This is a genomic window from Streptomyces asiaticus (assembly GCF_018138715.1).
GTDB lineage: Bacteria > Actinomycetota > Actinomycetes > Streptomycetales > Streptomycetaceae > Streptomyces > Streptomyces asiaticus.
The window spans coordinates 343,468-800,859 of sequence record NZ_JAGSHX010000001.1 but is presented as its reverse complement, the minus strand read 5'-3'; the positions used below and the strand labels follow the sequence as shown (position 1 = coordinate 800,859).

Below are 457,392 nucleotides of genomic sequence, written 5' to 3'. Positions count from 1 at the left end.
CCGCCCCACGCGCACGGGGAGAGCGGCGACTTCTCCGGTCCGAGTTCGCTGGAGGGCGAGGAGCGGCGATCCTCAAACAGGAACACCAGCGCGAGTGGTTCGACGATCTGGTCCAGGCGCAGTTCTGGCTCCACGCCGCAACACGCCACTGCGAGGCCGCTCAGCTGGACAAGCTCACCGCAGCGGCTGAACTCCTCGACACCTACGTCGCTCGACTCAATTCCGGCGAAAGCTTCGACGGAAAGGGATTCTCCATCCTGCAGGTCCTGCAGACCTGTATCAACGCCGTGACAGACTGCGCCCGCCAGGACGCCGGCAACATCGGTACGCCCAGCCGAAACATCGCCTCTCAACAAGCGGACGGCCCATCGACCGGACCTCGGCCCGAAGCGTCGGGCAACCCACATCATCCTGCCCGGGGAAACACCGGGGTTCCCAGTCCGCCGCCGCCCCCGGCTGCCCCGCCCACGCAGATCGCGATGGGAGGCTACTCCCAGATCGCCATGGGCGGCCCAGAACACCCCTCGGTCAGCAACATCTTCATGGGGTCCCCGGAGCCTCCTCAGACAGAAACGGACCCCTGATCCCGCCTCGTGACGCCGCGCTCGGTGCTGGATCACCGCTCTACTCGACACATCGCCCCTGCCGTAGCCTGCTGCGATGGAGTGGACGACGCTGATAGCGACACTGCTGGGCGCCATTATCGCGATGGCCTCCACGCTTCTCATCGAGGTCCGCAAGGACCGCCGGGAAGCGCAGGGCGAGTGGAGGCGCAGCAAGCGCGAGTTGTACGCGGGGTACCTGGCGACGCTGGCCCAGGTACGCAGCGAGCTACAGCTCCTCATCCTTGATCGCGACATGCCTGACGATGAGCGCCCTGTAGCGGCGCGGCGTGCGTTCGCTCGCTGCTACGACCTGCGCTATCAGGTCGAGATTCTCGCCCCGCGAAGTGTCGTGGACCCCGCGCTCACATACTTCCGCGCCGTGCGTCGGCTCCGGGACGCGGCGGGCGCCGGCCTGGGCCGGCAGGAGGTGGAACGGGAGGACCCTTTCAACGTCATCGGCACGCTGGAAGCGGTCAGGGAAGCAATGCGCAAGGACATGGGGACAGATGCTCTTGCGGCCTCCGCAGGCCGGGATGGCTGACGGCGGCGTGGCGGTACCGTCAGGGGGTGCGGAGGCAGGGGGTGCGGAAGCCGCGAAACGTTACCCGCTTCCGGCTCGCGAAGCCGAGCCGTTCGTAGAGCGCGATCGCGCCGGTGTTCGTCTCGGCCACGTGCAGGAAGGGGCGTTCGTTCCGAGCCAGGATGCGTGCCACGAGGGTACTGACCAGGTGGGCGGCGTGGCCTCGCCCGCGTGCCTCGGGGGCCGTGCAGACGGCGCTGATCTCGGTCCATCCCGGGGGCCGGAGCCGTTCGCCCGCCATGGCCACCAGTGCGCCGCCGTCGCGGATGCCGAGGTAGGTGCCGAGTTCGAGGGTGCGCGGCCAGAACGGCCCCGGTTGGGTCTGTGCGACCAGGTCGAGCATCTGAGGCACATCGGCAGCGTCCAGTTCGACCACGTCGGTGCCGTTCGCCGCGTCGGGCTGATCGGGGCGGCTGCTGCCGGACCAGATCATCTGCCGGCCTTCGAGGACGAAAACCTGCTCCCAGTCCGGAGGAGGGGACGCCTGGCAGCTGAACATGTCGGCGAACGCGTCAGGACCGAGGAGCCGTGCGAGACCGGCCCAGTCCGCCGCGCCCGCGTCGGCGGGTACCGCGGAGAAGGTCGCGACTCCCGGCAGGTAGGTGGCAGCCCGGCCCAGCCGGCGCCCCAGATCCGCGTGGCGGCCGCGCAGCGACTCGCCCACCGGGTCGTCGAGTACCGCGGTGTCACCGCTGGCACCGCCGTCACCGCTCATCATCGTGATGTGCCTTCCCCACTGTGTGCGGTCGGCCGAGCGACGCGATACCGCAACCGCCCGGGCGCGTTCCCCGTTTGGATTCCTGCCGACGCGTCCGGTAGCGGCGCCGGGGTGATGGAACCCCAACCGCCCATGGAACCCTAACCGCCCCCGGCCGTCGCTTCGCGAGGGGGTCGGCGCCCTCCCGGCCTCCCTCCGGCCCGGATCGCCCGGCCATCGAAGGACTGGTCGTCATCCGCCACTCAGCCGCTCAGAAATCCCGTGGCCGGTCTCGGCCGGCAGGTGTCAGACTGACAGCGTCAAAGGGGCGTAGCTCAGCCCGGCCAGAGCAGCGGACTCCAAACCCGCGCGCCGCAGGTTCGAATCCTGCCGCCCCTGCCGTGCAATGCGCTGGTGCGCGGGCGAGCCGCCCGCAACCACCACGCCGCTCCCCCGCCCGGACTGGGCTGATCGGACGGAAAAGCCGCGGTGTCGGTCGCACATCGGTGGCTGTTGGTCCGTTGTCGGTGGTCGGTCGGCGGGGCCTGGAACCTTTCGCATGGATCCTGCCGGGCGCCCATCCGGCAGGCGTGCGACAACAAGGAACCATCATGACCACTGACGTCACGATCATCGGCGCCGGACTCGGCGGCCTCACGCTCGCCCGCGTCCTGCACGTCCACGGCATCCCGGCCACCGTCTACGAAGCGGAGGCCTCTGCGACGGCGCGCACGCAGGGCGGCATGCTCGACATCCACGAGGACAGCGGACAGCCGGCTCTCGAGGCGGCCGGCCTGACGGATGAGTTCCGCGGCCTCGTTCTGGAGGGCCGCCAGGCGATACGGGTCCTCGACCGGGAAGGGGCCGTCCTGTTCGACAAGGTCGACGACGGTACGGGGGGCAGCCCCGAGGTGTGGCGCGGCGAGCTGCGGCAGATGCTCCTCGACTCGCTCCCGGCCAACACCGTCCGGTGGGGGCACAAGGTCAGCGGGACCGTGCCCTCGGGGAGGGCCGCCATGAGGTGACCTTCGCCGACGGCACCACCGTCACCACCGGCCTGCTGGTCGGCGCGGACGGCGCGTGGTCACGGGTCCGGCCGCTGTGTCCGACGCCACCCCCGAGTACATCGGCATGTCGGCCGTCGAGACCTACCTGTTCGACGCCGACACCCGCCACCCGACCGGCGCGAAAGCGGTCGGCGGCGGGTCGCTGTTCGCGCTCGCGCCGGGCAAGGGATTCCTGGCTCGCCGGGAGAAGGGCGGCACCCTGCACGCCTATGTGATGCTCGCCCGGCCGCGGGACTGGTTCGCGGACATCGACTTCACCGATTCCACCGCGGCCACCGCGCGGATCGCGCAGGAGTTCGCCGACTGGGCACCGGAGCTCACCGCGCTGATCGCCGACGGTGACACCGCCCCGGTGCCGCGCCCCCTCTTCGCCCTGCCCGTCGAGCACCGTTGGGCGCGGGTGCCGGGTGTGACCCTGCTCGGGGACGCCGCCCACCTCTCGCTCCCGAACGGCGAGGGCGCCAACCTGGCCATGTACGACGCCGCCGAACTCGGCAAAGCCCTCGCCGCACACCCCGACGACGTCGAGACCGCGCTCACCGAATACGAGCAGGCCATGTTCCCCCGCAGCGCTGCGGCCGCCACCGAAGGCACCTACGTCCACGAGTTGTTCTACGGAGACGACGCACCCCACGGCTTGATCAACATGTTCACCGGAGGCGAGCAGACCCCGTGAGCCGTCGACTCCCACGGTCACCTCGAAACGACTCCCGCACTAAGACCGTGTCCTATGTGGTGAGGCGGACGAGGCGTTTGTAGCAGAAGATGGCTGCGGCGAGACCGAGGAAGGCCAGGTAGTTGCGGGGATTGCGCTCATAGCGGGGACTGAGCCTGCGGTAGCCGGACAGCCGTGACATCGTCCGCTCGATCACCCACCTGCGACGGCCCAGCCGCTGGTGTGGGTCGTGAAGATCGAGTGCGACCACCACCTCAAGGAGGTCCGGATCGACTCCGACACCGGCTGCGTGCTGAGCACGAACCCGGTGGCGGATGATGACCACGGCGACCACGGCAAGCACGAGGACAAGAACTCCCACGGCCGTTCGCCGGCGGTGAACGAAACCCGTCGGACAACTTCGGGCAATAACGAACATTAAGACCTGGACAGCCCATTTGGCTGCTATAACTTCCTCCCTGGGTGGGCGCTACGGGGGAGGACAGCCCCATGGCCGGTACGCACGGCATCCATGTCCACGGTGATGTCGAGGGCAGCCAGGTCGTCGTCGGCGACCATAACGTCGTCATCAACGCCGCGCTGGGCTCGTCCGTCAGCGTACGGAGCGAGGGCCCGCCGCCCACGCGGCGGCGCACCCGTCCCGCGGGCCGCGCACTGCCCGACCGCGCGCCCCAGCTACTGGGGCGTGATCGTGAGCTGGCCGCACTGGAGCGGTGGCTGGGGCAGGGCTACCCAGTGCAGGTCTACGGCCCACCCGGGACCGGGAAGTCCGTACTACTGCGCCGTTACGCCGCGGACGCCGCGACGAGCGGCCGAGACGTGGTGTATCTCCCGGCGGCGGGTGTGCCGGCCGAGGACCTCGTCCAGGAGCTCTTCCACGCCTGCTACGAGGCGGAAGACTACAAGCCGGAGCCGGCCAGGGTGCGCCGCCTGATGGGCTCGGTGCGGGCGCTGCTCGTCATTGACGACTTCCAGGGCTCGACCGCCGAGCTGGCCGAGCTGATGGACGCCGCGCCCGGATGCGATGTGCTGCTGGCCACCGCCGAGCGCCACACCTGGGACGAGGGGCGGGCGCTTCGCCTTGAGGGCCTCCAGGAGGAGCCCGCGCTCGCGCTGTTCGGGGAAGAGTTACGGCGGCCACTGCGCGACGAGGAGTACGAGGCGGCCAGACGGCTCGTCACGGCGGTCCGGGGCCATCCGCTGACGCTGGTGCAGGCGGCGGCGGACACGACCTTCGAGGTGGACGAGGACGCGCGGGTGACGGGGCTCGCGAACGGGCTCAGCGACGCCGCGTCCGTACTCCTGCGTCTGCTGGACGCGCTGTCCCCGCTGCCGCTGTCCGCGAAGCTGCTGCCGATCCTGGCGGGCGGCGTGGACAAGGCCGCGATCACGGAGCTGACCTCGCTGGCCCTCATCGGCTCCTCCGGCACGGGTTACCGCACCACCGGTCGCGTCGCCCACCTGGTCGCCGAGCGCACCGGCCCGGCCCGGGACGCGGCGAAGCTGGCGCCCGCCCTGACAGCCTGGGCGGCCGCGACAACGGCCACCCGTCATGACATCGCCGCCGAGGCCCCCGTCGTCTGCCACGTCCTCGCGGCTGCGGCACGCGCCCGCGACCATGCGGCCGTCTGCGCCCTGGCCCGTACGACGGCCCCCGCCCTGGCCCGCTCCCTGCGCTGGGGCGCCTGGCACCAGGTCCTCGACCTGGGCGCGGCCGCGGCCCGCGCACTGGGCTCGGCCGCGGACGAGGCGTACTTCCGCCAGGAGGAGGAGGTGCGCAAGCGGGCGCTGGGCGTGGTGGCTCTGGCGACGGCCGGCGGGGCGCTGGCCGCCGGGGGAGTGATCGGCCATATAGCGGGCCACGGCGGCGCGGCGGCCGGGAAGACGGGGTTCGCCGCTGCCGCCTCCAATCCGGCGGCGATCACTGCGGCGGTAGCCGCCTTGGTGGTCGGCGGGGTCTTCGCCGGGCTCGCCACCGCGGGCGGCGGTCAGCCGCGGGCGAGGCCGACCCCCAGCGGGCAGGTCACCTCCCTGGCCGCGACCGGCACCCGGCCCCCGGACCCGATCTCCACCGCGCCCCGGACCCCCACCCGGCCCCCGTCGCCGAGCCGTACGTCCCCCCGCCCCCCGACCAAGGCCACGGCACCCCCGTCGCCCACCCGGATCACCTCATCGCCGCCCACGGACCCCGGCCAGGGTCCCGTCAGATGTCAGCTCGATTCAGAGGGCACTCTCACCTTGGGCGCGCCCGCAGGCGGCGAAGCCACAGACGACTACGCATGGGAGGACTTCATGCAGTGCGACGACGAGCGGACCCTGACCGTCGACAAGGCGGATCCCGGCCACGTCGCATTCGGTGTGACTCCCACCTCCTGCCCCAAGACGGCCCATCCCGGGCAGGCGATCCGGGTCTCAGCCCCCTGCCGGTACACCGTCCTCTTCCATCCCCCTCAGTCGGCTGAGCCGGGTACCCAGTACCAAGCACACGTCATCATGCGCGACGACTGGGGCAGGCTGTCCATGACGCTGAGCGTGTACGGCACAGTGTCCGCCGCTTCCACGGCGGGCCCATCGAGCACAGCGCCAACTCCTTAGAGGATCTAGCAGAAAGCCCTGACCCGCCTGTAGGTGATGACGCAGCAGGTCAGCTTGAGGAAGGCTTCGTGGATGTCGTCGCGGATCTCCCAGCGGATCCGCAGGCGGCGGAAGCCGTGGATCCAGGCGTTCGTGCGTTCTACCATCCAGCGGACATGCCTGTTCGCGCCGGTGAGCGTGACGGCCAGCGGGGTCCCGCGTGCGTCGATGATCCCGTGGTGCTTCGAGCCCGGTCTGGCGCGGTCGACCGGGCTCGGCCCGGTTTTGGGCCGCCCCGACGTGCCTGCTGGTGCGAGCCGTCGATCACCGCCCGGGACCAGTCCAGCTTCCCGGCCCGGTGCAGCTCGGTCAGCGGCACCTGGTGCAGCCGATCCCACACCCCGGCCTCGTGCCAGTCCCGCAACCGACGCCAGCAAGTCATCCCGGAGCCGAAGCCCAGTTCCTGGGGCAACCACTCCCACTGGATGCCGGTGTGCTGCACGAACAAGATGCCCTGCAGACACTTGCGGTCATCCAGCGGCAGCCGACCCGGATTACGCCGCCGCCGAGTCCGTACGGGCAGCAGTGGCTCGATCCTCACCCACAGGTCACCCGTCACCAGCCACGGCGGGCCCTGTCCCTTCCCCACGAGCTGCCCAACGAGCCAACGAGCAATGGGACATGGCCGCAAACGACCATCTGTTGATCTTCGCCTAATGGTGGTTTCGGTGGTCGTAGTCGGTCAGTGCGCGAATGAACCTGGCTCCACCATCAGGACCCTTGAAGTCAATCATCTAAGCTGGCGCGGTGACTGATGAGCAGGAGCGGATGCAGCCGTCGGGAGTGTGGGCCACGGCGGTGGGGGTGGCCAGGGTGCGGGCGCTGGAGACCGAGCGGGAGAACGCGCTGTTCCGCGACCCACTGGCACAGGCCTTCGCCACCGCCGGCGGCCTGTGGCCCTCCTCGCCGCCGCTGCCCGATGACGAGGCCGCGCGCCGTCGTCGGCTGGCCGTGTCGTTCTCCATCGTCATCAGGACGAAGTTCCTCGACGACCTGTTGCAGCAGGCCTCCGAGTCCGGGGTCCGGCAGGTCGTGCTGCTCGGCGCCGGCATGGACAGCCGGGCCTTCCGGATCGACTGGCCCGAGGGCACCCGACTGTTCGAGGTCGACACCGCCGCGCCACTGGACTTCAAGGCTTCGGTGCTGCGCCAGGAGCGGGCCGTCGCACGCTGCGAGCGGATCCCCGTCGCGGTGGATCTGAGTGAGGACTGGCCAGCCGCGCTGGCCGCCGCAGGGCACGACCCGGCCGTGCCGACCGCGTGGATCGCCGAAGGACTGCTGATCTATCTGTCCGAGGACGCGGTGGAGCTGCTGCTGGCCCGGATCAGCGCGCAGTCGGCGGCAGGCAGTTGGATGGGGCTGACGTTGGGCTCGCGCGGCGTGATCGAGCGCTTCGGCGCGGACGCCGTGCCGGGATCGGCGGCGTCCATGTGGGTCTCGGAGATGCCCGACGATCCGGTGGGCTGGCTGGCCGGGCACGGCTGGGAGGCCGCCAGCCACACCCTGCGCGAGCGCGCTGCCGCCTACGGCCGCCCGATCAGCACCCCTCCGCAGCGCGAGGAACGGCCCGGCGGACTGATCTCGGCGATCCGCCCGTAGAGCGCCTCCCGGTTCCCTAGATGATCGATTCCAACTGGGTCCTGATGAGTGCAGCCAGGTTCATGCGCGGCCAGCCAGCCATGCGCGCACTGACCGCCTACAACCACTGAAGTTCGCCCGAAAATCGCCTGGCTGGATGGTGGTGTGGTCGACAGTCCTTCGCCGTGAACGAAGTGCTGCCGCGGTTGAACGAGCTGCTGTTCTCCTCGGTCGAGGGCGTGTTGGTGGAATAGGTCGAGGTGATCGACACGGTCGTCCGGGTCGAGGCCCGTACGCCCGCAGGGCGGGCGGCCTGTCCGGGATGCAAGTGCTGGTCGAGGCGAATACACGGCTCCTACCTGCGATTTCCTCGCGATTTGCCGACGGCGGGCAAGTTCGTCGTGGTGTCGTTGCGGGTGCGGAGGTTCGTCTGCGAGGAGGAATCCTGCGAGCGCATGACCTTCGCCGAGCAAGTACCCGGTCTCACGCGCAGGTTCGGGCGACGGACCGAGCGGCTGCGGTCGATGCTGGTATCGGTCGGTCTCGCGCTCGCGGGCCGGGCCGGCGCCCGGATGACGGACGCCTTCAAGGTTCCGGTCAGCCGGAACACCCTGTTGAGGCTGACCGCCTCGCTTCCGGACCCCGTCACCGCAGTACCCCGCGTGGTCGGCGTGGACGAGTACGCCCAGCGCAAGGGCCGTGTCTACGGAACCGTGCTCGTCGACGTCGAGACACGTCCACCCGGTCGACCTCCTTCCCGATCGGGAGGCGGACACGCTCGCGGCCTGGCTCGCCGAGCGGCCCGGCATCGAGATCGTCTGCCGTGACCGCGCGCCCTTCTTCGCCGAAGGTGCCACCCGCGGCGCCCCGCAGGCCCTCCAGTCGCCGACCGATGGCAGTGCGCCATGAGGCGCCTTGTCGTATTCCCAATTCAGTCGGGAAGAATTTGGAGGGAGGTTCTTGGGTCTGATGGCTTACCTAATCCGGAAACGGTGATGGGACCGCAGCATGCCAGAAAATCGACGGCCGGGCTCAGGTATTGGAGACGGGGCGTCGAGGGACCCGCGTGACACGGTGAAAGCTGGATTGCCTGAACCCCAGTCTCCAGAAGACTGAAGGTCGAGTCCGTCGGAAAGATACCTGACACCGACGCCGCACCCTGCGACGGCTTGATGCCATGGTCGACGCAACCTCCGGAGTGCGGAGCGATGCCCAGCGAGGGCATTCAAGGAGATGAATGGGGCACCTACATCACGCTACGACGTACGACAAGGACGAACATGGGATCGCCTACGGGAAGAGATCTTCCTAAGGCGACGGAGGCCCCGTAGTAGTCGCCGGAGTCACGACCGGCCAGGGAGGACGGGAAAGCCGTCCACATCGGGCGAAGGGGGCCAGGTGATCGGACACCACAGAGTCGGGAGGTATGCGTAATGCAGAGCGCCGAAACGGTGCTGGGTGTCCTCCGTGAACGCGGCAGGCGTGGCCTGCCGTGCAATGAACTGTATCGACAGCTCTTGAATCCGCAGTTGTATCTGCTGGCCTACGGACGTCTGTACTCCAACAAGGGAGCGATGACGCCCGGGGTCAACGGGGAGACCGTGGACGGCATGTCGCTGGGCAAGATCGAGCACGTCATCGACGCGCTGCGCCACGAACGCTACCGGTGGAGCCCAGCTCGCAGGGTCTACATCCCGAAAGGACGGGCCAGCATGAAGTTGCGCCCGCTCGGCCTGCCGTCCTGGAGCGACAAGCTCGTTGGCGAGGTGATCCGCCTGCTGCTTGAGGCGTATTACGAGCCGACGTTCTCCAATTCGTCCCATGGTTTCCGTCCCCGCCGGGGTTGCCACACCGCGTTACGCGATGTGGTCAATACCTGGACAGGCACAGCCTGGTTCATCGAGGGGGACATCGCCCAGTGCTTCGACCGGCTTGACCATTCGGTCATGCTCCGAATCCTGGGTGAGAAGATCCACGGTAATCGGTTCCTGCGGCTGGTGCGTAACATGCTCACGGCCGGATACATGGAGGACTGGGTCTGGAATGCCACGCACAGCGGCAGTCCACAGGGTGGCGTTGTGTCACCGATCCTGTCCAACATCTATCTGCATAAGATGGATGAGTACATCGAGAAGGTTCTTATCCCGGAATGCGCCCGGGGGCGAGTCAGGAAGTCGAACCGTGCCTTTCACCGGGTGTGGGCGGCAATGGCAAGTGCCCGCAAGCGCGGAGATCTCACCAAGGTGCGGGAACTGCGCAAGCAACTCCACAGCATGCCCAGCAATGGATACTCAGGATCCTGGCTACCGGCGGCTGAGGTATGTGCGCTATGCCGATGACACCCTCGTCGGGTTCGCCGGACCAAAGGCAGAAGCCGAAGAAATCAAGGAGCACCTCGCGCAGTTCCTGCGGGACGATCTCAAGCTGGAACTGTCGCCGGAGAAAACACTTATCACGCACGCCCGAACCAGGGCGGCGAGGTTCCTCGGCTACGACATCACCGTGCTTCACAACGACCGCAAGATCTCCGGCAGGCGACGCACTGTCAATGGGACCATCGGTCTGCGTGTCCCTCGTTCGGTGGTATCTGCCAAGCAAGCCCAGTACAAGGAGCGCGGAAAACCCGCGCGCCGACCCGAACTGCTGAACCAGGACGACCACGTCATCATCAGCACCTACGGATCGGAGTACCGCGGCATCGTCCAGTACTACCTGATGGCCGGCGACGTCTTCCGACTCGCCCGGCTGCAATGGGTCATGGAGACCTCGATGCTGATGACACTCGTCAACAAGCACCGCTCGTCGGTGTCGAAGATGGCCCGCAAGTACGCGACCACCATCGACACGCCGCACGGGCCACGCAAGTGCTTCGAGGCGCGCGTAGAACGCATCGACAGGAAACCACTGGTCGGAAGGTTCGGCGGGATCCCGCTGCGACAGAACAAGAAGACGGTCATCACTGACCGTCGGCTGGCCCCGGTCACCATCAAACGCAAGGAACTGGTCACCCGGCTCCTGGCGGGACGATGCGAGGCATGCGGACGCGTCGACGAGGTGGAGGTTCACCACGTCGCCAAACTCGCCGATCTCGGACGATCCGGGAACCGGCCGCCGTGGGCAGATCTCATGGCCGCTCGACACCGCAAAACCCTCGTGGTCTGCGGGAGTTGTCACGCGGACATCCACGGCACAAGACCTGCTCCAGCACTCACGGAGTAGTCACCGGAGAGCGACGTGCGGCGAAAGTCGCACGCGTCGTTCGGGCTGGGGGCCGTGGGAAAAGGGCCTGCTCAGCAGGCACCTCGCCGACGGCCCACCAGTACTCTCTGGCAACAACCTGGGCGAAGCCGCCGAGAAGTGCGTCTACCGGCACCGTGGCTGCTTGCGTCCCACGCCGGCCCAGCCTGAGGAACCGCAGGAAGAGGCGGAGCCAGCTGCGTCGCCCTGGCCGACAGGGCACCGGTTCGCCGAACGCACCCGCGCCAAGCACGCCACCATCCACGCTCTCCTCGCCGCCGGGCACAGCAAGCGGTCCGTCGCCCGGCAGCTCGGGATGACCCTCAACACGATCTTGCGTTTCTCCCGTGCCGCTACCGCGGAGGAGATGTTCACCGGGCAGTTGCCCCGAGCTGACGGCACTTGCCGAGCACGTGCGCTCCTTCGGGCACATGGTCGCTCACCTCCCGGGTGACCAGTTGCCGACCTCGATCGAAGCGGCTACCTCCACCATCGAACTACCCAGCCTCCGGAGCTTCGCCCAACGCCTCGAACAGACCTCGACGCCGTCACCGCGGGCCTCACACTGCCCTGGAACTCCGGCGTCGTGGAGGGTCATGTCAACCGGATCAAAATACTGAGGCGCCAGATGTTCGGCCGCGCCAGCTTCACCCTGTTGAGGAAGAGAGTCCTGATCTCGTGACGCCGATGCCTCGTTGCCCGGCCGCATGAGAGCCGTGAAGTAGTCGTCGTCAAGCGTGGCAAAACCCCAGTCCAGGCACGCTCGCGCGGCCTCGGTCGCATACCCGGGACCCCACTGATCCGCCCGCAGGGTCCAGCCCAGTTCCACTTCATCGAACTGTTCCCAGTACCGCAGACCACTTCGACCGACGAACTCACCGCTCGCCTTGAGCTCGATGGCACATAGACCATGGCCTCGCTCAGCCCACTGCCGCTCGATCCCAGTGAGTCGTTCCAGTGCTTGTTCACGCGAGAAAGCTCCGCCAAAGCGGTTGACCTGCGGGTCGGCTGGACCAGAACCCGCACTGAGACACATGGCCAATCGATATCGGATGGCCCCAGACGGATGTGTGCTGGCAGGCTGCCCCCATGGATCACGCGGAAGTACTGCTCATCGGAGGGCGGGCCGGGGTCGGCAAGACGACGGTGGGGTGGGAGGTATCGGCCGTACTACGGGCCGCGGCCGTCTCGCACACGGTCATCGACGGCGACTTCATGGGGCAGGTCCATCCGGCCCCTGAGGGAGATCCTCACTGCTCGGAAATCACCGAAAGCAACCTGACGGCCGTGTGGGCGAACTTCGCCCGACGCGGCTACCGCCGACTGATCTACACCAACACCGTAAGTGTGCTGCCTGAGTCCACGGGAATGTTCGAGCGCGCTATGGGAACGGGGACACGGATCATACGGGTTCTGCTCACCGCCTCCGACGCCACCGTCCGAGAGCGGCTGGTGCGCCGGGAACTCGGCTCCGAGCTCGAGCAGGAACTGGAAAGCAGTGCTCGCAAGGCACGGCTGCTGGACCAGAAAGCCACCGCGGAGACCGTACGGGTGGTGACGGATGGGCGTGCCGTCGTGGATATCGCGCGCGAGGTGGTGACTGCGACCGGCTGGGCCGAGCAGCACTCCTCAAGCGTTCCCTAGCCGACGCGACGGTCACTCTTCGCCCTCGTTCTGCGTTCCTGCCTGAGCATCCTCATTCCAGGGCATCGAGTTCACCGGTGGCGAGAGGTGGCTCCTGCGAGCGGACGAGCCCTGACTCGTAGGCACTGATGACCAGTTGCGCACGGTCGCGCGCTGCCAGCTTGCTCAGCAGCCGCCCGATGTGTGTCTTGACGGTGCCGTGGCTGAGGTGGAGGTACTCGGCGATGTCGGTGTTGGAGAAGCCGCGGGCCACCAGCAGCAGTACCTCTCGCTCGCGGTCCGTGAGGTTCTCCAGCGAGGAGCCGGGCGCCGGACAGGCGTGGGGAAGACGGGCGAACGCGGCGATCAGGCGCCGGGTCACCGAGGGTGCCAGGAGGGACTCTCCGGCGGCGACGGTGCGGATACCGGCCAGCAGGACCTCGGGCGAGGTGTCCTTCAGCAGGAACCCCGCTGCCCCGGCCCGCAGCGCGCCGTACACGTACTCGTCGAGGTCGAAAGTGGTCAGGATGAGGATGCGTGTCTGCGCTGTCCCGGGCGACCGGGCTATGTGCCGCGTCGCCTCGATCCCGTCCATGCCGGGCATCCGGATGTCCATGAGCACCACGTCCGGGCGCAGCCGCCGAGTGCTCTCGACGGCTTCGGCGCCGGTGCCGGCCTCGCCCACCGTGGTCAGCCCGGGCGCGGTGTCAATGAGCACCCGAAAGCTGCCACGGAGCAGGGACTGGTCATCGGCGACCAGGACCCGGATCGGTGCGGTCATGCGGTCGGCTCCCTTCGGTCCGGTGCGACGCCGTGCGCGTGTTCGGCCGGGAGGCGGGCCGAGATGGCGAACCCGCCGCCGGGCCGGGGCCCGGCGTCAAGTGTGCCTCCGTACATCATCACCCGTTCCCGCATCCCCACCAGCCCGTGACCGCCCCTGAGGTCCCCTCGACCGGACACGGTCGCCCTCCCCGCTCCGTCGTCCACCACCTCGATGTGCACCTGGCCGCGCGAATCGGCGGTGACGGTGACCTCGCAGTGCGTTCCGTCGCCGGCGTGCTTGACGACGTTGGTCAGCGCCTCCTGGACGATGCGGTAGGCGGTGAGTGCCGTCCCCGCGGGGAGGTCGGCCGCCAGCCGGGTACGGAGCCTGGTGCGGATGCCCGCCTGCTCGGCGCGCCGGACCAGGGAGGGTAGGTCGTCCAGTCCGGGAGGAGGTGCCATCTGCGCAGAACCGGCACCTGGCGGGTGCGGTACGGCGTCGGCACCTGGCGGGTGCGGTGTGGCGGTGTCGCCGCGCAGTACGCCCAGGGCGCGCCGCATCTCGGTCAGCGCCTCCCGGCCGGTCCGCTCGATCGCGCCGATGGCGTCCTGCGTCTCCTCGGGACGTTCCTTGGCCACGTGGTTGGCGACGGACGCCTTGACGACGATCACGCTGAGGCTGTGCGAGACGATGTCGTGCAACTCCCGGGCGATGCGCAGGCGTTCCTCGGCCAGCGCTTCCTCGGCCAGGCGCCGCTCGCGCCGCGCCACCCGGGCCCGCCGCTCACGTACGGCACGGCCCGCGCCCCATGCGCCACCGGCCACCAGCCACACCAGCGCCGCGGTTCCGACCGCTTCCGGCCATGGGCCGGATGGGGTCAGCGCCGCCTCCCCGGTGATGACCACGGCCGCCGAGACGGCCAGAGTCAGTGCCAGCGCCGCCACGGCCCGGCGGGGCGGTACCAGGAGCGCCACCGCGTAGAGGGTCAGGGCAGTGGAGACGTAGGGGTCGCGGGTGGTGTCGAGGAGCGTCGCCGCTGCCGTGGCGCCCAGTGCCACCGTCAGGGCGGGCAGGGGCCACAGGCGCCGAACGGCCAGCGGTGCTCCCACCCCCGCCGCCACCAGCCAGCCCGCCCACACCGGGCAGGAGAACCGGGGCGATCCGTCGGACCCGCCCTGCCCGGCCAGTGCCACATACGCGGCTGTCACCACGCCCGCCACACAGGCGTCGACTGCCAGCAGATGCGGCCCGGTCCGCGGGCTCCACCGCACAATGCGCACCGCACGACAATACCGAGCGCTCATCCCGCCTGCCCGAAGCAGAACATCGCGGTGGCCACCGCGCCCAGCAGCACAAGCCTCCCGACGACGGTGGCCGCACGCGGAGTTGGCCCCGCGCGCCACGCGGCCACGCCCAGCGGTACGAGTGCCACGCACAGCCCCGTGGCAGCCGCGACCGACCACGCGGTCGTCCCTTTCAGCACCCCCAGTGGCATCATCGACACCAGGCCCAGGGCCGCCGCACGCAGGGGTCCGAGCACCCGTGCGCGGTGGGCGCCGACGGCCAGCAGGATCCAGCCGCCCATGATGGCCGCGTTCAGCACGCTGAAGACGTGGAAGGCGCCATAGGTCTCGCTCACGGTGCGGGCCGCCGACGCCGCGCCATCGGCGGTCACCAGTTGGAAGTCCGCGTGGTCCACACCCGCGTGAAACGCCCGGGCGAACAGGCCCAGGACCGTGAGAACACCACCCCATACGGCCAGCTCCCGGAAACGTTCACCGATCCGGGCGGCCAGGAGCGCCACTCCCGGCCAGAGCAGCACCCACCCCGCAGCGACAAGGCTGTACGAGGCGGTCATGAGATGCGGATGCCGCTCGTACGCGCTCAGCTGCGCGGGAAAGAAGAAGCCGAAGCGCATACGGAGCAGCACACCGGTGAGCACCAGCAAGGGCCCGACCACGAGGGATGCGCCACCTACCCAGGGTCCCGGAAAAAGAGCCCGCGGCGCGGCGGCTGACGGAGAAGTGACGGTCATGGGGGCAACGATGTCGCCGACGCGTACGCCACGTCGTCGGAGCACGGACCACACTTCCAGATCGGACCGTGGTCGTACCTCCCCCGCCGTGCCTCGGCCCCTGGTCCGACCTCACTGTCCCAGGCGGAAACTGACACGGCGATAGGCTGCGGCGGTTCCTCTGCCAACGAGCCCTTGGGAGTAATCGATGAAGGCATTCCGGTACGTGGCACAGGGCGCCCCGCTGGAGCGTGCCGAACTGCCGGACCCGGTGGCCGACCCGGGCTGGGTCGTGGTGGACGTCGAGGCCGCCGGGCTGTGCCACTCCGATGTCCATATGATCGACGGCCTGATCGAGCCCATGTGCCGCCCGCCCTTCACCTTCGGCCACGAGGTCGCAGGTACCGTCTCCGCCCTCGGCGAAGGGGTGGAGGGCTATGCGACAGGCGACCGCGTGGCCGTCGCGATCATCGCGCATCCGCAGGTCCAGGCGTCCTACGCACCGGGCATCGGCGTCGACGGCGGTTACGCCGAACGCCTGGTGGCCCATGCCTCCACCCTGGTCCCCCTGCCCGACAACGTCTCCACCGTCCATGCGGCCGTCGCCACGGACTCCGTCGTCACCGCCTACCACGCGGTCCGCACCGAGGCCCGGGCCAAACCGGGCGAGGTGATCGCTGTCATCGGCCTGGGCGGCCTCGGCCTCAACGGAGTCCGTACGGGAGTGATCGCGGGGGCCACGGTCTACGGCGTGGACATCAACCCCGACACCTTCGAGGCCGCCCACGCGGCGGGCGCCCGCGAATGCTTCACCGACACCGCGGCGCTGGCCGACCTGCGGCCCGATGCCATCATCGACTTCGCGGGCGTGGGCTCGACCACGTCCGACGCGATCGATGCCGTACGCCGCCACGGCCGCGTGATCATGGTCGGCCTCGGCACCAGGACCACGACCTTCTCCAACGGCAGCCTCATTCGCAAAAGCGTGCAGCTCCGCGGCTCCTACGGCGCCAGCAAGGAGGAATACCGCCAGGTCCTGGGCTTCATCGCGGACGGCCGGATCGAACCGGTCGTGGAGGAGATCCCCTTCGCCGACCTCAACCAGGGCCTGGACCGACTCCGCCACGGCAAGGTCCGGGGCCGCCTGGTCACCCGCCCCAGGGGCTGACCCCGGCCTCCTCGCCGTTCACACTCTCCGTCAGCCCAGCAGCGACCGAGGCCGCGAGCCCAGGTTCGTGTCGGGGTCGGGCGGGGCCTCGAAGGGATTGACGTCTTCCGGGGGCGCGAATTCCTCCTTACGCTCCCGCAGCGTCGCCTCACGCTCCGCCCACTCATCGGTGAACCGGTTGCGGCGGACCCGTTCACCGATGGCCGTCGGCCACGGCAACCCCGACACGATGTCGTAGGCCCGCTGTACGTCGTGCACCTCGACCGCCTCGGGGCTGGCGAGGAACACCGTGCCCAGCCAGGCGCCGTCCGCACCGGCGGTGAGAACCGCCGCGAGTGTCCGCCCGTCGGCAATGCCCCTGGCCCGGGCAAGCCACGGCCGGGGGTCCGCTGTGGCGGGTCAAGATCGAACGCTGTGTCCGTTTCATGATCGCCCAGCTCCCGGAGGACGATGTCGCCCCGCACCTGTGGACCACGCTGGCGGGCAGGCCCCGTAGGCACCGGGAGGATCCGCGGGGCGCCACACACTGAGGCGGACGCCGCGGACGATCGGCCTGTCAACGGGGGTGGGGTATGGGGACCCGTCTCAGATCGCGGCGCGAATGGCCCGTTCGAAGCCCTCGACATGGCTGTGGGCGAGCTGTGCCGCCTTGTCGGCGTCACCGGCGGCGACCGCCTCGATCAACGGCCCGTGCTCTCCGACGTGACCGGCCATGTCGGACAGGCGGTCGATGAACAGGCACCAGATGCGGGTCGCCAGATTGTCGTGGCGGACGAGCGTGTCCTCCAGGTACGGGTTGTGCGTGGCGGCGTAGATCGCGCGGTGGACCTGGAGGTCCAGGCGCATCAGCTCGGCGGCGTCGCGCTGGGGTGAGTCCGCGCCCGCCAGCTCCCGCAGGGCGGCCGTCAGGGTCGCACGGTCCGCGGCCGTGGCGCGCCGCGCGGCCAGGGCGGCGGCCAGGGGCTCCAACTCCTGGCGCACCTCGGAGATATGGGCCAGGTCGGTGATGTTGACGTCGGTGGCGAAGGTGCCGCGCCGGGGGTAGGTCGTGATCAGCCGCTCGTACTGGAGCCGCTTGAGCGCCTCGCGCACCGGCGTGCGTCCGACGCCGAGGGACTGCGCCAGCTGGTCCTCGTTGATCGGCGCGCCCGGGCGGATCTCGAGCATGACGAGCCGGTCGCGGATGGCGCGATAGGCGCGCTCGGCGAGGGAGAGCTCCTCGCCCGCGGGTTCGGTCGCCACCTGCTGCATGAAATGCCCCCTTGACCTGTGTCGCGAGCTCTCATACCTTACCGCAGAGGCTGATATATCAGTTGCCCATTAGTTGGCTCTCAGGATGGTGCACAGATGGCAATCAACCCGTCGACCAGCACATTCGCCTCCCCTCTCACCCTCCCGCTCAGCGAGCTCGACCCGGACATCGCCGCCGCGGTGGGGGCCGAGCTGCACCGCCAGCAGTCCACGCTCGAGATGATCGCCTCGGAGAACTTCGCTCCGTCGGCGGTCATGGAGGCCCAGGGCTCGGTCCTGACCAACAAGTACGCCGAGGGCTACCCCGGCCGCCGCTACTACGGCGGCTGTGAGCACGTCGACGTGGTCGAGCAGATCGCCATCGACCGGGTGAAGGAGCTCTTCGGCGCCGAGGCGGCGAACGTCCAGCCGCACTCGGGCGCCCAGGCCAACGCGGCCGCGATGTTCGCCCTGCTCTCCCCCGGCGACACCATCCTGGGGCTGAACCTGGCGCACGGCGGCCATCTGACCCACGGCATGAAGATCAACTTCTCCGGCAAGCTCTACAACGTCGTGCCGTACCACGTGCGCGAGTCCGATCTGCGCATCGACATGGACGAGGTCGGGCGGCTGGCCAAGGAGCACCGCCCCAAGATGATCGTCGCGGGCTGGTCGGCCTACCCCCGCCGGCTGGACTTCGCCGCGTTCCGCCGGATCGCGGACGAGGTCGGCGCGTACCTGATGGTGGACATGGCCCACTTCGCCGGGCTGGTGGCCGCGGGCCTCCACCCCAACCCGGTGCCGTACGCCGATGTCGTGACGACCACCACGCACAAGACCCTCGGCGGCCCGCGCGGCGGGGTGATCCTCAGCCGTGCCGACCTGGCCAAGAAGATCAACTCGGCGGTCTTCCCCGGTCAGCAGGGCGGCCCGCTGGAGCATGTCATCGCGGCGAAGGCGGTGGCCTTCAAGGTGGCGGCGGGCGAGGAGTTCAGGGAGCGCCAGCGGCGCACCCTGGACGGAGCCCGCATCCTCGCCGGGCGGCTGCTGGCCGACGATGTGGCCGAGGCCGGGATCACGGTGCTCACCGGCGGCACCGAGGTCCATCTGGTCCTCGTCGACCTGCGCGACTCCGCGCTCGACGGACAGCAGGCCGAGGACCGGCTGCACCGCGTCGGCATCACGGTCAACCGCAACGCGGTGCCGTTCGACCCCCGTCCGCCGATGGTCTCCTCGGGGCTGCGGATCGGCACTCCGGCCCTGGCCACCCGCGGCTTCGGCGAGACGGAGTTCCGGGAGGTGGCCGACATCATCGCCCAGGCCCTCAAGGACGAGCGGCTCGACGACGAGCGCGCGGGCCTGCTCCGCGACCGGGTCGAGAAGCTCGCCTCCGCCTTCCCCCTCTACCCCCGCCCGAACGGAGGCGCGGCATGACCGCCCAGCCGCTGCCGGAGCACCCGGACTTCCTCTGGCGCAACCCCGAGCCGCGCTCCTCGTACGACGTCGTCATCGTCGGCGCGGGCGGCCACGGCCTGGCCACCGCCTACTACCTGGCCCAGAACCACGGCATCACCAACGTCGCGGTCCTGGAGAAGGGCTGGCTGGCCGGCGGCAACATGGCACGCAACACCACGATCATCCGCTCCAACTATCTGTGGGACGAGAGCGCGGCGATCTATGAGCACGCGCTCAAGCTGTGGGAGGGGCTGCCGGCGGAGCTGGACTACGACTTCCTGTTCAGCCAGCGCGGCGTCCTCAACCTCGCACACACCCTCCAGGACGTCCGCGAGGGCGTGCGCCGGGTGGGCGCCAACCGCCTCAACGGCGTGGACGCCCAGTGGCTGACGCCGGACGAGGTCGCCGAGGTCTGCCCCATCCTCAACGTCTCGTCCCGCACCCGGTATCCGGTCCTCGGCGCCACCTTCCAGCCGCGGGCCGGTATCGCCAAGCACGACCATGTCGCGTGGGCGCTGGCGCGCCGGGCCGACGCCATGGGTGTGGACCTGATCCAGGGGTGCGAGGTCACCGGCTTCCTCAAGGACGGCGACCGGGTGGTGGGCGTCGAGACCAGCCGTGGCCGCATCCGCGCCGGCCGGGTCGGCCTCGCGGCCGCCGGGCACAGCAGTGTGCTGGCCGAGCTGGCCGGTTTCCGGCTGCCGGTGCAGTCCCATCCGCTCCAGGCGCTGGTCTCCGAACTGCACGAGCCGGTGCACCCGACCGTGGTCATGTCGAACCATGTGCACGTCTACGTCTCCCAGGCGCACAAGGGCGAGCTGGTGCTGGGCGCGGGCGTCGACTCGTACAACGGCTACGGGCAGCGCGGCTCCTTCCATGTCATCGAGCAGCAGATGGCAGCCGCCGTCGAGCTGTTCCCCGTCTTCGCCCGCGCGCATGTGCTGCGGACCTGGGGCGGCATCGTCGACGTCACCCCGGACGCCTCCCCTGTCATCGGCACCACCCCCGTCGAGAACCTCTACGTCAACTGCGGCTGGGGCACCGGCGGGTTCAAGGCCACCCCGGCCGCCGGCTGGACCTTCGCGCACACCATCGCCACGGGCGAACCGCATCCGCTGAACGCCCCCTTCGCCCTCGAACGCTTCGCGACGGGCGCGTTGATCGACGAACACGGCGCCGCGGCAGTGGCCCACTGAGAACCCGGCTGAGCGCCCACTGAGCGCTTGCCGAGAGCGCGCTGAGCGTCCACCGAGAGCCCGCTGAGAGAAGGACACCGTGCTCCTGATCACCTGCCCATGGTGCGGTCCTCGCGACGAGGCCGAGTACCACTACGGGGGACAGGCCCATGTCCCCTACCCCGAGCGCCCCGCCGACCTCGACGACGAGCAGTGGGCCGCGTACGTCTTCTACCGGGACAACCCCAAGGGCCCCTTCGCCGAGCGGTGGATGCACAGCACCGGCTGCCGCCGCTGGTTCAACGTCCTGCGCGACACCGTCAGCTACGAGGCGCTGGCCTCCTACCGGCTCGACGCGCCCCGCCCCGAACTGCCCCAGGCCGGAGGAAACCGATGACCGACCAGCCCCATCAGCGCTGCCGGCTCCGGCAAGGGGGCCGTATCGAGCGTGGCACCGTGCTGCGGTTCACCGTCGACGGGCGGGAGCTGACCGGGCACCCCGGGGACACCGTGGCCTCGGCGATGCTGGCGAACGGGGTCGTCGAGGTCGCCCCGTCGATCTACCGCGGCCGCCCGCGCGGCATCGTCGCCGCGGGTGTCGAGGAGCCCAACGCCCTGGTGCAGCTCGGCGGCTCGTGCTCGGAGGGCATGCTTCCGGCGACGACCGTGGAGCTGTACGACGGGCTGTCCGCCACGACGCTGTCCGGGATGGGACGGCTCGACCCGGCCCCCGACCCCGCCGTCTACGACAAGAAGTACGTCCACACCGACGTCCTGGTCATCGGCGCCGGACCGGCCGGGCTCGCGGCCGCCGCCGCTGCCGCGGGCTCCGGCGCCCGCGTGATCCTCCTCGACGACCAGCCCGAGCCCGGCGGTTCGCTGCTCTCCGGGCGCGCCGAGCGGGTCGGCGCGCAGACCGCCCTCGAGTGGGTCGCCGAGGTCCGCGCGGCCCTCGACGCCGCCCCGGAGGCCGTCGTCCTGCACCGCACCTCGGCGTTCGGCTCCTACGACGACAACTATGTGCTGGCCGTGCAGCGGCGCACCGATCACCTCGGACCCGACGCGCCCGATCCCGCCGAGGGCGTCTCGCGCCAGCGGCTGTGGCACATCCGCGCCCGCCAGGTGGTGCTGGCGACCGGCGCCCATGAGCGTCCGCTGGTCTTCGCCGGGAACGACCGGCCCGGGGTGATGCTCGCCGGGGCCGTGCGCTCCTACCTCAACCGGTACGCCGTGGCTCCCGGCTCGCGGGCCGTGGTGAGCACGACCAACGACAGCGCCTATGACACGGTCGCCGATCTCCACGCCGCCGGGATCGACATCGCCGCCGTCGTGGACGCGCGTCCCGAGCTGTCCCGCCGGGCCGCCGAGGTCGCCACGGCGACCGGTGTGCGGGTGCTGACGGGCGGTGCGGTGGTCGGCACCGCGGGCGGCGGGCGGCTCACCGGTGTCACCGTCCAGGCCCTCGGCGAGGAGGGCCGACTCACCGGCGAGCCGGAGTCGTTCGACTGCGACCTGCTCGCCGTCTCGGGCGGCTGGAGCCCGGTGGTGCACCTGCACAGCCAGCGCCAGGGCAGGCTGCGCTGGGACGAGGACCTGGTCGCGTTCGTGCCCGACGGCACCGTACGGGACCAGCGGGTCGTCGGCGCGGCCCGGGGGACGTACGACCTCGACGGCTGTCTGGCCGAGGGGGCACAGGCCGGTGCCCGGGCGGCGACGGACGCCGGGTTCCCGGTTCCCCTGCCGTCGCCCGGGGACGCACGGCCCGGAGCCGGCCCGATCCGCGCGCTGTGGCTGGTGCCCGCCCCCGAGGGCGAGCCCGGCAGCTGGGACACCCACTTCGTCGACCTCCAGCGCGATGCCACCGTCGCCGACATCCGGCGGTCCACCGGGACCGGCATGCGCGGTGTCGAGCACGTCAAGCGCTACACCTCGCTCGGCACGGCCAACGACCAGGGCAAGACCTCCGGCGTCAACGCGATCGGTGTCATCGCCGAGATCCTCGGCGCGGGCGCGTCACCCGGAGAGATCGGCACCACGGCCTACCGGGCGCCGTACACGCCGGTGGCCTTCGCCGCCCTGGCCGGGCGGGAGCGCGGTGAGCTGTTCGACCCGGAGCGCATGACCTCCATCCACCACTGGCATGTCGCCCAGGGGGCGGTGTTCGAGGACGTCGGCCAGTGGAAGCGCCCCTGGTACTACCCCCGGCCGGGTGAGGACATGGACTCGGCCGTGGCCCGCGAGTGCCGCGCCGCCCGCGAGGGGGCGACGTTCATGGACGCCTCCACTCTCGGCAAGATCGAGATCTGGGGCCGGGACGCCGGAGAGTTCCTGGGCCGCGTCTACACCAACGGCTTCAAGAAGCTCAGGCCCGGTATGGCCCGCTACGGCGTGATGTGCAAGCCGGACGGCATGATCTTCGACGACGGCGTCACGCTGCGCCTCGAGGAGAACCGCTACTTCATGACCACCACGACCGGCGGCGCCGCCGGAGTCCTGGACTGGCTGGAGGAGTGGCTCCAGACCGAGTGGCCCGAACTCGACGTCCACTGCACCTCGGTGACCGAGCAGTGGACGACGATCGCCGTGGTCGGCCCGCAGTCGCGCGAGGTGGTCGCCCATCTCGCCCCCGACGTCGACGTGTCGAACGAGGCGTTCCCCTTCATGGCCCTCCGCGAGACCACCCTGGCCTCCGGTATCCCGGCCCGCATCTGCCGGATCTCCTTCTCCGGCGAACTGGCCTACGAGATCAACGTCTCGGCGTGGTACGGCCTGGCGGTCTGGGAGGAGGTGTACGCGGTGGGCCGACCGTACGACATCACCCCGTACGGCACCGAGACCATGCACGTCCTGCGGGCCGAGAAGGGCTACATCATCGTCGGCCAGGACACCGACGGCACCGTCACCCCTGGGGACGCGGGCATGTCCTGGGTGGTCTCCAAGCAGAAGGAGTTCATCGGCAAGCGCTCGTACTCCCGCCCCGACACCTCCCGCCCCGACCGCAAGCACCTGGTCGGCCTCCTGCCGAGCGATGGCGGCACCCGGCTGCCCGAGGGCACCCAGCTCATCGCGGCGGACGTGCCCGTCACCCCCGAGGCCGGGCCGGTGCCGATGCTCGGCCATGTCACCTCCAGCTACCACAGCCAGGCGCTGGGCCGGCCGTTCGCCCTCGCCCTGGTCGCCGCCGGGCGGGACCGCGTCGGGGACACGCTCCTCGCCCCCGTCGGCGACGACCTCGTCCCCGTCCAGGTCACCGAACCCGTGCTCTACGACCCCGAAGGGACCAAGCGAGATGGCTGAGCCGACCGACGCGAGCCCGGTGGGGCTGCGCACCAGCCCCCTGGCACATCTGGCGGACCGGATGCGCGCGGCCGCCGTCACCGGCGCCCGCGGCGTCACGCTCGCCGAGCGGCCGTTCCTCACCATGGTGAACCTGCGCCTCGAGCCCGCTTCGGAGGCGGCCGGCCGGGTGGAGAAGACCCTGGGGGCGCCGCTGCCGCGAGAGTGCGGCCACACCACCGCGTCCGGCCCCCACACGGCCGTCTGGCTCGGCCCCGACGAGTGGCTCGTGGTGTCCGAAGGGCCCATCGACACCGCCGAGTTGCGGCAGGCACTCGCGGGAGACCCGGGCTCGGTCGTGGACGTCTCGGCGAACCGCACCACGCTCGAGCTGAGCGGCCCGGCCGCCCGCCAGGTGCTGGAGAAGGGCTGCCGGCTGGACCTCCACCCCCGTGCCTTCGGCCCCGGCCGGGCGGTGTCGACCACGGTGGGCCCCGTCCCGGTGCTGCTCTGGCAGCTCGACGACGCGCCCACGTACCGGCTCCTCCCGCGGTCCTCGTTCGCCGACTATCTGGCGCGCTGGCTCATCGACGCGATGCGCGAGTACCGCGGACCGGAGGTGCCCTGACAAGGGCGGCGCGGCCGTGTCCACCGGACGTCCAGTCCTCGTCCAAACGTACGACGCAACCTGAGGAGGAACACGCACCGAACCCGGCCAAAGGGGAGGAACTCCGATGAAGATCAAGCTGGCGTATGTGGAGCCCAGTGTCACCGTGCTGGGCACGGTCGAGGAACTGACCGGATGGCTCACCATCGGGCAGACCTTCGACAACGTCATCACCACGCACCGGCGCCTCAGCTAACGGCGGCCGGTACCACCCGCTCCGCTCCCGCCCCCTTCGGGCGGGAGCGGATGCCGCTCGGCCCCGCCTGATATGGGCGGGCCATCAGGTACTGGCTGGACCATGTGGCGAAAAGGGGTGCTCTGTTGCTGGTCGGGGACTTTCTCGGAATCTCCGGTCGGGTGGATTTCGACACCGCCGACGCGGAAATCGGGCTCGCCCGCCTGCCGTTCGCAGGCCGGGGAACACCGCCGGCGCCTCACCGGGCGGTGCGGCGACCGGCCCCGGACACTTCCCTCCGGCCGGTGGAGACCGGCCCCGGGGAGCATCTGCTGCTGTCGGGTCCGGTGACCCGTCCGGCGACGGACGGATGGCAGCGGCGGATCGCGGATCTGATCCGCGAGGGCCGCCACGCGGAACTCGCGCGGCTGCCCGGTGAGCTGTGCGGGGCCCTGGTGACCCCACGCAAGGTGACGCTGTTCCGGAACCTCGTCAGCACCGAGGGACTGCTGTACCGCAGGGACGGCCCGGTGGTGAGCTGGTCCACCGACCCGGCCGATCTGCTCGACCGGGAACGCGAGGAGTTCAGCCGACAGGCCATCTGGCGGTGCTGTCGCGGCGACGAGGTCTTCATCTACCACGGACTGACCCCCGTGCGCCCCGGCGAGCTCGTCGTCGCCGACCAAAGGACCCTGTCCACCGTCCGATTCGACGCCCTCGCGCCGCTGGACCTGCCGCGCCGCACTCCCCTGGCCCAGTACGCCGAGCTCGCCTACGAGATGCTGCTGCGGGAGGCCCGGGCGTACGTGGGCGCCGGGCGGGTCGGAGTCATGGTCAGCGGCGGACTCGACTCGGCGGCCGTGCTGTGCGCCCTGGTCGAGGCCGGGGCCGATGTGGTGGCCTACCACCATGTGGTGGACGACCCGCTGGCCGACGAGTCCGCCTATGCGCGAACGATCTGCGACCACCTGTCCGTTCCGCTGGAGATGGTCAAGGCGGGCTACGACGGCGACTTCCCACCGCGCGGGCGCTCCTTCCCCCACCCCTTCCTGAATGTGGGGTTTCCCTGGCTGGAGCAGCTGGCGGAGCGGGTGCACGGCGACGGCATCAGGCTGCTGGTGTGGGGCAGGGACGGCGACCTGCGGTTCGGCCCGCTCCGCTACGGTCTGCACGACGCCCTGGCCGGAGACATCCCGTTCCGCGAGAGGGCGGCGCTCTGCGCGGGTCTGATCAGCTCCCGCTGGGAAGCCCCGCGGATCGTCCGCACCGCCTCCCGGAGCCGCTCGCTGTTCGACGACATCCGGTCCGGCGGCGGCCTCGCCCGGGCCACGGATTTCCTCGAACCCGTGCCGGGCGTCCCGGACGACCCGTTCGCGGACGTACCGGCCGAGGACGACTACTCGGTCAAGGACGCCTGCGCGCATCTGACGTCGTGGCGGCCGCGCGAAATCATGATGTGCAACCCTCTGGGCTCCCGGGACCTGCGCAGGCTGGCCGCGCGGATGCCCGACGCGTACCGGATGATCCCCTACCAGGGGCAGGTGATCACCAAGCCGGTGCTCCGGCTGCTGCTGTCCACCCGGCTGCCCGCGTCCGTATGGCGCCGGTACGGACGCCTGTGGATGTCCTCCGCGCACAAGCACCGCGCCCTGGCGGACACGGACGCCTTCCATGAGCTGATGGGCGGGCCCGACTCCCGGCTCGTCCGCATGGGTGTGGTGAACCCGGAACGGCTGGCCGAGGTGCTGACCGACCCGCACCGCAGGCGCCGCAACGCCGAGACGCTGGTCCACGCCGCCATGACCGAGATCTTCCTGCGTCACTACGAGGGAAGGACCCCGTGACCGTGAACCCCGCTCCCCCTCTGCTGCGCCTGGCCGACCACGCCGTCTTCGATCCGACCGACGAGGCGGGGGTGATCCTCGACACCCGTATGGACGTCTATCTGGCCCTGAACGCGACCGCGACGCTGATGCTCGGCGCCGCCCTGCGGTTCGGCACGGTCGAGGAGGTGGTCGCCCATCTCGGGGAACTGGTGGAGGCACCCAGCGGCACCCTCGAAGCCGGCGTCACCACCCTCACGCACCAGCTCGCCCAGCACGGCCTGCTCGCCCCGGCCGAGGAGGGGCGACCGTGAGAGCCCTCACCAAGCCGCTGACGGACTGGGAGTTCTTCCTGGCGGATCCGGCCCCGGGCGCGGCGCCGCCGGGCGTGCCACCGCTCTTGCGACTGCGCGCGCTCCGGGCCACCGCCGTCACGGCGTGGACCTACCGCCGTCGCGGCTGGAGCAGGGCCCGCCCGCTCCTCGAAGGAGCCCGGCCGGCCCCGGGCGCCTGGCGTCCGCGCGAACTCCACCCGGATGCGGGCGTCCTCCTGGCCCGGCGACAGGTGTTCTGGTCCCAGGCGGTGCTGCGGGTCCTGCTGCCCCGGGCGGACTGCCTGCCCCGCTCCCTGGCCCTGGCCCGCTATCTGACGGCTCTGGGGCTGCCCGCCGAGGTCTGTGTGGCCAGGGCGCTGACCAGCACGTTCGAGAAGGACACCTTCCATGCCTGGACCGAGGTGCACGGCGTCGTACTCAACGACAACCAGGACGTCACCGTCGGCTATCGCGTACTCCAGCGCATCGGCTCCGCCCAGCTGACGGACACTCCGGCGGCGCCCGGGCGGCGACGGGGGCTCGCCCCGTGAGCGGCGCACCAGGCGCATCCGGCCGCCGGCCGTCCCGGCTGTGGCCGTACCTCGCCCCCCACCGCGGCGCGCTGCTGGCGGTCATGGGGCTGTCCCTGGTGTCGTCGGCGGCGGCCCTCGCCCAGCCGCTGCTGGTCCAGCGGACGCTGGGCGCTGCGAGCGGGGGCTCCGGCCTCGGCACCGCCCTCGCCCTCCTGGTCGGTGTGGTGGTGGCGGCCGCGGCCCTGGAAGGAGTCCAGCGCTATCTGCTCCAGCGCACCGCGGAGGGCGTGGTCCTCATGGCCCGCCGCACCCTGGTGGAGACTCTGCTGCGGCTGCCGGTCGGGGAGTTCGACCGGCGGCGCACCGGGGACCTGATCTCCCGGGTGGGCGCCGACACCACTCTGCTGCGGTCCGTGGTGACCGGCGGTCTGGTGGACCTGGGCTCGGGCGTGGTGGTCGCGCTCGGTGCCGTGGTCCTGATGGCGAGCATCGATCCGCCGCTGCTGGTGGTGACCCTGCTGTCGGTGGGGGCCGGCGTCGTCGCCGTGGCCACGGTCTCGCGCCGGATCCGGCACCTGAGCGGCCGGGCCCAGCAGGCCGTGGGCGCCATGACGGCCTCCGTCGAGCGAGCGCTGACCGCGGTGCGCACCATCCGTGCCGCCCGCGCGGAGGAGCGTGAGGCCGCGCAGATCGGGCGGAGCGCTGCGGCCGCCTACGAGGCCGGGCTCCGCGTGGCCCGCCTGGAGTCGCTGGCCGTCCCCCTGGCCAATGTCGCGATGCAGGCGGCCCTGCTGTCCGTGCTGGGCTACGGCAGCGCCCGCGTGGCGTCGGGCGCGGTGGACGTGGTGGACCTCGTCGCGTTCGTCCTCTATCTCCTGCTGTTCGTTCAGCCCATGGCCCAGGCACTTCAGGCGTACACCACCTTCCAGGCCGGGCTCGGGGCGCTCGCCCGGATCGAGGAGGTACGGGCCCTGCCCACCGAACCCCAGGCCGGCCCCGCGGCCGTCCGCCGTCCTGTCCCCGTCGGCCCGGCACACCGGCCGGCCCTCGCCTTCGAGAACGTGGACTTCGACTATCCCGACGGCACACCCGTGCTGCGCGGCGTCAGTCTGGACATCCCGCGGGGCTTCCGGGTCGCGCTCGTCGGGCCGTCCGGCGCGGGCAAGAGCACCCTGCTCGCCCTCGCCGAGCGGTTCTACGAGCCCACGGCGGGCGCCGTCCGCCTCCACGGGGTCGACGCCCGTGAACTGCCGCTCGCCGTCCTGCGCGGCCAGCTCGGCTATGTCGAGCAGGACGCGCCCGCGCTGGCGGGCAGCCTGCGGGACAACCTGCTGCTGGGCGCTCCCGGCGCCGACGACGCCGCCCTGCTGCGCGTGCTCGACGCCGTGAACCTGTGCGGTCTCGTCCACCGCACTCCCCAGGGGCTGGACGCCCAGGTCGGGGACGGCGGGGTGCTGCTCTCCGGTGGTGAACGCCAGCGGCTGGCCATCGCCCGCGTGCTGCTGGCCGCGCCACCGCTGCTCCTGCTGGACGAACCCACCGCCAGCCTGGACGCCCGCAACGAGGCCGCTCTGGCCGAGGCGATCGACTCCGTCTCCGTCAACCGCACGGTGCTGGTCGTGGCCCACCGGCTGTCCACGATCGTCCGCTCCGACCTCATCGTCGTACTCGAAGAGGGCCGGGTCGTCGCCCGCGGTACCCATGCCGAACTCGTCGACGCCTCGCCGCTGTACCGGGAACTGGCCGGACGTCAGCTTCTCGTCTGAGCCGAAGGCGCGGTCGGGTGGCGGGACGGGGCCGGCGCGGGGCTAACGCAAGGTGGGGGACGCGTCGGCGGCGCCGCTGTCGCCGCGCGCCAGCGCGGCGCCGAGCTGGGCGCGCGCCTGCTCGTCGCGCTCACCGGTGCTCGCCGCGACCGCCTCGGCCCTGACGTGGTAGACGACGGCTTCGCCAGGACGCCCGGCCCCGCGCAGCGCCTCACCCAGGCCGTTGAGCGCGGACGCCTCGCCGTAGCGCTCGCCGTTCGTACGGAACAGGCGCAGGGCCTGGCGGTGGTGGTCGGCGGCCACGAGAGGCAGCCCCTGCCGCAGATACACATCCCCCAGACCGGTCATCGCATATCCCTGCCCCCCGTGGTGGCCGAACCGGCGGAAGAGCTCGAGGGCCTGACCGTGGTGGTCGGCTGCCGCCTCGTAACGGCCCTGGCGGAGACGCACGGTGCCGAGGTTGGTCAGCGTACGGGCCCGGCCGATCTGGTCGCCCGTCACGCCGTGCAGCTCCAGTGCCCGGCGCTGATAGGCGTCGGCCAGGTCGTACTCGCCCTGGCGCTGGCACACATTGCCGAGGTTGGTCAGGGTGCGGGCCTGGCCGACCCGGTCGGCCAGTTCCTCGTACAGCGACAGGGCCTGCTGGTGACAGTGCGCGGCGGACGGATGGTCGCCCGACCGCCAGTGCACATTGCCCAGATTGGACAGCGTACGGGCCTGGCCCGCACGGTCGCCCGACGCGCGATGGAGGACCAGGGCCTGCCGCAGGTGGACGGCGGCCGATCGGTATGCGCCGAGCCGCCAGTGGACGACGCCGAGGTTGGTCAGTGCGTGGGCCCGGCCGGCGCGGTCACCGATGTGCTCGGCCGCGCGCAGCGCGTGGGTGTGGAACGACAGCGCCTCCATGTGGTGGCCGCCGTCCAGGTGGCGGAAGAGCACGGCGGCCAGGCGCACGGCGTAGTCGGCCCGGTGCCCCTCCGCGGCCCTGGCGCAGACCGAGCTCATGACGGGGATCTCGGCGGACAGCCAGGCCCGCGCCACCGCCTGGTCCCGCATGGGCGGGGCCGATGCCGCCGTGGGCGCGGTGCCGGGGCGGTGGTGCCGCTCGGCGGGGTAGAGCGTGTCCATCGCCGCGGTGGCACCGGCCAGGTAGTGGTCGAGCAGGCGGATGCCGGCCGCTTGGCGGTCCTCCTGATCGTCGTACGTGAGCGACAGGCGGTCCGCGTAGGCGCGCAGGAGGTCGTGCATGGCGTACCGCCCGGGCCCGGAGGACCGCACCAGATGGGCCCGGGTCAGCAGGGCGAGCCGACTGCCGGCCCGGTCCACGTCCTCGCCGGTGAGGGCGGCGGTGGCGTGGACGCCGAAGTCCGGCCCCGGATGCAGGGCGAGCAGCCGGAACGTCCGGGCGGCCGCGGGAGGCAGATGACGGTAGGACCAGAAGAACACCGATCGCACGGTGGCCCGGGAGTCCCCGCCCGCGTCCAGCAGTTCGAGCCGCCGTTGCTGGTCGCTCAGCTCCGCCACCAGCTCGGACAAGGTCACTCCCGGGCGGGTGGCGGCCAGTTCGGCCGCCACCCGCAGCGCCAGCGGCAGCCGTGCGCACTGCTCGGCCAGCACGGCGGACGAGGTGTGGTCCGTCCGGGCCCGGTCGCCGATGAGCAGGCGCAGCAGCGCGGTCGCCTCGGCGGGGACCAGCGGGCCGAGCTCGATCCGCTGGGCGCCGTGCAGCGCCACCAGACCGGCCAGGCTGTCCCTGCTGGTCACCAGCACCGCGCAGGAGGGCGTGCCCGGCAGCAGCGGGCGCACCTGTTCGACCGAGAGGGCGTTGTCCAGCACGACGAGCATCCGGCGATCGGCCATCTCGGTGCGGTAGCGGCTCGCCCGCTCGTCCGGGTCGAGGGGTATGTGCCGACCGTTCAGCCCCAGGGCGCGCAGAAAGCGGGTGAGGGCGTCACCGGAGGACAGCGGCCGGTCCGGGTCGTAGCCGCGCAGATTGACGTACAGCTGCCCGTCGGGAAACCGGTCGCGTGCCTGATGTGCCCAGTGGACGGCCAGCGCGGTCTTCCCGACGCCGGCGGTTCCGGAGATCACCGAGATCGTCATGGTCGCGGGTCCGGGCGCGATGGTCGCGAGTCCGGGCGCCCGGAGGTCGGGCCGCTCGTCCCCGGTCCAGGGCCGGTCGAGCGCGGACAGCTCGGCCGATCGGCCGGTGAAGCCGTAGACATCCGCAGGGAGTTGGGCGGGTGGGGCGGGCCGGTCCGGGCTCGTCGGCTGATCGTCCCCGGGCCGGGGTCCGGGGGCGGATCCCGACGCGGGCCCGGGTTCGTGCCCGGGGACGGGCCTGGGGACGGGCCCGGGGACGGGCCCGGGGACGGGCCCGGGGGCGTCCGGAATGACGTCGGCCCCACGGGAAGGGGTTCCCGTGGGGCCTGCTGCACAGGCTCCCGGTCTCCCGGCCGTCTCCCCCAGCAACGCGGTGTAGGCGGCGGTCAATTCGGCGCCGGGCTCCACGCCCAGTTCGTCGGCGAGTCTGCGGCGGCTGTCCAGATAGATCGTGAAGGCCGTGTCCCGCTGTCCGACGGCACCGTGGGCCCGCATCAGACGGGCCTGTGCCCGCTCGTCCAGCGGGTGCGCGGCCGCGGTCTCCGCCAGCACGGGCAGGGCCTCCTCGGCGTCCCCCGCGGCGATCATCGCGTCACCGTACTTCGCCACCGCGGCCCGCCGCTCCTCGGCCAGCGCGACCACCGCGGGATGAGCGGCCAGGAGGGGCAGATCCGCCATCGGCGGGGACTGCCACAGCCGGAGCGCCTCAGCCAGCAGCGCTGCCGCGCCGCGATCGTCGCCGTCGCGCCGCGCGGCCTCGGCCCGCGTCGCCAGCTGCCGAAAGCGGGACAGGTCGACGTCGTCCTGGGGAACGCGGAGCGCGTAGCCGTCCCCGACCCTGGGCAGCAGCGCGCTGGGGGTCCGGGCCGGACGGGCGGGCTCCAGCAGGCGGCGTAATCGTTTGACGTAGGTCTGGATGAGATTGACGGCGCTGCGCGGTGGCCGGTCCCTCCACAGGGCGTCGGCCAGTTCCGCCCGGGACAGCGACCGTCCCCCTGCCAGGACCAGCAGGCCGAGGAGGGCTCGCTGATGAGGTGTGCCGAGGTCGATTCCGGTCTCGCCGTGCCAGGCCCGTAACGGCCCAAGTACCTGAACGCGCATGGTCTCCCCCCGACCCGAGCCCCGCCCCCAGCCCGCCCTCGGACCCGCCCTCGGACGCGAGAGGCCTTCACCGGCGTATGCCAGGTGGACATGCTTCCCGCAAGCGCCGGTGGTGTCCAGAAATCCCTCTCCCTTCCCCGCCGTATTCGGCCATGAGCGCTTCCGGTCGGGCGGCGCGCGCCCCACTCGTCGGCCAATGGCCTTGGTCCATATCCCGGGGTCGACCGGCCCCTCCCCAGGACAGAGCCCCATCTGATAGCGCGCGCCCATCGCTCCACCACCAGGAAACCCCATATTCACCTTCGTCCTGAAGGCGCCTCTGATTCGGCCATACCTGGCCGATATCCAGCTTGCCGCTCGTCCTGACGTGGCCTGGATAATTCTGCCGTTGTCGCCGTGACCTGCCACCAGCGGCGCCGCGGTCCGGGGAGGGTCCATTTTCGCCTTCCCGTCTGCTCCGTCTGATCCACCTCGGTTTCCCTCTGTTCCTCTCCGCTCCTCCCTGCTCCGCCCTGTTCCAACGCACCAGCCAGGAATTCAGTGATGGTCATGCGCGCTCGTGGAACGGTTCGGCACCTTTTCGGCATCAAGCGAAGACACCCTGGGAGACACACGTGAGAAAGCTGAAGCTGGGCAAAAGATCGACCCGAATGGGATCCGCGCTGGCGGTCGGCTTATTGATGGTGAGCGGCCTGACGGCCACGTCGGCCAGCGCCGCGTCGTCCTCGGCCAACGCCTCGCCCGAGCTGGGCGTTCGTTTCTACCCCGACGGCGACGGCCAGTGTGACGGGCCGACGAATCCGCCGGAGCGGTGGGTCACCGCGCCCGACTGGTCCACCGCCATCCGACTGGACACCGACAATCGCGCGGGCGGCTGCCAGCTGGCCTTCGGCATCTACGACCCGTCGAACTCCCTCGCGGGCCTGACCGCCACCTACACCTGGGAGCCGGAGCCCGGCAGCGACGACAGCCAGTGCCAGAACGGGGGCCCGCACCCGATCCCGATCAAGCCGTTCAAGACCTTCGGCGACAACATCCGGGTGGACACCGACGGCCGAGCGGGCTGGTGCAACCTCACCTTCGCCCTCTCCGGTCGTTCGGACGTCGGCCTCGATGTGCAGTTCTACGGAGACGGCGGCGCCGACGCCGGGGGGCAGTGCAAGAACTACCGCCCCAAGGACACCTACGACACGGCCTATGAGGGCCACTCCGTGACCATAGGCGACGACACCGACGGCCGCGCCGGCGGCTGCTACCTGTCGCTCCGCCTGAACCGCCTGTTCTAGGCTCCCAGGCCGCTGAGCCTCTCGACCTCTCAGCTTCCTGGCCTCTCGGCTTCTTGGCCTCTCCGAGGGATCACCCCGCCGGTGAAACCGGCCGCCGCCCGCTGGCCCCGCCGTCCATCGACGGGCCAGTGGGCCGCCCGAGAGCGGCCCGTATCAGCGATCCCGGGCCATCTGCCCATCATTGATCGGTGTCGCTCGGTCCCAGCCGGACACAGCACTCCCCGGGCTCGGGAGCCAGCACGGCCCGGACCCCGTTGACCTCGAGGCCGTTGACGTAACCGGCGAGGAAGGCGTGGTTCATGCCGCACACCAAGTCGGGGGCCTTCGCGGTGAGCGGGTGGAACGGGCAGTTGCGCAGCCGAAGCTCGGTGGGGACTTGCCGGACGGGCTCATAGCCGTACTCATCCAGCAGGCGCTCGCAGACGGTCAGCCCGCGTTCGGGGCCCAGGCGGCCCGGGCGGGTCTCGTCCCGCGCGGCCTCGCCCATCCGCCGGCCGCGCCGCTCGGCGGCCCGCACCGCCGCCTGCGCGGCGTTTTCCTCGGTCCCCTCGGTGAGGACGGCGTCCAGGAGCAGGTCCGCCAGGAGTTCATGGCGCCGCTCGGGGATGCTGACCGAGATCTGAGCGTCGGTGGGTTCGTACACCTTCGGCCGTCTGCCGACCTTCCGGATCCCGCCGGGCGTTTCATAACGGGCGCGCAGCAGCCCGGCGTCGACGAGCTTGTCGAGGTGGAAGGCGGCCAGCTTGCGGGAGATGCCGACGCTGGCGGCGGCCTCGTCACGGGTGACCGCGCGCGTCGTCAAGAGTTGGTGAGCGCCAGTACCGGCACCCCGGACATGCCTCCAACTCTGAAGTGGGGCGATCGATACTTCCGCGGCGGTGCGGTCAGGCCACGGGCTTTCGTTCAACTAGTGAATTCAGCACGGCCCTTGACCGACAAGGGCGGGGTCCAAGACAGTCGTTCCGTGTGAGCGCTCTCTCGACCCCATGGGCGCTCACTCTGCCCACTGTGCCCGAGTTCCCGTAGCCCGATCTCCCATCACCCCCACGCCAGGAGCGGGCTACGGGGGCTCGCACATCGCGGCACCGCTGTTCCTTCGAACGAAAGCAGCCCCCCACATGTTCAGGATCACTTCCTCAGATACGACGGCGGAGGCCAAACCCCGCCGCCGACGACGCGTTCTGGCCTTCGTGGCCGCCCTGTCGCTTCCGGTGACCGGACTGCTGGCTCTCACGGTGTCCTCCAACACCGCCGCCGCGGGCGAGCCCGCGGCCAAGGCCGAGTGGACCACCGTCTTCCAGGACGACTTCGACGGCGCGGCGGGCACCGGTCTGAACAAGAACGACTGGCTGTACGACATCGGCACCGGCTACCCGGGCGGCGCCGCGAACTGGGGCACCGGCGAGATCGAGTCGGTCACGGACTCGACCGACAACGTCTACCACGACGGTGACGGGCATATGGTGATCAAGCCGATCCGTGACGGTTCGGGTAAGTGGACCTCCGGCCGTGTGGAGACCCAGCGCACCGACTTCGAGGCGCCCGCCGGTGGGCAGTTGGAGATCAGCGCCTCCCTCAAGCAGCCCAACCCGGAGAAGGCCCTCGGAATTTGGCCCGCCTTCTGGGCCATGGGCGCCGACGCGCGCCCGGTCGGGGCCACCAACTGGCCGAGCATCGGTGAGCTGGACATCATGGAGGCCGTCAACGGGCTGAGCAAGCACTCGAGCACCTTCCACTGCGGTGAGTGGGCGGGCGAGTGTCACGACCCGGACGGGATCACCAGCGATCTGCTGCCGTGCGACGGCTGTCAGACCGACTACCACACGTACTCCGTGATCGTGGATCGCACCGACACCTCCGCCGAACAGCTGCGCTTCTACCGCGACGGCAAGGAGACCTTCACGGTGAAGCAGAACCAGGTGTCAGCCGAGACCTGGAAGAAGGCGGTCGACCACGGGTTCTTCGCCATCTTCAACGTCGCGGTCGGCGGCTCTTATCCGAACAAGGTCTGCGGCTGCACCTCACCGGCGGCGGACACCACCTCCGGTGAGGGAATGAGCGTGGACTGGTTCTCCGTCAAGGTGAGCAAGTAACGCCGCACACGTTCATCCGAGTAGCGGAGCGCCCGGTCCCACCAGCGCGGTGGGGCCGGGCGCGTCCGGTCCAAGCCCTGGCCTTTCGTGGCCGCCCAGGGCAGCGTGGCAGCGAGGCGCGGCCGTACGCCTAACGGGACTGGTCGAAGAGCCAGTCGATGACGACGTCGTTCTCGTATGTCTGGGCCCACGCGAAGTGCGGGCTCACCGGCGTCGTTCCGGGCGTGTAGCTCGTGAACAGCACATGGCTGCCGGCCCGGCGGGCCCGGTTCAGCAGGGCCCTGGAGCGGGCTTCGAACTCCGCTTTCGGCAGGTCGTTGGCCCACTCCCCGCGGGTGACCTGCGCACCGGCGCTCTCCAGTGTGTTCATCAGCGTCCAGGTGCCGGGCTTTCCGAACCGTCCTTCGCGGTAGGGGACCACCGGGTCGTCAATGGAGTGGTCGGTCCACATCGGGATGTGCGTGATCCCGTCCATGGTGGACGGGTCGCCCCAGCCGGCGGTGGCCAGGGCCGCGGCGAAGGTGTGGGGACGCCGCGGGAGCAGGTTGAAGATGCCTCGCGCACCCGATGACAGACCGACGAGATAGAGCCGATCCGCGTCGACGGGGCGCTGCGTTGTGAAGGCGTCGATGAGTTCGACCAGCGCCGTCCGGACCTTGGGGTCGGTCCAGTCCGTACCGTCGGGTCCGTCCATGGGGCGCGGCAGTGGGATCTGGGGGGCGAGCACGAACGCCGGGTGCCGACGCTGGCGTTCCGGCTTGGCGAAGGTGACGGCGACGCGATTGGCGGTGAGCTGGGTCACGTTGTTGTCGGCGACCTCGCCACCGCCGTGCAGGGTGACGACGAGCGGATACCGCGCGGCCGCCCCCGGACTCCGCACGCACCCTTCCGGCTGGTACAGCCGGAAGGCCAGTTCGAATCCGGTGGAGTCGGTGAACGATCCCGCTGTGAAGTCGTCGACCACCGGGGTGATGACGTCGTCGTTCCGGATCGCCAACGGACCGGCCGCGAGCACCAGGTCACCACCGGGGGTCCGCACATCGGCCACCTGCCTGACGGTGTAGGCGCGATGGAGCGGAAGAGGGTCGGTGCCGGAGGCCCGTGCGTTGGCGTCGTCCGGGTCGAGCTCGATGACGAGGTATCTGCCCGGCCGTCCGGCGTCGGGGAGGTCGTCCGCCCTGGCCGCGGTGTTCGGGTAGACCCGGGTGACCGTTCGGGCCGCGCTCTGCCCGCCGAGGTCGGCGGTGACCTGGAAGGCGGAGGGCGGGATGACGCCGCCGCGCATGTCGATGGGGGCCGCGTAGCGGATGGCGACGGCGGTCACCCGCCAGTTGTTCCTGGGCGTCACCTGTGTGATGAGGGCGGTCCGCAGCGCGGGATTGGCTCCGGCCGCCACCGGCCGTCCCGGCGCCGGGGCATCGGCCGCCGCGGTGGCCGTGTTGATCACCAACGAGCCGGTGACGGTGCCCGCCGCCATGGCGAAGGCCGTACGCCTGGTCATCTTTCTCAAGGGTCCTCCGTGAGATGTCGGGCGGCCCGGGAGGGCCGGACGTGGAGCCGATCGCCTGGTGCGGGGGAACCGAGAAGGAGCGGTACGGCGGGGTGAGCGCCGATGCGTGGCCGGGCCGCGTCGTTCAGAGAGCGAGGCGGGGTGGCGGGCATCGCCGTACCACCCGTGAGTCTCCAAGCTGTGTTCGAGCGGTGTCCAGCACCGAAACCGGGATCTGTCGATGCGTCATCCGCATCAATCCGGCCGCGTGCTCATGCGCCCGCGCTCCCGGAGGCTCCACGGCGTGGACAACGGGCTTATGCGCAAACGACAGCTTCATATCCAAGGACGAGGGGTGGCCCTGCCGCTGCCCGCATCTGAAGCTTTGTTGTAGGCATGTCAGCGCATGCCTCCTTTGTGCGGCACACGGCCCTATCCGCCGAAAGGATTCCCCGATGCGTTCAGCGCCGCCTCCACCTCCGCCCAGCGGCGCGCCCGCCGGGAAGGAACCGGCCCCCCGCTCGGTGGCCGGCCGGGTTCTCAGCGTGCTGGACGCGTTCGCGGGGGAACGCCGTCGGCTGACTCTTACGGACATCAGCCGGCGAACCGGGATGCCGCTGGCCACTACGCACCGGCTTGTCGGCGAGCTGTTGTCCTGGGGCGCACTCGAACGGCACCGGAACGGCCGCTACGAGATCGGTCTGCACTTGTGGGCGGTCGCGGCAATGGCCCCACGTTGGCTGGAGCTGAGAGACGTGGCGATGCCCTTCCTCCTCGGCCTGTACCGGAAGACCGGGCGGCAGCAGGTTCGGCTGGCGGTGCTGGACGGCATGGAGACAGTGCTCGTGGAGCGGATCGGCGCCCCGGACACCGGCGGAGCAGGCGAACCGGTCGGCGGCCGGCGCCCGGCGCACACCACCGGTGACGGCCTGGTGCTCCTCGCGTACGCGGGGTCCACCGTCCGAGAGCGCTATCTGGTCCACCACGCCCTGGCGACCGGCCTGCGTCACGTGCTCGCCGAGGTGGAGGGGGCGGGCTTCGCGGTGAACGGCCGGTGGCCCGGCCCCGGGGGCACGGTGTCGGCCGCGGCCCCCGTGCGGGACGCGACGGGCGGGGTCGTCGCCGCCGTGTCCGTCGTCCCGGGGACCTCTGGTGCCGGGGAGTGCGCGCTCGCGCCCGTGGTCATGGCCACCGGCCGGACCATCTCCCGCGCGTTGTCCCGTCGGCAGAACGGCGCGTGAGCCGACGCCTCCAAGGGGTGCCGCACGCGGAGTGGGCATGGACGGGCTCGTGAGAAGGGCTCCCGCGGCGGACCGCAGGAGCCCTCCCCAGGGGCCCTACGAGGATCCGCTCAGAACGGACAGGTGTCCTGCCAGCGCGTGACCAGGGAGGGGTTGTTCTTGTCCGCTTCCCGCGCGGCACCGCACAGGAACGGGCTGAAGCGGGTGTCGCCGTACAGCCAGCGGCTGAAGAACGACACGATCCACTTGCCCTGCTTGGCCTTGTTGCCGTAGCCGGTCATCGGGCAGAGATGGTCGCCGGGAACCTCGACGAAGAGCTTCTCGGCCCGGGTCATGGAGTTGTACCAGGGCAGAGCGTAGGTGTTGGCGTGGGCGACGGGGTCGCTCTGACAGGTCATGAAGAAGGTCGGGTCGGTGACTCCGGAGAAGTTCTGGCTGGGGTTGTACGGGGCCAGGGGCACGCCCGCCTTGAAGCGGGAGTCGTCCCGGAGCGCCACCATCACACCGCCGCCGCCCATCGAGTGACCGGCCGCGCCGAGCGTGCCATTGACCTTCCCGTAGATCGGGTTGCCGACGGCGGAGCCGAGCGAGAGCAGCTGGGTGCCGGCGGCGCTGATCTGACGACCGCGCGACGCGGGATCGTCGCCCAGCGTAAGGGTGCCGACGTTGATGACGACGAAGCCCCAGGAAGCGAGGCGGGGCGCGAGCCACTGTAGGTTCTGCTGGGTGCCTTGATAGCCCGGCATCAGCACGACGCCCGGGTACGAGCCGCCGGCCGTCGGGTACGTGATCGTGCCGGACCCGTACCCGTTCGGATTGGGAACGGTGTAAGCGGCGGTGGCCAGCGGCCCGTTCGTGGCCTCGAGCGAAGCGGTCGTCGGATCCGGGACCGCCGCGGGGACGGAAGCGTTCTCGGTGGGCGAGCCGACCGCGGGCATGCTCCGGGACGGCCGCTCGGCGGCCGCGGAGGGTGTGACGGAGACGGTCAACAGCGCCGAGGTGAGGGTGGTCGCCAGCACGATCAGCACGGCCACGAGGCGGGATCGGGACCGTAACGGGGAAGTCGATCTGGAGCGACGGCGGGTTGGACGCATCGATGTACCTCCAGGATGCGGCGCGGGTGCGCGCTGCGGAAGCGCAGCGCGACCGCACCGTAAAGTGCGCCAGAGACACCCGGAAGCCGGTTTTCTGCCCAGCGGAAGGAAAAACCGCGGGCGGGGTTCTTCGGCGGCCCACGGCAGGTCGCCCTGGAGGTGACCGGGGCGAGACCCGCGGACCGGCGCGTATCACCTCCCGCGGGCCGATGCGGATGTGTGGTCCGAAGGCCTACGGCAGGGCCGCTCGGTGGCCTCGCCCACGACGGCGACCAGCGGACGGGACGCGGTCAGGCTCACTCAGCCCTCGCCGGGCCGCACGACGACGGCGTTGGTCTCGACACGTCCGCTGTGTTCGAAACGGAGGGTGAAGGGCACCAGGTCTCCGGCCCGCCAGCGGGCCGTGGCCGGGACGGTCACATCGCTGGTGAACGGTGACATGTCGAGCGAGCCGCCCGCCGGAACCGGCAGGGACTCCGCGGCCTGCGGGTAGGCCGATCCCCGCCCGGTCATCCGGTGGCGGCTGAGCGAGACCTCCCCGGTGACCGCGGAGGACGTCACCTCGACCAACCGGTCCCGCACACCGCCGGTGTTGGTGATCCGGAAGAACGCGGCGGTCCGCGGCACTCCCGGGGCGGGGAGGAAGAGCCGTGCGCCGGTGACGTCGATACGCGGAGGACTGCCCGCGTTGCCCGCGGCGGTCCACACGGCGAGGCCACCCAGCGCCAGGACACAGGCGCAGGCCGGAGCGACCGCGGCCCGCAGGGAGTCCGTGAGGCGACGGTGGCTGGGCGTCCAGGAGGGGTTCGTCATCGGGCTGGTCTCCACCTCGGTGTCGGGCCGCGGTCGCGGGCAGGCGGTCCACAAGCGGCGAACAGGGGCATCACAGTGGCGTCCGGGCGGCGGGCCGGGAAGGGCGTCCGCCGGTCGGTCCGCCGGTCGGTGACGGCTGCCGGCGTCTGCCCGTCGGTGACGGCTGCCAGACACGCAGCCGCAGGCTGTTGCCGACCACGAGCAGCGAGCTGACCGACATCGCGGCCGCGGCCAACATGGGGTTGAGCAGTCCGACCATGGCCAGCGGCACCGTCACGACGTTGTAGCCGAACGCCCAGAGCAGGTTGGCCCGGATCGTGCCCAGCGCACTGCGGGCGAGGCCGACCGCGTCCGCCAGGGTCTCGATGTCACCGCGTACCAGGGTCACGTCGGCCGCCCCGATCGCCACGTCCGTGCCCGTGCCCATGGCGATGCCGAGGTCGGCGCCGGCCAGGGCGGCCGCGTCGTTGACACCGTCGCCGACGACGGCGACCCGGCAGCCCTGCTCCCGCAGCTCGCGGACGAGAGCGGCCTTGTCCTCCGGGGTACAGCGGGCGTGCACCTCCTCGATGCGGAGGTCGGCTGCGACGGCGTGGGCGGGTGCCTCCCGGTCGCCGGTGGCGAGCACCGGTCGCACCCCCAGGCGGCGGAGCCGGTCCACGGCCCGGTAACTTCCCGGTCGCAGGACGTCCCCGAGCTCGATCAGTGCCTCGGGCTCGCCGTCGACGCGGACCACGACCGGGGTGCGGGCGGCGGTCCCGCCGGCCGGCAGCGCCTGGGCCAGGGTGGGCGGCACCACGTCGTCCGGGGCCAGGACCTCGACCAGCCGTCCCGCCACCCGCCCGCGGACGCCCCTCCCCGGCAGCGCGAGGAAGTCGGCCACGGCCGGAAGCGGCTCCCCGGGAACGGTTCGCCGGGCATACGCGGTGATGGCACGCCCCAGCGGATGTTCCGATCCCTGTTCGACCGCGCCCGCCAGCCGGACCACTCGCTCCTCGCCGAGTCCGCCCGGCACGGCCGTGACCCGGGCGACGCTCATATGCCCGGAGGTGAGAGTGCCGGTCTTGTCGAGCACCACGGCATCGAGGTGCCGCAGTCCCTCCAGCGCCCGTGCCCCGCTGACCAGGACGCCGAGTTGGGCGCCCCGGCCGGTCGCCGCCATCAGCGCGGTGGGGGTCGCCAGGCCCAGCGCACAGGGGCACGCCACGACCAGGACGGCCACGGACGCGGTGATCGCCGCCTGCGGCTCGGCGCCGGCCCCGAGCCAGAATCCGAGCACCGTGACGGCCAGGGCGAGCACGACGGGGACGAAGACCCCCGCGACCTTGTCGGCGAGCCGCTGCGCCCGTGCCTTGCCCGCCTGGGCCTCGGTCACCAGCCGGGTGATACGGGACAGTTGCGTGTCGGCTCCCACCGCGGTGGCCCGTACGAGAATCAGCCCTCCGGCGTTGACGGCACCGCCGATCACCGGCGCGCCGGGGCCGACCTCCACCGGCTCGCTCTCCCCGGTCACCAGGGAGAGATCGAGGGCCGAGCCGCCCTCCACGACCGTGCCGTCGGTGGCGAGGCGCTCCCCGGGCCGGACGACGAAGACCTGACCGACCCGCAGTTGTCCGATCGGGATCAGGCGCTCGCCGTCGCCGTCGCGTACCGAGACCTCCTTGGCGGCCAGCCGGGCCAGTGAGCGCAGTGCCGCGCCGGTTCCCCGCCGGGCCCGTGCCTCCAGGTAGCGGCCCGCCAGGACGAACAGCGGTACGCCGACGGCGGCCTCCAGATAGATGTGGGCGACGCCGTCCGAGGCGGTGGGCACCAGGCTGAACGGCATCCGCATGCCGGGGGCGCCGGCGCCGCCGAGGAACAGCGCGTAGGAGGACCAGGCGAAGGAAGCCGCGACTCCCAGCGACACCAGGGTGTCCATGGTCGCCGCCGAGTGTCGCAGTCCGCGCGCCGCCCGCAGGTGGAAGGGCCAGGCTCCCCAGACGACGACGGGCGCGGCGAGTACGAAGCACAGCCACTGCCAGTTGCGGAACTGCGTACCGGGAACCATCGACAGGACCAGCACCGGCACCGCGAGCAGGGCCGTGACCACCAGCCGGTCGCGCTCCTGCCGGGCGTCCTCCGCTTCGTCCCCTCCATCCCCGTCCTCGCGCCGTCGCTTCCTGGGCGGCTCGGGGAGCACGGCGGAATAGCCGGCCTGCTCGACGGCCGCGACCAGCTGGTCCGGGCCGACGCCGGGCGGGTGGTTCACCCGGGCCCGGCCGGTGGCGAGGTTCACCGTCGCCGTGACCCCGTCCAGCCTGGCCAGCTTCTTCTCGACGCGCCGCACACAGGCCGCACAGGTCATTCCGCCGACGGAGAGGTCGGTCACGACCGTCCGGGAAGTCGATTCGGCGGCCATCAGCGCCCGCTTCCGTGGTCCGTGCCCATGCCGTCCATCTCCATGCCGCCGCCGTCGTGACCGCCGCCTGAGCCGTCCTGTGTCGTGCCGGTGCGGTGCATGCCGGGGGCGACGGGCCCGACGCTCGTGCCGACGGCGTAGGAAGCGGCGAACACCACCACGAGCAGCAGGAGGAAGCCGCACAGCGCCGGCGGGGGCAATGCTCCGGACAGCGACGCGGCCGCCCGGCGGCGGGCGGGTCGGTGATTCTGCTCCATGTGAGGAAACTCCGATCGCTTCGTACGGCCTCAGCCAGTCCAGCCGCACCGGTAGAGGAGTCGGAACGGCCGACACCCGAGTTCCGATGCCTCGTGGTGACGCGTGCCACAGCGGGGCACGGGCTCAGCCCTGTTCGTAATGGCTCGGTCTGCCGTGCCGGTGGACGAGACGGCCGAGCTGCCGCGCGCGGGTGCGGGGCAGGAGGGTCCAGGTGCCGTCGGCGCGGCGCAGGGCGGCGGAGTGCCAGGGGGTGGTCCAGACGTCGGGAGCGTCGAGGAGGCGGATGCCGAACTTCGGGGCGCCGATGGGCTGGGGGTGAATGGACAACCGGACGGCGCGAGGGTGGTGCTCGGCGATCAGATCTCCCCAGGCGCGACTGCGCTGAATGACGCCGTACGCGCGTTGGCGGCACTCGCGCTGGAGGGCGGAGCGGGTGCCGGTGAAGTCGGCGGTGTCGTCGACGAGGAATCGGGTGATGCCCCGGTACAGGGCCAGGGTGTGGCCCTCGGAGCGGACCTCCGCCCGCAGCGCCTCCAGGGTGGGGGCGTAACCCTGGTGCACCCGGGCGCGCTTGGCGCCGTGGGGCAGGTCACCCAGCACATCGCGCAGGTCGAAGACGGAGAGGCGGTGCAGGCCCGCCTCCTGTATGAGGTGTCCGAGTGCGTCCGCGTAGGCGTCGATGTGGTCGTCCGGGACGCGGATCAGGTCGCCGAAGACATGGCCGTCGGAGCAGATGATCACGCGGGCGCCCGGCGGGTGGATCCGCTCGATCTCCTCGCACAGGGTGTTCAGGAAGTCGAGGGAGAGGCGTTCGCCCTGGTCGGGGAGGTGGCCGAGCACCTTGGCGGGGTTGGGGGACTTGCAGGGGAAGCCGGGCAGGGTGAAGACCACGGGTTCTCCGGCGCGTACGAAGCCGGCGATCTGGCGCAGTTGGTGCGGGAAGGCCACCGCTCCCCCGGGCGAAGGCCCGGTCGTGCGGTGGTGCGGCAGGAGCAGGTTGAGGATGGCGGCGCTGATGCCGCTCGTGGAGCGGTGGGTCATATGCGCCGGTCGTAGCCGACGGGCAGGTGGTTGGTGCCCCGTCCGAGGACCGCCGGGATCCACGCGATGTCCGCGTCGTCGATGGCCAGGCGCAGTCCGGGCAGGCGGCCCAGGAGGGTGTCCAGGGCGATCTGGAGCTCGGCGCGGGCGAGGGCGGCTCCGGGACAGAAGTGGATGCCGTGGCCGAAGGCCAGATGGGGGTTGGGCGAGCGGTCGAGGGCGAGTGCGTCGGGGTCGGGGAAGCGGCGCGGGTCGCGGTTGGCGGCGCACAGCGAGATGATCACCGAGTCGCCGGCCGGGATCCTCGTACCGTGCAGGTCGCCGTCCTGGTCGAGGAAGCGCCATGTGGTCAGCTCGAAGGCGCTGTCGTGGCGGAGGAGTTCGTCGACCGCGCGGGGCGTCAGGTCCGGGTCGTCGCGCAGCCGGGCGAGCTCGGCGGGGTGGCGGAAGAGGGCGATCAGGGAGGTGGTGATCTGATTGGTGACCGGCTCCTGGCCGGCCACCAGGAGCTGGAAGATCATCGAGTCCAGCTCCTCCTGCGACAGCTCTCGGCGGTCGCGGGCCTCGACGAGGCTGCTGAGCAGGTCGTCCTCCCGGTGTTCGCGCTTGTGGGCGACGACGTCCGCGATGTAGCCCTGTAGTCCGTGCAGACGGGCCTCGTACAGCGGGCGTCCGGGGTCGGTGGGGCCCACCGGCTGGACGACCTTGCCCCAGTCGCGGTCGAAGCGGGCGGTCAACTCGGATGGCAGGCCGATGACTTCGGCGAGGACCCGGAACGGAAAGGGGGCGGCGAAGCCGGTGACGAGGTCCGTGGGACCGGTGTCCGGGAGGGCGTCGACGAGGGCGCCGGCCAGTTCCTGGAACCGGGGCCTCAGCCGCTCGATACGGCGCGGGGTGAAGGCGTCGGTGACGAAGCGCCGCATGCGGGTGTGGTGGGGCGGGTCCTGGTGCAGGAGGTGCACCTGGAGCTGGGAGTGGAGCGGCTCGGGCATGATCGAGGCACGGGCGCGCCAGTGGTCGTTGCCGCGGTCGTGGTTCTTGCCCAGGCGGTCGTCGTTCAGCGCGGCGTGGGCGGCCTGGTAACCGGTGACGAGCCAGGCGTGGACACCGCTGGGGAACAGGACGCGATGGACGGGGCCGCTCGCACGCATCCGCTCGTACAGCGGATAGGGATTGGCCTTGTACGGGCAGCCCATGAGCGGGACCGGGTCGGGCAGGGGTTCGTCGTGTGGGCCGTGCGCGTCCATGGCGGGCAGGGGCTCCTGGAGGGTCATGCGGGGGCGCTCCTCAGAGGGCGAGGTCGGGCTGGTGGTGGTCGAGCCAGAGGGCGAGGTCGACGACGCGTTCGAGGCGGAGCCGGTGGCCCCATCGGAGTTGATCGGGCGCGGTGTCGAGGCAGGGCTTGATGCGGGTCTCGTCGGCGAGGGAGCGGACCCGGTCGTCGGCGAGCGCGTCGCGGGCCATGTCCTGGAGGCCGCGGTTGTAGTCGGGGTGGTGGGTGGCCGGGTAGTGGTTCTTGGGCCGGTGCAGCACCGACTCGGGGGCCAGGCCGGTGCCGGCCGCGCGCAGCAGGCTCTTCTCCCGGCCGTCGAAGCTCTTCAGCGCCCATGGGGAGGTGAAGGCGTACTCGACGAGCCGGTGGTCGCAGTAGGGGACGCGCACTTCCAGGCCCTGTGCCATGCTCAGCCGGTCCTTGCGGTGCAGGAGCTGGCGCAGCCAGCGGGTGAGCGACAGGTACTGCATCTCGCGTTGCCGGTGCTCGGTCTCCGACTCGTCTTCGGTGTGCGGTACGGCGGCCAGGGCGCCGCGGTAGGTGTCGTCGCGGAACTCGCCGATGCGCAGGTCGAGTTCGGGGTTGAGCGGCATGGCGGCCTCGTCGCCGGTCACCAGCAGCCAGGGGAAGGTGGGCGCGGCGAGCGCCTTGGGGTCGTGGAACCAGGGGTAGCCGCCGAAGACCTCGTCGGCGGCCTCACCGGACACGGCGACGGTGGAGTGTTCCCGGATCTCCCCGAGGAGGAGGTAGAGGGAGGTGTCCATGTCGCCGACGCCGATCGGCGAGTCGCGGGCCACGACCACGGCCTTGCGGTGCTCGGGGTCGAGCAGGGCACGCGGGTCCAGTACGACCGTGCTGTGATCGGTGCCGATGAACGCGCCCGCTTCCGTGGCGTACGGGGTGTCGTGGCCGGTGCGCAGGACGTCGCCGGTGAAGCTCTCGGCCTGGTCGCTGTAGTCGACGGCGTAGGAGCGGATGCGGGCGTCGGGGCCCTCGCGCAGGCGCAGTTCGTCGGCGAGCAGGGCGGTCAGGACGGTGGAGTCGAGGCCGCCGGACATCAGGGAGCAGAGGGGGACGTCGGCCTCCAGCTGGGCGCGGGCGGCGGTGCTCACCAGGTCGTGCACGCGGGCGACGGTCGCGTCCCGGTCGTCCGGGTGGGCGCCGGCCTCCAGCCGCCAGTAGCGGCGTTCGCGGATGCCGTGCCGGTCCAGGAGGAGCAGGCCGCCGGGCTCGACCTCCCGCACGCCCGACCACACCGTCGGACCGGTGTTGAACAGCAGGCTGTACGCCTCGCGCAGCCCGTCCGCGTCCACCCGCGGCCGTATCTCGGGGTGGGCGAAGAGCGCCTTGGGTTCGGAGGCGAAGGCCAGTCCGCCGTCGACGGCCGCCCAGAACAGGGGCTTGACGCCCAGCCGGTCGCGGACCAGGAGCAGCCGCCGCCTCCGCTCGTCCCACACCGCGAACGCGAACATGCCGTCCAGGTGGTCGGCCACCGCCTCGCCCCACTCGGCGTAGGCGCGCAACACCACCTCGGTGTCACTGTGGGTGCGGAACTCGTGGCCCAGGTTCCTCAGTCGGGCGCGGAGCTCATGGTGGTTGTAGATCTCACCGCTGTAGGTGAGGACGCTCGTCGGGGCTTCCGGCCGGTCGGTCATCGGCTGTACGCCGCCTTCGATGTCGATGACGGCCAGGCGGCGGTGGCCGATCGCGGCGTGCTCGCCGAGCCAGACTCCGCCCGCGTCGGGCCCGCGCGGGGTGAGCGTGGCGGTCATGGCTTCGATGACCGGGGCCTGGGTGCGGGCGTCCTGGTGGAAGGACACCCAGCCGGTGATTCCGCACATGGGTACGACTCCTCGGTGAGGGCTGGGGATCGATGGCTCAGCGGGGTGCGGCGGGTGCCGCGTCGGTGGCGCTCCCGGGGAGGTTCGCCGGGCCCCGGGCGGGCAGGGCGAGCAGTGGCACGGCGAGGCAGGCGGCGGTGGCGGCCAGCGCCAGGCCGGTCCGTGCGCCGCCGTCCGGGCCCGTCAGCCTCCAGGCCGCCGTGGCCAGAGCCGGGCCGAGGGTGAAGCCGAGGCTGCGGGCGAGCTGAACCGTGGAGCCGACCGTGGCGGCGCGACCCGGTGGAGCGGCGCCCATGACCAGGGCCTGGGTGGGTCCTCCGGTCAGCCCCATGCCGATTCCGGCCAGGACCAGCCGCCAGGCCACCTCGGGCGGGGACCAGCCGTCGCCCGGCAGGACGAGCAGCAGCAGTCCGGTGGCGGTGAGGGCGGCACCGGTGACCGCGACGGGCCTGGCACCGTAGCGGTCGGCGAGCCGTCCGCCGAGGGGGCCCGCCAGCCCCATGCCGAGGGGGAAGGCGAGCACGGTCAGGCCCGTGGTGGTCGCGCTGACGTCCTCGTCGCGCTGGAGGCGCAGGGCGACCACGTAGTGCATGGCGGCGAAGCCCACCGCCAGCGCCAGCACCGCGCCGTGCACCCGCAGCAGCCCCGCGGCCCGCAGCAGCCCGGTCACCGGACGGCCGCCCGGGCCCCGCAGCCACCACCACAGCGGCGGTACGGCGACGAGGACGAGGGCGAGCCAGGCGGGCGCGTCGGAGCCCAGGGTCAGGGACAGCAGCAGGATCGTTACTCCAGTGGCCACCAGGGCCGTATCGACAAGGGAGCGCCGGTCAGGGCCGCGCAGGCGCCCGCCCCGGGGCATCGCCCGCCACACCACCGCCAGCGCCACCAGGCAGAGCGGGATCTTGACCAGGAAGATCCAGCGCCAGCACAGATGGTCCAGGAGCAGCCCTCCGACCGCCGGTCCGACGACGGCGCCCAGGGGGCCGAGGGTCGCCGGCACGCTCATCGCGCGCCCGCGCAGCTCCGGCCGCACGGAGCGGACCGCAAGCACCGGCATCAGCACGAACAGCACGGCGCCGCACGCGCCCTGTCCGATCCGGGCGGCGATCAGCCAGAACGCCCAGGGGGACGCGGCGGCGAGCGCGCCGCACAGTCCGAAGCCGGCGGTCGCGGCCAGCAGCGCGGGGCGGACACTCATGTCGTCGAGCCAGTGGCTGACGGGCAACAGCAGGGCGACGACGGGGAGTTGATAGCCCAGGACCGCCCACTGCGCCGTCGCGGCCGACACCCCCAGGCCCTCGGAGATGTCCGCGAGCGCCACGTTCACGATGTTCATGTCGAGCATCGCCACGAACGACAGGACGCCCGCCACGGACACCAGGAGCCAGCGGTCGTGGACTTCGGGTACGTCCCCGCGCCGCTTCGGCACGTCCCCGGGCCGTTCCGGCACGTCCCCGCGCCGCTCCGCACCGGAAGCGTCGTCCGTCATGCGCCCTCCCGGTGGTCGAAGGCGATCAGCGGGTCCCCGGTCAGCGGGTGCTCGACCACGGCCGCGCGCACGCCGAACACCTCGGCCAGCAGGGCCGGTCGCAGCACGTCGCGGGGTGCGCCGGAGGCGACCACGCGGCCCTCGTGCAGGACGTGGAGCCGGTCGCACACCGAAGCGGCGGCATTGAGGTCGTGCAGCGAGACCAGGGTCGTACGACGGTGGCCGCGCAGCAGGGCGAGCAGTTCGACCTGGTGGCGGATGTCGAGGTGGTTCGTCGGTTCGTCCAGGACCAGGACGTCCGTCGCCTGGGCGAACGCGCGGGCCAGCAGCACGCGTTGACGTTCGCCGCCGGACAGCTCGGTGAAGCGGCGGGCGGAGTGGTCCGCCATGCCGACATCGGCGAGGGCACGGGCGACCATGTCCCGGTCGGCGGCGTCCTCCCCGGCGAACGCCCGCTGGTAGGGGGTGCGCCCCATGGCGACGACCTCACGCACCGTCAGCTCGAAGTCCTCACCGCGCTCCTGCGGAAGGGCGGCGATGTGCCGGGCCGAGCGGGCGGGGCTCAGCTCGCGGATGTCGGTGCCCTGGAGCAGAACGCGCCCGGCGACGGGCTTCAGGTGCCGGTACACGGTCCGCAGCAGCGTGGACTTGCCGCTGCCGTTGGGCCCGACCAGGCCGGTGATCTCGCCCGCGGCCGCGATGAGGTGGGCGCCGGCCACCACCGTGCGTCCGGCGTACGCGACATTCAGGTCCTCGATGTCGATCCGCAACCGACGCTCCCCCGGTCCGTCCTCGGCTCCCACTTCCTCGGGCAGGACCGCGTCTCCCGCCCTCCGTCCGGTCCTCAACTCCCGCTCCCCAACCGCCGGTCCAGCAGATACAGCAGCGCCGGAGCGCCGATCAGCGAGGTGACGACCCCGACCGGCAGTTCCTGCGCCTCCATGGCCGTGCGGCACACCAGGTCGACCACCACCAGCAGCAGCGCGCCGAAGAGCGCCGACACGGGCAGCAGGCGACGGTGGTCACCGCCGACGACCAGACGGCAGACGTGGGGGACCATGAGCGCGACGAAGGCGATGGCCCCGGAGACCGCGACGAGGACGCCGGTGAGCAGGCTGGTGACCGCGAACAGCTCACGGCGCAGCCGTACGACGTCGATGCCGAGCCCGGCGGCCGTCTCATCACCCATCAGCAGCGCGTTGAGCCCCCGGGCCCGGGCCTGGAGCAGCAGCAGGACCGCCGGAACGGCCACCGCCGGGGCGGCCAGCAGGGGCCAGCTCGCGCCGCCCAGGCTGCCCATGAGCCAGAACAGCACACTGTGCGTCTGCTGCTCGTCCCCGGCCTGGAGGACGAGGTAGCTGGTGAAGCCGGACAGGAACTGCCCGATGGCCACCCCGGCGAGCACCAGTCTGAGCGGCGCGAATCCCCCGCCGCGCCGGGCCACCGCCCAGACGAGGGCGAAGGTGGCCACGGCTCCCGCGAACGCGGCGGCGGACAGGCCGAGACCCAGAGCGCCCCCGGTGCCGAGGCCCAGGACGATGGCGGCGACGGCGCCGAGTGAGGCGCCGTTGGAGACGCCCAGGAAGTACGGGTCGGCCAGCGGGTTGCGGACGAGAGCCTGCATCGCCGTACCGACCAGTCCGAGCCCGGCACCCACCAGCGCGGCCAACAGGGCGCGAGGAAGGCGCAGTTGCCAGACGATCAGGTCATTCGTGCCGGGCCTGGGGTCATGGCCGGTCAGCCTGCGCCAGACCACGCTCCACACCTCGCCCGGCGGGATCGACGTGGAGCCCCAGGCGACCGCCGCTGTGAGGGCCGCGAGCAGCGCGACCGCGAGGAGCAGCGCCAGCGGCCCGGCGGGCACGGAACGCCGCGTGCGCGCGGGGGCGCCGGTGGCGCCGTCGTCGGTGTCCTTTCCGCTCACCGTGACGTCGAGCACGGTCAGCCGACCTTGCCCGGGTAGAGGGTCTTGGCGATCTGCTGGACGGTGTCGGCGTTCTCGACGCCGGCGATGGTGGTCTGCTCGGAGCCGATGCGCAGGAAGTGGCCTTCCTTGACGGCCTTCAGGCCCTTGGTGGCGGAGTTCGACTCGAGCCACTTCCGCGCCTCGTCGAACGCCTTCTCGTTCGCCGCCTCGCTGCCCCGGTTACGGACGCCCAGCTGGATCCAGTCCGGGTTCCTGGAAATGACATCCTCCCAGCCGACCTGCTTGTAGTCGCCGTCGCAGTCGGCGAAGACATTGCGGGCACCGGCCAGAGTGATCACGGCGTTGGCGACCTGCCTCCCGCATACGGCGGTGGGCTGCTTGGTCCCGGCGTCGTAGTCGAAGAAGAAGTACGTCGGCCGCTCGTCCTCCGCCGTCCCGCCGACCGCCTTCTGGACGGCGCCCACCTTCTCCTTCATGCCGTCGACGAGTTCCTTCGCCTTCGTGCTCGTGCCGGTGACCGCGCCGAGGGAGGTGATGTCGGCCTCCACCGCGGACAACTCGGTCAGTGCGCGCTTGTTCCGCGCTGCACAGGCGGTGGACTTGAGGTAGATGTGCTTGATCCCGGCCGCCTTGTACTCCTCCTCCGTCGGAGCGTCGCCCATGCCGCCGCCCATGTTCATCGAGGCGAAGGTGTCGATGTACACATCCGCACCGGAGCCGAGGAGCTTCTCCTTCGGGATCACGGATTGGGCGAGCACCTTCACCTTCCGCGCCCGCGCGTCGAGTTCACCGGGCAGCGTGCCCTTGCCGGGCGGGAAGCCGGTGCCGAGCACCTTGTCACCGGCGCCCAGGCGGAGCAGCAGTTCCAGACTGGAGGCGTTACTGGTGACGATCCTCTCGGGTGCCTTCGAGAACGTGGTCTCGGCGCCCGCGCAGTCGGTGACGGTGACCGGGTAGCCGCCGGTGGCGGGCTTCCCGGCGCCCGCCGTGTCGCCGTCCCCACTGCCGCCTCCGTCGCCACAGCCCGCCACGAGGAGGCCGCCCAGCACGACAGCCGTCGCACCCCACCACACACGAGAACGCATCGAAACTCCTGGATCCACTTGCCACAGGGGGAGGGAACGTCACCCCGGTCCAGTAGTCGTGGCGAATAGGGCATCGGTTCCCGCCCGTTGGGAGGCATGCGCATGCCTCCCCGAGGCGGAACAGCCAGTTGAGAGCTTGATCAATACGTTCCGGCTGCGCGAGAGCGCCGGAGGTGAGCGGCCGGTACGGCGGGTGGGCGGTACGGCGGGTGGCCGACCGAATCGGGCGGTCGGCCACGCGGACGGCGTGTTCAGCCCTCCGAGGGAGTGCCCCAGCCCGGTACCGGGTCACCGACATCGTGCACGGCGAAGAAATCCGCGACTTCGGCGGCTTCTTCCGCGTCCGGCTGATCGTTGGTGCACTCGGGGCCGGCCCAGGCTCCGGACATCACCTTGGAGCAGACACTGCCCGGTCCGAGGTCGCTGAGCGACAGAATGTGCCCCAGTTCATGCACGGCGATACGGGACGGCTTGTACTTCTGGGCATCCCCGGTTTCGAGGTAGACCCAGCCCCTGCCCAAACCATTGACAAATGCGTGGGAACCGGTTCCGTTCGCGGTCGTGTATTCCTTGACCCGTAAAGCCGCCGGGGTGTCCTGCTCGACGAACCTGATTCCCGGAACGGCCTTGTTCCATATGCCCATCGCATCCCGGACCGAATCCGCATAGGATCCGGCCAGCAGGAGGTCGATCGGAATGACTTCCGGCTCGGACTCCACCGCATTCGCCGGAGCACCGGCACCCACCACGACGGCACCGGCGCATACCACGGCCGCCATCAGATTCATCGCTCGTCTCTGCACTGCTACGATCTCCATCACGCCTATGGGCTTCCGTTGACGTCGCGCACGGAAAACAGGAAGCAACCCGCTGGATTTTCACGGCCGTTCCCGTGCGCGCACCAGCAGGAATCTACTGGAGAGGTTCCGCGGCAGCTACCACGAAAAAATATCCGCAATCCGAAAAATACTTATAAGAGATGGTGAGCCGGACCCGTTTCCGGGTCCGGCACCCGAACCTCCCGCGACCCCCGTACGGCTCCGTAGCCTGGCGGCACGCCCTGCCCGGCAGCCGGCCGGTGGTCAGCTGCCGGTGGACCGGACGGTGCTCATGATCTTCTTGATCTGGGCGTCCGTCAGCGCCTTCGGAACGCCCTGGTCCGCGTAGATCACCCAGCCGTGCATCGTCCCGTCGGGGAGTTTCTGCGCGATGCTGTGCACGACGGCCTTCGGCGGAACGCAGGCGCTGGGGCGGTTGGTGACGGTGACCTGGGCGGTCGCGGTGTAGCCGTCAATACCCCCCTGCTTCCACGGCTTGGCCTCGCTGACCTTGATCTTGGGCTTGTGGTCCGCGCCGCCGTACGCGGCGAAGCCCCAGTTGCCCGCCCAGTTGCGGGCGTTCTCCTGGAGCGAGCCGTCCTTGCCGCCGCCCGTGGTGCCGACGGTGGCGAGCTGCCCCTTGCCCGCCTCGCCGACGGCCTTGGGGTTGGGGCTCGACGCGCAGCCACCCTCACGGTAGTTGCCGGCCGCGGTCATGACGACGATCGGCTGGCCGTTCTCGTCCGTGTAGGAGAGGGCCGTCTCCTCGTCGAGAGTCTTCCACTTCTCGGACTTGGCGGGCACGTCGTAACGGAAGTGGTGCTTCTGCGAGGTCTGCGTCTGCCACCCCGTGAACACCGGCTGATCGCCCGAGGGGCTCGCCGGGGCGGAGGACTGGGACGACCCCGCGGAAGGCGCCTTCGACTCCGCGGCGCCGGTGTCCTTGTCCGTGGCACTGCCGGTGTCCTCGTTGCAGCCGCTCAACGCGACGGCCATGCCGATACCGACGGCCGCGATCAGGGTCTTCTTCATCCGCCGGGACGGTATCGAGGTGGACCGTGGGTGCTGAACAGGGTTCTTGAAGATCTTTGACTGAGACATGATCGGCACTCTAGGCGAGCCGCGTCACCACACATCCCCAGGTGGGCGCCCCACCGCAAGACGGATACGCACTCGTGACACATCACATCGAGCTGATACGCGCGGCCGGGGCCTCATAGGGAACGCCGACCTTGGCGGCCAGGCCGGAGATCATCAGTTCCAGGCCGTACTGGAACTCCGCGTCGTGATCGCTGTCGGCCAGATAGGGCGCGGTCGCGGTCAGAATCGGATCGCCGGAGGCCGCGATGGCTTCGGTCCGCTGCTGGACCTGATCGCTGTCCATGGCGCCCAGATAGATGGCGTAACCCAGTTCGCGCATGATCGAGCCGACCATGAAGGCGGTGTAGCCGCGCAGGACGTGGACCATCTCCTCGGGGGCGAGGCGGAGTTCGTCGAGGCAGGCCAGCGTGGAGCGCATGGCCTCCAGGGCGGCGGGCGACTGCGTGGGCCGGGTCAGCACCAGGGGGAAAGCCTTCGGGTGCTGCTTGGCGGCCGCGCGGAAGGCGGCGGCGTGCGCCCGGATCCGCCTCTGCCATGACCCGCCCTTCTCCTCGGGAAAGGCGATGCCGGCCAGCAGCGCTTCGGCGACGCCGTCGAGAAGAGCCTCCTTGTTCGGTACGTGGTTGTAGAGCGACATGTTCTCGATGTCGAGCTCCGTGGCCAGCTTGCGCAGGGAGAAGGCGTCGGGGCCATCGCGGTCGATCATCGTCACCGCTGCCGCGATCACCTTTTCGCGGGTCAGGCCGACCCGCCTGCCCCGGCCGGTTCCTCGCGCCGTCATGCGTCACCTTCCCTTGACATCACTTACGCCGCAAGTCTAGCGTTCCGGCCCACAAGACTTGCAGTGCAAGTGTCGCCGTGGGCGATCGCACCGGGTTCACGAGCTGACCAGGGAAGAAGGACTCGATCGATGAAACTCGCCTGGCAGGACACCGACGTCCTCGACATGCCCACGCTCGGCACCCCGATCACCACCCTCGGCGGCCTCGCGGACATACCCGGCGGCTACGGCGCACAACTCGTGTGGGCCCGCACCCGGGCGGAGGCGCTGCGCACCGAGTTCGCGGCCACCGGTACCCCGGACACCGTCACCACCTGCGACCTGGTGACCCTCCCCTATCCGACGAGGTTCGGCCTCTTCCGCGCCTCCCGGGCCATCGCCCCGTTCCTCGCCATCACCAACCGCATGCTCGTCATCCGCTGGACCGAGAGCGACGGGCGGCGGCGGGTGCTCCTGTTCGAGCCGAGCGATGTCCAACTCGGCCGCAACACCCCGTACTTCGCCGCGCTGGCCCGTCGCACACCCGGCCCGGTCCGATCCCTGATGGTCACCGAACACGGCACCGTCCTCGGGCATCTGGCCCGGCTCGGCATCGCGCCCGAGGACGTCGACTATCTCCTCTTCGACCATCTGCACACCCAGGATCTGCGCCGGTGGATCGGCACCAGCACACCCCAGCCGGACCTCGGCGACGCTCCGGTCGAGCCCGTGTTCCCCCGCGCCAAAGTGATCGTGCAGCGGCATGAGCTGCTGGCCATGTCCGAGCTCCACCCGCTCCAGCGGCCCTGGTACCAGCCCGAGACCTATCGGGATGTGCGGCCCGAGGCCTTTGCCGCCGTCGACGGCTCGCTGCTCCTCGGCCCCGGTGTCGCGGTCATCTCCACCCCCGGCCACGTACTGGGCAACCAGACGCTCCTGCTGAACACCTCCAGCGGCATCTGGGCGTCGAGTGAGAACGCCATCGCCGCCGAGTGTCTGACCCCCGAGCACTCCCGCATGCCCGGCATCGCCCGCTGGGCCCGCGCCTGGCAGCAGGAGGTCGTCCTCAACGCCAACACCATCGAGACGACCGCCGAGCAGTACAACTCGCTCGTCATCGAGAAGACGCTCGTCGACCGCGCCCAGGCCGACCCCCGCTTCCTTCAGTTCTTCCCCTCCAGCGAGCTGACCGCCGCCTGGACCAACCCCGGCACCGGCCCCACCTTCACCCACAAGGCAGTGACTCACCGTTGACTTCCTCCCTCTCGTAAACGAAACGAGGGGGATTCCTGCGGCTCGCGCCGTAGGGCTTCCTGCTTCGTCACCGACTGCCCCGTCCGGGAGGACTCCCGTTGAGGTCTTACACCGGCTCCACAGGCCGACACCGCCAGTCCGGCGGCCAGAGGGTTCCTCGCCGCGTTCACGTCCCGGTCATGGGTCGTGCCGCAGTCGCACGTCCAGGTGCGGACGCCGAGCGGCATCTTCCCTTGCAGGGTGCCGCACACGGAGCACAGCTTGGAGGAGGGGAACCAGCGGTCGACCGCGATCACTTCGCGGCCGTACCAGGCGGCCTTGTACTCCGGCATGCTCCGGAACTGCGACCATGCCGCGTCGGAGATCGCCCGGGACAACTTGCCGTTGCTGAGCATGTTCCGGACGGCGAGGTCCTCGATCACGAGCGTTTGGTTCTCACGCACGAGTCGAGTGGTCAGCTTGTGCAGATGGTCACGGCGACGGTCGGCGATGCGGGCGTAGACCCTGGCGACGTCCAGCGGCTGATCCATCTTCGCCAGTGTCAGCTTCCCCTCCCGGAACCGGAACGCGCTGGAGGTGTACTCGGCGGACTTGCGAGATCTCTTGCGCGACGTGAACAGCGGGTACTTCGACCGCTGGGCGAAGAACGCGGTGAACGCCGCCCGGAGGTGCCGCAGGGCCTGCTGGAGCGGGACCGACGACACATCGTTGAGGAAGGCCAGTTCCCCGGTCTTCCTCCACGCCGTCAGCATCGCCGACGTCGCGTTGTAGCTGACCCGCTCCTGACGCAACGTCCACGCCTCAGTACGGGCCGCGAGCGCCATGTTGTAGACCTTCCGCACGCAACCGAACGTGCGCGACAGCTCCACCGCCTGCGCGCCGGTCGGATAGAAGCGGTACCGATACGCCCGCTTCACGTGAGTGGCCATGGTTCACAAACCAGCGCATCAGCTCGTGATCGTATGACGGGTTGTCAGTGGCTGGCACCGCATCGCCCCGACGGCGATCCGGCTCTCCCTGCCCTGCTCCGCAGGAGTCCGATCCCTCCCCCGCCTGAAGGCGGGGCCTTCCTCGGAGGTTCCCGATGACCACCGTGATCAGCGACGAAATCCTCGCGTCCCGCCAGAAGCTGGTCCTGGACCACTTCCACGACGAGGTCCGCCAGGAGTGGGACGACGTCCTGGCCACCTTCCCGCATCCGCGCTACGAGCTGATCCCCACCATGACGGTCCACGACGGCGACACGGCCGTGCGCGGCTACTACCACGACAGCCGCCGCGCCTTCCCCGACCAGGACCACGAAATCATCGCCCTGCGCCACAGCGGCGACGCCGTGATCGTCGAATTCTGGCTGCTGGGCACGCACCTCGGCCCGCTGGGCGCGATCCCGCCCACCGGCAGCCGCTTCCGTGTCCGCATGACCGCGTACTTCATCTTCGACGACGACGGGAACGGCGGCGAGGACCTCGTCTGCGAGCGGATCTACTTCGACAGCCTCACGCTGCTGAAACAGCTGCTCGGCGGCCTGAATCTGCGCAACCCGCGCAACTGGCCCCTGGCCTTCCGCTGCCTGCGCGGACTCCTCAGGGAAGCCGGCGGCACCCCGCACCCCGCCCTCGTCAACACGCCGCAGGCGGACCTGTCGTGAAGGTCCACCACCTCAACTGCGGCACCATGCGCCTGCGCGGCGGACCGAAGCTGGTCTGCCATGTCCTCCTCCTCGAGACGGACGCACAGGGGCTCGTGCTCGTCGACTCCGGCTTCGGCCTCATGGACATCGCCACTCAAGGCCGCCGCGTGGGCCCGGCCCGCCACTACCTCAAACCGGCCCTGGACCCCGAAGAAACCGCCGCCCGCCAGGTCGAACGGCTCGGCTTCCAGCGCGACGACGTCCGCCACATCGTCCTCACCCACTTCGACGCCGACCACATCGGCGGCCTCGCCGACTTTCCGCACGCCACCGTCCACGTCACCGCGGCCGAGGCACAGGGCGCGATCCACGCCCCCTCCTGGCGCGAACGCCTCCGCTTCCGCCCGGCCCAGTGGGCGCACGGCCCCAGCGTCGTCGAACACAGCCCGGACGGCGAGGCATGGCGCGGGTTCGCCGCCGCCAAGGAGCTCGACTCCGTCGCGCCCGGCATCGTCCTGGTCGCCCTCCCCGGCCACACCCGCGGCCACGCCTGCGTCGCGGTCGACACCGGCACCGGCACCGGCACCGGCACCGGCTGGATCCTGCACGCCGGGGACGCCTTCTACCACCCCGGCACCCTCGACGGCCGGGCCCCCGTGCCCGCGGCCCTCCGCACCATGGAGGCGGCCGTCGCGTACGACCTGAAACAGGTCCGCGCCAACCACGCCCGCCTCGGCGAGCTGTACCGGCGCGCGGAACCCGACCTGACGATCATCTGCGCCCATGACCCGGCCCTGTACGAAAGGATGCGGGCCGGTTGAGGGAAGGGCCCGGGTGCCGCCGCACCCGGGTGCGGCGGCTACTACCTGGGTTACCAGGGCACCAGCTGGTCCTGGTGGTTGAGGAATTGCAGACCCGGTTCGCCGCTGTGCCGTTCGATCGTGTCCACCACGCCCGGGATGGACTGGTCGATGGTCAGCGGTGCGTCCGGGCCGCCGAGCTCGGTGCGGACGTGGCCGGGGCACATGAGCAACAGCGTGTGCGCGGCTTCGGCGTACCGGGCGGCGTAGCTGCGCATCAGCTGGTTCAGGGCGGACTTGCTGGCGCGGTAGACGTCCTGGCCGCCCTTGGTATTCATGCCGAGGCTGCCCTGGCGTGAGGACATGACGCCGATGGTCCCGGTCGGGGCGACCAGCGAGCGGAGGGACTCGACCACGCGCATCGGGCTGAGCGCGTTCGTGACCATGACCTCGGTGAACATCTCCGTCGGAACGTCGCCGATCGGAATGTTGCCCCTGGTGATGGCGGCGTTGACGAACAGCAGGTCGAGCGTGCGCTGCGCCAGGCGCTCGCGCAGCGCGGCGATCTCCTCCGGCTTCGTCATGTCCATCGACTCGACCGTGACCCGGCCCCCGGACGTCTCGGCCAGGTCGTGGAGGCCGGTGCGCCGCTCGCCCCGGACGGTGCCGATGACGTTCCAGCCGCGGTGCGCGTACTCGGTGGCGAGGCCGAGTCCGAGGGTGCGGGACGCGCCGACGATGAGCGCGGTCCTGGGGGCGTTCACGCCTGGACCGCCGGCTTGAGGACCTCTTCGCACCACTGGCGGAAGGTCGTCGGACTCGCGGTCTCGGGCGTGCGCCGCACGCCCAGGTCGATGCCGTCGTCCTTGGCGCGCATCATGTCGACGTAGCCCTGCACGATGGCGTCGCCGACGCCGCGCCCGGTGAATGCGGCGCGGAGGTCCTCCAGCGACTGCCGCTGGTAGCGGATCGGACGGCCGAGCACCTCGGACATGATGCGCACCATGTCGTTCGCCGAAAGGTCCTCGGGGCCCAGCACCGGGGCCTCGCCCGCCCCTGTCCACGAGCGGTCGAGCAGCAGTCCGGCGGCGGCCGCGGCGATGTCCCCGGTGGTGGCCATCGGTGCCGTGCGGTCGGCGGCGGCGGTGTCGGTGAACACGCCGTCGTCGCGGATCGAGGCCACCTGCCGCAGCAGGTTGTCCATGAAGCTGGGGCAGGCGAGCGCCCGGTAGGCCACGCCCGTGCCCGCGATGAGGTCGTCCATGGCCAGCGACGCCGTCACATGCCCGGCGCGGCCGGCGGCGGGAGTGCCGCGGCCGAGCGCCGAGACGCCGACGACGTGTCCGACCCCGTGGGCCGTGAACGCCTTCGCGGCGGCGCGGGTGAACCCGGAGTAGGCGTCGTCCAGACTCGGCGCCTGCGGGTGCGGCGGGGCCAGCCAGAAGACGGCGTCCGCGCCGGCGAAGGCCCGGTCGACGACCTCGGCGTCGCCGTGCGAGCCGGTGACGACGTCGACGCGGTCGCGGACGGCGTCGGGGAGCTTCCCCGGGTCGCGCACGATGACACGCAGCTCTTCGCCGCGCTCGGGGGCCTCATTGAGCAGAATTCCCAAGACCCGGCCGCCGATCTGGCCGGTGGGAGCGGTAATCACGATCATGTGATGAGTCTCGGGGCGGGCGACCCGTAGCGTCCAATACCTTCTCCGGCGATTGATACCTTAAGGGCATGGATCTCGATCTGCGCAAGCTCCGCTATTTCGCCGCGGTGGCCGAGCACCGCCACTTCGGCCGGGCCGCAGAGCAGCTCTTCATCGCCCAGCCGGTCCTCAGCCGCCAAATCAAGGCGTTCGAGCAGGAGTTGGAGTGCGCCCTGCTCGTACGGACCACCCGCAGCGTGGAGCTGACCCCCGCCGGGAAGCAGCTCCACGAGGAGGCACAGCGGATCCTCGGGGCGGTCGACGCGGCGGTGCGGCGCGTACACGACGCCGAGCGGGGCGCCCAGCGCCTCGTTGTCGCCTTCTCCCCCGGACTGCATGTGTCGGCCGCGATCCGGGCCTTCACCTCGCGCCACCCGGACGTCGAGACCGACGTCGTCCCGGCCCACTGGTGGCAAGCGGACGCGCCGCTCCGGGACGGCCGGGCCCAGGTCGCATACCTGCGACAGCCCTTCGACGACTCGGGGTTGCGCACCATCCCCATCGGCCACGAGCCCAGGGTCGCCTGCATGCCCGCGACGCATCCGCTGGCGCGCCGCGAGAAGCTCATCTGCGCCGACCTCGACGGCGAGAAGATGATCACGGCGACGACGCGGCCGATGTCCTCCATCGAGGAGAAGTTCGAGCTCATCGCCGCCGGGCACGGTATCGCGCTCATCTCCATCAGCGCCGCGCGCTCCTACTCCCGCCCCGGCCTCGTCCACCTCCCCGTCACGGATGCCCCAGGGGCGGAGACCTGTCTGACCGTCGCCGCGGACCGGCGCGAGAACCAACTGCTGCGCGACTTCCTGGAGATCGCCACCGCGACGCTGCGGCGCGCCTGAGCGGCCGGCGGTACGAACCGGACGGAGATCCCCGCCCGCGCTGTTCATCTGGCGCCGCGAAGCGGTCCACGTGCCGTTGTTCCCGGTGAGGACATGCCGGTCGATCAGCCGTGGCTGACCGTGGTCGCCGGTGGTGCCCATGACGGCGCGGATCTGTCGTTGGGTGAACTGATCTCCCGCCGCACCGACGGCGAACCGCACGGCCGCCCGGTCGTGCATCCCCCGCGTGCTGCGCAGCCAGGCCACGAAGGACGCGTCCGTTGACCGGTTCTGGCCGGCTGCGCTGTCGAGCATGCTCACCCACGCGGCGGCGGGCCTGGGCGTTCCTGACGACGTCGGAATGCCGCCGACCGACTACGCCGTTCAGCTAGCCGTCCAGTCGCTGACGGCGCAGCAGGAACCACGCCGCCACCGCGGTCGCCAGGAGTACGCCCGCACCGACGCCGGCCGCGATCCGCAGGCCGTCGACGAACGCGTCCTTCGCCGTGGCCAGCAAGGCCGTGCCCGTCTCGGACGGCAGCGCGGCGGCCGCCTCGACGGCGCCGCCGATCGAGTCGTCCGCCCTCTCGGCCGCCGGGCCCGGCACCCCCACCGGCGGGGTGAAGCCGCGGTAGGCACCGGTCACGATGGAGCCGAGCACGGCGATGCCGAGCGCCGCGCCCAGTTCGTACGCGGTCTCCGATACCGCGGACGCGGCTCCTGCCTGGTTCTTCGGCACGGTGGAGAGGATCACGTCGGCGGTGACGGTGAACGCCAGGCCCGCGCCGACACCGACCACCAGCAGCACCGCTCCGAGGAGGGGGTAACCGGTATCGGTGCGCAGCCAGAGGAGAGCGGCGAGAGCGAGCCCGATCGCCGCCAGGCCGCCTGAGACCACCGCCCGCACGGAGAAGCGGCGGGCGGCGCGTCCCGCCAGCAGCCCTGCCAGCACGGCCCCGGCCGCCGTGGGGAGTTCGGCGAGTCCGGCCTCCAGCGGGTCCCGGCCCTGCACCAGTTGCAGGTACTGGGACAGGAAGAAGACCAGCCCGGAGAGGCCGAGGACGGTGAACAGGTCGGCGAGGACCGCGCCCGAGAACCCCCGGTGCCGGAAGAGTCGCATGTCCAGCAGGGGGGCGGGGAGCGTCAGCTGCCGCCGTACGAACCACCCCAGGGCCAGCACCCCGACCATGCCCGTGGCCGCGATGTCCCCGCGCACTCCGTACACCGCCGCCTCCTTGACCGCGTAGACGACGCCGATCATGCCGACGAGGGAGAGCAGCACGCTGGGCAGGTCCCACGGGCCGGGCGCCGGGTCACGCGACTCGGGGAGCAGCTTCGTCCCGACGATCACGAGGAGCACCATGACGGGGAGGTTGATCAGGAAGACCGAGCCCCACCAGAAGTGTTCGAGCAGAAAGCCGCCGAGGACCGGGCCGACGGCCGTGCCCGCCGAGGCTGTCGCCCCCCAGATGCCGACGGCCAGGCTGCGCTCCCGGGGGTCCTGGAAGAGGTTGCGGATGAGGGCGAGGGTGGAGGGCATGAGGGTCGCGCCGGCGACGCCGAGCAGCGCCCGCGCGCCGATCATCATCTCCGCGCTCTGCGCGTACGCCGTCAGCGCGGACACGGCTCCGAAGGCCACCGAGCCGCCGAGCAGCAGCTTCTTGCGGCCGATGCGGTCGCCGAGGCCGCCCATGGAGACCAGCAGGCCCGCGATGACGAAGGAATATATGTCACCGATCCACAGCAGCTGGGTGCCGGAGGGCCCGAGATCCTCACTCAGGAACGGAGTCGCCAGCCCCAGGACGGTCGCGTCGACGGCGACCAGGAGGACGGCGAGGACGAGCACGGCGAGCGCCAGCCAACGGCCGGGCCGCGCCTCCGCCTCCGCGCTCTCCTCCCTGACCTCGACAGGGCTCCCGCTCATGCGTCCCCGCTCCCCCGCCGCGCGCCGCCGAGCAGCAGCTCCAGCACCATGTACTCCACGTCCTTGGTGGCGAGCCGCCCGTCGTAGACGCCCCACGCGGCCGACGCCATCAGCCCGCACAGGGCCTCCGCCAGCCACACCGGTGTCAGGTCGATACGGAAGTTCCCCTGCTCCTGACCGCGCCGGAAGAGCGCGGTCAGGCGGGCGTCGAGCCGCGCCCAGCCCGCGTTGACCTCCTCGCCCTCGAAGAGCTGGTTCTCGCCATAGAGAAAGGCGAGGAAGCCGGAGACCGGCTGAAGGGCCGCCACGAGCCGGCGCAGCGCCTCGACCGCGTCGCCCTCCTCGATGCGGGCCGTGTCCAGCGCCGCCTCGGAACGCTCGATGCACAGCTCCTCCAGCGCCCTGATGAGCGCGTCGCGCCCGGCGAAGTGTCGGTGGAGCGTGGCGCGGCTGATCCCCGCCGCCTTGGCGATGTCGTCCATCGAGGCGGTGGCCCTGCGGGTGAGCAGGGCGGCGGCTTCGCGCAACACGTCGTCGCGGTCAAGACTCATGCGACAACCATAGCTCGCATGAGACAATCATGTCTCATGCGAGACGTACCGGCCTCACCCGTGGCCGTCTCGCTGGTGTTTGTCGGCATGCTGGCCTCCCGAGCGCTCAGGCTCTCCTCCGCAGTCTCAGGCAGCCGCCGCTCCTCGTGCCCGGACCTCGCCGGTGGCCCGCGCACCGGCTTCAAGCTGCTGCCGCTCAAGCAACTGCGCCCGCTATGGCAGGAGCACCGAGGCGAGACCGTAATCCTGGCGGTCACCGCCGTGGCGATCGTGGCGGTGAGTATGTTCGAGGGCGTACTGATCGGCCTGGTCCTCGCCATCGCCAAAACCGCGTGGGAGACCTCGCACATCCACATGGAGACGACTGACACCCGACACGAGCCGATCCTGACGCCGATGGCGTCGATCCGGTTCGGCTCATTCCCGCCCGATGAGGCGCCGCCCCCGCGAAATACGCTGCGTACCCGCGGGGGCCCGCGTCTGCCCGCGAGAGCGAGACGGGAACCAGGTGGACCTCGGAGGCGGTGACGCAATGCGAGCTCCCTGCTGTGTGCCCGCCGCCCGCTCGCTCCCCAGCAAGTGCTCGCCGCGCTGGGCGGCGCCCAGCTCGCCCTTCACCTCGGCTATACGCTGCCCGGCGTGTGCGCGGCAGCGGGCTCCCGTGCGGGGGTGGGCTGGCTGGAATACACCGCCGCGTCCGGTCATCCCTCCTGGGAGATGCCGGTCGGACACGCGGCAACGGTTGTGACCGCCGCCCGGCTGCTCGGGGTGATGGACGCGGTGCTGAGGCCCTTGCGGACGCTTGCCACCGCCGGGCGGCAGCGGCTCGCCCTCCGGCTGCCCGGACCGATGGCCGCTGTTCGGCGTCTGCCGCTGATTCCGGCGGGTGATCCCGGGCGCACCGCCGTCGCTTTCCGGACGCCACCGCGCCGTGGTGAGCGTGCCCCGCCGTCCCGCCGTGTGAGCCCACGTGTTCCGTTTCCGATCCGGCCGGTGCCGGGCGGCGGTATCTGCCTGGTGTGAACCGGGCGTGGCGGCCGCCGTGTGCCGGCCGCCAGATCCCGGCCGCGTCGGCGCTATCAGCGGATCCGGCGAGGACAGCGCGGACGGCGCAGGCCGCGTGTCCGAAGGACACACCGGCGATGCTGGTCCGGGACCGGTTGGACGTGCTGTTCGAGGCTCTCGGGCTGGAGCTGGACGATGCCGGCCGCCACAGCAGGTGAGCTCCCCGGTCGCGCAGCCGGTGTCACCGCGCGGAACAGCTCACGCATCACCGTCCAGCCCGGATCGGGTCAGTGCCGGGGGCTGAGTTCGGTCGCGGATTCTGGCCGCACGCCGACCGCTGGGGACTTGGCCAACTGTTCGCCTTCGATGTCGACGATGGGCAGGACACGGTCGATCCAGGCAGGCAGGGACCACGCCCGGCGGCCGAGGAGAGCCAGGGCCGCCGGCACGATGGTCATGCGGACGATGAAGGCGTCGAGGGCGACAGCGACCGCGAGACCGAGTCCGAGGGCCGCGATGACGGAGTCGGTGGAGCTCATGAAGCCCGCGAACACGCAGATCATGATGAGGGCCGCGGCTGTGATGACCTTGGCGCTGTGCTCGAAGCCCGTGACGACGGCCTGACGCGGATCGGCGCCGTGGACGTATGCCTCACGGATGCGGGTGACCAGGAAGACCTGGTAGTCCATGGCCAGGCCGAAGACGATGCCGACGGTGAGGATGGGCATCAGGCTCATGATCGGCCCGGGCTGTTCGACGCCGAACAGGTCCTTCAGCCACCCCCACTGGAAGACGGCAACCACGGCGCCGAGCGAGGCCAGGACGGACAGCAGGAAGCCCAGTGCCGCCTTCAACGGCACGAGCAGGGAGCGGAAGACGAGGATCAGGACCAGGAAGGCCAGTCCGACGACGACCAGGAGGTAGGGCATCAGGGCGGCGCTGAACTTGTCGGAGACGTCGATGTTCAGCGCGGCGGTGCCGGTGACCATGCTCCGGGCGCCGATGGAGCGCTCCGTCGTCGCCGCCAGGGAACGGACGTTGGCGACGAGGTCCTTGGTCGCGTCGTCGGACGGCGCGCTGTCGGGGATGACGGTGATGATGGCCGTGTCACCGGAGGTGTTGAACACGGCGGGGGTCGCCACGGCCACGTCGTCCAGTTCGCGGATCTTCGAGCCCATGGTGGCGGCGGCTTTTTTGGCGGTGGCCGCGGCTTGGTCGGTGACGACCACGGTCAGGGGGCCGTTGAAGCCCTTTCCGAAGGACTGCGCGAGCATGTCGTATGCCTTGCGCTGAGTGGTGGACGGCGGCTTGGAGCCGTCGTCGGGCAGTCCGAGTTCCAGCCCGGTGACCGGGAGCGCGAGCACGATCAGTGCTGCCACGCACGAGAGGAGAACCCGCACCGGTCGGCGCGTCACGGCCGTGACCCACCGTCGGCCGAACGGTGCCTTGCTCTCACGGTTGTCGCGGCTGTCCGCGTGGTCGCGGGAGCGCCCGCGGACGCGTTCGGGGGCGAAGCCGAGCATGGCCGGGATCAGCGTGATGGCGACGAGGACGGCGACGGCGACGGCTCCGGCGGCGGTGATGCCCATGGCGGTCAGCACCGGGAGGTTGACCACGGCCAGACCGACGAGGGCGATCATGACGGTGAGGCCGGCGAAGACGACGGCCGACCCCGCGGTGCCGTTCGCCCGGCCCGCTGCCTCGCAGGCGTCGTGGCCTGCGGCACGTTCGGAGCGGTAGCGGGAGACGATGAACAGCGCGTAGTCGATCCCGACCGCGATGCCCAGCATCGAGGCGAGTGCCGACGTGCTGCTGTTCAGATCGAAGACCGGGCTCAGCACTGTGATCGCGGAGAGGCTGATGCCCACTCCGACCACGGCCGTCAGCAGCGGAAGACCCGCGGCGATCAATGAGCCGAGGGTGATGAGGAGGATGACCGCCGCCAAGGCGAAGCCGATGGCTTCGGCCGAGCTGCTTTCCTCTTCCGTGGCGACCGCGTTGCCGGAGGCTTCGACCGTCAGGCCGGTCTTCCTGCCCTCGCCCAGAGCGTCGTCGAGTCGCTCGTGGTCACGATCGGTGAGCTCCCCGGGAGTGATCCGGTACGTGACCGTGGTGTAGGCGGTCGCACCGTCCTTACTGATGGTTCCGCTCTTGAAGGGGTCACTGACGGTACTGACCCGGGAAGAGGAGGCCGCCAGGTTCTTCAGGACCGCGGCCACCGAGGCAAGGTTGCCCTTGCTCGTGATCTTTTCCCCGTGCGGGGCCCGCAGCACCACGCGGGCGGTGGCGCCGCTCGCGTTGACCTCGGGGAATTTGTCGCCCAGCAGGTCGTTCGCGCGTTGTGACTCGGTGCCGGGCAGGGTGATGGCGGACGACGAACCGCTGGTGGTCTGCGCGGCGGCGCCGCCCACCGCGGCAACGACGATGCCCCAGAAGAGAAGCACCAGCCAGCGCCGCTTGAAAGCGGTCCGACCGATCCAGTGCAAGAAGGTGGCCATGAGGGTGCGGAGAACTTTCTACTTATGCGAGGTTGGGACGGGAAGTTGGGACAGGGAAGTGCTGCACACGCCGCTTCCTTGGACGGCGCGCTGGTCACAGGCCGACCCTTGATGGATGTCGCCGACCGCCCGCGATCACCATCGTCGGCCCGGCGCCCGGGGCGGCACGTCAGCCCTACGTACCGGGTGGGCGCGCGGCTGTCGGTCGTTCGGCCGACAGCCGCGCGCCCACCCGTCCTCCTACGCTGAGCATCGTGGATCGACATCTTCCGCGTACTCCGCACGTCAGACGGCTGATCACCGTCAGCGGCCTGTTCGCGTTCGCTCTTACCTGGCTGGCGGACATCGCCGTGGTCACGAGCGCTTCCATGACGTCCGGAACCGCCTGGCTGCCCGTCGTGACTACCGGCCCCCTGATCGCCCTGGCTGTTGCCGAGACCCCCTGGTCGCCGTCGCTGGGCAAGTGCGTCGCCGCCGCAGTGTCACCGTCCTTGGCGCTGACCGCTTGGAGCCTGATCGCACAGAGCACCATGGCGTGGTGGGGAGCACTGGAGACATTGGGCCTGCTGTGCATGGCCCTGCGCACCTCAGCCCAACCCGGCCGGCCGGCCGCCGCGGTGGCGGAAACCGTCCTGATCAGCGTGACCGTACTTCTGCTTCCCCTGCGGACCGGGTCGTGGCAGGCGTTCACCGGCGGCGGCTATGTGCTGACCGTCGCCCTCGCCATCTTCATCACGCTCGGCTATACCATCCGAGCCCTGGAAGCGCGGAGAGAGCGCACAGCCCGCGAGGTCCGCTACGGGGAGCGCCTCGCCCTGGCCCGCGATCTGCACGATCTCATCGCCCATCACATGACCGGCATCATCGTGCAGGCCAACGCCGCCTTGTCCATCCAGGCCGCCGCACCAGACAAGATCGAGCCTATCCTGCGCAACATCGCCCAGACCGGTGCCGAGACCCTGGAATCCACGCGCCGTCTGGTCCGCGTCCTGCGCGAGGAGAGCAACACGCCATTGCGGCCCGGCGACTTGCTCACCGATCTCGGTCAACTCGTGTCCGCCCACTGCGCCGCCGCGTCGCCCGGCTCCGGGCCCACCGAAGCCGAGACGGCACGCCTCGAAGCCACAGCGGCGGCGCGGGCGGTCCGACTGCGCCCCGAAGTGGAGACCTCCGCCCACCGCGTGGTCCAGGAAGCCCTGACCAACGTACGCCGCCACGCATCGGACGCGCACACCGTCGTCCGGCTGGATGCCGACACCGAGCGGCTGCGCGTGACCGTCACCAACACTCCACCGCACCGCAGGGCGCTCACGCCGGCCGGGGGCCGGGGCGGCTTCGGCCTACTCGGGCTCCGAGAACGCATCGAGGCCCTCGACGGCACCCTGCGCGCCGGGCCGCTGCCCGACGGCGGCTGGGAAGTCTCCGCCGCCCTCCCGCTCGCACCGTCATGACCCCGGGCCGAGCCCTGCCGGAGCCGGGCTCTGACGAAGCGACCTGGGCCATCTCGACGCAGCCCAGCCCCGTGATGATAGGAACGGTCAGTGCACGAACCCCAGATTGACGTCGTCATCGCCGACGACCAGGAACTGGTGCGGATGGGATTCAGCCTGATCCTTGGTGTGCAGCCAGGAATCACGGTGGTCGGTGAGGCGGCAGACGGTGTGGAGTGCATCGAACTCGCGCGTCGTCTGCGTCCCCGGGTCGTGCTGGTCGACATTCGTATGCCGCGGCTGGACGGGCTGGAGGTTGTGCGACAGCTGGCCGGTCCCGGCGTGGCCGATCCGATGAACGTCGTCGTGATCACCACATTCGACCAGGACGACTATGTGCGAACCGCACTGCGCAACGGCGCATGCGGTTTCCTGCTGAAGGACGCCTCTCCCGCCCTTCTGGTGGAGGCGGTCCAGGCGGCGGCGCGGGGAGACGCCCTCGTCTCCCCCGCGGTCACCGTGCGGCTCCTGCGGAAGCTGGAAGCGACGGAACGCGGGACGGCACAGGCGGCCGCGGCGTCCGATGACGCCGGCCTCAGCGAACGGGAGCGGGACATCGTCCGGCTGGTGGCCGTAGGCCGCACGAACCAGGAGATCGGCGATGAGTTGTTCCTGTCGCTGTCGACGGTGAAAACGTACCTGGCACGCATCCAGGCCAAGCTCAACGCCCGCAACCGGGTCGAGATAGCGGCCTGGGCCTGGGAGCATGGAGCAGTCCGCAGGAGCCGATGAGACAGCCAGCGGCCATTTCCGCTGGTCAGGGCCTGTCCTACGTTTCAGGGGCGGGCTCGGGCCGGTCATTCGTAGGATCGGTGGGCCCGGGGCTCCGGGTATGGCTCAGTGCCTGTCGCCGTCGGATGGCTCCAGAAACTTGGCCGCCCGGAGCCCGCGACGACTCGACCGCTCATGGGGATACGCGACTCCATCGCTTCGTAGGACAGTGCCGACGAGGTCGTCTGCAGGGTGAACGTGACGACGAGCTGGCGGAGGTGACCGTGCCCGAGACCTGGGCCGGGTTGGACATCGGCAAGGAACACCACCACTGCGTGGGGCGTCTCGTCACAGCTTCTCTGAGCTGCGGCGGTGTCCCACAAGCTGGCGTCGGTGGCGATCGACCGGCCTGGTTCACGGCTCGGAATCGCGGTTGCCGACCAGATCACTCCGTTAGGGGCAGGCACTCGGCGAGCAGGTCGACGACATCGCGCCAGGCTCGCTGCGCGTGCCGTGGGTGGTAGCCGACGCCGGAGAGCACGGGCTGGTCGACCGGCGGGTGGTGGAAGGCGTGCAAGGCGCCACCGTAGACCACGAGGCGCCAGTCGACGCCCGCGGCCTGCATCTCGGCGGCGAACGCGTCCCGTTGCGCGGGAGGCATGATCGGGTCTTCCGACCCGACCCCGGCCCACACTGGACAGCGGATGCGCGCCGTCTCGCCCGGCCGGCCCGTGGTGAGTGCGTTAACCGTCCCGATCGTGCGCAGGTTGACGCCGTCGCGCCCGAGTTCCAGCCCGATGGCGCCCCCGGTGCCGTAGCCGACGGCGGCGATCCGGTCGGGGTCGGTCCGCGGTTCGGCGCGCAACACGTCAAGCGCCGCGTGGCCGATGCCCCGCATCCGGTCGTGGTCGGCGAGTAGCGGCATGCAACGGGCCAGCATCTCCTCGGGGTCGCTCAAATAGCGCCCGCCGTGGAGGTCGAAGGCCAGCGCCACGTATCCCAGCTCGGCGAGCGCATCGGCCCGGCGGCGCTCGACGTCGCTGAGCCCCGGGCCCTCCGGTCCGAGCAGCACCGCGGGCCCGCGGTCGACGCCGGCCGGGAGCGCGAGGTGCCCAATCATCGTCAAGCCGTCGGCCGGGTACTCCACCGTGCGCGTTGTAACCGTCGTCATGGGACTGGACTGTAGTGATCGTCGAGCACGGTCGGACCGGTGTTCTGCCGCTGGCAGAACAGCGCGGCGAGCTCCCGCGAGTCTCGTACTGACATCCGGTCGGCTCTTCACGCATGCGTCCCGGGGCGCAGCGGTCAACAGACAGAGGTGCACAGCGCAGGGTCGGAACATCACCTCTTCACCAGTAGACCACCCCGGACACCTCGCCCACCCGTCACCGGGTCGGCGAGGACCGGACAGGCCGACCGGCCACCACGCACCATCCGCGTCCCGCCCCCGACGCCTCACCCGCAAAAACGCGCGAACCAGCCAATGGACGAGCAAAACTCGTGACCGATCAGCCCCACGCCTGCGGCAGGAACAGGTAGCCGAGCTCGGTCTCCCCTGCCTCCAGGCGGTTACCCGGACGCTCGGGGTCTTGCGGGTCGAGCTGGATTGTGCCGACCGTCGCTCCACCGAGCTCAACCACGAAGAAACCAGGGCGTCGTCCGGGCACCCAGGGCCCTGTGCGTTCGAGCTCGGCACGCGGTCGAGGACCACCGAGGTAGGTTCCCACCTCTGGCGAGGCGTTCAGCTCGATGACCGCTGCACCAGCCCATGACCACCGACACCACCGACGAAACGATCCGCACCGCTGACGTCGTCCTGCTTGCTGCTGGGCGCGTCCTGCTGATCAAGCGGGGTTGGGCCCCGTATGAGGGCTGCTGGGCCCTGCCCGGCGGTCTCGCGGACGCCGGGGAGACCAGTCTGACCGCTGCGGCGCGCGAACTGGAGGAGGAGACCGGCATCACCGTCTCCACCGCCGGTCTCCGGAAGGTGGCCTCCTACGACGCCCCTGGCCGCGACCCCCGCGGCCGGTACGTCAGCGTCGCCTACACGGCCACCCTGCCCTCACCCATCCCGCCGATGGCAGGAGACGACGCCACCGCCGCCCGCTGGTGGCCCATGGACGCGCTCCCCCACCTCGCGTTCGACCACGCCGAAATCCTCGCCGACGCCGCGACCCGCTGACGTGAAGCCCGCCGCCTGCGCGCCGCCCTGCTGCGCGTCGCCATCGCTGTCCCGCTTGCCGCGGCTACGGCCGCCGCCGCGCTCAAGGCCAGCCACCTCAAGCTCTACGCCGACAGGCACCGCGTCGAGAGCACCGCCCGGCCCCGGCCCAACTGCCCGCACTGCCACGGCGAAGGCGGCTGGTGGACCGGCGCAAGCTGAGCGTCCGGCTCCTGCCCGTCCTGGCTTGGGACACGTTTCAGAGAGCTGCAGGTCAGAGGCTTTGGCACGGACCGGCCCCAAAGTTCAGAGAAGCCTGCATCCGTTGTCCTGTCCTCCAGATGGATCCTCGTCAGCGGCCCCGCCTCCTGGAGATCATCCAAAATCTCCGGGAGCGCACACCGAGGCCCGCGGAAACGGCTGGCTCGGCGAGGTCGAAGGACTCCAGGTCGGCTTCGACGCCGCGATGGCCAAGCTCAACAGCTTCAAGCGGGCCCCGACCGATGGCCGGCCCCAGTTGGTCGACCTCGGCACGCCGGTCTTCACCGACGACACACCACCGCCTCACCGAGGCGGGCGCGTCGTCAGGGCTGACAGGGGCGGGGTGGAGGGCGGCGAAGACGGGCCATTGGGGTGAGCCGAAAAGGGGCCATGAGGGCAAGGGGGGTGCGCAGCGCTGGTCTGCGGCACCAGCGAAGCGCCGCGCTGAGCTCCCCGCCCACAGCGACGACACCTCCGCTCACGGGGTGCTGGGGCCCTCGGCGCACAGTGCGTGGTCGATCAGGGCGCTGGCCGCGTTCTCCTGCTCCAGTATGTGCTTCGGGGTGTCGCCGCGTGCCTCGGACATGGAGACAACGGCGCTTCGCCTGCCGTTGTCGGTGACGCCGTTGAGGGTGATGTAGCCGCCGTCCCCGCCCTCGTGGCTCCAGTAGGTTCCTCCGCAGCTCAGGGGGCGTTCGACCAGGCCGAGCCCGTATCGGCCCTCGGGCCACAGCTGTTGGACCTCCGCGCTCACGGGGACGGTCTGCTTCATCTTGGCCAGTTCCCGTGCCGGTAGTAGGCGGCCGTCGAGCAGCGCGCGGAAGAAGCGGTTCTCATCCCGAGTGGTCGTGACCCACGCAAGGTTCTCGTAGTCCACCGGTATCTGGTCGGTGACATCCACCTGGGAACCGGGGCCGAAGAGCTGGTAAGCCTGGGCGTGGGGTCGGGGCAGGGTGGTCGAGGTGCCCATCCACCGGGTCTGGTCGAGGCCCAGCGGGCGCAGGATGCGGTTTTCGATCTCTTGGTGGGCGGGGTGACCGGTGGCCTTCTGGATGATCATGTCGAGCAGGACGTAGCCGGTGTTGGAGTACGCCCAGCCCTTGCCGGGCAGGAAGTCCGGCTCGTGGGCCATGGCGAGGTCGACCAGCTGCTTGGGTTCGTAGATGTTGTGGCGCTGCTGGTAGTACTCCTCCGGTGTGGTGTACCCGGGCAGGGCGTCGTAGATACCGCTGGTGTGCTGGAGCAATTGGCGGATGGTGATCTGGCTGCCATTGTTCCCGTTACCCCGCACCACCCCGGGCAGCCAGCGATCGACCGTGTCGTACAGGGACAGCCTGCCCTCGGCCTCCAGTTGGAGGACCACCGTGGCGACCAGCGTCTTGGACGTGCTGGCCATGCGGAAGTAGCCGCCGGAAGAGACCGGGCGGCCGGTGTTCAGGTCGGCGGTACCGCTGGTGGCGACCGACTGCCGACCGTCAGGCGCGATCACGCGGGCCTGCACACCGCTGATACCGAGGGCGTGGATCGCCTCGGTGTCCCGGCGTAACTGCTCCACGGGGGAGGGACCGGCGGGCTGGGCGACGGCGGGGATCACCTCGGCGGTGAGCAGCGTAGCGACACCGAGTGCCATGGCCAGGTGCTTTCGCAGAGTCGAAGTCATGGCTGGACGCTAGTTTCGCCCCCAACGCGGCGCGATCCGGCGCACCCCAAGATCGGAACGGGGGATAACCCCCCAGCGCGGGCCGTCGCCAGTCTGGCGTCGGCCTGCCGAGCGCGTGTGACGGTTTTCGGCTCCAACACCATCGAGCGGTCCCGCCGTCAGACGGGGCCGCTCTCTTGTCGAAGGAGCCTCTACCTTGATCGTTTCCTTGACCCGGAAAAGGGCGAGGCCCCTGCACGACCGTTCCAACCGACCCCACAGGACTCCGGCAGCGGTGGAGGACTGGGACTGCCGCCTACGACAAGACTGCGAATTGGCCCAGTGCGCATCAAACCGATCCTGGCCTGCCCGGCTCGACCGTTCACCGGGTCCTGGCCCGGCACGGCCTGAACCTGTACCGCTCGAAAAGTCATCGTTGCATGTCATGCCGCATATCTGTACTCGTTGATGAGGCGGCCGAGGATCCGGGTAAATGCTGACGGTCAGCGTCGTGGGGTGTATGACGCAGGGTGGGAACACGATGGGCGAGGAGCCGACGTGGGCAGAGCTGCTGCTTGTCTTCGCCGTTGCGGGGGTCATTCCGATCGTCATCGGAGGGGCGGTGATCTTTTCCCTTGTCGGACTGGCGATGTGGGTGACAGCACCGCTGCGGCGGCGCAGGCGGAACACTTCTGACGGCGTCTAAGTCCGGGCGGAACGCCCCGGGCCGGAAGCGGCCCTCGGGTCAGAGTCCAGGTACCCGGGCGTCCGGCCCACGCACCCTCACCGCCAGGCTGACCGAGCGCGGCTGGCAAGTGCGGGAGATCGGCGCGATCCGCTCTCCGGCCGCCTCGTCGTCACGGACTTTACCAGCGGCCAGAAGTGCGAGGTCGACATCCTCAAAGAAACCTTCTGAGGCCAGCCCACAGCTACCGCCTACGGCCCCGTCCTCACTCTCGACAATGTCATCGGCACCAAGCTCCGGGCTCTGGCCGACCGCGGAGCCGTGCGTTATTTCATCGACGTCCACGCCGCCCGCCACCACACCACAGCCGGGCCCTGCGTACGCTTGGTGGAGGTGACATCGTTGGTGTCCACTCGCCCGTAGCATCGCCGACCCCGACCGGCAGGTCCGCACGCTGACCGGGGCGCGTCTGTACGTCTTCGCCGTCATCGATCACACCCCAGCCGCATCCGGATCCTCTGCGTCTGCGCACACCCCACCGCGGACTGGATCGTGCAGCTCGGACGAAACTCCTCATGGGCCTCGAAGGCGCAGACCGCACGGCGTAGTTCCCCATCCGCGACCGCGACGCCAAATTCACGGCCGCCTTCGACGCCCTGATGACCGATGCCGGTGTGAAGGTTTCGCGGATGAACGCGCTCATGGAGCGCTGCATACAGACCTGCCGCGCGGAACTGCTGGATCGGACCTTGATCTGGAACCAGATCCACCTCCTCCACGCCCTGTGCGAGTACGAGGACTTCTCCAACGGACACCGTCCGCACAGGCCCTGGCACAAGCCGCCCCATGCCTCCCACTACCCGCACCCATCACCCAACGGACGACACCCTGATGAGATGGGGGTGGGGGGGTAGCAACAACGCGAGCTTCCAAAGCAAGCCCCCACCTCCCCGAACGAACTCCGTTCAGCTCGGCTTGGCCTGTGCCTCCTTGGCAGACGCCTCCAGCCTGTTCCAGTACTCCTTGTACCAGGCCTCGTCGCCACCATCCATGTTGCTGTTGGTCTCCCGCATGCCGACCTTGCCGTCGATCAGTTCGCGGACGATGTCGGCGTGGCCGGCGTGACGATTCGTCTCGGCCGTCATATGCAGCATGACCCGCTGAAGCGTTACGTCGCCGTTGTCGCCCCACCACGCGACGTGGCCCATCGCGTCGAGCGGCAGCGCCTCGATCGTCGCGTCCGAGTGCGCCCAGGCGCGGTGATAGAGGCTGAGAATATCCTCGCGCGACTCGTCGGCGGGTACCCACATGTCCGAGTTGGGCTCGGCGTCCTCCTCGTGCCAGGGGAGGGATTCGTTGTGCGGGCGGCCGAAGGTTGGGCCGAAGTACCCGAGTTCGACACTGGCGAGGTGCTTGACGAGGCCGAGAAGGTTGGTGCCAGTCGGTGTCAGGGGGCGGCGGACGTCGTACTCGGACAGTCCGTCCAGCTTCCAGACGACGGCTTCGCGGGCTGCCTTGAGGTAGCGGTGCAGATCGTCTTTAGGGTCATTGGGCTTCATGGGTCTGAGTCTCGCACCGCCCGCCGACAGCGGTCGCATGGGTTTCCCCGTCGCTCAGAAAGCATCAGCCAACGGCTGGGCCGTCTATGCCGTGGACCGGCCGTTCCGGGAGCCCTGATGCAGCAGGCATTCGGACAGTTCCAATACACGACTCCACCATTAGCGCCCGTCGCTTACCTTCAGCTGGAGTCGATCCTCGCCGTTGCGGAGTCCACCGACGAGGGTCGGGACGTCGGGCCGGCTTCAAGCAGGAGCACGACTTCGCTGAGCTGCCGGTCCCGGCCGCCATGCAGGGCTCGTTGGCGGTGGCCTTCGCCGCGCAGGCCCGCGGCTGGACAAGCCATGGGTCTTCGATCGCCTGTTGGCGCCAGGTCCGGGTGTTCGCCAAGTTCGTGTCAGGGCTGGAGTGCCCGCCGGACGACCTGGATGGGCTGACGGCGGCGATGCTCAAGCGCTGGAGGGCTGCGCAGATCGACACCAACGACGGCAAGAAGACGCTTGTCACGGTGCGAGCATTTCTGCTGCGAGACCCACGGCTGGCCACAGGGGCGGTCGTTGAAGAGCTCGCCAAGCGCATCCCCATGCCCAGCCCGAGCAAGAAGTCCTTCACGCAGACCGAGCTGAAGCGGGTGCTGCCGGCAGCACAGCAACAGTTCCGCGCTGCACGACTTCGGATCCAGGAGAACACGCGGCTGCCGGAGGCATGGCGGGCCGACCTTCTCCCCGGGGGAAGCCGGGAAGGGAAGCTCGGGGAGGTCCTGGACCATCTCGCTCGCACTCGCGACGTTCCTCGCACACGTCATCCGGGCGGACAGACGGGCGTGACGCACCACCGGATTCTGGGTGCGTGCAACGCGACCAGCACCTGTGGCGCCGACCTGGCACCCGTTCCACGCGACTCCGGCCGCGTCAACGGCAACATGCATCGGCCTAGCCGTGCTGGTGGTCGACGCGCTGAGGATGGCCCACGGCCGCAGCGGCCTGGAAGCAGGCTGCATCCTGCACAGCGACCGCGGAAGCGAATACACCTCAGCTGAATTCCGAGCAGGGGATACGGTCGTTGGGCTCCGGCAGAGCTGGTTGCGCATCGCCGACATCACGCGAAACCCGACCGGTCCCTGGATCACCCAGCAGGCACGGAATTACCCCATGAGCCTGGACGATACGCGGAGTCGATGAGGTTCCTCATCCGGGACCGCGGCTCGTACCTCTCCGAAAGCTTCGACACCGTCTTCCAAGCCATCGGCGTAGGGGGCATCCCCACACTGCCCCAGGTGCCCCGGATGAACGCCATCGCGGAACGCTGGATCCGAACCTGTCGCCGCGAGGCCACCGGCCGCATCGTGATCACCGGACAGAAGCACCTCCGACACCCACAAGGAACACGGACGCTTTCCACCTGGGGCCAGCGTTCGCCGAGCGGGTTGATCTCGGCCGATCCGCAATACCGCTCGATCCTGGAGGGATTCGCCGAGTCGGTCTCGTCGGCCGATTTCCAGGCGGGCGAGCTCGTCTTGTCGGGTGATGAGTGCAGGTAGCGGGCGGCATGGAGCAACCTGTTACAGGCCCCGGTGCGGGCGGAGTTCGTTGTAGAAGACCTCGTACTCACGAAGTGTGTGGAGTAGGTGACTCTGGTACTTCGGCCGTTTTGTAAGTGACGGTTTCGCGCTCTTGCGCCGTTAGTGGCTGTTGGTGATCTTGTTGGTTCATTAGGACGGTCTTCAATTCCCGAAAGGGGAACATAGCCATGCCCACGTGCCCCACAAACCTGGAAGCCGACAAAACCACCGATGCTGACAGTCGTCTGATGGTCGCCCTGTATGCCTTAGCGGCAGCCCGGGAAAGCGTCTCCCGCAACGAACTCTTGCAACTTGCGGACGCCTCGCCCGATGAGGCCGGACAGGCGATCGACAGGCTGCTGCAGCTCAAGGTGCTCACCGGCAAGCCCGGAGACCCCGTTCGCCTCGTACCCGTGGCGCCGGCCACCGCCTTCACCCAACTTCTTTTGCCGGCGATCCGGGAACTGCGCGAACGGCAGACGACGATCAACGAAGTGAGCGCGCAACTGGTGGATCTCCTTCCCGTCTACGAGAAAAGCGTCATGAAAGACGTAAGGGAACACTCATTGCACCGTCTGGACAATGTGGATGCCGTCCGCCTGACCGTGTCCGAACTCTCGGCCCGCGCTACCAGGGAGATCCTCGTCTCTCAACCTGGCGGTCCTCGCCCCGAACCCGTCCTCAAGGAGGCAACGGACCGTGCCGTAGGCGTGCTTGAGCGTGGTGTACGCACGCGTACGCTCTATCAGTACACAGCGCAGTTTCATCAGCCCACTGTCGACCACGTCTCGCTGCTTGTCGAGCACGGCGCCGAAGTCCGCGTTGTTACACAAGTGTTCATGCAGCTCATCGTCTTCGACCGCGAAGTCGCCCTCGTCGAGCTGGTTGGAAACCCCAAAGGCGCCTTGCTCATACGTGACCTGAGCGTCATCCACTTCCTGATCGGCGCCTTCGAGCGGGCTTGGGACAAAGCCCTGCCATTCCCGCTCACCTATGAGCGGGAACAGATGCTGTTCAGCTCGGAGGAGATGAAGACGGCGATTGTGGAACTACTCGTCGAGGGCTACGACGACAAGGTTGTCGCCAAGCGTCTCGGTATCTCCCTACGCACCTTCCAGCGCCACCTGGCCGCAGTTCTGCTCCGTATCGGGGCCCACAACCGGCTCCACGCCGGCTACCTGCTACGCGATCTCGGCATCCTCCACGAGAAGCGCGCCCAACAGTAAATTCGGACGTCGAGGGGTTGCGCGCCCACATGCGGCGGCACCGCGAGATCCTGAGGTCGGAGTTCGAGACCGTGGCGCCTGGCCACCGAGGCGCCGGCCAGGGCCACTCCCCCTATGGCAGCGATCCGAACAACACCGTGATCCGCATCGGCCTCACTTACCGCTGAACCAGCGATCACATTCGACAACGAGCGCAACAAGGCCGGGCCACGCCCGGCCTTGTTGTATTGACGTTGACGGCAGTGGACCGATTGGTACTAAATTATGCCTTTTGCCCTGTGGCGGGCTTACGTCAGTCGCACGCACGATCACTTGCGACCGCGACAGGTGTCTCATTGTTCAAGCAGGATCGTGGTGCGCCGGACGGTATGCCTGGTGACCAACTTCGCTCATAAGTGGGACCTGAGGGAGGTCGTGCATAAAACCGCAATACCAATCGCCGGCATGGCATGTGCGGCAGTAGCTGTGACCTGCGTTGCCGCCACTGCTCCCGACTCGGTGAACCCTCAAGCAGCGCACGCTTCCGGAACTGCGGAGGATGATCCCGGCCGGGGGTGGAGGGTTCGGATTGGTGCTCGCCCACACCGCTCGGTTTCGAACAGGGAAAGGGACTCGAATTGAGTGTCGGCAAGTTCACGCCCTACAATGGAAAAACAATTCAACGCGCCCCGCAATGGGGGCGGGTGCCTGAGGAACTCCGCGAGGCCGTCACTGTGGTCTCCCAGGTTCTCCCGTTCCGCACCAATCAGTACGTGCTCGACGAACTCATCAACTGGGACAACATCCCGGACGACCCCATCTTCCGGCTGAACTTCCCCCACCGGGCCATGCTGGACGACACCGACTACGCCACCCTACGGGATGTCATCGCCGCTGGCGACAAGAGACAGATCGCGCTTCACGCGGGGAAGCTCCGCGAGCGGATGAACCCCCACCCGGCCGGCCAGCAAACCCACAACGTACCTGAGTTGGACGGCAAGGAAATGTCAGGGATGCAGCACAAATACTCCCAGACAATACTGTTATTCCCTAAGCACGGGCAGACCTGCCACGCCTACTGCACGTTCTGCTTCCGCTGGCCGCAGTTCGTCGGCGACGGCGAACTCGCCTTCGCCGCCGAGGATGCCCAGGGCCTGACCGCCTACCTCGCTCGCCACCGGGAGGTCACCGACGTCCTGATCACCGGCGGCGACCCGCTGATCATGCGGACAAACACTCTCGCCCGCTATATCGAACCACTCCTGGCACCGGAGTTCGAACACATCCAGAACATCCGGATCGGCACCAAATCGGTCGCCTACTGGCCCCAAAGGTTCGTCACCGACCGGGATGCCGACGAGCTCATCCGGCTGTTCGAGCGGGTCGTCACCGCTGGTAAGCACCTGGCGATCATGGGCCACTACAACCACCCCGCCGAGCTGCGCCCTGACATCGCACAGACCGCCCTGAAGCGGATCATCGCCACAGGTGCGAACACGCGCCTCCAGTCGCCGATACTGAGGCACATCAACGACAACGCCGAGGCGTGGCGGGAGTTGTGGACGACGGGGGTGCGGCTGGGCGCCATCCCGTACTACATGTTCGTCGAACGCGATACCGGCGCCCGCTCCTACTTCGAGATTCCCCTGGTGAGGGCGTACGAGATCTTCCGCGACGCATACCAGCGGGTCTCCGGCCTCGCCCGCACCGTGCGCGGCCCGTCGATGAGCGCGTTTCCGGGCAAGGTTCTCATCGACGGCACCCCCACCATCCGCGGCGAGAAGGTGTTCGCCCTGCAGTTCCTTCAGGGGCGTCATGCGGACTGGGCGCGTCGGCCGTTCTACGCCAGATACGATCCGGACGCGACCTGGTTCGACCAGCTCACCCCGGCGTTCGGGGCGGAGAAGTTCTTCTTCGAGGACGAACTGCCGCTCCCGGCGCCCGAGGCTCGCGAACTGACGGTGGTGGGCGCATGAACCGGCCGCCAACCCACGAACTTCTCGCGCTCAGGTTCGGGACTCAGACGGGGCGACTCGCGCGGGAGAACTTCCTGTTCGCCGACGACCCCTGCGCCACCGACACTCCGGTCGGCTTCGACTTCTACATCTGGGTCATCCGAGGTCAGGATCAGGTGATCGTCGTCGATACCGGGTTTACCGCGCACACGGGTGCGCGGCGTGGCCGCGAGCAACTTCACCACCCCGTCGAGGCCCTGGCCGGTCTCGGCATGGATCCCACCGACGTGTCGCATCTGCTGATCACGCACATGCACTGGGACCATGCCGGTCACCTCGCCGCCTTCCCCACGGCTCGCGTTCATCTCCAAGAGCCGGAACTCGCGTTCTGCACCAGCCGCGCCATGCGCCAATCCGCACCCCGCCGCCCCTTCGAGGCGGAGGATGTGAACGCGGCGATTCGGCTGCTGTTCGACGAGCGCCTCACCCTGCACCAGGGCCCGGCTACGATTGTGCCCGGCGTCGAGGTGCACCCGGCCCCTGGACATACCCCCGGCCTTCAAGTAGTACGCGTTCACACAAAGCGCGGCTGGGTCGTGTTGGCGAGCGATTCGTCGCACCTGTGGGCAAACATCCGTCGCCGGGCCCCGTTCCCGATCCTCGACCACCTCGCCTCCATGGTCGAGGCGTACGAGACCGTCGAAGATCTGGCGGACGGCGTCGACCACATCATCCCCGGTCATGATCCTCAGGTCGCCACCCGCTTCCCCCAGGTAGAGGACGACCCCCGCTGGGTGCGGTTGCACGAGGAACCCATAGCCCCGTACACCGACCCGGCGGCGCTGGAACTGCGCGAGCGGGTGATCTCGTGAGGGCTGTTCAGGTCACGATCATCGGGCTGGGGCCGCGCGGCCTCGGCATCCTCCAGCACATCGCCCAGCGAGCCCACCAGCTCCCCGAGGGCGTTGAGCTGGACGTCCACCTTGTCGACCCCGGCGACACCGGGCAAGGGGCACACTCCAACCGGCAGCCCGACCATCTGCTCACCAACACGCTCGCCAGCCAGCTCACCATGTTCCCCGGCGGTGGCGGCCCGTCGTTCACCGATTGGGCCCAGCAGGTTGGCTACCGCCGCTTCGCAGGTGGCTACTACCGCACGGGCGAGGCAGGCGGGGAGCCGATCGGGCCACACGACTACCTGCCGCGCAACTTGCTCGGCGAGTATCTCTCCTTCGCGTCCGACCGCACCCTCAGTTCGCTGCCCACGGGCGTGCGAGTGGTGCACCACCGGGCTCGCGCCATCGACATGGAGGAGCTCTCCCCGTCCGGCAGGTACGTGGTGCGGACCGAGAACGGCTACGAGATTCCCTCCGATTTCCTGTTCCTCGCCACCGGGCACTCCCGGCGCACTCCCACCGACGAGGACATCCGGTTCGAGAATTTCGTCAGCGAACACCAGGGCCGCAATGACCGCCTCGCCTACCTGGCGGACTGCTACCCGGTCGACAAGCTCGGGCGCATCGCTCCCGGGGCCACGGTGGCCGTGCAGGGTTTCGGGCTGACCGCCCACGACGTCATCGCTCACCTCACCATCGGCAGGGGCGGACGTTTCGAGGGCGACGGCCACGACATGCGCTACATACCGTGCGGGCGCGAGCCGAGCATCCTGTTGTTCTCCCGTCAGTGCCTGCCCGCCGCCGCACGCGGCATCAACCAGAAGGGCCTCGCCGGCGCCTACCAGCCGCACTTCTTCACCCTCGAGGCCATCCGCAGATTGCGTGAGCACGCGAGGCGGAAGCGCGGCAGCGCGCAGATCGACTTCGAGGCGGAAGCCGTGCCGCTCCTACGTCGGGAAATGGGCTACGTTTACCGCTCCACGCTGGAGCAACGTCATATCCGGCCCGACCGGTACGAATTCGCAGCGGCCGATCAGGCCGCCGTCGACGCCATCGTCGACCCGCTGGTCGGCAAGAGCTTCAGGGATCTGGACGCCTTCCGCGCCTTCTTCACGGCGTTCGTCACCGAGGACCTGAAGCACGCCGAGGAAGGCAACCGGACGAGCCCTGTCAAAGCTGCCACCGACGCCATCCGGGACATCCGCGCCAGCCTGCGCGAGGTCGTCGAATTCTCCGGCCTGACACCGGAGTCGCATCGGGTGTTCAACACCCGATGGGTGCCGCTCATGAACAAGATCTCGTTCGGGCCACCCCGCCGCCGTAACTACGAACTTCTCGCCCTGATGAACGCTGGTGTGGTCGATCTGGCCGGAGGACCGGGCTGCCGTATCATCCCTGACCCTGAGACGGCCCGGTTCACCGTTGAAACCCATTTCACCAACGGCCCTACCGTCCGATACGCCGACGCCTTAGTGGCGGCGCGCCTGGACTTGTTCCACCCCGAGACGGACAGTTCCCCGCTGACCGCCCGCCTGCTGGCACGCGGTTTGATCCGTCCCTATAGCAACGGCTCCTATGAGCCGGGCGGTGTGGACATTACGCCCAGCGGCCGCGTCATCGCCAAGGCCGGGACGCCGCTCACAGGTGTATGGGCTGTCGGATACCCCGTCGAAGGGCCGCGGTACTACACGTACTACCTGCCCAGGGACGGCCAGAAGTCGCGATTCACGGACGAGGCGAACGCCGCCGTGTGCGACATGTGGCAGCAACTCGCGATCCTCGAGGAGGATGATTCCCGTGCCGATCGGCAGCGGCGGTCAGTTTCCATACCCTGACTTCAAAAAGCGCTACGACACCCTGCTGCCCGAGCCGGTGGTGTGGCGGTGGGCGGACACTTCCGGCCGGCTCAGCGACACAGAGCACCCCGAACGCGGCACGCTCGCCCTGTCTCTGCCGAACGGCAGCGCCGAAATCATCCGTGATGTCGCCGTCGCCTACCAGGTCATCCCCGCTGGGAAGAACACCACCCCGCACGCGCATACCTGGTATCACCTGTTCGTCGTGCAAGCCGGCACCGGCACTGTCACCTTCCACGACACCAGCGAGACAACCGATCTGAGCCTCGGGGACCTTCTGCTCGTCCCGGCCTGGTCGCTGCACCACTTCAACAACCCCACGAGCCAGAGCCTCGTCCTGCTGAACCTGATGAACATCCCGCTGTTGGCCGAGCTGGGGAACCTGGCCTCCAGGCAATCGGAGCCCGGCGCGTGACCGCGCAAGAGGTCGGCGAGGCGGCGCCCGCCGAGCGAGCTGCCCACTCAGCGGGCTCGTACAAGTGGGTCGTGCTCGCCGTCGCCGTTACCGCGCTGACTTCCGGCTCGATCGTCTACTCCGGCGTCAGTGTCCTGCTGCCGTTCTGGAAGAACACCTACCACCTGTCAGCGGCCACCGCCGCTCTCGCAGCCACGGCGATTCAGGCCGGGCCGATCGCCTCGATGCTGATCATCGGGCGGGCCATCGACCGCTACGGAGAGCGCTGGGTCGTCTCTCTTACGATGATCGCCATGGGCGTCACGGCGTTCATCGCCGCGGCCGCGGGGCGCAATTACCCTGTGCTGCTGCTGTTCATCCTGGTGATGGGCGCCTTCTACGGATCTATTCTGCCTGGCGGGCAGCGAGCCATCACCCGATGGTTCGAACCCGGCCTACGAGGCATGGCCACCGGTATACGCCAAGCGGGTCTGCCGATCGGTGCCTCCATCGCCGGGGCGATCCTGCCCGCCGTCGCCCTGCACCACGGCTGGACCGCGGCCATGATCGTCCAGGGAGCGGCCGGCATCCTCGGGGGCGTGGTCTTCGCCACCTTCTACCGCCAGACGGGTGACGCCACGACGAGTGCGCAAAAGACGCCGGTGCACCTGCGCCGTTTGATCCTCGGCCTCGTGCGCGACAGGGCTGTCCGCTCGCTTCTCATCGCCGGACTCGCCTTGGCCGCGTTCCAGTACGTGTTCTCCGTGCAGATCTTGATCTTCCTCAACGATCACCTACGCATCCCGATTGTCACGGCCGGCTTCATGTACTCGGTGGCCCAGGCTGCCGGGATCGCCGGCCGGATCGGTCTCGCCTGGATCAGTGACCGTTTCTGGCCCGGCATGCGGATGCGCTCACTGAAGTGGCTTCTCGCCTTCTCCACGATCCCGATCACCGCGCTCAGCGCGTTGACCCCCGGCTCGCCTCGCGTGCTCGCTTACACGCTCTGCACGCTGCTGGGCCTGCTCAGCGTCGGCTGGTACCCGCTCTACCTCGTACAGATCACCGACATCGCCCCCCAGCATGCGGTCGCCTCCACAATCAGCTTCGCGATCACCCTGAATCAGATCATCGCCGCCACCATGCCACCGTTGTTCGGCGCGCTCGTCGGCGCCACCGGCTACACGGTCGGCTGGCTCTTCCTGGTGGTCATTCTGATCCTGACGGCTACCCAACTGCACCGCACTCAGGCCGCCCCGAACCCCACCGCATCGCAGACCTCCTGAAGGGACCCATACGCTCATGCTCAAGCGCATTGACCATATCGGTGTCGTGGTCCACGACCTGCCTCGCGCGAAGAAATTCCTTGAAAGCCTCGGTCTCACCCTCGAGTTCGAACGCGAGCTGCCCGACCGCAAGGTAAAAGCCGCGTTCTACCGGGTGGGTGACGGGGCTCGTATCGAGCTCATCGAACCCACCACCAGCGAGGCCCGTCGACGCCGTCTCGGCGACCGCGTCGGCGACAAGGCTCGCATCGAGCACATCGCAGTCGAGGTCGACGACAGCATCACCGAGATCATGCAGACGCTTCGTGGCCTCGGCGTCGAATTCGTCGCTCCTCAGCCCGTGGCGATCGACGGCAACCTCAATGCCTTTTCCCGGCCCGACACCTCGGAGGGGATTCAGTTTCAGCTCGTCGAGCGCGACGCCGCAACGGCCTGACTCACCTGCCGCAAGACGGTTTCCGTGTGTGTCGTTCGGAAACCCATCGCGGCTGCTCGGAGCGGATCCACGTCAACACCGTTGATTTCGCTCCATTGGCCTGCCCGTTGACCTCGACCTTTCGTGACGGCCCGTCGGATTGTCCGGCGGGCCGTTTCGGCTGCCCGGCCTGCCCGCGGGCAGGTTGGAGGCCCGGCTATCGCGCCGGGTCCCGCGCGGCCCCCTCCGAACCCGCCGTACGAGCTTGGGGCACTTACAAAAAAGTAGGTACTTGCCCGTGGGAAGGAACGGCATGTTCCCTCGGTTCTGGCGTAGGCAACCGGCCTAGCCGTCAAGCCCCGTCCCGGGTTCGGGCGCACGAGCCTCGGCGTCGGGGAGTCAGACCAAACCAACCGAATGCACGAAAGACACATCGATCATGCCCGACACGTCCAGCACCACCGACATCGCCGCCGCCTCCGAGAGCCGGCCCTCCGCGGAACGTCGTCCTACTTCGAGGAGCATTCACGTGCCTGCCAGCAGCGCTGCCGCCGACCGCGCGGCTCAGACCCTGTCCCGCCCGTTCACCCTGCGCGGGCTCACCGTCCCGAACCGGATCGTCATGGCGCCGATGACGCGCGACTTCTCGCCGGGCGGCGTCCCCGGTGCCGACGTGGCGCGGTACTACGCGCGCCGGGCGGCCGGCGGGGTCGGGCTGATCGTCACCGAGGGAACGTACATCCGTCACGACGCGGCGGGGGACAGCATCCGGGCGCCGCTGTTCCACGGCGAGGACGCCCTGGCGGGCTGGAAGAACGTGGTGGCGGAGGTGCACCGCGCGGGCGGCCGGATCATGGCGCAGATCTGCCACGTCGGGGTGCAGCGCCCCGAGGGCGCGGGCCCGGTCCCCGACGCCCCGACGGTCAGCCCGTCGGGTATCGGGCTGGACGGCGCCCCGGCCGGTAAGGCCATGACCCAGGCCGACCTGGACGCGGTGATCGCCGCCTTCGCCGAGGCCGCCGCCGCGGCCGAGCGCACCGGCTTCGACGGCGTCGAAGTGCACGGCGCCCATGGCCTTCTGATCGACCAGTTCCTGTGGGAGCGCACCAACCGCCGCACCGACGGCTACGGCGGTGACCCGGTCGCCCGTACCCGGTTCGCCGCCGAGATCGTGGCCGCCTGCCGGAAGGCCGTCTCCGCCGACTTCCCGATCGTCTTCCGCACCTCGCAGTGGAAGCTGAACAACTACGACGCGCGGCTGGCCACCACCCCGCAGGAGCTGGAGGCGGTCCTCACCCCGCTCGCGGAGGCCGGGGTGGACGCCTTCCACTCCTCCACCCGCCGGTACTGGGTGCCGGAGTTCGAGGACTCGGACCTGAATCTCGCGGGCTGGACCAAGAAGCTCACCGGCAAGCCCACCATCAGCGTCGGCTCCGTCGGCCTGGACAAGGCGTTCAAGCCGGGGTTCGAGAGCGGGAGCCGGACCGGGGTGGCGGGCATCGAAAACCTGCTGGACCGGCTGGAGCGGGACGAGTTCGACCTGATCGCGATCGGCCGGGCCCTGATCGCCGACCCGGAGTGGGCTCGCAAGGTCCTCACCGGGGACACGGAGGCGCTGATCCCGTTCGCCGCCGACCAGGTCGCCACCCTGCACTGACGTCGGGTCCCGGCGTCCGCCCTCACCGATTCAGCTCAGGCACGATGGCCCACTTTCCGCCGCACTGAGACGGTTGCCCCGATTGGCGCCGCGTTGGCGCCGCCTCGGATGAGGCAGGTCGGATGAGGCAGGGAGAGCGGGACATGTCGAAGCGGCTGCACGTGGGCAATCCGAGCTACCAGACCACGAAGGAAGACCTGGAGAAGGCTGGATTGCCAGGAGATGAACGGACGGTGCGTCACCGTCACCGAGGCACGGGCCGTTTCGCGCGGCGGGCGGTGAGCGAGCGCTACGGCGGCGGCCGCGCGAGCGTGCGGTTGTCTAGTTCCTCGGCGTGGGGATGGTTTGTGGCCATCACCAAGTACGGAGTCGAATGCGATGAGTGGATCGGCAACAAGTCCCCTCCCGCCAGCAAGTACCTACTCTGGGGTAAGTGCCTCCAGGCGGTGGCGGACGGAAGGGTATGTCCAGATGACTGAGCGTGGGTTCTACTGCGGATTGGACGCCGCACTGTCCGTCGTCGGGGGCAGGTGGAAGTTTCTGGTGCTGTGGCAGCTCGCCGTGCACGGTCCCCAGCGGTTCGGCCAGCTGCGCCGCCTTGTCGACGGCATTACCGAGAAAGTGCTGATCGGTGCGCTCAAAGACCTTGAGGCAGACTGCATTGTCGTCCGCAAGGACTTCCAGGAGCTTCCCCCTCACGTCGAATACTCCCTGACACCGTTCGGCTCGAGTCTGGCTGAAGCGCTGCGCCCGCTGTGCGAATGGGGATACGCCCACATGGATCGGACCGGGGCGTTGGCGAGCCAACCCGTCAGATCCTGATGGATGACGATGCTTAGTCAGCGGCTGGTCACCGGGACGAGCTTCCGAAGGCATGAGCCCCTGGGTTGGCAGCCGACCGTCCTGGTCGTGTCGATCCGCCGCTACCGGTGCGCCGGCTGCGGACATGTGTGGCGCCAAGACACCAGCCGGGCCGCGGAACCGCGGGCGAAGCTGTCGCGCCGCGGGTTGCGGTGGGCCCTGGAGGCGATCGTGTGCCAGCATCGTGCGCGCCCCATGGCGATGAAGTCGAAGTGCCGCGCCTTACCGGCCCCCTCGAGGGCTCGTTCGGTGTCCCAGCCGAGGTTGTAGCAGCCGGTCAGCAGCGGCCACACGACGTTGACCTGCGCTGCTTCCGGGTGAACCGGGCACCTGCCGAATGGATGTGGCCACCGAAGTGCAGACGCCCGCCGGGCCGCATCGCCGCAGAGGCATCGGCGACGCTCCACGAGCCGAGTGAGGTCACGAGGGCCGTCGACGGAGGCGTGAGGCGGATCACGTCTGGCGGAGGCCAGATGGTCGCGGCTCGTGCGCATGGGTGCCGAGGGCGGGGCGACCTGTCGTTTCACGAGACCCGAAGCATCAGCCTGATCCATTGCGTGAAATGTGTGTACAGCTGTTAACGCGGTGTTTCGGCGGGAAGTTTGCGCCGTGCCGCCGGGCAATGGTTACGATCACGGCATGGTTACGGCTTGGTTGCGCTCCGGCATGCTGCGGCCCCGCTCCGCGGGGCCATTGCGTCTGCTGTGGCTGGCCGTGCTGGTGCTCGGCGTCCTGGTCACGCACGGCGCGAGCGCGGAGAGCGCCCAGGGGCACGCAATGGTCGGTGCAACCGCGCCCGCACACGCGTCCGCCGTGATGCAGGAAGGTCACACGAGCGGGGCCGGAGGAGGCGGCGCTGTCGCGAGCGCGTCGCCTGACGCTGCGGCAGCCGACGGCCAGCACGAGGGCGACGGTTCGCCCCACCCGGCTGAAGGCTGCGTCTCCGGCCAGCCCCAGCAGGACCTGTATCTGGCCGCTCCAAGTCTGTCCACACGGGGCCGGGTGCCAATGACACACCCGTTTGCATGGGGGAAGCCCGACCCCTTCCGGTCGAAGTCGGCCGTTCCTTCGTTGACGGGTTCGAGAGTCTCCGTGGTGCAGCAGGTCTAGATTCCGGCGTCCCCGACTGGCCGCCGCTCTCCTGAGAGATGACAGCCCGCCCTGCGGGACGGGTCGGCCACGTGGGGTCAGTTCCCGGCTCCCTGGACGTCCGTGGCCACACTTCCTCGTGTGGGTCGGACCGCTCCTCGGCGCCTGCCTGCTCGGATGCCTGCTGATCCCGATCCGCCGCTCACCCCACGCCGTGGGAGCGGCGGCCGCTCCCCGGAGGAACCGTGCCGTTACGCCCCCTTTGTCACGCTCACATCAGCCTCCCGGCTACCAGGGCTCGGCTGCTGCGGCTGCTGGTCTTCGTCCTCGGAGTCTTGCTGCTGTGGGCGCTCGGCTGTTCTGCCTCGCACGCTGACGACAGCCACACGCAGGGCCGGCCCTCGGCCTCAGCCGATCTCCCCCCGCTCGCGTCGGCAGACACCGAGCGTGCGATCCCCCACGGACCGCATCCACACTCCGGTGCGCATTGCGCGCCGTACGTGGTCAGCCAAGCCCCTCCGCAGGCCCGGCAGTTGTTCACGGACACCGCGGCCCCGGCCGTCTTCGCCGGAGCGGCGGCGGGAGTGACTGCCGCCGTGACCGGTCGGCAGTGGGTCGCTCGACACGGAGAAAGCAGACCCCGGATACGGCGTTCAGGACGCGCAACTCTCGCCGTCGTCTGCCGGTGGCGGATCTAGACGGGCCTTCGCGGCCATCGACACGGGCCGCGCGTGCTGCCACCAGGTCATCGAGGCGGATGCCTCTTCCTGGACCGGACGGCGCGCCCGACGAAACCCCGTCACACCACCGATGAGAGCGGAAGATGAACCCGCAGACCACAACCGAGATCACACTTCCCGCCCGCTCGGCCCTGTCCGGGCTCGTGGGCGACACCCCGGTTCTCCGGATCTCCGATCCCCTCACCCCCGCTGACCGGGGGTTCTGGGCGAAGCTGGAGGGTTTCAACCCCGGCGGGATCAAGGACCGGCCCGGCCTGTACATGGTCGAGCGGGCCCGCGCCCGTGGTGATCTGCGCCCCGGCGCCAGGATCATCGAATCCACCAGTGGCACCCTCGGCCTGGGACTGGCTCTGGCCGGCATGGTCTACCGCCACCCCGTCACCCTGGTCACCGACCCAGGGTTGGAGCGGTCCATGACCCAGCTGCTGACCACCTACGGAGCCCAGGTCGACGTCGTCCCCGAGCCCCACCCCACCGGCGGCTGGCAACAGGCACGGCGCGAGCGAGTGGCTCAGCTCATGGCGCAGCACCCCGGCTCGTGGTGCCCCGACCAGTACAACAATCCCGACAACACCACCGCCTACACCCCACTCGCGCTGGAGCTGGCCTCCGAACTGGGCCACATCGACGTGCTGGTGTGCAGCGTGGGTACCGGCGGCCACTCCGCCGGCGTCTCCCGGGTGTTGCAGACCCTGTACCCGGAGCTGAAGCTCGTCGGCGTCGACACCATCGGGTCGACCATCTTCGGGCAGCCGGCCCGCACCCGGCTGATGCGCGGCCTGGGTTCAAGCATCTACCCCCGCAACGTCGCCTACGACAATTTCAGCGAGGTGCACTGGGTGACACCGGCCGATGCGGTGTGGACCTGCCGCCGGCTCGCCGCCTCCCACTACGCCACCGGCGGCTGGAGCGTCGGCGCGGTCGCCCTGGTGGCGGGCTGGCTGGCCCGTACCCTGCCCGCGGACACGAAGATCGCGGCCATCTTCCCCGACGGCCCGCAACGCTATCTCGGCACGGTCTACGACGACGACTACTGCGCCGCCCACGGTCTGCTCGACTCCCCGCCGCCCGTCGAACCGGAAACCATCGGCCGTCTGGACGAGAAGGAAGTCAGCCGCTGGACCCGGTGCACCACCGTGGTCGACCCGCTCACCCTGTCCGACCCGGCGCAGGAGCACGACGCCGCAGAGCTGGCTGAGTTCGGCGCCCGGGAGGAGGGAGACCGGTGATGGACCGGCAGTCACGTTCCGGGGGAACCTGGGCGCAGATGCGCTCCTACCCGCGCAGCGTCCAGTTGCTGATGGTGAACCAGTTCTCCATCAACCTCGGCTTCTACATGCTGATGCCGTACTTGGCCGCGCACCTGTCCGGCACGGTCGGGCTGGCCGGCTGGGCCGTCGGACTCGTGCTCGGCATACGCAACTTCAGCCAGCAGGGGATGTTCCTGGTCGGCGGAACCCTGGCCGACCGGCTCGGCTACAAGCCGCTGATCATCGCCGGGCTGATGCTCCGCATCGTCGGCTTCGCGACCCTCGGACTGGTGGACGCGCTGCCCGCGCTGCTCGCCGCATCCGCGGCGACCGGACTGGCGGGCGCCCTGTTCAACCCGGCGGTGAGGGCCTATCTGGCGGCGGACGCCGGGGAGCGCAGGGTCGAAGCGTTCGGGCTGTTCAACATCTTCTACCAGGCCGGCATCCTGCTCGGCCCACTCGTCGGCATGGTGCTCACCGGTGTCGACTTCCGCGTCGCCTGCCTGGTGTCGGCCGGGATCTTCGCGCTGCTGAGCATCGTGCAGCTCCGCAGTCTGCCCGCCCGCCGGGCAAATGACGCGCCGGCCACCAAGGGAAGCGGCCAACAGGACGGCGTGCTGTCCCAGTGGCGCACCATCCTGGCCAACCGGCCGTTCCTGCTGTTCTCGATCGCCATGATCGGCTTCTACGTCATGCAGTTCCAGGTCTATCTCGCCCTGCCACTGGAAGTGCGGCGTCTGGGTGGCGATGGAACGTCCGGGACAGCGGCGGTGGCGATGCTCTTCGCTGTCTCGGGCTTGAGCACGATCCTCTTCCAGACCAAGATGACCGCGTGGTGCAAGGCCCGCATGGAGCCGGGCCGGGCCCTTGCCTGGGGCCTGCTCACCATGGGCGTGGCGTTCGTGCCCCTGCTGGTACCGACGGCCGTGCCCGTGCCGGAGGGCGGAGTGAGGCTGTGGCTGCTCGCGGCCGTGCCGCCCGCGCTCTCCGCTCTGCTCCTGGCGGTGGGGACGATGATCGCCTACCCGTTCGAGATGGACACCATCGTCCGGCTCTCCGGTGACCGCCTGGTCGCCACCCACTACGGGCTCTACAACACCATCTGCGGCGTCGGCATCACGCTCGGGAACCTGCTGACCGGGGCCTCTCTGGACGCCGCCCGCGCGGCCGGCGTCTCCGCGCTCCCGTGGATCGCGTTCTGCGCACTCGGCCTGGCCTGTGCCGCAGCCCTGTACGGACTGCACCGCACCGGCCGCCTCGCGCCGCCGGTACGCGAGACACAGCCCGAGTCGGTGTCTGCCTGACCCATGGTCCTGCGGCAGGGGGGACGAGCTTTCCTTCGTCCTCCCTGTCGGCCATGCGCCGGAACTGCCACCGTATGCGGCCGCCGGGGCGGCCGTTCCTCAACGAACCAGTAGGGATTGAAATCCACCGTGAGCTCGAAACCTGTCGTACTCCTGGCTGAAAAGCTGTCGCCCGCCACTATCGGCGCCCTGGGCCCGGACTTCGAGATCCGGCTCTGCGATGGCGCCGATCGAGCCGAACTCCTCCCCGCGATCGCGGGTGTCGACGCGATCCTGGTGCGAAGCGCGACCAAGGTCGACGCGGAGGCCATCGCCGCCGCCAAGAAGCTGAAGGTCGTCGCCCGCGCCGGGGTCGGCCTCGACAACGTCGACGTCTCCGCCGCCACCAAGGCCGGCGTCATGGTCGTCAACGCTCCCACGTCCAATATCGTCACCGCCGCCGAGCTCGCCTGCGGCCTGCTCCTCGCCACCGCGCGGAACATTCCGCAGGCCAATACGGCACTGAAGAACGGCGAGTGGAAGCGCAGCAAGTACACCGGCGTCGAGCTGAGCCAGAAGACCCTCGGTGTGGTCGGCCTCGGCCGCATCGGCGTGCTGGTCGCCCAGCGGATGTCCGCCTTCGACATGAAGGTCGTCGCCTACGACCCGTACGTTCAGCCCGCGCGCGCCGCGCAGCTGGGCGTCAAGCTCCTCACGCTCGACGAGCTGCTGGAGGTCTCCGACTTCATCACGGTCCATCTTCCGAAGACGCCCGAGACCGTCGGCCTGATCGGCGACGAGGCACTGCACAAGGTCAAGCCCGAGGTCCGGATCGTCAATGCGGCGCGCGGCGGGATCGTCGACGAGCAGGCACTGGCCAGCGCGCTCAAGGAAGGCCGCGTCGCCGCCGCGGGACTGGACGTCTTCGCCCAGGAGCCGTGTACCGACTCCCCGCTCTTCGAGTTCGGCAACGTCGTGGCCACCCCACATCTGGGCGCCTCGACCGATGAGGCCCAGGAGAAGGCGGGCATCGCCGTCGCCGAGTCGGTGCGGCTGGCGCTCGCGGGAGAGCTGGTCCCGGACGCGGTCAACGTCGAGGGCGGCGTCATCGCCGAGGACGTCCGCCCCTGCGTGCCGCTCGCCGCGAACCTCGGCCGGATCTTCACCGCCCTGGCCGGCGAGGTCGCGGTCCGGCTCGATGTCGAGGTCCACGGCGACATCACCCGGCACAACGTCAAGGTGCTGGAACTCTCCGCACTCAAGGGCGTCTTCGAGAACGTCGTCGACCAGGCGGTTTCCTACGTCAACGCACCACTGCTCGCACAGGAACGCAGGGTCGATGTGCGCCACACCACCAGCTCGACATCCCCCGACCACCACCATGTGGTGACCGTCCGCGGCACCCTGAACAGCGGTGAGCAGGTCGCGATCTCCGGCACGCTGGCCGGCCCCAGGAACATCCAGAAGATCGTGTCCGTGGGTCAGCACACCATCGACCTCGCGGTCAGCGACCACATGATCTTCCTGCGGTACAAGGACCGGCCCGGCATCGTCGGCACCGTCGGCCACGTACTCGGCGAGTCGGGCCTGAACATCGCCGGCATGCAGGTCTCCCGGTCCGTGCCGGGCGGTGAGACGCTCGCCGTCCTGAACGTCGACAGCAACGTCCCCGCCGACGTACTCAACGAAATCGCCCAGGAGACCGACGCCACCTTCGCCCGCTCGGTCACCCTCGGCTGACCCCATATCAAGATCGCAGGACCCGGGCCGCTCACCGCTTCGGCGGTGAGCGGCCCGAGGCCGCACGCTCTGCGCCGAGCTCGGTCTCATACCCAGGACTGACTTTCCGAACGGTTACCGGACGAGCGACATCACCCGCCACGTCCGCGCTGGCGTCCTCCACGGGGAGTTCTCGGCGCGGCCGGGGAGGACCTTCACCGGCGCGGTGGCGTCTGCGGCGGCCTTCTCCGCCAAGGCGCGCAGCCTGGGCTCCGATTCCACCGCGGTGACCTGCTCGACCGCCGTCGGATACGCCGGAATTCGCGCTCGTCCCCGCACCGATCTCCACCACTTCGCCTCGCGCGTCGGCGAGAAGTTCCGCGCGGTGTTCGAGGGAGCCATGCGCTTCGGCGAAGGCGTTGATCCGCGGGTAGATGCGCGCGCACAGCGGATGGGACACCGTCCTGGCCATGCCGGCTCCTCTGCGTCGACGGCTTCTGTGGCGTCGCGGTGCGGGATCGTCGGCGACCATGTGGGGGATCCCGCGTACTTGGCTTTCGGCCTTGTGGAGCCGGGCGAGGTGGTCGGATTTGTGGTCGCGGTGTCGGCGACGGCGAGGACACCTGCGGCCCGGCCGTCGACCGCGGCCAAGACCGGGGTTTTGCCTTCGCCCGAGATGCCGGCCGCGGCCGGGGCGAGGGAGTCGGTGTCCATGTCGGTATCGCCGAGCAGCCGGGCTGTGCCGACCAGGACCGTGTGGCCGTTCACTGTGGCCTACCAAACCGAGGCTTGGACCCAGGTCGGGGTTTCCACGTTCCGCACCCGTAAGACGCGGCCGGGGTGGGCGCTCCCTCTAAGTGCCCGCCTTGCCGAGCGCCATGACCTGGTCCTCGCCTGGACTTCCGCCCTGGCGCGCGCCTTCCCCCGCATCCCGCTCCTCCGGGGCGGGCGGCGCGAGGTGGCCCGACCGGTGGAGCTGTGCGCGGACGATGCGGCGGCGGCCCGTACCGACCGGCTCACTGTGGCCGAGGGGCTGCTGACGGTCGCCTCCGGTCGAACGCCGCACGCCGGTGCCCGCGGCGGCGCTCGCCGCCGGGGGCGGCACCGCCGCCCAGCGAGTGCGGCGCCTGATCGCCCCGCACCGGCCATTGGGTCGGGCTCGGATCGCGGCAGGGTCCCTCGCCGCCGCCGTGGCGCTCGCCCTCCCGGTACTTGTTTTTGGCCACGACGCGGCTGGCCACCGCGGTCCGGGTAGACGTGTCGAGCTCGGGCACCGCAGCCGCGTGACGTCGGTCACCGGCTGATACCGCTGGGCTCCTGGCCACTTCCGCTGCCATGCTCACGCTCCGTGAGGCCCTGGCTCGGTCACCTCTCGATGGGGACGCCGACCATCGAGCCGTAGTCGGTCCACGATCCGTCGTAGTTCTTGACGTTCACGTGGTCGAGCAGTTCGTGGAAGACGAACCAGGTGTGGGCACTGCGCTCACCGATCCGGCAGTACGCGATGGTGCCCCGGTCGAAGTCGACCCCCGCATCGCGTTAGAGGTCGCGCAACATCTCGTCCTTGCGGTCCTCAGTCTTGCTGTGACCGGATGAAATATCACTCAGAGTATTCATCCACGTTTTACACCCGACCCGGGGCCGGCTGCGACGGGGCACCCTCCGCCAGTGCCGCGTCCATTGCTGTTATGTGGGGTCGAGGCCGTGACCGCGAAGCCAGGCCAAAGGGTCTATCGCGTCGCCACCGCCGGGATGCACTTCAAGGTGCAAGTGTGGCCCCGACGAGTTGCCTGAGCTTCCCGCGTAGGCGATGGCCTCTCCCGCCTTGACGTGGCCGGCGCGGACTTTGGCACTGGCGAGATGGCAATACCAGGTCTCGGTGCCATCGGGAGCGGTGACGATGACCATGTTTCCGTAGAACGGATTCCATTTGGCTTCGACCGTGCCGTCGGTGACGGCCATCACCGGGGTGTTCATGGGCACGGGGAAGTCGAGTCCGGTATGCCGGCTCGACCACATGGAGCCGGCCGCTCCGAACAGTTCGCCGACTCCTCGCTGTGCAACGGGAAGAGCGAACTTCGGGCGGAGCGCCTCCTTGCGTGCGGCTTCCGCCTTTCTGTGTGCGGCTTCGGCCGCCTTGCGCCTCTGCTCCTGCAGCTGACGTTGCTTGAGATCGATGCGTTGCTGCGTACGGCTGGCGCGATCGGCGAAGTCATCTGCGCCGCGTGTCACACCGGCGAGCTGCGCGTCGAGCTTGCCGTTGGCAGCCGATGGCTCGATGACCTGTGTCGCGTCCGGCGCGGCCTGTGTGGCCTGTTTGGCCTGTGTGGCCTTCTCATCCTGGTCGTCGACGCTGACGGAGACGGCCGCCGCTCCTGTGATGGCCATAACGACAGCGGACGGGACGGCGACGGTCAGGAGCGCGGATCGCCGGGCGGACGCACGACGGTTACGGACGTGGGCACGGCTCGGTCCGGGTGAGGCGATCCCCGCATCCTCGGTGGCGTCCTGGACGTGCGATACCAGGCAGGGCGGCTCATCGGCCGGAGAGGAAACGAGGTTCGGTGAGGCAGGAGACCCGCAGGAAGTGCCGGAATCCGCAGAGGCACCCGTACTCCACGTCCGTGTCTGTGACTCGGAGTCTTCGAAGCATGCTGTGGAGTCGACCCCATTGCGCCCTTGGCCGGTGGAGTCCCCCCACTGGGTTATGTACCCGCTCGGGTCTGCCGGGCCGAGGTCGGCCGCGGACGAGCTCATCTCCGCATGGCCGGGGGTGTCCCACATCGTAGTGGGGTCATAGCCGTAGGTGTTGCACGACAGCCGATGGTCGGGCTCGTCGTAAAGGGCGGCCGTGGTGTCGTACACGCTGGGCATCGCGCCGAACAGCGGGTCCTCGTCGTCGTAACCGCTAGATCTCACACCGCCGTGCTGGGCACCATCGTGGTAGTAGGCATGGTAGATCCCGTACGCGGCGTCGGGGGACTGAGTCCCGCCCGGGACCCAGTCCCCCGACGGCTGTCGCTCGTTAACCACTGGCTTCTCTTCTGTCTCGGCGGCAGGAGCACCGACGGCCACGGCTGAGTTCGAGCGGTACGCGGCATCGGTCATCGTCAACGGATCTCAGTACTCCAGCGAAGCCATCCCCTCGTGAGCAGGCGCCTGAGGTGGGAGCGCAGACCTCAGAGCGAGGTCGTGGATCCGCCATACGGCTAATCTACTTAACAATATAGTGGATGGTTGACCGGGGGTGGTTGGGCGGCGCGACCCACACCGATGCTGCTCCTGCTTGGCCTGGCCGCGATTCCCGGCTCGGTCGGCGGGACGTCGACCCTCTACCCGATCAGGGCGATGGATCGGGTTTCGTCTCGGCAGAGGTGCGGTGTGACGGATATCGCTCGTCGAAACGCCGCACCTTCCAGAGCGTCACGGCACCGATCCACGTCACCAGGAATGTGACCACGATGACGATGCCGATGGTGTTGAGGTCGATGCGGGTGAGCCACGACCAGGGCCGGTGGTCTGCCGCGCCCAGCTGCTCCGCCATCAGTGAGACCAGCTCCACGGTGCCGACGACGAAGGCGACGAAGATCGAAAGACCCGTCATCGTGAGGTTGTAGTAGATCTTGCGGAGCGGGTTGGAGAACGACCACTCGTACGCTTTCGCCATGAACACCCCGTCGGTGGTGTCCATCAAACTCATGCCGGCGGCGAAGATCAGTGGCAGGGCGATGATGGCGAGTGGTGGCAGCGTGCCGTCCGCAGCCGAGCCCGCCGCCAGGCCCAGCGCGCCGACCTGGGTGGCGGTGTCGAATCCGAGGCCGAAGAGCAGACCCACGAAGTAGAGCTGCCAGCTGTGCTCGATGAACCGGTTGTAACGGCCCTTGAAGACCCGGTTCATCAAGCCGCGGTCGGCGAGCAACTGCTCCAGTTCTTCCGGTTCGTGGCGGCCTGCCTTCGCCTCGCGCCAGGTGCGGACGATGCCGCGCAGCACCGACAGGTTCAATGCGGCGATCGAGTAGAGGAAGACGCCGGAGACCAGAGTCCCGATGACGCCGCCGATCTCCGCGAAGCCGGCCTGGAAGCGGTTCGCGGCCTGAGCGGCGAAGGCGATGCCGACGGAGAGGCCGAACACGACGGACGAGTGGCCGAGGGAGAAGGCCAGGCCCAGCCCGAGCGGGCGTTTGCCCTTCTGCAGCAGGTAGCGGGTGGTGTCGTCGATGGCCGAGATGTGGTCGGCGTCGAAGGCATGGCGCATGCCGAGCGTGTAGGCCAACCCTGCGGCCCCCGCGTACAGCAACCGCCCCCGGCTGTCGGCGAGGCCGTGGTAGCGCGCGTTGTAGTAGGCGAACAGTCCGAACCCCGCGATGTGCAGCGCCGCCACCACCCCGTACATAGCTGCGAGCCGATGTATCTCGCCTCGGTCGAAGCGGCGGACTCGTGCAGTCATGGACGGCTTCCCTCGGGAATGATCTCGTGATGTGACTTCCTGCGATGGCAGCTTATGTGCAACCACCATGCAGTAGGCGGGCGCGGGCCGTCTGTTCGGGCAGGGAGAAATCCATGGGCAGTGCCCCCGTCGACAGCAAGCCCGCGCCCCGCCTCCACGGCAGGATTGTCGGCGCGGCCGACATGGCGTTTCGCTGAGGGGTCAGTGGCCGCCGCTCGATCCGACGGCGAGGCGCTTGGTAAACGTCTTGCCGCCGTCCTTCGACTCGTAGACGCCGCTCTGCGTCGCGGCCAGGACGTGCTGGGCGTCGACGGCGGTGAGCGCCTGAGGCTGTCCGCCGGGGACGGTGGCGAGCTTCTTCCATGTGGTGCCGCCGTCGGTGCTGCGGCTCAGCCTGCCGGAGGTGTCGATGCCGTAGAGGGCGTTCTTGGCCTTCCAGGAGAGGAAGGCCATCACTGGCTGCTTGCCCTCGGCGAAGGTCTTGCCGCCGTCCGTACTGCGGGCGACTCCTTCCGCGGTGGTGGCGAGCACGAGATCGGCGTCATCCGGGTTGACCGCGATGTCGAGCGCCTGGAACGTGGCTCCGTCCCTCCAGGTGGTGCCGTCCTTGCTGGTGCGGAGCAGGCCGCCTGTGGAGTCGTAGCCGTAGACGGTGCCGTGTGCGTAGTCCAGGGCGTGGAAGTCGGACTTCCCTGAGAGGGAGAGCGACCTCCAGCTCCTGCCCGCGTCGGTGCTCTTGATCAGTCCCTTGTCGCCGGGACCGTCCGCTCCGGAGGCAGGGTGGCCGCTGGCGTAAAAGGTCTTGCCCTGGGCCACCGTGAAGCCCATGAAGTCGTCCTTGCTGTCGCCCACCAGTTTGGGATTGCCCTTGGGGCCGGGGGTGTAGATGCCTTCGTGGGTCGCGACGTACAGGCGCTGGTCGGACGGGTCCAGCCCGAGTCCGTGGATGTGGCTGACAGTCGTGACGGCATCGGACGAGTCCGTGTCGCCGTCTCCGCTGGAGCAGGCGGCCAGTGTGAGGCCGAGGGCGACGGCGGTGGCTGCCTGGACGGCGCGGTGCGTCTTCATGGGTCCTCGTCGAATCGTGGAGGCGGGCCGGGACATGACCGGGCGCGGCCCGAGTAAGGAGTGTGGGGGCGGTGACCGCCCCGGGCTCACCGGAGTGACCGGCTGAGCCCGGAACGGTCAGCGTGTGATCGGATCAGAGCTTGTCGAGCATGCCCTGGAGTTGCTTGACCTCGGCGGTCTGGGTCTTCACCACATCGTCGGCGAGCTTCTTCGCCGTGGCGTTCTTACCGTTCTTCTGCTCGTCCTTGGCCATGTCGATCGCCCCGTTGTGGTGGCCGATCATCATCTGCGCGAACATCTTGTCGAAGTCCGCGCCCTTGGCGGCCTTCAGCTCCTTCATGTCCTTGTCGGACATCATCCCGGGCATGCCCGAGTTGTCAGAGCTGCCGGAACCGTGATCCATACCGGGCATGCTGCTGTCGGAGCCGTGGTCCATGCCGGGCATGCTGCTGCCCGACTCCGGCTTGCCCCATGCCTTGAGCCAGGACTTCATCTTCTTGATCTCGGGATCCTGAGCCTTCTCGATGTCCCCGGCGAGGGTCTTGATCTTGGCGTCCTGCGCCTGCTCGTCGGCGAGCTTGGACATCTCGACGGCCTGCTCGTGGTGGGGGATCATCATCTGCGCGAATTTCACGTCCGCGTCGTTGAACGTGCCCGGTGCGGGGTTCTCCCCGGTGGTCGCGCTCGCCGAGGCGGAGTTCTTGCTCTTGCTCCCGTGGTCCATGCCGCTCATGTCGTCGTCGTTGCCACAGGCGGCGAGGACCAGGCCTGCGGCGGCGACGGTGCTGACGAGAGCGATGCGGCGGACGCGCGGACGCAGCGTGCTGCGCTTGATGGCGGTCATGTCGAAAACCTCGTGTTGTCTGTTCTGCGGAAAGCCTGTCGAACGGGGTACGCGGGCAGCGCGAGCCGCCCGCGGTGGCGTTCGGCCTAGATCCGCAGGACTGACAGTTGAGCGAGGTCAGGTGGTCTGGGCGGAGGGGGATTGGGGCGCAGGACCGCCACGGCGGCATCGCGAAGCCGTGCCAGCCAGTCCGTCCCGCGGCTCAGAACCGCCCGGAGAAGACTGGCGAGAATCCATGTGCCGAGCACGGCCACGCACAGCGAGGCCATGTCCATCCCCATGGCCGGGGAGTGGGAGGACGTCTTGCCGTCCTGATGCGAGTCCGACGTGTGCGAAGAGACGACAACGCCCTGCGGCGAGGCCATGCCGCCGCCTGGGTGGGCGGTGGTGGCCGATGCGTGAGCCGCTCCCATGCTCGTGTCGGCGGCGCTGTCGGGATGGCCCATCGAGTGCATCACGAAAATGCCCATCGCGAGCACGACGACGAGCAGGAGGTGCCCGAGGGCGCCTCCCGTTCGTGCGCATCGGCTCACATGCACGTCGTGGCTCCATCCGTGGTCGCTTCGCCGTCCGACACTACCGAAGCGGACCGGATCATGCCGTGTGGTTCGGGCGTAGGGGTGACCTACTAAGCTGTTTGGTAGTAATGGTAACGGCAGAAAGGCGGGCGCATGCGTACGTGGACGCCACATCAGTGGGTGACGGCGGCGGCCGTGGCCCTTGTCGCCGGAACCGCGATCGGTGTGCCGACCGGAGTCGTACCCACGCCCTTCTACACCCGGATGACCCCGGTGCTGTGGTGGAACTATCCGGTCTGGGTGGCGTCATCGCTGCTCATGGGACTGCTGGTGGCGACGTACATGCATGGGCCTCAGGCCGCGCGGGCCGAGGGACCGCGAGGGCGCCGGGCGCTGCTCGCGGGCGTGCTGTCCGCGTTCGCCGTCGGCTGCCCGATCTGCAACAAGCTGGTGGTGCTGGCCCTCGGAGTGAGCGGAGCCCTCTCGTACTGGGCCCCCGCACAGCCAGTCCTGGCCATGGCCTCGCTGGCACTGCTCGCACACGCCCTGGTACGGCGTCTGCGTACGGCCGCCGCTTGCCCCGCACCGGCCGCGCCTTCTCGTCAAGGCCCCGCAGGGCTCCAGGACTCTGCCCACTACGATGAGCGGTCACTGGTGCCGGAGGCTTCGCATTCCGGGGGCGAGGGGAGCGAACGTGCGTCAGCTGGGTGAACTCGAGGCGGAGATCATGCACCGCCTGTGGGCCTGGGGGCGGCCGGCGACCGCACGTGACGTACTGGTGGACCTCAGCAAGAAGCGGCCTATCGCCTACAGCACGGTGAAGACCGTGGCCGACATTCTGCACGGCAAGGGCATGCTGAAGCGGCACAAGGAGGGGCGGGCCTGGGTGTACGAGCCCACGTGCACCCGGCAGCAGTACACGGCGTCGCAGATGCAGGAGGCGCTGGGCGGCAACCCGGATCCGGTCGGAACTCTGGTCAGTTTCATCGAACAGATCACGCCGGAAGAGGCAGACGCCCTACGCTCGGCGCTCCGAGCGGCCAAAAAACGGAGCGACGCGTGATCACAGCTGTGGCACTGGCCGGATACGCGGCCCTGGTGGGCGCCGCGATGCCGCCTCTGCTGTCACGGGCACGGTGGCCCCACCGTGCTCCAGCCATAGCGGTCCTGGCGTGGCAGGGACTCATGGTGACGTTCGTCGTCGCCGCCGCTCTCGCGGTGTACCACCTGGTCCTGACCGAGCGCCATGTACATGAGGGCCTCCTCGGCCTGCTCAGCGTCTGCGGCTTGGCCGGCGACGCCCCGGTAAGCGAATCCGCGCCCACCCTCGCGGACGCCCTGGCGCTCAGCGGCCCCGCCGTGATCGTGCTGCTGCCTCTGGGCTGGTTCGCGCTCTGCACCTGGCGGGCCCGCCGGGCGCGGCAGCGTCACCTCGACATGCTCGTCCTGGTCGGCGAGCCGGCCCCCGGATACGACGCCACGGTCGTGGACCATGGCGCACCCGCCGTGTACTGCCTTCCCGGGCGTCGGCGTCGTGTCGTCATCACCCGGGGGGCCCTCGACGTCCTGTCCGATCCGCAGATGCGTGCCGTACTGGAACATGAGCGCGCTCACATCGACGGCAGGCACCACCTTCTCCACCTGCTCGTGGACGCGTTCTCCCGTGCCTTCCCCGGCCTGCCGCTCGCCCGGCACGCCAAGGAGCAGATCGCGCTGCTGGTAGAGATGATCGCGGATGACAGAGCCCTGCGCAGCCACTCCAGGGACGCACTGGCGACCGCCATGTGTGAGGTGGCCGCGGGACAGGCGCCGCGGGGAGCCCTGGGCGTCGGCGGGCCGGGTGCCCTCATCCGGCTGCGCCGCGTCCTCACACCGCAACCCCGGCCGCACCGTGTGACGTGGCTGGGTGTCGTGGCGGCCAGTGCGGCGGCTCCGCTGCTGCCCCTGCTCGTGGCCTGCGGCCCCTGACCACACCGGCCCCCGCCCCGACTCCTGGCCCACACACCTCCCGGGAGCCCCGGCCCGCCTTCCTGCCTGCGCCAGGGGCGCCGCTCGAGCAGAGGCTCCCGGTGAGCGAGGTGCTGCCGACAGCATACTGCTATGCCGCTTAGCGAGTAGCGGCAGGGGGGGCGAGAACGTAGCGGGGGGTACCGGAGTGCCGGAGATGCAGTACGGAGCCCGGGGCACCGTACCGATCGCTGCTGCCAGGCACGAAGGAAAGGCATTCCTGGCGTGGCCGAGGGAGCCTTGCCTCGAGGTGATCGATCCAAACTGTTGCTAAGTAACTTAGCGGATAAGCGTATGCTGACTGGATGCAACTCGCCTACCTGCCCAGTCCGGCGCAAGGAGTCGTACACCTGGGGCCACTGCCTCTGAGGGCGTACGCCTTCTGCATCATCCTGGGCATCTTCGTGGCCGTTTGGCTCACCCGACGACGTTGGGCCGCCCGCGGGCACGACCGCCATGAAGTCGACGACATCGCGATCTGGGCCGTTCCGTTCGGCATCGTCGGCGGCCGTCTGTACCACGTGATCACCAGTCCCGACGCCTACTTCGGCGAAGGCGGCAATCCATGGAAGGCCCTGCGGATCTGGGAGGGCGGACTGGGCATCTGGGGCGCAGTCGCGCTCGGTGCGCTCGGTGCCTGGATCGGCTGCCGACGCCGAGGCGTCTCCCTGCTCGACTTCGCGGACGCCGTGGCACCCGGCCTCGCCCTGGCCCAGTCCGTCGGCCGCTGGGGCAACTGGTTCAACCAAGAGCTGTACGGGCGACCAACGACGCTTCCGTGGGGGCTGAGGATCGACCCCGCGCATCGCCCAGGAGCCAGCCCCGATATCGCGACGTACCACCCGACATTTCTTTACGAGTTCCTGTGGAACATCGGCGTCGCCTTCCTGCTGATCTGGGCCGGTCGGCGGTTCGCCCTGAAGCGGGGCCAGACCTTCGCCCTCTATGCCGCCTCGTACACGGTCGGCCGCTTCTGGATCGAGTATCTGCGCATCGACGAGGCCCACACCTTCGCGGGGCTTCGCCTCAACGACTGGACCTCGATCACCGTCTTCTCCGCGGCTGTGGTCCTCCTCATCCGTTCGGCGAGGCGCGGTGAGCGCGAGGCCCCGACGGACTCGGACACCGCACCCGCACCCGCATATCCGGAAGAGAGAACCGTGGTATGACCAAGGAAGCACAAAAGATCAGGGTGAGCCGACTGCACACCCGCTCCCGGGCCTCTCGGATCGTCGGGTGGTCCCTTCTCGGGCTCAGCCTGATCACGTTGGTGGTCAACTGGATCGAGGAGTTCACCGATGCCGTGACGATCCTCCCGGGCGGCCATTCACCCTTTTATCTGGCGGGAAGCATGTGCGTCATCGTTGTCGGGGCATGGCGGGCCGGTATCTTCGACGCCAAATAGGTCGCGACTGCATCGCATGGGTGGCTCGGGGAACACAGCCCGGTGCCCAGTGCCACAGACACTCCCCAGTGCCCGTTCGTCGCACTCGCGCTGCGCTGCTGCATGTTCGCGGGTCTCGACGGCGGATCCTGAAGAGCACTGCCGCCTCGACGGCGAGGTGCCCGGTCCACCGACCGGGCACCCCTTATGAGCGGCGCTGTGTACGCGGCACTTCTTTGTCCTGTCAGCAATTCATGTGAAGGACCGCAACCGCAGGCTGTTGGTCACCACGAAGACCGAGGAGGACGCCATCGCGGCGCCCGCGATCATCGGGTTGAGCATGCCGGCGGCGGCCAGGGGCAGGGCGGCGACGTTGTAGCCGAAGGCCCAGAAGAGATTGCCCTTGATGGTGCCCAGGGTCTTCCGGGAGAGCCGGATCGCGTCCGCGGCCACCCGGAGGTCACCACGTACGAGGGTGAGGTCGCCCGCTTCGATCGCCGCGTCCGTGCCCGTTCCCATGGCCAGGCCCAGGTCCGCGGTGGCGAGGGCGGCAGCGTCGTTGACACCGTCGCCCACCATCGCGACCGTACGGCCTTCGCCCTGGAGGCGCGGCAGTTCCCCCCAGGGAACAGGTCCACGGGTGGCTGAAGGCCGGGGTGATGGATCGCGGTCGATTCGCGCCAACTGAGGAGGGAACTCCTCAAGGCGGCGTGATCAGCCCTCTGCTGCTGAACATTGCCTTGCATGGAGTGGAACAGGCTGCCGGTACTCGACCGAGAAAGGACGCGAGTCCTGGTCGATGCCGGACTCTCCGGTCCCGATCCGTTACGCCGACGACTTCGTCGTGCTCTGCCACGGTGAAGACCAAGCGCACCTGGTCAGGACGCGGCTGGACGAATGGCTCAGGCCCCGGGGACTTCACTTCAATGAGGCGAAGACCCGAGTCGTGCACCTCCATGAGGGGTTCGGATCCTGGGCTTCACAGTGCGCCGCTTCGGGGAGAAGCTGCTCATCAAACCCAGCAAGGCAGCCGTCCTGAGGTTCCGGGAGCGGTTACGGACGGAGACTTTCTCCCCAAGCTGGCCTGGACGGGCATCGTCCGACACCGGATGGTCAAAGGGACGGCATCTCCGGATGATCCGTCCCTGATGGACTACTGGCACACCCGCCGCCGAACGAAGGCGCCGCCGCCGATGGACAAGATCAACGAACCTCTGCCTCGTGCACTCCGAATGCCATCGTCAACACCACGCGAACGACGGCAAACGGAACACACCCTGCTGACCTGCGAAGCCCATGGGGCTTGCTTGAGCCGAGCTGCGGGGAAAGCCCGCACGGCCGGTGTGCGCCGTGAGGCGCTTCGTTGTATCCCCGACCCAATCGGGAGGAACTTGGAGGAATGTTTCTGGGTCACCTGACTTAAGTACTGCAACGGTGCTTGTCGTGACTGGTGGGCAGGTCAGGGGCTGTGTCCGCGTCGTTTGTAGTGGCTGGTGCGGGCCTGGTGTTGTCGTCGTCGGCGCCAGGTCGACCAGTGCAGGATGTGCTCGACGGGTGTGGGTCGGCGGTCGGTGAGTCGGGTGATCAGCCGTCGTATCTCGGCGAGGCTGAGGTGGATGAGCTGGGAGGATCCGTTTCTGCTTTCCCGGCATCCAGCTCACGGGCTCGCAGGACGCTCAGGCAGGCATGGGCGGCCATGGCGAGGGTCATGTGGCGGTGCCACCCGGGATAGCGACGCACCTGGTAGTCGTCCAGGCCGCACTCCTGCTTCGCGCTCTGGAAGCATTCCTCGATGGCCCACCGGCTGCCCGCAATGCGGATCAGATCATCGAGCGTGGTCTCGGTGGGGCAGTAGGCGATGTAGTAGGAGATCTCTTGCGGGCGGGCAACGCTGCGGCGGGCGACCACCCAGTGGCGGCGGTCGGGCCGGTGCCAGGGCCGCACCTCGACACGGGCCCAGTCGTAGATCCGCAGGCCGTGGGCCCCGGTGCCGCAGGAACGGCGCTTCCATTTCTGCCGGGCAAGACCGGGAAACAGGTCGTGGACGGGATGGTCGATCGCCCAGCGGGTGACCACGGTGTCGTGCCGGGTGGTGGCCATGACGTGGAAGACGTCCGCCCGCTCCAGCTCCGACCGCCAGCCTTTGCTGAACCCGTAAGCGGCATCCGCGGTCACCCACCGAAACGGGATCTTGTCCGCGAGCGCGCGGCGGACCATCGCCTTGGCCATGGCCACCTTGGTCTCGAAGGCGACCTCGTCCTCGATGCCGGCCCGGCGGCACCTTTCGCGGTCGTCGGTCCAGGAGGCGGGCAGATACAGACGCCGGTCGATCAGCGTCCGCCCACGGTCGGTGGCATAGGCGAGGAAGACGCCGACCTGGCAATTTTCCGTGCGCCCGGCGGTGCCGGAGTACTGCCGCTGCACCCCGGCCGACCGCGTCCCCTTCTTCAAGAAGCCCGTGTCGTCCACGACCAGGACGGCATCGGGGTCGCCGAGGTTGTCGACCACGTACTGACGCACGTCGTCGAGCACCTCGTCGGCGTCCCACTCGATCCGGTTCAGCATCCGGTGGATACGGTCCGGGCCCGTATGGCCGGCTTCCTCCGCCAGCGTCCAGCCGTTCTTCCGCTGCAGCGGAGCGATCAGCCCCCGCATATAAGCAAGTGCCGACTCCCGGGGCTCCGATCTGCTGAAACGGTGCACGAACCGCTCATGCACAGCGTCCAGTTCAGCCGCCCACAACCTGACATCAGCAAGGTCCCCACCCACACCCACACCAACGACCGACCTGGCCATCAGTCACGGCAAGCACCGTTGCAGTATTAGAGCTTGTCTTACGTGGTGAGTTTCGCGAGCTTTTTGTAGCAGGTCAGGGCGGCTGCGAGGCCGAGGAAGGCCAGGAAGTGTGTGCCCTTTCGTTCGTATCGGACGGTCAGGCGCCGGTAGCCGAAGAGCCACGAGATCGACCGTTCGATCTTCCAGCGGTGTCGGCCGAGGCGTTCGCTGGACTCGATTCCGGGACGGGCTATACGTGGGACGATGCCACGGTTGCGCAGCCACGTCAGGCGCTCGGTGGAGTGGTACGCCTTGTCCGCGCGGGGCCTGCCGGGCCGGCGTCGTCGCGGTCCGCGTCGGGACCGGATCGCGGGAATGCCCAGGATCAGCGGCAGAAGTGCCTGGCTGTCGTGAACGTTCGCGCCGGAGACGCCGAGGGCGAGGGGTAAGCCCTGGGCGTCGGACAGGACGTGCAGTTTGCTGCCCTTCTTGCCCCGGTCGACCGGATTGCGCCCGGTCAGCGATCCCCCTTTTTCGCACGGACCGAGGCCGCATCCACGATGGCCGAGGTCCAGTCCAGCTCACCTCGCGCCCCGAGCTCGTCCAGGACGGCCTGGTGCAGCCGCCGCCACAGACCGGCCTCGGTCCACGCGGAGAACCGGCGGTGCGCGGTGGCCGACGAGACGCCGAACGTCTCCGGCAAATGCCGCCAGGCACAGCCACTGGTCAGCACGTACACCACGGCCGTGAACACGGCCCGCTCGTCCACCGGAGCCGTTCCGCCACCCTGCGGACGGGACGCGAAGGATGGAAGCAACGGCACAACGAGCGACCAGAGTTCGTCAGGAACCAGCCGCTGCGACAGACCAACACCCATAGCGCAACATCATGCCGCATCAACCTGACACCACGTGAGACAAGCTCTTACCTGGACGCGAAAGCGCGAGGGGACAAGAGCATGTCAGGAAAGCGGCGGCCGTCTGGAGACGTTCAGGGCGGGGTGCCGCAAGGCCCGCACGATAAGGCCAAGGCTGGATTGCTTGAAGTTCAATCTCCGGTGGTGAAAGTGCGCACCCGTCGGAATAACGTCTGAAACCGACGTCGCGTCATGCCCGGCCATGAACCGTGAAGCCGAGGCAACCTCCATGGCGCGAAACGCCGCCCAACGAGGGTGGTCAAGGAGATGAGTGAACGGCCTACGTCGTGCTCGATACGTACAGCGAAGACGTACCACGGGATCGCCTACGGGGCGCGAGCCCTATGGCGACGGAGGTGCCGTAGTAGTCGCAGGAGTAACGACCTGCCAAGGAGGCCGGGAAAACCGGGACCACAGGGCGAAGGGCACCAGGTGATCGAGATGTTCGGCGAAGGGAAGCATGCGCAATGCAGAGTGCTGAAACGGTGCTGAGCGTCCTCCGCAAGCGCGGTGAGAGAGGTTTGCCGGTCGAAAGGCTCTACCGGCAGTTATTCAACACGGAGTTGTTTCTGCTGGCCTACGGGCGCATCTATGCCAACAAGGGAGCGATGACTCCCGGGGCCACCAGGGAAACCGTGGATGGCATGTCCCTGGAGAAGATCCAGAGGATCATCGAATCGCTCCGCTGCGAGCGCTATCGATGGTCCCCGGCGAGACGCGTATACATCGAGAAGAAGGGATCAGCCAAGAAGCGTCCGCTAGGACTGCCGACTTGGTCGGACAAGCTCGTGGCCGAGGTAGTGCGCATGCTTCTAGAGGCGTACTACGACGTCCAGTTCTCCGACCGCTCCCACGGCTTCCGTCCCGGCCGGGGCTGTCACACCGCACTGAGTGAGGTGGAACGGTATTGGACGGGAACCCATTGGTTCGTCGAGGGCGATATCTCCGACTGCTTCGGCAGCCTTGACCATAGTGTCATGCTGTCGATCCTGTCGGAGAAAGTCCACGATGGCCGTTTCCTCCGGCTGATCGGGCACATGCTCAAGGCTGGATATCTGGAGGATTGGCGCTGGAATGCGACACTCAGCGGTGCTCCGCAAGGTGGAGTGGCCAGCCCGATCCTGTCGAACATCTACCTTGATCGGCTCGATCAGTTCGTTGAACAGTCGCTGCTGCCCGAATACAACCACGGCCAGCGTCGACAACCGAACCGGGAATACCGGCGGTTGGAGCACTGGATCCAAGGGGCGAGACGGCGCGGTTGCCGAAAATCGGTGCGGGAGCTCGAACCCCGGCGCCGAGCGTTGCCGAGCCAAGACCCCAATGATCCAGACTATCGACGGCTTCGGTATGTGCGCTATGCCGACGACTGGCTGCTGGGATTCGCCGGGCCCAGGCACGAAGCAGAGGAGATCAAGTCAAAGATTCGGGCGTTCCTGCGAGAGGAACTCGAGCTGGAACTTTCTGAGGCCAAGACGTTGATCACGCACGCCACCAGCCAGGCGGCGCACTTCCTCGGCTACGACATCAAATCCCAATACTCCAACGACAAGATCACCCGTAATCGACGGGCAGTCAATGGATCCATTGGGCTGTTTGTGCCCAGGCAGGCGATCAGGCAGCGATGCGCGCTCTACATGAGCAAGGGAAAACCGGCGCTGAGAGGTTCGGTCATGCGTGACGATGACTTCACCATCGTTGCGAAGTACCAGTCCGAGTTTCAAGGTGTCGTCCAGTACTACCTTCTGGCCCAGGACGTCTTTCGCCTGGGCAAGCTCCGATGGGTCATGGAGACTTCGATGCTCAAGACCTTGGCCGGGAAACATCGCAGCACGGTCACGAAGACGGCTCGAAAGTACAAGAGCATGATCGAGACGCCGGAAGGACCGCGCACCTGTTTCCAGGTCACTGTCGAACGCGATCGAGGGAGGAAACCACTGGTCGCCCGATTCGGGGGGATCCCGCTCAAACGACAGCGCACAGCGACCCTCACCGACCTCAAGCCCGTCATGGCCAGCAGCAAGCGCAACGAGCTGATTCATCGACTCCTCGCCGAATGCTGTGAGCTCTGCGAGTCACGGACACACCTGGAAGTGCACCATGTCCGCAAACTCGCCGACCTCAACCGCCCAGGACGGCGCGAGAAACCGGCATGGGTCCGCCTCATGGCGATGCGACGGCGGAAAACCTTGGTGATCTGCCGCCGCTGTCATGAAGACATCCATTCCGGGCGGCCCACTGCGCTCAAACGGACGTGATCACTGGAGAGCGGAATGCGGGGAAACTCGCCCGTTCCGTTCGGGAAGGGGCCGTCGGAAAAGGACCCGAGCCACGGGCACCTCGTCGGCGGCCTACTTCACTCTGAGGGGGCCGGGGCCCAGCAATGGGCTCCGGCTACCCGACCAGAACAGCTAGGGCTCGACGAGCGGGCTCAGCGTCCGGTGCGCGATCCTGAGCCCCTGCTTCACCTTCTCAGGGGTGCCGCCCCACACCGGGTCCTCGTGTTCGACGGAGACCGTGCCGGTATAGCCCAGATCGTGGAAGCGGTCGATGACGTGGCGCCAGTCGACCTCCCCCAGACCGGGTACGCGGTAGCGCCACCAGCCCGTCGCCCAGGGGTCGCCACCCTTGTCGACGATGCCGAAAAAGCCGTAGCGGTTGCGCTTTCCCGGGAACAGCTCCACATCCTTGGCCTGGGTGTGGACGATCCGGTCGAGGTACGGCTCGATGGTCTCAAGGGGGTCGATGCCGATCCATGTCAGGTGCGAGGGATCCCAGTTGAGGTAGAAGCCCAGGCCGAACATCCACTCCCACAGCTCGGGCGAGTAGGCGAGGTTCCCGGGGTATCCGTCGGGGTGCCAGCCCTCCATCACACAGTTCTCGATGACGATCTTCACGCCACGCTCGCCCGCGTACTCCACCAGCTCGGGCAGCACCTTCTCGCCCTCGCGCAGGTTCTCCAGCACGCTCAGGCGCGGGTCGCGGCCGACGAACGTACCGACCGAGTCCACGCCGAGGCGAGCCGCTGTGTCGATGGCGTGCTTGAGGTGGGTGCGGATCGACTCGCGGGTCGCCGGGTCCGGGTGCAGGTTGTTCTCGTAGTACGCGAGTGAGCTGATCGTCAGTCCGGTGCGGTCGAGGAGTTCACGGGTGTGCTGCTCGTCGGCGTCCGTGAAGCCGGCGACCGGCAGGTGCGAGGCCTCGAAGTCGCGGCCACCCGTACTCGGCCACACCGCCACCTCAAGGGCCTGGTAGCCCTCTGCCACGGCCCAGTCGGCGATCTCGTCCAGGGGCAGGCCGGGCAGGCAGGCCGTCAGGAATCCCAGCTTCATCGCAGGTGTTCTCCGTGTTCGCCGGTCGGGTCATCGGTGGGTGCGTCGGTGGGTGTTGCATCGTCGACGGGTGTCCATGTGCGCCGCGCCGCCGAGGCCATGACCGCGTCGACCAGGCGGGCCGAGCGCAGCCCGTCCCGTACTGTCGGCAGACCCTCAAGGTGACTGCCGCGGACGGCCGCGTAGGTGTCTTTGACGAAGTTCTCGAAACACTCCGGGTAACCCTGCGGGTGCCCCGCCGGTACGACCGAGAGGCGGGCGGCGTCGGGCGAGTTGACGGACGGGTCGCGCACCAGCGTCTCGGTCCGGTCCGGACGGCCCAGCCACAGGGACTCGGGGAGCTCCTGGTCGAAGACGGCACTGGCGTGCGCCCCGTCGAGCTCGAACCACAGCCGGTTCTTCCGGCCCGCCGACACCTGGGAGACCGTCACCGACACCAGGACCCCCTCGGTCGTACGGCCGACGACCGCGAGGGCGTCCTCCGTCGTGACCGTGACGCGGGCCGCGTCGCAGGGGGCCCCGTTGCCGAACGTCGGGCCGCCCACGCGGGGCCGGTCGGCCACCGTCGTGGTCGTCTCGGCGAGCAGTTCGGCGACCCGGACCCCGGCCACCCATTCGACCAGGTCGAACCAGTGCGACCCGATGTCGGCGAACGCCCGCGAGGCGCCGCCGGCCGCCGGATCCACCCGCCAGCTGGTGCTCTCGGGGGACAGCAGCCAGTCCTGGAGGTATGACCCGTGCAGGAGCTGCCAGGCGCCGAATCCGCCGGCCGCGACACGGGCCCGCAACTCGCGGACCATGGGGTGGTAGCGGTAGACGAACGGCACGGTGACGATCCGGCCCGCCGACTCGGCCGTATCCACGAGGAGTCGGGCATCGGCCGCGGTCGTCGCGACGGGTTTCTCACACACGACGTGCTTGCCGGCCCGCAGGGCGGCGACCGCCTGACCGACGTGCAGGTGGTTCGGGGTGCAGACGTGGACGACGTCGATCGTGTCGTCGCTCAGGACGGCATCGAGGTCCGGGTAGCCGACATCGACCTGCCAGCGCTCGGCCGCCGCGAGGCTGCGCTGGGCCGTGGAGGACAGGACGCCGACGACCTCGGCCCCGCTCGCGCGTGCGCTGCGCAGATGGACGTCGCCGATCATGCCCGCGCCGAGGACGGCGACCCGCAGGCGCGCGGTGCGCCGTGCCCGGCCGGCCGCGATCACCGTCACGGGTACGGGTGCGGACCGGGCAGGGGCACCGTCGGTGGAGGATGCGTGCGGGGAGTGCCCAGTGGGAACCGTCATACCTGGCCCTGCTTTCGATGCGCGCGGCCTGCGCCGACCGCCGGCCGTGTCCGGGCCCCCTCCACAACGGCCCTTCCCGCCCGCAGAGCGGCAACGGGATCAGCCGCCTGGTCCAACTCGACGAGGACGGTGTCGGCGCCAGGCGTACGGGACATCGCCTCGGCCCACGCCCTCCAGTCCACGATGCCGGTGCCCAGTTCGGCCATGTAGGGCTGTTGCTGGGCGAAGACCGTCTCGTCGATGGTGAGTTCGACGTCGATCGGCTTGACGGCGTCCTTCCAGTGCGCGAGCGCGATGCGCTGGGAGTGACGGCGCGCGACGGCGACGGGGTCGCCTCCGCCGAGCGCGATGTGGCAGGCGTCGGGGCACAGCCACACGTAGCGCGGATCGGTCAGGGCCATGAACAGGTCGATGTCCCTCTCGTACCAGAGGGTGCTGTTGGACTCCGTGTGGAAGGCGAGCTTCACGCCGTACTGGGAAACGGCCTCGCCGACCACGTGGGCGATGTCGGCCATCCGGGTCATGTACGCGGCGTCCACGAAGAAGGGCGGAGGCGTCCCGAACGTCGTCCGCATCGGCAGTCCGGCGACGAGCAGTTCCGCCCCCACCTCGGCGAGGAAGGCGGCGCGTCGCTCGGCGTCGGCGACGATCGCGGGCAGGTTGCCGCCCTGCCGCCAGTCGGGGGCGTCGCTGCCGGCGACGAACGCGCTCACCACGGATAGGCCGCGGGCCGCCAGCTCGCTGCGGAAGGAGGCCGCGCTGCCGAAGGCGCGCAGAGCCGAGTCGATGTCGCCTGGTGCGAAGGTCAGCTCCAGGCCGGTGACGCCGGCCTCCGCCAGCGCGTCCATCACTCGTTCCCAGAAGGGGCCGGGATGGTCGCGGGCCCAGTCGCGCAGGGCGTCGGCGGAGTCCAGTCCCCAGAAGTCCGGGTGGTAGAAGGTGATGACGTCGGTCGCGAAACGCGGTGCCGGCGGTGTCAGCGGATCCAGCGGTGTCATGCGGCGCCTCCACGGGCGTTGTAGACGGTGACGCCTTCGGCGTCGACGGCGTCCCGGTAGCCGCGGAACACGGCGAGCGCCTCGTCCCGCAGCACATCCCGTACGACCTTGATGCCGCGTGCCTCGAACTGCTCTGCCCAGTCCGCGCCGAGCGGGCCCTCGTCGAAGGTCGTGATCTCCTCCAGGTCCGGCCCCTCACCCGCGACCACGAGACCACGCACCCCGGACCACATCGTCGCGCCGTAACACTGCACGCACGGACGCCAGTTGACGACCAGCTCGTGCGCCGGCACGCCCTCGCCGCCGAGGTCCCAGCCGCCGGTCGCCGTCTGGGCGAGGCCCAGCGCGACGACCTCGGCGTGCGCGCTGGAGACACCGGAGGCGAGTACGACGTTCACGCCGACCGAGATGATCCGGCCGGTGTCCTGCTCGGCGACGAGTGCCGCGAACGGACCGCCGTTGCCCTCACGCCAGTTGCGGTCGGCGAGGCGGTGCACGAGGCGCATCCGGCCCTCGCGGTCGGGGATGACGGCCGGCACGTCGGCGAGTTCGTCGTCGATCCACGCGGGCAGCGCCACGCGGTATTCCTTCTGGATGTCGATCACGGTTCTGGTTCCCTCTCAGTGGGCGGCGGGCGCGGTGATGCGTTCGGCGACGGCACGCGCGGCCCGTACGGCGGTCACCGCACCGGCCAGCGTGACGTTGGCGGCCATCGCGGTGGGGATCACGCCGTTGCCCGCGAGATACAGGTTGTCGAAGCCCCACACCCGGCCGTCGGGGTCGCACACACTGGTGCCGTCGTCGGCACCGCCCGCCCGGACGGTGCCGGTCTGGTGCAGCGACGAGCCGGGCGGGAGCAGGGCCAGTTCGGTCTCGGGATCGAACGTCCCGAACTCCTCGGCGAGCGACCGGACTTGGTCCCGCCCCCGGCTGATCAGCTCGCGGTCGGCGTCGGAGTAGCCGAACTCGACGGTGAACCGTGGCATCCCGGCGAGGTCGGTGTCCGACTCCGAGAAGACGAGCCGGTTCTCGGGGCGGGACTCGACGGGGGCGTACAGCGACAGGCCCACCGAGTGCGCCAGGGGGCGGCCGGCCTCGTCCACGTACGTGCGGTTCATGATCTGGCCGTGGAACGGCTGCGCCGCTCCGTTCTGCGGCAGCCAGAGCGAGTCCGTGGCGAACTCGCCGGGGAGCGGCAGGGGCAGGGCGTCGAGGCCGATGCCGAACCGGTCGAGGTCGAGCAGCACCCGGGCGCTGATGAACGCGTGCTCGTTGAGGTGACGCCCCAGTGCCGCGGGCCGTATGCCGGACGCGAACAGCAGTTGCGGGGTGCGCAGGGTGTCGGCGCACACCACCACGGTGTCCGCGAGGAGTTCGGACTCGGCGCCGTCGGCCACGCGACGCAGCCGGGCGCCGGCGACCCGGCCGCCCTCGGTGACGAGGGCCGTGGCGAGGGTGCCGGTCAGGAGCGTGAAGGCCGGGTCCCCGCCCGCCGCGATCGCGGGGAAGATCGTGCCCGGAGCCGTGCGCGGCATGGGTCCCGCCGGTGCCGTGGTGACCGCCATCGGCATCGGCTGCGGCCGCCGGTCCTCCGGTACGACGCCGTCGTAGCGTCGGCGCAGCACGTCAAGTACCCGCTCCCCGACCGGTGTTGGGCCGATGGCGGCGGGCGTGACCGCGAGCAGGCGGCACGCGGTGTCCAGATCCGTCGCCCAGCGGTCCGGGTCGCCGAAGTCGAACACCTCGTCCCCGGCGGGCCAGGGCGTCGCGGCGGTCCAGTGCACTCCCATGCCGCCCGCGTTCCACGCGAGCGCGGCAGCCGGCATCGCCTCGGCGCCCTCGCCGAAGGTGAGCGCGTGGAACATGCCGGGTGCCAGGGCGGTGATGCTGTCCGCGACGTCGCGTACCACTTCGGCGCCCGTGTACAGGCCCTGGATGCCGGTGGCGACCCGTTCGTTGTAGCGCTGCCACAAGGCCGGGTCGTCGAGGTCGTGCAGGTGCAGGCCGGGGGCCGCTCCGATCGGCCGACCGCCGTCGACCATGGTGATGTCCAGCGTCGGATCGGTGTCCCGCAGCAGCCGGGCCACGACGGATCCCATGATGCCGCTGCCCACGATGAGAACGCCGGTCCTGCTGGTGCCGGTCATGGTCGGGCTCCTGTCCTGCGAAACGTGGTGTGAGGGGAAAGTACTGGTGGGATGCGCGATCACGCGCTCGGGACGGGCGGGCCGAACAACTCGGTGTCCATGTGGTCGAGCACGAACTTGACGGCGCCGATGAGCGGGCCGTCGGAGCCCAGTACGGTGGCGCGCAGTTCGACGGCGGGGGTACGGGCGCCGCGCATCGCCTCGCGCACCGGAGGCAGCAGCACATCGGCCGCGTCCTCCAGCCCGCCGCCGAGCACGATGAGTGACGGCGCGACCGTCCACGACAGGGTGGTGAGGATCGACGCGATGTTCTCCACGAACTCGTCGACCTCCGCGAGCGCCGCCGTATCGCCGGCCCGAGCCGCGGCGAAGCGGTCGAGCGCGACACGCCGCCGTGCCGGATCCGGTGAGGTCAGCCACGCCACGGGACGGTCCTCGACCGAGCCCGCCGGCAGCGACACCGCCTCGGCGATCTCGCCCGCGGCGCCTTCGAAACCACGGTGTACGTCCCCGCGTATGAGGATGCCGAGACCGGTCCGGTTCCCGAGCATCGCCCATACGACGTTGTCGTGGTCACCGGCCGCACCTCGCCAACGCTCGGCGAGCGCACCGAGATTGGTGTCATTGTCCGCGAACCACGGCACGCCGATGCGCCGCCCGAGTTCCTTGGGCAGGTGCACGCCTTCCCAACGCGTAGTGTGCACCAGACGTCGTACGACGCCGTCGTCGTCGATGGCGCCGCCGCTCGCGATCGCGCCGGCCCGCAGCCGGTCGGCCGACCCGCCCGCGTTGTCGAGCGCCTCCAGCACCAGCGCCGCCGCGTCGTCGAGCGTGGCCTTCGGATCCTGGTAGGCGCGCAGCGGCCGGTGCGCCCGGCCGACGATGCGGCCGCGCACGTCGGCGACGACCGCGGACACGTCCAGGGTGGTGATGCGCACAGCCGCCAACAGCGCGTGATCGGCCCGCAGTTCGTACCGGCGAGCGGGGCGCCCGGCGCAGCCGCTCACCGGAACTCGCTCGAGTTCGCTCACCCAGCCCGCGTCGACGAGTGAGTCCAGGATGAGTTCGATGGTGCGGCGGGACAAGCCGACCCGCTCGGACAACTCGGCCAGCGTCATCGACCCGGCCGACACCGCCAGCGCGCGAAGGATCACCGAGGTGTTGACCCGCCGGACGGCGCTCTGGTTCATCCCGGGCATCAGCACGCCTCCGCCGAGACGGACCCCGTCGCCACCACCGGGTCGAACACACCTGTGGTGTCGGCCGCAGACGTAGCCCCGGGCCTGCCGTACTCGCGAGTGGGGTCGCCGAGCCTCCCGGTCGCCGGCTCCCAGGCCGGCGACCGGCCGTGGACGAACGCGGCCAGGTCGGCGTGCATGGACGTGGCGAGCTCCGCGGGCGGCCGCGTTCCGAGGGCCTCGGCGGTACCGGGCGCGTCGAGTACATCGAAGAAGAACGGGATGTCGGCGCAGTGCACGGCTCCACCGAGTACGGGTGAGGGCCATTCGAAGGAGTACAGCCAGGTGCCGGCGCCGGCGTCGCGACGCGAGGCCGCCGCGCGCGGACAGGCGGCGCGGAGCAGGATGTCCGTCACACGGGTGCCCGCCGCGCGAGCGGCGGCGTTGTGGCTGCCCCGGGCGCCGCCGTCGAACTCGTCGCCCGTCGCGCCGAGCAGCAGCGGTACGCCGTGCCCCTGCACGGCCAGTCCCTCGGCGACGGGCACCGGAAGGACGTCGTCGCCGACGACCGGACCGAGCACGGGCGGGCCGTCATCGCCACGTTCGCTCCGCAGCAGACGGACGCCCTGCGACACGCTTTCCACCGTGAGGCCGCCGAAGCCGTCGCGCGTCGGCGGCACGCCGAGCCGGTCACCGAGCCGCCCGGCGAAGGAGCGCGCGGCGTCCGCGCCCACCTCGAAGAAGCCGCCGGACACACTGACCGCTCGGTGGAAGCGACCACTGCCGAGGGGCGAGGAGAGCAGCGCGAGCACCGCCCCGCCTCCCGCCGACTGGCCGGCGACGGTGACCCGGCCCGGATCACCGCCGAAAGCCGCGATGTTCTCCCGCACCCAGTCGAGCGCGAGCAGCAGGTCGCGCAGCCCGAGATTCGGGGGTACGCCGTCCAGCGGGGCGAACCCGTCGACGCCGAGCCGGTAGCCGGGCGTCACGGTGACGACTCCGTCGCGGGCGAAGGCGCGGCCGTCGTACCACGGACTGGCCGGACTGCCCGCGAGGAAGCCGCCGCCGTGGATCCACACCAGCACCGGGCATGACACACCGTTCGCGGGGGCGACCACACCCAGGTTCAGTACGTCGTCGCCCGGCACCGACGGCTCCGGAATGGTGGTCGTGGCGAACAGCGGCACGCACTGCGAGGTGGCACCGTGCCGGGACGCGTCGTACGGCTGCGTGAACCGGCCGCGTGGCATCGGCGCCGCGAACCGCCGCGCACCCACGGGTGCTTCGGCGAACGGGATGCCGAGGAAACGCCGTACTCCGCCGGTACGGCGGCCGATGATCGTACCCGCGGGAGCCGCCACCACGTCCACCACATCCACCGCGGTCACCGCATTCCCGTTCCGGAGACGCCCTGCACGAAGTAGCGCTGCAGGAACAGGAAGAGGACGAGGACCGGCAGCATCACGACGATCGCGCCGGCGAGCATCAGGCCGTAGTCGGTGACGTGCGCGGCGGCCTGGCTGGTGGCGGCGAGGCCCACCGGCAGCGTGTAGCTGGAGGTGCTCTGGGCGACGATGAGCGGCCAGATGAAGTTGTTCCACGAGTAGAGGAACGACATGATCGTGATCGTCGCGACGGCGGGGCCCGCCAGCGGCAGGAAGATCCGGAAGAAGATCCGGAACTCGCCCGCCCCGTCGATCCGGGCCGCCTCCAGCAGTTCGTCGGGGACCGACAGGGCGTACTGCCGCATGATGAACACGGACAGCGGCAGGGCCATGGAGGGCAGCGCGATACCCGTGAGGGTGTCCGCGAACCCCAGGTCGACGGTGATCACGAACTGAGTCACGAACACCGTGGTGAACGGCACCATCATCGCCGCCATGACCGCGCCGAACGCGATCCGCTTGCCCGCGAAGTCCAGCTTGGCGAGCGCGTAACCCGCGGCCGACGCCGCCACGATGTTGCCTGCGACGACGATGACCGCGACCACGATGCTGTTGACCAGGAACCGGCCGAAGCCCTCGGTCTGGAACAGCCGTACGAAGTTGTCGAGGGTGACGTGCTGCGGAAGCCAGGCGCCGGGGTCGGAGCGGATCTCGTCAAGGCTGCGCAGCGACCCGCTGGTCACCCAGACGAACGGCAGCATCGTGAGCAGCGCGCACAGCACGAGCGCGCCGTACAGCAGGGGACGGGCGACGGACCGGCGGCGCATGTGCGTCCGTTCGCCTGTCATCTCGGCATTCCGCGGAGCGGCGATGGTGGTCATGTGCGAGGCCTCAGCATTCGGAACTGGACGATGCTCACCAACGTCACGAGCAGGAGCATCACGAAGGACGCCGCCGAGGACACGCCGAACTCGCCGACGCCGAACTGGTGGTAGGTGTACAGCGCCACCGACTCGGTGGAACCCAGCGGGCCACCGTCGGTGAGCAGATACGGCTCGTCGAACACCTGGAGGTAGAAGACGGTCAGCAGCACCGACACCATCAGCGTGGTCGGCATCAGCAACGGCAGGGTGATGTGCCTGAGCTGCCGCCACCGGCCGGCCCCGTCGAGGGAGGCGGCCTCGTACACGTCGTGCGGCACCGCCTGCAGACCGGCGAGGAACAGCACCATCGCGATGCCGAAGTTGCGCCAGACACCGAGGGCGATGACCACGGGCATGGCCAGGTGGGTGTCGTCCAGCCAGTTCGGCCCGGCGAAACCGACGGCACCGAGCACCTTGTTGACGGTGCCGTTGGCGTTGAAGGCGTACTGCCAGATCATGGCGACGGCCACGACGTTCGTGACGACCGGTGCGAAGAAGACGGTACGGAAGGTGCCGCGCAGCCGCCGGATGCCGGAGTTGAGCACGAGGGCGAGCGCGAACCCGATCCCCATCGTCAACGGCACACCGACGGCCACGAACAGGACGGTGTTGAGCATGTCCCGCAGGAAGCTCGGGTCCTCCAGCAGCCGGAGGTAGTTCTGGATTCCGGTGAAGTTGACGGCGAGCGGATGCCGCAGGTCCGTGCCGCGCAGATCGGTGAGGCTGAACCCGAGCGCGGCGACGGTGGGTATCGCCGTGTAGAGGAGGAACACCAGGGCGAACGGTGCGAGGAACAGCCAGGCGACAGCCGTCCGCCGGGCGCCCCGGGGCCGACGCGCACCGCGCGGTGTCGTCGGCCCGATGGTGGCGGTCATCCGGGAATCACCCCTTGCCCGTGCCGAGACTTTCGGCGTACGCCTGGACGTTGGCAGCGGCCTTCGCGGCGGTCCCCTTGCCCTTGGCCACGGCTTCCATCTCCTTGCCCAGCCGGGTGGCGACCTGCTGCCAGGTGCCCACCTGCGGGAACGCCCGGGTGTTCTTCAGCTGCGAGAGGAAGGCGTCCAGCAGCGGCTGGCCCGCGATGGCCGGGTTGGCCCAGGCGGAGGCGACGGCCGGCAGCGAGCTGTACGCCTTGTACTGCGCGACCTGGGTGCTCGGCTTGGAGATGTACCGGATGAGCTTCCAGGCCGCGTCCGCGTTGCCGCTGTCGGCGAGCACGCCCCAGCTGCCTCCGGCGGAGAAGGAGACACTGCCCGACGATCCGGCCGGCAGGGGTGCGGTGGCGACGTTGGAGGCCGTCCAGCCGGTCTTCTTCGCGACCGCGTCGAACTGGCCGATGACCCACGGGCCCGTGATCATGCAGGCGGTCTTGCCCGAGACGAAGTACGGCTGCGCGTCGAGGAACGTGGGCCCGCTGGTGTCGGCGATGCCCGAGGTGAAGAACGACGCGTTGTACTTGATCGCGTCGACCATCGCCGGCGTGTCGAGCGTCCACTTTCCGCCGGAGGAGAGCGGCGAGCCGCCCGCCTGCCAGGCGTACATCACGACGTCCTGGCCGTTGAAGACGTCCCAGCCGATGTCCGCCCCGAGCCCGTGCCCGGCGCCGGCGCGCTGCAACGCCTTGAAGAACGGCACCACGTCGTCCCATGTCGTCGGCGCCTTGACACCTGCCTTCTTGGCGAGGTCGGAGCGGTAGACGAGCGCGTAGGTGTAGGCGTACCAGGGCACCGTGTAGGCGACGTTCTTCATCACACCGGCGTCCCACAGGCTCGTGAAGAAGGCGGACGGGTCGACGAGGCCCTTCGGGACGGGCCGCAGGATGGACGGATCGAGGAACTGCGCCTGCGACTCGGGGAAGAACTGGGCGACATCGGGCCCCTTGCCCGCCGCGATAGCCGACTGGAGCTTGGTGTAGTACTCGGCGTTCGGGATCAGCGTGAACTTCACCGTGAGCTTGGGATTGGCGGCCTTGAAGGGCTTGACGACCTTGTCGAGCACGTTGGCATCGCCCTGGGCGGCCCAGACGTTGACGGTTCCCTTGGCCGGGGAGTTGTCGACGGGCTTGGCGGTGGCGGCGGTCGCAGCGTTGTCACTGCCGCGACCGCAGCCTGCCAGGGCGAAGCTGCCGAGGAGAGCTGTGCCGGCGGTCAGCCGTAGGACACCGCGTCTGGAGGGGTGGGACACGCTGGGCTCCTGTCTCATGGGCGCTGAGCACAGTGGGGGATTTCGGGGAAAGTAGCGAATTCGGTCCCAGGGGACGTGATCGGCGTGATGGTGCCTTTACGGCGTATTCAGTCCGGGGGACATGATCGGCGTGATAGTGCCTTTACGGCGTGGCAGCGACCGTAGAGGTGGCGGGTTGCCGTGGCATCGCGGATCGGTCACGGTGAAATTTCGGAACTTGTAGCAAAATCCCAAAGAGCCTCACCCGTACTGGCCACAGCCCTGCACTTGTCGGCAAGCCGCCCGGTCCGGTCCGGTTGCGGCACCCTGCCCGACCCGCGGCATACGACGTCCCTCACGCAAACGGCCCCGGACGAGGAATCCGAGGCCGAGCAGGAGCCCTCCCCGGGGGAGAAACCCCAGGTCAGAGCGGTGACGCGTTGTGCCCCCGGAGGGGTCCGCCTAATTACACAAGTGTTGGGCCTTCTTCTTCTGCGCCATCTACGCAATCAGAACCAGGTTGGGGACGAGTTGCCTGGTTCGCCAGATGACCGGTCCTTGTCGAGCGCACTACGTACCGCGACGAGGACTTGCTGCGCATCCTGCGGAACCAGGTCCGCTTCCTCCTCACCACGGGCGCCCCGTACGACCACCCGTTGGACGCAATGCTCGCCACCGTCGCCCCGGCACGGACGGCAGGACGGCCCGCGAAAGCGCCCAGCACCATGTCGCCCACGGCCTGGCCCACTACCAGGCGGTGGCGGACCAGCTGGCCACCTGAAGCCGCGGCGGCGCGGAGGCGCGGAGGTACCGACGGGCGCATGGTGTATGACCGGCGCACGCAATCCGACCCGGCGCGACGGCGCCCGACGACGGTCCACAGGGGTGGGGCGGGGGAGCATCGTGCGCTCGGCTGTCCGGTTGATGTCGTCCGGTCGGCGATTGTCATCCGTTTGACGCTGTGCATCACTGTGAGCAGGAGAACCGGCGGGGTGCCCTGGGCTTGCGTTCTTCGCCCGGGGCCGGACTTCTCGGCAGATTTGCCCTCGGAGAGGACCCCATCATGTTGCTCTTGGCCGATCCCCAGACCCTGTCGGCGACCGACGCCGTCGCACGGCGAAGCACCCTGCTGCTGACGCCGTCCGTTGCCACCATCCCGGTCGGCGGCTCGCCGTTGGGCGTGACGCTGACCCCGGACGGGGGACGGGCGTACGTCGCGAACCAGTCCTCGGACGACATCAGCGTCATCGACACCGCCACGAACACCGTCACCCTGACCATCGCCGCGCCCGGTGGACCGCGCCTGCTGTCCTTCTCGCCGGACGGCACCCTCGCGTACGTAACCCTGTTCGACACCGGCAGCGTCGGTGTGATCGACACCGCCACCAACGTCCTCACGACAACGATCCCGGTCGGTGCCGGAACTGTCCAGGCCGTGTTCACACCGGACGGCACCCGCGCCTACGTCACGTGCCAGACCGCCGGTGTCGTCGGCGTCATCGACACCGCCACGAACTCGGTCACCACCACCGTCACCGGTCTCAGCCTTCCGACCGGGGCAGCGGTCTCCCCGGACGGCACCCGGGTCTACGTGCCCAACGCCGGCGACGGCACCGTGGCCGTGATCGACACCGGCACCAACACCGTCAGCGCGAGCATCCTCACCGGTGACGTGCCCATCCTCGTCGCCCTCACACCGGACGGCACCCGCGCCTACGTCAGCGTCGCCGGGGAGAACGCAGTCAAGGTGATCGACACCGTGACCAACACGGTGACCGCCGCCATCCCCGTGGGCAACGGCCCTCGTATGGTGGCCATGAGCCCGGACGGGACCGCCGTCTACGTGGCCAATCTCAGCTCCGATACCGTCACGGTGATCGACACCGCCACCAACACCGCCATCGACAGCATCCCGGTGGGAAACAGCCCGATCGGCGTCGCGGTCTCCCCGGACTCGTCCCGCCTGTACGTCACCGACAGCGCCGACAACACCGTCAGCGTGATCGCACTGACCCTGATGCCCGGTCAGGGCACAACCGCGGGCGGGACCACCGTGACCATCCGCGGTCACAACCTGGCATCCGCCACCGCGGTGCACTTCGGCGGCGCCGCGGCCACGATCCTCTCCAACACCGCGACCTCGATCACCGTCAGAACCCCGCCCGGATCGGGCGCGGTCCCGGTGACGGTCACCACCCCCGGTGGTACCGCCGGTTTCGGCACCTTCGTCTACCGCCCCGCCCCGCTGCTGTCCGGCATCAGCACCACCAGCACCCCCTATGGAGGGGCAGGACCCGCGATGGGTCCGGTCAACGGCGGAGGCACCGCGGTCATCACCGGAGTCAACCTCTCGGGCGCCATGGCCGTGCGCTTCGGCTCCCGTCAGGCCGTCATCCAGTCCGTCACCGACACCGCGATCACCGTCACGGTCCCCAGCGCCTCCGCCCCCGGCCCCGTACCGGTCACCGTCGTCACACCCGGCGGAACCGCAGGCGGTCTCACCTTCACCTACGTAGCCGGACCCACCGTGTCCGGTGCGGTCCCCACCACCGGACGCACCGCCGGAGGCACCGAAGTCACCCTCACGGGCACCGGCCTGGCCACCACGGACCAGGTCACCTTCGACGGCGTCGTCGCTCCCTTCACCGTCGTCTCCGACACCACGGTCACCGCCATCGCCCCGCCCCACCCCGCCGCCGACAACATCACCATCACGGTCACCACCCTCGGCGGCACCACCTCCTGGAGCGGCTTCAGCTACCAGGACCCCACCATCTGACGTGTCCGAAGGCCGCTCTCCACGGCCGATCCCGTCCGCGCCGGCCCCGAAGCGACTCCATGCCGTCGGCTCGGGCGGGCCGTCATCGCTGCCTCCTGACGGGGACGTCGCGGGCCAGGGAGGTCTGCTCGAACGGGTCGCGCTGCTTCGGGAAGCTCGCGGCGCATTCGCCCGGGCAGGCGTAGACGACGCCACCACCGGCACTCGCGCCGTACCCGATCGCGACGACGACCGGCCTGCCCGTCGGCCGCTGACAGCGAGCGCAGATCTGGATCGTCACCGGCCCACCGCCTGGCGAACGTGCAGTAGATGCGCTCCCTGAGTCCGCACTTTGCTCACCACCCCCCATGACGAGACGAGGAAGGCGCGATGACGACGATCTCTGTGACCGGGCACATGGACCTCACTGATGAGTCGGTGCCGCTGGTGCGAGCCGAGTTGGACAAGGTCCTCGCTGCCTACGAGCCCTCCGGGCTGGTCGGTGTGTCGTGCATCGCGAAGGGCAGTGACAGCCTGTTCGCCGAGGCGGTCCTGACGGTCGGCGGGCGCCTGGTCGGGGTGATCCCTTCGCAGGACTACCGGCAGGCGAAGGTGAAGCCCGGCCACGCCGAAACCTTCGACCGGCTCGTGGACGCTGTGGACGAGGTGCTGGTGATGCCGCACGAAACAGCGAACCGGCAGGCGTACGAAGCGGCGCATGCCGTGCTGATGGAACGGGCAGCTGACCGTCTCGTCGCGGTGTGGAACGGGCAGCCGCCCACGGGCCAAGGCGGCGGAACGGCGGAACGTGGTGCAGCAGGCACGTGAGGCGAGCATCCCCGTGGATATCGTCTGGCCGGACGGGGCATCCCGCCACGCATGACGAAAACCCCTCGCCCGGCCGAAGGCCAGACGAGGGGGCATACGTATCAGTGGCGGCGCCGATCCGGGGCCAGAGCGGCTGGTCAATGCACGATGATGATCCTGCATGACCAGCTTGGGCGAGTACCGGGCCGTGCCCGCTGTAGCTACGAATTCGCAAGCGGGCGTTGACCGTGCCGGCACGGTGGCACAGTACTCCTCATGCAGATATCGAGATACAGATACGTTGCCGCGGGCCTCTTCCTGGGCGCCGCCCTGACCCTGACCGCTTGCGGTCAGCAGGGCACCGGCCCGACGGTGGCCGGCTCCGCCCCGAGCCTCGGCGCCACCCTCTCCCCCTCGCCCACCCACTCCCCCGTCGGCCCCGCACGGGGCAATGTGGAGCCCGACTCCCACGACGGAGCCCCGCACTACCGCGAGAACAACGGCTTCAAGATCCCCAAGGACATGTCCCCCGCCAGCGAGGAGATCGCCCGCAAAGAAGCCGCTCGCATCGAGCCCGTCCTTAAGCGGCTTTGGACAGCCAAGGTGTGGGATGCCAAGAGTGTGCGCGCGGCGCTGCTCAAGCTCGGCTACCGAAACGAGGGCCAGGACAGCGAGCAGGGGCGCGGAACGCTCTTCGTGCGAGCCCACGCCCCCGACAGCAACCCAGGTGCCAGCGTCGCCCTCAACGTCCGTCACGACGCCTGTGTGACCGCGTTCGTGCAGACGACCAACTACCAGGTCACGGTCAACGGCCGGTTCCTGGAGACCGGGTGCTTCGAGCCACGCGGCGGCCACTGAGCGCCGAGGTTCCCCGGGATTCCCCGATCGCCGAGTGCCATCAGTGGCTGCGCTGCACGCTCAGGCATCGTGGCGAGACCACCCAGATGGCCCAGGCCAGAGACTCCAACAGGTCAGCCCCTGTCGCCGGACCTCCGGCCCTACGGCTCGTGGCTGCTTTCATGACTACGTACGTAGCCACACGCCCCGTTTGAACCGGTGCGGACCGGCGTCCGGCCAAGCCCCGATTCGACGAAAAGGACCCTCTGAACAGCATATTCGCTGACCAGGGGCCCTCAGCGGCGGACGAGTCGGCCTGTACGCCGGGTTCCGTCTCTCCTGTTACCTCATGGGGGTGCGCCTAGCACACGTGCATGGAGAGTCGTCCCTCCGCCCCGACCCATCCATCGCGTGAGGGGCTACCCACGGCGGTACACCCAATCGCGGGTGGGCACCAGGTAGAGCGAACTGACCTGCTCGTGGGCGATGAGGTCGAGCATTTCCTCGGCGTCGAACCTCGTCTGGGGAACCCAGGTGCCCGCGGCGACAACGGTGGCGATGAGTGTGCGCAGTCCCATGGTGTGGAACAGCGGGATCACGCCGAGCGTCGTGTCGAAAAGCGACTGTCCGCTCTGTAGCAGGTGGGCGACCGAGGCGTGGTACTCGGCGCCATGTGTGCGCGGCATACCCTTGGGCCGGCCCGTGGTCCCCGAGGTGTACAGCATGACGCTGATGTCCCGCTCGGACACCCGGACGTCGAGCGGTCCGTCCGGCTGGTCGCGCGCCAGGCGCTCGATGGTCGCCTCGGCCGGGTCTCCCGAGCGGATCCACGGAACCGCCTCGACGGAGGCGAGCGCCTCCTGCGCGAGAGCCGAGGTGGATTCGTCGGCGATCACCAGCGCCGGCTCCGCGTCGGATACGCAGTAGGCGAGTTCCGAGGGGCCGAAGCGGAAGGACAGGGGTACGGAGACCGCTCCCAGCTTCTGCGCCGCGACGCCCGTCCCGCCCGCGCTTCCGGGCATGCCCGCACACCAGAAACCGCCACGCCCGGCGGGCGTGGCGGCGGGGTACTGTGCGCCGGTGTTACGGGGCCGTCGGCCGCCTCTTCATGGACGAGAACTCACCGCGCTCGACGCGCTCCTGGACACCGCGCCAGAACTCGCGAGCGGCGTATTCCATGCCCAGGCCGAGTTCGAGGGTGACCATACGGCTGGAGACCTCTTCGATCCCGCCGTAACGTCGCTGCATCTCCTCGTACTCCGCGATGCGCCGCTCGTGCTGCTCGATCTGGTCCCGGGCGAGGCGCGCCACGTCGTCCGGTTCCGCCAACTCGTTGAAGAAGAGCTTGATCTCCGCGATGTCGCGCAGTTCGAAGTGCTCCTTGACCGGCTCTGCCAGCCAGGCCCGCAGCGCGGCGTCGCCCGCCTCGGTGATCGTGTAGATCTTGCGCCGCCGCCCGGTGTCCTCCTCGTGCACGTCCAGAAGCCCGGCCCCCTGAAGCCTTTTGGGCTCCGCGTACAGCTGAGCGTGCGGAAAGTTCCAGAAGTAGCCCACCGACCGGCCGATCGCGCGCTTGAGGTCGTAGAGGGTGGACGGGCCACGCATGGCGATCATCCCGAGAACCACGTACGACGTCGTCGAGAGCCGGAATGCTGACATGGTCCGAAGCGTACCGTGGCACCCAGGACCCTTGTGCTTCGGCGTGGGGAAGCGGCAGTTCACCGCCAAAGCCCCGCCATGTTCGCCCGGCACCGCCGCCTTCGAAAGGCAGGCGGGTACCGGCATGGCGGGGCGACAGGGGGCGGGCGGTGCGCGGTGTGGGGGCGGCACGAGCGCGTCCCGCCGCCGGTTCAGCTGCCGGGCGTGAGCTCGAGGGTGTCGAGCACTCCGTACACCCCGAGGAAGGCGATCGCCACACTGCTCAGGACGAGGGCGGCGGTCAGCCAGGGGTTGGCGCGGAAGCGGGGCGGGACACCGGTGTAGCGCAGGCGCCAGACCGCGACCACGACCGCGAGCAGGAAGATGCCACCGCCGATGCCGCCGATCTGCACCATCAGGACCGGCGACTGCACCCACAGGAAGATGCACATCCACACCGGAGGCAGACAGCAGGTGAGGATGCGGATGGTGCGCGCGCGGATGCGCATGTCGTGCCAGTCGACCACGCCGAGCAGCCCGAGGGTGTTGGTCCACAGGCGGGGAACGCTGGCCGACGAGGCGACGGTGACCGAGAAGAGGACGGCGATCGCACCGGCCAGGAACAGGTACTCCGCCCAGGGGCCGAGCGTGTCGGTGTAGATGTGCGACAGCGTGGTGATCATCTCGTTGCCCTCGGGCACCAGGCCCTGCGGATGGAGCACCGAGGCACCGATCACGTAGAAGGACAGGGTGCAGATGGTGCACACGACCCAGGAGACGGCCACGTCGAGCCGCATGACCTTGAGCCAGCCCTCGGCCCGCCGGGCGCGCTGCTCGCTGCCGTCGTCGGGGCCGGTCCAGCGGGCGTAGCCCTTCTCCAGACACCAGTAGGTGTACGTCGTCATCTCGTCGGCGCCGACGCCGGTGATGCCGAACATGGCGAGCGCGATGCCGACCGTGCCCGCGGGAATCTGGAAGCTCAGCCCGTCGGCGAACTGCTCGGGGCCGTATCCGAAGGCGGTGAACGGCAGGGCGAGGGCCAGGCCGAAGGTGATGATGGTCTTGAGGGTGATGCCGACGACCTCGACCCGCTCGACCACGGGGTACTTGCCCGTCTGGAGGATGAGGATGGCGGCGCCGGTCACGATGATCGCCCAGATCGTCAGCGACGATGTGCTCAGCGACCCGCCGTGGATCGGCAGCAGGATCGAGCAGGCGGCCGCGGTGCCGCCGATGATGCCGCCGCGCTGGAACATCTTGGCGAAGTCCATGCCGATCCAGAGCCAGTTGATCCAGCTCAGCCGGCCGATCCGGGGGCCGACGTCGCGGAACCCGTCGAGCGCGGGGCGGCCGTTGAGGATCGTCCAGCGGGCCAGCTCCATCTGCACCCACACCTTGACCGCGGTCGAGACGATCACCAGCCACAGCAGGGCGAACCCGGCCTTCGCACCGAGCGAGGTGGTGGTGATCAGCTCACCGGAGCCGACGACGGCGGCGGACAGCACGAGCCCGGGGCCGAGATGGCGCAGTCGGCCGCGGAAGGTCTCGGGGGCCGAGCGGGCGTCTTCGGCGCGCAGCGCGTACGGGTCGGCCTGCGCGGGTGGCGGCGCCGCCGTGGCGCCGTCGGTCGTGGTGGACATAGCGGGTCCTTAGAGGATCTTCCGGCGCCGTCGCCGGTATCCGGAATGGGGACAGGGGCGGTGTGGGGGCGTGTCGTGGTGCCGTGTGCCGTGGTGTCTCAACGCACCGGGTGGCGCGGCTCCCCACCCGCCAGTACGCGGACGACGTCCTCGGCCACCATCGCGCCCATGGCCTGGTTGGCCTCCGGGGTGCAGGCGGCCATGTGGGAGGTGAGCACGGTGCGCGGGGCCTCGCGCAGCGGGTGGTCGGCGGGCAGCGGCTCGGTGCCGAACGCGTCGAGGGCCGCGGCCCCGATGTGCCCGGAGCCGAGCAGGTCGGCGAGCGCGCGTTCGTCGACGAGGCCGCCGCGCGCGGCGTTGACCAGGATCGCGCCCGGCTTCATCGCCGCCAGGCGGGCGCGGTCGAGCAGCGGGGTGCCGGACGGGTCGGGCGGAGTGTGCAGGCTGACGGCGTCGGCGCGCTCCAGCAGGGCGTCGAGCGCGGCCGGTTCGGCGCCGTGCGCGCGGACGTCGGCCTCGGGGACGTACGGGTCGTGGGCGAGCAGCTCCATCCCGAAGGCGCGCGCGTAGCCGGCCAGCAGGCGGCCGATGCGGCCGAAGCCGACGATGCCCAGCGTCTTGCCGTGCAGCTCGGGGCCGAACAGCTTCGGCCAGCCGCCCGCCGCCACCGCGGTGTGCGAGGCGGTCAGCGAGCGGGCCGCGGACAGCAGCAGGCCGAAGGTGTACTCCGCCACCGCACGCGAGTTGCTGCCCGGCGCGCACACCACCGGGATCGCGCGCGCGTGCGCGGCGGCCACGTCGATGGTGTCGACGCCGACACCGTGCTTGGCGATCACCTTGAGGCGGGGCGCGGCGTCCATCACCTCGGCGGTGATCGGGTCCATGCCGACGATCAGCGCATCCGCTTCGGCCGCGTGCGACAGGAGTTCGGCGGTGGGCAGCGCGGTGTCCTCGCGGGGGCGCAGGGGACCCGCTCCGGCCTCCTCCAGGATCTGCCAGGGCCGCGCCGAATGCCGGGCGAAGGTGGGTGTCGTGATGAGTGTGGTCGGCATCAGCGGGCCTCGCCGCGCGCCGCCCGGAGGTGGGACGTCGCGATCTGCTGGAGGTGCACGACGTCGGACGCCACCGTCGCGAACGTGAAGCCCTCGGCGAGGCGACGGGCGGCGCTCTCGCCGTCGGCGTTGTGAATGCCGGCCGCGATGCCCACCGCCTCGGCCGCCATGCGGACGCGGACGAGGGCCTGCTCGAACTCCTCCTGTACGGCGGGGTCGGTGGACGTCGCGCCGCCGATGGCCAGGCGCAGATCGGACGGGCCGATGTAGACGCCGTCCAGGCCGGGGGTCCGGCAGATCTCCTCGACGTTGGCCAGTCCGTCGGCGGTCTCGATCATCGCGAGGACGGCGGTCTGGTCGTGCGCGTCGGCCGGGTTCGGGCCGATGCGGAGCTGGGCGCGCATCGGGCCGTACGAGCGGCGGCCCAGCGGCGGGTAGCGGACGGCGGCCACGGCGTCGGCGGCGTCCTGAGCGTTGTCGATCATCGGGACGATCACGGCGCTCGCCCCCGCGTCGAGCGCCTTGCCGATGTAGGTGAGGTCATTGGCCTCGACGCGCACCACGCCGACGGCGGTGCTGCCCTTGGTGTCGGTGGCGAGGAGGTTGTGCAGCATGCCCTGGTAGCCGAAGAGGCCGTGCTGGGCGTCGAAGGCCAGATAGTCGTAGCCGACGCGGGCGAGGCGCTCGGCGGCGATCGGCGAGTCGAGCAGGGACCAGTAGCCGATGAGCTGCTCGCGATTGCGCAGTGCGGCGATGAACTGGGCGGAGGTGCGGCCGGTGGCCATGGGTGTCTCCCTTGCGACGTTGCGAGGTGGGCGGCGGGGTCAGCGGTTGTAGGCGGGCATCGGGCCGCGCAGCCGGGCGCCGACCTCGTCGCAGGCGGTCAGGACGTCCGCGGGCAGCGGGCCCGCGGACGCGGCGGCGATGTTGGCCTTCAGGTGTTCGGCCTTGGAGCCGCCGAGCAGCAGCGCGTCGGTGGAGGGCCGGGACAGCAGCCAGCGCAGGGCCAGGTCGGTCAGCGGCAGCCCCGCCTCGGAGGCGATGCGGGCGAGGTCGGTGACGGCCTGGAACACCTCCTCGTTCCAGTACCGCTCGCGGTACATCGCGGCCACCTTGGAGTCGCCGAAGCGCCCGCCCTCCGGAACCTGATCGAAGCGGTGGCGGCCGGTGAGCAGGCCGCCGCCGAGCGGGTTGTAGACCACCGTGCGCAGTCCGGTACTGGCGGCGAATTCCACGTACTCCTCCTCGATGCGGCGCGCGAGGAGGTTGTGGAGCTGCTGGGCGACGACCGGACGAGGTGCGCCGACCTCGTCGGCCACCCGGTTCAGCTCGGCGATCTGCCAGGCGGCGAAGTTGGAGACGCCGAGGGCGAGGACCTTGCCCGCCCGTACGAACTCGGCGACGGTCGCCAGGGTCGCGGAGAGCGGTGTCCGGCGGTCCGGCTGGTGCAGATAGAACAGGTCGACGTGGTCGGTGCCCAGACGCTTGAGGCTCCCGTCGAGCGCGGCGCGCAGCCCCTCGGGGGAGAGCGGCGCGTGCTCGCCCTGGTCGGGGTGCGGGATACCGGCCTTGGTGGCGAGGACCACCCGGTCGCGGCGGCCGGGCAGCAGCTCGGCGAGGATGCGCTCGCTCTCGCCGCCCGCGTAGCCGTTGGCGGTGTCCACGCCGGTGATGCCCGCGTCGAGCGCGGCGTCCACCATCGCGGCGGCCGTCGCGCGGTCGGCGGTGTCGCCGAAGGTCATCGTCCCGAGGACGAGAGGGGACAACGGGACGGGCACATGCGGGAGTGCGAGGCCGACGGTCACGGGCGGGTTCCTTCCGAGGCGGGTGGTGCGTGGTGCGGGTGGTGCCGATGGTGCGTGGTGCGGGGGTGGTGCGTGGTGCGGAGGTGGTGCGTGGTGCCGATGGTGCGTGGTGCGAGTGAGGCGGGTGGCGCGGTCGTGCTCATAGGCGATCACATGCGTGATGTGCGCATCGCGCGCATGGCACCATGCGGCTCCGTGGCCCCGACCGGTCGCCGCGGCGGTTTCGGGCGACACACCGCGCGGCGGCCGAGTGTGGTGCGATGCGATCCGCTGGGTCAGCCGGTCCGCGTCGCGCCCACGACGGCGACACGGTCCATGGGTGATGGCCGTCGGCGCCATGGGAACGCTCGCACGGTTGCGTAAATCACGCAAGATGTATCGCGCAGTTCACGCAGCCTATGCCATGATCCTCACTGGGCCCGACCGTGTTGTCCATCGACGGTGCCGGGTACTCGCCGCCGCGCACCGCTGTCGCGCCGCGGCCCCGTCCGGCTGCCTCCACGGCCGCCACCCGAACCCGTCGCCGTCCGCCTCTCCCACCGTCCGCCCCCGCCTCCCGCCTCCCGCCTCCCGCCTAGGAGTTGCTCTCATGCCCACCCCCCTCCCCCTCATCGCCGTCACCATGGGCGACGGTGCCGGTATCGGCCCCGAGGTCGTCGTCGCGGCCCTGCTCGACGACGCCGTCCTGCCCCGCTGCCGCCCCGTCGTCATCGGTGACGCCCGGCGGCTGCGCGAGGCAGCCCGCGTCCTCGGCCTGGACTGCGAGATCGCCACCGTCGACCACCCGCGCGACGCGGAGTTCACACCCGGCCGCGTCAACGTGCTCGACCTCGGCCTGCTCCCCGCCGATCTGCCCTGGGGCAAGCTGTCGACGGTCGCGGGGGGCGCCGCGTACGCCTACATCGAGCGCGCCGCCGAGCTCGCAGTGGCCGGCGAGGTGCACGCCATCTGCACCGCACCGCTCAACAAGGAGGCCCTGCACGCCGCGGGCCATCTCTACCCCGGCCACACCGAACTCCTCGCCCATCTGACCGGGACCGAGGAGGTCTCGATGATGCTCTCCACCGAGAAGGTGAAGGTCATCCACGTCACCACGCACATCGGCCTGATCGACGCCGTCCACCGCATCGAGCCCGGCCTCGTCGAGCGCACCGTGCGCCGCGGCCACGAGGCGATGGTCCGCGCCGGCACCCCGAACCCCGTGATCGGCGTCTGCGGCATCAACCCGCACGCGGGCGAGAACGGCCTGTTCGGCTACGGCGAGGAGGCCGAGAAGATCGCCCCGGCCCTGGAGAAGCTGCGCGCCGACGGCGTCGACGCCCGGGGTCCGCTCCCCGCCGACACCGCCTTCTTCCTCGCCTCACGCGGCGACTACGACCTGATCGTGGCGATGTACCACGACCAGGGCCACGGCCCGGTCAAGGTCCTGGGCATCGAGGCGGGTGTCAACCTCACCGTGGGCCTGCCCGTCATCCGCACCTCCGTCGACCACGGCACCGCCTTCGACATCGCCGGAACGGGCACGGCGGAGGCGGGCAGCATGGTCGAGGCGCTGCGCCAGGCGGCCGAGATGGCCACGGTGCCGGTCACCCCGGCAGCCTGAACCGCCGCCTCCGGCAGGGGGACGGGTCAGACGTGGTTGTCTCCCCCGGTTGTCAGGCTTGCACGGTGGGCCGGACGACGACCTCGCTGATGTCGATGCCGGCGGGCTGCTCGATCGCGTAACCGATCGCGGACGCGATGGCGGAGGGCGGGATGGCGATCTCGTCGCGCTGCCGGGCTGCCGCCGCCGCTGCCTCGGGACTCGCCCCCTTGCCCACGCCCTCGGTATTGGTGAATCCGGGTGAGACGAGGGTGACGCGCAGATCGGGTCCCGACTCCTGCCGCAGCCCCTCGGTCAGCACCTTCACCGCCGTCTTGGTGGCGGCGTAGACGGCCTGCGGGGATTTCACGACATAGGCCGCGGTGGAGGCGATGTTGACGAACTGGCCGGAGCGCTGCCGCCGGAAGACGGGAAGTGCCGCCCCGATACCGTTCAGCAGGCCGGTGATGTGCGTCGCGACCATCGCGTCCCAGTCGTCCTGGCGCAGTTCGTCGAACGGCGACACCGCCATCGTGCCGGCGTTGGAGACCAGGACATCGAGCCGGCCGAACCGGTCGACCGCCACATCCGTCAGCCGCTCGAGGTCCTCGCGGCGCGTCACGTCGATGACGGCCCCGACGGCCGAGCCACCCCGCGCCGTGATCTGGTCCACTACCGCGTGCAGCCGATCCTCCCGCCGGGCCCCGAGCACGAGCCGGGCACCCTTCTCGGCCAGGTAGGCCGCCGTCGCCGCCCCGATGCCGCTGCTGGCACCCGTGATCGCCACGACCTTGCCTTCGATGCCTGACATGGCCAACGTCCTCCAGGGAGATGTGCGCAGGTCAGACCATGACCTACAGTGGAACTGGGGGCGCCCCCAGTTACCCGAGCCTAAATGGGGACGCCTCCGGTTAGCAAGGCGAAGAAGACCGGAGAGGACATGGCAACCGCTGATGACCGGCAGTGCACCACGCCCGTTGCGAGCTGACGCACGGCGCAACAGAGACAAGATCCTCACGGCCGCGGTGCGCATGTTCGCCGAGGAGGGGCTGGACGCGCACCTGGAGCGCATCGCCAAGGAGGCGGGCGTGGGCAGCGCGACGCTGTACCGGAACTTCGCCACCCGCGAGGCCCTGATCGAGGCGGTCTACCGCAACGAGGTGGCCCAGCTGTGCGACGCCGTCCCCGATCTGCTCGCCGAGCAGCCGCCCTACGAGGCCCTGCGCGCCTGGACACGTCTCTTCCTGGACTACGTCACCGCGAAATTCGGCATGGCCGACGCCCTGCGCGCCATCGCCGCCACGGGAAACAACCCCTACGGCCACAGCCGGGACATGATCCAGGCCGCCATCACCACCCTGCTGGACGCCTGCACAGCCGCCGGGGCGATTCGCACCGACATCAGCCCCACCGACATGGGCGCCGCCCTCGAAGGCATCGCCCTCACTTCGGCCGAACCGGAACACCGGGAACGGGCCGAGCGCCTGCTCGACCTCACCCTGGACGGCCTGAAGGCCCGTTCGTGACGGTGGCCCTGTCGAGGGGCTTGCGGTGCGGGTGAAGCTCGATGGTGAGTGAGGCGGCGGTGAAGACGGAGGAGTAGGTGCCGACCGCCAGGCCGATGAGCAGGGCGAGGGCGAAGTCGGCGAGGGTGTCGTCGGCGAGGACGGCGAGGGCGGTGAGGATGAATGCCGCACCCATGCCGGTGTTGACGGTACGGGGCAGGGTCTGGAGGATCGCCTGGTTCGTCAGGCGGGGAAGCGGTGTGGCGCGGTCGCGGCCGAGCAGTTCGCGGACGCGGTCGAAGAGGACGACGGAGTCGTTGACCGAGTAGCCGATGACGGTCAGCAGGGCGGCCAGGAAGACCCCGTCGATGGGCTTGCCGAGCCAGGCGAAGGCACCGATGAGGATCACCACGTCGTGGGCGAGCGCGGCGACGGCCGCCGTCCCGAAGAACCAGCGGAAGCGGACTGCGAGATACAGCAGTTGGGCGCCGAGTGCGAGGGAGAGCGCGATGAGGGCGTTGCGGCGGAGCTCGTCGCCCATGCTGGGGCCGATCAGCTCGTCGCGGATCTTCCTCGTCTCGCCGCCGAGTGCGCCGATGGTTTCGGTGACGGTGGCCTCGTCGGTGTTGGTCAGGTTCTCGGCGCGCACGGTGAGCCCGGTGTCGCCGGAGGACTGCACGACCGCGCGGGGGAACCCGGCGTCGGTGAGGGCGGTACGGGCCCGGTCGGGGTCGACGGGGGCGCTGGTGGCGTACTCGATCAGCCGGCCGCCGGTGAACTCGATGCCGAAGTCCAGGCCGCGGACGAGGATGCCCGACGCGGCCACGACGGCGAGCGCGGCGGAGGCGGCCAGCCAGCGGCGCGGACGGCGCATCAGGAACGGGTCGCGGCGCAGCAGCCGGTCGCGGACCCAGCCGGTGCTCGCGATGCCGGTGATACGGGGCCGACGGCGGACCGCGGGGCGGCCCGCCGCGTACTCGGCGAGCACCCGGCTGATCACCAGGGCGCTGACCATCGAGGCGAGGACGCCGATGGCGAGGGTGATGCCGAAGCCGCGTACCGGGCCGGAGGCGAAGGCGAACATGAGGCCCGCGGCGATCAGCGTCGTGATGTTGGAGTCGGCGATCGCGCTGAGGGCACCGCGGAACCCGGCCGTCAGCGCCGAGCGGGGGCTTGGGCGGCTGCGGGCCGCGTACTCCTCGCGGGCCCGTTCGAAGACCAGGACGTTGGCGTCCACGGCCATACCGATCGCCAGGACGAACCCGGCGAGGCCCGGCAGGGTCAATGTGGCGCCGAGCGCGGCCAGGGCGGCGTAGGAGATGAGGCCGTAGCAGGCCAGGGCCACGGTCGCGAGCAGGCCCAGGAGCCGGTAGGCGGCGATGATGAACAGCGCGGTCAGCGCGGTGCCGATGACGGCGGCCCAGGCCGCGGCCTCGATCGCCGCGTCGCCGAGCGTCGCGCCGACGGTGCGCTGTTCGACGGTCTCGACCGGTACGGGCAGGGCGCCGCCGGAGATCAGCAGGGCCAGTTCGCGGGCTTCGGTGTCGTCGAAGGAGCCGGTGATCTGGGTGGTGCCGCCCGGGATGCCGGTCCCGCACGGTACGGAGGGGTCGACCTGCGGCGAGGAGATGATCTTGTTGTCGAGGACGATGGCGATCCGCCGCTGCGGGTCGCCGGCCGGGTGACAGGCGGCCCGCGCGGTGACCTGCCGCCATCGGTCCTGACCGGTCTTGGAGAAGTCGACCGTGACATGCCAGCCGGCACCGCCCTGCTGGTCGAAGCGGGCGTCGGCGCCTTCGACGTCCCGTCCGGTCAGCTCGGCGGCCCGCAGCCGCAGGGGCTGTCCGGAATCGTCCGGCAGCACGCGCTCCTCGGCCGGATCGGCCGGCGGGGAGGTGGCGCCGTCACCGGTCCCGGCGGGGCCGAGGACCGCGTGGACGGTGAGCTGCGCGGTGCGGCCCAGCACATCGGCGGCCTTCTTCGGGTCAGACACGCCGGGCAGCTCGACGAGGATGCGGTGGTCGCCGGAGCGGACGAGGGTCGGTTCGGCGACGCCGAGCGCGTCGATGCGGCCGCGCAGCACCTCCACGGTGCGGTCGGTGGCCGCGGCGTCGGCTTCGGTGGTGGGGGTGGAGCGGGTTTCCAGCATGAGCTGGGTGCCGCCGCGCAGATCGAGTCCGAGGCGGACCGGCGTGGTGAGGGCGATGGCCAGCGATCCGGCGATCACGGCGAGGGCGAGCAGCGCCCGCACGCGCAGGGACTTGTTCCGTTTATTCCGCTTGTTCCACTTGTTGCGGCGTTTCGATACGTCGTTGCGGCGTTTCAACACGAGCCTCCGGCAGGCACGTCGCGGCAGCGGCGCACGCGGCCGCGACGGAGGAAAGGGTGATGGGTGGCGTCAGGTACCTGCGGGCGCCGGAGGGGCCCGGCCGCGGTCGTGGGCCGATCGGCCGGGCGAGACGGGGGCGTGTGCGGAAGGCGCTGAAGTACGGGTACCGACAGCCGGGTCGGCATCCGTATCGCGGGGGTCGGTGGCGTGGGGATCCGGTGGGCACGGGCGCTCACCGAGGTGGTCGTGGCGGACCCTGGCCTGGGCCGCGCAGCCGGCGGCGCACGGGTCATCCGCGCGGGGACCGGGGTCCGGGCGCTCGGCGCCCGTGGCCGCCGGGGCCGGATTGGCCACTGAGGCCGGATGGGGCACCGAGGCCGGATGGGGCACCGGACCGGATGCGGCGCGCGGGGTATCTGCGGGAACCAGCGCCAGCAGGACGGCGAGGAGCGCGATGAGCGTTCCCGCGAGCCGATGACCGGCGGTCGGGGTGGTGCGGGGCGCTGGACGCATGGTCGGGGGCGGGGCGGGCGTCAGGGTTCGATGAGACCGGCGCGGATGGCGTAGCGGGTCAGCTCCAGCCGGTCGTGCAGACCGAGTTTGTGCAGGAGGTTGGCCCGGTGGCGGTGCACGGTCTTGACGCTGATGAACAGGATCTCGGCGATCTCCTTGGAGGAGTGCCCTTCGGCGACGAGTTTGAGGACCTCCTCCTCACGAGGGGTGAGGAACTGGTCGGGGTCTTCCTCGCCGTGGCGGACGCGGTCCAGGTAGTTGCGGATGAGGGCGGTGACCGCGCCGGGGTAGAGGAACGGCTCGTTGCGCATCGCGGCCCGGCAGGCGGCGACCAGATCGCGGTCGGCGACCGACTTCAGCACATAGCCACAGGCCCCGGCCTTGAGCGCCTGGAACAGGTACTGCTCGTTGTCGTGCATCGTCAGCATCAGGATGCGCAGGCCCGGTTTGAGCGCCACCAGCTCGCGGGTGGCCTGGAGGCCGGTCAGGCGTGGCATGGCGAGGTCGAGCACCGCCAGGTCGATCTCCTGGCTCCGGGCCGCCTCGATGGCCTCGGCGCCGTCCCCGGCCTCGGCGACGACCTCCAGGTCGGGTTCCCGGTCGAGGATCAGGCGTACGCCGCGGCGTACCAGAGCGTGGTCGTCGGCGAGCAGGATGCGGATCGGCGTCGCGTTCGCGGGAGAGTTCGTGGGAGACGCCGTCGAGGCCGTGGTGGGTCCGGGCGGGGTCGGATCGGGCATGGTCAGAGCTGCTTCCTGGGGGCGGGGGTGATGAGGCGGATCCGGGTGCCGGTGCCGGGCGTCGAGGTGATGTCCAGGGTGGCTCCGGCGAGCAGGGCCCGTTCGCGCATGCCGCGGATCCCGGCGCCCTCGCAGGCGGCCTCGATGCCGCGGCCGTCGTCGGCGATCTCCAGCGCCACCGCCTCGCCGACGCGGCGCAGGCTCACCTCGACCTGCCGCGCGTCCGCGTGGCGCGCCGCGTTGGTCAGGCTCTCCTGAGCCACCCGGTACAACACGAGCTCGCTCTCCTGGTCGAGGGCGGGCAGGTCGGCGTCGAGGCGGCGTACGACACGCAGCCCGGTGTGGGTGGCGAAGTCCTGGGTGAGCGAGGTCAGTGCGCTGACCAGGCCCAGGTCGTCCAGGACGCCGGGCCGCAGGCGGCGCACCAGGCGGCGGACCTCGTCCAGACTCTCCCGGGTGATCTCCTGGGCCTGCTGGAGGTCCTCGCGCAGCGGCTCCGGGACGTCGTCCGCGGTGCGCCCCAGCACCAGCAGGATCGCGGTCATGCTCTGTCCGACCTCGTCGTGCAGCTCCTGGGCGATACGGCGGCGTTCCGCCTCCTGGGCCAGCAGCACCCGGGCGCTGGACGTGGCACGTTCGTGCTCCAGCCGGTCGAGCATGGCGTTGAAGGTACGGATCAGCTCGGACACCTCGCTGCCGCCGCCGGCGCCGGGCACGGGCAGCCGCTGGCCCGGGCGCAGCAGGTCGACGGTGGTCATCAGCCTGGTCAGCCGGTCCAGCGGGGCCAGGCCCCAGCGCAGCAGGGTGCCGTTGGCGACCAGCATGACGGCGAGACCGCCGATCAGGATGATCGCCTCGGTCAGCACCACCGGCACGGAGACGGTCACCGGCGCCCACAGCAGCAGCGCCGTGGCGGTGCCCAGCACCAGGGCGTTGAGCCCGAAGATCCGCCAGAACAGCGACACCGGGGAAACTCCTCCTCCTGCGCTCCGAGTGTGATCAGCTCTACTGTCGCTCATCGCTCCCCCGGACTGAGCCGCCGCGACTGATCACGACCGAGCCCGACCCAGCCTGCCTCCCCCACCGCGCGGGGTCGATGGGGTCCGTTCCCCATATCCGGGGTCATCGGGTACCCATGCGCCGTGCCCCGCCATCGCCCCGTGGTCACCGCTGCCCCGGGCAAATGGGGTCCGCGCCCGATGGGCTTCCGACGCCGAGTCGAGCAGAGTCGAAGAAGATCGAGCCGTCCGGTACGGCCAGTGCTCGCGGTCGTGGAGACCGCGGCCGGCGGCACCGGGCGGCCGCTGCCGCGCTCAGCGCGCTTTTCGCGAAAGGACCACACCCGTGCCGCTCGACACCGCCCAGACCGGCCCCCGCCCCGGGCGGCTGACCTCTCATGAGGCCCGCCAGCGCCTGGAACACGCCCGCAACAGCCGCCTGGCTCAGCTGCGCGCCCTCGACGAGAGCGCCCAGAGCACGGACGCCCATCTGGTGTCCGCGCAGACGGAGGCGATCCAGCGGGTCCTCACCGAGATCGACGAGGCGTTCGCCCGTATCGACGACGGCGCCTACGGCACCTGCCAGGGCTGCGCCAAGCCCGTCCCCGCCGAACGCCTGGAGATCCTCCCCTACACCCGCTACTGCGTCGCCTGCCAGGGCCGCGCCACCGCCTGATCCGCCCCATCCGACCCGTCTTCGTCTCCGCCCTGCGCAAAGGGGTGAAGTGGTGAACCACCAGACCATCGACAACCCGGCCGCGCACCTGTCGCCCGAGGACCTTGCCGCGCTGCGGGAGAACCTTCACGAACAGCGCCTCTTCCGCCAGGAACAGCTGCGGCAGATCGCCGCGGCGCCCCGCGCCGAGGACCTGCTCCGGCGCCGCTCCGCGGCACAGGCCGAAGTGCACGTCAAAGTCGCCGCCTCCGCGCGCATGGTCCTCGCCGACGTGGAGGCGGCGCTGCGACGCATCGCCGAGGGCCGCTACGGCAGCTGCCACCTGTGCCGCCGCCCCGTCGAACGCGAACGCCTGATGATCGTTCCGCAGGCCCGCTACTGCGCGCGGTGCCAGCAGGTGCGGGAGGCCGGACGATGACCGTCCTCCGCCGCTTCCGGTCCGACTCCCCCGCCGGGCACCGGCACCGGCCCTGGCCGTCGTGCCGGCACTGCTGCGGCCTCGCCCTCGACCTGGGCAGCGCCCGCACCCGCGCCTGGCTCGCCGGCCGCGGCATGATCCTCGACGTACCCACCATCACCTTCCCCGGTGCCGGGGCGGTGTACCCGATCCAGCGCGGTGCCATCGTCGACGTCCCCGGAACGGCCCGGATGCTCGACCGGCTGCTCAGCCATCGCCTGCCCCGCCTCACCCGCCCGCTGGTGGTGGTCACCGCGCCCGTGCTGGACGGCCCCGCCTACCGGGAACGGGCCCGCACCGCCGTGGAGGTGCTGCGCCCGCGCGCGGTCCTGACGGTCCCCACCGCACGCGCCATCGCCCTGGCCGTGGGCGCCGACCTCTCCCTGCCGCTGCTCGTGGTGGACGTCGGCGCCCACCTCACCGAAGTGGTCCTCCTCCTCGACGGCCTGGTCTTCGACGCCCGCCGCACCGCCCTGGGCACCGCCGACCTCGCCGGTGCCGGCGCCACGGCGGAGATCAGCGAAGCGATCACGACCATGATCACCTCAATGCTCCGGCAGGACCGCACGTCCCTCACCGCCGAGGCCCTGACCCGGGGAGCCCTCCTGGCCGGCGGCGGCGCCCTGCGCCCCGACCTCACTCGCCGGCTCATCGGCGGCACCCACGCGCCGCTGCGGGCGGTTCCGGCACCACACACCGCGGCGATCCGCGGCGCCGCCAAGATCCTTCAGGCCGCGCGCGGACATCCGTCGACCAGTGGCACGTCCCCGCCCTGACCTGGACCGCTCTCCCATCGACCCCGCCGACCCACCGGCCGGGGTCTCCGGTACGCCATCCCCCGATCCTGGAAGGAGAACCACCGTGTCCGGCGAGATACCCCCCGCGCAGCCGCCTCCCGATCCCCCGCACCACGAGCTCGTACATCCCCTGTCGCTGTGGCGCCAGCGGCACAATCCGCTGTACCGGTGCACCGACCGCCTCCAGACCCGGATCGCACTGGCGTTGTTGCTGCTGGTGCCGGTCCTGGGGCTCGCCGCCACGCTCGCCGTCGGTGACGCCGCCCACCGCCACTACCGCGCGGCCGCCGAGCACCAGCGACAGAGCCTGCGCCTCACCACCGCCGTCCTCACCCACGACGCCCCGGATCACCCGGAGCCCGGATCGGCGGAGGCGAGGGAGAACCGCTACCCGGCCACGGTCCGCTTCACCGACCCGAGCGGACGGACCCGCACCGCGGAGACCGGCGTCCTGCCCGGGCTGAAGGCGGGCAGCTCCGTCCACGTCTGGGTCGACGCGGACGGAGCGATCGCCGAGCCGCCCATGACCGCCGCACAGATCCGCAGCCGCACCATGGGCTGGGGTCTTGTCGCCTTCCTGACCGTGCTCCTGGCCGGTGCCGCCGCCTACCGCTGCGCCACCGTGGTCCTGCGCCGGCGCAATCTCGCCGAGTGGGACACCGAGTGGGCCGAGACCGCGCCACGCTGGACGACATCCCCCTGAGCCGCGGCCGACAGCGGCCGCGCCCCCGGCTCAGGAAGCGATGAGCCAGGAGCGCGGCCTCGACGCCGGTGACACATCAGCCGCGGAGGGGACCCTCACAGGTGTAGTCCGATGTGCCCGCCCGCTGGTTGGACCAGATGTCCACCTCGCCGAACGAGCAGTTCATGTCGGTCAGGTTGTTGTCGCCGCCCGCCGCGCGGTCGAGGAGGAAGTAGTCGACCGTCCCGGACATGTCCTTGAAGACCGTGTCCGCGTTGCCGGCATCGGTGAGGTTCGCGGTGATCCGGCCGGTGCAGACGAACCGGGGCCGCTCCGCCGCGCCGGTGGCACGGCAGTTCGGGTCGGACGCGGTCATCGCGGTGAAGGAGGAGCGGATCTGGTCGGCCGAGGTGTCACGGAGCTCGCCCAGAGGCGTGTAGGTGGTGTGGGGCACGTACAAGTCGGCTACGTGGGCGATCTGTTGGTCGAGGAAGCGGTCGTACGCGCTCTGCAGGCCCGCGTCCCTGCCGAGCCGGTCGCGCCAGGCGTCGAAGGCCGCCGGATCGTCGGAGCGCAGATCGCGGTACATCTCCCGCAAGAGGGAGGGGTGTTCGATCCACAGGAACTCGAAGAAGGTGCCCGCGTAGTCGTAGAAGCGGAAGCCGTCGCCGTCGTACGTCGCGTGCAGGAGCTGGTTCACGGTCATCCGCGGTCCGCCGCCGGCCGTGTCGTCGATGATCCCCTGCACCAGGGACTTGCGGACCCGGATGCCGTCGTCGCGGGTGGCGCCGTCGAAGAACTCGGCAGTGCCCTCGTCCATCGCGGTGGTCCGGTCACCCTCGTACCAGGGACCTTCGCCGAAGCTGCCGGGCACCGCCCAGCGACCGTTGAGGTAGTGGGTGTACTCGTGGCGGAACAGCTCCTCCAGGGTCAGTGAGGAGTCCTGCGGGACGCGACGCTGGTAGGTGTAGAAGGTCGCCCCCTTCTCGATGTAGACGCCGCCGTTGTTGGTGTCCATGCCGGTGAGGAGCGGGTGGAAGTTCTCGTAGTCGGCGCGGGAGCCGTACAGGACGATGTGCAGCGTGGTGTTGGTGTCGTCCGCGAGGGGCGTGTCCGTGCCGAGGACACGGTGGAACTGCGCCTTGACCTGCTTGCTCGCGTAGTAGAGCTGGTCGACGGTGTTCCGGTCGAGGGCGGTGCGGACCTGAATGCCGTCGGTGCCTTCGGTGCCGTAGACGTACGTGTACGGGAAGAGACGCCTCTCGATGTCGCCCTTGCACACGTGGTACGGGGCGCAGGCTTCGAAGACCCCCAGCCAGGTGGCGACCTTGGCCCAGGGCGCGCTGCTGTCCCCGAAGTTGCGGGCGGTGGTGTCCAGGAGGGTGCCGAGGCCGGAGACGATCTCGTCGCGCAGCCCTTGGATCTGGCCGAAGCGGCCGTACTCGCTGAGTGCGTCGCGTATCACCCAGGCGTTGGGCCCGTCCTTGAGGTGGGTGTGGCCGGCGAAGGAGCTGAAGGCCGCCCGGTACGAGGGGTCGGCCGTCACCGCGGCGTGGAAGGCGGCGTCCTTGTTGCCGGGATTCACGCCGAGGTAGTTCACGGTGAGCGCCGCGAGGGCGGCACCGGCCCAGGAGGTGTCCTGGGCGGTTTGGGGGTGCTGGGCGTCCATGGTGGCCAGAACCCGCTTGATCAGGGGCAGTTGGTACTGACGCAGACCGGGGGCGGAGGCCGCGTCGAGCGCTTCACGCAGGGTCTCGGCGTTGGGGCGGGTGACGTCGAAGGTACGGGCGGCCGAGCCGAAGGCGTCCACAGCCCCGCGCATGGCGTTGACGGTCGGCGCGTCGGTGATGTCGATCTCGTCGTGCGAGAAGTCCTGGTACGCCACCGCGTGCAGGTAGGTGAACATCTCCAGCAGATGGCTGCCGTCCCTGCCGTCGTGGGAGGCGGCGAGTTGGGTGATGCGGCGGGAGACGGCCTGGACATGCTGGTCCGACATGACGGGGACGAGTCGCTGGTCCCAGGTCCAGAGGATCGAGCGCAGACAGCCGTCGGCGGTGACGGCGGGGTCGGCCAGGAAGTCGGCGAACCGCTCCGGCGGCAGGCCCGTGACGCCGTCGAGCGTGCAGGGCACGGATGCCGTGCCGAGTGTGGCGTGCGGTGTGACGGCGCCGCCCCGGCTCTTCGGCTCGGGCGTTCGGGCTCCGGGGACACCGCCACCGGTGAGGCCGCCGGGGGCCGGGGCCTTCCGTGCCCGGCCCGGGGCCTTGGCCAGACGGTCGACCCTGTCGAAGGGGTCGGACGAGGCGGCCGTCCGTAACGCCGAAGGCCGCGCGGGAGCGGGGGCGGCCGCGTGACCGGACGGGGCCGCCGTCACGCAGAGCGTCACCGCCACTAAGGCCGTGAGCAGACTTCCGCGCGTGGATCCGCGCGGGTTTCTCGACTGGAACACCGTTGGCTCCTGTGGGGGCAGGTGGCAAGGACTACGGGGCAGCGGTGCCTCAGGGCCTGAATTGCCCTGTGCGGGGCTGCACATGAGAGCGCGTGGTGCCATGTGATGCGTAACGTAATAATGTGAAATTGCACAGGGCGCAAGGCCCTCGACGCGACGGACCGCGGAGAGCTTGGGCCTGTCAACGTACGGATCAAGGAGGACCGATGCACGATCCCCTGACCGGCGCACCTCGGACGGCCGGCCATGACCTGCCCGTCTCACCGGAGTTCGAGGCCTTCATGGCGGGTGGCTGGGCGCCGACCCCGCTGCCCGCGGACATCCGGTCGGCCGCCGCCGACTTCACCCCCGCTCGCCGCGCCCGGCTGTCCGCCCGCTTCCCGGGCGAGCGGCTGGTCATCCCCGCGGGCGAGCTGAAGGTCCGCTCGAACGACTGCGACCACCGCTTCCGGCCGTACAGCGCGTACGCCTGGCTCACCGGTCTGACCGGCGAGGAGCAGGCCGGGCATGTCCTGGTCCTGGAGCCGGACGGGCCCCACCGGCATGAGGCGGTCCTGTATGTGCGGCCCCGTTCGCCGCGCACCGATGGCGGTTTCTACCGGGACCGGCGCTACGGCGAGTTCTGGGTCGGCCGGCGCCCCGACCTCGACGAGACCGCGCGCATGACCGGCATCCGCTGTGCCGTCATCGGCGACCGGGCGGAGCCGCCGCCGGGCCGGGACGCCACGGTCGACGCCGAACTGTCCGCCGCCTTGAGCGAGTTGAGACTGATCAAGGATGCCTGGGAAGTGGGGCAGCTACAGCTCGCCGTGGACCACACGGTCGCCGGCTTCGAAGACGTGGTACGCGCCCTGCCGCGCGCCCTCGCCCATCCACGCGGCGAGCGCTGGATCGAGGGCGTCTTCGGCCTGCGCGCCCGCGCGGAGGGCAACGGCACCGGTTACGAGACCATCGTGGCGTCCGGTGCCCACGCCTGCGTTCTGCACTGGATACGGAACGACGGGCCGCTGGACGCACGGCGGTTGCTGCTGCTGGACGCGGGCGTGGAGACGGACAGCCTCCACACCGCCGACATCACGCGCACCCTCCCGCTCTCCGGGCGGTACTCCCCCGTGCAGCGGCAGGTGTACGACCTCGTGCTCGCCGCCCAGGACGCGGGTATCGCCGCGCTCAGGCCGGGCGCGAGCTTCCGTGACTTCCACCGGGCCGCGATGCGCGTGATCGCGGAAGGGCTCACGGAATGGGGTGTGCTCAAAAGCCCCGAGGGCGACTTCCACCGTCGCTACACCCTGTGCAGCAGCGGACATATGCTCGGGCTCGACGTCCACGACTGCGCGCAGGCACGCGCGGAGACCTATCTGGACGGGGTGCTGGCGGAGGGCCAGGTGCTGACGGTCGAGCCCGGCCTCTACCTCCAGCCCGACGACGAGACGCTCCCGGACGAACTGCGGGGCATCGGGGTACGCATCGAGGACGACCTGGTCATCACCGCCGGAGGAGCACGGCTGATGTCGGGCGCCCTGCCGCGCACCCCGGACGCGATCGAGGCGTGGATGGGGGAACTGATCGAGAGCCGCTGAATCGGTGGCGGTGGCCGCATCCGCGCTCGGGCACCCACGAGAACGACGCCCGTGAGAACAACATGACATTGTACTCTGGTGATCCTCTCGGCCGTGCAGGCACGGGGCACGAAGGGAACACCAACCGTCATGGGCCACCTCAAGCAGCGCAATCTCATCACCACCAGGGAGCGGCTGCGCGACCAGGTGGCCCACGCCCTGCGCGCCGCGCTGATCTCCGGCGAACTGCGCCCCGGCGAGGTCTACTCGGCGCCCGGCCTGGCCGAGGACTTCGGCATCTCCGCGACGCCGGTGCGCGAGGCGATGCTCGACCTGGCCCGCGAGGGCCTCGTCGAACCCGTACGCAACAAGGGCTTCCGCGTCACCGAGGTCAATGAACGCGACCTCGACCAGTACACCGAGATCCGCGCCCTGATCGAAGTCCCCATGATCGGCCGGATCACCCGCGGTGCCGCCCGCGAGGACCTGGAGGCGCTGCGCCCGGTGGCGGAAGACATCGTGCGCGCCGCGCGCGAGCACGACCTCATCGGCTATCTGGAGGCCGATCGTCAGTTCCATCTCTCCCTGCTCGCGCTCGCCGGAAACGACCGGCTCGTCGAAACCGTCGGCGACCTGCGCAAACGCTCACGCCTGTACGGACTGACCACACTGGACGAGCGCGACCAGCTGATCCCGTCCGCCGAAGAGCACATCGAGCTCCTCGACCTGATGGTCGCGGGTGATGTGACGGGCGCCGAGACATGCATGGCCCGCCACCTCGGCCATGTGCGCTCGCTGTGGGCCAAGGGCGCGCAGGGGCAGGAGCCCGCCGAGCGCATACCCAGGAGAAGGCTGGGCACCTGACCGGCTGCCCCGAGGGGCAGCCGGTCCACGGCCGCTCAGCTCTCGGGCGCGTCCCCGAAGTCGGCGATCTCCAACCGGACTCCGCCCTGCCGCGCGGACTCGTGCGCCACGATGCCCGGCAGGGTGTAGCGGGCCGCGACCCAGGCGTTCACGGAGGGCAGTGTGCGGGTGTTGACCGCGGTCACGAAGTCGTCCACCAGGAAGTGGTGGCTGCCCTCGTGCCCGTTGTGCAGGTGATCGAACTCCCGGGGCAGCCGCGACCGGTCGTGCACGGGCGCGGAACCGGAAGTGAAGGCGGCACGCAGGGCGGGCGCGATGTGCTCGAGTGACGGGTCGTCGGGAGCCAGCGTCGGCTTGGGCTCGAGCAGCTCCGTGATGTCCTTGACCCCCTTCTTGTCCTGCCAGAAGCTCACCGTGGCGAGCTGTTCCATGCTCGCGTCCGTCCCGAAGAACCGGAAGCGCGATTCGCGGATGTGCGAGGGATAGCCGACCCGCCGGAACTCGTTCGTACGGAACGAGCCGCCACCGGCCACCTCGAACAGCGCGGTGGCGTTGGAGATGTCGTTCCCGAACTGGCTGATCTCCTGGTCGAAGACACCGTCCCCGCGATCGTCCTTCACTCCGATCGCCGACACACTCACCGCGTGCGTCTGCCAGGCGCCGAGGACCCCGCCGACGGAGTGCGTCGGGTAGAGCAGCGGCGGATAGCTGGCGGTCGCCTTCCAGTTCTCTCCGCCGCTGTACTGATAGGCCTCGTAGAAGCCGAGGTCCATGTCGTGTACGTAGTCGCCCTCGGCATAGAAGAGGCGGCCGAAGGCGCCGTCGGCGATCTGGTCGCGGGCGTGCACGGTCGCCGGGTTGTACTGGCTCGTCTCACCCATCATGTACGTCAGACCGGTGGCGCGTACGGCCTCGATGATCGCCGCTATCTCCTCGCGGCTGATCGCCATCGGCACCGCCGAGTACACGTGTTTTCCGGCGTTCAGGCCCTGGAGCACGAGCGGGCCGTGTGTCCAGCGCTGGGTGAAGACGGCCACCGCGTCGACCGCCTTCGACTCCAGCATCGCCTCGTACGAGGGGAAGGTACCCGACAGTCCTTCCGCGGCGGCCAGTTGCTCGGCCCGCTCGGGCAGCAGATCGGTGACGTGGACGTCGCCGACGCCCGGGTGGGCGAGGAACAGCTTGGCGAACTGGCCGGAGAACTGCCCGGCGCCGACGATGCCGAGGGAGAACGTCATGCGGCAATGCCTTTCGTGAAGTCGTGGAGAGCTCACTGGTCGAAAATGAAGTTGATCTGGCTGTTGGTCGTGTCGAGGCCGCTCGCGGGCGCGCCGCCCCCGTAGAGGTCCTGCATCGCGGGGCGCATGAGCGCGTACACGTCTGCGGCGTAGTTGGTGATCGGGAACGAGAAGGTCGTGAAGTCCTTCTTGTCCGCCACCGGCTGGGTGAAGGCGGTGGTGTCGATTCCCTTTTTCTCGTAGGCGGCGACGGCGGCCCTGGTGCCGGCCGGGGTGGCGGGGAAGACGACCCCGTATGCGCCGACGGTGGTCTGGCACGCGTCGGAGGCCAGGTACTCCACCCACTTCCTGGCGCCCTCCTTGTTGCGGGCGCCCTTGGAGATCGAGTCCGCCAGGCCGTTCATCATCGTGGCCCGCTTGCCGGTCGGGCCGACCGGGGTGCGGGCGGTGCCGACGTCGAGGCCCTTGGCCCCGTAGTAGGTGGAGAGCATCCAGGCGCCGTCGAAGGCGGTCGCGGCCTTGCCCGCGGCCACCTGCGCGTTGGGCGGGTTCGCTTGATCACCGTAGACCTCGAGCGGTGCGAGATACCCCTTCTTCGCCAGGCCGAAGTACCACTTGACGACGGACTGGAAGGTGGGGCTGTCGTAGTTGTACTTCGTGCCCCACCGCTTCTTGTCGGTGTAGGACCAGCCCGCGGAGCCGGTGAAGGGGCTCCACTGGGTCTGGCCGTTGTCGTCGCCCGCGCCTCCGGTGGCCAGCCCGTAGACCTTGACGTGGTGCTTGTCGAAGCCCGGTTCGTCGCCCCGCTTGCCGTTCCTGTCGATGGTGAGGTGCGCGATGGCCTTCTCGAACGTGCCGCCGTCCTCGGGGTTCCAGGACAGGGCGTTGATTTTCCCGGTGGAGATCCCGGCCCCCTCGGCCATCTTCTTGTTGTAGAAGAGGGCGACCGTGTCCCAGTCCTTCGGGGCACCGTAGCGGTGGCCGTCCTCGCCGACCCAGTTGTCGGCGAGCCCCGGCTGGTAGTCGGACTTCTCGATGCCCAGGTCGTCAAGCGGCTCCAGCACCTTCAGGTCGCTGAACTGCCCGAACTTCTGGATGTGGTCGGTGAACACGTCCGGCTGGGTGCCCGCGATGAAGCTCGCGGTGAGCTTGGTCCAGTAGGCGTCGAAGCCTATCTGGGTGATCTTGACCTTCAGGCCCGGGTTCTCCCTCTCGAAGCCCTTCGCGCAGGCCCGGTAGGCGGGCAGCTGATTGGTGTCCCACATCCAGTACGTCACCGTGTGCGCGGACGACCCGGCGGATCCGCCCTTCGCGCATCCGGTCACCAGGGACAGCGCCAGCGCCCCGGTCAGCGCCATGACCGTACGAAATCGCATCACTGTCCCCTTACTTGACCCCGGTGAAGCCGATGGAGCTGACGATGCGGCGCGCGAAGAGACCGAAGAGCACGAGCATCGGGATCGCGGCGATGAGGGTCGCCGCCATGAGCCCGGACCAGTCGGTGCCGGTCTGCGGGGTCTGTGCCCGGAAGGTGGCCAGCGCCACGGTCAGGACGCGCGAACTGTCGCTGTACGACACCATCAACGGCCAGAAGTAGTCGTTCCAGGACGTGATGTAGGTCAGGACGGCCAGGGTGACGATGGGGGTGGCCGCCATCGGCAGGAGCACCCGGAAGAAGATCCGAACCTTTCCGGCGCCGTCGAGCAGCGCCGCCTCCTCGACCTCCCGTGGCACGTTCATGAAGAACTGCCGCAGGAAGAACACCGCGAACGGGGTCATGAACATCGTCGGCAGGGCGATCCCGAGCAGCGTGTCCACCAGGCCGAGTTGCTTGATGAGCACGAAGTTCGGCAGCAGGGTGAAGATGGTGGGCACCATCAGACCGGCCAGGAAGAGCCCGAACACCTTGTCCCGGCCGCGCCACTTCAGGCGCGCGAACGCGTACGCGGCCATCGCGGAGAAGAAGACCTGGCACACGGTGATCAGGGTCGAGAGCAGCACCGAGTTGAGCAGATAGCGCCAGAAGACCAGCCCGTCGCCCGCGCCGCCCCGTGCGATCGCCTCCTCGGCGGACTGGAGGCCGAGGGCCCGTTCGAAGCCACCGAGGGTGAAGTCCACCGGCAGGGGGTTGGCGGGATCGCCGGCCAGCGCGGCATTGGAGGAGAGCGCGGTACGCAGGATCCAGTAGAAGGGCAGCAGCGTGATGAGGACGATCAGGCCCATCACGGTCCAGGCCATGGCCCGTCCGGGAGTGGGCCCGCGCCGGACGCGCCGGACGCGCCGGACGCTCGGTGTCGCTGTGGTCATGGCAACCATGCCGGTTCTTCCCCTCCGTCAGCCGAGATCGGTCTGGCCGGCCCGGGTGAGCCGGTACTGGACGATGGTGATCACGCTGAGCACGACCAGCAGGGCGACGGACATCGCGGACGCATAGCCGAACTGGAAGCGGCCGAAGGCCGCGCCGTAGATGTAGTACTGGAGCACGTTGGTCGCGTTCGCGGGACCGCCCGCGGTGGTCACCGCGACGGTGTCGAAGACCTGGAACGAACCGATCACGGTCATGATGAGCACGACCGCGAGCACCGGCCGCAGCAGTGGCATCGTGATCCGCCAGAACATCCGCCACTCGCTGGCGCCGTCGACCCTGGCCGCCTCGTACATGTCGTTCGGTATCGCCTGAAGGCCCGCAAAGAGGAGGAGGGCGGTGTAGCCGACGTGCCGCCAGACGTTGATCAGGGCGATGGTGGGGATCGCCCAGGTGTCGTCGGCCAGGAAGGGAACGCGGTCGAAGCCGAGACCCTGGAGGATCTCGTTGCCGATGCCCATCTGGGTGTCGAGGATCCACAGCCAGACGATGCCGGCGACGACGTTCGACATCAGATACGGGGTGAGCACGATGCCCCGCAGTACGGCCGACTGCGTCAGCCGCTGGAGCAGAACCGCGATGGCGAGGGCCGCGACCGTCTGCACACCGATGTTGATGACCACGTACTCGACCGTGACCGCCAGCGAGTGCCAGAACACGGGGTCGCGGATCATCCTGTCGTAGTTGTCGAGGCCGACCCACTCGGCCGGAGTCAGCAGATTGAAGCGGGTGAAGCTCAGATAGACGCCTCGCAGCGTCGGCCAGAGCAGGAAGACCAGGAAGCCGAACAGGGCGGGGGCGATGAAGACGGCCGCGAGGGCTCCGTCGTCACCGGCTCCCCGGCCTTTGCGGATCTTGAGTTTCGAGGTGGCTTCCTCGGCGCGGCGCAGGGGCAGGCGCGAGGGAGGACTGCTGGAGGCGACGGTCATCAGGAGGCTCTTTCGTCTGCGGCTCATCCTCAGGTGCCACTTACTTTTGATGCGGAAGAATCCTGCCGTCAAGAGTTGTGCAAGCGTCTTCTGATGCGAGCCATGGCGCCGTAGAGTGACAGCGTTACTTCTGGAACGAAAGAAAACATGGAGGAGTCCGCCGCTCATGACCACACCTGACGCCAGTTGGCTGCCGCTGAGTCCCGGGGAACGTGCGGTGGCGATCGAGGTGCTCGTGCACGGTCCGCTGTCGCGCGCCGAACTCGCCCGCCGGCTGGACCTCTCGGCGGGCAGCCTCACCCGGCTGACCAAGCCGCTGATCGAATCGGGTCTGCTGGTCGAGAGGGGCACCGAGGGTGCGGCATCGGCGGAGGTGCGACAGGGACGGCCCTCGCAGCCGCTGGACATGGTCGCCGAGTCCCGGCTCTTCATCGGCTTCAAGATCACCGAGGACATGGTGTACGGGGTGGTCACCACGCTCCGCAGCGACATCCTCGCCCGCGCCGAGCGGCCGCTGACCACACACGAGCCCGCGTCGGTCATCGATCTGCTGCGCGAGATGACGCGGGAGTTCACCCGGGCCCATCCTCGGACGGCCGGGATCGGCATCGGGGTGGGGGCCGGTGTCCGGGACCGCTCGGTCGTCATCCGGTCACCCTTCCTCGACTGGGACGAGGTGCCGCTGGCCGAACTGGTCCAGGAGCGGACGGGGCTGCCGACCGTCGTCGAGAACGATGTGGCGGCGCTGGTCGAGGCCGAGTGCTGGTTCGGCGCGGGCCGCGGCCTCGACCGGTTCGCGGTGCTCACCATCGGGGCCGGACTGGGTTATGGACTGGTCAGCGGCGGCAGGCGGGTGGTCTCTTCCGAGGACGGGCTGAGCGGCCGGGGACGGCACTGGATGGTCGATCCCCACGGCCCGCTCACCCCGTACGGAGAACGCGGCAGCGCCGTCTCCCTGCTGACCATCCCCAGCATCCGCTACCAGCTCCAGGCCGCCACCGGCCGGGAGATGACGTACGAGGAGATCCTCGGCCTCGCCGCCGATGGCGAGCCCATGGCCGCCCGGGTCGTGGACGAGGCGGCCCGGGCCCTCGGCACCATCGTTTCCCAGATCGCCAATCTCGCGATGCCCCAGAAGATCCTGCTGGCCGGCGAGGGAGTGGGCCTGGTCGACGTGGCCGGGGCGGCGGTGGAGAAGGCCATCCTCGCCAACCGCCATCCCCGGGCCGAGAAGGTCAACCTCGAAACCAAGGTTTCCGACTTCCACGACTGGGCCCGCGGCGCCGCCGTCCTGGCCATCCAGGTGCTGGTCCTGGGCTCGGCGCAGGCATGACGCCGCGTTGCCGGAGAGGCTCGCGGCGATGACGGCGACCGCGCAACGGCCGCGGCCACCGGGCCGCGACCGTTGTCATCGCCGGGTCAGTCGTGCGGTGTGGTTTCGGCCGGCTGCCCAGGAGTGGGCATGGCCGTCGGTTTCTTGTGCGGCTTCTTGTGCGGTTTCTTGTGCTGCTTCTTGTGCTGCTTCTTGTGCGGGCTGAACAGGAAGCAGCACAGGGCGGCGGCCACCAGGACCACGGCGCATGCCACGAGGGCGGTCTGCATGGCGTTGACGAAGCCGGTGGCGAACGTGTCGGCGGTGACGCGTTCGCACAGGCCGGTCGTGGCGGCGCTCAGACCGTCGGGCGGCGTGGGCGGACGGTAGTCATGTGCGGCGGCGGTGCTGTTGTCGATGAACTGGGCGCGCAGATCCTCCGGCAACCGACCGGCCCGTTTCTCGGCCTCGCCGCGGTGATGCTGATCGGCCCGGCGATGCCGCCCCAGTCGTAGCGTTCTCCCTCGATCAGACCGAACACGACCCCGTTCAGTCCGGCGGTGGCCAGCGCGGCACCGACCAGGTCGAGTCGGTGCCAGCGTTCCGAGCGCATGGGCGGGGCGAACGTCAGCGCGAGCACGGCGGTGGCGATCCCGATCGGAACGTTGATGAAGAAGATCCAGCGCCAGCTGAGGTGGGCGAGCAGGAAGCCGCCGAGGACCGGGCCGACGATCGGGGCGAAGACCCACAGCACCTGGTCGTAGGAGGCGTCCATGCTGTGGATCAGCGTGGGGATGGCGACGTTGACGATGGATCCGTCGAGCAACGACAGGAAGAAGCCGATGCACATGACGGCGAGAACCCGCCACGGGTGTTGCGTGGCGGGTTGCTCGGGGGATGTGACTTCCGGCACTCCGGAGACCTCCCCGAGGGGAGCCGTCTGCGGGGTGGTGACACGGACCGGACCGCTGATGCCGGATCGGCGATATGGCCGGAACGCGGCCCCGGGCAGATCCCCAGGGGCTCGGAAAGAACCAGGAGAGCGGACGCACGTCGCCACCATCACAGAACACCCTTGTCCAGGATGTGATGAGTGACTTCCACCTTCCCCGTGTCATCGGGACCCGGGTGAAGCTGGTTGGCGAGGCGGAGAGCCCAACGGTGAGAAGCCGGTTCGGAGCTTGAAACGCCGTATTCGGCCCGCGCGGACAGGAGATGGCCCGGAGCCCGGCGTGGCGGATCGGGGTCAGGCGGGAGTGGCGGATCCGGGTCAGGCGGGGGTGGCGGGAACCCGGAAGTAATGGCCCTTGTCGAGGTCTTCGAGGAGGCCGGGGTGGGCCGGCCGCCAATCCAGCAGTTCGCGGGTCAGGGCGTTCGACGCCGCGATGTCCTGGCCGAGGAAGCCGCCGAGCCAGGCGAAGTGCTCGGCCGCGGCCTCGGGGGCCACGGAGGTCACCGGTACCTCGAGATGACGGCCGATCACCTCGGCGATGTCCCGGATCGGCACACCCTCTTCCGCGACGCCGTGCAGCACCGAGCCCGCCGGGGCCTTCTCGACCGCCAGGCGGAACAGCTGCGCGGCGTCGAGGCGGTGGACGGCCGGCCAGCGGTTGGCGCCGTCGCCGATGTGGCCGGAGACACCCTTGGCCCGGGCGATGGCGACCAGGGCCGCCATAAAGCCGTTGTCCCCGTCACCGTGGCAGGTCGGGGACAGTCGCACCACGGACGAGCGCACACCGCGCGAGGCGAGTGCGAGCACCGCCTGGGCGGTGGCCGACCGGACCGAGACCGACGAACCGTCGATCGTGGGCGTGTCCCGCTCGGTCGCCACCCGCCCGGGCGCGAGACCGACCAGACCGGAGGCGAGGACGAAGGGGCGATCGGTGCCGGAGAGCGCGTCGCCGAGGGTGTCGACGGCGCGGCGGTCGGCCTCGGCGGCGCCCTGGAAGTCGCCGGTGAAGGCGATGTCGTGCTTGAAAGCGAGATGGATCACGCCGTCCGCCGCGGCAGCGGTGCTCCCCAGGACGTCGAGGTCGTCAATGGTGCCGCGGACCACGTCCACCCCGGCGGCGGTGAGGGCGGCGGCGGAGGTGTCGGAGCGGGCGAGCCCGACAACCTGGTGCCCCGAGCCGATGAGCTCGGGAACGACGGCGGAGCCGATCCAACCGGACGCACCGGTCACGAAGACGCGCATAAGAGATGCCCCAAATCATTGATGTCAGTGACTGCCATCAGACTCTAGCACCTGATGTCAGCGACTGTCATCGCGGTAGGATCCGAGCATGGGTAGATGGGAGCCGAACGCGCGCGGACGCCTGGCGAAGGCGGCGTTGGAGCTCTATGGCGAGCTCGGCTACGAACAGACCACGGTGGCGGAGATCGCCAAACGGGCCGGCCTCACCGAGCGGACCTTCTTCCGGCACTACGCCGACAAGCGCGAGGTGTTGTTCGACGGATCGGGCGCGTTGCAGGAGCTGTTCGCGACCGCGGTCGCCGAGGCGCCGAAGTCCGTGGCGCCGATCGACGCGATGATGGCGGGGCTCGAGGCGATCTCCACGGCGTTCGAGGGGCAGCGCGAGCGCGCCCGGCAGCGCCAGGCCGTCATCGTGGCGAACGCGGAACTCCAGGAGCGCGAGCTGATCAAGCTCGCCTCGATGGCAACCGCGCTCGCCGACGCCCTGCGCCGACGCGGTGTCGAGGAGCCGGCCGCGAGCCTGACCGCCGAGGTGGGGGTCGCCGTCTTCAAGGTCGGTTTCACGCTCTGGCTCACGGCACCGGAGGAACGTGAGATGTCGCAGTTGATGCGGGAATCGCTGGACGGACTCAAGGCCGTGACCGCGCGCGGCTAGGCAGTTTCGGCCACACGCCGCGTCACGGTCCGCGTGTAGTGCTTCCACCAGTTGTCTCGACAAAACGGATGCGGCGGTTCGGTGCCCTGCGCGCCTGCACCGAGCAGCTCGTCGCCGAGCGTCGGGCCCGCCCCCGCGACGACCTGATGTCGGCGATGATCCAGGCCCGGGACGAGGAGGACCGGCTCACCGACACCGAGCTGATCGACATGGTCGTCGGCCTGCTGCTGGCCGGGTTCGAAGCGATCACCACTCAGATTCCGAACTGCGTCTACGTCTGACGCGGGGCGACCGTGCGCTCTGGAACCGGCTGCGCGCGAATCCGGCCGAGCTGCCGGGACTGCGGGCGCTGCTCACCAGGGGCCCGGAGCTGACCGTCCGCGACATCACGTGGAAGGAACGGCCGCACATCCGGGGGCCGGAGGCGATGCGCGTGACCTGGCAGGGTGGCCCGGAATGACCGCCACCGGCACCGGGGGTCCACCGACGGCCGGCCGAGCGGCACCACGCACGGCAGGCGCTGCCGAGCCATCGTTCGGTCCTGCCGAACGATGGCTCGGCAAACCCCAGTTGATGAACCCCTCGGGTTGGCCCGAGTATGGCAGTGTGACCAAGGCCGGTCTCGCCCGCCGCGGCGGACCTGGATCGCGCGGCTGGGGCCGCAAGGCGAGATCGACCTCGACCGGGCGGCGAGCCCGCGCGCGATCCTCGACGACGCCGTCGCGCGCATCGGTGCGGACCCCGTGCGCTGGGCGATCGAGCTGAATTCCCGTGGTCTTGCGGCGGATCGTCGGCGAGGTGCCGGTCCTCGGCGACAGTCCGGCCGCGGTCGAGATGCTCCGCCGGGGCAATGAAGCGACCACCCTGCGGGCGCTGTTCACTCTGGCGGAAGGCCCGGCAGCCGCCCCGCCCACCGATGAGGCGATCCTGGAGGGCATCCGCGAGTTCGTTCACCGGGCCTTACCGCTCGAGCGGGTGTTGCACGGCGTCCGGGTCGGGCACGCGGCAACCACCGAGGCGTTCCTGCGGGCCTGTGCCGAGTTGGTCGGCCCGGAGGGATGCGGTCGACGAGGTCACGGCGGTCTCCCGCGAGCTGTTCTCCTACGTCGATGAGCTTTCCGACACCATGATCCGCACCTATCTCGTGGAGCACGAGGTGTGGAGCACCAGCGCGGCCGCGGCACGGGCCGATCTCGTGGGTTCCCTGCTGAGCGATGCCGCGGCGATGGACGTCGACGAGGCGTCGCGTGCCCTCGGCTACAACCTGCGGCGGACCCACGAGGCGGTGGTGGTGTGGTCGGACTCGCCGAAGGGCGGCCCCGCGCTCCAGGCGGCGAAGATCGAGGTGCTACGGGCCCGTGGCGCCACCACGACGCCGGTCACTGTTCGTCCGCGGCGACGCCGCCCAGCTGACCGAGCTGGTCACCAGGGTCGACGGGTCGACGACGGTCGGCTCCGGCTCCACATCGCCGCCCGCCGCCCGGTGGCCGAGTCGAGTGCGGTGCATGAGGACGCCGCCGCCGGGCGGCTGCCCGGGAAGACCGTCCTGACCGCTCCCTGACCCCCCGGCCGGAACGCACTCATTTGTGCCCGGCAACTCATGGATGACCGGCATTCGCCGCGACGCTCGGCTCGCGCCGTCCAGCGGTGCCGGGGCACATCAGAAAGGCCCATGGCCGCATAGCGGATAGCGATGGGACTGCACACGGGGTCTTGACGCCACGAGGCGGTGTGTACGGGTGATTACGGGAATTTGACCGCCCGCAACGGCACATGACGCACCGCTACGTGTGCGTGTCGTGTTGATGTCAAGCCTTGCCGCCCGCACCCGGCCCGGCGAATCCTCGACGAGCCGGAAGCGTGACCGTGCGCTTCCCGCGAACCGCGCAAGGCCCACAACCAGCAGAGCGCGCACGCACCACGGCGCGCCACCGACCGAGGAGGAACCCCTCGCGATGGCAGTGATGCGTACCACCAAGCGGCGGATCGCCGCGGGAATCGCCGCCGCGGCGGCCGTCGGAGCGGCCACGGTGCTCCCCGCCCACGCCGCCCCGGCCGAAGGCACGGTCCTGAACGCCGGGGCCGCGGAAGCGGTCCCGGGCAGCTACATCGTCACCCTGAAGAAGACGGCCGACTTCAAGGCGTCCTCCGCCCGGGGCAAGGACCTCATATCCGGATACGGCGGCGAGGTGAAGCGGACCTTCACCACCGCGCTGAACGGCTACGCGGCGAAGCTCGCGCCCGCCGAGGCCAGGAGACTCGCCGCCGATCCGGCGGTCGCCTCCGTCGAGCAGGACCAGAAGGTCCACGCCGACGCGACCCAGACCGACGCACCCTGGGGTCTGGACCGGGTCGACCAGTCCAACCTGCCGCTGAGCGGCACGTACACCTACCCCGACAGTGCCGGCAGCGGGGTGACCGTCTACGTCCTCGACACCGGTGTGCGGATCACCCACGCGCAGATCAGCGGCCGGGCGTCGTACGGCTACGACTTCGTGGACAACGACACCACGGCACAGGACGGCTACGGCCACGGCACGCACGTCGCCACGACCGTCGCCGGCACCACCTACGGCGTGGCCAAGAAGGCGAAGATCGTGGCGGTCCGGGTGCTCGGCAATGACGGGTCCGGCACCACGGCCGGTGTCATCGCGGGCGTGGACTGGATCACCGCCAACCACTCCGGCCCGTCCGTCGCCAATGTGTCGCTGGGCGGCGGCGCCAGTACCTCCCTCGACAACGCGGTGACCAAGTCGATCGCGTCCGGGGTGACCTACTCCATCGCGGCCGGCAATTCCAACGCCAACGCCGCGAACTACTCCCCCGCCCGGGTGCCGACCGCCGTCACCGTCGGCGCCACCACCAACACCGACGCGCGGGCGAGCTACTCCAACTACGGCTCGACCGTGGACCTCTTCGCCCCGGGCTCGAACATCACGGCCGGCTGGAACACCTCCGACACCGCCACCTACACGGGCTCCGGGACTTCCTTCGCCGCCCCGCATGTCTCGGGCGCCGCGGCGATCTACCTCTCGGGCCACACCACCGCGTCCCCGTCCGAGGTGGGCAGCGCGCTGGTGAACGGGGCCACGTCAGGGGCGCTCTCCGGCATCGGTTCGGGCTCGCCCAACAAGCTGCTCAAGATCCTGCAGTGACACCCTGATCGGCGCACCCGCCGCCCGCCGGGTCCCACCCGGCGGGCGGCACTCCGCTGTCCGGCGGTGCGATGTTTCCCACGCGGATCGGCCGTGTCGCCACGCCGGTGCCGCCGCGGGAGGTGATGAAACGGACCAGACTGTCAACTGACCGATCACCACGGCCCGCACCGGGCCTCACTCAGGCGGAGCCATGACTCTTCACGAATCCCTGCTCGACGCTGTCGGCGGCACCCCGCTGGTCAGACTCACCAGGATCGCCTCCGGGGTGCCCGCCCCCGTCTACGCCAAGGTGGAGTTCTTCAACCCCGCCGGCAGCGTCAAGGACCGGGCGGCGCTGGGCATGGTCCTGGCGGCGGAGAAGTCCGGGGCACTGGCGCCCGGCGGCGTCATCGTCGAGGGGACCTCCGGCAACACCGGGATGGCGCTGGCCATGATCGCCGCTCAGCGGGGCTACGGGTCGATCGTCGTCGTTCCGGACCGTACGAGCCCCGAGAAGATCAAGACACTCAAGGCGTACGGCGCCGAGGTGGTCGTCACCACGGGGGCGCTCCCGCGTGAGCATCCGGAGCACGTGCGCAACGTCGCCGCGCGCCTGGCGGCGCGGACACCTGGCGCCTGGTACGCCAACCAGTACGACAACCCGGCCAATCCGGAGGCCCACCGGACCACGACCGGCCCGGAGATCTGGGCCGAGACCGGCGGCCGGGTCACCCACTTCGTCGTCGGCGTCGGCACGGGCGGGACGGTCACCGGGACCGGCGGCTTCCTCAAGGAGGCCAGCGGCGGCGTGGTCCGGGTGATCGGCGCCGATCCGCTGACGTCCACGTACTCGGGCGGCGACGGAAGTCCGTACTACGTGGAGAGCATCGGCCACTACCTCCACCCGCAGACCGCGGAGGACGAGTACCCGGAGTCGTACGACCCGTCGGTGGTGGACCGGTTCGAGCGGATCGGAGACCGTGAGTCGATCACGACGGTGCGCAGACTGGCCCGCGAGGAGGGCATCCTCGCGGGCGGCTCGGCGGGCACGGCGGTGGCCGCGGCCCTGCGGGTGGCCGCCACCCTCACCCCGGACGACCTGGTGGTGGTCCTGCTCCCGGACTCGGGCCGGGGATATCTGTCGAAGTACTTCGACGACGACTGGCTGCGACGCTTCGGCTTCCTGGAGGACCTCTCGGACACGCCGACGGTCGCCGACGTCCTGGGCGACCGCCCGGACCCCCTCACCGCCCTTCCGTCCACGGCCACGGTGGCCGACGCGCTCACCGCCGCCGGAGCGCTCGTACCGGTGCGTCTCCCCCGCTCCGGCGGCAACGCGACGACCGATGTGTCCGAGGTCATCGGCGCCGTCCGGCCCGATGCGCTCCGCGCCCAGGTGGCCGGGGATCCCTCAGTGTCCGCCACCCCGCTCCGCGACCATCTCCTCCCCTCGCCCCCGGCCGTGGGCATCGGCGAACCCGTCGACGAGGCCGCCGCCCGGCTCGCCCCGGACACCGGCACCGCCTGGGTCCTCGTCGACGGCCGGGTGTCCGGCACCGTCACCCACGACGCCCTGCGCCAGGCCACCGGCCACGTCCCCCCTGCCCGCGACGCGGAATCGGGATGCACATGATTGCAATGGCGCGGCAACACAACGCTGTTGACGAACCATGCCCGATACACCGACCATCGGTCGGAAGGAACGCTCGAGCAGTCGGCGGAGCCATCCGCGGAGGGACGAGGGGAGCCGCGATGCAGCGCCGTCAGCCGGTGTACGCAGACGACGCGGCCCTGGCTCCGTTCCGCGGCTCGCGATGGTCCGTGCGCCTCCACGTGGATCTGCGGCGCGTCTCCAGCGCCATCTGTCACGCCTGACGCCTCGGACCGCTCGCACACCGATCGCGGTCGGCGCCGCGCTTCCGCGCGCTCATCCCCGCACACGTCGTGAACTCCTCCCCGGCTTCCCCCTGGCCGCACCATCCCACGGCCGTACCCACGGCCATGACACACGGGAGACCACAGCATGCCCGTCCCCGCTGAGAACACGCTCACCGTCCGGCCCGTCGCGGGCCACATCGGCGCCGACATATCCGGTGTCGACCTCTCCCGGCCGCTGTCGGCCGAGGAGGCCCGGCAGATCCGGGCCGCCCTGCTGCGCTGGAAGGTCGTCTTCTTCCGCGGTCAGAACGTCGATCACGCCGCACAGATCGCCTTCGCCCGCCACTTCGGTGAGCTGACCTACGCCCACCCGCACGACGACACCCCGCCCGAGGGCTTCCCGGAGATCTTCACCATCGATCCGAAACGCTATGAGCAGCGGTACAAGGACGGTTTCGCACGGCAGCGGACCCGGCGCAAGTACAGCTACTTCGGCGGCTGGCACACCGATGTCACCCCCGCCGTCAACCCGCCGGCCGCATCGATCCTGCGCGCGGAGACCGTCCCCGAGTACGGCGGTGACACCACCTGGACCAACACCGTCGCGGCGTACGAAGGGCTGTCGGCCCCGGTGCGCGCCTTCATCGACGGGCTGCGCGCCGAACACCGCTACGGCGCCGACGAGCCGCCCGTGGGCGACAGCGGATACGCCCGCCGGGTCAACGACAATCTGCTGGTCGCCCACCATCCCGTGGTGCGTGTCCACCCGGAGACCGGTGAACGGGCGCTGTTCGTGTCCCCCGGTTTCGTCAGTCACATCCTGGACGTGACCCCTCGCGAGAGCCGCGCACTGCTGCAGTTGCTCTACGAGCAGTTGACCCGGCCCGAGTACACGGTGCGTTTCCGCTGGGAACCGGGCAGCGTGGCGTTCTGGGACAACCGCGCCACCGCCCACCTCGCCCCGAACGACCTGGACCACCTCGACGTGGCGCGACGGCTGCACCGCGTCACGCTGATCGGCGACGTCCCGGTGGGGCCGGACGGACGCGAGTCCGAACTGATCTCGGGCAAGCCATTCGCGGCGGACCACCGGGTCGCGGTCAGTACCTGAGCCGCACGGCAGCGTCCGCGGCCAGCACCTCACACCGGATCAGCACGTCGACGCCGTAGGCGTCTTCGCGGAGCCCTTCGACCACCCGACCGCGGTGAAGGACCCCGCCAATCCACTGGTCTATCCGTACAACGTCCAGCGGACCGGCAAGGCCAGCACCTGGCACATCGGCGGGCTGTGGCGGCAGCCGGTCTTCGCGATCGAGTCGCTGACCTACGAAGTCGTGCCCCAGCTGGGCGGCCACACCCTGTGGGCAGATGGTCGAGCAGCAGTGCGTCCGGAGATCAGGCGCTTCGGACGCGGCGCACGAGCAGGTACATCTCGCAACCGAGGCAGTAGTCGAAGGCCGCGTTGAGGAAGGCCGCCGCGAGGGCAAGAGCGGTCGCGGCCAGGCCCAGCCAGTGCGCGCCGGTGAGATGGCCGACGGTGCCGAGCAGGCCGAAGACGGCGCCGACACCCTGGGCGAAGCGGGGCGGCCGGGCGTCCTCCAGCTCACCGGGCGCAGGGAGCCTGGGCCGAACCGCGACTCGGTACAGCCAGCCATACGGGGAGTACCGCAGGCCGCCGAACGCACCGAGCGCGAAGACCACGGTCTGCGCGGCGAGGAGGGCGCCGCTGCCGGTGATCAGCACCGCGGACAGGACGAGTGTGGTGAGCGCGGCGGCGAACCGGGGGCCGCGCGGATCGATCTGCATGAGGAGGACTCCGGAAGGGCGGGAACGGCGATGACCGGTGCGGGTGTCAGCGACAACGGGATGCCGTGGCCCGGCACAGGTCGACCACGCGGCGGCTGGTCAGCCGCGGCGAACGGGTGAAGTCCATGGCGGTCATGGTAGGCGAAGGACAGCCGGGGGGCGATGGCCGGTTGTCATCGAAGGGACCGGGTGGGTGCAGACTGGTGGCATGACCGGCTTGGTGGTGTGTGCGGCGGTGCTCATTCTGGCGAGCGTCGTCGGAGTGGCGCGTGCGGTGTCCGGCGGGAGGTTCCGGGCGCGGCCCCGGGATGGCGCGGTGCGCCTGTCGGCGGTGGAGCTCGGGACCGAGCTGGGCGACCGGGCGACCCTGGTTCAGTTCTCCACCGCCTTCTGCGGCCCCTGCCGGGTGACGCGGCGTCTGCTGGCGGAGATCTCCGGGACGGTGCCGGGAGCGACGCATATCGAGATCGACGCGGAGGACCGGCTCGAGCTGGCCAAGCGGCTGGGGATCCTGCGGACACCCACCGTGCTGGTGCTCGACCGGGCCGGCCGGGTCGTCGGCAGGGCGTCCGGGCAGCCCCGGCGCGCGGAGGTGATGGCGGCGATCGACAAGGCGACCGGCGCCACCGCCGCCTCGCCGTAATCGAGCCAAGGGGCGCGGCCGGCGCGCGTCAGTCGAACGTGGTGAGCTGGCGCGCGCCGAGCGCGTGAAGTTCTCGAAGTCCACGGCGGTGTCGGCCGGCATGATGGTGAACCCGTCAGCCGTGCCCCCGCGGAACCAGTCCTCGAAGTCGTCGGCGACCTGTGTCGCGGAGCCGACCAGGAGCCGATGGCCCGCTCCCCCGGCCGAGCGCCGTTTCATGACTGCCGGATTTCCTTCCAGGGACATGGTGGTGACGCGCGTTGCCGGACAAGGGCGACGCAGAGGCCCACGGGGACATGAGACGGCGACGAGGCCGATCACTACGAGCACGTCCGCGACGGGCCGCGCACCAACCATCGCGGGGCCACGGCCGTCCTCATCGCACCGGGTGGCGCCGGGCCAAGGCCGTAAAAGGCTCGTTGACATTCTGAACGCTCACGCAGAGACTCGATCACATGTATGAGGTCCTGCTCCTGACCAGCGAGCGTTGTGTTGACCTCGTTCGCGTGTCCAGCGCGCAGTGTTGATCCTCCGTCCGCTCCGCCACGCCGCCGCAGCCCTCCGAACGTGAACCAACGCTCCGTTCACGTTCCGCCGCGTTCCCCCTGACCCGCGGGCCCTTCACAGACGGCGGCGCCGGACTCGACCGGGCCACCGCCCTCTGCCCCTCACCCTCCATGACCGGCCCGGCTCGTGTCGTGCCCACAAGCCAAGCAGCGATCGGAACCATCATGAGCCTGGAATTTCTCTCGTACATACCCAACGCCGTCGAACCGGGCCATCGTGGTGACGACACGACGTCCGGCTGGGGGTCCATCGAGTACTCGACCGACCTTGCCCGGCTGGCGGAGGACCACGGTTGGAGCGGGGCGCTGCTCGGCACCGGATGGGGGCGCCCGGACACCTTCACCGTCGCCACCGCGCTGGCCGCTCGGACCACGACGTTCGAACCCCTGATCGCGATCCGTCCCGGCTACTGGCACCCGGCGAACTTCGCCAGTGCGGCGGCCACGCTCGACCAGCTCAGCCCGGCGTGGCGGTGGGTGATGGTGGTGATGAGCAGCTCGTCCGCGCCGGTGGCTTCCTGGAGTTGTTCGAGCTGGTCGGCGACGCGCGCGGGTGAGCCGACGAACTGGGTGTCCACCCGGTCGGCGACCAGCTCCCGGTCCGCGTCGGACCAGTGGTGGGCACGGGCCTGTTCGGGGGTGGGGAAGGGAATGGCGCCCTCGGCGGTACGGATGCTGCGGACCCACAGTCCGTAGCCGGTGGCGCGTTCGCGGGCGGTCGCGTCGTCCTCGGCGACCACGACATCGGCGGAGACACTGACGTACGGCTTGTCGAGCACATCGGACGGCTGGAACGCGGCGCGGTACGCCTCGGTGGCCTCCAGGACGGTGGCCGGGCTGACGTGGTAGTTGGCGGCGAAGCGCAATCCGCCCCGGCCCGCGACCTGGGCGCTCTGCCCGCCGCTGCTGCCGAGGATCCACACCTGCACATCGGCGCCTTCGCCGGGGATCGCGTGTGCTTCGACGCCGTCGGCGGAGCGGTAGTCGCCGCGCAGAAGGGCGAGGATGTCGTCGATCTGTTCGCCGTAGTCCTGCGCTTCCGCGCCCGGCTGCTGGAGGAGCCGCCGCTGGAGCGCGATACGTGGCGACCCGAGCAGTCTCTGGAAGGAGAACTTGGGTGGGATGCGCAGGCCGTTCGGCGTGTGTCCGTCGATGACGGGTGTCGTGGTGGGCGGTGCGTCGTCGGTGCGCTCGGTGGGGCGTCCGCCGGAGCGGCCGAGCCCGAGGTCAAGCCGTCCGGGGTGCAGGGCGTCGACCAGGCCGAACTCCTCGACCGTGGACAGGGCGGTGCGGTGGCCGAGCTGTACGGCCCCGGAGCCGAGGCGGATCGTGGAGGTGGCGGAGGCGGTCAGGGCCAGGACGACGGCGGGCGAGGTCCCGGCCACGCCCGGGTTGAGATGGTGTTCGGCGAACCAGTAGCGCGCATAGCCGAACCGCTCCGTCCGCCGGGCGAGATCGATGCTGTTGCGCAGTGCCTCGGTGGCGGTGGAGCCGGAGGAGATGGGCACGAGGTCGAGGACTGCGAGGGGGATGCCGGACACGGTCGGAGTTCTCCTCAGCGGTCGGCGGACAGGGAGGCGGGTTCGGGCGTGCCGAGCACCGGGGCCCAGTCGAATGGCGGATCCGGGATGTCACGTCGCAGTACGGGCGCGATGTCGGACTGGAAGAGTTCAAGCGAGGCGCGGTGCTGGGCGTCGGTGAGCCCGCCCGCGTCCGCGTGCAGGTGCAGCACGGTGTGTCCGAACCGCTCGTGGTAGCGGTGCACCTTCTCGATCACCTGCTGGGGGCTGCCGATCAGAGCCGAGCTGCGCTCGACGAAGTCCTCCAGGGTCGAGAACACCGGTTCCATGCCGAGCTGCTTCTGGAAGGCGAGACGGCCTTCGAACACCGGGCGGTAGGCGGCGATGGCCTCCTGTGAGGTGCGGGCCGCGTAGTAGCCCGCCGTCCCGGCGCCGACCACGGCGCGCGCGGGGTCGTGGCCGTATGCCTCCCAGCGCTCCCGGTAGTGGCGGATCAGCTCGGCGTACGGCTCGACGGGGTGGGTGACGTTGGCCGAGAACAACGGGTCGCCGTAGCGGGCGGCGAGGTCGACCGACTCCCGGCTGGTGGCGCTGCCGTGCCAGACCCGGACGGGCCGCTGGAGAGGTCTCGGCCACACCTCGGCGTCGGTCAGCGCGGGTCGGAAGCGCGGTGCAGCGGTCACCTTGTCCTGCCGCCAGATGCGGCGGAACAGCTCGTAGCCTTCGGCATTGCGGTCCCACTGGTCCTCGGGGGTGACCTGGAACAGCTCGCGCTGGGCGGTCCCGTTGCCCTTGCCGATGATCAGCTCGAGGCGACCGGCCGAGAGGTGGTCCAGGGTGGCGTAGTCCTCGTAGGCGCGCACCGGATCGAGCAGGCTGAGGGTGGTCACCGCGGTGAACAGCCGGATCCGCGAGGTGAGTGCGGCGAGGTGGCTGAGCACGACCGGTGGCGAGGAGGAGATGAACGGCCGCTCGTGGCGTTCGCCGACGCCGAAGCCGTCGAAGCCGAGCTCCTCCGCCAGCAGCGCGTTGTCGATCACCTCGCGGAAACGCTCACCGGTCGGCTTCTGGATCCCGGTCACCGGGTCCGGGGCGTGCACGATGAGGGTGATGGCCAGGAACTTCATGACGCGGCCCGGTCCTGGTGCACCTCGGTGCCGGGGTGGGCCAGGCCGAGGTGGTCGCGCAGGGTCGTGCCCTCGTACTCGGTGCGGAACACACCGCGCTCCTGGAGCAGCGGGACGACGGTGTCCGCGAAGACGTCCAGCCCGCCGGGGGTGATGTGCGGTACGAGGATGAAGCCGTCACTGGCGTCGGCCTGGACGAAGGAGTTGATGGTCTCGGCGACCGTGGCCGGGGAGCCGATGAACGACTGGCGGCTGCCCGTCTCGATGACCAGGTCGCGGATGGACCACTTGTTCGCCGCCGCCAGCTCCCGCCACTCCCGGGCGACGGCCAGCGGATCGCGGTACATCCGCACCTGGGCGCGGCCGCGGGCGATGGTGTGCTCGCCGGGGTCGGGGTCGATGTCGGGGAGCGGGCCGTCCGGATCGTACGCGGACAGGTCGCGGTTCCAGACGAACTCCAGGTGCTTGATCGCGGTGGCGCCGCTGACCTGTTGGCGGCGTACCTCGTGGGCCAGCTCCCGCGCCTCGGCGTCGGTGTCGCCGAGGACGAAGGTGGCGGCGGGCAGGATCAGCAGCTGGTCGTGGGTGCGGCCGTGCCGGGCGAGGCGGCCCTTGACGTCCGTGTAGAACGCCTGCCCCTCCTTGAAGGTGCTGTACCGGCTGAAGATGGCGTCGGCGCCGGCCGCGGCGAACTCCCGGCCTTCCTCGGAGTCACCGGCCTGGAAGATCACGGGGCGGCCCTGTGGGCTGCGCGGGACGTTGAACTGCCCGGCGATGTCGAAGTGCTGTCCCTGATGGGCGAAGGCTCCGGCCCGCGCGTCGCCGAGGAAGGTGCCGGATGCCTGGTCGGCAACGATCTCGTCGCCCCGCCAGGAGTCGAACAGCTCGGTGGCGGTGGCCAGGAACTCCTTGGCCCGGGAATACCGTTCGTCCTGCGGAAGGAAGCCGCCGCGGCGGAAGTTCTCCCCGGTGAAGGCGTCCCACGAGGTGACGACGTTCCACGCGGCGCGCCCGCCCGACAGGTGGTCGAGGCTGGCGAACTGGCGGGCCACCTCGTAGGGCTCGTTGAAGGTGGAGTTGATGGTGCCGGTGAGGCCGAGACGGTCGGTGACGGCGGCGAGCGCGGACAGGACGGTGAAGGTGTCCGGCCGCCCCACCACGTCCAAGTCGTAGATCTTGCCGCCCTGTTCGCGCAGCCGCAGCCCCTCGGCGAGGAACAGGAAGTCGAACTTGGCGCGCTCGGCGGTGCGCGCGAAGTGGGCGAACGAGCTGAACTCGATATGGCTGCCCGCCTCCGGATCGCTCCACACCGTGGTGTTGTTGACACCGGGGAAGTGTGCCGCCAAGTGGATCTGCTTGAGCGGTGTGCTCATGGTCGGTGGTCCCTCCGGCTCAGACGGTGGCGTAGCGGTTGGCGGGGCGGGCGAGGCCCAGCAGCCCGCGCAGGGTGTCGGCCTCGTAGGACCGGCGGAAGGCGTCACGGCGCTGGAGTTCGGGCACCAGGCCGCGGGTGATCGCCTCGAGGTCGTGGCCGATCACACCGGGGCGCAGCCGGAAGCCCGACAATCCGGTCCGCTGCCAGCTCAGAAGCAGATCCGCGAGCTGTGCGGGGGTACCGGTGAACACCTTGGCGTCGCTGGTGTACGGGTAGCCCGCGAGGGTGTCCAGGCGCTCCAGCCGGGCGGCCGCGGCGCCCGGTTCCTCGTCGAGGAACACCACCAGGTCGCCGAAGAGGTGCACGGACTCCTCGGCGCGGCCCGCCGCGGCCTGGGCGGCGCGGATCTCGGCGACGGTGGCACGGGCCTGGTCCGTGTCGTGCGGCGTGATGTAGCCGATGTCGGTGGAGGTTGCCACCAGCCGGTAGGGCACGCTCTGATGGGCCAGGGCGCTGACGACCGGCTGTCCCTGGGGTGGCCTGGGGGTGATCGAGGGGCCCTTGACGCTGAAGTGCCTGCCCTCGAAGTCGATGTAGTGCAGCTTGTCGCGGTCGATGAAGCGCCCGGTGGCGACGTCCCGGATCTCGGCGTCGTCCTCCCAGCTGTCCCAGAGGCGGCGTACCACCTCGATGTAGTCGGTGGCCTCCTCGAAGAGCTCGGCGGTCAGCTCCCGGACCACCGGGGTGTCCAGATCCTCGGGGCCGAAGCGGGGAATGGTGCGGCGGCCGAAGTGTTCCGCCTCGTGGCTCCGCCTGGACACCCGGAGCCGCAGCCCGGCGCGGCCGGTGCTGACGTAGTCCAGGGTGGCGATCGCCTTGGAGATGTGGAACGGCTCGGTGTGGGTGGCGACGACGGTCGGCACCAGCCCGATGTGCCGGGTCAGCGGTGCGACCCGGGAGGCGATGAGCACCGCGTCCAGCCGCCCGCGCACCTGGTCGGTGCGGCCGTCGGGCTCGGTGCGGTGCGTGGACTGGAGCGAGAGCCCGTCCTCGAAGGTCACGAAGTCGAGCAGACCGCGTTCGGCCTCGGTGACGACATCGGTCCAGTACGCGGCGTCGAACAGCTCCTTGGGCCGGGCGTGCGGCTCGCGCCACGCGGCCGGATGCCAGCCCGCCCCGTCGAGAGCGACGGCGAGGTGCAAGGGGGTGGTTGAGGACTCGGACACGAAGGGTGCCTCCCTGGTCGGCCATGGGTGATCACCGCGCCTCATCGGGAGGGCGCGGTGTCCTTGCGGTGATCAGGTCAGCGGCGACAGAGCGCGCCGGCCACGCGCAGCAGGTCGATGTGGTGCCGGGAGTACAGGCGAACACCCTCACGGAGGGCCGGAGCCGGCGCGGGCGGGCAGGTCATCGGCCGCGACACCATCGCCTCCCGTTCCCGTGTCCGACGGGCCTTCGGGCCCTGGCTGATATCTCGGAACGCTACGTGAGGCCGGTGACCTCACGCAATCGTCAACTCGGACGAAGCCGCGGCATATTCCCCGGCGCCCATGGGTAACCCGACAAAAGTGTGGGCGACCTCGCTGACGCGCGGCACCCCTATGACGGGATCGGTGGAGATGTTCCGGACTGACGACACGTGGGCATGGGCCCGTCGGCATCCGCGCCCGACGCACCCGCTCCGTACTCGCTCCCTGACCAGGCGGCTCCACATCGACCTGCTGCGGATCTCCAGCTCCTACCGCCCAGCAGGCCCTCAGCCGCTCTGATCGCGACCGTTCGGAGGGCGCGGCCATCGCTTCAGGGGCCCGGGACGCATTCGGCCACCGGCCCCTCCACCGTCCAGCCTCCGGGCCTCGAGCCGCCTGGGGCATCGCCACGCGCCTGGAGCGTCATGCCCGAGACGAACGCACTCCGTTCACGTCACGAAACGTCCCTCGTCCCATCCGCATCGCCCCACCGCATCCGCAGCCGCATCGGGACCGACCTCGCCGGTGGCTTCTATCCGGCACCGCACCGGTATGAGGTGTATCTGTCACCGCGCTGCCCGCGTTCGCTGCGCGTCGCGATCACCCGCGCCCTGCTGCGGCTCAGCGACTCCGTCGCCACCACGCTCGTCGAGTGCCCGGCCGCCACGGACGACGCGACCGCGTCCCTGCGCAGGGCCTACGAGGCCACCTGGCACCACTACGACGGGCCGCTGGCCGTGCCGGCGCTGTGCGACCGGTGGACGGCGCGCTCCAGGCGGCGTACTTCATCATCGCGGTGCGCGCCGCCGGGCTGGCCGCCGGGCCGATGAGCCGTCGCCCAGCCGGCTGAAGGGGGCCGGGTGCGCCGGTGTCCGTTCGCCCGCCGCGCAGGGCGGATACCGTCAGCGCGACCGCCACCACACCCGCACAGGTGAGGCTCGCGTGCCAGTAGGCCGACCGGTGGTGGGCGGTCCCCCTCGCCGCGGTGTGCAGATAGACACCCGAGATGGCCGAGACGCCCACGGCGGCCGCGATGCGCTGCGACATCTGCAGGATCCCTCCGGCCACCCCGGCGGCCTCCCGCGGGGCGTGGCGCAGCACCAGCGCCTGGTTCGGTGAGACGGTCAGCCCGGAAGCGGCGCCCGCGCAGAACTGGGTCAGCGCGAGGATCACCGGCAGGGTGGGGGCCGGGGCGCGCAGCGCGGCGAGGCCGCTCACCAGGAAGGAGCACCCGCCCAGGGCGAGTCCGAGCGTCACCGTGTGCCGGCCGATGCGCCGCACCATGCGCCAGGCCAGTGCGGACGAGATGCCCATCGCCATCGCCGAGGGCAGGGTGACCACGGCGGCGGCCGCGGCGGGCAGCCCGAGCCCGTCCTGGAGGAACATCGTGAGCACCAGTGATCCGGCGATCGAGGCGCCGAACTGCGCCATCGCCACGGCCGTGCCCAGCGCGAACGGCGGGGACTTCACGAGCGCGGGATGGAGCAGCGGGCGGCCTCCCGAGCGGCTGAATCGGCGCTGCCAGAGCGGTATGAGTCCGGCCACGACGCAACCGGCGGCCACCCAGGCCGCCACTGCCGCCCCGTTCGACGGGATCTGGATGAACGGCACCATCACCACCAGCGCCAGGGTCCCGACCAGTGCGATGCCGACCGGATCCAGTTCGGTGTGGTCGGCGTTCGGCCGGGGCGCGGGCAGATGGCGTACGGCGAGCACCAGCGTGGCAAGACCGAAGGGGACGGTCAGCAGGAGGGTGAGCCGCCAGCCGAGATCCGGCCCGGCGGCCGCGATCAGCGCCCCGCCCAGGGGTGGGCCGAGCGCGGCCGCCACTCCGCTGGTCACCGCGTACAGCCCCAGGGCACGGGCCCGGTCCTGGCCGCTGAACACGTCCTGGATGGTGCCGATGACCTGGGAGTTGACCAGGCCGGCCCCCGCGCCCTGGAGCAGTCGTGCCGCGATGACCGTCCACGGGTGGGTGGAGACGGCGGCCACCACACCGACCGCGGTGAACGTCGCGAGACCGGCGAGGAAGAGCTTCTTGCGCCCGTGCACATCGCCGAGGCGGCCACCGGGAACGAGCATGAGGCCGAAGGACAGGGAGTACCCGGCCACGATCCACTGCAGTTCGGTGGCGCTCGCTCCCAGAGAGGTGCGCAGCACCGGTATCGCGATGTTGAGCACGGAGTTGTCGAGCAGGGTGGTCGTTCCGGCGGCCATACAGACGGCGATCACCCGGCGGCGGCCGGTGTCGAAGCGGGTGGCGGCCGTCATGCCCGGCTCCGGCCGAGGTCGTGGGAGAAGACGGCGGTCTTCACCGGTCGGTGCCGGTTCTCGCGCTCCTCGCGGGCGTACTGACGGACGAAGCCGAGTCGCTGGTAGACGCGCTGGGAGACGGCGTTGTCCCACCCCGTGTCCAGGACCAGGGCGCGCATGCCCCAGGACCGGGCGCGCCCGAGGCCCTCGGTGAGCAGCGCACCGCCGGCTCCGCGACCACGGTGTTCGGGCAGCACGGCCAGCAGGCGCAGTTCCGCCTCGTCGGGCAGGGCGAGGCGGGCGTAGACGGTGCCGGGGCGCAGCAGACTGGCGGTGCCGATCAGTGTGCCGCTCGGTTCGTCCACGGCCACCAGCAGATCTCCGGCGGCGGCGCGGCCGGGCGTGTCGCGCAGCAGGGCCAGCCGTTCGGGGCGGGGTGCGCTGTTGCGGCTGCGGAAGCCGTCCACGGTGAGGGCCGCGACCCGTTCGTGCTCGTGGGCGCGGGCGGTGCGGACGCGGATGTCGCTCATCGGACCGAGGCCGGGGCGTGCCCGAGGCCGAGGTGATCGCGCAGGGTGGTGCCGTGGTACTCCGAGCGGAACACCCCGCGTTCCTGGAGTTCGGGAATCACGGTGTCGACGAACTCGTCCAGCCCGGTGGGGGTGAGGTGCCCGGAGATGATGAACCCGTCGCAGGCGTCGCTCTGCACATGGGTGTTGATCTCCTCGGCGACCTGAGCCGGTGTGCCGACGAAGGCGTGGCGGCCGGTCAGCTCGATGACCAGGCCGCGGATGCTCAGCCGCTTCGCCTCGGCGACCTGACGCCAGTGGCGTGCCAGCGCGAGGGGGTCGTGGTGGTGGCGTGCCCGGCCGCGGGTGACGCCGACACCATCGGCGAGTGGTTCGACGTCGGGCAGTGGTCCGTCGGGGTCGTAGCCGGACAGGTCGCGCCCCCATACCTGTTCGAGCTGTGCGATCGCTCCCTGCGGGGAGACCTGCTGGAGGCGGATGTGGCGGGCGCGCTCACGCGCCTCCTCCGCGGTGTCACCCAGTACGAAGGTGGCCTGGGGCAGTATCTTCAGATCTCCGGGAGCACGGCCGTACGCGGCGAGCCGGCCCTTGACGTCGGCGTAGAAGGTCTGGCCCGCCGCCAGTTCGGCGTGGATGGTGTAGATCGCGTCGGCGGTCGCGGCGGCGAACTCCCGGCCGTCGCCGGAGTTTCCGGCCTGGATCAGCACCGGGTGGCCCTGGGGGCCGCGCGGCACCGTCGGACGCGCGGTGATGTCGAACTGCGGGCCCCGGTGGCGTACTTGTGCGATGGCCCCGTCCTTGACGAAGACCCCGTCGGCACGGCCGGCGACCACCGCGTCCGGGGCCCAGGCATCCCACAGTTCCCGGGCGGCCTCGATGAACTCCGCGGCGCGGGTGTACCGGTCGGCGTGGTCCAGGAAGCCGCCGCGGCGGAAGTTCGCGCCGGTGAAGGCGTCCGAGGAGGTGACCACGTTCCATGCGGCGCGCCCGCCGGAGAGGTGGTCCAGCGTCGCGAACTGCCGGGCGAGTTCGAAGGGTTCGTTGAAGGTGACGTTGACGGTCCCGGCCAGGCCGATGTGGTCGGTGACGGCCGCCAGCGCGCTCAGCACCGGCAGGGTGTCGGGTCTGCCGACCACGTCCAGGTCGAAGATCTCCCCGCGGTGCTCGCGCAGCCGGAGCCCCTCGGCGAGGAAGAAGAAGTCGAACTTTCCACGCTCCGCGGTCCGCGCGAGATGGCGGAAGGAGGAGAAGTCGATCTGGCTGCCCGAGCGTGGATCGCTCCAGACGGTGTGGTTGTTCACCCCGGGGAAGGCCGCCCCCAGGTGCACCTGCTTGGCGGGTCGGCTCATGCCGGGCTCCCGGTGATGACGAGACGGATGTCGGGGCGGATTCGGGGGCGGATACGGTTCACGACGCCCGCAGCTCCTGCCCCGGGAGCGAGGCCAGCAGCTCGCGTGTGTACGGATGGCTCGGCGCCTCGAAGACCTCGTCGACATCGCCCCGCTCCACGACCCGGCCGTCCTTGAACACCAGTACGCGGTCGGTGAGATGGTGCACCACACCCAGGTCGTGCGAGATGAACAGCAGGGAGGTGCCCAGTTCGGCCCGCAGGTCCGCGATCAGGTCGAGCACCTGGGCCTGGATGAGGACGTCCAGGGCGGACACCGGCTCATCGCACACGATGATCTCCGGCTCGCCCATCAGCGCCCGCGCGATCGCCACCCGCTGGCGCTGGCCGCCGGACAGCGACCGGGGCCGGCGGCCGAGGTGATCGGCGTTCAGACCCACCCGTTCCAGGGCGGTGACGGCCAGGTCGCGCCGCCGGTCGCGGGAATCCTCCCCGTGGATGTTCTCCGCCAGCACCTGGCCGACCGTCCAGCGCGGGTCGAAGGAGCTCAGCGGATCCTGCGGTACGTACGGGACCAGCCGGCGCGAGGACCTGCGCTCCCGCTCGGTCAGCGCACTCCACGGACGGCCGTGCAGCCGCACCTCGCCGGAGTCCGGCCGGGTGAGGGCGAGCACGATGTCGGCGCAGGTGGTCTTGCCCGAGCCGGACTCCCCGACGATGCCCAGCGCCTCCCCCCGGTGCAGCCGGAAGGACACGTCGTCCAGCGCGGTGAACCGCTGCCGGCCGCCCTTACCGCCCCGGCCGCGCACCGCGTAGGTCTTGGTCAGGCTCCTCGCCTCCAGGACCACGTCGTCGCCGGGCCCGGACGGAAGGCGGCGCACGGTGGCGGGCGCTGTGGCGGCCGCCGGGGTGGCCGGGCGGTCGCCGGTCAGCCGGGCACCGCGCGAGGCGGCCGTGGGGATCGCCGCCAGCAGTCGCCGGGTGTAGCGAGCGCTGGGGTGCCGCAGCACCTCGCGCGCCGGCCCGTCCTCCACCACCCGGCCGCGCTCCATGACCAGGACGCGGTCGGCGATGTCCGCGACGACGGCCAGGTCATGGCTGATCAGCAGCAGTCCGCTGCCGTCGGCCACCCGCTCCGCGAGCACCTGGACGATCTGCCGCCGCACGGTCACGTCCAGTGCCGTGGTCGGCTCGTCGGCGATGATCAGCCGCGGTTCGGCGGCGATCGCGGAGGCGATCAGCGCGCGCTGCCGCAACCCCCCGGACAGTTCGTGGGGATACGCGCCGATCCGCCGCTCGGGGTCCGGCATGCCCACCGCGCGCAGGGTGTCAAGCACCCGGTCCCGCACCCGGCCGCGCGGCTCCAGCCGATGGTGGCGGATGGCCTCGCCCGCCTCCTGGCCCACGGTGCGCAGTGGATCGAGCGACACCAGCGCGTCCTGTAGGACCAGCCCCGCGAACCGGCCGCGCACGGCCCGCCAGTCCCGCTGGGAGAAGCCGAGCGCGTCCCGGCCGTCCACCCGCAGGGCGGTGGCCGCGGGGATCGCCTCCCGGCCGTTCAGCCCGACGAGGGACCGGGCGGTGACGCTCTTGCCGGAGCCGGACTCCCCGACGATCGCCACGCACTCGCCGGGGTGGACGGCGAAGGAGACGTCCTCCACGGCCCGTACGGTCCCCGTACGGCCGCGGAAGGCGACGCTGAGCAAGTCCACCTCGACGAGCGGCCGATGCGCCGCCGCGTCATGTGCGGTCATGGGGTCCTGCCTTCCAGGAGGAGTTGCAGCCTGCGGCCGACGACGGTGAAGGCGATCACCGTCAGGGTCATCGCCAGGCCCGGGAAGAGCCCGGCCCACCAGGCGGTACGGAGGATGTCGCGGCCCTCGGCGAGCATCACGCCCCACTCGGGGACCGGGGGCTGCGGTCCGAGGCCGAGGAAGCTCAGCCCGGAGACGGCCACGATCGAGGTGCCGATGTCGATGGTGGCGATGACGGGGACGGCGACCAGGACGTTGGGGGCGATGTGGCGCGCCAGGATCCAGCCGCGGCCGCGGCCCTGGACGACGGCGTGGGTGACGTATCCGGCGTCCTTCACCGACCGGGTCCGTGCACGGATCACCCGGGCGAACTTCGGTACGCCCGAAATGCCGATCGCCACCGCGATGTTGAAGACGCCGGGCCCGGTGAAGACCACCACGAGCATCGCCAGCAGCACACCCGGAAACGCGGAGACCACATCGAGCACCCGCGCCACGGCCTCGTCGGCCGCCCGGCCGGACAGCCCGGCGAGAACACCGGTCAGCAGGCCGAGGACCAGGCTGATGAGCATGGCGGCCACCCCGAGCAGCAGGGAGTAGCGCGCCCCGTGCACCACCCGGGTGAACACGTCCCGGCCCAGCAGGTCGGTGCCGAACCAGTGCCGTGCACTGGGCGCCTGTAGGGATTCGGCCATCGAGGAGCGCAGCGGGTCGACGTCGCCGAAGAGACCGGGGAAGACGGCGGCGAGCAGGGTCAGGGCGATGAGCGCGGCGCACAGGGCGGTGCCGGTGTGGCGCAGCGGGCCAAGACGTGTGGTCATCGGGTCCTCAGCCTCGGGTCGATGAGCAGGTTGACGACATCGACGAACGTGGAGATCACCACGTACGCGAAGGCGGCGAGCAGGACGACGGCGAGCACGACCGGAACGTCCTTGTTGGTCACGGCGGTCAGCGTGACGGCGCCGAGCCCCGGCCGGCCGAAGACGGTCTCGGTGATGACGGCGCCGCCGAGCAGGGAGCCGATCGTCCAGCCGCCCAGGTTGATCACCGGCGCCAGGGCGTGCTTGAGGGCGTGGCGCAGCCGCACCAGTGTCTCGCCGACACCTCGCGCGCGAATTGTGGTGATGAACGGCTGCTCCAGCGTGGCCTCCAGGGACTCGCGGAGCACCTGCGACAGCAGCCCGGCCATCGGCAGCCCGAGGGTGACGGCGGGCAGCACCAGCGAGGCCACACCGCTGTCGGCGGTCAGCGGGAACCAGCCCAGGCCGAAGGAGAACACCATCAGCAGCAGAATCCCGAGCCAGTACACCGGCATGGAGGTGGCGACGAGTTCGGCCACGGAGGCGAGCGCGCGCAGCGGACGGGCCCGGCCCGCCGTGCCGACGGCCACGGCCAGTGCGAGGCCGATGGCCACTCCGGCGGCCGCCAGGGTGAGCTGGACCGTCGGCCACAGCTGGCCGCCGACGACGGAGGCGACCGGCTGCCGCATCGCGTACGAGGTGCCGAGGTCGCCGTGGAGCAGCCGCCACAGATAGTCGAGGTACTGCACGACCGGCGGCCGGTCCAGGCCCCATTCCGCGGCGACCGCCTCCTGGGCGCCCGGATAGGTCTGGTCGCCCACCAGGATGTCCTCGATCTTCCCCGGCATGGTGTGCAGCACCACGTACGCGGCGGTGGCGGCGGCCCACATCACACCGATGCCGGTGGCGACGCGCGCGGCGGCCCGGCACAGGGCCACGACGGCGCTCGCTCGGGTCCCCGTGTCGGCGGTGGGCTCCACCGCGGCGGTGGCGGCGCTCATCGGCCGACCCGTATCGCGTAGTTGTTGGCGGGCGAGTCGAGCTGGGTCTCGAAGCCGAGGCCGTGGACCTCGTCGGTGGCGGCGATCTGGTAGTGCGGGGCGAACAGCGGCACGATGTACGCCCGGTCCACGGCGCGCCGCTGGATCCTCGCCAGCAGCGGGCGCCGCTTGTCCAGGTCGGTGGTGGCCAGGGCCCGGTTGATCATGGCGTCGAGCTTTCTGTCGTAGCCGCGGACGTTGCCGTAGAGGAACTCGGTGCTGCCGAGGACCTGTCGCAGCTCCATGCCCGCGTCCAGCGGGTTGAGCGTGTTCGGGTAGATGGTCCAGTTGCCGTGGGCCTTCTGGTCGGTGAACTCCCCGGCCGTGTTGATCTTCAGGTCGAGGTCGAGTCCGATGTTCTGCCGCAGCTCGGCCTGGAGCGCCTCGATCAGCACATCGCGGTTGTCGCGCACATACGGCTGGGGGTAGCCGACCTCCAGGGTGAGCCGCTTGCCGTGCTTGGTGCGGTAGCCCTCGCTGTCGCGTCCGGTCCATCCGGCCTCGTCCAGCAGCCGGTTGGCCTTCTCGGGGTCGTTGCCCCAGTTCCCCTTCAGCGAGGCGTCGTAGTCGGAGTTGTCGGGCCCGATGTCGGACCAGGCGCGGGGCACGGTGCCCCGGTAGACGGCCTTCACGACCGCGTCCAGGTCGGCGCCGTCGCGCAGCGCCCGCCGCACCCGGATGTCGGCGCCCGGGCCCCGGGTGTAATTGACGTTGAGGGTGAAGGAGGTCTGCCGGGAGGGGCCGGTGAGGTACTGGAAGCCCTTGACGCCCTTGAACAGCGGTACGTCCAGGGGCTGTACGCCCTCGATCGCGTCGACCTGACCGGAGGAGAGCGCCCCCGCGCGGGTGGAGTACTCGGGCAGGAAGCGGTAGGTGACGGTGTTCAGGTACGCCGGACCTCGGTGCTTGGAGTAGCCGGGCGGCCAGTGGTAGCGGGGGTTCTTGGCGAGGCGCACGGACTGGCCACGGGTGTAGCCGTCGACGGTGAACGGGCCGGTGCCGACGAGCGACCGGCTCGCCTCGCACAGTGTGTCGCCCTTCTTCAGCGAGGCGGGCGAGAGGAAGCCCAGCTTGACGCTGGAGAACGACTCCAGGAGCGAGGAGTCGGGCTTCTTCAGCTCGATCCGCAGCGTGCGCGGGTCGGGGGTGGTGCTGCGCTTGTAGTCGACGAGCAGGCTGGCGGCGTCCGTGGCGTTCGCCGGGTCGGCGACGTAGTCGAGGTTGGCCTTCGCGGCCTTCGCGTCGAAGCGGGTGCCATCGCTGAACGTCACATCGTCGCGGAGCCGGAAGGTGTAGACGGTGCCGCCCTTGGAGATCTTCCAGCGCGTGGTCAGCCAGGGCGCGAAGGTGCCGTCCGGCTTCTTCGAGATGAGTGAGTCGACGTAGTTGCGGATGATGATGAACGCGTTCTGCTGGGTGGAGCGGTGCGGGTCGAAGCACTGCGGCTCGGTGGTGACACCCCAGGTCAGGGAGGTGCCGGAGGACAAGGTGCGGGATCCGGCACCGGACGGGGCGCATCCGGCAAGCAGAAGCGCGGCGATCAGGACGGCGGCGAGCGGCCGGAGGTCACGCATGGCTCCCCCGCTCCGCACCGCCGGTGGCGGGCAGCCGTTTGGCGAAGCAGACGCTGTACGGGTCGCGGGAGTAGGGCGGATAGGGCGGGATGCGGTACCAGCCCTCGCGTACGTAGAGGGCGGCGGCCTCCGGCTGCCGGACGCCCGTCTGCGACATCAGTTCCGCCACACCCCGTTCGACCGCGGCCGCCTCGACGGCGGCCAGCGCCGCCACGGCCAGCCCGCGGCCGCGGCGGTCGGCACGGACGAAGACGCGCTTGATCTCCCACCGGTCACCGGGCAGCGCGCGCAGCGAGGCGGTGGCGACGGGTTCGCCGGAGCCGGTGAAGGCGACCCAGGTGACGGCCACTTCGTCGGCGGTGGGCGGCGGCGGCAGATGCGGGCGCGGCCCGAAGGCGGCATAGCGGGGTTTGATCTCCGCGTCCATCAGCGCCCGCAGCTCGGCGGCCGCCGGGTCGTCCCAGCCGAGTGCCGCCCAGCGGACGGGCCCGCCCGGGACGGGCGCGGCGGCGGGGGTGACGGCAGGGGTTGGCGTATGGGTCATCGGGCCGTCTCCGGGTGCAGTGCCTCGGCGAGCCGGCCGACCGCCGTGGCGATGTCGTGCTCGGCCACGGCGCCGATGCCGAGGCGGATGTGGACCGGGGAGCCGCTGCCGCCGGGCGGGGAGAAGTGGCTGCCGACCCCGAAGTCGGTGCCGAGCGTGTGGGCGCGGGCCCGCGCCGCGTGCAGATCCGGAGCGTCGTCCAGCACCTTCGCCCACACGAACAGCCCGCCCTCCGGCGGTACGGCCTCGACACGGCCCGGGAGCGCCGCGCCGAGCGCCTCGTGGAGGGCGCGTGCCCTGCGCCCGTACAGCGCCCGCGCGTCGGCGGTGATGCGGTCGAAGCGACCGGGCGTGGTCAGGAGCGCGGTGGCGATGGCCTGGGTGAGGGTCGAGGGGTGCTGGTCCTGGTTGGCGCGCAGCCGCGCCACCGCCGGGAGCAGCCAGGGCGGGCCGACGATCCAGCCCAGGCGCAGACCGGGCCCGAGGGTCTTGGAGAAGCTGTTGACGCGGACCACCCGGTCGCTGCCGGTGCTGAGCTGGGGTACGTGGCCGCCGGAGTACCGCAGTTCGCGGTACGGGCTGTCGGCGACGACCGTGAAGCCGTAGCGCTCGGCGAGTTCGACGAGCCGGACGCGGGCGGGGGCGGGAAGCGTGGCACCGGTGGGGTTGTGGAAGTCGGGCACGGTGTAGAGGACCTTGGGGCGGGCGCCGCCTTCGAGCGCCGCCGCGAGGGCGTCGACGTCCAGGCCGTCCGGCCCGGTGGGGACCGGCAGATACGTGACATGGGACCGGCCGAGGACGCGCAGCGCGAGCGGGTAGACCGGGTCCTCGACGGCGACCAGGTCGCCGGGGTCGAGCAGCGCGTCGAAGACCAGCGAGAGCGAGTGGAGTGCCCCGTTGGTGACGAGCACCCGCTCCGCGGCGACCCCTTCGTGGCGGCCGATCCACTCGCGCAGCTCCGGTGTCCCCTCCACGCCGGAGTACTGGAACGCGGTGGCCGCGGACGGACCGCCGAACACCCCGGCCGCGGCCTCGGCCAGCTCCTTGACGGGAAGCGCCCCGTCGGCGGGGGTGCCGCTGGTGAGCGGGAGGAAGCCGGGGACTCCGGTCGGGGGCGGATCGCCGAAGCCGCCCAGGGCGGTGGTATCGGCACCGCGGCGGGAGAGGGCCATGAGGTGTGTCTCCAAAAGACAGGTGAGTGTTTCGGTGGGGGCCGGAGCGCCGGTCGGCGGGGGGCGGGCTTTCAGAGGGCCTTGCCGGGGTTGAGGATGCCGAGTGGGTCGAAGACGGCCTTGATGCCGCGCTGGAGTGCGAGTCCGGCCGCGGCGGCGTGTCCGTCGGTCCGCACCGGCAGCAGGACGGTGGCGGTCGCCGCCGGGAGCGGACGGAGCCGCACGGTGGCGCCGACGATCACTCCCAGGGTGCCCTCGGAACCGATGAACAGGGCGGTCAGGTCCAGGCCGGTGACCCCTTTGACGCTGCGGTGGCCGGTGTGCAGGGCGGTTCCGTCGGCGAGCACCACATCGAGCGCCAGCACGGAGTCACGGGTGACGCCGTACTTGGCGGAGCGCAGTCCGCCCGCGTTGGTGGCGATGTTCCCGCCGATGGTGGAGATGGCGTGGCTGGCCGGGTCGGGCGCGTAGTACAGGCCGTGACCGGCCGAAGCGCCGTGTTGAGATCGGCGTTGATCGCCCGGGCCCCGGCCGCTCCGGAGCGGTCGTCGAGGTACGGAAGGACGTCCGCGCCGTCGAGCGGTGGTGCGGAGGTCTCGGCGAGGGCTTGGCGCAGCTCCCGCGGGAACGTGTCGGTCACGGTGGTTTCCTCATGGGGCGCGTGGGCTCTTCGGCGCCGACGCGGGCAAGTTGACGGACCGGCATGCACCACGGCGCACGGGGGTCACGGCCCCGTACGGGCAGACGGATCACACACGAGAAACAGATGGGAGAAGGCGCCTCGGCGGGCAGCCGTCAATGCCTCAACAACACTGCGCGCTCACCACTCGACCGAGGTCGACGTGGTGGCGATGCACCAGAAACGCGGAGGCCATGGGCGCCACCCAACACCGGCGCTCGTGTACTGGTCAAGCAGCGACCACCATGCGGAACGGTGGACGGCCGCCGGGCACACCGCGCATCTCACCATGCGGTCCGCTGTTGACCTGGGCCAACGGGAATGTGAGCATCCCATCCCATGTCGCGGACCCTCTTCTGCACGCGCCGGCGCACGGTCGATCACATGGTGATCACCAGTGCCGCCTGTTTCTCTCACTGACCTCATTCCCGCTCCGGGCCGGCCCGTCGTCTTCTCTCTTTCTTCTGGCGCGCCCGCCCGCTCCCTCCCCAGAGCGTCGAGGAGTACACACGGTGATCCGTGTAGAGAAACTGCACAAGACCTTCGGCACCGGTACCCGTGCGCGGCCGGTGCTCCATGACGTCGACCTGAACATCGCGCAGGGCACCGTCGGCGCCGTCGTCGGCCCCAGTGGCGCGGGGAAGAGCACTCTGGCCCGCTGCGTCAATTTGCTCGAACGCCCCACGTCCGGGCGGGTATGGGTGGCTGGAACCGATGTGACGGACCTCCCGGAGCGTGACCTCCGCCATGCCCGGCGGGCCATCGGAACGGTCTTCCAGTCGGCCAATCTGCTGCGCCGGCGTACGGCGGCGCAGAACGTCGCGATGCCACTGCGCTATCTCGGCGTGACCGCGCGGGAGGAGAAGCGTCGCGTCGCCGAACTGCTGGAGCGGGTCGGCCTCACGGACCGGGCCGACGACTACCCGGCCCAGCTCTCCGGTGGCCAGCGCCAACGCGTGGGTATCGCACGCGCGTTGGCCCTGCGGCCCAAGGTGCTGCTGTCCGACGAGGCCACCTCCGGTCTCGACCCGGCCGCCACCCGGTCCGTCCTCGCCCTGCTGCGCGAGCTGCGCACCGACCTGGATCTGGCCATCCTCCTGATCACCCACGAGATGGAAGTGGTCCGCGAGGTGGCGGACACCGCCGCCCTGCTGCGCGAGGGGCGCGTCATCGAGTCGGGGCCCGTCCACCAGCTGGTGGCCGACCCGCACTCCGCGCTGGGCAACGCGCTCCTTCCCGACCGGCCGGTCTCCTTGGACCGGCAGGGGCTCGGCACATGGCGGCTCACCTACCAGGGGCGCTCGGTGCCCACGGACTGGCTGACGCGGCTCGGTGCGGACCACGGGCTCGATGTCCATCTGCTGTCCGCGACGGTGGAGGAGATCGCCGGGCGGGCCGCGGGCCGTGCGACCGTCGCGGTCGGCCACGACCGGGCGGACGAGCTGACCGCTGCCCTGGACGGCTGGGGCATCCACGCCGAACCGCTGCCCCCAGGCCACAGTGGACCGGCCGAAGAACCGGCGGCCTCCGAACCAGCCCCCGAGGCGGCCGCGGAGACGGTCGAGGGGGCGGTCGTATGAGCACCGAGCTCGACCGGCTCTGGCCACTGCTCTTCCCCGCGATCGGGCAGACCCTCCAGATGGTCGCCGCCGTCATGCTCATCGTCGTCGCCGTGGGCACCCCGGTGGGCGTGGTGCTCCACAACGCCTCGCCCGGCGCGCTGTTTCCGCACCGGGCGCTGCGGGCCACGCTGAGCTGGGTGGTCAACCTGGGCCGTTCGCTGCCGTTTCTGATCCTGATGGCCGCGATCATTCCGTTCACCCGGTACGTAGCGGGCACGACCATCGGGGTGTCCGCCGCGATCGTGCCGATGTCGCTCGCGGGCATCCCCTACTTCGCGCGGCTGGTGGAAACGGCCCTGCGGGAAGTGCCCCGCGAGGCCACCGAAGCGGGGCGCGCCGCCGCCGGCTCACGCCTTCAGGTGATCGTGTCCGTGCAGCTGGCGGAGGCGCTGCCCGCGCTCGCGGGAAGCCTGACCATCGCGATCATCGGCATGCTGGAATTCTCCGCCATCGCCGGGACCATCGGCGCGGGTGGCATCGGCTATCTGACCATCAGCTACGGCTACGAGCGCTTCGACACGACGGTCATGACCGCCACGATCGTCACGCTCGTCGTCATGGTGCAGGTGATCCAGTTCACCGGCGACCGCATCGTGCGCCGCCTCGCCCACTGAGGTCGCCGAGGTTGCCGAGGCCACCGAGCCCGCCGCGCCCAGAACCCCTCCATCCCACCGGGGAAACACCCATGCCTTTCGTCCATGACCACGGCTTCGAGCTGAAGTCCAGACTGCCCCGCCGCATCGCCATCACGGCCGCGCTCAGCGCCGTCGCCCTCGCCGTCGGCTCGCTGGTCGCCGCGCGAGTGGGCGGCGAGGACCACCCGCCCCTGGGGAAGACCCTGAAGGTCGGCTACAACCAGGGGAGCATTCCGCAGAGCGCCATCGTGAAGTACATCGCCGACAAGGTCGACCAGGACCGCGGCATCAGGGTCGAGCCCTACCCCGTCAACGACGCCAACCAGGTCAACGGCTCGACCGCGGACGGCAAGCTCGCCGCGAACATCACCCAGCACGCCGAGTGGCTCAAGGTCATCGTGGCCAACGAGGGCTACGAGGCGAAGGCCGTCCAGCCCGTCTTCACCCAGGCGTTCGCCCTCTACTCGCAGAAGTACGGCAGTGTGCGGGAACTGCCGTACGGCGCGCGGATCACCCTGCCCAACGACCCGGCGAACCAGACCCAGGCGCTGCTGACCCTCCAGAAGGTCGGGCTCATCAAGCTCAAGAAGGATGTGGACCCGCTCACCGCACAGCTGGGCGACATCGCCGAGAACCCACACGACTTCCACTGGCACGAGGTGTCCCTGGACGCCATCGCCCGCTCCCTCCCGGACGTCGACGCCGCCATCAACTACGCCTACAAGTTCCGGGTCGCCAAGATCCCGATCAAGCAGCGCATCCTGCTGCCCCCGGCCGACGAACGCTTCGCCATCCAGCTCGTCGTCGGCGACGCCTACGCCGACGACCCCGCCATCACCCGGCTCAAGGCCGCGTTCGCCGACCCGCGGGTGGCCCGGTTCATCAAGAACAGCCTCGATGTGGAGACCCAGCCCGCCAAGATCCCCGCCGACCAGCGTCAGCGAGCCGCCCCATGACCCTCTCGCCCGGCAGGCGACACCTGCACCTCAACGTCAACATCTTCCAGTCCGGGATCTTCGCGGGTGCGTGGCGCGCCCCCGACGGCGACCCGCGCGCCGCCTTCTCCCTCGACCACTACATCGCCACCGCCCGGATCGCCGAGGCCGCGAAGCTCGACGCGGTCTTCCTCGCCGACACCTCCGTCCTCACCCCCGATATCGCCCACCGCCCCGAATACGCGCTGGAACCCACCGTGATCCTGGCCGGGATCGCTGCCCACACCAGCCGTATCGGCCTGATCGCCACCGCCTCCACCAGCTACAACGAGCCCTACAACATCGCCCGCCGGTTCGCGGCGCTGGACCACCTCAGCCGGGGCCGCGCCGGGTTCAACGCGGTGACCACGGCCGGTCCCGCCGCCGCCCGCAACTTCGGTCTCGACCAGGCGCCCGCCCACCGTGACCGCTACCGGCGCGCCGCCGAGTTCGTCGGCGTCGTGGGCGCGTTGTGGGACAGCTGGGACGACGACGCGCTCATCGGGGACTCCGCGCGCGGTGTGTTCGCCGATCCGGCCCGTATCCACGCCATCGACCACCAGGGCGAGTTCTTCCGCGTCCAAGGGCCGCTGAACACCCCGCGATCGCCGCAGGGGCGCCCCGTCCTCGTCCAGGCGGGCGGCTCGCCCGACGGCATCGAACTCGCCGCCGCGCACGCCGAGGCCGTCTTCAGCGCCGCCCAGACCCTGGACGAGGGCAAGGCGTACTACCGGGCCATCAAGTCCCGCGCCGCCGCGCTCGGCCGCGACCCCGACGGGATCGTGGTGCTGCCCGGGCTGTCGACGGTGGTCGCCGCCACCCGCGACGAGGCGCTGGAGCGGCTGAACGGCCTCCAGGACCTCATTCCGCTCCGCTACGGTCTTGACCGGCTGGCCGCCCTCCTCGGCATCGACGCCGACGCCCTCGCCCCGGACGCGGAGCTGCCGTGGGACCTCATCGGCCCCGCCGAGGACGTCCAGGGGCTACAGACCTTCTTCACCGTCACCACCGACCTCGCCCGCCGCGAGCGGCTCACCGCCCGGCAGCTGATCCGGCGGCTCGGCGGCGGACTCGGCCACCGCGTCGTCGCCGGCCGGCCGGCCGACATCGCCGACACCATCGAGGAGTGGTTCACCGCGGGCGCGGCCGACGGCTTCAACCTGATGCCCGACGTGCTCCCCAGCGGCCTCGCGGCCTTCGCCGAGCACGTGGTGCCGGAGCTGCGCCACCGGGGGCTGTTCCGGGACGACTACGCGGGCGCCACGCTGCGCGACCACTTCGGCCTGGCCCGGCCCCCGGTCGCCCGGTACGCACCCGACGCGGCGGAGGTGCTGGTCCGATGACACGCCGACTCAGTCTGCTGGTGAACATCACCGGCGCCGGAAACCACCCCGGGGCCTGGGCCCTGCCCGGTCGGGCCCCGGACGCCTATGTCGATCCGGACCACCATCTGCGGGTGGCCCGTACCGCCGAGCGCGGCGCCCTCGACGGGGTGTTCCTCGCCGATATCCCCGCCCTCCACGGCGACATCGGCCGGGGCCCCGGGCAGGCCCTGGAACCCTCGATGCTGCTGACCTACCTCGCCGCCGCCACCGAGCGCATCGGGGTCGTCTTCACCGGGTCCACCACCTTCAACGAGCCCTACAACCTCGCCCGCCGGGTGCTCTCGATCGACCACGCCTCGCGGGGGCGCGCCGGATGGAACGCGGTCGCCACCTTCTTCCCCGGGGCGGCGCGGAACTTCGGTCTCGGCACCGTGCTCGACCCCGACACCCGCTACCGCAGGGCGGAGGAGTTCATCGGCCTGGTGCACCGGCTGTGGGATTCCTGGGAGGACGGCGCGCTCATCGCGGACACCGACGGCGCGCGCTTCGCCGACCCCGGCCGGATTCACGCAGCCGACCACACCGGCGAGTTCTTCGACGTCGCGGGGCCGCTCAATGTGCCGCGCTCCCCGCAGGGCCGCCCCGTGACGGTGCAGGCCGGGGCCTCGCCACCGGGCGTGGCCCTCGCGGGACGCTTCGCCGAGGCCGTCTACACCCCGCTGCTCGACCGCGAGGCGGCGCGCGACTACCGCGCCCGGCTCGCCGGACAGGCGCGGCGGTACGGACGTGAGGTGTCCGGCATCCGGCTGCTGCCCGGTCTCACCCCGGTGATCGGCAGCACCGAGGCGGAGGCCCGCGCGCGCTTCGCCGCGCTGGAGGCGGGCGTACACCAGGACGCGCAGCAGCTCGCCCGGGTGGCCCGTACGCTCGGCCTCGACCCCGCCACCACCGACCCCGAAGCCCCTTTGACCGAGGCCCAGTTGTCGGGACCGCCACCGGACCGGCTGCCCACCGGGTTCTTCCGCACCCATGCCGAGATCGCCCGCCGTGAGGGGCTGTCCCTGGCCGGGCTCGCCGCGCGCACCATCGGCGGCCACCGGTCGGTCGTCGGCACCCCCGAACGGATCGCGGACGACATCACCGGCTGGTGGTCGGCCGGTCTGGTGGACGGTTTCACCCTGCTGCCCGACGCGCTGCCCGACGGCCTGGACACCTTCGTCGACCACGTCGTGCCGATCCTGCGGGAACGCGGCGTGTTCCGCCACGGCTACACGGGCACCACCCTCCGCGACCACCTGGGGCTCCCCGTACCGCCGTCGTCATACGAGCCTTCCGGAGAGAAAGGGGCCACGGCCCGATGAACACCACCACGGCCCGGCGGACCGTCACGGTACGGGAGGTACTGGCCCGCGTACCGGAGTTGGCCGCCTCCCTCTCCGTCGACACGGCGCGCCGCGAGGCCGAGCGGGAACTGCCGTACGGGTCGATGGACGCGGTGCGGGCGAGTGCCGTCGGATCGCTGCGGGTCCCAGTGGCGTACGGCGGCCCGGGGGCGAGCCTCGTGGACCTCTTCCGGACCGTCATCGACCTCGCGGAGGCGGACTCCAATGTGGCACAGGCGCTCCGGCCGCACTTCGGTTTCCTCGAGAAGCTCATCAGCGACGGTGGGCAGGAGGACCGCGAACGGTGGTTCGCCGCGGCCTCGGCGGGCGAGCTCTTCGGCAACGCCACCGGGGAGACCGCCGCCGAGCACCCCGGCGACATCCACACCGCGCTGGTACCCGACGGCGACCGCTACCGGCTGAGCGGCACGAAGTACTACAGCACCGGCAGCCTGTTCGCCGACTGGGTGGTCATCACCGCGAAGAACCACCTCGACCAGCGGGTTTGCGTGGTGCTCCCGCACGGCCGCCCCGGGCTCCGGCTGATCGACGACTGGGACGGCATGGGTCAGCGCATGACGGCGAGCGGCACCACGGAGCTGGACGACGTGGCGGTGTACCCGCACGAGGTCGCCGTGGACGAGACCGTGGGGGTGCGCCGGACCCATCTCGGCGCGTTCCACCAGCTCTACCTCGCCGCCGTGGAGACCGGCATCGCCAAGAACGCGGTGCGCGACGCGATCGGCTACGCCCGCGACCGGGCCCGCGCGGTACGGCACAGCGGCGTCGACCACGCGGTCCAGGACCCGTTCGTGCAGCACACCGTGGGCGAGATGGCGGCGCTCGGGTACGGGGCCGAGGCCACCGTGGTGCGCGCGGCCGCCGCCATCGACCGTGCCCTAGCCGGCCCCCGCGGCGAGGACGGCGTCGCGGGCGGCGAACCGGCGCTCGCCGAGGCGGCCACCGAGGTGGCGCAGGCGCAGGTGGTGGCCGCACAGGCGGCCCTGCGGACGGCGGAGCGGCTGTACGACGTGGGCGGGGCCTCGGCCACCCGGCGCGAGTTCAACCTCGACCGCCACTGGCGCAACGCCCGCACCCTGGTCAGCCACAATCCGATCGCCCACAAGGCACGTGTGGTGGGTGACTACCTCCTCAACGGCGAACCGCCGCCGCTGACAGGGTTCTTCTGACGGTGTCCAGGACGATGTCCAAAACGATGCGCAAAGAGAAGGAAGACACCGAAGACATGACCACGTACCGCACCCTCGGCCGTACCGGCGTGAAGGTCAGCCCCCTGACGCTCGGCGCGATGAACTTCGGCGCCTGGGCCAACCGTGACCACGACGACGCCGTCAAGATCATTCACCAGGCCCTCGACGCGGGCATCAACGTCATCGACACGGCCGATGTGTACTCCCAGGGCGAGAACGAGGAGATCGTCGGCAAGGCCCTCGCGGACAGCCGCCGGGACGACGTGTTCCTCGCGACCAAGTTCCACGGCCAGATCGGTGACAACCCCAACCACCAGGGCAACTCACGCCGCTGGATCCACCGGGCCGTCGAGGACAGCCTGCGCCGCCTGGGCACCGACCACATCGACCTCTACCAGGTCCACCGGCCCGACCCCGCCACCGACTTCGAGGAGACGCTCGGCGCACTCGACGACCTCGTACGGCAGGGCAAGATCCGCTACTTCGGCACCACGACCTTCGAACCGCACCAGATCGTCGAGGGCCAGTGGATCGCCGAGCGCCTGCGCCGTCAGCGCCCCGTCACCGAGCAGCCCCCGTACTCCATCCTGGCCCGGGCGGCGGAGCGGGCGGTGCTGCCCGTCGCCGAGCGGTACGGTCTTGGTGTTCTGCCGTGGAGCCCGCTGGCCGGTGGCTGGCTGTCCGGTCGCTACCGCAAGGGGGACACCACGCACGTCGTGTCCAGCCGTCTGGAGCGCCAGCCGCACCGGCACGATCCGGAGCTGGCGGCCAACCAGCGCAAGCGCGAGGCGGCGGAGCAACTCGCCGAGCTGGCCGACGAGGCGGGGCTGTCGCTGATCCACCTGTCGCTGGCGTTCGTGCTGGAGCACCCGGCCGTGTCGACGGTGATCATCGGCCCGCGCACCCAGGAGCACCTGGTGAGCCAGCTCGGCGCGGTCGACGTCCGTCTCTCGCGGGACGTGCTCGACCGGATCGACGAGATCGTGCCGCCCGGCACCACGATCAGCCCGGCCGACGAGGGCTACCAGCCCCCGTCGCTCACCGACCCGGCCACCCGCCGCCGCCCGGCCTCGCGCGACTGAGCCCCGGACTAGCGCAGGAGGTGGCCGGAGGCGCGCAGCACGTACGCGGCCACCTTCTCGCCGAGGGTGACTCCGGCCTCGTCCGCCGAGCGGGTGTGGATGCCCGAGAGGACCCGCGCGTCGACGTTCTCGGCCGTCAGCCGGTGCCAGTCCGTGTACGTCCGGGTGACCCCCGGCGCGGTGGGGCTGGTCAGCTCGAACGGCGCGGTGCGCGGCCCGGTGAGCGCGGACAGTATCCCCTCCGCCGCGCCCGCGTAGGTGGTGTGGCCGCTCGGATAGTCCGGGTGCGCCGGGGTGTTGTGCAGCGGCGTCCAGTCGGGGTCGGGGTCGATGGCGCCGGTGCGGATGGCGGTGACCGGACGCCAGCGCAGATACGCGTACTTGGAGTCGGAGGTCGCGATCTGCGTGTCCACCGACGCGATGTGGAACATCGCCACCAGCTTCGCCCGCTCCGCCACCGACCCGGCGGAGCGGGACAGCGCGACCCGCAGCGGCCCGGTGTAGAGGGTCAGCGAGGAGCCGTACCAGAAATTCGCCGTCTGCGTCTGGTGGGCGGTGCGCCGGGTGCTGTCCGCCGCGCCGTAGGCACGCACTTCGGCCAGGTCCGCCCGGTACCGTCGGGAGTCCAGCGCGGGCGGCGGCCCGAGCCGGAACTGGTCGGGGGCCGACAGCACGAACGGCCGCGCGACGCGGTTGCCGTACTGCGTGGCGGGGGCGTACGCGGACGGCGTCGGCTGCCAGACGCCGGGGGCGGCCGGGGGCACGGTGAACGGGGTGTCGACCGACGCCGGGTCCAGGCCGTCGCCCTCCCGGGACGCGAGGACGGACCGGGCCTCGCGTTCGCCCGCCGCCACGCCCCGGTCCTCGGCCGGGCCGTCCGGGATCCCGTCGAGGGTGCGGTGGAACGCGGCGTCCAGCTGCTCGGTGCGCGTCGGCGCGAGGGCGACCAGGGAGCTGTGCACGGCCGAGGCCAGCGCCGCGTCCTGGTAGTCGCCCCGGTCGACGCCCGTGGGCACCTGGCGGGTGGCCCGTGCCGCGGCCAGCCAGCTCACCGCCCATGTGCGGCTGTTGGTCACCTGGGTCGGCGCCCCGGCGGCCGCGATCGTCTGTGCCGTGGTGTCGTACCAGTCGAGCGCCACCGATGGACGGGGCTCGGCGGGCGCGGCGACGGCTGTCGGGCCCATGGCCGAGGCGGCCAGCAGCGACGCGGCGCCGAGTGCGAACAAGAACGGTCGGGTGGCTGTCGGGCTCACCGGCAACTCCTGAAAGGTATCGGGATGTCGACAAGGTCAGTCGCGGGGCGCTTAGCGGCTCTCGGGAAGGTCGTCCGCCCGCCCGGTGGCCGCGTCCACGCCCAGCCGGGCGAGCAGTCGCTCGCGCAGCGCGGCGTACTCGGCACCGGCGGGCCGGCGCGGCGCCGGAACCTCCACGGCGAGGTCGGCGGCGATCCGGCCCCCGTCCAGGACCACGATCCGGTCGGCGAGCGCGATGGCCTCGTCGACATCATGCGTGACCAGCAGCACGGCGGGACGGTGCCGCTCGTACAGGCGGGCCAGAAGAGCGTGCATACGGGTCCTGGTGAGCGCGTCGAGCGCGCCGAACGGCTCGTCCGCGAGCAGCAGTTCGGGCTCGCGCACCAGGGAGCGGGCGAGTGAGACCCGCTGCTGTTCACCGCCCGACAGCTCCACCGGCCAGGCGTCCTCCCGCCCGGCCAGTCCCACCTCGGCGAGCGCGGTGCGCGCCCGCTCCTCGGCGTCCCCGCCCGTGAGTCCCAGCGCCACATTGGCCAGCACCCGTTTCCAGGGCAGCAGCCTGGCGTCCTGGAAGACGACCGACACATGGGCGGGCGCGCTCAGTACGCCTTCGCCACCGGCGTCGTGGTCGACTCCGGCGAGCGCCCGCAGGACGGTGCTCTTGCCGGAGCCACTGCGGCCGAGCATGGCCACGAACTCCCCGGCGCGCAGGCTCAGATCGAGCCCGTCCAGCACCTTGCGCTCGCCGAAGGCCCGTACGAGCCCCTCGATGCGGACGGCCGTTGCGGCCTCCGGGGCGGTGGCCGTCAGCCCGCCAGTGTGCGTCGCCATGACAGGACCTTCCTCTCCACGAGCCGTACCAGTCCGTCGGAGAGCAGCCCGAGGAGTCCGTAGACGACGAGACCGACGATGATGATGTCGGTCTGCCCGTACGTCCGCGCGAGCCCCATCATGTAGCCGATCCCGCTGGTGGCGTTGACCTGTTCGACGACGGCCAGCGCCAGCCATGAGGCGGTCACGGCGAAACGCATCCCGAGGAGGAAGCCGGGCAGTGCGCCCGGCAGCACGATGTGCAGCAGGAAGCGCGGGCGGCTCAGCCCCAGCGTCTCGGCGAGCTCGACGTACCGGCTGTCGATGGTGCGCAGTCCGTTGTGGGTGTGGATGTAGACCGGCACGAAGGCGCCGAGGGCGATCGTGATGACCTTCATGGACTCCCCGATGCCGAACCACAGGATCAGCAGCGGGATGAGCGCGAGCGAGGGAATGCCCCGCTTGATCTGCACCGGGCCGTCGATCACCCCCTCGCCGAGTCTGCTGAGCCCCGCGATGAGCGCCAGCACGAGCCCGGCGGCCGTCCCGTACACCAGACCGGACAGGGCTCGCTCGGTGGAGGTCCGCACATTGGACTGGAGCCTGCCGTCCGCGATGAGGTCACCCGCCGTGGTCACCACCGTCCAGGGGGCGGACAGATCGCGCGCGTCGATGAGGCCGGTGGCCGAGCCGGCCGACCAGACCGCGAGCAGCAGGAGGGGGCCGAGGGCCCGGCCGTACGGGATGGGCCGACCGGGACCGAGGCGCCGGCGCGCGACGCGGCGCCCGGCGTTCCCCGCGGCCGGGGCCGCCTTCGTGGTCCTGGCGAGCGACAGCCGCTCGCGCCCGAGGTCCGTGCTCATCGCGGCCGCCCCGCTGCCGCGACCGCATCGGCGGCGACCGACTCGTACCGGCGGTCGAAGAGGATTCCCGCGTCGAACTTCTTCTGGCCCGTCTCCTTCGCCAGCAGGTCGACGGTCTTCTGCTGCCGCGCGATGGCCGCTGTCCAGTCGGCCGGGATGTCCGGATGGCCGTTCTGCTTCACCAGGTACTCACCGTCCGCGTGGGTGAGGCCCTGGTCCTTGACGTAGTAGCCGTCGATCCACTGCTTCGGGTGCCGGTCGACCCAGACCTCCGACCGCGCCCAGAACCTGATGAACTCCCTGATCGCGGCGGCCTTCTGCGGATCGCTCACGGCGTCGGTCACCGCCCACAGATGTGCGGGATCGTCACGCAGCCCGTGCTGGACGGTCTTCCCGCCGTCCTTGCCGTACTTCGCGGGATAGCGCTTGATGTTGACGCCTCCGAGGGGCGCGACGTCCACTTGGCGGCTGCCGAGCGCGGTCGGGTACACATCCCCCGTGCTGGGCAGCTCGACCAGTTGCACATCGCCCTTCGAGAGTCCCGCCTTGGCCAGGATCCGCAGCACGAGCGCCCCCTGGGCCTGCCCCGGGCTGTAGGCGATCTTCTTGCCGCGCAGGTCCGCCAGGGTGTCGACGTCCGCCCCGGGAGCGATGCCGAGTTCGTAGACGGGGTGCTTCAACGGGTCCTTGCGGAATTCCGTCGCCACGAGCTTCGTATCGAGACCGGTCCAGTGGGCGTGTATCGACGGGATCTCCGCCGCCGAGCACAGATCGAGGGAATGCGCGCGGAAGGCCTCGGAGCACTGCGGACCGCCACTGATATTGGCCCACTTGACCTTGAAGGGCAGCTTGTCGAGCTGCCCCGAGAGCTTCAGCGCCACCTGAGTATCCGGCGCACCGACCGTAATCGACGTCTTCGCCTTCACCTTCTCCGGAATCTTGACGTGGGCGAGGTTCTTGCTGTCGGCGGTAGTCGACGAGGTGGTGTTGTCCGCGCAGCCGACGAGCAACGAGGCGCAGGTCAGAGCGGTCAGGATGGGCGGCGCAAGCCTGGGCATACACATTCCCCGGGTGCAAGGCGTACGGCATCGGAGCGTACGGAAGTGAACTGATGTCGCGGGGGTGGAATTCGTCGCGAGTGAGGGGCGTTCGCTACTGGATTTCAGCTACACAGTGCGACGGTGAGGCGCATCAGATCGACAGGGCGCCGCTGCGTGAACCGCGGAGAGGTCGGCATGCCGCTGAAGCTACCCACGACGTCAAGAAAGGGTCAAGCACGGGTTCGTATTTCCGGGAAGCGGCAATGACGACTTCGTACGGCTGCCATGTTCGCGTTACACAGCCCTCGGGGACATTTCGCGGAAGCCCAGCAGGGCGCGTACCGCATCGATGGTGGCTCCGGTCAGGGAGGGGTCGCAGCCGCTGCGGGCCCGGGCGCTGAGGCGGACCGGGGGAACGGCCGGGAGGCCGTGGAGTGGCGCGAGGCCATCGGGGTACGGACCGCCGGGGACGGCGAGCAGGGCGGCGCCGAGCCCGGCGCGGGCCGCGTCCAGCACCCCCGCGAGGTATCCGGCCTCGGCGACCACGGTGGCTGCCGTGTGATGGGAGGCGAGTGCGGTCAGGGCGCGGCGGCGGATCACGCAGGGATCGCTGATGGCCACCAGGGGCAGGGGCGCGGGTGCGGCGGGTGGTTCCCAGCCGGGAGCGGCGTACCAGCGCAGGGGGAGTTCACCCACCGGGGTACCCGGGGCGGACGCCGCCTCGGTGACGTAGACGGCGAGGTCGAGCTCACCACGCGCGACGGCATCCGTCAGCCGCGCCGAGCGGTCGATGCGCACCCGAACCTCGGCGCCGGGCCGGGTGTCGCGTACGGCCGCGGTCAGAACGGGCAGGAGCTGGTCGGCGCCGTGCTCGGTGGCGCCGATGACGACGGGCGCCGCGTCGGCCGGGTCCTCCCCCATGAGCCGGCGGAGGGCCGCGTCGTGTGCGCCGACGATCTGCTGGGCCTCTTCGAGCAGTCGGGTGCCATGGGGGGTGAACCGGGTCTTCCTGCCGTCACGTTCGACGACGGGGCGTCCGAGGGACTTCTCCAGCCGCCGGATGTGCTGACTGACGGTGGACTGACTGAGCGCGAGTGCGCCGGCGGCGCGGTGGAAGCCCCCGTAGTCGGCGACGGCGATGAGGCTCCGCAACGCCACGATGTCCAATACCGTTCGCATGTGCGCAGGCTAGCAACCGATCGATCGGAAATCACGATCGGTTTTGATGGCAAAACATCGTTGGACGGCCGACTCCGGCCTCGTGCATCCTGAGGTCATGCCGCGTACAGCGTTCGTGGCGGCCCACGGGCCGCGCACCCACCGCAACGGATCCGGGCCGTCGGCCGCCGGACCGGCGGTGTGCCGTGCCACGGGCGCCCGGCTGACCCGGCGGCGCGTGGTCGACTTCGGCCGCACCGGCGCCATGCGCTGTCGCTGACCTACGGCTTTCCCGGCGCGGGCGCCGTCGTCGCCCGCTCGCCGCCGCCCGTTCGCCCCTCCGCGCTTCCGCGTCGGCAGGCGCTTCCCGCCTGCGCCCCGTCCTTTCCCCGCCGCACCTCGCACCCGCACGGCCGCTTCATCCCGCTGTGCGTGCGGGCGGGCGCCGCTGTCGATGAATCGAGTTCTCATGTCCTCTGCTCAGCATGTCCACTCCTGGGACGAACCGGCGGGGATCGCCCCGCGCGGCACGCTCGTGCTTCTCCCCGGACGGGGTGAACACGGCGGTGTGTACGAGCGGTTCGGCCGCCGGATCTCCGCCGACGGCTATCGCGTCCGCGCCCTGGGAGACGCCTCCGCCGACCCGGAGGCCGTCGCCGAGGCGGCCACCAAGCTGTTGCGCGACGAAGCGCTCCCGGGCCCCCGCGTACTGGTGGGGTCCGACACCGGGGCCTCCCACGCGGCGCGGCTCGCCACCCTCGACGCCTCCGGACTGGACGCGCTGATCCTCGCCGGGCTGCCGGCCGGGCCGCGCCCCGCGGAAACGGCCGCTGGGGACTGGGAGGCGGAGTTGGAGCTGCGCACCGCCTGCCCCACACACCGGGGCAGGCTGACCGACGACACGGCGTTCCGGCGAGGCGCCCTGGCGGGCCCCTCCGCGCCGGAGTCGCTCACGCCGGACACGCTGGAGGGGATCTCCGTTCCCGTGCTCGGGCTGCACGGTGCCGAGGACACCGTCAGCCCGCTCGGTGAGGTCCGCCGCGTGTTCCGCGGACTGTCCCGCGCGGAGCTGGTGAGCCTGGCCGGTACCCGGCACGACGTCCTCAACGACGTGACCCACCGCACCGCCGCCGCCACGGTGGTCCTCTTCCTGGAGCGGCTGCGGCTGGACCCCGGTCTCGCGCCCGTCGCCGTCACCGAGGACCTCGGATGACCGCCCCCGTCCTCACCACTCCGGCCGAGCTGTACTCCCGGCTGTTCCATGGTGGTCCGGCGCCCGTCGTCCTGGACGTACGGTGGCGGCTCGGCGATCCGCACGGCCATGAGCACTACCGCGCCGGGCACATCCCGGGCGCGCGCTACGTCGACCTCGACACCGAACTGGCCGCTCCGCCCACTCCGGCCGACGGCCGCCATCCGCTGCCGGACCCCGCTGCCTTGCAGCGGTCCGCGCGCCGCTGGGGACTCACCGCCGACCGGCCGGTGGTGGTGTACGACGACAACGGCAACACCGCCGCCGCTCGCGCCTGGTGGCTGCTGCGCTGGGCCGGGGTCGAACGGGTCTCGCTGCTGGACGGGGCGCTGGCCGCGTGGCGTGCGGCCGGACTGCCGGTCGAAACGGGCGAGCCCGCCCCACCGGCCGAGGGGAATGTCGTCCTCGCCCCGGGGCAGCTGCCGGTGCTGGACGCCGACGCGGCGGCCGAGGTGGCGCGTACCGGTGTCCTGCTGGACGCGCGGGCGGCCGAGCGATACCGGGGCGAGACCGAACCGGTCGATCCGCGTGCCGGGCACATTCCCGGCGCCCGGTCCGCCCCGACGGGCGGCCATCTGACGCCGGACGGCACGTTCCACGGGGTGGAGGAACTCGCGCGGCGCTTCGCCGCGCTGGGCGCCGACGGCACGACGGAGGTCGGCGTCTACTGCGGCTCCGGGGTCACGGCCGCCCACACGGTCGCGGCCCTGGCCCGCGTCGGCATCACGGCCGCGCTCTACCCCGGCTCCTGGTCCGCCTGGTCCGCCGACACCGCCCGCCCCTCGGCGGTGGGAGCGCAGCCGGGCTGATCCGCCCCCATCCACCCTCCCGAGCACGTCCCGACCGAGAGGCCGCACCATGCCCTCCTCGCACTCCCCCGTGTCCGGGGCCTCACCGCCCCCGGCCGCCTCCACACCACCCTCCCCCGGTGCGCCGAAGGACCCCGCGCCGCCCGCCGGGTCCACCGTGGTGCGGAAACCCCGCCCCACCGCCCCGCGCACCCGGCCCCGCCTCCGGGTCCCGCGCGGGGTGCGACGGGCCTCCGGACCGGCCGGTCTGCTGCTGCTCTGGTTCCTGGCCGCCGCCACGGGCGTGCTCCCGGAGACCGTGCTGGCGTCCCCCGTCGACGTCGTGCGGCGCGGTGCGGACCTCATCGGCACCGGTGAGCTGCCGCGTGCCATCGCCGCCTCCGGCCGGCGCGCGGCGATCGGCTTCCTCATCGGCGCGGCCGTGGCGCTCACGCTGTCGCTCACCGCCGGTCTGTTCCGGCTGGGCGAGGACGTCATCGACGCGTCCATGGGCATGTTCCGGGCGATTCCCTGGGTGGGTCTGATCCCGCTGTTCATCGTCTGGTTCGGCATCGACGAGACACCGAAGATCGCGCTGGTGGCGCTCGGTGTCACCTACCCGCTGTACTTCAACATCTACGGCGGCATCCGGTCCGCCGACGCGCAGCTGATCGAGGCCGGGCGGATGGTGGGCCTGGGCCGTATCGGCCTGATCCGGTACGTGATCCTGCCGTCCGCGCTGCCCGGTGCGCTGGTGGGGCTGCGGTACGCGCTGTCCACCGCGTGGCTGGCCCTGGTCTTCGCCGAGCAGGTCAACGCGGACGCCGGTATCGGCTATCTGATGAGCAACGCCCAGCAGTACTTCCAGACGGACGTCATCGTCCTGTGCCTGGCCGTGTACGCGGTGCTGGGGCTGCTGTGCGACTTCGCGGTGCGGCTGCTGTCCCGGCGGCTGCTGGACTGGCGGGCGTCGTTCGACGGGGAGGGAGCATGACATCGGTGAACGCCACGAGCGGTGTGGAGGTACGCGGGCTGAGCCGCGCCTTCGGCGACAAGACGGTGCTCGACGGGCTCGACATCACCATCCGGGAGGGCGAGTTCGTGGCCCTGCTCGGCCAGAGCGGCTGCGGAAAGTCGACGCTGCTGAGGATCCTCGCCGGGCTGGACAGCGAGACCGAGGGCGAGGTGGACGTCCCCGAGCGGCGCTCGGTGGCCTTCCAGTCGCCACGGCTGATGCCGTGGCTGCGGGTGTGGCACAACGTCGTGCTCGGTCTGCCGGGCGGGGACCGGGCACTGGCCGGGCGCTATCTGGCCGAGGTCGGCATCGAGGAGTACGCGGGTGCCTGGCCCCGGACGCTCTCCGGCGGCCAGGCCCAACGCGTCTCCCTGGCCCGTGCGCTGGTGCGCGAGCCCGAACTGCTGCTGCTGGACGAGCCGTTCGGCGCGCTCGACGCGCTCACCCGCGGCAGGGCGCAGCGGCTGGTGGCCGATCTGTGGCAGCGGCACGGCTGCTCGATCCTCCTGGTCACGCACGACGTCGAGGAAGCGCTGCTGCTGGCCGACCGGGTGCTGGTGATGGACGGCGGGCGGATCGCCTACGAGGCGGAGGTGGGCCTCGCACGCCCGCGTGACCTCGGCTCGCCCGACTTCGTGGCGCTGCGCGGCGAACTCCTGCGACGGCTGGGCGTCGACGACGCCTCGGCCCCTTCGCACCATCGTGAAGAGGTAACCACATGAACCGCTCGAACACCCGGAACCGCAGGGCCACTGCCGTGGCGCGCGCGCTCGGCGCCGCGCTGTCGCTGACCGCCCTCCTCGCCACCAGCGCGTGCGCGGGGGACAGCCAGGCCGCGTCCGAGACCGATCCGTCGAAGGTGACGCTGACCCTCGGTGACCAGGCCAAGAACCTCAAGACGCTGTTCGACGCCTCGGGTGCCCTCGAGGGAACGCCGTACAAGGTGAAGTGGGCCGAGTTCGAGGGCGCCGCACCGCTGTTCCAGGCCGTGCAGGCCGGGGCCGCCGACACCTCGTACGCCGCCGATCTGCCCACGCTCCAGGCGCTGTCCGGCGGAGTGCGGGTCAAGGCCGTCGGGGCGCTGCACAACGACGGCACCCACACCGGGATCGTGGTCCGGAAGAACTCACCGGTGAAGAGCGTCAAGGACCTCAAGGGGAAGCAGGTCGTGGTCTCCTCGGCCAAGGGGTCCATCGCCGAGTATCTGCTGGCGCACGCGTTGAAGCAGGCGGGACTGAGCTACTCGGACGTCCATGTGCGGTATCTGCTGCCCACCGACGCCCAGGCCGCCTTCACCTCCGGCAAGGTCGAGGTCTGGGCCACGTTCGGCGTCTACAAGACCGTGGCGGAGCAGCACGGCGGCCGTCTCCTGATCAACGGGGCGAACGGGCGGGTGAGCGGCTACGGCTTCATCGGAGCCTCCGAGAAAGCCCTTCAGGTCCCGGCGAAGAAGAAGGCCATCACCGACTATCTGCGCCGCCTCGACAAGGCGCTGGCCTGGTCCCGCCGGCACCCCGCGGAATACGCCAAGGCCATCCAGCACAACAACGGGGCCTCGGCCACGGTGGCCAAGGCCCTGGTCGACCAGTCCAACAGCGAACTGCTGCCGGTGCGTGAGCCGGTGATCCGGTCCGTCCAGAAGGTCGGCGACACCATGCATGACATCGGTGTCCTCACCCCCAACCCGACCCTCGCCGACCACGTCGACACCAGCCTCGTCAAGGAGTGACCGCAGCCATGCCCGTGGAGTTCATCAGCGCCGTCCACCCCAATCCCGCCACCGAGGGCGACCCCACCGCGGGTTCCGGAATCGATGTGGACTACGCCCGCCGCTACGCCCGAGCCCTGGACGACGGCGGCTTCGACTACACCCTCGTCACCTACCACTCGGCCGCCCCGGACGCGCTCCAGCTGGCCCAGTTCGTCGCGCATCACACCGAGCGCATCAAGCCGGTCCTCGCCCATCGCCCCGGGGTGGTCTTCCCCACCCACGCGGCCCGCGCACTGGCCACGCTGGACCGGATCAGCGCCGGACGGCTGGTGGTGCACATCATCTCCGGCGGCAACGACGAGGAGCAGCGCCGCGAGGGCGACTATCTGACCAAGAGCGAGCGGTACGCCCGCTCGGACGAGTACATCCGGATCCTGCGCGGAGTGTGGGAGGCCGACGGTCCGCTCTCCCACGAGGGCCCGTACTACCGCTTCGAGGGCTTCCGCTCCGATGTCACCCCGCACCACGGCACCATCCCCATCTCGGTGGGCGGTTCCTCGGAGGACGCCTACCGGGTGGGCGGGCAGCAGGGTGACATCTTCGGGCTGTGGGGCGAACCTCTGAAGGAGACCGCCGAACAGATCGCCTCGGTGAACGCGTACGCGGACGCCGCGGGCCGTCCCCGGCCTCGCATCTGGGTGTCCTTCCGGCCGATCATCGCCCCCACCGACGAGCTGGCCTGGGAGAAGGCCCACCGCACGCTGGGCGCGGTCAAGACCAACCACGCCGAGCGGGCCAAGCGCCGCCACTACCCGGCGGTCGGCCGGGGCACCCCGGCCAACGTCGGATCGCAGCGGCTGCTGGCCGTCGCCGAGCGCGGCGAGGTGCACGACCGCTGCCTGTGGACCGCGCCCGCAGCGGCCACGAACGCCGCCGGTGCCTCCACGGCGCTGGTCGGCTCCCCGGAGACGGTCGCCAAGGCGCTGCTCGACTACGTGGACATCGGCTGCGAGCTGCTGTCCATCCGCGGCTACGACCCGCTCAACGACGCCATCGACTACGGGCGTCACGTACTGCCGCTGGTCCGTCAGGAACTGGCGCACCGCGCCGCCACCTCGGCCGCCTGACGCCCGGCCGCCGTCTCCTCCTCGTTCCCCTCGTGAAAGGCATTCCCCGCATGTCCAGGCCACCGGCCCGCTCCCGTTTCCGGCGCACCCGCGCCCGTACCGCTCTCGCCGCCGTCGTGGCGCTGGCCGCCGGTGCGCTGAGCGCCTGTGGGGGCTCCGCGGGAGCGGACGGAGGCGGGAAAGGCTCCTCGGTCACCCTGGGGGTCGGTGCGACCGGCTGGAAGAAGGAGGAGGCACTGCTGAAGTTCGCACACCTGGACGACACTCCGTATCAGGTGCAGTGGAGCCTGTTCCAGGGCGGCGACAGGCAGCTGGAGGCGGTGCGCGCCGGTGCGCTGGACGTGGCGAGCTCCAGCGAGATCCCGCCGGTCTTCGCGGCGGCCGACGGAAAGCCGAACTTCAAGGTCGTCGCCGTGGAGCGCGGCAACACCCTCAACCAGGAGGTCGTGGCCCCCAAGGGGTCCGCCGTCAGCTCGATGGCGCAGCTGCGGGGCAAGAAGGTCGGCTACGTCAAGAACACCACCGCCCACTACTTCCTCTACGAGCTGCTGAAGCGGGCCGGGCTCGGCTGGGACGACATCGAAGCCGCCCCGCTGGACCCCGACAAGGGGATCGCTGCGCTCAACGGCGGTTCCATCGACGCGTTCGCCGGATACGGCAACGCGGTCATCACCGCCCATCAGCGGGGTGCCCGCACCATCGGTTCCGGCAAGGACATCCTCTCCGGCAACTTCCTATGGACCGCCTCCGACGACACCCTCGGCAGCGCGGCCGAGCGCAGAGCGCTGGCGGATCTGCTGGCCCGTATCGACAAGGCGTACGACTATGTGCGCGACGGGCGCCAGAAGGAGTACGCGAAGGTCGTGGCCGCCGCCACCCACCAGCCGGTGGATCAGGCGCTGGAGGAGTTCACCGCGGGAGAGGCCCAGCGCAGGACCGGGATACGGCCGGTGAGCGCTGGGGCCACCGCCTCCGAGCAGAGGGTGGCCGACGCCTTCGGCGACCTCGGCGCGGTGAAGCGGGAGCTGACAGTGAGCGGTTTCTGGAGCGACCGGCTGAGCGCGCGGCTTCGGAAGGCGCTCGCCTCATGACCACTGACCTATCGCTGCCCGTCCCGGATCTCTCCTCGTTGTCCTCCGTGACGCGACGGCTCGCCACCACCGCGGCCGCGTACGACCGCGACGGCACGTTTCCGGCCGAGGGGATCCGCGCCGCGCACGAGGCCGGGCTGCTCACCGCCACCGTCGGCGAGCGGTACGGGGGTCCCGCCCTCGGGGTGGCGGCCACCGCGCGCATCCTGCACGCGCTCGGCGAAGGCGATCCGTCGGTGGCGCTGATCGCCGCCATGAGCCTCTCCGTCCACCGCCGCCAGGCCGTGCGGCCGCACTGGCCGGAAGAGCTCTACGGGCAGGTGCTGGCCGAGGCCGCTTCGCGGCCGGTGCTGCTCAACCACATCCGTGTCGAGCCCGAGCTCGGCTCGCCCGCTCGGGGAGGGCTGCCCTCCACGGTGGCCCGGCGCACTTCGGACGGCTGGTCGCTCAGCGGCCACAAGCGCTTCGCGACCGGGGTGGAAGGGCTGGACTGGCTGCTGGTGTGGGCCACCACGGACGAGCCCACGCCGCGGGTCGGCACCTTCCTGGTGCCCGGCACCGCACCCGGAATCGAGATCACCCACCGCTGGGACCATCTGGGGCTGCGCGCCAGCGGAAGCCATGACATCGCGCTGCACGACGTCGAGATTCCCAAGGGCAACGTCATCGACCTGGCCGAGCACGGCGCCGCGGCGGAGCAGGACAACCGCGCGGGCGCGGCCCTCCACCTGCCGCTCGCCGCCCTCTACCTGGGCGTGGCGCGGGCCGCCCAGGGTTACGTCCACCGCTTCGCCCATGAACGGGTCCCCGCCAACCTCGGCCATCCGGTGGCCCGTACCGAGCGCTTCCGGCGGGTGGCCGGTGAGATCGCGCTGCGGCTGGACTCCGCCGAACACCTGGTGTTCACGGGTGCGGAGCGGGTCGATGCGGCCGACGGCTCGTACTCCCCCGAACACGCGCTGGGCGCCCGTGTCCTGGCGGACCGGCACGCCACCGAGGCGGTCGCCCTGGGGCTGCGGCTGCTGGGGAATCCGGGGCTGTCCCGCGACAACCCCCTGGAGCGCCACTTCCGGGACGTCCAGTGCGCCCCGGTACACGCCCCGCAGGAAGACACGGCGCTGCTCGCCATCGGCACGGCCGCGCTCGGCACACGAAGTGAGAGGCCGACATGACCGTCCCGCTGTCCGATCCGGACACGGCCGACCGCACCGGCTCCACACCCGCGCACGCCACCGATACGGATGCCGCCGCCGCGCTGCTGGCGGCGCTGCGCCGCGAGTTGCCCGACGGGACACTGGGCACCGGCCCCGAGGCCACCGGCCCATACGCCACCGACCGCTCCGGAAGCCGCCCGGCGGGCCTCCCGCTCGCGGTGGTGCACGCCACCCGCACCGAGCACCTCCGGACCGCGCTGCGGCACGCGCACGCCCTGCGGGTGCCGGTCGTGCCGCGCGGGGCCGGGACGGGTCTTTCCGGCGGCGCGAGCGCGGGCGCGGGCAGTGTCGTCCTCGACCTCTCCGGGATGAACCGGATCCTGGAGCTGAGCCCCGAGGAGCAGATCGCCGTCGTCGAGCCGGGGGTGATCACCGCCGACCTGGACCGCGCGGCGGGCGAGTTCGGGCTGCGCTACGCTCCCGACCCGGCGAGCGCGGCGATCTCGACCGTCGGCGGGAACATCGCGACCAACGCCGGCGGTCTGCGCTGCGCCAAGTACGGGGTGACCAGGGACGCCGTCCTGGGCCTTGACGCGCTGCTGGCGGACGGGACGCCGATACGGACCGGCAGGCGCACCGTCAAGGGCGTCACCGGCTATGACCTGACGGGACTGCTCACCGGCTCCGAGGGCACCCTGGGCGTCATCACCGCCGCGACCGTGCGGCTGCGCCCGGTACCGGAGGAGACCGTCACGGTCGCCGCGTACTTCGCCACCTTCGCCGAAGGAGCCGAGGCCGTCTCCGCGCTCACCGCCGCCCGGATCGAGCCCGCCATGGCCGAACTGCTCGACGGCCCCGTGCTGGGCGCGGTGGACGACGCCCGGGGCACGGATCTGCGGTCGCGCGGCGGCGCCCTGCTGCTCTTGCAGTGCGACGGGCGCGGCGCGGCCGCCGAGGCCGACGCGGCCGTACGGCGCTTGCGCGGACGGGCCGACTCGGTCGAGGTCACCAAGGATCCGGCCGAGGCGGAACGGCTGCTCGCGGCGCGTCGGCTCGCCCTGCCCTCGCTGGAGCGGCTGGGCCGTCCGCTGATCGAGGACATCGCCGTCCCCAGGAACCAACTGGCAGCCGCCGTACGGGAGATCGACGCCGCGGCGGACCGGCACGGGGTACGGATCTTCACCTTCGCCCATGCCGCCGACGGCAACCTCCACCCCATTCTCGTCCTCGACCCGGCCCTCTCCGCCGTCCCGGACGCCGCCTGGCGGGCGGCGGGCGACATCTTCACGGCCGCGCTCCGGCTCGGTGGCACGCTCACCGGCGAACACGGTGTGGGCACCCTCAAGCGGCGCTGGCTCGGCGACGAACTCGGCCCGGACCAGCACGCGCTCCAGCGTCGCCTCAAGGCGGCCTTCGATCCGCACGGCATCCTCAACCCGGGCAAGGCGCTATGAGATCAACCGTGGTTCGTTTCCGCTCCTTCCGCACCGACGATTTCGAGGTGAACCCCGCCATGCCCACCATCCTCTCCATCTCCGGCAGCCCCTCCCCCACCTCCCGCACCGCCCGGCTCCTGCGCGGCCTGGACTCCCGGCTCACCGCCCAGGGCCACCAGGTGATCCCACTGGACGTCCGCACACTCCCGGCCGAGGCCCTGCTGCACGCGGACTTCGGGCATCCGGAGATCGTGCGCGCCACGGAGCTCGTCGCCCGAGCCGATGGTGTGGTCTTCGGCACCCCGGTCTACAAGGCCGCGTATTCGGGACTGCTGAAGTCGTTGCTCGATCTCCTGCCCCAGTTCGCGTTGGAGGGCAAGACCGTGCTGCCGCTGGCCACCGGTGGCAGCACCGCGCATGTGCTGGCCATCGACTACGGGCTGCGCCCCGTGCTCGCTTCCATGGGCCCCGCGCACATCACACCGGGCTGGTTCGTGCTGGACAAGCACATCGAGGTGGGGAAGGACGGGGGCGTGGTGGTGGACCCCACCACGCGGGAAGCGCTCGAACGGCTCGTCGACCAGTTCTCGGCGGCGCTGAGCGGCCCGTACTCCGCGGGCGTGGCCGCCGCGTGACGGCGAGCCGGGGTTGCTCCACCGTCGCGCGGCCGGGCCCCGTGGTGGGGTCCACCACGGGGCCCGGCCGCGCCGGTCAGTCGGTGGCCAGCCGGGTCCGCCAGCTCGGAATCGAGGGCTTCCAGTCGAGCGCCTGCCGGATGCGGTCGTTGGACGCGCCGCGCATGGCGGTCAGCTGATGCGCGGTGAGCCAGCCCAGCAGCCGCTCGGCCAGTGGCGCCGGCACCGTACGGGGCGGGGGCGCTCCGAGCAGTCGGGCGAATTCGGGCAGCCAGACCGCGGCCTCCGCCGGGTCGTCATCGGCCACGTTGAACACGCCGTCGGTATCCGCCTCGACGGCACGGACCGCGGCCCGTGCGGCGTCCTCGACATGGAGGAACGAGGTGACGCCGGTGGCGGGGTCGGGCAGCGGCAGCCTGCCGCGCGCCACCGCGCCGTGGATCGCGCCGCCGCGGTGGTAGAGGGTGCCCGGACCGTACAGGGTTCCGTAGCGCAGGACGGTGCCGGAGAGGTGCGCGGCGCCCAGCACCCGGCGCTCCAGTTCGCTGACCGCGCGGGCGGTGCGGGCCCAGCCCGGATCCGGTGCGTCGACATGGAGCGGTGCGTCCTCGGTGAGCACCGGCCCGCCGCCGGGGGCCGTGGCGAACGCGATGCTCTGCGCCACCATCCGTCGCGCCCCGGCCGCCTCGGCCGCGGCGATCAGATGCGCGGTGCCTTCGGTGCGCAGCCGGGCGGTGCGCTCCAGGCCCTCCGCGGTGGGCCCGCGCAGCGCGGTCAGCTGATGCACCACCACCTCGGGCCGGGCCGAGAGCACCGCCGCGCGCACCGCCTCGGCGTCCAGCGCGTCGGCCACCACGACACCGTCCGGGCTCAGCCCGGCCGCCCCGGACGGCTCCCGTACCAGCGCGGTCACATGGTGGCCGCGGGCGCTGAGCAGCGGGACCAGGGCGCGGCCGATCACCCCGGTGGCCCCGGCGACAAGCACTCGCGCCGTCATGCCGCGCCTCCCCGGGCCCGCATCAGCAGGCGGCAGGCGGGATCGCCGTCCCGCAGACACGCGGTGGCGCAGTTGCGGGTGAGTTCGACCCCGAGCCCCTCCGACCAGCCGGCGTGGATGTCGGTGCACGGGCATTCGTAGCCGTCGAGCGAACCGGCCATCCGGACCATGGTCACGGCGAAGTTCTGCCGCATGGTGAGCTCGATATCGCCGTCCGGGAGCACCGCGGTCCCGCCGTCGCGCAGTTCGTTCGGGAACATCCACTCGGAGCAGGCGTCGTACCGGCGGCGGAGTTCCTCGAGGTCGGCGGCCGGTTTTCCGCCGAACTGGCGACGGATCCGCTTGCCCACCTGGACGGCCACATACCGCAGCGCCTCGGCGTTGATCTCGTTCGCCACCTCGTGCCCGAACCGCTTCGCCACGCCCTGGTACCAGCGCGCGTCGTGCAGCCACCACTGCCGGTACACGTCCATGGTCCTCGGACGGGGGCCCGTGCCGTGGCTCGTGTGGTCGAGTGCCGTCATCGCGCCTTCCCGTTCAGCTGACCGTCGGCCACCCGGGCCCGGAACCGCTCGCGCATCTCCCGCTTGAGCACCTTGCCGGTGGCTCCCTTCACCACTTCGCTCGCGTCCATCCGGAGCGCTCCGGTCAGCTGCGGGAAGCCTTCGGCGGCCAGCACCCGGTTGACGTCGGCCGTCCATCGGGCGTCGTCCCCGTCCGCGTCCCCGGTGTCCGCCGTCTCCGACGTGTCCGCGCGCACCTGAAGCAGGGCGTAGGCGTCGGCGGTCCCGTCGCCGTCCCAGTCCGCGCGTACGCCCTCGGGCGCGACCGCCACCACCGTGCAGTCCTCGAGCTCGGGCAGCTCGCGCAGCAGCAACTCCTCGGTGCGGGTGCTGAACACGATGCCCGCGGGGGTGCGGATCGCGTCCGGCGCGCGGTCCAGGTGGTAGAAGTTGCCTTCCTCGTCCCGATAGGCCAGATCGCCGGTGAGCCAGTAGCCACCGAGCCGCAGCCGGTGGAAGGTCAGCGAGTCGTTCCAGTATCCGGGGGTGAGCGTGGGTGAGCGCACACCGAGGCGGCCGATCTCGCCGGGCGGCAGCGGTGTGCCGTCCTCGGAGAGCACCGCGGCCTCGGCGAAGCTCATCGGTTTGCCGACGCAGCGGGAGAACGACGACTTGCCGGGCCGGTGTCCGTTGTGGAAGAGCGAGTAGCCGGTCTCGGAGGAGCCGAGTCCGTCGGTGAAGACGGACCCGGAGACGCGGCGGCGCTTCAGGTCCCGGCCGACCGTCTCATGGCTGCCCTGCTCGATCAGCGCCTTGATATGGGTCTCGTGCGCCGCGTCCCCGGTGTTGTACCAGGCCTCCACGCTGGACAGATCGCGCACGGAGAGATCCTGGGCCGCCATCTCCCCGTAGGTTCCGGCGAACGCGAACACCGTGGTGGGGCGGAACGACTCCATGGCGTCCAGGACGTCGACCCCTCGCTGGCTGGACAGCATGCGGACGGGCGAGCGCAGCAGGAAGCCGAACAGCATGACCGAGATGGCGGCGTTGTGCGAGCCGGGCAGCGCGACCAGCAGCCGGCCCATCGCGGAGCCGACGGACAGCTTCAGCCGGTGCAACTGCGCGTACAGCAGGGTTTCGTGGGTGTGCGGTACGGCCTTGGGCATACCGGTGGTGCCCGAGGAGTGGGAGATGATGATCGGGTCGGTGGCGTGGTGGGCATACGGGTAGGCGGCGGGGAGGGGTGCGCGGTTCTCCGCGCGGATGTCGGCCGCCGTGACGCAGAAGCCGAGGCCCAGTTCTTCCCGGTCGCGGGCCAGGACCGTGTGGTGGGCCTGGTCGGTGATGGCGCCGACCGCGCCCTGGCGCCGTACGTACTCGCGGGCGATCTCCGGGCGGAGGTTGCCGTTGACGAACGAGGGGATCGCGCCCAGGGAGGTGAGGGCGAGGAAGTTGATGGCGAACTCGGTGCTGGACCAGGTCTGGATCGCCACCGGGTCGCGGGGCCCGACACCCTGGGCGTGGTACCAGCTCGCGTAGATCTCCACGGCCTCGTGCAGCTCTCCCAGGGTCAGCACCTCGGGGTGGCCGCCGTCCGGCGCCTGCCAGGTGGCGTCGGTCCACAGAACCTGCTCGTCGAGCGATCTGCCGTACGCCTTCAGCCGGTGGATCACGTTCCCGGCCCCCAGGGCGGCGTCCTCGCTGATCCGCGCGCGTTCCTGTTTGGTGATCATGGTGTGGTTCCTTGGATTCGGGCGGCCAGCTCGACCAGGCCGCGAAGGGTGCCGTACTCCCCCGAGGGGGCGGGCGGGATGTCGGACGGCGGGCGCGGGAGCGGATCGTCCCGGTCCAGCACGATGGCCACGGCCAGGTCCGCGGCGGGCGGGCCGGTACGAAGCTCGCGGTACGCCGCCGTGGTGCGCTCGGTGCCGGTCAGCTCGACCCCGATGAGCACGACGCGGTCCAGCTCCTCGTCCTCCAGCAGCAGTTCCGCGGCGGCCAGCAGCTCACCGGCCGGGTCCGCCACGGTGGACAGGCAGACCAGCGGCCCGGTGATGGCGAACTCCCGGCCGAGCTGCCCCAGGACCGCGTTGGCGGTGGACTGCATGAACAGCAGCGGATTGTGCACCTGCCCGGCCACCAGCAGACGGCTGCCGAGGTCGAGGGTGGCGGCGTCCCCCATCGTGCTGGCCAGGACCATGGCGGTCCGATCGCCGTCGCCCGGCCGGGCGGTCAGGCAGCGCTCGACGGCCTCGTACACCATCGGGTTGAAGGCGGACTCCACGAAACCGGAGACCGGCGGCGCGGAGGGACCGGACATCGCGGCGATCATGCTCGCTCCAGTACCAGCGCGGTGTTGGCGCCGCCGAACGCGGCGTTGACGGTGAGCGCGCACCGGAGCTCGGCCTTGTGCGGGCGGTTGGGCACGTAGTCGAGGTCGCAGTGCGGATCGGGTTCGGTGAACCCGGCGGTGGGCGGCAGCACCCCGTCCCGCAGCGCGAGCAGGGTGATCACGAGTTCCACGACTCCGGACGCCTCCAGCAGATGTCCCGTGGTGCTCTTCGTCGAGCTCACCGGCGTCCGGGCGGCCGCCGCACCGAAGAGCGTGTGCAGCCCGCGTGTCTCGGCGGGGTCGTTGTACCGGGTGGCGGTGCCATGCGCGTTCACGTAGTCGATCCGTGGGCCGCCCGCACGTCGCAGGGCCCGGCCGGCGGCCATGACCAGCCCGGCACCCTCCGGATGGGGCCGGGCGACGTGGTGGGCGTCACCGGCGGCGCCCCAGCCGGTCAGCGCGCCGAGCGCGCGCGCTCCCCGGCGCCGGGCGCTCTCGGCGGATTCGAGCACGACGGCGGCGGCTCCGTCCCCGAGCAGCAGACCGCTGCGGTCGGCGCAGAACGGGCGCACCATCCCGTCCCGGGAAAGGGCGAATCCCGAGTCGAACTTGGCCAGGTTCTCCTCCTCCACCAGATATGCCCCGGCACAGACCGCGGTGTCGGCCCGGCCCGAGGCGATGAGCCGGCAGGCGTGCGTGATCGCGGTGGCCGAGGCGACGCACGCGCTGGTGAACGCCAGTCGGGGGCCGCGCAGGCCGAGGGTGTCCGCGAGGGCCTCGGCCTGCCACGCGGGCACGGTCTCCACGGCGCCGCCGGAGTCCACCGAGCCGGGAGAGCCGGAAGACCCGGGAGAGCCGGGAGAGCCGGAAGACCCGGGAGCGTCAGGAGCGCCGGGCGCGTCCGCGGCGCGCCAGAAGCGGGTCAGGCCGGTGAAGTCGCCCGCGGTCCCCACCAGGACGGCGGCCCCGGCCCCCGCCGGCAACCCGGCCATGGCGACCGCCGCCCCGGCGACTTCGGCCAGCACCTCCCGCAGCGGGGCGGCCGGGCCGCCGGTGGCGGCGAGGCCCGTTCGGTACGGGCCGGTGTCGAAGCGGGTGATCGGCGCGAACGCGGGTCGCCCGTCGAACACGCCCTCCCGCACGGCGTCCGCCCCGGTGCCGAAGGCCGTGCGCACCCCGAATCCGGTCAGCAGTACCTCACGGCTCATGGACGTCCACCAGGTAGTCGGTGATCCGGCGTATCGAGGTGAATTCGGCGAGGAACGCGTCGGCCGGCTCGATCTCCAGGCCGTAGCGCAGCTCCAGTTGGTGCAGGAACCACACCAGTCCCAGCGAGTCCAGGGCGAGTTCGGCGTCGTCGTCCAGGCCGGGCGGCAGATCGGCGAAGATCTTGGGGTCGGACAGCAGTTCCCGGACGGCGTCGGTGGTGATCCTCGGCCGGGCTTCGGATTCCGCGGTCATGCCGTGGCGCCCCGCTTCACGACATCGTTGATCAGGTCGCCCAGGTTCATCGCGCCGGCCTGTTCGATGTCGCTGTCGGGGAACTTCACGTCGAACCGGCGCTCCAGGCGGAGGAGCAGTTCGATCAGGCCCAGTGAGTCGATGTCGATCCCACCGGTGCCCATGGGGCTGTCATCGCTGATCTCGTCCGCGGCGAGCGGATGGTTCATCTCCTCGCTGATCGTGCTGAGCACGAACTCGCGGATCTCCTTCTGCAAGGCCGTCTGCGTCTCCATGGTGCGCAACCTTTCTGTGCCACAGGGGTCGATGGGGGTGGTCGCCAAGGGGCGGTCAGCCGGGTCAGCGGTCAGGAGCGCGGGCGAGCAGCGCATCGCGGCGCCTGACCAGCTTGCCGTTGGAGGTGCGGGGCAGATCCGCCAGGACGTGGACGACGCGGGGCACCTTGTAGTCGGCCAGCCGGTCCCGGCACCAGCGCAGCAACTCCCCCGCCGAGGGGCCGTCCGCAGCGACCGAGACATAGGCTTCGGTGGCTCCGGCGTGCACGACCACGGCCCCGCTGACCCCGGGGTGCCGGCACAGTACGGCCTCCACCTCGGTCAGATCGACCTTGAGGCCGCCGATGACCACCAGGGAGTCGCCACGGCCCAGCAGCCGCACGGCGCCGGAGGGATCCAGTTCGGCCCGGTCGTGGGTGCGCAGCCAGCCGTCGGCGAACCGGTCGCCGCCGGAGTCGTGCAGATACGGTGAGCCGTCCGGCAGCCAGACGTCCAGCTCGCCCTCGCGGATCCTCAAGCGCACACCGGGCGCCGCCCGGCCGACCGAGGGCCGCGAGGCGCCGCTGACCTCCATCGCGATGACGCCCGTCTCGGTGGTCCCGTACGACTCGCCGACCCCGGTGCCGAACCGCTCGGCGAACCGCGCGGCGGTCTGCGGCGGCATGATCTCCCCACCGGAGACCGCCGCGCGCAGCGAGGGCAGGGCGGGCAGGCTCCGGGCGGTGCTGAGCAGTTCGTAGTGGAACGGGGTACCGAAGATCACGTGGACGTCGTGGCCCCCGGCGGCGGCGAGGATGTCCTTGGCCGACACCCGTCGCGCGAAGACCGCCGAGACGCCGGCGGCGAGGGAGTGCAGCACCCCGGCGATCAGGCCGAAACTGTGCGCGGTCGAGCTCAGCAGCAGCATCCGCTCGCCCAGGACCGGCATCCCCTCGATCCGGGTGAACCGCTCGATCTCGGCCGACAGGGAGGCGGCGGTCCGTCCGATCACCTTGGGCAGCCCGGTGGAACCCGAGCTGAACTGCACCAGTTTGTGCTCGGTCGTCGCCGGGCGGCCGTCCGGGTACCGGGAGGTGACCACCTCGTACCTGGGCTCGAAGGTGAGCGGTGAGCGGCCCGCCGTGCCCGCGTCGACCAGGAACTGCGGATGGCACAGCGAGCGCAGGGCGTCCACTTCGGACGGTTTGAGCCGGTGGTCGACCAGCATCACCTGGGCGCCCAGCCGCCACAGCGCGAGCAGGACCTCTATCTGGGTGCAGCTCGGCGGGATCTGGAGCATCACCGTATGCCCCTCGCCGATGCCGTGCCCGGCGAAGACCGCCGCCTCCATGTCCACGGCGGCCCGGACCTCGCCACGGCTCACCGGGTGGTCGCCGTGGACGAGATAGGGCAGATCGTCGGGATGGGCGTCGAACAGCGTGTCGATGAGCTCCCGCATCGGTGCGCTCATCAGTGTTCCTTGCAGAACTCGCCGATGGGGAAGCCCACATGGCGCTGGTCCGTGGCCAGGTAGCCGAGCAGTTCGTCGCCCTGCCGCAGCTCGGTGACGTTGTGGACCTTGCCGCCGGGCCCGAGCACCCGCACATGCCAGTCGTCCTGGACGGTGAGGCTCACCACGGTGTCGTCGGCCGACCGCGCGGTGATGGTCAGCAGCGGACGTGACTCCAGCTTGGCCCGGCCGACCGTGACCGGCCGGGTCCGGCCCTCGGAGTTGACGGCCAGGGTCGTGCTGCCCGAGCCCAGCTCGCTCAGGTAGTTGGTCCGGTTCTCCGGGCCGAGCACATAGGAGTGCAGGGCTCCGGCGTTGACCCGGAACGGACGGGTCGGCATGTACGGCAGCGGATGGGTCTCGCTACAGCACAGGATGAAACCGGTCGAGTACGAGCCGACCAGGATGCCCTCGTCCTCGGCGAAGTGGGTGCAGGTGTCCACGCACACCCGGTCGCCGAGCCCGTGGTGCTCGATGCGGTCGACGGTCAGCGTGGTCAGCTCCAGCGGAGAGGTCCCGGCCTCCAGCAGCCGGGCCAGCGCGAACACCTCGCCGGCGTCGGAGGGCGCCAGCAGGACTCCGTCCGAACCGCGTTCGAGCACGTCCAGCACGGTGGCGGCCTCTTCCAGATCCGCGCAGACGGTGATCAGCTTTCCGGCGGAGCGGTCCGCCGCGGCGAGCACGATCTCCAAGGGGATCTTGGTCGGGTCGGCGAAGCGGACCACGGTGTGGGGCAGCGCGACCGCGGCGGCGCACGCCAGCCGCAGCGACGGTTCGTCGTGCACATCGACCCACGCCGCGTCGGCGTCGAGGCCGTACAGCTGCTTCTCCTCGGTCACCGCCGCGGTGGTGACGGCGGTGACGGTGGGGGGCAGCGCCTTGAGGACGGATTCGTCATCGCAGAGCACACCCTGCATCCGGGTGTGGATGGCGGCGTCCACGACGGACTCGAGCCGGGCCTGCGGAACGGTGCGGAGGTCGATCCATGCGAACTTCATGCGGCTCCTGTCGCGATCGGCGAGGGCTGGGGGGGCGTTCCGGCTTCGGCGGCGTGCACCACGGCGGCGAGTCGTGCCACCAGTGAGGAGGGTGAGGGCGAGGAGAAGATCCGGCGGCCCACCGCGAGGCCCCGGCAGCCCGCGAGCATCAACGAGGTCCCATGGCTGACCAGGTCCGAGCCGTCGGGCGGGCCGCCCGCGGCGAGGATCGGCAGCGGACAGCTGTTCACCACCTCGGCCATCCGCTCCATCGGCAGGGCGATCGAGGTCTTCACGAGGTCGGCGCCGAGATCCGCGGCGATGTTGACGGCATGGGCGAGCAGCGCCGGGTCGTGCGGATCGGCGATCCGCGGCCCCCTCGGGTAGATCATCGCGAGCAGCGGCATGTTCCACAGGTCGCACGAGGCCGCGACGGTCCCGAGATCCTTGAGCTGCTGGTGCTCGGTGTCCGATCCGAGATTCACATGCACGCTCACCGCGTCCGCGCCCAGCCGTACGGCCTCTTCGACGTCGCCGACGAGCACCTTGGCGCCGGTGTCGGCCGCGTGCACGGTGCCGGCGCTCAAGTGAACCACCAGGGCGCAGTGACGCAGGATGTCCGGTGCGATCGCCCGCGCCCGGCCCTTGTGGACGACGACCGCGTCCGCGCCGCCGTCCACCAGTGCCCTCAGCAGCCCGTTCCAGCGGGCCTGGGACACCACCGGCCCATCGGACACACTGTGGTCGAGCGGGACGAAAAGATATCTTCCGTCCCCCGCGACCGAGAGCCTCCGCATCCGGAATGATTTACCAATATCGGTCATGTGCCAGGCACACCTCTCCCAAGGGGCGAACCACGCAGAGGATTGCGGAGACAGAATGGCACGGCTATGCAATAGCGGGCAGATATCGAATCTCCATAACTCTGCGGTTATGCGACTCTGAGGAATTTCTGAGATTGCTCTGACAGGCTGTCCGACGGCTATTCCGCCGGAGCCGAAACCGCGTTTTCCAGGAGGCTGGTTTGTCCGCCTTGACCGACCCGGTACGCATCTCGATCGCCTGTCACGGCGGACGTGGTCACACCGCCCGGCTGAGTGAGGCCGTAGAAGCCGGGGCGAGCCGGGTTCCGCACACCGAGGTGACATCCATCCAGGTCGACCGGATCACCGATCAGGAATGGCATCGGCTCGACGACGCCGACGCGATCGTCTTCGGTGCGCCGACCTATATGGGCACGGCCTCATCGGCCTTCCACACCTTCGCGGAGGCGAGCGCCAGACGCTGGCTCACCCGCCGCTGGCAGGACAAACTGGCCGCGGGATTCACCAACTCCGGTTCGATGGCCGGGGACAAGGCCGGCACCCTGGGCTATTTCGCCACCTTCGCCGCACAGCACGGCATGCTCTGGGTCAGCCTCGGGCTGGCCCCCGGCTGGAACTCCTCCGCCGGCAGCGAGTTCGACCCGAACCGGCTCGGTTTCTACCAGGGCGCCGCCGCGCAGTCCCCCGTGGACGACAGAACCGGGACGGTGCACAAGTCCGACCTCGCCACCGCGGAACATCTCGGGCACCGGGTCGCGGAACTCACCCGGACCGTCGTCGCGGGCAGACGAGCGCTGGAGTCGTGAGCCACCGGCCCGCCGCGCCGACCGCGGCCGGGGACGAGGGCCATACCGTGGCGACCCCCGCCCGGCAGTGGTGGACCGTGGCCGTCGCGGTCCTGGCCCAGACGCTGGTCCTGCTGGACAACACGGTCCTCAACGTGGCGATGGAAACCCTCGCCGATCCGGTCCACGGGCTCGGGGCGAGCGCGGCGGACCTGGCGTGGGCCAACGCCTCGTACTCGCTGGTCTTCGCCGCGGGCAGCTTCGCCGGTGGCGCGCTCGCCGACCGCTACGGGCCGCGTCGCACGCTGGTCGCCGGGCTGACGCTCCTGGCCTGCGCCTCCGCGCTGGCCGCGTTCTCGGACGGGGCCACGGAGCTGATCGTCACCCGCGGTTTCATGGGCGCGGGCGGGGCGCTGATCACACCGGCGACGCTGGCGATCGTCACCCGCGGTACCGCGCCGGCCGACCGGACCCGGGCGATCGCGGTCTGGGCCTCCGCGGGCGGCGCCGCCGTCGCGCTCGGACCGGTGGTCGGCGGTGCGCTGCTGACCCGGTTCTGGTGGGGCTCGGTGTTCCTGGTCAACCTTCCGGTGGTGGCGGTGTGCCTGATCGGCGCGGGTCTGCTCGTACCCGAGCTGCGCTACGCCGAGCGCAGGGTGCTCGACCCACGGGGCCTGGCGCTCTCCGTACTGGGGCTGGGCCTTGTGGTGTACGGCGTCATCCAGGGCGGCCGTCCTTCCGGATGGACGAGCCCGGCCGCGCTGCTGCCCATGGCGCTCGGCCTCGTCCTGCTGGCGGCGTTCGTGGTGTCGCAGAGCCGCCGGGCCGTGCCGGGTTTCGATGTGCGCCTGTTCACCGAGGCGCGCTTCGCGGGCGGCAGCGTGACCCTGCTGCTGCTCTTCTTCGGCCTGGCGGGGCAGCTCTTCTACTGCGCCTTCTATCTCCAGGGGGTGCACGGGCTGTCGACGCTGGCCGCCGGGGCCGTGATGTCGGCCGCCGCGGGCGGCATCGTCCTCGGCAACCAGGTCTCCCCCGCGCTGTCCCGGCTGCTGACCGTCCGCTGGTGCGCGGTCGCCGGGATACTCCTGTCGAGCGCCACCTTCGGCGACTACCTGCTCTTCGACGCGGACACCCCGGTGGCCTGGATCGCCGGGACCCTGTTCGCGCAGGGCGTCGGTATCGGGCTGGTGGTCGCGCCGATGACGACGGAGATGATGGCCGCCCTGCCACCGCGGTACACCGGGGCCGGCGCGGCGATCAACGCCGCGGCCCGGCCGGTGGGCAGCACGCTCGGGGTCGCGGTGCTCGGCTCGGTCCTCGCCACCGCCTATCGCGGGGCCGTCCGGCCCGAGCTCAGCGATCTGCCTCCCGGGCCACGGGAGAAGGCCCTGGACTCCGCGGAGGCCGCCCGGGCGGTGGCGCGGTCGCTGAACCGGCCCGAGCTGCTCGCCGCCGCGGACCGGGCCTATCTGCACGCCATGTACGTCACCGCCGCCTGGACGGCGCTGCTGTCCCTGGCCGGTGCCGTCCTCGTCATCGGATATTTCCGGCCGCGACCTTCAACGACGGGAGCAGGAAGTGGATATGGGGCTGCGCCATCTTCGAATCGTGCTCACCGTGGCTGAATCGGGCAGTATCAGCCATGCGGCCGCCACCTTGAAGATCGCCCAATCCGGCCTGTCCACACAGCTCAGACGCATTGAGCAGGAATTCGGCGGGCCGCTGTTCCGCCGCCGCCCGAACGGCGTGGTGCCGACCGAGCTCGGCGTCCATGTGCTGGGGAGGGCCAGACAGTTGCTCGACGAGTTCGGCGATCTGCTCTCCACGGCGCGGGCACTGGCCCAGCCGGCCGAACCACCGCGGGCCGTCGGACTGGGCGGAGTGGACAACCCCTGGGTGCCGCTGATCGCCGAGCTCGTCCGGGAGCGGCTGCCACATCACGAACAGCTGACCTATCTGGAGCCCTCGTCCCAGGCCGTGCTGGAGCTGCTGCGCACCGAGAAGATCGCGCTCGCGGTCATCAGCGAGTTCCCGGACGTCGTGCCGCCCGCGGTCCGCGAGTTCGCCGTCCGCGACCTCGACACCGAACCGGTGCTGATCGGCCTGTCCCCCGGCCACCGGCTGGCCCACCGGCAGCTGATCACCCTCGAGGAGCTGGCCGAGGACACCTGGGTCGCGCCGGGCGACCGCTCCGACGGGCTCGGCCTGAGCCTGAGGATCGCCTGCGAGCGTGCGGGGTTCACCCCTCGGTTCCGGTACTTCGGCGCCGACCAGACGACCGCGGCGGCCATCGTGAGCGCCGGGAGCGCGATCGGGGCCTTCTTCGCACCGGGCGACCACTGCCCGGGGGTCTCGTTGAAACGGCTGGCGAACGGCCGGCTGTGGCGCCGGACGCGGCTGGTGTGGGACGCCGAGTCGCCGCTGGCCGGGCTCGCCGAGGACCTCGACGGCGGCGCGCTCGACTGGCGCCGGCCGTACGCCTCGTGAGCCCGGCCGCGGACCCGGCCGGTTCAGCCCCCGGGGACGTCGGGCCGTCTGCCTCCGACGGAGAGACACGACGCGATCGTCCGCTCCCGGGGAACCGCCTCCCCGGTCCGCGCCGCCGGCAGCTCCACGGTGAACAGCGCACCGTGCCCCGGTCGCCCGTCCGCGGTGATCCGCCCCCCGTGGCTTTCGACCACCTCGCGGGCGAGCGCCAGTCCGAGTCCGAACCGTCTGCCGCGGCCGGCGGAACCCCTGGCGAACCGCTCGAAGAGGCCCGCGGCCTCCTCCGGTGCGAAGCCCACGCCGGTGTCGCGTACGGACAGCGACACGAGGCCGGGAAGCGGGGCGTCCACGGACACCGTCACCTCCCCGCCGGGCGGGGTGTGCCCCATCGCGTTGTCGACCAGCGCGGCGATCACCCGGCGCAGGGCCGGCGCGGTGCCCACCACCACATGCCGCCCCGGCCCGGGCCGCAGACGCACGGTCAGCCCCATCTCCTGGGCCCGGGCGTCCTCGGCGGACACCGCCTCCTCGGCGAGCGCGGTCAGGTCGACCGGATCGCGGGAGCCCGGCGACTGGGGCAGCCGCGCGGACAGCAGCAGGTCGTCGATGACGTCGCCGAGCTGGCGGGTGCCGGTCACCAGGCGCTGGAGGTCGGTGGCCAGCTGCTGGGGGGTCTCGGAGCCGGAGCGCCGGGCCAGCAGCTGGGCGCGGGTGTGCAACTGGGTCAGCGGGGTGCGCAGCTCGTGGCTGGCGTCCGCGACGAACCGCCGCTGCCGGTCCAGCGCCTCGGAGAGCGGCTCCATCGACCGCCGCGCCAGCATGCCGCTGGCGACCGCGACGAGCAGCAGACCGACCGCCTCGGCCGCCGCGAAGGCGAGCAGCAGATGGTTGCGGTCCGCGCGCTGGAACCGCTCCCCGTACGCGGCCTGGACGAGCTCCGGGCCACGCCGGGCGGTGCGCACCGTGTACTGTTCACCGCCTCGCTCCACCCGTTCCAGCACCACGCGAGCGCCCGCGCGGACCGCGGCCAGACTGGATCTCACGGGCAGTCCGGCGGGGGTGCCGGGGGTACTGCTGACCACTCCGTCCCGCTCCACGGTCATCCACACACAGACCGGCGGGCTCTCGACGGTGTTGTGGTCGATGCCCCACTGGGTCTCGCGCTCCGCGTCGGCGCGCTGGGCGAACAGCACGACGGTGTAGACGATGCCCCCGACGATCAGCATGATCACCGACATCACCAGCGAGATCCGCCAGGTGATCGTCCACTGGGCGGCGGCGAGCCTGCGCTGCTCGGGGCTCCGCGCCGTGCGGCGCGGAAAACGGATCGGCATCGCGTTCACAGCGCCCCCAGCTGGTAGCCGCGTCCGCGCACGGTGCGGACGACATCGCGGCCGAGTTTCCGCCGCAGGTAGTAGACATAGGTGTCGACGATGGACTCGGCCGAGGTGTCGGGGAAGACACGCTCGCGGAGGTGCGCACGCTCGTGCACCATTCTGGGGCCTTCGGCGAGCGCGTGGAGCAGTCCGAATTCCCGCAGGGAGAGTTCGACGCCCGTGCCGTCGGCCAGGCGCACCTCGCGGCGCCGGAGGTCGAGCTCTCCGTCGCCGAGCGGAAGGACTTCCGCGTCGACGAGGTCACGGCGGTGCAGCGCCCGTACCCTCGCCAGCAGTTCGTCCACTTCGAAGGGCTTGACCAGATAGTCGTCCGCGCCGGAGTCGAGGCCGGTGACACGCTCGTCGAGTGCGCCCAGCGCGGTCAGCACCAGCACCCGGGTGGTGACACCGACCCTTCGTAATCGTTTCACCAGGTCCAGGCCCTCGATGCCCGGAAGTATCCGGTCGATGACCATCACCTGATGTCGTCGTCCCAGAGCGAGATGAAGCCCCCGATGGCCATCGAATGCCACATCGACGTCGTACCCCTCTGAATTGAATAATTCGGCCAGCATGTCTGCGGTTTCCCGGTCGTCCTCGACCAATAACAGCCGTGTCTGATCCGCAGTCGACCGGTCTATATCGGCTGGGTAGATCATCCGCTCATCTTGGCCCAATCCGCGTCGGTACGACGCCAGGGGTGCGCAACAGGGCCGTGACTGGCCATCCGGTGTGGGTCCGCCAAGTGTTCAGAGAACCTCTGCCGTCCCCATGGCGCGGACCGTGTCAGCTCCTCACGACGCCGCGCAGCAGCAGGTCGATGAGGCGGGTGGCCAGGTCGCGCCGGTTCTCGCCGGCGGCCATGAGGCTGATCCCGCCGAGGGCCATCAGCACGTCCTGGGCGTCGGCTTCCGGCCGCGCCGCCGACCGGCCCTCCCCGGACGACAGCAGGTGGTCGATCGCCTCGGCGAGCAGGGCCCGGGTCTGGAGCCGCTCGCCGTCGTCGGTCAGCACCACCCTCAGCGCGTCGGCCATCCCGCTCTTGGCGGCCATGAAGTCGATGAAGCGCTCCATCCAGGTCCGCAGCGCGTCCACCGGTGGCAGTGTGGCGGCGAGGTGCGGCGCCGCCTCGCACAGGCGCCGCACTTCCTGCCGGTAGACCGCCTCGACCAGGAGTTCCTTGGACGGGAACCGGCGGTAGAGCGTGCCGACGCCGACACCGGCCTCGCGGGCGATGTCCTTGACCGAGGCCCCCGCACCCTCACGGGCGAAGACGGCCGCCGCCGTCTCCAGCAGCCGGTCCTCGTTGCGTTGCGCGTCGGCGCGCAGCGGCCTGCGGTGCCGCGCCGCGTTCCCCTCGATGCCGGTCAATCCGGGTCTCCTCTCGCCACCACTTGCAACCGGAACCAGTTCCGCTTACCGTCGGGAAGCGAACCGGAACCCGTTCCGGATATGAGCGTACGACGGCCCGCGCCCGCCGCGCCACCGGCCGCGCGCTCGGTCCCCACGCCCCCATCTCCCTGGAGTTCGCCATGACCGACCACCTCATCACCACCCCCTTCGGGGCCCGGACGACCGCCGCCGAGGTCCTGGACGGCGTCGACCTCACCGGCAAGCGCGCCCTCGTCACCGGCGCGGCCTCCGGCATCGGACGCGAAACCGCACGCGTTCTGGCGGCCGCCGGTGCCGAGGTCACCATCGGCGTCCGCGATCTGGCGGCGGGTGGGCGGGCCGCCGAGGAGATCTCCCCGGCGAGCGGCCCGGGAACGGTGCGCGCCACCATGCTCGACCTCGCCGACCAGAGCTCGGTGCGCGCCTTCGTCGATGCTTGGCGCGGGCCCCTGCACATCCTGGTCCTCAACGCCGGTGTGATGGCCTCGCCACTTCAGCGGACGAAGGAGGGCTGGGAGACGCAGTTCGCCACCAATCACCTCGGCCACTTCGCCCTCGCCACCGGTCTGCACGGCGCCCTGGCGGCAGCCCGTGGCGCACGTGTGGTCGCGGTCAGCTCGGTCGGCCACGTCAACGGCGAGGTGCTCTTCGACGACATCAACTTCGAGCGCCACCCCTACGACCCGTGGGCGGCCTACAGCCAGTCCAAGACCGCCAACGTCCTGTTCGCCGTCGAGGCGAGCCGCCGCTGGGCGTCGGACCTGATCGCCGTCAACGCCCTCAACCCCGGCCGCATCACAAGCACTCGGCTCGGCCGCCACATCGGGGACATCTCCCACAGCCCCGCCTCGTTCGACCCCACCAGCACCGACGTGTCCTGGAAGAACATCGAGCAGGGTGCCGCGACCTCGGTGCTGCTCGCCGCCTCCCCGCTGACCGAGGGCGTGACCGGCCGGTACTTCGAGGACTGCGACGAGGCCGGACCCCATCGGCCCGGCGTACGGCGCGGAGTGGCCGCCCACGCACTGGACGCTCAGCACGCGGCCCGCCTGTGGCAGATCTCGCTCGACATGCTCGCGGCCGCCGTGACCACCGCCTGACCACGCCATCCCCCATGAGGTCCGACGGGACGAGAACTACCGCTGGTACGGATCCCCGTCGGGAAGCCATGCGTCCGGCGCGTGGATGCCGAAGTCGCCGACGCCTTCCGTCAGGGCGTCCACGGCGCTCAGTACGGCCGGGCGGATTTCTTCCCGGCGCCAGACGAGGGACCAGGTCCAATAGACCTTCGGCTCGACCACGGGACGGGCGACCAGATCGGGCGGCAGTGGAGTGGTCTGCCCCTTGGGCGAGTTGAGGATGGGCCGCCCGCGCCGGCGTACCTGGTCGAAGAACACGGGACCGGTGACACCGCCGTCCGTGATACGCACCGCGGTGGCGCCGGTGGCGGCGGCCAGCCGCTCCGCGTAGTCGTTCCAGGACACCCATGTGGTGGCGTCGTCGTCCAGCAGCACGACGGTGTCCCGGGCGCGGACCTCGCCGGTGTCCGGCCCGGCGGAGACGGCGTAGAGCCGGTCCGCGCCGATCAGCCGGGCGCTGAGTCCGCGCTTCTCCAGATCCTCCGTACGGATCCAGCACACCGCGAGGTCGAGGCCGCCGTCCGCGACGCGGGCGGCCTGGGCGTGGGAGGGCGCCACCCATGCGTCGATGTGCAGGCGCGCCACGGACGAGGCGCGGTCGGTCAGGTCCGGGGGCAGCCAATTCACATATCCGAGCCGGACCGGTTCCGAGCCCGCGATCCTCGCGGCGCGGTTACGGAGATCGTCGGCACGGTCGAGCAGGTCCCGGGTGTGCGGGAGCAGGGCCGCTCCGGCCGGGGTGAGGGCGACCGAACGTCGGTCGCGGTCGAAGAGCCGGACACCGAGGTCCCGTTCCAGCGCCTTGATCTGCTGGGACAGGGAGGGACCGGCGATAAGGAGCCGCTCCGCGGCGCGGCCGAAGTTCAGCTCCTCGGCCACAGCGACGAAATACCGCAACTGACGCAGCTCCACGATCGCCATGCTACCCGCGGTGGGAGGCGGCACCCATGAGCCGATGAGTGGCAGGGCTCATGCGCCGACCGATGCCTGCGGTGTGCGGGCTCCCAGCAACGCCAGGCAGTTCGGCCACACCGCGCTGAGCCGGGAAGCGTTGTTGTAGAGCTTGGCGAACAGGACCTGGCCCTCGAGTTGCGCGACCACGGACCGAGCGGCTTCGCGGGTGTCGGCGACGGTGACCTCGTCACGCTCGACGGCTTCGGCGATGACCGAGTCGACCATCTCGACCTGGGTCTCGAAGATCTCTTGCAGCCGCTTGCGGACGGCTTCGGTCTGATTGCTCATCTCCAGGGTGAGGTTCCCGAACATGCAGCCCGAAACGGTCCCGCAGCTCCGCTGGCCGGCGCGCTGGGCGGCCTCCGTCTCCTCGAACAGCTGCCGTAGCCGTTGCAGCGGCCGCGCGTCGCTGTTCAGGATGCGGGTCCAGTCGTGCCGCTGGGCGGTCCAGTGCTCGTCGATCACGGCCAGCGCGAGGGCCTCCTTGGACTCGAAGAAGTAGTAGAAACTGCCCTTGGGCACTCCGGCCGCCTTACAGATCTCGGCCACCCCCAGAGCCGAGTAGCCGCGCAGCTCGATGAGCGACCGCGCAGCGCTGAGGATCTTTTCCCTGGCATCACTCGTCCGTCCCATGTTGCCAGTATACGACCGATCGACTACCTTTTTACTAGACCGGTCATCTACTGACCCATCCGACAACGAACGCCCCCGCACTCTCCGCTGGAGGAGCAGACGCCATGAGTACTGACGCAGCGAACGACCCGATGCACGAGGTGCTGAGGCGCTGGCAGACCGCTTTCGACAGCCACCGGGCGGACCTCATGGCCGACCTGTTCACACCCGACGCCCTGTTCCAGGGATTCGGTCCCGAGACGATCTCCGGCCGGGACGCGGTGCGCGGTTACTACGAGGCCGTTCCGGACTACCGCAGGGCCCATCTCGGGGACGTCCACGGCTACCGGATCGGCGAGCAGGTGGCCGGTGGCTTCGCCGACGTCACCTTCCGGGATCCGACGGGCTGGGAGGCCCCGGTGCACCTGTCGCTGGTCCTCCAGTACGAGGACGGCAGTTGGCGGATCCGCCAGTACCACGCCTCCCGGATCGTCGCTGATCACTGAGCCCGCGACGATCCACGCGATGCCAGGCCGGGCGCGCCGCACGGCCTCGCCCCCCCCCCGCAGGGGCCCAAGAGAGGAAACGCCATGAAAGAGTTCCTGGTCGAGCTCACCACCACCGTCCCCGAGGACACCGACCCGGCCGAGGTCGACCGGCGCCGTGCGGCCGAGGCGGTACGGGCCCGGGAACTGACCGCCGCCGGCCACCTGGCCAGGCTGTGGCGTCCGGTGGGTGAACTGCGCAGCATCGGTCTGTGGCGGGCCGCCGACGAGGCCGAGTTGCATGAGAAGGTGCTCGGTACGCTGCCCCTGTGGCCCTGGATGACCGCGGTGGTCACCGCCGTTCAGCCGCACCCCAATGACCCGGGTGGGGCCGGCGTCACCGGCTGACTCAGTGTCCGGCGTTCTGGCCGCCGTCCACGTGCACGATCTCGCCGGTGACGAACGGGGCGTTCTCGAGGTAGACGATCGCGTTGACCACATCGTCGATCTCCCCCATCCGGCCGAGCGGGTGCATCGCGGCGAGGGCCTCTTGCGTCTCGGGCGGATGCATGGGAGTGCGGATTGTGCCCAGCGCGACGGTGTTGACCCGGATGCCACGGGCCGCGTACTCGATCGCCAGCGCCCTGGTGACCGCGTTCAGTCCGCCTTTGGTCAGCGAGGCGAGCGCTGAGGGCGTCTGTGAGTTGGCGTGGTCGACCAGGCTCGTGGAAAGGTTCACCACGTGGCCGCCACCGTCCCGGGAGAGCATCGCGGCGACGGCGCTGCGGGAAGTTTCGAAGAAGCCACGCAGATTGACCCCGGTCACGAGGTCATAGTCCTCGTCGGTGAAGTCGGTGAACGGCTTGGAGACGAAGACCCCGGCGTTGTTGACGAGTGTGTCGATCCGCCCGAACCGGGCCAGGGTCGCGTCGACGATACGGGCGCCCACGCCCGGCTCGGACACGTCACCACTGACGGTCAGGACGCTGGGATCGCTCGACTCGTCCAGGGAGCGGGCGGTCGCGGTAACCGCGTAGCCGAGCTCGCGGTAAGCGGGGACCAGGGCGGCGCCGATTCCCCGGGAAGCCCCGGTGACGATGGCGACCTTCTGCACGGTGTTCATTCGACCACCGCTCTCTCCGGTTCAGGCGGTAGGTGCGATCCGGGCCGCGGCGCCGGGCAGGTTGCGCCGTGGAAGTGCGCCCGCTCCGCCGAGGGGCCGCTCGATGGAATCAGGTCCCAGGCGCGGTTGCTCCCGCTGTCTCCATCATGCGCCCGACGACGGCGCACCCGCACGCCGGGGCGCCGGCACCGGATTTCCCCGGTGCCGGCGCCCCGGCGTGTCACGTCAGGTGGCGGGGCTCAGTCGAAGAGCGGGCCGACGGCGCGGCTGCGCTTGATCTCGTAGAAGCCGGGTGTGGAGGCGACGGCGAGGGTCCCGTCCCACAGGCGGGCCGCCTCCTCACCCTTGGGCGCCGGTGTGACGACGGGACCGAAGAAGGCGACCTTGCCCGACGGCGTGTGCGAACCCGGCACGGCGATGATGGGACTCCCCACTTCCGAACCGACCAAGGTGATGCCCTCGCGATGCGACAAGCGCAGTGCTTCGTCGTAGCCGTCGGCGTCACCGGCGTCGGCGAGGTCGGCGGGCAACCCGGCATCGCCGAGCGCCGCTTCGATGGTGGCGCGTGTCCTGGGTTCCTGGTCGAGGTGGTATCGGGTGCCGAGAGCGGTGTAAAGGGGCTCCAGCGCGTCGGCACCGAAGGCGATCTGCGCCGCGATCAGGGTGCGGACCGGCGCCCAGGCCCGGTCCATGAGGTCGCGGATGTGTTCCGGCAACTCGTCCAGGCGTGTCTCGTTGAGGACCGCCAGACTCATGACGTGCCAGGTGATGTCGACGGGCCGGGTCTTGCGGACCTCCAGCATCCAGCGGGAGGTCAGCCACGTCCACGGGCAGACGGGGTCGAACCAGAAGTCGACCGGCAGGGGCGACGGTACAGGGGGCATGTGGTGTCCAGTGGTTCAGTGGTCGGTCGGGAAGTCGGTGGAAGCCGTCAGATGGGCCCAGGCGTCGATGTCGTCCTGGAGCCGTTGCCGGCCCTGCTCGATCAAGCGCAGCGCATCGCTGCCGAGCACCAGGTGCACGGGCGGGTCTTCGGCGTCCAGCACGGTCAGGAGGGCCTTGGCGGCGCGGGCCGGGTCGCCGGTCTGGTTGCCGTCCTTGGCCTTGCGGGCGGCGCGGATGGGCTCGAAGACGGCGTCGTAGTCGGGGATGGTGCGCGGGACGCGGACCATCGAGCGCCCGGCCCAGTCGGTGCGAAAGGAACCGAGCGCCAGGGAGGTGACGTGGATGCCGAACTGGGCGACCTCCTGGGCGAGCGAGGCAGAGATGCCCTCGATGGCGAACTTGCTGGCGCCGTAGAAGGCGATTCCGGGCAGCGCGGTGAGACCGGCCATGGACGACAGGGTGACGATGTGTCCACCGCGGCGGCGTCTCAAATAAGGCAGGACGGCCCGGATGGCCGCCACGGTCCCGTAGACGTTGACGTCGAACTGGCGGCGCAGATCATCCATCGAGGACTCCTCGACCGTCCCCTCCACGCCGTACCCCGCATTGCTGATCAGCACGTCGATCGGGCCGATCCCGCGCTCGATCCGGTCGACCACGGTCTGCACCGCGTGCTCGTCCGTGACGTCCAGCTCCATCCCGGTCGCTCGGCCCGGCGCCAGCGCCTCGAATTCTCGGATCTGGTCCGGCTTGCGGACGGTGCCGACGACCCGGTGCCCCGCGGCCAGCGCCTCCTGGGCGAAGGCGCGTCCGAGACCGCCACCGACACCGGTGATGAGGAAAATCTTGCTCATGGAGCCTTCCGTGTGAGGGCAAGGGCGTGCCCGGGCGCCCCGTACCGGCGCCCGGGCGAGCGGTCCGGGGTCAGTGGCCGGCGCTCTGGCCACCGTCGACGTGGAGGATCTCGCCGGTGACGAACGGGGCGTTCTCCAGGTAGACGACGGCGTCGACGATGTCGACGATCTCGCCCATCCGGCCGACCGGGTGAAGGGCGGCGAGGGCGTCGTGGTACTCCGCCGGGTGCATCGGCGTCCTGATGATGCCGAGGGATACAGCGTTGCTGCGTATGCCGCGGGTGGCGTATTCGATGGCCAGGGCCTTGGTGGCCGACTGGAGTCCGCCCTTGGTGAGGGAGGCCAGTACGGAGGTGACCGCGGAGTGGGCGTGGTCGACCAGGCTGGTGGTGATCTGGACAATGTGTCCGCCGCCCTGGCGGAGCATCTGCTCGGTGGCGAGCTGGGTGATGCGGAAGAAACCGCTGAGGTTGACGCCGGTGACCGCGTCGTAGTCCGCCTGCGTGTACTCGGTGAAGGGCTTGGCGACGAAGACGCCGGCGTTGTTGACCAGGGTGTCGATGCGGCCGAAGCGCTCGATGGCGGCACCGGCCACGCGCTCGGCGGTGGCCGGGTCGGCGATGTCGCCCTGGACGGTGAGGATCTCGGGATCGGAAGAGGGGGTGATCCCGCGTGAGGTGGCGACGACGGCATAGCCGAGCTTGCGGTACGCCTCGACCAGGCCCGCGCCGATGCCCTGGGACGCGCCGGTGATGACGGCGACCTTCTGACCGGAAATGCTCATGGTGACTGTCTCCAGTGGGGTGGGGTGTTGTCCGGACCGGCGCTGATCACCGGCCTTTCATGAACATAGACGACCGGTCGACAAACATCCAGGAACGGCGGGAGCGCCCCACCTCCCCCGCACGGCTGTGACCTGTGGTGGGAGGCAGCGCCTACCGGATGGGAGGCAGCCGGTCACACGGATGTCCTGGTCAGACCGGCTCATCCGAGGCATCAAGGCCGAGGAGAGGAGGGGTCCGCACCTCCGCGCGCGTGCTGCCCGTAAGAGGCTGGGCCTACCACGAGGGAGGACGGCGATCGTGGCATTCGCCCTGGTGGCGGGCGCAGTCTGAGGCCATGGGAGCGCAACGCCACCCAGGCTTCCGTACCGCGAAACCGTCAAGGACCACATAGTGACCGCAGCAGCTCCGCGTCCCCACGCCACCGGCTCCCGGGGCGTCCGCCACTCGCCCTGGACTCATGTCGCGCAGGCCGCCGCCGCGCTGGGGGCGGGCATGGGTGTCGGCCGTTTCGTCTACACGCCGATTCTTCCCCTGATGCACGCTCAGGCCGGGCTGTCCGCCGCGACGGGTGCCAATCTCGCCACCGCCAACTACGTCGGCTATCTGCTCGGCGCGCTCGCCGGGACCTTCCTGCCACGTCTGATGCGCTCCCCCGCCGTGCTGCGGAGTTGTCTGGTGGTGCTGGCGGTGTCGCTGGCCGGGATGCCACTGACCCGCGCCACCGCTGCATGGCTGCTGCTCCGGCTGTGCGCGGGCGTGGTCAGTGCGGTGATCTTCGTCATCGCCGTCAGCTCCCTGCTCAGCCATCTGCGTGACCATCCCGCCCATCTGCCCGGGTGGGCCTTCGGCGGAGTCGGGGCCGGTATCGCCCTGTCCGGGTCGCTCGTCCTGGCGCTGCGCACGATCGCCGACTGGCAGGCGGCGTGGTGGGCCGCCGCCGGGCTGAGCGCGCTGCTCGCCCTCCCCGCGTGGTTCCTGCGCCCCGAACCCGCGCCCGCGTCGGTGTCCGCCACCCCCGCGCCCGGAGCGGAGCGGCAGGCGGGCGGCCCGCGCACCCATCGCTGGTTCACCGCGCTCCTCGCCTCGTACACGCTGGAGGGCGTCGGCTACATCATCGCCGGTACCTTCCTGGTGGCCGCGATCGAGCAGAGTTCTCCCGGCTGGATCGGCAGCGGCGCCTGGGTGCTGGTGGGCCTCGCGGCCATTCCGTCCTCCGCGCTGTGGGCGGGGCTGGGCCGGCGCTGGTCCCGCCCCAGCCTCCTGCTGGCCGCGCTGGGCGTCCAGGCCGTCGGCATCGCCCTGCCCGCGCTGATCGGTGGCGTCGCCGCGGCGCTGATCTCCGCGGTGCTCTTCGGCGCCACGTTCATCGGCGTCAGCACTCTCGCGCTGGCGACCGGCGCGCATCTGCGCTTCCCCCGCGCGGTCGCGCTGCTGACGGCCGGATACTCGGTGGGCCAGATCCTCGGGCCACTGGTCGCCACCCCGCTGCTGCGCCACGGGTACCACCAGGCCCTGATCCTCGCGGCCCTCGTCGTGCTGGCGTCCGCCGTCGCGGCGGCCCTCCTCCGGATCGGGTTCCCCCACCACATGCCCGCGCCCGGCCGCCCGGTCGTCCGCGGGGAGCCCGCGGCCGACCGGCGGTCCACGGGCCTCGGCACCGCCGAGGCCCGGGCGGACTGACCTCCGCCTCAGTCGACGAGGTCCAGCGCGGCGGTGACGATGCTGTCGGTGTCGATGCCGTGGTAGCGGTAGACGTCCTCGATCGAACCGCTCTGGCCGAACCGCGACACACCGAGGGTGGTGACGGGCGTGTTCTGGATCGTGCTCAGGAAGGCCAGTGTGTGCGGATGGCCGTCCAACACGGTGACCAGCGGTGTGGCCCGGTCGGCGGGGAAGACCTGGTCGAGGATCCAGCTCGGGTCCCGCGACAGGCCGCGGCGGGCCTGAAGCGCGCGGAAGAGCAGGTCCGGGCTGGTCACACAGACCACGTCGGCGCCGTGGCCGAGGGCGGCCAGCCGGTCGGCGGCGGCCAGGGCCTCGGGGATCAGGGCGCCCATCGCGGCGAGGGTCACCACGGGCTTCTCGTGACGGCGCAGCCGGTACGCTCCCTCGGTCACCTGCCGGCGGCGGCGCTCGCGGGCGGCCGGGTCGCCGGGCACGTCGGCCGCGGACTGGTCGACGGGCCGGGTGGACAGCCGCAGATAGGCCGAACTCCCGTCCGGCCGACCGAGGTTGCCGAGTGCGGTCAGCAGACACCATTCGGTGTCGATCGCGAACGCGGGCTCGTAGGTGACGCAGCCGGGCTGTTCGATGCCCAGCGAGGGCGTGGTGATCGACTGGTGGGCGCCGCCCTCCGGGGCGAGCGTGACGCCGGACGGCGTGCCGACCAGGATCGACTGGCCGCCCGCGTAGATGCCGAACGACCACGGCTCCAGGGCCCGGTTGACGAAGGGGTCGTAGACGACGCCGATCGGCAGCAGCGGCTGGCCCCAGCGGCTCCAGGTGGCGCCCAGCTCGCCGAGCAGGCCGACCAGGTTGGTCTCCGCGATGCCCAGCTCCACATGCTGACCCGTGGGCCGCTCCCGCCAGTGCAGGATCGTCTCGGCGTCATCGGCGAACCAGTTGGGGCGCTCGGCCGGGGACCACACACCGACCTTGTTGAGCCAGCCGCCGAGGTTGGTGGTGGAGCTGACGTCCGGGCTGACGGTGACGATCCGGGCGGCCGCCTCCGGCGCCCGCCGGGTGAGGTCCAACAGGACACGTCCGAGGGCCTGCTGGGTGTTGCCGGAGCCGGTCGGTGCCGGGCGGGCGAGGTCGGCGGGGACCTCGGGGGGCCGCCGCGCCGCGTGTCGGGGGCGGCGCAGCCGCCTGGCGGCCGCCGCGACCCGGGCCGCTTCCGGCGATCCGGCGGCGAAGGCGGCCCACGGCCGGTCGGGGTCCGTTCCCAGCCGGTCGGCCAGGGTCCTCATCTGGTCGGCGGTCAGCAGCGAGGAGTGGTTCTGCGGGTGGCCCTCGGTGGGCAGTCCGTAGCCCTTCACCGTGTACGCGAAGATGACGGTCGGCCGGGTGTCGTCGACGCTGTCGAACGCGTCCATCAGCGCGCCGATGTCGTGCCCGCCCAGGTTGCGCAGCGCCGCCAGCAGCGAGGCGTCGTCCAGGGGGGCGATGAGGTCGGCGATCGGTCCGGCGGTGGAGCCGGTGCCGGGCAGACGCTCGCGCAGTTCGTCGGCGGAGCAGCGCAGCAGGCGCTGGTACTCGGGGTTGTCCATGGCGTCGATGCGGGCGTGCAGGGCCTCGCCGCCCGGCCGCGCGAACAACTCCCGCAGCGCGTGCCCGTACTTGAGGGTGATGACCTGCCAGCCGGCCGCGGCGAACATGCCCTGGAGCCGGTCCGCGGCGATGCCGGGGACGACCCGGTCCAGGGACTGCCGGTTGAGGTCGACGACCCACACCGCCTCGCCCAGGCTGGGCACCATCGGGTCCTGGATCGCCTCCCAGATCGCGCCCTCGTCCAGCTCCGCGTCGCCCAGCAGGGAGTACTGCCGTCCCCTTCCGGCCCCGCTGAAGTGGCCCTCCACATAACGCCGTGCGAGGGCGCCCCACAGGGGGGCGGTGGCACCGATGCCGACCGAGCCGGTGGAGTAGTCGACCGGGTCGGGGTCCTTGGCCCGGCTGGGGTAGCTCTGGAGGCCGCCGAAGGCGCGCAGGGTGGTCAGGTAGGACTCGTCCAGCTCGCCCAGCAGGTAGTTGATGGCGTGCAGCACGGGTGAGGCATGGGGTTTGACCGACACCCGGTCCTCGGCGGTCAGCGCGTGGAACCACAGCGCCGTCATGATCGAGGACATCGAGGCGCTGGACGCCTGGTGACCGCCGACCTTCAGCCCCGAGGGGTTCGGCCGCACCCGGTTGGCGTGGTCGATGATCGCGGTGGACAGCCACAGCACCCGCTGCCCGACCGCCTCCAGCACGGCGAGCTCCTCCGCCCGGGCACCGCCCGAGCCGTTGCCGCCGATCGCTCTCAGCTCCGGGTCCAGGACCATCACCGACCGCCTCCGCTGTCCGCACCACGCCGTGGAAAAACTGAATTTGTGCTCCGCCAGTAGACAGATAGCTCTTCAGCTGCACAAGATGCTGCTCTTTCGTTGAGCATTCTGCTCATGCTCCGGGTCGAATGAGGGACGTCGATTGAGCACTATGAACAGTGAGCGAGGCGTGGACGCCACCGACGCGCGGATCCTGCTCGCCCTCGCCGCCCAGCCACGGGCCACCGTCGTCGCCCTGGCCGAGCAGCTGGGGCTGTCCCGCAACACCGTCCAGGCGCGGGTGGCCAGAATGGAGCAGGGCGGCGCGCTGGGCTCCTTCGAGCGGCGGATCACCCCGAAGGCACTGGGTCACCCGCTCACCGCGTTCGTCACCGCGCGGGTCGATCAGCGCCGGCTGGCCGAGGTGTCCGAGGCGCTGGCGGGCATCGCCGAAGTCGTGGAGGTCTTCGGCCTCAGCGGCGAGACGGATCTGCTGGTACGGGTGGTCGCCGCGGACGCGGAGGACCTGTACCGGATCGCGGGGCGGATCCTCGCCGTTCCGGGCATCGAACGCACGGCGACGGCCCTGGCCATGCGCGAGCTGGTGCCGCACCGCCTCACCCCGCTGCTGCGCCGTGCCGCGGCGGAGTGAGGGGTCACCCAGGCGAGTCCGCGGGGCGGGGTTCGAGGACGAAGGTGTGCCGTAGCACGGTGTACGGCTCGTCGGTCAGCTCGCGGCAGGGCCCGGCACCGGCCTCGTAGGTGTCATAGGACGTGATCAGCGACTCCTTGACCCCGAACACCGGATCCGTGTCGAGGTACGAGTCGTCCGACGGGAACAGCATGGTGGTCACGCGCTGGAAGCCCTCAGCCTCGATCAGCAGGTGCACATGGGCGGGCCGCATCAGCGACCTGCCGGTGGCGCCCAGGAGTTCGCCGACCGGGCCGTCGCCGGGGATCGGGTAGCTGGACGGGCGGATGGAACGGAAACCGAAGTGTCCCGTCTCGTCGGTGCGGAACAGCGCGCGCATGGCCGGGTCGGCCTGGCCGGACACCTCCACGTCGTAGTGGCCGTCCCCGTCACTGTGCCAGACGTCCACCGCCGCGTCGGCCACCGGCGCTCCCGCACGGTTCACGACCCGTCCCTCGAAGAACAGCGGCGTGCCGGGCAGACCCCCGGAGATGTCGGCGGCGTCGGCGTGGTGCGGCCTGTCCTCCCTGAAGAAGGGGCCCAGGACGCTGTTCTGGGTGGTTTCCGTGGGTCGTCGGTTGCTCAGGGAGTCGACCAGCATGGTGATGCCCAGCACATCGGACAGCAGGATGAACTCCTGGCGCGTCGATGTGCACATCTGGCCGGTGCGCGTCAGGAAGTCCACTCCCCGGGCCCACTCCTCCTCCGTCAGCCCGACATCGCGGACGAAGGCGTGGAGGTGCCGCACCAGCGATTCCAGGATCTCCGCGACGCGGGCGTCCTCGGTGTCCCGCATGGTGGAGATCACGGCATCGGTGATGGTGTCGCTGGTCAGATCACGCATGGCGCGCTCCCGTGGTGGTTGGGTGTCGATGACGTTCACGGTGTCTCGCCGACCCGGGCGCGGGTCAAGGGGTGTGCGGCGCCGCCACGTTCATGCCGGGGACCGTACACGGCGGCACCGCCGTGGCCGGAACCATGGCGGTGTGCCTGTGCGTGAGCCTGTGCCTGTGCCTGTGCCTGTGCGGGAGACGATCGGCTCCACCGAGCCATCCGCCGCGCGCGGATGGCCGCGTCAGCCGCGGCCGCCGCCGCAGGTCGATCCGTGGGCCGCGGATGGCGCAGATGAGCCCGCTTCGCCAACTCCTCCTCGTCGACCAGCGTGAGCATCGGCTGGCCCGGCGCGCACAGCATGAACACCACGAACTTGCTCGGGGCGTCCGACAGGGCGTTGCCGTTCTGGTAGTGGATCACGTCACCGCCGGGCTCGAAGAGCGTCTCACCGGCCTTGATCACGCGCTCCGGCACACGGAAGAAAAGGCACCGCCCGCATCTGTGACACGCCGTGCGCCATCAGGGAAAACGCGGTTGGCTCAGCCGAACGCCTCGGTGAGTGCCTTCCCGCACTGGTGTGGATCGCCATCCGCCATCCGCCAGGCGTGGCTGCCGTGGCGCCGGCTCGCGCCCCGCCCGCTGCACCACGCCCGTAGCCACCCCTCCTGGTGGTCGCCTTCGGTCTGTTCCTCCTCTCCTCGAAGATCGATCCCGAGGTGTGAACGCGGCCGGACCGGGCCGGGCCTACGCGCCGGGACCGCTGCCGGTGAGCTGTTCGCGGATCGCGCTCGGCGACGGCGAGTGTCCGGCCGTTGTGCGCCACGGGGTCGTGCACGCATTCCGGAAGGTCGTGGCCGCCGCCGCGGTGGCGGGGGAACCGCCGTTCCGCGGTGTCCTGTTCGGGCCCGCCACCACCGCTAGACTCGCCCGGTGATCAGTGTTCGACGTGTCCCGGAGATGTGGCACCGGTTCGATGTCACGGTCCGGGATCTCCCGCTCGGGCTGCTGATCCTCGCCGGGTCGCTCATCCCGGAGTTCCACAACCACGGGACGCAGCTGGGCGGCCTGCCGGCCCGCCCCTTCGACGCGCTGGCCATCGTGGCGGTCGCCCTCCAGTGCCTGCCGCTCGCCGTGCGCCGGCGGTGGCCGGTGGTCTGTCTCGCCCTGGTGTCGCTCGGCCTCGCCGTCGACCAGCTCCGCGGCTACCACTCGTTCGCGGGCACCGCGATGCCCGTCGCGCTGCTGAGCGTGGGGTCCCATCTGGAGCGGCACCGGCGCGCCACCGCGCTCGTGTTCTCCGTGGCGTATGTGCCGCTGGCGGTCGCGCTGTACCGGCTCGGGTCGGGCGCCGAGGCGCCGAGCGAGTTCGTGATGTACTACCTGGCGCTGGCCCTCCCCTGGGGCATGGGGTCGTGGCTGCGCTCCACCCGGGTCGCGGAAGCCGAGCGCCGCCGCCGCGTCGCCGAGGACACCCGCGCCGCGGAACGCGCCCGCATCGCCCGTGAGCTCCACGACGTGGTGTCCCACCATGTGACGGCGATGGTCGTACAGGCCGAGGCGGCACGCTATCTGACCGCCGCGCCCGAGCGACTCGACCAGGCCCTGACCGCGGTCACCGAGACCGGCAGACGTGCCACCACCGATCTGCGGCACCTGCTCGACCTGATCAACCCCGACCACGGCACCGAGGCCACGACACCGGCTGTCGGCAGACTCCTCACGCTCGTGGAGCAGACCCGCAGGTCCGGGCAGCCGGTGGAGTTCACCGAGGAGGGCACACCGGCGGAGTCGACCGGCAGCGCCGACCTGGTGGCCTACCGGGTCGTACAGGAGGCCCTGACGAACGCCCTCAAGTACGCCCACGGCAGCCGCACTTCGGTCCAGGTCCACCACGGGGAGAGGGACGTCACCGTGGAAGTCAGCACGGACGGCTCCGGCTCGCGGGCCCCCGCCTCGCCCGGTGGGAGCGGGCGGGGGCTGGCCGGTCTGCGCGAACGGGTCGACGTGCTCGGCGGCGACTTCCATGCGGGCGCCCGGACGAACGGCGGCTTCGTCGTCCGGGCGCGGATACCCGCGGGGAGCCCGTCATGACCGAGCCGATCCGGGTCCTGGTCTGCGACGACCAGGTGCTGGTCCGCACCGGACTGGTGACGATCATCGACGCCCAGCCCGACCTCGAGGTGGTGGGTGAGTGCGAAGACGGGCAGACCGCGGTCGACCTCGCCGGCCGGCTGCACCCGGACGTCGTGGTGATGGACGTCCGCATGCCGGTGCTCGACGGCATCGAGGCCACCCGCCTGCTGGCCGGTGCGGGGGTGCGGCGCCCCGTCAAGGTGCTCGTGGTGACCACGTTCAACCTGGACATCTACGTCTACGAGGCGCTGCGCGCGGGAGCGAGCGGGTTCCTGCTCAAGGACGCACCGCCGTCCCAACTGCTGCACGGAATCCGGACCGTGTCCACGGGCGCGGCCCTGCTGGACCCCGAGGTGACACGCCAGCTCGTGGGCAGGTACGCTGCCCGGATCCGGCCTCCCGACGGCGCCCCGGACGACATCCCGCTGACCCCTCGCGAACTGGAGGTGCTCCGCCTCATCGCGAACGGCCTGTCCAACAGCGAGATCGCCGCGACGCTGGTGATCAGCCAGGAGACCGTCAAGACCTTCGTGTCACGCATCCTCACCAAACTCGGGCTTCGCGACCGTGTGCAGGCGGTCGTCTACGCCTACCGCCAGGGCCTGGTGACCTGACGCGCCACACGGCTGACCACCGCCACTCACACCTTGATCAGGTTCTCGCTCATCTCCCAGAGCCGCCGGGCGGACCGCGGGTCGATGGCGTGTGGCACGACATCGGCGGGAGGGTCCTGGTCGATACCGAAGGCGATGGGGGCCGGTTCCTCGTCCAGCGGTGAGATGTCGTTGTCCTTGAGGTAGACACCGCCGATCCCGTCGAGCAGTGGACTGGCCGCCGCGAACACGATGGTGCTCGCCCCCTGTTGCGGGTTCTTGATCCCGCGGTCGGGGTCGACGACCGGCCGGCCGGAATCGTCGAGCAGTCCCATGGCCCGCTGCTGCTCCTCGCCGACCGAGTCGTTCAGGCTGGTGCCGACGACGATGCCCGGGTGCACGGCGTAGCCGCGGATCCGGTCCTGGGACCAGCGGCGGTCCAGCTCGACGGCGAACAGCACATTGGCCGTCTTGGACTGGCCGTAGGCGAGGTAGCCGTCGTAGCCCGTGATGAAGTGCGGATCGTCCCAGCGGATGTCGGAGAGCCGGTGGCCACCGGATGACACGTTGACGACCCGGGCGCCGTGAGCGGCGCGCAGCGCGGGCAGCAGGCCCAGGGTCAGCTGGAAGTGACCCAGATGGTTGGTGGCGAACTGCGGCTCGTAGCCGCGCGCGTCGCGCACCAGGCCGTCGGGGAGCGGCAGACCGGCGTTGTTGACCAGGATGTGGAGCGGGCGGCCGGAGTCGAGGTACCGGGCCGCGAAGGCGTCGATCGAGGCCGGGTCGAGCAGGTCGAGCCGACCGACCTCGACGCCCTCGATCCCGGCCAGCGCGGCCGCGGCGCGGTCCGGGCGGCGCGAGCCGACGGTGACGGCCGCGCCGGCCGCGCTGAGTGCCCGGGTGGTCTCCAGGCCGAGTCCGGCGTGGCCGGCGGTGACGACGGCGTGGGTGCCGGACAGGTCGATGCCCGCGAGCACCTCGGCGGCCGTCGAGGCCGCGGTGAAGCCGGACCCGAGGGGGTGTTGTATGTGATGCATGGATCCACTCTCGGGTGTGTCCCTCGTACGTTGAATACTTGCCCGTTCGGGGTTTTTGCTCGATCGTACGGATATGGCCGACGACCAGCTGTCCGAAGTGTTCGATCACATCGAGATCCGGGGACTGATGTCGAGCGGCTTCGCGGCCCGGGACCACTGGGTGGCGCGCGGCAGCCTCGGCCATCCCCTGAAGTTCATCGCCGTGGCGCGCGGCCGTGCCTGGCTGACCACCGACAGCACCGGGAGCCCCATCGCCCTCGACACGGGCGACGTCGCCATCCTGAACAATCAGGCGTGGCTGGAGCTCCGGGGAGGCGCCGGTGACGGGCCGCCCCGCGACATCGATGTGACCGTGGCGAGCTACACCTCCCTCCGCGAGGACGACGCGGACCACACCGGGGCCGATGTGGTCCTCGGCGGCCACGTCGCCCTCAACCCGGTGGGCCGGACCCTGCTGCTCCAGGCCCTTCCGCCGGTGGGGCATGTCCGGGCGTCCCCCGCCGCGACCCACCTGCGAGACAGACTGGACCAGCTCCTCGACGAGCTGACCGGCGACCGCATCGGCTCCGCGTTCGCCATCCGGCAGCACGGCCAGCTTCTGCTGCTCGACATGTTGCGCGCCTACGTCGACCAGGCCGAGCTCCCCTCGGGGTGGCTGCGGGCACTGACCGACGACCGTCTGCATGCGGCGCTCAGCCTCATGCACGCCGAACCGGCGAAGCCCTGGCGGCTGGAGACGCTGGCGAGCGCCTCGGCGATGTCACGGACGTCCTTCGCCACCCACTTCCGGACCGTGGCGGGCATGCCGCCGCTCACCTATCTCAACCGCTGGCGGATGCTGCTGGCGCAGCGCGCCCTGCGCGACGGCGACGACTCCATTGGTTCGCTGGCATCCGCCCTGGGGTACACATCCGTGAGCGCCTTCAGCTCCGCGTTCAAACGGGAGGTGGGAGAGTCACCGCTGCGCTACCGGCACCGGCTGCGTGACGAGAAGCTCGCCCGTTGAGTCCCAGTCGCGTCGAGGCCGAGCGGAGTGCTCCAGGCGGGTGCCCCTCCTCATCCGTCGGCTACGGCCACGCGCAGAGGCGCCCGGAATGACAGCAGTCCGAGCATCGGTGTGCCCTCCGCGCCTGCCACGAGGCGCGCCTTCGGCAGGCCACGAGCCGCTGCCCGCAGGGCCACCGCGGCTTCCGTTCGCGCCAACGACGCGCCTGGGCAGCGGTGGCGACCGGTGCCGAAGGCCAGGTGGTGGCGGATGTTGGCCCGGTGTGGACACATCCGTTCCGGGTCGGTGAAGACCTCCGGGTCCGAGCCGCTGCCCATGAGCATCAACAGCAGCTGTGCTCCCGCGGGCAGTTCCACTCCACCCAGTTCCACAGGTCGCGCTACCACCCTGCGCCAGGTGGTCACCGGTGGCTCGCGCCGCAGCACCTCCTCCACCCAGGCGCCGGCCGCTTCCTCCTCCTGTGCCACGCGCGGCCACAGTCCGGGCTCGACAAGCGCACGGCGCAGCACGGTGGCGATGAGCTGTCCGGTGGTCGACTGGCCGGCGATGAAGACGAAGAAGCAGGCGGCGACCGCGGTCTGGGGGTCCAGCGGTGCTCCGTCGGGCAGCCGGTGCCGGGCGAGTGCTCCGATGAAGGAGTCGGCGGTGGCCTTGCCGGTGCGCACGGTCGTGGTCAGCCATCGGTGGAACTCACCGGCCCGTTGCGCCAGTTCCAGCTGCCGGTCCGGTGTGGGCCTGCCCCAGAACAGCTCCAGCGAGGCGTCGCTCCAGCGGATCAGCGTGGCCGGGTCGACGTCGTGGATGTCCAGCAACTCCATCAGTACCCGGCAGGGAAGGACTTGCGCGAAGGAGGTGAACAGGTCGTCTTCGCCGTCGGCGTCGATCCGCGCCCGCGCCGCCTCGAGCAGTTCCCCGGCCAGGCGCTCGATCACCGGTACGGCTTCCGCGACGCGCCGTGCGTTGAAGAACCGGGTGACCACCCGGCGCAGCCCGGGATGGCTGTCGGTGCCGTTGTTGGCGAGCGCCGGCGGGAGCTGGAAGCCGGCCCGGGCGAGCACCCGCAGCACGGCCACGGGCAGCGGGGTGACCGCGTGCTGGGCGTTGTCCGGTCGGAAGGTGGCGGGGTCGAGCAGCACCCGGCGGATGTCCTGGTGGCGGCTGACCAGCCACAGACCGGTGCCCGCGTCGTGGTGCACGGGCGCCTGGGACCGCAGCAGGTCCAACCAGGGGTGGGGGTCGCGGACGAAGCCGTCGCCGAACAGGTCCAGACCGCCCAGCGGACCGCCCGCGCCGGGCGGGAGGGGCCCCGCCGCTCCGCTGCCGGGTCCGCCGTCGCGGACCTCCGTACCAGGTGCGGAGGTGTCCAGAGCCGGTATGCGCACGGACGGACGCTAACACGTGGCCGCCCCGGCACCGCCGCCCTTGTGCGCGGCATCACTCGGACGCACGGCGGCCACCCCGGTCGTCCGCACCGGCCCCTCCCCCACCCGCCGACCGGCCACCGGGCGCGTGCCAGAGTACCGGTCATGGCCCAGCACCCCGTCCAGCCGACCACACCCGCCCCGGCCTCGGGCGATCGGTCCATCTCCGCGCCGGATGCCACCGCGCCTTCCGCGAGCCGGGACGATCCGCACCGCGCCCGCCCAGGACATGCCGCCCCGGCCCCGGCGACGGTCTTCGACTGGATCGACCGGCGCACCACGACTCAACTGGGGGTCCCGTATGCCAGATGTGGTCTTCATCGTGGTGACGGTCGCCACGTTCGCCCTCATCGTCCTGGTGACCAAGGGGGTGGAGCGGCTGTGAGCACGGATGAGCGGGGTGAACATCAACGGCTGGGAGGTCCGCAAGGGCGCCGCGGCGGCGGTGGCCACCTGGGTGACCGAGCACGGCGGGCAGTCCGACGCGGAGGTCCGGTCGGTCGTGGACCGGATCTCCGAATCGGGCGGCACCCCGCTCGTGGTCGCCGAGCGCACGTACTCATCGGCTCGGGTGCTGGGCGTCATCCACCTCAAGGACGTCGTCAAGCACGGAATGCGCGAGCGGTTCGACGAGCTGCGGCGCATGGGCATCAAGACCGTGATGATCACCGGCGACAACCCGCTCACCGCGCGGGCGATCGCCGAGGAGGCAGGGGTGGACGACTTCCTGGCGGAGGCCACGCCCGAGGACAAGATGGCGCTCATCCGCCGGGAACAGGCGGACGGCAAGGTGGTGGCGATGACCGGTGACGGGACGAACGACGCCCCGGCGCTCGCCCAGGCCGACGTCGGCGTGGCGATGAACACCGGTACCTCGGCCGCCAAGGAGGCCGGGAACATGGTCGATCTGGACTCCAACCCCACCAAGCTCATCGAGATCGTGGAGATCGGCAAACAGCTGCTGATCACCCGCGGCGCGCTGACCACGTTCTCCATCGCCAACGACGTGGCGAAGTACTTCGCGATCATCCCCGCGATGTTCACCGCCGCCTACCCGGGCCTGGACAAGCGCAACGTCATGCAGTTGCACAGCCCGACCTCGGCCATCGCCTCCGCGATCGTGTTCAACGCGCTGATCATCGTCGCGCTGATCCCGCTCGCTCTGCGCGGGGTGCGCTACCGGCCCTCCTCGGCCGCGGCGCTGCTGAGCCGCAACATCCGGGTCTAACGGCCTCGGCGGGCTCGTCCTTCCGTTCATCGGCATCAAACTGATCGATCTGGTCGTCCAGTTCATCCCGGGACTGCGCTGACCCACGACACAGAAGAAGGCCATCATCATGCCCAGCCGGCTTTCCCCCGTGGTCCGGAACCATCTGTCGGCCCTGCGGATGCTGCTCGTGTTCACCGTCCTCGCCGGGATCATCTATCCGCTCGCCGTCACCGGCGTGGCCCAGGCGGCGTTCTCGGACCAGGCGAACGGCTCGCGGGTCGAGCGGCACGGCGAGACCGTCGGCTCCAGCCTGCTCGGGCAGAACTTCAACCTGCCCGAGAGGAACCCCGAGGACCCGGACGAGGTGCCCAGGCCCCACCCGAAGTGGTTCCAGCCCCGCCCCTCCGCCGGCGGATACGACCCGCTGGTCTCCGGCGCGTCCAACCTCGGCCCGAATGACAAGAGCCTGGTCAAGACGGTCAAGGAGCGGCGGGCCGCGATCGCGGAGTTCGACGGCGTCGATCCGAAGGACGTACCGGCGGACGCCGTCACCGCTTCCGGCTCCGGGCTCGACCCGCACATCTCGAAGCGGTACGCCTACGAGCAGGTCAACCGCGTCGCCAAGGCTCGCGGCCTGACGGCGGCGAGCGTGCGCGAGCTGGTCGCCGACCATGTCCAGGGCCGCGTCATCGTCTTTCTGGGCGCGGAACGCGTGAATGTCGTCGAACTCAACGCCGCACTGGACGAAGGCCGCCGCACCCACCGGGGCACACGAGCGGCGGACCCACTACCCGCGCATCTGTCTCGCCGCCCTGCGCCGCAAACTGGCGGCCCCGATGGGATCACAGCATTCGGTTCAGTTCATTCCCGGCGTCCTCGTACCCGGCGTCGGAGATCCGTTGCAGCTCGCGCAGGTCGCCGGTCGCGGCCGCCCGCCGCGTGAGCAGGAACCCGGCTCGCATGGATCCCTCGTCCAACAGTTCACTCAGCTCCTCGAGGTCGCCGACCCCGTCGGCGAGGTCGGCCAGCCGGTCCAAGGCGGCCTCGTTGCCGGCATCGGCCAGCTCACGCAGGGTCTCCCGATCGATGTTCGTGTTCGCCATGGCGTCATGGTGCGACCCTGCCCTTGGGGAAAGGTCAAGTGGGACGATGGCTCCGTGATCACCATCGGGCAGCTGGCCGGGTACGTCGGGGTGTCGACCAAGACCGTTCGCGTCTATCACGACAAGGGGCTGCTTCCCGAGCCCGACCGTGATGCGTCCGGCTACAGGCGGTACGGCGCGACCGACGTCATCGATCTGATCAAAATCCGGACACTCGCCGAGGCCGGTGTGCCCCTGGCGCGGATCAGGGACCTACGATCGGCGACTGACGCGCAACTCCTGCAGGCGCTGCGGGAGATCGACGACGAGCTCACCGCCCGCATTCGTGACCTGCGGGCGACGCAAGGGCGCTTGCGTCGACTGGCCGCCGGGCGTCTGACACCCCTGCCCGCAGAGGTCAGTACCTATCTGGAGCGTCTGGCCTGCTGGGGATTCACCCCCCGTTGGGTGGATCTACAGCGCGACCTGTGGATCCTCGTCTTCGCCGCTCACCCGGACCAAGCGACCACACTGTTCCAGGAGCAGGCCGAGATCCTGACCGCGCCCGCGCTGCGGCTGCTGTTCCTCGACTACGACCAAGCTCACGACCTCGACGCCGACGACCCTCGCGTCGACGACCTCGCCCGCCGGATCATCGACGCGACCCGGGAACGGTACGGCCCCGGCGAACGGCCCGAGCGGGATGCGGCCTCCGAGGTCCCCGCACTCATCCAGAGCACGGTCAACGCCGCGTCCCCGGCATGGCGGCGAATCGACATGCTCATCCGCGCACAACTGAACGCGTGACGCCAGCGCTACGGACGTGTAATCCCACCTTCAGGCCGACACGATCCCGCCAACGGCCGTCCCGTGAGGCTCGATTCGTCCGGCAGGAACCCGGAAGTGTAGCCTGAGCACACCAGATCAACTTTACCTGTCCCAGCGGGGCAAGCCCGTTGCCGTCATCGTGAAGGTGACACTGATGTTGGACTACGGCCTTGACATGTCCAATGTAGAGCACGACCTCGCTCTGCCCGACTTGGTGGCTGAAGGCGACGAGCTGGACGCCCTGGTATCAGCGCAGACCGACTGGTCCACGCCTACGCCGGCGGCGGGGTGGACGATCGCCCACCAGATCGCTCATCTTGCCTCAGCTGATGCGAACGTCCTCATCGCCATACGGACCCCGGACGCGTTCGACGCCGTGCTGAAGCAGGCAGAGACCACAGGCAGCCAATACGCTGATCTCGACGCCGCCGCGGGAGCAGCCAAACCGCGATCAGCGCTGCTGGAACAGTGGCGTGTCGGCCGAACCGAGGTAGCAGCGGCGCTACGTGACATTCCACTCGACCATGGGTTTCCGTGGTATGGCTCGCAGCTGACCGCGGCGCTCATGGTGCCGCTCCGACTCATGGAAACGTGGGCTCATGGGCAGGACATTTTCGATGCACTGGGTGTCCCCCGCCGTCCCACGGGTCGGCTCCGGCATGTGGCCTCGTTGGGAGTAATAGGGCGAGAGTTGTCGTTCCATGCTGCCCAGTTGTCCGTTCCGGCAGAGCCGTTCCGCGTCGAGCTGACCCGTCCCGACGGCCAAACCTGGGTATGGGGCCCGGAAGATGCCATGCAGCGGGTTCAGGGAAGTGCCCTCGACTTCTGCCTTCGAGTCACCCAACGCAGGTCCCGAGCCAAAACTGACCTCACGGCGATCGGCGAGGATGCGCAGAAGTGGCTTGATATTGCTCGCGTTTTCCTCTGAAGAGGCAAGGAGCGATCTGCCGATCGGGCTACTCAGCAAAGGGGGCTGGCGGACAAGCCTGGTCAGATAACGCCACCAGGATCAGAACCCGCGCCGAGCGGCGGGGCGGGCAGACGGGCCCAGCGCTCGGCGCCGCGGCCTTCGCCTTCCCGCGCGACGACGGCGCGGCGACGGCGCCACGGCGGGCCAGGTGCACCGTACAGGTGTCGGAAAACCTTCGAAGCGGTCGCCTCGATGTCGGTTCTCCGAGCTCTGCGGGCTGTGGCTGGCTCCTGGACGGGACTGGCTGGAAAGTGATCGCCGTGTCGGCGACCCGCCGCACTGAATGGGGAGTATCTGTGAACGTCGGAACAACTGCGAACGGGGCACGGCAGAGGCCGAAAGCCACGCTCGTCATGGCCTGCGTCGGGGTGTTCGTCGCCTATCTGCCGGTCACCAGTGTCTCGGTGAGTCTTCCCGCCATCCAACGGGCCCTGCACGCGTCGACATCTCAGCTGTCGTGGATCACCGATGCGTTCGTCCTGCCCATGGCGGCCCTCATCCTGAGCGCCGGTGTCTTTGGAGACGTACACGGCCGCAAGAAGGTCTTCCAGGCGGGCTTGTCGTTCGCCGTCATCGGAGCCGCCGTCGCCCTGAGCGCGCAGTCGGTCCAGGTGCTGTGGGCCGGGCAGGCCCTGGCCGGGCTGGGCGCGGCCGCGCTGCTGCCCACCACGCTGGCGCTGATCAGCCACGCGGTGCCCGATCCGCACCAGCGCGCGAAGTTCGTCGGGCTGTGGGCGGCGGCCCTCATGACGGCACTGGCCGTCGGCCCCCTGATGGCGGGAGTCATCCTCGACCACGCCGCCTGGCGCTGGATCTACCTGCCGACCATACCCGTGGCCGTCCTCACCATGGTGATCGCGGCGCCGCTGGTGGCCGACTCCCGGGCGCCCGGCTCCCGCCGGCTGGACTGGCCCGGCCAGATCACCGCCGCGCTGGCGGTCACTTCGCTCGTCTACGGCGTGATCGAGGGCGGCGCCGACTCCTTCTCCGAGCCCCGGGTGATCGTCGCGCTTTCGCTCGCGGCCGTCAGCGCCCTCGCCTTCATCCTGGCCGAACGGCGCAGTGCCAGCCCGATGCTGGACCTGGCGCTCTTCCGCAGCCCGGCGTTCAGCGCCACGACGCTGATCGCGATGATCAGCTTCCTGGGGCTGATCGGTTTCTTCTTCGCCCTCAGCCTCTACTTCGGCATGGTGCAGCGGCTCGACACCCTCGACGCGGGCTACCGGATGCTGGCGGTATCGGCGGTGTGCCTGCTCGTCGGGGTGGTGGTCGGGCCGTTGATGCGCCGGGTCTCGGCGCGCGTCCTGATCACCACCGGACTGTTGCTCACCGCGGGGGCCCTGGTGTCCCTGACCGCCCTCGACGCGCACACGCCGTTCGGTGCGCTGGCCTGGCGACTGGCTCTTCTGGGCCTCAGTCTGGGCCTGGTCGTCACACCCATGACCGCCACCGCCGTCGCCTCCGTGCCGCACCGCCTGGCCGGTATGGCGGCAGCGGGCAACAACGCCTTCCGGCAGGTCGGCGGCGCCCTCGGCCCGGCCGTTCTGGGCGTGCTGCTGACCACCAGGACCGCCGACACCCTCCCCGGCCATCTTCAGGCCGCCGGCGTCGACGGCGCGACCGCGCAGCGAATCACCGCGGCCGTGGAAGCCGGCGGGCTGGGGACAGTGGCCCGGATGGACCTGGGAGCGGACACCGGCCGCGCCCTGGGCGCCTTGTCCGCGGCCTTCCTCGACGGCCTTCACCTGTGCCTGATCGTGGCCGCGGCCCTCGCGCTGCTCGCCGCCATCGTCGGGGCGGTGCTGCTGCGCACCCCGCGGGCCTCGGTCCCGGCGGCACCCGAGGAGGCGAAACCGTCGCCCGCGGTGGAGCCGGAGCCGGTAGCGGTGGAGCCGGTAGCGGTGGAGCCGGTAGCGGTGGAGCCGGTAGCGGTGGAGCCGGTAGCGGTGGAGCCGGAGCCGGTATTGGTCGGCGCAGCCGCTCCGCATGGTCCGGCGCGGGCCTCACTCCGGCAGCCGGGCGGCCGCGGCTCCGTGAGCGACAAGGCCGCCGCCTCGACCGAGACCGGTCCCGGACCACTTCTGAACGGCCGGGTCCGTGACGCCGCCGGCGATGGGATGGCGGGCGCCACGCTCACGCTGATCTCGACGGCCGGGCGTCAGGTCGGCCGGGCGGTGGCCCACAGCGCCGGCCGCTACGAGCTGACCGCCCCGGCGGCGGGGTCGTACGTACTGATCACCGCGGCGGATGGCCACCAGCCCCAGGCGACCACGGTGGTGCTGCACGAGGAGCCGCTGCCCCATGACGTGGTTCTGACCGGGGCCGGCGGGCTCGTCGGCAACGTGGTCTCGGCCGATGACGGGGTGCCTGTGGAGGATGCCGTGGTCATGGTCACGGACGTTCGCGGCGATGTCCTGGCCAGCGGCATGACCGACGCCTCCGGCGGGTTCGGCTTCGGTGAGCTGCCCGCCGGCGACCACACCCTCACGGTGAACGCCCCCGGGTTCCGGCCCGTCGCCCTCCCGGTTCAGCTGGCCGGCTCCGGAGTCACCACGCTGGAGGTGCCCCTGCGGTCGGGCGCGCGGCTGCGGGGCGTCGTACGAGCGGGTGCCGGCCGCCGAGCCCTCACCGACGCGCGGGTGACGCTGGTGGACGCGGCCGGAAACGTGGTGGGCACCACGACCACCGGCTCCGACGGCGCCTACTCCTTCACCGACCTGGACGCGGGCAGCTACTCGCTGATCACCGCCGGATACCCGCCCGTGTCCACCACGGTCACCCTGAACGGCCAAGGCATGGACAACGTGCACCTGGAGCTGGCTCACCCGGACAACTGAGAAGACCCGACGGTCACCGGTCGCGGAGGAGCACCCTCTGGACGGATCATTTCACTGACATCCACCCCGAACAGCAGGAGAAACCAGTGCAGCCCCAAGCGCCCGATCCACTCGATCTGAAGCTGCTGCAAGCACTCCAGCTCGACGGTCGGGCGCCGTTCAACCGGATCGCGCATGCCCTGGGGGTCTCCGACCAGACCGTCGCCCGCCGCTTCCGTCGGCTGGGCGCCACTGTGCAGCTGCGCGTGCTCGGCATCACCGACGAAAGCCGGCTCGGCCGCGGCACCTGGCTCCTCCGCCTGCGCTGCACGCCGGACGCCGCCGAACAGCTGGCGGGCGCCCTCGCCCGGCGCCCCGACACCTCCTACGTCAGCGTGATCTCGGGCGGCACGGAAGTGATGTGCGCGATGAAGCCACGCACCCGGCAGGCCCGGGACGAACTCCTCCTCGACCGCCTCCAACGCACCCCCCGCGTCACCTCGGTCAGCGCCCACTGTCTGCTGCACCACTTCTGCGGAGGCCCCGTCGGCTGGCTCAGCAAGATCAACGCCCTCAGCCCGGGCGAACAGGCGGCCCTCAGCCCGCCACCCACCGAACCGGCCACCGCCCCCGTCGTCCTGGAGGACGCCGACGAAGCGCTGCTCGCCATCCTCAGCCGCGACGGCCGGGCCCCGCTCACCGAACTCCAGGCGAGCACCGGCCTGCCGGAATCCGCGGTCAAACGGCGCCTGGACCGCCTGCGCTCCACCGGAGTCCTCTACCTGGACGTACAGTTCGACCACGAGCACCTCGGCAACGACGTCGTCGCCATGCTCTGGCTCACCGTCGCCCCGGCCGCCCTCGCCGACGTCGGCCACGCCCTCGCAACCCATCCCGAAGTGCGCTTCGCAGCAGCCACCACCGGCCAGGCCAACATCGTCGCCGCCACGCTCCATGCCGACGCCGGCGGCCTGTACACCTACCTGAGCAACAAGATCGGAGCGCTCGACGGAGTCCACTCCATCGAGACCGCCCTCACCTTGCGCGAGGTCAAGCAACTCACCTACGAACCTGGCCGCTGACTCCGCCTTCCAGGACGGAGGCCCGGCCCACGACGGCCGCGCACCCGGCGACCGCGGTGGTCGTGACCGATCCGCGGGCTCCGATCGGCCAGACTCCCGTACGTGTTCTGCTACGTGGCGATGGCGGAGCCACGGTCCATGTGGACGGTGGCTCCGCGAGCGCCTCTCTGCCTGCACGTGCGCGTGCTCTGTCTGTGTGAGCGTGATGAGTCGACGGCCCGTGCCGGGGCGACTCGAATCGCAGCCGCGGCACGGGTCCGTTTCGGGTGCGGAGTGGACTACAGGTCAGAAGCGATGCTCAGGAAGGCAGAGCCCACTGTTGGTTGGCCTTGCCATGGCAGGTCCACAAGTGGAGCGGTGTCTCGTCGCCCCAGGTACTGCCTTCGGCGTCCAAGCACTTCCCGGAATGCGGATTGCGCACGGTGCCGTCGCCCTCCGCCTTCCACTCCTGTGCGACCGTGCCGTTGCAGGAGTAGAGCTGGATCTTCGTGCCGTCGGCGGAGCCCGCGCCCTTCACATCAAGGCACTTGCCGAGCGCGCGCATCGTCCCGTCGCCCGGGAGCGTCCACTGCTGGGCGTCGGTCCTGTTGCACCCATACAGCTGGATCTGGGTCTCGTCAGCGGAACTGGCGCCCTTCACATCCAAGCACTTACCGAGCACGCCCTTCACCTCGCCGGTGCGTGAACTCGACGTCTTCGCACGGACGTTGCGGAACGACACCTGGTCTCCGTCGCTGTGGTTCTGGAGACCGACGTACCCGTCCTGGAGGCTGCGAGTCGGGTCGGTGTTCGTGAAGTCGTTGATCTTCACACCGTTGAGGAAGACCTCAAGCCGCTCACCGGTGACCTTGATCTCGTACGTGTTCCACTCGCCGGGCGGGTTGAGCGCGGCGTCCCGGGCCTTGATGTCGGGGGCTTTGGCGCCGTAGACGGCCCCCGTGGTGTGGTCCGGGCTGTCGGTGGCGTCGATCTGGATCTCGTATCCGTTCTCCACCGCTGAGTTGGGGTCGTCGGAGGCCGGGAAGCCCACGTAGACACCGGAGTTGTCGTCACCGCGCATGCGCCAGTCGAGCTTGATGGAGTAATCGCCTTTCAATTCCTGCGCGTCGTACCAGAGCAGGCCCATGCCGCCCTTGGTGGTGAGGGTGCCGTCCGACAGCTCGAACGAACCCGGCCCTGCCTGCTTCCAGCCTGTGGTGCCGCTGCCGTCGAACAACGCCTTGTAGCCGTTCTCAGGGCGGCAGTCCGCCTTGCTCATGCCCGCTACCCAACGGATGCCGCCGAGCAGCTGCTTCTGGAAGGCCGGGTCGGTGTACGCCTCGTCGGTGTGCCCGAGTCCGGTGTAGAAGGAGCGGCCGCCCTCGTAGTTCTGGCACCAGGTGATCGGGTGATCACCTTTCATGTTCCCGCCCGAGTAGCTGGACTCGTCCAGCGAGGCGAGGACATGCACCGTGGAGCGGGGGTTGGTGCGGTAGTTGTACCACTCGTCGAACCGCTCCCCCGTGCTGCCCAGGTGCGCGGTGGCGGGGTGTGCCCGGTCCTCCACCTTGACCTTGGCGTTCTGCTGGGCGGGGTGCGAGTCGAACCAGGCCCCCACGAGCTTGCCGTAGAACGGCCAGTCGTACTCGGTGTCGGCGGCGGCGTGGATGCCCACATAGCCGCCCCCGCCCTGGATGTACTCCTCGAACGCGCTCTGCTGGGCGGAGTCGAGGACATCCCCGGTGGTCGACAGGAACACGACCGCCTTGTACTTGGCCAGGTTGTCGGCGGTGAAGGCCCCGGCGTCCTCCGTGGCGTCCACGGTGAAGCTGTTCGCCGCGCCCAGGCCCCGCAGGGCGGTGATCCCGTCATCGATGGAGGAGTGTCTGAAGGCCGCGGTCTTGGAGAAGACGAGAACGTTGTACGCGGGGTCGGCTGCCGCCTTGACCGACCCGGCCGGCTTGTCCTGCTTCACGGATTCCGGGGAGGCCACGGCTGGGGATGCCGCGAGGCACAGCAGCACGCCCGAGAGCCAGCATGCCGTCTTGGTGAGATGCATGCGCATGATCTGGTGTCTCCCTTCTGCTAGGGCAGGGTCCACTGCTGGTTGGCCTCGCCGTGGCAGGTCCACAGGTGCAGGCGGGTGCCGTCGCCCCAGGTGCTGCCCTCGGCGTCCAGGCACTTGCCGGAGTGCGGGTTGCGCAGGGTCTTGTCGCCTTCGGCCTTCCACTCCTGGGCGACGGTGTTGTTGCACGTGTAGAGCTGGATCTTCGTGTCGTCCGCGGTGCCCGCCCCCTGCACGTCCAAGCACTTCCCGAGCGCGCGGATCGTGCCGTCACCGGGCAGTGTCCACTTCTGGGCGTCGGTCTTGTTGCAACCGTAGAGCTGGATCTGGGTTTCGTCGGCGGAGTTGGCTCCGGCCACGTCCATGCACTTGCCGTTCACGCCCTTCACCTCGCCGGTGCGCCGGCCACCGGAGTCGCCCATCGTGAACGTGAAGTCGTCGAGGTCGAAGAGGGCTCCGCTGCCGCCCTTGAAGACCAGATAAAGCTTGGTGGTCCTGTCGGGCACGTCCTTCAGGGACGACTCGACATCGGTGAACGTCTCCCAGCCTCCGGTCGGCTTGACCTCGACCGAACCGTGCAGCGGGCCGGTCGGGGAGTCGGTGTGCACCTCGAGCGTGCCGCCCGCTCCGCCGGAGGAGACACGGGCCTTGACCTTGCCGGCTCCGGTGAGCCGGTACGGGTCGAAGGCGATCCAGTCACCGTTGTGGGTGTCCCCCACCGTCTTGCCGCCGTGAGCCGCGTCCTTGTTGATGATCTTCACATTGCCGCTTTGGGTGGCGAAGTGCTCGGCCTGGCGGGTGTGCGGCTGGAGAATGGCCTGGCTCTTGCCGGTCAGGGGCTGCTGGCCGTTCGCCCCCTTGTCGGTGTACTCGGCTCCCACCACTCCGAAGATGTTGGCGTTGTGGTCGTGCTCACCGTCGACGGGCGGGTGGAGAGTGCCTTCGCAGCCCTGGGCCCTGGTCAGCTCATGGGCGTGGCTGTCGTGGCCGAGGCTGAAGCGGACGGTGACCTTGGAGCAGTCGATGTCCTTGTCCTCGGGGTCGGTCACCTTGACCTTGAAGGGGACCGGGTCGCCGAACTCGTACAGCGAGCCGTCGCCGGGGGTGGTGATCTCCACCTTCGGCTTGGTGTTGCCCACGACGACGCGCACGTTGGCGCTGCCGGTGTGTCCCTGGGGGTCCTTGGCGGTGAAGGTCGCCTGGTAGGTGCCGTTCTTCTCGTACGTGTGGGTGGGGGTGAGGCCCTCCCCCTTGGCCCCGTCCCCGAAGTCCCAGGCGTACGTCAGCTCCTTGCTGTCGCCGTCGGTGGCCTTGCCGGTGAAGGAGACCTTCAGCGGGGCCACCCCGTCGGTGTGGTCGGCGCTCGCCTCGGCGATCGGAGTGAGGCCGTCCTTGGCGTACTCGATGCGGTACAGCGCGGAGTTGGCGTCACCGCCGAAGCTACCGGTGCCGTAGTCCAGGACGTACAGTGCTCCCTCCGGACCGAAGGCCATGTCCATGACCTGCGTTCCGGCCCACGGGAAATCGTTGATCTTCTGGACGGTGCCGTCGTCGCTCTGTTCGATCCGCTTGATCCAGCGGCGCCCGTACTCACCCGCGAAGAAGTTACCGTCGTACTCCTTGGGAAACTTCACCGACGACGTGGAGCTCTCGTCGTAACGGTAGACGGGTCCGGCCATCGGGGACTCGCTGCCGGTGCCGAACTCCGGTACGGAACCGCCGTCGTAGGGGATCCATGCGGGCTGCGCGGGTGGCAGGTCGGTGAGGCCGGTGTTGAACCGGGAGTCGTTCTTGGGCGCGTTGCAGTCGAACTTCGAACCCGACGTGCCGGTGGCGAAGTCGTAGTCGACGTAGGCGTCGTTCTTGCCGGTGCAGTACGGCCAGCCGAAGTTGCCCGGCTTGGTGATCCGGTTGAACTCGACTTGCCCGCCGGGCCCCCGGTCCGGGTTGGCGGAACCGGCGTCGGGACCGTAGTCGCCGACATAGACAGTGCCGGTCTTCTTGTCGACGCTCATCCGGTAAGGGTTGCGGAAGCCCATCGCGTAGATCTCGGGACGGGTCTTGTCGGTGCCCTTGGGGAAGAGATTGCCGTCGGGGACGGTGTAGGAGCCGTCGTCGGCGACCTTGATGCGCAGGATCTTGCCGCGCAGGTCGTTGGTGTTGCCGGAGGAGCGGCGGGCGTCGAAAGCCGGGTTGCGCTTGTCCCGGTCGTCGATTGGGGTGTAGCCGTCCGAGGCGAAGGGGTTGGTGTCGTCGCCGGTCGACAGGTAGAGGTTTCCGTCCTTGTCGAAGTCGATGTCGCCGCCGACGTGGCAGCACAGGCCACGCGACGCCGGCACGTCGAGGACCTTCTTCTCGCTCCCCAGGTCCAGGGTGCCGTCGTCCTTCAGGACGAAGCGGGAGAGGCGGTTGGACCCGTCGAACTTCCCTAAGTCGTCGGCGCTTCCCTCACCGGGCGCGTCGCCGTCCGGGGTGTCGAGCTTGGGCGCGTAGTAGAGATAGATCGCCCGGTTGTTCTTGAAGTCCGGGTCGACGCCGACGCCTTGCAGACCCTCCTCGTCGTGCGAATAGACGGACAGCTTCCCGGCAACGCTCGTTGACCCCGCCTGGTCGGTGAGGCGCAGGGTGCCGTCGCGCGAGGTGTGCAGGACACTGCGGTCCGGCAGCACGGCCATGGAAATCGGCTCGCCCACCTCGTCTGTCCCCTTGGCCAAGGGGATTTGAGCGAACATCGGGTCAGCGGCAGCGCGGGTTTGCTTTCCGTCGCGACCTACGTGACCCACGTGGGCAGCGGCCACTGTGGGCGTACTCACCGCGAGGATCAGCCCGGCGAACAGGGCTGTCCGTTTGCGATGTACTGCGAGTTGGGGGCGGTCTCTATGCACGGGTCGTCCTCCATGTGAAGGGTGGGAACCGGAATACGAGAGGTGCACGGCATGTGCGGGTGAGTTCGTCCGGACCGTAGTCCTCTTTCATCTGGCCCGAAAGACCCTGTGCAGTGCTGGAGTTAACTTTTTCCATTCGGAGGACAAACTATTTTCTGGCAGGCCGACAGCCCCGCTAGCCCTTGCCTTCCCAGCGGGGCGATGGGGCGGTCGAGAACCGCGCTCTACCTGCGTAACTCTTCTAGTGATCGCGCCTGTTGAATTCGGCTCTTGAAACTGCCTGCGACTCAGCGCCTACGACAAGAGGGTGAACTGCCGCACGCTTGCGCACCGATTTGATCTCGCCCCACCCCTCCAGACGATCACTCCTGGGCATGGGTGCCCTGGCCCTCATCGCCGACCCTCTCCTCATGCCGCGAGGAGCACTCAGCGCTTCGGCCGCCGGTCACCACAGGCACCCCAGCCGTCGGGGACATCGCACTGCGCGTCGACCCCAACGCCGATTTCGGCGGCGCGAAACCAGAGCTGCGCCCCGAGGCATACCGCCTGAAGGTCGCTGACGGCGTGGTCGACATCGTGGGCGGAAGCGACAAGGGCCTCTACTACGGAACCCGAACTCTCCTGCAAACCGTCCTCGGCTCCCCGGACCACGCGAGCCTGCCCGGCGAAACAGCCGTCGACTATCCCAACTACGCGATACGCGGCTTCATGCTGGACGTGGGGCGACGCTACTTCACCCCCGAGTTCATCACCTCGTATTTGCGCTGGATGGGCTGGTTGAAGCTCAACGCCCTCCAACTGCACATCAACGACAACGAAATCAGCGCGCGCACTCCAGGGCCTTCGTCGAGTTCAAGCCCGAGCTGGGCCTCGACAGCGGAAACTCCGACCATCTGGACCTGAGCAAGCCGGAGACCATCGCCTTCATGAAGAGCGTGTTCGCCGAATTCGTCCCCTGGTTCCGGGGGCCTACCGTCCACATCGGCATCGACGAATACCCAACGAGCCTGGCCGACCAGTTCAAAGAGTACGTCAATGAGCTTTCTCCCTACGTGCGTTCGCTCGGCAAGAAGGTCCACGCCTGGGGTAGCTCGTAGCCCGCGCCGCCCCGGACACGAGCTGATCGACAAGAGCTTCCACGTCCTCGCCCAGAAGATGTGGTCCGGCGCGGCGGCAGGCACTGACTACGGTGCCTTCCAGAACCGGGTCGCCACCGTGGGCAAAGGCCCCGGCACCACCTACCTCGGCTCCGGCCGAACCCCCGGCGACCTCGGGTATCACCGCCCGGCGACCGCGTCCTCGACGGAGACCCCGGCTTTCCCCGCCTCCTTCGCTGTCGACGGTAACGCCTCCACCCGCTGGTCCAGTCAGTACCGCGGACAAGGAGTGGCTGAACGTGGACCTCGGCAGCGAGCAGCGCATCACGTCCGTCCGCCTCAACTGGGGGGTGGCGTACGGGAAGGACTACGACATCCAGGTCTCCGGTGACGGCACGTCCTGGGGCACCGTGGCTCAGCGCCGAGGCCGCACCTCGGCCGGAAGCGACACCCTGGCCTTCTCCGCAACCACGGCCCGCCACGTCCGTAGGCAGGGCATCACCCGCGGAACCGGCTACGGCTACTCGCTCTATCCCGTCGAGGTCTTCGCCTGACGGGCAGGGCCGACAGGAAGCGCTGCACAGGGAGAACGAGCGCCTGGTGGCGGTCAGCGACACATTGCCGGGCTCGGCGCCGTCGTGGTCGGCGCTGACCAAAAAGCCGCCCTTGGCCCGCAGGTTGCTTAGGTGGGCGGAGCGACCGGCCGGGTTGCAGAGGAAGAAGCGGATCGTGCCGTTGACCGACTGCAGCTGCGTGGCGTTGATGGCGTCGGTTGCGTCGGCGGTCTCCAGATCTCCGCCGCCCTCAATGATGCGCAGGTTCGGCCTCAGTTTCGAGGCGATGACGTTCTTGAAGGTGGTGAACGGATTAGGTGCCGGGTAGCCGACGTGGGCGGCGATCGCGAAGCTCTTGGCGAAGTTGTAGTTGCGGGACCAGCTCATGACGTCGAGCGTGGCGGAACGGCGGGATAGCCATCCAGCGGCGGCCCAGCCGGGGACGGCGGGAGCGACGACGAGGCCGAGACCGAGCAATAGCGAGGTCCGGCGGGCCATCTTCGACAGGGGTTCGTTCATGCCCGCCCTCCTTGACGGATGGAAGTGAAGTGGGTGAGGCGATGAAGAAGATCAGGATGGACAGGGTCGCCAGGGCCACAGCAGAGGGAACACGACCTGCCAGAAGACCTCACGGGGGAAGGCGTCAGGAGCGACACCAGTGCGGACACGCCTCCGGTGCGAGTATTAATAATGGAAGAGGTTTTAATATTTGGCTCAGCGTTAGGATGCTGGCACCCGAGAGCGACAACGTCAAGAGGTCGAAAAGGCCACGTGCTTCCCGGCACTGGTTCGGGGCTCCGCCGAGCCGCGCGACCACCATGGCGACCCTCCGCGTCGTCCACGCGGAAGCCGCGACCCCGCCGGGCGGGCGCGACCCGGGCGGCCTCTCACTGACCGAGATCACCCAACGCGCGGGCGCGCCCGCCGATGTGTGCACCTCGGTGAGCATCCACAACGATGTACGGCCGTCCTTCTCGCTGAAGACGGCGGTATTCACGGTGGCGCACTTCTCCGCCTCTTTCGGGGTCATCCCGGGTGCCCCCTCGAAAACCTCGGCCCAGACGATCCAGCGTGCGCGGGACGCGCACTCTCTCGACCCGTTCCAGCTCGATGTCGCTCGTGGCGGAAGGGCCGGAAATGAGGGTCACCGGGCGATGGGGCACGAGGCGGCGCACGGCATCCGGTACGTCCGCGGCGATGTCATCGGCGCGTACGACACACAGGTGGTAGTCGGGCAGGAGGGTGAGGACGCGTCGGCCCTGGCCCGGCCCACCGTCCAGCCGAGGCGTCGTCCGCGACGTCAGCGGTGTGACCGCGCAGGGGCGGCTGCGCCGCATCGGTGGGCGTTCAAGCCTCTGTAACCTCCTCTTGGGCGGCCCGGTCCGCCGCCCAGAACGTGCCGTCCGGATAGCGGTAGGTGTCGATCGACTCCGGCCGCATCTGCGCCGAGAAGCCGGGAGCCGTCGGCGCGACGTAGTGTCCGTGCGCCATGCGGACCGGGTCGGTGAAATGGTCGTGGAGGTGGTCGACGTACTCGATGACCCGGTTCTCGGTGGTGCCCGACAGCGCGACGTAGTCGAACATCGACAGGTGCTGGACGAGTTCGCACAGGCCGACGCCGCCCGCGTGCGGGCAGACCGGCACGCCGTACTTGGCGGCGAGCAGCAGGATGGCGAGGTTTTCGTTGACGCCGCCAACGCGGGTGGCGTCGATCTGCAGCACGTCGATCGCACCGGCCTGCAGGAGCTGTTTGAAGATGATCCGGTTCTGTACGTGCTCGCCGGTGGCGACCTTCACCGGGGCCACGGCCTCGCGTATCGCCGCATGCCCCAGGACGTCGTCGGGGCTGGTGGGTTCCTCGATCCAGTACGGGTCGAACTCGGCCAGGGCGCGTATCCATGCGCCGGCTTCGTCGACGTTCCATCTCTGGTTGGCGTCGATGGCGATCCGTATGTCCGCCCCCACGGCGGCTCGGGCGACGCGGCAGCGGCGGATGTCATCGTCGAGGTTGGCACCCACCTTCAGCTTGATCTGCGTGAAGCCACCCGCGACGGCTTGGCGGGCCAGACGGGTGAGCTTCTCGTCGGAGTAGCCGAGCCAGCCGGGCGACGTGGTGTAGCCGGGGTAGCCCGTGCCGCGCAGCCGTACCGCCCGCTGCGCGGCACCGTCGCGACCCCGCTTGAGGAGGGCGAGAGCTTCGGCGGGGGTCAACGCGTCCGTGATGTAGCGGTAGTCGACCTGGTCGGCCAGCCACTCGGGCTCGGCGTCGGCGAGGAACCGCCACAGCGGCTTGTCCGCCCGTTTGGCTGCCAGGTCCCAGACGGCGTTGACGACGGCGCCGATCGCCATGTGCATCACGCCCTTTTCGGGTCCCAGCCAGCGCAGCTGGCTGTCCGCGGTCAGGTCGCTGCTCAACCAGCCCGGGTCCGCGCACAGTGCGGTCACCGACCGGCCGACGATGTGGGCGCGCAGGGCCTCGATGGCGGCGACTTGGACATCGTTGCCACGCCCGATGGTGAAGGTGAATCCGTGCCCCTCGAGGCCGTCGTCCGCGTCGGTGCGCAAGATCACGTACGCGGCGGAGTAGTCGGGGTCGGGGTTCATCGCGTCCGAGCCGTCGAGTTCGCGCGAGGTGGGGAAGCGGATGTCGTACGTGTCGACCGCGGTGATCCGGGGAGAGCCGTCGGCCACGGTCACGGTCGCGGCCACGGGAGAGGTGTCAGTCACGGGTATCGGTGCCTCGTTCATGTGTAGGTCCTCATTTCACTGGCGTCGTGAGCGTCATGCCGCTGCGAAGACCTGGCGCTGTTCGCCGAGGCCGTCGATGGAGAGTTCCACTTGGTCACCGGGGCGCAGGTAGGGCCTGTCGGGCAGGCCCAGCGCCACCCCGGCCGATCCGGCGATGTGACTGAGGGCGCCCGGTGGGCTCGGCAGGTAGCGGGCACGGGTCCCGATGACGACCGCGAGCTCGACCTCCCAGTCGGTTCTGACGGAGCCGCGCGGGCCGCGGGTGTGCCGGCCGTGGCCGGGGGCGACGCGTGACGGGACGTCACGTCCGTGAGCTTCTCGGACGCGTCGCGTTCCGGACCTCAGCGCCAGTCAGGTACATCGGATGCACATTCATGGACGCTCGGCTCGAGGCGCACCGATGTGACGCCCCGAGCCGGGAGTCTCAGCCGGCGAGCCGCCACTTCTGGTTGGCCTTGCTGTGGCAGGTGTAGAGGATCAGTTTGGTGCCGTCAGCGGTGCCCTCTTCATTGGCGTCCAGGCATTTGCCGAAGGCCTTGAGTTCCTGACTCGTTGAGTCGTACGTCCATCTCTGGGCGGCCGTGCCATTGCACTTGTACAGTTGCACCGGGGTGCGGTCATCCTGTTTGGCCGCCTCGACGTCCATGCACTTGCCGAGGGCTCGGACCTCCCCTCCCCCGACGGCGAAGGTCCATTCCTGGGCGGCGGTGCTGTTGCAGGCGTACAGGTTCAGGTCGGTGCCGTCCTGCGAGTTGGCTCCGGGGACGTCCACGCACTTGTTGCTGGCGACTCCGACGATCGCCGTGGAGAGGGCGCCGGTGGTCTGGTAGACGTGACCGGCCTTTCCCTCGAAGGTGATGCGCGGTCCGTCGCGCGTCGGAGTGATGGACTCGCCTGTGGTGGTGTCGGTGACGTTGAACGGCCCGAGGAACATGGGACTACGCACGGCAATCGAGCCGTCCTTGGCCGGCGCGAAGGTGAACTCGGCGGCCCCGTTCTCCTTCCACGAGGCGCCCACCGTGACGTTGCCACGTGCCTTCAGACCGCTGAACGACCCGGACTTCCAGGCACCGGGCAGCGCGGGCAGCGGGCGGATGTCGCCGTCCTGGCTCTGCAGCAGCATCTCGGTCATCCCCGAGGTGGCGCCGAGGTTGCCGTCGATCTGGAAGACAGAGCCGTCGCCCAGGGGATGGAAGTCGAACAGGTTGCAATGGGTGTTGGACTTCAGCTGCTCGGAGAGCAACGTGTGCGCGTGGTCGCCATCGAGCAGCCGCGCCCAGAAGTTCGTCTTCCACGCCCGGCTCCAGCCGGGGGACTCAAAGCCGGTTCCGCCGTCGCCGCGCGCGTTCAGCGACACCTTGGCCGCATCGGCGAACTTCGGGGTCGCCTCCGGGGAGATCTGGCGGCCCGGGTGCAGGGCGTACAGGTGGGAGATGTGCCGATGGTCGTCGGTGGGGCTGTCCACGTCGGCTTTCCATTCTTGCAGTTGGCCCCAGGAGCCCACACGAAGACCGGGATCGAGCTTGTCAAGCGTCGTCTTCAGGTCGCTCTGGAAGGAGGAGTCGACGTTCAGTTCCTTCGCCGCGGCGAGCGTGTCGGTCAGCATCCCCCACACGATCTGCTGCGCCATGGAGTCACCCGAGGTGAATTCCCCGTGCTCGGGCGAGGGGGTGGGAGTGACGACGAGCTTGCCGTCCTTCGGGTCGGTGCGCAGGTTCTTCAGCCAGAACTGCGCGGCGCCCTTCAGGAGCGGGTAGGCCCGGTCGCGTAGGAACGCCGTGTCCTTGCTGAACAGGTACTGGTCGTAGACCTGAGAGGCCAACCAGCCGTTCGTCTCGGGGAACCAGAACGAGGTCGCGGCGTTGTGCACGCCGGTGTAGCCGTACGGGGTTGTCTCGTTCTGCACGACCCAGCCGGGCGAACCGAACATGTCCGTCGCCGACTTGGTGCCCGCGTTCCTCAGGTCCTCGACGAACGCCGTGAACGGCTCGGCGGTCTCGGCGAGGTTGGCCTGCGCCGCGGGCCAGTAGTTCATCTGCACGTTGATGTTGGTGTGGTAGTCGGCGCTCCACGGTGGCGAGGTCGAGTCGTTCCACACTCCCTGTAGATTCGCGGGCAAAGAACCGGGCCGCGATGACGCCATCAACAGGTACCGGCCGTACTGATAGAAGAGCGCCTCCAAGGCCCGGTCCTGCGCGGACGCTCCATCCGAGTATTCTGCGCGGAGTTGGTCGGTGGGCTTGTCGGGCATCGACTGTCCGATGTCGAGCTTGGCCCGGTCGAACAGGCCCCGATGGTCGGCGACATGAGCGCTCTTGAGGCCGTCATATGACGTGGCGGCTGCCGCGTCCACAGCCTTCGACACCGTCTCATGCGGATCGTTCCCCCGATAACTGGGGTACCTCTGTGCGTAGTTGGTGCCCGCGCTCATCACGAAGGTGGCGCTGTCGGCGCCCGTGACCTTCACCTGGCCGTCGCCGCCGGTGACCGTGCCGCCCTGAGCCTTGACCTGGATCTGCGACTCGAAGACGAGACCGTTGTCGGCGAGCTTGCCGCGAATGGTGAGCCGCCCGCCGTTCGCCGTCGCGGTGAAGTCGCTGCGCGGTGAGGAATACCCGAGCGTGAAGGAGACCTTGCCGGACTGGTTCGCGCCGAGCCGTCCGGCAATGACCTTGTCCGGGTAACTGGCGAAGTACTCCCGGTCGAAGGTGGCACCACCCGCGTCATAGCGCACACCGGCGACCGCGTTGCGGACGTCGAGCGAGCGGCGGTAGTTCGTGTACGAAGGCTCGCCGCCGGCCATCTCCAGGTTCAGGTCGCCGAAGGTCTGATAGGCGCCGAAGCCCGTACGGTCCTGGCCGAGCTTGCCGGCCACCCAGCTCGGATCGGCCTTCCCCTGGGTGTTGATGGTGTCGACGACCTCCTGGATCGCCGTCGGCCGCGGCGAGTTCCAGTTGCCGAAGTTGTACCCCGCGGACCCCGGTCCTCCTGTCCACAGCGTCTTCTCGTTGAACTGCAGCTTCTCCTCGCCCACTCCCCCGGAGACCATGGCGCCCATGGCTCCGTTGCCGATGGGCAGCGCTTCCTTCTCCCAGTCGGCGGCCGGTTTGGCGTACCACAGTGTGTGGGGGTCGGCGGCCGCGACCGCGGTTCTGCCGTCAGGCGCGGCGGGGGCCGCGCTCGAGACCGGGGGGACGCTCAGCGCGCCCACAACCACAAGGGGAGCGAGAAGCCCCCACCCCAGCGTTCCGCGTCTTCTACGTCTTCTGCTCATCGCACGTACGTCTCCTCAGCTCGCTGGACCAGAGCAACTTCATGTGGGCCTCGCCGGTCTGCAGGGGAGTGACTCAAGGTGAGAGCGTGTAAGTCTCACCGGCCCTCGTGGTGAAGGTGTAGCGGTCGTTGTTCTGGCTCGCGTCGACCGACTTGCCGTCGGCCTCCTTCGGGCCGACGTAGTCCTCCCAGAAGTTCGCCAGCTGCACCAGATACGGATAGAGGGTGTCCTTGAGGAATGCGGCGTCGGGCGTGTACTCGTAGGTGGATACCAGGGTGACGGCGGCGTACGTCGCGTTGGTCAGCTGATTCCAGAAGTACCACTCGCTGCAGGCGCCCTGCGGACCGATCGCGACCGGGTAGATGAGACGGTCACCATCGTCTCGGCAGTCGAAGGCGGCCGCGGTGTCACTGACCACGTCAGCCGCGCCGTGGCCCGAGTCAACGCGCTGACCGCCGCATCCGTGGCGGACCTGGGGGCGGGGCACCGCGAGGCCCATGCGCGCTACCCACTGACTGGACGAGCCACTCTCGGTGCTGGGCTCCGCCCAGAGCGTGGAACCCTCGATACCGGACTTCGCCGGGTACCGCGAGTCACCGGACTTCGTCCAGGTGTCCAAGGCGAGCCGGACCTCGGCGGAACCGCTCGTGCTGACCTCGATGACCACGATGTCCGCCGAGTCCGTGACATAGGTGCGAACGCTGATGGGCGCACCGTTGATGGTCAGCTCGGTTCGGACCTCGGCGTTGAGAATGTCCTGGGTCATCTCATAGGCCGTGCCGTGGTCCGAACCCGACACCCTGCGCAGCGTGAGCCCGCCCAGCGTGATCGGGTGCGCGCCCTGGGGACCGGGACTGGTCCAGAAGCCGTTCCTGCCCAGGTACAGCCTCAGGGTGTTGCGGTCCCCACCGGCGACCACGCCGAGCTCTCCGTTGCCCAGCAGGGCCCCGTCGGTCATCTTGTCAGTCAGACGGCCGGGGTCGGTCGTCACGGGCGGCGAGGTCCAGTGGCCGGCATATCCGGACAGCAGGTTGCTGAGCATGTCCCAGTCCGCATCGGCGTCGGCTGCGGCTGCGGCTGCGCGGGTGACGGCCTCTCCCTTGCCGTCGGCGCGGGCGGGGGCCGTCCCTACGGCGCTTGCAAGTGGCGCGAGGGTGACCGCGGTGAGCAACGTTCTGCGCTTCATGGCGACGGTGTTCCTTCCTTGAGACCGCGGTGCGTCGTTGCTGTCTTTCTTTGCGGTCCCGCAAGAGGGCTCTTGGGCGCCGATGCGCAGCCGCCCCGCCCCGTGACCGCTCCAACAGCGCCCGGGATGCGTCAGGTGTGGCGCGCCCCGGGCCCGTTCGTCGCACTGGCCGTTCGGGTCAGGCCCCCAGCCGCCATTGCTGGTTGTCGCGCCCGTGGCAGGTGGCGATGATCACCTTGGTGCCGTTGGCCGTCGCACCACCGGAAGCATCCAGGCACTTACCGAAGGCCGTCAGCTGCTTGCTGGTGGGGTCGTAAGTCCACCTCTGGGCGCCCGTGCCATTGCAGGAATAGAGCTGTACGGGGGTGCCGTCGTTCGCGTTCCCCTGCTCGACGTCCAGGCACTTGCCGAGAGCACGGACCTCACCGTTCTCCGGGTTGAACCTCCACTTCTGGGCCGCTGTGCCATTGCAGTCATACAGCTGCACGTCGGTGCCATCCGCAGTGCTGGCCCCGGGAACATCGACACACCTGTTACTGCCGACCCCGACGAGCGCGGTGGGCAGCTTGCCCACCGTCTGACCCACCTTCTTCAACTGCGCCATGGCCAAGTCGGAGATGTGCCCGTTCGACCGGTCATAGCCCACGTCCCACGTCACCGCTCCGCCCACACGGTTGACCGACAGAGTGTGACCGGCGAGTTCCTCGGCGCTGAAGGACATCGGTGTGTCCGGCGGTTTGCCCCAATAGCCCTGTGCGATGGCGAGGTACTGCAGCTGCATCTGGGTGCCACGGTTGTCGATCCAGCGCCCGTCGGTGGGGCGGTTGGACCAGTCGTCCACGTCGGTTTCGCCCGCGTTGAAATCGGACTGGGTAGTCACCGACCCAATCCCGTTCGTGGCGCCGCCGTTGAAGGAGACGAGGGCGTTGGGGTTGCCGCTGCGCAGGTTCGCGGCCACCTGATCGTAGAACGGTTCGAGGTCCTGGTAGTACGAGCCGTCGACCCAGTAACCGTCGACGTCGGTCCCCCACTGCTGCGACCAGGTCTTCATCACCTTCAGCCAGTTCTCCTGATACGTCGCGTTCGGCGCACCCGCTTCCTGGCTGTCCCCGCCGAGCTTCTTGCGAGCGTAGTCATCGCGCTGAATGGCATCGTCGGTCGTGTAGACGAGGAGTCTGATGCCCTCCTTGTGCAGCGCGGCGCCGAGCTCCTTGATCAGGTCCCGTTTCGACAGCCGCGACGGATGATCCGCCGTGGACGGCACCAACGCGTCATAGGTCGAGTTCGGCGCACTGAAGAACCCCGTGTTCTGGCCCACCGCGATCTGCAGCCAACCCGCACCGATCGACTTCAGCTGCTGGACGACACCCTCGATGTCGTAGTGGTTCACCCGGTCATTCCATGCCTCGACCGTCGGCATGTTGTTGGGGTAGTCACTCACATCGCAACCGGGCGGGCAGCCTTCAGCCAGGTAATGCTCCATGACACCGAACCTGCCGTCATGCATCCAATCGGTGACCGAACCACCCGCGGCTGCCACCGGAGTCGGTGCCACGACCACGGCAGTCACCGTGGCTACGACGGCCGACAGACTCAGCCCAATCAACTTGCGCAGGAAACTTCCCGAGTTGTGCACGTATTCCACTCCCTTGTGTGGTGTGCATCTGCGACCGCCCAGCCCGGTGGACGGCCCGGCTCATTGGCGCGTGGAGTGACCGGCCGAAGGCGACGGTCGCGCAGTCGATCAGGACCGGTCGCTTCCTACAACGTGCTTGCTAAGCGCCCACTCGCCATTGCTGGTTGTCGCGCCCGTGGCAGTTGGCGATGATCACCTTGGTGCCATTGGCGGTGGCACCACCGGAAGCATCCAGGCACTTGCCGAGAGCACGCACCTGACCGTTCTCGGGGTTGAACGTCCACTTCTGGACCGCCGAACCATTGCAGTCGTACAGCTGTAGGTCTGTTCCGTCCGCGGTGCCGGCTCCGGGGACATCGACACACTTGTTGCTAGCGGCCCCGACGAGCTGAGTGGGGAGCTTGCCCACAGCCTGGCCCACCTTCTTCAACTGCTGCATGGCCAGGTCGGAGATGTGTCCATTGGACCGGTCATAGCCCACGTCCCACGTCATCGCGCCACCAACGCGGTTGATGTCCAAGGTGTGACCGATGATCCCGTCGTCGCTGAAGGTCATCGGCTCGTCCGGCAGGGGTCCCCAGGTGGTCTGCGCGATGCCGAAGTACTGCCGCAACATCTGAGTGCCGCGGTTGTCGACCCAGCGTCCATCCATGGGACGAGGCCAATCGCCGGTGCCGGTTTCGCCCGGGGTGAAGTCGGACTGGGTGGTCACCGACGCAAGCGGTTTCCAGTAGCCGGCATTGAAGGACAGGATTGCGTTGGGGTTGCCGCTGCGCAGGTTGGTGGCCATCTTGTCGTAGAAGGGCTCGAGGTTGTCGTAGTAGGAGCCGTCGACCCAGTAGCCGTCGACGTCGGTGCCCCACTGCTGCGACCAGGTCTTGACGACCTTCAGCCAGTTCTCCTGGTAGGTGGCGTTGGGTTCTCCCGTGGCCTGGCTGTCTCCGCCGAGCTTCTTGCGGGCGTAGTCGTCGCGCGCGATGGGGTCGTCGGTGAGGTAGACGATCAGCTTGATGCCCTCCTTGTGCAGCGCGGGGCCCAGTTCCTTGATGAGGTCCCGCTGGGAGAGCCGGGAGGGGTGGTCTGCCGTGGGCGGCACGAGCTGGTCGAAGGTGGCGTTGGGGGCGTTGTAGTAGCCGGTGTTCTGGCCGACCGCGATCTGCAGCCAGCCCGCACCGACCGACTTCAGCTGCTTGACGACACCGTCGACGTCGTAGTGGTTCACACGGTCGTTCCACTGCGCGACCGTGGGCATGTTGTCGGGATAGTCGCTGAGATCGCAGCCGGCCGGACAGCCTTCGGCCAGGTAGTGCTCCATGACCCCGAACTTGCCCTGGTTCATCCAGTCGGTGGCCGAACCGCCGGCCGCCTGAGCGTGACCGGCAGGAACGGCGAGCAGACCCGTGCCGAGCAACAGCAGCGCGGCGCCCTTGGCCACGGTTGAACTGAAGGGTTGCATCGCGGCTCTCCTCGGGTGGGGGTGATGGGAGTCAGCCTTTGCTGGCTCCTGCGGTGAGGCCCTTCACGAAGTGCTTCTGGAAGGCGAGGTAGAAGACGAGGACGGGCAGGGTGGCGAGGAACATCAGCGCGAAGACCTGGCCGTAGTCCTGCTGGTGCTCCCCCATGGCGCGGTAGATACCGACGGTCACGGTGGTGCCCTCGGCCGGACCGAGGATGATCAGCGGGTTGAGGAAGTCGTTCCAGATCCACACCCCGAGGAAGATCAGCACGCTGGCCGAGGCGGGCCGCAGCAGCGGGAACACGACCTGCCAGAAGGTCCGCATCCGGCCGGCGCCGTCGATGGCCGCCGCCTGTTCGAGTTCGACCGGAATGGTCTTGACGAATCCCGCGAAGACGAACACACCGAAGGGGACGTAGTAGCCCACGTTGACCAGGACGAGTCCCATGACGGTGGACATCAGCCCGAAGGAGCGCAGCACTTCGGTGATCGGCGCGATGATGACGGCCGGCGGAATCATCAGTCCCGCCAGCATCACGACGAGCATGATCCGTGCACCAAGACCTTGGCTGCGGGCCAGGAAGTACCCGCACATCGCCGACAGGACGGTGAGCACCGTGATCGAGACGGCGGTGACCTCGACGCTGTTGATGAGGCCGTACCAGAAGAGGTGGTCGGAGCGGGTGAAGACCTGCTTGACGCTGTCCAGGGTCGGCGGGATCGGCAGTCCAACGGGCGAGTCGACGATCTCGCTGCCGGGCTTGAAGACGTTGACCAGGACCAGATACAGGGGCAGGAAGAACACCGCGGTGACGAACGTGGCCACCATCGGGCGCAGCCATCCGCTGGTCTGCTTGCTCATGCGTTCACCTCGCGGCGCTGGAGAAGGCGGAGGACGACCGTGGACACGGCAGCGACGAAGACGAGCATCACCACGGCGACGGCGGAGGAGTAGCCGCTGCGGTTGCCCACCAGGCCGGTCTGGATGACGTCGAAGGCGATGGTGCTGGTGGTGCGGTCACCGGGGCCGCCGTTGGTGATGACCTGGACCTGGTCGTAGGTCTTGAAGGTGCTGATCAGCATCATGACCGTGTTGATGGTCAGCGCCGGGGCCAGCAGAGGCCAGGTGATGTGGCGGAACCGCTCGAAGGGCCCTGCCCCGTCGACGGTCGCGGCCTCGTGCAACTCGTGCGGCACGCCCTGCAGCCCGGCCAGATACACCACGACACAGAAGCCGATCATCTGCCAGGTGAGGATCCAGCACAGCGTGTAGAGGGCCAGGTCAGGGTCGGACAGCCAGCCCGGCGGGTGGTCCACGCCGAGCTTGTGCAGCGTCGTGTTGAGCAGACCGTCGTCGGTGAGGATGGACTGCCAGATAACGCTGACCACGACTCCGCTGAGTACGACGGGTGTGAAGAACACGCCGCGCAACGCGTTGTAGAGCCAGCCGCGGCGGTCCAGGAGGACGGCGATGGCCAGACCGATCGCGTTGGCGGCGATCGTCACCGCCACGGTGATGATGATGGTGTTGGTCAGCACCTTCCAGAAGTCGGGGTCGTCGGCCAGCGTCCGGTAGTTGCGCAGTCCGACCCACTTCGTGGGCGGATTGAACGGGTTGCGATTGGTCAGGCTGTAGTACGCCGCGATGCCGATCGGGACCAGGACGAAGCAGGCGTAGAGCGCCAGCGACGGCAGGCCGAAGAGAGCGAAGTGGCTCAGCCGACCGAACCTGCGCGTTGTGCGTGAAGGCCCTCCACTCATGCGTCGCGAGTGGCCCGCAGCCGGACTCCGCTCGGCGGGTGGGTCCTGCGTCGAGGTCCCAGGATGTGTCGCCGTCACCACGGCGCTCCTTTCGGGGGCGGTGCCTGGGCGTCTTTGGGGGCGGCCGGGCACCGCTGGGTCGTTCCTACTGCTCGGCCTTGGTCCACTCGCTGTCGAGGAACCGTGCGAACTGGTTCGCCGACTTCTTGCCGGTGATCAGGTCCTGCACGCCGAGGGCTGCCTTGTCGGACAGGCCGGGCAGCAGCGACCCGTCGCCGTTCTCCTGGGAGAAGGCGGTGGTCACACGGCCTTTCTTGAGCGCTTGTTCATAGACGGCGAGAGTGTCCTGGTAGATCGGGCCCATGCCCTTCGGCGGCTGGTAGCCCTTGATCGCGATGATCGCCCCGTCGGACTTCACGATGGCGTCGAGGTTGGTCTTGTCGAGCTGGAACGCCAGCGCCCACTTCCTGGCCAGCTCCACGTCCGGGGCCTTGGCACTGACGCTCAGCCCGCCGCCGGTGAAGGCGGGCACCACGAGGGAACCGTCGTCGGCGGGCCAGGCGAACACACCGACCTCGAAGCCGGGCTTCTTGGCGTCGGCGGACGCCGGGAACCACGACCCCATCGGGTACATGGCACCCTTGCCGTCACGGAATGCCTTCTCCGTGTCGGCGTAGGAGCGGCTGAGTCCTGCCTTGTCGATGTAGCCCTTCTTGGCCAGCTGGGCCACCTTGTCCACCGCCTTGACGAAGGCGTGATCGTCGAAGCTCTTCTTGTCCGCGGCACGTTCGGCCAGCCACCGGGGGTCGCCCTTGTAGACATCCGTGGCGATGGCGGCGATCAGCGGGTACATGTCCGCCCAGGTGTCCTTGCCCCCGCCACCGACGACGATCGGTGTGATGCCCTTGGCCTTGAGCTTCGCGCACACCTCGAGGAAGTCGGCGTATGTCGTGGGCGGGGCGGAGATGCCGGCCTTCGCGAAGAGGGCCTTGTTGTAGTACACCAACGGCACGGCCTGGGTGTTGTACGGCAGCTGGTAGATCTTGCCGTCGATGGCGTTGGACTTCGGCCAGATGAATGTGGTCAGCTCCTGCGGCGTGAATGCGGCGAGCTTGCCCGCCTGAGCGAACCCCTGGGGGTTGATCGCCGGCATGATGTCGGGCATCTGGCCGGAGGAGTCGAGCTGCTTGACGTAGGCGGTGCGGTCGACGACGGGCGACACCAGCTTCTTGATCTTCGCCCCGGGGACCTGCTCCGAGGCCCGCCTGATGGCCGCGTCCCAGTAGGCGGCGTCGAGGTTGGGCGTCTCGAAGGTGAGGAACGACAGTTCCACGTCGCCGCCGGACGACGAGGACGACTTGCTGCCCGCGGTACAACCGGTCAAGGCCGCGGCCATGACCGCCCCGCTCCCGGCGAGGAATCTCCGACGATCCATTGCTGCTCCTAGCGATGATCTGTGATGCGTAGTGGCGGGGTGGTGGTCAGGACGCGGGCAATTCGAAGATTCCGTAGGAGAAGCCCTGGGTCCGGACTTCGCCGCCAGTGATCTCGACTCCATGTACGTCGAGCGGGCGGGCACCGTCGGCATCGGACAACGGCGCGCGGGCCGGTTCCTGACAGCCGTTGATGACCACCAGGTGGCTGTCGCCCCGGGTGTAGACGAAGGGATAATCACGGTGCAGGACCCGCACTGGTGCGTCAGCACCCAGCGCGGGTGTCTGTTTGCGCAGGTGGATGAGCGTACGGACCTGACGCAACAAGGAGGTCTCGACCGCCTGGGCGGAGGCGACGGTGGGCCGGTCGGGATCCGGATCGATCGGCAGGTAGAGGCGGTCGGCGGGTGCGGTGGAGAACCCGGCGTTCGGGCCGTCGTCCCACTGCATGGGGGTGCGGGAGCCTTGGCGGGCCTGGGTGTCGAGCTGGCTGCCTTCCTTGTCGGGAAGGCCGGGGAGGTATCGCATGCCGATCTCGTCGCCGTAGTAGATGACTGGCAGCGAGGGCCAGGTGAGCTGGAAGGCGAAGGCCGGGGCGACCATGTCGCGAGTGCGCGGACCGCAGGTCAGGCGGGAGAAGTCGTGGTTGGCGGTGGGGAGTGCCACCAGGCCGCCGCCGTCGGCCGCCGCCTCGGCTTCGTTCCACGCGGTCAGGAAGGTCTGCATCGACCCCTTGCCGTCGGGGTCGAAGTAGCACGGCTGGCCGTCGCTCCAGGGGCCGATGCTGCCCGTGTTGTTGTCCCACAGGGAGCGCAGGGCGTCGCCATCGAAGTGCAGGAAGAAGTCGGAGTGGAAGCCGGCCGGTATGGAGGATCGGGGGTCACCCCACTCGGCCAGCAGGGCGCAGTGCGGATAGCTGCGATCGATCCACTCGCGCATCTGCCTCCATAGATTGCCCGTCTCCACCTGGCCGGGGTCGTCCTTGACCAGGGAGAAGGCCATGTCCACACGGAATCCGCTGACGCCTCGGTCGAACCAGAAGGCCATGACGTCCCGCAGAGCCGCCCGGTTGGCCATGGGCCCATCGGCGTCCACGGGCTGCCGCCATGGCTCGGTCTCGTCGGACCTGGCGTAACCGAAGTTCAGCGCGGGCTGGATCGGGAAGAAGTTGGCCCGGTAGAAGCCGCCGCGCGCGCCCTGGTTGGGAATCCATTCGCGCATGGGGGAGGCGATGCGGTCGGACCAGATGTACCGGTGGTCACCGGGGGTGTTGGCCGACTCCTGGAACCAGGGATGCCGGTGCGAGGTGTGCCCCGGCACCAGGTCGAACATGACCCGGATGCCACGGCTGCTTGCGGCGTCGATCAGTTTCGCCGCGTCCTCGTTCGTGCCGTACCGCGGGGCGATGCTCAGGTAGTCCACCACGTCGTAGCCGCCGTCACCGAACTCGGAAGCGAAGCACGGGTTCAGCCAGACAGTGTCGACGCCCAGCCACGCCAGATAGTCCAAGCGTTCGACGATGCCGGCCAGGTCGCCGATGCCGTCGCCGTCGGAGTCGGCGAACGACTGCGGATAGATCTGATAGAGGACGGCATCGGACAGCCAGGACAGCGCGGTACGGGACTGGGACATCAGGCGGTACGGCCTTTCGCAGGGAGAGCCAACCGGCACCGGCAGAGACGGGGTGTTCCGGTGCGATCGCTTCTGAATTAGTAATGCAGATGGATTTAATATCTCGCCGCAGGCTAGGATGCTGGCACCAGGCGGACGCAGCGTCAAGAGGTCGGAGATGTTTCTATGAATTCGGGTGCCCCCCACCACTGGTACGGGGCGCCATGGACCCGTGCCACGACAGTGGCAGCCCTGCGCGTGCTCCACGCGGACGCCTCGCGCCCGCTCGACGACAGCTCCACCGGCGGCCTCACCCTGACCGAGATCGCCGGACGGGCAGGTGTTTCCCGCCCCATGGCCGAGGACGCCGTGAACGAGCTGACCGAGCGCGAACTGGTCGCCGAGATCGTCCCCGACCCCGACGCACCCCGGCCGGTGGGCCGCCCCGCCAAGCGCTACCGGTTCCGCTCCGAACGCGGATACGTACTCGGTGTCGACATCGGCATCCACAAAATCCTGGCACTCTGCGCCGACCTCTCCGGCACCATCCGCGGCAGCCACCGCATCGAGGTGTCGGCAGACCTCGACAAAGCCGACCGCATCACTGCCGCACGCACCGCACTCAAACGCGCCGCGAGAACGTCCGGGATCCGCCTCGCCGACGTATTGGCCGCAGGCGCCGGAACCACCGGCCCGGTCGACCCGCACACCGGCACGGTGCTCCGGTCCCCGGCCCTGGCCGGGTGGGAAAGTGTCAATCTCAAGGAGGCACTGTCCGGCCTCGGTTCAGGGCCAGTCCTCGCCGGCAACGACGCCAACCTCGGCGCGCTCGCCGAACACTGGCGCGGAACCGCCACCGACGCCCAGGACGTCGTCTACATCCTGGCCGGACATCAGATCTCGGTCGGGCTCCTGATCGACGGGCAAGTACGCCAGGGCAGACACGGGGCGGCAGGCGAGATCGGCATCCTCAGAGCCGCCCGATGGTACGAAGTCCGCGACGCACTGGCCGCCAACAAGCCCATCGACACACCGGAGCTCATCAACGACCTGGCCACCGGCATCGCCGCAGCCGCCCTCGTCGTCGACCCGGACAAAGTCGTCATCGGCGGCGGCCTGTCGCAGGCGGGAGATACCCTCCTCGAGCCGCTGCGCCGCCGACTCCACGAACTGTGTCTGTTCCCGATCCCCGTCGAAGCCTCCCACTTCGGCGACCAGAACGTCGCCATGGGCGCGATCCGCCTGGCCCTGGACGAACTGGAGCGCCAACTCTTCCTCGGCACCACGTGAGGCGACGCCACACGGTGGAACGTCCACAGCCGTCCTCGCTCACACGCCGTTACCGAACTCCCCCAAGACCCACTTCACTCTCAAGGAACCGCGATGCCGCCTCCCGACGTTGTCGTACTGTCGACCGCCGGAACGGCGTTGATCCTGGATGTCACTGGCCCCCGCGTTTCCCCTCGTTGTGCCCTGGAGCTCCGCCCCCGGGGTCCTCGACAGCCTGGATGAGCTGGGGCTCGGCAGCCTTCCGTCCGCTCCGGTGGCATCTGTCGACGTGCCGGTAGTACTGCGGCTGGTGCCGCAACAGTCTGACGATGGGTAGGGCGACCCGGTATCACGGGTCATCGCAACGGCCAATCTCCCTCTTTGCGCCTTGAGTTGGGGCGACCGGTCGTGGTGGAGTCGGCCGACGAGGGCGGTGGCAGCGTGCGCGTCGAGGCACGCGACGCTCAAGCGGAGGAGTTGCTCGTTCTGAGTCATGAGGTTGCTGCGCTGCGCCGTGGCAACCCGAAGCCACGTCTCGACTGGGCCGACCGTGCCCTCCTTGCGGCACTGGCCCGACTCCTGCCGAGGAAGCTTCGAGCACACCGGCTGGTCACCCCAGGAACGCTGCCGCGCTGGCACCGCCGTCTGGTGACACGGAAGTGGACCTACCCGCATCGTGTCGGCCGCCCTCCCATCGACGAGACCATCACAGCCCTCATCGAACGGCTTGCGCCGTGGTGGCCGGAGGCGGTGGGCGAGTTGAGCCGGATCGAGGTGGCCGCCGCGCTCGAGCTGTCGCCGCAGCACACGGGCGTGCGCGTGCAGCGGATGAAGGCATGGTTGGAGACCGCCCGCCCGGTGGTGCGCGCGCTGTCCGCGACGCCGCTGTGCCCCGGCCTCCAGCAGGTGACGGGGAACTGGAACCGGCTCCCCTCTGCTCTGTGGCGCAAGCGCATCGCACGGCACGCCCGGGAGTGCGTCGCGTGCTCGGGGCATCAGTACGGACTGGTGCCTGACGAGGGGCGATTGGTGGGCCTGGTGCCGGTGGCCGCGGCGCTGACCGGTACCGGGGCGATGGCTGCCCTGTACGGCGTCGCGGATCATGTCGAACCGACGGCGTACGCTGCCCACGGCGACCCAACAGCGGTGACCGCCCAGGGTGGCACCGCCACGACACCCGGGACCGGCGAAGACACGGCCGCACTGCGAGCAGTGCACGGCGCCGACTCGCACAGGCGGCACAGCCGCCGCGCGGCGGAGCGAAGCCGTCACGGCCGCCGCGCCCAGGTACGAATACGCAGGCAGCGCCGGACAGCGCCGACCCCGCGGACGCCCCGGCCCAGCAGGTCCTGGCCCTCGTCAACGCGGAGCGAGCCACGGCCGGCTGCCGTCCCGTGAAGCTCGACGCTCGCCTGTCCCGCGCCGCCCAGCTGCACAGCGAGGACATGGCGGCGCACAACTACTTCGACCACACGAGCCTGGACGGGCGCACTGTCGTCGACCGGGGCAAAGCGCAGGGCTATCCGTCGACCTGTGGCGAGAACATCGCCAAGGGACAGAACGCGCCCGCCGACGTGAGGGCGTCGTGGATGAGCTCCGAAGGACACCGCACGAACATCCTCAACTGCGACCACACCACCATGGGCCTGGGCCTGGCCTGGTCGAGGAGGGCCGGGCCTGGACCCAGATGTTCGGGCTCTGATGCTCTCGAGGTGAGCGCGTGGCTCGTCAGCCATCACGCCGCGAGAACGTGAGTCCGGCCCGGACGACCTGGGGTCCGGGCCGGATGCGCGAAGGGAATGGTCCGCGCCTCAGACCCCCGTGATCTGCCCGATCCAGGCGCGGTGGTTGGCGATGTTGGTGTAGCCGCTCCAGCTTCCGGACGGCTTGGGGCCGACCGAGCTGACGCCCGCCTGCACCCACCTGCCGCCCTGGGGGCTCCACACCATCAGGGGTCCGCCGGAGTCACCGCCGGCGGTGGTGCCGTCGCCCGCCCCGAAGCACAGCACGGCGGGGTTGGCGGGGGTGCAGTTGGTGCCGATCAGGTAACCCCTGGCGTACTTGAGCCGGGTGGGCAGCGGGCCGCCCCAGTCGGTCCTCTCCGAGCCCCAGCCGTACACCTCGGCCGCCTGGTTCTGGGCGATGTCGCCCGCGCTGGCCAGCGGGGAGTAGGTGGTGCGGACGTCGCGGTCCAGCTGGACGAGTGCGATGTCGTTGTTGGGCCAGCTGTAGGAGGGATGCTGGATGACGTTGACGGCCCATGCAGTGAGTCCGCCCTGGGTTCGGTCGAGCGAGCCGATCCGGACGAGGGACCTGTCGCCCGGGCTGACGCAGTGGGCGGCGGTGAGCACCCAGCGGGGGGCGATGATGGTGGACGTGCAGCGGTGGTCCGCACCTCCGAGCGACGCGATAGAGGGCTTCTGCTCGGTGACGAACCGGCCGCCGACGATGCGCGCGTCGACGGTGCCGGGGCCGCTGTCCTGGCCGATGCTGCTGCCGTCGGCGGCGGCCGGCACGATGAGCGCACTCGTGGCCAGCGCCGTGAGTGCCGCGCCGAGTAAGGACTGCCGTCGAATGACGGATCTCGCTCTCATAACTGCCCTTCCTTATCAGTGTGGTTGACGGTCGAATCGTGGAGAGCCCGCGCACGTGACGCCGTTGCCGCCCCGGACCTCACGCCTCCGTGAGGTGGTTGGTCAGTGGATACGGGAGCTGATGGCCCGGTTCATCGCGGCGAGGCCGAGCAGGTTGAACTCCTTGTTGATGTTGCGCATCAGGGAGTCCTGCGACGGCCGGTAGATGCCGCGCTCGTAGTAATTCCCGCCCTGGTAGGCGCCGATGACGCCGCCGTCAGGAGTGCTCTGTCCGAGGTAGGAGGCCCACTTGGAGCCGCGCGGGTCGGTGGTGACGTTGGGTGCCTGGGGCTCGGCTCCGGAGTAGGTGGTGCCCGGCGTGTAGTACTCGTCGGCGAGTCCGCCCACGGAGTGGCCGAGTTCGTGGATGGCGATGCGGCCCGAATCCGGGTTGCCGCCCGCCACGGTGGAGAGGCTCGGGTAGCCCGCGCCGCCGTACTTGGTGGAGTTGCCCACGGCGACGATCGCGTCGACCTCAGGAGCCTGGGCGGCGTACGATTTGGCCTTCGCCTCGTTCAGGCACAGCAGGTGAGGGGTACCGCCGCAGAAGAAAGCCATGTCGAGGGCGGTATCGCGATTGACGCCCTGGACCGGGTCGTTGTCCACGCCGGACTGGTTGGACACGACATTGACCAGCCATACGTTGACGGACTGGCGGTACTTGTTCCACGGCGCCGTGGCGGCGATCTCGTTCCACTTCGCCTGTGCGTGCTGACGCAGCAGCCCCATCTGCGAGGCCGTGTAGCCGTCGCCCACGATCACCATGTCGAACCGCGAGGCGGACGGTCCCGTGTCCTGAATGGCCGTCACATTCGCGGCCGCGGCTGCCTTCACGTCGGCCTTCGCGACCGGGGCCTCGACCTGCTTGGGTACCTTGACCGGCGTGATGGTGCCGTCCGGTGAGAACACCTCCCGCGATTCGGTCGGTTCGGGGGTGCCCGCGGTCGCGGACCCCGCGGGCAACGCGGCGAGTCCGGTGGCACACAGCACGGCTGCCGTCAGGAAGATGGAACCTCTTCGGCGCATCAGCGCTCTCCTTGTACCTGGATCGGTGGGGGGATACGGCCGACCACGACGGTCGGCCGCGACCGTTCGCCGGACGGGCGGCGCGTGCGGCGCCGAGGTGCGTTACACGGACCACAATCCGGCTGGTGTTACGGAGCGGGTGCCAAAGGCGGCGCAGTCGCTACCGCCTCGTTGCGACGTGAACTGCCGTCCGGAGCAGGGCGGTTGAAGTGACCAGCACACGCCATCGCGCGGGCCGGTGCAGGGCGGGACACAGCTCCGCCTCAGTGCTTCCGAGCGAAGGCGATCCCGTATGTAAATCGCTTATTAACTCGATCCATGTAGCGATTTAAGTTAGCGACATGGAAGGTCCCTGACAAGTCCCCGTTCAGGCGCGGGTCCTCGGACTCAGGGGGTGAACGGCCCCTCAGAAGGGCATGACGGGTGCCGGTCCGAGCGTGGTCGCTCCGGGGATCGCCTGATGGCTGAGCCCTGCCCGGTAGGAGCTGACGGCCGCCTCGATCTTGCCCGTCCGGTACAGCAAGTCGCCGAGGAGGCGGCAGTTCTTCGGCCTCGGCCACCTTCCCCTGCCGGTGGAGCACGGCCGCCAGTTCCACCCCGACCTGGTGGGCGTAGAGCGCGGCACGCCGGGAGGACAGCATCTCGTGGGCGGTGCGCAGCGCGGTTTCTGCGGCCTCCAGGCTTCCGGCCTGGGCCAGCACGTAGCCGCGCATCCAGTGGTAGTGGCTCTCCACATGATCAATGGAGAATGGATACCCGACGTCCTGGTAGCACTGGCAGAAGGTCCCAAACAGTACACCGGATTGCTGGACACAACCCGAGAAAAGACCCATGAAGATGGCTGGTCGGAGACTCGGCACCGCTACCTTCAAGAAAGCGTATTGAACCGGACCCTAAGGCGTCTGGAGCGAGAGGAACTCGTCGAGCGCCACCGCGAGCCCACATTTCCCTACCGTGCCCGCTACCAACTGACGTCAGCTGCCGACGAGCTGCTGACAGCTTTCATGCCACTGGCGGAGTGGCCTGAACAGCACGCGGACCTTGTGTGGCCCATCTCGATGCCATCGAAGGCGCCCGCCAGGGCCGAGGCCCGAACCATCTCGTCACCGGGCCTTGGCCGTCGACGGTGCCGTCGTCGCGTTGGGCGAACAAAACGGTCCGGGGCTCGTACGCCGACAGCAAGCTGTTGGTCACGACACTCGCGGCGGCGGTGGCCCGCCTGCGCCCCGGCGTGCTGAGCAACGCCGTGGACCGGGGCTGGGTGCCGACCACGATGGGCGGACCAAGCGCACCGGACGATCTGGAACTCGGTCGTCGCACGCAGGAGTGGCTCGCGGCAAGCGATGACCCCGAGGCCCTGACCGCCGGCGGATACTGGTACCGCCGTCGGCAACAGCAGCCGCACCGCGCCATCCACGACGAGGCGTTCCAGGGCCGCCTTCTGCGGACGCTAGCCAAGGAGACGGACACCGCACTGTGACGCCAACTGACTCTGAGCGGTCGCCGAGAGCGGCTTGAGGGGCTCCATGCCAGAGCTGGAGTCCCTCGACGCAGAGCACATTCCAGGAGGTTCAGTCGCGCGGCAGCTCGTGCCGCCATTCGCTCACAGGCTGGTGGTGCGCTTCGCGCATGCCTGTGCGAGCGCGCCCAGCTCGGTGAACGCGGACCGGGGACTACCAGTGGTCACCAAAGGTTGCGTCCACCCATGCGGTAATCCGTTCTCACGCGTCGCGAGGCACGGTGGACAGATGCTCCGTACCGCCGCCAAAAGGCAGGAACACGGCTTGGGAGGCGAGGAGCCAGTCGCCGTTGACCTGCTGAAACGTGTCCTCGTAGTGGCCGATGTTGGCGGGGAGCCGCGGCGGGAGCATCCCGTCGACATAGCCGTCGACACGGTAAGCCGCCAGATACGAGGTTGCGGTCGCCGTCGTTGCGGAGACTACCGTGACCAGGGTGTTCGTCATCCTGCGACGTGACAACCGGTCCGCCGGCCGAGAGCCCGGCTGGGCGAACATGTGCATGTGCGGCTCAGCCAGGGGCTGAGCGTGTCGGAAGACGGGAAACTGATCGAGCACTCCCGCTGTGGATGCGGGGCCGCCTTCACCAAGGTGTTCGATGCCGACGGCGGGGAGCCCGACCCCCCGACCGGGCCCTGATACGCGCACAGCACCGCACGTGAGCTGCCGACTACCAGGCGCGTCGAACGGCCCACCGCTGGGGGCCACGGAGCGGAGCTCAAGCGTTGCGGCTGCTGGTGTGCTCGGACATGTCTGCGTCAGCAGCATTCGTCGCGCGATCTCGTGCCGCCGGTCACGGTCCCGTCGACTGTGGGCGACCGGGCGGCCTGCTTACGGCCGCAGGTCCCCCTGGCTTCATTCACGACTCGTCTCCCGGTGTGGTGCGTGCATGCTCCGTCGCCGCACTGGATGACGTGGCCACGTCTGTCCGCGCCGCTGTCCGCCGTTCCGGCTGCCGCGCCGGTGCGCGACCACGGGGCGCAGCCATGCGAATCAGCCGGGTAGCGGCCGGCCGAACAGCAGGTCGTAGCCCGAGGGAAGCTGCAGCAGGATCCGGTTCAGCAGGTCTTCGCCGACGAGGTCGGCCACGACGCTGAGCACGGCGCTGACATCCCATGTCGCGGTCTGCTCGCTGGCTCCCTCGATCCATGCCGCCGTCGCACGAATGAACCGCTCGGGCGAGAGCGGTTCATGCGCCTGGAGCGGGTTGAGCAGTACCAGCGCGAACGTCTCCGGGAGCCGGGCGGCCAGCTCGGCTCGCACATCGCCCACCAGGTGAGCTCCCAGCAGAGCGAGGACGACGCGCGACGACCGCTCGGCCTCCTGCGGTGAAGGGTATTCACCCCGCTCCTGGACCGCCGTCAGGAACGCCTCCCACTGCATGCGCACGATCATCCTCCCGATATGCGGGGCCCGGTGCTATCGCCGGCTCGCTCGGCGTGGCCGGAAGAGAACGGACCCAGGAGGCCCGTTCTCTTCCGGCTCTTTTACCTCATCGTCGGGAGTGACGGCGATCAGTGGCCTACGTCGCCCGACGCATGCGGGGCAAGGGCATCGGAAACCACACTCAGTGCCGGAACGAGTGCGACGCCCTCCTTGGCTTGTACCGCGGTATTCGCGGTTCCGAGTACCCAGCGAGCTGCCCGTTCCCCGATCCGCAAGAAGGTTTTCGAGCGGTGAGCACCAGAACCGTGAGTACCAAGAACAGAAGTCGATCAGGTCCTCCGTGGAACCTCGGCCGAAGAGATCGGCTACCCCCTGCCCGGCGCCGTCATCGAATGGGGCAAGAGGTACGGCAGTCCTTCGCCCCTCCGCCGACCGATCCGCCCCGGGTCCGGGCCTCGCTGGCTGCGGGAGTCGGTGCGGTCGGCTCCTTTCGGCCATGCGGCCGCTCACTGCATTCCTTGGCGCAGTGCGGTGGGGTATAGGCTGCTTTCGCCGTTGGCGATGGCCTGGGGGACGCTGTCGAAGACCGGAATCATCCGGGCTATTTGCGTGAGTCTCAGCAGTCGCCGGACCTTCCCCTCCGGGCACACCAGACGAAGTTCACCGTGGCGCCTCCGGGCTTCCCGGTTCGCGGCTATGAGCGCGCTCAGACCACTGGCGTCACAGAGGCGCAGCTGGGAGAAGTCGACAATGACTCTGGCCGGATTGCGCGTGGCAATGAGCTGATCGAGCTGGTGGCGCAGCTGGTCCCGCGTCTCGGGGTCGAGCTGCCCGGCCACCTGGATGACCGGCCACACGGCCTGGCCATGGAAAGAAATCTTCAGCGCGTCCATCGATGTCACTCCCAACTCCGACAGGATGCCGGAGCAGCTCTGAACTCCTGCGCTTGCCGGGATTCCGATGTTGCACGGCTCCGCCTCGTCAAGGCGTAGCCGTTGCTTATCCCCTGATCTTCATTCCCCGCTTTCGCCACCCCTATACACCCGCATATACCAAATTTCGAGCATGTCGACAAGCCTGTTCTGATCTTCCCCGCGAGAAATCTCTGAGGTGGCGCCTCGCGGAACAGAACGTGCGATGGACGTTGTGACGGCCGGAGGCGAGGTGACCCGCAGTGGAATAGGCGTCCTCACCAGCCGAACCAGGCGGTACTCCCCTCGACGGGGGCGGGGAGGCACGGCCATGCCCTGACCGGAGACGGTCGGACAGGGTCATTATATTTGGGCGCGAAATAGAATAGAAGAAGAGCAAAGGACGGACCTGAACGAAGATGACGCTTCCTGTGCGACGCGTCAGCCGGGCGCCGCTGGCGGAACGCCGTCACCCGGGCTGGACCACGGGCCCTCTCGCGGAGTTCGACGACCTGTTCAGCCGCATGGGCAGCCTGCTGGAGTCCACGGTGGGTTCCCTGACGCCGATGACCGAGGGGACAACGTGGTCGCCGTCGGCCGACGTCTCCGAGACCGATGACGCTTACCAGATCGAAGCCGGCCTCCCCGGCGTCAAGCGCGAGGATGTCGACATCGAGATGGCGGGGCAGGAACTGGTCATCAGCGGCGAGCTCAAGGAACGCGAACGCGCCGACGTCCTGCGGCGCGGCACCCGCCGTACCGGCCGTTTCGAGTACCGGGCTCTTCTCCCGGGTGAGATCGACGCCGACAGCGTCCGCGCGGCTCTGCACGACGGCGTGCTGAGCGTGGAGATCCCCAAGGTGGCGGCGGCCAAGCCCCGGCACATCGAGATCACCACAGGTGACTGACCCCTTCCCGCCACCGGGGGAGAGCCGGCCAGCTCACCGCCTGGGGGCTACGAAGTGGGACCATGCGTTGGATCCAAGCATGGGCCCCACGAATGGGAGCGCTCGGCGCGGTCTGGGTCGGGCGAGTGGTAGTCAGCGTCCGATGCGTTGCCGTGGATGGTGGCGGGCGAGGTGTCGGCGCAGCAGGTCGCGTCCGTAGTCGCCACCGTTGGGGGTGCGCACGATGGTGTGGACGTGGAACGGTTCGGGCTGGTCGTTGTCGAGGAAGACACCTTGGTGGCAGTCGTATTCGATCAGGACGACGGGGCTGTGGACGCGGTAGTAGAAGGCGTCATCGTCGCCGCTCCCGCCGATCCAGGCGATGTGCGTGTCGTCGAGATGCTGCTCGATGCTTTCCATGAACGCGGCGGCGGGACCGTCCGGGAGTCGCTGCGCGTAGGTCTTCACCAAGTGGAGCAGCGACTCCCGTTGCCTGTGGGAGAGTCCGCTGGCCGGTAGCCCCGCGTAGGGGATGACGCGGTTGTCTTGGGCGGCGCCACCCAGGTGCCTGCCGTTGACCGGGTCGGCGAGTTCGGCGGGCAAGTCCTGCCCCCGGATCGATGTGTAGAGAACGGCCTGACGTGCCTGTTCAGGGTGCAAGCTGCGCCGCAGGTCGAGACCGGCCGTCCGCTGCTCGTCGAACAGGCGCAAGCCCTTGTGGGTACCGCGGTCGGCCTCGGTGGGCTCGGCGCCGATGAAGGTCGGGGTGAGGACCATCTGCCGGCCGATGATGAAGCAGTGCACGTCGAGGTGGTGGCCCCACAGTTGCCATCCCCACGGCTCCGTTGCCGAGGGGGTGCCGAACACTGCGAAGAAATAACAGTATTCGGTCAGGGTGTCGCGGTACTGGTCGATCAGCTCGCCGAGCGCGGCGTTGAGTTTCATCGCCGTCCGAGCGTCGGAGAAGCCGGTGGCGGATAAGGATGCCTCGAGGATCGCGAGCGCATGCTCGCGCTGCGCGGGCTCAAGGTCCTCCAGGCGCAGGCCGTGCGGATCCCAGTTCGGAAAGGCATTGATCCACATACGCCATTCGTCCGCGTCGACGGCGAATAGGACGTCTTCGCGCTGCGCGGGAGTGAGGCAGTCGAGGAAGGCGGTCGCCGCCTTCCTCGCGGGCTCGGGATTCCAGCCGGTGTCCTGGAGGGCGAAAAGATCGGGTACCACGTGCCCGTCCGTCGTGATGCCGACCAGCGGCTCCTTCGCCCTCTCGAGCACGGGCGGGAACGACTCCTGTACTACCGCCTGGAGATCCGGGGGAAGGGCGGAGAGATCCACCCGGGCGTCCTGGATCGGCAGGCCGCGGACGGGTCCGAATCCCCGGTAGTGCGTCTTCTCATATTCATCAGCCATGATGGAGCATGCCTTCCTTACGCTCGGGCGCCAGTCGGTCAGGCCGCGGCGGGGGCAGTGAGGGCTGTGGTGATAGTGGCGGCGAGCGAGGTTGTCTGCCGTCCGCTCAGGCGGGTGAGGTCGCCGCTGTCGGTGTAGCGGCCGCCGCGTCGGATGCCCTGGTCGGCGTCGGCCAGTAACTGTGCGATGGGTTGGGGCAGGCCCGTTTCGGCGAGAGCGCGGGCGTGGGCGGTTTCGAGCACGTCCCTGAAACGCACTTCGGTTCCGGATTACCTGCAGCTGTGGATGGGACCCGGGGCGCCTCATCCCGCGCAGCCTTTGTGGCCTCGGCGAGCGCGGCTTCACCCTGCTCACCGAGCGCTGGAACGCGCTCGAACACGTCGCGATCAGTCCCCAGAAGGATTCTTTCAGACCGCCCGGACCGCCCTCGTCATCACACGCTTCGAGCGCCGGACAGCGAACTGAATCTCGCTGGGATCACCTCAGTGGCCGAGGTTGACCTGTGCCCTGTGGTGGTCGCCTTTCTCGATCAGGTCGACGAGCCCGAGGGCATAGTCCGCGGCGGAGATCGCGCCGCCGTCCTCGGGCTGGACCGCGACGTCGTCGCCGAGCCGATAATGGCCGAGTCGTTCGCCGGGCATATGTGCGCCGAACCTGAGCGCCGGGCTCACAAAGGCCCAGTCGAGTGTCGCGGGCGTGGCCGGGAGGTCCTCAATGATGAGCGCCGCCCCGGCGCGGATCTCTTCGTGGAGCTCTGCGGGGATGTGGCTGAGGTCGGTGACGAAGCGATCCGCCCCGGGTGCAGGGCGCAGCGACGAGTAGCCGCCGACGACGAACAGGGGTACGCCTGCGGTATCGGCCAGACGCGCGATGGTGCGGTAGACGTCGCGGAAGGTGCCGGCCAGCGGGCCGCGTGGGGCGAGTGCGCCCACTACGACGTCCGCGCCCTCAATGGGTGCCGAGAGCGTTGCTTCGTCGGTGGCGTCGCCTTGGACATAGGTCACGTTCGGGATGGGCGCGTCGGGGAGCGAGCGGCTCAGGGCGGTGACCTGGTGACCGCGAGCAGCGGCCTCCGCAACGATGGCCGAACCGGCATAGCCTGTGCCGCCGATGACGGTAATGCGAGACACGACGTGCCTTTCTACGGGACGGGTGGCGTCAGACGGACGCGTTGCGATTACCGTATGAATGCAGCTCTCCAATGGGAAGAAGGCACTTTGTGGTAACCACCCAGGCCGAGTCGGTGCTCCGCGGCAGCCCCTACCGCGCGGACTGCCCGACTCGCCACATACTGGATCGCATTGGCGACCGTTGGACGGTGCTCATAGTGGGCGCCCTCTGGGACGGCAACGCCCGCTTCTCAGAGCTGCGCCGACGCATTGAGGGCGTCTCGCAGAAGATGCTCACCCAGACTCTCCGCGGGCTCGAACGAGACGGGCTCGTGCGCCGCACCGTCTACCCCGAAGTTCCGGTCCGCGTCGAGTACGCGCTCACCGAGGCGGGCCGCACCCTGCGCGAGCCACTGCGCGCACTACAGGAATGGTCGATCGCGCACCTCGGCGACGTGTCAGCGTCGCAGGAAGCCTACGACCACGCGAATCGACCTCCTCCTGACTCCACGGATCGCGACAAGTAGTCGTCGACCCCGAGGACGCGCACGCTGGCCTGCGGCAACTCCGGTAACCGTCGGAGGAGGTCCAGCGGTTTGTCCTTGGCGACGCGAATGCTTAGCGCGGGTTGCGAGCCGCGCACCCGGCCGGCCCGCCAGACATGCGGCGATCGAGGTGAGCAGTGCGCTCAGCCGCGGCGTGTACCGGCCATGCGGGCTGGTCAGCCCCTCGACCTGCTCGGCGAACGTCAACGCTGGACACTGCGGATTGAGGCACTTGAACCGGCGCACCACGAGTTCGGTCACCGCTGGGACTCCGCCGAAGGGCGCGTCAGCGAGCCGGCGCGCGTACCGGCCGTGCACACGCCACGACACCACCCCGCATCTTGGGCACGGCACCGTCGGCACTGCGGAGTACGCGCAGAACGTGACCGTACTGACCGCACATTCGATCGACTCGACCACCACATCGGCTAAATACGGTAGCAACCACTCCAAACCCCCTGAACCGCACACCCAGTAGATGCGCAGTTCAGACTTGGTACGTCACAAGATCCCCGACAGAGCCCGTGATTCCCCAGCCCTTGGGAGGCGGTCGGTTGCTTGGCCGGGGGTTTGGTGGGCTCCATGGGTCCCTCTTGCCCACCGCGGCGCCGACGCCCAGACCGACATCGGCCAGGCCGGATCCGATCCACTCCAGATCGCGCGCCTCCCCGAGGCGGTACTCGACTTGCGCGTCCTCGCGCGCCGTGATCTCGGCGGCGACGTCCTCGTGCTCCGCGTCGCGTCCGCAGTGCTCGCTCAGCCGGTACTCCACCTGCGCCGGGGTCCGGACCCAGCACCGTCACCAACACACGTGATCTGGGAACACCGCATGGAACATACCTTGGTAATTTTGTGACATGGACTTCTGGCTGAAGGACCTACTCACCCAAATCGACGAGGCGACGGCCAAACTGATTGCCACGGCCGACGGCCTGACCTGCAAACAGGTCAGCGAACCGTCGTTGCTGTCCGGCTGGACCCGCGGCCACGTCCTCACCCACATTGCCCGCGCCGCTGAGGCTCACCGAAACCTGTTGGAGGCCGTCCGCCGGGGCCGACATCCCCGCCTACGCGAGTCAAGAAGCCCGCGACACGTCCATCGAGAACGGTGCGAGCCGACCGGTCGCCGAGCAAGTAGCCGACATCGAACGGACGGCCGCGGCATTCCGGGCCGCCGCCGTCACAACACCCGATGACGCGTGGAAGACCAGTGTCACCATCCTGCACCTTGAGCCGTTCCCGGCGAGCCAGGTTGTCCTACGCAAGCTTGTCGAGCTCGAACTGCATCACGTCGACCTGAACGCGGGCCACCGGCCGGCCGACTGGCCTGTCACCTTCAAGCCGCTGGAGTTGCCCGAACCCATGCGAAGCCAGGCCACCGACCGTATGTCCTGGTTCGCCACGAAGTAACTCCAACCGCACACATCCGGACTCAGCGCGACACCTGCTATCCGCCCGACTTTCTTCGGGGTGCGACGGCTTGTTTGCCTATCACGCAGTCCTCCTGGCCGGGGTGGAACTGGCCGACCCCACACCGAGCCTGCCGCAGTGGTCTGGCGGCGCCCCTGGCCCAAAAACGACAGCCGCTTATGACGACGCCGTTGGCAAGTTGGGGTTCAGCGAAGACGATCACATCGACATCGCCCGCTTCGCGCGCCGGGCTCCGGGCCTTTCCCTGCGTGGGACTGTAAGACGTTCGATGTAACTCCCGATCATGGAAAGGCAGCGGGCGCGGGAGAAGATCCGGATTTCCCGATGATGATTGGCTGCACCCATGAGCATGAGGGTTACCGGTCTTTGGCTAGTTCGACGAGCTCTGCGAACAAGCCGCCGGCGTTGGCCAGGTCCTCGTACACTGCCGCCGCTTGCCGCAGCCTTCCTGTTGTCGCCATACGAGCGATGGCCTTGTTCACAGGTGGCGCTCCTCTACAGCGTGGGCCATGCCCCCGGGCCAGTCACACGTGGCGGGGGTCCTTCTCGCTCTAGGCAACCGCTCCACTACGCATCGCGGTTCCGTGGCGTGAGTGGCAACTTTTAAGAGCTTTAAGCGCCGGCCCTTGCTGAGGAGTTGAGCGCAGAGTGAGCCAGCGGGAGCCCAATGCGGGCCTGCAGCGGCTGTACACAGAGACCGGGTGGACGCTGCGGCAGCTCGCCCAGGAGATCAACCGCGTGGGCACCGAACGCGGAACGCCCCAGAGGTACCGAGGGACACATGCCGAAGGAGCCTGTCCGCAGGGCTTGATCAAGTTCCGTAGCTGTCGGGGTGGTCGGGGACGCCCAGGATGGGGAGTGCTCGTTCGGGTTCGTCACGGATCGCTCGGGTTGTCTTGGCGATGTTGTCGGCTCCGAGGGTTTTCAGCACGCCGATGGCGAGGTTGCGGAAGGTCGCCATGGCCCGGGGTGCGGTCCCGGTGTGGACAGTGGAGGCGTCCTCGGCGAAGGTGACGTCCCTGATGTGGTGCGAGGAGTTCTCCACTCCCCAGTGCCCGCGGATCGCGGCGGCCAGATCGGCCGGGCCGACCTGGTGGGCATCGAGGCTGGTGACGGCGTAGACACTCTCACGGGTCTCGCGCCTGCCGGTGTGCTTGCGGCGCCGGTGGACGCGGATGGCCAGGCGGGCGTGGGGAAAGGCGATTCCGTCGAGTTCGTCGGCGAGCATTCTCGCCGATTCCCATCCGCTGGTGGGTCTCCTGGGCGCGTTCGGCGGCCGCGCTGGCGCCGTAGTGGCGGGGCATGTCCTCGGAGATCCAGCCCATCAGCAGCATCAGGTCACCGGAGTCCCCGTTGGCCCGTTTCCACTCGTGGGCGAAGTGGTGCCGCCACCGGTGGGCATGCACGCCCTTCACCCCGGCGGACAGGCCACGCCGCTTGATCATGTTCTTGATGCCGTTCGGCTCCAGGCGCTTCCCGCCGCGCTCGGCCAGCCACAGATCGGGCAGCTCGGCGCCCTTGCGCTTGGCGCGGGCCCGCAGATACCGGCTCACCGCCCGCGCCGTCTTCGGCCCGAACCGTACCCGGCGGTCGCGGCTGCCCTTGCCGTGGTAGTGCACCGAGTCGGTGACCAGGTCGATGTCCTCCAGGGTGAGGTTGCCGACCTCGGACAGGCGGGCGCCGGTGTTGTAGTAGAGGCGGATGATGGCCTCGTCCCGCAGTTGGAGGAACGCCTTGCCCTTGCAGGCGGCCAGCACCTTCCCGGTGTCGTCGTCCCGGATGACCGGGATCAGCTTTTCACGGTCTTGGGCTGGCGGACGCGTTCCATCGGCGAGCGGTCGATCTCCTCCGGATCCTCGGCCGCGTCCTCCGCCTCGAGGTCGGGCGTCGCGTTCTCGTTCAGGTAGCGGGCGAGCTGGGCGGCGGCGAGGAGGTAGGTGTAGCGGGTGGTCTGCGGGTAGTTGCCCGCGCGCAGTGTGGAGCGCGAAAAGAGGGTCCTCACAGGTGTTGACCTGCGAAGACCCTCCGCACCGTCGGGACGACAGGATGTGAACCTTCGATCCCTTGACCCCCAGTCGAAGCCGCCGAGGGCCATGGTGGCCGGTTCACCAGCCGCTGACGCGGTTCCAGACGGCCTGGACGGCGGGTGCGTGCGTCGCCGTCCGGCTGCTGTCGATGACGTGGTAGCCACGGTGCTGTGCGGCGGTGGCGCAGGCGTGGTTCGGCAGGATGCGCAGCCGGGTGCCGATGGGCAGGTCGGGCAGGGTGGCGCCGTCGCGGGCGGTGATGGTGCCGTGCTCCTGGCTCGCGGCGCTCATGACCAGGCCGGGGATCGGGCGCCCCGCCAGGTCGGTGACCAGACCGTACCCCTGGTCCTGGGGCTGGGCCGCCGTGCCACGGTCGCGGGACATCGCCATCCAGCCGCCGTCGGTGACGATCCAGCCGTACTCGGGGCGGTGTCCGATGACGGTGACGACGACCGACAGCGCGAGGTCGTCGATCCGGCACACCCCGAGACCGGCCATCACCAGGTCGAAGAACACGTAGGTGCCGGCGCGCAGTTCGGTGACACCGGTGAGGTCCTCGGCGGCGTGTGCGGTGGGCGTCGAGCCGACGCTGACGGTCGCGACGGGCAGCCCGGCAGCGCGCAGTTTCCCGGCGGCGGTGACGGCGGTGTCGCGTTCGTTCTCCGCCGCCAGCCGCTGCTCCTGCGCCGAGTAGGCGAAGTAGGACTCGCCCGCGTGGGTCAGCACACCGTCCAGGCATCCGGCGTCGTGCAGGGTGTGGCCGATGTCGAGGAGTGCGGGGTCGTCGGTCTTGAGGCCGCCGCGGTGGCCGTCGCAGTCGATCTCGATCTGCGCGGGGATGCCGATTCCGGCCCGGCGCGAGGCTTCCGCGACGAAGGCGGCCTGCTCGGCGCTGTCCAGCAGGACGCGGAGGGTGACGCCACGGCGCAACAGGGCGAGCACACGGGGCAGTTTGTGCGGGTCGATGCCGACGGCGTAGGTGATGTCGGTGTAGCCGCCGTCGGCGAACGCCTCGGCTTCCGCGAGCGTCGAGACGGTGACGGGGTTCGGGGCCGCGCCGTGCATGAGGGCGGCGACATCAAGGCTCTTGGCCGTCTTGACGTGTGGCCGCAGGGTGACGCCGAGCTGGTCGGCCTTGGTGGCGAGTCGGTCGATGTTCCGCAGCGCCTTGTGTACGTCGACCACCGCGAACGGGGTGTCGGGGTCGGCCAGCGTCCCGGCAGTGGTGGAGGGCGTGGTGGTCATGGAGTGACGTCCGTCTTCTCGAGTAGGGCAGGGCCGCGTTCCGCTCTCATGTTAGTCGACCGAAATTCTACTTCTGGACAGTATCTCTAGATCCAGGTGTCCCACCAGATCGATGTGATCACCTGTCAATGTGGTGATGATCTGCCCCTCTGCATGAGGACGTCGGGCGTTGACAGGCCAGCCCAGGAACCCCATCCTAATTCCGTCACCGTATAAGCCGGTGACGGATATGGAACCCCATCCCGGCTCCCCCATCGACGAGGACCCCACCTTGCGAGACCAGCACGAATACCTGTACTTCTTGCGCCGCGCCTTCGACGGCATGCTCGGCGCGTTGGAAGACCTGGGCGATGACGTGGGAAACGTCCGCCCGCCGCTTCCCGGCGCCAACTCCGCCTACGCGATCGCGTACCACTGCGTCGGGGTCGCCGACTACTGGATCGGGCATATCGTCGCCGGGCGGGAAGTCGACCGTGACCGCGCCGCGGAGTTCACCGCCACGGGAAGCGCACATGAGCTGCGGCGGAAGGTCGACGCGCTTTTCCAGCGGCTGGCGACCGACCTCGAATCGGTGACGCAGACGGCGCTCCCGCACAACACACCGCCCGCCGAGTTCGAGGGGCCGGACCGACCGCTGAGCGTGCGGGGTGTCCAACTGCACGTACTCGAAGAGCTCGCCCAGCACCACGGCCACATACAGATCACCCGTGATCTGCTCACGCGGGGAGCACGTTCATGAGCGTCGTCCCGCCCGAGCCGGTGCCCGGCTTCGATGACCTCAGCCTCGACTGGCTGCGCGCCCGCCGCAGCGTCAAATGGCACCGTCCGGGACCGCGGGTGCTCCCCGCATGGGTGGCGGACATGGACTTCCCCACCCCTCCGGTGGTGGTCGCCGCACTGCGGGAGGCCGTCGACCGCCGCGATCTCGGCTATCCGGACTGGCCGGACGGCAGTCCGCTCCGTCGCGCGTTCGCACAGCGGATGATGGACCGCTACGCCTGGGCGGCGCCCGCGGACCGCGTACGTGAGCAGACCGATCTGATCCAGTGTCTGCAACTCGTCCTGCACCTCGCCACGAGCGCGGGTGACGCGGTGGCCGTACAGACGCCCAACTACCCTCCGTTCCTGGCCACGTTGGCGACGATGAACCGACGAGCCGTGCCGATCCCCATGCGAGACTCCGCGGAGGGTTGGTACATGGATGCGGCCGCTCTCGACACCGCGGTGGCGGAGTCGGGCTGTAAGGCGCTGGTGCTGGTCAACCCGCACAACCCGACGGGCCGCACCCTGACCCGTGCGGAGCTGGAGGAGATCGCCGCCGTCGCCCGTCGGCACGATCTGCTGGTCATCAGCGACGAGATCCACGCCGAACTGGTCCATGAGCCGCATCGCCACATACCGTTCGCGAGCCTCTCCCCGGACGCCGCCGGCCGCACCGTCACACTCACCTCCGCCACCAAGGCGTTCAACCTCGCGGCCATCCGCTGCGCGGTCACCCACTACGGCCCGGACCGGCTGCTCGCGCTGCGCGACGCGCAACCACCCGACCTCTACGGCGCCGTATCGCCGCTCGGCGTCGTCGCCACCGAGGCCGCGTGGCGAGAGGGCGACGCCTGGCAGCGCGACCTGCTCACCGTGCTGGACCGCAACCGCCGACGGGTCCATCAGGTGGTGCGCACCGAGCTCCCCCAGCTGCGTCATCACCTGCCGGAGGCCACCTATCTGGCCTGGTTCGACGCGCGGCCGCTGGGGCTCGGCGAACCACCCGTGGAGAGAGTGCTGAGGGAGGGCGGTGTCCTGCTCGACGGGGGCAGTCCCTTCGGCCCGGACGCCGACGGCTTTCTGCGGCTGAACTTCGCCACGTCCCATACCGTTCTCGAGGACGTCCTGGCGGGACTCGTCCGAGCACTGCGACCGGGGCCGCATCCGGGCAGGTGAAATTCCCTGGCGTGGCGGCCGGAAGGGCCGGAGACTCATCCCATGGCTGACATGGGGGCGTTCCGGGAAGCGGTCACCGCGTGGGCGGCCGGCGGCCCCGGCGGCCCCGCGCGCGAGCTGGCCGCGCGGCTGCCCGTCCGGGCGGTCGTCCTGCTCGAAGGGCCGAGCGACGCCGCTGCGGTCAGCTCGCCGGCCGCGCGCCGCGGCCGGGACCTGGCGGCCGAAGGAGTCTGCGTCCTGCCGATGGGCGGTGCCATGAGCGTCGGACGCTTCGCCCACCTCCTCGGGCCACCCGGTCTGGGTCTCCGCCTCACCGGACTGTGCGACGAGGCGGAGCGTCGCTTCTACACCCGCGGTCTGGAGCGGGCCGGCGCGGCGCGGCAGGAGTTCTTCGTCTGCGCGGCGGATCTGGAGGACGAGCTCATCCGCGCGCTGGGCGTGACACGGGTGGCGGAGCTCGTCCGGGCGGAGGGGGACCTGCGCGCCCTCCAGACCTTCCTGCGCCAGCCCGCACAGCAGGGCCGCACCTCAGAGCAGCAGTTGCGGCGCTTCCTGGGCACGAAGAAGGGGCGCAAGATCCACTACGGGCGCGTCCTCGTCGAAGCGCTCGACCACGACCGCGTACCCACGCCACTCGACGCCCTGCTCACCAGCCTCTGACCCTCGAAGGCCCAGGCCGAAGCCTCTGACCCCCGAAGGCCCTGGCCGACCGGGCGTCACGGTGTGACGTCCACGAGGACCTTGCCGACCGCGCCGCTCTCCACCGCGCGGTGCGCGTCGGCGGTCCGGTCGAGCGGGAAGCGGACCAGCGGCAGGCCGTGCTCCTCGCCGACCGGCAGCGCGCCGTCGCGGACCGCGGCGGCGACGTCCTCAACCGCCGCGGCGAGCGGCTCCGAACCGACTGTGTAGAGCACCACGAACTGGAAGCGTGTGTTCAGCACCATGTTCCGCATCACGTCGAGCTCGACCGGCTTGCCACCGTCGTTGCCGTAGGTCGAGATCGTGCCGCGCGTCCGCAGCACGGCCAGGTCCAGTGCGAGGTTCGCGCCCAGCGCCACCTCGGCGACGATGTCGACGCCGTCCGGGGCGATCTCGCGGATCTCGGCGGCCGGGTCGCCCTCGCGATAGTTGATCACGTGGTGGGCCCCGGCGGCGGTGGCCAGCCGGGCCTTCTCCGGACCGCTGATCGTGGTGATCACGGTGGCGCCGGCCCAGCGGGCGAGCTGGATCACCGCGTGTCCGACCGCCCCGGCCCCGCCCGCGGCGAGCACCACCTTGCCGTCCAGTGCCCCGGGCCCCAGACGGCGCGGCCCGTCCTCGGCCACGGTGAGCGCGCGGTGCGCGGTGAGCGCGGGGACGCCGAGTGAGGCGCCGACGTCGAAACCGGCCTCGCCGGGCAGCTCCACGGCCCGCTCGGCGGGCACGACGGTGAACTCGGCGGCGGTACCGGTGGGCCGCCCGGCGGCGGCCAGGAACAGCCAGACCCGCTGACCGACCCGGCTCCGGTCGACCCCCTCGCCGACGGCGTCGATCGTGCCGGCGCCATCGAGGTGCGGGGTGACCTCGGGGAAGCGCTTGGGGCCGGAGGCGCCGGAGCGGGCCTTCCAGTCGGTCGGGTTGATCCCGGACACGGCGATCCGGACGCGAACCTCGCCGGGGCCGGGGGTGGGCAGGTCACGGTCGACGAGCCGAAGAACGTCGGGGTCGCCGTTGTCGCGGTAGATGATGGCCTTCATGATCCGTCCTCGGAGCCTGGTGAAGCGGGGTTTCCCGGCGCGGTCTGACGTTCCGCCGGAGTGTCGGGCATGTGATCGCGACCCTGGTCGCGTTGGGTCTGGTCAGCCGATGGGAACCTCGTTGGAGCGGGACTCGATGGCATCGAGGGTGGCGAGGGTCGCGGCGTCGAAGGTGATCTCGCTGACCGCCATGTTGGCCTCGAGGTGGGTGGCGTCGGCGGTGCCGGGGATGAGCAGCACGTTCGGGGCGTGGTGCAGCAGCCAGGCGAGGCCGACCTGGGAGGGCGTGACGCCCAGGGACTCGGCCACGGCGTGAACAGCCGGTTCCTCGGTGACCTTGGGCAGGCCCGGGAAGGCCCCGCCGAGCGGGAAGAACGGAACCCAGGCGATGCCCTCGGCCGCGCACAGTTCGAGCATGTCCTCGTCGTCGCGGGAGGCGAGACTGTACGCGTTCTGTACGCAGGCGATGCCCGCGGGCAGGGCGCGGCGCAGGCCGTCGAGGGTGACGCTGCTCAGGCCGATCGCGCCGATCTTGCCCTCGTCGCGCAGGGCGGTCATCACCGCGAGCTGGTCGTCGAGGTCGACGACCTGGTCGCCCTCGGGACGCAGTCCGGGGCCGGTGTCCAGGCGGCGGAGGTTGACCACGTCGAGCCGGTCGACGCCGAGGCCGCGCAGGTTGTCCTCGACACTGGCGCGCAGTTGCTCGGGCCGCTGCGCCTGACGCAGCGGCAAGCGCCCGCCCGGGTTGGGGTCGGCGCCGACCTTCGTGACGACCAGGACACCGTCCTCGGGGCGCAGCGTCTCGCGGATCACTTCGTTGGCGAAACCGAAGCCGTAGAACTCGGCGGTGTCCACGTGGTCGACGCCCAGCTCGACCGCGCGGCGCAGCAGCGCGACGGCCTCGCCACGGCGGTCGTGCAGGCGGGCGAGCTGCGCCGCGCCGTAGCCGATCCGGAAGACTGCGCGGCCGGCGAACGATGCGGTCGGGATGGTCATGACGCTGTCTCCTCGGTCGGTGATCGCAAGGCGGTGTACAGCAGTTCGGCCTGGTAGAGCGCCGACACCCGGTGGGCGATCGGGGTGGCGCGCTCCCGGGCCGCGGCCGGCTCCTGGTGCTCGACCTTGACCAACCAGGCCGTGACGCAGTCGCGCAGCATCGCGCGCATCTGGTCGATCATGTCGACGACGATGCCGCGGATGACCGGGTCGGTGGTCGCCTCCCCCCAGGTCTGCACACCGACCCGGGCCTCGGCGGGGTCGATCGCGGCGATCAGGCGGGTGAGCAGTTCGTCGGGGTCGGGCGGAGCGTCGCTCGCGGCGTACTCGCCGAGAACCGCGGCGCGCTTGGCGAGCACCTCGCGGGCGGCGGCCTGGACCAGGTCGGCCTTGTTGCGGTAGTGCGCATAGATCGAGCCGGCCGAGAGGCCGGACTCGGCCGTGATGTCGGCGATCGAGGTCCGCTCGAGGCCGTTGCGGCCGAAGCAGCGCACGGCGGCCTCGGCGATCTGGGCACGCCGGAGCTCCTTGCGCGCGTCGGTGAGCCGCGGCACCACACATCCTCCCCACAAAGAGAATAGTAGTTCTGTTTGCGGGCACACGTTAACAGAATCGCTGTTCTCTTTGTGGCGCGGAAACGATCTGCCGTCACACGGTGGGCTTGCTGCCCCCGTCCCCGGCTGGGACATCGCCGGTGTGGTGGAACGCCCAGGTCTCGCCACACCGGAGTTCTCGGCCGGTGACGAGGTCGTCGGGTACGTCAGGAGCGATGTGCAGCGCGCTCACGGCGGCCTGGCCGAACTCGTCGCCGCGGACGTCCGCACCCTGGTCCGCAAGCCCCGCACCATGAGCTTCGCCCAGGCGTCCGCCCTGCCACTGGCGGGGCTGACCGCGTATCAGGCCGTGGTACGCACCCTGGGCGTCGAGCGGGGCCGGACCCTGCTGGTGCACGGAGCCGCCGGTGGCGTCGGCTCGCTCGCCGTCCAGATCGCCCGCTCGCGCGGCGCGCGTGTCATCGGCACCGTCTCGCCACGGGACCACGACTACCTGCGATCGCTCGGGGCCGAGCCGGTCGCCTACGGCCACGGCGCCGCCGACCGGGTACGCGGACTCGTCCCCGAGGGCGTGGACACGGTCCTGGACACCGTCGGCGGCGGGGTGCTGACGGCGACGGCACAAGCCGCCGCACCCGGCGCACGCGTGGCGTCCCTCGTCGACATCGGTGTGCCGGGTGTCGCTCCGGTCTTCTGCCGCATGGACCACGCGGACCTGACGGCGCTGATGGAACTCGCCGAGGCCGACAAGCTCCACGTCCGGATCGGTGCCACCTACCCGCTGGCACGCGCGGCCGACGCGCAGCGCGCCCTGGCCGCCGGTGAGACCCCCGGCAAGATCGTCATCGAGATCGACTGACACACCTCTTCTGACCGCCCCTGACGGAGGATCAGCCGCTCGGACTTTGGGGCAGCAGGCTCAAACTTCCATGACGGCCTGCTGCTTCTTCCGCTTCCGGTAGCTCGCGGCCTTGTGCTTGTTTCCGCACTCCGCCATCCCGCACCATCGCCGGGCCCCGGAGCGCGACACGTCCACGAAGAGACGGGTGCAGTCGGGGTTCGCGCACTCCTTGGTCTTGTCGAGCTGGGCCGAGCTCAGCAGGTCCACGGCGTCGCGGGCCACCGCGCCGAGGACCTCGTCCACGCCGCCCGTCCGCGTCAGCCGCCCCGACGCGTCGAGCTGATGCCTGGGCGGCGGCAGCCGGGCCGCGTCGTTCACCTCGGCGAGGGCGTCCCTGAACTCGGCATCCGACGGGTCCCCAGGAGGCCAGGAACGCACCAGGGTGTAGATCGCCTCGCGCAGACGGCGGACCCGCTCCAGCCCCCGAGTGTCCATCGGGCCGGGATCGTCCAGCAGCTCCGCCTGGCTGATCCAGCGGCTCACATCGCTCGGGGAGGTCAGCAGCTCCGTACGGAGGCCGCGCCGCCACAGCTTCGTGCCCGCCAGGTCGAGGCAGAGACGACCGCTCACAAAGACGAACTCATCCACGTGACCATATTGCCGGGTAACGTCCTGGTTGTCGACGCCGCCCCCTACGGAGGGCTCTCCTTCCCTCACCAGGACGAATGGGAATCGCCGTGAGCGAACCCGGCCTGCCCGCCCCTGCCGCTGTCACCTGTCTGGCGGGTAACAGAAGGATCAAGGGCCGATGCGGCCCTTGCTGCGCATGGCGGCGCGGACACGTTCCTCGGCGCGGACACGTTCCTCGGCGAGGCCGCGCCCGGCGATATGCGGGGTGGTGGCGCGGCGCTGGGCCTCTTCGAGAACGGTGACGGCGTTGGTGCGCAGCCGCTTGGAGATCGTCTCGAAGATGGTGGCGGTCTCGGGCCGGAATCCGGAGTAGCGGGCGTCCATGGCGAAGGCGGCGGCGACGACACCACCGGCGTTGGCCACGAAGTCGGGCAGGAGGGAGATGCCACGTTCCGCGAGGATGGACTGTGCCCGCGGCGAGGTGGGCAGATTGGCGCCTTCCACCACCGGCCTGGCCTTGATCCGGTGGGCGATTGTCTCGTCGATGACGTCCCGTAGGGCCGCCGGGACGAGGACGTCGCAGTCGACGGTGAGTTCCTGGCCGGGTGGTAGCGCGATGCCCTGGTGGTGGCGGGTGACGAAGTCGTCCCCGTGCTCCTCCCGCGCGGTCCGGAGCGCGGGCACGTCCAGTCCGCCGGGGTCGTGAAGGGCTCCCTCGGCGGTGGAGACGGCGAACTGCGTCGTCCCGACGATGGAACTGGCCACCGCGACCGGTGTCCGGCAACTCGCCCCACGCCTCCTCGGGCGGGTCAGGCGGGGCGCATGACACCGCAAGCCCCGTTCCCCGCCCCGGAACTCAATCGGCTCACCGACCGGCAGACCGCGCGGATCCGGCTCTACTGCGTGCCGCCGTCCGGCACCGGATCGGAGTTCTTCCTGCCCTGGGTCGCGACGTTCTCCGCACTCTTCGACCTGGTCGCCGTCGACCTGCCCGGCCGCGGCACCCGCACCGCGGAACCATCGATCACCGACATCGGCTGGGCCGCCACCGGCATCGCGGAAGCCATCGCCGCGGACCTGCGGCACCGGCCACCCGCCGACGGTTTCTACGCGGTCTTCGGCCACAGCTTCGGAGCGCTGCTCGCCTTCGAGGCCACCCACCGGCTCCGGTCGTCCTCGCGCACCGAGCCGGACCTGCTCGCACTGTCCGCCGTGCCACCGCCGAACCGCGACGGCCTCGACGACCACATCGCGCGCAACCTCGGCTCCGGGATCGCCGTCATCACCGAGATCATGGGCTGGGAGGCACCGGCCGACGACGCGCTCGCCCGGACCGTCTACACCCCGTTCCTGGCGGACGCGGTGGCGCTGCTGCACCACACCCGCCAGGAATGGCCACCGCTGCGCGCGCGGCTGAGCGTCTTCGGCGGACTCGACGACCCGATGGTCGACCCCGGGACGCTGCACGAGTGGGGCGCCTGTACGACGGCCGACGCCCGGGTCCACCGCTTTCCCGGTGGCCACCACTATCTGCGCACCCAAGTGGCGGATGTGGTCGGTCGGCTGACGGACGATCTGCTGGCCGCGTACCGGAGTCCGGCATCCGGCTAGGCCCCGGGGAGCACAGACCACCATGAAGGCCAGCAGGACTCCGATGCTGGTCAGTCCGCCACCGCGTTGATGGGCAGGTGAGCCCGAGGGTGCGCACCATGCGCTCGCCCGCGGGCTGTTCGGACGGGGGTGTGCGCACTCAGCAGCGCGACAACTTGCGCTGCTGAGGCCAAGGAAACCTGTGCCCCTTGGTGGCCTCGTCAGCGGGTGAGGAGCGTGTTCCCGCTTTGCTGCCGACCCCCGGATGGCCGCCGGCCCGCCGAGGTGCGCAGGACGTCCACCAGCGCGGCCACCGTCGGCCGGTGCTCGGCGAAGGAGCGGCACACCACCACGATGTGGCGTTCCATCGTCTCGTGCAGTTCCAGGACATCGAGGCAGGACGGACGCAGCCGGAGCATCAGATCCGTCACCACGCTGACCCCGACTCCGGCCTCGACCAGGGCCAGGGTGGCGGCCGTGTCCGTCACTTCGTGCAGCACCTGCGGTTCGAAACCGGCACGGCGGCAGGCGGTGAGCACGGCGCGGCCGTAGTAGCTGCCGGCCGATGGCAGGATCCATCCCAGGTCCCTGGTGTCGGTGAGCGAGACCTTCTGCCGGCCGGACCTGCCGGACCGACCCGAACGACCGGACCTGCCGGACCGACCGGACATGGTCCCGGTGGGGACCGCGAGCGAGAAGCGTTCCCTGGACAGCTCCCGCACCCGCAGGGACGGATTCCGTGGGATGGGCACGTCCGGATAGTCCAGCCCCAGCGCCAGGTCCACGCTTCCGCCGGCCACCGCGTCGTACACCTCGTCCACGTCCATGTCCCGGCTGCGCACGGTCACGCCGGGGTGCCTCTCGCGCACCTGCCGCAGGGCCGGCGGCAGGATCTCGGCGGCGGCCGTGGCGAAGAGCCCGACCCGCAGCGTCCCGGAGACCTCGTTCCGGGTGCGCTCCAGCGCCTCGACGGCCTCGGCCTCCGTGGTGAGGATGCGCTCGGCGTGCAGGGCCAGTGTCACCCCGGCGTCGGTGAGCTCCACCCGGCGTCCCACCCGCCGCAGCAGTTGCCTGCCGGTGGCCTTCTCCAGCGCGGTGATCTGCTGCGACACCCCGCCCGGGGTGTATCCCAGGGCCTCCGCGACCGCGGTGATGGTGCCGCGTCTGGTCAGTTCCACCAGCGAACGAAGCTGTGCGCTCGTCCAGTCCATATAGGGATCCTAAAAGATCAGAAGCATGGACCGTTGATGGACGTCAACGATTGGTGTGCTGCACGATGACGCGGAGACAGCTGATCGGCATCGCTCTGTCCTGACAGCCCTGCCGCCCCCGGGCATGGACCCGTCCTCGTCCGGCGAGGTGGCCCTTGGGAAGGGAGTGGTCTGTTGTCCTCCTCCGCCTTCCGCACCGTTCCCGCCTCCGCCGATGTCGTGATCGTCGGCGGCGGCGTGATGGGTGCGAGCACCGCGTTTCACCTCGCCGAGGCCGGGGTGACGAACATCGTCGTCGTCGAGCGCGGCGAGCTCGGCTGCGGCAGTTCGGGCAAGCCGATCGGTGGCGTACGCGCCCAGTTCTCCGATCCGCTCAATATCGAGCTGGGCAGCCGCAGCCTGCGTGCCTACCGGGAGTTCGGCCACCGGCCCGGCGCCGACATCCGGCTCGACACCGTCGGCTATCTGTTCCTGCTCGACAGCGCACGGCAGACGAGTGACTTCGAGGCCGCGGTTCAGCTCCAGAACAGCCTGGGCGTGCCGAGCCGCATGATCGCCCCCGAAGAGGCCCGGCGGCTGTGTCCCTATCTCAGCACCGATGGCCTCGTGGCCGCCGCGTACTCCCCCGCCGACGGGCACGCCCGCCCCGGTCTTGTCGTCCAGGGGTACGCCCGAGCGGCGGCCGGGGCCGGAGTCACCATCGCCACCCACACCGCGGTGTCCGGCCTCGACACGGCCGGGGACCGGGTCGTCGGTGTGCACACCAGCCACGGCCGCATCGCGTGCGCCACCGTGATCTGCGCGGCGGGGGCCTGGTCGGCACGGATCGGGGAGATGGCCGGCGTCAACCTCCCGGTCCAGCCGGTGAAGCGGCAGCTGGCGTTCACCGCGCCCATCACACCGCCCGCCCCGCGCGTCCCGTTCACCATCGACTTCTCCTCGACCGCCTACTTCCACAACAGCGACGACGGTCTGCTGCTCGGGATGGCCGACCCCGACCAGGAGGACGGCTTCGACACCACCTGGACCCCGGAGTGGCTGGAGCTGTTCCGCACCGTCGCCCGCCGCCGCGCCCCGGCCCTGGCCGGCCTGGAGACCACCGGCGGATGGGCCGGTCTGTACGAGGTCACACCGGACCACAACGCGCTGATCGGCCGCTCCGCGGAGCTGCCCAACTTCCTGTACGCGGCCGGGTTTTCCGGCCACGGCTTCCTTCAGGCGCCCGCGGTGGGCGAGGTCATGCGCGATCTGTACCTGGAGCGTGAGCCGTTCACCGACATGTCCCCGCTCAGCGCCGACCGGTTCCACCACGGCGCCGAGACCCGCCCCGAAGCACACGTGGTGTGAACCGTTGAACCCCGATCGAAAGGCCGAACCATGTCAACACTCAGTCAGTGGCAGCTGAGGGCCGCGTTCGCGGCGCGGCTGTCGGAGATGTACGGACAGGAGGTTCCCGCCTACACCACGCTCGTGGACGTCTCGCGCGAGGTCAACGAGGACGTCCTGCACGCGCGGGGAACCGATGCGACACGTCTCGGGTCCATCAGCCGGGTGACGGCCGAGCGGCACGGGGCCATCCGTGTCGGCACACCGCGGGAGCTGGGGCAAGTGGCCCGGATCTTCGGCGCCCTCGGCATGCACCCGGTGGGCTTCTACGACCTGCGGGAGGCCGCGGCCAGCGCCGTCCCCGTCGTCTCCACCGCCTTCCGGCCGGTGGACGGCGAGGAGCTGGCGCGCAACCCCTTCCGGGTGTTCACCTCCATGCTCACCCCGGCCGACCCCCGTTTCTTCGACGCCGAGCTGCGCTCGCGTCTGGAGGCCTTCCTCGCGGACCGCGAACTCTTTCCCCCCGAGCTGCTCGCGCTGGCCGACCGCGCCACCGCCGAGCGGGAGCTGCCCCAGGAGGAGGCCGAGCGGTTTCTGCACCTCGCCGTGCGGGCGTTCGAGCTGTCCGCCGAGCCGGTCGACAAGAGCTGGTACGAGACCCTGGAACGGGTCTCCGCCGTGGCCGCGGACATCGGCGGTGTGCGCAGCACCCACATCAACCACCTCACCCCGCGCGTCCTCGACATCGACGAGCTGTACCGGCGCATGACCGACCGCGGCATCGAGATGATCGACACCATCCAGGGCCCGCCCGCCTGGGAGGGCCCCGATGTGCTGCTGCGGCAGACCTCCTTCCGGGCCCTGGCCGAACCCCGGGCGATGCGGACCCCGGACGGCAGCGTCATCAGCGGCGCCCTGAGGGTCCGCTTCGGGGAGGTCGAGGCCCGTGGCATCGCCCTCACCCGCGAGGGCCGGGCCCTGTACGACGAACTCCTCGGCCACGTGGACGAGCGGATGTCCCGGAACCCCTCGGCCTCCCGGGACGAGATCGCCCGCGCCGTATGGGAGCGGCACCTGCCCGGCAGCGAACAGGAACTCGCCGCCAAGGGACTTGCCTACTTCACCTACCACCTCCACCCCGACCGCCCCCGCGACGGCACCCGGCCACCCGCGAACGTCGGCGAACTGCTACGGCAGGGCTGGGTGCGCGCCGAGCCGATCGTCTACGAGGACTTCCTGCCCCGCTCCGCCGCCGGGATCTTCCAGTCCAACCTCAGCGGCGAGGGCACCCGCCACAGCGATCAGCAGGGCACGGCGTACGACGCGGACCGGCTCTCCGGCGCCATCGGCCGCGACGTCCTGGACCCCTTCGCCCTCTACGCGCGGCAGCAGAACGACTCCCTGGCACACGTCGCCCGCGCGCTGGGCCTCACCGACGCCCTCAGCTGACCCCTCACCCCCGGAGGACCGCCATGACCAGCACCGCACTGCCCACCACGGACGACCTGCGCGCCCGCGCCCGTACCGCCCTCGACACCATCGGTGTCGAGGTGGCCGAGGGCGGCGACTTCTCCGCCCGCACACCGCTCACCGGCGAGAACCTCTTCGGACTCACGGCCGCCACCGACGCCGAGGACGCCATCGCGGCCTCCCGTACGGCCTTCCTCACCTGGCGGACCACGCCCGCGCCGCGCCGCGGTGAACTCGTGCGCCGCCTCGGCGAGTTGCTGCGCGAGCACAAGAGCGACCTGGCCGACCTCGTCACCATCGAGGCGGGCAAGATCCGCTCCGAGGCGCTCGGCGAGATCCAGGAGATGATCGACATCTGCGACTTCGCGGTCGGCCTGTCCCGGCAGCTGTACGGCCGTACGATCGCCTCCGAACGCCCCGGCCACCGGCTGGCCGAGACCTGGCACCCGCTCGGCGTGGTCGGCGTCATCTCCGCCTTCAACTTCCCCGCCGCCGTGTGGTCGTGGAACACCGCCGTCGCCCTCGTCTGCGGCGACACCGTGATCTGGAAGCCCTCGGAGTTCACCCCGCTGATCTCGCTGGCCTGCGACCACCTGCTGGCCCGGGCGGCCGACGAGGTCGGCGCGCCCCGCGACGTACACCGTCTCCTGCTCGGCGACCGCGCGGTCGGTGAGAAGCTCGTCGACGATCCGCGCGTCGCGCTGGTCAGCGCCACCGGCTCCACTCGCATGGGCCGCGAGCTAGGCCCCCGCGTCGCCGCCCGCTTCGGCCGCAGCCTGCTGGAACTCGGCGGCAACAACGCGGCGATCGTCGCCCCGTCCGCCGATCTCGACCTCGCCGTCCAGGGCATCGTCTTCGCCGCGGCCGGCACCGCGGGCCAGCGCTGTACGACACTGCGCCGTCTCATCGTCCACCGCGACATCGCCGACACCCTCGTCGAGCGGCTGACCGCCGCCTACGGCAGGCTCCCCATCGGCAGTCCGTTCGAGGACACCACGCTGGTCGGCCCGCTCATCTCCCCCGCCGCCCTGGACACCATGAACGGCGCCCTCACCCGCGTCCAGGCCCAGGGCGGCAAGATCCTCGCGGGCGGCAACCGCCGCCTGGCCGAGGCCGCCCCCGCGGCCGCCTATGTCGAGCCGGTCCTCGTCCGCGTCGACGCGCAGACGGACGTCGTACGGGAGGAGACCTTCGCGCCGATCCTGTACGTCCTCACGTACGACACCCTCGAGGAGGCGATCGCGCTGCACAACGACGTCCCCCAGGGCCTGTCGTCCAGCATCTTCACCCGCGACCAGCGGGAAGCCGAGATCTTCCTGTCCGCCGCGGGCTCCGACTGCGGTATCGCCAACGTCAACATCGGCACCTCCGGAGCCGAGATCGGCGGTGCGTTCGGCGGCGAGAAGGACACCGGCGGTGGCCGGGAGTCCGGCTCCGACGCCTGGAAGGCGTATATGCGCTCGGCCACCAACACCATCAACTACTCCAGCGGGCTCTCCCTCGCCCAGGGCGTCAGCTTCCTCTGATCAGGCACCTCGTGCGGCGCGGGGTGGACCGCGCCGCCCGACGTGCGTTACCGAGCGGCGTCGAGCCGACCCGCCTGCTGGTGCTCCACGAGGTGGCCGAGGCCGCGTGGCGGGGAGAGCGGCGGTGCCGGACAACTCCACGGCACCCGGGAGTGCTTCACCCGCTGACCAGGCGGGCTCATGCGCGCAGAGCCCGGCCAGGGCCCAAAGCCACAGATGCCGTTTGAGTTCACGCCCCTTGAGTCCATGCCGCTTGAGTCCATGCCGCTTGAGTCCATGCCGCTTGAGTCCACGCCCCTTGAGTCCATGCCGCTTGAGTCCATGCCGTTTGAGTCCAAAAGAATACCGGGGTACAGTACGACGGCTCCGCTCCCCCACCGCATTCGACATCCACACCCCCATAGGTGGTTTGACATGCGCGCGTCGCACTTAGGTGAATGTTGTACGGTCCTGGTAGAGGATCAGGCGCTCGATGAGTTTCTCGAGGTGGCCGTCGGTGAGTATCAGCGCATCACCTCCGAAACACCGCTGCCGTGCTTCGCTCTCCTCGTGGGTTCGGCGGACCAGGCGACCTTGACCGTCGAGCGCGTCGCGTTCGGCCGCAATGCCCGTACCACCGACCCGGCCGCGCGCCGTGAGTTCACCGAGTCGATCGTGCCGCTCTTCGGCCCGGCGTACGAGAACGAGACACGCGCCTGGTGGATCGACTCCCACGACCTGCTGAGGGCTTCGCGCGAGGCCGAAGCCGACGGCCTGGAGATCCTGGGGTCCGTGCATATGCACCCCGACTGGCATCGCATCGGCCCACCGGAGGAGCGGCAGCTCATCCTCAGCGAGCGCCCGACCCCGATGGATCAGCACGTCTTCGGCAACACCGGCTGGCCGGTCAACCTCATCTGCTACCTGGAACGTCGCGGCGACGTCATGTACCACGCCCTCGCCGCCTGGGCGCCGCCCCCACCCGAGAGCCCTCACCTTCCGTGCGCCGAACTGCCGCTGCGGATAAGGACCAGGGCCGTGGTCGGGGTGTGAGGCCGATGACCATCACGATTCCCACCCCCGACCGGCCATCCCGCCGGTTTCCGACCGCTGGAGGAATTGCCCATGTCCGACGCGTCCACCCCGGACAGGCCCAAACTGCGGCACCTGGCCATTGTCGCCCGTGACCCCGAGAAGCTGGCCGAGTTCTACAGCGGAATCTTCGAGATGGAGCTCTTCCACCGGGATCCCGATGGCAGCTGCTTCCTCTCCGACGGGTATCTCACCCTCGCGCTGATCAAGCATCAACTCGACGGCGACACCCCGGCGGGCATGAACCACTTCGGTTTCCACGTCGCCGACACATCCGGGATATCCGCCGCTCTGGTCGCCTCGGGCGCCGATGAGCCCGCCGAACGCTTCACCAACCGCCCGTTCGCCGAGTACCGGGCCATCGACCCGGAGGGCAACTGGTTCGACCTCTCCGCCCACGGCTTCGGCGGCCCCCGCCCGGCCGCCGAAGCGGACGGCGCATAACGGGGCCGGGGCGCCGACCCTGGGACCGGCGCCCCGCACCCGTCAGCCGACCCGCCGCGCCAGCACCTGCCCCGGCCACGCCCCGGACAGGAAGCGCTCGGTGGGAGTGAAACCGTTGCGCTCGTAGAACGCGACGAGTTCACCCCCGCCGCCCGCCCAGCAGTCGACCCGCAACAACTCCACCCCGGCCCGCCGGGTCTCCTCCGCGGCATGGGCCAGCAGCGCCGCCCCGACGCCCCGCCCGGCATGCCGTCGGTCGGAGACCAGCAGCCGGACGTATCGCTCGGGTTCGCCGGCCGGGGCGATCGGCATCTGCGAGCTGGGGCCGGAGTCCAGCACCAGGGCCCCGACAGGTGCCCCTTGCGACTCCGCGATGAACGGGGCGTTCTCGGTCAGGTACCGCTCGACCCGCTCCACCCCGCCGGGCCGCCGCGAGTACGGCACCGTGCCCCACTGCTCGGTGTTGCCGCGAGCGTTCATCCAGACCACCGCGGCGTCGAGCATGTCCAGCACCGCCGGTGCATCGGCCGGATCGCCCGGTCTGATCCGTATGGTGTAAGTGGTGTCGTTCACGGCGGAAGTCTAGGCAGAAAAATGCGCGGAACTGTCGGTCGGTCGAATAGACGTTCAAGCGGATTGTGAAATTCCCCGGGTGACCGGGAGTTTTGCATCGGACTTTCGGCTGGTTGTGTACTGCGGGTGGTTCAGCCTGGGACTACGGTGTTTCCGAGGGTTCGGCAGAGCGAAATCGGCGGCACCGGGGCGTGGCGGCATTGGGGCAGACCGTATGTGGCGCGGGCTCGGCATTGCGGTTCGCCGTACTGGGGCCCGTTCGCGTCTGGCGTGGTGAGCAGGCGCTCCCGGTCCTCAGGCCGCTCGAGCGCGCCGTGCTGTGTGTGCTCCTGCTGCGGGGACGCACCGCCACCGCGAGCGAGCTGGTCGACGGGGTGTGGGGCGACGCCCCACCACCTCAGGCGATCGCCAGCTTACGCACCCACGCCTTCCGCCTTCGCCGAGCGCTGGGGCCCGGCGTACTGGTGTCGGAGGCGGGAGGGTACGCACTGCGGATCCGGCCCGGGGCACTGGACCTCGCGGTGTGTGAGGACTACGAGGCACGAGCGCGACGCGCGAAGGCGGAAGGGGAGTTGACCGGCGCACGGAGGCTGCTGCACAGGGCGGTGGAGCTGTGGGAGGGGCAGCCGCTGGCCGGAGTGCCCGGCCCGTACGCCGAGACCCAGCGCTCCCGTCTGGAGCAGTGGCGCCTGTCCCTGCTGGAGGCGCGCCTCGAACTCGACCTGGAGCTGCGCCCGCACACCGACGCGGTTTCGGAGCTGACCGCGCTGACCGCGGAGCACCCACTGCGGGAGCGGCTGCGCACACTGCTGATGACGGCGCTCTACCGCAGCGGCCGACAGGCGGAGGCGCTGGGTGTGTACACCGACACCCGCCGCGTCCTGTCCGAGGAACTGGGCGTGGCACCCAGCGCGGAACTCGCCCGCCTCCATCAGCGCATCCTGCGCGCCGACCCCACGCTCGCCGGGCCACGCAGGCTTCCGGCCGGGACCAAAGCCGTGCCCCCGGCCTCACCCGCGCCACGTCCGGCACAACTCCCCGCGAAGCTCGCCGACTTCACCGGACGCGCCGCCGTCATGGACACCTTGCGCGAGCGGCTGCTGCTCGCCCAGGGGACGGTGATGGCGATCTCCGTGGTGCAGGGGCTCGGCGGGGTGGGCAAGACGGCCCTGGCCGTGTGCGTCGCGCAGGCGGTCCGGGAGCGGTTCCCCGACGGGCAGTTGTTCGTCGATCTCATCGGCCACCACGCCCAGCCCGCGGATCCCGCGGCCGTACTGGGCACCTTCCTCCGCGCGCTGGGCACGCCGCCCGCGGAGATCCCGGAGGGGTTGCCCGAGCGGGCCGCGCTGTACCGCTCGGTCCTGGGCGGCCGCCGGGTGCTGGTCCTGCTGGACAACGCCCACGACACGGCACAGGTCCGCCCGCTGCTGCCCGGCTCTCCGAGCTGCGCGGCGCTGATCACCAGCCGCACCCCCATGACCGGCCTCGACGGCGCCCGTGTGGTCGACCTCAGCATCATGGACCCATCCGAGGCACTCGCCCTGTTCACCCGCATCATCGGCGACGAGCGGGCCGCGGCCGAGCCCCACGCCTGCCGCAAGGCCGTCGCCGCCTGCGGCTATCTGCCCCTGGCCATCAGGATCGCCGCCGCCCGGCTGACCACCCGCCCCGCCTGGACCGTGCGCAACCTGACCGACCGCCTGGCCGACGCCCACCGCCGCCTGCATGAACTGCGGGCCGGGGACCTGGCCGTCAAGACGAGCTTCGAGTTCGGATACACGCAGTTGGGGCCCTCGCAGGCACGGGCGTTCCGGCTGCTCGCGCTCACCTACGGGCCGGACATCTCCCTGGCCGCGGCCACCGCCGTCCTCGGCGTCACCGCACAAGAGGCCGAGCGATTACTCGAGTCGCTCGTCGACACCAGCCTGCTGCATTCGCCCGAGCCCGGCCGCTACCGCTACCACGACCTCGTTCGGATCTACGCGCGCGACCGCGCCGAGCGGGATGAACCGCCGGCGGGCCGAGCGGCCGCGATATCGCGCATGCAGGACTTCTATGTGGCCTCGGCGGCACGCGTGTACGCCATGGGACGACCGGGAGACCGGCTCGTCGACCACCTGATGTCCACCGACCACCCCGGACAGGACTTCCCGGACGCCCGCACCGCGCTGGACTGGCTCCTCAGCGAGGCGGACTGCCTCCTCACCTGCGCCCAGCAGGGCGCCAAGTCCGCGGAGAGTGGCGCCGTTCGCCGCGCGGCGGACCTCCTCCTGGTCACCCGGGATCTGGTCGAGTCCGGTACGCACTACCTCCAGTACGAGGCGGCGGCCCGTTCGGTGGGCAATGCCGCCCACCTCGCCGGGGACACGGCCGCGGAGGGCCGGGCCCGCCTGGCGCTGGCGGGGATGTTCCCCGTCGCCAGGGGCCAGCAGCAGGCCGACGACGAAGCCCGCCGCGCGGTCCTGCTCGCGACCGCCGCGGGCGACCCGACCGCCGCCTGCCACGCGTTGAACGTACGCGGGGTCGTGGCGATCTACCAGCAGCGTTACGACGACGCGGAAGCACACCTGCGCGAGGCGCTGCGCGGCTTCCGGGCCGACGGCAACCTCGCCTGTGTGGCCGGTGTGCTGTCCAATCTCTCCCGTGTACACGCCGCCACGGGCCGGGCCGACAGCGCCGTCGACCTCGCCACGCGGGGAGTCGACCTCCGGCGGAGCCTGGGCAGCACCTGGCGCATCGCCAATGGCCGGCTCGCCCTGGGAATCGCTCTGCACCGGGCAGGACGGCACGCCGCGGCGGTGAGCGAACTGCTGGAGGCGCTCAGCACCTTCCGCGACAACCGGCAACGGCTCTGGGAGGGATCCACCCACGCCCGGCTGGCCGAGGTGTACCTCGCGTCGAACCACCCGGCCGAGGCGGCCACACACGCCGAGCAGGCACTGGCGCTCGGCTCCATCGGCAACAAGTGGCGCCGTGGGTCGATCCTGAGTGTGCTGGGCCAGGCGTTGGAGCAACTGGGACAGCCGGACAGGGCCCGCGCGTGCCGCCGCAAGGCCGAGATGTCCTGGGTGTGGTGGAGCCCCTGACGCCCCGCCACGTTGTCCTGGGCGCCGTTTCCCTCAGCTCCGGCCGACTAGAGGTCGAGGACGACTTCGGTGGTCGGTGCGCTGCAGCAGACGAGGACGGTGCCCGCTTCGGGGAGTTCGAGGGGCGGGGTGGTGTAGGTGATGTCGCCGGACACGATGTGGGTGACGCAGGTGTGGCAGACGCCGGTGCGGCAAGACCAGCGGGTGGGGATGTGGCAGGCTTCGGCAAGATCGAGGAGTGATCCGTGCGCGGGTGACCACGGGGTCGTGACGCCGCTGCGGGAGAAGGTGATGAGCGGGCCGGTGCCCGGTGGACCCGGCGGTTGGTGCGGCCGTACCCCGGCGGTGGGCGTGACGCCGGGGTTGATGGCGGGCAGGGCGCTGAACTGTTCCGTATGGATCCGCTCGGGAGGCAGGCCGTGATCGCGCAGGAAGCCGCCGAAGTGGTCCATGAAGGCGGTCGGTCCGCAAAGGTAGACGTCCGCGTCGGCGGGGATGCCCAGCCTCGCGAGCGATGAGGCACTCGGACGCCCCTGGGTGACGTAGGGCTCATCGGGGCGCGGGGCTTCGCCCGTGTAGTAGATGTGCTCATGGGCGTCGGGGAGTTGGGCCAGGAGCGCGTGGGTCTCGTCCGCGAAGGCGTGGTGGGCGCGGTCGTGGGCGATGTGGATCCACCAGACGGGGCGTGGGTCCCGCGTGGCGGCGAGCCGATGGAGCATGGCGAGCACGGGAGTGGCACCGATCCCCGCGGAGATGAGGACAATCGGGCGGCTGCCTTCTTCGAGTACGAACGTGCCACGGGGGCTGGCGATGTCCACGAGGTCCCCGGGGTGGAGCGCGGTATGGATGTAGCCGCTGACTTTCCCGTGGGGCTCATGCTTGACGCTGATGCGGTAGGCGCCGGCCGTGGGTGCGGAGGACAGGGAGTAGCTGCGCACCACGGGGGCGGCGTCGCCGACGGCGAGGCGGATGGAGAGGTACTGGCCCGGGCGGGCCTCGGGGTGGCCGACCGGCGCGGCCCCTCATGGCGCTGTGATCTGTGCACTCGGGCCGAGCCCGGTTGCGGGGTGCCCGTGTCGCCGCGATTCCGTGAGCATGACCCGTTGGGTGCGTTCGCTGAGATTTCGACCGCTTTGCGAACTTCCATACTAAGCGTCCGGGTACTGTGCGAACTTTGCCTATTCGGCTACCGCGTCGCGGGTGCGCTGGTAGTGGCGCCGCGCCTTCATGCGGTTGCCGCAGACGGCCATCGAGCACCAGCGGGCCTTGTTGGTCTTGCTGCGGTCGATGAGGAACAGCCGGCACTCCGGGTTGGCGCACACCCGTAGCCGACCGGGCATCGCCTCCTGCAACGCGCTCCAGGCCATGACGGCCTCCACCGCCATCCGGCGCTCCGCGGGGGCGTCCACCTCCCACGACACCCCGGCGGACGAGAGGTGCGGACGGGAGACGACGTCCTTCAGGAGCGGGGCCAGCGACGTGGCGGGGCGACTGCCCCGCACCACGTCCTGCAAGCCGTCTCGCACCTTCAGGAGGTGCCGGCGCTCCTCGGCACTGCCGCTGCCGCCGTGCGCACGCTGCCAGGACCTGGCCGCTTCCGGATCCGCCAGCTGGTCCTGGACGACGCCGTTGACCACCGGTGTGGTGTTGAGGAGCTCCAGGAGCACGTCCTGCTGTTCTCGGTCGGCCACCCCGCCACCTCCTAACCAGATCGATTCATTTTACAGGTTACACGCAGTGGGCCCGAGCGGCCGCACCCGGTGGCGGCAACCGACCAGACGGGGCCGAGCACGCCCGCTCCGGGCGGGTACTCGGGGCCACGTTCCGCGTTCCGCGCCCGGCCGCACTCCGACACCGGTCAGACCCTAACCAGAGAAATCATCTTGACAGGTTAGATTGAGCGTGCTCGACTGGATGCGTAACCACTGAAGCTCAGCAGAAAGGTTAGGTTATGGTCTCCGCAGTCCACCACCGCACCGCCACGGTCGACGGCCACGACGTCTTCTACCGGGAGGCCGGTGATCCGAAGGCACCCGCCGTCGTACTCCTCCACGGCTTCCCGACCAGCTCGCACATGTTCCGCCACCTGATCCCGGCGCTCGCCGACCGCTACCACGTCATCGCCCCCGACCACATCGGATTCGGTCTGTCCGCGATGCCCGCCCCGCGGGACTTCCCCTACACCTTCGACGCCCTCGCCGATGTCACCTCCGGTCTGCTCAAGCAGCTGGGCATCGACCGGTTCGCGATGTACGTGCAGGACTACGGCGCCCCCATCGGCTGGCGGCTCGCCCTCCAGGCCCCGGACCACATCACCGCGATCATCACCCAGAACGGCAACGCCTACGAAGAGGGCTTCGTCAAGCCCTTCTGGGACGGTGTCTTCGCCTACGCCAAGGCGCCCGGTCCCGACACCGAGGCCGCCATGCGCGGGGCCCTGACGCCCGAGAGCGTCCGTTGGCAGTACACCCACGGCGTCGCCGACCCCACCCTGGTCAGCCCCGACAACTGGGTCCTCGACCAGGCACTGCTGGACCGGCCCGGCAACGACGAGATCCAGCTCAGGCTCTTCCGCGACTACTCCACCAACGTGGACCTCTACCCACGGGTCCACCAGTACTTCCGCGACTCCCAGGTCCCGCTCCTCGCGGTCTGGGGCGCCAACGACGAGATCTTCGGCCCCGACGGCGCCACCGCGTTCAGCCAGGACCTGCCCGACGCCGAGATCCACCTCCTCGAGGCCGGACACTTCGCCTTGGAAAGCCACCTTCAGACCGTCACCGAGCACATCCGCGGCTTCCTCGCCCGCGTCCTCGCCTGACGCTCAGCGCGTCGAGCCCCGGTACGAGTCCGGCTTCGCCCCGCGTCGGTACTTTCCGCGCGCCGACATCGAACGCGGGCAGTTGCCTGTTCGTCGTACCGGGCTGGGACATTCAGCGGCAGGGCGGCATCCTTTCGGGTTGCGGGCCGGTGGGCCCGGGAACCGTTTCGTGGCTGAGTCGGCCACGGATCGGTTGACTTGGCGCGGGCGGAGACGATCAACGTCTCCGGAGCGCGTCTTGTGAGGGCGGCCACGTTGATCAACAGACGGAACGTACTGCGGGCGGGCACGGCCGGTGTTCTGGGCGCGGAGATGGTGGCTTCGCAGTCACCGCCCGCCGCTGCCACGCCACCCCCCGATGTGGCGGAGCGGGTCAGCCAACGGGACTGGGCGCTGCTGGCCAAGTCGCTGTCGTCGCGTTCCACCCTGTACCGGCCGGGGGATTCCGGCTACCCGCCGCTGGCGCTTCCGTTCAACCATCGGTACGCCGGGATCCGGCCGGCGGGAATCGTGGCGTGCGGCGCCACCAGGGACGTCAGTACGGCGGTCCGCTGGGCCCGTACGGTGGGGCTGCCCGCCGTGCCCCGCACCGGGCTGGGCCACAACTACGCCGGGTACTCCGCCACCACCGGTCTGCTGCTCAACATGGCCCGTTTGAAGAGCATCGACTCCACGCCGGTGCCGGGTCCCCGCTCCCGGACCCGGACGTACGGCCGGATCAAGGTCGTTCACGACGCCGGCACCGTCACCGTCGGGGCCGGGGTCACCAACGGCGACCTGCACCCGTTGCTGGAGGACCGCGGCATGTTCGTGCCGACCGGCCGCTGCCCCACGGTCGGGGTGGCCGGGCTGGTGCTCGGCGGCGGGATCGGCTTCAGCGACAAGATGTTCGGCCTGACCTGCGACCGACTGGTCTCGACGACCGTGGTGCTGGCCGACGGCGATGTGGTGGAGGCCAGTCAGAGCTCGCACTCCGACCTGTTCTGGGGCTGCCGCGGCGGCGCGGGGAACAACTTCGGCGTCAACATCTCCTTTACGTTCCAGTACGAGCAGTTCCAGGGCGACGTGGGCTTCTACCGGCTGAGCTGGAGCCTGGACTCGGCGCTGCCGGTGATGGCCGCCGCGCAACGGATCGCCGTGGACACCCTGCACAACAAGCGGTTCCATCTCCGCGTCGGCATGGGCACTCATGGGCTCACCAGGATTGAGATCCGCGCCAACGCGGGCGTCAATGCCATCGGCCAGTACTACGGCGATCTGGACGAGCTGCGCGAGATCCTGGCTCCGCTGCTCGCCATCGGCACGGCCGAGGAGCGGTCCGCCAACAACGCGTCGGTCCGCGAGGTCACTCCGGGTGAGGCGAGCGTGCTGCTGAGCGCCACGACACCGGTGCAGCAGTTCGCCGCCAAGTCGGCGGTGCTGACCTCCCGGACGCTCCTGACCGATGACCAGGTCACCGCCGCCGCCGCGCAGTTGCGGGAGTGGCCCGGCAGCAACAATGAGGACGGGGCCGGGTTCGCCATGTTCGCCCTCGGTGGCGAGATCAACCAAGTGCCGCCGGACGCGACGGCGTTCGTCCACCGCAACGGCGTGTTCGTCCTCGCCGCCGAGACCTCGTGGGCGGACTACGATCCGCCCCGCGTCGCCACGGCGAACCTTCAGTGGCTCCCCGAGTTCTACCACGCCCTTTTCGGCGGTACGCCTCCTCCGCACTCCTACCAGAACTTCCCGGATCGACCCTGAAGGACTGGCGGCGGGCTTACTACGGCGCGAACTACGACCGGCTGGTCCGGGTGAACCGTAACTACGACCCGACCAACTTCTTCAGCTACCCTCAAGCGATCGGCACCTGACGTTACGCGGACTTGACAGCTGGTCAGGCCCTTTTCGGGGCGGGGTCGTATGCACCGTGGTGGTCTCCAACCTCACCCAGGCGGTCGGGTTCTTCAACTACCTCCTGGTGCTCGCCAACCGCCTCCCCGGCGATGCGGCGACGCATCGACCACCCCAGCGTCACCGAACCCGACGGCCGCGGGTAGACACCGACGGGCGAATGCCGGCCGGGATGTCCGGCTTGGACCGGGACATCGGCCACTTGTCAGTGCCGTCGGTGAGAATGCCGGGCATGATGACACCGATCCATGCCGACGGCTTCGAACAGGTCGCGCTCTGCCGCGATGAGGAGACCGGGCTCCGGTCGGTCGTCGTGATCCACGACACCACGCTCGGACCGGCCCTGGGCGGAGTACGGATGCATGCGTACCCCGACGAGGACGCCGCCGTGGTGGACGGCCTGTGGCTGGCCGAGGCCATGACGCTCAAGGCCGCGGCCGCCGGGCTGGGACTGGGCGGGGGCTGGAGCATCATGATCGAGGCCGCGGAGTTGATCGTGGCGGACACCGACCCCCGCCGGGCGGACGCCGTCGCGGCGCGGCACGGCGCTCGGGTCGTCGCACCGGAAGCGGCGCCGGCCGTCGCATGCGATGTGCTGGCGCCCTGCGGGCTCGGCAGCGTCGTGACCGACCAGACGCTGCCGTGGCTGGAGTGCCGCATCATCGTCGGAGGCGCCAACAACGTCCTGGCCACGCCCGCTCACGCCGCCATGCTTCAGGCGCGCGGAATCCTCTACGCACCCGATTTCTGCGTGAACGCCGGGGACCTGATCTTCCTGGAGGAGCAGCTCCTCGGCCACGACAGCGCACATGCCGAGGCACGCGTCCGCCAAGTCGGTGTCCGCGTGGCCGAGGTGCTCGACCGCTCACGGCGCACGGGCGTATCCACCGCGGACGCCGCCACCGAACTCGCCCGGGCACGACTGCGTCCGTGACGCGCCGCCGCGGGCGAGGCGCGAGGGCCGCCGGTGGTCGCGGATGGCCGCGGATGGCCGCGGATGGCCGCGGATGGCTAGAACCGCGGCATCCCCGAGGGCGGTTCCGGGATGGCCCGCCTTGCCGTCACCGCCTCGATGAACTCCCGTGGCGGGAGGTAGCCGTGGGCGGCCACGTAGTGGAGGACGAGATTGGGGGCGATGAGCCATCGGCCGTCGCGGGCCAGGAGCCTGATCTCGGCGCTGCCGAGGGTGACCTCGGTGCCGTCGACGTCCACCACGACGGGATACGGCGGCTTTCCCTCCGGGTGCGGGAGGGTGCAGCCCTGCCAACCCCGCATACGATTGGTGGAGTTGTCCCGGCACATCACCGCGAGCGCGTGGACGAACTCCGTCGGCACCTCACCGCGGGGAAACTCCTCCTGCCGCTCCAGCCATCCGACATTGATCGCCTGGACGCCCTGGGGCACCCCGATGCCGGGGGTGTAGGCGTAAGGGGAGCCGTCCTCGTACCGCACCGCGTGTTCCTCTCGTACTCGTGGGGCATCGCCGATGGCCACTGCCCCGGCGACAGTACGGTGTGGCGCGCTCCGCACACCGATCGGGTCAGCGCGCCAGCCGCCCCAGCAGCGAGGAGGCCGCCGTGATACCGGCCGCCGCGGCCAGCACCAGGACGGCGTAGTCGAGCGCGAGATGGTGCGGGGTGCCAAGCAGCAGTCCGCGCAACGCGTCGACCTGGTAGCTCAGTGGATTGGCCTGGTATCGCAGGCCCTCGCAGGCGAGTGCGACCGGGCGGTGCTCTCGGGGATGTCGGTCATATCCCTTCCACCTCCCAGCCGAGGTCCGGCAGATCACCTCACAAGAACCACACAAGGCCATCCCCTACCGTCTCGTGCCCACGGAAGCGAAGATCGTCCAGGGAGCAGAGGGACCGATATGAGCGAGACACGTCGGCACGGAATAGGCCGGCGCCACTTCCTGTACGGCGCGGCCGCGGTGGCGGCCGGTGTCATGGGTACCGGATGCACCCCCGAGGACCTGACGAAGTCGAGCGACTCCGGTGGCATGCCGGTCATCGCCATCGACGCCCAGCGGAGATCGTTCAAGGTGAGCTCGTACATGACCGGGGTGAACGGGGCCAAGTGGTACGACGACGCCTACGGAATGTGGGACTCGAAACACAACCGCCCCGCCCCCGGCATCGTCGGAAAGATCAAGAAATCCGGCGTCGGGATGATCCGCTATCCCGGCGGCACCTCGTCCAACCTCTTCAACTGGAAGGGAGCCATAGGTCCACAAGAGGACCGGACCCGCCAGGTGGAGGGGCAAAAGGGCGAGCCGGTCGACAGCCGGTTCGGGCCGGACGAGTACATGGCCTTCATCCGGCAGGTCGGCGCAACGCCAGAGATCATGGCACCGTTCGCCAACTCGACCCCGGACGAGATCGCCGACTGGGTGGCGTACATGAACGCCCCACAGGGCACGAAGTGGGGAGATCTGCGAGCGCGGAACGGCCACCCCGAGCCCTACGGCGTGCGCTACTGGGAAATCGACAACGAACTGTTCGGCACACACCAGCGCTACTGGATGAGCGCGGACGACGACAAGGCCATGCGGCAGTACGCCTTCGGCGGCACACAACGGCAGAAGCACCAGCGCGTCGGGACCCCCACCGACCACCGCCCCGCCGCCTCGGTCAGCAACGGCCAACCCCACCAGACCTTCACCGTCCGGTACCCACCCGTCGTCCCCAAGAGCCAGATCGTCCGCGTCGGTGACACCACATGGCACGAGGTCACCGATCTCTCCTCGGCCGGGGCGGGCGACCGCGTCTACACCTTCGACCCGGGCAACGGCAGGATCCGCTTCGGTGACGGCCGACACGGAGAGGTTCCCCGGAAGGGGCTGAAGATCACCGCCGACTACGACTCCGGTCCGCACGCCGGATTCGTCGACTACTACACCAAGATGAAGGCGGTCGATCCCTCGATCGAGGTTCTTGCCGTCTGGGCGCCCATCGAGGCCGGAAAGCTCGCGGGCGGGAAGAGCTTCCCCGAACTCCTGGACGAGCACGGCCACGCCGACAAGTACGACGGCATGGCGATCCATCCGTACACGAACTTCTCGCGGGATCTGAAGGCCACGCGCTTCCCGGACAAGCGGGCCGGACACGACTATCAGATGCTCGGGGACGCGGCCGCCGCCAAGATGGTCGCCGACCTCACCGCACTGGTACAGAAACACGGCAAGGAAGGCGCGGATGTCGCCGTGTCCGAGTGCGGCGCGCTCTTCTTCGGCAAGAATCAGGGCGCCGAGGAATATCGCGAGTACTCCTACGCCATGTCGCACGCGCTCTACATGGCATCGCAGTGGGCCCGGTTCGCCGACCTCGGCGTCCGCTGGACCACGGGCAACGGCCTGATCGGGGAGAAGCCGGGACTGTCACGGACACTCTTCGGCGGTGCGCCGAGCTTTGTGCGCACTCCGGAAGCGATCGTGCGCGAGCAGCTGAGCGACTTCTTCCACGACGGCGGACATGTCGTGGACAGCAAGGTGAAGAGCAACGCCGAGGTCTCCACCCGGGAGACACCGCTGGGCTCGTCCTACGAGGCGCTGGTGACGAATGCCACCGTCGACAAGAATGGAACGCTCAGCGTCCTCGTCGTCAACCGCTCACCTGACGACGACGTCAAGTCCCGGGTCGACCTAGGGGGGGTTCGGCATGCCGGCACGGTCGACGTGGCCGTGGTGGCGGGCCGGCCATCGATTTCACGCATCACGATTTCGAATCCGAGGCCCTTGTCATACGCACGGACCACTCGGACGACGAAGCATGGCGGGCCGTCGTCGACCTGCTCGGTCAGCCCGATCAGAACGGGTTCGAGGTGCGCACCTACCTGGTCGACAACCGTGCGTTCGCCGGGGCGAGTCCGGATGACGTGCTCTCCGCTGCCGCCGCCGAATCAGGGCTCGAAGTCGTGTTCTTGGCCGATACCGCCACCATGGCGTATCACGCGTCACTCGCCGCGGACGGCATTCTCCGCCTGTGATCGCATATCGATGTACCACATGTACCGATGGAGCAAGGCATGACAGTCGACTCACCGACTCGGCAGCGGGCAGTAGCGGAACTCAAGAGGCTCCTGCCTGCCGATCGGGTCATCACCGGGGGTCCCGAGTACGCGGCGGGTACCGCGCTGTGGAACGGCGCGGTCGCGTCCAGGCCCGCGATTCTGCTGCGCTGCACATCGACCGCCGAGGTGCGGGCCGGAGTCCGGACGGCTCGTGCGTTCGGTCTGCCGCTGTCGGTACGGGGCGGAGGCCATGACTGGGCGGGGCGTGCGCTCAGCGACGATGGGCTGACGCTGGATCTGACCCCGATGTGCTCGGTGCACATCGATGTGGGGGCCCGTCGGGCGACCGTTGCCGGAGGTGCCAGGGCGAACCGTGTGCTCGCCGCCGCCGACCGGTACGGGTTGGTCGCCGCCACCGGCACCATCGGCACCCTGGGCATGGCCGGGCTGACCCTGGGCGGTGGATACGGCCCGTTGGGCGGCCGATTCGGCCTCGCCGCCGACAACTTGACGGGTGCCGAGGTGGTGCTGGCCGACGGATCCGTCGTCTGGACCGACGCCGAGCACGAGCCGGACCTGTTCTGGGCGCTGCGCGGCGGAGGTGGCAACTTCGGCGTGGTGACGTCCATGGAGATCCGTCTGCACGCGGTGCCCGCCGTGGTCACGGGGATGGTGTTGTATTCGCTGCGGCAGGCCCAGAAGGTCTTCGCCCGGCTGGAGGACGTCCTGTCGGACTGCCCGGACGCGTTGACGGTCCAGACCGGGGTCATCAACGGCCCTCAGGGGAAGCCCATGGCCATGCTGTGGCCGACCTGGTCCGGCGAGCCGGTCGTCGGCACGGATCCGGCCGGTCCGGTACAGCGGCTGACGCGCCTGGGCACCGCCGCGGTGGCCGAGTTCGAGACCGGTTCGTTCGCGGCCGCGATAGCCGCACGGGACACAATGTTCCCGGACGGGCGGTACGTCACCATCCGCACGCGTTCCCTCCCCCGCCACACCCCCGAGGTGGTGGACGCCCTGGTGCAGGGGGCCAAGGCGATGACGTCGCCCCTGTCGGCCTTCTCCCTGCACCACTTCCACGGAGCGGCCTCCCGCGTCCCGTGGTCGGAGACGGCCTTCGCGTTGCGCAAGCCGCACATGATGGCCGAGGTCATCGCCGTGTGGACGCCGGAGAAGGACAGCGGCCGGCACGCCGTCTGGGCCGATGCCGCCTCGGCGGCGCTGGAGCCGCACGCCTTCGCCGGCGGCTACGCGAACGTGCTGGGGCCCGAGGCCACTGACCAGATCCCCTACGTCTACGGCGGCAACACCGCCCGGCTGCTCGCGATCAAGGAAACCGTCGACCCGGACGGCGTGTTCCAGGGCATTCCCCTGCCGCAAACGGCGCCCCACGCGCTGAGCCACGGATGACATAGGCCCGCGGTGTCCGTTCATCGGGTCCGCTTCGCCTATCTCCGGGACACCCGGGACGGAGTCATCGTGGAACTGATCCCGCTTCCGGGCCCGAGTGATGCGTTACGGCCGTGAGTCATATCCATCCAACGTATTGACATATCAATTGGGTGAGATCACTCTCTTCGCATGGCCGAACGTGACCTCCCGCTGTACGAGCAGATCCGCCGGGAGCTGGAGGGCAACATCCGGGACGGCCGGTGGCAGCCGGGGACCCGGGTGCCCACCGAGGCCGAGCTCGGAGAACAGTTCGGTGTCTCGCGGATCACCGTGCAGCGCGCGCTGCGCGAGCTCGTGGACGCCGGGCTGGTCGTCCGGTACCGCAGACACGGCACGTTCGTCGCACAGACCACCGATGAGGAAAATCTGCTCCGCGCCGCGGGCGTACTGACCAGCGGGCCCGAGGCCCACGGCGACCACCGGGTGATCAGCGCCAAGGTCCTGCCCGCGGGCGGCGCGGCGCTGCGGCTGCCCGGCCTGGACGACAACGACGCCGTCGTACAGCTCGATCGCCACAAGCTCAGCCCCGACGGCAGCCGCGTGACCGGCACGGAGCTCGCCGTGCTGCCCTTCCGATTCGCCCCCGACCTGCTCGACCAGGATCTGGTCACCATCACGAGCCATATGTATCTCCGCGACCGTGGCGTGCCACTACAGCGCTCACGGCTCTATGTGGAGCCGTACGCCCTGGACGAGGAGCACGCCCAGCTCTTCGGCCTGAAGCCGGGTACCGCGGTCTTCCGCTGGCTGCGCACTACCTGGGCGGAGAACGACGAGGTGGTCGAACACCTCGAAATGATCCTGCCGACCGACACATCCCGCTTCTACGTGGAGACGTCCCTCCAAGGCCGCTGACCCTCATCGCAGGAGGTAGCCATGCCATTTCCCCGATCAGCCCTGCCCACCCTGTGTGCCGTGACCAGTGCCCTCACACTCACCGTCGCCGTCACCGGCTGCGGTGCTCCCAGCCCCTCCGCCGGTGGCGGCAAGGGAGGCGCCCTGGTGGTGGCCGGCTACGGCGGCTCGTTCGAGACCGCGTTCCGCGACTCGGTCCTGCCCGCGTTCGAGAAGAGCTGCGGCTGCAAGGTCACCTACATCCCCGGCTCCTCCACCGACACCGTCGCCAAGCTCAAGGCACAGCGCGCCAATCCGCAGATCGACGTGGCGCTGGTGGACGACGGCCCGCAGGCGCAGGCGCTGGAGGCCGGGCTGCTCGCGTCGATCGACACCAAGGTGGTGCCGGTGGACGACGTGGTGAAGATCGCCCGGATGGAGCACGACTCGGGGGTGGGGTTCGGGCTGACGGCCACGGGCATCGCCTACAACCCCGAGTGGTTCGAGGACCATGGCATCCCCAAGCCCACCACCTGGGAGGATCTGGCCAACCCCAAGCTGAGGGACAAGGTGGTCCTCCCCTCGATCGTCAACACCTATGGGGTGGGGCTGCTGGTCGGCGCGGCCAAGGCGAACGGCGGCTCGGAGAAGAACGTCGACCCCGGTCTCACGGCGGTGAAGAAGATCGCCAAGAACGCGGCGACGTTCGACACCACCGCCGATGTGTCCAACTACTTCCTCCAGGGCCAGGCCGCCGCCTCGGTGTGGGGGGTGTCGCGGACCTCGACGCTGGCGGAGAAGGACTTCCCGATCGAGTTCGTCTATCCCAAGGACGGTGCGATCGGCCTGGTGACCACGGCGAACGTGGTCAAGAAGGCACCGCATGGGGAGCTGGCCCAGAAGTTCGTGGCGCATCTGCTGGAGCCGTCCGTCCAACGGGCGCTCGCCAAGGCGACCTACGACGGCTCGGTGATCCAGGGCGTCAAGGAGGACCCCGCCCTGAAGAACAAGGGCGTCAGCACCGACAAGGTGGACTCGCTGCTGAAGCTCGACTGGAAGACCATCAACAAGAACCGCTCCGCCTGGACCGACCAGTGGAACAAGCAGGTGGAGAGCAAGTGACCGCGGGGACGGACACCGTGGGCAAGGAGAGCGCGCCGACCGGGGCGGACACCGCCACCCGGGCGGGAAGCACCCGCGGGCGACTGGTCCTCAAGGGGATACACAAGGCCCTCGGCGGCAAGGAGGTCGTCCGTGGCATCGACCTGACGATGGAGCCCGGGGAGTTCCTCACCCTGCTCGGTCCGTCGGGATGCGGCAAGAGCACCACGCTGAACATGGTGGCTGGCCATCTGCTGCCCGACTCCGGCGTGGTGGAGGTGGACGGCCGCGACATCACCCGGCTCCCGGCGAACCGGCGGGCCATGGGCATGGTGTTCCAGTCCTACGCCCTCTTCCCCCATATGACGGTGGCGGAGAACATCGCGTTCGGCCTGCGCATGCGCAAGGTCGGCGCGGCCCGGCGCGGGCGCAGGGCGGCCGAGGCCCTGGAGCTGGTGGGGCTCGACGGCATGGGCGAGCGCTATCCGCGCCAGCTCTCCGGCGGGCAGCGCCAGCGCACGGCCCTGGCCAGGGCGCTGATCGTGGAGCCCGATCTGCTGCTGCTCGACGAGCCGTTCTCCAACCTCGACGCCCAGCTCAGGGTGCGTCTGCGCGAGGAGGTCGCCGCCCTCCAGCGACGGGTGGGCACCACCACGATCCTGGTCACCCACGATCAGGACGAGGCGCTCGCGGTGTCGGACCGGATCGCGGTGATGGCCGAGGGGGCGATCCACCAGCTGGACGTCCCCGAGACCGTGTATCTGCGTCCGGCCACCGACTTCGTGGCGCAGTTCGTCGGCGAGGTCAATGTGCTCGATGGGATCGCGGCGGGGGCGGCCGCCGATGGGCATCGCTGCCGGATCGCTGACACCCACCTCGTCACGGCGACACCGGTGGGCACCGCGCCGGGCGACGGCGAGGCGGTACGGCTCTATGTGCGGCCGGAGGCCGTACGGGTGCTGGCCCTCCCCGAAGGCGTGTCCGGGAAGGGCCGCTCGGCGGACACATCCATCGGTACGGCGGCGGAGCCGGGGCTTCCCGGCACCGTCGAGGCCACCCGTTTCCTGGGCACCCGTGTCCGCTGCGTCGTGGCCACGGCCGCGGGACGCGTCGAGGCCACGCTGCCGTTCGGTTCCGAGGTGCCCGGGCTGGGCGAGGAGGTGATCTGCGCATGGCAGCCACAGCACGCGTCGCTGACGGCCCGGCCCTGACGCCCGACGGCTCCGCGCCGACGCCGGGGGTTTCCGGGCCGGTCACGAAGCGCGGCCCGTGGCGCACCGGTCTGCTGCTGGCCTCCCCCGCCATCGCGGTGCTCGCCCTGCTCTTCATCGCACCGCTGTTCATGCTGGTGTACAACAGCTTCCGCACCCAGTCGGGCGATCCCACCCTGCACAACTACACGCGGTTCCTCGGGGACTCCTTCTACCGGGATGTGCTGTGGCACACCTTGTGGATCGGCGCGCTGACCACCCTCGGCTGCCTCGTGGTGGGCTACCCGTTCGCCGTCTATCTGCGCGGCCGCTCCCCCAGGGCACGCAACTACCTCTCCCTCGTGCTGCTGTCGCCGCTGCTCATCTCCATGGTGACCAGGGCGTACGGATGGCTGGTGCTGCTCGGGCCCAAGGGGCCGATCGCGGACGGGTTCCACGCCCTGGGCCAGGACGCGCCGAAGATGCTGTACAACGACACCGCGGTCGTGATCGGCATGGTGCATGTGATGCTCGCCTACATGGTGCTTCCGCTGATGGGCAGCCTGGACCCGATCGACCCGGCCCTCACACCCGCGGCCAAGGGTCTGGGGGCGAGCGGCTGGACGTGTTTCTGGCGGATCACCGTGCCACTGTCCCTGCCGGGGATGCTCGCCGGTTCGCTGATCGTGTTCAGCCTGACCGTCTCCAGCTTCGTCACCCCGGCGATTCTGGGCGGGCCCACGGTGAAGCTGATGCCGTACTTCGTCTACACCGAGGCGACGTCCAACCTGAACTGGCCGTACGCGGCGGCCATCGGCTTCGTCCTGATCGTGGTGACGACGATTCTGACAGCCGTGTACGCCCGGCTGCTGCGCGGACGTGGCGACAAGGAGGTGTTCGCGTGACCACGGCAACGGAAACCCAAACGGCGACAGCGACAGCGACGAGCAAGGCCGCGGGCAAGCCGATCGCCACCGGCGCGGGCGGGCGCGCGAGGCGCCTGCTCGGCGCCGTGTTCGCCGCGCTCGTCGGTCTGTTCCTGCTGGCGCCCGTGCTGGTGACCATCGCCTCCTCGCTCACCACGACCAGCTATGTGACCTTCCCGCCCAAGGGACTGACCCTGCACTGGTACGCGGAGCTACTGAACCGCCCCGAGTTCCTGGACTCGTTCCTGCTCAGCATCGGCGTGGCGGCGGGAGCGGCCGTGGTGTCCACCGCGCTCGGGCTCGCCGCCGGGCTGGCCATCCACCGCTATCCGTTCCCGGGGAAGTCGGTGCTGGACAGGCTGTTCTCGAGTGCGTTCGCCGTGCCGACGATCGTGCTCGGCATCGGGCTGCTCCAGTGGTACGCCCAGCTCGGCATGGCGTCCAGCCCGCTCACCCTGCTGCTGGCGCATCTGGTGCTGACCGTCCCGTACACCGTGCGCCTGGTGCTGGCCGGGCTCGCCGGGCTCGACCGATCGGCGGAGCTGGCCGCCGCCGGGCTGGGCGCGAAGGCGCCGCAGGTGTTCTGGCATGTGACGCTGCCCGCCGTGCGCGGGCCGCTGATCGCGGGGGCGTTCTTCGCCCTGATCACGTCCTTCGACGACCTGACGATCGCGCTGTTCGTGGTGACCACGGACATGCAGACCCTGCCGGTGCGGATCTTCAACTACCTCCAGTACAACTACGACCCGACCGTGACCGCCGTCGGCACCGTGATGGTGCTCTTCGCCGCGGTGGCCGTCGTCATCATCGAGCGCGTCGTCGGCGTCGCGCATCTGTTCGGGGCCGACCCCGAGAGCTGACCTTCGTACCAAGGAGGATTCCCGTGCGAGTTGTGGTCATCGGAGCCGGAGTGGTGGGCGCGGCGGTGGCGGCGGAGCTGGCGGCACGTGGCGCCCGGGTCACCGTGCTGGAGGCCGATCACCCCGGGGCGGGCACCACGGCGAACTCGTTCGCCTGGATCAACAGCGCGAACAAGGAGCCGGAGCCGTACTTCACGCTCAACCACGCCGGTATCCGCGCACACTACGAGTTGGCCGGGGACGGCGCGCCGTGGTTCTTCCCCGCCGGAAACCTGGAGTGGGCGGTGACGGACCGGCACAAGGAGGTGCTGGCCGGGCGGGTGGCGCGGCTGAGGGCCAGGGACTACCCGGCCGAGTGGATCACCGCGGAACAGGCCCGGGAACTGGAGCCGGACCTCGCGGCGGCACCGTCCCACGCCGTGTTCGCCTTCTTCCCCGAGGAGGCGTACACCCTGCCCGTGCTGCTGCTGTCCCGGCTGCTGGGCGCGGCCAGGGACCGTGGCGTGACGGTGGTCGGCGGCGCCAGGGTGACCGCGATCGAACACGGGCCGGCCGGAGCCACCGTGATGTGCGCCGACGGCGGCCGCCACCCGGCGGACACGGTGGTGAGCTGCGCGGGCCGGTGGACGCAGGAAGTGGCCGCGCTGGCCGATGCGCATGTCCCCATGGCGGACCCGGATCTCGCGGGCTCGGCCACGGTCGGCTTCCTCGCCACCACCGCGCCGGCGGCCGCGCGGCTGTCCCGCGTGCTGACCGGCCCGCGGCTCAACGTACGCCCGGACGGCGGCGGTCGGCTGCTGCTCCAGGCCCTGGACCTGGACGCGACGGCGGACCCCGCCAAGCCGTACCCGCCCGATGGCGAGATCGCCTCCGCGATGCTGGCCCGTCTGCCCGAGGTGCTGGACGCCACCGGGGGCACCGTCGTGGAGAAGGTCCGGGTCGGTCAGCGCGCCATGCCGGGCGACGGCTTCACGGTGGCGGGCTTCCCCGCCGCCGACGTGCCGTTCTACGTGGTGGCGACCCACAGCGGCATCACCCTGGCCCCACTGCTCGGCCGCCTGGTCGCGGACGAGCTCTACGGCCACGAATCCCCCCTGCTGAAGGACTTCCGGCCCGGCCGCTTCACCTCGGGCGCGGTCCTGCCCCCGCCACCTCCGGCCCGCCGTCCGGGCGAGCAGTGAGACAGGGTGGCGAAGGCGGCTACCGGTGGTGACGACCCGCCGGGCCCGGCACACCGGGCCCGGCGGGTCGAACGGGTCTCAGGGGCCGTCGGCGCAGTCGAGTGCCGTGAGGTCGATGGCGTCGGCCAGCGCCTGCATGCCCTTGTCGTTGGGGTGCAGATGGTCGCCGTTGTCGAAGAACGGCAGGATGCGCTCGGGGTCGTAGGGGCTGCGCAGGGCACGGTCGAAGTCGGTCACCGCGTCGAACTCGCCGCTGCTGCGGACGAAGGCGTTGACCTCCTGCCGTACCCCCTCGGCGGCCGTGTCCCATTCGCTCCAGCCCTTGAACGGCCCCACGGTGGCGCCGACCACGCACATCCCGGCCGCGTGCGCCCGCTCGATGATCCGGCGGTACCCGGCGATCATGTCCGCGGCAGTGACACCGGTGTGCGCCTTGATGTCGTTGACCCCCTCGAAGAGGAACACGGTCCGCACGCCCGGGAGGGACAGGACATCGCGGTCGAGCCGGTTCAGGGCGCTCTGCCCGGCGCCGTCGGCGAGGACCTTGTTGCCGGAGATCCCCTCGTTCGCCACTCCCTTGACGTCTGTGGCAGCCTGCCGCAACCGGCGCGCGAGGTAGTCGGGCCAGCGGCGGTTGAGGTCGGTGGTGGACTGCCAGCCGTCGGTGATGGAGTCGCCGAGCGCGGCCACGGCACCGGTCGCGGCGGATGTCCGGACGGTGACGGCGTCGAGGTAGAACCAGGAGCCGGTGGTGTCCGTCCAGTGGGCGGCGCTCTCCTCCCCCGTGTGGTCGCCCTGGGTCGTGTACGACGTCTGCATCGCCATCCCGTGGCCCGTCGCCGGACCGGCCGCGTCGGGGGTGTGGAGGCTGACGACCAGGTTGGTGGCGGCGGGCAGACCGCCGGGCAGGGCGTCGCTGAGCACCACCTCGCCCGCCGGGACGGTGACGGTGTCCCTGCCGCCGAAGGTCAGAGCCCGGTTGCTGCCCCGCTTCAGCTCGGCGCCCGACTTCTGGACGCCGACGTACACGCTGTCGAGGGTCAGCGGCCGGTCGCCGAAGGCGTTGGAGAGGCGGATGCGCAGATCGCTTCCGCCGACGCTGGTGTGCACGACCATCCGATAGCCACGGTCGGGTGCCCCGTCTCCTACGCGATCCGCGCTCGCCGCCCAGGTGACGACGTCGTGTCGGCCGCCCGCCGCCGCGGCGGGTGTGGCGTGCAGCGCGGCGGCGGCGAGCAGTACGACACCCAGGCCACCGACGGCGGCACGGCGAGCCGTCATCGGGCGAACCCCGTCAGCGTGACCGACCCGCCGGGCTCCAGGCGGACCGTGCGGGAGGTGGAGCCATGGGCCACCGTCGTGGTGCGGCCACCGACGCTGCGGATCGTGACCGACGTCGGCAGCCCCCGCTCCCATCGCAGATCGACGACGAAGCCGCCCCGCGCGGCCAGTCCCGTGACCGAGCCGGACGCGGCCCAGGCGTCGGGCAGGGCGGGGAGCAGTTCCAGATGGCCGGGGCGGGAGTACAGCAGCATCTCGCTCATCGCGGCCGGGGTGCCGAAGTTGGCATCGATCTGGAAGATGCCACGCCCCTTCTCCACCTCGTAGATGTCGAAGAGGTTGAACGCGGTGCCGTTGCTGCCGTCGGTGGAGGGGCGGAGGTTGTCGGCCACGAGCTGGTACGCCGTGTCGGCGTCCTTCAGCCGCGCCCAGCACGCGGCCCGCCAGGCGTTGGCCCAGCCGAAGCTGTTCATGCCGCGCGCGGTGAGCAGGGCGGTGGCCCCGTCCACGATCTCCTGGGGGGTGGAGCCGTCGGGGCGGATGCGGTCGCCGGGGAACAGGCCGATCAGCGGGGACAGATGGCGGTGGGTGGTCTCCCCGAGGTTGTCGGGGGACATCCACTCCTGGAGCCGGCCGGTCTTCGGGCTCACCTCCGGCAGGTACAGCTTCTTCCGCAGCGAGGCGATCGTGTCCGCGTAGGCGGTGTCCTTCTTCAGCTCGGCGGCCGCGGCGGCGAAGTTGCCGAACAGCGCCCACACCAGCTCCTGGGCGTAGGTGATGCCCCTGGCGTCCTGCGGGCCGTGTTCGGGCGACCAGTCCCTGTCGTCGATCAGCACCTCCCTGGAGGTGCCGGGGAGGGTGGTGGTGAGCAGCCGCGCCTCCCAGAACTCACAGGCGCCCTTGAGCAGCGGGTAGATCTTCGCCAGGTACGACCGCGACTGGGTGTACTCGTAGTGCTCGTACAGGCTGTTGCTCAGCCAGGCGTTGCTCGCGGGATGCCACCACCAGCCGCTGCCGCCGTGGATGTTGGTGGAGAAGGCCACGGTCCAGCCGGCGACCTTCTCCGTGGAGTTGCGGTAGCGGTTGCGCGGGTCGTTGAAGAGGTCGTGGGTGAGCTTGGCCCAGGACGGGAGCTGGGCGAGGCAGTAGTCGGCGAAGGCGTCGAAGCACGACGACAGCCCCGCACGGTCGGCCATCCAGTAGTTCATCTGGATGTTGATGTCGGTGTGGTAATCGCCCATCCAGTCCGGGTCGTTGCCGTCCAACCACAGGCCCTGGAGGTTCAGCGGAAGGCTGTCGCGCGAGCCGGAGATCATCAGATAGCGGCTGAACTGGAGGTAGGCCGCCTCGAGTTCGGGGTCGGGCACACCGTCCCGGGCGCGTGCGGTGAGGCGCTTCCAGGTGTCCAGGGAGCGCTGGGCGTCCGTGGAGGTGCCGAGCGAGAGGGTGAACCGCTCGTACAGGCGGCGGTAGTCGGCGATATGGGTGCGCCGCAGGGTGTCCGCCGAGTGCCGGGCGGCGGCGAGCACCTTCGTACGGGCCAGCTGCTCGGGGTCGAGCGTGGGGTCGCGGTAGCCGCGGTCGGCGTCGGGTGCGTAGTTGGTGCCGCCGCTGACCACCACCGTGAGGTCCTTGCAGCCGGAGAAGTCGACGCGGGTGCCGTCGACGCGGACCCGGCCGCCGCTGCCGTACGCCGTGACCGCCGCGCCGTATCGCAGGCCGTTGGGGAAGGACGCGCCGAACGACTCGGCGCTCACGGGCTTCTCGCCGTGGGTGCCCTCCAGGGTGACGCTGCCCGTGTAGCGGCCGCCGCCGCTCTGTGTGAAGTGCAGGACGATCGCGTCGTCGGGGTGGCTGGCGAAGATCTGGCGCCGGTAGGTGACGCCGGAGCGGACGTAGGAGCTGGTGACCAGTCCCTGCGCGAGGTCGAGGGTGCGGCGGTAGCCGTTGACGCCGGACAGGTCGTGGCCGGGGATGTCCACGGTGAGCCGGGCCAGCAGGGTGAAGGAGCCGAAGTCATCGCGCCCGTAGGAGAATTGGCCGTCGGCGTCGAGGGTGTCATTGAGGCCACCGGTCCACATCGTGGCGTCGGTGATCAGCAGCAGCTCGCGGCCGGGGTCGTTGCTCGCGAGGGCGCCGAGGCGGCCGTTGCCGACCGGCAGGCCCTGCTCGATCAGCGAGCCCTCGTCGCCGGGGGCCCGCCACCACAGCTCGTCGTGTGAGGTGTCGGTGAGCGGCGGGGTGTCGGCCGGGCGCCGGGGCGCGGCGGAGGCGGTGAAGGCGGGCAGGGCGCCGAGGGTCAGGGTGAGTCCGGCCGTCGCCGCGAGGGACAGCGCGGTGCGTCTGCTGGGGTCACTGCCGGAGCCTCTGTCGAGTTCTCCGTTGACGTCTCCATTGGGGTCTCTGCCGGTGTCGGTCGGGCGGGGGTTCATGGCGGCTCCAGGCGTCTGAGATCGGCAGATCGGCAAGGGGCCCGGCCGAGGGGCCGGGCCCCTTGGTGTTCAGGAGGACTTCGGTACGTCGATCCGGTCGATGTCCGGTGCGTAGCCGGAACCGCTGTCGAACGTGATGGTGTTGGAGCCGGCCTTGAGCGTCACCGGAACGTAGACACCATTGACGGTGGACCAGTCGCCTGTCGAGGGGAACTTGTGGCGGGTGGCGCCGCCGCCGTTGGCCGAGACATCGGCGGAACGGGCGTCACCGCTGACGTAGGCCACCTTGATCTGGTAGGTGCCGGCCTTGTCCACCACGACCTTGTTGATGGTCAGCTTGCCCCCGGTGTAGAGGTTGCCGACCTTGTGGCCGTCGGAGCAGGCCGCGCAGTCGGCCACCGAGGCATTGCCGCCAAGGGTGTTCGCGGAGGACTCGGCCTCGATACCGGTCCAGGTGAGCGCGTCGCCGCGCGGGGTGACCTTGAAGAGGCGGGAGCCGTGGGCGGGCAGGGCCTGGGTGATCCCGTTCCTGTGCGTGCCGAGGTTCTCGTGGTTCCACAGATCCCGGACCGCGGCCTTGCCGGTGAAGCCGAGCGTCGGCCAGTCGGCGGTCACCGAGGCCGGCCGGTCCGCGAGGTTGAACAGGGCGACCGTGTAGGTGCCGTCCTGGTTCTTCGATGCCCACACCTGCTGGGGGTCGGACGGTGTGACCGGCCGCGCGGGCGGCGCGTCGCCCTGGTTGACGGCGATGACCTCGCGGTTGGTCAGCAGCGACAGCCCGTAGGAGTCCAGCTTGGTCACATCGTCACCGGTGTAGAGCGGCGACTTGGCGATCGCCCACAACGTGGCGTAGCTCTGCCGCTCGGCCTTGGTCAGGCCGTCCATCTCGCCGTTGCCCACATCGAGGGAGTCGAGGTCGTTCCAGCCACCGGGGCCGGCGTGCCGGGTCCAGGCCGGGGTGTCGTCCCAGCGGTCGTCGACGGAGTTCTCCCAGCTGACGAGCGTGTTGCAGTAGCACTCGACGTCGGTGTCGACGCGCCAGCCGTTGGAGTGCTTCTTCCAGTCGTCGGCGTGCCCGATGTCCAGCGACCAGGACAGCTCCAGGTGGATCGGGCGGCCGGTGGCGGAGATCGCCTTCTGCCAGGCGGCCACGTCGGCGACGTTGTCGTAGTTCTCGCCGCTCTTGAAGGAGCCGGGGCCCACACCGTCGAGTTTGAGGAAGTCATAGCCCCAGTCGGCGAACATCCGCGCCTGGGAGTCGATGTACTTCTGCGCACAGGGATCGGAGAAGTCGATCTTGTACGCGCTGTCCCAGCCGTTGGTGGTGCGCAGGTCGTCGTAGACAATGTCGGCGGTGGAGCAGCCCTCGGCGTTCCAGATCGGCACCTTGCCCCCGCCGTACGCCTCCTTCTCCAGGCCGACGGGCAGATAGATACCGGCCTTGAGGCCCTTGGAGTGGATGTGGTCGGCGACCGCCTTCATGCCGCTCGGGAAGCGCACGGGGTCGGCCTTCTGGCGGCCGTACTCGTCGAACTCCGGTGTCCACGCGTAGTTCCGCCACCAGCCGGCGTCGATGTTGATGTACTCGTAGCCGAACCTCTTGAGCTTGGTGGCGAGGGCGTCGGTCTGTTTGAGGACGTTCGCCTCGGTGAGGTAGCTGTAGTCGCCGTTCGGATTGAGGCCCGGGTACTTCGACGACTGCATGCTCCAACTCGACCAGCCCATATAGGGTTTGGCGGCGGCGGTGGCCGGGGATGCCGGGGTGGCGTTGCCGTCATCGGGCTGTGCCTGCGCGGCCGGGGCGGCCGTGGCGAGGCCCGCGGCGAGGACCAGGACGACGAGGGATCTCAGACCGCGTACGGGCATGACGGAGTACGAGGGTGACCGCATGGGTCTACCTCCTGGGGTGTGGTTCGGGGAACGGGGTGGCGGCGGGGTTCGGGGGTACGGCGGCGGAGGTTGCCCCTGTCCCAACCGACGGTGGGGGAATGGCAGCCCCCGCTAGGGCCTGTCTGATCGGATGAAGGACTGGATGGCGGTGGCCGCGGCTCCACGGGCCCACTCGTCGAAGGGCAGCGGCCGGGTCTGTACGTCGCACCGCGCCGCGGAGCCGAAGGCCGCCGTGGCGAAGGCGTCACGGATGTGGTCGGCGAACAGGTCGTAGGCGGCCAGACCCTCGCCGGAGATGATCACGCGTTCGGGACCGAGCAGATTGGCCACGGTGGCGATACCGCGGCCGATGGCGTCGCCGGCCCGTGCGTAGATCTCCCGGGCGCCGGCGACCCCGTCGTGGGCCAGTCCCGCGGCCTCGACCGCGTCGGCCACCTGGACCCCCGTGGCCGCGCGGACCTGACGGACGATGGCGTCGTCGCTCGCGATGGCCTCCACACAGCCACGGTTGCCGCAGTGGCAGCGAGGGCCCGCCGGGTCGACGGTGATGTGTCCGATCTCGCCGGCCACGCCATGGGCCCCGGCCACCACCCTGCCGTGGACCACGAGACCGCAGCCGATGCCCGCGCCCACCGTCACGACGGCGAAGCCGGACAGCCCCACGCCCGCCCCGAACCACTGCTCGGCCACGGTCAGCGCGCGCACGTCGTTGTCGACGGTCACCGGAAGCCCCGTGGTCATGGCGGCGAGTTCGGCGAGTGGCACATCGCGCCACTCCAGGAAGGGCGAGTAGCGCACCACGCCCTCGGCGCGGTCCACATCGCCGGAGACGGCCATGCCCAGGCCCGCGACGCGCACACCGAGGCCGTCCGCCTCGATGAGCAGCTCCCGGACGAGTTCCGCGGCCGTCCCCAGCACCGCCTTGGGGTCACGGGCGGGGAGGGGGATGTGCCGGGCGACGAGGATCCGGCAGCACAGGTCGGTGAGCACGCCGATGATCGTGTCCCCGGTGACCTTGACCCCGATGAACAGCGCGCGGCCACCATCCACCCGGACCAGGTTCGCGGGCCGCCCGAGTGCCGGGCGCGCGTCCTCGTCCACGTCCTCCACCAGGTAGCCGGCCTCGATCAGGGGACGGACCGCCTTGGTGACGGCCGCGGCCGACAGCCCTGCCCGCCGCGCCACTTCCAGGCGGGTGAGGGGGCCCTGCGACAGGACCGTGGTGAAGATCTGCGAGGCGGCCGACGTGTGCACCGGGAACGACTCGACAGCGGAGGGCGAGGACATGGCCGGGAACCTAGGCCCCTTATTTTCCGCTGTCAATGAAAGAAGCAAGAATCTCCTGAGGATTGCCTGTGAGCCCCGATGCCGCTTCCAAAGCCCGGCTCATGCGGGGGTGTTGACATGCGATCGAAGGTCTCGTTGGCTTAGCAGGCGGCCCTCGTCTCGCACGCGTCGAGCGCCCCCCATCCGTACGCGACACCCGCCGCTCCCCCGCCGTCCCACGAACGTGAGGCCCGATGCCGACGATCTCCCGTGCCCCGGACACCGGGGTCTGGCTGCTGACCACGCCCCGCACCTCGTACGCCCTGCACATCGACGAGACGGGCGCGCCCTGCCATCTCGCCTGGGGGCCGCGGCTGACGCCGCGGGAGGCGGAGCAGCTGGTCGTGCCCGCCGGGGAGGCGGCGAGCAGCTTCGAGGGACGGCCCGCGGTGGGCGAGGAACTGCCGGTCGACGGCGGCACGCGCTATGGCGCGCCCTCCCTCCAGATCCGGTACGCGGACGGCTCGCGCGGCTTCGAGTGGCAGCCGACCGGGCACCGCGTCGTCACGCCCTCCGACGGCGTCGGCGAACTCCGTCTGGAATTCCGCGACCGCCACTATCCGCTGCACGTCGCGCTCCACTACCGGGTGCGGGACGACACGGATGTCATCGAGCGCTGGACGGTGCTGCGCAACGAGGGTGAGCAGCGGGTCCGCCTGCTGCGCGCCGACTCGGCGGCCTGGTCCCTGCCGCCACTGGCCGACTACCGGCTCAGCCATGTCACCGGGCAGTGGTCCGCGGAGAGTCAGCTGCGCCGCGAGCGCCTGCCGCACGGGGAGACCGTGCTGACCAGCCGGCGTGGCATCACCAGCCATCACGCGAGTCCTTGGGTGATGGTGGACGAGGGCGACGCGGGCGAGGAGCACGGCCGGGTGTTCGGCGCCGCCCTTGCCTGGAGCGGGAGTTGGCGCATCACCGCACAGCGCACATCGGACGGACGCGCCGGTTTCACCGGTGGCGTCGGCCACGAGGGCATATGCGTGCCGCTGGCGCCGGGCGAGGAATTCGCCACCCCGGTGTTCGCCGGGCTGTTCACCGACGGCGGGTTCGGCGCGGCGAGCCGGGCCTGGCACGCGTACACACTGCGCCACGTCCTGCCGCACGGGCGTGAGGTGGCGCCCGTGCTCTACAACTCTTGGGAGGCCACCGGGTTCGATGTGGACGAGGCGAACCAGAAGGCGCTGGCCGAGCGGGCCGCCGCCCTGGGCGTGGAGCTGTACGTGGTCGACGACGGCTGGTTCGGGGCCCGGCGCAGCGATCGCGCGGGGCTGGGCGACTGGACCCCGGCCCGGGAGCGCTTCCCGCACGGCCTCGGCCCGCTGGCCGACACGGTGCACCGGCTGGGCATGCGCTTCGGCATCTGGGTGGAGCCGGAGATGGTCAACCCCGACAGCGACCTCTACCGCGAGCACCCGGACTGGGTCCTGCACACCCCCGGCCGGGCCCGCAGCGAACTGCGCAACCAACTCGTCCTGAACTTCGCCCGCGACGACGTGGCCGACTGGGCCTACGGCTGGCTGACCCGGCTGGTCGCGGACCATGGCATCGACTTCCTCAAGTGGGACATGAACCGCGCCTTCAGCGAGGCCGGGTGGCCCGGCACTCCGGACGGCCACGACCGGCTGTGGACGCGCTACGTGGCCAATCTGTACGGCGTCCTCGACCGGCTGCGGGCCGACCACGCCGGGCTGCGCATCGAGGCGTGCAGTGGCGGTGGCGGACGTGTGGATCTGGGCATCCTCACCCGTACGGACCAGGCGTGGGTGTCGGACAACACCGACGCCGTCGACCGGCTGGTCATCCAGCACGGCTTCGGTCAGCTCCTCCCGCCGCGCACGATGTCCGCGTGGGTGACCGATGTGCCCAATCAACTCACCTCCCGCACCGTGCCGTTGAGGTTCCGCTTCCATGTGGCGATGTGCGGGCTGCTGGGCATCGGCGGGGATCTCGCCCGCTGGTCCGAGGAGGAACTCGCCGAGGGTGCCGAGCTGGTGGCCGAGTACAAACGGGTGCGCCACCTCGTCCAGCACGGCGTCCTGTACCGGCTGTCCGGCCCGCACGGCGAGCTGCCGACCGTGGTGCAGTACGCCGCCGAGGACGGCAGCGCGACCCTGGTGCTGGCCTGGCAGCGCGGCCCGCGCCACGGAGTCCCCAGGCTGCCGGTACGGCTGCGCGGGCTCACCCCCGGCGCCGTCTACCGCGACACCCGCACCGGCGAGGTGCACCATGCCACCGTGCTGGCCGAGTACGGATTACGGCCGGACCTCCCCCGCGGTGACTGGGCCAGCACGTCCGTACATCTGGTCAGGACGGGGCAGGACGAGACGTAGCACCGCCACTGCCGCGATAGGCGGCGGTGGCGATTTCGACGAACGAGCGGACCAGGGGATTCGTGTCGGCCTCGTTCCATGCCACCACCACGCGGCTCGGCTCCATGTCGATCAGCGGCACCACGGCGAGCCCCTCCGGCGGCTCGTGGTCCACGAGCGTCATGCCGACCGTGCCGTTCCACAGCACGGCTTGGCGGCATTCCTGGACGCCACGCACCACCGGGCCCTCTCGGGGCTCCCCGCCATTCCAGTACGACTGCCAGACGGGATCGGTGCCCTCCGGGAACAGGAACCAGCGGCGGTCCGCCAGGTCGGCCAGTTTCAGGCTGTCGCGGCGGGCCAGCGGATCGTCGGCGCGCAGCAGCGCGCCCACCGGGTCGGCGCGCAGCGCGTGCACGGTCAGGCCGGTTTCGTCGAACGGCCCGCGGGTCAGGGCGATGTCCACCAGCCCGGCGTGCAGCCCGCAGGTGGGATCGGTCAGGTCGGTCTCGCGGATGTGCACCTCGACGCCCGGGTGCCGCCGGTGGTAGGCGCCCGCCAGCCGGGTGGCATCCGGGTCGGCGCTGTCCCCCAGGATGCCCACGGTGAGGCTCGCGGTACCGGCCGCCGCGGCCATGCGCACGCGTACCCGGTCGGCGTGGTCGAGCAGGGCGCGCGCCTCGTCGAGCAGCACGGCCCCCACCGGAGTGAGCGTGACACCGGCGGACGACCGGTGGAACAGCGTGGCACCCAGCCCGGTCTCCAGCTGCTTGATCGCCCGGCTCAGCGGCGGCTGGCTCATGTGCAGCCGGACGGCGGCCCGGCCGAAGTGGAGTTCCTCGGCGACCGCCACGAAATAGCGCAGCGTGCGTAGCTCCATGGTGCAACGATACCCATCCGGTATCGAGCCCGCGGAAGAAGTCTTGGACGGTTGTGGCGCCCCGGCGGTGGAATCGCGGTGTGACTGAAGAACCGAAAACCAGTGTCCGGGTGAAGAGCCAGTACGCGACCGAGCCGACCACCGGCGTCCCCCGGAAGGCGGGGCGGGAATCGTGAAGGTGGCGTACTGGATCGTCGCCGGTCTGCTGGCCCTCTTCTACCTCTACGGGGGCGGGGTGAAGGTGATCCGGAGCCGTGATGAGCTCCGGCCGATGATGGCATGGGTGGACACCACGCCGATGGCGGCCGTCAGGGCCATCGGTGTGATCGAAGTGCTCGGCGCGATCGGGCTGATCCTCCCCCCGCTGACCGGCATCGCGCCCTGGCTGACCCTGGCCGCGGCCATCGGGTTCGTGGTCCTGCAGATCGGCGCGACCAGGGTTCACCTGCGCCGTGGAGACCGCCAGGTGGCCCTCAACATCACGCTCTTTCTCGCCGCGGCCGTGACCATCTGGCCGGCGACGACATGGCTGTGACATCGGGCAGGGCCACGCAGCCGCCCGCCTGGCCAAAAGGTGACAAAATAATCCCAGGAGGTTGATCCACGCCGGGCAGGAGGGCTGGTGGACCTGGACGCCGTCGCCGATGAGCTGTACGCCCTGCCACCTGCGGACTTCACCGCCGCCCGGGATGAGCGCGCCAAGGACGCCCGCACCGCGGGCGACCGGAAGCTGGCCGAGCGGATCCGTCGCTTGCGCCGCCCCACCAAGGCGGCGTGGGCCAGCAACCTGCTGGTGCGGCGGCAGCCGGACGAAGCCGAGCAGGTCCTTCGGCTCGGAGAGGCCCTGCGGCAAGCGCACCAGGACCTGGACGGCGGGCAACTGCGGAAGCTGTCCACACAGCAGCGCCAGGTCATCGCGGCGCTCGCCCGCCAGGCGAGGGATCTGACCACCCAGGCCGGGCAACCGATCGGTGAGGGCGCCCAGCGCGAGGTGGAGGAGACGCTGCGCGCCGTGCTGGCCGACCCGGAGGCGGGTCAGGAATGGGTACGGGGGCGGCTGGCCAAGCCGCTCGCGGCACCGACCGGATTCGCGTTCGTAGCCGGCGCCGCGCGGTCCGCGCCACCCACCTCGGGCCGCGGCGAGCGGGCCTCCGGCGGCCGGGTGGCCGATCTGGACGCCGCTCGTTCGCGGCGCCGCGAACGACAGGAGCAGGAACGCCGCCGCGAACAGCAGGAGCAGGAGCGGCGCCGCGCAGAACAGGAGAAGCAGCGGCGCCGCGCAGAACAGGAGAAGCAGCGGCGCCGCGCAGAACAGGAGAAGCGCCGCGAGCAGCGAGAGCGGCAGGCCCGTGCACATCAGGAGGCCGAGGACGCCGAGCGTCGGCTGCGCGCCCGCGAGGCGGAGCTCAGCGCGGCCGAGGATGAGCAAGGCCGTGCTGACCAGCGAAAACACCAGGCGCAGCAGCGTCTGGCGGATCTGAGAAAGCAGCTGAAGGAGGCCGAGGGCGAGCAGCGGGAGGCCGAGGACGCCGTCCGGGAGGCCCGCACGCGGACGCGGAAGGCGGACCAGGCGGTCCGTGAGGCGAGGCGGCGGGCCACCGACGCGGCAGCACGGGCGGAACAACTCGCCGACCAGGCAGAACCGCCGACAGTGTGAGGAAAAGGCGAGACAGGAAACCCGACCACATGAGTTTCGCGCCGGAGGCCCGGGCCGGTCGATGGCCGAACAAGGCACCATGCGAGGGAGGCAGCGATGATGAGCGACGACAGGGCAGACGACGTCTATCAGCCGACCGGCACCAACGAGGAGCAGGAGGACGCGGCCCCCCTGGACGCCCAGGACTCCCTGGACGAGCGCGACTACGACGAGATGCTCGACGAGGGCTACTCGCCGCCGGAGAAGCCACTGGGTGTCACCAAACACGGCACGACGGCGGCCGAACAGCGCGAGCGCGAGACGCTCGACGAGCGGCTGGCCGAGGAGATCCCCGACGTCGAAGCCCCAGCGGGCGACGAGGTGGGAGATGTGCAGGACGGCGAGGGCGAACCGATCGACCCCGAGGCGGGAACGGACCGCACGGGACGGCTCGTCGCCCCCGACGAGGGAGCGCACACCGACACCACCAAGGAAGTCATCGCCAGGGACGAAGGCATCGACGCCGGCGCTGCCGGCGCCGAGGAAGCCGCCGTGCATACCGTCCCGGATGAACAACTCGAAGCGGAAGACGACGCGGAACCGGATCGTTGATCCTGCCGCGGCGCAGCGGAAGAGATGCCGTGGCAGCTTCCTGACAGGACGTTTCCCCGGCGTCGGCACGCCCCGCCGCCGGGTCGTAGCGTGGCCGGAGGGGTGAGCGGTCCCGCGATGCGCTCGCGACCGCTCGCGTGATGACCGATGTCTTTTCGCGGAGGGGCCACCGCGATGCTGATCCTGCCGTGCGACGGTTCGGTGGACACGGTCGGTGCGCTGTCGCGTGCGCTGGCCGTCGCGATCGAAGACCACGGGGAAACCGTGCTGCCCGTGGCGGCCGGTGCGGACTCGCCGGGGTTCGACACCCGTGGGCCCGTGCCGTCCGGGACGGCGGTGGTGGTCGGCACCTCGGGGTCCACCAGCGAGCCCAAGGGGGTGCTGCTCTCCGCCCGGGCACTGCGCGCGTCGGCGGAAGCCACGCACACCAGGCTCGGGGGCCCCGGACGCTGGCTGCTGGCGCTGCCCGCACACCACGTGGCGGGCGTGCAGGTCCTGGTCCGCTCGCTGCTGGCCGGGGCGGAGGCGGTGGTCCACGATCTGCGGCAGGGCTTCCGGCCCGAGCGGTTCCGCGCCGCGGGTTGCCGCTACACCGCGCTGGTGCCGACGCAGATCCGGCGGCTGCTGGACGCGGGTGGCCCCGGCCTGGCGGCGTTACGGGAGTTCGACGCCGTACTGCTGGGCGGCGCGGGCACACCCGAGCCGTTGCTGACGCGGGCGCGCGAGGCGGGTGTGAGGGTGGTGACCACGTACGGCATGACCGAGACCGCCGGCGGCTGCGTCTATGACGGGGTGCCGCTGGAGGGGGTACGGGTGCGGATCGGTCCGCCACCGGAAGGGACGCCCGGGCCCGGCGCGGGCGGTCCGATAGCTCTCGGCGGACCGACCCTGGCGTCCGGCTACCTCAACCGGCCGGAGCTGACGGCCCGTTCCTTCGGCGACGGCTGGTTCCGCACGGACGACCTCGGGCGCCGGCGGGAGGACGGCCGTCTTCAGGTACTCGGCCGGGCGGATGACGTGATCGTCACCGGCGGTGTGAAGGTGTCCCCGTCCGTGGTGGAGCAGGTCCTGCGGGAACAGCCCGGTGTCGGGGACGCATGCGTGGTGGGGGTGGACGACCCGGAGTGGGGTCAGATCGTCGTGGCCGCCGTCACTCCGCGCGAACCGGGGGCGTGGGGGACAACGGCCGTGGGCGCGCTGAAGGGCGCGGTCCGGGAGCGGCTCGGGCGCGCCGCCGCGCCCAAGGCCATCCGGGTCGTCGAGACCCTGCCACTGCGTGGCGTGGGAAAGCCGGATCGGCCGGCCGTGCGCCGCCTGTTCACGGGGTAGTGAGGTCGGGGGCGTACGGCCCGGCCATCATGTACGGCCCGTTCCCCCACCCTCAGGCCGTCACCCGGACGTGGCGCCGGGTATGCGTCTTGAGGAAATCCTCCTTCACCTCGTACGGCACGGCTGCGGCCGGTACCTCGATGAGGCCGTCCACCGCGCGCGTTTCCGGTGTGACGATGTCCTCGCCGAAGTACTTGTCGGAGCCGGAGTTGTCGCCGGGCAGTGTGAAACCGGGCAGCGCCGACAGCGTCACATTGGCGGCTCTGCTGATGCCGAAGTCGTGCATGCCACCGCACCACACGGGCACCCCGGCCGCGACGCAGGCGTCATGCACCCGGACGGCCTCCAGGAGGCCACCGAGGCGAGCGGGCTTGATGTTGACCACGCGGCAGCTGCCCAGCGCCAGCGCCTCCCGCGCCCGGCCGGCCGAGGTGAGGCTCTCGTCGAGGCAGAGCGGTGTGGCCAGCTCCTTCTGGAGCGTGGCGTGGTCCAGCAGATCGTCCCAGGCCAGCGGCTGTTCGATCATCATCAGGCCGAACGCGTCCAGATCACGCAGCCGCGGAAGGTTCTCGAGGGTGTAGGCGCAGTTGGCGTCGGCCATCAGCGGCAGCTCCGGGAACCGGTTCCGGATCGCCTCCAGCACTTTCACATCGGCGCCCGGGCCGATCTTGACCTTCACCCTTTGGTAGCCCTGCCCGACGTACCCCGCGATGGTGTCGCACAGCCGGTCGCGGTCGCTGTCCATCCCCACGCTCACGCCGGAGGGGACATGGGTGCGCGCCGCGCCACCGAGCAGCGTGGCCAGCGGTCGGCCGGTGGTGGCGGCCAGCAGATTCCACGCGGCCATCTCCAGGCCGCACCGGGCGAAGTTGTTGGCCTTGACCCGGCCGTAGAGGGCCGTGAACTCCTCAATGGTGTCCCAGGGGCGGCCCACCACCGCCGGGGCGAGGAAGTCGCGGGTCACGGACCACACCGTGTCGGTCGTCTCGCCCAGGTAATACGGGTCCACCGGCACCGGTGCCTCGCCCCACCCCGTGAGGCCGTCGGCGGTGGTGGCGCGGACGACCACATGCAGCAGGGTCTTGGCACTGTGGGTGCTGGCGGTGAAGCCGTGGGTGAGCCGCAGCTCCACCACGGAGAGGTCGAGCCGGTCGATGCGCGGCACGGAGGTCCCCTTCCCCTCGTCGGGAGATGGCGTCGTCGAGAGATGACGTGATGGTGTCTAGGGCCTGAGGGTGGAGCCGCCGTCCACCGTCACGGTGGTGATCGTCATATGGGCCGCCTGATCGGACACCAGGAAGCCGATGACGGAGGCGATGTCCTCGGGCTGGGCCAGCGTGCCGCGGGGAATGCCCACCCGATGGCGTTCGGGGTCTCCGTGCAGCAGCGCCTGTCTGCGGCCGGGAAGATGCGCGTTGGCGCGGGACATCGGGGATTCGGTGGTCCCCGGCGCCACGACGACGGATCGCACGCCGTGCCCGGCGAGTTCCAGTCCGGCGCAGTTGGTGAGGTACTGGGCGGCCGCCTTCGAGGCCCCGTACAGCCCCTGGTCGTACTTGACGATCCCGGCGCTGTTCGACGCCACGGTGATGACGCAGCCGCGTCCGCGCCGCGCCATCCGCCGGCCCACCGCACGGACGCAGTTGAAGGTCCCCCGGACGTTGACGCCGAACACCCGCTCCCACTCGGCGTCCTCCTGCTCGGTCAGCGGGGCGGTACGGCCGAGCACTCCGGCGGCGTTGACCAGGATGCCGATCGGGCCGAGCCGATCCTCCACGTCCTGGACGGCCCGTTCCACCTCGCCGGAGTCGGTGACGTCGAGGCGTACGGGGTGTGCCATGGCGCCCAGTCGCCGGGCCACGGTGTGTGCCCCGTCCTCGTCGATGTCCGCCACGGCCACGACCGCCCCCTCGGCGGCCAGTTGATGTGCGGTGGCGGCGCCGATGGCTCCTGCCGCGCCGGTGACCAGGGCCGTGACCTCGGCTATGCCGGTCAGCCTCATGCTCCTCGCCCCGTTTCCCGCCGCGCTCCCGGTAGCGTTTCGGGCTCGGGGCCGGGGAAGGACTCCGCGGCCCGCAGCTCGGCGTCGATCCGCGCCAGCACCCCGGAGAAGCGCTGGAGCCGGCGTTTGAGCAGCGCCGTCGTGCTCGGGTCGTTGGCGGAGATCTCGGCGGCACACGCGGTGGCCTCCGCACCCGCCCGGCCCGGTGGTACGAGTCGCTGCAACAGCCCGAGCCGGTAGGCCTCGTGTGCCGTCACCCAGCGGGCGGTCAGGAGCAGATCCTTGGCGGCGCCCAGGCCGACCAGGCCGATGAGTTTCGCCGCCCCGATGGGAACCCCCAGGCGGGAGCCCGGGAAGCGATACGCCGAGTCCTCGGCGCCCACCCGGATGTCGCAGGCGGCGGCCAGCTCCGCACCGGCGGCGACACAGCGTCCCTCGACCGCGGCCACGGTCGCCTTGGGCGCCGCTGCAACCGTCCGCTGCAACCGCGCGAAGACCCGCAACCGGTCCGCGCGGCCCTCGTCGCCCAGTTCCTCGTCGCGGTCGCCCCCGACACAGAAGTCCGGTCCGCTGCCGCTGAGGACGAGCACCCGCACCGCGTCATCGGCCAGCGCGCCTTCCACGGCCTGAAGCAACCGCGCGGCCGCCTCGGTGGTCAGCGCGTTGCGCACCCGGGGGCGCTCGATGCGCAGCTGTGCCACTCCGGTGGCGCGGTCCCGCTCGACGCCGATCACCGGGGCGTCCACAGCTCTTCGAGGGCGCGGGCCACGGTCCGGTGGGTCTGGTCGTGCACCGCGACATTGGCCGTGCGGTCGGTGCGCAGATGGATCATCGACACGCCCGGGGAGCCCACCTTTTCCTTCAGCGCGGACCGCAACTCCCCTTCATCGGCGGCGCGGACGACACCGACTCCATAGGCGGCGGCCACCGCGCACACATCGGCGGCCTGCGGGGTGCCGAAGAGCAGCTCGAAGGTGTCCTCCGGAAGGTGTGACGCCTGTGGCAGGAACGAGAAGATCCCACCCCCGTGGTTGTCGACCACGACCAGTGTGCAGCTCACTTCCGGCGCCTCGGCGGCGCCCAGCAGCGCGCCCGCGTCATGGAGGAAGGTCAGATCGCCCAGGAGTACGGCCACCGGACGCCGGGCCGCGGCCACGCCGAGCGCGGTGGCGATCGTGCCGTCGATCCCGTTGACACCGCGGTTGGCCAGCACGGCGGGGGGACGGTGGCGGGGCGCGGCGAACCACTCGAGGTCCCGTACGGGCATCGAGGACCCGACCACCAGGGTCGCCTCGGTGGGCAGGGCGTCGAAGAGCGTACGGGCCACTCGCGGTTCGGTGAGGTCGGCCCGGCCGTCCAAGGCATCGGCCACGGCCGCCTGCGCGGTGGCTTCGGCCGAGGCCCATGCGGTGCGCCACTCCGGCCCTGCCGGGGGTTCCGGCGCCGCCTCGGCCACGGCGCGGCACAGGGCCGTGGGATCGGTGCGCAGCACGGTGGCGGCCAGCCGGTCCGGGTCCCGCCACCGCCAGTCGGGATCGACGAGCACATGCCGGATGCCGGGCTGCCGCAGCCAGTCGGCCACTGCCCGGGAGGCCCAGCGCTCCCCGAGGTGCACGACCACCTCGGGGCGCAGTCGGTCCCGGGCGTGCGGGCTCCGCAGGATGGCGTCGGCCGCCGCCACGGTGCCGGGGCCCGGTGTACGGGCGCCGGAGCGCGGATCGGCCAGCACCGGCCAGCCCAGTGCCGCGGCGGCCGCGTGCACGGCGACCGGATCGCCCGCACCCGCGCCCACGAGCAGGACACCCCGCTCGTGGCCGCCCGCGACGGCGGCCACGTCCACCGGGGTGGCGGTCGGGACCGGGCGGCTGACGTGGTGCCAGGGCCGCCCGTCCGCCCGGCCGGGAGGCAGGGGGCCGGGCCGTGCCACCAAGGGGTCGCGGAAGGCCAGGTTGAGGTGGACGGGGCCCGGGCCGGAGGGTCCGGCCTCGGCCTCCGCTACGGCGCGCGCGGCGAGGGAGCGCCACATCCCCTCCTGGCTCCGCTCGGGAACCGCCACGGCCACGGCCCAGCGCACCGCCGATCCGTACAGGCCCGTCTGGACCATGGTCTGCGGGGCGCCCACTCCCTGTAACTCCGGTGGACGGTCGGCGGTGCACACCACCATCGGCACCCCCGCCAGATCGGCCTCGGCGACCGCCGGATGGAGCTCGGCCGACGCCGTACCGCTGGTGGTGACCACGACGGTGGCGCGCCCGGTGGCACGGCTCAGCCCCAGGGCGAGGAAGCCCGCCGCGCGCTCGTCGAGGCGTATGTGCAACCGCGTCCGGCCGTCCTCGGCGAGGGCGAGCGCGAGCGGGGTGGAACGGGAGCCGGGCGCGATGACGGCGTCGCTCAGCCCCGCGCGGACCCATTCGTCGACGAGGGTGGCGGCGAAGGCCGCCTGAGCGCCGCCCTCGATGCCCCGGGCCGCCCGAGCGCCGCCCTCGGTGTCGGCTGCGTATCCGTCCATGGATTCACGGCCCGCCATCAGCGTGTCCAATCCTTCACCGCGCCGAGCCGGGTCAGCGCCGCGCCGAGTTGGCCCAGCAGTCCTGAGCCGACGCCGGAGAGCATTCGGTAGCCGCTGCGCTGCAATTCCTCCCCACCCTTGTTCGACGGGGAGGAGCCGTCGAGCCAGCCGTCCGGTGTCAGCCGGTCGCACAACACCTCCCATGCCTCCTGCGCCACCACGCCCTCGCGATCGGCGGCGAAGCGGCCACGCTCCACGCCCAGCGCCAGGGCCGCGGCGATACCGGCGGATCCGCAGGTCTCCGCCCCGGTGGCGGGCTCCGCCAGATAGCAGTCCCAGATACCGGCCGCGTTGCGCCGGGACACCGCGAGCCGGGCGGCCCTCGCGGCCTCGTCCCACAGGTCCTCGGTGTCCGGCCGGTCGCCGAGCTCGGTCAGGGTGCGCACCAGGCCGAGCAGATACCAGGCGTACGCCCGAGCCCAGTTGCGGTAGACGCGGCTGCCGTCCGGCAGCAGCCTGAGGTAGATGTCGTCGTCCCACGTCAGCCGCCTGCGCCGAACGCGGAGCTGACGGACGGCCGCCTCGCGCAGCCGGGTGTCCCCGGTGGCCTTCGCGAGGACGGCCATGGGGTAGCCGACGGTGTAGCACCCCTCGGCGGTGGTCGGGGCGTCCTTGACGCATCCATGGGGATCGGTCCGGGCGTTCCAGGACTCGACAGCCAGCCGGAGCGTGGGATGCCGCGGATCCCGCTTCGCGACCACCGCGAAGGGGAGCGTGGCCTCGATCCCGTACACACGGTCGTTCGCGGGGCGGCCGCGCGGATCCTCGTAGCGCAGCCGGGTGCCGTGGACATAGACGGCGAGGTGGTCGCGCAGCGCCGTCTCGGCGAGGGTGTCGCCGGGGAAGGTGGTGTGCAGGTCGTACAGCGCGTCCAGCACACATCCCTCCATCCACCCGAACGGCTGCACACTGGCCGGGCTGGTGAGGTGGCGGTGGAGCGCGGCGGCCGGAGCCGGTGGGTCCTCGGCCGCCAGCAGCAGCGCGGGCCGCCGCTCGGCGGGGGCCTCCGGGCCGGAGAAGATCCACAGTGGCTCGGTGGCCGGTTCGGGGGCGAGGGTGAGCCGTACGCCCTCGTCCAGCACGGCCCGTACGGCCTCGGTGTCCAGTGGCAGATCGTAGGGCTGGTGGCAGTCGGCGTACCGGATGTCGAACGAGCCGAGCGGCCGGCCGGTGCCCGCCGAGACGGCCTCGACGCGGCGGACGTCCCGCACGTCGCAGGCGACGAACAGGCGGAGCCGACCCGGGGAGCGGGGTGCCGTGGAGTGCCACCTCAGCACGGTGGACATCTGGCCGCCGACGATGGCCGCGGTCGACCAGGTCAGCGGGGTGCGCCGGTCCGATGGGAAGGGAACGCCCGGCGCGTCCACACTGCTCGCGGGAACGTGATGTGCGCTTGCCATTGATGATCCCTCGCCTGTTCAGGGCGCAATGAGCGCGGGCAGAATGGCGCCCAGCTTCGCGCGGGTCTCGGCCAGTTCCTCTTTCGGATCGGAATCGGCGACAATGCCGTTCCCGACATACATGGTGGCGTTTTTGCCGTGTATCTCGGCGCAGCGAATGGTCACGCAGAGACAGCCGTTCCCCTCCGCGTCCACCCAGCCCAGCGCCCCTCCGTATAGCCCTCTGTCCCAGCCCTCCAGACGTTCGATCACTTCGTACGCCTTGTCGCGGGGCCATCCGCACACGGCGGGGGTCGGATGAAGCATGGCCGCCAGTCGGAGAAAGGGCGGGTGGTCGGCTTTGAGCTCGGCCCGGACCCGGGTCATCAGATGCTGCACGTTCGCCAGTTTCAGCGTCTCGGGCCGCTCGTTGGCCTTGATCCATGTGGTGCTGGACGTCAGGGCGTCCAGCACCGCCTCCCGCAGGACCCGGTGCTCCTCCTGGTTCTTACCGGACTCCTGGAGCCAGGACGCGAGCCGGCGGTCGGACTCGGCGTCGCCGCCACGGCGGATGGTCCCGGCCAGGGCACGCGACTCCACCCTCCGCCCGCGCTTGGCGAGCAGCAGCTCCGGACTGGCTCCCACCAGGCCGAAGGCGGAGAACAGATAGGCGGAGGGGAAGCTGTGGGCCAGCCGCCGCAGCACCACGGACGGCTGGATGTCCGTGTCGCACTCCATCTGGATGCGCCGGGCGAGCACCGCCTTGCGCAGCTCTCCGCGGCGCACGGCACGCGCCGCGTCGGCGACGCTGCCGCACCACTGCTCCGGCGGTTCGCTGGGCCGCAGCGCGAACGCGCCGGGTTCACCGCTCTTGGCGGAAGGGGTCGGCACCGAGGCGAGGAGGCGACGGTGGTCGGGCGTCTCCTCCAGGCTCAGTGTCCGGGCGGGAACCGCGAGCCGGATGGGCTCCTGGCGCTGAAAGGGAAAGGCCACGAAGCCGATTCCCCCACCGGCCGCCAGCGCTTGGGCTATGTCTTCCTCGGAATCGACCAGATGGTGTGTGATGGGTTCAATTCCGAGAAGCGTACGGTCCGGCCCGGAAAAGAATAATCGGCGATTATCCAGAAGGTCGATCGCGTCATCGACGACTTCTTGCGAACGTGCCACCAACGGAACGCCCCCGTCCGTTCTGGTAGAGATATGATCTTTTACGCAAAGCGTCCCAACAGCCTCGCATTGACCGGTAAATGCGTCAAGAACCGGCCAATGCGATAGCTCACTTGATGGACACTTACGCATCCTCGGGACGGCCCGGTGCCGCTCGGTCAGGAGGACATGAAGTCGCCCACCGGCAGCGCTCGGTCCACGACGCGGACGTCGCCGATCCAGCCGTACATGATCTGGTCGATCTTCCCGCCGTACTCATAGCCGCCCAGCAGCCAGGGCAGCCCGAGGGTGGTGAGGCCGTTGGCCGGGGTCGAGGGGTTGCGCGCCACCGGGCAGCCGTTCACATACATCGTGGTGTGTCGTCCGTCGTTCACCACGGCCGCGTGCCACCAGGTGTTCAGCGGCAGCTCATGGCTCCAGTTGGTGACCGCGCCGTCCTCGTTCAGCGGATAAACGGCCCACTGGAGCCCATGGCCGTCGGACAGCGAGAGGGTGACCACCGGCTCCTCCATGTCCCCGCCGGTCTTTCCGGCTTGGCCGCTGGGGCCGCGTCGGCCGAGCAGTCCCGACCAGGCGTTGCGGCCACCGTCCCAGTCGGCGGGCAGCTTGAGGAACGCCTCGACGGTGTAGCCGGAGCGGAAGGTGGCGCCGTTCAGCGGAGCGCCGTCGGCCGTACGCAGATAGGCGCCGCGCAGGGGGGACTTGTCGCCGTGGAAGGAGAGGCTGCCGTGTCCCGGCTGGTCCGGGTGGTGCTCATCGGACCAGCTGAGGGCGTCGGCCGGGCTGCCGGGGACGGCGACCTTGGTGAGGTGGTTGCCACAGCCGGAGTGGTCGGTGATCCGGACGGAGTCCTCGACGGGCGCGCCGTCCCGGCCGCCCTGGTCGAAGCGCCAGTAGGCCACCGTACCGGGGATCACCAGCCGCGAGGCGGGCCGGGCCGGCCGCGGTGCGGTGGGGGCGAATCCGGCGAAGCGCTGCTCGAAGTCGATCGGGACACTGAAGTAGTCCTGTGAGCTGGTGCGTTCGATCTCTCCGCGCTCCAGCTCGTTCAGGTGCTCGTCGGCGCGGTCCAGGATCCACGGGGAGAGCGTCCGGACGTCGACGGTGTGGCGGGCCAGGTCGAACCGGTAGAGGCGGATCATCCCGGCGCCGCCGTAGTAGCGGTCCTGGTAGTTGGTGATGTGCAGATGGACATCGTGGCCCGCCTTGTTCCTGCGGACGGTACGGGCCGGCGGCCAGTAGTGGCCGTTGAGGGTGAGGAATATCTGGTCGTGGTCGGCGATCAGCTCGTCCCACAGCCACTGTCCGTGGTCGGAGAACCGCGCCTCCTCGCCCTCGTGGTCCGCGTAGACCAGCTCGTGTGTGGTGAGGATGACCGGAGTTCGGGGGTGGCCCGCGATGACCTCCCGGGCCCAGGCGATGCCCTTCGCGGAAGGGCGCCAGTCCAGGGCGAGCACCAGCCACTCCCGGCCCGCGGCGCGGAAGGTGTGGTACGTGTTGTAGCCGTCCGGGCCGGCGCCGCGGAACGAGGGCGAGGAGTGGTACCGCCGGGGGCCGAAGGTGTCCAGGTAGGGGGTGCGGCCCCGCTGGTCGTCGGTGGACGAGTCGAGGTCGTGGTTTCCGGCCACCACGCTGTAGGCGGCGCCCCGTTCGTCCAGGAGCCGGAAGGCCCGGTCGATCGGCCCGAGTTCGGAGACCTGCCCGTGCTCGGTGAGGTCGCCGAGGTGGGACAGGAAGACGATGTTCTCCTCGCGTGCGTGGCGGAGGAGATAGCGGAAGGACGCCTCCACCGGCGCCGGGTGGATGCTCTCGCCGTCGAAGAGGTACTGGGTGTCCGGCATGACGGCGACGGTGAATCTGAGGCTGTCGGGGTCGGGGTGCCAGGCGGGGGCACCCGCGGCCCCGGAGACCGATGCGGCCGCGGCGGTCGGCGCCGCCTCCAGCCCGGTCATGGCCACACCCGCGCCGACGAGTCCGGTGGTGCGCAGGAAGGTGCGGCGGCCGGTTCCGGACCGCGGCTCGCTGGTCTGACGGGGACTGCACATGGCGCTGCTCCACACGGTGCGACGAAAGGGATGGAGCGCACGTTATGGAGCCCGGAAACCCGGCCACAGGAAGATGTCCGGCAACGGACGGGGAAGAGCACATGAATGGCTTCCGTGTCCGGGAGGTGTGAAGTGTCCGCGACCACCGCGCCGCGGACGCGGCTCAGTGGTGCAGATCCTCGGCGGTGAGGGTGTCACGGGTTTCCGGCGCCCAGGCCAGGCTGACGACCGTGCCGAGCAGCAGCACCAGCGCCATCCATCCCATCGACCAGCCCGCGCCGAAGTGGCTCAGGCTGACCGGCAGGACGAAGGTGCCGATGGCGGACGCGACCCTGCTGGTGCCGTTGAGGAAGCCGACCCCGGAGCCGCGCAGCGCGGTGGGGAAGAGCTCCGCCGGATAGACCTGGGTGATGGTGGAGGCACCGGCCATGACGAAGGTGTAGATCAGGAAGGGGACCATCAGCAGGGCGCTGGAGCCGTCGCTGAGCACGGCCATCGCCCCCAGACACAGCGTGAGGATCGCGAAGGTGCCGATGGTGAACGGCCTGCGGCCCAGGCGCTGCACCGGCCACAGCCCGATCACCCCGCCCAGCAGCAGGGCCAGGTTGAGCACCAGGTTCTGGGTGTCGGCCCCGGAGATGTTCAGGGTGGCCAGGATCTGCGGCATGAAGGTGTAGATGGCGAAGTAGGGCAGCACCTGGGCGCTGTAGAAGATGACACCGAACCAGGTCTTGGTCGCCTGGCCGCGGGCGAAGAGCTCGCGGTAGCGGGCCGCGGGCGGCCGCGCGGCGGCCGCGGCCTCCGCGTCGGCGGCGGTGGCCTCGGACTGCCCCAGGTAGGTGCGGCGGATCCGGGCGGCCTCGGCGGCACGGCCCCGGGCGGCCAGCCAGCTCGGGGATTCGGGGATGCCGATCCGCAGCAGCAGCACCAGCAGGGCGGGCACCGCTCCGCTGGCCAGCAGCCAGTACGCGGTGGTGCCGTTGATCGGGATGTACGTGCCCGCGATGTTGGCCAGTACGTAGCCGACGGTCCACAGCACGGTGAGCGAGCCCAGCAGGACACCGCGCAGCCGGCCGGGGACGAACTCGGAGAGCAGGGTCGGGCCGACGGCGTAGTCCGCGCCCAGACCGAAGCCGATCGCCAGCCGGAGGAGGAAGAGGACCAGCGGGCTGTGCGCCCAGAACTGGGCGGCGGAGGCGACCGCGATGAGCACGAAGTTGTAGAGGTAGAGCTTCTGGCGTCCGATCACATCCGCCACCCGCCCCAGCAGAATGCTGCCGAAGAACAGGCCGATCAGGGCGGACGCGCCGAGCAGGCCCTGCCAGACGCCGGACAGACGCATGGTCTCGCCGAGCGCGGGCAGCACCGCGCCGATCACACCGAGGGCGTAGCCGTCGGAGAAGTTCGCCCCGAAGGTGGTGGCGGTCACCCGGATGTGGAACCCGGTGAGTGGCTCGGTCGAGGCGGAGCCCGACCCGGGCGCCGCCACCCGCTCCCCCGCCGTCCGCGCGTCCGCCGCCTCCGTGTCCACTGCCACGCCGTGCCTCCCGACCGAGCGTTCACCGTTTGGACGGCCAGCATGCATGAATTCATACAGTCAAACAATAGGTTGACTGTAGATTCACATTCACTGATGGTGAAGACCCATATGCGAGACGAAGGCGGGCAGCGCGGCGAGGCTGTGGCGCACGGCCTCGCCCCCGTACTCGAACATCTGCCGCTCGTAGTCGCCGACCGCGCCGAGGAGGTCCTGGCGGCGCTCGACGGCCTCGATCAGGCAGCGGCGCAGCAGGTCGGCATCGCGCAGGGCGGTGTTCGCACCGTTGCCGCCGGTCGGGGAGGTGGCGTGGATGGCGTCTCCGAGCAGCGTGACCGGACCGGGCGCCCAGCGCTCACGGGGCTCGACCACCCGGATGGAGAGCAGGGTGCTGTTGTCCGGGTCGGCCTGCTCGATGAGCGCCCGCAGGTCCGGATGCCAGCCCTCCATCCGGGACAGCGCGGCCTCCTGCGCGGTCGGGGCGCCGAGCGAGCCGTTCGGTGGCAGGAGCATGGCCCAGCGCACGTAGTCGCGGATATCGGGGAGGGTCACCTCGGGTGCCAGTTCCTCGGCCGCCTGCTTCGGCGGGGTACGGAATCGCATCGCTCCGAGCATCAGGCTCACCCCGTCTCCGGCGATCTTCGAGCCGAAGGCCGGCTCCAGGGTGGCAAAGCGCCCGGTCAGCGGCGTACGGCCGATGACGAACCGGGCGCCGGTGTCGGTCGCGGTGGTCCGCGGCGAGAGCACCGCGCGGACGGCGGATCCGACCCCGTCCGCCCCGACGAGCAGGTCGGCGGTGGCCGGGTCGCCGTCCGCGAACCGGGCTTCGACCTTGCCGTCGTCCAGCACGTCGTAGCCAGTCAGCGCGGCCCCGGTCCGCACGGTGAGTCCGGTCAGCAGCAGGTGCCGCAGCACGTGCCGGTCGATCACGATCCCGGTCCTGCCGGGGCCGAGCTCGCCGATCCGGTTCAGCTGCGGGTCCAGGATCAGCCGCTCGGCATAGGCGTCACCGACGATCGCGTCCAGCAGCGGGTGCCAGCGCGGCGGCAGACAGCCGCGCAGCGCCTCGAACCCCATCGGGCTCAGCACGAGCCGGTAGCCCTGGAACCGCGCGGTGATCGCCGGGTCCCGCTCGTACACGTCGGCCTCGATCCCGGCACCACGCAGACCCTGCGCCAAACACAGACCTCCCAGACCGGCCCCGACCACGGAAACTCGCATCACACACCTCCTGTTTACGAACTTAGTTCTGCCTGCACGATCTAAGATCTACTCGTGGAACTTAGATCGCGTCAAGCTATAGTGATCGGTATGCCCTCCGATCCCCGGCGACGCCGAGCAGCTCGTCACGCCCAGCCCGCTGGGGCGCCCTCAGCGGCGTCACCGCGCAAGAAGCCCATCACGGTCGACCGGATCACCGACGCCGCCCTGCACGTCGTGGCCACCGAGGGCTATGACGCACTGACCATCCGTCGAGTCGCCGCGGTGCTCGGCACCGGGCCGTCGTCGCTGTACGCGCACATCGTCAGCAAGGAGGACATCGACGATCTGCTCATCGGCCGGCTCTGCTCCGAGGTCGTGCTGCCCGAACCGGACCCGGCCGAGTGGCGCGAGCAGATCCTCGACGTGTACGCGCAGATCCGCGACCAGTACCTGAAGTACCCCGGAGTCTCCCGCGCCGCGCTGGGCGTAGTCCCGACCAACCTCTCCACATTGCGGGTCAAGGAAGGGCTTCTGGCGATCCTGCTCGCCGGCGGAATCGAACCGCGGAACGCCGCCTGGGCGCTCGACGCCCTATCCCTCTACGTCAGCGCCTACACCCTGGAGCAGTCGCTGGTCCGGCAGCGGCGCAGACACCCGGACCAGGAATGGGTCCTTGGCCGCGAGGAGCTGATCCACCGGTTCACCGCACTGCCGGCCGACACGTTTCCGCAGACCCGACGCTATGCCGCTGAGCTGACCTCCGGCACCGGGCACGACCGGTTCGACTTCACCCTCGGCCTGATCATGGACAACCTCACCCAGCTCCAGCCCAGGCGGTTGAAGGGGTCCGGCCGGTCCAGCTGACGGCGGATCGCCCGGCATGAGCGCTCCCCGGAGGCCGGGTGGGAGGGCTTCGGTGCCCGGTTCTACGATCGGACACGACCAACGAACGTACGTGCACGGGCCAGCAGTTGCCCGGCCGGCTGCGTCGTGCCACGCGGAAAGGGCGGCCGCCTGTGGCGGCGGGGGACCACAAGGATGTGAGACGTGAGTGAACGCCGGACGGCATCAAGTGCCTCGCCGGCCGTGGGGCGGGCGCTGGATGTCCTGTTGCACCTCGCCGGCCGCTCGGGGCCGGTTCGGGCATCGGCGCTGGCCAGAGACCTGGAGATGCCCCGCTCTTCGCTCTACCACATCCTCGCGGTCCTGGTTGATCGCGGGTTTGTCACCTATGTCCCGGAGGAGCAGGCATACGGCCTGGGCGTGTCGTCCTTCGAAATCGGCTCCGCCTACTCGCGGCACGAGCCCCTGAAGCGACTCGCCCGCCCCATTCTGCGCAACCTGTCGAACCTGCTCGGCCAGTCGGTGCACCTGGGCATCCTCTACGGCGCAGAGACGGTCTACCTCCTCAAGGAGCGGCCGCCGAGGGGCCATTCCGGGTACACCGATGCCACTCCCGTCACCGACGTCGGTGTCCGGCTGCCGGCCCATCTCACGGCCAACGGCCGTGCGATCCTGGCCCACTCCGGCGAGGCGCACCTCCGGGCGGTCTTCCCCCGGCCGGGAGATCTCGTCACCCGCACCGGCAGAGGCCCCCGGTCGCTGGCGGAGCTGCGGAGCCTGCTGGCGCGGGACCGTGAGCGCGGCTGGTCGGAGGAGGTCGAGCTGGTCTCCGAGGGGCTCCGGTCGATAGGGGTGCCGGCGTTCGATCACAACGAGCGGCCGATAGCGGCCGTCAGCAGCACATGGCGGCGCCACCACCACCGGCATGAAGTGGATCATGTGCGGGACATCCTGCAACAGGGTGCGGCACGGCTGACGGCGGCGGTGGCGGGTCACGCGCCCCACGCATCCCACGCACCCCACGCCCACGGAACGGACGGCGCACAGTGAGCGGCCGTCGCAGACGTCTTCGCCACATGGCGGAACGATGAAGGCCCACTGACCAAGGCGTTCACGGAAAGGGCTTCTCGGATCCGAGAAACCCCGACCGTCTGGCTGGCTCCTGGCGTATGCGCCACGTGTCATGGGCACGGAAGCTCGCTGATCGTCCACGCACCACGGCCTCCCACGGGCCGGCACTCCCCCACAGCTCCACTCCCCCCACAGATGCACTCCCCCACGCAGATGTACTCCCCCCACACAGATGAAGGATCCGGCACCGACCATGACCGCGAACCCTCCCGACGCCATCAGGCCCGTCCCGCCCCAGGAGACCGACGCCACCCTGCACTTCACGGGCCCAGCCACCTTCGGCCGCATCCCCCGCCTGGACCAGGTCGACACCGCGGACATCGCCGTGGTCGGGGTGCCGTTCGACGCCGGTGTCTCCTACCGGCCCGGGGCCCGCTTCGGGGCGAACGCCGTCCGGGAGGCGTCGCGCCAGCTGCGCCCCTACAACCCGGCCATGGACGTGTACCCGTTTCATTACGCCCAGGTCGCCGACGCCGGTGACATCACCGCCAATCCGCACAACATCGACATGGCCGTCGAGAGCATCGAGGCGGGCACGGACGCTCTGCTGTCCACGGGCGCGCAACTGATGACCCTGGGCGGCGACCACACCATCGCGCTCCCACTCCTGCGCTCGGTGGCCCGCCGCCACGGCCCGGTGGCACTGCTGCACTTCGACGCGCACCTGGACACCTGGGACTCCCACTTCGGCGCCCAGTACACCCATGGGACTCCGTTCCGCCGCGCGGTCGAGGAGAGCCTCCTCGACACCTCCGCGCTCTCCCACGTCGGCACCCGCGGCTCGCTGTACAGCAAGGAGGACCTCGACGAGGACACCAAGCTGGGCTTCGGGATCGTCACCGCGGCCGATGTGATGCGACGCGGGGTGGACGAGGTGGTGCAGCAACTCAAGGAGCGCATCGGAAAACGGCCGCTGTACATCTCCGTGGACATCGACGTCCTGGATCCCGCACACGCCCCCGGCACCGGCACCCCCGAGGCGGGCGGCCTCACCTCGCGGGAACTGCTGGAGATCGTGCGCGGGCTCGCCGATTGCTATCTGGTCTCCGCCGACCTGGTCGAGGTCGCCCCGGCGTACGACCACGCCGAGATCACCTCGGTGGCCGCCTCGCACACCGCGTATGAGCTGATCACCCTCATGTCCCGGCAGATCGCCTTCTTCCGCTGGGTGGAGGAGAACAAGCCGTCGTAAGCACGCGAGCTCCCGTCGCATCCCTCAGGGGACCGGCATGGCGTTTCCTGACGACTGTGATCAGCGCGGATGGCGCGCCTGGCACACTGCCGCAGCGCCTGGGCACCCTGCTGGTCCCGGGCAGAAGGGGCGGCCGGCGTCCTGGACGGCCGCCGTGCCGCCACGCACTGGGAACTGGCGTCACAACTGGCCGCCGCCTACCCGCAGGTGCGGGTGGACGGCCATCCCGTCTTCGTCCGGGACGGCCATGGGGCCACATCGGTCGGAGTCTCACCGTCGGTCTACCGCGCCCGCTTCCGCAGCACTCTCGGCGACCGGACGCGCTGACGGACGTCGACGGGCGGGGCCGACGGGGCCGACGGGGGTCCACGGGGCCACGGGGCCCAAAGCAAACGGCCCTCACCGACGGGGGAACGGCGAGGGCCTACGTTCAGTGTGGCACGAATCAGCGCGGAGGAATCCGTTCCGAGCGACAAACATTGCATATATCTGCCGCCTGACTCCCCACCGGCGCGGCCGGTGCCCCTCCGGCACCACCCCGCCGTAGCTCCTCCCGAGGCGGAGGGTCCACCTCCACCAGAGTGCACACGGGGGCGCCCTCGAGATCTCCGCGGTGAGTCCCTGGCGCACGGCCCTGAGGGTGCCCGCCCGGTGTGCGCGATCCGCACACCGGGCGGGCCCGGCAGGTGCCGCTACGCCCCTTCGCGGGCCGTGCGCGCCGCGCGAGCCAGGTCCAGGTCGGTGGTCTCCGGTGCCAGGAACTGCGACACGACGGCTCCGACCACCAGCACTCCGGCGCCGACCAGGAGCACGAACTCCGCTCCGAAGTGGTCGAGCCCCATCGGCAGCAGGAACGTACCGATCGCGGCACCCACCCGGCTCATGGCCGTGGCGAAGCCGACGCCCGTGGTGCGCAGGGACGTGGGGAACACCTCCAGCGGATAGACCGCGGTCAGCGCGGAGGAGGCGGCGTTGAGGAAGATGAAGAACAGGAAGCCGGTGACGATGACGGGGGTGGAGGACGGCCACACCGCCACCAGGGCCAGACACCCGGCCGTGATCCAGAACGGCGGGATCAGCAGCCTGCGGCGGCCGATCCGCTCCACGACCAGGCATCCCGCGGTGACACCGGCCACGGCGGTGAAGGAGTAGACGAGCAGCGCCGCCACCGCGTTGTCCCCCATGTGCAGAGCCTCGAAGACATCCGTCCAGAAGGTGCCGATGGCGAAGTACGGCAGCACGAGGGCGGCCCAGAAGACGCTGGCGAACACCGTGGAGCGGATGTGCTGTCGGCTGAAGAGCGCGCGGAACCCGTCCCGCCGCACTTCGTCGCGCTCGTCGAGTTCCGCGGCGACATCCACCTCGATGCCGTACTTCTCGATCAGCGCCTCCGCCTCGTCCCGGCGCCCCTGGCTCAGCAGCCAGCGCGCGGATTCCGGGATGCCACCGCGCAGGGTCACACACACCAGCGCGATCACCGCACTGCTCGCCAGGGACCAGCGCCAGCCGCCGTCGACGGAGGTGAACAACGCCCCCACGACCGTGGCCAGCGCGTACCCCAGGTACCAGCTGATCTCCAGGCTCGCCAGCAGCCGCCCGCGGCCACGCCGGCCCGCGTACTCCGACAGCAGCGGCGCGCCGATCGCGTACTCGCCGCCGATCGCCACCCCCATCACCATCCGGATGAGGAAGAGCTGTGTGCCGTCCGCGACGAAGAACTGGAGCACCGAGCCGACCAGGAAGATGAGCATGTCGATGAGGAACACCGGCCGGCGTCCGAACCGGTCGGCCAGCCGGCCGAAGAGCGGCCCTCCGACGAAGATGCCGATCAGTGGTGCGGCACCGACCAGCCCCTGTTCCACGGAGGTCAGATGGAGGTCGTCGGTGATCGCCCCCATCGCCAGGCCGATGCCGCCGATGATGTAGCCGTCGATGCCCTGGCCGATCTGGGTGGCCAGCTTCAGCTTGGTGTGCAGCCGCTTCCGTTCGCGTTCGGTGGCGGGTGCGCCCGGCGGTGTGCTGGGCTCGTTGTGCTCGGTCACAGGCGTCGTTGCCATGCGCGGGTCCTTACTGGGGGCGGGGAGAGGGGAAGCGGTGGCGGGGAGGGGAAGTCAGCCGGTCGGCCAGTCGAGGGCGATGTACTGCGTCTCCAGGAACGCCTCGATGCCCTCGCGGCCGCCCTCCCGGCCCAGACCCGACTGCTTGACGCCGCCGAAGGGCGCTGCCGGGTCGGAGAGCAGGCCACGGTTGAGGCCGACCATGCCGCTCTCCAGACGTTCGGAGATGCGCAGGGCCCGGGCCACGTCGCGCGAGTAGATGTACGAGGCGAGACCGTGCACCGTCGCGTTGGCGCGGGCCACCAGCTCGTCCTCGTCGGCGAAGGTGGCGAGGGGCGCGACCGGCCCGAAGACCTCCTCGTTCATGATCCGGGCGTCGTCGGGGACGTCCACCAGGACGGTCGCCGGGTGGTAGCAGCCGGGGCCCTCGGGCACGCCGCCCCGCGCGGCGACCTTCGCGCCACGCCCGACCGCGTCGTCGACCAGGGACCGGATGGACTCCACGGCGGTCCGGTTGATCATGGGGCCGAGGGTGACGCCCTCCTCCAGTCCCGCTCCGGCGCGTACCGCGGTCATGGCCGCCGCGAACTTCTCGGTGAACTCGGCGGCCACGGACTGATGGACGTAGAACCGGTTGGCGGCGATGCAGACCTCGCCACCGCCCCGCATCTTGGCGTCCATCGCACCGCGCACCGCGGCGTCGACGTCGGCGTCCTCGCAGACGATGAAGGGGGCGTTGCCGCCCAGTTCCATGGTCACGTTGACGACGTTCGCCGCCGCCTGCGCCAGGAGTTTCCGGCCGGTGGCGGTGGAGCCGGTGAAGGAGAACTTGCGGACCCGCTCGTCGCGGAGCCAGACCGAGACCACCTCGGGTGCGCGGTCGGTGGGCAGCACGTTCAGCAGCCCGTCGGGCAGGCCCGCCTCGCTCAGCAGGGCGGCGATCGCGAGGGCGGTGAGCGGGGTGTCGGGGGCCGGTTTGAGGAGCACCGGGCAGCCGGCGGCGAGCGCCGGGGCGATCTTCCGGGTGGCCATCGCGGCCGGGAAGTTCCACGGGGTGACGAAGGCGGTGACGCCCACCGGGTGCCTGCGTACGACGTGCCGGAAGCCGCCACCGGGTGCGTCGCCGAACGAGGAGCCGATCCGCACCGCCTCCTCGGCGAACCAGCGGAAGAACTCCGCCGCGTAACCGACCTCGGCCACCGCGTCCCGGTACGCCTTGCCGTTTTCCAGGACGATCAGGCGGGCGAGGGTGTCGGTGTGTTCGCGCATCAGGGCGAAGGCGGTGTGCAGCACCTCCGAGCGACGGCGCGGTGGCGTCGCCCGCCATCCGGCGGCGGCCTCCTGGGCCGCGTCGACCGCCGCCACGGCGTCGCCCGGACCCGCCGCGGACACCTCGCGGATCGGCTCCGCGGTGGCCGGGTCATGCACGGGAAACGTCCGTCCGTCCTCGGCCGCGCACCAGCGGCCGGCGATGAACACATCGCCTTCGGCGAACGGCGCCTTGACGAGGGTTTCTATGCCGGGGAGGTTCATGAGCTGCTCTTTTCTCCGTTCCGAACGAGGGCTGGTCCGGTTCGCGGTGAATTTACGAGCGCGTCATACGGCCGACAAGGCCACTTCTCGGATCGCAATGGTGGTTGCTGTCAGGGCAACTCACCGCACACGAAGGGGAGGGGACGGGCGGGGCGGCCACCCGGCCCGGACGTCCTCAGGTGAGCCGTGCCCGGGGGAACGGGGTGTGCCGCGGCTCCCAGCCCAGCAGCGCGGAGACGCGTGCGGCCGCCTTGGCGGTGGTGCGGCCCGCCTGGTCCAGGCGGTCGCCGAGCCGGGACTTGGGCGCCGAGATGTTGATCGCCGCCACGACCCGTCCCCGGAAGTCGCGCACGGGCGCCGAGACTCCGACCAGACCGGCCTCGAACTCCTCGCTGACCCTCGCGTACCCCTGGCGCGACGCCTGCTGGATCAGCGCCCACAGCTCGGGAATCGGCGGCGTCGAGGTGGTGCCGAAGCGGACGTACAGCTCATCGGGTGTGGCATCGGCCAGCAGCACACGCCCGGCCGAGGTCTGCCACGCGGGCACTCCGCGCCCCTCCCAGCCGTGGACGCGGAAGGAGTGTCCGGAGACCGAGAGCAGGGTGAGCACCTCGCGGTCGCTCAGGACACACAGATGGCTGGTCTCCTCCACGTCCGCCGACAGCGCGTGCATCACCGGCTCGGCCATGCGCACCAGCCGGTTCTGCGAGGTCCGCGCGACCAGCGAGAAGAGCCGCCAGCCCAGCCGGTACTCCAGGGTGTCCGGGTCCCGCTCCACGATCCCCGCCGCGGCCAGGGCCTTGAGGGCCCGCGAGACCTGCGTCTTCTCCCGGCCCACCAGCTGCGCCAGGCGCACCACGCCGAGTCCGCCGGCGTTCTGGGCCTCGTCGGAGGCGAGCGCCTCCAGCAGGTCGATGTCACGGCGCAGCCCGTGGCCGCGCGGGGCGGTGGTGTCTCCGGGGCCGGTGGAGTCGGGTCGGGGGCCCGCGCCGTGCGGATCGGCGGGGTCCTCGGGGCTGTCGGTGCCGCGAGGGGGCAGGTTGGTCACGCGCGCCATCCTAAGGGTGCGCCTCTGGGAACCCCCAGGTCAGCCGCCGGGTTGTCGGGAGAGCAACCGGCATTTCGATTCCAGCCGGTGCCTTGCGAGGGGGTGGCGGCGGTTCTAGATTCGCCGCATCGGACCGGATGAACTGCGGTGAATGCGAGGTTCATCCCGTCGGTCCGCCGATTCCCCGCTCCCGGAGATCCAGGAGATCCCATGCCATCGCCTTTTGCCCCGACCGCCCTGATCGGCGAGTCCTTCGTCGGGGAGGGTGCCAACGCCGCGCACACGAACGTCGTGATCGGACGCAAGGGCGGACCCGTCGAGACGGCCTGGGCCACGGCGCTGGCCACGCCCAGCGCCGGACACGTCCCGTTCCTGACGATCGTGCGGCCCTCCGTCCCGGTGAAGCCGCTGACGCTGTTCGTGACGAAGGCCGCCGCCGACGGTGAGCTGCACCAGCGCGCCACGTGGGGCTCCGCCCAGGCCGGTCTGGCGCAGGGCGTCACGGACGCGGTCCGGGACGGTCTGCTGCCCGCCGAGGAGGCCGACGACTTGCTGATCATCGCCGCGATCTGGGTGAACCCGGCGGTCGACGACCTGGATGTGTCCTTCCGCAACCAGCGCTCCGCCGCGTACGGCGCGGTGCGGGCCGCGGTGAACGCCACCCCGACCGTGGCCGATGTCCTCGCGACCGCCGAGGAAGGCCCGGCCAACCCGTTCTACGCCCCCACCTCCGAGGCGCTCGCCCGATGAAGATCACGGACATCACCCTGGACCGGCTGCGGCTGGAGCTGGACCCGCCGTTCCGGGCCGCCTGGGACCCCGAGCCGCGGCGCCACTTCGACGCCACGATCGTCCGCGTCCACACCGACGAGGGGATCACCGGCATCGGCTCCGGTGACCTGATGGACGGTTTCGACACCTACAAGCACCTCTTCGTCGGCGAGGACCCGCTCGACATCACCCGGCATGTCAAGGCCATCGAGACCGCGAACTTCCACGGCGCCCACTACTGGCCGCTGGAGGCGGCGCTGTGGGACATCATCGGCAAGGTCCACGGCCGCCCGGTGGCGGAGCTGTTCGGCAACGCGGCCAAGAAGCTGCCCGCCTACGCCTCCTGCGGTGAGCTCAAGTCGCCCGAGGAGCGCGTGGCCACCGCGCTGAAGGTCCGCGAGGCGGGCTTCCGCGCGATGAAGATCCGCATCGACCGCAACCGGGTGGACGAGGGGATCGCCGCGGTCCGCGCGGTGCGCGAGGAGCTGGGCGCGGACTTCGAGATCATGGTGGATCTGAACCAGTCGTGGCGCATGGCGGGCGACACCGCGGGCGCCACCGACCTCGCCCGGACCCGCAAGACCATCGCGCGGCTGGCCGAACTCGATGTGTTCTGGGTCGAGGAGCCGCTGCCCTACTGCGACGTGGCGGGCTTCAAGCGCCTGCGGGCCGAGAACCCGGGGGTGCGGATCGCCGCGGGCGAGATGCACCACTCCCCCACCGAGCTGCTGCGCTACCTCGAAGAGGACGCCCTCGACATCTACCAGATGGACGTGGTGCTCGCGATCGGCATGCACCGCGCCCGCACCCTGGCGGAACTGGCACAGCTCAAGCACCGCCACTTCACCCCGCACAGCTGGACCAACGGCATCGGTGTGCTCGCCAATCTGCACGTGGCGGCGGGAGTCGGCGGCGGCCCGTACTTCGAGTTCCCCTACGACCCGCCCGGGTGGACCCCCGAGCGCCGGGACTTCATGCTCGCCGACCCGGTGCGGGTGGGCGGCGACGGCGACCTCGAGGTGCCCGCGAGGCCGGGCCTCGGCATCGAGCTGGACGAAGACGCGATCGACCGGTGGAGGATCACATGACGCACGGCATCGACACCCTGCTCTCCCGCACGCACGACCAGTGGCTGGCCGCGGCCGACCAACTGACCTTCGAGACGAGGCCGTTCATCGACGGCCACTTCACCGACGCGCTCTCCGGCGACACCTTCACCAGCCACTCGCCGCGCGACGGCGCGGTGCTCGCCAAGGTGCAGGCGGCCGGCGCCGAGGACGTGGACCGTGCCGTACGCGCCGCGCGCGCCGCCTTCGAGGACGGACGCTGGCGTGACCTCCCGCCCAAGGAGCGCAAGCGCGTCCTGCTGCGCTGGGCCGACCTGATCCGGGGACACGCGGCGGAGCTGGCCCTCCTCGACACCCTGGAGATGGGCAAGCCCATCACCGAGTCCGTGCGGATCGACGTGGACAAGGCCGCCGAGACCATCGCCTGGTACGCCGAGGCCATCGACAAGACCTACGCCGAGGTGGCGCCGACCCCCGGGGACGCGCTCGCCCTGATCACCCGGGAGCCCCTGGGTGTCGTCGGCGCGGTCATCCCGTGGAACTACGCACTGCTCATCGCCAGTTGGAAGCTGGGCCCGGCCCTGGCCACCGGCAACAGCGTCGTGCTCAAGCCCGCCGAGCAGACGTCCCTGGCCGCCCTGCGGCTGGCCGCCCTCGCCACCGAGGCGGGGCTGCCGGACGGGGTGTTCAACGTCGTCCCCGGACGTGGCGAGGTCGCCGGACAGGCGCTGGGCCGCCACCCGGAGGTCGACAAGATCGCCTTCACCGGCTCGGTGGAGGTGGCCCGGCTCTTCCAGGTGTACGCGGGCGAGTCCAACGGCAAGCAGGTGGCCGTCGAGGCGGGTGGCAAGTCGCCCCAGCTCGTGCTGGCGGACGCCGATATCGAGGCCGCCGCGTCGGCCGTGGCATGGGGCATCTTCTACAACGCCGGGCAGACCTGCAACGCCGGTTCCCGCGTCGTGGTCCACGCCTCCGTCAAGGACCGGCTCCTGGACGCCGTGCGCCGCATCACCGAGGACACCTTCCGGATGGGCGACCCGCTCGACCCGGCCAGCGTCATGGGCCCCCTGGTCGACGAGAACCAGCTGGCCTCGGTCCTCGGCCATATCGAGCGTGGCGTGGCGGACGGGGCGACCGTGGTGTTCGGCGGTGGGCGCACCCTCACCGAGTCGGGCGGCAGCTATGTCGAACCGACCGTCCTGGACGGAGTGGTGAACACCTCCGCCGTCGCCCAGCGGGAGATCTTCGGCCCGGTCCTGGCCATCGTGTCCTACGACGGCGACGCCGACGAGGGGATCCGGCTGGCCAACGAGAGCGACTACGGGCTCGTCGCCTCCGTCTGGACCCGTGACGTGGCCGTCGCCCACCGCGCCGCCAAGCGGCTGCGGGCCGGGACGGTCTGGATCAACACCTTCGACGCCAGCGATGTCATCACCCCGTTCGGCGGCTTCAAGGCCACCGGCGCGGGCCGTGACAAGTCCCTGCACGCGCTGGACGCGTACACCGCGCTGAAGACCACCTGGGTCAACCTGGCCTGAACCGGGCCCGGTTCACGGCCACCCCCACCACGCCCGTCTCCCCTTACTTTCTCTTCTCACCACAGCGAGGACAACGATGAGGATCGCATTCATCGGCCTGGGCAACATGGGCCGCCACATGGCCCGCCACCTGATCCAGGCGGGTCACCAGGTCACCGTGCACGACATCCGCCCCGAGTCCGCCGCGGAGCATCTCGCGCTCGGCGCCGGATGGGCCGACACGCCCGCCGCGTGCGCGGACGGCGTGGAACTCCTGATCACCAGTCTGCCGACCCCGCGTGTCGTCGAGGACGTGCTGCTTCGCGGTGGCGCCGCCGCGGCCCTGGCGCCGGGGGCCCTGTGGATCGACATGTCGACCTCGACCCCGGCGGCCGCCGAGCGGATCGCCGCCGAGGTGCTGGACGCCCGGAAGGTGCGCCGGCTCGACGCGCCCGTCTGCGGGATGTCGCACGGCGCCGACTCCGGCACCCTGCAAATCTTCGTCGGCGGTGCCGAGGACGACTTCCGGGCCGCGCTGCCCGCGCTGGAGGCGATGGGCGACCCGCAGCGCATCCTGCACGTCGGCCCGCTCGGCGCCGGTTACACGGTCAAGCTGCTGCTCAACCTGCTGTGGTTCAGCAAGCTCGTGGCCACCTCGGAGGTGTTCGCGATGGGCGCCAAGGCGGGCGTCGACCTCGGTCTGCTGCGTGATTCCCTGCTCAAGAGCTCCGCCGCGTCCTACTTCCTGGAGCACGACTTCATCCGCATCCTCACCGACGGCGACTACGACGACTCCTTCGCCATGGTCCTCGCCTGCAAGGACCTCGGCCTCGCCATCGACCTCGGCCGCGACCTGGGCGTGCCCACCGAACTGTCGGCGGTGGTCGAGCAGATCTTCCGCCGCTCCAGGACCGAGCACGGCGATCTCGCGGGCGAGATGAGCCCCGTCCGCCTCTACGAGGCCCTCGCCGGGCAGGAGTTCCGGCTGGCCCTCCAGGCCACCGCGCCGGTGGACGCCACCGTCGTGGTCTGACGACGAGCGAACGCCACCCCGCCCCACGACGTCAGGAGCCGCACCCATGACCTCTTCCGGGCCCGGCGGACCCACACCGCTGAGCATCGACCCCACCTGCCGCATCGAATTCGGCCCCGGCCGCATCGGCCGGCTCCCCGCCCTGATCGCGGCAACCGGCCACGATCGCGCCTTCGTCGTCACCGACCGCGGCCTGCGCGCCGCGGGCGTCCTCGAGCCGGTCCTCAAGGCCCTCGAAGCCGCCGGGCTGGAGTACGCCGTCTACGACGAAGTGGCGCCCAACCCGTCCACCGCCAACGTCGACGCGGGTGCCGCACGGGCCCGTACGTTCGGCACCGCCGCCGTCGTCGCCCTCGGCGGTGGCTCGGTACTCGACGCGGCGAAGGGCATCGCCCTGCTGGTCGGCAACCCGAACGCCGCGGCCGCCGACGCCGACGACCTCTGGGAGGCGGGCGACGGGCTACCGCTCGTCGCGATCCCCACCACCTCCGGCACCGGCGCCGAGACCAACGGCTTCGGGGTCATCGAGTCCACCGCCGCCTGCCGCAAGGTGTACATCGGCCACCCTTCGGTGAAGCCGCGCGTCGCGCTGCTCGACCCGGAGCTCACCCTGGGCCTGCCCGCGCCCGCCACCGCCGCCACCGGTATCGACGCCCTCGTGCACGGCATCGAGTCGCTCGCCTCGCGTGGCGCGAACCCGGTCTCCACCGCCTATGCCACACAGGCCGTGGCCATGGTCAGCCGCGCCCTGCCCGCCGCGTACCGGAACGGCTCGGACCTCGACGCCCGCGCCGAACTGATGCTGGGAGCGCATCTCGCGGGCCAGGCACTCACCCTCTCCGGGCTCGGGCTCGTCCACGGCATCGGCCATGTGCTGACCGCGCACACCGGCACGCCGCACGGCATCGCCCTCGCCGCCGTTCTCGAGGAGGTGATGGAGTTCAACGCTCCCGCCGCACAGGGCGCCTATGAACAGGTGGCACGGGCCATGCGCCTCACCCCGCCCGCCGACGGGGACTGGGCACGGGCCGCCATCGACGGGGTGCGCGAGATCGCGGGCGCCGTCGAGGTGAAGCGCCCCCTGAGGACGCTCGGCGCCGACCGCGCCATGCTGCCCTCCATCGCCGCCGGGGCGGTGGCGGACGCGGTGACGAAGAACAATCCGCTGTCGCCTGATGAGACGCAGGTCCTGAACATCCTCACCACCACATACTGATCGCCACCGCGTACTGATCAGCGGCCCGTACTGACCGCGCGCGCCTGGATCGTGCCCCTGACGATCCGGGCGCAGGGTCGGCCGAGCGGGCGGTGTTCGTACTGCGCGAGGTCTTCGACCTGCCGTACGGAGAGATCGCCGAGGCCCTCGGGAAGTCCGCGGCCACTCCGGTGTCGTGGGTGTTCCGGGCGGTGAGAACCGCCGCCCGGAACACCCGTGACCACGCGGAGCGCGCTACCGGGTGTCCGGCGGATCTTCCCCCTCCCCGCCCCTTCCCGACACCTGACGCTATGCGGCTCCGCCGCGTGGCAGGGGCAGGGAGGGGAGCAGCCCGCCGCAGGCGGCAAGATCCGTCGGACACCACCTAGTGGTGCCAGGCGTGTCCACCCGTGTTGTGGATGAAGCGCTGCAACACCTTCATGGTCGTCAGGTACTCCTCGTCGGAGATGCCCGCGTGCCGCTCCGCCCACAGCTCGTCCTGGAGGGCCGCGGCCTTGTCGTACAGGGCCCGGCCCTCCTCCGTGATGCGCAGGCGTCCCTCGGCGTCCTCGGTGATCCAGCCCAGGGCGATGGCCCGGTCGATCTCCGCCTCCATGACCTCCGGACCGGCGTCGAGATAGTTGCGGAGGAGGCCGGACACCTCGCCGCGGGTCTTGACGGTTTCGGCGCGTGCGACCTGCGCGATGACCCACCACTGTGGCTGGGTGACGTCGATCCCGGCGAGAGCGGCCTGGATGCGGCTGACCACGGCCTTGTAGGCCGCCCAACTCCAGTATCCGATGGGCTGCTTGATCAGTTCGGCGTCGCTGTGGGAGTACTCCACGGCCGGTCCCTCCGTCATTGTGTGAACTCGATTGACGATGGGATCGACCGTAGAAGTTCAACCTGAGTTGAGGTCAAGGAGAGCGCCCGGGGTGGCGGCCGGTCAGCGGTCGGCCGTCAGCAGACGGACGCGGCCCGTGCCGGGGAGGGCCGGGTCGAACGCCGGAGGGACGGGCCGGGCGTGGCGCTCCGCCAGGTCGGTGAGGGCTTCTTCGGCGGCACTCCAGCCGTGGCCCGCGAGCCAGGTGGCGGGAGGCTGCGTCATCTCGTTCTTCCACAGGGAGGACAGCATGCCCATGATGCCCTCCGGTGAGGCGGACGCCGCCTCCTGGGCCTGGCCGGTGTTCACCATCTCCCGGGTGACATGCTCAACCCCGAGATGGCTGCCCGGCGCGGACAGCGCGGTGATCCGGTCGAGCAGATGGTCCGCATCGCGCTCGGGCAGGTAGACGAGTATCCCCTCGACCAGCCAGGCCGTCGGCACGTCCTCGCGGAAGCCCTGCTTCGCCAGCAGCGAGGGCCAGTCCTCGCGCAGGTCGGCCGCGATCACCTCGCGCTCACAGCGCGGCTTCTCGCCCTGGAGGACGTGTTCCTTGAAGTCGAGCACATCGGGCCGGTCCAGTTCGAAGAGGCGTGTCCCGTCCGGCCAGTGCAGACGGAAGGCACGGGTGTCCAGGCCCGCCGCGAGCAGGACCGCCTGGCGGCAGCCCGCCGCGCACGCCTGCATGAAGTAGTCGTCGAAGTACCGGGTGCGCAGGGCGAAGTAGTCGCCCATGGCCTCGGTGAACAGCTTTCCCTGCCCCTCGGTCCAGACCGCCTGCTGCTCGGGGCCCGCCGCGTCGACGAAACGCGTGGCCAGGGTGTCCTCGAACAGCCGGTCCGGGCGCCGGCTCTCGTCCGCGCGGGTGATGCCCACGAACAGCGCGGTGCTGCTGACTCCCGCCAGGCGCTCGTGTCCGTCGGTCACGTGGTCCTCCGCTTCATGTGGTGGTCTCTCATGTCGTCTCTCCCGTTCATGAGCGTGTCGTCCCAGGGAGAACGCGCTCACGCGCGTGTCGCGCCCGCTCCTGTGGCGAAGCGCCCGCGGTACGCCTCGCGGTCGAAGCGGACGCCGCCGCGCCAGATCGCCTCGATCGCCCGGGTGCGGGTGATGTCCTCGGTGGGGTCGCCTTCTACGAGGACGAGGTCCGCGCGCCGACCCGGCGCGATCACCCCGCGGTCGTAGAGGCCGAAGTGCGTGGCGGGCGCCGAGGTCGCCGCCGTGAGCGCCTCCGCCGGAGTCAGTCCGGCCTCCACGAGGAGGGCCAGCTCGGTGTGGAGACTGGCGCCGTGGACGACCGGGCAGGCGCGGTCGGGCCGGTAGTTGGTGTCGGTTCCCGCCAGCACGGGCACTCCAGCCCGGTGCAGCCGGGCCACGCTCGCCAGGGCGTGGGTGAAGTGGTGCTCGGGGGACTCCTTCTCCACGCAGAGGCCCTCACGGCCTTCCGCGATCGCGGTACGGGCGTGATCCGGGAGGTAGGCGACGATGCGCGGATCGGCCGCCAGCGACCGTCCGGTACGGGGCCGGGAGGAGGTCTCCGGGGCGGATGCCTCCAGCATGGCCAGGGTGGGGATGACGACCCGCCTCTCGTCCGCGGTCCGGCTGATGAACGCGTCGGCCAGAGCGGCTTCCAGCGGAAGGTGCGTCAGCATGTCCACACCGCTGGCCAGGGCCAGTCGCGCGGACCACCCGGCGGACACATGAGCCACGGTGAGCAGGCCACGGCGGTGCGCGGCGTCGGCGAGCGCCGTCACGGTCGCCCGGTCCAGGGCGGGCAGCGACATCCCGTGGTTCGCCCCATCGTCCACGATGATCTTGATGAAGTGCGCGCCCTCCGCCTGTCGCGCGGCCACGAACGCGTCGGCCTCATCGGGCCCGGCCACCGTCGGCAGCAGCGGCATGGCGTGGCCGGGATGCCCTCCGGGCGCGCTTGCCACCAGCCCCGAGCTGCGCATATCGGCGAGGTCGGCACGCTCGCCCGCCGCCGTGCACAGGGCCTGGGTGAGCTCCGGCGGGCCCATGAACATGTCCAGCTCGGTCGTCACACCGAAGGCCAGCGCCAGTTCGAGATTGCTCTCGGCGCCGAACACATGCGTATGCGCGTCGATCAGACCCGGCAGCAGCGTCAGGCCCGTGCCGTCGATCACATCGGCCGACGCCGATGCCCCCGGTGCCGCGGTGGGCTCCGTCAGGACGCGTGTGATGACCCCGTCGGCGAACTCCACCGCCCCGGGCCCCAGCATCGCCGTCCCGTCGAAGATCCGCACCTTGTCGATGATCACCGGCCGCACCTCTCTCACCGTCCGATCGCGATCGCTGTGGAGCCGTAGAAACACAGCAGGTTGAAGAAGAGCACAAAGCCCATCGCCGGGAGCATCAGCCCGGATGGCTTTCTGCGTACGAGGAAGCGCCAGGCGCCGAGCGCGGGGAAGACGATGCTCAGCGCCGGCAGCAGGCCCCGCGTCCCGAACAGCAGGAGCCCCAGTGCCACCGCGCCCACGGCGAGAGCGAGACACACGGCGGCGCTGCCGCGCGGGCCGAACACCTCCGAGTACAGCCGTGCCTCCGGGTCCCGCCGCCACTCGGTCTTCCGCGCGAACTCGAACTGGAGGAAGGCGCAGGCGAACATGGCCATCAGCGGGACGGCCCGCCCGTCACCGTCGATCGCGTCGCTGGTCAGCAGCGAGACATAGAGGTAGCCGGAGAGCAGCAGCTGCACCGGGTAGCTGACGAGGAGATTGGCGATGAGGGCCTCGCCGATCCGCGGCGACCAGCGCTCCAGCGCGACCAGGAACAGCGTGTATCCGAGGGCGAGCAGGATCAGCACCACCGAGAGGGCCGAGACGACTGCGTTGAGCACGACGACGACCACCGTGATCAGCGCCATGGCGCCGCGCAGCTCCGCCGCCGTGATGGCGCCGGTCACCAGCGGCCGGTCCGGGTTGTGCCGGCGGTCGTACTCCAGGTCCTTCTGCTCATCGACCATGCGGGCGAACAGCAGGGCCAGCACCACGCTCACCGCGCGCACCACGGTCGCCCCGGAGGGTGTCCAGTGCGAGGAGGGCCCGGAGAGTGCCTCGGCCGAGCCTTCCAGGGTCAGGGTCCACAGCACGCCGTAGGTGACGTAGATCTGCGGGCGGAACATCCGCAGTACGAATCGGCCCAGCCGGGCCGGCACGCGGGAGGCGGTCAGGACATCGCTCAACGCCGCCACCGTCTCCCGGGCATGGGACGGTCGAGCGTGCCGGGGGCGGCGGTCATATCGGCCGCGCTTCCGTGGGCGCCGTGGTGAGGCGCAGCTCGCCGTCGGAGATGGTGTGCCCGGCCTGCCGCATGACGCAGCGCAGAACGGCGCTCGTCCCGTCGTCCTCCACCCGGACGCTCTCGCAGGTGATCGGCAGATCCAGTTCGCCGAAGCCGGTGAAGCGCGCCTTCAGCCCGGTGAGGACGGCCGACGCCGACGGCAGCGCCCCGGTCTCCACGGCGGTGGCGAGGCTCAGCTGCCGGAACGCCTCGAGGGTCAGCATGCCGGGGACATGGTCCAGGGGGTGGTCGAACAGCACGGGGTGGCTGGTGTCCACGAGCAGCCGCGCGGTCCCCGTCTCGGCGCCGTCGGGGGCGAGTTGGAGCTGAAGCGGGGAGATGACCACGTTCGCCGCGTCCCTGCGGTCGACCAGGGCCTCCCCGATCCGCTCCCCCGGCTCACAGGCCGTGAACGTGGCCTGGACGGGCAGCCCCAGCGTGGCACGCACCTCCTCGCGCGTCGCTTGCCACCGGGCGGGCGTCAGCCAGGACATGGAGCCCTCCAGCGTCGCCACCACGCGCTCACCGATCAGCGCGGTGTAGGACAGCCGCGCCCCCTTCAGCCCCTCGCGGCCACGGAAGCGGCGCACGATCCGGCAGCGCAGCACCACCTCGGTGGGTACGTCGCCCACCGCGAGCGCGGTGATGTCCGCGTCGCGCAGGGCGATGTCCCGCAGGATGAACTTCGTGCCGAACGGGTTCTCGAACAGATCGTGGCCCAGCATGAGGAGCGACTGCCGGACGGCCTCCACCAGGACCATCGGGTCGTAGACGTGGCGGCAGCCCGCCGTGTCCCGGTAGAAGGCGTGTGAGCGGGGTATCTGCACCCCGATGTCGAGGGTGTCCTCGTCCCGGGCGAGCACACCGGTCAGGAACACCTCGGCCAGGCTCAGCCGATGGACGAGCTCACGCGGCACCGTCTGGCTGAATTCCACCGTGTCCATGCTTCCCCCTCCGTGTCACCGAACCGCCGACCGCGCCAGGTGGTGCTGCCAGTCGGACACGCTGACTCCACCGAGTACGGGCGCCAGCCCCTTGCGCTTCATGGGCAGGACATGGGAGCCGACGATCACCGTGTCCCAGGCGTCGAGCGGCAGCCCGGCCCGCCAGACGGCCTCGATCAGGCGCCGGTGGCCCTCCTGGTTCCGGGCCGCGAGCCGGGCGGCGCGCAGCTCGTCCCGGACGGCGCCGGGGGCCAGCGATTCCTCCGCCTCCGCCACGGCCCGCTTGAGCCGTTCCGCGGCCGGTTCGAAGGAGAGATCCCGCTCGGGCACCTCGGCGTGCAACCGCTCGCCGAGCTCACGCGCTCGGGCCGACTGGTCCTCGCCCGCCAGCGCGGAGGCGTAGACCCGCCGGCGGAGCGCCGCACCGAAGTAGATGCCCAGCTCCCGTGCCACGTCGGCGGGTTCGTCGGGGGTGTGGACGAGGTTCAGGAGATAGCTGTAGCGGCCGGTCGCGTAGCGGAGCTGGCCGGGGACCCGGGCCCGCGGGTCGGTGGGGCCCTTCCGCTCGGTCAGGACCACCGAGGCGGGCGCGCTCGGCGGAGCCTCGGCCCCGTCGGCGTCCTGGCGCACCACGAGCACCACCGAATCGCAGGTGTCGGTGAACAGATCGGCGAGACGGCGGCGCTCCGGGGTGGCCAGGTTCCACTGGAAGTACCACAGCGACCGCACGGTGTTGGGGGTGAGCCGGGTGCGTTCCGCGGCCACGATCCGGAAGCCCTCCCGGGCCAGCCAGTCGACGGCCGTCGGCAACTGCCTGCTGACCACGGCGTCGGGCTTGAGCAGCAGCGCGGCGTGCCGATGGAGGAAGCCGTCGACGTCGGCGGTGAGGGTGGCGAGCTGTTCGACGCTCTCCAGGAAGTAGGTGTCCGAGCCGAAGAGGACGCGCTTGCGCGGATCGCAGCTGAGGGCCGGGGATATGTCGTCGCCGAAGGGCCGGCCGTTCGTGGTGTCGTCGGTCATCGGCCGGCTCCGTTCACATCGCTCGCGGCCGGGCTGGTCCCGCTCGCCGTGGAGGTCCCGTCCGGGCCCGTCATGTTCAGCCGGGCGAGCACCTCGGTGGCGTCGGCCGTCGGTGCGCCCAGGTAGCCCGTCTCCAGGCAGTGGTCGATCAGCGCGCGCAGGAAGTCCTGTCCGTCCGCCGGTGGCCTGCGGGCGGCCAGGTCCGCCGTGTGGGAGTCGTCGAACCGCATCCGGCGCCGGAAGTAGCTCTCGTAGAGCGTCATGACACGCTCGTAGTACGCCCGCTCCCGGCGGGGCAGCCGCTGGGCGTCGAAGCTGGTCGGCGGGACGAACCGCGGCACGTGGAACGGCGGGTACTCGGCCATCACATCGGAGAAGTCCCGCAGCGTCAGCGGTGCGCCCACCGCGTGGAAGGTCCGGCCCGCCGCCTCCTCGAAACGGTGGGTGACCTCGGTGATGATGTCCGCCACATAGTCCACGGGCACCAGGTCCAGGCGCGCCTCGTACTGGCCGGGGATGGAGCGGACCTTGCCCTCGGTGGCCAGCTTGAGCACGACATAGATGTTCTTGTAGTCGCGCACCACGCCGGTGCGCTCGTCGCCGACGACGATGCTGGGGCGGACGATCGCGGCCCGCACCCCGTCGGCCTGGGCCTTGTGCACCAGGGTCTCGGCCCGGAACTTGCTCTCCTCGTAGGCGTTGGCGAGGCGCTGGCCCTCGTCCAGCTCCGTCTCGCGGATCAGCCCGTCGCGCTCACCGCACACATAGGCGGTTCCCACGTGCACGAGCGGCACCCCACCGGCGCGGGCCAGCTCCAGGACGTGGGCGGTGCCGTCGACGTTGACCGCCTGGTAGACCTCGTCGGGAAGGCCGAAGTCGGTGATCGCGGCGCAGTGCACGATCCGGTCGAGGCCGTCCGCGACCAGCGCCTGGTACGCGGCCTCGGGCAGGCCGAGCCGGGGCTTGGTCACATCGCCCGGCAGGCGGGTGACGGCGTCCGGCTCCAGCGGGGTGCCGTCGTTGCGTATGACCGCCGGCTGGTTGTGGACCAGGGCGGTGACCTGGTGCCCGGCCGCCACCAGCCGGGCGGTGACCTCCGCGCCGACCAGCCCGGCCACGCCGGTCACCAGAATCCTCAAGCGCTCCGTCATCGGCCCGCCTCCGCCCGCCGTGCCCCGGTCTCTTGTCGTACCTCTGTCACCAGGCGGACGATGTCGCCGAGTGTGGTGACCGTGGCGGTCCTCTCCTGAGCGAGCTCCCCCAGCCCGAAGCCCTCCTCCAGCGCCAGCGTCAACTCGATGAGCCGGAGCGAGTCATAGGCCAGATCGGCGAAGAGCTCGGTGTCGTCGGTCAGGGTGGCGTCCCCCGCGGGCGCCATCGCGCCGACGATCGCGTACACCTTGCTCCGCGTCTCGTCCTCGTTCAGCGCTGGTGTGCCGGTGCTTGACGTCAACGTTCCTCCCTCAGCGTCAGGTGGTGGCGAGATGCGGCTGCGCGCCACCGCTGGACAGCAGATCGCTCGCCTCGTCGATGGGCAGGTCCGCGTCGAGGTGGGCGCCGAGGCGCAGCCAGTCGTAGCCGATCTCCAGGGTCTGCCGCCATCCGTCCGAGGAGTCGAAGGAGGACGGGAAGCTGTGCGCGCCGATCGTGTGCCGGACCAGGACGACGAAGTCGTCCAGCGCGGTGAGCGCCGCGCCGCCCTGGGCCGTGGACGCGATCGGGAGCGTCGCCAGGTGCCGGGCCTTGGCCCGGATCTCGTCGGTGTCCACCCCCGCCGGGAGGAGGGACAGCCTGCGGACGACCTCGGAGTCCGCAGGCAGCGGGTTGACTCCGTAGGCGCTGAGCACCCCGCGCAGCGCGGCCCGCAGTATCCTCCGGGCGCTGAGTTCGGCGACGCTCCACTGCTCGCGGTCCAGGGCGCCGGTGAGGTCCTCGCGGGCGTTCTCCACCAGCACGTTGGACCACACCAGGGTCATCGCGGCGGCGCTGAACCGGCGGGCGGGCATGGGCACGAGATCGATACCCTCCGCACCGCCGACCGCCGCCCCGCCCACGGTGACGATGGGCCGGGCGATGCTCGGTGGCGGTGTGACGGGGCCGGACGGGGCGGCCAGTGGCATGGCGGGGACGATCGGTCCTTCGCCCTTCCACGCCACCTTCACCAGGCCGAACCGGAGGAACTGGGCGATCTGCGGGCCCGCCTGCGGTGCTCCTGACGCGTCCGCCACGGCCACTACGCTCCCCAGGGGCCGGCCGAAGACGACCGAACGCCAGGCCCGTGCCGCGCGGTCGCCGAGGACGAACACGTCCTGCTTGTCGCGTACGACATGCACCCGGTCGCCGGTCTGCCAGGTGGTCACCCCGGCGGCCCTGGCCACGGTGATCCGCTCGGGGTCGGGTTCGGCGCCCGCCACCCCCAGATCGGCCGTGAGCCGGACGCCCGCGGTGATGTACTCGGCGGTGCCGAGGCCCGACGCCTCCGGCGAGGCGAGCGTCCGGTACCGGTCGCACAGCGGCTGGTCACCGATGCGGTCCAGCTGCATGGGCAGCCACTTCGGCTCCAGATAGGTCTCTCCCCGCCCCGCCGCCCAGGACTTCACCGCCTGGATCAGTCCGGCCTCGGTCCATGCCGCGGCCTCTTCCTCCTGGCCGAGCTCCCGCAGGGCGAGCGCGTAGCGGATCGACTGGCGTGCGTGGTGTGCCCACCACTCCCGCATCGTGTCCTGGAAGTCATCGAGGGACATCAGCCCCTTGACCTTCGCCACCAGGTCCGGATTGCGCAGCGGGAAGCTGCGCAGCAGGCGCTGACAGCGGTTCAGCAGATCCTCCGGGACGGCGCCCACGTGGTCGCGCGTGTCGGCCGTGACCGCGGAGAACTGCTCGGCGAGCTGCCGCACGGAGCGGGTCCTGACCTCGACCCGCCGCCCGTCCAGGAACAGGAGCGAGGGCATGGTGGGCAGGTCGGCGTCGCTGTCGGAGATGAGCAGGAAGTCGATGTCGGACGAGGAATTGCCGAAGCCCTCGGCGATCGAACCCTCGAGGACCACGGCGCAGTCGGCGACGGAGTGGATCTGCGGAATGGTCTTGTCGAGCAGGTTCTGAAGATAGTCCTCGCTGAGGATCACACGGGCCTCCCGGTCGTGACATGGGCCGTCTCCAGGACGCGCGCGTCTTTGAGGCGGCCCGCTCGCAGCTCTTCCCACATGTGGCGACGTCGCGGCTTGCCGCTGGACGTCTTTCTGATCAGCCCGCTGCGGCCGGTGACGACGGTGATGGCGACGTCGTCGCCGAGCGCGGCGCGCAGGACGAGCGTGGCGTCCTCCACCCACGCGCCCTCGGCCTTCTCCGCGAACAGCGTCACCGAGGTGCCGCCGGTGCCCTCGACGCCGACGACCGCGCACTTCTCGCGGGCGATCCCGGTCGCGGAGACCACCTTCGCCTCCAGGTCCTCCATGTAGACGCTGCGTCCGCGCGCCTTGAGGCTGTCGCCCATCCGGCCGAGCACGAACAGCTCGCCGCGGTGGAAGAATCCGGCGTCCCCGGTCCTGATGCCGCCGTCGACGAACCGCGTGGAGCCGGTGCGCCCGGCGTGGTAGCCGCTCGTCACCGAGGGGCCCGTCACCTCGATCTCGCCGAGGTGGCCGTCCGGCAGGGGCCGTCCCTCGCCGTCGACCACCGTGGCGCCCACCCCGTCGCCCGGGCCGCCGCAGCCGATCAGCCGGCCGTCCTCGCCGTGGTCCGGGGGCGTCTTCGCCGAGCTCGCGAACTCGCCCTCGTCCTCGATGGTGACGGGGCCTGCGAAGCGCAGCGTGCCGGTGTCCACGCGCACGGTCGGCGCGGGAGCGTCGGAGGTACGGACGGTCACCGCGAGCGTCGCCTCGGCGAGCCCGTACGACGGAAGGTAGACGGAGGGGGAGAACCCGGCGGGTGCGGCGAGCCTGGCGAAGTGCTCCAGCGCGCGGGGGTTGATGGGTTCGGCGCCGACGATGGCATTGCGCCACGCGGACAGGTCCAGGTCCGCGAGCCGGTCGCCAAGCCGCCGGGCCGCGTACTCGAACGCGAAGGGCGGGGCGGCGGTGTGCGCGGCGACGGCGAAACACCGCAGCCAGCGGGCCGGATCGCGGATGAACTGCTCGGGGCGCAGGAGCCACAGATCGTCCTGGACGCTCACGGGGGTGAGCAGACAGCCGATGAGCCCCATGTCGTGGTGGAGTGGCAGCCAGGAGGCCCCGGCGTCGCCCGCGCGCCAGCCGAGTGCGCTCCGGATCAGCACGAGGTTGGCCTCCAGGTTCGCCCAGGTGACCCGGACTCCGCGGGGCCGGCTGCTGGAGCCCGAGGTGAACTGGAGGAGGGCGAGTTCGCCGGGTTCACGGGGCTGGATCTCATCGCCGTCATCGCGCCAGATCCACGGCTCGCGGTCGGAGCCCGCTGCGGCCAGTACCCGGGCGGCCAGGGGGGCGAGGCCCTCGGCGGTGATGGTGGCGGCGGCCTCGGTCTGCCGCAGGATCCCGGCCGTGTGCTCCACGTACTCGACCTCGGCGGCGAACGCCGGCGGGGGGACGAGACACACCGTGGCGCCCGCGGCCCAGACTCCGAAGAGCGACGACAGACACGGGAAACCGGTGGGCAGGAGGACGCACACCACATCGCCGGGGCGTACCCCTTGTGCCGCCAGCGATCCGGCCACCCGCCGTGCGGAGGCGGCGAGTACGGGGTATCCGTGGAACTCCCAGCCGCCTCGGTCGTCGGCGAGGTGGATGCCCCGGCCGTGGAGGTCTCCGGCCGCCCGAGGGGGGTCCGCCAGCCAGGAGAGCAGTGCGCTACTCACTCTTCGCCACCTTCGCCTTCCCGGCCTCGGCCCCGCTGTCCGGTCCGGCCCCGGTGGCGGATTCGGCCGGGGTGTCGTCGTCCAGGAACGTGATCGCCCCCGTGCCGCCGTCCACCCTCAGCCGCATACCGGTCTCCATCTCCGTGACCGCGCCCTTGACCTGGACGACGGTCGGAATGCCGAGCTCACGGGCGACGATCGCCACATGCGTCAGCGGGCTGCCCCGCTCGATGATGAGCGCCGAGGCGGACGGCAGCGCGGCGACCCAGCCCGGATCCGTGCGGTAGGTCACCAGGACTCCGCCGTCCACATCCACCGGGGTGTCCGTGACGACGGCGCGGGCCTCCACCACACCGGGGCAGGACGGGGTGCCGCGCAGCTCCCGGACGCCGGTGCGCGCCACGCCGCCCTTCACAAAGCCGGCCCGCTCCAGATTGCCCCGCCAGTAGGCGGCCCCACGGGTGGTGAACCGGGACGGCGCGGACAGCTGCTCGTCCTCGGCCTGCTGACGCTTGCGCAGCTCCACGAGGGCGCGCAGATCGGTGTGCGCCGTCGTGCCCTCGTACGCGCCCCGCAGCTCCTCCAGGCGCAGGAAGAAGACATCGTTCCAGTGGTCGATCGCCCGCATCCTGGCGAGATCGCGGCCCATGGCGCGCAGCATCCGCTTCGCCGAGCCGAAGGCGCGGGTACGGCAGAATCTCAGCCGCTCCCGGTTGTACAGGGAGGTCTGTGCCTTGCGGCGGACGACGTTGTAGAGCATCCGGCGCGGCCCGCGCAGATGCTCGTCCAGAAAGGCGTCGGCCTTCTCGCCGGAATGGGCGTCCACCTCGGGCAGCGCGGCCCGCACCATGGCGAACAGGGTCGACGGATCCTCCCGCAGATCGGGCACTTCGAGCTTGAGTTCGTCGAGGCTGCGGTAGCCGTACGCGGCGACGTACTCGTCCACCGAGGCGAGGAACGCGGTGTGGCCGCCGTCGCGCAGCGCCTGATAGGTGTCCGCGGCCGGGGTCTCCTGGAGGAGACGGCTCAGTTCGGCGTCGTCACGGACGGTGGCGGCGAGGGCCGAGAGCGCACGGGCGGGTTCGATGGACTCCACCCGGGAGCCGGGGCTGGCGGCGCTCCAGGTGAGCCACTCGGGGGCGTCGGGCAGCCAGCTTCTGTTCAGCAGGGCGAGTGCGCCGATGGACCAGAGAATCGTCGCGTCCAGGGTCTGCATCGGACCCCACTTCTCCAGCAGGTCCTTCTCCAGGGAGCGGAATCGCCGGTAGACGTCCTGGCCCTCCATCGCGTCGTAGTCGACGTTGTCGAACTCCTCGTACGCCTTGTAGAAGCAGGCCATGAAACGTTCGACAGAACGGTTCATGGTGAGGAAGCGGCATACGAAAGCGGCCACCGTCCGCGCGCGGGACAGCCGACCGCGCAAGGAAGAGGAGAAGGTGTACGGGTAGAGGGTCTCGGCCATTTCGTCGTCGAGTGGCTCCTCGACGCCGATCGCGACCTCCAGTACTTTCCTGTTGAGTTTGTACAGTGGCGCGATCCGCACCATCCGGTACCAGTGGAGCAGGTTGTAGTACACCCGGCCATGGAAATAGCCGAGCATATGCGGAGCCCATTCCTCGATCTCGCGCAGTGCGGCGGGCGGGACCCGGAGACCTCGGGCGTAATATTCGTAGACCCTGCCGTAGACATTGGCCGCGAAGCTGTAGGTCAGCGGTGAAACGATTCCGGAAAAGCTCTCGATGATGTTGGCGTTGTCCCAGATCCGGAGTTCGCCTTCGCTCGGCCCTAACTCATCCCCCGATGGCTGAATCGCATCCGGCAGCGCGGTGATCGGGCGGGCCTGTAAAATCCACAGGGCGTCGTCCGCGAGCGCCCACTCGATGTCCTGCGGAGTGTCGAAGACCGCCGCGATGCGCGCCCCGGCCTCGTGCAGCCGCGCCATGTCCTTCGGCTCCAGCGACAGCCTCTCCCGGTCGGCCCGCTCCACTTCGGCGACCAGATATCCGGAACCCGCCGGATCCAGGTGATAGCGCTCCTGCTTGTCGCCGAGCACGGTGTCGTCCACCGCGCCCGTGGCGCCGTCGAGGACGACGGTGTCGGCGTCCACCGCGCCCGAGACCAGGCCCTCGCCCAGTCCGTACACCGAACTGATCACATACTGCCGCCGGTTGCCGGTCACCGGGTTGGCGGTGAACATGACGCCGCTGCGCTCGGCGTCCACCATGTCCTGCACCACGACGGCGATACCCGCGTCGCGCAGCGGCAGCCCGTGGCGCAGCCGGTAGTGCAGCGACCGCTCGGAGAACGCCGAGGCCCAGCACTTCTTGACGTGCGCTATCACTTCGGGGAGCCCGGACACGTTGAGGAAGGTGGCGAACTGTCCGGCGAAGGAGAGCTCCGCGCCGTCCTCCTCGACACCGGAAGAGCGCACCGCGACCCGGGGGCGCCCCACATGCGCATACGCTTCTTCGACGACCGACGCGGCGTCGTCGCTCAACTCCCCCGACTCGATGATTTCGGCCAGCTGCCGGGAGATTCGGTTCACATTGTCCGGGGTGACCTCGGCGAGCAGATCCTCGATGCGTCCCGCCTTGTCGAGCGCGGCGATGAATTCCTGGAACACATCGAGCCCGACGACTGCCCACCGGGGGACGGCGAGCCCGTTCCTGGAGAGCTCATGGAGATTCTTCCCCTTCCCGCCCGCCAGCTTCGCGGCCTCACCTGGGAGGCTGTCGTCGACTATGGCTCGCATCGGTTTCCTCGGCCTCCGGGCACACATCACGAAACACACCCCGCTTGATCACGAGGAAGTTTCACCGTACCCCACGGGTCTGGCGATGGCGATCCCCCCTCTTTTACAAGGCCACTTCATGACGCCCTGACGCTATGACGCCCTGACACTTTGGCTGGTTGCTACGCTTTCCCCTAGCGATTGCCGACCAGCCACCCCTGGCGCTCGGCGTTCGCCGGAGGTAGAAGTGGCTGGTAGCGCTAGGACCATTGCCATTGCTCCCGCCCCGTTTCCTGCCCCCCACGCCCTTTGTTCTCCCCGGCCGGTGGCGAATCCCTGGTGGGTCGCACAGTGGCCACTAGTGGCCACTGCCCCGTGGACGCCGGAGAACTGAGTGAACGCTGGACAACTGGAGAAAACCGATGTCCCTCCTTCCTCCCGGCTCCCGGCAGCCCGCCCTTCTGCAGACCATGCGCATGCGCGACCCGGTCCACTACTTCGCGTCACTCCGGCGGCGCTACGGTCCGGTGTTCCGTATGAAGCTGATCGGCTTCCCGCCCCAGGTGGTGGTGTCCACCGCGGAACTCGCCGCGCAGATCTACAGCACGGACGGCGACGGCAACCGGGCCGGGGCGCTGCGCGCGGGATACGTGCCGTGGCTCGGCGACTATTCGCTGTTCACGAACGACGGCGAGCCGTGGTGGCGGCACCGCAAGCTGCTCAGCCCGGCCCTGCACGGCCGGTCCATCGCGAGCTACCCGGACCTCATCGCCGAGATCGCCGCGCAGGACATCCGGACATGGCCGCTCGGCAGGCCGTTCGCGCTCCAGGAGCATATGCAGGCCATCACGCTGGAGATCACCCTGCGGCTGGTCTTCGGGATCCGCGACGTCACGCAGCTGGCCCGGCTGCGGGCGTTGCTCCTCACCCTGTCCAAGGCCAGTGGCTCCCCGCTGCTGTTCCTGATGCCCGCACGGCTGCGGGCGTGGGCGGAGAAGTCACCGCTGGCGATGCGCGTACCGGTCCTGCCGACGACCCGCACCATGAAGGCCAGCGCGGCGGTGGACGAGATCCTCTTCGCCGAGATCGCCCGGCGCAGGGACGAGGAGGACGGCGGCGCCACCGATGTGCTGGGGCGGCTGCTGAAGGCGCGGGACGACCAGGGCCGCTCGATGAGCGACCAGGAGATCCGCGATGAGCTGCTCACCCTGCTGGAGGCCGGGCTCGAGACCACGGCGACCGGCCTCTCCTGGGCCTTCGAACGGCTGATGCGCTCCCCGGAGATACTGCGGCGGCTTCAGGAGGAGTTGGAGCGGGGCGAGGACGACAGCTACCTCGAAGCGGTCGTCAAGGAGGTGCTGCGGCTGCGCCCGGTGATCACCGGCTCGGGACGGCTGCTGGACAAGCCGCTGCGGCTGGACGGATACGAGATTCCGGCCGGATGGGTGGCCATCCCCATGTTCTCGCTCATCCACCAGGACAGCGAGGCGTATCCGGACCCCGAGGAGTTCCGGCCGGAGCGGTTCCTCGGCGAGAGCGCCCAGGCGGCACAGAAGTCGTTCCTGCCGTTCGGCGGCGGCCGACGCTACTGTGTCGGCGCGCAACTCGCCATGATGGAGATGAAGGTGATCATTCGGGAGGTGCTGCGGAGGGTGGAACTGACCGCCGCCGACCCCGCGCCGGAGGCCCAGCGCATGTGGCACGTCACCCTGGTCCCGGGAAAGCACGCCGTCGCCGTGGCCCGCGAACAGCCCCTGAACCGTGCGCCGTTGAGCGAAGCGCCGAGGTGCCCGGTGCGTCCGGCCCCATCCGAATAGGTCATCACTCACGCGGGGCGGCGGCGAGTTGGTCGCCGAGGGGACTTCGCCGGTACAGCACCTGCCGTCCATTGCGCGCCCGGGTGACCAGACCGGTGGCGTACAGGACGCGAAGGTGCTGGGACACGGCGCTCGGAGTCACCCTCAGGCGGCGGGCGAGCTCAACGGTGGGCAGAGGCTCCTCGAGGAGGCCGAGGAGCCTCGCCCGGGGCGCGCCGATGAGCGACACGAGCGCGGACGCGTCATGGGCGGGCTCCGAGGCCCACAGCGTCGCCACGCCACGGCTGGGGTAGACCAGCGACGGAGGTTCCTCCGGGCTCACCGGGGGCGCGGGCTTGTGCGCGAAGACGGAGGGCAGGAGGAGCAGTCCTCGGCCGGATGCCACGACGCGGTGCCGGCTGATCATCTTGGCGATGTGCAGCACCCCGTTGTGCCAGCGCAGATGGGGATGCATATCGGCGAAGAGCAACCGGGCTCCCCCCATGGCCAGTTGGCGTGAGCGGTAGGTCATGTCCGCCTCCACGACGAGCCGCATCCGCGGCCACATCGGCTCGACGGCGATCTCCCAGTACTGGCGCAGGAGGGCGCAGATGGTGTCGCGGAGTCCGGCGACGGACGCGTCGTCGGCAGTGGCGGCGGCGCGCAGCGCCGGGGGCAGCGGGTCCGGCGCGTGTGTGGCCAGCAGATCGCGGCGTACCAGGTCGGTGGGGGTCTGACGGACGACGGCGAGTTCGTCCTCGAAGGCCGGGGCGAAGGTCGCGGGCCGTGGAGTCAGGAAGTCCGGCAGGGTACGTCGCCGTGCCACCAAGGACATCAGCAGGTCGGTGTCCAGGGCGCCGAGTCCGCCCAGCACGGCTCTGCGCCACGGCAGATGCACGGCGGACAGGCTCGGATCGTGCAGCACCCGCAGGCTGAAGACCGTCTCGTTCAAGGGCGATACGGCGAACCGCGTGTCCGCCAGGTCCTCGACATCGAGCACAAAGCTGATCATTAAGCCATACGCTACATCGATTGGCAGCGGAGCTCCGGTGCCATGGACTTCGGCCCATGACACATCCCACGACACCTCCCGTGAGACGCCCCCTGCGTGTGCGGGCCCCGCGTGTGCGGGCCCTGAGTGTGCGGGCCCTGAGTGTGCGGACCACGGCCGGATGAGCCGCCGCATGGTCCTGCTCCTCGCCATCACCTGCGCGGTGGCGGTGGGCAACATCTACTTCCCGCAGGCCATCGGCCCGCTGGTGGCCGACGGGCTGCACGTGTCCGCCGGCTCGGCCGCCATGGTGGTGACCGCCACCCAGGTCGGCTACACGGCCGGAATCGTCCTGCTGGTGCCGCTCGGCGACCGGATTCCGCACCGTACGTTCCTCGTCGTCCTGCTCGGACTCACCGGCCTGGCGCTGCTCGCCGCGGGTTGCGCACCGGCCCTGCCGCCCCTCGTCGCCGCCAGCGCTCTCGTCGGCCTGACCACCGTGGCGGCGCAGATCGTCGGCCCGCTGGCGGCCGGTCTCGTGGCCGCCGACCGCCGCGGAGCGGTGATCGGCACCTTGTTGAGCGGGTCGACCGGCGGCATGCTGCTGGCCCGCACCTTCAGCGGCTCCCTCGGCGAGTGGCTGGGCTGGCGGGCCCCGTATCTCGTGGCCGCGGTCCTGGCCCTGCTGCTCGCCACCGTCCTGGCGTTCGCGGTACCCGCCACGACCCCGGCCTCGCGACAGTCCTACCCCGCGCTCCTGGCCGAACCGCTGCGCCTGCTGCGCACCGAGCCGGAGCTGCGCCGCTCCTGCTGGTACCAGGCGACCGTCTTCGCCGGATTCTCGGCCGTCTGGACCTGCCTGGCACTCCTCCTCACCGGTCCCGCCTACGGGCTCGGCGCCCAGGCGGTCGGCGCGCTCGCCCTGGTCGGCGGGGCGACCATGCTGTGCACCCCGCTCGCCGGGCGCATGGTGGACCGCCGAGGGCCCGATCCGGTGAACCTCGTCTGCCTGCTCGGGGTGCTCCTCTCGGCCGCGATCCTCGCCCTGGGGGCCCTGGGCGGGACGCCGGGCCTGGCCGCCCTGACGATCGGCACGCTGCTGCTGGACGTGGCGATGCAGTCCGGCATGGTGGCCAACCAGGCCCGCGTCTACGCCCTGCGCCCGGACGCCCGCGCCAGGCTCAACACCGCCTATATGACCTGCGCCTATCTGGGCGGCAGCGCGGGTTCCTGGCTCGGGGTGCGCGCCTGGGGCCGGACCGGCTGGTGGGGTGTGTGCGCACTCGTCGCGCTCCTCACCGTCCTCGCCCTGGTCCGCCACCCGCCGGCCCTGCGCCGGCCTCGGCGGTGGCTGTCGGTTCCGGCTCAGGCGCCATGCCGTGACACGGCCCCTACGCCCCCGGACCCTCCCCTCGCAGCGCGGTGAGGAGCTCCTTCGTGGTGAGGATGGCATGGGCGAAGGTGGGGCCGTTCAGCTCGTGCGCGGAGTGCATCATCTCGGGCTTGAAAGCGGCCGTGGCGTCGCGGACCAGTGTGACGTGGTAGCCCAGCTCCATGGCGAACCGGCCGGTGGACTCGATGCAGGTGTTCGCCAGCAGCCCGATGAGGATCACATGGGTGATGCCGTGCTGCTTGAGTTGCATATTCAGGTCGGTGTTGGCGAATCCGCTGTGCGCCCAGTGCTCTCGGACCACCACCTCCCCCGGCCCCGGCCGGAAGCTGGGCCTGCTGGGCACCCTGCTGCTGTGTGCGGGCCAGGCCGCCGGGGCCCGCGGCGGCGCGGAGCGTACCTCCATGGCCGCCACGGTGCTCGGCGTGGGGCTGGGCCTCGTCGCGGCCACGACCTACGCTCCTGGGCGGCCCACCGGCTGATCACCCAGGGGGTCACCTCGCGCACGGCGATGGGCGCGGTCTTCGGCGTGGGCGGGCTGCTCCTGGTGCCCGTCCTCCTGGTCACCGGTGCCCCGCTCCTCGACTCCGGGTCCCATGTGGCGGTCGGGGCGTACATGGCGCTGGTGCCCATGTTCACCGGCTACGTCCTGTTCGGCTGGGGGCTGGCGCATGTGCCCGCCAGCACGGCGACCCGCTCTCCCTGCTGGAACCGGCCGTCGCGGCCGTCCTCGCCGTGCTGGTCATCGGCGAACGCCTCCCCGCCGTCGGCTGGGGCGGTATCGCACTCGTCCTCGCCTGCCTGGCCGTCCTCACCGCCCCGGTGGGCGTCTCGGGGCGGCGCCGAGAGTGGCGGGAGGGCGTGCCGCCGCCGCGGCGCGCAGCGGTGGAGCACCCCGTCGCCCAGGCGGACCCGGCGCCGTAGCGGAGTCCGGCTGCCGCGGGCCGCCCGCGTGCGGTGATGTCATTCGGCCCGCCGCGGGCCGGAGAACCTCTCCGCGAGCTCGCGGTGCTCGTCGGCGGCCAGCTTGGCCTGGGCCGTGCTGATGGTCGATCCGGCCATCCCGCCCAGACGTTCGACCTCGTCCGCGAAGCGCAGATGCTCCTGCCGCGCATGCTCACGGCAGGCGAGGCAGGTGACGTTCTCCGGGCGCGGCGAGGTCATCGCGTACGGGGCCCGCAGCCCGCATCCGGTATCGACGAGGCTCGGCACGTCACCGACCAGGCCGAACGTGGCTGCCATCATCTCGCGGACGGCGGCCACGCCACGGACGACCTTCGACTCGACATGGATGTGCGGATCGTCCCCGCCCAACGTGTCCTCCCTCGCCACGGAGTGCGGGACGAGTCTCCCACGGGCCCGTTCCCGCCGACGGGGTTCAGGTCGCCGTCGCGGACGCCGCCGCGCGGCCCGCCGTGCGGCCCGAGAAGAGGCAGCCGCCGAGGAAGGTGCCCTCCAGGGAGCGGTAGCCGTGTACTCCTCCCCCGCCGAAGCCCGCCACCTCGCCCGCCGCGTACAGGCCGCTGATCGGCCGGCCGGAGGCGTCCAGGACGCGGCCGGAGAGATCGGTCTGGAGGCCGCCGAGGGTCTTGCGGGTGAGGATGTTGAGGCGCACGGCGATCAGCGGCCCGGCGGCCGAGTCCAGGATCCGGTGCGCGGAGGCGGTGCGGCTGAGGGCGTCCCCGGGGTAGGCGAGCGCGTTGCGGATGCCCATGACCTGGACGTCCTTGGTGTACGGATTCTCGATCTCGCGGTCGCGGGCCTCGATCTGCCGCTTGAGGTCCGCCAGGTCGATCAGGTTGTCACCGGTCAACTTGTTCATGCCCGCGACCAGTTGGGGCAGGGAGGTGGCGACCACGAAGTCCTCGCCCTTGTCCCGGAACCGCTGGATCGGCTCGGGGGTCTGCCAGATGCGGGAGAGGAGTTGCAGGATGTCCTTGTTGGTCAGGTCCGGGTTCTGCTCCGAGCCCGAGAGCGCGAACTCCTTGGCCATGATCTTCTGGGTGGTGATGAACCACGAGTAGTCATGACCGGTGGCGGTGATCGATCCGAGGGTGTGCAGGGTGTCGTAGCCCGGGATGTCGGGGCTGGAGAAGCGCCTGCCCTCCGCGTCGAACCACATCGACGACGGGCCCGGCAGGATACGGATGCCATGGCCCGGCCAGATCGGGGCGTAGTTCCTGAGGCCCTCGGTGTAGTGCCACATCCGGTCGGGGTTGACGATCCGTCCGCCCGCCTTCTCGGTGATCGCCAGCATGCGGCCGTCCACATACGCGGGGACGCCGGTGACCATGAACTTCGGCGGTGAGCCGAGCCGGTCGGGCCAGTTCCGGCGTACGAGGTCGTGGTTGGCGCCGATACCGCCGGAGGTGACGATCACCACCGGGGCGCTGAGCTCGAAGTCGCCCACCACGGTGCGCGAGGTCTGCTTGCCGCGGGCGGCGTCGCTCGGTTCCAGGATCGAGCCCCTCACCCCGGTGACGGCGCCATCGGTGACGATCAGCTCGTCCACCCGGTGCCGGAACGTGAACGTCACCCGGCCGTCCTTCGCGGCGGCCCGCACCTTCTTCTCGAACGGCTCGACCACGGCCGGACCGGTGCCCCAGGTGACGTGGAAACGCGGCACCGAGTTGCCGTGGCCGTCCGCGAGACCGCCGCCGCGTTCGGCCCAGCCGACGATCGGGAACCATTGCACACCGAGCCCGTGCAGCCAGGACCGCTTCTCCCCGGAGGCGAAATCCACGTACGCCTCGGCCCACTTGTGGGCCCAGTAGTCCTGGCCGCCGGGGTCGCTGACACCGCGGTCGAAGCCGGCCGTGCCGAGCCAGTCCTGCCAGGCCAGTTCGGGGGAGTCCTTGATCCCCATCAGCCGCTGCTCCTCGGAGTCCACGAAGAACAGGCCGCCGAAGGACCAGAACGCCTGGCCGCCGAGGTTGCTCTCGGGCTCCTGGTCGAGGAGGAGCACCTTGCGTCCCGCGGCCGTCAGCTCCGCCGTGGCCACCAGCCCGGCGAGCCCGTGGCCGACCACGATGGCGTCCGCGTCCGAGGACGGGCCGGAGGCGGCGAAGGCCGGAACCGCCGTCTGGGCGAGCGCGGCGCCGGCGAGCACACCACCCGCCGCCGTCAGGGCGCGACGGCGGCTGATCCCGCCGATCCCGGCGGGCGACGCGGAATTCTCTGTGGAGTTCTCCATGAGCTGCCTTCCGGAAGGGGGTTCGGAGGGTGCGGGAGATACGGAGGGGGGTGCCGCGACGGAATCGTGTTACCGGCCGGCAAGGTGTTACCGACGGTAGCCCACAGGGTGAGAGGCCGCCAGAGTTCTGCTCGTACGAGCAACTCCCTTGCCCCCAGGCGACTTCGGGTGCTCAGCTACCGCCCGGTGACGGCTCGGCCGAGGCACTCCCCCGCGGCGAGAACGCGTACAGATCGAGGATGTCGGGCAGCGGTGCCACCCCGGGGCCACCCGCCCGGACCCAGGCCACGATGTCCTCCGTCGCGTCCGGGTCGTTGACCAGGCCGAGCCACACCGGCCTGCCCCCGGCGGCCCGTCCGGCGGCCGACGGCTGTACCACGATCACATTGGCCTGGTCGCAGACGTCCAGACACTCGGAGACGCGTACGGGCGCCTCCTCACCGAGCCGCGTGATCTGCGCGGCATGGTCGACGCCGGTCACCTTGGGACTGCCGCAGCAGCAGTCCCGGCACACGGTCACCCGGCACGGCAGCGGGTCGGTCGGCCTCACGGGCACGCCGCATCACCCCTCCTCCGGGGAAGTCCGCCCCGGTGTCGATCGAGGAGGCGACCGCGTGAGTCTCCTGGCTCTCGGGTCGATGCTCGTCCCGGCCTTCCCACCCGCATACGTGGGCAGTGGCCTGTTCGGGATCCGCTCGCCGATCACAGTGGCGGTACCGCGTCGGATTCACACCGGCTTCCTCGTTCCGCCGTCGCCCTTGTCGCCCGGCATCATCGCATCCCGGACAGCGCCACACCACGCGGCCCCAGCCCCGGCGGGGCGACGGGCGGCCCGGCGTCAGTTCCGGCGGACCGGCGCCCCCGCCAGGATCTCACCCAGGCCCTGGCGGGTGGCCGCCAGCACCACGCGGTCCTGGGGCCGCAGGGCATAGCCGGGGTGCAGGTCCCACACCAGGGCGGGCGCCTGCTGGACGACACCGTCGTAAGGGGGCGCAGCCCCGAGGTCGCGTTGCCGGTCCGCGGGCTCGGCCGCGTCCAGCGCGATGACCCGCCAGGCGCCCGGTACGAACGCCTCGGCGACGGTACGCCCCTCCAGTCGCGGATGCCCGGCGACATGCAGGGCGGCGAAGAGCAGCACCCTGCGCTCGACCGGTATGGCACCGAGGACCTGACGTCCCATCATGGCCCCGGCGAACGCCGGAGCCGCCAGGCTGGAGACGCTGCGGCTGCGGGTGAGGGCCCGCGGATGGGCCGCACGCAGCGTGCGGTAGACGGCGTTGGCGAAGCGGTCGTCATACAGGCGCAGAGCCACCCGCAGCCGGGGCTTGACCGAGCGGGCGTACAGCGTCGCCTCCAGGTTGGTGGTGTCGACGCTGGTCAGTGCGAGCAGGGCGTGGGCCCGCTGGATTTTGGCGGCCTCCAGGACGCCTTCCTGGGTGACATCGCCGAGGACCGTCGGCACCCCGAGCCTGCGGGCCAGCGGGATGCCGCGCGCCCCGGGGTCCTCCTCCACGCACACCACGGGGATGTCCATCTCCCGGAGCCTGGCCAGGACCCGGGTGCCGACCTTGCCGAGTCCGAGCAGCACGACATGGCCGGACAGGCCGCGTGGAGGGCGGCGCAGCGCGGACGCGGTGCGGAAGGTGCCCAGCGCTTCCAGCGCGGCGGCCACCAGAACGGGCAGCAGGAGCAGTCCGGTCAGCCCGGACAGCAGTTGGAGGACCTTGCGTCCGGTCGGCTCGTCGAGCGCCGGATCGTCGATCGCCAGCACGTCCAGCACCGTGAGGTAGGCCGCGTGGAGCAGTCCGGCTCCGGTGAGCTGCCAGGAGGTGATGGTGAGGACGAGCACGGCGATGGCCATTCCGGCGACGGACCAGCGCAGCCGGCGGGAGAAGAGTGAGGCGAGCGGCAGTCTGCGACTGCCGAGCCGCTGTGGCGGCAGCGGCGCGCCGAGGGCGGAGACGGCCTCGAGCACCACCGTGTCGCGTCCGGTGGCGGCGGCGACCTCCTCGTCTCCGGGCAGCAGCCTGGGCCCTTCGTCCCCGCTGCTGTCGGAGCCCTCGCTGCCGCCCGGGTCGCTGGTGGTGGACGAGAGCAGGGCGAGGGTGCACAGCCCCGGGCGGGCGACCTCGTCCGTGCCGGGCGGGGTGCGCTCGGCCGCGCGCAGCAGCAGCCCGTCGGCCTGGAGCACTTTGCTGGTGCCCGCCACGGCGGTGGCCGCGAGTGCGGGGGCCGCGGTGTCGGCGTCCGACAGTACGGTGGTGGTGGCGTCCAGCTCCGCCGGGTCCATGCCGGGATCGGCGACCCGCGCCGCCTCGTCGAGGAGTTCCTCCAGGTGCTGGCCCAGTTTGCGGTTGTAGAGCCGGATCACCAGCCGCAGCCGGGGGTTGAGGCGGCGGGCCCGCAGCGCGGCGTGGATGTTGGTCTCGTCGTCGTCATGGACCAGGGCGAGCGCCGTCGCCTGATCCGCGCCCGCCTCGGTCAGCACGTCCTCGTCCAGTGCCGGCGCCTCCATGACCCGCACTCCCCCGTCCGGGGCGGGGTCGTCCTCGGTCTGCCGGGGCAGCGGGACCCGTCCGACGGCCGCGCTGAACCTGCCGAAGAGCGCGGAGGTACGGCCTCCCGGCCGCCATCCCGCCATCCGCTGCCCGGCGGGGTCCGCCAGGGGAGCGCCGCCGGGAATGACCACGGTCACCTGTGCCCGGTAGACGTCGTGGAGTTCGGCGGCGAGGCGGTGGGCGAGCGCGTCGTCGCCGCAGACGACCATGTGGACCGGCCCCGAGGGGGACGGCGGGGCGGATGCGGAGGCGGAGAACACGACGGCGAAGCGTACCCGCTCTGCCGTCAAAGGGAGTTGGCCGTCTCACCGCCGAGGGCCGCGTGCCGCGGCCGCTCACTCCCTCGGGGCGCCGCACCGCGCACAGCGAGTGAACTCGGCGGTGTCCTGGATCGCACCGCAGTCCGCGCACACCATCTCCAGCCAGCAGGCGGGATCCCCACCCTCGGGTTCGGCGGGCGCCGGGGCCGCCGTCTCCCGGTCCGGATCGCCGGGCCGAGCCGTGCCGCTCATCGTGTGCGCCTCCTCGTCCGGACCGTGCGCGGGCCCGTCAACCGACCCTCTGCCCCTGGCGTCGTCTCCGGAAGCAGCCCAGCCATAGATCCGATCTCTTATGCGCCAGCAACCCTTGTCGGCGCGTAATACCGCTCAACCCCTCCCCAGTTATCGGATGACTCGGTAACGTATCCGCCTCGGGAGGCAACGATGCCGAGATCTTATCGACGCTCCGCAGTGGCATTTCTGCTCTGCGGCGTCCTGGCCATGACGCTCTTCATCACCGGGCCCGCACAGGCGAGGGATTCCGCCTGGACCGTGCGCGGCCCCTCGCCCCACTCCGGTCCCCTCGCCCAGCTGCGGCTCGACGGTGCCTCGGGAGCGCTGACGCTCCAGGTGTCCCGGGGCGGACGGACGGTGGTCGAGCCCTCGCCCGTGGGCATCGTCACCGAGCGGGCGGATCTGTCGCACGGGCTGCGCTATCTGGGACGCCACGACCGCACCGTCGTGGAGCGCTACCGGTCGACGGCCGGCAAGCAGCGCTCGCGCACCGCGCGGATGACCGAGACCCGCTTCCGGTTCCGGGGCGGCGGGAACGCCCGGCTGGACCTCGTGGTGCGGGTCTCGGACGACGGGGTCGCCTATCGCTACGACCTGCCCTCCGGCAGCGGCGATGTCCTCGGCGAGACCTCGGCCTTCACCCTGCCCCCGGACGCGGCCGCGTGGCTGGGCGACTACCGCAAGGACAACGAGAACCTGTTCAAGGAGTACACCGCGGCGACCGCGCCCACCGGTGAGTACATGGCGCAGGCCCTCTTCGAGACGGGCGGTGGCTACGCCCTGATCGCGGAGTCGGATCTGACCGGCCGCTACTCCGCCGCCCGGCTGATCCACCAGCAGGGACTGCCCACGTACCGCATCGGCCTGTGGGACGAGCGGGTCGAGTCCGACGGGCCGCTCAGCACCCCCTGGCGCGCCCTGATCGTGGGCGATCTGCCGACCGTCACCCAGTCCACCTTCACCGACGATCTGGCACCGGCGTCACGGGTCGCCGACACCTCGTGGATCCGGCCCGGCCCCGCCCTGTGGACCTGGCTCGCGGGCGGCAAGCCGGCCGGGCAGAGCCTGTCGATGCAGCAGGGGTACGTGGACTACGCGGCCCAGCGCGGATGGCCGTATGTGGTGGTGGACGCGGGCTGGTACTTCGACCCCGACCAGTGGGACGTCACCGATCCCGACTGGCAGCGGAACAGCTGGATCCCGCAGCTCGTGGACTACGCCCGCGAGCGGCAGGTGGGCATCCAGGTCTGGATCCACCACCGTGACCTCGACACCGCCGAGGAGCGCGAGCAGTGGCTGCCCACGCTGGAGCGGTGGGGGGTGAAGGGCGTGAAGATCGACTTCATGGACTCCGAGTCCCAGGAGACACTGCGCTGGTACGACGAGATCCTCAAGGACACCGCGGCCCACCATCTGCTCGTCAACTTCCATGGCTCGACGATCCCCAAGGGCATTCAGCGCACCTGGCCGCAGGTGATGTCGATGGAGGGCGTGAACGGCGAGGAGAAGCGGACCAACACCCCGCAGCACCTGGCGACGCTGCCCTACACCCGCAATGTCATCGGCTCCATGGACTTCACCCCCGGGGCCTTCCACCGGCCCCAGCGCCCCAACGCGGCCTCGGACGCGGGCGAGGTCGGCCTGTCGGTGCTCTATGAGTCCGGGATCCAGAACCTGGCGGGCACCCCGGAGTCGTACGACGCCCGTCCGCTCGCCCGCCGGTTCCTGGAGCAGATCCCGGCCACCTGGGACCGCACCCGGCTGCTGGCGGGGCGGCCGGGTGAGAGCGCGGTGCTCGCCCGCTCCAGCGGCTCGCGGTGGTTCATCGGCGGGACGTTCACCGGCCCCGCGCACACCGCCGAGGTGCCGCTGCGGCTGGAGCCGGGCCGCTGGCTGGTCGATCTGGTCCTGGACGGACCGGACGGCCTGGTCCGCAAGCCCACGGTGGTGCGCGGCGGGCAGACCCTGTCCGTGCCGGTCGCGGCGGACGGCGGGTTCGCCGCCATCGCCTGCCGCTGGCGACCCGGCCTGTCGACCTGCGACCGCACCTGACCGTCCGCTACGACCCGCACTGACCACCTGTCACGCGGGCACCTGTCACGCGGACACCCGTCACGCGGACACCCCGTCCAGGACGCCCGTCCAGATGCCGATCGCCGGAAGGCAGACGCCGGCCGCGAAGACCCATGCGGCGGCGACGGCACGGGCGTAGGGGGCGGGGTGGCCGCCGGACCACCCCTGGGAGAGGGCCAGCAGCCGGTCGGCCTTCTGCCGTGTCGGGTTCTTCTTCTGCTGGGCGGTGAGGAAGGCGGACAGCCGGTCCGCCGACTCCGCGTCCGTGACGGCCTCGGCGTCCGCCCGCATCTCCATCAGCGTGACCAGGACCCGGCGGGCGCGGCTGTTGGCGTAGAGGCCGCAGGTCAGGGTGAGGACGAAGACGGCTATCGACGTGACAGTCTGCGCCGTGCTTTCCACGGGGGTGATGGCGAGGGCCGTCATCCCGTCGAAGAACACGGCGGCCTTCCCCGCCGCCGGCGCATGACCCGGATAGCGCCGTCGCATCGGATCACCGTGGCGAAGATGCGAGATCTCGTGCCGGAGCAGGACCGCACCGGCCGGGCTTCTGAGCAGGGTGCGCCAGCTGCGCGGGATGGCGACATGGACCGTGGGCCTGCGGACGTTCAGGGTGAGCGCGTGGTACAGGAAGGTGCCCGCGACCGCCCAGAGCGCGGCGACCAGGATGACCGCGGGCACCAGGAGACGATCCCCGTCGAACGGCAGGGAGATCCGGTCCTGAAGTACGGCGAAGACCAGTCCGCCCGCGGCGCCGACCGCCCGGACGGACTTGCGGCGCTGTAGTCTCGTCCCCCAGTCCTCCATCCGGCCGAGCCACCCGGGGACGGCTGGGGGACGTGGACCACCTTCAGGTCGGCCACCGGGGACCAGCCCATTTCGCGTATGCCGTCGTCAACTCCCGTGCCCGGCACGGCGCGGGGGCCTGCGCGTGCGGGTCCAGTCCACCAGCTGCCGGGCCGTCCAGGTGGTGATGACGCGCTCCGCCGGCACCCCGCATTCCACGGCCCGGGCGCATCCATTGCGCTGCCAGTCGAGCTGGCCGGGCGCGTGGGCGTCGGTGTCGATGGAGAAGAACGTCCCCGCCCGCACGGCCTCCCGCAGTAGTCTGCGCGGTGGATCCAGCCGCTCCGGACGGCAGTTGATCTCCACGGCGGTGCCCGCCTCCGCGCAGGCACCGAAGACCTCCTCATGGTCGAAGGACGACTCGGGGCGCTTGCCGCCGAGCAGCCGTCCGGTGCAGTGGCCCAGCACATCGACCAGCGGATCGCTGACGGCGGTGACCATCCGGCGGGTCATGGGGCGGGCGTCCATCCGCAGCTTGGAGTGGACCGAGGCCACCACCACGTCCAACTCGTCCAGCAGCTCCGGCTCCTGGTCCAGGGAGCCGTCGGGGAGGATGTCGACCTCGATCCCGGTGAGCAGCTGGAACGGGGCGAGCTTCGCGCGCAGCTCCGCCACCACGTCCAGCTGGGCGCGCAGCCGGTCCGCCGAGAGGCCGCGGGCCACCGTCAGCCGCGGGGAATGGTCGGTGAGCACCGCCCACTTGTGCCCCAGCCGCGCCGCCGTGCGGGCCATCAGCTCGATCGGGGAACCGCCGTCGGACCAGTCCGAGTGCATATGGCAGTCCCCGCGCAGCGCGGCGCACAGTTTCGCCGCGTCCTCGTCGGGCTCGCGCCCGGCCTCGGCGGCCCCGGCCTCCAGCTTCGCCAGATACCCGGGCACCTCGCCCTTCAGAGCCTCCTGGACCACCTGCGAGGTCTTGGGGCCGAGCCCCTTGAGCGAGCGGAGGGTGCCGTTCGCGGCACGCCGCTCCACCTCCTGGGGGTCCAGGTCGGCGAGCACCGACTGGGCCGTGCGGAAGGCACGCACCCGGTAGGTCGGTGCCTGGGCGCGCTCCAGGAGAAACGCGATCCGGTCCAGTGCCTCCAGGGGGTCCATCGGGCGCTCCTCGCTGTGGGTGGGCCGTGGGTGGCGTGGCGTGCGAGGCGCCGTGGCCTGGCCGCGCGTCCGTGCCTCAGGCGCGGCGGTTCGGGCGGCGGCCGGGGGGCTGACGGGGTTCGGGGCGTGCCGTCAGCTCGTCGATGTCGCAGGTCTTGGGTGTCTTCTCGGAGACGGTGATGGGCCGGCCGTAGTGCCGGATCTCCAGCGGGGCGCCCTCGGCCAGGGAGTAGGTGACAGAGCGGTTGGTGATCTCCACGCGCAGCCTCCGGCCCAGCACCTGCATGGTGAAGGCGAGCCGGGCCAGCTTCTCGGGCAGCTTGGGCGAGAACTCCAGCCTGCCGTCGAGGTGCCGCATCCCGCCGAACCCGGCGACCAGGGCGATCCAGGTGCCGGCGAGCGAGGCGATGTGCAGACCGTCGCGGGTGTTGTGCTCCAGGTCCTTGAGGTCCATCAGGGCCGCCTCGCCGAGGTAGTCGTAGGCGAGCCGCAGATGGCCGACCTCGGCGGCCATGACGGCCTGGGCACACGCGGAAAGCGAGGAGTCCCGGACCGTCAGCCGCTCGTAGTAGTCGAAGTTGCGTGCTTTCTGCTCCTCCGTGAAGCACTCGCCGCGCAGATACATCGCCAGTACCAGGTCGGCCTGTTTGACCACCTGTTTGCGGTACAGGTCGAAGTACGGGAAGTGGAGCATCAGGGGGTACTGGTCGGGGCGGGTGCCCTGGAAGTCCCACTCCTGGTGGCCGGTGAAGTCCGCGGACTGCTCATGGACGCCCAGGGTCTTGTTGTACGGGACGGACATGGACTCGGCGGCGTCCCGCCAGGCGGCGGCCTCCTCGTCGTCGACGCCCAGTTCGGCGCCCTTCTCCGGGTGGCGTTCGACGATGTCCGCGGCAGCCCGCAGATTCGACTGGGCCATGAGGTTGGTGTACACGTTGTCGTCCGCGACGGCGCTGTACTCGTCCGGGCCGGTCACCCCGTCGATGTGGAAGCGGCCGTGGTGGTCGTGGTGGCCGAGGGAGCGCCACAGCCGGGCGGTCTCCACCAGCAGTTCCACGGCGCTCTCGCGCTCGAACTCGTCGTCGCCGGTGGCGGCCACATAGCGCACCACCGCGTCCGCCACATCCGCGTTGACGTGGAAGGCCGCGGTGCCGGCCGGCCAGTAGGCGGAGCATTCGGAGCCGTCGATGGTCCGCCAGGGGAAGGCGGCGCCCTCGTGGCCGAGCTGCTGGGCCCGGTCCCGGGCGGCGGGCAGGATGGACTGCCGCCAGCGCAGCGCCTCGGCCACGGACTCGGGGAAGGTGTAGGTGAGCAGGGGCAGGACGAAGGTGTCGGTGTCCCAGAACGAGTGGCCGTCGTAGCCGGAGCCGGTGAGACCCTTGGCGGGGATGGCCCGTTCCTCGGCGCGGGCGCCGGCCTGGAGGACGTGGAAGAGGGCGAACCGCACGGCCTGCTGGATCTCGGCGTCGCCCTCGACCTCGACGTCGGCGCGGGACCAGAAGTCCTCCAGCCAGGCGCGCTGCTGGTCCACCAGGCCGTTCCAGCCGGTGCTGGCGGCCCCGGCCAGCGCGGCCTCGACCTGGTCCCGTACGGCGGGCAGCGAGCGGGCGCCGGACCAGCCGTAGGCCACCAGCTTCTCCAGCCGCAGCACCTGGCCCGGCTCCAGCACCGAGGTGACGGTCAGCCGGGCGACGTCGTCGGTGCTCTCGCTGGAGTGGCGGGTGGGCGGCGGCCCGGTGATCAGGTGGTCGGCGGCGGTCGCGACCCGCAGACAGCTGGCGTCGGTGCAGTGGATCAGCCGGAGCCGCTTGTCGGCGGCGGCGTTCTCCTCGGGCTTGAGCGGGGACTCCAGGGCCTCGGCCACCCGGGGGTCGCCGCCGCGCTCGGGGAGCTGTTCGTTGGCGACCAGTTCGGACTGGACGACGACGCGGATCTGGGCGTCGACGGCCTCCACCTCGTAGGCGACGGCGGCGATGGCCCGCTGGGTGAGGGAGACCAGCCGGGTGGAGCGGACCCGCACGCTGATGCCGGAGGGGGAGGTCCATTCGCAGGTGCGGTGGAGCAGTCCGCCGCGCAGGTCGAGCACCCGCTCATGGGAGCGCAGCCGTCCGTAGCGCAGATCGAAGGGCTCGTCGTCCACCAGCAGCCGGATGATCTTGCCGTTGGTGACGTTGATCATGGTCTGGCCGGCCTCGGGGTAGCCGTATCCGGCCTCGGCGTAGGGCAGGGGACGCCGTTCGTACACCCCGTTGAGGTAGGAGCCGGGGAGGCCGTGGGGCTCCCCCTCGTCGAGGTTGGCGCGCCAGCCCACATGGCCGTTGGAGAGCGCGAAGACCGATTCGCTCTGGGGCAGCAGATCGAGCCGGAGATCGGTCTCCCGCAGCGCCCAGGGGTCGACGGCGTACGAGGAATCGGTGATCACGAGTGGTCCTCCAGCAGCTCGGCGAGATCCTTGACCACGATGTCGGCGCCATGTGCGCGCAGCGCGTCGGCCTGGCCCACTCGGTCCACGCCGACGACATAGCCGAAGTGCCCGGAGCGCCCGGCCTCCATGCCCGCCAGGGCGTCCTCGAAGACGGCGGCCGCCTCGGGCCCGACGGCCAGCTCCCGTCCGGCCTCCAGGAAGGTGTCGGGGTGCGGCTTGCCGGGGAGCTTGCGCTCGGCGGCGACCACACCGTCGATCCGCACCTCGAAGAGGTGCTCGATACCGGCGGCGATCAGCACATCGCGGCAGTTGGCGCTGGAGGAGACGACCGCGGTCCGCAGTCCCTCGGCGCGCACGGCCTCCACGAAGCGCACCGACCCCGGGTACGCCTCCACTCCCTCCTTCCGGATCTTCTCCAGGACGAGGATGTTCTTGCGGTTGCCCAGGCCGTGCACGGTGTCCCGGTCGGGCGGGTCGTCCGGCTCGCCGTCGGGGAGCTCGATGCCCCGGGAGGCCAGGAAGGTGCGCACCCCGTCGGCGCGCGGACGGCCGTCCACGTACTCGTCGTAGTCACGGCCGGAGTCGAAGGGGCGGTAGGAGGGGCCGTCGCGTCGCCGCAGATATTCGTCGAACATCTGTTTCCACGCCGCCGCGTGCACCACCGCGGTCCGGGTCAGCACGCCGTCGAGGTCGAACAGGCAGGCCCGGATGCCATCGGGCAGGCAGAGCTTGGTCATGGCCCCCGGTTCCCCCGGGAACGCCGGAATATGCGGGGGAAGGAGAAGCCTTCCCCGCTCGGCGGAGCACCGGGCGCGCACTCGGCGCGCGGCGGGCACCCCCAGCGCGGGCGGCGCTCGCTCACACCGGTCGGCGCTCGCTCGCCACGGGACAACGCCCGCTCAGCGCGGCACGACGGTGCGACCCTCGCGGCCCGAGCGGTCGGCGGCCTCCAGAACGGCGACGACCTCGCGGCCGAACCGTACGTCGCAGGGGTCTGCCGCGCCGCCGGCGCGGGCACCGCTCAGCAGCCGGTCGACGGCCGTGGCGAAGGCGTCCAACGCGGTGGTCCCGGCCTCGGGCACCACGGCGATCCCCCGCTCGCCGTAGAAGTCACACGAGAAACCCCGGGCGGCGGGCCGGGCATCCAGGGTGAGCGCGAGGGTGCCGATGGCGCCGGAGTGGTGGCGCAGCAGCACATGCGCCGCGCCGCGCGGCCCCTCGAGGGCGGTGACCTCGGCCACCGGGCCGAGCACCGGCAGCAGGACGGACAGCGAATGCGGGCCGACGTCCCACAGCCCGCCGCGCTCCCGCCGCCAGTGGGAGTCGCCGTAGTGGCCGCCGGGCTGGAAGATCGAGGCGAAGGCGGTGGCACGGCCGCCGTCCCAGCCGCCGTCCGCCGCGGCCTGCCGGAGGAAGGTCTCGACGGGCGCCGCGAAGCGGTTGGTGAAGAACACCACCGAGGCCAGCCCGCGCTCGTCCACGGCGCGCACGATCCGGTCGGCCTCCTCGCTGCTGAAGGCCAGCGGCTTGTCCAGCAGCAGATGGCGCCCGGCCAGCGCGGCCCGCTCGGCGAGGCCGCTCTGGATGTCCGGCGGGAGCGCGATGGCCACGGCGTCCACGTCGGCGATCAGCGCGTCGGCGTCCGGGTAGGCACGGGTGCCCCAACGGTCCGCCAGCACCTTCGACTTCGCCGGATCGCGTCCCCAGATGCCGACCAGTTCGGCCACGGGGTGTGCGGCGAGCGCGGCCGCGTGGGTCTCGGCCGCCCAGTGTCCGGTGCCCAGCACTCCGAACCGCACTGTCCGTCCCCCTCCGCGCGAAGCCCCGGGGCCTTCCCCGGGCGTCGGCCGCGATCCTACGCCGGTGCCGACCGGGCCGCTTCGCCCGAGGGCGGTACGCCGCTCCCCCGCTTGGCCGCGGGCGGATGCCGGTGGGCGGGGGCGGTGCCAGGGTGAGGCCATGGCCGGCCACGGTGCGGGTGACGGCCGAAGCCCACCCTCACCGCTGGAGGAACTCGTGACCCGTGGCTCGTCCCGCTCCCCCTCCCGCGCACACCGGCGGCGTGCCACGGTCCGGGCCGCGGCGGCCCTGCTGCTGTGCGGGGCCGCGGTTCCGGCCTGCGCCTCCTCCAGCGACCACCGGCCGGACCGGGCGGCGTCGGCGTCGGCGCGGCAGAGCGCGCTCCAGGCGTCGGCCGCGGCGAAGAGGAAGGCCGAGTTGGCCCGGCTGCTGCCGGGGATGCCGCGCCCGCTGGACCCGCATGACCTCTACGCGGCCGACCGGGCGGGGAAGCTGTCCCGGACGGTGCAGGACTATCCGTCGCGGGTGTACGTGCCCAACACCCTCTCGGACACGGTGAGCGTCATCGATCCGAAGAAGTTCAAGGTCATCCGCACGATCCAGGTGGGCCACCAGCCGCAGCACGTGGTGCCCTCGTGGGATCTGAAGACGCTGTGGGTCAACAACGACCTGGGGAACACCCTCACCCCCATCAACCCCGCCAACGGCCGGGTGGGCCGCCCGGTGGACGTCCACGACCCGTACAACCTCTACTTCACCCCGGACGGGAAGTACGCCGTGGTGATGGCCTCCATGGACCGGGCGCTGGTCTTCCGGGACGCGCACACCATGAAGGTGGTCAAGTCGGTGCCGGTGGACTGCTACGGCGTGAACCACGCGGACTTCTCACCCGACGGGCGCTACTTCATCGTCTCGTGCGAGTTCTCCGGTGAGCTGCTGAAGGTGGACACGGTGAAGAAGAAGGTGATCGCCAAGCAGCGGCTGCCGATCGCCGGGGCGATGCCGCAGGACGTCAAGATCTCGCCCAACGGCAGGACGTGGTACGTCGCCGACATGGTGGCGAACGGCCTGTGGGTGCTCAACGGCGACACCTTCGGCAAGCCCCGGCTGCTGCCCACCGGAAAGGGCACACACGGCCTCTACGTCAGCCGCGACTCCCGCTCCATGTACATCTCCAACCGCGGCGAGGGCACCATCTCGGTGCTGTCCTTCAAGACCGGCAAGCTGGTGCGCCGGTGGCGGCTCCCCGGCGGCGGCAGCCCCGACATGGGCGGGGTGTCCACCGACGGCAAGGTGCTGTGGCTCTCGGGCCGCTACAACTCCGAGGTCTACGCGATCGACACCGCCACCGGCCGGCTGCGCGCCCGGATCCCGGTCGGCGGCGGCCCGCACGGGCTCGCGGTCTACCCCCAGCCCGGCCGCTACTCCCTCGGCCACACCGGAATCTTCCGCTGAGGCGGTATTCGCGCGGGCGCCCGCCGGGGCCTGTGAGCATCTGCATAGCCTGCCTATATAGAGGCATGATATAAAACTAGATGTGGGATACACGCAGCAGTCCGGTGCCGACTCCGACGCCCCCGCCACCCGTGAGGAGGTCGCGGAGGCGCTGGAGCAGCTGGCGTTCCTCGCGGTGCGCCATCTGACCAACCGGGACATCAGCTTCACCGCGGCCTCGACCCTCGGCCGGCTCAGCCGGGAGGGCCCGTCCCGCCTCACGGCCCTGGCCGCCGACGAAGGCGTCACCCAGCCCTCGATGACCCAGCTCATCCAGCGGCTGGAGCGGCAGGGCCTGGTGACCCGGGTCGACGATCCGCACGACGGCCGGGTGGTCCTGGTGGCGATCACCGACGCCGGGCGGGAGCTGCTCGCCGAGCGGCGCCGCGGCCGTACGAACCGGCTCGCCGAACTGCTGGCCACCCTCCCTCCCGAGGACGAACAGGCACTCGCCACCGCCGTCCGCGCCGCCACCCCCGCCTTCCAGCGGCTGGTCGAGAGCGCGGCACGGGCGCGGAAGTCCCCGGGAAACACCGCTTCCTGATCAACCGGCACCCTGCCGCGCCACGGCTCGCCATGTCGTCACGGCTCGGACCCTGAACGACGGAGCATGATTGTGTCCGCTCATCCCAGCACCCCCAACCCCTTCAAGCAGCCGAAGGCCGTCTGGGCGGTCGCCTTCGCCTGTGTGATCTCCTTCATGGGCATCGGCCTCGTGGATCCGATCCTGCCCTCCCTCTCCGCCAAGCTGCGTGCCACGCCGAGCCAGGTGTCGCTGCTGTTCACCAGCTATCTGGTGGTCACCGCCGTCGCCATGCTGGTCACCGGGTTCGTCTCCAGCCGTATCGGCGCCAAGCGCACCCTGGTGGCCGGTCTGGTGCTCATCGTGATCTTCAGCGCGGCGGCCGGGGCGTCCGGCAGCATCGACGGGATCGTCGGCTTCCGCGCCGGGTGGGGGCTGGGCAACGCCCTCTTCATCGCCACCTCACTGGCCGTCATCGTGGGCTCGGCCAGCGGTGGCTTCGCCGGCGCGATCATCCTCTACGAGACCGCGTTGGGCATCGGCATCGCGATCGGGCCGCTGCTGGGCGGTGAGCTCGGCGCGATCAGCTGGCGCGGGCCGTTCTTCGGCGTGGCGGTCCTGATGGCCATCGCGCTGATCGCGACCATCGTGCTGGTCCAGCCCACCCCGACCCCGGCCCGTCGGGCCTCGATCGCCGACCCGATCAAGGCGCTGCGCCACCGCGGGCTGCTCATCATGGGGCTGACCGCGCTCTGCTACAACTGGGGCTTCTTCACGGTGCTGGGCTACGCCCCGTTCCCGATGGACCTGGGCACCCATGAGCTCGGCTATGTGTTCACCGGCTGGGGTGTGCTCGTCGCCGTCTTCTCGGTCTTCGGCGCCCCCTGGCTCCAGGCGCGGCTCGGCATAGCCCGCTCGCTGTATCTGAATCTGGCGCTGTTCGCCCTCGACATCCTCGTCATCGGTCTCTTCACCGACTCCAAGGCGACGCTGATCGTGGCGGTGATCGTGGCCGGCGCCTTCATCGGGATCAACAACACCATCACCACCCAGGCGGTGATGACCGTCGCCCCCGTCGAACGGCCCGTCGCCTCCGCCTCCTACGGCTTCGTCCGCTTCATCGGCGGCGGTCTGGCCCCGTACGCCGCGGGCAAGATCGCCGAGCACAACGGTGTGCATCTGCCCTTCTACATCGGGGCGGCGGCGGTCGCGCTGGGCATCGGCGTCCTGGCCACCGGGCACTCGCTGCTCGCCGAGGCCGAGCGCGTCCAGGCGGCGGAGGCGGCCGGGCACACCCCGGCCGAGGAGCGGCGCGAGACGCTGGAGAAGCAGGCGCCGGCCGAGGAGCTAGGCTCGGCCGGCTGACGCGAGCGACGGGCCCGGCACGATGCACGGGTCAGGTATGGACCAATTGGGCCGGCTCCAGTACGGTGCGCACACCATCGAACGGGGGCCTTCCCGAGGAGTGGCATGGCTTCCTTACGGTCCACCCAGCGCATCGCCGGGCTCCGGTTCGCCGTACCCGCGGCCGTGGCGGTCGCGGGTCTCGCGTTCGCCTGGCCCGCGGACGCCGCGTCCATCTGGGACGGCGACGCCTCCGGCGGCACCAAGATCTACGGCCTGCTGAACTGCGACTCCCCGGGCAGCGTCACCGCCGTCTCGGACGCGCAGCGCGGCAAGATCTGGAAGTACGACAAGCCGAGCGGCAGCAATCGCTGCGAAAGCCACGGCATCGCCGTGGGCGGCTCGAAATACGCCTTCCAGAACGGCGGGACCTACTGGTTCGGCTGGTCGAGCAAGCTCTCCAGCACGGTCGACAACAACGCCACCTTCCAGTGGAAGTCCTACGGGGATCACATCCAGAACTGGCCGGTGGTCCTGAAGACGCTCGGCGGCCGGACCACGATGATCCAACGGCAGCCCGGCAACCAGGTCTTCACCATCTGGTCGACCCCGGCCTCGGCGAACACCTGGAACCACTACACCATCGGGCTGCATCTGTCCGACGAGACCAAGGGCGGCTGGGTCGAGCTCTGGGTCAACGGTCAGCAGCAGAAGTTCAGCGACGGCACCACCCGGTGGGCCTGCCGCACCTTCGACAGCAGCAACGACCCCAAGTGGGGGGTGTACGGGGCCGAGAACAGCCGGGTGGTCAACTACATCGACGACCTCAAGGTCGGCACCACCCGCGGTGACGTCGACTGACGCCCGGAGCCCCGCCCGAGCCCCCGCCGGTCCGTTTCCCCCTCAGATCCGCCAGGAGCGGATGTGGCTGGCCGCGTCGAAGACATCGGACTTCCCCGAGAGGATGTCGCGGACCAGGTCGATCAGCGCCCCGTACGGCGGGTCGATGCCCTCGCCGGAGGTGTGCATATAGGCGACCGCGGTCGCGGCGGCGAACCGCGCGTTGCTCGCCGGGAGCGGCCTGAGCAGCGCGATGGTGTGCAGCAGGGCCGCGGCCCGCCACGCGGGGTCGGGATCGACGCCCAGGCGCGGCGGGTCGACGCGGTGGCGGGCGACGGCCGCGACCAGACCCGAGAAGTCCGAGATGGCCGGCTGTTCCGGCATGACTTCCTCATGGCGCTGCAACAGCCAGGGGACGTCGATATGCAGCAGCGGGGCCATGGTCAGGCGGCCCGCCCGGGCTGGCGGTGCTCATCGTCGGGGAACGCGTCCGCGAAGGCGTCGGCGTTGTCCGCGAAGAACCGCCGGAAGACCTCGGCACCCTCCTGCAGAGCGCGGTGGCGCGCGATGTCGGCCACGGTCGCCTCACGGACGAGGGCCTTCATGGTGGTACCGCGCTCCTTGGCGATCTGGCGGAGGTCCTCAAGTTCCCGATCGCTGAATTCCACGTTGAGAGCTGACATGGGGACACCCTACTCACCGGGTACCCCGTCAGCAATCGCAGCAGTTCAGATCGTGTTTTTGTAGGTACTTGACAAACCTTTCCAACCGTTGGGGACGGCTTGGGGACGGCCGCGGCCGGGGACCGGTCCGCCGTCGCGCCCGACCCGGACGAACGGCTCGCGCACCTCCCGGTCCAGCAGGCTCCGGTACGCGGCGGGGCGGCGGAAGGCGTCTCCCCAGGTCTCCCGGCGCCGGTTGTCGCGCAGCGCGTCGAGGTCGAAGACCGCCGGATAGACTCCCTCGGCCTCGCCCGCCTCGACCACCAGGGTGTCGCGCGACCGCCCGTCCACGAAGGCGACGCCGTCGTGGGCGACGGAGTGGCCCCAGCCGGGACCGGCGTAGTTGGCCATGGCCATCCCGGTCATGTTCTCCACGGCGCGGGAGCGGAACTGGGAGAGCCGGTTGATCTCCAGCTCGCAGGCGTTCGGGGTGAGGACGATCTCCGCCCCGGCGAGCATCAGGGCACGGGCGCTCTCCGGGAACTCACGGTCGTAACAGATCATCGCCCCGGTCATCACCTCGCCCACCGCCGTGTCCAGGGCGCACACCTCGAACCCCTCCCCCGGGGTGAGGCCGGCCTCGGGCAGGTCGAAGGCGCAGGTGTGCACCTTGGCGTAGGTCAGCACCAGGCGGCCGTGCCGGTCGATGAGGGAGAGGGTGTTGCGCGGCGGTCCGTCCCAGCGCTCCAGATAGGTGAGCGCGATGGCCATCTCGAGCTCGGCGGCCAGCTCGCGGAAGCGGGTGACGAAGGGCGAGTCGCGGGTGATGGGCTCGCCGAGCCAGACGGGCTCGGGCCACGGCGCGGCCGGGGTGCGGGCGCCGTCCCACAGCGACGGATGGCGGTAGACGTCGCCGTCGGCGGAGCCTTCGGGGACGGCGCAGCTGTAGCCGTTGCTCCACATCTCGGGGAAGAGCGCGATGTCCGCGCCGAGCGCCCCGGCCCGGCGGCAGGCCGCCTCGCCGAGGGCGAGGTTCACGCCCAGATCCGGCCCCGGCGGGGCGAGTTGGAGCAGGGCGACGGTGAGGGTGGTCATGGCGGATGCCTCCTTCGGTACCTGACGCCGCCGATCCCGGCGGCCGGAAGCGGGTAGGGCTGCCCGTCCAGCGTGATCGCCGAAGGGACCGGCCACGGAAGACGGCACGGTGCACGACTGGTGAACGGAGGTACGGTGAGCCGCGTCGCCGTGAGTGAGAAGAGGGAGCATGGAGCAGCGTGAGTTCGGCCGGCTCGGCCGTAAGGTCTCGGTCGTGGGCCTGGGCACCTGGCAGCTGGGCGCGGACTGGGGCGAGGTCGACGAGAGTGACGCCCTGACCGTGCTGGACACGGCCGTCGAAGCGGGCGTGACGTTCTTCGACACCGCCGATGTGTACGGGGACGGGCGCAGCGAGCAGCTCATCGGGCGGTACCTGAGGTCGCGCCCGGACGCCGGGATCTTCGTGGCCACGAAGATGGGGCGGCGGCTGCCGCAGCTCGCGGAGAACTACACCCTGGACAACTTCCGGGCGTGGACCGACCGTTCGCGGGCCAATCTGGGCGTGGACACCCTGGATCTGGTGCAGCTGCACTGCCCGCCGTCCTCGGTGCACTCCTCGGCCGCGGTCTTCGACGCGCTGGACACGCTGGTGGCCGAGGAGCGGGTGGCGGCGTACGGGGTGAGCGTCGAGACATGCGCGGAGGCGCTGGCGGCGATCGCGCGTCCGGGCACGGCGAGTGTGCAGATCATCCTCAACCCGTTCCGGCTCAAGCCGCTGGAGGAGGTGGTGCCGGCGGCGCGGGAGGCCGGTGTGGGGATCATCGCGCGGGTGCCGCTGGCGTCCGGTCTGCTGTCCGGGAAGTACACCAAGGACACCGTCTTCGCCGAGAACGACCACCGCACCTTCAACCGGCACGGCGAGGCGTTCGACCAGGGCGAGACGTTCTCCGGCGTGGGCTTCGAGGAGGGCGTCGAGGCGGCGGTGGAGTTCGCCGGGCTGGCCCCTGCGGGAGCCACCCCCGCGCAGACGGCGCTGCGGTGGATCGTCCAGCAGCCGGGCGTCACCTCGGTCATCCCGGGGGCGCGTTCGCCCGAGCAGGCTCGGGCGAACGCGGCCGCGGCGGAGCTGCCCCCGCTGCCGGGCGCCACGCTGGAGGCCGTCGGCGACCTGTACGACCGGCGGATCCGGGCCCAGGTGCACCATCGCTGGTGACGGTGGCACGCGGGGCTCAGAAACCGGCGTCCGCCGCCCATCGCTCGAGTTCGCGCTGGGCGGCGGCGCGCTGCTCAGCCGAGGGGGCGGCGGTGCCGTCGGCGATCAGCGCGTAGTGCAGGGTGCCGGTGGCCTCGTCGGCCGGGGCGGAGAGCACCAGCCGGTTCCCGTCGCCGTCGCCGGGCTCCGCCGCGGTGGCGACGGGGTGGTCGGCGGTGTGGCCGTGTGCGGTGTACGCGGGCGGGCCGGTGAGGGTGCCCAGATCGGAGACGACGGTGGTACGGGCGGGGTCGAAGTCGCGGGGCAGCCGGAGTTCGGTGGGCGCGTCGGTGGCGCCGGCGGAGCGCCACACCAGCATGCCGTAGCGGCCGGAGCCGGTGACCTTCGCGACGTTCGGCAGGCTGCCGGGGACGCGGTCCCAGCTGAGCGTGGTGGAGCCGTCGCGTGAGCGGTCCTCGAAGGTGAAGGCGAGGGTACGGCCCGCGACGGCGCGCGGATAGATCCGGTCGAGCAGCCGGGCGTCCTGGCGCAGGGCGGCGGCGCCGGAGTCGTCGAGGCGTACGGCCGAGAGGTCCTCGTCGTTCCAGGCGTCGCCCTCGGTGAGGACCTTCCCGGTGTTGCCGTTCATGGCCTCGTGGTGGCGGCCGTTGTAGATGTCCCACTGCCACTGGGTGGAGGAGAGCACGGCGCCGGAGGCGGCCGGCCGGGTCCACCAGGAGGCGCCGGGGAGACGCGAGTCCAGCGCCTGGTACATGCCCTTGACGACGGTGGGGGCCTTGTCGGAGGTGAAGCCGGCCAGCGGATGGCCGAATTCGCTCATGACGGCGGGCAGGCCGAGTGCGGTGGAGCGGTCGCGCAGGGCGCCGAAGTCGCCCGCGTACTGGCCGTCGGCCGCCTTGCCGGGCATGAAGATCCCGGAGATGGCCTTCTGGTCGTAGTAGTGGGTGTTGAAGACGTAGTCGGGGCCGGGCTTTCCGGCGTCGAGGAGTCCGCCCTCCTGGCGCTGGAAGTCCAGGTTGGAGTTCCAGAACATATTGGGCTCCACGAAGGCGGGCTTGTCCTGCCAGCCCGCGGCGTCCATACGGGCGCGGAACTTCTCGTAGAAGGGCCACAGCACGTCCTTCTCCCAGGTGCGGCTGTTCTGCCCGGCGTCGTACGCGCCCGCGTACGGCTCGTTGAGCGGGTCGAAGCCGACGACGCGGGTGAACTGGTCGTCGGTGAGCTGCCGGGCGAGGTAGGTCATGGTCTTCTCGGCGGTGGCCAGGAAGGCGTCCTGGACGCGGACGGTGCCCGCGCCGGTGGTCAGGGCGCGGTTGCGCCAGAAGTCGCGGGTGGCGCTCATGACCGCCTGGTTCTGGGTGATGTTCTGGCCCCAGTGGAAGCAGATGCCGCAGGACTCCTTGGGGTAGCCGCCCGCGTCGATCAACCACTTCGGGGCGCCGTCGCCGCTGTACCAGCTGTCCTTGTCGAAGAGATGGCGGGAGTAGAGGTCCTGGTGGAAGTCGGGGAAGACCTGGATTCCGGCGTCGAGGAACGCCTTCATCTGCGCGGTGGCCTGCTCCAGATAGCCGGTGTCCACCTGGCCGGGCTCGGGCTCGGCATGGGCCCAGGAGAGCAGGAACCGCACCGCGTTGGCGCCGGTCAGGTGGCGCATGGCGGCCGCGGACTTCCTCGCGTCGGCGGTGGTGGCGAACGGGAGCCCGCCGTTCTCCTCCAGTTTGGTCTCGCCGGAGACGTTGAAGCCGCGCAGCACGACCTCGCGGCCATGGCCGTCGGCGAACCGGGTGCCGTCCACGGTCACCTGGTCCGCCGCCCGGCCGTCGAACCAGGGCGCCTCGGCCGCGGCCGCCGGAGTGCCCGGGGCCGCGGCCGCCGCCAGCAGCAGGACGGCCACCCCGAGCAACCGGGTGCGACCCGGTCGGGGGCGGCCGATCCGTATCCCTCGTGTCTCATGAGTCGGCATGGACCTACCGTCCAGTAAACATGAGGGATCGTCAACTACTCGCGCTCGAAGAGCAGTTCGGCACCGGGACGATGTGGTTACCGCTGGAAACCGTGCCCCAGGGCCGCACCGGCCTCCGGCGCCCCGAGGGAGTCCGGCCCGAAGGAGACGACACCGCTCGTGGTCAGGCCGCCCGCCTGGCCGCGCAGCGCCCAGGCCGCACCGCTGGTGGACTGGGCGCCGTCCTCGTCGGGGGCGCCCACGGCCAGGTCGTCCTTGCCGTCGCCGTCGGTGTCGGCGAGCCCGGTCGCCATGGCGAAGTGGTCGCCCGCCTCCGCGACACCGGGAACACCGGCGGTGTCCTGGGTGAACGCCTGGGCGCCGGTGCCGGACAGCCCGCCCCGGCCGCCGTAGAGCTGGACGACGCTGCCCGCCTCCTTGACCGAGTCCAGGCCCTCGTACGGGATGCCGACGGCGATGTCCGCGTAACCGTCGCCGTTGACGTCGCCGGAGCTCAGCGAGTAGCCGAACTGGTCGCCGTCCTCGTTGACGCCGGGGACGCCCGCGGTGTTCTGGTCGATGGTCGTGGTGCGGGTGGTGCTCGGCCCCGACGCGGTGCCGTAGAGGACCTTGAGCGTGCCGTGGTCGTACGGCAGGTTCTCGATGACGTCACCGGGGACGGTGCGCAGGACCAGATCGCCGTGGCCGTCCTTGTCGACGTCGCCGATGGTCGCGGAGGCGGCGTCGGTGAGGTCGGCGGCCTTCTGCGACAGGCCCTTGTCGTCGCCCTTGAAGAACAGGCTGGACTGGGACATCTCCTCGAAGGCGTGGGTGGAGACCAGGTCGTCCTTCCCGTCGCCGGTGATGTCGCCCGCCGTCAGACTGGTCGGCGCGTCGAACCGGCCGGTGTCGGAGAAGGAGCTGCCCGCGTCCTTGCCGTCGCGGGTGAACGGGCCGAGGCGGACGCGCACTCCGGTCTTCTCGTCATCCGAACCCTCGCCTGTGGTGACCACGTCGACCAGGTCGGCGTGGCCGTCACCGTTGAAGTCACCGCCGGTGATGACGCTGTCGCCCCAGTGGTCGCCGTTGCCGGCGGGCAGCTGGGTGCCGCCGGTCAGCCCGTCGGGCGAGCCCCACAGGACCGTGAGGGCCGGGGACTTGCCGGTCTGGACCCCCAGATCGGTGTAGCCGTCGCCGTCCAGGTCGCGGGCGACGGTGTGGGCCCCGAAGTACGCCGACGCGGCGGGGTCGCCGGGGACGCCCTCGGTCGCCTGGCTGACGACCTGGCGGTGGGCGGTGTCCGCGCCGGAGGCGGAGCCGTAGACGACGGCGACATAGCCCGCCTTGGCCTTGCCGCCCACCGTGCCGGTGGGGGCGGAGACGGCGAGGTCGGCGCGTCCGTCCTTGTTGAAGTCGACCTTCGGGGCGGCGGCCGCGGCGGGGCGGGCCTCGGCGGCGCCCGCTGGGGTTACGGCGAGTAAGGCGGGGGTGGTCACAAGTGCGGCCACCGTCGCGCAGCGCACGACGGTGGTGAGGGAACGGGGGCGCACACTTCCTCCTGCTCGTTGATGAGCGTTTACCTCACGTACACCCAGCAGGACCCCTGACGCCGCCTCAGGGTTGCACAGCAGCTTCCAACGATTTCCCTAGTCCATCTCGTTCACATAGCGGAACACGCCCATCATCTGCGTCTCGTCGATCTCCTCCTCGGGCGCCGCCACGCACTCGGCCAGGCGTTTGGTGAGGGTGTCGGCGTCGATCCCGGTGCCGATCATCACCAGCTGGGTGGTGCGGGGCTCACCGCTCTCCCAGGGCGAGAGCTGGAAGCGGAGGTACGAACCGACCGCGTGCAGCCCGAACTTCCACTCCCGGCCCGCGCCCGCGAAGTGGAGGAACCCCTTGGCGCGGTAGAGACCCACCGGGCGGCTGTCGAGGAACTCCATCAACCGGCGCGGATGGAGCGGCTCGGCCGCGGAGAACTCCACGCTCTCGTAGGCCGCGTGGAGGTGATGGCCGTGGTCATGGCCGTGGCCGTCGTCCCCGCACCCGTCCGCGCAACCCGTCTCGTCGGCCCATACGTCGGCGAACGAGAGCTGCCGGAAGCCTTCCTCGGCGGTCCCGCGGGGCGGGTGGTCGAAGAGGAGAGCGGGGTCCACCCGCCCGTGCGCGGCGGTCACGACCGGCACGCCGGGGGCGATCTCCTGGAGGGTCTCCAGGAGATCCCGGCGCTCGTCCTCGGCGACGCGGTCGGTCTTGTTGAGCACGACGAGGTCCGCGTCGCGGACATGGCGGTCGAGCTCGGGGTGGCGGACGCGGGTGTCCGGGAACTCCGCGGCGTCCACGACCTCCACCAGGCCGCCGTAGACGATCCGCTCATTGCTGCTGGACAGCAGCGCGCGGATCATGCTCTGCGGCTCGGCGAGGCCGCTGGCCTCGATCACCACGACATCGATGCGCAGCTCGGGATCGGTGAGCCGCTCGAGCATCTCGTCCATCTCGGAGGCGTCCGCCGCACAGCACAGACAGCCGTTCTCGATCGGGATCATCGAATCGACCTGCCCGGCGACGGCCAGGGCGTCGATGTTGATCGATCCGAAGTCGTTGACGATGACGCCGATCCGGGTGTCCGCGCTGTCCCGCATCAGATGGTTGAGCATCGTCGTCTTGCCGGAGCCCAGAAAACCCGTGATGAGAATGACCGGAATCCGTTGTGTGGCCAAGGCTGTGTCTCCGTGCGGCGGTCCGTAGTGATCTCGGGCGGACCGCTTATGCTATCCGGCCGCGGGCCGGGCCGATCCCCGGCCCGCGGACCGTCAGCGAACCCCGTCAGGGGATCTCGATCCCCGCCTCCGCCGAGAGCCGGTCGATCTCGGCCAGCTCGGCGTCGCTGAAGTCGGGCGAGTCCAGCACCGCGACGTTCTGCTCCAGCTGGGCGACGCTGCTCGCGCCGATCAGGACCGAGACCACCCGGGGGTCCCGCAGCACCCAGGCGAGCGCCAGCTGGGCGAGGGTCTGGCCGCGCCCCTCCGCGAGCTTGTTCAGGGCGTGCAGCAGGCCAAGCCGCTCCTCGGTGAGCGTCTCACGCTTGAGGAAGTGGCCGAGCGCCATGCGCGAATCGGCGGGCACCCCGTGCAGATAGCGGTCGGTGAGCTGCCCCTGCGCCAGCGGCGAGAAGGCGATGACCCCGACGCCCGCCTCGGCGGACGCCCGGAGCACCCCGCCCTCGACCCCGCGCTGGAGGATCGAGTACGGGTACTGGTTGATCAGGTACGGGGTGCGCAGCTCCTTCAGGATCGCGGCGGCCTCGGCGATCGCCTCCGGCGGGTAGTTGGACACGCCCGCGTACAGCGCCTTGCCCTGGCGCACCGCGCTGTCGAGGGCGACCATCGTCTCCTCGATCGGGGTGTCCGGGTCGAAGCGGTGGGAGTAGAAGACGTCGACGTAGTCCAGCCCCATCCGGGACAGCGACTGGTCGAGACTGGCGAGGACGTACTTGCGCGAACCCCACTCGCCGTACGGCCCCGGCCACATGAGGTGCCCCGCCTTGGTGGCGATGAAGAGCTCATCGCGGTAGGGGCGGAAGTCCTGGGCGAAGATCGAGCCGAAGTTGCTCTCGGCGCTGCCGGGCGGCGGACCGTAGTTGTTGGCCAGGTCGATATGGGTGACACCGAGGTCGAAGGCGCGGCGCAGCACCGCGCGCTGGGTCTCCAGGGGGTGGGTGTCGCCGAAGTTGTGCCACAGGCCGAGCGAGACCTTCGGAAGCAGCACACCGCTGCGGCCGCAGCGCTGGTACTGCATGGAGTCGTAGCGGTTCTCGGCGGCGAGGTGGACCATGCGCGTCGTCCTTGTCCGTACGGTGCGGTTGGGAGCGGACGGGCCGTGGGGACGGCCCGCCCGCCTGAGCTTGTCAGCTTTGGGCCAAAGTGGCGACCTCATTAGCGCTGAGTGTCCTGCCGTACACACGGACGTCGTCGAACGCGGCCTTGAGGTACGGGTCCGGGTATTGCGACTTGCCGAGATAGCCGGCGCGGATGTGGTTGCCGAAGTGGACCGGCTCGACGGTGATGGCGGTGTTGCGCCCCACCTCGCGCCCGCCGGCATAGAGGACGGCGGTGCCGCTGCCGTAGGCGACGGCCACATGGACCCACTGGCCGGTGGGCAGCGGGGCGGCCTCGATGCGCTGCTCGGCCCCGCCGCCGCCCGCGGTGATGGCGAAGCGCAGCCTTCCGGAGTCGGCCACGGGGGTGAGGAACATATTGGCGGTGACACCGGTGCCGATGTCGAAGATCCGGGTCCAGGTGGCGGGGGTGCCGTCCAGCCGGACCCAGGTGGCCAGGGTGTAGGCACGGGCACCCGCCAGGAGGTCGTCGGCGAGGAGGACATGGCCGTCCGTGCCGTTCAGGGCGACCGCGCCACCGGTTCTGCCCGCCGTCCAGGAGGCCCCGCCGACGAGCCGGGCGGTCTTCCCACGGCCGGTGGCGTCGGCCGCGGTGGTGCCGGAGGTCTCGTCGAGGCGGTGCCAGGCGGCGAAGGCGGGCGGCGGGGTGGGCGGCTGCCCGGTCAGCCAGTACACGTTGTAGTGCTGGTGGTGGACGCGGGCGACCGGCAGCAGGGTCACGCTCTCGCCACTGGCCGTGGCGCTGAACCGCAGGGGGCTGGTGGCCGTCCGGGACACGGATCCGGTGTCCAGGCGCGGCATGGTCATTCCGGTGCGGCCGCCGTACGCCCCGGCGAGCACCACCGGCCCGTAGAGCACCGCCTGGACGTCGGGGTCGTCGGGGGTGGGGTCGAACGTCAGCTTCATCGGCAGGGTCACCTCGACCCGGTCGCCGGTCTTCCACTGGCGGTCGATGATCAGCCAGCTGCCGGGGGCCGGCCGGTCGGCGAGGGTGGCGCCGTTGAGCGTGGCGCGGGCCCCGGCTGCCCAGGAGGGGATGCGGACGCGCAGTTCGAGGGAGGCCGCGCCGGAGGTGACGGTGAGGGTGGTGGTCTGCTGGTCGGGGAAGCCGGTGGTCTGGCGCCAGGTGATGCCCTTGTCCTGCCAGCGCAGCTCGGAGGGGATGAAGAGGTTCACCAGCAGGCTGCGGTCGGCGTGGGTGTAGATGGTGTCCGCGAACTTGGCCTGGGTCTCCATGCCGCTGCCGTGGTCGCAGGAGAAGTTGTCGTAGTCGGTGGAGTACTGGTTGGGGTCGGTGCCCACGAAGGACGGCTGCTGTTTGAAGGAGCCGGGGGCGAGGCCCGTGTAGTAGATGTTGAAGCCGTGGGCCGAGTCCGGGTCCTGCTCGCCCAGCATCTGGTTGAGCAGGGTGCGCTCGTAGTAGTCGAGCAGGTCCACCCGCTCCGGCGCGTGGAAGTGGATCAGCCGGGTGAGCTTGAGCATGTTGTAGCTGTTGCAGTTCTCGCAAGCGTTGTCGGAGAGCTGGGCGGCGATGGCGTCGGGCTCGTGGAACGCCTCCCCGTTGCTGTTGCCGCCGATGACGTAGGTGTGGTGATCGGTGACGATCTTCCAGAAGTTCTCGCCGATGGTGCGGTAGCGGCTGTCGAGCCCCTCCTCCCACAGCCGCATGGCGCCGACCATCTTGGGGATCTGGGTGTTGGCGTGCAGCCCTGCGAGCTGGTCCTCGTTGCGGGCCAGCGGGTCGAAGACACGGGCGTGGGTGAAGCGCTCGGCCACCTTCAGCCAGCGGCTGTCGCCGGTGATGGCGTGCAGATCGGCGAGGACGTCGTTCATGCCGCCGAACTCGGTCTGTAGCACCCGCTGCATCTGGTCGTAACCGAGCCTGCCGGTGCGGCTGTCGACCCAGGCGGCCTGGCGCAGGACGGTCTGAAGGGCCTCGGCGTTGCCCGCGAGCCGGTACTGGTCGACGAGCCCGGCCATGATCTTGTGGATGGTGTAGTACGGCGCCCACACCCCGGTACCGGCCTCCAGCCGGTCGAAGAAGCTCTCGGGGAACGCCGAGAGATAGCCCTGGCCGTAGCCCGCGGCCGGTGACTTGGCCTGGCAGGCGGCGAGCGCCGCGACCAGCTTGCGGCCCTTGTCGAGCAGTGCGGTGTCGCCGGTGGCCGCGTAGCTGAGGGCCAGCCCGGAGAGGAGGTGGCCGGTGCTGTGGCCGCGCAGTTCCGTGCTGGGGCTCTCCCAGCCGCCGCAGGGCTGGGCGCTGCTGGGAAGGCCCACGTTGAGGCGGAAGGTGTGCAGCAGCCGGTCGATGTCGACGAAGCGCAGATAGGCGGTGTTGCGGGACTGGTTGTCCTTGAAGGCGCCGGGGAGCAGGGTCACGGCGGTGAGCGGAAAGGGCTGGGCACTGGTCAGCGCCTTGGGTTTGCGGTGGGTCGCGGCCGGGGTGGTGGCGGGGACCGCCGTCGCGGCGGTGGCCCCGGCGGTGACGGTGAGTGCCACGGCCGCGGCCCCGGAGGCCGTGGTGGCGATGAAGTGCCGTCTGTCGACTGGTTCGCTCATGACTTCCCTCACTGAGGTTCGAAATTACGAACAATGTCCGACATCGCGTGCACCGTGAAGGTACCGGCCCTCCCGGGGGCGTCAACCGTCCCCTCAGGCGGGCACCGGCGGTGCGGGGTCGGTCAGCCGCGCCGCCACTGCTGGTTGGCGCCGCCGGTGCAGCTCCACTGGAGGAGCGCCGCCTTGTCCGCGGTGGACTCGTCCGCGACATCCAGGCACTTGCCGCTGGAGCGGGCGGTGAACCGGACGTAGCCGTCACCGGTGTCGGTGGCCCGCCACTGCTGGTTCGTCCCCGTGCCACACGCCGACTGGACCACGGCGGCGCCGTCGGCGGTGGAGCCGCCGGCCACGGTCAGACACTGGGAGCTGTGCCGGGCGACCAGCTGGACCTGGCCACCGCCCACGTCCTTGGACCAGAACAGCTGATTGCCACCACCGTTGCAGGTGTACTGCACGGCCGCGGTGCCATCGGTCTGCGAGCCGGAGACGATGTCGGCGCACTTGCCGCTGTGCCGCGCCATGAGCGTGGTGTACGGCCCGCCGGAGCCGGTCACCGTGCCCGCCGCCGTGTCGATGGTGAGCTGCGGATACCAGTCCATGCTGAGGGTGGTGGCGGTGGGGAAGGCCAGTGGCAGCCAGACGTAGCGCGAGTCGTTGACGGTGCCGCCGAAGGAGTTCCCCCAGCGGTCGCCCAGATAGAGGTACGAGGTGGTGCCGCTGCCCTGCACCGGCAGGACGTACGCGGTCTGGGAGCCGTAGGCGGTGGCGTCGCCCACGTCGCGCATCGCGCTCCACGGGCCGGCCAGGCTGGTGGCGGTGGCGTACTGCTGCTGGTTGGGGTTCCAGCCGGTGGCGCCGGAGGTCAGCATGAAGTACACGTTGCCGCGCTTGAAGAGCGCCGGTGCCTCGCGGTGGCCGCCGGGCCAGGGGTTGGCCAGCAGGCTCGCCACCCCGGTGTAGTCGTCGGTCAGCCGGTAGATGTGCAGGTCGTAGTTGTCCCGGGCGGCCGAGACCATGTATCCGGCGCCGTCGCCGTCCTGGAAGAGGGTGATGTCCCGGGACATGTGCTGGCCCAGCGGGCGGAAGCTGCCCCGCCAGGTGTAGTCGCCGTCGATGGTGGCGGAGGTGGCGACGGCCGCGCGCGCCTCGCTGTAGTCGCTGCCGTTCTCCTTGTGCATCCACATCACGTACTGCCCGGTCCGCTCGTTGTAGAGCACCTTGGGCCGCTCGATGTTGGCGGAGGCCAGCTCGGGGTCGGTGGCCCGGGTGAGGACGTGGCGGCGGAACTCCCAGGTCTTCAGGTCCGTGGAGCGGTATGCGGAGACATAGCGGAAGGTGTTGTCGGCATTGCGGTTCTCACCGAACCAGTAGTAGTAGCCGCCGGACCTGATGACTCCCCCGCCGTGGGCGTGCACCACCTCGCCCGATGTGGTGGTGAACTGTGTGCCGTTGGCGACAGTGACGGGGGCGGCCTGCGCCGCGCCGGCTCCCGCCAACGGGGCGAGCAGCCCGAGGACGGCGGCCACGACGAGGGTCCACAGACGCGCTCCGGGACGTCCGCGCATCACACGGTCTCCTTCCACACGGTGAAGTGGCGGGCGAATCCGGTGAGCCCGGGCAGTTCCCGGACCGGGGTCCAGGTCCGGAAGCCGTCGAGGCTGTCGCTGTAGTAGTACTTCTGCTCGGTGTAGCCGTCGAAGTAGATCCGCCAGCCGCCGTTGTCCAGGCGCACCAGCGCGGGACCCTCGCGCCAGCTGCCCCAGCCCGCCCAGTCGCCGGTGCCGCGGAAGGTGTACGGCCCGCCGAGGCTGTTGGCCGTGGCGTGCTCGATGTACTTGGTCGTCTCCTGCTTGGTGAAGGCGTGGTACTGCCCGGCGTGGCGGACCACGAAGGTGTCGATGTAGTTGGCGGTGTCCAGGCCCTTCAGCGGTGTGGGCGTGGTCCAGGAGGACAGCGCGGCGTTGGTGGCGGTGAGCAGATGCGGCCGGAAGATGTAGTCGGGGGTGGAGGTGGTGTCCAGCGAGACGACGATGTGGACGCCGCCGTCGTCCACGAAGAACTCCGGCGCCCAGGTGCGCTCGAGACCGGCCACCGGGAGGGTGTGGTCGCGGACGAAGGTCCAGTTGACGCGGTCGCGGCTGCGCGCGAAGCCGATGGTGTTCCCGGTCCAGTCGGTCGTGTAGACGATGTAGTAGTAGCCGTCGGTGTGCTTGATGACGCTGGGGTCGCGGATCAGCCCGGACGGCGGGGTGTAGGCGGGCCCCTTGAGCAGGGTGTACGTGGTCGCGTCGGACGACTGATAGACGTACATGTTCGACTCGCTGCTGTTGGTGAACGCCGTCATGGTGAAGCGGGTGGCGGCCGTGGTGTCCCGCGCGGGCGCGTCGGCCACCGGCACAGCGAAGTCCGGGGTGCCGTCGGTCTTCCAGCCGAGCGCCTGGACGCGGGTGTGCCGGTTGGGGTCGTTCAGCGGATCGCCGGTGATGTCCTTGTACTGACGGGCGTGGTAGACGAGGAGGTCGGTGCGGCCGTCCTCGGCGACGGTGAACGAGTTGTGGCCGGGCCCGTACTGCTTGGTGGTGTCATTGCTGGTGAAGACCGGCCGCGGGCTCTTCTTCCAGGACGACGCGGCGAGCAGGTCGCTGCCCGCGGAGGCGGTCAGCAGCCCCATGCAGTAGTTGGCGTCGGTGGCGCTGGCGGAGTAGGTGAGGAAGACCCGGCCGTTCCGCTGGAGGACCGAGGGGCCCTCGTTGACCTTGAAGCCACGGGTCTCCCAGTCGTATGTCGGCCGGGAGATCTCCACCTGGGGCCCGGTGACGGTCCACGGATTGGCCATCCGGGCGAGGTAGATGCTCGAGTTGTTGCCGACGTCCGGGTTGCTCTGGGCCCAGACGAGATAGCGGGTGCCCTGGTGGGTGAAGGTGGAGGCGTCGAGGGAGAAGGAGTCGATGGGCGTGACGACGCGGCCCTTCTCGGCCCAGGTGCCGGCGAGGGGGTTGGCGCTCGCGTTCTCCAGCACCCACATCCGGATCTTCCAGACGTCGTCGGCGGGCGCCGAGGCGAAGTAGATGTACCACTTGCCATCGATGAAGTGGATTTCCGGAGCCCATATGTGGGCGCCCATGTCGCCGCTGGTGTGCTTCTTCCAGATCACCGACTCGGCGGCGGTGACCAGGCCGCCGACGGTCCTGGAGCGTCGCAGGACGATGCGGTCGTACTCGGGGACGGTGGCCGTGAAGTAGTAGTAGCCATCCGTGTGCCTGAGGATGTGCGGATCGGCGCGCCGGCGCACCAGCGGATTGGCGTACGCGGGGGCCTTGGCGGCCGCCTGCGGCGCGGCGGGGGTGGCGGCCCGCGCGATGCCGGGTGTGCCGGCGGCGGCCCCCAGGACGAGGGCGCCCATCACCACGCGTCTGCGGCTGGGCGGGTGCTCTTCGCTGCGGCTCATACGGTTCTCTCCTGCTCTGGCGGATGATGCGCCTGACGTCGGGACGGGCTTGATGCCGCCTATCGGACGGGCTCGATGCCGGCCTGTCGGACGGGCTCGATGCCGGCCTGCGTCGGGCGGATCTTCTGGATGGTGCCGTCGGGGCCGAACCGCATCCGGTCGATGGCGACTTCGCGATGGGTGCCGTCGCCGCCGGGGCGGGCGAAGCGGTGGTAGACGATGTACCACTCGTCGCGGCCCGGGACCTGGATGACGGAGTTGTGGCCGGTGCCGAGGATCTGATCGCCGGGGTCCTTGGCCAGGACCGGGTTGCCCGCCGCCTTGGTGAACGGGCCGAGCGGTGAGTCGGAGACTCCGTAGGCCACGCGGTAGTCAGGGCTGCGGGTGTCGTCCTCCGACCACATCGCGTAGTAGCGGCCCGCGCGCTTGAAGACGGTCGGGGCCTCGTTGTAGCCGGGCGGGGTGACCTTCACCGGCCGAGTGGCGAAGGAGACCATGTCGTCGTTCAGCCGGGCCGCCTCGAAGGCGCCCTGCCCGAAGTAGAGGTAGGGGGTGCCGTCGTCGTCGATGAAGGCGTCCGGGTCGATGGACTGATGGCCGAACTGCCCCTTGGCGACCAGCGGTTTGCCGAGGGCGTCGGTGAACGGCCCCTGAGGGGTGGAGGACTTGGCGACGCCGATGGACTGGCAGGCGCTGAAGTACATCCAGTAGGTGTCGCCCTTCCTCACCACCGAGGGGGCCCAGGCGTATCCGTGGCACCAGGAGACATCGGCGAGGTCGAGGGCGGGGCCGTCGTCGGTCCAGTGGACGAGGTCGGGTGAGGAGAAGCCGTTGAAGCGGGTGCCGCTCCAGCCGGGGTGGCCGTCCTCGGTGGGGTAGATCCAGTACCGCCCCTCGGCGTACATCACATCGGGGTCGGCGTGGTAGCCGGGCAGCGCGGGGTTGGCATCGCCCGGCCGCACGGTGGCGGTCTCCCGGATGACGGTGCCGTGGCGCACCACCCCCGACAGGCCGGGCAGTTCCCGTTTGGGCGTCCAGTGCTCCAGGTCGGGGCTGTCGCTGTAGTAGTACTTCTTGACGGTGTAGCCGTCCATGAACATGCGATAGCCGCCGCCGGGCAGGGCGACGACGGTCTGGCCCTCCAGCAGGCTGCCCCATCCCGCCCAGTCGCCCTTGCCGGTGAAGCGGTACGGGCCGGTGACCCGGTCGGCGACGGCGTGCTCGATGAGTTCACCCGTGGCGTTCTTGGTGAACGCATGATACGTGGCGCCCTTGCGGACCACGAAGGTGTCGATGTAGCCGTTGTAGTCGCTCTCGCTCGGCGAGATGCCCTCGAGTGGCTGGGGCCTGCTCCACTTGGTGAGGGTGTCGTCGAGGGCGGTGAGGACGTAGGGCTGGAAGTGCCGGTACGCGGTGGGCCCGGTGGACAGCGAGACGACGACGCGGACCTTGCCGTCGGGCGCGTCGGTGAAGAACTCCGGGGCCCAGGTGTTGTTGGCGGCCACGCCGTGGTCGACGTCGGCGAGATGGGTCCAGGTGCGACGGTCGTCGCTCACGGCGAGGCCGAAGGTGGTGCCGGTCCATCCGGTGGTGTACGCGACGTAGTAACGGCCGCCGCGGTGGATGACGCTGGGGTCGCGGACGAGGCCGGAGGGCGGGGTGTACGCCTTGTCCTGGATCGACCAGAAGTCTTCCGCGTCGTCGGACCCGTAGACGTACATATTGCTCTCGCTGCTGTTCGTGAAGGCGGTGAACAGATAGCGGGAGACCGTGGTGGGCTGCCGCACGGCGCGTCCGCTCCCGTCGCTCCGGTGGTGCTCCGCGGCGTGCACACGGTGCGCGGTGAGGGGGACCACGAGGGCGAGGGCGGCCAGCAGCGCGAGCAGCACTGTCGGCGCTCTCCAGGGTCGGGTGGCATGCGGGGGCATCAGAGGGCTCCTGCGATCCGAAGTGATCGAATTTGTTCGGAGATTAAGGGTTCTGATGACTTTCGACAGCCCCTGGAGAGGGTGCGAAAGTTTCGAAAACCGTGGAGCCCTGGAGGACGCGCGATGGAGTGGTGGGGGGAGGGGGGTGGATCAGACGAAGGTCTGGCGCTGAAGCCAGAGGTCCCTGGCGGTTCCGCTGCCCTGGATGAAGACGTAGAGCAGGTTCTCCTCGTTGAGGATGGGGACGCCGACGCCCGCGGAGCCGACGACCCCGCCCAGGGACTGGAAGCCGCTGTACGCCGTGCCGTTCTCCGTGTTCTGCACGGCGACCCACAGGGCGTTGTCGGTGGCCTTGATGAACACGTTGATCCGGCCGTCCTGGGCCAGGGCGCAGGTGGGCCGCCAGACGATCTGCGCACCGAGGCTCACGGGGGCGCCGAACGTGTCGTAGTCATCGCTCTGTCCGACCCGCCGGACGGACCCGTCGGAACCCCGGTAGAAGATCTGCACCCGGCCCGCCGCGTCCAGGCACACCGACGGGCGGCTGGTCACATTGGTGGCATTCTGCGAGAACATCTCCCAGACGGTGGAGTTCGCGATCTGCTGCTGGATGGTGTACAGGGTCTCGCCCGAGCCCTTGACCGCCACCACCAGCCGCCCTCCCCCGTCGAGAATGGGCGAAGGCGTGGCGAAGATGGCACCCCCGAGCGATGCCGCGGAGGTGTAGGTCTCGTACTGAAGGTCCTGATTGCGGATGTACCACAGGGCGTTGTCGGTGCCGGGGAAGAACACGTAGATGCGGCCGTCGGCGCCGAGCGCCGCGGCCGGGTCGTCCCCGATGCCGGTGACCAGGGTCTGGGGCGGTCCGTACCCGGAGTTGATGGAGGTCTGGGTGATGACCTCCAGATTGTTGCTCGGGGTGCGGTAGAAGACCCGGACCTTGCCGTCCTTGCCCCGGATCGGCGCCGGGACGCCGTCGACGGACACGCCCGGGTACTGCTGCCACGGCCCCCAAGTGCCGTCGCGGGCCTCCACCCTGCTCCACAGGACGTTCGACCCGCCCCGGATGAAGACCTGCACCCGGTCGTCGGCGAACGTGACCGGGGCGGGCTCGGAGTGAATGCCGCCCTGGAGATTGATCCAGGTGCCCCAGACGGTGCCGGGAGTGGTGGAAACGACCATGAGAGGACCTCCCTCTTCTCATGAGGCCTCGTGAGACCTCGTGAGGCCACGAGAATCGCGGATACCCCGTCAATTCCCGGGGCAAGCATGGCGAATACCCGAAGAACGCAAGATGTATGGATATGACCGACTCATTGTCATGAGAGGTCGCTATCGGACAGGACACGCTCGCTTGCTTCGGGAATTCGTCGTACGGGAGGAGCGATACTGATCGCGAGCCCGGCGGCACCCATCGTCCCTTCGCCACTTCGCCACTTCGCCAGTTGACCTTCCCCCTTGGGGAAGCCCGAGCATCGTGGTCGCCGGGCGAGGTGCCCGGCGACGAGGAGGGCGAGCATGGGGCTGCTGACCATCGGTGCGTTCGCGAGGGCGTCGCGGCTGTCCCCCAAGGCGCTCCGCCTGTACGACGAGCTCGGGCTGCTGCCGCCCGCCCGCGTCGATCCGTACTCCGGCTACCGCCTCTACGATCCGGCCCAGCTGGAGCGGGCCCGTCTGGTGGCGTGGCTGAGGCGGCTCGGCATGCCGCTGGCCGACATCCGGGCGGTGTGCGAGCTGGCGCCGGAGGCGGCGGCGCGGGAGGTGCGCGCGTACTGGGCGCGGGTCGAGGCCGACACCGCCGCCCGGAGGGACCTGGCCGCCTTCCTCGTCGACCATCTGTCCGGGAAGGGCACCACGATGTCTTCCGACCACACCACCCTGGGGATCCGCTACGCCGCGCTCTCCGACACCGGCTCGGTCCGGGAGAGCAATGACGACGCCGGTTACGCCGGTCCGCGCCTGCTCGCCGTGGCCGACGGATTCGGGGGCGGACGGCACGCCGGCGAGGCGGCGATCGAGGCGCTGAAACCGCTGGACGCGGGCGTCCCCGGCGGGGAGCTGCTCAGCGCTCTCGAAGAGGCGGCGCACCGGGCCCGGGAGTCGGTCTCCGCGCTGGCCGCCTCCGACCCCGCGCTGCGGGATGTCGGCACGACGCTCACCGCGATGGTGTGGTCGGGCTCCCGTCTCGGCCTGGTCCACATCGGCGACTCGCGCGCCTATCTGCTGCGGGACGGTGAGCTCTTCCAGATCACCCATGACCACACGGTGGTCCAGTCGCTGATCGACGAGGGGCGGATCACCCCTGAGGAGGCCGCCTCGCACCCGCAGCGGGCGCTGCTGCTGCGCGCCGTGGGCGGCGGTTCGGCGTTCGAACCGGACTTCGCCCTGCGGGACGCCCGCGCCGGGGACCGCTGTCTGCTGTGCTCGGACGGGCTGACGGGGGTCGTGCCCACCGAGGAGATCCAGCGCGTGCTCGCCTCGGAGGACGATCCGGGCCGGGCCGTACGGGAGCTGGTCGCCCTCGCCAACCGCGCGGGCGGGCCCGACAACGTCACCTGTGTGGTGGCGCATGTGGCCGAGCGGACGGCGCTGACCTCGGCGTAAGCCGCCGCCCCGGCCGTCTCGCCCGCCCGCCGATTCCGGTTGTTGAACGTTGATGAATGGTGTGCGCAAGGTCTTGTCGGCCGGAAGAACGCCTCCATATGCTCACGGCGGAAACCGGTTTCCCCTCCTGCGTGACCGGGAGACGGGCATGGCCGGCGGCGCGGCGTAAGGGGTGGGCGGATGTCCGCAGGTCCGATCCGGCTCTCCCGGGAAGCGCGCACCGCGCTCCGCCCGGCCACCGCGGCGCGGATCACCGGCGGCTTCTGGGCCGCCAGACGCCGCGTCAACGCCGAAGTGAGCGTTCCCCAGGGGCCGGACCGGCTGGAGCGGGCGGGCAATCTCGCCAACCTCCGGGCCGCCGCGGGAGCGGCGCCGGAGGAGTCCGGCTTCCGGGGCGACTTCCCGTTCCAGGACTCCGATGTGCACAAGTGGCTGGAGGCGGCGTCCTGGCAGCTGGCCGACGGCGGCGAGGGACCGGCCGAGGAGGAGCTGTCCCGGCAGGTGGAACGGCTGGCCGGGCTGGTCGCGGCCGCCCAGGCCGAGGACGGCTATCTCCAGACGTACTACCAACTGGGCCCGGACGCCCGGCGGTGGGCGGATCCGCACTGGGGGCACGAGCTCTACTGCGCGGGCCATCTCCTCCAGGCCGCGGTCGCCCACCACCGGGCCACCGGCCGGGACGGGCTGCTCGATGCGGCGGTGCGGTACGCCGATCTCATCGACGCCACGTTCGGACCCGGCAAGGACGAGACGGTGTGCGGACATCCGGAGATCGAGACCGCGCTGGTCGAGCTGTACCGGGAGACCGGTGAACGGCGCTATCTCGATCTGGCCGGGTACTTCGTGAACCGGCGCGGGCGGGGCAGCCTCGGCGACGGCCCGCCGGAGGGCTCGCCCGGCCCCCGCCCCGGGGCGCCCTACTGGCAGGACCACGTCCCGGTGCGGGAGGCGACGGCGGTCGCCGGGCACGCGGTGCGCCAGCTGTACCTCCTGGCCGGGGCCGCCGATGTGGCGGCGGAGACCGGCGACGAGGGGCTGCGGGACGCCCTGGTGCGGCTCTGGGAGGACATGGCCGCGACAAAGACCTATCTGACCGGCGGGGTCGGCTCCCGGCACGAGCTGGAGTCCTTCGGGGACGCGTACGAGCTGCCGCCGGACCGGGCGTACGCCGAGACCTGCGCGGCCATCGCCGCCATCCACTTCGGCTGGCGGATGGCGCTGCTGACCGGTGAGGCCCGCTACAGCGATCTGGTGGAGCGCACCCTGTTCAACGGCTTCGCGTCGGGGGTGTCGATCGACGGTGAGCGCTGGCTCTATGTGAACCCGCTGCGGGTCCGCCACGACGATGAGAACCGTAAGGCCGCCACCGGCGACCGGAGCGCCCACCGGACGCCGTGGTTCCGGTGTGCCTGCTGCCCGCCCAACGTCATGCGGCTGCTGGCCTCGCTGCCGCACTACATGGCGAGCGGCGACGCCGAGGGGCTCCAGCTGCACCAGTACGCGTCCGGCTCGTACGAGGCGGGCGGCGGGGCGGTGCGGGTGGGGACCGGCTACCCCTGGGAGGGGCGGATCGCGGTGGTCGTGGACACGGCCCCGCCGGAGCGGGACTGGACGCTGTCGCTGCGCATCCCGCACTGGGCGCGGACGTACGAGGCGACGATCGGCGGGGAGCCGGTGGCCGAGCGGGCCGAGAACGGCTGGCTGCGGCTGCGGCGGCGCTGGCGGCCCGGTGCGACGGTCGTGCTGAGCCTGCCCCTGGACCCCCGGCTCACCCGGCCCGATCCGCGGATCGACGGGGTGCGGGGCTGTGCCGCGATCGAGCGCGGCCCGCTGGTGTACTGCCTGGAGCAGCCCGATCAGCCCGCCGGGCTGCGGCTGGACGACATCAGCCTCGACCCGGATGCCGCGCTGATCCCCGAGCACCGGCCGGAGCTGCTGGGCCGGGTGACCGTGATCACCGCCCTGGCCCTGCCCCACGCCCCGGCGCGCGACGGCTGGTGGCCGTACCGGAGCGGCGGTACGGGTCCCGGCGGGGCCACGGGCGGCGCGAAGGCCCCCGAGCCGGTCCCGGTGACCGCGATCCCGTACTACGCGTGGGCGAACCGCGAGCCCGGCGCGATGCGGGTGTGGATCCCGGTCCAGGACCAGCCCGGCTGACGGTCCGGGCACCGCCCAGCTGATCCCCGCCGACCTGGGCCCGGACACCCTGGACAGCCGGAACTCGGCGGACACCCCACGCGTTCATCCCTCGAGGAAAACGCTCCTGTGCCCGAGCGGCACCGGCCGACGGGAGGTGCCCGTGAGCACCGGATCCACACCCCGAGGGGACGACGCCGACGACTGGGACGACGTCGTCCTCGACGCGGACTTCATACGGGACGCCGAGGTCACCGAGCCCGCCGCGCGCACCCGGATGCTGACCGCGCGCTGGCGGCGCGGCGCGCCCGAGCCCCAGCCCTGGCGGGCGGACGAGCCGCCGGCCGGCTGGTTCTGGAGCAAGCGCCGCAAGCGGCGCCGGCGGCGCTGACCTCGCCTCTTCGTTATCCGGTCGCAATTGCACGCGTAAAGACACCGCGCCACTTCCGGTGGGAGGATGCGGCCCGACTCACTGATCACGAGATCCGTGGGCATTCGCCGACCCTGCCCCCGGAGGTGCCGTGTCCGCTCGCTCCGCGTTGCCGCCCGTCATAGCCATCGCCGCCGTGTCCGCCCTGCTGGCCGGGTGCACCAGCACCAAGTCGTCGGGGTCCGGCGGCAAGGACATCAGCCTGGTGAATTCCGGGAAGCTCACGACCTGCACCCATCTGCCCTACCCGCCCTTCCAGTCCAAGCAGGGCAAGAAGATCGTGGGCTTCGATGTGGACGTGGTCGATCTCGTGGCCTCCGCGCTCCATGTGAAGCAGGAGATCGTGGACACGCCCTTCGAGGGCATCCAGTCCGGGGAGGACCTCAACACCAACCAGTGCGACGTGGCCGCCGCCGGGATGACCATCACCGAGGTGCGCGAGAAGAACCTGGACTTCTCCGCCCCCTATTTCGAGGCCACCCAGGCGCTGCTCACCGCCAAGGGCAAGCCGTTCACGTCCCTCGCCGACCTCAAGGGCAAGAAGCTCGCGGTCCAGCAGGGGACCACCGGTGAGGCTTACGCCCAGAAGCATGCCAAGGGCGCGAAGCTGGTCCAGTTCGAGGACCTCGCACTGCTGCTGACCGCCGTCAAGACCGGGCAGACCGACGCGGGCATCAACGACAACGGTGTGCTCTACGACTACGTCAAGGACAACCCCGACACCGCGGTGGCGGCCGAGTTCGACACCGGCGAGAGTTACGGCATCGCCGTGCGGACCGGCAATGACGCACTGCGTAAGAAGATCAACACGGTGCTGAAGGACGCCCGGGCGGACGGCTCCTACGACCGTATCTACAAGAAGTGGTTCGGCACCGCGCCCAAGAAGTGACGCCCGCTGACGGCCATCGGAGCTGAGGAGTCCGCACACTTATGGCAATGACCCGCCGGCAGCGGGTGCGGGCGATACGGGCGGTGCAGTACGCCGTGCTGATCGCCCTGCTACTCGCCATCGTCCTGGCCGCGGACTGGGGTGAACTGCGGCGCGCGTTCTTCGACGCCGAGGTCGCCCGGTCCCTGTTTCCCGACATCATCACCACCGCCCTGGTCAACACCGTCGTCTACACCCTGCTCGGCTTCGGCTTCGGCCTGGTCCTCGGCGTGGTGCTGGCGCTGATGCGGCTCTCGCAGGTGCCGCCGTACCGCTGGCTGGCGGTGGCCTACATCGAGTTCTTCCGCGGGGTGCCCGCACTGCTGGTGTTCATCGCGCTGGGCTTCGGGGTGCCGCTCGCCTTCCAGGTGGCGCTGGACCGGTATGTCACGGTCATGCTGGCGCTGGGGCTCGTCGGCGCCGCCTATATCGCGGAGACGATGCGCGCGGGCATCCAGGCGGTGCCCAAGGGGCAGATGGAGGCGGCGCGTTCGCTGGGCATGTCCCACAGCCGGGCGATGGCCTCGATCATCATCCCGCAGGCGTTCCGGATCGTCCTGCCGCCGCTCACCAATGAACTGGTGCTGCTGACCAAGGACTCCTCCCTGGTCTATCTGCTGGGGCTCTCCCTGGACCAGTACGAGCTGTCCAAGTTCGGCCGGGACGCGCTGAATCAGCACCGCAGCCTCACCCCGATCCTGGTCGCCGGGGTGTGCTACCTGATCATCACCGTTCCGCTCGGCCACCTGGTGCGCCGGCTCGAGGCCCGTGCGGCGAAGGCGAGGTGACGGGCGTGAAGGAGACGACCGGGGCGAAGGGGACCGGCGAGGCGGACGGCATCGCCATCCGGGTGGCGGGTCTGCACAAGTCCTTCGATGAGCTGGAGGTGCTCAAGGGCATCGATCTCACCGTCCGCCGGGGCGAGGTGGTCTGTGTCATCGGCCCGTCCGGATCCGGCAAGTCGACGCTGCTGCGCTGTGTGAACCTCCTGGAGGAGCCGACCTCGGGCTCGGTCACCGTGGCGGGGACCGAGGTCACCGACCCGGATGTGGACATTGACCGAGTGCGGCGGCGGATCGGCATGGTGTTCCAGGCGTTCAACCTCTTTCCGCATCTGACGGCCCTGGAGAACCTCACCATCGCCCAGCGCCGGGTGCTGCGCCGCGACAAGGCGGAGGCGGCGCGGATCGGCCGGGAGACCCTGCGGCGGGTCGGCCTGAGCGACAAGGAGTCGGCCTATCCGGCGCAGTTGTCGGGTGGGCAGCAGCAGCGGGTGGCCATCGCCCGGGCGCTGTCGATGGACCCGGAGCTGATGCTCTTCGACGAGCCGACGTCGGCGCTCGATCCGGAGCTGGTCGGCGATGTGCTCGCGGTGATGCGCGCCCTGGCCGACGAGGGGATGACGATGCTGGTCGTCACCCATGAGATGAGCTTCGCGCGGGAGGTCGCCGACCGGGTCGTGTTCATGGACGACGGGGTGATCGTGGAGGAGGGCGGACCGGAGCAGGTCGTGTCCGATCCGGTCCACCCCCGTACCCGCGCCTTTCTCACCCGGGTGCTCAACCCGGCCGCGGCGCGGGTCGGGGAGGTGCCGGACACGGGCCCGCACGGAGCGCGGATCGACCGCTGAGCCGCGGGCGGGCGGGGGTCCGTGTGGCCGACGCGTCGACGGCTCCCGGGACCGCGTGAAAAGCGGGCAACCTTGTCGCGGGCGGCGGCGACAAGGAGTCGGGGGCCTGCCACCTCGACGACCGGGGTCTTCCCGGCGACTTGAGGCGGCCTTAGGGTTGGTAACCGGTTGCTGCCCGGTCAGGGGTTCCACGTGGGCGGTCGGAGAAGGGAGTCTCAATGGCTCGTTCCTCGGGATCGACGGGGCCCACGCTGGCGGTCGTCGCCCGTGAGGCGGGTGTGTCGGTGCCGACCGCGTCGAAGGTGGTCAACGGCCGGGAGGACGTGGCCCCCGAGACCCGCCGCCGGGTCACCGAGGTGCTGGACCGCCTGGGGTACATCCGCAGGCCGCGCTGCGAGGCGCCCAGACCGACCGCGATCGTCGACCTGGTGGTGCACTCACTCGACAGCGCCTGGTCGGGGGCGGTGCTGCACGGCGCGGCGGAGGCCGCGCACGAGGCGGGCCTCGAGGTGGTGGTCTCGGTCGCGGCCACCCGAAGTCGGGGCGGCCGGCTCGAGTACGGCTGGCCGGAGAAGCTGTACGCCCGGGGCAGCTCCGGTGTGCTGTTCCATCTCGTCGAGCTCGCCCCCGCCCAGTACTCCTGGCTCGACGAGCGGCGGATCCCGTTTGTGCTGATCGACCCCGCGAGCGATCCGCCGCCCGGGGTGCCGTCCGTGGCGGCCGCCAACTGGCAGGGCGGGATGGCCGCCACCGAGCACCTCATCGGTCTTGGCCACCGCCGGATCGCGGTGCTCGGCGGTCCGGGGCGGGCGGTGCGCGACGGCGGCCGGGTCGCCGGTTACCGTTCGGCGATGGCGGCGGCCGGGTTGCCGGTGCCGTCGGCGTACGTCCGCTACGGCGAGATCAGCGAGGCCGGGGCGCGCCACCGGACGGGTGAGCTGCTGGCTCTGCCCGAGCCGCCCACGGCCGTCTTCGTCTGCTCCGACCAGATGGTGCCGGGTGTGTACCAGGCGGTCAGGGGGCGGGGGCTGAGGGTGCCGCGGGACATCAGTGTCGTGGGCTTCGACGATCTGCCGCAGGCCCGCTGGATCACGCCCGCGCTGACGACGGTCCGTCAGCCGCTGTCGGAGATGGCGGGCGCGGCGCTGCGCACGCTGCTGCGGCTGATGACCGGCGAGGTGCCGGAGGCCATCCGGACCGAGCTGTCCACCCGGCTCATGGTCCGGTCCAGTACCGCTCCGCCACTCCGCGCTCCCTTATGACCGAGGGGTCGAACACTGCACGGATGACCGGACGAGCCCGTATCCCCCGTCCCCGCCCTCACCCCTGGCCCGACTCCTCGACCGGCTCCTGACCGCGCACCCCTTCACCGCACCGATCGCTACGGAGGTCCGCCCACCGTGTTCATCGACCTGCCCCTGGAGCAGCTGCGCACCTACCGGCCCCCGCTGCCCGAGCCGGACGGCTTCGACGCCTTCTGGGAGCGGACCCTCGCCGAGGCCCGCACCCGCGAGCTGAACGCGGTGTTCACCGAGGAGGACACCGGACTGACCCGTGTGCACACCTACGACGTGGAGTTCTCCGGCTTCGGCGGGCACCGGATACGCGGCTGGCTGCTGGCCCCGCGGGACGTGGCGGGCCCGCTGCCGTGCGTGGTGCAGTACCTCGGCTACAGCGGCGGCCGGGGGCTGCCGCACAACTGGCTGCTGTGGCCGTCGGTGGGCTACGCGGTCTTCGTGATGGACACCCGGGGCCAGGGCTGGGTCCAGCACTCCCCCGGCGTCACCCCCGATCCGGTCGGCGGCACCGGGCCCGAGACACCGGGCAAGATGACCCATGGCGTCCTCTCCCCGGACGACTACTACTACCGTCGGCTGTACACGGACGCGGTGCGCGCGGTGGAGGCCGCCCGTGAGCATCCGCTGGTGGACCCCGCGCGGATCGTGGTCAGCGGGGGCAGCCAGGGCGGTGCGCTGGCCCTGGCGGCGGCCGGGCTGGTGCCGGATCTGACGGCGGCGCTGGTGGATGTGCCGTTCATGACCCACATCCGCCGAGCGGTCGAGATCACCGACGCGGAACCCTATGGTGAACTGGCGCGGTTCTGCGCCGGACAGCGCGAGCTGGCCGAGCGGGTGTTCGCCACGCTCGACCACTTCGACGGGCTCAACTTCGCGGTCCGCGCCAACGCGCCGGCGCTGTTCTCGACCGCCCTGCGCGATGAGACCACCCCGACCTCCTGCGGCTTCGCCGCCTATCACCACTACGCCGGGAGGAAGGACCTCAAGGTGTGGCCCTTCAACGGCCACGAGGGCGGCGGCACCCATCAGCAGGCCGAGCAGATCGCCTATCTGCGGAGGCTGCTGGGCTGAGCCGGACGTGCCGGGCGGCGTTCGGTCGCCGCCCGGCACCGGGTAGACACGTGCTACCCGCATCGAAGGAGCCGCCCGTGCCCGCGCAGCCGCTGGAAGGCATCACCGTCGTCGCCCTGGAGCAGGCCGTCGCCGCCCCGTTCGCCACCCGCCAGCTCGCCGATCTGGGGGCCAGGGTCATCAAGGTGGAGCGGCCGGGGCGCGGGGACTTCGCCCGCGAGTACGACCGCGAGGTCAAGGGCGTGTCGGCGTATTTCGTCTGGGTCAACCGCGGCAAGGAGAGCGTCGTCCTCGACGTCAAGGACGCCACCGACCGGGCACTCCTCGAGGCGATGCTCGCCCGTGCCGATGTCTTCGTGCACAATCTTGCGCCCGGCGCGGTGGACCGGCTGGGCCTGGGGGCGGAGACGCTGCGGGCCGCCCACCCCCGCCTGATCACCTGCGCGATCTCGGGATACGGGGACAGCGGCCCGTACCGCGAGAAGAAGGCGTACGACCTGCTGATCCAGTGCGAGGCGGGGCTGCTGTCGATCACCGGCAGCCCGGAGGCCCCGGCCCGGCCCGGGATCTCGATCGCCGATATCGCGGGCGGGATGTACGCCTACACCGGCATTCTCACCGCGCTGTACGAGCGGGAGCGCACCGGCGCCGGGACCGATCTGAGCGTGAGCCTGCTCGACGCGCTGGGCGAGTGGATGGGCCACCCCTTCTTCGCCCAGGCGTACGGCGGCGCCGGAGTCGTCCGCAGCGGCGCCCGCCATCCGTCCATCTCGCCGTACGGCGCCTACCGCTGCGGGGACGGCGCCCAGGTGTTCCTGAGTGTGCAGAGCGACCGTGAATGGGTGGCCCTGTGCGAGCGGGTGCTCCACCGCCCGGAGCTGATCCGCGATCCGCGCTTCGCGGACAATCCGCTGCGCCGCACCCATGACGAGGAGCTGACGGCCGAGCTGGAGGCGTGCTTCGCGGACCACACCGCCGAGGGGCTGATCGCGCTGCTGGACGGGGCCGGTATCGCCAACGCCCGGCTGCGCGACCTCGCGGAGTTCGCCGCCCACCCCCAGTTCGACGCCCGCGACCGCTGGGGCGAGTTCGGCTCCCCGGTCGGACCGCTGCGGGGCCTGCTGCCACCGGTGGAGGTGGCGGGCCGCAGGGCGCCGATGCGAGCGGTGCCGGGGCTGGGCGAGCACACGGAGGCGGTGCGCGCCGAGTTCTCCGAACCGGTCCCCCGCCCCGGGAATCCGGGACCCGCCTGATGGGTGGCTCGACCTCCTGTGCTAGGACGCCGGCCATGGAGATCGAGCCGATCACCCTGTCCACGCCACGGCCCGTGCGACGGCCGACACTGGTCCAGCGCTGGGATGAACTCACCTTCCTGCACTGGCCGGTGGAGCCGGAGCGCGTGGCCCCGCTGCTGCCCGCCGGAACGCGCCCCGACACCCTCGACGGTGTCACCTATGTCGGGCTGGTCCCGTTCCTGATGCGCGGCGTGGGCTTCGGGCCGGGGCCCGGCCTGCCGTATCTGGGCACGTTCTGCGAGACGAACGTGCGGCTGTACTCGGTGGACGGGCAGGGCCGGCGCGGTGTGGTGTTCCGGTCCCTGGACGCGGCCCGGCTGCTCCCCGTGCTGGTGGGCCGGCTCACCGTCCGGCTGCCCTATCGGTGGTCCACGATGCGGCTGCGGCGTGAGAACGACGTGATCACCTACAGCTGCGGCCTGCGCGGGCGCCCGGCGGCCCGGGGCCGCACGAGCCGGGCCGTGGTGAGGATAGGCGGGGCCATCGCGGAGCCCACACGGCTGGAGCGCTTCCTGACCGCCCGGTGGGGTCTGCACGTCTCCTGGCACGGCCGCACGGTGCATCTGCCGAACGACCACGCACCGTGGCCGCTGCACCGGGCCGAACTGCTCGATCTCGACGACGGCCTGATCACCACCGCGGGTCTGCCGCCCATGACGGGCCCGCCGGTGAGTGTGCTCTACTCCCCCGGGGTCGCCGTGCGCTTCGGGACCCCGCACCGCGCATGAGCCCGGGAAGTGGGACGACGGTGGAAGATGGGCTGTCCCGGTACCGGAACGGTCAGCTTTCCGTTTCCCGCGGCCCAGCGCGGCTTGTGATCCTGGTCGGAGACCACCAGGTTGCCGTCCTGCCGCATGGTCAGACTCCTGGCCCCGGCCGCCACGGACTCTCCGGCGGCCGGCTCAAACGTGGCCTGTATGAAGGCGGACACGGTCTGCTTCCGCAACCACCGCTCGGCGGTGTCCCAGTCCCAGTGGTTCTCCCGCACCAGCACGCGCCAGGACGACAGGCCGAGGCAGTACCAGAGAACATCCGTCGCGCCCGCTGCGTCGCGCCCCTCCCGCAGCGCCCAGCGCGGCGATCCGGTCGGCGGTGCGAAGCGCAGCAGCTCGGCGGCGTGCGCGTCGACCGAGGCCGCGTCGAGGAGGATCTCAACGACGTCCGCGTGGTTTTCGCTGTCGCGGCGGATGCCCTCGACGGCGTACATGACGACGTCGAGGGCATCGTCGGCCGCCGCGATCCGCGCCAGGGCATGTGCCGACCGTAGCAAGGGCGCAGGCAGGGATCGATCCCAGCCGCTGCGCGGCGGCGGGTCGGCCGCCGGTACCGTGACGTCAGCCGACGGAAAGACCCAGATTGGTCACGTACCAGCGACCTTCCACGACGCCGGCCTCGATCCTGATACCGACCTGGTCCTTCTCCACTCCGGTGGAGTGCGACAGGACGATGGCCTTCAAGGTCCGACCGTCCACGGTGATCTGCTCACCGTCGACTGTCGCCTTCTTGCCCGTGACCGGCACCTCGGCGACCTTCACCGTCGGGGGATTCTTCGGCTGGTCGGGCGTGAACGAGGTGTGCATGCGATGGATTTGTGCCTTGATCTGTTGTGCCTCCGGCCCCTTGCCTCCGCACCTCGCCTCGGTGCCGGGCTTCGCGGGAGACCCGTCGCCGGCCGGTGTCGCCATGACCAGGCAGGCCTCCTTGGGACGGTCCTCGACGACCGCGGTCACCCACGTGGCCACCGCCCCCTGCGCCGTGGACTGATCGCCGGACTGCCCCTTCGGGGACGGAGTGGCACTGGCGGTCGAGGCGGGGCCCTTCGTGCCCTTCGTACTCTTCGTGTCCTCTGCCTTCGTCGAGTCCGCCGAACACCCCACGAGGGCCGACCCCGCGGCCATCACACATATGCCGACGATCCAGCCGACGGCATTCTTCTTCGACCTGGTCATTCCCATGTGCTCACGCTTCCTCAGTGGTTCCTCATCGTCCGGCTTCCCCGGAGGGAATCACGTGCCTTCCCAGAGGCGGCCGGGAGGCCCAGCCTCCCGGTACCCCTGCCAAGGGAGTGATCATTCCGCATGATGTCTAGGCGATTTCCATGTCCATGAGTGGCGCGTACTGCTGGCCGGCGTAGCAGTCGGTGTCGTGCGGGCCGCCCTGGACGGTGGGCCGGGGCAGGGAGACCTTGACGGCGAGGGCCAGGGGGTGGTGGACGAGGAGGATCTGGTCGGGGGTGGTGCCGTAAAGGGTGGCGAAGAGGTTCTTGTTGAGGAAGCCGGTGGCGATGAGGGCGTCGTAGGCGGTCCGGTCGTGGCACATGAAGTCGAGGGTGAGGGTGAAGGGGCCGGCGTTCTTCGAGCGGATCAGGGAGCAGTAGTCGAGAAGGGTGGTCATGGGGTCACAGCTCCTCGGTGACGGTGCGGAACAGTTCGGTGGGCGTGACGCCGGTGGCGACGTGGTTGAGGGTGAAGCGGTACAGAGCTCCGCGGTCCATCTCGGGTGGGGAGTAGGGGTAGGCGAGGGTGGAGACCAGGCCGTCGTACTCGGCGATGGGCAGGTGGCTGCTGGCGTGGGCGACGAAGGTGGCGATGGCGTGGGCGGTCTCCTGGTCGGGTGCGGTGACCGTGATCAGGACGCCGAGTTCGCGTGGGGTGAGCGGATCGGGTTCGCTGCCGGTGAGGACGGCTCCGGCACCGTAGAGGCGGTAGTCGATGTCGATGTCGGCGGGGTCGACCTCGCCGTTGAAGACGTCGAGGATCTTGGCGTCGAAGTACCGCCCGGCCGTCGGCAGGAGCTTGGGGAGGGCGTCGATGACGACGCGGTCGCGTACGCCGCCGATGATGACGGTCTGGTAGCCGACGAGTTCGGCGCCCTCGAGCTTGTTGGTGTAGTCGTCGGCGGGGAGGTAGCGGGCGCCGCGGACGCGGACGGTCCGTTCATCGACCGGCTCGTAGGTTGCCTCGGTGGTGTCCAGCACGCCCGAGGGTTCGGCGACGTGATAGGGGTCGGCGTTTTCGTACAGGGTGTGGGCGGCGACCGACCGGGGGGTCAGCCGGGTGCCGGCGGCCAGTGTGGTGACGTCGAAGTGGTCGTCCCGCAGGGTGGCGAGCAGGCCGTTGGCGGACGGCGGGATGGCACAGGCGGCGCCGCACTCGATGGTCTTGGCCATGTGCCAGGTCAGGCCCGGGTCGGCACCTCGCATCTGGGGCAGCGCCGCGAACAGGGCGGTGTCGCTGGCTCGGCCGGCGAGGATGACGTCGCAGCCCTTCCGGAGGGCTTCCTGGAGGGGTTCGACGCCCATCATCGCGACGGTGTGGCCGCGTTCGAACAGTTCCCGGTCGATCTCCGGCGCGTTCGCCAGGGGCTGGATCCGGCCCGTGTCGTAGAGGTCCTTCAGGCGCCGGGCGGGCTGGTCGGCGTAGATCAGGCCGAGCTTGAAGTGCAGGTGCTCTTCCGTGGCGATGGCGCGGGTGAGGGAGGCGACCTGGTCGACTCCCGCGTCGCGGCCGGAGGTGCCGCAGGAGCCGATGATCAGCGGCACGCCGAGTTGGTACCGGGCCGTCAGGAGCAGTCGCAGATCGCGGGTGACCGCCTGGGCGGACAGCTTCGGGATGCCCGAGCCGAGGGCGGCGGGGCCGGAATCGGTGGAGCCGGCGTCGCAGGCGATCACGTCCGGGCGGGCGGCGAGGCCGCGCGCGAGCGCGTCGGCGTCGAACCCGGCACCGAGCGCGCCGGTGGGGGCCAGGATACGGAGTTCCATCAGGGTGGTGCCTTTCATCGCGTCCGGAGGGGGCCTCAGGCGGTGACGCGGTCAGGGGCGCGTCGAGCCAGGCGGGTGAAGACGAGGAAGGTGACGCCGGCGGCGACGGCGGCGTTGAGGAACATGCAGCGCCAGCCGGTCAGGTCGACCGTGGTGCCGAGGATGGCCGGGCCCAGCGCCATGCCGGACGCGGAGGCGATGGTGTAGAGGGCGGTGTAGGTGCCCAGCACCTTCCGCGTCGGCGCGAGATTCCACAGCGCGACCAGCGCGTTGACCGCGAATGACGCGTACCCGAGAGAGGAGAGCACCATCGCGGTGACCGTGCCCGGGGTGGTGGGGACGGCGAAGCCGACCAGGACTCCGGCGATGAACAGGACGACGCCGTAGCGCACCGCGCGCAGCTGTCCGAGCCGGTTGGAGGCGTAGGCGATCGGCAGCACCGACACCAGGAACGCGACCGCGCCCGGCAGAACGAGGCCGCCGGCCGCACCGCGGGTCAGGCCGAGAACCTGCGTACCGTAGGGGGTCATCAGCGAGCGCAGCGCCGACCACATGCCGGCGAAACAGAAGATGCCGATCATCAGCAGCAGTGTCGGGCTGGACGGAGAACGCAGCGCGTCCCTCAGCACCGCCCACGGAGAGCCGAACTCCCGCACGTCCTCGGCCTCCTCCTCGTCGGGGAGGAGTGCGTCGGTGTGGCGGCGGCCGAGAAGGGCCCAGGACAGCCCGAGCACGATCAGCATCAGCAACGGGGGGATCGCGAAGGCGAGATGAAGGGACCGGTCGACGACCAGGAGGCTGATCACGGAAGAGACGACGATGGTCAGGCTGACACCGGCCTTGATGAAGCCCTGAGCCTTGCCGCGGGCGGACGGCGCGACATAGTCCGTCACCAAGGTCTCGGTGACGCCCTTGAAGGCGTTGGCGACCGCGGCGAAGCCGACCACGCACACCATCAGCGCCGGCAGGTTTGTCGCCCAGGGGATGAGAACGAACGGCACGGTGGCGAGCGCGGCGCCGACCAGGACGATCGGCCACCGGCCGGTGCGGCGGCGGGCGAGCTTGTCGGAGAGGAACCCGACGGACGGCTGGGTGACGATGCCCCAGGAGTGGTCCAGGCCCATGATCAGCCCGATCACGCCCGCGGAGGAGAAGTAGTGCCGCAACTGCTCGGGGACCTGGGCGTCGTAGAAGTTCCAGACCGCTTCCTGAGCGAACACCGCGAGGGTCACCCAGAGCACCGCACCGCGGTTCATGTGCTCGCCCACCGCCGGGCGGGACGATGTCATGGCCGTGTTGGAGGCGGGCGGGGAATCAAGCGTCATGGGGTAGTGACTCCTACGCAATATGCTATAGCAAGCGGGAGGTGAAAGAGGATCGCCGCTCGACGTGTCCCGTACGTCGAGGAGGCAGACGGATCGAAGGTCAGCCGCCGGACAACTGGGCGAGGGCGGCGCGGTGATGCCGCGCGGCAAGCTCCTCGGCGCGGTCCTCATCCCGTTCGAGGAGAGCGTCCAGCAACTCGCGATGCTCGTGATAGCGGGCGCGGAACGCCTCGGCATGCTCGGGAGCGAGCCTCATCGTCAGGTCCAGCCGCTCCTCGTCGCTGAAGGCCCGGGCCTGATCCAGCAGGCCCTCCAGGACGGGGTTGCCCGCGCACGCCTCCACCTGACGGTGAAACAGGCGCAGCTCACGGAAGACGGCCGCGAGCCCGTCGCTCACATCGGCTTCCACACCCTGCCCGGCGACAGTCCTCTCGATCCCGGCGACGATCTGGTCGGTCCTGGCGAGCAGTGAAACCAGGCCGGTGAGCTGCTCCGCGGTGGCGTTGCGGGCGGCGAGGCGCGCCATGAGGGCGGACAGGCGGACCTCGGCCTCCACGATCTCGGAGCGGGCCGCCGAGGAGTGGTCGGCGATCCGCAGGGCACGCGGCCCCACCCTTTCGACGACCTTCTCGTGCACCAGCTGCCGCAGCGCCTCCCGGACCGGGGTCGGGCTGACCCCGAGGCGGGCGGCCAGATCGCGTTCGGTGATCTTCTCACCCGGCCGCAGCACACCCCCGCGGATCGCGTCCCGAAGCCGACGGTATGCCTGGTCGGCCAGCGACGTGGTCTCGACGGAACCCAGGGCGTCAACGCTCATACCGAGGAGAGTACTTCTGCTATAGCAAACAGTCAATGTGGCCAACTCCTGCCACCACGGCGGGCGGCAGCCCAACACGGCACGGCCGCACGGCGCGACTGCCGAACGACCACGGACCGTGTGTGCCTGGATGGCCCGGCACCCGGCTGATCTGCGGTTTCCCGCAGGGTCAGCGCTGCGGAGAACACCACCGGGTCGGGCGGCAATCCTCATGTCCTCGCTGGTCCGCGGTTTCTAGATTGGCAGGCGTCGGGGCGGGAGGCGCCCCGGCGCCGGACCGCCATGTTGGAGACCACGCATGCACTTGATGACCCTGGCCCTGCCCCAGGAGCCCTCGGACGGCATCGCCGGCTGGGCCGCGGACCTCGTGGACGCGATGGGCGGTCCGGGAGCCGGTCTGGCCATCGCGCTGGAGAACCTCTTCCCGCCGCTGCCCAGCGAGGTGATCCTGCCCCTGACCGGGTTCGCGGCCGGTCAGGGTGTGATCAGCCTGGCCTCGGCGCTGTTCTGGACCACACTCGGCTCGGTGGTGGGCGCGCTGGTGCTGTACGGGATCGGCATGCTCGTCGGCCGTCGGCGCATGCACGCCATCTGGGCGAAGCTGCCGCTGGTGAAGACGTCCGATCTGGACCGTACGGGGCAATGGTTCGAGAGGCACGGCACCAAGGCGGTGTTCATCGGCCGCATGGTGCCGATCTTCCGTAGCCTCATCTCCATTCCGGCCGGGGTCGAGCGCATGCCGCTGCCGGTGCTCGGTGGCGTCCACACCCTCCTCCGGATCCATCGCGGTCAGGAGCCGTTCCTCGCTGCGATGGCGGTCGGCGGCCGACTTGACGAGCCGGCCGGCCTCCATAAGCATGCGTTCTATCTCTCCGCTGAAGACTCCGCCGTTCGTTCTTAAGATCACTTTCATTGTTCCCGATGTTGGCGATGATGGTGTAGCCGAGGGATTCGATCTCCGCCCGCTTCGCTGTCTTGTACTCGGCCGGGTCGCCGAGGACGTCACCCAGTGACCGCTGGATGTCGAGGACGATCGCCTGCTTCTGTCCCCCGCCGTTCTGGATGCGCTGCTGGATGTAGAGAAGCGCCTGGTCGATCACCTTGTCGACATCGCTCTTCCACGTCTCGTAGTCGACGGCCGCGGCGGCGCTGGGGGCCCGGTCGCCGTGGTACGCGCCCGATCCGTCTCGAGGGCCTGGGCGTCCACCGTCCCCGCCAGCCCCAGCAGAGCCGCCGTGGCGACAACCACACCTGCCCGCGCCTTCCGTAAGCCCGCTCTCATGGTCACTTCCTCCGCTCGGTCAGCCGTGGCCCGGCGGCCACGATTCGGCTCGAAGCCAAGGCCGCCACCGACGCTTCGGCGAGCCCCTGGCCACAACCGGAGCGAGGTGCTCTGACCGCACAAGGGAGCCGCGAACGCAACCGCTCCCTTCTCGCCGGACCGGCCGAAATCATGGCAAGTAGCTGCCACCGGGCATGAGCCGTGGAGGTTGGATTAGAGTGGAAAATGTCATCGCGCGGATGTCCGTCAAGGTCGACGAACGGATCGAAGCCATGGCCAGAGCGACCAAGACAGCCCCTCCCACCAGCGCATCCTCCCGGGCGCCGGCTCCGGCCACCAAGCGGACGCGCGGCCCCCGCGCCGCGGCCGAGGTCGTGTGCGCGCGCCATTCGGTGACCGTCCAGTTCGATGGGCGGCGGGTGGAGCTGCCCTCGCAGGAGCAGCTCTGCTTCCTCGCCGGGCTCGGCGTCATCGCCGCCGTCGGGATCATCGACTGGCCGGTGGCGGCGGCCATAGCGGTGGGGCACGGACTGGCCCACAGCCAGCACGGGAAGGCGCTGCGCGAGTTCGGAGAGGCCCTGGAAGAGGCATGACGGAGTACCCGCCGGACACACCGGACTACCCCGCGATGATCGTTCCGGTCGGGCATGTGGAGCCCGTACCCCGCCGCATCCGTGGCTTCGTGGCCGGCCGTCCCGTCTTCGACACCGTGCGGGCGCGCTATGTGTGGCTCTGGCCGGGCTATCCGCAGTACTGCGTGCCCCGCGACGACATCGTCGAGGGGGCGCTCGTCGACGAGGGCCGGAGCATGGCGCTGAAGGTCGGCGGGGCGCGCCGTCAGAGCCTCCGGATGGGCTCGCTCACCCGCCCGGGCGCGGCCTGGGAATGGGGCGAGGACGCGCCCTCCGGCATCGTCGGCCAGGTCACCTTCCGCTGGGAGGCCATCGACGCCTGGTTCGAGGAGGACGAGCAGGTGTTCGTCCACCCCAGGAGCCCGTACACCCGCGTCGACGCGCTCAGGTCCGGCCGTGCCGTGCGCGTCGAGCTGGACGGCGCCGTGCTCGCCGACGCCCCGAGCTCGGTGATGGTGCTGGAGACGGGGCTCCCGACGCGCTACTACCTGGACCGGGTGTATCTGGACTGGACGCGCATGGAGCCCACCCAGACCGTCACCAGCTGTCCGTACAAGGGCATGACGAGCGGCTACTGGTCCGTCCGGACCGACACCGCCACCCACCCGGATCTCGCCTGGACCTATGACTTCCCGACCCGCCAGGTGTCCCCCATCGCGGGGCTGGTGGCGTTCTACAACGAGAAGGTCGACCTCTACCTGGACGGCCGGCCGCTTCCCCGGCCCGCCCCGGTCACCAGGGCGGACTGGGAGAAGGAACACCGATAGACGGAAAGGCGGAAAGCGCTTCCTCGCGCGGAAGGGCCCTGGGCCCCGGCCCAGGGCCCATGTGCGCGCCCCGCGACTAGAATTGACTCTCCGTCAGTTCCCCTCGCGGAACGCGCGCCCACCCCAGGTCCACGAGAGGAGAACCGCCATGAAAGCGCACCGCGGCACCAGATGGCTCCCGCTGCCCACCGCACTCCTCCTCGCCCTGCTCCCCACCAGCGCCTCCGCGTACCCCAACCCCGGCCGGGTGACGGGCGACACCGTCGTCCACGACCCGTCGATGGTCCGCGCCGCCGACGGCACCTATCTGCTCTACTCCACCCACGGCGGTCTGGAGGCCCGCACCTCCACCGACCGGATCGCCTTCAGCCGCTCGGGCAGCGCCTTCACCACCCCGCCCGCCTGGTGGCGGACGTACTCCGCCGACAACGACCCCTGGGCGCCGGACATCTCGTACCAGGGTGGCGGCTATCTGATGTACTACGCCGTCTCGTCCTTCGGCTCCAGCAACTCCGCCATCGGCCTCGCCACCTCCCCCAGCGGCAGGGCCGGGACCTGGACCGACCGCGGCATCGTGCACTCCACCACCGGCTCCAGCGACTACAACGCCATCGACCCCAACCTCTTCGTCGACGGCGACGGAACGTGGTGGCTGTCGTTCGGCTCATGGTGGTCGGTGCTGAAGATGATCCGCCTGGACCCGGCCACCGGCAAGCAGTACACGGGCGACAGGACGGTCTACGCCATCGCCTCCCGGCCCACCGGCACCAAGGCGATCGAGGGCCCGTCGGTCGTCAAGCGCAACGGCTACTACTACCTGTTCGCGTCGTACGACACCTGCTGCGCGGGCACCGGCTCCACGTACAAGATCAAGGTCGGCCGCGCCACCAGCCCCACCGGTCCGTACTACGACAAGAGCGGGGTGAACATGATGAACAACGGCGGCACCCCGGTCCTCGAGTCCCACGGCCGCTACATCGGCCCCGGCGGGCAGTCGGTGATGAGCGACGTCGACGGCGATCTGCTCGTCTACCACTACTACGACGGCCAGGACAACGGCACCCCGAAGCTGGGCGTCAACCTGCTGAGCTGGTCCGGCGGCTGGCCGACCGCGTACTGACCGCCGCATGGCCCGGCGGTCGCCTAGGGTCGGAGCATGTTGCTCGAACATCGTGGCAAGCGGCCCGTGGTCCCGGAATCGGCCGAGCGCGGCACCTCGATGCGCACGATCATGTCCCGGCAGGCCGCGTCTACGGGGCCCACCGGGACGACCGCCCCCTGGACTGAGTCCCGGGCACATGGTGGTCACCATGTGCCCGGGAAGCGTCATTTGACGCCGATGTGCGCTCCGGGGCCGAGCGGCAGGTCCAGGCCGTAGAAGATGCCGAGGATCGCCAGCCACACCACCAGGAACGGCACCACGAAGATGGCGAGCCGGGAGATGAGGGTCCCCAGACGGGCCTCCGGTTCGTATTCGCGGACCATCGCCAGGACCAGGAGAAGGTACGGGTTCATCGGGGTGATGGCGCCGGTCGCCGAGTCGCCGATGCGGAAGGCCGCCTGGCTGAGCGCCGGGCTCATGTCCATCAGCATGAAGGCCGGGATGAAGACGGGGCCGACCAGGGACCACAGGGCGGATCCGGAGAGGATCACCAGATTGAGGCAGGAGGCCAGCAGGACGAACGCGATGATCGCCCAGAAGCCGGTCACGCCGATGGAGTTGAACAGCGCGGCCGCCTTCACCGCCAGCAGCACCCCGAGGTTGGACCAGGTGAAGACCGCGATGACCTGGGCGGCGAAGAACATCATCACGATGTAGCCGGACATGTTCTTCACCGAGTCGGTCATGGCGGTGACCACGTCCTCGGTGCCGGTGAGCTGCTTGACCGTGAAGCCGTAGGTGAGCCCGGCGAGCAGGAAGGCGCCGAAGAGCACCGGGACGACACCGGTCAGCACCGGCGAGGGCACGAAGGCGCCGCCCTCCCCGCGCAGCGGCGCGCCCGGTGGCAGCCACAGCGCGAGGACCGCCGCCAGGTACACACCGACGACCGCGCAGGTGACCGCGAGTCCCTTGCGCTGCACCGGGGTGAGGGTCAGGTCCTCGCCCGTGGCCTCGCCGTCGGCCGCCTGGTAGGTGCCCAGGCGTGGTTCGAGGACACGGCTGATGAGGAATCCGCCGAGCAGCCCCAGGACGACACTGCTGGCGGCGGTGAAGAAGTAGTTGATGAGCACGTGGATATGGAGGCCCTCGGCGGCCGGGAGCACCGAGGCCGCCTGCTGGGTGATGCCCACGTACAGGGCGTCCAGCGAGCCGATGGTGAACCCGGCGGCGTAGCCCGCGGTGACACAGGCGAAGCCGCCGATGAGGCCCGCCACGGGATGGCGTCCGGCGCTCTTGAACACCAGGGCCGCCAGCGGTGGCAGCACGATGGCGCCGACATCGCTCATCATGTGCGCCTGGCTGGCGATGATCGCCACCGCGTACGGCAGCACGGCGCGCGGCACCCGGGCCAGCGTGGCCCGCATCGCGGTCTCCAGCAGCCCGGTCTTCTCCGCGAGTCCGACCACCATGATCAGCACCAGCACGGCGCCGATCGGCGGGAAGGTGGCGAAGTTGGGGATCAGGTTCTCCAGCAGCCAGCGCAGCCCCTCACCGGTGAGCAGCCCGCCGATGGACTTGGTGTCATCGGTGCCGGGGACGGTGACGGCGACACCGGCGAAGGCGAGGACGGTGGAGACGACGGCCAGCAGCGCGAAGAGCCCGGCGAACAGGACCATGGGGTTGGGCAGGGCGTTGCCGGCGCGTTCGACGAAGGAGAGAACACGGTCGAGCCGGCCACGCCGCTCCTTGTCCGGCGAGGTGCCCCCGGGGACGGGGAGCCCGGTCACCGCGGGCATCAGGGCCGCCCTCCGGCTGGCGTGGCCGAGGGCAGGAGGCCCTTGGTGTCCTTGCGGACATGTCCGTCCTGCACGACGCAAACCACGTTGGCGGGATCGCCCAGCACACCGATGTCCGCGAGCGGATCGCCCTCGCAGATGACGAGGTCGGCGACGCGGCCGGGGGCCAGCGTGCCGAGCCGGTCGGCGACGCCGAGGAGTTCGGCGGCGGTCCGGGTGCCGGCCACGATGGCGTCCATGGGGTCCATGCCCAGGTCCACGAGGTAGGAGAGCTCCATCAGGTTCTGTCCGTGCGGACAGACGGCGGCGTCGGTGCCGAGCGCGATCTTCGCCCCCTGCTCGATGGCGCGGGAGATGTTCTCCTTGGTGATGCCGGACCAGCGCACCTTCTTCTCGTAGTGATAGTGCTCCATCGTGGCCTTGTTGATGCCCGCGTAGACGGTGGAGAGGGTCGGGACGACGAAGACGCCACGCTCCCCCGCCATCTCCAGGGCCCGGTCGTCCAGGCCGTAGCCGTGCTCGATGCTGGTGACCCCGCCACGGATGGCGTTGAGGATGCCCGCGTTGCCCTGGGCGTGGGCGGCCACCGGCTTGCCGCCGTGGCGCCGGCACTCGTCGACCACGGCGCGGATCTCCTCCTCCAGGAGCCCCTCGTCGTCCGGCTGGTCGTAGGGGCTGCCCATGCCACCGGTGGCGCAGATCTTGACCAGGTCGGCCCCCGCGCGCAGCACCTTGCGCACGGCCAGCCGCGCCTCGTCCTCGGTGTCGGCGAGCTCGGACATCTCACCGCCGCTGAGGTCGGTGCCGTCGGGCAGGCGCACATCGGCGTGGCCGCCGGTGTGGCTGATGATCCGTACGGCGGTGTGCAGCCGGGGGCCCTCGATCCGGCCGGTCTCGACGGCGGTGCGGTACCCGGTGGCCAGCCCGCCCAGGTCCCGGGCGGTGGTGATGCCCGCGTCGAGGGTCTGCCGCATGCGGGTGGCGGTGTCGAAGGTGACCAGGACCGGGTCGAGTTCACCGCGGCGGCCGGGCTGGGAGGCATGGGCGTAGGCGAGGTGGGTGTGGCAGTCGAAGAAACCCGGCAGCACGGTGCGGCCGCCCGCGTCGATGACACGGCCGGTGAAGGCGTCGCCGGAGGCCGGGGGCGCGGTGGCCGCCGGGCCCGCGTAGGTGATGGTTCCTTCGGCATCGGCGATGACGACGGCGTCCGCGATCGGGGCAGCCCCGGTACCGTCGACCAACGTGGCGTTCTCCACGCGCAGAGCCGTCCTGGTGGTCTCGGACGTGGTGGGTTCCGTCATGAGCTCGATCTCACTCCTCGTTGGGGGGAACTGGTGGGGAGGAGTGTCGATCCATCACGTGTTTCGGGTGTTATCATGCAGCATTCCATCGAGATTCACATGCGATACGCAGAAAAGCGCCGCCATGCACACGCAGGATTTCGCCGCGCATGACCTGGACGAGCTGGATCGCGGCCTCATACACGCCTTGCAGATCCACCCCAGGGCCCCATGGACTCTCGTCGGTGATGTTCTCGGGGTGAACCCGGTGACGGCCGCGCGACGCTGGCACCGGCTCCAGGAGGCGGGGCTGGCCTGGGTGACCGCCTACCCCCAGCTCTCGGACTCCCGGATCGTGGTGACCGGCATCGTCGAGGTGGACGCCGAGCCCGGGGTCGGCGAGGACGTGGCCGAGGCCCTGGCGGCCGAGCCCTCGGTGGCGAACGTCAAGCTCACGGCCGGAAGCCGGGATCTGGTGATCGCTCTCCAGGCCTCCGATCTGGGTGAGCTCTCCCAGCTCACCACCGCCCTCTTCCGTGGCGCCCCGGGGGTGCGGGCGACACGTACGCATGTGGCCACGGGCGTGCCCTCCGAGGGCAGCCGGTGGCGGCTGCGCGCCCTGGACGCCACGCAGCTCGCCCGTCTCCAGGAGGCGCTTCCGCCGGCCGAGCCGCTCCCCTCGGGGACGACCGGCTGGGACCCCCTGGACATCCGGCTCCTGGAGCTGCTGAGTGTGGACGGCCGGATGGCGATCAGCGATCTGGCGGAGCACGCCGACGCGCCGCTCACCACGGTCCGCCGACGGCTGCGGTCACTGCTCGGCTCACGGGTGTGTCTGCGCTGCGATCTGGCCCGGCCGCTGTCGGGATGGCCACTGTCCGCGGTGTACTTCGCGTCCGTACCGGCCGAGCGCCTGGAGGAGACCAGCCGGGCGCTGGCCGGGGTGCGGGAGGTGCGGTCGTGTGCGATCACGGCGGGCCCGCACAACCTCGTCATCGACGTCTGGCTGCGCGCCTCCGGCGATGTGCACGCCTTCGAGGCGCATCTGTCGAGGCGGCTGCCGCGGCTGACCATCGAGGACCGCTCGGTGGTGCTGCGCACGGTCAAGCACATGGGCCGGCTGCTGGACCGCGACGGCCACAGCGTGGGCATCGTCCCGCTGCGCCCCTTCACAGCCCCCGCCGCCGGGGACGCCACCGCCACCTGAGGCGCGGGCACCCGGTCCGGCGTCGCGGCCGCTCCGTCCGAACCGGCCACTCCGTCCGAACCGGCCGCCCGGGTCACCGGACGTGAAGGCGCTGTCCACTGTTCGTGTGGGTGCCATCTGCCGATACCCGCCGCCGGACACGCTGGGGCGCCATGGCACCTGTGCGCGCGATAGTCCAAGCCGTTCCACTGGTGGCTACGGCCATCGTCATGCTCGACTCGGCCACCGACTTCTTCCCGGACGCCCCGCTGGTCGGCGTCATCACACCGGTGCGCCTCGCCGTGCTGGCGGGGCTGATCGCGACGGTGGTGACGGCCCCGCGACTGGCCACGTTCCGCACCCGCCTCGACCTCGCCATCGCGCTGCTCCTGCTCAGTGCCGTCGCCACCACCTACGTCGGCGGGCACCCCGACGCGCCGCTGCGTGCCCTGCTGACCGCTCTCGCCACCTTCTATCTGCTGGTCGGGGTGCGGCGGTCGCAGCCCGAATCGTGGCGCGCGGTGGCGCTGCTCGCGCTCGTCTGCGTGGCGGCCGCGGCCACTTCGGCGTTCGCCCAGGTGACCAATGAGGTGCCGACCGGCTTCTGCCGCACCGGGCTCTTCACCGACGTCGACTGCGACAGTGGCGGGGCCGGTTCGATGATCCGCGCCACGGGCACCTTCGCCAACCCCAACCTGCTCGCCGCGTTCCTGGTGCTGCTCACCCCGATCGCCCTGCTGATGGCGGTGACGGTCGCCGAGCGCACGGCCCGGGTCGCGGTCGTGACCGTGGGCCTCCTCGCGTACGGCGCGGTGCTGACCACCTTCTCCCGGGCGGGCTGCGTCGCGGCCGCGGCGGGTCTGCTGGTGCTCGGTGGCGCGTACTGGCTCGCCCCCCGCCTCGGCCGGTGGGGGGTGCGGACGCTGACGACCGTGGGGCTGGCCGGGCTGGCGGCGGTGACGGTGGCGCTGTGGGTGGTGTCGCGGGCGGGTGACGCGCTCGGGGTCCGGGGCCAGGCGTGGAAGGCGGCCGTGGACCTGGCCGTGGACCATCCGCTCGGGGTCGGTCTCGGCCGGGCCGGCGACGCCGTCTCCGCGGCCGTACCGGGCGGCAGGACCTTCGTCCACGCGCACAACATGTGGCTGAACTGGCTGGCCGAAGCGGGCGTGGCCGGTCTGCTCGGCATCCTGCTGGTGACGGTGATCGCCGTGGCCTCGGCGGTCCGCGCCGCGCGGGAGAAGTCCGTGGCCGGTGTTGTCGGGCTCGCCGCCCTGACGGGGTTCTTCCTCGCGGCCACGGTGGACCACCCGGCCAACTTGGACCGGATCGCCATGCTCTTCTGGCTGGTCCTCGGCCTCGTCATGGCCGAGGTCCCGGGTGGCTGGCGGGAGTCCGGGACGCCCGCGCGGGCCACGGGCCGGTCGGGGCGCCGGGCGCGGCGCCGCTGAAGCGCTCCGCTGGGAAGTGCCACGATGCGTTATGGGGTGTCCGCGGCGCCGTCGTGGCTGGTGACCCATGCGGCGGAGCCGCATATCGACACAGCCGCGGCGGAGCCGCACATCGGCACAGCCGCGGCGGAGCCGCATGTCGACACAGCCCCGCGCCCCTTCGGGGCGCCTCTCGAACCGCAGCCGGCTTCCGCCGATCTGCTCGCCGCCACGGCGAAGTAGGCGGCCCGACGGATGCTGTGGCCGTCCGGGGTCCGGACAGCGGAACGTCCTCCTGGCCCCGCCCGCTCGGTGGCGACCAGAGTGGGCGGGCGGTTCGCGTCAACCGGAAGGCGGGGCACAGCGATGGCGGACACGGTGCGGCGGGGCTATGCGCCCAGCCACTTCGGGCAGTTGCACTACGCGGAGTGCGGGTCCGGCGAGCCGGTGCTCCTGCTGCATCAGACGCCACGTTCCTGGACCGAGTACGCCGATGTGCTGCCCCTGGTGGGCCGGGCGCACCGGGCGATCGCCATGGACACCGTGGGGTTCGGCGCCTCGGCCAAGCCCGAGGGGCCGCACTCGATCGAGCGGTTCGCCGACGGGGTGGCGGCGCTGGCCGACGCGCTCGGGCTGGACACCTTCCACCTGGTGGGCCATCACACGGGCGGTGTGGTGGCCGTGGAGGTGGCCGCCCGGTCGGGCGACCGCGTCAGCAGTCTGCTGCTCTCGGCCACGGCCTTCGTGGACGAGGCCAAGCGCGCGGCGGCTCCCGCGCGCCCGCCGGTCGACCACGTCGACCCCAGGCCGGACGGCTCGCATCTGGTGGAGGTGTGGAATCGGCGTCGCGCCTTCTACCGGGCGGGCGAGGAGGCCGCGCTGCACCGCTATGTGATCGACGCGCTGACCGTACTGGACCGGGTGGAGGAGGGGCACGAGGCGGTGTACCGGTACCGGATGGAGGAGCGGCTGGCGCACATCACCGCCCCCGTACTCGCCGTGTGCGCGCCGGAGGACCACTACTCGCTGCCCGCGCTGGAGAGGTTCGCGGCGGCGCTCGGCTGCGAGACCGCGGTCCTGTCCGGCGGCCATGTACCGGCGCCCGAGCAGCTGCCCGGGGAGTTCGCCGACGTCGTCAGCGCGTGGGTGGACCGGCATCGGCGGTGGCCCGGTCCCACGTCGTCCCGGTGACACCCCGTCTGCGCAGCGCCGCCTTGCGGACCTTGCCGGTCTCGGTGAGCGGCAGTTGGCGCAGGATGTCCACATAACGGGGGACGGCGAACGGGGGCAGCTCGCGCTCGCAGTGGCGGATCACATCGGCCAGGTCGAGCGTGCCGCCGGCGCGGGGCACCACGGCGACCATGACCTCGTCCTCCGCCAGCTCGGACGGCACGGGGAAGACGGCGGCGTCGGCCACCTCGGGATGGCCACGGACGACCGTCTCGACCTCGCACGAGGAGATGTTCTCCCCCCGGCGGCGGATCACGTCCTTGATGCGGTCCACGAACCGGAACCAGCCGTCTGGTTCGCGGACCACCCGGTCCCCCGTGTGCCGCCACGCGTCCACCGGCTCCGCCGGCTCGCCCAGATAGCCGGTGGCGAAGGCGTACGGCCGGTGGCTGCGCACGACCAGCTCGCCCGGGGTGCCGTCGGGGACGGGCGTGAGCAGTTCGTCCACGACACGGGCGTCGAAACCCGCGCGCAGGGTGCCCATGTAGCCGGGCCGCTGCTCCTCGGCGGTCGTGCCGATGACCAGGTTGGTCTCGGTGGAGCCGAATCCGTCGACCAGCGTGACGCCGAACCGCTCGCGGAACGGCCCCCAGGCATGGGCCGGTGTCGCCGGGGAGAGTCCGCGGACGGCCCGGTGCGCACGGTCGTGCGGGCCCGGGGGCTGGGCCAGCAGCATCGGCACCATGGCGCCCAGCAGATAGACCACGGTCGCCCCGGCCGCGGCCGCCTCGGTCCAGTACCGGGAGGCCGAGAAGCGGGGCGCCAGGGTGATCGACGCCCCCACGGTCATCGCCTGCGCCAGCGCGTTCAGGGCGTTGGTGTGGAACATCGGGAGGCAGGTGTGGAGGACGTCGTCCGCGGTGAGGCGCAGCGCGTCGGAGACGTTGCGCCCCCACCAGACGAACTGGGCGTGGGGGCAGCGCACCCCGCGAGAGGTGCCGGTGGTCCCGGAGGTGAACAGGACACACGCGGTGTCCTCCGGGCGGACGGGCGCCGCCGGGAAGGCCGGGCCGCCGCCCGGCCGTGGTGTGCCGTCCGCACCCGCGCGCCACAGCGTCCCCCGGTACCCGGCCGCCCGCACGCGCTCGGCCGTCTCGTCCTCCGCGAGCAGATGCGCGGGGCGGGCCTGGTCCAGGACGTGTCGCAGCCCGCCGCCGCGCAGCCCTGTGTTCAGGGGGACGAGCTCGGCGCCGAGCCAGGCGGCGCCGAGGAACAGGTCCACGAGTTCGATCCGGTTGCCCGTCATCGCCGCGATGCGCTCGCCCGGGCGGCAGCCCTGGACCGCGAGGGCCCCCGCCATGGTGGCGGCGGCCTCCCGCGTCTCGCGGTAGCTGCGGACCGTGGTCCCGATCCGCAGGAAGGGCCGGTCCCCGTGGTCCCGGGCCGCGGTCCGGAGCAACCCGGGAATCGTCAGGGTGGTCACCGCAGCACCTCGCGCTCGCGCAGTGCGCGGATCCGCTCCGGCGACAGCCCCGCGACCTCGCGCAGCACATCGTCGGTGTCGGCGCCGAGCACGGGTGCCGCCTTGACGATGCGACCGGGTGTGCGGGTGAGCCGGACGGGCGGCCCCTCGTGCAGGAAGGCCCCCGCCACCGGGTGTTCCGCGCGGACGTAGAAGCCCCTGGCCCGCAGTTGCGGATCGTGCTCCACGAGGTCGCGGCCGTCCCGCACCGGGCCCGCGGGTATGCCGTGCTCCTGGAGGAGTTCGGCGGTGGCGTCGGCCGGCAGGGTCCTGGCCCAGGCGGCGAGGGCGCCGTCGACCAGCTCGGTGTGGTGTGCGCGCCTCTCCGCCGTGCGGGTGCGTTCGTCGGTGGCGAGGTCGGGACGGCCGATCACCGTGCACAGCGCGGCCCATTCGGTGTCGTCGCGGACGCTGACGGCCAGCCAGCTGTCGGCGCCGAGGCAGCGGTACACGCCCTGCGGGCTCCACCGCGGATCGGTGTTCGCGGCGGGCTCGGTGGGGTGGAGCAGGCTGGTGCCCATATGGGAGGCGATCGCCTCGAGCTGGGACAGGTCGATGTGCTGTCCGCGCCCGGTCTCCTCGCGGTGTTCCAGGGCGGCGACGGTGGCGAGCGCGGCCTGTAGCCCCGCCACGATGTCGCCGTGGCCGTAGATCACCCCGACCACGTCGTCCGGGCCCCATCCGGTCAGGCCGGTGAGCCCCGAGCTGGCGGACACGGTGTCCGCGTACGACACCCAGCCGCTGCGCGGGCCGGTGTGCCCCATCCCGGACATGCTGATGTACACCAGCCGGGGGTTGATCTCGCGCAGGGTGTCGTAGCCCAGGCCGAGTTTGGTCATGACGGTGGCGCTGAAGTTCTCCACCAGGACGTCGCAGGAGGCGATGAGGTCGCGGAGTACGGCGATGCCGTCCTCGGTGCGGGTGTCGAGGGCCAGGCTGCGCTTGTTGCGGTTGACCTCGTTGAAATAGCCGTTGGTGTTCGGATCGGTGTGCGGGCCGCGCGAGAGGTGCATGAAGGGCGCGAACCGGGTGGGGTCGGGACGGCCGAGTGACTCGACCTTGATGACATCGGCGCCGTGGTCGGCGAGCACCTTGGTGCAGTACGGCCCGGCGAGCACCCAGGTCAGATCCAGGACGCGGACGCCGTGCAGGGCGGGCCGCGCGGGTTCCCGCGTTCCGGGCACCTTCGGGGCCGCGCGGTGCTCGTGCAGAAGCGTTCGGTCCGCGCCCCGTTCCGGGACGTCCAGCTCCTTGATCCGGTGGCCTTCGGGGAACGCGAAGGGGAAGCCCAGATCGGTGCGGTCCCCGGCGCGGAGGAAGAAGTCACGGGCGGCGAGCTGCGGGTTGCCGGGCAGCTCGTGCGGCAGGTCGACCGCCGCCCACGGCAGCTTCCTGGACTGGGCGAGCTCGGCGAACTCGGCCTTCGGCCACCGGCCCGCGAACTCCTGCACCACCGCGAAGACATGCTCCTGGTGCTTCTTGCGCTCCACCGGGTCCTGCCAGCGCGGCTCGGCGAGGTCGGCCTCGGCGCCCTCCTCGCGCAGCCAGGCGAGCAGCGCGTCCCACATGCGGGGGCTGCCGCCGAGGCCACCACCGAGATGGCCGTCGGCGGCCCGGAACAGCCCGTGCGGCACCAGCGGATGCACCCGGCCGGGGCGCGCGGGCACCCGGTCCTCGTGCAGATAGGCGAGGGCGCCCGCCTCCAGGGCGGCGGCCACGCACGCCTGGGCGGATACGTCGGCGAGCTGGCCCGGGCCGGTGCGCCTGGCCCGCAGTCCGAGCAGCGCGGCGATCGCGGCGTGCACCCCGGCGAGCTGCTCCGCCTGGTTCTCCGGAAGGCGCAGGGGCGGCCCGTCCGGGTCGCCGACCTGCGCGAGCATCCCGCCGAGCGCGGCGACCACCAGATCGGTGCCCTGCCAGTGGCCGCGGGGGCCCACGGTCCCGAAGGGGGTGACGCGGACGTGGACGAGGTGGCCGAGTCCCGCGACGGCCTCCGGAGCCCCGTCCGGTGTCCCGTCGAGGAGGACGTCGGCTCCCGCCACCAGGCGCCGCAGCTCCTCCGGGGACGCGGGGGTGACGGACCGCTTGCCGGCGTGCCAGTGGACGAAGGCGTCGCCGTTCAGTTCGCGCCGTGTCGGATCGCCCTCCTCGGGCTCGACCAGGACGACCTCGTGTCCGAGGCCGACCAGGAGCCGACCCGCGAACCGGGTGAAGGGGCTGGACAGTTCGACGACGCGTACGGCCGGGTTGCTCACTTGTCCTCCGCGGGATGCTCAGTCGTGCTGCTGGTTCAGGAAGCCGGTGACCGCGGTGTAGTAGGCGTGCGGCCGCTCCTCCTGGGGGTGGTGGGAGGCGTGGTGCATGACGTGCAGATTGCCCCTGGGGACCATGCGGGCGAGCATCAGCGGATAGTCGGGGGTGAGGAACGCGTCGTACATGCCCCAGAGGAAGAGGGTGGGCGCCTGGATGGCACCGAGTTCCGCGGTGAGGTCCTGCCAGTCGCCACGCGGGTTGTCGGAGGCTCCGGCGAGGGCGGTCTCCTCCGGGTCCAGGCTCTGTTCATAGCGCAGGGTGACGGTGTCGTCGGGGATCGCGGCGGGGTCGTACCACTCCAGGCGGGCGATCAGCTCCCGCATCTTCTCCCAGGAGGGGCCGGTGCCGCCGTAGTACACATCGCGGGCGTTGCGGCCACGCCGACCGCCCTCCGGCAGCGGGGCCAGCGGGCCGTGGAACACGGGCATGCTGCCGGTGATGGTCAGCGACCGGGCCCGCTCGGGGTACTTCGCGGCCAGGTTCAGCGCGATGGTCCCGCCCCATGAGTTGCACACGAAGTCGGCGCGCTCGATGCCCAGGGTGTCGAGCAGGGCGACCGTCTTGGCGGCGTGGTAGTCCCACATCGGGCCTTCGATGACGGACTTGCCGGACTTGCCGTACTGGAGGATGTCCACGAGGTAGCAGTGGCGGTCCTCGGCGAACAGCGGTGCCACCTGCCCGAAGTCGGACCAGCCCGTGCACCCGGGGCCGCCGCCGTGCAGGAAGACCGTCGGCCTGCCCGTCGTGCCCAGTTCGGTGTAGTGGTACGTGACGCCGTCCGCTTCCGCGTAGGCGCCCTCCGGCGGCTTCTGGATGGTCATGAGGTCCATGTCCCGATGGTGTGCGGCCGGTGATCTCCGCCCAAGCGGACCGGTCCGCTGAGCGGGCCGGTCCCGTGGTGGGGGCCTCCGGGCGGTGGCTAGCCTCCCGGCTCATCGTGTCCCCGATGATTCGCGTCCCTGATGATTCGTGTCCCGATGATTCGCGTCCCCGATGATTCGCGTCCGCAGAAAGGCAGCACATGTCCGCGTGGGAAGTGGCCGAGGAACGGGCCAGGGCGGTGATCGGCCGCCCGGAACACCGGGATCTGGGGGTCGTACGGGCCGAGGACGCGGCGGAGTTCGCGCGCGCGGCCGGGGAGACCAGTCCACGGCTGATCGACCCCGACCACCCCGGATTCACCGTCCATCCGCTGTACGTGGTGAGTCTGCTGCGGGGCGCGGGCGGCGCCGACCAGGGCGAGTTCCGGCCGGACGGGATGTACCGCGACGAGGTCCCGGGCACCGACGGCCTGGACGTACGGCTCATGGCGGGCGGCCAGGAGGTCCGGTTCACCGGCGAGGTGCGGGCGGGCGACCGGATCGGGGTCCGCCGTGTCCTCACGGATGTCGCACGCAAGGGCAGCGGTGCACCGTTCCTGCTGCTGACCGTCGAGAAGACGTACACGGCGGAGCGGTCCACGCTCGCCCGGGTGCGGGAGAGGTTCATCGTCCGATGAGGGTGCGCACGGGGCAGCCCGTACCACCGGTGGAGTTCACCCCGGACGCCGTCACGCTGCTGCGGTTCGGGGCGGTCACCCGCAACGCCCACCGCATCCACTACGACACCGGGTTCGCACGGTCCGAGGGGCTGGACGGCCCGGTCGTCATGGCGCAGTTGCACGGCTGTCTGATGCACCGCGCCGCCATGTCGTTCGCGGGTCCTGACGGACGGGTCCTGGAGGTCGAATGGCAGAACCGGGCACCGGCCCTCGCCGGGGAGCGGCTCGTGGTGAGCGGCACGGTCGGCGCCGTCGATCCGGTGACGGGGCGGGTCACCCTGGATCTGGTCGAGCACGGTGGCCGGGGCGATGTGGTGTGCTGCCGGGGCCGGGCCGTGGTCCTGATGGGGTGAACGGCCCCGCCCCGCCGGTGAACGGCCCCGCCCCGCCGCCGGGCCGTTCAGCCGAGGTCGAGGACCACCTTGCCCACCGCCTCCCCGGACCGCAGACGTGCCACGGCCTCCGCCAGCCCGTCGATGCGATGGCGCTCGACGGGCAGCGTCAGCTCACCGGAGGTGAGGTCGCCGAGCAGCCGCTGGGTGTCGGCGGCCACCTCCTTCCCCCGGGTCATCAGGTTCACGGGCAGCAGCGACACATCGGCGAGGAGGAAGTCGGCCAGGTCCACGGTGAACTCACGGCCCGCGGTGTAACCGACGAGGGCGACCCGGCCGCGCGGGCGCACCAGCGGCAGGGAGTCACGCAGGACCGGCCCGCCCACGGTGTCGACGACGACGTCCACCGGGCCACCGATCGCGTCGGCGGAGAGGTCGGCGGCGAGCAGCGCCTTGGCGGGAGCCGGGACATGCGGCAGTTTGGCGGGGCGGCCCACCACGCCGATCACCTCCGCCCCGGCCCGGGCCGCGATCTGCACGGTGAGCGCGCCCACCGCACCGGCCGCCCCGGTCACCAGGACCCGCTCCCCGGGCTGGACGTCCGCCACCGTGTGCACCGAGGCCCACGCCGTGCCCGCGGGGGAGAAGAAACTACAGGCCAGGGCGGGGTCCGTGCCGTCGGGCACCGCCTCCACCGCGGCGTCCGGGACCAGTGCGTGGCCGCCCCAGGTGCCGTCGCGGCGCAGCCCGAGTGCCTTGCCGCTGAGGCGGACGAGGCTCCCCTCGGGGTGGGTGTCGGAGGCGACGACGATTCCGCTGCCCGCGGTTCCGGGCACCGCGGGCAGGTCGGGGAGGATACCGAACGTGCCGTCGATGACGTTCAGGTCGAGGTGGCTGACGGCGGCCGCCTCGATCCGCACCAGGGTGTGGCCGGGGCGTGGCTCGGGGACCGGCCGCTCGACGAGCCGCGGCAGGGTGCCGAACTCCTCCAGCACCAGGGACTGTGACGTCGGGTGGCTCACGTTTTCGCTCCGTATCACGGGCTCACTGCCCTGTTCGGCGAGGGGGCGGACCCGGCGCACGCTAGACCGCGCCGCCCGGTCCGCGCACCGGGCGGGGTCCGCTCAGCGGGACGCACCGCCGCGGCCGCCGTCCAGTCGGCCGCCGTCCAGTCGGCCGCCGCCCGGTCGGCCGCCATCCCGTCGGCCCGCCATCCCGTCACCCCGCCGTCCGGTCGCCGCGCCGGGGAGGGCGCGGTCTGCTCAGCGGACCGGATCCCTTGGGCGGATCCGCGTCCGGCCGGATGCTCGGGTCCACCGTTCACCCGGTATCAGGAGGACACGCACGATGACGGTCGAGGACTCTCCCGACACGGCCACCCCCGTCCGGAGCCGCCGCAGAAAACCGGCCGAGCCCGGCCGCCAGGACTGGTCGTCCTGGCCTCACTACGACGGTGCGGCCGCGGGCTTCCGCGGCTACTGGTACCCGGTCACCTGGTCCAGCCAGATCACCGGCAAGCCGCTGCCGTTCACCGTCTGCGGCGAGCGGATCGCGCTGATCCGCGACAGCGGCACCGCCTACGCCCTGCACAACCGGTGCCCGCACCGCGGTGTGCCGCTGTCGGAGGGCAATCAGCAGTTTCCGGGCACGGTCAGCTGCCCGTACCACGGCTGGACCTTCGACCTGCCCACCGGGCGGCTGTCCGCGGTCATCACCGACGGCCCCGGGTGCCGGCTGACCGGGAAGCTGGGCGTGCGCACCTATCCGGTCGAGGAGCGCCTCGGGATGGTGTGGGTGTACATCCCGATCGCCGACGAGGAGCCGCATCCGATCGACTCCCAGCTTCCGGAGGAGCTGGTCGGCAACGCGTTCGTGATGGGCGGACGGATCGAGCCGCGCGGTGGCAACTGGCGGTTCGCCTGCGAGAACGGCTTCGACGAGGGCCACGCCAAGTACCTCCACCGCACGGCCCTGTGGCGGCTGTTCAAGCCCATGCCGACCTGGAACATCACCCGGATCGTGCCGCGTGGCCGCTGGATCTTCCGGGTCCAGGACGAGGTCCACTGGGAGGCCGAGTACCCCGGGGTGGGCCGCTGGACCAACAAGCGCTGGTGGAAGATGCAGCCGCCGAAGGAGACCTTCAACATCGGCAACACCGGCAAGGCCGGCAGTATCGACCCGACGATCGAGGCCCAGGAGTTCCCCGGCTTCGCGTCCCTGTCGATGCCGGGCGTGCTGCGCATCGCCTACCCCAAGTTCATCCACTACGAGTTCTACGTCCCGGTGGACGAGGACAACCACCGCTACGTCGGTGTGATGGTCAACTTCACCGAGGGCTGGGACACCCTGCGCTTCTACGCCAAGTACCTGGGGGCGATCCGCTGGCTGTTCCACGGCCAGTTCTCCGGCCAGGACGCGTGGATGGTCGATGTCACCGACGCGCCGCCGGAGAAGCTCTACCGGCCCGACATCTCGCTCACCGCCTGGCGGAACCTCAGCGAGGAGGAGTACGGCAAGAAGCTGGCCGCGGTCGGCGGCGCATCCGCATCCGCATCCGCATCCGCATCCGCATCCGCATCCGAAGAGAAGGCATGACATGTTCCGTACCCTGTTCACCCTGTTGGTGGGCGCGGCGATCGCCGTCGGGATCCCGCTGGCCACGAAGCGCGTCGCGCGGACCACGATGACCCAGGTCCACAGGGTCAATCAGTGAGCGCCGACGGCCTGGCGGGTCTGGACGAGCGGCGGCGCTCCTGGGCGCTCGACGCCGCCCGCCACATCAGCGCCGAGCGGCTCCGCGAACTGATCACGGGCCTGGTGGACATTCCCAGCCCCACCGGTGACGAGGGCCCGCTGGCCACGCATATCGCCGACACTCTGCGCGTCACCGGCTGCCACGCGGCCGTCCAGCCCCTCGACGACCGGCAGGCCAACGCCTGGGCGCGGCTGACCGGTGACGGCACCGGCCCCGACCTCATGCTCTACGCCCCCGTCGACACCCTGACCGTGGGCGAGGAGAGCGAGGACGTGCCGTGGATCGGCCCGGAGCTGCGCGAGGACATGCGGCCCGCGGCCACCGTGTACGACGACCTCGTGACCGGGCTCGGCGCCTCCAACCCCAAGGGGCACGCGGCGTGCGTGATGATGGCCGTCGAGGCGATCTCCCGGGCCGGTGTCCCGCTCACCGGTGACCTGGTGGCGGCCTTCGGCGCGGGCGGGATGCCCACCAACGCCCGGCCGGTGGGGACGCGCCACAACACCGGCCAGGGCGTGGGGTGTTCGTTCCTGCTGGAGCAGGGCGTGTGGACGGACTACGCGGTCATCGCCAAGCCCGGCTGGACCGTCTCGTGGGACGAGGTCGGACTGGTCTGGTTCGAGGTGACGGTCGGCGGCACCCACACCTACGCGGGCTCCCGCCACCGGCTCCCGTACGACAACGCCATCGCCCGCGCCGGTGAGGTGGCCGCGTATCTGGAGAAGTGGTTCGAGGAGTACGCCGAACGGCACACCTCGGGCACGGTGGCGCCGCAGGGCATCGTCTCCTCGATCCGTGGCGGCTGGCCGCGGATGGCGGCGGTCACCCCCGCCGTGTGCACCTTGATGGTGGACCTGCGGATCAGCCCGGACATCACACCGATGCGGGCCAAGCGGGAGTTCATGGACGCGCTGGCCGCCCTGCGGGCCGCCTCGCCCGGTCTCGACGTCCGGGCGGAGATGGTGCTGGCGATCCCCGGCACCCGCACACCGCGCGGATCGTGGATCCACCGCAGCGCCACGGCGGCCTGGGAGGCGCTGGAGGGGCGTGCGCACGAGGTGATCGCCGGGAACAGCGGTGCCACCGACGCCAACATCCTGCGCGGCCGCGGCATCCCCACGGTGCGGATCGGCATGCCCAAGGTGGCGGAGGCTCCGTTCGAGATCGACTTCGCCCGCGGCATGAACACGGTGTCGCTCCCGGCCATGGAGAGGCTCACGCGCCATCTGATCCGCACGGCCGTGGACACCGTCACCCGGACCCGCGCCGAGGTGGCCGAGGCGGAGGAAGGAGCTGTGGCATGACCGAGATCGTGCTGGGGGTCGGGGCGTCGCACAGCACGCTGATGAACACCCACTGGGAGGAGACGTACCACAAGGACCGCGCCGAACGGTTCCGGGACGCGCTCGGCGAGGCGCGCGACGCGCTGGCCGCGGCCCGACCCGACACGGTGGTCCTGATCGGCTCCAACCACTTCCGGGGGTTCTGGCTCGACCTGATCCCCAGCTTCACCATCGGGGTCGACGAATGTCTCGCCAGCGGCGAGTCCGGCACCCCGAAGGGCCCGCAGCCGGTGGACCGGGAGCTGGCCCTGTACCTGGCAGGCGCGCTGGTGGAGCGGTCCGGATTCGATGTGGCGTTCTCCGCCCGGCTCCAGATCGACCACGGCCAGTCGCACGCCGTCCAGTATCTGCTCGACGGCCTCGACGTCGACCTCGTACCGCTGGTGGTGAACGTCTTCGCGCCCCCGCTGCCCACGCTCGACCGCTGCGAACGGCTGGGCCGGGCGATCCGCGAGGCGGTCCTGGCGTTCCCCGGCGACCGCCGGGTGGCGGTCATCGGCTCCGGCGGGCTGTCCCACCGGCTGCCCTGGCCGGACTGGCGCGAACCGCACGGCGAGGACGAGGAGTTCATGGTCGGCGCCTGGACAGACGGCCGGGAGAACTGGCAGGACTACGACGCCCGGCGGCGCGAGATCATCCGGGCCGCCGAGGCGGCGCTCAACCCGGAGTTCGACGAGGAGTTCCTGTCCTGGCTGGAAGGCGGACAGGCCCACCGCCTCACCGAGTACACCACCGCGGACCTGGAGAAGGTGGCCGGCAACGGCGCACAGGAGCTGCGCACCTGGCTGCTGATGGCCGCGCTGCTCGACCACGCCCCGGGGAGGCGTCTGGCCTACGAGCCGATGCCCGAGTGGCTCACCGGCATGGGGGTCGCCGTCCTCGACCCCGCGCAGACACAGAACAGCGAAAGGCAGTCATGAGCATCTGGACCGAGCTGTCGGGCATCGACTACCGGCACGCCTATGTGAAGACCGGCGACATCACGACCCGCGCGCTCCAGGCCGGCCCGGAGGACGGCGAGCATGTGGTGTTCCTGCACGGCACCACCGGCCATCTGGAGGCGTTCGTACGGAACATCCCGGCACACGCCGAGCGCTACCGCTGCCACTCCATCGACATGCTGGGCCACGGCTACACGGGCAAGCCCGACCGCCCGGGCGAGATCCCGGCCTACGTCGAGCACCTGTTGGCCTATCTGGACGCGGTCGGCGCCGAGCGCGCCCATCTGGTCGGCGAGTCGCTGGGCGGCTGGGTGGCGTCGTGGGCCGCGAGCGAGCACCCGGACCGGGTCGCCTCCCTCCAGCTGCTCTGCATGGGCGGCACCAAGGTCAATCCGGCGGTGATGGAGCGGCTGAAGAAGTCCACGCGCAGCGCCTCCCTGGAGGACGACATCTCCTTCACCCGGGACCGGCTGCGGCTGCTGTGGGCCGACTGGGACGAGGAGCTGGGCGAGGAGCTGACGCGGATCCGCTACGAGATCTACCACCACCCGGACTTCCAGCGGAACCTGCACAATCTGCTGGCGCTCCAGGAGACGGAGACCCGGGAGCGCAATCTGCTGCGGCCCGACCGCATGGCCCGGATCAAGGCGCCGACGCTGGTGGTCTGGGGCAACAAGAACCCGTTCGGGGACGTACCGGAGGCCGAGGCCATCGCCACCGCGATCCCCGGCGCCCGGCTGGAGATCTTCAACGAGTGCGGCCACTGGCCGCAGCACGAGAAGGCGGATCTGTACAACCCGCTCAGCCTGGAGTTCCTCGCCGCGTCCTCCACCACCTGATCGTGAGGTGCCTGCCATGACCGTCGTCCCCATCGACCACGCCACCAGAGCCTGTCCCGACTCGATGAACTCCGTCCTCGGCAAGGTCCGGTCCATCCTGGAGGCGTTCACGCCCGACGACGACTCGCTGTCGCTCGCCGATCTGGTGCGCCGCTCCGGCGTGGCGAAGGCGACCGTCCACCGGCTGTCCCAGGAGCTGGTCACATGGGGGCTGCTGGAGCGGGCGGGCTGCAACTACCGGCTGGGGCTGCGGCTGTTCGAAATCGGGCAGCGGGTGCACCGGCAGCGGATCCTGCGGGAGGTGGCGCAGCCGTACATGGAGGATCTGCTGCTGGCCACGCGGGAGACCATCCACTTCGCCATCCACGACGGGCTGGACGTGGTGTACCTGGAGAAGATCCTGCCCCACCGGGGGCTGAGCGAGGAGTCGCGGGTGGCGGGGCGGCTTCCGCTGTACTGCACGGCCACCGGCAAGGCGATCCTCGCCCACTCCCCCGGCACCCTGTTCGGCGAGGTGGTCAGGAGCGGCCTCAAGCCGTTCACCCGCCACACCATCACCTCGCCGGGCCGGCTGCGCGGCCAGCTGGACCGCGTCCGCGAGCAGGGCATCGCCACGGAGGCGGAGGAGGTGCGGCTCGGCTATATGAGCATGGCGGTACCGGTCTTCGGGCGGCAGAACACCCTCGCCGGGGCCCTGTCGATCACGGCGCCGACCTACCGTGTGGACGCGATCGCCCACGCCAGTGCGCTGCGTACGGCGGGTCTCGGCATCAGCCGCTCACTGAGGTCGGCGCTGTGACGGCGGCCGTCGTGTCCTCCCCCGCTCTGGAAGAGGTGCTGGCGCGGGCGCGGGAGCTGATCGGGCAGTGGCGGGACGAGGACTGCGGCACCCCGACGGTCAAGGACTTCTGCCGTTACGCGGCCGCCCTCAACGACGGCGGGTACATCCGCCGGGCCCGCGCCCTGGAGGCGGACGGACGGCCGGTCGAGGCGCCCGCCCTGTTCCTCGCGGCCACCATGAGCTGGGAGGACGGCCCGACGGAGGACGAGCTGCGGCCGGATGGCCTGGCGCGGCGGGAGTCGCCGTGCACCGAGGGCCTCCCGGTGCGCCAGGTGCACGGCGGCCAGTCGGTGCGCCTGGTCCGGCCCCCGGTGGCCGGGACGCGGATCACGGCGGCCCGTGCGGTCGTCTCCGCGCGGCACAAGCGCGGGCGGTCGGGCGAGTTCGTCCTGCTGGGTGTCCGCACCCGGTTCCTGTCCCCGGACGGGGGCGAGCTGGCGGCCGTGGACGAGACGATCGTGGTGCTCGACGCCACCGGAGGTGACCGATGACGGCGCCCGCTGTCGGGGCGGAGTGTCCACCGCGCCGGTACGCCCACACCAGTGTGCAGCTGTTCCGCTTCAGCGCCGTGTCGTGGAACGCCCACCGGATCCATTACGACGCCGCGTACGCCGCCACCGAGGGGTTTCCCGACGCCGTCGTGCAGTCCACGCTGCACGGCGAGATGCTCAGCCGGCACGCCCTGGAGTGGGCCGGGCCGGGCGCCCGGCTGGAGTCCGTGGCCTGGCGCAACGTCGCCACGGCGGTGGCCGGTGAGCGGCTGACCTGGGCCGCGACGGTGTCGTCGGTCGAGGGCGCGCGGGTCCGGCTCGACGCGCGCATCCTCAAGGCCGACGGCTCGGAGTGCGTGACGGGGACGGTGGAGGTGACGCGCGCCGGGTGACGGCCCGGGGCGTCCGGGCGCGGGAGCGGTGGCACTCAGGGCTGCGGGGGCCCTGGGTTCCACCGCTTCCGCGTGTCCGGGGCCGTTTGCGCGGGTCCGGGGTGCTTCCGCGGGCCCGGGGGTGCGGCGCCCGAACGAGTTCCGCGGCGCTGTCCCGGCAGGCGGACCGATTCCATTGGACCGTGATCGCGGCCTGCCTACGCTCCTCGACCATGAGCGTTCTCAACGATGAGCCGGTCGCCGCGGAGGACACGGCGGTGGTCGAGACGGACATCCTGATCATCGGCGCCGGACCGTCGGGCCTGTACGGCGCGTACTGCGCGGGCTTCCGGGGCTTGCGCGTGGCCGTGATGGATGTGCTGCCCCAGCGGGGCGGCCAGATCAGCGCGATGTATCCGGAGAAGCCCATCTTCGACATCGCCGGATTCGCCTCGGTGCGCGGTCGCGACCTGGTGGACAGCCTGGTGGCGCAGGCGGAGGCATACGGCACCCGCTATCTCCTCGGCCACCGTGCGGTGGCGCTGGACCACGACGGCGACGGACTGCCCGTGGTCCGCAGCGACCGGGGGACGGCGGTACGGGCCGGGGCCGTCGTGATCACCGGAGGCGTGGGGACCTTCACCCCCCGCCCGCTCCCGGCCGGGGAGGACTTCCTCGGCCGCGGCCAGGTGTACTTCGTGCCCGACCCCACCGCGCACGCCGGTCATGACGTGGTGGTCGTCGGCGGTGGCGACAGCGCCTTCGACTGGGCGGCCCTGCTGGCCCCGGTGGCGCGCTCGGTCCGCCTGGTGCACCGCACCGCGCGGTTCCGCGCCCACCGCGCGTCGGTGGAGAAGGTGCGGGCGCTCGGCATCGACATGCTCACCGATTCCGAGGTCAGCGGCCTGTACGGCGCCGCACACCTGGAGGAGGTCGAGATCCGCCACCGGATCACCAAGGACACCACGCGCCTCCCGGCACAGACCGTGGTGGCCGCCCTCGGCTTCCTCGCGGACCTCGGCCCGCTGCGGGAGTGGGGCCTGACCCTGCGGGCGCGCCGGATCGCCGTGGACACCCGTATGGCCACCAACCTGCCCCGTGTCTTCGCGGCCGGCGACATCACCGACTACCCGGGCAAGGTGCGCCTGATCTCCGTCGGCTTCGGCGAGGCCGCCACGGCCGTCAACAACGCCGCCACGGTCATCGACCCGGAGGCGGCGCTGTTCCCCGGGCATTCCACCGAGAAGGAGAACTGACATGGCCTACGTCATCGGAGCGTCCTGCGTGGACATCATGGACCGGTCCTGCATGGAGGAGTGCCCGATCGACTGCATCTACGAGGGCGAGCGCAAGCTGTACATCAACCCGGTGGAGTGCATCGACTGCGGCGCCTGCGAGGTCGCCTGCCCGGAGCAGGCGATCACCGTGGACCGCAAGGCGGACCCTGAGCACCGTGCCGACAACCGGCGGTTCTTCGAGGAGGTTCTGCCCGGCCGGGACGCCCCGCTGGGTGCCGCCCCCGGTGGCGCCGGGCCGGTCGGCCCGCTGGGGGTGGACACGGCCCTGGTGGGCGGCCGGTGAGCGGACCGCCGGCCGCGGGAGCGGGCCGGCCTCCGCCGAATTCCGACCCCTCCCACCATTCCTACCAGGCAAGAAGCTCTCTATATTGGCCATCCTCAGCACTCATGGCGGCCTCGGTCGAGGCACACCGGCAGGCGGGGAGGGCATGTCGTGACGACTGCGGCGGTACCTCGTGGCAACGGCGAGGAAGCCGGAGCGGACGGGCGGTCCCCCAAGTCCGTCCTCGGCAAGGTCGGGCTGATCCTGTCGGCCTTCGGCGACGGCGACCTCTCCCTCAGCCTCACGGAGCTGACGACGCGCACCGGGGTGGCCAAGGCCACGGTGCACCGGCTGTGCCAGGACCTCGTCGCCAGCGAGCTGCTGGAGCGGGACGGCTCCCACTACCGGCTGGGCCTGCTGCTGTACGCGATCGGCCTGCGCGCTCCCCGGCAGCGCACCCTGCGCCACGCCGCGCGGCCGGTGATGGAGAACCTCGCACAGGCCCTCGACAGCCCCGTGAGCCTGTCCGTGCCGAACGGCACCGACCTGCTGTGCATCGACAACGCCGGCCGCCACCGCAACCGGGCCGGTGCACCCATCGGCGGACGGCTGCTCCAGCTGCACAGCACGGCCCCGGGGAAGCTCACCCTGGCCCTGCTGCCCGACCAGTACCCGCTGGCACGGCTGGCCCCCCATATGCGCCGGATGACCGCCCGTACCCTCACCGCCGACCGGCTCCCGGGCGAGCTCGCCCGCATCCAGGAGCAGGGCTACGCCACCGACTCCGAGGAGCACCGCCTCGGCTACTCCGCCGTGGCCGTGCCCATACGCGGCCCAAGGGACGGCGCCTACCTGGGCGCACTGTCGGTCGTCGCCCCCACGGCACACCACAACGTCCCCCGTACGCTGACGGCGCTGCGGAACGCCGCGGAGGCCGTCACCACCCGTCTCGCGGTGATCGAGGCGTACCGGACCGAACCGTAGCCCTCAGTCGACGAGCAGCCGGGCTGTCCCCCCGTTCGCTGAAGACGTCCCCGGTGGCGAGGGCCACCGCCCCGTATATGGCCGAGGCGGCGCCGAGCCGTGTCGTGGTGATGGTCAGTTTGCGGGTGGCCAGCGGCAGTGCGCGCTGGTACACCACGGCGCGCACCCCGGAGAGCAGGTCGTCGCGCAGATCGCTGAGCGGACCGCCGAGGATCAGGGTGCGGTCCGTATGTTCAATCCGCGCGCCATCATCCTGGCCGGTCCGTTGAGCGAACTCCGCGACGACCTGGTCTCCGCCGTACGAGCCGTCGTGTACCAGCGCGCCCTCCCCCTGGCCACCCGCGGCGGGGGTCAGACCACCGGGGCCGGGTAGGTCGGGTACTCCACCCCGGAGACGTGCTGGACGACGCGGATGACCTGGCAGGAGTAGCCGAACTCGTTGTCGTACCAGAGGTAGAGGATCGCGTTGTCGCCCTCGACCTTGGTGGCGCCCGCGTCGACGATCGAGGCGTGGCGCGAGCCGATGAAGTCGTTGGAGACCGCGTCGGGGGCGCTGATGAAGTCGATCTGCCGCTTGAGCGGCGAGGTCAGGGACACATCGCGCAGATGGTCCAGGACCTCCTCGCGGGTGGTCTCGCGCGCGAGCTGGAGATTGAGGATCGCGATCGAGACGTCCGGCACCGGGACGCGGATCGAGCTGCCGGTGATCTTCGCCTTGAGGTCCGGCAGGGCCTTCGCCACGGCGGAGGCGGCACCGGTCTCGGTGATGACCATGTTGAGCGGCGCCGAGCGGCCACGGCGGTCGGACTTGTGGTAGTTGTCCAGCAGGTTCTGGTCGTTGGTGAACGAGTGGACGGTCTCCACATGGCCGCGCAGCACGCCGTACTCGTCCGCCATCGCCTTCAGCGGCGGGACGATCGCGTTGGTGGTGCACGAGGCGCAGGACAGGATCTGCTCGTCCGGCTTGATCGTGTCGTGGTTGACGCCATGGACGACGTTGGGGACATCGCCCTTGCCCGGCGCGGTCAGCACCACCTTGTCGATACCGGGGCGCAGATGCTTGGACAGCCCTTCGCGGTCACGCCACTTGCCGGTGTTGTCGATGAGGATGGCGTCCTTGATGCCGTACGCCGTGTAGTCCACCGAGGTCGGGTCGTCGGCGTAGATCACCTTGATCTCGTTGCCATTGGCGATGATCTTGCTGTTCGCCTCGTCCACGGTGATCGTGCCCTGGAACTGGCCGTGGATGGAGTCGCGGCGCAGCAGTGAGGCCCGCTTGACGATGTCCTCACCGGCCCGCCCGCCGCTCCCGCGGACGACGATGGCGCGCAGCCGCAGACCGTTCCCGGACCCGGCCTTCTCGATGAGCAGCCGGGCGACCAGCCGCCCGATCCGTCCGAACCCGTAGAGGACGACATCGCGTCCGTCACGGCACTCGATCTTGTTGGCCCCGGTGGCCCCGGCGACGGCCTCGGCGGTGAACTCCTCGACGGAGAGACCGCGGTCATCGGCCCGGTGCGTCTCGGCGAGCATGCCGATGTCGATCTGGGAGGGGCCGAGATCCAGCGCGGTGAGCGCCCGCAGGAACGGCACGGTGTCGGTGACCGAGAGCTCCGCACCGGCGATCTGGCGGGCGAATCGGTGGGTCTTGAGGATGCTGACGACCGACTTGTTCACCAAGGAGCGGCTGTGCAGCAGGACCGTGACGTCCCGCTCCCGATGCAGCTTCCCGATGAGGGGGATCATCGACTCCGCGATCTCCTCGCGGTGCTTCCAGTTGGTGAACGAGTCCTCGTTGAGAGTCACAAGTTTATCTTTCGAGCTAGGTGGCGCTCATATGCTAGCTCCCCAGGTCATGGGGCTCGTCGGCA

The 457,392-nt window shown here is 70.5% G+C and carries 408 protein-coding genes, 1 tRNA gene, 28 pseudogenes and 1 riboswitch (1 of these 438 only partly in view); of the genes and pseudogenes, 206 read left to right on the top strand and 231 right to left on the bottom strand.

What is annotated here, in order from left to right:
* On the bottom strand, positions 1-134 hold the 5' portion of the coding sequence (locus tag KHP12_RS03145; protein ID WP_211831371.1) for a hypothetical protein. The gene continues 64 nt to the left of window position 1, outside the view; only the first 134 of its 198 coding nucleotides appear in the window; it begins with the start codon at positions 132-134; the stop codon falls past the left edge of the window.
* A 526-nt stretch (positions 135-660) separates the two neighbouring features.
* Between KHP12_RS03145 and KHP12_RS03140 the strand changes: the two genes are divergently transcribed.
* Positions 661-1,146, top strand: a complete 486-nt coding sequence (locus KHP12_RS03140; RefSeq protein ID WP_086879393.1) for a hypothetical protein — start codon at positions 661-663, stop codon at positions 1,144-1,146.
* A 19-nt stretch (positions 1,147-1,165) separates the two neighbouring features.
* On the opposite strand, the gene KHP12_RS03135 is transcribed toward KHP12_RS03140, so the two are convergent.
* Complete coding sequence (locus KHP12_RS03135; protein ID WP_244202469.1) at positions 1,166-1,903, bottom strand: GNAT family N-acetyltransferase; 738 nt, start codon at positions 1,901-1,903, stop codon at positions 1,166-1,168.
* Positions 1,904-2,206: 303 nt separating this feature from the next.
* Here KHP12_RS03135 and KHP12_RS03130 point away from each other — a divergent pair.
* Positions 2,207-2,281, top strand: a tRNA-Trp gene (locus KHP12_RS03130).
* A 212-nt stretch (positions 2,282-2,493) separates the two neighbouring features.
* Positions 2,494-3,625 (top strand): annotated as a pseudogene (locus KHP12_RS03125) (FAD-dependent oxidoreductase).
* A 52-nt stretch (positions 3,626-3,677) separates the two neighbouring features.
* Here KHP12_RS03125 and KHP12_RS03120 read toward each other — a convergent pair.
* Positions 3,678-3,845, bottom strand: a pseudogene (locus tag KHP12_RS03120) (transposase); the annotation flags it as partial.
* A 9-nt stretch (positions 3,846-3,854) separates the two neighbouring features.
* Here KHP12_RS03120 and KHP12_RS03115 point away from each other — a divergent pair.
* Together KHP12_RS03115 and KHP12_RS03110 are read left to right on the top strand one after the other, a co-directional pair.
* Positions 3,855-4,046, top strand: coding sequence for a hypothetical protein (locus KHP12_RS03115; RefSeq protein ID WP_167442312.1), 192 nt, complete (start codon positions 3,855-3,857; stop codon positions 4,044-4,046).
* 68 nt (positions 4,047-4,114) lie between these two features.
* On the top strand, positions 4,115-6,220 hold the full coding sequence (locus KHP12_RS03110; protein ID WP_211831365.1) for an ATP-binding protein: 2,106 nt from the start codon (positions 4,115-4,117) through the stop codon (positions 6,218-6,220).
* 5 nt (positions 6,221-6,225) lie between these two features.
* Here the strand turns inward: KHP12_RS03110 and KHP12_RS03105 are convergent.
* Positions 6,226-6,848 (bottom strand): annotated as a pseudogene (locus KHP12_RS03105) (IS5 family transposase).
* 194 nt (positions 6,849-7,042) lie between these two features.
* Here KHP12_RS03105 and KHP12_RS03100 point away from each other — a divergent pair.
* The 4 genes and pseudogenes from KHP12_RS03100 (at position 7,043) to KHP12_RS52745 (ending at position 11,056) form a co-directional block, all read left to right on the top strand.
* A complete protein-coding gene (locus KHP12_RS03100) occupies positions 7,043-7,858 on the top strand; it encodes a class I SAM-dependent methyltransferase (protein ID WP_167442756.1) in 816 nt (271 codons plus the stop codon).
* Between the two features lie 239 nt (positions 7,859-8,097).
* Positions 8,098-8,265: pseudogene (locus tag KHP12_RS52755) on the top strand (transposase family protein); the annotation flags it as partial.
* Between the two features lie 271 nt (positions 8,266-8,536).
* A complete protein-coding gene (locus tag KHP12_RS52750; protein WP_244203354.1) occupies positions 8,537-8,746 on the top strand; it encodes a hypothetical protein in 210 nt (69 codons plus the stop codon).
* 524 nt (positions 8,747-9,270) lie between these two features.
* Positions 9,271-11,056 (top strand): annotated as a pseudogene (locus KHP12_RS52745) (reverse transcriptase/maturase family protein).
* A 712-nt stretch (positions 11,057-11,768) separates the two neighbouring features.
* On the opposite strand, the pseudogene KHP12_RS03085 reads toward KHP12_RS52745, so the two are convergent.
* Positions 11,769-12,110: pseudogene (locus KHP12_RS03085) on the bottom strand (GNAT family N-acetyltransferase); the annotation flags it as partial.
* A gap of 53 nt (positions 12,111-12,163) precedes the next feature.
* Here KHP12_RS03085 and KHP12_RS03080 point away from each other — a divergent pair.
* Positions 12,164-12,718 (top strand): AAA family ATPase, encoded by a 555-nt coding sequence (locus KHP12_RS03080; protein ID WP_086883138.1) that lies wholly within the window; start codon positions 12,164-12,166, stop codon positions 12,716-12,718.
* Positions 12,719-12,770: 52 nt separating this feature from the next.
* Here the strand turns inward: KHP12_RS03080 and KHP12_RS03075 are convergent, their stop codons facing one another.
* Genes KHP12_RS03075 through KHP12_RS03065 form a run of 3 tightly spaced genes read right to left on the bottom strand, consistent with a single transcriptional unit; the run spans position 12,771 to position 15,420 of the window.
* A complete protein-coding gene (locus KHP12_RS03075) occupies positions 12,771-13,478 on the bottom strand; it encodes a response regulator (RefSeq protein ID WP_086883137.1) in 708 nt (235 codons plus the stop codon).
* Entirely contained in the window at positions 13,475-14,740 is a 1,266-nt protein-coding gene (locus tag KHP12_RS03070; protein ID WP_211831364.1) for a sensor histidine kinase, read from the bottom strand. The genes KHP12_RS03075 and KHP12_RS03070 overlap by 4 nt, the downstream gene beginning before the upstream one ends.
* Positions 14,741-14,760: 20 nt before the next feature.
* Positions 14,761-15,420, bottom strand: a complete 660-nt coding sequence (locus KHP12_RS03065) for a hypothetical protein (RefSeq protein ID WP_308016608.1) — start codon at positions 15,418-15,420, stop codon at positions 14,761-14,763.
* Between the two features lie 262 nt (positions 15,421-15,682).
* Between KHP12_RS03065 and KHP12_RS03060 the strand changes: the two genes are divergently transcribed.
* Complete coding sequence (locus KHP12_RS03060; protein WP_211831362.1) at positions 15,683-16,642, top strand: zinc-binding dehydrogenase; 960 nt, start codon at positions 15,683-15,685, stop codon at positions 16,640-16,642.
* Positions 16,643-16,672: 30 nt separating this feature from the next.
* On the opposite strand, the gene KHP12_RS03055 is transcribed toward KHP12_RS03060, so the two are convergent.
* Both KHP12_RS03055 and KHP12_RS03050 read right to left on the bottom strand, forming a co-directional pair.
* A complete protein-coding gene (locus KHP12_RS03055) occupies positions 16,673-16,930 on the bottom strand; it encodes a hypothetical protein (protein WP_208653124.1) in 258 nt (85 codons plus the stop codon).
* A 297-nt stretch (positions 16,931-17,227) separates the two neighbouring features.
* Positions 17,228-17,893 carry a GntR family transcriptional regulator gene (locus KHP12_RS03050; protein WP_086883654.1) on the bottom strand — a complete coding sequence of 222 codons (666 nt, stop codon included), beginning with the start codon at positions 17,891-17,893 and terminating at the stop codon, positions 17,228-17,230.
* Positions 17,894-17,989: 96 nt separating this feature from the next.
* Here KHP12_RS03050 and glyA point away from each other — a divergent pair, with 96 nt between their 5' ends.
* The 10 genes from glyA to KHP12_RS03005 all read left to right on the top strand — a co-directional run bounded on the left by glyA (position 17,990) and on the right by KHP12_RS03005 (position 29,056).
* A complete protein-coding gene (gene glyA, locus KHP12_RS03045) occupies positions 17,990-19,306 on the top strand; it encodes a serine hydroxymethyltransferase (protein ID WP_211831361.1) in 1,317 nt (438 codons plus the stop codon).
* A complete protein-coding gene (locus tag KHP12_RS03040; protein WP_211831360.1) occupies positions 19,303-20,523 on the top strand; it encodes a sarcosine oxidase subunit beta family protein in 1,221 nt (406 codons plus the stop codon). Before glyA ends, KHP12_RS03040 begins: the two co-directional genes overlap by 4 nt.
* Positions 20,524-20,602: 79 nt before the next feature.
* A complete protein-coding gene (locus tag KHP12_RS03035; RefSeq protein ID WP_086882860.1) occupies positions 20,603-20,899 on the top strand; it encodes a sarcosine oxidase subunit delta in 297 nt (98 codons plus the stop codon).
* The gene (locus tag KHP12_RS03030; RefSeq protein ID WP_211831359.1) at positions 20,896-23,799 is read left to right on the top strand and encodes a sarcosine oxidase subunit alpha family protein; all 2,904 of its coding nucleotides are present in this window, start codon (positions 20,896-20,898) and stop codon (positions 23,797-23,799) included. Before KHP12_RS03035 ends, KHP12_RS03030 begins: the two co-directional genes overlap by 4 nt.
* On the top strand, positions 23,792-24,406 hold the full coding sequence (locus tag KHP12_RS03025; RefSeq protein WP_086882858.1) for a sarcosine oxidase subunit gamma: 615 nt from the start codon (positions 23,792-23,794) through the stop codon (positions 24,404-24,406). The genes KHP12_RS03030 and KHP12_RS03025 overlap by 8 nt, the downstream gene beginning before the upstream one ends.
* Positions 24,407-24,512: 106 nt before the next feature.
* Complete coding sequence (locus tag KHP12_RS52245) at positions 24,513-24,641, top strand: hypothetical protein (protein WP_263407905.1); 129 nt, start codon at positions 24,513-24,515, stop codon at positions 24,639-24,641.
* Between the two features lie 284 nt (positions 24,642-24,925).
* On the top strand, positions 24,926-26,464 hold the full coding sequence (locus tag KHP12_RS03020; RefSeq protein ID WP_143678091.1) for an asparagine synthase-related protein: 1,539 nt from the start codon (positions 24,926-24,928) through the stop codon (positions 26,462-26,464).
* Positions 26,461-26,757, top strand: a complete 297-nt coding sequence (locus tag KHP12_RS03015) for a PqqD family protein (RefSeq protein WP_086882856.1) — start codon at positions 26,461-26,463, stop codon at positions 26,755-26,757. Before KHP12_RS03020 ends, KHP12_RS03015 begins: the two co-directional genes overlap by 4 nt.
* The gene (locus tag KHP12_RS03010; RefSeq protein WP_086882855.1) at positions 26,754-27,308 is read left to right on the top strand and encodes a lasso peptide biosynthesis B2 protein; all 555 of its coding nucleotides are present in this window, start codon (positions 26,754-26,756) and stop codon (positions 27,306-27,308) included. The genes KHP12_RS03015 and KHP12_RS03010 overlap by 4 nt, the downstream gene beginning before the upstream one ends.
* The gene (locus KHP12_RS03005) at positions 27,305-29,056 is read left to right on the top strand and encodes an ABC transporter ATP-binding protein (protein ID WP_308289270.1); all 1,752 of its coding nucleotides are present in this window, start codon (positions 27,305-27,307) and stop codon (positions 29,054-29,056) included. Before KHP12_RS03010 ends, KHP12_RS03005 begins: the two co-directional genes overlap by 4 nt.
* A gap of 42 nt (positions 29,057-29,098) precedes the next feature.
* Here the strand turns inward: KHP12_RS03005 and KHP12_RS03000 are convergent, their stop codons facing one another.
* Positions 29,099-32,260: an AfsR/SARP family transcriptional regulator gene (locus KHP12_RS03000; RefSeq protein WP_211831358.1), complete on the bottom strand. Its 3,162-nt coding sequence runs from the start codon at positions 32,258-32,260 to the stop codon at positions 29,099-29,101.
* A gap of 650 nt (positions 32,261-32,910) precedes the next feature.
* Here KHP12_RS03000 and KHP12_RS02995 point away from each other — a divergent pair.
* Positions 32,911-33,546 (top strand): hypothetical protein, encoded by a 636-nt coding sequence (locus tag KHP12_RS02995; RefSeq protein ID WP_211831357.1) that lies wholly within the window; start codon positions 32,911-32,913, stop codon positions 33,544-33,546.
* 178 nt (positions 33,547-33,724) lie between these two features.
* Here the strand turns inward: KHP12_RS02995 and KHP12_RS02990 are convergent, their stop codons facing one another.
* Positions 33,725-34,348: a helix-turn-helix domain-containing protein gene (locus KHP12_RS02990; RefSeq protein ID WP_244202819.1), complete on the bottom strand. Its 624-nt coding sequence runs from the start codon at positions 34,346-34,348 to the stop codon at positions 33,725-33,727.
* Positions 34,349-34,664: 316 nt separating this feature from the next.
* On the opposite strand from KHP12_RS02990, the gene KHP12_RS02985 reads away from it, so the two are divergent.
* The gene (locus tag KHP12_RS02985; protein ID WP_078559696.1) at positions 34,665-35,639 is read left to right on the top strand and encodes a glycoside hydrolase family 16 protein; all 975 of its coding nucleotides are present in this window, start codon (positions 34,665-34,667) and stop codon (positions 35,637-35,639) included.
* 130 nt (positions 35,640-35,769) lie between these two features.
* Here KHP12_RS02985 and KHP12_RS02980 read toward each other — a convergent pair whose 3' ends face one another.
* Positions 35,770-37,140 (bottom strand): PHB depolymerase family esterase, encoded by a 1,371-nt coding sequence (locus KHP12_RS02980; protein WP_246643065.1) that lies wholly within the window; start codon positions 37,138-37,140, stop codon positions 35,770-35,772.
* 443 nt (positions 37,141-37,583) lie between these two features.
* On the opposite strand from KHP12_RS02980, the gene KHP12_RS02975 reads away from it, so the two are divergent.
* Positions 37,584-38,369: an IclR family transcriptional regulator gene (locus KHP12_RS02975; RefSeq protein WP_086882002.1), complete on the top strand. Its 786-nt coding sequence runs from the start codon at positions 37,584-37,586 to the stop codon at positions 38,367-38,369.
* 110 nt (positions 38,370-38,479) lie between these two features.
* Here KHP12_RS02975 and KHP12_RS02970 read toward each other — a convergent pair whose 3' ends face one another.
* From KHP12_RS02970 to KHP12_RS02905, 14 genes are all read right to left on the bottom strand, one after another.
* Positions 38,480-39,403, bottom strand: coding sequence for a poly(ethylene terephthalate) hydrolase family protein (locus tag KHP12_RS02970; protein ID WP_244202821.1), 924 nt, complete (start codon positions 39,401-39,403; stop codon positions 38,480-38,482).
* A gap of 360 nt (positions 39,404-39,763) precedes the next feature.
* Entirely contained in the window at positions 39,764-40,276 is a 513-nt protein-coding gene (locus KHP12_RS02965) for a copper chaperone PCu(A)C (protein WP_086882004.1), read from the bottom strand.
* A 70-nt stretch (positions 40,277-40,346) separates the two neighbouring features.
* Positions 40,347-42,674, bottom strand: a complete 2,328-nt coding sequence (locus KHP12_RS02960; RefSeq protein WP_086882005.1) for a heavy metal translocating P-type ATPase — start codon at positions 42,672-42,674, stop codon at positions 40,347-40,349.
* Positions 42,674-42,931 carry a hypothetical protein gene (locus KHP12_RS02955; RefSeq protein WP_086882006.1) on the bottom strand — a complete coding sequence of 86 codons (258 nt, stop codon included), beginning with the start codon at positions 42,929-42,931 and terminating at the stop codon, positions 42,674-42,676. Before KHP12_RS02955 ends, KHP12_RS02960 begins: the two co-directional genes overlap by 1 nt.
* Before the next feature lie 124 nt (positions 42,932-43,055).
* Positions 43,056-43,973, bottom strand: a complete 918-nt coding sequence (locus KHP12_RS02950; RefSeq protein ID WP_086882007.1) for an L-tyrosine/L-tryptophan isonitrile synthase family protein — start codon at positions 43,971-43,973, stop codon at positions 43,056-43,058.
* The gene (locus KHP12_RS02945; RefSeq protein ID WP_086882008.1) at positions 43,970-45,247 is read right to left on the bottom strand and encodes a cytochrome P450 family protein; all 1,278 of its coding nucleotides are present in this window, start codon (positions 45,245-45,247) and stop codon (positions 43,970-43,972) included. The genes KHP12_RS02950 and KHP12_RS02945 overlap by 4 nt, the downstream gene beginning before the upstream one ends.
* A gap of 13 nt (positions 45,248-45,260) precedes the next feature.
* Positions 45,261-47,087: an asparagine synthase (glutamine-hydrolyzing) gene (gene asnB, locus KHP12_RS02940; protein ID WP_086882009.1), complete on the bottom strand. Its 1,827-nt coding sequence runs from the start codon at positions 47,085-47,087 to the stop codon at positions 45,261-45,263.
* 37 nt (positions 47,088-47,124) lie between these two features.
* Positions 47,125-48,576 (bottom strand): MFS transporter, encoded by a 1,452-nt coding sequence (locus KHP12_RS02935; protein WP_086882010.1) that lies wholly within the window; start codon positions 48,574-48,576, stop codon positions 47,125-47,127.
* Positions 48,573-49,346, bottom strand: coding sequence for an ABC transporter ATP-binding protein (locus KHP12_RS02930; protein ID WP_086882011.1), 774 nt, complete (start codon positions 49,344-49,346; stop codon positions 48,573-48,575). The genes KHP12_RS02935 and KHP12_RS02930 overlap by 4 nt, the downstream gene beginning before the upstream one ends.
* 74 nt (positions 49,347-49,420) lie before the next feature.
* Positions 49,421-50,500, bottom strand: a complete 1,080-nt coding sequence (locus tag KHP12_RS02925) for a FecCD family ABC transporter permease (RefSeq protein ID WP_086882068.1) — start codon at positions 50,498-50,500, stop codon at positions 49,421-49,423.
* A gap of 17 nt (positions 50,501-50,517) precedes the next feature.
* Positions 50,518-51,588 (bottom strand): ABC transporter substrate-binding protein, encoded by a 1,071-nt coding sequence (locus tag KHP12_RS02920; protein WP_208653004.1) that lies wholly within the window; start codon positions 51,586-51,588, stop codon positions 50,518-50,520.
* 251 nt (positions 51,589-51,839) lie between these two features.
* Entirely contained in the window at positions 51,840-52,406 is a 567-nt protein-coding gene (locus KHP12_RS02915; RefSeq protein ID WP_246643410.1) for a snapalysin family zinc-dependent metalloprotease, read from the bottom strand.
* A gap of 264 nt (positions 52,407-52,670) precedes the next feature.
* Positions 52,671-53,507, bottom strand: a complete 837-nt coding sequence (locus tag KHP12_RS02910; RefSeq protein WP_244202823.1) for a DUF8017 domain-containing protein — start codon at positions 53,505-53,507, stop codon at positions 52,671-52,673.
* Between the two features lie 82 nt (positions 53,508-53,589).
* On the bottom strand, positions 53,590-54,288 hold the full coding sequence (locus tag KHP12_RS02905; protein ID WP_086882013.1) for a TetR/AcrR family transcriptional regulator C-terminal domain-containing protein: 699 nt from the start codon (positions 54,286-54,288) through the stop codon (positions 53,590-53,592).
* A gap of 129 nt (positions 54,289-54,417) precedes the next feature.
* Here KHP12_RS02905 and KHP12_RS02900 point away from each other — a divergent pair, with 129 nt between their 5' ends.
* A complete protein-coding gene (locus tag KHP12_RS02900) occupies positions 54,418-55,521 on the top strand; it encodes an MBL fold metallo-hydrolase (protein ID WP_086882014.1) in 1,104 nt (367 codons plus the stop codon).
* On the opposite strand, the gene KHP12_RS02895 is transcribed toward KHP12_RS02900, so the two are convergent.
* Entirely contained in the window at positions 55,512-56,450 is a 939-nt protein-coding gene (locus tag KHP12_RS02895; RefSeq protein WP_086882015.1) for an RNA-guided endonuclease InsQ/TnpB family protein, read from the bottom strand. The two genes, KHP12_RS02900 and KHP12_RS02895, sit on opposite strands and share 10 nt — an antisense overlap.
* 155 nt (positions 56,451-56,605) lie before the next feature.
* Between KHP12_RS02895 and KHP12_RS02890 the strand changes: the two genes are divergently transcribed.
* Together KHP12_RS02890 and KHP12_RS02885 are read left to right on the top strand one after the other, a co-directional pair.
* Positions 56,606-57,169, top strand: a complete 564-nt coding sequence (locus tag KHP12_RS02890; RefSeq protein ID WP_086882016.1) for an ester cyclase — start codon at positions 56,606-56,608, stop codon at positions 57,167-57,169.
* Positions 57,166-57,972, top strand: coding sequence for an MBL fold metallo-hydrolase (locus tag KHP12_RS02885; protein WP_086882017.1), 807 nt, complete (start codon positions 57,166-57,168; stop codon positions 57,970-57,972). Before KHP12_RS02890 ends, KHP12_RS02885 begins: the two co-directional genes overlap by 4 nt.
* Before the next feature lie 50 nt (positions 57,973-58,022).
* On the opposite strand, the gene KHP12_RS02880 is transcribed toward KHP12_RS02885, so the two are convergent.
* Together KHP12_RS02880 and KHP12_RS02875 are read right to left on the bottom strand one after the other, a co-directional pair.
* Entirely contained in the window at positions 58,023-58,715 is a 693-nt protein-coding gene (locus KHP12_RS02880; RefSeq protein WP_086882018.1) for an SDR family NAD(P)-dependent oxidoreductase, read from the bottom strand.
* On the bottom strand, positions 58,712-59,608 hold the full coding sequence (locus KHP12_RS02875) for an NAD(P)H-binding protein (protein WP_086882019.1): 897 nt from the start codon (positions 59,606-59,608) through the stop codon (positions 58,712-58,714). Before KHP12_RS02875 ends, KHP12_RS02880 begins: the two co-directional genes overlap by 4 nt.
* 68 nt (positions 59,609-59,676) lie before the next feature.
* Between KHP12_RS02875 and KHP12_RS02870 the strand changes: the two genes are divergently transcribed.
* Together KHP12_RS02870 and KHP12_RS02865 are read left to right on the top strand one after the other, a co-directional pair.
* Positions 59,677-60,489 (top strand): LysR family transcriptional regulator, encoded by an 813-nt coding sequence (locus KHP12_RS02870; protein ID WP_086882020.1) that lies wholly within the window; start codon positions 59,677-59,679, stop codon positions 60,487-60,489.
* Between the two features lie 93 nt (positions 60,490-60,582).
* Positions 60,583-60,753: a hypothetical protein gene (locus KHP12_RS02865; RefSeq protein WP_211831355.1), complete on the top strand. Its 171-nt coding sequence runs from the start codon at positions 60,583-60,585 to the stop codon at positions 60,751-60,753.
* Positions 60,754-60,856: 103 nt separating this feature from the next.
* On the opposite strand, the gene KHP12_RS02860 is transcribed toward KHP12_RS02865, so the two are convergent.
* Positions 60,857-62,392, bottom strand: a complete 1,536-nt coding sequence (locus KHP12_RS02860; RefSeq protein WP_086882021.1) for an MFS transporter — start codon at positions 62,390-62,392, stop codon at positions 60,857-60,859.
* Positions 62,389-62,943, bottom strand: a complete 555-nt coding sequence (locus KHP12_RS02855; RefSeq protein ID WP_086882022.1) for a TetR/AcrR family transcriptional regulator — start codon at positions 62,941-62,943, stop codon at positions 62,389-62,391. Before KHP12_RS02855 ends, KHP12_RS02860 begins: the two co-directional genes overlap by 4 nt.
* 177 nt (positions 62,944-63,120) lie before the next feature.
* On the opposite strand from KHP12_RS02855, the pseudogene KHP12_RS02850 reads away from it, so the two are divergent.
* A pseudogene (locus KHP12_RS02850) lies at positions 63,121-63,303 on the top strand (SulP family inorganic anion transporter); the annotation flags it as partial.
* 219 nt (positions 63,304-63,522) lie between these two features.
* Positions 63,523-63,966, top strand: a complete 444-nt coding sequence (locus KHP12_RS02845; RefSeq protein ID WP_086882024.1) for a hypothetical protein — start codon at positions 63,523-63,525, stop codon at positions 63,964-63,966.
* 269 nt (positions 63,967-64,235) lie between these two features.
* On the opposite strand, the gene KHP12_RS02840 is transcribed toward KHP12_RS02845, so the two are convergent.
* Positions 64,236-66,446, bottom strand: a complete 2,211-nt coding sequence (locus KHP12_RS02840; RefSeq protein WP_211831353.1) for an MMPL family transporter — start codon at positions 66,444-66,446, stop codon at positions 64,236-64,238.
* Positions 66,447-66,700: 254 nt separating this feature from the next.
* Between KHP12_RS02840 and KHP12_RS50435 the strand changes: the two genes are divergently transcribed.
* The gene (locus KHP12_RS50435; protein ID WP_211831352.1) at positions 66,701-67,897 is read left to right on the top strand and encodes a sensor histidine kinase; all 1,197 of its coding nucleotides are present in this window, start codon (positions 66,701-66,703) and stop codon (positions 67,895-67,897) included.
* 90 nt (positions 67,898-67,987) lie between these two features.
* Positions 67,988-68,668, top strand: coding sequence for a response regulator (locus tag KHP12_RS02830; protein ID WP_086882027.1), 681 nt, complete (start codon positions 67,988-67,990; stop codon positions 68,666-68,668).
* Between the two features lie 424 nt (positions 68,669-69,092).
* Here the strand turns inward: KHP12_RS02830 and KHP12_RS02825 are convergent, their stop codons facing one another.
* Entirely contained in the window at positions 69,093-69,818 is a 726-nt protein-coding gene (locus tag KHP12_RS02825; protein WP_086882028.1) for a dienelactone hydrolase family protein, read from the bottom strand.
* Positions 69,819-70,158: 340 nt separating this feature from the next.
* Positions 70,159-70,407, bottom strand: a pseudogene (locus tag KHP12_RS50430) (GNAT family N-acetyltransferase); the annotation flags it as partial.
* Between the two features lie 8 nt (positions 70,408-70,415).
* Between KHP12_RS50430 and KHP12_RS02820 the strand changes: the two are divergent.
* Positions 70,416-70,829, top strand: coding sequence for an NUDIX domain-containing protein (locus tag KHP12_RS02820; RefSeq protein ID WP_211831350.1), 414 nt, complete (start codon positions 70,416-70,418; stop codon positions 70,827-70,829).
* A gap of 718 nt (positions 70,830-71,547) precedes the next feature.
* On the opposite strand, the gene KHP12_RS02815 is transcribed toward KHP12_RS02820, so the two are convergent.
* Complete coding sequence (locus KHP12_RS02815) at positions 71,548-72,729, bottom strand: serine hydrolase domain-containing protein (RefSeq protein WP_086882030.1); 1,182 nt, start codon at positions 72,727-72,729, stop codon at positions 71,548-71,550.
* A 472-nt stretch (positions 72,730-73,201) separates the two neighbouring features.
* Here KHP12_RS02815 and KHP12_RS02810 point away from each other — a divergent pair, with 472 nt between their 5' ends.
* A complete protein-coding gene (locus KHP12_RS02810) occupies positions 73,202-73,414 on the top strand; it encodes a hypothetical protein (protein ID WP_086882031.1) in 213 nt (70 codons plus the stop codon).
* Positions 73,415-73,453: 39 nt separating this feature from the next.
* Here KHP12_RS02810 and KHP12_RS53180 read toward each other — a convergent pair whose 3' ends face one another.
* The 3 genes from KHP12_RS53180 to KHP12_RS02795 all read right to left on the bottom strand — a co-directional run bounded on the left by KHP12_RS53180 (position 73,454) and on the right by KHP12_RS02795 (position 74,952).
* Positions 73,454-73,738: a hypothetical protein gene (locus tag KHP12_RS53180; protein ID WP_208653005.1), complete on the bottom strand. Its 285-nt coding sequence runs from the start codon at positions 73,736-73,738 to the stop codon at positions 73,454-73,456.
* Between the two features lie 140 nt (positions 73,739-73,878).
* Complete coding sequence (locus KHP12_RS02800; RefSeq protein WP_208653006.1) at positions 73,879-74,172, bottom strand: hypothetical protein; 294 nt, start codon at positions 74,170-74,172, stop codon at positions 73,879-73,881.
* 186 nt (positions 74,173-74,358) lie between these two features.
* Entirely contained in the window at positions 74,359-74,952 is a 594-nt protein-coding gene (locus KHP12_RS02795; protein ID WP_086882032.1) for a DinB family protein, read from the bottom strand.
* 299 nt (positions 74,953-75,251) lie between these two features.
* Here KHP12_RS02795 and KHP12_RS02790 point away from each other — a divergent pair, with 299 nt between their 5' ends.
* The 16 genes and pseudogenes from KHP12_RS02790 to serA all read left to right on the top strand — a co-directional run bounded on the left by KHP12_RS02790 (position 75,252) and on the right by serA (position 93,138).
* Positions 75,252-75,989 carry a hypothetical protein gene (locus KHP12_RS02790; protein ID WP_167442509.1) on the top strand — a complete coding sequence of 246 codons (738 nt, stop codon included), beginning with the start codon at positions 75,252-75,254 and terminating at the stop codon, positions 75,987-75,989.
* Between the two features lie 138 nt (positions 75,990-76,127).
* The gene (locus KHP12_RS02785) at positions 76,128-76,490 is read left to right on the top strand and encodes a hypothetical protein (RefSeq protein ID WP_211831348.1); all 363 of its coding nucleotides are present in this window, start codon (positions 76,128-76,130) and stop codon (positions 76,488-76,490) included.
* A gap of 209 nt (positions 76,491-76,699) precedes the next feature.
* Positions 76,700-77,737 carry a LuxR C-terminal-related transcriptional regulator gene (locus KHP12_RS02780; RefSeq protein ID WP_107471761.1) on the top strand — a complete coding sequence of 346 codons (1,038 nt, stop codon included), beginning with the start codon at positions 76,700-76,702 and terminating at the stop codon, positions 77,735-77,737.
* A gap of 617 nt (positions 77,738-78,354) precedes the next feature.
* Positions 78,355-79,692, top strand: coding sequence for a KamA family radical SAM protein (locus KHP12_RS02775; RefSeq protein ID WP_086882036.1), 1,338 nt, complete (start codon positions 78,355-78,357; stop codon positions 79,690-79,692).
* On the top strand, positions 79,689-80,543 hold the full coding sequence (locus KHP12_RS02770; RefSeq protein WP_211831346.1) for an N-acyl homoserine lactonase family protein: 855 nt from the start codon (positions 79,689-79,691) through the stop codon (positions 80,541-80,543). The genes KHP12_RS02775 and KHP12_RS02770 overlap by 4 nt, the downstream gene beginning before the upstream one ends.
* Entirely contained in the window at positions 80,540-82,402 is a 1,863-nt protein-coding gene (locus tag KHP12_RS02765) for an FAD/NAD(P)-binding protein (RefSeq protein ID WP_211831344.1), read from the top strand. Before KHP12_RS02770 ends, KHP12_RS02765 begins: the two co-directional genes overlap by 4 nt.
* Complete coding sequence (locus KHP12_RS02760) at positions 82,365-82,838, top strand: cupin domain-containing protein (protein WP_167442515.1); 474 nt, start codon at positions 82,365-82,367, stop codon at positions 82,836-82,838. Before KHP12_RS02765 ends, KHP12_RS02760 begins: the two co-directional genes overlap by 38 nt.
* The gene (locus KHP12_RS02755) at positions 82,835-84,103 is read left to right on the top strand and encodes an MFS transporter (protein ID WP_167442516.1); all 1,269 of its coding nucleotides are present in this window, start codon (positions 82,835-82,837) and stop codon (positions 84,101-84,103) included. Before KHP12_RS02760 ends, KHP12_RS02755 begins: the two co-directional genes overlap by 4 nt.
* 16 nt (positions 84,104-84,119) lie before the next feature.
* Positions 84,120-84,539 carry a VOC family protein gene (locus KHP12_RS02750; RefSeq protein WP_086882041.1) on the top strand — a complete coding sequence of 140 codons (420 nt, stop codon included), beginning with the start codon at positions 84,120-84,122 and terminating at the stop codon, positions 84,537-84,539.
* A 508-nt stretch (positions 84,540-85,047) separates the two neighbouring features.
* The gene (locus KHP12_RS02745; RefSeq protein ID WP_211831342.1) at positions 85,048-86,175 is read left to right on the top strand and encodes an NADH:flavin oxidoreductase; all 1,128 of its coding nucleotides are present in this window, start codon (positions 85,048-85,050) and stop codon (positions 86,173-86,175) included.
* 143 nt (positions 86,176-86,318) lie between these two features.
* The gene (locus tag KHP12_RS02740; protein WP_167442510.1) at positions 86,319-86,654 is read left to right on the top strand and encodes a hypothetical protein; all 336 of its coding nucleotides are present in this window, start codon (positions 86,319-86,321) and stop codon (positions 86,652-86,654) included.
* Positions 86,647-86,997, top strand: a complete 351-nt coding sequence (locus tag KHP12_RS02735; protein WP_086882043.1) for a winged helix-turn-helix transcriptional regulator — start codon at positions 86,647-86,649, stop codon at positions 86,995-86,997. Before KHP12_RS02740 ends, KHP12_RS02735 begins: the two co-directional genes overlap by 8 nt.
* A 51-nt stretch (positions 86,998-87,048) precedes the next feature.
* A pseudogene (locus KHP12_RS02730) lies at positions 87,049-87,219 on the top strand (ISL3 family transposase); the annotation flags it as partial.
* Between the two features lie 1,729 nt (positions 87,220-88,948).
* Positions 88,949-90,094, top strand: coding sequence for a PLP-dependent cysteine synthase family protein (locus KHP12_RS02725; protein WP_086882045.1), 1,146 nt, complete (start codon positions 88,949-88,951; stop codon positions 90,092-90,094).
* Positions 90,094-91,419: an MFS transporter gene (locus KHP12_RS02720; RefSeq protein ID WP_086882046.1), complete on the top strand. Its 1,326-nt coding sequence runs from the start codon at positions 90,094-90,096 to the stop codon at positions 91,417-91,419. Before KHP12_RS02725 ends, KHP12_RS02720 begins: the two co-directional genes overlap by 1 nt.
* A gap of 129 nt (positions 91,420-91,548) precedes the next feature.
* Positions 91,549-93,138, top strand: a complete 1,590-nt coding sequence (serA, locus tag KHP12_RS02715) for a phosphoglycerate dehydrogenase (RefSeq protein WP_086882071.1) — start codon at positions 91,549-91,551, stop codon at positions 93,136-93,138.
* Positions 93,139-93,252: 114 nt separating this feature from the next.
* Here the strand turns inward: serA and KHP12_RS02710 are convergent, their stop codons facing one another.
* From KHP12_RS02710 to KHP12_RS02680, 8 genes and pseudogenes are all read right to left on the bottom strand, one after another.
* On the bottom strand, positions 93,253-93,885 hold the full coding sequence (locus KHP12_RS02710) for a hypothetical protein (protein WP_086882047.1): 633 nt from the start codon (positions 93,883-93,885) through the stop codon (positions 93,253-93,255).
* Between the two features lie 85 nt (positions 93,886-93,970).
* Positions 93,971-94,222, bottom strand: coding sequence for a hypothetical protein (locus KHP12_RS02705; RefSeq protein ID WP_211831341.1), 252 nt, complete (start codon positions 94,220-94,222; stop codon positions 93,971-93,973).
* Positions 94,223-94,482: 260 nt separating this feature from the next.
* Positions 94,483-94,647: pseudogene (locus KHP12_RS50420) on the bottom strand (sulfurtransferase); the annotation flags it as partial.
* 156 nt (positions 94,648-94,803) lie between these two features.
* Positions 94,804-96,225 carry a M23 family metallopeptidase gene (locus KHP12_RS02700; RefSeq protein WP_211831626.1) on the bottom strand — a complete coding sequence of 474 codons (1,422 nt, stop codon included), beginning with the start codon at positions 96,223-96,225 and terminating at the stop codon, positions 94,804-94,806.
* A 232-nt stretch (positions 96,226-96,457) separates the two neighbouring features.
* A complete protein-coding gene (locus tag KHP12_RS02695) occupies positions 96,458-97,564 on the bottom strand; it encodes a HoxN/HupN/NixA family nickel/cobalt transporter (RefSeq protein WP_086882049.1) in 1,107 nt (368 codons plus the stop codon).
* 201 nt (positions 97,565-97,765) lie between these two features.
* Entirely contained in the window at positions 97,766-98,632 is an 867-nt protein-coding gene (locus tag KHP12_RS02690; protein WP_086882050.1) for a F510_1955 family glycosylhydrolase, read from the bottom strand.
* A gap of 133 nt (positions 98,633-98,765) precedes the next feature.
* A complete protein-coding gene (locus KHP12_RS02685; RefSeq protein WP_211831340.1) occupies positions 98,766-99,476 on the bottom strand; it encodes a DUF305 domain-containing protein in 711 nt (236 codons plus the stop codon).
* An 86-nt stretch (positions 99,477-99,562) separates the two neighbouring features.
* Complete coding sequence (locus KHP12_RS02680) at positions 99,563-100,015, bottom strand: DUF6153 family protein (protein WP_086882052.1); 453 nt, start codon at positions 100,013-100,015, stop codon at positions 99,563-99,565.
* A 132-nt stretch (positions 100,016-100,147) separates the two neighbouring features.
* Between KHP12_RS02680 and KHP12_RS02675 the strand changes: the two genes are divergently transcribed.
* From KHP12_RS02675 to KHP12_RS02655, 5 genes are all read left to right on the top strand, one after another.
* Positions 100,148-100,705: a hypothetical protein gene (locus KHP12_RS02675; protein ID WP_086882053.1), complete on the top strand. Its 558-nt coding sequence runs from the start codon at positions 100,148-100,150 to the stop codon at positions 100,703-100,705.
* A complete protein-coding gene (locus KHP12_RS02670; protein WP_086882054.1) occupies positions 100,689-101,057 on the top strand; it encodes a BlaI/MecI/CopY family transcriptional regulator in 369 nt (122 codons plus the stop codon). Before KHP12_RS02675 ends, KHP12_RS02670 begins: the two co-directional genes overlap by 17 nt.
* Positions 101,054-101,962 (top strand): M56 family metallopeptidase, encoded by a 909-nt coding sequence (locus KHP12_RS02665; protein ID WP_086882055.1) that lies wholly within the window; start codon positions 101,054-101,056, stop codon positions 101,960-101,962. Before KHP12_RS02670 ends, KHP12_RS02665 begins: the two co-directional genes overlap by 4 nt.
* A 344-nt stretch (positions 101,963-102,306) precedes the next feature.
* Positions 102,307-103,170, top strand: a complete 864-nt coding sequence (gene lgt / locus KHP12_RS02660; RefSeq protein ID WP_086882056.1) for a prolipoprotein diacylglyceryl transferase — start codon at positions 102,307-102,309, stop codon at positions 103,168-103,170.
* Positions 103,167-103,406, top strand: coding sequence for a hypothetical protein (locus KHP12_RS02655; RefSeq protein ID WP_037963147.1), 240 nt, complete (start codon positions 103,167-103,169; stop codon positions 103,404-103,406). Before lgt ends, KHP12_RS02655 begins: the two co-directional genes overlap by 4 nt.
* 231 nt (positions 103,407-103,637) lie before the next feature.
* Here KHP12_RS02655 and KHP12_RS02650 read toward each other — a convergent pair.
* The 3 genes and pseudogenes from KHP12_RS02650 to KHP12_RS02635 all read right to left on the bottom strand — a co-directional run.
* Positions 103,638-103,994 (bottom strand): annotated as a pseudogene (locus KHP12_RS02650) (HAD-IC family P-type ATPase); the annotation flags it as partial.
* 975 nt (positions 103,995-104,969) lie between these two features.
* On the bottom strand, positions 104,970-106,154 hold the full coding sequence (locus tag KHP12_RS02640) for an IS701 family transposase (RefSeq protein ID WP_210609097.1): 1,185 nt from the start codon (positions 106,152-106,154) through the stop codon (positions 104,970-104,972).
* Between the two features lie 65 nt (positions 106,155-106,219).
* Positions 106,220-107,037 (bottom strand): IS5 family transposase gene (locus tag KHP12_RS02635; protein ID WP_372455155.1). Its coding sequence is split into 2 segments (ribosomal slippage): positions 106,220-106,687 and positions 106,690-107,037, totalling 816 coding nucleotides; the frame shifts between segments, so codons are not numbered across the junction.
* Positions 107,038-107,543: 506 nt separating this feature from the next.
* On the opposite strand from KHP12_RS02635, the gene KHP12_RS02630 reads away from it, so the two are divergent.
* Entirely contained in the window at positions 107,544-109,334 is a 1,791-nt protein-coding gene (locus KHP12_RS02630; protein WP_086882058.1) for a reverse transcriptase/maturase family protein, read from the top strand.
* Between the two features lie 153 nt (positions 109,335-109,487).
* Here KHP12_RS02630 and KHP12_RS02625 read toward each other — a convergent pair whose 3' ends face one another.
* Genes KHP12_RS02625 through KHP12_RS02580 form a run of 10 tightly spaced genes read right to left on the bottom strand, consistent with a single transcriptional unit; the run spans position 109,488 to position 120,515 of the window.
* Positions 109,488-110,408 carry a sugar phosphate isomerase/epimerase family protein gene (locus KHP12_RS02625; protein WP_086882059.1) on the bottom strand — a complete coding sequence of 307 codons (921 nt, stop codon included), beginning with the start codon at positions 110,406-110,408 and terminating at the stop codon, positions 109,488-109,490.
* On the bottom strand, positions 110,405-111,700 hold the full coding sequence (locus KHP12_RS02620) for a Gfo/Idh/MocA family protein (RefSeq protein ID WP_211831338.1): 1,296 nt from the start codon (positions 111,698-111,700) through the stop codon (positions 110,405-110,407). Before KHP12_RS02620 ends, KHP12_RS02625 begins: the two co-directional genes overlap by 4 nt.
* Positions 111,697-112,698 (bottom strand): sugar phosphate isomerase/epimerase family protein, encoded by a 1,002-nt coding sequence (locus tag KHP12_RS02615; RefSeq protein ID WP_086882060.1) that lies wholly within the window; start codon positions 112,696-112,698, stop codon positions 111,697-111,699. The genes KHP12_RS02620 and KHP12_RS02615 overlap by 4 nt, the downstream gene beginning before the upstream one ends.
* Entirely contained in the window at positions 112,695-113,303 is a 609-nt protein-coding gene (locus KHP12_RS02610) for a nucleoside deaminase (RefSeq protein WP_067275668.1), read from the bottom strand. The genes KHP12_RS02615 and KHP12_RS02610 overlap by 4 nt, the downstream gene beginning before the upstream one ends.
* Before the next feature lie 15 nt (positions 113,304-113,318).
* The gene (locus KHP12_RS02605) at positions 113,319-114,845 is read right to left on the bottom strand and encodes a GMC oxidoreductase (RefSeq protein WP_086882061.1); all 1,527 of its coding nucleotides are present in this window, start codon (positions 114,843-114,845) and stop codon (positions 113,319-113,321) included.
* Positions 114,846-114,904: 59 nt separating this feature from the next.
* Positions 114,905-116,035 carry an ROK family transcriptional regulator gene (locus KHP12_RS02600; protein WP_208653011.1) on the bottom strand — a complete coding sequence of 377 codons (1,131 nt, stop codon included), beginning with the start codon at positions 116,033-116,035 and terminating at the stop codon, positions 114,905-114,907.
* Positions 116,036-116,043: 8 nt separating this feature from the next.
* Positions 116,044-117,411: a carboxylesterase family protein gene (locus tag KHP12_RS02595; RefSeq protein WP_244202825.1), complete on the bottom strand. Its 1,368-nt coding sequence runs from the start codon at positions 117,409-117,411 to the stop codon at positions 116,044-116,046.
* On the bottom strand, positions 117,408-118,256 hold the full coding sequence (locus KHP12_RS02590) for a carbohydrate ABC transporter permease (protein WP_244202826.1): 849 nt from the start codon (positions 118,254-118,256) through the stop codon (positions 117,408-117,410). The genes KHP12_RS02595 and KHP12_RS02590 overlap by 4 nt, the downstream gene beginning before the upstream one ends.
* Before the next feature lie 29 nt (positions 118,257-118,285).
* Positions 118,286-119,206 carry a carbohydrate ABC transporter permease gene (locus KHP12_RS02585; protein WP_086882064.1) on the bottom strand — a complete coding sequence of 307 codons (921 nt, stop codon included), beginning with the start codon at positions 119,204-119,206 and terminating at the stop codon, positions 118,286-118,288.
* A gap of 7 nt (positions 119,207-119,213) precedes the next feature.
* Positions 119,214-120,515 (bottom strand): extracellular solute-binding protein, encoded by a 1,302-nt coding sequence (locus KHP12_RS02580; protein WP_086882065.1) that lies wholly within the window; start codon positions 120,513-120,515, stop codon positions 119,214-119,216.
* A 1,042-nt stretch (positions 120,516-121,557) separates the two neighbouring features.
* Between KHP12_RS02580 and KHP12_RS02575 the strand changes: the two genes are divergently transcribed.
* Positions 121,558-123,273, top strand: coding sequence for an IPT/TIG domain-containing protein (locus KHP12_RS02575; RefSeq protein ID WP_086882066.1), 1,716 nt, complete (start codon positions 121,558-121,560; stop codon positions 123,271-123,273).
* 82 nt (positions 123,274-123,355) lie between these two features.
* On the opposite strand, the gene KHP12_RS02570 is transcribed toward KHP12_RS02575, so the two are convergent.
* A complete protein-coding gene (locus tag KHP12_RS02570) occupies positions 123,356-123,553 on the bottom strand; it encodes a hypothetical protein (protein WP_086882067.1) in 198 nt (65 codons plus the stop codon).
* A gap of 89 nt (positions 123,554-123,642) precedes the next feature.
* Between KHP12_RS02570 and KHP12_RS02565 the strand changes: the two are divergent.
* A pseudogene (locus KHP12_RS02565) lies at positions 123,643-124,135 on the top strand (hypothetical protein).
* A gap of 200 nt (positions 124,136-124,335) precedes the next feature.
* Complete coding sequence (locus KHP12_RS02560) at positions 124,336-124,917, top strand: hypothetical protein (protein ID WP_244202827.1); 582 nt, start codon at positions 124,336-124,338, stop codon at positions 124,915-124,917.
* A 398-nt stretch (positions 124,918-125,315) separates the two neighbouring features.
* Here the strand turns inward: KHP12_RS02560 and KHP12_RS02555 are convergent, their stop codons facing one another.
* The 6 genes from KHP12_RS02555 to KHP12_RS02530 all read right to left on the bottom strand — a co-directional run bounded on the left by KHP12_RS02555 (position 125,316) and on the right by KHP12_RS02530 (position 131,031).
* Positions 125,316-125,918 carry an AMP-binding protein gene (locus KHP12_RS02555; RefSeq protein ID WP_244202828.1) on the bottom strand — a complete coding sequence of 201 codons (603 nt, stop codon included), beginning with the start codon at positions 125,916-125,918 and terminating at the stop codon, positions 125,316-125,318.
* A 61-nt stretch (positions 125,919-125,979) separates the two neighbouring features.
* Positions 125,980-126,555 (bottom strand): PadR family transcriptional regulator, encoded by a 576-nt coding sequence (locus KHP12_RS02550; RefSeq protein ID WP_211831337.1) that lies wholly within the window; start codon positions 126,553-126,555, stop codon positions 125,980-125,982.
* Positions 126,556-126,746: 191 nt separating this feature from the next.
* Positions 126,747-128,174, bottom strand: a complete 1,428-nt coding sequence (locus tag KHP12_RS02545) for an Nramp family divalent metal transporter (RefSeq protein ID WP_211831336.1) — start codon at positions 128,172-128,174, stop codon at positions 126,747-126,749.
* A gap of 98 nt (positions 128,175-128,272) precedes the next feature.
* Positions 128,273-129,226: a phosphoglycerate dehydrogenase gene (locus KHP12_RS02540; RefSeq protein WP_211831335.1), complete on the bottom strand. Its 954-nt coding sequence runs from the start codon at positions 129,224-129,226 to the stop codon at positions 128,273-128,275.
* Positions 129,226-130,011, bottom strand: a complete 786-nt coding sequence (locus tag KHP12_RS02535; RefSeq protein ID WP_086886155.1) for an HpcH/HpaI aldolase family protein — start codon at positions 130,009-130,011, stop codon at positions 129,226-129,228. Before KHP12_RS02535 ends, KHP12_RS02540 begins: the two co-directional genes overlap by 1 nt.
* A 39-nt stretch (positions 130,012-130,050) precedes the next feature.
* Positions 130,051-131,031, bottom strand: a complete 981-nt coding sequence (locus KHP12_RS02530) for an aldo/keto reductase (RefSeq protein ID WP_037961253.1) — start codon at positions 131,029-131,031, stop codon at positions 130,051-130,053.
* Positions 131,032-131,620: 589 nt separating this feature from the next.
* Here KHP12_RS02530 and pdxA point away from each other — a divergent pair.
* The gene (gene pdxA, locus KHP12_RS02525) at positions 131,621-132,634 is read left to right on the top strand and encodes a 4-hydroxythreonine-4-phosphate dehydrogenase PdxA (RefSeq protein ID WP_211831334.1); all 1,014 of its coding nucleotides are present in this window, start codon (positions 131,621-131,623) and stop codon (positions 132,632-132,634) included.
* A 52-nt stretch (positions 132,635-132,686) separates the two neighbouring features.
* On the opposite strand, the gene KHP12_RS02520 is transcribed toward pdxA, so the two are convergent.
* Positions 132,687-133,424 (bottom strand): SDR family oxidoreductase, encoded by a 738-nt coding sequence (locus KHP12_RS02520; protein WP_086885661.1) that lies wholly within the window; start codon positions 133,422-133,424, stop codon positions 132,687-132,689.
* A 142-nt stretch (positions 133,425-133,566) separates the two neighbouring features.
* Here KHP12_RS02520 and KHP12_RS02515 point away from each other — a divergent pair, with 142 nt between their 5' ends.
* Positions 133,567-134,139 (top strand): TetR/AcrR family transcriptional regulator, encoded by a 573-nt coding sequence (locus KHP12_RS02515; RefSeq protein WP_086885662.1) that lies wholly within the window; start codon positions 133,567-133,569, stop codon positions 134,137-134,139.
* Here KHP12_RS02515 and secD read toward each other — a convergent pair.
* The 3 genes from secD to KHP12_RS02500 form a co-directional block, all read right to left on the bottom strand.
* On the bottom strand, positions 134,108-136,369 hold the full coding sequence (gene secD, locus KHP12_RS02510) for a protein translocase subunit SecD (protein WP_167442763.1): 2,262 nt from the start codon (positions 136,367-136,369) through the stop codon (positions 134,108-134,110). The genes KHP12_RS02515 and secD overlap by 32 nt on opposite strands.
* A gap of 611 nt (positions 136,370-136,980) precedes the next feature.
* On the bottom strand, positions 136,981-137,700 hold the full coding sequence (locus KHP12_RS02505) for a response regulator (protein WP_211831333.1): 720 nt from the start codon (positions 137,698-137,700) through the stop codon (positions 136,981-136,983).
* 2 nt (positions 137,701-137,702) lie between these two features.
* Positions 137,703-138,665 carry a HAMP domain-containing sensor histidine kinase gene (locus KHP12_RS02500; RefSeq protein ID WP_167442508.1) on the bottom strand — a complete coding sequence of 321 codons (963 nt, stop codon included), beginning with the start codon at positions 138,663-138,665 and terminating at the stop codon, positions 137,703-137,705.
* Positions 138,666-139,044: 379 nt separating this feature from the next.
* Here KHP12_RS02500 and KHP12_RS02495 point away from each other — a divergent pair, with 379 nt between their 5' ends.
* From KHP12_RS02495 to KHP12_RS02480, 4 genes are all read left to right on the top strand, one after another.
* Positions 139,045-139,374, top strand: coding sequence for a TraR/DksA family transcriptional regulator (locus KHP12_RS02495; RefSeq protein WP_138910283.1), 330 nt, complete (start codon positions 139,045-139,047; stop codon positions 139,372-139,374).
* A 49-nt stretch (positions 139,375-139,423) separates the two neighbouring features.
* Positions 139,424-139,792 carry a TraR/DksA family transcriptional regulator gene (locus KHP12_RS02490; protein ID WP_086881966.1) on the top strand — a complete coding sequence of 123 codons (369 nt, stop codon included), beginning with the start codon at positions 139,424-139,426 and terminating at the stop codon, positions 139,790-139,792.
* Positions 139,789-140,607, top strand: coding sequence for a rod shape-determining protein (locus KHP12_RS02485; protein WP_086881967.1), 819 nt, complete (start codon positions 139,789-139,791; stop codon positions 140,605-140,607). Before KHP12_RS02490 ends, KHP12_RS02485 begins: the two co-directional genes overlap by 4 nt.
* 85 nt (positions 140,608-140,692) lie before the next feature.
* On the top strand, positions 140,693-141,331 hold the full coding sequence (locus tag KHP12_RS02480; RefSeq protein ID WP_086881968.1) for an Rv1733c family protein: 639 nt from the start codon (positions 140,693-140,695) through the stop codon (positions 141,329-141,331).
* 76 nt (positions 141,332-141,407) lie between these two features.
* On the opposite strand, the gene KHP12_RS02475 is transcribed toward KHP12_RS02480, so the two are convergent.
* A complete protein-coding gene (locus tag KHP12_RS02475) occupies positions 141,408-143,759 on the bottom strand; it encodes a collagenase (protein ID WP_308036078.1) in 2,352 nt (783 codons plus the stop codon).
* Between the two features lie 206 nt (positions 143,760-143,965).
* On the opposite strand from KHP12_RS02475, the gene KHP12_RS02470 reads away from it, so the two are divergent.
* Positions 143,966-145,339, top strand: coding sequence for an aminopeptidase P family protein (locus KHP12_RS02470; RefSeq protein ID WP_211831332.1), 1,374 nt, complete (start codon positions 143,966-143,968; stop codon positions 145,337-145,339).
* A gap of 129 nt (positions 145,340-145,468) precedes the next feature.
* Positions 145,469-146,182 (top strand): GntR family transcriptional regulator, encoded by a 714-nt coding sequence (locus KHP12_RS02465; RefSeq protein WP_086881971.1) that lies wholly within the window; start codon positions 145,469-145,471, stop codon positions 146,180-146,182.
* A 35-nt stretch (positions 146,183-146,217) separates the two neighbouring features.
* On the opposite strand, the gene KHP12_RS02460 is transcribed toward KHP12_RS02465, so the two are convergent.
* From KHP12_RS02460 to KHP12_RS02445, 4 genes are read right to left on the bottom strand one after another with little or no spacing between them, the layout of a single operon-like run.
* Entirely contained in the window at positions 146,218-147,420 is a 1,203-nt protein-coding gene (locus KHP12_RS02460; protein WP_086881972.1) for a Gfo/Idh/MocA family protein, read from the bottom strand.
* A 32-nt stretch (positions 147,421-147,452) separates the two neighbouring features.
* Positions 147,453-148,796 carry an ABC transporter substrate-binding protein gene (locus KHP12_RS02455; RefSeq protein ID WP_244202814.1) on the bottom strand — a complete coding sequence of 448 codons (1,344 nt, stop codon included), beginning with the start codon at positions 148,794-148,796 and terminating at the stop codon, positions 147,453-147,455.
* A gap of 10 nt (positions 148,797-148,806) precedes the next feature.
* Positions 148,807-149,736 (bottom strand): carbohydrate ABC transporter permease, encoded by a 930-nt coding sequence (locus KHP12_RS02450; RefSeq protein ID WP_086881974.1) that lies wholly within the window; start codon positions 149,734-149,736, stop codon positions 148,807-148,809.
* 18 nt (positions 149,737-149,754) lie between these two features.
* Positions 149,755-150,714, bottom strand: a complete 960-nt coding sequence (locus KHP12_RS02445; protein ID WP_211831331.1) for a carbohydrate ABC transporter permease — start codon at positions 150,712-150,714, stop codon at positions 149,755-149,757.
* Between the two features lie 166 nt (positions 150,715-150,880).
* Here KHP12_RS02445 and KHP12_RS02440 point away from each other — a divergent pair, with 166 nt between their 5' ends.
* Entirely contained in the window at positions 150,881-152,047 is a 1,167-nt protein-coding gene (locus KHP12_RS02440; protein ID WP_211831330.1) for an ROK family transcriptional regulator, read from the top strand.
* A gap of 86 nt (positions 152,048-152,133) precedes the next feature.
* Here the strand turns inward: KHP12_RS02440 and KHP12_RS02435 are convergent, their stop codons facing one another.
* From KHP12_RS02435 to KHP12_RS02425, 3 genes are all read right to left on the bottom strand, one after another.
* Positions 152,134-152,472, bottom strand: coding sequence for a hypothetical protein (locus KHP12_RS02435; RefSeq protein WP_211831329.1), 339 nt, complete (start codon positions 152,470-152,472; stop codon positions 152,134-152,136).
* A complete protein-coding gene (locus tag KHP12_RS02430) occupies positions 152,385-152,939 on the bottom strand; it encodes an MFS transporter (RefSeq protein WP_211831328.1) in 555 nt (184 codons plus the stop codon). The genes KHP12_RS02435 and KHP12_RS02430 overlap by 88 nt, the downstream gene beginning before the upstream one ends.
* A 357-nt stretch (positions 152,940-153,296) precedes the next feature.
* Entirely contained in the window at positions 153,297-154,220 is a 924-nt protein-coding gene (locus tag KHP12_RS02425) for an SDR family oxidoreductase (protein ID WP_211831327.1), read from the bottom strand.
* Between the two features lie 88 nt (positions 154,221-154,308).
* Between KHP12_RS02425 and KHP12_RS02420 the strand changes: the two genes are divergently transcribed.
* The 8 genes and pseudogenes from KHP12_RS02420 to KHP12_RS02385 all read left to right on the top strand — a co-directional run.
* Complete coding sequence (locus KHP12_RS02420; protein WP_086881980.1) at positions 154,309-154,875, top strand: TetR/AcrR family transcriptional regulator; 567 nt, start codon at positions 154,309-154,311, stop codon at positions 154,873-154,875.
* A 68-nt stretch (positions 154,876-154,943) separates the two neighbouring features.
* Positions 154,944-155,156 (top strand): hypothetical protein, encoded by a 213-nt coding sequence (locus KHP12_RS02415; RefSeq protein WP_086881981.1) that lies wholly within the window; start codon positions 154,944-154,946, stop codon positions 155,154-155,156.
* A 553-nt stretch (positions 155,157-155,709) separates the two neighbouring features.
* Complete coding sequence (locus KHP12_RS53895) at positions 155,710-155,988, top strand: RsbRD N-terminal domain-containing protein (protein WP_472911735.1); 279 nt, start codon at positions 155,710-155,712, stop codon at positions 155,986-155,988.
* Entirely contained in the window at positions 155,909-156,436 is a 528-nt protein-coding gene (locus tag KHP12_RS50410) for a hypothetical protein (RefSeq protein ID WP_246643070.1), read from the top strand. Before KHP12_RS53895 ends, KHP12_RS50410 begins: the two co-directional genes overlap by 80 nt.
* Before the next feature lie 394 nt (positions 156,437-156,830).
* Positions 156,831-158,030 carry a S8 family peptidase gene (locus KHP12_RS02400; protein WP_211831326.1) on the top strand — a complete coding sequence of 400 codons (1,200 nt, stop codon included), beginning with the start codon at positions 156,831-156,833 and terminating at the stop codon, positions 158,028-158,030.
* A gap of 193 nt (positions 158,031-158,223) precedes the next feature.
* Positions 158,224-159,645 (top strand): pyridoxal-phosphate dependent enzyme, encoded by a 1,422-nt coding sequence (locus KHP12_RS02395; RefSeq protein WP_086881983.1) that lies wholly within the window; start codon positions 158,224-158,226, stop codon positions 159,643-159,645.
* Between the two features lie 390 nt (positions 159,646-160,035).
* Complete coding sequence (locus tag KHP12_RS02390; protein ID WP_086881984.1) at positions 160,036-161,001, top strand: TauD/TfdA dioxygenase family protein; 966 nt, start codon at positions 160,036-160,038, stop codon at positions 160,999-161,001.
* Positions 161,002-161,026: 25 nt separating this feature from the next.
* Positions 161,027-161,356, top strand: a pseudogene (locus tag KHP12_RS02385) (hypothetical protein); the annotation flags it as partial.
* Here KHP12_RS02385 and KHP12_RS02380 read toward each other — a convergent pair.
* Positions 161,286-161,696, bottom strand: coding sequence for a DUF4395 domain-containing protein (locus KHP12_RS02380; RefSeq protein WP_086881985.1), 411 nt, complete (start codon positions 161,694-161,696; stop codon positions 161,286-161,288). The pseudogene KHP12_RS02385 and the gene KHP12_RS02380 sit on opposite strands and share 71 nt — an antisense overlap.
* A gap of 208 nt (positions 161,697-161,904) precedes the next feature.
* Here KHP12_RS02380 and KHP12_RS02375 point away from each other — a divergent pair, with 208 nt between their 5' ends.
* Entirely contained in the window at positions 161,905-162,339 is a 435-nt protein-coding gene (locus KHP12_RS02375) for a thioredoxin family protein (RefSeq protein WP_086881986.1), read from the top strand.
* A 677-nt stretch (positions 162,340-163,016) separates the two neighbouring features.
* Positions 163,017-163,358: pseudogene (locus tag KHP12_RS02370) on the top strand (LLM class flavin-dependent oxidoreductase); the annotation flags it as partial.
* Here the strand turns inward: KHP12_RS02370 and KHP12_RS02365 are convergent.
* The 5 genes from KHP12_RS02365 to KHP12_RS53175 all read right to left on the bottom strand — a co-directional run bounded on the left by KHP12_RS02365 (position 163,313) and on the right by KHP12_RS53175 (position 168,338).
* Positions 163,313-164,446 (bottom strand): LLM class flavin-dependent oxidoreductase, encoded by a 1,134-nt coding sequence (locus tag KHP12_RS02365; protein WP_086881987.1) that lies wholly within the window; start codon positions 164,444-164,446, stop codon positions 163,313-163,315. The pseudogene KHP12_RS02370 and the gene KHP12_RS02365 overlap by 46 nt on opposite strands.
* Positions 164,447-164,460: 14 nt before the next feature.
* The gene (locus KHP12_RS02360) at positions 164,461-165,552 is read right to left on the bottom strand and encodes an LLM class flavin-dependent oxidoreductase (RefSeq protein WP_211831325.1); all 1,092 of its coding nucleotides are present in this window, start codon (positions 165,550-165,552) and stop codon (positions 164,461-164,463) included.
* Positions 165,549-166,925 carry an NtaA/DmoA family FMN-dependent monooxygenase gene (locus KHP12_RS02355; RefSeq protein ID WP_211831324.1) on the bottom strand — a complete coding sequence of 459 codons (1,377 nt, stop codon included), beginning with the start codon at positions 166,923-166,925 and terminating at the stop codon, positions 165,549-165,551. The genes KHP12_RS02360 and KHP12_RS02355 overlap by 4 nt, the downstream gene beginning before the upstream one ends.
* Before the next feature lie 19 nt (positions 166,926-166,944).
* The gene (locus KHP12_RS02350) at positions 166,945-168,153 is read right to left on the bottom strand and encodes an LLM class flavin-dependent oxidoreductase (protein ID WP_308016612.1); all 1,209 of its coding nucleotides are present in this window, start codon (positions 168,151-168,153) and stop codon (positions 166,945-166,947) included.
* A gap of 77 nt (positions 168,154-168,230) precedes the next feature.
* The gene (locus KHP12_RS53175; RefSeq protein WP_344311742.1) at positions 168,231-168,338 is read right to left on the bottom strand and encodes a putative leader peptide; all 108 of its coding nucleotides are present in this window, start codon (positions 168,336-168,338) and stop codon (positions 168,231-168,233) included.
* A gap of 815 nt (positions 168,339-169,153) precedes the next feature.
* Between KHP12_RS53175 and KHP12_RS02345 the strand changes: the two are divergent.
* Positions 169,154-169,228: pseudogene (locus KHP12_RS02345) on the top strand (malonic semialdehyde reductase); the annotation flags it as partial.
* Between the two features lie 17 nt (positions 169,229-169,245).
* On the opposite strand, the pseudogene KHP12_RS02340 reads toward KHP12_RS02345, so the two are convergent.
* From KHP12_RS02340 to KHP12_RS53165, 11 genes and pseudogenes are all read right to left on the bottom strand, one after another.
* Positions 169,246-170,613: pseudogene (locus tag KHP12_RS02340) on the bottom strand (MFS transporter); the annotation flags it as partial.
* A 50-nt stretch (positions 170,614-170,663) separates the two neighbouring features.
* Positions 170,664-171,179, bottom strand: coding sequence for a GNAT family N-acetyltransferase (locus tag KHP12_RS02335; RefSeq protein WP_086881991.1), 516 nt, complete (start codon positions 171,177-171,179; stop codon positions 170,664-170,666).
* A complete protein-coding gene (locus tag KHP12_RS02330; RefSeq protein ID WP_086881992.1) occupies positions 171,176-172,528 on the bottom strand; it encodes an NtaA/DmoA family FMN-dependent monooxygenase in 1,353 nt (450 codons plus the stop codon). The genes KHP12_RS02335 and KHP12_RS02330 overlap by 4 nt, the downstream gene beginning before the upstream one ends.
* A 58-nt stretch (positions 172,529-172,586) precedes the next feature.
* The gene (locus tag KHP12_RS02325; protein WP_086881993.1) at positions 172,587-174,281 is read right to left on the bottom strand and encodes a dipeptide ABC transporter ATP-binding protein; all 1,695 of its coding nucleotides are present in this window, start codon (positions 174,279-174,281) and stop codon (positions 172,587-172,589) included.
* On the bottom strand, positions 174,278-175,102 hold the full coding sequence (locus KHP12_RS02320) for an ABC transporter permease (protein ID WP_086881994.1): 825 nt from the start codon (positions 175,100-175,102) through the stop codon (positions 174,278-174,280). Before KHP12_RS02320 ends, KHP12_RS02325 begins: the two co-directional genes overlap by 4 nt.
* Positions 175,099-176,082 carry an ABC transporter permease gene (locus tag KHP12_RS02315; protein WP_086881995.1) on the bottom strand — a complete coding sequence of 328 codons (984 nt, stop codon included), beginning with the start codon at positions 176,080-176,082 and terminating at the stop codon, positions 175,099-175,101. Before KHP12_RS02315 ends, KHP12_RS02320 begins: the two co-directional genes overlap by 4 nt.
* Positions 176,079-177,695, bottom strand: coding sequence for an ABC transporter substrate-binding protein (locus KHP12_RS02310; protein ID WP_086881996.1), 1,617 nt, complete (start codon positions 177,693-177,695; stop codon positions 176,079-176,081). The genes KHP12_RS02315 and KHP12_RS02310 overlap by 4 nt, the downstream gene beginning before the upstream one ends.
* Complete coding sequence (locus KHP12_RS02305) at positions 177,688-178,239, bottom strand: GNAT family N-acetyltransferase (protein WP_211831322.1); 552 nt, start codon at positions 178,237-178,239, stop codon at positions 177,688-177,690. The genes KHP12_RS02310 and KHP12_RS02305 overlap by 8 nt, the downstream gene beginning before the upstream one ends.
* On the bottom strand, positions 178,236-179,411 hold the full coding sequence (locus KHP12_RS02300; protein WP_211831321.1) for an aminotransferase-like domain-containing protein: 1,176 nt from the start codon (positions 179,409-179,411) through the stop codon (positions 178,236-178,238). The genes KHP12_RS02305 and KHP12_RS02300 overlap by 4 nt, the downstream gene beginning before the upstream one ends.
* 71 nt (positions 179,412-179,482) lie before the next feature.
* On the bottom strand, positions 179,483-179,776 hold the full coding sequence (locus KHP12_RS53170; RefSeq protein WP_372455154.1) for an FAD-binding oxidoreductase: 294 nt from the start codon (positions 179,774-179,776) through the stop codon (positions 179,483-179,485).
* 9 nt (positions 179,777-179,785) lie between these two features.
* Positions 179,786-179,845: pseudogene (locus KHP12_RS53165) on the bottom strand (hypothetical protein); the annotation flags it as partial.
* A 757-nt stretch (positions 179,846-180,602) separates the two neighbouring features.
* On the opposite strand from KHP12_RS53165, the gene KHP12_RS02285 reads away from it, so the two are divergent.
* The 7 genes from KHP12_RS02285 to KHP12_RS02255 all read left to right on the top strand — a co-directional run bounded on the left by KHP12_RS02285 (position 180,603) and on the right by KHP12_RS02255 (position 188,321).
* Positions 180,603-181,670 (top strand): methionine ABC transporter ATP-binding protein, encoded by a 1,068-nt coding sequence (locus tag KHP12_RS02285; protein ID WP_244203460.1) that lies wholly within the window; start codon positions 180,603-180,605, stop codon positions 181,668-181,670.
* The gene (locus KHP12_RS02280; protein WP_211831320.1) at positions 181,667-182,326 is read left to right on the top strand and encodes a methionine ABC transporter permease; all 660 of its coding nucleotides are present in this window, start codon (positions 181,667-181,669) and stop codon (positions 182,324-182,326) included. The genes KHP12_RS02285 and KHP12_RS02280 overlap by 4 nt, the downstream gene beginning before the upstream one ends.
* Before the next feature lie 71 nt (positions 182,327-182,397).
* Entirely contained in the window at positions 182,398-183,303 is a 906-nt protein-coding gene (locus tag KHP12_RS02275) for a MetQ/NlpA family ABC transporter substrate-binding protein (RefSeq protein WP_086886185.1), read from the top strand.
* Complete coding sequence (locus KHP12_RS02270) at positions 183,300-184,664, top strand: LLM class flavin-dependent oxidoreductase (RefSeq protein WP_211831319.1); 1,365 nt, start codon at positions 183,300-183,302, stop codon at positions 184,662-184,664. The genes KHP12_RS02275 and KHP12_RS02270 overlap by 4 nt, the downstream gene beginning before the upstream one ends.
* Positions 184,661-186,007, top strand: a complete 1,347-nt coding sequence (locus tag KHP12_RS02265) for an NtaA/DmoA family FMN-dependent monooxygenase (protein ID WP_086886183.1) — start codon at positions 184,661-184,663, stop codon at positions 186,005-186,007. The genes KHP12_RS02270 and KHP12_RS02265 overlap by 4 nt, the downstream gene beginning before the upstream one ends.
* On the top strand, positions 186,004-187,218 hold the full coding sequence (locus KHP12_RS02260) for an acyl-CoA dehydrogenase family protein (RefSeq protein WP_211831318.1): 1,215 nt from the start codon (positions 186,004-186,006) through the stop codon (positions 187,216-187,218). The genes KHP12_RS02265 and KHP12_RS02260 overlap by 4 nt, the downstream gene beginning before the upstream one ends.
* Before the next feature lie 56 nt (positions 187,219-187,274).
* Positions 187,275-188,321 carry an aldo/keto reductase gene (locus KHP12_RS02255; RefSeq protein WP_086886189.1) on the top strand — a complete coding sequence of 349 codons (1,047 nt, stop codon included), beginning with the start codon at positions 187,275-187,277 and terminating at the stop codon, positions 188,319-188,321.
* 8 nt (positions 188,322-188,329) lie between these two features.
* Here KHP12_RS02255 and KHP12_RS02250 read toward each other — a convergent pair whose 3' ends face one another.
* The 5 genes from KHP12_RS02250 to KHP12_RS02230 form a co-directional block, all read right to left on the bottom strand.
* Positions 188,330-189,574, bottom strand: a complete 1,245-nt coding sequence (locus tag KHP12_RS02250; RefSeq protein ID WP_276328688.1) for a vanadium-dependent haloperoxidase — start codon at positions 189,572-189,574, stop codon at positions 188,330-188,332.
* Between the two features lie 51 nt (positions 189,575-189,625).
* Positions 189,626-190,405, bottom strand: coding sequence for an ABC transporter ATP-binding protein (locus KHP12_RS02245; RefSeq protein WP_086886181.1), 780 nt, complete (start codon positions 190,403-190,405; stop codon positions 189,626-189,628).
* Positions 190,381-191,247: an ABC transporter permease gene (locus KHP12_RS02240; protein WP_211831317.1), complete on the bottom strand. Its 867-nt coding sequence runs from the start codon at positions 191,245-191,247 to the stop codon at positions 190,381-190,383. The genes KHP12_RS02245 and KHP12_RS02240 overlap by 25 nt, the downstream gene beginning before the upstream one ends.
* Entirely contained in the window at positions 191,244-192,305 is a 1,062-nt protein-coding gene (locus KHP12_RS02235; protein ID WP_086886179.1) for an ABC transporter substrate-binding protein, read from the bottom strand. The genes KHP12_RS02240 and KHP12_RS02235 overlap by 4 nt, the downstream gene beginning before the upstream one ends.
* 276 nt (positions 192,306-192,581) lie before the next feature.
* The gene (locus KHP12_RS02230; RefSeq protein WP_211831316.1) at positions 192,582-193,466 is read right to left on the bottom strand and encodes a LysR family transcriptional regulator; all 885 of its coding nucleotides are present in this window, start codon (positions 193,464-193,466) and stop codon (positions 192,582-192,584) included.
* Positions 193,467-193,563: 97 nt separating this feature from the next.
* Here KHP12_RS02230 and KHP12_RS02225 point away from each other — a divergent pair, with 97 nt between their 5' ends.
* The 11 genes from KHP12_RS02225 to ssuE all read left to right on the top strand — a co-directional run bounded on the left by KHP12_RS02225 (position 193,564) and on the right by ssuE (position 203,654).
* Positions 193,564-193,725, top strand: coding sequence for a hypothetical protein (locus KHP12_RS02225; RefSeq protein WP_167442796.1), 162 nt, complete (start codon positions 193,564-193,566; stop codon positions 193,723-193,725).
* Between the two features lie 189 nt (positions 193,726-193,914).
* A complete protein-coding gene (locus tag KHP12_RS02220; protein WP_208653276.1) occupies positions 193,915-194,658 on the top strand; it encodes an alpha/beta hydrolase in 744 nt (247 codons plus the stop codon).
* Positions 194,655-195,506, top strand: a complete 852-nt coding sequence (locus KHP12_RS02215) for a sulfurtransferase (protein WP_086886176.1) — start codon at positions 194,655-194,657, stop codon at positions 195,504-195,506. The genes KHP12_RS02220 and KHP12_RS02215 overlap by 4 nt, the downstream gene beginning before the upstream one ends.
* 49 nt (positions 195,507-195,555) lie before the next feature.
* Positions 195,556-196,479, top strand: a complete 924-nt coding sequence (locus tag KHP12_RS02210) for an ABC transporter permease (RefSeq protein ID WP_211831315.1) — start codon at positions 195,556-195,558, stop codon at positions 196,477-196,479.
* A complete protein-coding gene (locus KHP12_RS02205; protein ID WP_211831314.1) occupies positions 196,476-197,222 on the top strand; it encodes an ABC transporter ATP-binding protein in 747 nt (248 codons plus the stop codon). Before KHP12_RS02210 ends, KHP12_RS02205 begins: the two co-directional genes overlap by 4 nt.
* Positions 197,219-198,229: an ABC transporter substrate-binding protein gene (locus tag KHP12_RS02200; RefSeq protein ID WP_086886076.1), complete on the top strand. Its 1,011-nt coding sequence runs from the start codon at positions 197,219-197,221 to the stop codon at positions 198,227-198,229. The genes KHP12_RS02205 and KHP12_RS02200 overlap by 4 nt, the downstream gene beginning before the upstream one ends.
* A gap of 8 nt (positions 198,230-198,237) precedes the next feature.
* Positions 198,238-199,338, top strand: coding sequence for an LLM class flavin-dependent oxidoreductase (locus tag KHP12_RS02195; protein WP_211831313.1), 1,101 nt, complete (start codon positions 198,238-198,240; stop codon positions 199,336-199,338).
* 50 nt (positions 199,339-199,388) lie between these two features.
* On the top strand, positions 199,389-200,429 hold the full coding sequence (locus tag KHP12_RS02190; RefSeq protein WP_211831312.1) for an ABC transporter substrate-binding protein: 1,041 nt from the start codon (positions 199,389-199,391) through the stop codon (positions 200,427-200,429).
* Entirely contained in the window at positions 200,426-201,601 is a 1,176-nt protein-coding gene (locus KHP12_RS02185) for an acyl-CoA dehydrogenase family protein (protein ID WP_246648391.1), read from the top strand. The genes KHP12_RS02190 and KHP12_RS02185 overlap by 4 nt, the downstream gene beginning before the upstream one ends.
* Positions 201,598-203,037 (top strand): FAD-binding oxidoreductase, encoded by a 1,440-nt coding sequence (locus tag KHP12_RS02180; RefSeq protein ID WP_086886079.1) that lies wholly within the window; start codon positions 201,598-201,600, stop codon positions 203,035-203,037. Before KHP12_RS02185 ends, KHP12_RS02180 begins: the two co-directional genes overlap by 4 nt.
* A gap of 59 nt (positions 203,038-203,096) precedes the next feature.
* A complete protein-coding gene (ssuE, locus tag KHP12_RS02175) occupies positions 203,097-203,654 on the top strand; it encodes an NADPH-dependent FMN reductase (RefSeq protein ID WP_211831622.1) in 558 nt (185 codons plus the stop codon).
* 76 nt (positions 203,655-203,730) lie between these two features.
* Here the strand turns inward: ssuE and avaA7 are convergent, their stop codons facing one another.
* The 10 genes from avaA7 to KHP12_RS02125 form a co-directional block, all read right to left on the bottom strand.
* On the bottom strand, positions 203,731-204,651 hold the full coding sequence (gene avaA7, locus KHP12_RS02170) for a 3-diazoavenalumate denitrifying reductase (RefSeq protein WP_086880855.1): 921 nt from the start codon (positions 204,649-204,651) through the stop codon (positions 203,731-203,733).
* Positions 204,648-205,175: a DUF6125 family protein gene (locus KHP12_RS02165; protein ID WP_037965540.1), complete on the bottom strand. Its 528-nt coding sequence runs from the start codon at positions 205,173-205,175 to the stop codon at positions 204,648-204,650. Before KHP12_RS02165 ends, avaA7 begins: the two co-directional genes overlap by 4 nt.
* The gene (gene avaA6, locus KHP12_RS02160) at positions 205,172-206,887 is read right to left on the bottom strand and encodes a 3-aminoavenalumate diazotase (protein WP_086880857.1); all 1,716 of its coding nucleotides are present in this window, start codon (positions 206,885-206,887) and stop codon (positions 205,172-205,174) included. The genes KHP12_RS02165 and avaA6 overlap by 4 nt, the downstream gene beginning before the upstream one ends.
* Positions 206,884-207,486: a hypothetical protein gene (locus KHP12_RS02155; protein ID WP_086880858.1), complete on the bottom strand. Its 603-nt coding sequence runs from the start codon at positions 207,484-207,486 to the stop codon at positions 206,884-206,886. Before KHP12_RS02155 ends, avaA6 begins: the two co-directional genes overlap by 4 nt.
* Positions 207,483-208,694, bottom strand: coding sequence for a beta-ketoacyl-[acyl-carrier-protein] synthase family protein (locus tag KHP12_RS02150; RefSeq protein ID WP_211831311.1), 1,212 nt, complete (start codon positions 208,692-208,694; stop codon positions 207,483-207,485). Before KHP12_RS02150 ends, KHP12_RS02155 begins: the two co-directional genes overlap by 4 nt.
* Positions 208,684-208,947 (bottom strand): phosphopantetheine-binding protein, encoded by a 264-nt coding sequence (locus KHP12_RS02145; protein WP_037965531.1) that lies wholly within the window; start codon positions 208,945-208,947, stop codon positions 208,684-208,686. Before KHP12_RS02145 ends, KHP12_RS02150 begins: the two co-directional genes overlap by 11 nt.
* A complete protein-coding gene (locus KHP12_RS02140) occupies positions 208,944-209,222 on the bottom strand; it encodes a phosphopantetheine-binding protein (protein WP_037965528.1) in 279 nt (92 codons plus the stop codon). The genes KHP12_RS02145 and KHP12_RS02140 overlap by 4 nt, the downstream gene beginning before the upstream one ends.
* Positions 209,223-209,286: 64 nt before the next feature.
* The gene (locus tag KHP12_RS02135) at positions 209,287-210,672 is read right to left on the bottom strand and encodes a class I adenylate-forming enzyme family protein (protein WP_208652922.1); all 1,386 of its coding nucleotides are present in this window, start codon (positions 210,670-210,672) and stop codon (positions 209,287-209,289) included.
* A complete protein-coding gene (locus KHP12_RS02130) occupies positions 210,672-211,709 on the bottom strand; it encodes a 3-dehydroquinate synthase II family protein (protein WP_086880860.1) in 1,038 nt (345 codons plus the stop codon). The genes KHP12_RS02135 and KHP12_RS02130 overlap by 1 nt, the downstream gene beginning before the upstream one ends.
* A complete protein-coding gene (locus KHP12_RS02125) occupies positions 211,706-212,512 on the bottom strand; it encodes a 2-amino-3,7-dideoxy-D-threo-hept-6-ulosonate synthase (protein WP_086880861.1) in 807 nt (268 codons plus the stop codon). Before KHP12_RS02125 ends, KHP12_RS02130 begins: the two co-directional genes overlap by 4 nt.
* Positions 212,513-212,721: 209 nt before the next feature.
* On the opposite strand from KHP12_RS02125, the gene KHP12_RS02120 reads away from it, so the two are divergent.
* The 3 genes from KHP12_RS02120 to KHP12_RS02110 are packed head-to-tail and all read left to right on the top strand — an operon-like array spanning position 212,722 to position 215,784.
* Positions 212,722-213,318 carry a flavodoxin family protein gene (locus KHP12_RS02120; RefSeq protein WP_208652923.1) on the top strand — a complete coding sequence of 199 codons (597 nt, stop codon included), beginning with the start codon at positions 212,722-212,724 and terminating at the stop codon, positions 213,316-213,318.
* Entirely contained in the window at positions 213,315-214,922 is a 1,608-nt protein-coding gene (locus KHP12_RS02115) for an MFS transporter (protein WP_244202657.1), read from the top strand. Before KHP12_RS02120 ends, KHP12_RS02115 begins: the two co-directional genes overlap by 4 nt.
* Complete coding sequence (locus tag KHP12_RS02110; protein ID WP_167442432.1) at positions 214,906-215,784, top strand: LysR family transcriptional regulator; 879 nt, start codon at positions 214,906-214,908, stop codon at positions 215,782-215,784. The genes KHP12_RS02115 and KHP12_RS02110 overlap by 17 nt, the downstream gene beginning before the upstream one ends.
* A gap of 23 nt (positions 215,785-215,807) precedes the next feature.
* Here the strand turns inward: KHP12_RS02110 and KHP12_RS02105 are convergent, their stop codons facing one another.
* From KHP12_RS02105 to KHP12_RS02095, 3 genes are all read right to left on the bottom strand, one after another.
* Positions 215,808-217,118 (bottom strand): sensor histidine kinase, encoded by a 1,311-nt coding sequence (locus KHP12_RS02105; RefSeq protein WP_211831310.1) that lies wholly within the window; start codon positions 217,116-217,118, stop codon positions 215,808-215,810.
* A gap of 5 nt (positions 217,119-217,123) precedes the next feature.
* Positions 217,124-217,819: a response regulator transcription factor gene (locus KHP12_RS02100; RefSeq protein WP_211831309.1), complete on the bottom strand. Its 696-nt coding sequence runs from the start codon at positions 217,817-217,819 to the stop codon at positions 217,124-217,126.
* A gap of 127 nt (positions 217,820-217,946) precedes the next feature.
* Positions 217,947-218,531, bottom strand: a complete 585-nt coding sequence (locus KHP12_RS02095; protein WP_244202658.1) for a TetR/AcrR family transcriptional regulator — start codon at positions 218,529-218,531, stop codon at positions 217,947-217,949.
* Positions 218,532-218,692: 161 nt separating this feature from the next.
* Here KHP12_RS02095 and KHP12_RS02090 point away from each other — a divergent pair, with 161 nt between their 5' ends.
* Complete coding sequence (locus tag KHP12_RS02090) at positions 218,693-219,652, top strand: SDR family NAD(P)-dependent oxidoreductase (protein WP_211831308.1); 960 nt, start codon at positions 218,693-218,695, stop codon at positions 219,650-219,652.
* A gap of 36 nt (positions 219,653-219,688) precedes the next feature.
* Here the strand turns inward: KHP12_RS02090 and KHP12_RS02085 are convergent, their stop codons facing one another.
* Both KHP12_RS02085 and KHP12_RS02080 read right to left on the bottom strand, forming a co-directional pair.
* Complete coding sequence (locus KHP12_RS02085; protein WP_211831307.1) at positions 219,689-220,612, bottom strand: LysR family transcriptional regulator; 924 nt, start codon at positions 220,610-220,612, stop codon at positions 219,689-219,691.
* A 48-nt stretch (positions 220,613-220,660) separates the two neighbouring features.
* Complete coding sequence (locus KHP12_RS02080) at positions 220,661-221,278, bottom strand: TetR/AcrR family transcriptional regulator (protein ID WP_037966181.1); 618 nt, start codon at positions 221,276-221,278, stop codon at positions 220,661-220,663.
* Positions 221,279-221,382: 104 nt separating this feature from the next.
* Between KHP12_RS02080 and KHP12_RS02075 the strand changes: the two genes are divergently transcribed.
* Positions 221,383-221,763, top strand: a complete 381-nt coding sequence (locus KHP12_RS02075; protein WP_211831306.1) for an SgcJ/EcaC family oxidoreductase — start codon at positions 221,383-221,385, stop codon at positions 221,761-221,763.
* Between the two features lie 84 nt (positions 221,764-221,847).
* The gene (locus KHP12_RS02070; RefSeq protein ID WP_037966186.1) at positions 221,848-222,150 is read left to right on the top strand and encodes a muconolactone Delta-isomerase family protein; all 303 of its coding nucleotides are present in this window, start codon (positions 221,848-221,850) and stop codon (positions 222,148-222,150) included.
* Between the two features lies 1 nt (position 222,151).
* Here the strand turns inward: KHP12_RS02070 and KHP12_RS02065 are convergent, their stop codons facing one another.
* The 4 genes from KHP12_RS02065 to KHP12_RS02050 all read right to left on the bottom strand — a co-directional run bounded on the left by KHP12_RS02065 (position 222,152) and on the right by KHP12_RS02050 (position 225,388).
* Entirely contained in the window at positions 222,152-222,865 is a 714-nt protein-coding gene (locus tag KHP12_RS02065; RefSeq protein WP_086880870.1) for an SDR family NAD(P)-dependent oxidoreductase, read from the bottom strand.
* A 239-nt stretch (positions 222,866-223,104) separates the two neighbouring features.
* Positions 223,105-223,749 carry a mycothiol-dependent nitroreductase Rv2466c family protein gene (locus KHP12_RS02060; protein WP_086879319.1) on the bottom strand — a complete coding sequence of 215 codons (645 nt, stop codon included), beginning with the start codon at positions 223,747-223,749 and terminating at the stop codon, positions 223,105-223,107.
* A 15-nt stretch (positions 223,750-223,764) separates the two neighbouring features.
* Positions 223,765-224,604, bottom strand: a complete 840-nt coding sequence (locus KHP12_RS02055; RefSeq protein WP_086879320.1) for an oxidoreductase — start codon at positions 224,602-224,604, stop codon at positions 223,765-223,767.
* 70 nt (positions 224,605-224,674) lie between these two features.
* Positions 224,675-225,388 (bottom strand): SDR family NAD(P)-dependent oxidoreductase, encoded by a 714-nt coding sequence (locus tag KHP12_RS02050; protein ID WP_086879321.1) that lies wholly within the window; start codon positions 225,386-225,388, stop codon positions 224,675-224,677.
* Between the two features lie 493 nt (positions 225,389-225,881).
* On the opposite strand from KHP12_RS02050, the gene KHP12_RS02045 reads away from it, so the two are divergent.
* Complete coding sequence (locus KHP12_RS02045; RefSeq protein WP_211831621.1) at positions 225,882-227,069, top strand: YbfB/YjiJ family MFS transporter; 1,188 nt, start codon at positions 225,882-225,884, stop codon at positions 227,067-227,069.
* Positions 227,070-227,077: 8 nt separating this feature from the next.
* On the opposite strand, the gene KHP12_RS02040 is transcribed toward KHP12_RS02045, so the two are convergent.
* On the bottom strand, positions 227,078-229,429 hold the full coding sequence (locus tag KHP12_RS02040; protein WP_246648426.1) for a thiamine pyrophosphate-binding protein: 2,352 nt from the start codon (positions 229,427-229,429) through the stop codon (positions 227,078-227,080).
* A gap of 154 nt (positions 229,430-229,583) precedes the next feature.
* Between KHP12_RS02040 and KHP12_RS02035 the strand changes: the two genes are divergently transcribed.
* Positions 229,584-230,063 (top strand): Lrp/AsnC family transcriptional regulator, encoded by a 480-nt coding sequence (locus KHP12_RS02035; RefSeq protein WP_037965986.1) that lies wholly within the window; start codon positions 229,584-229,586, stop codon positions 230,061-230,063.
* 4 nt (positions 230,064-230,067) lie between these two features.
* Here the strand turns inward: KHP12_RS02035 and KHP12_RS02030 are convergent, their stop codons facing one another.
* Positions 230,068-230,946: a dioxygenase family protein gene (locus KHP12_RS02030; RefSeq protein WP_086879322.1), complete on the bottom strand. Its 879-nt coding sequence runs from the start codon at positions 230,944-230,946 to the stop codon at positions 230,068-230,070.
* Positions 230,947-231,206: 260 nt separating this feature from the next.
* Positions 231,207-231,407: pseudogene (locus KHP12_RS02025) on the bottom strand (cupin domain-containing protein); the annotation flags it as partial.
* A 486-nt stretch (positions 231,408-231,893) separates the two neighbouring features.
* Here KHP12_RS02025 and KHP12_RS02020 point away from each other — a divergent pair.
* Complete coding sequence (locus KHP12_RS02020; RefSeq protein ID WP_246648425.1) at positions 231,894-233,027, top strand: sensor histidine kinase; 1,134 nt, start codon at positions 231,894-231,896, stop codon at positions 233,025-233,027.
* On the top strand, positions 233,024-233,683 hold the full coding sequence (locus KHP12_RS02015) for a response regulator (RefSeq protein ID WP_086879325.1): 660 nt from the start codon (positions 233,024-233,026) through the stop codon (positions 233,681-233,683). The genes KHP12_RS02020 and KHP12_RS02015 overlap by 4 nt, the downstream gene beginning before the upstream one ends.
* 26 nt (positions 233,684-233,709) lie before the next feature.
* On the opposite strand, the gene KHP12_RS02010 is transcribed toward KHP12_RS02015, so the two are convergent.
* On the bottom strand, positions 233,710-234,699 hold the full coding sequence (locus tag KHP12_RS02010) for an SDR family NAD(P)-dependent oxidoreductase (RefSeq protein ID WP_086879326.1): 990 nt from the start codon (positions 234,697-234,699) through the stop codon (positions 233,710-233,712).
* Between the two features lie 73 nt (positions 234,700-234,772).
* On the opposite strand from KHP12_RS02010, the gene KHP12_RS02005 reads away from it, so the two are divergent.
* Complete coding sequence (locus KHP12_RS02005; protein ID WP_086879327.1) at positions 234,773-235,705, top strand: AraC family transcriptional regulator; 933 nt, start codon at positions 234,773-234,775, stop codon at positions 235,703-235,705.
* Positions 235,706-235,755: 50 nt separating this feature from the next.
* On the opposite strand, the gene KHP12_RS02000 is transcribed toward KHP12_RS02005, so the two are convergent.
* A complete protein-coding gene (locus tag KHP12_RS02000) occupies positions 235,756-237,087 on the bottom strand; it encodes a cytochrome P450 (protein ID WP_211831305.1) in 1,332 nt (443 codons plus the stop codon).
* 214 nt (positions 237,088-237,301) lie between these two features.
* On the opposite strand from KHP12_RS02000, the gene KHP12_RS01995 reads away from it, so the two are divergent.
* The 7 genes and pseudogenes from KHP12_RS01995 to KHP12_RS01965 all read left to right on the top strand — a co-directional run bounded on the left by KHP12_RS01995 (position 237,302) and on the right by KHP12_RS01965 (position 245,114).
* Positions 237,302-237,511: a hypothetical protein gene (locus KHP12_RS01995; protein WP_143677722.1), complete on the top strand. Its 210-nt coding sequence runs from the start codon at positions 237,302-237,304 to the stop codon at positions 237,509-237,511.
* 3 nt (positions 237,512-237,514) lie between these two features.
* Positions 237,515-238,436, top strand: a pseudogene (locus tag KHP12_RS01990) (HAD-IC family P-type ATPase); the annotation flags it as partial.
* A gap of 27 nt (positions 238,437-238,463) precedes the next feature.
* A pseudogene (gene kdpC, locus KHP12_RS01985) lies at positions 238,464-239,081 on the top strand (potassium-transporting ATPase subunit KdpC); the annotation flags it as partial.
* 154 nt (positions 239,082-239,235) lie between these two features.
* Complete coding sequence (locus tag KHP12_RS01980) at positions 239,236-240,225, top strand: MerR family transcriptional regulator (RefSeq protein ID WP_246643071.1); 990 nt, start codon at positions 239,236-239,238, stop codon at positions 240,223-240,225.
* A 175-nt stretch (positions 240,226-240,400) separates the two neighbouring features.
* Positions 240,401-241,174, top strand: coding sequence for a TIGR03084 family metal-binding protein (locus KHP12_RS01975; RefSeq protein ID WP_086879332.1), 774 nt, complete (start codon positions 240,401-240,403; stop codon positions 241,172-241,174).
* A 338-nt stretch (positions 241,175-241,512) separates the two neighbouring features.
* On the top strand, positions 241,513-244,053 hold the full coding sequence (locus tag KHP12_RS01970) for an MFS transporter (protein ID WP_211831304.1): 2,541 nt from the start codon (positions 241,513-241,515) through the stop codon (positions 244,051-244,053).
* Positions 244,054-244,139: 86 nt separating this feature from the next.
* Entirely contained in the window at positions 244,140-245,114 is a 975-nt protein-coding gene (locus tag KHP12_RS01965) for an Lrp/AsnC family transcriptional regulator (RefSeq protein WP_086879334.1), read from the top strand.
* A 298-nt stretch (positions 245,115-245,412) separates the two neighbouring features.
* Here the strand turns inward: KHP12_RS01965 and KHP12_RS01960 are convergent, their stop codons facing one another.
* Both KHP12_RS01960 and KHP12_RS01955 read right to left on the bottom strand, forming a co-directional pair.
* Positions 245,413-247,158 carry a ThuA domain-containing protein gene (locus KHP12_RS01960; protein ID WP_086879335.1) on the bottom strand — a complete coding sequence of 582 codons (1,746 nt, stop codon included), beginning with the start codon at positions 247,156-247,158 and terminating at the stop codon, positions 245,413-245,415.
* Positions 247,159-247,178: 20 nt separating this feature from the next.
* Positions 247,179-249,890, bottom strand: a complete 2,712-nt coding sequence (locus KHP12_RS01955) for a PQQ-dependent sugar dehydrogenase (RefSeq protein ID WP_211831303.1) — start codon at positions 249,888-249,890, stop codon at positions 247,179-247,181.
* 531 nt (positions 249,891-250,421) lie between these two features.
* Here KHP12_RS01955 and KHP12_RS52730 point away from each other — a divergent pair.
* The 3 genes from KHP12_RS52730 (at position 250,422) to KHP12_RS01940 (ending at position 251,694) form a co-directional block, all read left to right on the top strand.
* Entirely contained in the window at positions 250,422-250,946 is a 525-nt protein-coding gene (locus KHP12_RS52730) for a glycoside hydrolase family 20 zincin-like fold domain-containing protein (RefSeq protein WP_086879337.1), read from the top strand.
* Positions 250,947-250,969: 23 nt separating this feature from the next.
* Complete coding sequence (locus KHP12_RS01945) at positions 250,970-251,140, top strand: hypothetical protein (protein ID WP_167442308.1); 171 nt, start codon at positions 250,970-250,972, stop codon at positions 251,138-251,140.
* A gap of 92 nt (positions 251,141-251,232) precedes the next feature.
* Positions 251,233-251,694 carry a discoidin domain-containing protein gene (locus KHP12_RS01940; protein WP_276328601.1) on the top strand — a complete coding sequence of 154 codons (462 nt, stop codon included), beginning with the start codon at positions 251,233-251,235 and terminating at the stop codon, positions 251,692-251,694.
* Positions 251,695-252,758: 1,064 nt separating this feature from the next.
* Here KHP12_RS01940 and KHP12_RS50400 read toward each other — a convergent pair.
* The 11 genes and pseudogenes from KHP12_RS50400 to KHP12_RS01885 all read right to left on the bottom strand — a co-directional run.
* A pseudogene (locus KHP12_RS50400) lies at positions 252,759-252,974 on the bottom strand (LUD domain-containing protein); the annotation flags it as partial.
* A gap of 67 nt (positions 252,975-253,041) precedes the next feature.
* Positions 253,042-254,442 carry an L-fuconate dehydratase gene (locus KHP12_RS01930; protein ID WP_211831302.1) on the bottom strand — a complete coding sequence of 467 codons (1,401 nt, stop codon included), beginning with the start codon at positions 254,440-254,442 and terminating at the stop codon, positions 253,042-253,044.
* A 33-nt stretch (positions 254,443-254,475) separates the two neighbouring features.
* The gene (locus tag KHP12_RS01925) at positions 254,476-254,787 is read right to left on the bottom strand and encodes a fumarylacetoacetate hydrolase family protein (RefSeq protein ID WP_244202463.1); all 312 of its coding nucleotides are present in this window, start codon (positions 254,785-254,787) and stop codon (positions 254,476-254,478) included.
* A 79-nt stretch (positions 254,788-254,866) separates the two neighbouring features.
* Positions 254,867-257,716 carry a glycosyl hydrolase family 95 catalytic domain-containing protein gene (locus tag KHP12_RS01920; protein ID WP_211831301.1) on the bottom strand — a complete coding sequence of 950 codons (2,850 nt, stop codon included), beginning with the start codon at positions 257,714-257,716 and terminating at the stop codon, positions 254,867-254,869.
* Positions 257,717-257,789: 73 nt separating this feature from the next.
* On the bottom strand, positions 257,790-258,902 hold the full coding sequence (locus tag KHP12_RS01915; RefSeq protein ID WP_211831300.1) for a glycosyl hydrolase family 95 catalytic domain-containing protein: 1,113 nt from the start codon (positions 258,900-258,902) through the stop codon (positions 257,790-257,792).
* 178 nt (positions 258,903-259,080) lie between these two features.
* Complete coding sequence (locus tag KHP12_RS01910; protein ID WP_211831299.1) at positions 259,081-260,538, bottom strand: ricin-type beta-trefoil lectin domain protein; 1,458 nt, start codon at positions 260,536-260,538, stop codon at positions 259,081-259,083.
* Positions 260,539-260,677: 139 nt separating this feature from the next.
* Positions 260,678-261,994 (bottom strand): ricin-type beta-trefoil lectin domain protein, encoded by a 1,317-nt coding sequence (locus KHP12_RS50395; RefSeq protein WP_246648390.1) that lies wholly within the window; start codon positions 261,992-261,994, stop codon positions 260,678-260,680.
* Between the two features lie 31 nt (positions 261,995-262,025).
* A complete protein-coding gene (locus tag KHP12_RS01900) occupies positions 262,026-262,856 on the bottom strand; it encodes a carbohydrate ABC transporter permease (RefSeq protein WP_211831298.1) in 831 nt (276 codons plus the stop codon).
* Entirely contained in the window at positions 262,853-263,755 is a 903-nt protein-coding gene (locus KHP12_RS01895) for a carbohydrate ABC transporter permease (protein ID WP_086879345.1), read from the bottom strand. The genes KHP12_RS01900 and KHP12_RS01895 overlap by 4 nt, the downstream gene beginning before the upstream one ends.
* Before the next feature lie 145 nt (positions 263,756-263,900).
* Positions 263,901-265,190: an extracellular solute-binding protein gene (locus KHP12_RS01890; RefSeq protein WP_211831297.1), complete on the bottom strand. Its 1,290-nt coding sequence runs from the start codon at positions 265,188-265,190 to the stop codon at positions 263,901-263,903.
* A gap of 46 nt (positions 265,191-265,236) precedes the next feature.
* Positions 265,237-266,820, bottom strand: a complete 1,584-nt coding sequence (locus KHP12_RS01885) for an alpha-amylase family glycosyl hydrolase (RefSeq protein WP_211831296.1) — start codon at positions 266,818-266,820, stop codon at positions 265,237-265,239.
* A gap of 222 nt (positions 266,821-267,042) precedes the next feature.
* On the opposite strand from KHP12_RS01885, the gene KHP12_RS01880 reads away from it, so the two are divergent.
* From KHP12_RS01880 to KHP12_RS50385, 3 genes are all read left to right on the top strand, one after another.
* Entirely contained in the window at positions 267,043-268,089 is a 1,047-nt protein-coding gene (locus KHP12_RS01880; protein ID WP_211831295.1) for an ROK family protein, read from the top strand.
* Between the two features lie 360 nt (positions 268,090-268,449).
* Positions 268,450-269,466, top strand: a complete 1,017-nt coding sequence (locus KHP12_RS50390) for a hypothetical protein (RefSeq protein ID WP_246643073.1) — start codon at positions 268,450-268,452, stop codon at positions 269,464-269,466.
* Entirely contained in the window at positions 269,463-269,822 is a 360-nt protein-coding gene (locus tag KHP12_RS50385) for a CAP domain-containing protein (RefSeq protein ID WP_244202564.1), read from the top strand. The genes KHP12_RS50390 and KHP12_RS50385 overlap by 4 nt, the downstream gene beginning before the upstream one ends.
* Positions 269,823-269,879: 57 nt before the next feature.
* Here KHP12_RS50385 and KHP12_RS01870 read toward each other — a convergent pair whose 3' ends face one another.
* The 3 genes and pseudogenes from KHP12_RS01870 to KHP12_RS50380 all read right to left on the bottom strand — a co-directional run.
* Positions 269,880-270,662, bottom strand: coding sequence for a S1 family peptidase (locus KHP12_RS01870; RefSeq protein ID WP_086880158.1), 783 nt, complete (start codon positions 270,660-270,662; stop codon positions 269,880-269,882).
* A 102-nt stretch (positions 270,663-270,764) separates the two neighbouring features.
* Positions 270,765-271,727 (bottom strand): M64 family metallopeptidase, encoded by a 963-nt coding sequence (locus tag KHP12_RS01865; RefSeq protein ID WP_086880157.1) that lies wholly within the window; start codon positions 271,725-271,727, stop codon positions 270,765-270,767.
* Between the two features lie 406 nt (positions 271,728-272,133).
* Positions 272,134-272,446: pseudogene (locus tag KHP12_RS50380) on the bottom strand (transcriptional regulator); the annotation flags it as partial.
* A gap of 15 nt (positions 272,447-272,461) precedes the next feature.
* On the opposite strand from KHP12_RS50380, the pseudogene KHP12_RS53160 reads away from it, so the two are divergent.
* A pseudogene (locus KHP12_RS53160) lies at positions 272,462-272,752 on the top strand (winged helix-turn-helix transcriptional regulator); the annotation flags it as partial.
* 20 nt (positions 272,753-272,772) lie between these two features.
* Positions 272,773-273,207 carry a Rossmann-fold NAD(P)-binding domain-containing protein gene (locus KHP12_RS01855; RefSeq protein ID WP_244202563.1) on the top strand — a complete coding sequence of 145 codons (435 nt, stop codon included), beginning with the start codon at positions 272,773-272,775 and terminating at the stop codon, positions 273,205-273,207.
* A gap of 241 nt (positions 273,208-273,448) precedes the next feature.
* On the opposite strand, the gene KHP12_RS01850 is transcribed toward KHP12_RS01855, so the two are convergent.
* From KHP12_RS01850 to KHP12_RS01840, 3 genes are all read right to left on the bottom strand, one after another.
* Positions 273,449-273,742: a nuclear transport factor 2 family protein gene (locus KHP12_RS01850; protein ID WP_372455164.1), complete on the bottom strand. Its 294-nt coding sequence runs from the start codon at positions 273,740-273,742 to the stop codon at positions 273,449-273,451.
* Between the two features lie 495 nt (positions 273,743-274,237).
* On the bottom strand, positions 274,238-274,627 hold the full coding sequence (locus KHP12_RS01845; protein WP_086880155.1) for a DUF2267 domain-containing protein: 390 nt from the start codon (positions 274,625-274,627) through the stop codon (positions 274,238-274,240).
* A 509-nt stretch (positions 274,628-275,136) separates the two neighbouring features.
* Positions 275,137-275,523 (bottom strand): STAS domain-containing protein, encoded by a 387-nt coding sequence (locus KHP12_RS01840; RefSeq protein ID WP_086880154.1) that lies wholly within the window; start codon positions 275,521-275,523, stop codon positions 275,137-275,139.
* Between the two features lie 437 nt (positions 275,524-275,960).
* On the opposite strand from KHP12_RS01840, the gene KHP12_RS01835 reads away from it, so the two are divergent.
* Entirely contained in the window at positions 275,961-276,449 is a 489-nt protein-coding gene (locus KHP12_RS01835) for an Hsp20/alpha crystallin family protein (RefSeq protein WP_211831294.1), read from the top strand.
* A 132-nt stretch (positions 276,450-276,581) separates the two neighbouring features.
* Here the strand turns inward: KHP12_RS01835 and KHP12_RS01830 are convergent, their stop codons facing one another.
* From KHP12_RS01830 to KHP12_RS01820, 3 genes are all read right to left on the bottom strand, one after another.
* Positions 276,582-277,763, bottom strand: a complete 1,182-nt coding sequence (locus KHP12_RS01830) for a DUF3500 domain-containing protein (protein ID WP_167442371.1) — start codon at positions 277,761-277,763, stop codon at positions 276,582-276,584.
* Between the two features lie 113 nt (positions 277,764-277,876).
* Entirely contained in the window at positions 277,877-278,095 is a 219-nt protein-coding gene (locus tag KHP12_RS01825) for a Rossmann-fold NAD(P)-binding domain-containing protein (RefSeq protein WP_167442370.1), read from the bottom strand.
* A 225-nt stretch (positions 278,096-278,320) separates the two neighbouring features.
* A complete protein-coding gene (locus KHP12_RS01820; RefSeq protein ID WP_086880151.1) occupies positions 278,321-278,968 on the bottom strand; it encodes an NAD(P)-dependent oxidoreductase in 648 nt (215 codons plus the stop codon).
* A gap of 71 nt (positions 278,969-279,039) precedes the next feature.
* On the opposite strand from KHP12_RS01820, the gene KHP12_RS01815 reads away from it, so the two are divergent.
* Positions 279,040-279,474 (top strand): winged helix-turn-helix transcriptional regulator, encoded by a 435-nt coding sequence (locus tag KHP12_RS01815; protein WP_086880150.1) that lies wholly within the window; start codon positions 279,040-279,042, stop codon positions 279,472-279,474.
* Here the strand turns inward: KHP12_RS01815 and KHP12_RS53155 are convergent.
* On the bottom strand, positions 279,406-279,846 hold the full coding sequence (locus KHP12_RS53155; RefSeq protein WP_372455163.1) for a transposase family protein: 441 nt from the start codon (positions 279,844-279,846) through the stop codon (positions 279,406-279,408). The genes KHP12_RS01815 and KHP12_RS53155 overlap by 69 nt on opposite strands.
* Before the next feature lie 133 nt (positions 279,847-279,979).
* Positions 279,980-280,264 (bottom strand): hypothetical protein, encoded by a 285-nt coding sequence (locus tag KHP12_RS01805; protein ID WP_086880148.1) that lies wholly within the window; start codon positions 280,262-280,264, stop codon positions 279,980-279,982.
* 85 nt (positions 280,265-280,349) lie between these two features.
* On the opposite strand from KHP12_RS01805, the pseudogene KHP12_RS01800 reads away from it, so the two are divergent.
* Positions 280,350-280,902: pseudogene (locus KHP12_RS01800) on the top strand (maleylpyruvate isomerase family mycothiol-dependent enzyme).
* 832 nt (positions 280,903-281,734) lie between these two features.
* On the opposite strand, the gene KHP12_RS01795 reads toward KHP12_RS01800, so the two are convergent.
* The 4 genes from KHP12_RS01795 to KHP12_RS01780 form a co-directional block, all read right to left on the bottom strand.
* Positions 281,735-282,151, bottom strand: coding sequence for a hypothetical protein (locus tag KHP12_RS01795; protein WP_244202566.1), 417 nt, complete (start codon positions 282,149-282,151; stop codon positions 281,735-281,737).
* Entirely contained in the window at positions 282,051-282,704 is a 654-nt protein-coding gene (locus tag KHP12_RS01790; RefSeq protein WP_276328612.1) for a tyrosine-type recombinase/integrase, read from the bottom strand. Before KHP12_RS01790 ends, KHP12_RS01795 begins: the two co-directional genes overlap by 101 nt.
* 8 nt (positions 282,705-282,712) lie before the next feature.
* Entirely contained in the window at positions 282,713-282,925 is a 213-nt protein-coding gene (locus KHP12_RS01785) for a hypothetical protein (protein ID WP_208652862.1), read from the bottom strand.
* A 103-nt stretch (positions 282,926-283,028) separates the two neighbouring features.
* Positions 283,029-284,195: a DSD1 family PLP-dependent enzyme gene (locus KHP12_RS01780; protein ID WP_086880146.1), complete on the bottom strand. Its 1,167-nt coding sequence runs from the start codon at positions 284,193-284,195 to the stop codon at positions 283,029-283,031.
* A 229-nt stretch (positions 284,196-284,424) separates the two neighbouring features.
* On the opposite strand from KHP12_RS01780, the gene KHP12_RS01775 reads away from it, so the two are divergent.
* The 3 genes from KHP12_RS01775 to KHP12_RS01765 are packed head-to-tail and all read left to right on the top strand — an operon-like array spanning position 284,425 to position 286,793.
* Complete coding sequence (locus KHP12_RS01775; RefSeq protein WP_086880145.1) at positions 284,425-284,934, top strand: DinB family protein; 510 nt, start codon at positions 284,425-284,427, stop codon at positions 284,932-284,934.
* A complete protein-coding gene (locus KHP12_RS01770; protein ID WP_086880144.1) occupies positions 284,931-286,133 on the top strand; it encodes a MalY/PatB family protein in 1,203 nt (400 codons plus the stop codon). Before KHP12_RS01775 ends, KHP12_RS01770 begins: the two co-directional genes overlap by 4 nt.
* Positions 286,134-286,175: 42 nt before the next feature.
* Entirely contained in the window at positions 286,176-286,793 is a 618-nt protein-coding gene (locus KHP12_RS01765) for a TOPRIM nucleotidyl transferase/hydrolase domain-containing protein (RefSeq protein WP_211831291.1), read from the top strand.
* A 56-nt stretch (positions 286,794-286,849) separates the two neighbouring features.
* On the opposite strand, the gene KHP12_RS01760 is transcribed toward KHP12_RS01765, so the two are convergent.
* The 3 genes from KHP12_RS01760 to KHP12_RS01750 form a co-directional block, all read right to left on the bottom strand.
* Positions 286,850-287,869 (bottom strand): NADPH:quinone reductase, encoded by a 1,020-nt coding sequence (locus KHP12_RS01760; protein ID WP_086880142.1) that lies wholly within the window; start codon positions 287,867-287,869, stop codon positions 286,850-286,852.
* Between the two features lie 102 nt (positions 287,870-287,971).
* Positions 287,972-288,865, bottom strand: a complete 894-nt coding sequence (locus KHP12_RS01755) for an aldo/keto reductase (protein ID WP_211831290.1) — start codon at positions 288,863-288,865, stop codon at positions 287,972-287,974.
* Positions 288,862-289,419 carry a TetR/AcrR family transcriptional regulator gene (locus KHP12_RS01750; protein ID WP_244202562.1) on the bottom strand — a complete coding sequence of 186 codons (558 nt, stop codon included), beginning with the start codon at positions 289,417-289,419 and terminating at the stop codon, positions 288,862-288,864. The genes KHP12_RS01755 and KHP12_RS01750 overlap by 4 nt, the downstream gene beginning before the upstream one ends.
* 145 nt (positions 289,420-289,564) lie before the next feature.
* On the opposite strand from KHP12_RS01750, the gene KHP12_RS50375 reads away from it, so the two are divergent.
* Positions 289,565-290,278: an NADP-dependent oxidoreductase gene (locus KHP12_RS50375; RefSeq protein WP_308289266.1), complete on the top strand. Its 714-nt coding sequence runs from the start codon at positions 289,565-289,567 to the stop codon at positions 290,276-290,278.
* A gap of 60 nt (positions 290,279-290,338) precedes the next feature.
* Here KHP12_RS50375 and KHP12_RS01740 read toward each other — a convergent pair whose 3' ends face one another.
* The gene (locus KHP12_RS01740) at positions 290,339-290,908 is read right to left on the bottom strand and encodes a CGNR zinc finger domain-containing protein (protein ID WP_086880139.1); all 570 of its coding nucleotides are present in this window, start codon (positions 290,906-290,908) and stop codon (positions 290,339-290,341) included.
* A 150-nt stretch (positions 290,909-291,058) separates the two neighbouring features.
* The gene (locus tag KHP12_RS01735) at positions 291,059-291,655 is read right to left on the bottom strand and encodes a Rossmann-fold NAD(P)-binding domain-containing protein (RefSeq protein WP_308016617.1); all 597 of its coding nucleotides are present in this window, start codon (positions 291,653-291,655) and stop codon (positions 291,059-291,061) included.
* Positions 291,656-291,712: 57 nt separating this feature from the next.
* Here KHP12_RS01735 and KHP12_RS01730 point away from each other — a divergent pair, with 57 nt between their 5' ends.
* Complete coding sequence (locus KHP12_RS01730; RefSeq protein WP_246648388.1) at positions 291,713-292,501, top strand: thioesterase II family protein; 789 nt, start codon at positions 291,713-291,715, stop codon at positions 292,499-292,501.
* A gap of 200 nt (positions 292,502-292,701) precedes the next feature.
* Here the strand turns inward: KHP12_RS01730 and KHP12_RS01725 are convergent, their stop codons facing one another.
* Positions 292,702-293,691, bottom strand: a complete 990-nt coding sequence (locus KHP12_RS01725; RefSeq protein WP_211831287.1) for a LysR family transcriptional regulator — start codon at positions 293,689-293,691, stop codon at positions 292,702-292,704.
* Between the two features lie 174 nt (positions 293,692-293,865).
* Between KHP12_RS01725 and KHP12_RS01720 the strand changes: the two genes are divergently transcribed.
* The 5 genes from KHP12_RS01720 (at position 293,866) to KHP12_RS01700 (ending at position 299,528) form a co-directional block, all read left to right on the top strand.
* Entirely contained in the window at positions 293,866-295,038 is a 1,173-nt protein-coding gene (locus KHP12_RS01720) for an NAD(P)/FAD-dependent oxidoreductase (RefSeq protein WP_086880136.1), read from the top strand.
* Between the two features lie 30 nt (positions 295,039-295,068).
* On the top strand, positions 295,069-296,466 hold the full coding sequence (gene hglS, locus KHP12_RS01715; RefSeq protein WP_086880135.1) for a 2-oxoadipate dioxygenase/decarboxylase: 1,398 nt from the start codon (positions 295,069-295,071) through the stop codon (positions 296,464-296,466).
* A 23-nt stretch (positions 296,467-296,489) separates the two neighbouring features.
* Positions 296,490-298,013, top strand: coding sequence for an L-piperidine-6-carboxylate dehydrogenase (amaB, locus tag KHP12_RS01710; protein WP_211831286.1), 1,524 nt, complete (start codon positions 296,490-296,492; stop codon positions 298,011-298,013).
* A gap of 486 nt (positions 298,014-298,499) precedes the next feature.
* On the top strand, positions 298,500-299,045 hold the full coding sequence (locus tag KHP12_RS01705; protein ID WP_244202559.1) for an MPN domain-containing protein: 546 nt from the start codon (positions 298,500-298,502) through the stop codon (positions 299,043-299,045).
* 72 nt (positions 299,046-299,117) lie between these two features.
* Positions 299,118-299,528, top strand: a complete 411-nt coding sequence (locus KHP12_RS01700) for a VOC family protein (protein ID WP_244202558.1) — start codon at positions 299,118-299,120, stop codon at positions 299,526-299,528.
* A gap of 42 nt (positions 299,529-299,570) precedes the next feature.
* On the opposite strand, the gene KHP12_RS01695 is transcribed toward KHP12_RS01700, so the two are convergent.
* Positions 299,571-300,101, bottom strand: coding sequence for a GNAT family N-acetyltransferase (locus KHP12_RS01695; protein ID WP_086880132.1), 531 nt, complete (start codon positions 300,099-300,101; stop codon positions 299,571-299,573).
* Positions 300,102-300,292: 191 nt separating this feature from the next.
* Between KHP12_RS01695 and KHP12_RS01690 the strand changes: the two genes are divergently transcribed.
* A complete protein-coding gene (locus KHP12_RS01690; RefSeq protein WP_211831285.1) occupies positions 300,293-303,187 on the top strand; it encodes an AfsR/SARP family transcriptional regulator in 2,895 nt (964 codons plus the stop codon).
* A 47-nt stretch (positions 303,188-303,234) separates the two neighbouring features.
* On the opposite strand, the gene KHP12_RS52725 is transcribed toward KHP12_RS01690, so the two are convergent.
* From KHP12_RS52725 to KHP12_RS01680, 3 genes and pseudogenes are all read right to left on the bottom strand, one after another.
* Positions 303,235-304,005 carry a flavin reductase family protein gene (locus KHP12_RS52725; protein WP_372455162.1) on the bottom strand — a complete coding sequence of 257 codons (771 nt, stop codon included), beginning with the start codon at positions 304,003-304,005 and terminating at the stop codon, positions 303,235-303,237.
* Positions 303,988-304,167, bottom strand: a pseudogene (locus tag KHP12_RS53150) (FAD-binding oxidoreductase); the annotation flags it as partial. The gene KHP12_RS52725 and the pseudogene KHP12_RS53150, both read right to left, overlap by 18 nt.
* Positions 304,168-304,365: 198 nt before the next feature.
* On the bottom strand, positions 304,366-304,878 hold the full coding sequence (locus tag KHP12_RS01680; protein WP_086880130.1) for a CGNR zinc finger domain-containing protein: 513 nt from the start codon (positions 304,876-304,878) through the stop codon (positions 304,366-304,368).
* Between the two features lie 260 nt (positions 304,879-305,138).
* On the opposite strand from KHP12_RS01680, the gene KHP12_RS01675 reads away from it, so the two are divergent.
* From KHP12_RS01675 to KHP12_RS01665, 4 genes are all read left to right on the top strand, one after another.
* The gene (locus KHP12_RS01675; protein ID WP_086880129.1) at positions 305,139-306,008 is read left to right on the top strand and encodes an alpha/beta fold hydrolase; all 870 of its coding nucleotides are present in this window, start codon (positions 305,139-305,141) and stop codon (positions 306,006-306,008) included.
* A 255-nt stretch (positions 306,009-306,263) separates the two neighbouring features.
* The gene (locus KHP12_RS01670) at positions 306,264-307,751 is read left to right on the top strand and encodes an FAD-binding oxidoreductase (RefSeq protein ID WP_246643078.1); all 1,488 of its coding nucleotides are present in this window, start codon (positions 306,264-306,266) and stop codon (positions 307,749-307,751) included.
* Complete coding sequence (locus tag KHP12_RS52720) at positions 307,670-307,861, top strand: BBE domain-containing protein (protein ID WP_308036081.1); 192 nt, start codon at positions 307,670-307,672, stop codon at positions 307,859-307,861. The genes KHP12_RS01670 and KHP12_RS52720 overlap by 82 nt, the downstream gene beginning before the upstream one ends.
* 272 nt (positions 307,862-308,133) lie before the next feature.
* Complete coding sequence (locus KHP12_RS01665; protein WP_086880161.1) at positions 308,134-308,835, top strand: Glu/Leu/Phe/Val dehydrogenase dimerization domain-containing protein; 702 nt, start codon at positions 308,134-308,136, stop codon at positions 308,833-308,835.
* A gap of 77 nt (positions 308,836-308,912) precedes the next feature.
* On the opposite strand, the gene KHP12_RS01660 is transcribed toward KHP12_RS01665, so the two are convergent.
* Together KHP12_RS01660 and KHP12_RS01655 are read right to left on the bottom strand one after the other, a co-directional pair.
* Positions 308,913-309,353 carry a DUF7919 family protein gene (locus KHP12_RS01660; protein WP_086880128.1) on the bottom strand — a complete coding sequence of 147 codons (441 nt, stop codon included), beginning with the start codon at positions 309,351-309,353 and terminating at the stop codon, positions 308,913-308,915.
* Positions 309,354-309,441: 88 nt separating this feature from the next.
* Positions 309,442-309,594 (bottom strand): annotated as a pseudogene (locus tag KHP12_RS01655) (ABC transporter permease); the annotation flags it as partial.
* A 177-nt stretch (positions 309,595-309,771) separates the two neighbouring features.
* On the opposite strand from KHP12_RS01655, the gene KHP12_RS53765 reads away from it, so the two are divergent.
* The 8 genes from KHP12_RS53765 (at position 309,772) to KHP12_RS01615 (ending at position 319,453) form a co-directional block, all read left to right on the top strand.
* Complete coding sequence (locus KHP12_RS53765; protein WP_211831284.1) at positions 309,772-311,928, top strand: alpha-L-arabinofuranosidase family protein; 2,157 nt, start codon at positions 309,772-309,774, stop codon at positions 311,926-311,928.
* The gene (locus tag KHP12_RS01645; protein ID WP_246643079.1) at positions 311,925-313,319 is read left to right on the top strand and encodes an FAD-binding oxidoreductase; all 1,395 of its coding nucleotides are present in this window, start codon (positions 311,925-311,927) and stop codon (positions 313,317-313,319) included. Before KHP12_RS53765 ends, KHP12_RS01645 begins: the two co-directional genes overlap by 4 nt.
* Positions 313,320-313,490: 171 nt before the next feature.
* Positions 313,491-314,216, top strand: coding sequence for a GntR family transcriptional regulator (locus KHP12_RS01640; RefSeq protein ID WP_086880125.1), 726 nt, complete (start codon positions 313,491-313,493; stop codon positions 314,214-314,216).
* A gap of 60 nt (positions 314,217-314,276) precedes the next feature.
* Positions 314,277-315,317, top strand: coding sequence for an ABC transporter substrate-binding protein (locus KHP12_RS01635; RefSeq protein ID WP_211831282.1), 1,041 nt, complete (start codon positions 314,277-314,279; stop codon positions 315,315-315,317).
* Complete coding sequence (locus tag KHP12_RS01630; protein ID WP_086880123.1) at positions 315,314-316,507, top strand: ABC transporter ATP-binding protein; 1,194 nt, start codon at positions 315,314-315,316, stop codon at positions 316,505-316,507. The genes KHP12_RS01635 and KHP12_RS01630 overlap by 4 nt, the downstream gene beginning before the upstream one ends.
* Positions 316,468-317,391, top strand: coding sequence for an ABC transporter permease (locus KHP12_RS01625; protein ID WP_086880122.1), 924 nt, complete (start codon positions 316,468-316,470; stop codon positions 317,389-317,391). Before KHP12_RS01630 ends, KHP12_RS01625 begins: the two co-directional genes overlap by 40 nt.
* Complete coding sequence (locus KHP12_RS52715; protein ID WP_208652858.1) at positions 317,388-318,272, top strand: ABC transporter permease; 885 nt, start codon at positions 317,388-317,390, stop codon at positions 318,270-318,272. Before KHP12_RS01625 ends, KHP12_RS52715 begins: the two co-directional genes overlap by 4 nt.
* Positions 318,273-318,295: 23 nt before the next feature.
* A complete protein-coding gene (locus tag KHP12_RS01615) occupies positions 318,296-319,453 on the top strand; it encodes an NAD(P)/FAD-dependent oxidoreductase (protein WP_086880121.1) in 1,158 nt (385 codons plus the stop codon).
* A 78-nt stretch (positions 319,454-319,531) separates the two neighbouring features.
* Here KHP12_RS01615 and KHP12_RS01610 read toward each other — a convergent pair whose 3' ends face one another.
* The 4 genes from KHP12_RS01610 to KHP12_RS01595 all read right to left on the bottom strand — a co-directional run bounded on the left by KHP12_RS01610 (position 319,532) and on the right by KHP12_RS01595 (position 326,343).
* Positions 319,532-320,734: an SGNH/GDSL hydrolase family protein gene (locus KHP12_RS01610; protein ID WP_086880120.1), complete on the bottom strand. Its 1,203-nt coding sequence runs from the start codon at positions 320,732-320,734 to the stop codon at positions 319,532-319,534.
* The gene (locus KHP12_RS01605) at positions 320,731-323,166 is read right to left on the bottom strand and encodes a glycosyl hydrolase family 95 catalytic domain-containing protein (protein WP_244202555.1); all 2,436 of its coding nucleotides are present in this window, start codon (positions 323,164-323,166) and stop codon (positions 320,731-320,733) included. Before KHP12_RS01605 ends, KHP12_RS01610 begins: the two co-directional genes overlap by 4 nt.
* Positions 323,167-323,235: 69 nt before the next feature.
* Positions 323,236-325,056, bottom strand: a complete 1,821-nt coding sequence (locus KHP12_RS01600) for an alpha-galactosidase D (RefSeq protein WP_211831281.1) — start codon at positions 325,054-325,056, stop codon at positions 323,236-323,238.
* Between the two features lie 111 nt (positions 325,057-325,167).
* Positions 325,168-326,343, bottom strand: coding sequence for an ROK family transcriptional regulator (locus tag KHP12_RS01595; protein ID WP_086885474.1), 1,176 nt, complete (start codon positions 326,341-326,343; stop codon positions 325,168-325,170).
* Positions 326,344-326,576: 233 nt separating this feature from the next.
* Here KHP12_RS01595 and KHP12_RS01590 point away from each other — a divergent pair, with 233 nt between their 5' ends.
* The gene (locus tag KHP12_RS01590; RefSeq protein ID WP_211831280.1) at positions 326,577-328,712 is read left to right on the top strand and encodes an alpha-galactosidase; all 2,136 of its coding nucleotides are present in this window, start codon (positions 326,577-326,579) and stop codon (positions 328,710-328,712) included.
* Here KHP12_RS01590 and KHP12_RS01585 read toward each other — a convergent pair.
* Positions 328,687-329,571, bottom strand: a complete 885-nt coding sequence (locus KHP12_RS01585; RefSeq protein ID WP_086885472.1) for a LysR family transcriptional regulator — start codon at positions 329,569-329,571, stop codon at positions 328,687-328,689. The two genes, KHP12_RS01590 and KHP12_RS01585, sit on opposite strands and share 26 nt — an antisense overlap.
* Before the next feature lie 172 nt (positions 329,572-329,743).
* Between KHP12_RS01585 and KHP12_RS01580 the strand changes: the two genes are divergently transcribed.
* The 4 genes from KHP12_RS01580 to menE all read left to right on the top strand — a co-directional run bounded on the left by KHP12_RS01580 (position 329,744) and on the right by menE (position 333,148).
* Positions 329,744-330,106 (top strand): DoxX family protein, encoded by a 363-nt coding sequence (locus KHP12_RS01580; protein ID WP_086885471.1) that lies wholly within the window; start codon positions 329,744-329,746, stop codon positions 330,104-330,106.
* 87 nt (positions 330,107-330,193) lie between these two features.
* Complete coding sequence (locus KHP12_RS01575; RefSeq protein WP_211831279.1) at positions 330,194-331,228, top strand: hypothetical protein; 1,035 nt, start codon at positions 330,194-330,196, stop codon at positions 331,226-331,228.
* 96 nt (positions 331,229-331,324) lie between these two features.
* The gene (locus KHP12_RS01570; protein WP_086885469.1) at positions 331,325-331,819 is read left to right on the top strand and encodes a DUF5709 domain-containing protein; all 495 of its coding nucleotides are present in this window, start codon (positions 331,325-331,327) and stop codon (positions 331,817-331,819) included.
* A gap of 174 nt (positions 331,820-331,993) precedes the next feature.
* The gene (gene menE, locus KHP12_RS01565; RefSeq protein WP_086885468.1) at positions 331,994-333,148 is read left to right on the top strand and encodes an o-succinylbenzoate--CoA ligase; all 1,155 of its coding nucleotides are present in this window, start codon (positions 331,994-331,996) and stop codon (positions 333,146-333,148) included.
* A 52-nt stretch (positions 333,149-333,200) separates the two neighbouring features.
* On the opposite strand, the gene menC is transcribed toward menE, so the two are convergent.
* The 9 genes from menC to KHP12_RS01520 form a co-directional block, all read right to left on the bottom strand.
* Positions 333,201-334,313 carry an o-succinylbenzoate synthase gene (gene menC / locus KHP12_RS01560; protein ID WP_211831278.1) on the bottom strand — a complete coding sequence of 371 codons (1,113 nt, stop codon included), beginning with the start codon at positions 334,311-334,313 and terminating at the stop codon, positions 333,201-333,203.
* 57 nt (positions 334,314-334,370) lie between these two features.
* The gene (locus tag KHP12_RS01555) at positions 334,371-335,150 is read right to left on the bottom strand and encodes an SDR family oxidoreductase (RefSeq protein WP_086885466.1); all 780 of its coding nucleotides are present in this window, start codon (positions 335,148-335,150) and stop codon (positions 334,371-334,373) included.
* Positions 335,147-335,896 (bottom strand): enoyl-CoA hydratase/isomerase family protein, encoded by a 750-nt coding sequence (locus KHP12_RS01550; protein WP_086885465.1) that lies wholly within the window; start codon positions 335,894-335,896, stop codon positions 335,147-335,149. Before KHP12_RS01550 ends, KHP12_RS01555 begins: the two co-directional genes overlap by 4 nt.
* Positions 335,881-337,677, bottom strand: coding sequence for a 2-succinyl-5-enolpyruvyl-6-hydroxy-3-cyclohexene-1-carboxylic-acid synthase (menD, locus tag KHP12_RS01545; RefSeq protein ID WP_211831277.1), 1,797 nt, complete (start codon positions 337,675-337,677; stop codon positions 335,881-335,883). Before menD ends, KHP12_RS01550 begins: the two co-directional genes overlap by 16 nt.
* Positions 337,677-339,119: a glycoside hydrolase family 88 protein gene (locus tag KHP12_RS01540; protein ID WP_086885464.1), complete on the bottom strand. Its 1,443-nt coding sequence runs from the start codon at positions 339,117-339,119 to the stop codon at positions 337,677-337,679. Before KHP12_RS01540 ends, menD begins: the two co-directional genes overlap by 1 nt.
* A gap of 18 nt (positions 339,120-339,137) precedes the next feature.
* Positions 339,138-340,265, bottom strand: a complete 1,128-nt coding sequence (locus KHP12_RS01535; RefSeq protein WP_244203341.1) for an isochorismate synthase — start codon at positions 340,263-340,265, stop codon at positions 339,138-339,140.
* A gap of 158 nt (positions 340,266-340,423) precedes the next feature.
* Positions 340,424-342,310: a LamG-like jellyroll fold domain-containing protein gene (locus tag KHP12_RS01530; RefSeq protein ID WP_211831276.1), complete on the bottom strand. Its 1,887-nt coding sequence runs from the start codon at positions 342,308-342,310 to the stop codon at positions 340,424-340,426.
* A 163-nt stretch (positions 342,311-342,473) separates the two neighbouring features.
* Positions 342,474-343,847, bottom strand: a complete 1,374-nt coding sequence (locus KHP12_RS01525; protein ID WP_211831275.1) for an MFS transporter — start codon at positions 343,845-343,847, stop codon at positions 342,474-342,476.
* A 90-nt stretch (positions 343,848-343,937) separates the two neighbouring features.
* Positions 343,938-345,068, bottom strand: a complete 1,131-nt coding sequence (locus KHP12_RS01520) for an FAD-dependent oxidoreductase (RefSeq protein ID WP_211831274.1) — start codon at positions 345,066-345,068, stop codon at positions 343,938-343,940.
* A gap of 90 nt (positions 345,069-345,158) precedes the next feature.
* On the opposite strand from KHP12_RS01520, the gene KHP12_RS01515 reads away from it, so the two are divergent.
* From KHP12_RS01515 to KHP12_RS53140, 4 genes are all read left to right on the top strand, one after another.
* Entirely contained in the window at positions 345,159-345,914 is a 756-nt protein-coding gene (locus KHP12_RS01515; protein ID WP_086885476.1) for a TetR/AcrR family transcriptional regulator, read from the top strand.
* A gap of 183 nt (positions 345,915-346,097) precedes the next feature.
* Positions 346,098-346,943, top strand: coding sequence for an IclR family transcriptional regulator (locus KHP12_RS01510; RefSeq protein WP_086885459.1), 846 nt, complete (start codon positions 346,098-346,100; stop codon positions 346,941-346,943).
* 274 nt (positions 346,944-347,217) lie between these two features.
* Complete coding sequence (speB, locus tag KHP12_RS01505; protein WP_246643083.1) at positions 347,218-348,216, top strand: agmatinase; 999 nt, start codon at positions 347,218-347,220, stop codon at positions 348,214-348,216.
* Positions 348,217-348,285: 69 nt separating this feature from the next.
* On the top strand, positions 348,286-348,543 hold the full coding sequence (locus KHP12_RS53140) for a type 1 glutamine amidotransferase family protein (RefSeq protein ID WP_211831273.1): 258 nt from the start codon (positions 348,286-348,288) through the stop codon (positions 348,541-348,543).
* Positions 348,544-348,908: 365 nt separating this feature from the next.
* Here the strand turns inward: KHP12_RS53140 and KHP12_RS01495 are convergent, their stop codons facing one another.
* The 3 genes from KHP12_RS01495 to KHP12_RS01485 all read right to left on the bottom strand — a co-directional run bounded on the left by KHP12_RS01495 (position 348,909) and on the right by KHP12_RS01485 (position 352,863).
* Positions 348,909-350,273, bottom strand: a complete 1,365-nt coding sequence (locus KHP12_RS01495; protein WP_211831272.1) for an MFS transporter — start codon at positions 350,271-350,273, stop codon at positions 348,909-348,911.
* Between the two features lie 54 nt (positions 350,274-350,327).
* A complete protein-coding gene (locus KHP12_RS01490) occupies positions 350,328-351,806 on the bottom strand; it encodes an NAD-dependent succinate-semialdehyde dehydrogenase (protein ID WP_211831271.1) in 1,479 nt (492 codons plus the stop codon).
* A 175-nt stretch (positions 351,807-351,981) separates the two neighbouring features.
* The gene (locus KHP12_RS01485) at positions 351,982-352,863 is read right to left on the bottom strand and encodes an IclR family transcriptional regulator (protein ID WP_244203246.1); all 882 of its coding nucleotides are present in this window, start codon (positions 352,861-352,863) and stop codon (positions 351,982-351,984) included.
* A 201-nt stretch (positions 352,864-353,064) separates the two neighbouring features.
* On the opposite strand from KHP12_RS01485, the gene fae reads away from it, so the two are divergent.
* The 6 genes and pseudogenes from fae to KHP12_RS52225 all read left to right on the top strand — a co-directional run.
* Entirely contained in the window at positions 353,065-353,604 is a 540-nt protein-coding gene (gene fae, locus KHP12_RS01480; protein ID WP_020865781.1) for a formaldehyde-activating enzyme, read from the top strand.
* Positions 353,601-354,713, top strand: a complete 1,113-nt coding sequence (locus tag KHP12_RS01475; protein WP_086884786.1) for a mandelate racemase/muconate lactonizing enzyme family protein — start codon at positions 353,601-353,603, stop codon at positions 354,711-354,713. The genes fae and KHP12_RS01475 overlap by 4 nt, the downstream gene beginning before the upstream one ends.
* Positions 354,710-356,230: an aldehyde dehydrogenase gene (locus KHP12_RS01470; RefSeq protein ID WP_211831270.1), complete on the top strand. Its 1,521-nt coding sequence runs from the start codon at positions 354,710-354,712 to the stop codon at positions 356,228-356,230. The genes KHP12_RS01475 and KHP12_RS01470 overlap by 4 nt, the downstream gene beginning before the upstream one ends.
* Before the next feature lie 76 nt (positions 356,231-356,306).
* A complete protein-coding gene (locus KHP12_RS01465) occupies positions 356,307-357,242 on the top strand; it encodes an NAD(P)-dependent oxidoreductase (RefSeq protein WP_211831269.1) in 936 nt (311 codons plus the stop codon).
* A 46-nt stretch (positions 357,243-357,288) separates the two neighbouring features.
* Positions 357,289-358,458, top strand: coding sequence for an iron-containing alcohol dehydrogenase family protein (locus KHP12_RS01460; RefSeq protein ID WP_086884784.1), 1,170 nt, complete (start codon positions 357,289-357,291; stop codon positions 358,456-358,458).
* Between the two features lie 74 nt (positions 358,459-358,532).
* Positions 358,533-358,682, top strand: a pseudogene (locus tag KHP12_RS52225) (sigma factor-like helix-turn-helix DNA-binding protein); the annotation flags it as partial.
* Between the two features lie 140 nt (positions 358,683-358,822).
* Here KHP12_RS52225 and KHP12_RS01450 read toward each other — a convergent pair.
* From KHP12_RS01450 to KHP12_RS01400, 11 genes are all read right to left on the bottom strand, one after another.
* Entirely contained in the window at positions 358,823-359,281 is a 459-nt protein-coding gene (locus KHP12_RS01450) for a MarR family winged helix-turn-helix transcriptional regulator (protein ID WP_086884789.1), read from the bottom strand.
* 102 nt (positions 359,282-359,383) lie between these two features.
* Positions 359,384-360,247 (bottom strand): SAM-dependent methyltransferase, encoded by an 864-nt coding sequence (locus tag KHP12_RS01445; protein WP_086884783.1) that lies wholly within the window; start codon positions 360,245-360,247, stop codon positions 359,384-359,386.
* A 77-nt stretch (positions 360,248-360,324) separates the two neighbouring features.
* Positions 360,325-361,611 (bottom strand): amidohydrolase family protein, encoded by a 1,287-nt coding sequence (locus KHP12_RS01440; protein WP_211831268.1) that lies wholly within the window; start codon positions 361,609-361,611, stop codon positions 360,325-360,327.
* A 5-nt stretch (positions 361,612-361,616) separates the two neighbouring features.
* Entirely contained in the window at positions 361,617-362,525 is a 909-nt protein-coding gene (locus KHP12_RS01435) for a UbiA family prenyltransferase (protein WP_086884781.1), read from the bottom strand.
* A gap of 52 nt (positions 362,526-362,577) precedes the next feature.
* A complete protein-coding gene (locus KHP12_RS01430; protein WP_211831267.1) occupies positions 362,578-363,567 on the bottom strand; it encodes a ScbA/BarX family gamma-butyrolactone biosynthesis protein in 990 nt (329 codons plus the stop codon).
* A 15-nt stretch (positions 363,568-363,582) separates the two neighbouring features.
* Positions 363,583-364,587: a nucleoside-diphosphate kinase gene (locus KHP12_RS01425; RefSeq protein ID WP_086884779.1), complete on the bottom strand. Its 1,005-nt coding sequence runs from the start codon at positions 364,585-364,587 to the stop codon at positions 363,583-363,585.
* Positions 364,584-365,738, bottom strand: coding sequence for an SDR family oxidoreductase (locus tag KHP12_RS01420; RefSeq protein ID WP_211831266.1), 1,155 nt, complete (start codon positions 365,736-365,738; stop codon positions 364,584-364,586). Before KHP12_RS01420 ends, KHP12_RS01425 begins: the two co-directional genes overlap by 4 nt.
* Entirely contained in the window at positions 365,735-366,040 is a 306-nt protein-coding gene (locus tag KHP12_RS01415; protein ID WP_107471867.1) for a phosphopantetheine-binding protein, read from the bottom strand. Before KHP12_RS01415 ends, KHP12_RS01420 begins: the two co-directional genes overlap by 4 nt.
* 16 nt (positions 366,041-366,056) lie before the next feature.
* Positions 366,057-367,712: a hypothetical protein gene (locus KHP12_RS01410; RefSeq protein ID WP_086884777.1), complete on the bottom strand. Its 1,656-nt coding sequence runs from the start codon at positions 367,710-367,712 to the stop codon at positions 366,057-366,059.
* A complete protein-coding gene (locus KHP12_RS01405) occupies positions 367,709-369,415 on the bottom strand; it encodes an AMP-binding protein (protein ID WP_086884776.1) in 1,707 nt (568 codons plus the stop codon). The genes KHP12_RS01410 and KHP12_RS01405 overlap by 4 nt, the downstream gene beginning before the upstream one ends.
* Positions 369,408-372,167, bottom strand: coding sequence for a phosphoenolpyruvate synthase (locus tag KHP12_RS01400; RefSeq protein ID WP_086884775.1), 2,760 nt, complete (start codon positions 372,165-372,167; stop codon positions 369,408-369,410). The genes KHP12_RS01405 and KHP12_RS01400 overlap by 8 nt, the downstream gene beginning before the upstream one ends.
* Positions 372,168-372,568: 401 nt before the next feature.
* Here KHP12_RS01400 and KHP12_RS01395 point away from each other — a divergent pair, with 401 nt between their 5' ends.
* Positions 372,569-373,963 carry a cytochrome P450 gene (locus KHP12_RS01395; protein ID WP_086884774.1) on the top strand — a complete coding sequence of 465 codons (1,395 nt, stop codon included), beginning with the start codon at positions 372,569-372,571 and terminating at the stop codon, positions 373,961-373,963.
* A gap of 4 nt (positions 373,964-373,967) precedes the next feature.
* Here KHP12_RS01395 and KHP12_RS01390 read toward each other — a convergent pair whose 3' ends face one another.
* On the bottom strand, positions 373,968-374,954 hold the full coding sequence (locus KHP12_RS01390) for an ArsR/SmtB family transcription factor (protein ID WP_086884773.1): 987 nt from the start codon (positions 374,952-374,954) through the stop codon (positions 373,968-373,970).
* A gap of 160 nt (positions 374,955-375,114) precedes the next feature.
* On the opposite strand from KHP12_RS01390, the gene KHP12_RS01385 reads away from it, so the two are divergent.
* Positions 375,115-376,359: an MFS transporter gene (locus KHP12_RS01385; protein ID WP_086884772.1), complete on the top strand. Its 1,245-nt coding sequence runs from the start codon at positions 375,115-375,117 to the stop codon at positions 376,357-376,359.
* Here KHP12_RS01385 and KHP12_RS01380 read toward each other — a convergent pair.
* Complete coding sequence (locus tag KHP12_RS01380; protein ID WP_244203247.1) at positions 376,325-376,627, bottom strand: cysteine hydrolase family protein; 303 nt, start codon at positions 376,625-376,627, stop codon at positions 376,325-376,327. The genes KHP12_RS01385 and KHP12_RS01380 overlap by 35 nt on opposite strands.
* On the opposite strand from KHP12_RS01380, the gene KHP12_RS52710 reads away from it, so the two are divergent.
* Positions 376,587-376,805 carry a hypothetical protein gene (locus tag KHP12_RS52710; RefSeq protein WP_244203248.1) on the top strand — a complete coding sequence of 73 codons (219 nt, stop codon included), beginning with the start codon at positions 376,587-376,589 and terminating at the stop codon, positions 376,803-376,805. The two genes, KHP12_RS01380 and KHP12_RS52710, sit on opposite strands and share 41 nt — an antisense overlap.
* A gap of 253 nt (positions 376,806-377,058) precedes the next feature.
* Positions 377,059-377,247 (top strand): hypothetical protein, encoded by a 189-nt coding sequence (locus tag KHP12_RS50340; protein ID WP_244203245.1) that lies wholly within the window; start codon positions 377,059-377,061, stop codon positions 377,245-377,247.
* 39 nt (positions 377,248-377,286) lie between these two features.
* Here the strand turns inward: KHP12_RS50340 and KHP12_RS01370 are convergent, their stop codons facing one another.
* From KHP12_RS01370 to KHP12_RS01350, 5 genes are all read right to left on the bottom strand, one after another.
* Positions 377,287-377,655, bottom strand: coding sequence for a hypothetical protein (locus KHP12_RS01370; protein WP_244203244.1), 369 nt, complete (start codon positions 377,653-377,655; stop codon positions 377,287-377,289).
* Between the two features lie 46 nt (positions 377,656-377,701).
* Positions 377,702-379,516, bottom strand: a complete 1,815-nt coding sequence (locus KHP12_RS01365; protein ID WP_086884770.1) for an FAD-binding dehydrogenase — start codon at positions 379,514-379,516, stop codon at positions 377,702-377,704.
* 172 nt (positions 379,517-379,688) lie between these two features.
* On the bottom strand, positions 379,689-380,072 hold the full coding sequence (locus tag KHP12_RS01360) for a (2Fe-2S) ferredoxin domain-containing protein (protein ID WP_167442706.1): 384 nt from the start codon (positions 380,070-380,072) through the stop codon (positions 379,689-379,691).
* A gap of 40 nt (positions 380,073-380,112) precedes the next feature.
* Positions 380,113-380,305: riboswitch (cobalamin riboswitch) on the bottom strand.
* 49 nt (positions 380,306-380,354) lie between these two features.
* The gene (locus tag KHP12_RS01355; RefSeq protein WP_086884787.1) at positions 380,355-382,283 is read right to left on the bottom strand and encodes an NAD-binding protein; all 1,929 of its coding nucleotides are present in this window, start codon (positions 382,281-382,283) and stop codon (positions 380,355-380,357) included.
* A gap of 126 nt (positions 382,284-382,409) precedes the next feature.
* Complete coding sequence (locus tag KHP12_RS01350) at positions 382,410-382,586, bottom strand: hypothetical protein (protein ID WP_167442705.1); 177 nt, start codon at positions 382,584-382,586, stop codon at positions 382,410-382,412.
* Between the two features lie 192 nt (positions 382,587-382,778).
* Between KHP12_RS01350 and KHP12_RS01345 the strand changes: the two genes are divergently transcribed.
* Positions 382,779-384,680, top strand: a complete 1,902-nt coding sequence (locus KHP12_RS01345; protein WP_086884769.1) for a glycoside hydrolase family 97 protein — start codon at positions 382,779-382,781, stop codon at positions 384,678-384,680.
* Between the two features lie 60 nt (positions 384,681-384,740).
* On the opposite strand, the gene KHP12_RS01340 is transcribed toward KHP12_RS01345, so the two are convergent.
* The 5 genes from KHP12_RS01340 to KHP12_RS01320 all read right to left on the bottom strand — a co-directional run bounded on the left by KHP12_RS01340 (position 384,741) and on the right by KHP12_RS01320 (position 390,866).
* Positions 384,741-385,508 carry a hypothetical protein gene (locus KHP12_RS01340; RefSeq protein ID WP_086884768.1) on the bottom strand — a complete coding sequence of 256 codons (768 nt, stop codon included), beginning with the start codon at positions 385,506-385,508 and terminating at the stop codon, positions 384,741-384,743.
* An 87-nt stretch (positions 385,509-385,595) separates the two neighbouring features.
* The gene (locus tag KHP12_RS01335; RefSeq protein WP_086884767.1) at positions 385,596-386,642 is read right to left on the bottom strand and encodes a PHP domain-containing protein; all 1,047 of its coding nucleotides are present in this window, start codon (positions 386,640-386,642) and stop codon (positions 385,596-385,598) included.
* 76 nt (positions 386,643-386,718) lie between these two features.
* Positions 386,719-389,064, bottom strand: coding sequence for a glycoside hydrolase family 65 protein (locus tag KHP12_RS01330; protein ID WP_211831265.1), 2,346 nt, complete (start codon positions 389,062-389,064; stop codon positions 386,719-386,721).
* Positions 389,061-389,804, bottom strand: coding sequence for an HAD family hydrolase (locus KHP12_RS01325; protein ID WP_086883376.1), 744 nt, complete (start codon positions 389,802-389,804; stop codon positions 389,061-389,063). The genes KHP12_RS01330 and KHP12_RS01325 overlap by 4 nt, the downstream gene beginning before the upstream one ends.
* A 162-nt stretch (positions 389,805-389,966) precedes the next feature.
* Positions 389,967-390,866, bottom strand: a complete 900-nt coding sequence (locus tag KHP12_RS01320) for a Gfo/Idh/MocA family protein (protein WP_086883377.1) — start codon at positions 390,864-390,866, stop codon at positions 389,967-389,969.
* 217 nt (positions 390,867-391,083) lie between these two features.
* Between KHP12_RS01320 and KHP12_RS01315 the strand changes: the two genes are divergently transcribed.
* The 4 genes from KHP12_RS01315 to KHP12_RS01300 all read left to right on the top strand — a co-directional run bounded on the left by KHP12_RS01315 (position 391,084) and on the right by KHP12_RS01300 (position 395,089).
* The gene (locus tag KHP12_RS01315; RefSeq protein ID WP_086883378.1) at positions 391,084-392,322 is read left to right on the top strand and encodes a YncE family protein; all 1,239 of its coding nucleotides are present in this window, start codon (positions 391,084-391,086) and stop codon (positions 392,320-392,322) included.
* Positions 392,323-392,404: 82 nt separating this feature from the next.
* Positions 392,405-392,905, top strand: a complete 501-nt coding sequence (locus KHP12_RS01310) for a MarR family winged helix-turn-helix transcriptional regulator (protein WP_078559152.1) — start codon at positions 392,405-392,407, stop codon at positions 392,903-392,905.
* Positions 392,906-392,977: 72 nt separating this feature from the next.
* Positions 392,978-394,249 (top strand): MFS transporter, encoded by a 1,272-nt coding sequence (locus tag KHP12_RS01305; protein WP_308289265.1) that lies wholly within the window; start codon positions 392,978-392,980, stop codon positions 394,247-394,249.
* 105 nt (positions 394,250-394,354) lie between these two features.
* The gene (locus tag KHP12_RS01300) at positions 394,355-395,089 is read left to right on the top strand and encodes a heparin lyase I family protein (protein ID WP_211831264.1); all 735 of its coding nucleotides are present in this window, start codon (positions 394,355-394,357) and stop codon (positions 395,087-395,089) included.
* Between the two features lie 42 nt (positions 395,090-395,131).
* Here the strand turns inward: KHP12_RS01300 and KHP12_RS01295 are convergent, their stop codons facing one another.
* From KHP12_RS01295 to KHP12_RS01285, 3 genes are read right to left on the bottom strand one after another with little or no spacing between them, the layout of a single operon-like run.
* Entirely contained in the window at positions 395,132-395,509 is a 378-nt protein-coding gene (locus tag KHP12_RS01295; RefSeq protein WP_211831263.1) for a toxin Doc, read from the bottom strand.
* A 2-nt stretch (positions 395,510-395,511) separates the two neighbouring features.
* Positions 395,512-395,751 carry a hypothetical protein gene (locus KHP12_RS01290; RefSeq protein WP_086881436.1) on the bottom strand — a complete coding sequence of 80 codons (240 nt, stop codon included), beginning with the start codon at positions 395,749-395,751 and terminating at the stop codon, positions 395,512-395,514.
* Between the two features lie 45 nt (positions 395,752-395,796).
* The gene (locus tag KHP12_RS01285) at positions 395,797-396,825 is read right to left on the bottom strand and encodes a carbon-nitrogen hydrolase family protein (protein WP_086881435.1); all 1,029 of its coding nucleotides are present in this window, start codon (positions 396,823-396,825) and stop codon (positions 395,797-395,799) included.
* 169 nt (positions 396,826-396,994) lie between these two features.
* Between KHP12_RS01285 and KHP12_RS01280 the strand changes: the two genes are divergently transcribed.
* Positions 396,995-397,978 (top strand): aldo/keto reductase, encoded by a 984-nt coding sequence (locus KHP12_RS01280; protein WP_086881434.1) that lies wholly within the window; start codon positions 396,995-396,997, stop codon positions 397,976-397,978.
* Positions 397,979-397,994: 16 nt separating this feature from the next.
* Here the strand turns inward: KHP12_RS01280 and KHP12_RS01275 are convergent, their stop codons facing one another.
* The 9 genes from KHP12_RS01275 to KHP12_RS01235 form a co-directional block, all read right to left on the bottom strand.
* Positions 397,995-399,941, bottom strand: a complete 1,947-nt coding sequence (locus tag KHP12_RS01275; protein WP_086881433.1) for a cellulase family glycosylhydrolase — start codon at positions 399,939-399,941, stop codon at positions 397,995-397,997.
* Between the two features lie 77 nt (positions 399,942-400,018).
* On the bottom strand, positions 400,019-401,470 hold the full coding sequence (locus KHP12_RS01270; RefSeq protein WP_086881432.1) for an FG-GAP-like repeat-containing protein: 1,452 nt from the start codon (positions 401,468-401,470) through the stop codon (positions 400,019-400,021).
* 96 nt (positions 401,471-401,566) lie between these two features.
* Positions 401,567-402,640 (bottom strand): CobW family GTP-binding protein, encoded by a 1,074-nt coding sequence (locus tag KHP12_RS01265; RefSeq protein ID WP_086881431.1) that lies wholly within the window; start codon positions 402,638-402,640, stop codon positions 401,567-401,569.
* A gap of 106 nt (positions 402,641-402,746) precedes the next feature.
* Positions 402,747-403,754 (bottom strand): aldo/keto reductase, encoded by a 1,008-nt coding sequence (locus KHP12_RS01260; protein ID WP_086881430.1) that lies wholly within the window; start codon positions 403,752-403,754, stop codon positions 402,747-402,749.
* A 73-nt stretch (positions 403,755-403,827) separates the two neighbouring features.
* Entirely contained in the window at positions 403,828-406,377 is a 2,550-nt protein-coding gene (locus tag KHP12_RS01255; protein ID WP_086881429.1) for a glycoside hydrolase family 127 protein, read from the bottom strand.
* 122 nt (positions 406,378-406,499) lie between these two features.
* Positions 406,500-407,942, bottom strand: coding sequence for an RICIN domain-containing protein (locus tag KHP12_RS01250; protein ID WP_107471739.1), 1,443 nt, complete (start codon positions 407,940-407,942; stop codon positions 406,500-406,502).
* Positions 407,942-409,825: a family 43 glycosylhydrolase gene (locus KHP12_RS52705; protein WP_086881428.1), complete on the bottom strand. Its 1,884-nt coding sequence runs from the start codon at positions 409,823-409,825 to the stop codon at positions 407,942-407,944. Before KHP12_RS52705 ends, KHP12_RS01250 begins: the two co-directional genes overlap by 1 nt.
* Before the next feature lie 59 nt (positions 409,826-409,884).
* Positions 409,885-411,753: a family 43 glycosylhydrolase gene (locus KHP12_RS01240; protein ID WP_086881427.1), complete on the bottom strand. Its 1,869-nt coding sequence runs from the start codon at positions 411,751-411,753 to the stop codon at positions 409,885-409,887.
* Between the two features lie 150 nt (positions 411,754-411,903).
* Entirely contained in the window at positions 411,904-412,935 is a 1,032-nt protein-coding gene (locus tag KHP12_RS01235; protein ID WP_086881426.1) for a DUF8189 domain-containing protein, read from the bottom strand.
* Between the two features lie 336 nt (positions 412,936-413,271).
* Between KHP12_RS01235 and KHP12_RS01230 the strand changes: the two genes are divergently transcribed.
* The 10 genes from KHP12_RS01230 to KHP12_RS01185 all read left to right on the top strand — a co-directional run bounded on the left by KHP12_RS01230 (position 413,272) and on the right by KHP12_RS01185 (position 423,873).
* On the top strand, positions 413,272-414,357 hold the full coding sequence (locus KHP12_RS01230; RefSeq protein WP_086881425.1) for a MerR family transcriptional regulator: 1,086 nt from the start codon (positions 413,272-413,274) through the stop codon (positions 414,355-414,357).
* Positions 414,358-414,537: 180 nt separating this feature from the next.
* Positions 414,538-416,514, top strand: coding sequence for a glycoside hydrolase family 127 protein (locus tag KHP12_RS01225; RefSeq protein WP_211831262.1), 1,977 nt, complete (start codon positions 414,538-414,540; stop codon positions 416,512-416,514).
* A gap of 142 nt (positions 416,515-416,656) precedes the next feature.
* A complete protein-coding gene (locus tag KHP12_RS01220) occupies positions 416,657-416,884 on the top strand; it encodes an SGM_3592 family protein (RefSeq protein ID WP_086881764.1) in 228 nt (75 codons plus the stop codon).
* Between the two features lie 130 nt (positions 416,885-417,014).
* Entirely contained in the window at positions 417,015-417,812 is a 798-nt protein-coding gene (locus KHP12_RS01215) for an ABC transporter substrate-binding protein (protein WP_086881763.1), read from the top strand.
* A 41-nt stretch (positions 417,813-417,853) separates the two neighbouring features.
* Positions 417,854-418,639 (top strand): amino acid ABC transporter permease, encoded by a 786-nt coding sequence (locus KHP12_RS01210; protein WP_086881762.1) that lies wholly within the window; start codon positions 417,854-417,856, stop codon positions 418,637-418,639.
* A 5-nt stretch (positions 418,640-418,644) separates the two neighbouring features.
* The gene (locus KHP12_RS01205) at positions 418,645-419,481 is read left to right on the top strand and encodes an amino acid ABC transporter ATP-binding protein (protein ID WP_086881769.1); all 837 of its coding nucleotides are present in this window, start codon (positions 418,645-418,647) and stop codon (positions 419,479-419,481) included.
* Between the two features lie 218 nt (positions 419,482-419,699).
* Entirely contained in the window at positions 419,700-420,743 is a 1,044-nt protein-coding gene (locus KHP12_RS01200) for a LacI family DNA-binding transcriptional regulator (RefSeq protein WP_086881761.1), read from the top strand.
* A 138-nt stretch (positions 420,744-420,881) separates the two neighbouring features.
* Complete coding sequence (locus tag KHP12_RS01195; protein WP_086881760.1) at positions 420,882-421,850, top strand: acetylxylan esterase; 969 nt, start codon at positions 420,882-420,884, stop codon at positions 421,848-421,850.
* Positions 421,851-421,927: 77 nt separating this feature from the next.
* Positions 421,928-423,103: a CaiB/BaiF CoA transferase family protein gene (locus KHP12_RS01190; RefSeq protein WP_086881759.1), complete on the top strand. Its 1,176-nt coding sequence runs from the start codon at positions 421,928-421,930 to the stop codon at positions 423,101-423,103.
* Positions 423,104-423,138: 35 nt separating this feature from the next.
* Positions 423,139-423,873: a YqjF family protein gene (locus KHP12_RS01185; RefSeq protein ID WP_086881758.1), complete on the top strand. Its 735-nt coding sequence runs from the start codon at positions 423,139-423,141 to the stop codon at positions 423,871-423,873.
* Here the strand turns inward: KHP12_RS01185 and KHP12_RS01180 are convergent.
* From KHP12_RS01180 to KHP12_RS01155, 6 genes are all read right to left on the bottom strand, one after another.
* The gene (locus KHP12_RS01180; protein ID WP_086881757.1) at positions 423,825-424,415 is read right to left on the bottom strand and encodes a hypothetical protein; all 591 of its coding nucleotides are present in this window, start codon (positions 424,413-424,415) and stop codon (positions 423,825-423,827) included. The two genes, KHP12_RS01185 and KHP12_RS01180, sit on opposite strands and share 49 nt — an antisense overlap.
* 64 nt (positions 424,416-424,479) lie before the next feature.
* Positions 424,480-424,875 carry a hypothetical protein gene (locus KHP12_RS01175; RefSeq protein ID WP_143677992.1) on the bottom strand — a complete coding sequence of 132 codons (396 nt, stop codon included), beginning with the start codon at positions 424,873-424,875 and terminating at the stop codon, positions 424,480-424,482.
* A gap of 355 nt (positions 424,876-425,230) precedes the next feature.
* Complete coding sequence (locus KHP12_RS01170) at positions 425,231-425,539, bottom strand: DUF4387 domain-containing protein (RefSeq protein ID WP_211831261.1); 309 nt, start codon at positions 425,537-425,539, stop codon at positions 425,231-425,233.
* Positions 425,540-425,543: 4 nt separating this feature from the next.
* Positions 425,544-426,905, bottom strand: coding sequence for an acyclic terpene utilization AtuA family protein (locus KHP12_RS01165; RefSeq protein ID WP_211831260.1), 1,362 nt, complete (start codon positions 426,903-426,905; stop codon positions 425,544-425,546).
* Between the two features lie 35 nt (positions 426,906-426,940).
* Positions 426,941-428,230, bottom strand: coding sequence for an MFS transporter (locus KHP12_RS01160; RefSeq protein WP_211831259.1), 1,290 nt, complete (start codon positions 428,228-428,230; stop codon positions 426,941-426,943).
* 100 nt (positions 428,231-428,330) lie between these two features.
* Entirely contained in the window at positions 428,331-429,047 is a 717-nt protein-coding gene (locus KHP12_RS01155) for a GntR family transcriptional regulator (protein ID WP_211831258.1), read from the bottom strand.
* A gap of 298 nt (positions 429,048-429,345) precedes the next feature.
* On the opposite strand from KHP12_RS01155, the gene KHP12_RS01150 reads away from it, so the two are divergent.
* Positions 429,346-429,948, top strand: coding sequence for a DedA family protein (locus tag KHP12_RS01150; RefSeq protein WP_211831257.1), 603 nt, complete (start codon positions 429,346-429,348; stop codon positions 429,946-429,948).
* A 28-nt stretch (positions 429,949-429,976) separates the two neighbouring features.
* Here the strand turns inward: KHP12_RS01150 and KHP12_RS53130 are convergent.
* Positions 429,977-430,147: pseudogene (locus KHP12_RS53130) on the bottom strand (hypothetical protein); the annotation flags it as partial.
* A gap of 400 nt (positions 430,148-430,547) precedes the next feature.
* Between KHP12_RS53130 and KHP12_RS01145 the strand changes: the two are divergent.
* From KHP12_RS01145 to KHP12_RS01135, 3 genes are all read left to right on the top strand, one after another.
* Positions 430,548-430,922: a hypothetical protein gene (locus KHP12_RS01145; RefSeq protein WP_086881752.1), complete on the top strand. Its 375-nt coding sequence runs from the start codon at positions 430,548-430,550 to the stop codon at positions 430,920-430,922.
* Positions 430,919-431,728, top strand: a complete 810-nt coding sequence (locus tag KHP12_RS01140) for a DUF427 domain-containing protein (RefSeq protein WP_086881751.1) — start codon at positions 430,919-430,921, stop codon at positions 431,726-431,728. Before KHP12_RS01145 ends, KHP12_RS01140 begins: the two co-directional genes overlap by 4 nt.
* Before the next feature lie 148 nt (positions 431,729-431,876).
* On the top strand, positions 431,877-432,848 hold the full coding sequence (locus KHP12_RS01135; RefSeq protein WP_211831256.1) for an arabinan endo-1,5-alpha-L-arabinosidase: 972 nt from the start codon (positions 431,877-431,879) through the stop codon (positions 432,846-432,848).
* A 206-nt stretch (positions 432,849-433,054) separates the two neighbouring features.
* Here the strand turns inward: KHP12_RS01135 and KHP12_RS01130 are convergent, their stop codons facing one another.
* Positions 433,055-434,626 carry an AbgT family transporter gene (locus KHP12_RS01130; RefSeq protein ID WP_211831255.1) on the bottom strand — a complete coding sequence of 524 codons (1,572 nt, stop codon included), beginning with the start codon at positions 434,624-434,626 and terminating at the stop codon, positions 433,055-433,057.
* Entirely contained in the window at positions 434,626-435,927 is a 1,302-nt protein-coding gene (locus KHP12_RS01125) for a metal-dependent hydrolase family protein (RefSeq protein WP_086881749.1), read from the bottom strand. The genes KHP12_RS01130 and KHP12_RS01125 overlap by 1 nt, the downstream gene beginning before the upstream one ends.
* A gap of 124 nt (positions 435,928-436,051) precedes the next feature.
* Here KHP12_RS01125 and KHP12_RS01120 point away from each other — a divergent pair, with 124 nt between their 5' ends.
* The 4 genes from KHP12_RS01120 to KHP12_RS01105 all read left to right on the top strand — a co-directional run bounded on the left by KHP12_RS01120 (position 436,052) and on the right by KHP12_RS01105 (position 439,710).
* Positions 436,052-437,113, top strand: coding sequence for an Lrp/AsnC family transcriptional regulator (locus tag KHP12_RS01120; protein ID WP_086881748.1), 1,062 nt, complete (start codon positions 436,052-436,054; stop codon positions 437,111-437,113).
* A gap of 152 nt (positions 437,114-437,265) precedes the next feature.
* A complete protein-coding gene (locus KHP12_RS01115) occupies positions 437,266-438,540 on the top strand; it encodes an O-antigen ligase family protein (protein WP_086881747.1) in 1,275 nt (424 codons plus the stop codon).
* A gap of 24 nt (positions 438,541-438,564) precedes the next feature.
* Entirely contained in the window at positions 438,565-438,762 is a 198-nt protein-coding gene (locus KHP12_RS01110) for a hypothetical protein (RefSeq protein WP_211831254.1), read from the top strand.
* Positions 438,763-438,885: 123 nt separating this feature from the next.
* A complete protein-coding gene (locus KHP12_RS01105; protein WP_211831253.1) occupies positions 438,886-439,710 on the top strand; it encodes an alpha/beta fold hydrolase in 825 nt (274 codons plus the stop codon).
* Here the strand turns inward: KHP12_RS01105 and KHP12_RS01100 are convergent.
* From KHP12_RS01100 to KHP12_RS01090, 3 genes are read right to left on the bottom strand one after another with little or no spacing between them, the layout of a single operon-like run.
* Positions 439,655-441,172, bottom strand: coding sequence for an AMP-binding protein (locus KHP12_RS01100; RefSeq protein ID WP_086881744.1), 1,518 nt, complete (start codon positions 441,170-441,172; stop codon positions 439,655-439,657). The genes KHP12_RS01105 and KHP12_RS01100 overlap by 56 nt on opposite strands.
* Positions 441,169-443,466 carry a CaiB/BaiF CoA-transferase family protein gene (locus KHP12_RS52700; protein ID WP_211831252.1) on the bottom strand — a complete coding sequence of 766 codons (2,298 nt, stop codon included), beginning with the start codon at positions 443,464-443,466 and terminating at the stop codon, positions 441,169-441,171. Before KHP12_RS52700 ends, KHP12_RS01100 begins: the two co-directional genes overlap by 4 nt.
* Before the next feature lie 18 nt (positions 443,467-443,484).
* On the bottom strand, positions 443,485-444,354 hold the full coding sequence (locus tag KHP12_RS01090) for an alpha/beta fold hydrolase (RefSeq protein ID WP_086881742.1): 870 nt from the start codon (positions 444,352-444,354) through the stop codon (positions 443,485-443,487).
* Positions 444,355-444,545: 191 nt separating this feature from the next.
* Between KHP12_RS01090 and KHP12_RS01085 the strand changes: the two genes are divergently transcribed.
* Complete coding sequence (locus KHP12_RS01085; RefSeq protein WP_086881741.1) at positions 444,546-445,022, top strand: FAS1-like dehydratase domain-containing protein; 477 nt, start codon at positions 444,546-444,548, stop codon at positions 445,020-445,022.
* A complete protein-coding gene (locus KHP12_RS01080; protein ID WP_086881740.1) occupies positions 445,019-445,417 on the top strand; it encodes a hotdog family protein in 399 nt (132 codons plus the stop codon). The genes KHP12_RS01085 and KHP12_RS01080 overlap by 4 nt, the downstream gene beginning before the upstream one ends.
* 47 nt (positions 445,418-445,464) lie before the next feature.
* On the opposite strand, the gene KHP12_RS01075 is transcribed toward KHP12_RS01080, so the two are convergent.
* Positions 445,465-446,418: a quinone oxidoreductase family protein gene (locus KHP12_RS01075; protein ID WP_086881739.1), complete on the bottom strand. Its 954-nt coding sequence runs from the start codon at positions 446,416-446,418 to the stop codon at positions 445,465-445,467.
* A 325-nt stretch (positions 446,419-446,743) separates the two neighbouring features.
* Between KHP12_RS01075 and KHP12_RS01070 the strand changes: the two genes are divergently transcribed.
* The 11 genes from KHP12_RS01070 (at position 446,744) to KHP12_RS01020 (ending at position 455,894) form a co-directional block, all read left to right on the top strand.
* The gene (locus KHP12_RS01070) at positions 446,744-447,991 is read left to right on the top strand and encodes an aromatic ring-hydroxylating oxygenase subunit alpha (protein ID WP_211831251.1); all 1,248 of its coding nucleotides are present in this window, start codon (positions 446,744-446,746) and stop codon (positions 447,989-447,991) included.
* Positions 447,992-448,105: 114 nt separating this feature from the next.
* Entirely contained in the window at positions 448,106-449,455 is a 1,350-nt protein-coding gene (locus KHP12_RS01065) for a M20 family metallopeptidase (RefSeq protein WP_086881737.1), read from the top strand.
* Positions 449,452-450,414 carry a DODA-type extradiol aromatic ring-opening family dioxygenase gene (locus tag KHP12_RS01060; RefSeq protein ID WP_086881736.1) on the top strand — a complete coding sequence of 321 codons (963 nt, stop codon included), beginning with the start codon at positions 449,452-449,454 and terminating at the stop codon, positions 450,412-450,414. Before KHP12_RS01065 ends, KHP12_RS01060 begins: the two co-directional genes overlap by 4 nt.
* Positions 450,411-451,274, top strand: coding sequence for an alpha/beta fold hydrolase (locus KHP12_RS01055; RefSeq protein ID WP_086881735.1), 864 nt, complete (start codon positions 450,411-450,413; stop codon positions 451,272-451,274). The genes KHP12_RS01060 and KHP12_RS01055 overlap by 4 nt, the downstream gene beginning before the upstream one ends.
* 16 nt (positions 451,275-451,290) lie before the next feature.
* Positions 451,291-452,073, top strand: coding sequence for an IclR family transcriptional regulator (locus tag KHP12_RS01050; RefSeq protein WP_086881734.1), 783 nt, complete (start codon positions 451,291-451,293; stop codon positions 452,071-452,073).
* Entirely contained in the window at positions 452,070-452,606 is a 537-nt protein-coding gene (locus KHP12_RS01045) for a MaoC family dehydratase N-terminal domain-containing protein (RefSeq protein ID WP_086881733.1), read from the top strand. The genes KHP12_RS01050 and KHP12_RS01045 overlap by 4 nt, the downstream gene beginning before the upstream one ends.
* Entirely contained in the window at positions 452,603-452,998 is a 396-nt protein-coding gene (locus KHP12_RS01040; protein WP_086881732.1) for a hotdog family protein, read from the top strand. Before KHP12_RS01045 ends, KHP12_RS01040 begins: the two co-directional genes overlap by 4 nt.
* 212 nt (positions 452,999-453,210) lie before the next feature.
* Positions 453,211-454,233, top strand: coding sequence for an NAD(P)/FAD-dependent oxidoreductase (locus tag KHP12_RS01035; RefSeq protein WP_086881731.1), 1,023 nt, complete (start codon positions 453,211-453,213; stop codon positions 454,231-454,233).
* 1 nt (position 454,234) lies between these two features.
* Positions 454,235-454,558 (top strand): ferredoxin family protein, encoded by a 324-nt coding sequence (locus tag KHP12_RS01030; protein ID WP_211831250.1) that lies wholly within the window; start codon positions 454,235-454,237, stop codon positions 454,556-454,558.
* Between the two features lie 150 nt (positions 454,559-454,708).
* Positions 454,709-455,521, top strand: coding sequence for an IclR family transcriptional regulator (locus tag KHP12_RS01025; RefSeq protein ID WP_086881729.1), 813 nt, complete (start codon positions 454,709-454,711; stop codon positions 455,519-455,521).
* A gap of 229 nt (positions 455,522-455,750) precedes the next feature.
* Entirely contained in the window at positions 455,751-455,894 is a 144-nt protein-coding gene (locus KHP12_RS01020) for a hypothetical protein (protein ID WP_244202772.1), read from the top strand.
* Here KHP12_RS01020 and KHP12_RS01015 read toward each other — a convergent pair.
* Entirely contained in the window at positions 455,873-457,327 is a 1,455-nt protein-coding gene (locus tag KHP12_RS01015) for a glyceraldehyde-3-phosphate dehydrogenase (RefSeq protein ID WP_086881728.1), read from the bottom strand. The two genes, KHP12_RS01020 and KHP12_RS01015, sit on opposite strands and share 22 nt — an antisense overlap.
* Positions 457,328-457,392: the final 65 nt, after the last annotated feature.

Bases quoted from the DNA above. Each gene is read 5' to 3' on its own strand.
- asnB (WP_086882009.1), bottom strand. From the start codon at position 47,087: ATGTGCGGAATCACCGGCTGGGTGTCCTTCCACCAGGACGCCCGCACC.
- KHP12_RS01275 (WP_086881433.1), bottom strand. From the start codon at position 399,941: ATGCCGACTCATGAGACACGAGGGATACGGATCGGCCGCCCCCGACCG.
- KHP12_RS01160 (WP_211831259.1), bottom strand. From the start codon at position 428,230: ATGACGCTTGATTCCCCGCCCGCCTCCAACACGGCCATGACATCGTCC.
- KHP12_RS01760 (WP_086880142.1), bottom strand. From the start codon at position 287,869: ATGAAGGCCATCATCTACCGCGACAACGGCGACCCCGACGTTCTTCGG.
- KHP12_RS02560 (WP_244202827.1), top strand. From the start codon at position 124,336: ATGCAGATATCGAGATACAGATACGTTGCCGCGGGCCTCTTCCTGGGC.
- KHP12_RS03080 (WP_086883138.1), top strand. From the start codon at position 12,164: ATGGATCACGCGGAAGTACTGCTCATCGGAGGGCGGGCCGGGGTCGGC.
- KHP12_RS02915 (WP_246643410.1), bottom strand. From the start codon at position 52,406: ATGGAGATCGTAGCAGTGCAGAGACGAGCGATGAATCTGATGGCGGCC.
- KHP12_RS01105 (WP_211831253.1), top strand. From the start codon at position 438,886: ATGGCGGACACGGTGCGGCGGGGCTATGCGCCCAGCCACTTCGGGCAG.
- KHP12_RS02485 (WP_086881967.1), top strand. From the start codon at position 139,789: ATGACCGTCCTCCGCCGCTTCCGGTCCGACTCCCCCGCCGGGCACCGG.
- KHP12_RS02840 (WP_211831353.1), bottom strand. From the start codon at position 66,446: ATGGCCACCTTCTTGCACTGGATCGGTCGGACCGCTTTCAAGCGGCGC.
- KHP12_RS01815 (WP_086880150.1), top strand. From the start codon at position 279,040: ATGGGAAGAAGGCACTTTGTGGTAACCACCCAGGCCGAGTCGGTGCTC.
- KHP12_RS02505 (WP_211831333.1), bottom strand. From the start codon at position 137,700: ATGCCCGATCCGACCCCGCCCGGACCCACCACGGCCTCGACGGCGTCT.
- KHP12_RS01200 (WP_086881761.1), top strand. From the start codon at position 419,700: ATGGCTCGTTCCTCGGGATCGACGGGGCCCACGCTGGCGGTCGTCGCC.
- KHP12_RS01325 (WP_086883376.1), bottom strand. From the start codon at position 389,804: ATGACCAAGCTCTGCCTGCCCGATGGCATCCGGGCCTGCCTGTTCGAC.
- KHP12_RS02015 (WP_086879325.1), top strand. From the start codon at position 233,024: ATGACCGAGCCGATCCGGGTCCTGGTCTGCGACGACCAGGTGCTGGTC.
- KHP12_RS03000 (WP_211831358.1), bottom strand. From the start codon at position 32,260: ATGCGCGTTCAGGTACTTGGGCCGTTACGGGCCTGGCACGGCGAGACC.
- KHP12_RS01730 (WP_246648388.1), top strand. From the start codon at position 291,713: ATGACACCGCAAGCCCCGTTCCCCGCCCCGGAACTCAATCGGCTCACC.
- KHP12_RS01555 (WP_086885466.1), bottom strand. From the start codon at position 335,150: ATGAGGCTGACCGGCATAGCCGAGGTCACGGCCCTGGTCACCGGCGCG.
- KHP12_RS01040 (WP_086881732.1), top strand. From the start codon at position 452,603: ATGACGGCGCCCGCTGTCGGGGCGGAGTGTCCACCGCGCCGGTACGCC.
- KHP12_RS01110 (WP_211831254.1), top strand. From the start codon at position 438,565: ATGCGTTATGGGGTGTCCGCGGCGCCGTCGTGGCTGGTGACCCATGCG.
- KHP12_RS01700 (WP_244202558.1), top strand. From the start codon at position 299,118: ATGTCCGACGCGTCCACCCCGGACAGGCCCAAACTGCGGCACCTGGCC.
- KHP12_RS02585 (WP_086882064.1), bottom strand. From the start codon at position 119,206: ATGACCGCCACCATCGGGCCGACGACACCGCGCGGTGCGCGTCGGCCC.
- KHP12_RS02515 (WP_086885662.1), top strand. From the start codon at position 133,567: ATGACCGGCAGTGCACCACGCCCGTTGCGAGCTGACGCACGGCGCAAC.
- KHP12_RS01475 (WP_086884786.1), top strand. From the start codon at position 353,601: ATGAAGATCACGGACATCACCCTGGACCGGCTGCGGCTGGAGCTGGAC.
- KHP12_RS01945 (WP_167442308.1), top strand. From the start codon at position 250,970: ATGAAGAGCGTGTTCGCCGAATTCGTCCCCTGGTTCCGGGGGCCTACC.
- KHP12_RS01610 (WP_086880120.1), bottom strand. From the start codon at position 320,734: ATGACGGCTCGCCGTGCCGCCGTCGGTGGCCTGGGTGTCGTACTGCTC.
- KHP12_RS02100 (WP_211831309.1), bottom strand. From the start codon at position 217,819: ATGATCTACCCAGCCGATATAGACCGGTCGACTGCGGATCAGACACGG.
- KHP12_RS02780 (WP_107471761.1), top strand. From the start codon at position 76,700: ATGCCCACGTGCCCCACAAACCTGGAAGCCGACAAAACCACCGATGCT.
- KHP12_RS01470 (WP_211831270.1), top strand. From the start codon at position 354,710: ATGACGCACGGCATCGACACCCTGCTCTCCCGCACGCACGACCAGTGG.
- KHP12_RS02630 (WP_086882058.1), top strand. From the start codon at position 107,544: ATGCAGAGTGCTGAAACGGTGCTGAGCGTCCTCCGCAAGCGCGGTGAG.
- KHP12_RS02035 (WP_037965986.1), top strand. From the start codon at position 229,584: ATGAACAGTGAGCGAGGCGTGGACGCCACCGACGCGCGGATCCTGCTC.
- KHP12_RS02085 (WP_211831307.1), bottom strand. From the start codon at position 220,612: ATGGCGATCGTGGAGCTGCGTCAGTTGCGGTATTTCGTCGCTGTGGCC.
- KHP12_RS01845 (WP_086880155.1), bottom strand. From the start codon at position 274,627: ATGCAGTGGGAGGCGTTCCTGACGGCGGTCCAGGAGCGGGGTGAATAC.
- KHP12_RS02205 (WP_211831314.1), top strand. From the start codon at position 196,476: ATGACATCGGTGAACGCCACGAGCGGTGTGGAGGTACGCGGGCTGAGC.
- KHP12_RS01645 (WP_246643079.1), top strand. From the start codon at position 311,925: ATGACAGTCGACTCACCGACTCGGCAGCGGGCAGTAGCGGAACTCAAG.
- KHP12_RS02465 (WP_086881971.1), top strand. From the start codon at position 145,469: ATGGGCCACCTCAAGCAGCGCAATCTCATCACCACCAGGGAGCGGCTG.
- KHP12_RS02040 (WP_246648426.1), bottom strand. From the start codon at position 229,429: ATGGTCCTGGACCCGGAGCTGAGAGCGATCGGCGGCAACGGCTCGGGC.
- KHP12_RS02090 (WP_211831308.1), top strand. From the start codon at position 218,693: ATGACCGACCACCTCATCACCACCCCCTTCGGGGCCCGGACGACCGCC.
- KHP12_RS02740 (WP_167442510.1), top strand. From the start codon at position 86,319: ATGTCGAAGCGGCTGCACGTGGGCAATCCGAGCTACCAGACCACGAAG.
- KHP12_RS02150 (WP_211831311.1), bottom strand. From the start codon at position 208,694: ATGAGCCGTGAGGTACTGCTGACCGGATTCGGGGTGCGCACGGCCTTC.
- KHP12_RS02865 (WP_211831355.1), top strand. From the start codon at position 60,583: ATGCCGGTCGATCAGCCGTGGCTGACCGTGGTCGCCGGTGGTGCCCAT.
- KHP12_RS01125 (WP_086881749.1), bottom strand. From the start codon at position 435,927: ATGACGGAACCCACCACGTCCGAGACCACCAGGACGGCTCTGCGCGTG.
- menE (WP_086885468.1), top strand. From the start codon at position 331,994: ATGCTGATCCTGCCGTGCGACGGTTCGGTGGACACGGTCGGTGCGCTG.
- KHP12_RS01675 (WP_086880129.1), top strand. From the start codon at position 305,139: ATGGTCTCCGCAGTCCACCACCGCACCGCCACGGTCGACGGCCACGAC.
- KHP12_RS02185 (WP_246648391.1), top strand. From the start codon at position 200,426: ATGACCACTGACCTATCGCTGCCCGTCCCGGATCTCTCCTCGTTGTCC.
- KHP12_RS01915 (WP_211831300.1), bottom strand. From the start codon at position 258,902: ATGAAGCGCAGAACGTTGCTCACCGCGGTCACCCTCGCGCCACTTGCA.
- KHP12_RS03030 (WP_211831359.1), top strand. From the start codon at position 20,896: ATGACCGACCAGCCCCATCAGCGCTGCCGGCTCCGGCAAGGGGGCCGT.
- KHP12_RS03075 (WP_086883137.1), bottom strand. From the start codon at position 13,478: ATGACCGCACCGATCCGGGTCCTGGTCGCCGATGACCAGTCCCTGCTC.
- KHP12_RS01640 (WP_086880125.1), top strand. From the start codon at position 313,491: ATGGCCGAACGTGACCTCCCGCTGTACGAGCAGATCCGCCGGGAGCTG.
- KHP12_RS02720 (WP_086882046.1), top strand. From the start codon at position 90,094: ATGGACCGGCAGTCACGTTCCGGGGGAACCTGGGCGCAGATGCGCTCC.
- KHP12_RS01465 (WP_211831269.1), top strand. From the start codon at position 356,307: ATGAGGATCGCATTCATCGGCCTGGGCAACATGGGCCGCCACATGGCC.
- KHP12_RS01765 (WP_211831291.1), top strand. From the start codon at position 286,176: ATGGCTGACATGGGGGCGTTCCGGGAAGCGGTCACCGCGTGGGCGGCC.
- KHP12_RS02200 (WP_086886076.1), top strand. From the start codon at position 197,219: ATGAACCGCTCGAACACCCGGAACCGCAGGGCCACTGCCGTGGCGCGC.
- KHP12_RS02380 (WP_086881985.1), bottom strand. From the start codon at position 161,696: ATGCAGATCGATCCGCGCGGCCCCCGGTTCGCCGCCGCGCTCACCACA.
- KHP12_RS02425 (WP_211831327.1), bottom strand. From the start codon at position 154,220: ATGCGCGTCTTCGTGACCGGTGCGTCCGGTTGGATCGGCTCCGCCGTC.
- KHP12_RS01210 (WP_086881762.1), top strand. From the start codon at position 417,854: ATGGCAATGACCCGCCGGCAGCGGGTGCGGGCGATACGGGCGGTGCAG.
- KHP12_RS01975 (WP_086879332.1), top strand. From the start codon at position 240,401: ATGTTGGACTACGGCCTTGACATGTCCAATGTAGAGCACGACCTCGCT.
- KHP12_RS02400 (WP_211831326.1), top strand. From the start codon at position 156,831: ATGGCAGTGATGCGTACCACCAAGCGGCGGATCGCCGCGGGAATCGCC.
- KHP12_RS02070 (WP_037966186.1), top strand. From the start codon at position 221,848: ATGAAAGAGTTCCTGGTCGAGCTCACCACCACCGTCCCCGAGGACACC.
- KHP12_RS01530 (WP_211831276.1), bottom strand. From the start codon at position 342,310: ATGTGCAGTCCCCGTCAGACCAGCGAGCCGCGGTCCGGAACCGGCCGC.
- KHP12_RS01290 (WP_086881436.1), bottom strand. From the start codon at position 395,751: ATGTCAGCTCTCAACGTGGAATTCAGCGATCGGGAACTTGAGGACCTC.
- KHP12_RS02375 (WP_086881986.1), top strand. From the start codon at position 161,905: ATGACCGGCTTGGTGGTGTGTGCGGCGGTGCTCATTCTGGCGAGCGTC.
- KHP12_RS03135 (WP_244202469.1), bottom strand. From the start codon at position 1,903: ATGATGAGCGGTGACGGCGGTGCCAGCGGTGACACCGCGGTACTCGAC.
- KHP12_RS02895 (WP_086882015.1), bottom strand. From the start codon at position 56,450: ATGGCCACTCACGTGAAGCGGGCGTATCGGTACCGCTTCTATCCGACC.
- KHP12_RS02795 (WP_086882032.1), bottom strand. From the start codon at position 74,952: ATGAAGCCCAATGACCCTAAAGACGATCTGCACCGCTACCTCAAGGCA.
- KHP12_RS02520 (WP_086885661.1), bottom strand. From the start codon at position 133,424: ATGTCAGGCATCGAAGGCAAGGTCGTGGCGATCACGGGTGCCAGCAGC.
- KHP12_RS02860 (WP_086882021.1), bottom strand. From the start codon at position 62,392: ATGAGCGGGAGCCCTGTCGAGGTCAGGGAGGAGAGCGCGGAGGCGGAG.
- KHP12_RS01775 (WP_086880145.1), top strand. From the start codon at position 284,425: ATGGAACCCCATCCCGGCTCCCCCATCGACGAGGACCCCACCTTGCGA.
- KHP12_RS01515 (WP_086885476.1), top strand. From the start codon at position 345,159: ATGCCCTCCGATCCCCGGCGACGCCGAGCAGCTCGTCACGCCCAGCCC.
- KHP12_RS02590 (WP_244202826.1), bottom strand. From the start codon at position 118,256: ATGACAGGCGAACGGACGCACATGCGCCGCCGGTCCGTCGCCCGTCCC.
- avaA7 (WP_086880855.1), bottom strand. From the start codon at position 204,651: ATGACGGCGCGAGTGCTTGTCGCCGGGGCCACCGGGGTGATCGGCCGC.
- KHP12_RS02945 (WP_086882008.1), bottom strand. From the start codon at position 45,247: ATGACCCTCCAGGAGCCCCTGCCCGCCATGGACGCGCACGGCCCACAC.
- KHP12_RS01090 (WP_086881742.1), bottom strand. From the start codon at position 444,354: ATGGACCTCATGACCATCCAGAAGCCGCCGGAGGGCGCCTACGCGGAA.
- KHP12_RS01070 (WP_211831251.1), top strand. From the start codon at position 446,744: ATGACGGTCGAGGACTCTCCCGACACGGCCACCCCCGTCCGGAGCCGC.
- KHP12_RS02470 (WP_211831332.1), top strand. From the start codon at position 143,966: ATGCACGATCCCCTGACCGGCGCACCTCGGACGGCCGGCCATGACCTG.
- KHP12_RS01795 (WP_244202566.1), bottom strand. From the start codon at position 282,151: ATGCTCGCCGACGAACTCGACGGAATCGCCTTTCCCCACGCCCGCCTG.
- KHP12_RS01495 (WP_211831272.1), bottom strand. From the start codon at position 350,273: ATGGCAACGACGCCTGTGACCGAGCACAACGAGCCCAGCACACCGCCG.
- KHP12_RS01780 (WP_086880146.1), bottom strand. From the start codon at position 284,195: ATGACCACCACGCCCTCCACCACTGCCGGGACGCTGGCCGACCCCGAC.
- KHP12_RS53895 (WP_472911735.1), top strand. From the start codon at position 155,710: ATGCTCCGCCGGGGCAATGAAGCGACCACCCTGCGGGCGCTGTTCACT.
- KHP12_RS01900 (WP_211831298.1), bottom strand. From the start codon at position 262,856: ATGAGCAAGCAGACCAGCGGATGGCTGCGCCCGATGGTGGCCACGTTC.
- KHP12_RS02135 (WP_208652922.1), bottom strand. From the start codon at position 210,672: ATGAGCGCACCGATGCGGGAGCTCATCGACACGCTGTTCGACGCCCAT.
- KHP12_RS02890 (WP_086882016.1), top strand. From the start codon at position 56,606: ATGACCACCGTGATCAGCGACGAAATCCTCGCGTCCCGCCAGAAGCTG.
- KHP12_RS02675 (WP_086882053.1), top strand. From the start codon at position 100,148: ATGCGTACGTGGACGCCACATCAGTGGGTGACGGCGGCGGCCGTGGCC.
- KHP12_RS01130 (WP_211831255.1), bottom strand. From the start codon at position 434,626: ATGCCCGCGGTGACCGGGCTCCCCGTCCCCGGGGGCACCTCGCCGGAC.
- KHP12_RS02180 (WP_086886079.1), top strand. From the start codon at position 201,598: ATGACCGTCCCGCTGTCCGATCCGGACACGGCCGACCGCACCGGCTCC.
- KHP12_RS01150 (WP_211831257.1), top strand. From the start codon at position 429,346: ATGCACTTGATGACCCTGGCCCTGCCCCAGGAGCCCTCGGACGGCATC.
- KHP12_RS02055 (WP_086879320.1), bottom strand. From the start codon at position 224,604: ATGAGCAAGATTTTCCTCATCACCGGTGTCGGTGGCGGTCTCGGACGC.
- KHP12_RS01835 (WP_211831294.1), top strand. From the start codon at position 275,961: ATGACGCTTCCTGTGCGACGCGTCAGCCGGGCGCCGCTGGCGGAACGC.
- KHP12_RS02625 (WP_086882059.1), bottom strand. From the start codon at position 110,408: ATGAAGCTGGGATTCCTGACGGCCTGCCTGCCCGGCCTGCCCCTGGAC.
- KHP12_RS01890 (WP_211831297.1), bottom strand. From the start codon at position 265,190: ATGGATCGTCGGAGATTCCTCGCCGGGAGCGGGGCGGTCATGGCCGCG.
- KHP12_RS02700 (WP_211831626.1), bottom strand. From the start codon at position 96,225: ATGACCGATGCCGCGTACCGCTCGAACTCAGCCGTGGCCGTCGGTGCT.
- KHP12_RS02815 (WP_086882030.1), bottom strand. From the start codon at position 72,729: ATGACTTCGACTCTGCGAAAGCACCTGGCCATGGCACTCGGTGTCGCT.
- KHP12_RS02360 (WP_211831325.1), bottom strand. From the start codon at position 165,552: ATGAAGTTCCTGGCCATCACCCTCATCGTGCACGCCCCGGACCCGGTG.
- KHP12_RS02695 (WP_086882049.1), bottom strand. From the start codon at position 97,564: ATGACTGCACGAGTCCGCCGCTTCGACCGAGGCGAGATACATCGGCTC.
- KHP12_RS01030 (WP_211831250.1), top strand. From the start codon at position 454,235: ATGGCCTACGTCATCGGAGCGTCCTGCGTGGACATCATGGACCGGTCC.
- KHP12_RS01725 (WP_211831287.1), bottom strand. From the start codon at position 293,691: ATGGACTGGACGAGCGCACAGCTTCGTTCGCTGGTGGAACTGACCAGA.
- KHP12_RS02335 (WP_086881991.1), bottom strand. From the start codon at position 171,179: ATGAGCGACATCCGCGTCCGCACCGCCCGCGCCCACGAGCACGAACGG.
- KHP12_RS02190 (WP_211831312.1), top strand. From the start codon at position 199,389: ATGTCCAGGCCACCGGCCCGCTCCCGTTTCCGGCGCACCCGCGCCCGT.
- KHP12_RS02060 (WP_086879319.1), bottom strand. From the start codon at position 223,749: ATGCCCCCTGTACCGTCGCCCCTGCCGGTCGACTTCTGGTTCGACCCC.
- KHP12_RS02325 (WP_086881993.1), bottom strand. From the start codon at position 174,281: ATGACCGCACATGACGCGGCGGCGCATCGGCCGCTCGTCGAGGTGGAC.
- KHP12_RS02750 (WP_086882041.1), top strand. From the start codon at position 84,120: ATGCTCAAGCGCATTGACCATATCGGTGTCGTGGTCCACGACCTGCCT.
- KHP12_RS02545 (WP_211831336.1), bottom strand. From the start codon at position 128,174: ATGTCCACCACGACCGACGGCGCCACGGCGGCGCCGCCACCCGCGCAG.
- KHP12_RS02315 (WP_086881995.1), bottom strand. From the start codon at position 176,082: ATGAGCGCCGCCACCGCCGCGGTGGAGCCCACCGCCGACACGGGGACC.
- KHP12_RS02655 (WP_037963147.1), top strand. From the start codon at position 103,167: ATGACCAAGGAAGCACAAAAGATCAGGGTGAGCCGACTGCACACCCGC.
- KHP12_RS01250 (WP_107471739.1), bottom strand. From the start codon at position 407,942: ATGCGCGGACGTCCCGGAGCGCGTCTGTGGACCCTCGTCGTGGCCGCC.
- KHP12_RS02690 (WP_086882050.1), bottom strand. From the start codon at position 98,632: ATGAAGACGCACCGCGCCGTCCAGGCAGCCACCGCCGTCGCCCTCGGC.
- KHP12_RS52245 (WP_263407905.1), top strand. From the start codon at position 24,513: ATGAAGATCAAGCTGGCGTATGTGGAGCCCAGTGTCACCGTGCTGGGC.
- KHP12_RS02460 (WP_086881972.1), bottom strand. From the start codon at position 147,420: ATGACGTTCTCCCTCGGCATCGTCGGCGCCGGGCAGTTCTCCGGCCAG.
- KHP12_RS01345 (WP_086884769.1), top strand. From the start codon at position 382,779: ATGCCGAGATCTTATCGACGCTCCGCAGTGGCATTTCTGCTCTGCGGC.
- KHP12_RS02145 (WP_037965531.1), bottom strand. From the start codon at position 208,947: ATGACCGCGGAATCCGAAGCCCGGCCGAGGATCACCACCGACGCCGTC.
- KHP12_RS02620 (WP_211831338.1), bottom strand. From the start codon at position 111,700: ATGACGGTTCCCACTGGGCACTCCCCGCACGCATCCTCCACCGACGGT.
- KHP12_RS01155 (WP_211831258.1), bottom strand. From the start codon at position 429,047: ATGAGCGTTGACGCCCTGGGTTCCGTCGAGACCACGTCGCTGGCCGAC.
- KHP12_RS01885 (WP_211831296.1), bottom strand. From the start codon at position 266,820: ATGTCCCAGTCCCGTACCGCGCTGTCCTGGCTGTCCGATGCCGTCCTC.
- KHP12_RS02080 (WP_037966181.1), bottom strand. From the start codon at position 221,278: ATGGGACGGACGAGTGATGCCAGGGAAAAGATCCTCAGCGCTGCGCGG.
- KHP12_RS01960 (WP_086879335.1), bottom strand. From the start codon at position 247,158: ATGCGCATGCATCTCACCAAGACGGCATGCTGGCTCTCGGGCGTGCTG.
- KHP12_RS02910 (WP_244202823.1), bottom strand. From the start codon at position 53,507: ATGTCTCAGTCAAAGATCTTCAAGAACCCTGTTCAGCACCCACGGTCC.
- KHP12_RS02825 (WP_086882028.1), bottom strand. From the start codon at position 69,818: ATGACGACGGTTACAACGCGCACGGTGGAGTACCCGGCCGACGGCTTG.
- KHP12_RS01260 (WP_086881430.1), bottom strand. From the start codon at position 403,754: ATGGTCCACCTCGCCGCCGAGAACCGCTACGACTCCATGCAGTACCAG.
- KHP12_RS01300 (WP_211831264.1), top strand. From the start codon at position 394,355: ATGGCTTCCTTACGGTCCACCCAGCGCATCGCCGGGCTCCGGTTCGCC.
- KHP12_RS03060 (WP_211831362.1), top strand. From the start codon at position 15,683: ATGAAGGCATTCCGGTACGTGGCACAGGGCGCCCCGCTGGAGCGTGCC.
- KHP12_RS01135 (WP_211831256.1), top strand. From the start codon at position 431,877: ATGAAAGCGCACCGCGGCACCAGATGGCTCCCGCTGCCCACCGCACTC.
- amaB (WP_211831286.1), top strand. From the start codon at position 296,490: ATGACCAGCACCGCACTGCCCACCACGGACGACCTGCGCGCCCGCGCC.
- KHP12_RS01170 (WP_211831261.1), bottom strand. From the start codon at position 425,539: ATGACCACCCTTCTCGACTACTGCTCCCTGATCCGCTCGAAGAACGCC.
- KHP12_RS01165 (WP_211831260.1), bottom strand. From the start codon at position 426,905: ATGGAACTCCGTATCCTGGCCCCCACCGGCGCGCTCGGTGCCGGGTTC.
- KHP12_RS02920 (WP_208653004.1), bottom strand. From the start codon at position 51,588: ATGCGTTCTCGTGTGTGGTGGGGTGCGACGGCTGTCGTGCTGGGCGGC.
- KHP12_RS01920 (WP_211831301.1), bottom strand. From the start codon at position 257,716: ATGAGCAGAAGACGTAGAAGACGCGGAACGCTGGGGTGGGGGCTTCTC.
- KHP12_RS01930 (WP_211831302.1), bottom strand. From the start codon at position 254,442: ATGAACGAGGCACCGATACCCGTGACTGACACCTCTCCCGTGGCCGCG.
- KHP12_RS01020 (WP_244202772.1), top strand. From the start codon at position 455,751: ATGTTCAATCCGCGCGCCATCATCCTGGCCGGTCCGTTGAGCGAACTC.
- KHP12_RS02965 (WP_086882004.1), bottom strand. From the start codon at position 40,276: ATGACGAACCCCTCCTGGACGCCCAGCCACCGTCGCCTCACGGACTCC.
- KHP12_RS01035 (WP_086881731.1), top strand. From the start codon at position 453,211: ATGAGCGTTCTCAACGATGAGCCGGTCGCCGCGGAGGACACGGCGGTG.
- KHP12_RS01430 (WP_211831267.1), bottom strand. From the start codon at position 363,567: ATGGACACGGTGGAATTCAGCCAGACGGTGCCGCGTGAGCTCGTCCAT.
- KHP12_RS02395 (WP_086881983.1), top strand. From the start codon at position 158,224: ATGACTCTTCACGAATCCCTGCTCGACGCTGTCGGCGGCACCCCGCTG.
- KHP12_RS01625 (WP_086880122.1), top strand. From the start codon at position 316,468: ATGGCAGCCACAGCACGCGTCGCTGACGGCCCGGCCCTGACGCCCGAC.
- KHP12_RS50395 (WP_246648390.1), bottom strand. From the start codon at position 261,994: ATGCAACCCTTCAGTTCAACCGTGGCCAAGGGCGCCGCGCTGCTGTTG.
- KHP12_RS02685 (WP_211831340.1), bottom strand. From the start codon at position 99,476: ATGACCGCCATCAAGCGCAGCACGCTGCGTCCGCGCGTCCGCCGCATC.
- KHP12_RS01995 (WP_143677722.1), top strand. From the start codon at position 237,302: ATGCCACCGCGCCTTCCGCGAGCCGGGACGATCCGCACCGCGCCCGCC.
- KHP12_RS02270 (WP_211831319.1), top strand. From the start codon at position 183,300: ATGACCCTCTCGCCCGGCAGGCGACACCTGCACCTCAACGTCAACATC.
- KHP12_RS53140 (WP_211831273.1), top strand. From the start codon at position 348,286: ATGGCGCGCCTGGCACACTGCCGCAGCGCCTGGGCACCCTGCTGGTCC.
- KHP12_RS02450 (WP_086881974.1), bottom strand. From the start codon at position 149,736: ATGGTTGCCATGACCACAGCGACACCGAGCGTCCGGCGCGTCCGGCGC.
- KHP12_RS03040 (WP_211831360.1), top strand. From the start codon at position 19,303: ATGACCGCCCAGCCGCTGCCGGAGCACCCGGACTTCCTCTGGCGCAAC.
- KHP12_RS02235 (WP_086886179.1), bottom strand. From the start codon at position 192,305: ATGCCCAGGCTTGCGCCGCCCATCCTGACCGCTCTGACCTGCGCCTCG.
- KHP12_RS02265 (WP_086886183.1), top strand. From the start codon at position 184,661: ATGACACGCCGACTCAGTCTGCTGGTGAACATCACCGGCGCCGGAAAC.
- KHP12_RS01230 (WP_086881425.1), top strand. From the start codon at position 413,272: ATGGGGCTGCTGACCATCGGTGCGTTCGCGAGGGCGTCGCGGCTGTCC.
- KHP12_RS02355 (WP_211831324.1), bottom strand. From the start codon at position 166,925: ATGAGCACACCGCTCAAGCAGATCCACTTGGCGGCACACTTCCCCGGT.
- KHP12_RS02540 (WP_211831335.1), bottom strand. From the start codon at position 129,226: ATGCCGACCACACTCATCACGACACCCACCTTCGCCCGGCATTCGGCG.
- KHP12_RS01755 (WP_211831290.1), bottom strand. From the start codon at position 288,865: ATGACCATCCCGACCGCATCGTTCGCCGGCCGCGCAGTCTTCCGGATC.
- KHP12_RS02985 (WP_078559696.1), top strand. From the start codon at position 34,665: ATGTTCAGGATCACTTCCTCAGATACGACGGCGGAGGCCAAACCCCGC.
- KHP12_RS02245 (WP_086886181.1), bottom strand. From the start codon at position 190,405: ATGGCGACGCACACTGGCGGGCTGACGGCCACCGCCCCGGAGGCCGCA.
- KHP12_RS02330 (WP_086881992.1), bottom strand. From the start codon at position 172,528: ATGAGCCGACCCGCCAAGCAGGTGCACCTGGGGGCGGCCTTCCCCGGG.
- KHP12_RS02260 (WP_211831318.1), top strand. From the start codon at position 186,004: ATGAACACCACCACGGCCCGGCGGACCGTCACGGTACGGGAGGTACTG.
- KHP12_RS02075 (WP_211831306.1), top strand. From the start codon at position 221,383: ATGAGTACTGACGCAGCGAACGACCCGATGCACGAGGTGCTGAGGCGC.
- KHP12_RS02550 (WP_211831337.1), bottom strand. From the start codon at position 126,555: ATGTCAGCATTCCGGCTCTCGACGACGTCGTACGTGGTTCTCGGGATG.
- KHP12_RS02005 (WP_086879327.1), top strand. From the start codon at position 234,773: ATGGCCGACGACCAGCTGTCCGAAGTGTTCGATCACATCGAGATCCGG.
- speB (WP_246643083.1), top strand. From the start codon at position 347,218: ATGACCGCGAACCCTCCCGACGCCATCAGGCCCGTCCCGCCCCAGGAG.
- KHP12_RS01225 (WP_211831262.1), top strand. From the start codon at position 414,538: ATGTCCGCAGGTCCGATCCGGCTCTCCCGGGAAGCGCGCACCGCGCTC.
- KHP12_RS01870 (WP_086880158.1), bottom strand. From the start codon at position 270,662: ATGAGAGCGAGATCCGTCATTCGACGGCAGTCCTTACTCGGCGCGGCA.
- KHP12_RS02810 (WP_086882031.1), top strand. From the start codon at position 73,202: ATGCTGACGGTCAGCGTCGTGGGGTGTATGACGCAGGGTGGGAACACG.
- KHP12_RS02605 (WP_086882061.1), bottom strand. From the start codon at position 114,845: ATGACCGGCACCAGCAGGACCGGCGTTCTCATCGTGGGCAGCGGCATC.
- KHP12_RS53765 (WP_211831284.1), top strand. From the start codon at position 309,772: ATGAGCGAGACACGTCGGCACGGAATAGGCCGGCGCCACTTCCTGTAC.
- KHP12_RS01115 (WP_086881747.1), top strand. From the start codon at position 437,266: ATGGCACCTGTGCGCGCGATAGTCCAAGCCGTTCCACTGGTGGCTACG.
- KHP12_RS02735 (WP_086882043.1), top strand. From the start codon at position 86,647: ATGACTGAGCGTGGGTTCTACTGCGGATTGGACGCCGCACTGTCCGTC.
- KHP12_RS02950 (WP_086882007.1), bottom strand. From the start codon at position 43,973: ATGACCCACCGCTCCACGAGCGGCATCAGCGCCGCCATCCTCAACCTG.
- KHP12_RS02215 (WP_086886176.1), top strand. From the start codon at position 194,655: ATGACCGCCCCCGTCCTCACCACTCCGGCCGAGCTGTACTCCCGGCTG.
- KHP12_RS02955 (WP_086882006.1), bottom strand. From the start codon at position 42,931: ATGGAGCAGAATCACCGACCCGCCCGCCGCCGGGCGGCCGCGTCGCTG.
- KHP12_RS02445 (WP_211831331.1), bottom strand. From the start codon at position 150,714: ATGACCGTCGCCTCCAGCAGTCCTCCCTCGCGCCTGCCCCTGCGCCGC.
- KHP12_RS02305 (WP_211831322.1), bottom strand. From the start codon at position 178,239: ATGACCCATACGCCAACCCCTGCCGTCACCCCCGCCGCCGCGCCCGTC.
- KHP12_RS03025 (WP_086882858.1), top strand. From the start codon at position 23,792: ATGGCTGAGCCGACCGACGCGAGCCCGGTGGGGCTGCGCACCAGCCCC.
- KHP12_RS02390 (WP_086881984.1), top strand. From the start codon at position 160,036: ATGCCCGTCCCCGCTGAGAACACGCTCACCGTCCGGCCCGTCGCGGGC.
- KHP12_RS02785 (WP_211831348.1), top strand. From the start codon at position 76,128: ATGAGGTTCCTCATCCGGGACCGCGGCTCGTACCTCTCCGAAAGCTTC.
- KHP12_RS02310 (WP_086881996.1), bottom strand. From the start codon at position 177,695: ATGCGTGACCTCCGGCCGCTCGCCGCCGTCCTGATCGCCGCGCTTCTG.
- KHP12_RS01255 (WP_086881429.1), bottom strand. From the start codon at position 406,377: ATGAGCGAACCAGTCGACAGACGGCACTTCATCGCCACCACGGCCTCC.
- KHP12_RS02195 (WP_211831313.1), top strand. From the start codon at position 198,238: ATGCCCGTGGAGTTCATCAGCGCCGTCCACCCCAATCCCGCCACCGAG.
- KHP12_RS01355 (WP_086884787.1), bottom strand. From the start codon at position 382,283: ATGGTCGTCTGCGGCGACGACGCGCTCGCCCACCGCCTCGCCGCCGAA.
- KHP12_RS02125 (WP_086880861.1), bottom strand. From the start codon at position 212,512: ATGACCGATATTGGTAAATCATTCCGGATGCGGAGGCTCTCGGTCGCG.
- KHP12_RS01280 (WP_086881434.1), top strand. From the start codon at position 396,995: ATGGAGCAGCGTGAGTTCGGCCGGCTCGGCCGTAAGGTCTCGGTCGTG.
- KHP12_RS01060 (WP_086881736.1), top strand. From the start codon at position 449,452: ATGACCGAGATCGTGCTGGGGGTCGGGGCGTCGCACAGCACGCTGATG.
- KHP12_RS01085 (WP_086881741.1), top strand. From the start codon at position 444,546: ATGTCCGCGTGGGAAGTGGCCGAGGAACGGGCCAGGGCGGTGATCGGC.
- KHP12_RS01895 (WP_086879345.1), bottom strand. From the start codon at position 263,755: ATGAGTGGAGGGCCTTCACGCACAACGCGCAGGTTCGGTCGGCTGAGC.
- KHP12_RS01080 (WP_086881740.1), top strand. From the start codon at position 445,019: ATGAGGGTGCGCACGGGGCAGCCCGTACCACCGGTGGAGTTCACCCCG.
- KHP12_RS02820 (WP_211831350.1), top strand. From the start codon at position 70,416: ATGACCACCGACACCACCGACGAAACGATCCGCACCGCTGACGTCGTC.
- KHP12_RS02275 (WP_086886185.1), top strand. From the start codon at position 182,398: ATGCCTTTCGTCCATGACCACGGCTTCGAGCTGAAGTCCAGACTGCCC.
- KHP12_RS03050 (WP_086883654.1), bottom strand. From the start codon at position 17,893: ATGCAGCAGGTGGCGACCGAACCCGCGGGCGAGGAGCTCTCCCTCGCC.
- KHP12_RS01600 (WP_211831281.1), bottom strand. From the start codon at position 325,056: ATGCGGTCACCCTCGTACTCCGTCATGCCCGTACGCGGTCTGAGATCC.
- KHP12_RS01865 (WP_086880157.1), bottom strand. From the start codon at position 271,727: ATGCGCCGAAGAGGTTCCATCTTCCTGACGGCAGCCGTGCTGTGTGCC.
- KHP12_RS01185 (WP_086881758.1), top strand. From the start codon at position 423,139: ATGGAGATCGAGCCGATCACCCTGTCCACGCCACGGCCCGTGCGACGG.
- KHP12_RS01570 (WP_086885469.1), top strand. From the start codon at position 331,325: ATGATGAGCGACGACAGGGCAGACGACGTCTATCAGCCGACCGGCACC.
- KHP12_RS01520 (WP_211831274.1), bottom strand. From the start codon at position 345,068: ATGCGAGTTTCCGTGGTCGGGGCCGGTCTGGGAGGTCTGTGTTTGGCG.
- KHP12_RS02230 (WP_211831316.1), bottom strand. From the start codon at position 193,466: ATGCGAACGGTATTGGACATCGTGGCGTTGCGGAGCCTCATCGCCGTC.
- menD (WP_211831277.1), bottom strand. From the start codon at position 337,677: ATGGCGGGCCGTGAATCCATGGACGGATACGCAGCCGACACCGAGGGC.
- KHP12_RS01590 (WP_211831280.1), top strand. From the start codon at position 326,577: ATGCCGACGATCTCCCGTGCCCCGGACACCGGGGTCTGGCTGCTGACC.
- KHP12_RS02600 (WP_208653011.1), bottom strand. From the start codon at position 116,035: ATGAACCAGAGCGCCGTCCGGCGGGTCAACACCTCGGTGATCCTTCGC.
- KHP12_RS02960 (WP_086882005.1), bottom strand. From the start codon at position 42,674: ATGGCCGCCGAATCGACTTCCCGGACGGTCGTGACCGACCTCTCCGTC.
- KHP12_RS01235 (WP_086881426.1), bottom strand. From the start codon at position 412,935: ATGGTCGTTTCCACCACTCCCGGCACCGTCTGGGGCACCTGGATCAAT.
- KHP12_RS01390 (WP_086884773.1), bottom strand. From the start codon at position 374,954: ATGATCAGCTTTGTGCTCGATGTCGAGGACCTGGCGGACACGCGGTTC.
- KHP12_RS01335 (WP_086884767.1), bottom strand. From the start codon at position 386,642: ATGGACCCCCTGGAGGCACTGGACCGGATCGCGTTTCTCCTGGAGCGC.
- KHP12_RS02130 (WP_086880860.1), bottom strand. From the start codon at position 211,709: ATGAAGTTCGCATGGATCGACCTCCGCACCGTTCCGCAGGCCCGGCTC.
- KHP12_RS01285 (WP_086881435.1), bottom strand. From the start codon at position 396,825: ATGACCACCCTCACCGTCGCCCTGCTCCAACTCGCCCCGCCGGGGCCG.
- KHP12_RS01365 (WP_086884770.1), bottom strand. From the start codon at position 379,516: ATGGAGAACTCCACAGAGAATTCCGCGTCGCCCGCCGGGATCGGCGGG.
- KHP12_RS01350 (WP_167442705.1), bottom strand. From the start codon at position 382,586: ATGAGCGGCACGGCTCGGCCCGGCGATCCGGACCGGGAGACGGCGGCC.
- KHP12_RS01595 (WP_086885474.1), bottom strand. From the start codon at position 326,343: ATGTCCTCGCCCTCCGCTGTCGAGTCGTTCCCGGTGCACACGTCGGCC.
- KHP12_RS02935 (WP_086882010.1), bottom strand. From the start codon at position 48,576: ATGACGGACGACGCTTCCGGTGCGGAGCGGCGCGGGGACGTGCCGGAA.
- KHP12_RS02320 (WP_086881994.1), bottom strand. From the start codon at position 175,102: ATGACCACACGTCTTGGCCCGCTGCGCCACACCGGCACCGCCCTGTGC.
- KHP12_RS03110 (WP_211831365.1), top strand. From the start codon at position 4,115: ATGGCCGGTACGCACGGCATCCATGTCCACGGTGATGTCGAGGGCAGC.
- KHP12_RS01840 (WP_086880154.1), bottom strand. From the start codon at position 275,523: ATGGACGCGCTGAAGATTTCTTTCCATGGCCAGGCCGTGTGGCCGGTC.
- KHP12_RS01340 (WP_086884768.1), bottom strand. From the start codon at position 385,508: ATGGAGGACTGGGGGACGAGACTACAGCGCCGCAAGTCCGTCCGGGCG.
- KHP12_RS02855 (WP_086882022.1), bottom strand. From the start codon at position 62,943: ATGAGTCTTGACCGCGACGACGTGTTGCGCGAAGCCGCCGCCCTGCTC.
- KHP12_RS02995 (WP_211831357.1), top strand. From the start codon at position 32,911: ATGGGATCCGCGCTGGCGGTCGGCTTATTGATGGTGAGCGGCCTGACG.
- KHP12_RS01850 (WP_372455164.1), bottom strand. From the start codon at position 273,742: ATGTTCGCCCAGCCGGGCTCTCGGCCGGCGGACCGGTTGTCACGTCGC.
- KHP12_RS02900 (WP_086882014.1), top strand. From the start codon at position 54,418: ATGAAACTCGCCTGGCAGGACACCGACGTCCTCGACATGCCCACGCTC.
- glyA (WP_211831361.1), top strand. From the start codon at position 17,990: ATGGCAATCAACCCGTCGACCAGCACATTCGCCTCCCCTCTCACCCTC.
- KHP12_RS01770 (WP_086880144.1), top strand. From the start codon at position 284,931: ATGAGCGTCGTCCCGCCCGAGCCGGTGCCCGGCTTCGATGACCTCAGC.
- KHP12_RS02225 (WP_167442796.1), top strand. From the start codon at position 193,564: ATGCCGCGTACAGCGTTCGTGGCGGCCCACGGGCCGCGCACCCACCGC.
- KHP12_RS01385 (WP_086884772.1), top strand. From the start codon at position 375,115: ATGAGCCGCCGCATGGTCCTGCTCCTCGCCATCACCTGCGCGGTGGCG.
- KHP12_RS02140 (WP_037965528.1), bottom strand. From the start codon at position 209,222: ATGGAGACGCAGACGGCCTTGCAGAAGGAGATCCGCGAGTTCGTGCTC.
- KHP12_RS02725 (WP_086882045.1), top strand. From the start codon at position 88,949: ATGAACCCGCAGACCACAACCGAGATCACACTTCCCGCCCGCTCGGCC.
- KHP12_RS02770 (WP_211831346.1), top strand. From the start codon at position 79,689: ATGAACCGGCCGCCAACCCACGAACTTCTCGCGCTCAGGTTCGGGACT.
- KHP12_RS01395 (WP_086884774.1), top strand. From the start codon at position 372,569: ATGTCCCTCCTTCCTCCCGGCTCCCGGCAGCCCGCCCTTCTGCAGACC.
- KHP12_RS02870 (WP_086882020.1), top strand. From the start codon at position 59,677: ATGGATCTCGATCTGCGCAAGCTCCGCTATTTCGCCGCGGTGGCCGAG.
- KHP12_RS01240 (WP_086881427.1), bottom strand. From the start codon at position 411,753: ATGCCCCCGCATGCCACCCGACCCTGGAGAGCGCCGACAGTGCTGCTC.
- KHP12_RS02155 (WP_086880858.1), bottom strand. From the start codon at position 207,486: ATGATCGCCGCGATGTCCGGTCCCTCCGCGCCGCCGGTCTCCGGTTTC.
- lgt (WP_086882056.1), top strand. From the start codon at position 102,307: ATGCAACTCGCCTACCTGCCCAGTCCGGCGCAAGGAGTCGTACACCTG.
- KHP12_RS02065 (WP_086880870.1), bottom strand. From the start codon at position 222,865: ATGAACACCGTGCAGAAGGTCGCCATCGTCACCGGGGCTTCCCGGGGA.
- KHP12_RS02010 (WP_086879326.1), bottom strand. From the start codon at position 234,699: ATGCATCACATACAACACCCCCTCGGGTCCGGCTTCACCGCGGCCTCG.
- KHP12_RS02420 (WP_086881980.1), top strand. From the start codon at position 154,309: ATGGGTAGATGGGAGCCGAACGCGCGCGGACGCCTGGCGAAGGCGGCG.
- KHP12_RS02300 (WP_211831321.1), bottom strand. From the start codon at position 179,411: ATGGCCCTCTCCCGCCGCGGTGCCGATACCACCGCCCTGGGCGGCTTC.
- KHP12_RS01485 (WP_244203246.1), bottom strand. From the start codon at position 352,863: ATGGCGCGCGTGACCAACCTGCCCCCTCGCGGCACCGACAGCCCCGAG.
- avaA6 (WP_086880857.1), bottom strand. From the start codon at position 206,887: ATGATCACCAAACAGGAACGCGCGCGGATCAGCGAGGACGCCGCCCTG.
- KHP12_RS01605 (WP_244202555.1), bottom strand. From the start codon at position 323,166: ATGAACCCCCGCCCGACCGACACCGGCAGAGACCCCAATGGAGACGTC.
- KHP12_RS52705 (WP_086881428.1), bottom strand. From the start codon at position 409,825: ATGAGCCGCAGCGAAGAGCACCCGCCCAGCCGCAGACGCGTGGTGATG.
- KHP12_RS01490 (WP_211831271.1), bottom strand. From the start codon at position 351,806: ATGAACCTCCCCGGCATAGAAACCCTCGTCAAGGCGCCGTTCGCCGAA.
- KHP12_RS01665 (WP_086880161.1), top strand. From the start codon at position 308,134: ATGATGACACCGATCCATGCCGACGGCTTCGAACAGGTCGCGCTCTGC.
- KHP12_RS02050 (WP_086879321.1), bottom strand. From the start codon at position 225,388: ATGAGCATTTCCGGTCAGAAGGTCGCCGTCATCACCGGCGCGTCCCAG.
- KHP12_RS02415 (WP_086881981.1), top strand. From the start codon at position 154,944: ATGCGGCGGTTCGGTGCCCTGCGCGCCTGCACCGAGCAGCTCGTCGCC.
- KHP12_RS01420 (WP_211831266.1), bottom strand. From the start codon at position 365,738: ATGACGGAGCGCTTGAGGATTCTGGTGACCGGCGTGGCCGGGCTGGTC.
- KHP12_RS01425 (WP_086884779.1), bottom strand. From the start codon at position 364,587: ATGACCGACGACACCACGAACGGCCGGCCCTTCGGCGACGACATATCC.
- KHP12_RS01055 (WP_086881735.1), top strand. From the start codon at position 450,411: ATGAGCATCTGGACCGAGCTGTCGGGCATCGACTACCGGCACGCCTAT.
- KHP12_RS02240 (WP_211831317.1), bottom strand. From the start codon at position 191,247: ATGAGCACGGACCTCGGGCGCGAGCGGCTGTCGCTCGCCAGGACCACG.
- pdxA (WP_211831334.1), top strand. From the start codon at position 131,621: ATGCCCACCCCCCTCCCCCTCATCGCCGTCACCATGGGCGACGGTGCC.
- KHP12_RS01460 (WP_086884784.1), top strand. From the start codon at position 357,289: ATGACCTCTTCCGGGCCCGGCGGACCCACACCGCTGAGCATCGACCCC.
- KHP12_RS01585 (WP_086885472.1), bottom strand. From the start codon at position 329,571: ATGGAGCTACGCACGCTGCGCTATTTCGTGGCGGTCGCCGAGGAACTC.
- KHP12_RS02030 (WP_086879322.1), bottom strand. From the start codon at position 230,946: ATGCGTGATCTGACCAGCGACACCATCACCGATGCCGTGATCTCCACC.
- KHP12_RS02020 (WP_246648425.1), top strand. From the start codon at position 231,894: ATGTGGCACCGGTTCGATGTCACGGTCCGGGATCTCCCGCTCGGGCTG.
- KHP12_RS02045 (WP_211831621.1), top strand. From the start codon at position 225,882: ATGGGTGTCGGCCGTTTCGTCTACACGCCGATTCTTCCCCTGATGCAC.
- KHP12_RS01400 (WP_086884775.1), bottom strand. From the start codon at position 372,167: ATGCGAGCCATAGTCGACGACAGCCTCCCAGGTGAGGCCGCGAAGCTG.
- KHP12_RS01955 (WP_211831303.1), bottom strand. From the start codon at position 249,890: ATGTTCGCTCAAATCCCCTTGGCCAAGGGGACAGACGAGGTGGGCGAG.
- fae (WP_020865781.1), top strand. From the start codon at position 353,065: ATGCCATCGCCTTTTGCCCCGACCGCCCTGATCGGCGAGTCCTTCGTC.
- KHP12_RS02875 (WP_086882019.1), bottom strand. From the start codon at position 59,608: ATGATCGTGATTACCGCTCCCACCGGCCAGATCGGCGGCCGGGTCTTG.
- KHP12_RS01050 (WP_086881734.1), top strand. From the start codon at position 451,291: ATGACCGTCGTCCCCATCGACCACGCCACCAGAGCCTGTCCCGACTCG.
- KHP12_RS53175 (WP_344311742.1), bottom strand. From the start codon at position 168,338: ATGACCTGCCCGCCCGCGCCGGCTCCGGCCCTCCGTGAGGGTGTTCGC.
- ssuE (WP_211831622.1), top strand. From the start codon at position 203,097: ATGCCCACCATCCTCTCCATCTCCGGCAGCCCCTCCCCCACCTCCCGC.
- KHP12_RS01120 (WP_086881748.1), top strand. From the start codon at position 436,052: ATGCACACGCAGGATTTCGCCGCGCATGACCTGGACGAGCTGGATCGC.
- KHP12_RS02210 (WP_211831315.1), top strand. From the start codon at position 195,556: ATGCCCTCCTCGCACTCCCCCGTGTCCGGGGCCTCACCGCCCCCGGCC.
- KHP12_RS01295 (WP_211831263.1), bottom strand. From the start codon at position 395,509: ATGGCCCCGCTGCTGCATATCGACGTCCCCTGGCTGTTGCAGCGCCAT.
- KHP12_RS02980 (WP_246643065.1), bottom strand. From the start codon at position 37,140: ATGACCAGGCGTACGGCCTTCGCCATGGCGGCGGGCACCGTCACCGGC.
- KHP12_RS02440 (WP_211831330.1), top strand. From the start codon at position 150,881: ATGACCACACCTGACGCCAGTTGGCTGCCGCTGAGTCCCGGGGAACGT.
- KHP12_RS02105 (WP_211831310.1), bottom strand. From the start codon at position 217,118: ATGCCGATCCGTTTTCCGCGCCGCACGGCGCGGAGCCCCGAGCAGCGC.
- KHP12_RS03140 (WP_086879393.1), top strand. From the start codon at position 661: ATGGAGTGGACGACGCTGATAGCGACACTGCTGGGCGCCATTATCGCG.
- KHP12_RS02615 (WP_086882060.1), bottom strand. From the start codon at position 112,698: ATGACACCGCTGGATCCGCTGACACCGCCGGCACCGCGTTTCGCGACC.
- KHP12_RS02905 (WP_086882013.1), bottom strand. From the start codon at position 54,288: ATGACGGCGCGAGGAACCGGCCGGGGCAGGCGGGTCGGCCTGACCCGC.
- KHP12_RS02455 (WP_244202814.1), bottom strand. From the start codon at position 148,796: ATGCGATTTCGTACGGTCATGGCGCTGACCGGGGCGCTGGCGCTGTCC.
- KHP12_RS02220 (WP_208653276.1), top strand. From the start codon at position 193,915: ATGTCCTCTGCTCAGCATGTCCACTCCTGGGACGAACCGGCGGGGATC.
- KHP12_RS01140 (WP_086881751.1), top strand. From the start codon at position 430,919: ATGACGGAGTACCCGCCGGACACACCGGACTACCCCGCGATGATCGTT.
- KHP12_RS02555 (WP_244202828.1), bottom strand. From the start codon at position 125,918: ATGCCCGGAAGCGCGGGCGGGACGGGCGTCGCGGCGCAGAAGCTGGGA.
- KHP12_RS02255 (WP_086886189.1), top strand. From the start codon at position 187,275: ATGACCACGTACCGCACCCTCGGCCGTACCGGCGTGAAGGTCAGCCCC.
- KHP12_RS02975 (WP_086882002.1), top strand. From the start codon at position 37,584: ATGCGTTCAGCGCCGCCTCCACCTCCGCCCAGCGGCGCGCCCGCCGGG.
- KHP12_RS02165 (WP_037965540.1), bottom strand. From the start codon at position 205,175: ATGACGGCACTCGACCACACGAGCCACGGCACGGGCCCCCGTCCGAGG.
- KHP12_RS02280 (WP_211831320.1), top strand. From the start codon at position 181,667: ATGAGCACCGAGCTCGACCGGCTCTGGCCACTGCTCTTCCCCGCGATC.
- KHP12_RS02575 (WP_086882066.1), top strand. From the start codon at position 121,558: ATGTTGCTCTTGGCCGATCCCCAGACCCTGTCGGCGACCGACGCCGTC.
- KHP12_RS01540 (WP_086885464.1), bottom strand. From the start codon at position 339,119: ATGGCAAGCGCACATCACGTTCCCGCGAGCAGTGTGGACGCGCCGGGC.
- hglS (WP_086880135.1), top strand. From the start codon at position 295,069: ATGTCAACACTCAGTCAGTGGCAGCTGAGGGCCGCGTTCGCGGCGCGG.
- KHP12_RS02535 (WP_086886155.1), bottom strand. From the start codon at position 130,011: ATGGCCACCGGCCGCACCTCCGCCCAGTTCATCGCCGCACTGCGCAAT.